Annotated in this window: 355 protein-coding genes, 3 tRNA genes, 1 other RNA gene and 3 pseudogenes (1 of these 362 only partly in view); 173 read left to right on the top strand and 189 right to left on the bottom strand. The window is 49.2% G+C overall.

Going from position 1 to position 461,373, the window contains the following annotated elements; translation table 11 throughout:
- On the bottom strand, positions 1–2,633 hold the 5' portion of the coding sequence (locus ACYVFD_RS15975; protein WP_461091233.1) for a SusC/RagA family TonB-linked outer membrane protein. 544 nt of this gene lie to the left of the window's left edge; the window shows 2,633 of its 3,177 coding nt (coding positions 1–2,633); the start codon lies at positions 2,631–2,633; its stop codon lies off the left edge, out of view.
- Positions 2,634–2,970: 337 nt separating this feature from the next.
- On the opposite strand from ACYVFD_RS15975, the gene ACYVFD_RS15970 reads away from it, so the two are divergent.
- Positions 2,971–5,358, top strand: a complete 2,388-nt coding sequence (locus ACYVFD_RS15970; RefSeq protein WP_461091232.1) for an outer membrane beta-barrel protein — start codon at positions 2,971–2,973, stop codon at positions 5,356–5,358.
- A gap of 68 nt (positions 5,359–5,426) precedes the next feature.
- Here the strand turns inward: ACYVFD_RS15970 and ACYVFD_RS15965 are convergent, their stop codons facing one another.
- The 4 genes from ACYVFD_RS15965 to ispG all read right to left on the bottom strand — a co-directional run bounded on the left by ACYVFD_RS15965 (position 5,427) and on the right by ispG (position 8,745).
- Positions 5,427–5,981 carry a tetratricopeptide repeat protein gene (locus ACYVFD_RS15965; protein ID WP_461091231.1) on the bottom strand — a complete coding sequence of 185 codons (555 nt, stop codon included), beginning with the start codon at positions 5,979–5,981 and terminating at the stop codon, positions 5,427–5,429.
- Positions 5,982–6,046: 65 nt separating this feature from the next.
- Positions 6,047–6,397 carry an MmcQ/YjbR family DNA-binding protein gene (locus ACYVFD_RS15960; protein ID WP_461091230.1) on the bottom strand — a complete coding sequence of 117 codons (351 nt, stop codon included), beginning with the start codon at positions 6,395–6,397 and terminating at the stop codon, positions 6,047–6,049.
- The gene (locus ACYVFD_RS15955; RefSeq protein WP_461091229.1) at positions 6,394–6,582 is read right to left on the bottom strand and encodes a DUF6728 family protein; all 189 of its coding nucleotides are present in this window, start codon (positions 6,580–6,582) and stop codon (positions 6,394–6,396) included. The genes ACYVFD_RS15960 and ACYVFD_RS15955 overlap by 4 nt, the downstream gene beginning before the upstream one ends.
- 114 nt (positions 6,583–6,696) lie before the next feature.
- Complete coding sequence (gene ispG, locus ACYVFD_RS15950; protein ID WP_461091227.1) at positions 6,697–8,745, bottom strand: (E)-4-hydroxy-3-methylbut-2-enyl-diphosphate synthase; 2,049 nt, start codon at positions 8,743–8,745, stop codon at positions 6,697–6,699.
- A 304-nt stretch (positions 8,746–9,049) separates the two neighbouring features.
- Here ispG and ACYVFD_RS15945 point away from each other — a divergent pair, with 304 nt between their 5' ends.
- The gene (locus ACYVFD_RS15945) at positions 9,050–9,433 is read left to right on the top strand and encodes a hypothetical protein (RefSeq protein ID WP_461091225.1); all 384 of its coding nucleotides are present in this window, start codon (positions 9,050–9,052) and stop codon (positions 9,431–9,433) included.
- 110 nt (positions 9,434–9,543) lie between these two features.
- Here the strand turns inward: ACYVFD_RS15945 and ACYVFD_RS15940 are convergent, their stop codons facing one another.
- Positions 9,544–10,416 (bottom strand): lysophospholipid acyltransferase family protein, encoded by an 873-nt coding sequence (locus tag ACYVFD_RS15940; RefSeq protein WP_461091223.1) that lies wholly within the window; start codon positions 10,414–10,416, stop codon positions 9,544–9,546.
- A 148-nt stretch (positions 10,417–10,564) separates the two neighbouring features.
- Positions 10,565–11,437 (bottom strand): lysophospholipid acyltransferase family protein, encoded by an 873-nt coding sequence (locus tag ACYVFD_RS15935; protein WP_461091222.1) that lies wholly within the window; start codon positions 11,435–11,437, stop codon positions 10,565–10,567.
- A 122-nt stretch (positions 11,438–11,559) separates the two neighbouring features.
- On the opposite strand from ACYVFD_RS15935, the gene ACYVFD_RS15930 reads away from it, so the two are divergent.
- Positions 11,560–12,240, top strand: coding sequence for a WbqC family protein (locus ACYVFD_RS15930; RefSeq protein ID WP_461091220.1), 681 nt, complete (start codon positions 11,560–11,562; stop codon positions 12,238–12,240).
- Between the two features lie 39 nt (positions 12,241–12,279).
- The gene (locus tag ACYVFD_RS15925) at positions 12,280–14,808 is read left to right on the top strand and encodes an ATP-dependent Clp protease ATP-binding subunit (RefSeq protein WP_461091218.1); all 2,529 of its coding nucleotides are present in this window, start codon (positions 12,280–12,282) and stop codon (positions 14,806–14,808) included.
- A gap of 142 nt (positions 14,809–14,950) precedes the next feature.
- On the opposite strand, the gene ACYVFD_RS15920 is transcribed toward ACYVFD_RS15925, so the two are convergent.
- Together ACYVFD_RS15920 and ACYVFD_RS15915 are read right to left on the bottom strand one after the other, a co-directional pair.
- The gene (locus ACYVFD_RS15920; protein WP_461091216.1) at positions 14,951–16,708 is read right to left on the bottom strand and encodes a GMC oxidoreductase; all 1,758 of its coding nucleotides are present in this window, start codon (positions 16,706–16,708) and stop codon (positions 14,951–14,953) included.
- Between the two features lie 85 nt (positions 16,709–16,793).
- On the bottom strand, positions 16,794–17,537 hold the full coding sequence (locus ACYVFD_RS15915) for a phosphatidylinositol-specific phospholipase C/glycerophosphodiester phosphodiesterase family protein (protein ID WP_461091214.1): 744 nt from the start codon (positions 17,535–17,537) through the stop codon (positions 16,794–16,796).
- Positions 17,538–17,809: 272 nt separating this feature from the next.
- Between ACYVFD_RS15915 and ACYVFD_RS15910 the strand changes: the two genes are divergently transcribed.
- The 5 genes from ACYVFD_RS15910 to ACYVFD_RS15890 all read left to right on the top strand — a co-directional run bounded on the left by ACYVFD_RS15910 (position 17,810) and on the right by ACYVFD_RS15890 (position 23,007).
- Positions 17,810–19,009: a hypothetical protein gene (locus tag ACYVFD_RS15910; protein ID WP_461091212.1), complete on the top strand. Its 1,200-nt coding sequence runs from the start codon at positions 17,810–17,812 to the stop codon at positions 19,007–19,009.
- Between the two features lie 181 nt (positions 19,010–19,190).
- The gene (gene fabG / locus ACYVFD_RS15905) at positions 19,191–19,937 is read left to right on the top strand and encodes a 3-oxoacyl-[acyl-carrier-protein] reductase (protein WP_461091210.1); all 747 of its coding nucleotides are present in this window, start codon (positions 19,191–19,193) and stop codon (positions 19,935–19,937) included.
- Positions 19,938–20,066: 129 nt separating this feature from the next.
- The gene (locus tag ACYVFD_RS15900) at positions 20,067–22,184 is read left to right on the top strand and encodes a VWA domain-containing protein (RefSeq protein WP_461091208.1); all 2,118 of its coding nucleotides are present in this window, start codon (positions 20,067–20,069) and stop codon (positions 22,182–22,184) included.
- Between the two features lie 177 nt (positions 22,185–22,361).
- Positions 22,362–22,538, top strand: a complete 177-nt coding sequence (locus tag ACYVFD_RS15895) for a hypothetical protein (protein ID WP_461091206.1) — start codon at positions 22,362–22,364, stop codon at positions 22,536–22,538.
- Positions 22,507–23,007: a DUF6169 family protein gene (locus tag ACYVFD_RS15890; RefSeq protein ID WP_461091204.1), complete on the top strand. Its 501-nt coding sequence runs from the start codon at positions 22,507–22,509 to the stop codon at positions 23,005–23,007. Before ACYVFD_RS15895 ends, ACYVFD_RS15890 begins: the two co-directional genes overlap by 32 nt.
- 18 nt (positions 23,008–23,025) lie before the next feature.
- Here ACYVFD_RS15890 and ACYVFD_RS15885 read toward each other — a convergent pair whose 3' ends face one another.
- From ACYVFD_RS15885 to ACYVFD_RS15870, 4 genes are all read right to left on the bottom strand, one after another.
- Positions 23,026–23,370 carry a DUF5615 family PIN-like protein gene (locus tag ACYVFD_RS15885; RefSeq protein WP_461091202.1) on the bottom strand — a complete coding sequence of 115 codons (345 nt, stop codon included), beginning with the start codon at positions 23,368–23,370 and terminating at the stop codon, positions 23,026–23,028.
- A 2-nt stretch (positions 23,371–23,372) separates the two neighbouring features.
- Positions 23,373–23,702: a DUF433 domain-containing protein gene (locus tag ACYVFD_RS15880; RefSeq protein ID WP_461091201.1), complete on the bottom strand. Its 330-nt coding sequence runs from the start codon at positions 23,700–23,702 to the stop codon at positions 23,373–23,375.
- 63 nt (positions 23,703–23,765) lie between these two features.
- The gene (locus ACYVFD_RS15875) at positions 23,766–26,222 is read right to left on the bottom strand and encodes a helix-turn-helix domain-containing protein (protein WP_461091200.1); all 2,457 of its coding nucleotides are present in this window, start codon (positions 26,220–26,222) and stop codon (positions 23,766–23,768) included.
- A gap of 163 nt (positions 26,223–26,385) precedes the next feature.
- The gene (locus ACYVFD_RS15870; protein ID WP_461091199.1) at positions 26,386–26,808 is read right to left on the bottom strand and encodes an EamA family transporter; all 423 of its coding nucleotides are present in this window, start codon (positions 26,806–26,808) and stop codon (positions 26,386–26,388) included.
- 154 nt (positions 26,809–26,962) lie between these two features.
- Here ACYVFD_RS15870 and ACYVFD_RS15865 point away from each other — a divergent pair, with 154 nt between their 5' ends.
- The 5 genes from ACYVFD_RS15865 to ACYVFD_RS15845 all read left to right on the top strand — a co-directional run bounded on the left by ACYVFD_RS15865 (position 26,963) and on the right by ACYVFD_RS15845 (position 34,524).
- Positions 26,963–29,473 (top strand): phosphocholine-specific phospholipase C, encoded by a 2,511-nt coding sequence (locus ACYVFD_RS15865; protein ID WP_461091198.1) that lies wholly within the window; start codon positions 26,963–26,965, stop codon positions 29,471–29,473.
- A 114-nt stretch (positions 29,474–29,587) separates the two neighbouring features.
- A complete protein-coding gene (eat, locus tag ACYVFD_RS15860) occupies positions 29,588–30,901 on the top strand; it encodes an ethanolamine permease (RefSeq protein ID WP_461091197.1) in 1,314 nt (437 codons plus the stop codon).
- Between the two features lie 145 nt (positions 30,902–31,046).
- Positions 31,047–32,426 carry an ethanolamine ammonia-lyase subunit EutB gene (locus ACYVFD_RS15855; protein ID WP_461091196.1) on the top strand — a complete coding sequence of 460 codons (1,380 nt, stop codon included), beginning with the start codon at positions 31,047–31,049 and terminating at the stop codon, positions 32,424–32,426.
- A 143-nt stretch (positions 32,427–32,569) separates the two neighbouring features.
- On the top strand, positions 32,570–33,346 hold the full coding sequence (eutC, locus tag ACYVFD_RS15850) for an ethanolamine ammonia-lyase subunit EutC (RefSeq protein ID WP_461091195.1): 777 nt from the start codon (positions 32,570–32,572) through the stop codon (positions 33,344–33,346).
- 152 nt (positions 33,347–33,498) lie between these two features.
- Positions 33,499–34,524, top strand: a complete 1,026-nt coding sequence (locus ACYVFD_RS15845) for a Smr/MutS family protein (protein ID WP_461091194.1) — start codon at positions 33,499–33,501, stop codon at positions 34,522–34,524.
- 106 nt (positions 34,525–34,630) lie between these two features.
- Here the strand turns inward: ACYVFD_RS15845 and ACYVFD_RS15840 are convergent, their stop codons facing one another.
- The 3 genes from ACYVFD_RS15840 to ACYVFD_RS15830 are packed head-to-tail and all read right to left on the bottom strand — an operon-like array spanning position 34,631 to position 41,431.
- Complete coding sequence (locus ACYVFD_RS15840) at positions 34,631–36,115, bottom strand: sigma-54-dependent transcriptional regulator (protein ID WP_461091193.1); 1,485 nt, start codon at positions 36,113–36,115, stop codon at positions 34,631–34,633.
- Positions 36,108–39,062 (bottom strand): ligand-binding sensor domain-containing protein, encoded by a 2,955-nt coding sequence (locus tag ACYVFD_RS15835; protein ID WP_461091191.1) that lies wholly within the window; start codon positions 39,060–39,062, stop codon positions 36,108–36,110. Before ACYVFD_RS15835 ends, ACYVFD_RS15840 begins: the two co-directional genes overlap by 8 nt.
- Positions 39,063–39,106: 44 nt before the next feature.
- On the bottom strand, positions 39,107–41,431 hold the full coding sequence (locus ACYVFD_RS15830; RefSeq protein WP_461091189.1) for an ATP-binding protein: 2,325 nt from the start codon (positions 41,429–41,431) through the stop codon (positions 39,107–39,109).
- A gap of 550 nt (positions 41,432–41,981) precedes the next feature.
- Here ACYVFD_RS15830 and ACYVFD_RS15825 point away from each other — a divergent pair.
- The 15 genes from ACYVFD_RS15825 to ACYVFD_RS15755 all read left to right on the top strand — a co-directional run bounded on the left by ACYVFD_RS15825 (position 41,982) and on the right by ACYVFD_RS15755 (position 58,797).
- Positions 41,982–43,538: a GMC oxidoreductase gene (locus tag ACYVFD_RS15825; RefSeq protein ID WP_461091187.1), complete on the top strand. Its 1,557-nt coding sequence runs from the start codon at positions 41,982–41,984 to the stop codon at positions 43,536–43,538.
- A gap of 93 nt (positions 43,539–43,631) precedes the next feature.
- Entirely contained in the window at positions 43,632–43,877 is a 246-nt protein-coding gene (locus ACYVFD_RS15820; RefSeq protein WP_461091185.1) for a CBM20 domain-containing protein, read from the top strand.
- A 108-nt stretch (positions 43,878–43,985) separates the two neighbouring features.
- Positions 43,986–44,954 (top strand): alpha/beta hydrolase, encoded by a 969-nt coding sequence (locus ACYVFD_RS15815; RefSeq protein ID WP_461091183.1) that lies wholly within the window; start codon positions 43,986–43,988, stop codon positions 44,952–44,954.
- A gap of 10 nt (positions 44,955–44,964) precedes the next feature.
- The gene (locus ACYVFD_RS15810) at positions 44,965–46,002 is read left to right on the top strand and encodes a VOC family protein (protein WP_461091181.1); all 1,038 of its coding nucleotides are present in this window, start codon (positions 44,965–44,967) and stop codon (positions 46,000–46,002) included.
- A gap of 47 nt (positions 46,003–46,049) precedes the next feature.
- Positions 46,050–46,601 carry a YHS domain-containing (seleno)protein gene (locus tag ACYVFD_RS15805; RefSeq protein ID WP_461091179.1) on the top strand — a complete coding sequence of 184 codons (552 nt, stop codon included), beginning with the start codon at positions 46,050–46,052 and terminating at the stop codon, positions 46,599–46,601.
- A gap of 166 nt (positions 46,602–46,767) precedes the next feature.
- Positions 46,768–47,244 (top strand): GlcG/HbpS family heme-binding protein, encoded by a 477-nt coding sequence (locus ACYVFD_RS15800; RefSeq protein WP_461091177.1) that lies wholly within the window; start codon positions 46,768–46,770, stop codon positions 47,242–47,244.
- 95 nt (positions 47,245–47,339) lie between these two features.
- Positions 47,340–49,004 (top strand): SMP-30/gluconolactonase/LRE family protein, encoded by a 1,665-nt coding sequence (locus tag ACYVFD_RS15795; protein ID WP_461091175.1) that lies wholly within the window; start codon positions 47,340–47,342, stop codon positions 49,002–49,004.
- Between the two features lie 8 nt (positions 49,005–49,012).
- Positions 49,013–49,828: an SDR family oxidoreductase gene (locus ACYVFD_RS15790; RefSeq protein WP_461091173.1), complete on the top strand. Its 816-nt coding sequence runs from the start codon at positions 49,013–49,015 to the stop codon at positions 49,826–49,828.
- Positions 49,829–49,950: 122 nt separating this feature from the next.
- Positions 49,951–52,602, top strand: a complete 2,652-nt coding sequence (locus ACYVFD_RS15785; protein ID WP_461091171.1) for an MGH1-like glycoside hydrolase domain-containing protein — start codon at positions 49,951–49,953, stop codon at positions 52,600–52,602.
- A 25-nt stretch (positions 52,603–52,627) separates the two neighbouring features.
- Positions 52,628–55,381: an amylo-alpha-1,6-glucosidase gene (locus tag ACYVFD_RS15780; RefSeq protein WP_461091169.1), complete on the top strand. Its 2,754-nt coding sequence runs from the start codon at positions 52,628–52,630 to the stop codon at positions 55,379–55,381.
- Positions 55,382–55,519: 138 nt separating this feature from the next.
- On the top strand, positions 55,520–56,203 hold the full coding sequence (locus ACYVFD_RS15775; protein ID WP_461091168.1) for an SDR family NAD(P)-dependent oxidoreductase: 684 nt from the start codon (positions 55,520–55,522) through the stop codon (positions 56,201–56,203).
- An 11-nt stretch (positions 56,204–56,214) separates the two neighbouring features.
- Positions 56,215–56,448, top strand: a complete 234-nt coding sequence (locus tag ACYVFD_RS15770; RefSeq protein WP_461091166.1) for a hypothetical protein — start codon at positions 56,215–56,217, stop codon at positions 56,446–56,448.
- The gene (locus ACYVFD_RS15765) at positions 56,445–56,867 is read left to right on the top strand and encodes a hypothetical protein (protein ID WP_461091164.1); all 423 of its coding nucleotides are present in this window, start codon (positions 56,445–56,447) and stop codon (positions 56,865–56,867) included. Before ACYVFD_RS15770 ends, ACYVFD_RS15765 begins: the two co-directional genes overlap by 4 nt.
- A gap of 6 nt (positions 56,868–56,873) precedes the next feature.
- Positions 56,874–57,911 (top strand): Rieske 2Fe-2S domain-containing protein, encoded by a 1,038-nt coding sequence (locus tag ACYVFD_RS15760; protein ID WP_461091162.1) that lies wholly within the window; start codon positions 56,874–56,876, stop codon positions 57,909–57,911.
- A gap of 40 nt (positions 57,912–57,951) precedes the next feature.
- Positions 57,952–58,797: a hypothetical protein gene (locus ACYVFD_RS15755; protein WP_461091160.1), complete on the top strand. Its 846-nt coding sequence runs from the start codon at positions 57,952–57,954 to the stop codon at positions 58,795–58,797.
- A 59-nt stretch (positions 58,798–58,856) separates the two neighbouring features.
- On the opposite strand, the gene ACYVFD_RS15750 is transcribed toward ACYVFD_RS15755, so the two are convergent.
- Positions 58,857–59,243: a type II toxin-antitoxin system VapC family toxin gene (locus ACYVFD_RS15750; protein ID WP_461091158.1), complete on the bottom strand. Its 387-nt coding sequence runs from the start codon at positions 59,241–59,243 to the stop codon at positions 58,857–58,859.
- Positions 59,243–59,476: a type II toxin-antitoxin system VapB family antitoxin gene (vapB, locus tag ACYVFD_RS15745; protein WP_461091156.1), complete on the bottom strand. Its 234-nt coding sequence runs from the start codon at positions 59,474–59,476 to the stop codon at positions 59,243–59,245. The genes ACYVFD_RS15750 and vapB overlap by 1 nt, the downstream gene beginning before the upstream one ends.
- A 113-nt stretch (positions 59,477–59,589) precedes the next feature.
- Between vapB and ACYVFD_RS15740 the strand changes: the two genes are divergently transcribed.
- The gene (locus ACYVFD_RS15740) at positions 59,590–60,480 is read left to right on the top strand and encodes an NAD-dependent epimerase/dehydratase family protein (RefSeq protein WP_461091154.1); all 891 of its coding nucleotides are present in this window, start codon (positions 59,590–59,592) and stop codon (positions 60,478–60,480) included.
- Positions 60,481–60,537: 57 nt separating this feature from the next.
- Here ACYVFD_RS15740 and ACYVFD_RS15735 read toward each other — a convergent pair whose 3' ends face one another.
- The 8 genes from ACYVFD_RS15735 to ACYVFD_RS15700 all read right to left on the bottom strand — a co-directional run bounded on the left by ACYVFD_RS15735 (position 60,538) and on the right by ACYVFD_RS15700 (position 66,875).
- Positions 60,538–61,458, bottom strand: a complete 921-nt coding sequence (locus ACYVFD_RS15735; RefSeq protein ID WP_461091152.1) for a hypothetical protein — start codon at positions 61,456–61,458, stop codon at positions 60,538–60,540.
- A gap of 60 nt (positions 61,459–61,518) precedes the next feature.
- Positions 61,519–61,977, bottom strand: coding sequence for a DM13 domain-containing protein (locus tag ACYVFD_RS15730; RefSeq protein WP_461091150.1), 459 nt, complete (start codon positions 61,975–61,977; stop codon positions 61,519–61,521).
- A gap of 10 nt (positions 61,978–61,987) precedes the next feature.
- Positions 61,988–62,782 carry a hypothetical protein gene (locus ACYVFD_RS15725; RefSeq protein WP_461091148.1) on the bottom strand — a complete coding sequence of 265 codons (795 nt, stop codon included), beginning with the start codon at positions 62,780–62,782 and terminating at the stop codon, positions 61,988–61,990.
- A 78-nt stretch (positions 62,783–62,860) separates the two neighbouring features.
- Positions 62,861–63,511, bottom strand: coding sequence for a peptide-methionine (S)-S-oxide reductase MsrA (gene msrA, locus ACYVFD_RS15720; protein WP_461091146.1), 651 nt, complete (start codon positions 63,509–63,511; stop codon positions 62,861–62,863).
- Positions 63,512–63,715: 204 nt separating this feature from the next.
- Positions 63,716–64,225, bottom strand: coding sequence for a peptide-methionine (R)-S-oxide reductase MsrB (msrB, locus tag ACYVFD_RS15715; protein ID WP_461091144.1), 510 nt, complete (start codon positions 64,223–64,225; stop codon positions 63,716–63,718).
- A gap of 13 nt (positions 64,226–64,238) precedes the next feature.
- On the bottom strand, positions 64,239–64,970 hold the full coding sequence (locus ACYVFD_RS15710; protein WP_461091142.1) for a phosphopantothenoylcysteine decarboxylase domain-containing protein: 732 nt from the start codon (positions 64,968–64,970) through the stop codon (positions 64,239–64,241).
- Between the two features lie 35 nt (positions 64,971–65,005).
- On the bottom strand, positions 65,006–66,151 hold the full coding sequence (locus ACYVFD_RS15705; RefSeq protein ID WP_461091140.1) for a hypothetical protein: 1,146 nt from the start codon (positions 66,149–66,151) through the stop codon (positions 65,006–65,008).
- Positions 66,138–66,875 (bottom strand): hypothetical protein, encoded by a 738-nt coding sequence (locus ACYVFD_RS15700; RefSeq protein WP_461091139.1) that lies wholly within the window; start codon positions 66,873–66,875, stop codon positions 66,138–66,140. The genes ACYVFD_RS15705 and ACYVFD_RS15700 overlap by 14 nt, the downstream gene beginning before the upstream one ends.
- Positions 66,876–67,371: 496 nt before the next feature.
- Between ACYVFD_RS15700 and ACYVFD_RS15695 the strand changes: the two genes are divergently transcribed.
- Genes ACYVFD_RS15695 through ACYVFD_RS15670 form a run of 6 tightly spaced genes read left to right on the top strand, consistent with a single transcriptional unit; the run spans position 67,372 to position 70,922 of the window.
- Positions 67,372–67,848: a YHS domain-containing (seleno)protein gene (locus tag ACYVFD_RS15695; RefSeq protein ID WP_461091137.1), complete on the top strand. Its 477-nt coding sequence runs from the start codon at positions 67,372–67,374 to the stop codon at positions 67,846–67,848.
- Positions 67,849–67,879: 31 nt separating this feature from the next.
- Positions 67,880–68,302 (top strand): DoxX family protein, encoded by a 423-nt coding sequence (locus ACYVFD_RS15690; RefSeq protein WP_461091136.1) that lies wholly within the window; start codon positions 67,880–67,882, stop codon positions 68,300–68,302.
- 29 nt (positions 68,303–68,331) lie between these two features.
- Positions 68,332–68,832 (top strand): DinB family protein, encoded by a 501-nt coding sequence (locus tag ACYVFD_RS15685; protein ID WP_461091135.1) that lies wholly within the window; start codon positions 68,332–68,334, stop codon positions 68,830–68,832.
- Positions 68,833–68,872: 40 nt separating this feature from the next.
- Entirely contained in the window at positions 68,873–69,505 is a 633-nt protein-coding gene (locus ACYVFD_RS15680; protein WP_461091134.1) for a LysE family translocator, read from the top strand.
- The gene (locus tag ACYVFD_RS15675; RefSeq protein WP_461091133.1) at positions 69,478–70,473 is read left to right on the top strand and encodes an alpha/beta fold hydrolase; all 996 of its coding nucleotides are present in this window, start codon (positions 69,478–69,480) and stop codon (positions 70,471–70,473) included. Before ACYVFD_RS15680 ends, ACYVFD_RS15675 begins: the two co-directional genes overlap by 28 nt.
- Entirely contained in the window at positions 70,470–70,922 is a 453-nt protein-coding gene (locus ACYVFD_RS15670) for a YHS domain-containing (seleno)protein (RefSeq protein ID WP_461091132.1), read from the top strand. The genes ACYVFD_RS15675 and ACYVFD_RS15670 overlap by 4 nt, the downstream gene beginning before the upstream one ends.
- A gap of 40 nt (positions 70,923–70,962) precedes the next feature.
- Here ACYVFD_RS15670 and ACYVFD_RS15665 read toward each other — a convergent pair whose 3' ends face one another.
- The gene (locus ACYVFD_RS15665) at positions 70,963–71,091 is read right to left on the bottom strand and encodes a hypothetical protein (protein ID WP_461091131.1); all 129 of its coding nucleotides are present in this window, start codon (positions 71,089–71,091) and stop codon (positions 70,963–70,965) included.
- 289 nt (positions 71,092–71,380) lie between these two features.
- Between ACYVFD_RS15665 and ACYVFD_RS15660 the strand changes: the two genes are divergently transcribed.
- From ACYVFD_RS15660 to rnpB, 4 genes are all read left to right on the top strand, one after another.
- Complete coding sequence (locus ACYVFD_RS15660) at positions 71,381–72,799, top strand: DUF4403 family protein (RefSeq protein ID WP_461091130.1); 1,419 nt, start codon at positions 71,381–71,383, stop codon at positions 72,797–72,799.
- Between the two features lie 658 nt (positions 72,800–73,457).
- Entirely contained in the window at positions 73,458–76,649 is a 3,192-nt protein-coding gene (locus ACYVFD_RS15655; RefSeq protein ID WP_461091129.1) for a SusC/RagA family TonB-linked outer membrane protein, read from the top strand.
- A gap of 26 nt (positions 76,650–76,675) precedes the next feature.
- Positions 76,676–78,322 (top strand): RagB/SusD family nutrient uptake outer membrane protein, encoded by a 1,647-nt coding sequence (locus ACYVFD_RS15650; RefSeq protein ID WP_461091128.1) that lies wholly within the window; start codon positions 76,676–76,678, stop codon positions 78,320–78,322.
- A gap of 310 nt (positions 78,323–78,632) precedes the next feature.
- Positions 78,633–79,111, top strand: an RNA gene (rnpB, locus tag ACYVFD_RS15645) — RNase P RNA component class A.
- 28 nt (positions 79,112–79,139) lie between these two features.
- On the opposite strand, the gene ACYVFD_RS15640 is transcribed toward rnpB, so the two are convergent.
- A complete protein-coding gene (locus ACYVFD_RS15640; protein ID WP_461091127.1) occupies positions 79,140–79,658 on the bottom strand; it encodes a GTP cyclohydrolase in 519 nt (172 codons plus the stop codon).
- 401 nt (positions 79,659–80,059) lie between these two features.
- Between ACYVFD_RS15640 and ACYVFD_RS15635 the strand changes: the two genes are divergently transcribed.
- From ACYVFD_RS15635 to ACYVFD_RS15620, 4 genes are all read left to right on the top strand, one after another.
- Positions 80,060–80,626, top strand: coding sequence for a 30S ribosomal protein S16 (locus ACYVFD_RS15635; protein ID WP_461091126.1), 567 nt, complete (start codon positions 80,060–80,062; stop codon positions 80,624–80,626).
- 120 nt (positions 80,627–80,746) lie between these two features.
- On the top strand, positions 80,747–81,334 hold the full coding sequence (rimM, locus tag ACYVFD_RS15630) for a ribosome maturation factor RimM (protein WP_461091125.1): 588 nt from the start codon (positions 80,747–80,749) through the stop codon (positions 81,332–81,334).
- Positions 81,324–82,001: a tRNA (guanosine(37)-N1)-methyltransferase TrmD gene (gene trmD, locus ACYVFD_RS15625; RefSeq protein ID WP_461091124.1), complete on the top strand. Its 678-nt coding sequence runs from the start codon at positions 81,324–81,326 to the stop codon at positions 81,999–82,001. The genes rimM and trmD overlap by 11 nt, the downstream gene beginning before the upstream one ends.
- Positions 82,002–82,037: 36 nt before the next feature.
- The gene (locus ACYVFD_RS15620) at positions 82,038–82,703 is read left to right on the top strand and encodes an NAD(P)-dependent oxidoreductase (protein ID WP_461091123.1); all 666 of its coding nucleotides are present in this window, start codon (positions 82,038–82,040) and stop codon (positions 82,701–82,703) included.
- A gap of 5 nt (positions 82,704–82,708) precedes the next feature.
- Here the strand turns inward: ACYVFD_RS15620 and ACYVFD_RS15615 are convergent, their stop codons facing one another.
- The 4 genes from ACYVFD_RS15615 to ACYVFD_RS15600 all read right to left on the bottom strand — a co-directional run bounded on the left by ACYVFD_RS15615 (position 82,709) and on the right by ACYVFD_RS15600 (position 87,257).
- Entirely contained in the window at positions 82,709–83,077 is a 369-nt protein-coding gene (locus tag ACYVFD_RS15615; protein WP_461091122.1) for a hypothetical protein, read from the bottom strand.
- Positions 83,078–83,138: 61 nt separating this feature from the next.
- Positions 83,139–85,448: a transglycosylase domain-containing protein gene (locus ACYVFD_RS15610; RefSeq protein ID WP_461091121.1), complete on the bottom strand. Its 2,310-nt coding sequence runs from the start codon at positions 85,446–85,448 to the stop codon at positions 83,139–83,141.
- Positions 85,449–85,594: 146 nt separating this feature from the next.
- Positions 85,595–86,047 carry a GNAT family N-acetyltransferase gene (locus ACYVFD_RS15605; protein WP_461091120.1) on the bottom strand — a complete coding sequence of 151 codons (453 nt, stop codon included), beginning with the start codon at positions 86,045–86,047 and terminating at the stop codon, positions 85,595–85,597.
- Positions 86,048–86,225: 178 nt separating this feature from the next.
- Complete coding sequence (locus tag ACYVFD_RS15600) at positions 86,226–87,257, bottom strand: RluA family pseudouridine synthase (RefSeq protein ID WP_461091118.1); 1,032 nt, start codon at positions 87,255–87,257, stop codon at positions 86,226–86,228.
- A gap of 101 nt (positions 87,258–87,358) precedes the next feature.
- Here ACYVFD_RS15600 and ACYVFD_RS15595 point away from each other — a divergent pair, with 101 nt between their 5' ends.
- The 5 genes from ACYVFD_RS15595 (at position 87,359) to ACYVFD_RS15575 (ending at position 91,285) form a co-directional block, all read left to right on the top strand.
- Positions 87,359–88,267 (top strand): 1-aminocyclopropane-1-carboxylate deaminase/D-cysteine desulfhydrase, encoded by a 909-nt coding sequence (locus tag ACYVFD_RS15595; RefSeq protein ID WP_461091117.1) that lies wholly within the window; start codon positions 87,359–87,361, stop codon positions 88,265–88,267.
- Positions 88,268–88,287: 20 nt separating this feature from the next.
- Positions 88,288–89,550, top strand: coding sequence for an acyl-CoA dehydrogenase family protein (locus tag ACYVFD_RS15590; RefSeq protein WP_461091116.1), 1,263 nt, complete (start codon positions 88,288–88,290; stop codon positions 89,548–89,550).
- A gap of 42 nt (positions 89,551–89,592) precedes the next feature.
- The gene (locus ACYVFD_RS15585) at positions 89,593–89,721 is read left to right on the top strand and encodes a hypothetical protein (RefSeq protein WP_461091115.1); all 129 of its coding nucleotides are present in this window, start codon (positions 89,593–89,595) and stop codon (positions 89,719–89,721) included.
- 96 nt (positions 89,722–89,817) lie between these two features.
- On the top strand, positions 89,818–90,093 hold the full coding sequence (locus ACYVFD_RS15580) for a response regulator transcription factor (protein WP_461091114.1): 276 nt from the start codon (positions 89,818–89,820) through the stop codon (positions 90,091–90,093).
- A gap of 118 nt (positions 90,094–90,211) precedes the next feature.
- A complete protein-coding gene (locus ACYVFD_RS15575; protein ID WP_461091113.1) occupies positions 90,212–91,285 on the top strand; it encodes a phosphotransferase family protein in 1,074 nt (357 codons plus the stop codon).
- On the opposite strand, the gene ACYVFD_RS15570 is transcribed toward ACYVFD_RS15575, so the two are convergent.
- Positions 91,282–92,232 (bottom strand): L-threonylcarbamoyladenylate synthase, encoded by a 951-nt coding sequence (locus ACYVFD_RS15570; protein ID WP_461091112.1) that lies wholly within the window; start codon positions 92,230–92,232, stop codon positions 91,282–91,284. The genes ACYVFD_RS15575 and ACYVFD_RS15570 overlap by 4 nt on opposite strands.
- Before the next feature lie 125 nt (positions 92,233–92,357).
- Positions 92,358–92,825 (bottom strand): FKBP-type peptidyl-prolyl cis-trans isomerase, encoded by a 468-nt coding sequence (locus ACYVFD_RS15565; RefSeq protein WP_461091111.1) that lies wholly within the window; start codon positions 92,823–92,825, stop codon positions 92,358–92,360.
- A gap of 223 nt (positions 92,826–93,048) precedes the next feature.
- Here ACYVFD_RS15565 and ACYVFD_RS15560 point away from each other — a divergent pair, with 223 nt between their 5' ends.
- The 3 genes from ACYVFD_RS15560 (at position 93,049) to ACYVFD_RS15550 (ending at position 95,260) form a co-directional block, all read left to right on the top strand.
- Positions 93,049–93,402 carry a YciI family protein gene (locus tag ACYVFD_RS15560; protein ID WP_461091110.1) on the top strand — a complete coding sequence of 118 codons (354 nt, stop codon included), beginning with the start codon at positions 93,049–93,051 and terminating at the stop codon, positions 93,400–93,402.
- A 126-nt stretch (positions 93,403–93,528) separates the two neighbouring features.
- A complete protein-coding gene (locus tag ACYVFD_RS15555) occupies positions 93,529–93,936 on the top strand; it encodes a DUF1761 domain-containing protein (protein WP_461091108.1) in 408 nt (135 codons plus the stop codon).
- A 58-nt stretch (positions 93,937–93,994) separates the two neighbouring features.
- Positions 93,995–95,260 carry an RNA polymerase sigma factor gene (locus ACYVFD_RS15550; protein WP_461091107.1) on the top strand — a complete coding sequence of 422 codons (1,266 nt, stop codon included), beginning with the start codon at positions 93,995–93,997 and terminating at the stop codon, positions 95,258–95,260.
- 104 nt (positions 95,261–95,364) lie between these two features.
- Here the strand turns inward: ACYVFD_RS15550 and ACYVFD_RS15545 are convergent, their stop codons facing one another.
- The 4 genes from ACYVFD_RS15545 to ACYVFD_RS15530 all read right to left on the bottom strand — a co-directional run bounded on the left by ACYVFD_RS15545 (position 95,365) and on the right by ACYVFD_RS15530 (position 98,997).
- Positions 95,365–96,285: an ROK family protein gene (locus tag ACYVFD_RS15545; protein WP_461091106.1), complete on the bottom strand. Its 921-nt coding sequence runs from the start codon at positions 96,283–96,285 to the stop codon at positions 95,365–95,367.
- A gap of 91 nt (positions 96,286–96,376) precedes the next feature.
- A complete protein-coding gene (kduI, locus tag ACYVFD_RS15540) occupies positions 96,377–97,261 on the bottom strand; it encodes a 5-dehydro-4-deoxy-D-glucuronate isomerase (RefSeq protein ID WP_461091105.1) in 885 nt (294 codons plus the stop codon).
- A gap of 169 nt (positions 97,262–97,430) precedes the next feature.
- Positions 97,431–98,693, bottom strand: coding sequence for an L-fucose:H+ symporter permease (gene fucP / locus ACYVFD_RS15535; protein ID WP_461091104.1), 1,263 nt, complete (start codon positions 98,691–98,693; stop codon positions 97,431–97,433).
- Positions 98,694–98,871: 178 nt separating this feature from the next.
- Positions 98,872–98,997, bottom strand: coding sequence for a hypothetical protein (locus ACYVFD_RS15530; protein ID WP_461091103.1), 126 nt, complete (start codon positions 98,995–98,997; stop codon positions 98,872–98,874).
- On the opposite strand from ACYVFD_RS15530, the gene ACYVFD_RS15525 reads away from it, so the two are divergent.
- From ACYVFD_RS15525 to ACYVFD_RS15505, 5 genes are all read left to right on the top strand, one after another.
- Positions 98,996–100,057 (top strand): sensor histidine kinase, encoded by a 1,062-nt coding sequence (locus tag ACYVFD_RS15525; RefSeq protein WP_461091102.1) that lies wholly within the window; start codon positions 98,996–98,998, stop codon positions 100,055–100,057. The two genes, ACYVFD_RS15530 and ACYVFD_RS15525, sit on opposite strands and share 2 nt — an antisense overlap.
- Before the next feature lie 19 nt (positions 100,058–100,076).
- Positions 100,077–100,874, top strand: a complete 798-nt coding sequence (locus ACYVFD_RS15520; RefSeq protein WP_461091101.1) for a LytR/AlgR family response regulator transcription factor — start codon at positions 100,077–100,079, stop codon at positions 100,872–100,874.
- A gap of 18 nt (positions 100,875–100,892) precedes the next feature.
- Positions 100,893–102,011 carry a DUF3089 domain-containing protein gene (locus ACYVFD_RS15515; protein ID WP_461091100.1) on the top strand — a complete coding sequence of 373 codons (1,119 nt, stop codon included), beginning with the start codon at positions 100,893–100,895 and terminating at the stop codon, positions 102,009–102,011.
- A gap of 103 nt (positions 102,012–102,114) precedes the next feature.
- Positions 102,115–102,477 (top strand): hypothetical protein, encoded by a 363-nt coding sequence (locus ACYVFD_RS15510; protein WP_461091099.1) that lies wholly within the window; start codon positions 102,115–102,117, stop codon positions 102,475–102,477.
- A gap of 338 nt (positions 102,478–102,815) precedes the next feature.
- A complete protein-coding gene (locus tag ACYVFD_RS15505; protein WP_461091098.1) occupies positions 102,816–103,190 on the top strand; it encodes a hypothetical protein in 375 nt (124 codons plus the stop codon).
- A gap of 22 nt (positions 103,191–103,212) precedes the next feature.
- On the opposite strand, the gene ACYVFD_RS15500 is transcribed toward ACYVFD_RS15505, so the two are convergent.
- The 7 genes from ACYVFD_RS15500 to ACYVFD_RS15470 form a co-directional block, all read right to left on the bottom strand.
- A complete protein-coding gene (locus tag ACYVFD_RS15500; protein ID WP_461091097.1) occupies positions 103,213–104,115 on the bottom strand; it encodes an alpha/beta fold hydrolase in 903 nt (300 codons plus the stop codon).
- A gap of 61 nt (positions 104,116–104,176) precedes the next feature.
- On the bottom strand, positions 104,177–104,743 hold the full coding sequence (locus tag ACYVFD_RS15495) for a Crp/Fnr family transcriptional regulator (protein ID WP_461091096.1): 567 nt from the start codon (positions 104,741–104,743) through the stop codon (positions 104,177–104,179).
- A 14-nt stretch (positions 104,744–104,757) separates the two neighbouring features.
- Entirely contained in the window at positions 104,758–105,321 is a 564-nt protein-coding gene (locus ACYVFD_RS15490; RefSeq protein ID WP_461091095.1) for a dihydrofolate reductase family protein, read from the bottom strand.
- Positions 105,322–105,593: 272 nt separating this feature from the next.
- Positions 105,594–106,247, bottom strand: a complete 654-nt coding sequence (locus tag ACYVFD_RS15485; RefSeq protein ID WP_461091094.1) for a TMEM175 family protein — start codon at positions 106,245–106,247, stop codon at positions 105,594–105,596.
- 70 nt (positions 106,248–106,317) lie between these two features.
- A complete protein-coding gene (locus ACYVFD_RS15480; protein WP_461091093.1) occupies positions 106,318–107,121 on the bottom strand; it encodes a TIGR02391 family protein in 804 nt (267 codons plus the stop codon).
- Between the two features lie 161 nt (positions 107,122–107,282).
- Positions 107,283–108,824, bottom strand: a complete 1,542-nt coding sequence (locus ACYVFD_RS15475) for an RtcB family protein (protein ID WP_461091092.1) — start codon at positions 108,822–108,824, stop codon at positions 107,283–107,285.
- Between the two features lie 132 nt (positions 108,825–108,956).
- On the bottom strand, positions 108,957–110,060 hold the full coding sequence (locus ACYVFD_RS15470) for a slipin family protein (protein WP_461091091.1): 1,104 nt from the start codon (positions 110,058–110,060) through the stop codon (positions 108,957–108,959).
- A gap of 145 nt (positions 110,061–110,205) precedes the next feature.
- Between ACYVFD_RS15470 and ACYVFD_RS15465 the strand changes: the two genes are divergently transcribed.
- The 3 genes from ACYVFD_RS15465 to ACYVFD_RS15455 all read left to right on the top strand — a co-directional run bounded on the left by ACYVFD_RS15465 (position 110,206) and on the right by ACYVFD_RS15455 (position 112,681).
- On the top strand, positions 110,206–110,337 hold the full coding sequence (locus ACYVFD_RS15465; protein ID WP_461091090.1) for a hypothetical protein: 132 nt from the start codon (positions 110,206–110,208) through the stop codon (positions 110,335–110,337).
- Positions 110,338–110,686: 349 nt separating this feature from the next.
- Positions 110,687–111,766 carry a helix-turn-helix transcriptional regulator gene (locus ACYVFD_RS15460; RefSeq protein WP_461091089.1) on the top strand — a complete coding sequence of 360 codons (1,080 nt, stop codon included), beginning with the start codon at positions 110,687–110,689 and terminating at the stop codon, positions 111,764–111,766.
- Between the two features lie 180 nt (positions 111,767–111,946).
- Positions 111,947–112,681: a GAF domain-containing protein gene (locus ACYVFD_RS15455; protein WP_461091088.1), complete on the top strand. Its 735-nt coding sequence runs from the start codon at positions 111,947–111,949 to the stop codon at positions 112,679–112,681.
- Between the two features lie 38 nt (positions 112,682–112,719).
- Here the strand turns inward: ACYVFD_RS15455 and ACYVFD_RS15450 are convergent, their stop codons facing one another.
- Positions 112,720–113,607, bottom strand: coding sequence for a cation diffusion facilitator family transporter (locus ACYVFD_RS15450; RefSeq protein ID WP_461091087.1), 888 nt, complete (start codon positions 113,605–113,607; stop codon positions 112,720–112,722).
- Between the two features lie 686 nt (positions 113,608–114,293).
- Between ACYVFD_RS15450 and ACYVFD_RS15445 the strand changes: the two genes are divergently transcribed.
- Positions 114,294–115,187: a hypothetical protein gene (locus tag ACYVFD_RS15445; RefSeq protein ID WP_461091086.1), complete on the top strand. Its 894-nt coding sequence runs from the start codon at positions 114,294–114,296 to the stop codon at positions 115,185–115,187.
- A gap of 234 nt (positions 115,188–115,421) precedes the next feature.
- Here the strand turns inward: ACYVFD_RS15445 and ACYVFD_RS15440 are convergent, their stop codons facing one another.
- The 3 genes from ACYVFD_RS15440 to ACYVFD_RS15430 all read right to left on the bottom strand — a co-directional run bounded on the left by ACYVFD_RS15440 (position 115,422) and on the right by ACYVFD_RS15430 (position 118,414).
- Positions 115,422–116,630 carry a hypothetical protein gene (locus ACYVFD_RS15440; RefSeq protein ID WP_461091085.1) on the bottom strand — a complete coding sequence of 403 codons (1,209 nt, stop codon included), beginning with the start codon at positions 116,628–116,630 and terminating at the stop codon, positions 115,422–115,424.
- Between the two features lie 66 nt (positions 116,631–116,696).
- The gene (locus ACYVFD_RS15435; protein WP_461091084.1) at positions 116,697–117,392 is read right to left on the bottom strand and encodes a hypothetical protein; all 696 of its coding nucleotides are present in this window, start codon (positions 117,390–117,392) and stop codon (positions 116,697–116,699) included.
- A gap of 149 nt (positions 117,393–117,541) precedes the next feature.
- Positions 117,542–118,414 carry an AraC family transcriptional regulator gene (locus ACYVFD_RS15430; RefSeq protein ID WP_461091083.1) on the bottom strand — a complete coding sequence of 291 codons (873 nt, stop codon included), beginning with the start codon at positions 118,412–118,414 and terminating at the stop codon, positions 117,542–117,544.
- A gap of 166 nt (positions 118,415–118,580) precedes the next feature.
- Between ACYVFD_RS15430 and ACYVFD_RS15425 the strand changes: the two genes are divergently transcribed.
- Together ACYVFD_RS15425 and ACYVFD_RS15420 are read left to right on the top strand one after the other, a co-directional pair.
- The gene (locus ACYVFD_RS15425) at positions 118,581–120,869 is read left to right on the top strand and encodes a DUF5703 domain-containing protein (RefSeq protein ID WP_461091082.1); all 2,289 of its coding nucleotides are present in this window, start codon (positions 118,581–118,583) and stop codon (positions 120,867–120,869) included.
- A gap of 135 nt (positions 120,870–121,004) precedes the next feature.
- On the top strand, positions 121,005–122,285 hold the full coding sequence (locus ACYVFD_RS15420; RefSeq protein WP_461091081.1) for a hypothetical protein: 1,281 nt from the start codon (positions 121,005–121,007) through the stop codon (positions 122,283–122,285).
- A 94-nt stretch (positions 122,286–122,379) separates the two neighbouring features.
- Here ACYVFD_RS15420 and ACYVFD_RS15415 read toward each other — a convergent pair whose 3' ends face one another.
- The 6 genes from ACYVFD_RS15415 to ACYVFD_RS15390 form a co-directional block, all read right to left on the bottom strand.
- Positions 122,380–122,799 carry a CBS domain-containing protein gene (locus ACYVFD_RS15415; RefSeq protein WP_461091080.1) on the bottom strand — a complete coding sequence of 140 codons (420 nt, stop codon included), beginning with the start codon at positions 122,797–122,799 and terminating at the stop codon, positions 122,380–122,382.
- 111 nt (positions 122,800–122,910) lie between these two features.
- Positions 122,911–123,549, bottom strand: a complete 639-nt coding sequence (locus ACYVFD_RS15410; RefSeq protein WP_461091079.1) for a hypothetical protein — start codon at positions 123,547–123,549, stop codon at positions 122,911–122,913.
- A gap of 147 nt (positions 123,550–123,696) precedes the next feature.
- Entirely contained in the window at positions 123,697–124,797 is a 1,101-nt protein-coding gene (locus ACYVFD_RS15405) for an NHL repeat-containing protein (RefSeq protein WP_461091077.1), read from the bottom strand.
- A gap of 142 nt (positions 124,798–124,939) precedes the next feature.
- Positions 124,940–126,391 carry a DUF1501 domain-containing protein gene (locus ACYVFD_RS15400; RefSeq protein ID WP_461091076.1) on the bottom strand — a complete coding sequence of 484 codons (1,452 nt, stop codon included), beginning with the start codon at positions 126,389–126,391 and terminating at the stop codon, positions 124,940–124,942.
- A gap of 155 nt (positions 126,392–126,546) precedes the next feature.
- Positions 126,547–129,798, bottom strand: coding sequence for a DUF1553 domain-containing protein (locus ACYVFD_RS15395; protein WP_461091075.1), 3,252 nt, complete (start codon positions 129,796–129,798; stop codon positions 126,547–126,549).
- A 260-nt stretch (positions 129,799–130,058) separates the two neighbouring features.
- Positions 130,059–130,652, bottom strand: coding sequence for an RNA polymerase sigma factor (locus tag ACYVFD_RS15390; RefSeq protein ID WP_461091074.1), 594 nt, complete (start codon positions 130,650–130,652; stop codon positions 130,059–130,061).
- Positions 130,653–131,078: 426 nt separating this feature from the next.
- Here ACYVFD_RS15390 and ACYVFD_RS15385 point away from each other — a divergent pair, with 426 nt between their 5' ends.
- The gene (locus ACYVFD_RS15385) at positions 131,079–132,101 is read left to right on the top strand and encodes a LacI family DNA-binding transcriptional regulator (protein WP_461091073.1); all 1,023 of its coding nucleotides are present in this window, start codon (positions 131,079–131,081) and stop codon (positions 132,099–132,101) included.
- Positions 132,102–132,191: 90 nt separating this feature from the next.
- Here ACYVFD_RS15385 and ACYVFD_RS15380 read toward each other — a convergent pair whose 3' ends face one another.
- From ACYVFD_RS15380 to ACYVFD_RS15350, 7 genes are all read right to left on the bottom strand, one after another.
- Positions 132,192–133,514, bottom strand: coding sequence for a M20/M25/M40 family metallo-hydrolase (locus ACYVFD_RS15380; RefSeq protein WP_461091072.1), 1,323 nt, complete (start codon positions 133,512–133,514; stop codon positions 132,192–132,194).
- 112 nt (positions 133,515–133,626) lie between these two features.
- A complete protein-coding gene (locus ACYVFD_RS15375) occupies positions 133,627–136,443 on the bottom strand; it encodes a M14 family metallopeptidase (protein ID WP_461091071.1) in 2,817 nt (938 codons plus the stop codon).
- Positions 136,444–136,733: 290 nt separating this feature from the next.
- Entirely contained in the window at positions 136,734–137,543 is an 810-nt protein-coding gene (locus ACYVFD_RS15370; RefSeq protein ID WP_461091070.1) for a sugar isomerase domain-containing protein, read from the bottom strand.
- 115 nt (positions 137,544–137,658) lie between these two features.
- Entirely contained in the window at positions 137,659–138,540 is an 882-nt protein-coding gene (locus tag ACYVFD_RS15365; protein WP_461091069.1) for an ROK family protein, read from the bottom strand.
- A 161-nt stretch (positions 138,541–138,701) separates the two neighbouring features.
- Positions 138,702–140,843 (bottom strand): outer membrane protein assembly factor BamB family protein, encoded by a 2,142-nt coding sequence (locus ACYVFD_RS15360; RefSeq protein WP_461091068.1) that lies wholly within the window; start codon positions 140,841–140,843, stop codon positions 138,702–138,704.
- 156 nt (positions 140,844–140,999) lie between these two features.
- Positions 141,000–142,049, bottom strand: coding sequence for a glycoside hydrolase family protein (locus ACYVFD_RS15355; protein ID WP_461091067.1), 1,050 nt, complete (start codon positions 142,047–142,049; stop codon positions 141,000–141,002).
- Positions 142,050–142,160: 111 nt separating this feature from the next.
- Entirely contained in the window at positions 142,161–144,635 is a 2,475-nt protein-coding gene (locus ACYVFD_RS15350; protein ID WP_461091347.1) for a glycosyl hydrolase, read from the bottom strand.
- A gap of 429 nt (positions 144,636–145,064) precedes the next feature.
- Here ACYVFD_RS15350 and ACYVFD_RS15345 point away from each other — a divergent pair, with 429 nt between their 5' ends.
- Positions 145,065–145,289 carry a hypothetical protein gene (locus tag ACYVFD_RS15345; protein ID WP_461091066.1) on the top strand — a complete coding sequence of 75 codons (225 nt, stop codon included), beginning with the start codon at positions 145,065–145,067 and terminating at the stop codon, positions 145,287–145,289.
- Between the two features lie 14 nt (positions 145,290–145,303).
- Here ACYVFD_RS15345 and ACYVFD_RS15340 read toward each other — a convergent pair whose 3' ends face one another.
- The 8 genes from ACYVFD_RS15340 to ACYVFD_RS15305 all read right to left on the bottom strand — a co-directional run bounded on the left by ACYVFD_RS15340 (position 145,304) and on the right by ACYVFD_RS15305 (position 155,951).
- Positions 145,304–147,757, bottom strand: coding sequence for a hypothetical protein (locus ACYVFD_RS15340; RefSeq protein ID WP_461091064.1), 2,454 nt, complete (start codon positions 147,755–147,757; stop codon positions 145,304–145,306).
- Between the two features lie 8 nt (positions 147,758–147,765).
- On the bottom strand, positions 147,766–148,881 hold the full coding sequence (locus ACYVFD_RS15335) for a DUF4249 domain-containing protein (RefSeq protein WP_461091063.1): 1,116 nt from the start codon (positions 148,879–148,881) through the stop codon (positions 147,766–147,768).
- Positions 148,882–148,901: 20 nt separating this feature from the next.
- Positions 148,902–150,017 (bottom strand): DUF4249 domain-containing protein, encoded by a 1,116-nt coding sequence (locus ACYVFD_RS15330; RefSeq protein ID WP_461091061.1) that lies wholly within the window; start codon positions 150,015–150,017, stop codon positions 148,902–148,904.
- Positions 150,018–150,019: 2 nt separating this feature from the next.
- Positions 150,020–152,791, bottom strand: a complete 2,772-nt coding sequence (locus ACYVFD_RS15325) for a TonB-dependent receptor (protein WP_461091060.1) — start codon at positions 152,789–152,791, stop codon at positions 150,020–150,022.
- Positions 152,788–153,522 (bottom strand): hypothetical protein, encoded by a 735-nt coding sequence (locus tag ACYVFD_RS15320; RefSeq protein ID WP_461091059.1) that lies wholly within the window; start codon positions 153,520–153,522, stop codon positions 152,788–152,790. The genes ACYVFD_RS15325 and ACYVFD_RS15320 overlap by 4 nt, the downstream gene beginning before the upstream one ends.
- A gap of 265 nt (positions 153,523–153,787) precedes the next feature.
- Entirely contained in the window at positions 153,788–155,035 is a 1,248-nt protein-coding gene (locus ACYVFD_RS15315) for an oligogalacturonate lyase family protein (RefSeq protein ID WP_461091058.1), read from the bottom strand.
- Positions 155,036–155,141: 106 nt separating this feature from the next.
- Complete coding sequence (locus ACYVFD_RS15310; protein WP_461091057.1) at positions 155,142–155,369, bottom strand: hypothetical protein; 228 nt, start codon at positions 155,367–155,369, stop codon at positions 155,142–155,144.
- A gap of 171 nt (positions 155,370–155,540) precedes the next feature.
- Entirely contained in the window at positions 155,541–155,951 is a 411-nt protein-coding gene (locus ACYVFD_RS15305) for a VOC family protein (protein ID WP_461091056.1), read from the bottom strand.
- A 153-nt stretch (positions 155,952–156,104) separates the two neighbouring features.
- Between ACYVFD_RS15305 and ACYVFD_RS15300 the strand changes: the two genes are divergently transcribed.
- From ACYVFD_RS15300 to ACYVFD_RS15290, 3 genes are read left to right on the top strand one after another with little or no spacing between them, the layout of a single operon-like run.
- Positions 156,105–156,581 carry a RidA family protein gene (locus ACYVFD_RS15300; RefSeq protein WP_461091054.1) on the top strand — a complete coding sequence of 159 codons (477 nt, stop codon included), beginning with the start codon at positions 156,105–156,107 and terminating at the stop codon, positions 156,579–156,581.
- A 2-nt stretch (positions 156,582–156,583) separates the two neighbouring features.
- Positions 156,584–157,699, top strand: coding sequence for a D-TA family PLP-dependent enzyme (locus ACYVFD_RS15295; protein WP_461091052.1), 1,116 nt, complete (start codon positions 156,584–156,586; stop codon positions 157,697–157,699).
- A 45-nt stretch (positions 157,700–157,744) separates the two neighbouring features.
- Entirely contained in the window at positions 157,745–158,818 is a 1,074-nt protein-coding gene (locus tag ACYVFD_RS15290) for a dipeptidase (protein ID WP_461091051.1), read from the top strand.
- A gap of 54 nt (positions 158,819–158,872) precedes the next feature.
- On the opposite strand, the gene ACYVFD_RS15285 is transcribed toward ACYVFD_RS15290, so the two are convergent.
- From ACYVFD_RS15285 to ACYVFD_RS15225, 13 genes are all read right to left on the bottom strand, one after another.
- Positions 158,873–159,691, bottom strand: a complete 819-nt coding sequence (locus ACYVFD_RS15285) for a methyltransferase domain-containing protein (protein ID WP_461091050.1) — start codon at positions 159,689–159,691, stop codon at positions 158,873–158,875.
- 80 nt (positions 159,692–159,771) lie between these two features.
- Positions 159,772–160,938 (bottom strand): aldose epimerase family protein, encoded by a 1,167-nt coding sequence (locus ACYVFD_RS15280; RefSeq protein ID WP_461091049.1) that lies wholly within the window; start codon positions 160,936–160,938, stop codon positions 159,772–159,774.
- A gap of 290 nt (positions 160,939–161,228) precedes the next feature.
- A complete protein-coding gene (locus ACYVFD_RS15275) occupies positions 161,229–161,927 on the bottom strand; it encodes an L-ribulose-5-phosphate 4-epimerase (protein WP_461091047.1) in 699 nt (232 codons plus the stop codon).
- Between the two features lie 87 nt (positions 161,928–162,014).
- The gene (locus ACYVFD_RS15270; RefSeq protein WP_461091046.1) at positions 162,015–163,556 is read right to left on the bottom strand and encodes an alpha-N-arabinofuranosidase; all 1,542 of its coding nucleotides are present in this window, start codon (positions 163,554–163,556) and stop codon (positions 162,015–162,017) included.
- Between the two features lie 96 nt (positions 163,557–163,652).
- A complete protein-coding gene (gene araA, locus ACYVFD_RS15265) occupies positions 163,653–165,143 on the bottom strand; it encodes an L-arabinose isomerase (protein ID WP_461091045.1) in 1,491 nt (496 codons plus the stop codon).
- A gap of 177 nt (positions 165,144–165,320) precedes the next feature.
- Positions 165,321–166,955: a ribulokinase gene (locus ACYVFD_RS15260; RefSeq protein ID WP_461091044.1), complete on the bottom strand. Its 1,635-nt coding sequence runs from the start codon at positions 166,953–166,955 to the stop codon at positions 165,321–165,323.
- A gap of 325 nt (positions 166,956–167,280) precedes the next feature.
- Positions 167,281–167,982, bottom strand: coding sequence for an NUDIX hydrolase (locus ACYVFD_RS15255; protein WP_461091043.1), 702 nt, complete (start codon positions 167,980–167,982; stop codon positions 167,281–167,283).
- A 93-nt stretch (positions 167,983–168,075) separates the two neighbouring features.
- The gene (locus ACYVFD_RS15250; protein WP_461091042.1) at positions 168,076–169,059 is read right to left on the bottom strand and encodes a pectinesterase family protein; all 984 of its coding nucleotides are present in this window, start codon (positions 169,057–169,059) and stop codon (positions 168,076–168,078) included.
- A 17-nt stretch (positions 169,060–169,076) separates the two neighbouring features.
- Complete coding sequence (locus ACYVFD_RS15245; RefSeq protein WP_461091041.1) at positions 169,077–170,423, bottom strand: pectate lyase family protein; 1,347 nt, start codon at positions 170,421–170,423, stop codon at positions 169,077–169,079.
- Between the two features lie 77 nt (positions 170,424–170,500).
- Positions 170,501–171,562, bottom strand: coding sequence for a pectate lyase (pelA, locus tag ACYVFD_RS15240; protein WP_461091040.1), 1,062 nt, complete (start codon positions 171,560–171,562; stop codon positions 170,501–170,503).
- 103 nt (positions 171,563–171,665) lie between these two features.
- Entirely contained in the window at positions 171,666–173,420 is a 1,755-nt protein-coding gene (locus tag ACYVFD_RS15235; RefSeq protein ID WP_461091039.1) for a RagB/SusD family nutrient uptake outer membrane protein, read from the bottom strand.
- A 102-nt stretch (positions 173,421–173,522) separates the two neighbouring features.
- On the bottom strand, positions 173,523–176,726 hold the full coding sequence (locus ACYVFD_RS15230) for a SusC/RagA family TonB-linked outer membrane protein (protein WP_461091038.1): 3,204 nt from the start codon (positions 176,724–176,726) through the stop codon (positions 173,523–173,525).
- 506 nt (positions 176,727–177,232) lie between these two features.
- Positions 177,233–177,655 (bottom strand): OsmC family protein, encoded by a 423-nt coding sequence (locus ACYVFD_RS15225; RefSeq protein ID WP_461091037.1) that lies wholly within the window; start codon positions 177,653–177,655, stop codon positions 177,233–177,235.
- Between the two features lie 704 nt (positions 177,656–178,359).
- Between ACYVFD_RS15225 and ACYVFD_RS15220 the strand changes: the two genes are divergently transcribed.
- The 6 genes from ACYVFD_RS15220 (at position 178,360) to ACYVFD_RS15195 (ending at position 192,272) form a co-directional block, all read left to right on the top strand.
- The gene (locus tag ACYVFD_RS15220) at positions 178,360–178,695 is read left to right on the top strand and encodes a PadR family transcriptional regulator (RefSeq protein ID WP_461091036.1); all 336 of its coding nucleotides are present in this window, start codon (positions 178,360–178,362) and stop codon (positions 178,693–178,695) included.
- Between the two features lie 70 nt (positions 178,696–178,765).
- Positions 178,766–181,399 (top strand): FtsX-like permease family protein, encoded by a 2,634-nt coding sequence (locus ACYVFD_RS15215; RefSeq protein ID WP_461091034.1) that lies wholly within the window; start codon positions 178,766–178,768, stop codon positions 181,397–181,399.
- A gap of 96 nt (positions 181,400–181,495) precedes the next feature.
- Positions 181,496–184,132, top strand: coding sequence for an ABC transporter permease (locus tag ACYVFD_RS15210; protein WP_461091033.1), 2,637 nt, complete (start codon positions 181,496–181,498; stop codon positions 184,130–184,132).
- Positions 184,133–184,229: 97 nt separating this feature from the next.
- A complete protein-coding gene (locus ACYVFD_RS15205; RefSeq protein WP_461091032.1) occupies positions 184,230–186,833 on the top strand; it encodes an ABC transporter permease in 2,604 nt (867 codons plus the stop codon).
- A 77-nt stretch (positions 186,834–186,910) separates the two neighbouring features.
- Positions 186,911–189,556, top strand: a complete 2,646-nt coding sequence (locus ACYVFD_RS15200) for a permease prefix domain 2-containing transporter (protein WP_461091030.1) — start codon at positions 186,911–186,913, stop codon at positions 189,554–189,556.
- Positions 189,557–189,632: 76 nt separating this feature from the next.
- Complete coding sequence (locus tag ACYVFD_RS15195) at positions 189,633–192,272, top strand: ABC transporter permease (protein ID WP_461091029.1); 2,640 nt, start codon at positions 189,633–189,635, stop codon at positions 192,270–192,272.
- A 51-nt stretch (positions 192,273–192,323) separates the two neighbouring features.
- Here the strand turns inward: ACYVFD_RS15195 and ACYVFD_RS15190 are convergent, their stop codons facing one another.
- Positions 192,324–192,938: a response regulator gene (locus ACYVFD_RS15190; RefSeq protein ID WP_461091028.1), complete on the bottom strand. Its 615-nt coding sequence runs from the start codon at positions 192,936–192,938 to the stop codon at positions 192,324–192,326.
- Complete coding sequence (locus ACYVFD_RS15185) at positions 192,931–194,913, bottom strand: tetratricopeptide repeat-containing sensor histidine kinase (protein WP_461091027.1); 1,983 nt, start codon at positions 194,911–194,913, stop codon at positions 192,931–192,933. Before ACYVFD_RS15185 ends, ACYVFD_RS15190 begins: the two co-directional genes overlap by 8 nt.
- Positions 194,914–195,107: 194 nt before the next feature.
- Between ACYVFD_RS15185 and ACYVFD_RS15180 the strand changes: the two genes are divergently transcribed.
- Both ACYVFD_RS15180 and ACYVFD_RS15175 read left to right on the top strand, forming a co-directional pair.
- Entirely contained in the window at positions 195,108–196,352 is a 1,245-nt protein-coding gene (locus tag ACYVFD_RS15180) for a hypothetical protein (RefSeq protein WP_461091026.1), read from the top strand.
- A 33-nt stretch (positions 196,353–196,385) separates the two neighbouring features.
- A complete protein-coding gene (locus ACYVFD_RS15175) occupies positions 196,386–197,405 on the top strand; it encodes an OmpA family protein (RefSeq protein ID WP_461091025.1) in 1,020 nt (339 codons plus the stop codon).
- 82 nt (positions 197,406–197,487) lie between these two features.
- Here the strand turns inward: ACYVFD_RS15175 and ACYVFD_RS15170 are convergent, their stop codons facing one another.
- From ACYVFD_RS15170 to ACYVFD_RS15145, 6 genes are all read right to left on the bottom strand, one after another.
- The gene (locus ACYVFD_RS15170; protein WP_461091024.1) at positions 197,488–198,933 is read right to left on the bottom strand and encodes an alpha/beta fold hydrolase; all 1,446 of its coding nucleotides are present in this window, start codon (positions 198,931–198,933) and stop codon (positions 197,488–197,490) included.
- 176 nt (positions 198,934–199,109) lie between these two features.
- Entirely contained in the window at positions 199,110–201,803 is a 2,694-nt protein-coding gene (locus ACYVFD_RS15165; RefSeq protein WP_461091023.1) for a permease prefix domain 2-containing transporter, read from the bottom strand.
- Positions 201,804–201,806: 3 nt separating this feature from the next.
- Positions 201,807–202,133, bottom strand: a complete 327-nt coding sequence (locus ACYVFD_RS15160; RefSeq protein WP_461091022.1) for a PadR family transcriptional regulator — start codon at positions 202,131–202,133, stop codon at positions 201,807–201,809.
- A 220-nt stretch (positions 202,134–202,353) separates the two neighbouring features.
- Entirely contained in the window at positions 202,354–203,163 is an 810-nt protein-coding gene (locus ACYVFD_RS15155) for a helix-turn-helix domain-containing protein (RefSeq protein WP_461091021.1), read from the bottom strand.
- 9 nt (positions 203,164–203,172) lie between these two features.
- Positions 203,173–204,582, bottom strand: a complete 1,410-nt coding sequence (locus tag ACYVFD_RS15150; protein ID WP_461091020.1) for a serine hydrolase domain-containing protein — start codon at positions 204,580–204,582, stop codon at positions 203,173–203,175.
- Positions 204,583–204,652: 70 nt separating this feature from the next.
- A complete protein-coding gene (locus ACYVFD_RS15145) occupies positions 204,653–205,933 on the bottom strand; it encodes a hypothetical protein (protein WP_461091019.1) in 1,281 nt (426 codons plus the stop codon).
- Positions 205,934–206,135: 202 nt separating this feature from the next.
- Between ACYVFD_RS15145 and ACYVFD_RS15140 the strand changes: the two genes are divergently transcribed.
- The 8 genes from ACYVFD_RS15140 to ACYVFD_RS15105 all read left to right on the top strand — a co-directional run bounded on the left by ACYVFD_RS15140 (position 206,136) and on the right by ACYVFD_RS15105 (position 220,409).
- Entirely contained in the window at positions 206,136–207,311 is a 1,176-nt protein-coding gene (locus tag ACYVFD_RS15140) for a hypothetical protein (protein WP_461091018.1), read from the top strand.
- Between the two features lie 34 nt (positions 207,312–207,345).
- Complete coding sequence (locus tag ACYVFD_RS15135) at positions 207,346–209,808, top strand: ABC transporter permease (protein ID WP_461091017.1); 2,463 nt, start codon at positions 207,346–207,348, stop codon at positions 209,806–209,808.
- Positions 209,809–210,233: 425 nt separating this feature from the next.
- Entirely contained in the window at positions 210,234–210,560 is a 327-nt protein-coding gene (locus ACYVFD_RS15130) for a PadR family transcriptional regulator (protein WP_461091016.1), read from the top strand.
- Positions 210,561–210,649: 89 nt separating this feature from the next.
- Positions 210,650–213,289, top strand: a complete 2,640-nt coding sequence (locus ACYVFD_RS15125; RefSeq protein ID WP_461091015.1) for an ABC transporter permease — start codon at positions 210,650–210,652, stop codon at positions 213,287–213,289.
- An 83-nt stretch (positions 213,290–213,372) separates the two neighbouring features.
- The gene (locus ACYVFD_RS15120) at positions 213,373–216,036 is read left to right on the top strand and encodes an ABC transporter permease (protein WP_461091014.1); all 2,664 of its coding nucleotides are present in this window, start codon (positions 213,373–213,375) and stop codon (positions 216,034–216,036) included.
- Between the two features lie 83 nt (positions 216,037–216,119).
- A complete protein-coding gene (locus tag ACYVFD_RS15115) occupies positions 216,120–218,813 on the top strand; it encodes an ABC transporter permease (RefSeq protein WP_461091013.1) in 2,694 nt (897 codons plus the stop codon).
- Between the two features lie 342 nt (positions 218,814–219,155).
- A complete protein-coding gene (locus tag ACYVFD_RS15110) occupies positions 219,156–219,710 on the top strand; it encodes a peroxiredoxin (protein ID WP_461091012.1) in 555 nt (184 codons plus the stop codon).
- A gap of 111 nt (positions 219,711–219,821) precedes the next feature.
- A complete protein-coding gene (locus tag ACYVFD_RS15105; protein ID WP_461091011.1) occupies positions 219,822–220,409 on the top strand; it encodes a carboxymuconolactone decarboxylase family protein in 588 nt (195 codons plus the stop codon).
- Positions 220,410–220,613: 204 nt separating this feature from the next.
- Here the strand turns inward: ACYVFD_RS15105 and ACYVFD_RS15100 are convergent, their stop codons facing one another.
- The 8 genes from ACYVFD_RS15100 to ACYVFD_RS15065 form a co-directional block, all read right to left on the bottom strand.
- On the bottom strand, positions 220,614–223,016 hold the full coding sequence (locus ACYVFD_RS15100) for an ABC transporter permease (RefSeq protein ID WP_461091010.1): 2,403 nt from the start codon (positions 223,014–223,016) through the stop codon (positions 220,614–220,616).
- Positions 223,017–223,198: 182 nt separating this feature from the next.
- The gene (locus ACYVFD_RS15095) at positions 223,199–223,696 is read right to left on the bottom strand and encodes a hypothetical protein (RefSeq protein ID WP_461091009.1); all 498 of its coding nucleotides are present in this window, start codon (positions 223,694–223,696) and stop codon (positions 223,199–223,201) included.
- Between the two features lie 45 nt (positions 223,697–223,741).
- The gene (locus ACYVFD_RS15090; protein ID WP_461091008.1) at positions 223,742–224,095 is read right to left on the bottom strand and encodes a PadR family transcriptional regulator; all 354 of its coding nucleotides are present in this window, start codon (positions 224,093–224,095) and stop codon (positions 223,742–223,744) included.
- A gap of 256 nt (positions 224,096–224,351) precedes the next feature.
- A complete protein-coding gene (locus ACYVFD_RS15085; protein ID WP_461091007.1) occupies positions 224,352–224,936 on the bottom strand; it encodes a hypothetical protein in 585 nt (194 codons plus the stop codon).
- Positions 224,937–225,005: 69 nt separating this feature from the next.
- Positions 225,006–227,087 (bottom strand): glycoside hydrolase family 97 protein, encoded by a 2,082-nt coding sequence (locus ACYVFD_RS15080; protein WP_461091006.1) that lies wholly within the window; start codon positions 227,085–227,087, stop codon positions 225,006–225,008.
- A 132-nt stretch (positions 227,088–227,219) separates the two neighbouring features.
- Positions 227,220–229,379: a xanthine dehydrogenase family protein molybdopterin-binding subunit gene (locus ACYVFD_RS15075; protein ID WP_461091005.1), complete on the bottom strand. Its 2,160-nt coding sequence runs from the start codon at positions 229,377–229,379 to the stop codon at positions 227,220–227,222.
- Between the two features lie 362 nt (positions 229,380–229,741).
- On the bottom strand, positions 229,742–231,904 hold the full coding sequence (locus tag ACYVFD_RS15070; protein WP_461091004.1) for a xanthine dehydrogenase family protein molybdopterin-binding subunit: 2,163 nt from the start codon (positions 231,902–231,904) through the stop codon (positions 229,742–229,744).
- On the bottom strand, positions 231,901–232,377 hold the full coding sequence (locus ACYVFD_RS15065) for a (2Fe-2S)-binding protein (protein ID WP_461091003.1): 477 nt from the start codon (positions 232,375–232,377) through the stop codon (positions 231,901–231,903). Before ACYVFD_RS15065 ends, ACYVFD_RS15070 begins: the two co-directional genes overlap by 4 nt.
- A 259-nt stretch (positions 232,378–232,636) precedes the next feature.
- Here ACYVFD_RS15065 and ACYVFD_RS15060 point away from each other — a divergent pair, with 259 nt between their 5' ends.
- Together ACYVFD_RS15060 and ACYVFD_RS15055 are read left to right on the top strand one after the other, a co-directional pair.
- Complete coding sequence (locus tag ACYVFD_RS15060; RefSeq protein ID WP_461091002.1) at positions 232,637–233,755, top strand: sensor histidine kinase; 1,119 nt, start codon at positions 232,637–232,639, stop codon at positions 233,753–233,755.
- Positions 233,756–233,769: 14 nt separating this feature from the next.
- Complete coding sequence (locus ACYVFD_RS15055) at positions 233,770–234,489, top strand: LytR/AlgR family response regulator transcription factor (protein WP_461091001.1); 720 nt, start codon at positions 233,770–233,772, stop codon at positions 234,487–234,489.
- Positions 234,490–234,616: 127 nt separating this feature from the next.
- Here ACYVFD_RS15055 and fbp read toward each other — a convergent pair whose 3' ends face one another.
- The 7 genes from fbp to ACYVFD_RS15020 all read right to left on the bottom strand — a co-directional run bounded on the left by fbp (position 234,617) and on the right by ACYVFD_RS15020 (position 243,821).
- The gene (gene fbp / locus ACYVFD_RS15050; protein ID WP_461091346.1) at positions 234,617–235,618 is read right to left on the bottom strand and encodes a class 1 fructose-bisphosphatase; all 1,002 of its coding nucleotides are present in this window, start codon (positions 235,616–235,618) and stop codon (positions 234,617–234,619) included.
- A 198-nt stretch (positions 235,619–235,816) separates the two neighbouring features.
- Complete coding sequence (locus ACYVFD_RS15045) at positions 235,817–237,136, bottom strand: MFS transporter (protein ID WP_461091000.1); 1,320 nt, start codon at positions 237,134–237,136, stop codon at positions 235,817–235,819.
- Positions 237,133–237,792 (bottom strand): beta/alpha barrel domain-containing protein, encoded by a 660-nt coding sequence (locus tag ACYVFD_RS15040; protein WP_461090998.1) that lies wholly within the window; start codon positions 237,790–237,792, stop codon positions 237,133–237,135. Before ACYVFD_RS15040 ends, ACYVFD_RS15045 begins: the two co-directional genes overlap by 4 nt.
- 161 nt (positions 237,793–237,953) lie before the next feature.
- Positions 237,954–238,976: a sugar kinase gene (locus ACYVFD_RS15035; protein WP_461090997.1), complete on the bottom strand. Its 1,023-nt coding sequence runs from the start codon at positions 238,974–238,976 to the stop codon at positions 237,954–237,956.
- 144 nt (positions 238,977–239,120) lie between these two features.
- Positions 239,121–240,551, bottom strand: a complete 1,431-nt coding sequence (gene uxaC, locus ACYVFD_RS15030) for a glucuronate isomerase (protein ID WP_461090996.1) — start codon at positions 240,549–240,551, stop codon at positions 239,121–239,123.
- A gap of 88 nt (positions 240,552–240,639) precedes the next feature.
- Positions 240,640–242,295, bottom strand: a complete 1,656-nt coding sequence (locus ACYVFD_RS15025) for a UxaA family hydrolase (RefSeq protein ID WP_461090995.1) — start codon at positions 242,293–242,295, stop codon at positions 240,640–240,642.
- Complete coding sequence (locus ACYVFD_RS15020) at positions 242,292–243,821, bottom strand: tagaturonate reductase (RefSeq protein WP_461090994.1); 1,530 nt, start codon at positions 243,819–243,821, stop codon at positions 242,292–242,294. Before ACYVFD_RS15020 ends, ACYVFD_RS15025 begins: the two co-directional genes overlap by 4 nt.
- A gap of 295 nt (positions 243,822–244,116) precedes the next feature.
- Here ACYVFD_RS15020 and ACYVFD_RS15015 point away from each other — a divergent pair, with 295 nt between their 5' ends.
- From ACYVFD_RS15015 to ACYVFD_RS14975, 9 genes are all read left to right on the top strand, one after another.
- Entirely contained in the window at positions 244,117–245,145 is a 1,029-nt protein-coding gene (locus ACYVFD_RS15015; RefSeq protein WP_461090993.1) for a LacI family DNA-binding transcriptional regulator, read from the top strand.
- Between the two features lie 412 nt (positions 245,146–245,557).
- Entirely contained in the window at positions 245,558–246,670 is a 1,113-nt protein-coding gene (locus ACYVFD_RS15010; protein ID WP_461090992.1) for a FecR family protein, read from the top strand.
- Positions 246,671–246,877: 207 nt separating this feature from the next.
- Positions 246,878–250,438, top strand: a complete 3,561-nt coding sequence (locus ACYVFD_RS15005) for a SusC/RagA family TonB-linked outer membrane protein (RefSeq protein WP_461090991.1) — start codon at positions 246,878–246,880, stop codon at positions 250,436–250,438.
- A 20-nt stretch (positions 250,439–250,458) separates the two neighbouring features.
- Positions 250,459–252,150 (top strand): RagB/SusD family nutrient uptake outer membrane protein, encoded by a 1,692-nt coding sequence (locus ACYVFD_RS15000; RefSeq protein WP_461090990.1) that lies wholly within the window; start codon positions 250,459–250,461, stop codon positions 252,148–252,150.
- Positions 252,151–252,225: 75 nt separating this feature from the next.
- Positions 252,226–254,532: an outer membrane protein assembly factor BamB family protein gene (locus ACYVFD_RS14995; RefSeq protein WP_461090989.1), complete on the top strand. Its 2,307-nt coding sequence runs from the start codon at positions 252,226–252,228 to the stop codon at positions 254,530–254,532.
- A gap of 61 nt (positions 254,533–254,593) precedes the next feature.
- Positions 254,594–255,868 (top strand): 3-keto-disaccharide hydrolase, encoded by a 1,275-nt coding sequence (locus ACYVFD_RS14990; RefSeq protein WP_461090988.1) that lies wholly within the window; start codon positions 254,594–254,596, stop codon positions 255,866–255,868.
- A complete protein-coding gene (locus ACYVFD_RS14985; protein ID WP_461090987.1) occupies positions 255,868–256,779 on the top strand; it encodes a DUF6807 family protein in 912 nt (303 codons plus the stop codon). Before ACYVFD_RS14990 ends, ACYVFD_RS14985 begins: the two co-directional genes overlap by 1 nt.
- 144 nt (positions 256,780–256,923) lie before the next feature.
- The gene (locus ACYVFD_RS14980) at positions 256,924–258,171 is read left to right on the top strand and encodes an MFS transporter (RefSeq protein WP_461090986.1); all 1,248 of its coding nucleotides are present in this window, start codon (positions 256,924–256,926) and stop codon (positions 258,169–258,171) included.
- Between the two features lie 68 nt (positions 258,172–258,239).
- Positions 258,240–259,364, top strand: coding sequence for a Gfo/Idh/MocA family protein (locus ACYVFD_RS14975; protein ID WP_461090985.1), 1,125 nt, complete (start codon positions 258,240–258,242; stop codon positions 259,362–259,364).
- Between the two features lie 106 nt (positions 259,365–259,470).
- Here ACYVFD_RS14975 and ACYVFD_RS14970 read toward each other — a convergent pair whose 3' ends face one another.
- The 4 genes from ACYVFD_RS14970 to fsa all read right to left on the bottom strand — a co-directional run bounded on the left by ACYVFD_RS14970 (position 259,471) and on the right by fsa (position 262,778).
- On the bottom strand, positions 259,471–260,064 hold the full coding sequence (locus tag ACYVFD_RS14970; protein ID WP_461090984.1) for an RNA polymerase sigma factor: 594 nt from the start codon (positions 260,062–260,064) through the stop codon (positions 259,471–259,473).
- A 229-nt stretch (positions 260,065–260,293) separates the two neighbouring features.
- Positions 260,294–261,253, bottom strand: a complete 960-nt coding sequence (locus ACYVFD_RS14965) for a transketolase family protein (RefSeq protein ID WP_461090983.1) — start codon at positions 261,251–261,253, stop codon at positions 260,294–260,296.
- Positions 261,254–261,267: 14 nt separating this feature from the next.
- Entirely contained in the window at positions 261,268–262,125 is an 858-nt protein-coding gene (locus ACYVFD_RS14960) for a transketolase (RefSeq protein WP_461090982.1), read from the bottom strand.
- Positions 262,122–262,778 carry a fructose-6-phosphate aldolase gene (gene fsa, locus ACYVFD_RS14955; RefSeq protein WP_461090981.1) on the bottom strand — a complete coding sequence of 219 codons (657 nt, stop codon included), beginning with the start codon at positions 262,776–262,778 and terminating at the stop codon, positions 262,122–262,124. Before fsa ends, ACYVFD_RS14960 begins: the two co-directional genes overlap by 4 nt.
- Positions 262,779–264,786: 2,008 nt before the next feature.
- Here fsa and ACYVFD_RS14950 point away from each other — a divergent pair.
- Entirely contained in the window at positions 264,787–265,074 is a 288-nt protein-coding gene (locus ACYVFD_RS14950) for a hypothetical protein (RefSeq protein WP_461090980.1), read from the top strand.
- An 800-nt stretch (positions 265,075–265,874) separates the two neighbouring features.
- A complete protein-coding gene (locus ACYVFD_RS14945) occupies positions 265,875–266,042 on the top strand; it encodes a hypothetical protein (protein WP_461090979.1) in 168 nt (55 codons plus the stop codon).
- On the opposite strand, the gene ACYVFD_RS14940 is transcribed toward ACYVFD_RS14945, so the two are convergent.
- Together ACYVFD_RS14940 and ACYVFD_RS14935 are read right to left on the bottom strand one after the other, a co-directional pair.
- On the bottom strand, positions 266,043–268,385 hold the full coding sequence (locus tag ACYVFD_RS14940; RefSeq protein ID WP_461090978.1) for a C1 family peptidase: 2,343 nt from the start codon (positions 268,383–268,385) through the stop codon (positions 266,043–266,045).
- Between the two features lie 415 nt (positions 268,386–268,800).
- Positions 268,801–269,016 (bottom strand): hypothetical protein, encoded by a 216-nt coding sequence (locus ACYVFD_RS14935; RefSeq protein WP_461090977.1) that lies wholly within the window; start codon positions 269,014–269,016, stop codon positions 268,801–268,803.
- A gap of 320 nt (positions 269,017–269,336) precedes the next feature.
- Here ACYVFD_RS14935 and ACYVFD_RS14930 point away from each other — a divergent pair, with 320 nt between their 5' ends.
- From ACYVFD_RS14930 to ACYVFD_RS14910, 5 genes are all read left to right on the top strand, one after another.
- Complete coding sequence (locus ACYVFD_RS14930) at positions 269,337–269,543, top strand: helix-turn-helix domain-containing protein (protein WP_461090976.1); 207 nt, start codon at positions 269,337–269,339, stop codon at positions 269,541–269,543.
- A 209-nt stretch (positions 269,544–269,752) separates the two neighbouring features.
- The gene (locus ACYVFD_RS14925) at positions 269,753–270,214 is read left to right on the top strand and encodes a hypothetical protein (RefSeq protein WP_461090975.1); all 462 of its coding nucleotides are present in this window, start codon (positions 269,753–269,755) and stop codon (positions 270,212–270,214) included.
- Positions 270,211–270,552, top strand: coding sequence for a hypothetical protein (locus ACYVFD_RS14920; RefSeq protein WP_461090974.1), 342 nt, complete (start codon positions 270,211–270,213; stop codon positions 270,550–270,552). Before ACYVFD_RS14925 ends, ACYVFD_RS14920 begins: the two co-directional genes overlap by 4 nt.
- Positions 270,545–270,697 carry a hypothetical protein gene (locus tag ACYVFD_RS14915; protein WP_461090973.1) on the top strand — a complete coding sequence of 51 codons (153 nt, stop codon included), beginning with the start codon at positions 270,545–270,547 and terminating at the stop codon, positions 270,695–270,697. Before ACYVFD_RS14920 ends, ACYVFD_RS14915 begins: the two co-directional genes overlap by 8 nt.
- Positions 270,669–270,890, top strand: a complete 222-nt coding sequence (locus tag ACYVFD_RS14910) for a hypothetical protein (protein WP_461090972.1) — start codon at positions 270,669–270,671, stop codon at positions 270,888–270,890. Before ACYVFD_RS14915 ends, ACYVFD_RS14910 begins: the two co-directional genes overlap by 29 nt.
- A 72-nt stretch (positions 270,891–270,962) precedes the next feature.
- On the opposite strand, the gene ACYVFD_RS14905 is transcribed toward ACYVFD_RS14910, so the two are convergent.
- Positions 270,963–271,223 carry a hypothetical protein gene (locus ACYVFD_RS14905; protein ID WP_461090971.1) on the bottom strand — a complete coding sequence of 87 codons (261 nt, stop codon included), beginning with the start codon at positions 271,221–271,223 and terminating at the stop codon, positions 270,963–270,965.
- 462 nt (positions 271,224–271,685) lie between these two features.
- Between ACYVFD_RS14905 and ACYVFD_RS14900 the strand changes: the two genes are divergently transcribed.
- The gene (locus ACYVFD_RS14900) at positions 271,686–273,158 is read left to right on the top strand and encodes a hypothetical protein (protein WP_461090970.1); all 1,473 of its coding nucleotides are present in this window, start codon (positions 271,686–271,688) and stop codon (positions 273,156–273,158) included.
- 153 nt (positions 273,159–273,311) lie between these two features.
- On the opposite strand, the gene ACYVFD_RS14895 is transcribed toward ACYVFD_RS14900, so the two are convergent.
- Positions 273,312–275,849: an FG-GAP repeat domain-containing protein gene (locus tag ACYVFD_RS14895; protein ID WP_461090969.1), complete on the bottom strand. Its 2,538-nt coding sequence runs from the start codon at positions 275,847–275,849 to the stop codon at positions 273,312–273,314.
- Between the two features lie 1,041 nt (positions 275,850–276,890).
- On the opposite strand from ACYVFD_RS14895, the gene ACYVFD_RS14890 reads away from it, so the two are divergent.
- On the top strand, positions 276,891–278,531 hold the full coding sequence (locus ACYVFD_RS14890; protein ID WP_461090968.1) for an autotransporter outer membrane beta-barrel domain-containing protein: 1,641 nt from the start codon (positions 276,891–276,893) through the stop codon (positions 278,529–278,531).
- Between the two features lie 196 nt (positions 278,532–278,727).
- Positions 278,728–279,807, top strand: a complete 1,080-nt coding sequence (locus ACYVFD_RS14885; protein WP_461090967.1) for an acyltransferase family protein — start codon at positions 278,728–278,730, stop codon at positions 279,805–279,807.
- A 168-nt stretch (positions 279,808–279,975) separates the two neighbouring features.
- On the opposite strand, the gene ACYVFD_RS14880 is transcribed toward ACYVFD_RS14885, so the two are convergent.
- A complete protein-coding gene (locus tag ACYVFD_RS14880) occupies positions 279,976–281,373 on the bottom strand; it encodes an FG-GAP repeat protein (RefSeq protein WP_461090966.1) in 1,398 nt (465 codons plus the stop codon).
- A gap of 337 nt (positions 281,374–281,710) precedes the next feature.
- Between ACYVFD_RS14880 and ACYVFD_RS14875 the strand changes: the two genes are divergently transcribed.
- The 3 genes from ACYVFD_RS14875 (at position 281,711) to ACYVFD_RS14865 (ending at position 284,028) form a co-directional block, all read left to right on the top strand.
- Positions 281,711–281,953: a DinB/UmuC family translesion DNA polymerase gene (locus tag ACYVFD_RS14875; RefSeq protein WP_461090965.1), complete on the top strand. Its 243-nt coding sequence runs from the start codon at positions 281,711–281,713 to the stop codon at positions 281,951–281,953.
- The gene (locus tag ACYVFD_RS14870) at positions 281,926–282,225 is read left to right on the top strand and encodes a DUF4113 domain-containing protein (protein WP_461091345.1); all 300 of its coding nucleotides are present in this window, start codon (positions 281,926–281,928) and stop codon (positions 282,223–282,225) included. The genes ACYVFD_RS14875 and ACYVFD_RS14870 overlap by 28 nt, the downstream gene beginning before the upstream one ends.
- Before the next feature lie 231 nt (positions 282,226–282,456).
- The gene (locus ACYVFD_RS14865; RefSeq protein WP_461090964.1) at positions 282,457–284,028 is read left to right on the top strand and encodes a T9SS type A sorting domain-containing protein; all 1,572 of its coding nucleotides are present in this window, start codon (positions 282,457–282,459) and stop codon (positions 284,026–284,028) included.
- Between the two features lie 29 nt (positions 284,029–284,057).
- On the opposite strand, the pseudogene ACYVFD_RS14860 reads toward ACYVFD_RS14865, so the two are convergent.
- The 8 genes and pseudogenes from ACYVFD_RS14860 to rpoN all read right to left on the bottom strand — a co-directional run bounded on the left by ACYVFD_RS14860 (position 284,058) and on the right by rpoN (position 290,996).
- Positions 284,058–285,295, bottom strand: a pseudogene (locus tag ACYVFD_RS14860) (IS256 family transposase).
- Positions 285,296–285,393: 98 nt separating this feature from the next.
- Positions 285,394–286,245, bottom strand: coding sequence for a DNA/RNA non-specific endonuclease (locus ACYVFD_RS14855; protein ID WP_461090963.1), 852 nt, complete (start codon positions 286,243–286,245; stop codon positions 285,394–285,396).
- A 51-nt stretch (positions 286,246–286,296) separates the two neighbouring features.
- Positions 286,297–287,108, bottom strand: a pseudogene (locus ACYVFD_RS14850) (ISAon1 family transposase).
- A 142-nt stretch (positions 287,109–287,250) separates the two neighbouring features.
- A complete protein-coding gene (locus tag ACYVFD_RS14845) occupies positions 287,251–287,622 on the bottom strand; it encodes an ISAon1 family transposase N-terminal region protein (RefSeq protein ID WP_461090962.1) in 372 nt (123 codons plus the stop codon).
- 152 nt (positions 287,623–287,774) lie between these two features.
- A tRNA-Arg gene (locus ACYVFD_RS14840) sits at positions 287,775–287,848 on the bottom strand.
- Positions 287,849–287,901: 53 nt separating this feature from the next.
- Complete coding sequence (locus ACYVFD_RS14835; protein ID WP_461090961.1) at positions 287,902–288,699, bottom strand: enoyl-CoA hydratase/isomerase family protein; 798 nt, start codon at positions 288,697–288,699, stop codon at positions 287,902–287,904.
- A 119-nt stretch (positions 288,700–288,818) separates the two neighbouring features.
- Positions 288,819–289,457: a hypothetical protein gene (locus ACYVFD_RS14830; RefSeq protein ID WP_461090960.1), complete on the bottom strand. Its 639-nt coding sequence runs from the start codon at positions 289,455–289,457 to the stop codon at positions 288,819–288,821.
- Between the two features lie 90 nt (positions 289,458–289,547).
- Positions 289,548–290,996: an RNA polymerase factor sigma-54 gene (gene rpoN, locus ACYVFD_RS14825; RefSeq protein ID WP_461090959.1), complete on the bottom strand. Its 1,449-nt coding sequence runs from the start codon at positions 290,994–290,996 to the stop codon at positions 289,548–289,550.
- A 155-nt stretch (positions 290,997–291,151) separates the two neighbouring features.
- Between rpoN and ACYVFD_RS14820 the strand changes: the two genes are divergently transcribed.
- The 11 genes from ACYVFD_RS14820 (at position 291,152) to ACYVFD_RS14770 (ending at position 308,731) form a co-directional block, all read left to right on the top strand.
- Positions 291,152–292,630, top strand: a complete 1,479-nt coding sequence (locus ACYVFD_RS14820; protein WP_461090958.1) for a nicotinate phosphoribosyltransferase — start codon at positions 291,152–291,154, stop codon at positions 292,628–292,630.
- A gap of 347 nt (positions 292,631–292,977) precedes the next feature.
- Positions 292,978–294,732, top strand: coding sequence for a tetratricopeptide repeat-containing sensor histidine kinase (locus ACYVFD_RS14815; protein WP_461090957.1), 1,755 nt, complete (start codon positions 292,978–292,980; stop codon positions 294,730–294,732).
- 9 nt (positions 294,733–294,741) lie between these two features.
- The gene (locus tag ACYVFD_RS14810; protein WP_461090956.1) at positions 294,742–295,479 is read left to right on the top strand and encodes a response regulator; all 738 of its coding nucleotides are present in this window, start codon (positions 294,742–294,744) and stop codon (positions 295,477–295,479) included.
- A 157-nt stretch (positions 295,480–295,636) separates the two neighbouring features.
- The gene (locus ACYVFD_RS14805) at positions 295,637–296,374 is read left to right on the top strand and encodes an HAD family hydrolase (protein WP_461090955.1); all 738 of its coding nucleotides are present in this window, start codon (positions 295,637–295,639) and stop codon (positions 296,372–296,374) included.
- A gap of 87 nt (positions 296,375–296,461) precedes the next feature.
- Positions 296,462–297,616, top strand: coding sequence for a TIGR03364 family FAD-dependent oxidoreductase (locus tag ACYVFD_RS14800; protein WP_461090954.1), 1,155 nt, complete (start codon positions 296,462–296,464; stop codon positions 297,614–297,616).
- 164 nt (positions 297,617–297,780) lie between these two features.
- A complete protein-coding gene (locus ACYVFD_RS14795) occupies positions 297,781–301,086 on the top strand; it encodes a SusC/RagA family TonB-linked outer membrane protein (RefSeq protein ID WP_461090953.1) in 3,306 nt (1,101 codons plus the stop codon).
- Between the two features lie 162 nt (positions 301,087–301,248).
- Positions 301,249–302,820, top strand: a complete 1,572-nt coding sequence (locus ACYVFD_RS14790) for a SusD/RagB family nutrient-binding outer membrane lipoprotein (protein WP_461090952.1) — start codon at positions 301,249–301,251, stop codon at positions 302,818–302,820.
- A 205-nt stretch (positions 302,821–303,025) separates the two neighbouring features.
- Positions 303,026–303,946 (top strand): metallophosphoesterase family protein, encoded by a 921-nt coding sequence (locus ACYVFD_RS14785; protein ID WP_461090951.1) that lies wholly within the window; start codon positions 303,026–303,028, stop codon positions 303,944–303,946.
- A 3-nt stretch (positions 303,947–303,949) separates the two neighbouring features.
- Positions 303,950–304,498 (top strand): HD domain-containing protein, encoded by a 549-nt coding sequence (locus tag ACYVFD_RS14780; RefSeq protein ID WP_461090950.1) that lies wholly within the window; start codon positions 303,950–303,952, stop codon positions 304,496–304,498.
- Positions 304,499–304,500: 2 nt separating this feature from the next.
- Positions 304,501–307,296: a bifunctional YncE family protein/alkaline phosphatase family protein gene (locus tag ACYVFD_RS14775; RefSeq protein ID WP_461090949.1), complete on the top strand. Its 2,796-nt coding sequence runs from the start codon at positions 304,501–304,503 to the stop codon at positions 307,294–307,296.
- 139 nt (positions 307,297–307,435) lie between these two features.
- Positions 307,436–308,731 (top strand): DUF5690 family protein, encoded by a 1,296-nt coding sequence (locus ACYVFD_RS14770; RefSeq protein WP_461090948.1) that lies wholly within the window; start codon positions 307,436–307,438, stop codon positions 308,729–308,731.
- Between the two features lie 23 nt (positions 308,732–308,754).
- Here ACYVFD_RS14770 and ACYVFD_RS14765 read toward each other — a convergent pair whose 3' ends face one another.
- The 3 genes from ACYVFD_RS14765 to ACYVFD_RS14755 all read right to left on the bottom strand — a co-directional run bounded on the left by ACYVFD_RS14765 (position 308,755) and on the right by ACYVFD_RS14755 (position 311,623).
- Positions 308,755–310,197: a capsule assembly Wzi family protein gene (locus ACYVFD_RS14765; RefSeq protein WP_461090947.1), complete on the bottom strand. Its 1,443-nt coding sequence runs from the start codon at positions 310,195–310,197 to the stop codon at positions 308,755–308,757.
- A gap of 110 nt (positions 310,198–310,307) precedes the next feature.
- A complete protein-coding gene (locus ACYVFD_RS14760; RefSeq protein ID WP_461090946.1) occupies positions 310,308–310,673 on the bottom strand; it encodes a hypothetical protein in 366 nt (121 codons plus the stop codon).
- Positions 310,674–310,813: 140 nt separating this feature from the next.
- Positions 310,814–311,623, bottom strand: coding sequence for a hypothetical protein (locus ACYVFD_RS14755; RefSeq protein WP_461090945.1), 810 nt, complete (start codon positions 311,621–311,623; stop codon positions 310,814–310,816).
- Between the two features lie 451 nt (positions 311,624–312,074).
- Here ACYVFD_RS14755 and nadE point away from each other — a divergent pair, with 451 nt between their 5' ends.
- Complete coding sequence (gene nadE, locus ACYVFD_RS14750) at positions 312,075–314,174, top strand: NAD(+) synthase (protein WP_461090943.1); 2,100 nt, start codon at positions 312,075–312,077, stop codon at positions 314,172–314,174.
- 49 nt (positions 314,175–314,223) lie between these two features.
- Here nadE and ACYVFD_RS14745 read toward each other — a convergent pair whose 3' ends face one another.
- Positions 314,224–314,430, bottom strand: a complete 207-nt coding sequence (locus ACYVFD_RS14745; RefSeq protein ID WP_461090942.1) for a dodecin family protein — start codon at positions 314,428–314,430, stop codon at positions 314,224–314,226.
- 254 nt (positions 314,431–314,684) lie between these two features.
- On the opposite strand from ACYVFD_RS14745, the gene ACYVFD_RS14740 reads away from it, so the two are divergent.
- Positions 314,685–315,557 carry a DMT family transporter gene (locus ACYVFD_RS14740; RefSeq protein WP_461090941.1) on the top strand — a complete coding sequence of 291 codons (873 nt, stop codon included), beginning with the start codon at positions 314,685–314,687 and terminating at the stop codon, positions 315,555–315,557.
- A gap of 18 nt (positions 315,558–315,575) precedes the next feature.
- Here the strand turns inward: ACYVFD_RS14740 and ACYVFD_RS14735 are convergent, their stop codons facing one another.
- The gene (locus ACYVFD_RS14735; protein WP_461090940.1) at positions 315,576–316,520 is read right to left on the bottom strand and encodes an OmpA family protein; all 945 of its coding nucleotides are present in this window, start codon (positions 316,518–316,520) and stop codon (positions 315,576–315,578) included.
- 204 nt (positions 316,521–316,724) lie between these two features.
- Between ACYVFD_RS14735 and ACYVFD_RS14730 the strand changes: the two genes are divergently transcribed.
- Positions 316,725–317,807, top strand: coding sequence for a hypothetical protein (locus ACYVFD_RS14730; protein ID WP_461090939.1), 1,083 nt, complete (start codon positions 316,725–316,727; stop codon positions 317,805–317,807).
- Positions 317,808–317,973: 166 nt separating this feature from the next.
- Here the strand turns inward: ACYVFD_RS14730 and ACYVFD_RS14725 are convergent, their stop codons facing one another.
- Together ACYVFD_RS14725 and ACYVFD_RS14720 are read right to left on the bottom strand one after the other, a co-directional pair.
- A complete protein-coding gene (locus ACYVFD_RS14725) occupies positions 317,974–320,784 on the bottom strand; it encodes a hypothetical protein (protein ID WP_461090938.1) in 2,811 nt (936 codons plus the stop codon).
- A 75-nt stretch (positions 320,785–320,859) separates the two neighbouring features.
- Entirely contained in the window at positions 320,860–321,921 is a 1,062-nt protein-coding gene (locus tag ACYVFD_RS14720; protein ID WP_461090937.1) for a glycoside hydrolase family 130 protein, read from the bottom strand.
- 179 nt (positions 321,922–322,100) lie between these two features.
- Here ACYVFD_RS14720 and ACYVFD_RS14715 point away from each other — a divergent pair, with 179 nt between their 5' ends.
- Together ACYVFD_RS14715 and ACYVFD_RS14710 are read left to right on the top strand one after the other, a co-directional pair.
- Positions 322,101–322,343 (top strand): adhesin, encoded by a 243-nt coding sequence (locus ACYVFD_RS14715; protein ID WP_461090936.1) that lies wholly within the window; start codon positions 322,101–322,103, stop codon positions 322,341–322,343.
- A gap of 68 nt (positions 322,344–322,411) precedes the next feature.
- Positions 322,412–322,576 (top strand): hypothetical protein, encoded by a 165-nt coding sequence (locus tag ACYVFD_RS14710; RefSeq protein WP_461090935.1) that lies wholly within the window; start codon positions 322,412–322,414, stop codon positions 322,574–322,576.
- A 75-nt stretch (positions 322,577–322,651) separates the two neighbouring features.
- Here ACYVFD_RS14710 and ACYVFD_RS14705 read toward each other — a convergent pair whose 3' ends face one another.
- Positions 322,652–323,977, bottom strand: a complete 1,326-nt coding sequence (locus ACYVFD_RS14705; protein ID WP_461090934.1) for a chorismate-binding protein — start codon at positions 323,975–323,977, stop codon at positions 322,652–322,654.
- 86 nt (positions 323,978–324,063) lie between these two features.
- A complete protein-coding gene (locus ACYVFD_RS14700; RefSeq protein ID WP_461090933.1) occupies positions 324,064–324,477 on the bottom strand; it encodes a helix-turn-helix domain-containing protein in 414 nt (137 codons plus the stop codon).
- A 243-nt stretch (positions 324,478–324,720) separates the two neighbouring features.
- Between ACYVFD_RS14700 and ACYVFD_RS14695 the strand changes: the two genes are divergently transcribed.
- The 14 genes and pseudogenes from ACYVFD_RS14695 (at position 324,721) to ACYVFD_RS14630 (ending at position 342,355) form a co-directional block, all read left to right on the top strand.
- Positions 324,721–326,400 (top strand): vitamin K epoxide reductase family protein, encoded by a 1,680-nt coding sequence (locus ACYVFD_RS14695; protein ID WP_461091344.1) that lies wholly within the window; start codon positions 324,721–324,723, stop codon positions 326,398–326,400.
- A complete protein-coding gene (locus tag ACYVFD_RS14690) occupies positions 326,397–328,070 on the top strand; it encodes a nucleotide disphospho-sugar-binding domain-containing protein (RefSeq protein ID WP_461090932.1) in 1,674 nt (557 codons plus the stop codon). The genes ACYVFD_RS14695 and ACYVFD_RS14690 overlap by 4 nt, the downstream gene beginning before the upstream one ends.
- 224 nt (positions 328,071–328,294) lie before the next feature.
- Entirely contained in the window at positions 328,295–329,659 is a 1,365-nt protein-coding gene (locus tag ACYVFD_RS14685) for a thioredoxin family protein (protein WP_461090931.1), read from the top strand.
- A gap of 108 nt (positions 329,660–329,767) precedes the next feature.
- A pseudogene (locus tag ACYVFD_RS14680) lies at positions 329,768–332,182 on the top strand (peptidase domain-containing ABC transporter).
- A gap of 110 nt (positions 332,183–332,292) precedes the next feature.
- A complete protein-coding gene (locus ACYVFD_RS14675) occupies positions 332,293–333,621 on the top strand; it encodes an HlyD family secretion protein (RefSeq protein ID WP_461090930.1) in 1,329 nt (442 codons plus the stop codon).
- A gap of 86 nt (positions 333,622–333,707) precedes the next feature.
- Positions 333,708–334,658, top strand: a complete 951-nt coding sequence (gene corA / locus ACYVFD_RS14670; protein WP_461090929.1) for a magnesium/cobalt transporter CorA — start codon at positions 333,708–333,710, stop codon at positions 334,656–334,658.
- A 149-nt stretch (positions 334,659–334,807) separates the two neighbouring features.
- On the top strand, positions 334,808–335,632 hold the full coding sequence (locus tag ACYVFD_RS14665) for a mechanosensitive ion channel family protein (protein ID WP_461090928.1): 825 nt from the start codon (positions 334,808–334,810) through the stop codon (positions 335,630–335,632).
- 179 nt (positions 335,633–335,811) lie between these two features.
- Complete coding sequence (locus ACYVFD_RS14660; protein WP_461090927.1) at positions 335,812–337,176, top strand: DUF6600 domain-containing protein; 1,365 nt, start codon at positions 335,812–335,814, stop codon at positions 337,174–337,176.
- 184 nt (positions 337,177–337,360) lie between these two features.
- Positions 337,361–338,110, top strand: a complete 750-nt coding sequence (gene truA, locus ACYVFD_RS14655; RefSeq protein ID WP_461090926.1) for a tRNA pseudouridine(38-40) synthase TruA — start codon at positions 337,361–337,363, stop codon at positions 338,108–338,110.
- 161 nt (positions 338,111–338,271) lie between these two features.
- Entirely contained in the window at positions 338,272–339,153 is an 882-nt protein-coding gene (locus tag ACYVFD_RS14650) for a cell division protein FtsX (RefSeq protein WP_461090925.1), read from the top strand.
- A gap of 96 nt (positions 339,154–339,249) precedes the next feature.
- The gene (locus tag ACYVFD_RS14645) at positions 339,250–339,588 is read left to right on the top strand and encodes a DUF3098 domain-containing protein (RefSeq protein ID WP_461090924.1); all 339 of its coding nucleotides are present in this window, start codon (positions 339,250–339,252) and stop codon (positions 339,586–339,588) included.
- 117 nt (positions 339,589–339,705) lie between these two features.
- Positions 339,706–340,551: an undecaprenyl-diphosphate phosphatase gene (locus ACYVFD_RS14640; RefSeq protein WP_461090922.1), complete on the top strand. Its 846-nt coding sequence runs from the start codon at positions 339,706–339,708 to the stop codon at positions 340,549–340,551.
- An 88-nt stretch (positions 340,552–340,639) separates the two neighbouring features.
- A complete protein-coding gene (gene truB, locus ACYVFD_RS14635) occupies positions 340,640–341,368 on the top strand; it encodes a tRNA pseudouridine(55) synthase TruB (protein ID WP_461090921.1) in 729 nt (242 codons plus the stop codon).
- A gap of 60 nt (positions 341,369–341,428) precedes the next feature.
- Positions 341,429–342,355, top strand: coding sequence for a bifunctional riboflavin kinase/FAD synthetase (locus ACYVFD_RS14630; protein ID WP_461090919.1), 927 nt, complete (start codon positions 341,429–341,431; stop codon positions 342,353–342,355).
- A gap of 143 nt (positions 342,356–342,498) precedes the next feature.
- On the opposite strand, the gene ACYVFD_RS14625 is transcribed toward ACYVFD_RS14630, so the two are convergent.
- Complete coding sequence (locus ACYVFD_RS14625) at positions 342,499–343,740, bottom strand: BaiN/RdsA family NAD(P)/FAD-dependent oxidoreductase (protein ID WP_461090918.1); 1,242 nt, start codon at positions 343,738–343,740, stop codon at positions 342,499–342,501.
- Between the two features lie 148 nt (positions 343,741–343,888).
- On the opposite strand from ACYVFD_RS14625, the gene ACYVFD_RS14620 reads away from it, so the two are divergent.
- Positions 343,889–344,947: a DNA/RNA non-specific endonuclease gene (locus ACYVFD_RS14620; RefSeq protein ID WP_461090917.1), complete on the top strand. Its 1,059-nt coding sequence runs from the start codon at positions 343,889–343,891 to the stop codon at positions 344,945–344,947.
- Here the strand turns inward: ACYVFD_RS14620 and ACYVFD_RS14615 are convergent.
- From ACYVFD_RS14615 to ACYVFD_RS14605, 3 genes are read right to left on the bottom strand one after another with little or no spacing between them, the layout of a single operon-like run.
- The gene (locus tag ACYVFD_RS14615) at positions 344,944–345,072 is read right to left on the bottom strand and encodes a hypothetical protein (RefSeq protein WP_461090916.1); all 129 of its coding nucleotides are present in this window, start codon (positions 345,070–345,072) and stop codon (positions 344,944–344,946) included. The two genes, ACYVFD_RS14620 and ACYVFD_RS14615, sit on opposite strands and share 4 nt — an antisense overlap.
- Positions 345,073–345,099: 27 nt before the next feature.
- The gene (locus tag ACYVFD_RS14610) at positions 345,100–345,225 is read right to left on the bottom strand and encodes a hypothetical protein (RefSeq protein WP_461090915.1); all 126 of its coding nucleotides are present in this window, start codon (positions 345,223–345,225) and stop codon (positions 345,100–345,102) included.
- A gap of 3 nt (positions 345,226–345,228) precedes the next feature.
- Positions 345,229–346,491, bottom strand: a complete 1,263-nt coding sequence (locus ACYVFD_RS14605; RefSeq protein WP_461090914.1) for an asparagine synthetase B — start codon at positions 346,489–346,491, stop codon at positions 345,229–345,231.
- Between the two features lie 148 nt (positions 346,492–346,639).
- On the opposite strand from ACYVFD_RS14605, the gene ACYVFD_RS14600 reads away from it, so the two are divergent.
- A complete protein-coding gene (locus tag ACYVFD_RS14600; RefSeq protein WP_461090913.1) occupies positions 346,640–347,878 on the top strand; it encodes an ABC transporter permease in 1,239 nt (412 codons plus the stop codon).
- 31 nt (positions 347,879–347,909) lie between these two features.
- On the opposite strand, the gene ACYVFD_RS14595 is transcribed toward ACYVFD_RS14600, so the two are convergent.
- The gene (locus ACYVFD_RS14595) at positions 347,910–350,618 is read right to left on the bottom strand and encodes a PAS domain-containing sensor histidine kinase (RefSeq protein ID WP_461090912.1); all 2,709 of its coding nucleotides are present in this window, start codon (positions 350,616–350,618) and stop codon (positions 347,910–347,912) included.
- A gap of 179 nt (positions 350,619–350,797) precedes the next feature.
- Here ACYVFD_RS14595 and ACYVFD_RS14590 point away from each other — a divergent pair.
- The 5 genes from ACYVFD_RS14590 (at position 350,798) to ACYVFD_RS14570 (ending at position 353,971) form a co-directional block, all read left to right on the top strand.
- Positions 350,798–350,881 (top strand) — tRNA-Leu (locus tag ACYVFD_RS14590).
- Between the two features lie 334 nt (positions 350,882–351,215).
- Entirely contained in the window at positions 351,216–351,899 is a 684-nt protein-coding gene (locus ACYVFD_RS14585; RefSeq protein WP_461090911.1) for a hypothetical protein, read from the top strand.
- A 347-nt stretch (positions 351,900–352,246) separates the two neighbouring features.
- Positions 352,247–352,576, top strand: coding sequence for a hypothetical protein (locus ACYVFD_RS14580; protein WP_461090910.1), 330 nt, complete (start codon positions 352,247–352,249; stop codon positions 352,574–352,576).
- Positions 352,573–353,109 carry a hypothetical protein gene (locus ACYVFD_RS14575; protein WP_461090909.1) on the top strand — a complete coding sequence of 179 codons (537 nt, stop codon included), beginning with the start codon at positions 352,573–352,575 and terminating at the stop codon, positions 353,107–353,109. The genes ACYVFD_RS14580 and ACYVFD_RS14575 overlap by 4 nt, the downstream gene beginning before the upstream one ends.
- A gap of 451 nt (positions 353,110–353,560) precedes the next feature.
- Positions 353,561–353,971 carry a hypothetical protein gene (locus ACYVFD_RS14570; protein WP_461090908.1) on the top strand — a complete coding sequence of 137 codons (411 nt, stop codon included), beginning with the start codon at positions 353,561–353,563 and terminating at the stop codon, positions 353,969–353,971.
- A gap of 56 nt (positions 353,972–354,027) precedes the next feature.
- On the opposite strand, the gene ACYVFD_RS14565 is transcribed toward ACYVFD_RS14570, so the two are convergent.
- Complete coding sequence (locus ACYVFD_RS14565; RefSeq protein WP_461090907.1) at positions 354,028–354,246, bottom strand: hypothetical protein; 219 nt, start codon at positions 354,244–354,246, stop codon at positions 354,028–354,030.
- A gap of 244 nt (positions 354,247–354,490) precedes the next feature.
- Here ACYVFD_RS14565 and ACYVFD_RS14560 point away from each other — a divergent pair, with 244 nt between their 5' ends.
- The 3 genes from ACYVFD_RS14560 (at position 354,491) to ACYVFD_RS14550 (ending at position 357,405) form a co-directional block, all read left to right on the top strand.
- The gene (locus tag ACYVFD_RS14560; RefSeq protein WP_461090906.1) at positions 354,491–356,113 is read left to right on the top strand and encodes an NADP-dependent glyceraldehyde-3-phosphate dehydrogenase; all 1,623 of its coding nucleotides are present in this window, start codon (positions 354,491–354,493) and stop codon (positions 356,111–356,113) included.
- Between the two features lie 33 nt (positions 356,114–356,146).
- Entirely contained in the window at positions 356,147–357,136 is a 990-nt protein-coding gene (locus tag ACYVFD_RS14555) for an ABC transporter ATP-binding protein (RefSeq protein WP_461090905.1), read from the top strand.
- A gap of 83 nt (positions 357,137–357,219) precedes the next feature.
- Positions 357,220–357,405, top strand: coding sequence for a hypothetical protein (locus ACYVFD_RS14550; RefSeq protein ID WP_461090904.1), 186 nt, complete (start codon positions 357,220–357,222; stop codon positions 357,403–357,405).
- Positions 357,406–357,475: 70 nt separating this feature from the next.
- On the opposite strand, the gene ACYVFD_RS14545 is transcribed toward ACYVFD_RS14550, so the two are convergent.
- From ACYVFD_RS14545 to ACYVFD_RS14525, 5 genes are all read right to left on the bottom strand, one after another.
- Positions 357,476–358,438 carry an AAA family ATPase gene (locus ACYVFD_RS14545; RefSeq protein WP_461090903.1) on the bottom strand — a complete coding sequence of 321 codons (963 nt, stop codon included), beginning with the start codon at positions 358,436–358,438 and terminating at the stop codon, positions 357,476–357,478.
- Positions 358,439–358,535: 97 nt separating this feature from the next.
- Positions 358,536–359,909, bottom strand: a complete 1,374-nt coding sequence (locus ACYVFD_RS14540) for a peptidylprolyl isomerase (RefSeq protein ID WP_461090902.1) — start codon at positions 359,907–359,909, stop codon at positions 358,536–358,538.
- A 132-nt stretch (positions 359,910–360,041) separates the two neighbouring features.
- Positions 360,042–362,393, bottom strand: a complete 2,352-nt coding sequence (locus ACYVFD_RS14535; protein WP_461090901.1) for a peptidylprolyl isomerase — start codon at positions 362,391–362,393, stop codon at positions 360,042–360,044.
- A 92-nt stretch (positions 362,394–362,485) separates the two neighbouring features.
- On the bottom strand, positions 362,486–363,208 hold the full coding sequence (locus tag ACYVFD_RS14530) for a hypothetical protein (protein WP_461090900.1): 723 nt from the start codon (positions 363,206–363,208) through the stop codon (positions 362,486–362,488).
- Positions 363,209–363,350: 142 nt separating this feature from the next.
- Complete coding sequence (locus ACYVFD_RS14525) at positions 363,351–364,394, bottom strand: agmatine deiminase family protein (RefSeq protein WP_461090899.1); 1,044 nt, start codon at positions 364,392–364,394, stop codon at positions 363,351–363,353.
- Positions 364,395–364,538: 144 nt separating this feature from the next.
- Between ACYVFD_RS14525 and ACYVFD_RS14520 the strand changes: the two genes are divergently transcribed.
- Positions 364,539–367,772, top strand: coding sequence for a leucine-rich repeat domain-containing protein (locus ACYVFD_RS14520; RefSeq protein WP_461090898.1), 3,234 nt, complete (start codon positions 364,539–364,541; stop codon positions 367,770–367,772).
- 65 nt (positions 367,773–367,837) lie between these two features.
- On the opposite strand, the gene ACYVFD_RS14515 is transcribed toward ACYVFD_RS14520, so the two are convergent.
- The 4 genes from ACYVFD_RS14515 to mnmA all read right to left on the bottom strand — a co-directional run bounded on the left by ACYVFD_RS14515 (position 367,838) and on the right by mnmA (position 370,851).
- Positions 367,838–368,506 (bottom strand): HAD family hydrolase, encoded by a 669-nt coding sequence (locus tag ACYVFD_RS14515; RefSeq protein WP_461090897.1) that lies wholly within the window; start codon positions 368,504–368,506, stop codon positions 367,838–367,840.
- 52 nt (positions 368,507–368,558) lie between these two features.
- Positions 368,559–368,813, bottom strand: coding sequence for a hypothetical protein (locus ACYVFD_RS14510; protein WP_461090896.1), 255 nt, complete (start codon positions 368,811–368,813; stop codon positions 368,559–368,561).
- Positions 368,814–368,870: 57 nt separating this feature from the next.
- The gene (locus ACYVFD_RS14505) at positions 368,871–369,578 is read right to left on the bottom strand and encodes a 3-keto-disaccharide hydrolase (RefSeq protein WP_461090895.1); all 708 of its coding nucleotides are present in this window, start codon (positions 369,576–369,578) and stop codon (positions 368,871–368,873) included.
- A 154-nt stretch (positions 369,579–369,732) separates the two neighbouring features.
- Entirely contained in the window at positions 369,733–370,851 is a 1,119-nt protein-coding gene (mnmA, locus tag ACYVFD_RS14500; RefSeq protein WP_461090894.1) for a tRNA 2-thiouridine(34) synthase MnmA, read from the bottom strand.
- 199 nt (positions 370,852–371,050) lie between these two features.
- Between mnmA and ACYVFD_RS14495 the strand changes: the two genes are divergently transcribed.
- Entirely contained in the window at positions 371,051–371,959 is a 909-nt protein-coding gene (locus tag ACYVFD_RS14495) for a helix-turn-helix domain-containing protein (RefSeq protein ID WP_461090893.1), read from the top strand.
- 80 nt (positions 371,960–372,039) lie between these two features.
- Positions 372,040–373,041 carry an aldo/keto reductase gene (locus ACYVFD_RS14490; protein ID WP_461090892.1) on the top strand — a complete coding sequence of 334 codons (1,002 nt, stop codon included), beginning with the start codon at positions 372,040–372,042 and terminating at the stop codon, positions 373,039–373,041.
- A gap of 81 nt (positions 373,042–373,122) precedes the next feature.
- Here ACYVFD_RS14490 and ACYVFD_RS14485 read toward each other — a convergent pair whose 3' ends face one another.
- From ACYVFD_RS14485 to ACYVFD_RS14435, 11 genes are all read right to left on the bottom strand, one after another.
- Positions 373,123–375,732, bottom strand: coding sequence for a carbohydrate-binding domain-containing protein (locus ACYVFD_RS14485; RefSeq protein ID WP_461090891.1), 2,610 nt, complete (start codon positions 375,730–375,732; stop codon positions 373,123–373,125).
- Between the two features lie 152 nt (positions 375,733–375,884).
- Entirely contained in the window at positions 375,885–377,123 is a 1,239-nt protein-coding gene (locus tag ACYVFD_RS14480) for an exo-beta-N-acetylmuramidase NamZ family protein (protein ID WP_461090890.1), read from the bottom strand.
- A gap of 120 nt (positions 377,124–377,243) precedes the next feature.
- Complete coding sequence (locus ACYVFD_RS14475; protein ID WP_461090889.1) at positions 377,244–378,050, bottom strand: C10 family peptidase; 807 nt, start codon at positions 378,048–378,050, stop codon at positions 377,244–377,246.
- 70 nt (positions 378,051–378,120) lie between these two features.
- On the bottom strand, positions 378,121–379,293 hold the full coding sequence (locus ACYVFD_RS14470; protein ID WP_461090888.1) for a helix-turn-helix domain-containing protein: 1,173 nt from the start codon (positions 379,291–379,293) through the stop codon (positions 378,121–378,123).
- Positions 379,294–379,383: 90 nt separating this feature from the next.
- A complete protein-coding gene (locus tag ACYVFD_RS14465; RefSeq protein WP_461090886.1) occupies positions 379,384–379,833 on the bottom strand; it encodes a nuclear transport factor 2 family protein in 450 nt (149 codons plus the stop codon).
- Positions 379,834–379,972: 139 nt separating this feature from the next.
- Positions 379,973–381,151, bottom strand: coding sequence for a PA14 domain-containing protein (locus ACYVFD_RS14460; RefSeq protein ID WP_461090885.1), 1,179 nt, complete (start codon positions 381,149–381,151; stop codon positions 379,973–379,975).
- 127 nt (positions 381,152–381,278) lie between these two features.
- Positions 381,279–383,918: an ABC transporter permease gene (locus tag ACYVFD_RS14455; protein ID WP_461090884.1), complete on the bottom strand. Its 2,640-nt coding sequence runs from the start codon at positions 383,916–383,918 to the stop codon at positions 381,279–381,281.
- A gap of 92 nt (positions 383,919–384,010) precedes the next feature.
- A complete protein-coding gene (locus ACYVFD_RS14450) occupies positions 384,011–386,680 on the bottom strand; it encodes an ABC transporter permease (RefSeq protein ID WP_461090883.1) in 2,670 nt (889 codons plus the stop codon).
- Between the two features lie 78 nt (positions 386,681–386,758).
- Positions 386,759–389,374 (bottom strand): ABC transporter permease, encoded by a 2,616-nt coding sequence (locus ACYVFD_RS14445; protein ID WP_461090882.1) that lies wholly within the window; start codon positions 389,372–389,374, stop codon positions 386,759–386,761.
- A 78-nt stretch (positions 389,375–389,452) separates the two neighbouring features.
- A complete protein-coding gene (locus tag ACYVFD_RS14440; protein ID WP_461090881.1) occupies positions 389,453–392,080 on the bottom strand; it encodes an ABC transporter permease in 2,628 nt (875 codons plus the stop codon).
- 80 nt (positions 392,081–392,160) lie between these two features.
- A complete protein-coding gene (locus ACYVFD_RS14435) occupies positions 392,161–392,499 on the bottom strand; it encodes a PadR family transcriptional regulator (protein WP_461090880.1) in 339 nt (112 codons plus the stop codon).
- A 175-nt stretch (positions 392,500–392,674) separates the two neighbouring features.
- Between ACYVFD_RS14435 and ACYVFD_RS14430 the strand changes: the two genes are divergently transcribed.
- Positions 392,675–393,220: a dihydrofolate reductase family protein gene (locus tag ACYVFD_RS14430; protein WP_461090879.1), complete on the top strand. Its 546-nt coding sequence runs from the start codon at positions 392,675–392,677 to the stop codon at positions 393,218–393,220.
- 35 nt (positions 393,221–393,255) lie between these two features.
- Positions 393,256–393,720, top strand: a complete 465-nt coding sequence (locus tag ACYVFD_RS14425) for a hypothetical protein (RefSeq protein ID WP_461090878.1) — start codon at positions 393,256–393,258, stop codon at positions 393,718–393,720.
- 110 nt (positions 393,721–393,830) lie between these two features.
- Here the strand turns inward: ACYVFD_RS14425 and ACYVFD_RS14420 are convergent, their stop codons facing one another.
- On the bottom strand, positions 393,831–396,467 hold the full coding sequence (locus ACYVFD_RS14420; RefSeq protein ID WP_461090877.1) for a permease prefix domain 2-containing transporter: 2,637 nt from the start codon (positions 396,465–396,467) through the stop codon (positions 393,831–393,833).
- Positions 396,468–396,544: 77 nt separating this feature from the next.
- The gene (locus tag ACYVFD_RS14415; RefSeq protein WP_461090876.1) at positions 396,545–399,187 is read right to left on the bottom strand and encodes an ABC transporter permease; all 2,643 of its coding nucleotides are present in this window, start codon (positions 399,185–399,187) and stop codon (positions 396,545–396,547) included.
- A gap of 127 nt (positions 399,188–399,314) precedes the next feature.
- On the opposite strand from ACYVFD_RS14415, the gene ACYVFD_RS14410 reads away from it, so the two are divergent.
- Together ACYVFD_RS14410 and ACYVFD_RS14405 are read left to right on the top strand one after the other, a co-directional pair.
- On the top strand, positions 399,315–399,512 hold the full coding sequence (locus ACYVFD_RS14410) for a hypothetical protein (RefSeq protein ID WP_461090874.1): 198 nt from the start codon (positions 399,315–399,317) through the stop codon (positions 399,510–399,512).
- The gene (locus ACYVFD_RS14405) at positions 399,505–399,933 is read left to right on the top strand and encodes a putative toxin-antitoxin system toxin component, PIN family (RefSeq protein ID WP_461090873.1); all 429 of its coding nucleotides are present in this window, start codon (positions 399,505–399,507) and stop codon (positions 399,931–399,933) included. The genes ACYVFD_RS14410 and ACYVFD_RS14405 overlap by 8 nt, the downstream gene beginning before the upstream one ends.
- A 94-nt stretch (positions 399,934–400,027) precedes the next feature.
- Here ACYVFD_RS14405 and ACYVFD_RS14400 read toward each other — a convergent pair whose 3' ends face one another.
- The 8 genes from ACYVFD_RS14400 to ACYVFD_RS14365 form a co-directional block, all read right to left on the bottom strand.
- A complete protein-coding gene (locus ACYVFD_RS14400; RefSeq protein ID WP_461090872.1) occupies positions 400,028–402,682 on the bottom strand; it encodes an ABC transporter permease in 2,655 nt (884 codons plus the stop codon).
- Between the two features lie 106 nt (positions 402,683–402,788).
- Entirely contained in the window at positions 402,789–405,413 is a 2,625-nt protein-coding gene (locus tag ACYVFD_RS14395) for a permease prefix domain 2-containing transporter (protein ID WP_461090871.1), read from the bottom strand.
- A gap of 83 nt (positions 405,414–405,496) precedes the next feature.
- Positions 405,497–408,154 (bottom strand): ABC transporter permease, encoded by a 2,658-nt coding sequence (locus ACYVFD_RS14390; protein WP_461090870.1) that lies wholly within the window; start codon positions 408,152–408,154, stop codon positions 405,497–405,499.
- A gap of 111 nt (positions 408,155–408,265) precedes the next feature.
- Positions 408,266–408,613: a PadR family transcriptional regulator gene (locus ACYVFD_RS14385; RefSeq protein ID WP_461090869.1), complete on the bottom strand. Its 348-nt coding sequence runs from the start codon at positions 408,611–408,613 to the stop codon at positions 408,266–408,268.
- 194 nt (positions 408,614–408,807) lie between these two features.
- Entirely contained in the window at positions 408,808–409,353 is a 546-nt protein-coding gene (locus tag ACYVFD_RS14380; RefSeq protein WP_461090868.1) for a DNA-3-methyladenine glycosylase I, read from the bottom strand.
- Positions 409,354–409,370: 17 nt separating this feature from the next.
- A complete protein-coding gene (locus ACYVFD_RS14375) occupies positions 409,371–410,288 on the bottom strand; it encodes a helix-turn-helix domain-containing protein (protein ID WP_461090867.1) in 918 nt (305 codons plus the stop codon).
- 95 nt (positions 410,289–410,383) lie between these two features.
- Positions 410,384–411,424: an NAD(P)-dependent alcohol dehydrogenase gene (locus ACYVFD_RS14370; RefSeq protein WP_461090866.1), complete on the bottom strand. Its 1,041-nt coding sequence runs from the start codon at positions 411,422–411,424 to the stop codon at positions 410,384–410,386.
- Between the two features lie 100 nt (positions 411,425–411,524).
- Positions 411,525–412,406: a sugar phosphate isomerase/epimerase family protein gene (locus ACYVFD_RS14365; protein WP_461090865.1), complete on the bottom strand. Its 882-nt coding sequence runs from the start codon at positions 412,404–412,406 to the stop codon at positions 411,525–411,527.
- 231 nt (positions 412,407–412,637) lie between these two features.
- Between ACYVFD_RS14365 and ACYVFD_RS14360 the strand changes: the two genes are divergently transcribed.
- The gene (locus ACYVFD_RS14360; RefSeq protein WP_461090864.1) at positions 412,638–413,864 is read left to right on the top strand and encodes an ABC transporter permease; all 1,227 of its coding nucleotides are present in this window, start codon (positions 412,638–412,640) and stop codon (positions 413,862–413,864) included.
- An 89-nt stretch (positions 413,865–413,953) separates the two neighbouring features.
- Entirely contained in the window at positions 413,954–414,808 is an 855-nt protein-coding gene (locus tag ACYVFD_RS14355; RefSeq protein WP_461090863.1) for a sugar phosphate isomerase/epimerase family protein, read from the top strand.
- A 141-nt stretch (positions 414,809–414,949) separates the two neighbouring features.
- Here ACYVFD_RS14355 and ACYVFD_RS14350 read toward each other — a convergent pair whose 3' ends face one another.
- The 4 genes from ACYVFD_RS14350 to ACYVFD_RS14335 form a co-directional block, all read right to left on the bottom strand.
- Positions 414,950–415,408: a DUF4440 domain-containing protein gene (locus ACYVFD_RS14350; protein WP_461090862.1), complete on the bottom strand. Its 459-nt coding sequence runs from the start codon at positions 415,406–415,408 to the stop codon at positions 414,950–414,952.
- A 12-nt stretch (positions 415,409–415,420) separates the two neighbouring features.
- Positions 415,421–418,087, bottom strand: a complete 2,667-nt coding sequence (locus ACYVFD_RS14345; protein WP_461090861.1) for a permease prefix domain 2-containing transporter — start codon at positions 418,085–418,087, stop codon at positions 415,421–415,423.
- 68 nt (positions 418,088–418,155) lie between these two features.
- Positions 418,156–420,786, bottom strand: a complete 2,631-nt coding sequence (locus tag ACYVFD_RS14340) for an ABC transporter permease (protein ID WP_461090859.1) — start codon at positions 420,784–420,786, stop codon at positions 418,156–418,158.
- The gene (locus tag ACYVFD_RS14335) at positions 420,783–421,121 is read right to left on the bottom strand and encodes a PadR family transcriptional regulator (protein WP_461090858.1); all 339 of its coding nucleotides are present in this window, start codon (positions 421,119–421,121) and stop codon (positions 420,783–420,785) included. The genes ACYVFD_RS14340 and ACYVFD_RS14335 overlap by 4 nt, the downstream gene beginning before the upstream one ends.
- 227 nt (positions 421,122–421,348) lie before the next feature.
- On the opposite strand from ACYVFD_RS14335, the gene dinB reads away from it, so the two are divergent.
- Complete coding sequence (gene dinB, locus ACYVFD_RS14330) at positions 421,349–422,425, top strand: DNA polymerase IV (protein ID WP_461090857.1); 1,077 nt, start codon at positions 421,349–421,351, stop codon at positions 422,423–422,425.
- 72 nt (positions 422,426–422,497) lie between these two features.
- On the opposite strand, the gene ACYVFD_RS14325 is transcribed toward dinB, so the two are convergent.
- Positions 422,498–422,713 (bottom strand): hypothetical protein, encoded by a 216-nt coding sequence (locus ACYVFD_RS14325; RefSeq protein WP_461090856.1) that lies wholly within the window; start codon positions 422,711–422,713, stop codon positions 422,498–422,500.
- A gap of 237 nt (positions 422,714–422,950) precedes the next feature.
- Between ACYVFD_RS14325 and ACYVFD_RS14320 the strand changes: the two genes are divergently transcribed.
- Positions 422,951–423,982, top strand: a complete 1,032-nt coding sequence (locus tag ACYVFD_RS14320) for a dienelactone hydrolase family protein (RefSeq protein WP_461090855.1) — start codon at positions 422,951–422,953, stop codon at positions 423,980–423,982.
- A 216-nt stretch (positions 423,983–424,198) separates the two neighbouring features.
- Here ACYVFD_RS14320 and ACYVFD_RS14315 read toward each other — a convergent pair whose 3' ends face one another.
- Positions 424,199–424,957 carry a DeoR/GlpR family DNA-binding transcription regulator gene (locus tag ACYVFD_RS14315; protein WP_461090854.1) on the bottom strand — a complete coding sequence of 253 codons (759 nt, stop codon included), beginning with the start codon at positions 424,955–424,957 and terminating at the stop codon, positions 424,199–424,201.
- Positions 424,958–425,412: 455 nt separating this feature from the next.
- On the opposite strand from ACYVFD_RS14315, the gene ACYVFD_RS14310 reads away from it, so the two are divergent.
- The 6 genes from ACYVFD_RS14310 to ACYVFD_RS14285 all read left to right on the top strand — a co-directional run bounded on the left by ACYVFD_RS14310 (position 425,413) and on the right by ACYVFD_RS14285 (position 434,363).
- Positions 425,413–428,526: a SusC/RagA family TonB-linked outer membrane protein gene (locus tag ACYVFD_RS14310; protein ID WP_461090853.1), complete on the top strand. Its 3,114-nt coding sequence runs from the start codon at positions 425,413–425,415 to the stop codon at positions 428,524–428,526.
- Between the two features lie 18 nt (positions 428,527–428,544).
- Positions 428,545–430,107, top strand: coding sequence for a SusD/RagB family nutrient-binding outer membrane lipoprotein (locus tag ACYVFD_RS14305; RefSeq protein WP_461090852.1), 1,563 nt, complete (start codon positions 428,545–428,547; stop codon positions 430,105–430,107).
- A gap of 146 nt (positions 430,108–430,253) precedes the next feature.
- On the top strand, positions 430,254–430,721 hold the full coding sequence (locus ACYVFD_RS14300) for a RidA family protein (RefSeq protein WP_461090851.1): 468 nt from the start codon (positions 430,254–430,256) through the stop codon (positions 430,719–430,721).
- A gap of 485 nt (positions 430,722–431,206) precedes the next feature.
- Positions 431,207–432,427, top strand: a complete 1,221-nt coding sequence (locus ACYVFD_RS14295) for an aminotransferase class V-fold PLP-dependent enzyme (protein ID WP_461090850.1) — start codon at positions 431,207–431,209, stop codon at positions 432,425–432,427.
- A gap of 156 nt (positions 432,428–432,583) precedes the next feature.
- A complete protein-coding gene (locus tag ACYVFD_RS14290) occupies positions 432,584–433,831 on the top strand; it encodes an amidohydrolase/deacetylase family metallohydrolase (protein WP_461090849.1) in 1,248 nt (415 codons plus the stop codon).
- A gap of 70 nt (positions 433,832–433,901) precedes the next feature.
- A complete protein-coding gene (locus ACYVFD_RS14285) occupies positions 433,902–434,363 on the top strand; it encodes a RidA family protein (RefSeq protein ID WP_461090848.1) in 462 nt (153 codons plus the stop codon).
- Positions 434,364–434,534: 171 nt separating this feature from the next.
- Here ACYVFD_RS14285 and ACYVFD_RS14280 read toward each other — a convergent pair whose 3' ends face one another.
- Positions 434,535–434,906: a hypothetical protein gene (locus ACYVFD_RS14280; RefSeq protein WP_461090847.1), complete on the bottom strand. Its 372-nt coding sequence runs from the start codon at positions 434,904–434,906 to the stop codon at positions 434,535–434,537.
- 239 nt (positions 434,907–435,145) lie between these two features.
- Here ACYVFD_RS14280 and ACYVFD_RS14275 point away from each other — a divergent pair, with 239 nt between their 5' ends.
- The gene (locus ACYVFD_RS14275) at positions 435,146–435,991 is read left to right on the top strand and encodes an SMP-30/gluconolactonase/LRE family protein (RefSeq protein ID WP_461090846.1); all 846 of its coding nucleotides are present in this window, start codon (positions 435,146–435,148) and stop codon (positions 435,989–435,991) included.
- A gap of 665 nt (positions 435,992–436,656) precedes the next feature.
- Positions 436,657–437,412: an SAM-dependent methyltransferase gene (locus tag ACYVFD_RS14270; protein ID WP_461090845.1), complete on the top strand. Its 756-nt coding sequence runs from the start codon at positions 436,657–436,659 to the stop codon at positions 437,410–437,412.
- A 68-nt stretch (positions 437,413–437,480) separates the two neighbouring features.
- On the opposite strand, the gene ACYVFD_RS14265 is transcribed toward ACYVFD_RS14270, so the two are convergent.
- The 7 genes from ACYVFD_RS14265 to ACYVFD_RS14235 all read right to left on the bottom strand — a co-directional run bounded on the left by ACYVFD_RS14265 (position 437,481) and on the right by ACYVFD_RS14235 (position 447,001).
- A complete protein-coding gene (locus ACYVFD_RS14265) occupies positions 437,481–438,245 on the bottom strand; it encodes an SDR family NAD(P)-dependent oxidoreductase (RefSeq protein WP_461090844.1) in 765 nt (254 codons plus the stop codon).
- 125 nt (positions 438,246–438,370) lie between these two features.
- Positions 438,371–438,447 (bottom strand) — tRNA-Asp (locus tag ACYVFD_RS14260).
- A 187-nt stretch (positions 438,448–438,634) separates the two neighbouring features.
- Positions 438,635–439,783 carry a cellulase family glycosylhydrolase gene (locus ACYVFD_RS14255; RefSeq protein WP_461090843.1) on the bottom strand — a complete coding sequence of 383 codons (1,149 nt, stop codon included), beginning with the start codon at positions 439,781–439,783 and terminating at the stop codon, positions 438,635–438,637.
- A 129-nt stretch (positions 439,784–439,912) separates the two neighbouring features.
- The gene (locus ACYVFD_RS14250; RefSeq protein WP_461090842.1) at positions 439,913–440,974 is read right to left on the bottom strand and encodes a glycoside hydrolase family 43 protein; all 1,062 of its coding nucleotides are present in this window, start codon (positions 440,972–440,974) and stop codon (positions 439,913–439,915) included.
- A 49-nt stretch (positions 440,975–441,023) separates the two neighbouring features.
- A complete protein-coding gene (locus ACYVFD_RS14245; RefSeq protein ID WP_461090841.1) occupies positions 441,024–441,536 on the bottom strand; it encodes a Fur family transcriptional regulator in 513 nt (170 codons plus the stop codon).
- A 131-nt stretch (positions 441,537–441,667) separates the two neighbouring features.
- The gene (locus ACYVFD_RS14240) at positions 441,668–442,003 is read right to left on the bottom strand and encodes a hypothetical protein (protein ID WP_461090839.1); all 336 of its coding nucleotides are present in this window, start codon (positions 442,001–442,003) and stop codon (positions 441,668–441,670) included.
- A 306-nt stretch (positions 442,004–442,309) separates the two neighbouring features.
- On the bottom strand, positions 442,310–447,001 hold the full coding sequence (locus ACYVFD_RS14235; protein ID WP_461090837.1) for a translocation/assembly module TamB domain-containing protein: 4,692 nt from the start codon (positions 446,999–447,001) through the stop codon (positions 442,310–442,312).
- Between the two features lie 208 nt (positions 447,002–447,209).
- On the opposite strand from ACYVFD_RS14235, the gene tsaD reads away from it, so the two are divergent.
- The 4 genes from tsaD to ACYVFD_RS14215 all read left to right on the top strand — a co-directional run bounded on the left by tsaD (position 447,210) and on the right by ACYVFD_RS14215 (position 450,534).
- On the top strand, positions 447,210–448,208 hold the full coding sequence (gene tsaD / locus ACYVFD_RS14230; protein ID WP_461090836.1) for a tRNA (adenosine(37)-N6)-threonylcarbamoyltransferase complex transferase subunit TsaD: 999 nt from the start codon (positions 447,210–447,212) through the stop codon (positions 448,206–448,208).
- 24 nt (positions 448,209–448,232) lie between these two features.
- Positions 448,233–449,096 (top strand): MOSC domain-containing protein, encoded by an 864-nt coding sequence (locus ACYVFD_RS14225; RefSeq protein WP_461090835.1) that lies wholly within the window; start codon positions 448,233–448,235, stop codon positions 449,094–449,096.
- A 63-nt stretch (positions 449,097–449,159) separates the two neighbouring features.
- A complete protein-coding gene (locus ACYVFD_RS14220; protein ID WP_461090834.1) occupies positions 449,160–449,972 on the top strand; it encodes a UbiA prenyltransferase family protein in 813 nt (270 codons plus the stop codon).
- A 169-nt stretch (positions 449,973–450,141) separates the two neighbouring features.
- Positions 450,142–450,534: a VOC family protein gene (locus ACYVFD_RS14215; protein ID WP_461090833.1), complete on the top strand. Its 393-nt coding sequence runs from the start codon at positions 450,142–450,144 to the stop codon at positions 450,532–450,534.
- 81 nt (positions 450,535–450,615) lie between these two features.
- Here the strand turns inward: ACYVFD_RS14215 and ACYVFD_RS14210 are convergent, their stop codons facing one another.
- The 6 genes from ACYVFD_RS14210 to ACYVFD_RS14185 form a co-directional block, all read right to left on the bottom strand.
- The gene (locus tag ACYVFD_RS14210) at positions 450,616–451,572 is read right to left on the bottom strand and encodes an alpha/beta fold hydrolase (protein ID WP_461090832.1); all 957 of its coding nucleotides are present in this window, start codon (positions 451,570–451,572) and stop codon (positions 450,616–450,618) included.
- 83 nt (positions 451,573–451,655) lie between these two features.
- Positions 451,656–454,232, bottom strand: coding sequence for a penicillin-binding protein 1A (locus ACYVFD_RS14205; protein ID WP_461090831.1), 2,577 nt, complete (start codon positions 454,230–454,232; stop codon positions 451,656–451,658).
- Between the two features lie 286 nt (positions 454,233–454,518).
- A complete protein-coding gene (gene msrB / locus ACYVFD_RS14200; protein ID WP_461090829.1) occupies positions 454,519–454,998 on the bottom strand; it encodes a peptide-methionine (R)-S-oxide reductase MsrB in 480 nt (159 codons plus the stop codon).
- Positions 454,999–455,195: 197 nt separating this feature from the next.
- Positions 455,196–456,017, bottom strand: a complete 822-nt coding sequence (locus ACYVFD_RS14195) for an anti-sigma factor (protein WP_461090828.1) — start codon at positions 456,015–456,017, stop codon at positions 455,196–455,198.
- 17 nt (positions 456,018–456,034) lie between these two features.
- On the bottom strand, positions 456,035–456,586 hold the full coding sequence (locus ACYVFD_RS14190; RefSeq protein ID WP_461090827.1) for an RNA polymerase sigma factor: 552 nt from the start codon (positions 456,584–456,586) through the stop codon (positions 456,035–456,037).
- 202 nt (positions 456,587–456,788) lie between these two features.
- Positions 456,789–457,784 (bottom strand): fasciclin domain-containing protein, encoded by a 996-nt coding sequence (locus ACYVFD_RS14185; RefSeq protein WP_461090826.1) that lies wholly within the window; start codon positions 457,782–457,784, stop codon positions 456,789–456,791.
- Between the two features lie 227 nt (positions 457,785–458,011).
- Between ACYVFD_RS14185 and amaB the strand changes: the two genes are divergently transcribed.
- Both amaB and ACYVFD_RS14175 read left to right on the top strand, forming a co-directional pair.
- Complete coding sequence (amaB, locus tag ACYVFD_RS14180) at positions 458,012–459,550, top strand: L-piperidine-6-carboxylate dehydrogenase (protein WP_461090825.1); 1,539 nt, start codon at positions 458,012–458,014, stop codon at positions 459,548–459,550.
- A 128-nt stretch (positions 459,551–459,678) separates the two neighbouring features.
- Positions 459,679–460,854 (top strand): tyrosine-type recombinase/integrase, encoded by a 1,176-nt coding sequence (locus ACYVFD_RS14175; protein ID WP_461090824.1) that lies wholly within the window; start codon positions 459,679–459,681, stop codon positions 460,852–460,854.
- On the opposite strand, the gene ACYVFD_RS14170 is transcribed toward ACYVFD_RS14175, so the two are convergent.
- On the bottom strand, positions 460,829–461,077 hold the full coding sequence (locus ACYVFD_RS14170) for a hypothetical protein (RefSeq protein ID WP_461090822.1): 249 nt from the start codon (positions 461,075–461,077) through the stop codon (positions 460,829–460,831). The genes ACYVFD_RS14175 and ACYVFD_RS14170 overlap by 26 nt on opposite strands.
- Positions 461,078–461,373 lie beyond the last annotated feature (296 nt).

The raw sequence follows: 461,373 nt of genomic DNA, 5'->3' as shown, positions 1-461,373 counted from the left end.
GTGAAATCAGGATTGCGGTCACCGATGGGCAGAAAGTTGGCATTGGTAATGGGCAGACCTGTGCTTGGGTTGATCAGAATATCGCCGTTTTTATTGCGGGCGTAGCTATACCCACCAATGGCCGTAGCCGAGCCGCTGCCGCGCTGGTAATAGTTGAAATTATAGCTCCGATAAGCTACGTTGTCGCTTGGGAAGTACGATTGCAGATTGTTTACGAACGCACTGGATCGGGCGTTACCATAAAGCCAGGTGTCGGAGTTGTAATATTCCGGTACATCGGCTGGTAGGTTCTTCACGTCTGTTTTCAACTTCGAGAAGTTCAGAATCACATCCCAGCCAAAATCCGCTTTTTTCACCGGCGAACCTTTCAGTTGCAGTTCTACACCCCGGTTGTTGAAGGTACCGCCGTTCAGCAGACCAAAAATAAAGCCCGTTGCGTAGCTAAGCCGTTGAGTTACGATTTGTTGCGAAAGCGTTTTGTTGTAGTAGGCAAAGTCGAGGCCAAGGCGTCCGCCAAAAAACATCAACTCCGTACCTAGCTCATAGCTTTCGCCCCGCTCGGGTTTCAGGTCGGGGTTGCTGCCGTAGAAATCATAGGCAAAACCGCCACCCGTAGACGTCTGAGGAATCAGCGTAGCCGCCACTTTATACGGTGGAGCGTCACGGCCGGTCTGTCCATAACTGGCCCGGAGTTTACCATAGTAGAAGGTATTGCCACGAGCTTTCAGTGCCGGTAGATCCGAGAAGTTGAACGCCAGCGAAGCGGCTGGGTAGAAGAAGCTCCGGTTGGCGGCCGGGAGGGTCGATGACCAGTCATTTCGGCCGGTAATGGTCAGAATTAGCAGTTCATCATAATTCAACGTCAGGCTTCCCAGTACGCTTTGCAGCCGCTGTTGCGTCTGTGTGTATTTGTTGCGTTGCGTAGTTGGGTCGGTGTTGTTCGTCGAATTGAAATCGGGCAGGTAAAGCCGTTCGCCATAGGCTGTCGTCACCTTGTAGTTACGATCGTCGATGGTTGTTCCGAGCAGGAGGGAGGTACTTAGCTTACCAAAGTTCTTCTTGAGCGTCGCCAGCAAGTTTCCATTGAGCAATTGGCTGTTCTCCAGTGCATTTTCAACCGAACCTTTTGTGGAGTAGCCACCCAGGGTTACGTCGGTTCCCTGCCAGGATTCGGGGCTTAGGAAGAGATTACTCTGGGTTGAGTACAAGTCAGCACCAAAACGACCCGTCAGGTTCAGCCAGGGAGTTGGGTTGTAGTTCAACTGGAAGTTGGCAATAGTCCGGTTGGTTACGTCGCCACTCTTGTTTTTATTGACCGAGAAAAATGGGTTATCCGTTTCGCCCTGGTTGATGCTGCCGCCCAGAATTCGACGTGTGCCGTCTGGATTCAGGTAATTACGAACATCGTCATTGGCTGGCCAGGCAAGCAGACTGATCAAAAAGCCGTTATTGCCCCGAATAGCCTTCGTTACCTGTGAATTCACATAGTTCAACGACGTCATCACATCCAACTTCGGACTGAGTCGAGCCGTACCCGTAAGCCGCACCGATAGCCGTTTGTATCCCGTTGTCGGTACAACCCCTGTCTGATTCGTGTAGTTAGTCGATAAGCGGTAGGTCGCTACATCACTCCCCCCTTCAAAGCCCAGATTATGAACCTGCGTGAAGCCCTTTTGGAAAAAGCTGCGAACGTTGTCATAAATCGGTGCGTCCGATGCGTATTTAGGCCCAAAATAGGATGGGATAGTAGCCGCACTGGGGTTTGCATAGCCCTGCGTACCCCGGCCATACACCGTCTGCGTTTCAGGAAAACGATATACCTCCGTCGTTTGAAAGCGATTGTCGTACGTTACCCGGCCACCGCCTTTCGAACCTTTTTTGGTCGTAATTACGATAGCGCCCGATGAAGCATCGATACCGTACAGAGCAGCCGCTTCGGGTCCTTTCAAAACCGTAATGCTCTCGATGTCATTCGGGTTAATGTCGGCGGCCCGGTTCAGGTAGTCGTTATCCCGGTTGGGGCGGTTGGATACCAGCGCGACCTGGTTGAACGTCCGGTTGTCGATGGGTAAGCCGTCGACCACAAACAGGGGCTGGTTATTGCCACCGATTGAACTGGCTCCGCGTAACTGAATCATGGCCGAAGAGCCAGGCGTACCTGATGTGGTGGTCATGGTCAATCCGGCCACACGTCCCTGCATCCCGACCAGGAAATTGTCGCGCTGGGCATTGGCAATGTCCTGCCCTTTGACCAGGCCGACCGAATAACCCAGCGAGCGTTGTTCCTGTTTGATACCGAGTGCCGTTACGACGACTTCGTTCAGTTCTGATTCCGATTCAGCCAGATTTACATTTATCTGACTTTGCGACCCTACCTCAATCGTTTGGGCGACCATCCCAATGAGGCTGAAGACGAGCGTTGCGTTAGAGCCAACAATGAGTTTGTAATTACCAGCGCCATCGGTTGTTGTGCCTCGGGTAGTTCCTTTGATCTGCACGTTTGCACCGGGTAGTGGACTGCCATCTTTGGACGATGTGACTTTACCCGTGATCGTTCGATCCTGGGCATGAACTTCTGTCAGCATGACCAGACTCAGTAGCAGTACACAAATACTGCGTATAAGTGCTTCCATAAGCAGATAGTTAAGATAAGTTGATGAAAAAACCGATTAAAATTGAATTAACAGAGCAAAGAAACAAAAATATAAGTTCAGTAGAGTAAGGAAATGGGTTTAAATGATACCTATAAAATCCATGCTAAGCGGTATGGCCTATTAATTGCCTTGATAATCAGTTTTGTGGAATTATGTGTAGACACTTTAAATATCAACACAAATAATATGTTGAAAATGGCCGTTCCTTAGCGGTCTGCAGTATAGAATGTACGGCTTCATTTACTGGATTGTCGTAAACAAAAAACGTAACTTTGTCGATTAAATGATTTTGTGAATGATTCGTTGCCACACCGTAATGTACTGCTTAATTGCCCTAATTAGTAGTGCCTCCTCACTGTTTGCCCAGAATAATACAGTACGTATTCGTCTACAGGAATCCAGCCAACGTGCCGTAGTGGGTGCAACCCTTCAGCTAACCGATCGGGCTGATTCAACTCGTAAATTATACACCTTAAGCGATACGGCCGGTCTGGCTACGTTTGCCCTAACCTCCGGACATACCTACCGGCTACTGGTGACCTCAGTAGGCTTTAAACCGCTGAGAAAAGAGCCTGTATCAGCCTCTAATCAGGCCCTGTTGACGTTGACCATGACGCCCGATAATGTGCAGCTACAGGCAGTATCGGTAACGGCAGCTAAGCCACTGGTCCGGCAGGAGGATGACAAGACGATTGTGGACCCGGAACCCGTGGCGGCTACGAGTACTAGTGCGTATGAACTGTTGGAAAAAACACCGGGGCTTTTTCTGGACCCGGATGGGAACGTCTATTTGAGCAGCACAACACCAGCTACGATTTACATCAATGGTCGGGAGCAGAAAATGAGTGCTGCCGATATTGCCTCCATTCTGAAGAGCCTGCCACCGAATAGCATTGCTCGCATGGAGATTTTACGGACTCCGTCGGCGCGTTATGATGCAAGCAGTAGTGGCGGAATTGTCAATATTATCCTGAAGAAAGGAATTAGCCTTGGGCTAACGGGCTCCGTCAATGCGGGTTTTAACCAGGGTCGATTTGGGAATCAGTTTGTTGGTGTGAATCTGAACAACAACCGGGGTGGGCGAACAGCCTATCTGAATATGAATTATACCCATCGTAATTCGTATGAGCAGATTCAGACAAACCGAACCTTTTCGCCTGACTCAATACTGCGGCAGGACGCCTATACAACCTATCCGGCGCATGTTTTTTATACCGGTTACGGATTGGGTTTTGAACTCTCCCGAAAATGGGACCTCAATCTGGATGGACGCTTTTCCTGGAACGAATCGTCTTCATCGGCCAGCAATCGCAATCAGATCAACCAGCTTAGTCTGAACCGGCTGGTGTCGGATAACCAGAATTTGACCGATGCCACAAATCGGATGATTTCCATCAGTCAGGGAGCTACCACCAAATACAAGATCGATACCCTGGGCTCCGAATGGATCACCGATGTGTCGTATAACTTTACGGGTAATCGAGGTGATCAGGCTTTTGCGACGCAATACATTCAGCCTGAACGCACAGGCACGAATGGCGATGGGAATTTCGATTCACAGCGGCACCTGATTGCCCTGCAAACTGACCTGAAATACAAGCTAACCAAGACGATTACGGTCGAAACAGGAGCGAAACTAACCTGGCAGCAATTCACCAGCCGGCAGGATTATTTTAACCTGATCAACAATCAGCGGCTACCAAACGTGAGTCGGACGAATACGTTTGATTACCGGGAAAATATCAATTCAGCGTATGTTCAGGCGTCTAAAACCTTTGGTCCGTTTATATTAAAAGCTGGCCTTCGTTTGGAGAATACCAATATGAATGGGCATCAGCGAATCCCGACGGATACCACGTTTAAGATTAATCGGACTGATTTATTTCCGTATGTATTTCTGAGTCGTCGTGTGGCCAAAATTGCGGGTTATGAACTACGGAGTTATCTGGTGTACCGACGCTCGATCACTCGTCCGGCCTACGATTATCTGAACCCAGCGGCCCGATATGTAGACCAATACCTGTATGATCGGGGGAATCCAGCATTGCGGCCGCAGTTTACCGAAAACTACGAGGTGAATGTTAGTGTGGAAGACCGGCCTTTGTTTGCCATCGGTCAGAACAATACCCGGGATATTTTTACGAATGTTGTGTATCAGGACCCGGCCAATCGGAGTATCGCTTATCGAACGTATGATAATCTGGGAACAAATAAGGAAACGTATTTTCGGGTATTGGCGGGTATTCCGCCCATCAAGCGTTACTTCTTCGTGGTCGGAGCGCAGTTCAACTACAATGAGTACTCGGGTATTTACGAAAATCGTCCGTTGAATTTTAAGCGGGGTAGCTGGTCATTCTTTACCTATCACTCGCTCAAAATAGATACGCGGTCAACACTGACCCTCAACGGATTTATCCGTACGAAAGGGCAACTCCAGTTTTATGAATTAAGCAATTTCGGGGCGCTGAACATGAGCCTGAACCGGAAATTCATGCAGGACAAATTGATGGTGACCCTGACGGCCAATGACATCTTTTTTACGAACTTCTACGATTTTACGCTACAGCAAGGGTCGGTGTCGGCCAACGGATTCCGCCGAAATGATACCCGCCGGTTCGGCCTGACGCTACGGTATAATTTCGGTATCCGCAAAAAAGAAGAACGGGTCAATATGTTCAATATCGACCCCCAATCGCCGAATTAATTAAGTTCAATATGATTAAACTTAGCCCCTCTCCTGTTTTAGGAGAGGGGTTGGGGTGAGGTAAAAGTTTATTTCCCTTGATAGACAGGCCGGGTAAACGGCGGTTGAAGAAGCAGATGAAACGAGTTCTCATCGCCCAGCATAACAGCCCGACGAAGGTCGTTTTCGGCCTGAGGTAGTTGCCGAAGCTGAATCCGGGCCAGCGCCCGCCAACGATAAGCATCAGGCTGCTCATCGTGGTAGTACCAGACGGCTTTGTCGAACTCACGAAAAGCTAATGGAAACTCAGCCGTGTGGTAATAGGCAACGCCACGGTCCAGATAACATTCGGCCAGGGTATTATCCCGGCTAATCGCTTCGGTCAGGTCGTAAATGGCTGAGTAGTAATTCTCCTGAGTAAGCTGACACTTGCCCCGGTATGCATACGCAATGGCCGACTTAGGATACTGTCGAACAGCATTGTCGAAGTACGAATAAGCTTCTGAAATATTCCGTTGCTGAACCAGATCGATGCCTTTTCGGAATCGTTTCCGGTCTTTATCAGAAACAGTGTCATGGTCAACCAGGAAATACCGGATGGTCAGATATATTCCAAAAAGCAGACATAACAGCGTAACTTCCATATCCCTTCTGGTTTTCCTAATTCTGCGAATTTAGCGATTCAGGGCCGATTGAACAAGCAACTGGCTCAGTTTAATCCAGCCTGAACGGCTTTGGGTAAACTTTTTCGAACGAGCTCATACGAATGGTCGATCCACTCCTGAAGCTCGGTTGTTCGTACTGATCCGTTAACCGTTATCGTATTCCAATGCGTCTTATTCATGTGAAAACCTGGTGCTACGGCCGGGTGTTCGTCCCGAAGCTGAACGGCACGTTCAGGATCACATTTCAGATTCAACGTGGTGGGCTGACTTTCCGTTGCCAGCAAGGCAAACATTTTTCCGCCTACCTTAAAAACGAGTGCATCACCACCGAACGGGAATGATTCTGTAACGCCCGGTTTGGTAATGCAGTACTCACGTATCGTTTCAATATTCATCGGGTGCAGTGACGAACCGTATAGACAATTATGGCAATCAAAAACATGACGATCGAAACCCGGTTGATGCCGTGCATCATACGCAGGTTCACGCTGGTCGGCTGGTTGGGGTCTGGCTTGCGGAAAACCCGGATGAAATAGGCGAAAACCGGCCCTATCTTTAGATAATCAAGGAGTTTGTTCACGAAAATTAATGGATGATGAATAATGTAAAATGGACAATGCGACTGCTTATTAGGTAACAAATAGGAGAGTAGGAATATTACCGTAACTCCCAATTATTCATTATTCATTTTTCATTATTCATGAACCAGGCTTGGTTCAATCCATCGGTCATCCTCGCGGATTAGCTCGATCAACTCATCGACGGCCCGGTCGGCAGGTACCGATTTTTTAATGACCTGCTGCCCTCGGTACAGGGAAATTTTGTCACGACCGATGCCTACGTAGCCATAGTCAGCGTCGGCCATTTCGCCTGGGCCATTGACGATGCAACCCATAATCCCGATTTTAACGCCTTTCAGGTGGTCGGTCCGCTGGCGAATCATAGCCGTAGTTTCCTGTAAATCAAATAAGGTACGACCGCAGGAAGGGCAGGAAATGTATTCGGTTTTGGTGATGCGCGTACGGGCTGCCTGCAGAATTCCAAACGACAGATTGTTAAGGCTTTTTAACTGCTCTGGTTCGGGTTGTCTACCTACTTGTGGTGTCGGGTTCTCAAACCCGACATTTTGCGACAGCATAATACCGTCGCCCAATCCATCGATCAGCAATCCACCTACGTCGGTAGCCGCATACAGCGGAACATCTTCAGTTGGAATGGCCGAATAACCGCGTTGAACGACTACGGGCAGGGTGATTCCCTGGTTGATCAACTCAATAAACAGCCGACGCAGCTCGGGCATCGCATGGGCATTGTCGGTTGTGATGATTAATAGTACCGTGGGGTCATTACCCAGTTCTGTCAGTAGCTCGGCCGACAAGTCACGAAGTGAAAGCCGGACAAAATTCAGGCGTTGCTGTAACGCTGTTTTTCCCAAACGAGCCTGTTTGTACTCGCTGGCGGTTAGCAGCGGGAACGTATTGGTCTGATCGGCAGTGGTTTGCCAAATAGTATAGTCTACGATTTGCTTCAAACCATTGGGAAGCATAAACGCGGCTGGCTGCGAACCAGTGTAGATGTAATCGGCACCCAGGTCGTTCATCCGCCATTTGTCGGGCTCAGGGAGGTAGAAATGGCCAATCGGCTTTAAATCCTCATGCTGCTGAACGGGAGTCTGGCTAAAATCAGCGATAACACGTGGCACATTCTGACCGCCGAAATTGGCCACCTCATGCGTTGTTCTACGCGTATACTGAAATGGATTGATCGGATAAGTCGTAACGGCCGGAATGAATTTGCTCTCAGCCGCCCGATTGATATAGCGATCAATGAGCGCCTGGGCTACAGGTGCTTCGCGTTCAGGTTCTTCGGTGAGTGATACCCGAACCGTATCGCCAATGCCATCTTCGAGCAACGTACCTATGCCCAGTGCCGATTTGATGCGTCCATCTTCAGCTTCACCCGCTTCGGTGACACCGAGATGGAGCGGATAGGGCTTTAAGCCTTCTTCGTCCAGTCGCTGTACCAGCAATCGATACGCCTGCACCATCACCTGCGGATTGCTCGACTTCATCGACAGTACGATGTTGTAATAGTTCTCATCCTCGCAAATTCGCAGAAACTCCAGCGCCGATTCCACCATGCCAACTGGGGTGTCGCCATACCGACTCAGAATCCGGTCGGAGAGGGAGCCGTGGTTCGTACCGATCCGCATGGCCGTACCGTATTCCTTACAGATGCGTACCAGCGGCAGAAATTTATCCCGAATCCGCTCCAACTCCGAGGCATAAGCGGCATCGGTATAGTCGATAAACTCAAAGCGTTTGCGGTCGGCGTAGTTGCCCGGATTGATGCGGACTTTCTCAACAATACGAGCGGCTAGTTCGGCGGCATTGGGTGTAAAATGAATATCGGCGACGAGCGGAGTCGTATAGCCACGCGCCCGGAGTTCCTTACGGATGTTTTCCAGGTTCTGCGCTTCTTTCACGCTGGGGGCAGTAATCCGCACATACTCGCAACCAGCCTCAATCATCCGAATGGTCTGCTCCACCGAACCGAGCGTGTCCATGGTATCCACCGTTGTCATCGACTGAACCCGGATCGGATAATCGGAGCCCAGCGGCACATCGCCAATGTTGACCGTGATCGTTTTTCGGCGAATGTACTGGGTCAGTGAAGGGGTATAGAGAACAGGTGAACCAGATAAAATGGCTGATTGTGAAGGGGTAATCAACGAGTCGAGCATACAGATAGCGGCAGTGCCGTTTGACCACACAAAGGTACGGAAAAACCGCGTTTTCAGTTTCGTGTCGGTTATCTGGAAAACGTTTGGACTAGTCTAAACGTTCGTTGAGGAACGTATGAACAGCCGCAAAAACGTTCTGTAGTCCTCCTGCCTGACAGTATCCTGACTATTTATTCTTCCGTGCTCCACAAACTCGTATTTGGAAACAAAAGTAGCCTGATGTAGTTGATTAGGTATTGACACTAAGGTCGTTTTGAAACGGCATAGATGAAACAGTACAACCGAATCGTTAACTCAAAACGTTATGAAAACGAAACTATTCAGTGCATTTGCACTAGCCTTTATGATTAGCCTGGGAGCTTACGCGCAGGATGCGTCAGCCACTATGACGAAACAGGAACGGAAAGAAATGCGTAAGCAGGAGAAAGCCGAACGGAAAGCTCGTATGAAGGAGGATTTGAAGAATACGGGTCGGGCTATTGGCGAAACCGCCGATGAAGCCGCTCAGGGTGCAAAAAGTAAAGCCAAAGTTGCCGGAGAAGCGATCGATAGTGCCGCTACCAAAACAGGCCGGGCTGTCGACAAAGGGTTAGATAAAGCTGAAGGAGCCATTATTAACGAACGTGACCGCGTGAGAGCCAAACGCGATTCGTCGCGAGCCGAAAAAGCCCGTCGCGATTCCCTGTAGAGCCGCAACGTTGCGGCTCATGACCGGATGGTTTTTAAAAGCCGGAAGGTTTATGGGCCTATACTCGAGATTATTTTGCTGACGCACAGGAGACGCCAGGGATGGCGTCTCTACGTTAGCTTCGCTTCGATTTTCGCATATTTGCCACGCCAGTGTTTCCAGCGTTTATGTGACCAGAGCCAATCGGAAGGATGTTTACAGATACTTTCCTGTAATTGATCTCTATAGGTTTCGAGAATGGCGCCTTCAGGCAAATTTTTGTAGGGTGGGGCTGCAATGAGCTTGAATGTGCCTTCATAATAGCCTCTGCGGACGCGAATTAATTCCAGAAAGAAGACCGGTAAATCTTTACTGCGAGCCAGCCGTTCAGTACCTGGATAAAACGGCGTATCCCGGTGCAAAAAATCCATCCAATAGCCTTGCTCCGGTACATTGGGAACCTGATCGGCCACGAGGGCAATGACACGGGGAATCCCTTTTCGGGCTACCATCTGGCGAGGCAGTAAATTCATGGGCGTTGGCACCGCGCCATGACTAGCCCGAAGCTCCTGCATGAACTTTTCCATGTCTGGGTTGGTCAGCGGCTTATAAACGCTATCGACCGGGATATCAATGACTACCGCTGCCGAAGGAACCCACTCCCAATTACACTGATGCGACCCTGTGCAGATGACTGTCTGGCCTGCTGATAAATAGTCCTTAATTAATTCAGGGTTTGTGTATCGAAAGCGTTTTTTTAGCTCACATGACGTAACATCTGATAATTTTATCGTTTCGACGAGTATATCAGATAGGTTACGATAAAAATCGTTGGCTATTAACCGAATAGCCTCCGGTGATTTTTCGGGAAACGATAGCCGTAGATTTTCCAGAATAACCTGCTGCCGGTAACGAATTACGTAAGCAAGCACAATATATAACACATCCGAAATGCCATACAAAACAGTGAAGGGCAGACGGGCTAAAAGACGCAAAAAGATCATTCAAATGTACAGTACGATAAGCACGTAAAATCGTAAATAGATCTAAAGGTAGAAAATAGTAGACTATTTAACGAAAAAATATGTAAGTATTCCTGTAAGGGTTACATTTTCTGGCTGAAAAACAGATAGAAGGCTAATCGTGGAGGGGTCAATTCAGCTTCGCTTCAATTTTCGGGTATTTGTCTCGCCAGTGTTTCCATCGGCGATGAGACCACAGCCAATCGGAAGGATAGTTACGGATGGTGGCCTCAAGTAGATCTCTGTAACGTTCCAGCAAAGTGCCAGTGGGTAAATCAGTGTAGGGCGGTTGGCCAACCGGAAAGAAGGTTGCTTCGTAATAGCCACGACGTACCCGAACTAATTCTGTATAAAAAACGGGTAGATTTCGACTACGGGCCAGTCGTTCCGTGCCTGGATAAAAAGGGGTGTCGTGGTGTAAAAAATTTGTCCAATATGCCTGCTCAGGTACATTCGGAACCTGGTCGGCCACAAGGGCTATAATTCGGGGAACATTCTTTTGAGAAGCCATTCGGCGAGGTAAATTGTTCATCGTAACGGGTACAGCGCCGAAACTTGACCGAATGTACTGCATCATTTTTTCGGAAAATTCACTGGTCAGCGGTTTGTAGATACTATCCACAGGCATTCCATTCAAGACGGAAGCCGACGGGAGCCACTCCCAGTTACTTTGGTGTGACGCCATACCGATAACAGGCTGGCCAGCCTGTAAGCAGGATTTTACAATATCGGCATTGGTAAATCGAACCCGCTCGTTGAGTTCGTCAGGTGACAGGTCGGGTAGCTTGACAGTCTCAACCAGTAAGTCGGACAGATTACGGTAAAAACCCCTGGCAATCCGGTTGATTTCGGCAGTCGATTTCTCTGGGAATGACTGAGTTAAATTCTCTAAAATTACCTTTCGGCGGTAGCGAATAACATGGGTGAGTAAAAAAGCTAATATATCAGAAATACCATAAAGGATACTCAGGGGTAAGCGGGATAAAAGTCGAAAAAATGTCATTGGATGAACCTAAACCGAATCAAAGATAAAAGTGGTGCCTGGTCCGGAAATTAAAAAAATACTAAAATTAGTTGGTGGTATTGATTTTTTGCTTTACTTGTGAACGGATACATGAGTGATAATTGGAAACAGACCCGTTAACGCCTGACTCTACCGCTTTACTAATTGAGTTACATTATCTGCCCTGCCTGGATTACTTGTCGGGGCTACTGAAATTCGGAAAAGTTTGGCTGGAAGCTCAGGAGCATTACCAGAAGCAAAGTTACAGAAATCGTTGCTACGTTCAGACGGCTAACAAAGTAGATAGCCTTACAGTGCCCGTGCAACAGGGAACCCGCCATTTGCCTGTTCGGGATCTTCGGGTGGCTACTGATCAGAACTGGCAGATGCATCACTGGCGATGTCTTCAGGCTGCTTATGGGAAAGCCCCATTTTTCGACTACTATGCGCCCGATTTTGAGCCGGTCTATCGAAAAAACTGGACGTTTTTATTCGATTTGAATTATGAGTTGCTGACAATTTGTCTGAAATTAATGCAGGTGCGTATCGAGTTGAACCTGACAAAATGGTACGATAAAACACCCCCAATCGGTTTAGTTGACGCCCGATCCTGCATAAATCCAGCCAATAAGCCAGAATCGTACGTATTCCATCATCCAGTGGCCTATCCACAGAATTTTGGACCTGAATTTGTACCTAATTTGAGTGTCATAGACCTGTTGTTCTGCCAGGGACCGGCCGCCAAGGACGTGTTGAAGGCCGGCCTTCGGGAGAGTGAACAAATCCTTAAAACTCTTCGTTAGGCCAGTATAGTACGCTTACCTAAGGAGACCCTAAAACGAATGGAAGCAAAATTCTCAAATCGCGTCAAGGAAGTTATCACGCTGAGCCGGGAAGAAGCCTTACGCTTAGGCCACGATTATATTGGCACAGAGCACCTGTTGCTCGGTATGATTCGTGAAGGGGAGGGTGTAGCTGTCGGGTTGCTGAAAAAACTAGGCATCTCGCTCGACGAACTCCGGGTTACCATTGAACAGGCCACGAAAGGGACTGCTACCAACAACGTGAAAAACCTGGCGAATATCCCGCTGACACGTCAGTCGGAAAAAACGCTGAAAATCACCTATTTGGAGGCTAAGATTTTCAAAAGCCCGCTTATCGGAACGGAGCACCTTCTACTATCGATTCTACGTGATGAAGACAATGTCGCCACGCAGATTCTCAATAAGTTTAATATTAATTACGAAGTCATTAAGGAGATGTTGGAATATCAATCATCGGGTAGCCGACCAGTGATGGGCCCCGAAACCGACGATGACGACAACGACCGGGGCATGTTTGGCGGAAGCAGCTCCAGCTCAGGAAAAGATCCGAAAGGGTCTGAAAAATCCCGGACTCCTGTTCTGGATAACTTCGGACGCGATCTGACCAAACTGGCTGAAGTAGGTAAGCTCGACCCTATCGTTGGCCGTGAAAAAGAAATCGAACGCGTAGCCCAGATCCTGAGCCGCCGGAAGAAAAATAACCCAATCCTGATTGGTGAACCGGGCGTAGGTAAAACCGCCATTGCTGAAGGACTTGCCCTGCGTATTGTGCAGAAGAAAGTCTCTCGGGTGCTGTTCGGTAAACGGGTAGTCACACTCGATCTGGCGTCGCTGGTAGCCGGTACCAAATATCGGGGCCAGTTTGAAGAGCGTATGAAGGCCGTGATGAACGAGCTGGAAAAATCGCCAGAAGTCATTCTGTTTATCGATGAGTTGCATACCATCGTTGGAGCAGGTGGTGCTTCAGGTTCGCTCGATGCCTCGAACATGTTCAAACCGGCTCTGGCTCGGGGCGATATTCAATGTATTGGTGCGACTACGCTGGACGAATACCGTCAGTACATTGAGAAAGATGGTGCGTTGGCCCGTCGTTTCCAGATGGTGATGGTCGATGCGACGTCGATTGACGAAACCATCGAAATCCTGAACAACATCAAGGATAAATACGAAGATCACCACCACGTCAATTACACCAAAGAAGCCATTGAGGCTGCGGTGAAACTGTCGGAGCGTTATATCTCTGACCGCTTCCTGCCCGATAAGGCTATCGATGTACTTGACGAAGTAGGTGCTCGTGTTCACATCTCAAACATTACCGTTCCTGAAGATATTCTAAGACTGGAAGAACAGATCGAGAATATCAAGAAAGAGAAAAATCAGGTTGTCAAGAGCCAGAAGTACGAAGAAGCTGCTCAACTCCGCGACAAGGAAAAACGCCTGATCGATCAACTGGAGCGGGCAAAACAAGCCTGGGAAGAAGATACCAAGAAACGTCGCTATACGGTCAACGAAGAAAACGTGGCTGAAGTCGTTGCGATGATGACAGGTATTCCGGTTACGAGCGTCTCGAACGACGAAGGCAAGAAGCTCATTAACATGGGCGAAGAGCTGAAAGGCCGGGTTATCGGACAAAATGCCGCTATCGAGAAGCTGGTGAAAGCCATTCAACGGACGCGCGTTGGTCTGAAAGATCCAAAGAAACCGATCGGCTCGTTTATCTTCCTTGGTCCAACCGGTGTTGGTAAGACCGAATTAGCGAAAGTACTGGCTACTTACCTCTTCGATAAAGACGATGCGCTGGTTCGTATCGACATGTCGGAGTATATGGAGAAATTCAGCGTGAGCCGTCTGGTGGGCGCTCCTCCGGGCTATGTCGGGTACGAAGAAGGTGGTCAGTTGACCGAGAAAATTCGCCGGAAACCTTACAGCGTCGTGCTGCTGGACGAGATCGAGAAAGCACACCCGGATGTATTTAACATCTTGCTGCAAGTGCTGGACGATGGTATCCTGACCGATGGTCTGGGGCGCCGGGTCGATTTCCGCAACACGATCATCATCATGACCTCAAACATCGGAGTGCGTGACCTGAAAGATTTCGGAGCGGGTATAGGTTTCGCTACCAAGCGGAATGCCGAAAGCCAGGATGAACTGATGAAGAGCACGATTCAAAGCGCGCTGCGGAAGGCATTCTCGCCCGAATTCCTCAACCGTCTGGACGATGTGATTGTATTCAACTCGCTGCTGCGGGAAGATATCCACAAAATCATTGACCTGATGCTGGGCAAACTGCTGGGCCGTGTCATCAACCTGGGTTACCGGGTAGAGCTGACCGACAAAGCGAAGGACTTCCTGGCCGAAAAAGGATACGATCAGCAGTATGGTGCTCGTCCATTAAGCCGGGCTATCCAACGCTACCTCGAAGACCCCGTTGCCGAAGAAATCCTGAAAGGAGAACTGAAGGAAGGCGACGTGATCATGGCTGATTACAGTGGTGAAGGCGAAACCCTGACCATCACCGTCAGGAAGCCCGAAGCCGTGGTTGAATAAGATAAGTAAGTAAACAAAAAGGCCTTCCAGCTCTAGAGTTGGGAGGCCTTTTTGTTTTGTAACGCGGCTGGGAAGCCGTGAAGCCGAAGGCTAATTAACCTATTAGCCTTCGGCTTCACGGCTTCCCAGCCGCGTTACTTGTTTAAATATTCTTCTGCTTCACCTGATCGATCAGATACTCTGACGTACGCATCGAAGCGGCCAGGATGGTCCAGGTCACGTTTTTGTCGCCCTGGGAAACGAAGGGAGCAGCATCGACGACAAACAGGTTTTTCACGTCGTGGGCCTGCTGGAACTTGTTCAGGGCCGACTTTTTGGGATCGTTACCCATACGAACCGTACCTACTTCGTGAATGATTCGTCCGGGAGCAGCTAAGCCATACCCATGCCCCGAATCAGGACCAGGTTTCGAGCCGAGCGCAATGCCACCCATCGCATGGATAATTTCTTCAAAGGTATCCTGCATGTGCTTCGCCTGCTTCACTTCGTAGTCCGACCATTTGTAGTGGAAACGAAGTGTCGGAATACCGTATTTATCAACTCGGTTCGGGTCAATTTCGCAGTAGTTGCTTTCGAGAGGGACAGGCTCACCACGGCCCGACATGCTGATATAAGCACCGTAGAATCGACGGTAATCGTCTTTCAGGTCTTTACCGTAACCCCCTGCGGTTTTCATCTTGCCATCCCGGCCGGGAATCCGACCATTTAAGGATTCGATGCCGCCCCCAAAACCGGCGCCCGGCATTCCCATGCCACCGCCGTATTCGATGTGATAGCCACGAGGAAAGTCTAATTTCTTATTGTCGAGCCACCAGGGGGTAAAGACGTGCATACCGCCAACACCATCTTCGTTGTAGCGCTTACGATCCATCAGGGCAGGTACGAAACCAGACCGGCTGGCCCCTGTAGAGTCGTTCAGGTATTTGCCTACTACGCCACTACTATTGGCCAACCCATTTGGGAAACGCGACGATTTTGAGTTTAGAAGTATCCGGGCCGATTCGCAGGTACTGGCTCCCAGCATTACGGCTTTGGCCTTGATCGTTATCTCCTGTAAGGTAGCTTTGTCAACATAACTAACACCCGTTGCCAGGCCGGTCTGAGGATCAGTTAATACTTCACGGGCCATAGCCCCATTGATGAGCGTTACATTACCCGTTTTAACCGCCGGAATACAGAGTACTGATGAGGCCGAAAAATCGGCATAAGCCTGACAACCCCGGTTGCACTGATGGCAGTAAAAACATTGCCCCCGCTCATTATTAATGGGCTTAGTCAGAATACTTAAGCGCGATGGTACTATTGGAACACCTATACTTTTGCCCGCCTTTCGCAGCATCAGTTCGTGCAGTCGAGGCTTGGGAGGAGGCAGGAAATAGCCGTCTGGCTCATTTGGGAAATCAGGCAGATTAGTGCCAAATACGCCAATGAGTTTATCCGTTTTGTCGTAATACGGCTTCATGTCCTCGTAGCCAATAGGCCAGTCGTCGCCGACGCCGGAAATAGAACCCCGCCGGAAATCGTCAGGGCCAAACCGCAGGGAAATACGTCCCCAGTGGTTGGTGCGGCCTCCAAGCATGCGGGAACGGAACCAGCCGAACTCCGTACCGCCAACGGTAGAATACGGTTCCCCTTCGATTTCCCAGCCACCCCAAGCCGCGTCGAAATCACCTCCCGAACGGAATTCGGTAGACGCTCCACGCCGGGGGGATTCCCAGGGCCATTTCAATTGGGTAATGTACTTCGGGTCAGCGGGGTCGTAATAGCCACCTGCTTCGAGCAGAGCGACTTTAGCGCCCGCTTTGGCGAGCGTGTACGCGGCCATACCGCCACCAGCGCCAGAACCGACAATAACGACATCGTATACGGTTGGGGCTTTTTTGAGTTGTGGGACTTCCATATGTTGGGGGCTACAAGAATAGTCTTTCAGTAAATAGTAGCATTAAAAGTTAAAAAGCCGTTAAGTTTACTGATGGAGTATAGAATCACCGCATGGCTTGTACACACTCGGCCACTTTATCGGTGTTGATGACATCAACGCCGAGCTTTTTTAACTGCTTCCAGGCGTTGGATGTATCAGGAATGGCCCAGAAACGGATGGGTTTTTTGTCGTTATGGGCCCGTTTGATAACACGCTTAAGCTTTTCGCGGTCTTGTTCTGAAAGTTCACCATTCCCATCCCAATGCGAATACAACTGAAAATTATCGCTGATGAGCGCAATTCGCTGAAGGGTCTCGTCGTCATACACTTCGCTCGGCCGCCCATCGAACTGGACAAGGGGGTAGTCGAAATAATTGGGGATTTTTGGCCGGTTACCGCTGATAATCACCTGAATTGCTTTAGGGTTGGCGGCCCGATTGAAAACGGGTAAGTTTTGTTCCAGTAGATTTATCAGCAACGGAAGCACTTCGGTTGGATTATCTTTTACATCAACCACCAGATTGAATGTATAGTCTCGATCGGAGCTGGGTTTGTCTTTGAACTGACTAAACAGCCGGACAATCGGTTTCAGATAGAGTGAATCGAGGGTAGGGGCATTAGTGCCTGGTTTGTCGTGTGAAACAACCAGTTTTCCATTCTGAAGCCAAATGTCGGCTTCAATGAAATCGGCGCGTTGCTCGTAGGCATCCGTAAAAGGATGGGCCTTAGCATAGTCGTTATGCGAATGAATTTTCTGGGCAAATGCGATCGAAACCGTTAATTGTATGAGTAGTAAAATGCGTAGCATGGCGAGATTAGTTGAAAGGCTTAACGAATTAGGCTTGATTAAGGAACAGGCTGCACGTAGAGCCGTTCTAATTCCGAAGCAAAGTAAGGGGCTGGTACGGCAATCGCAAATGAATGCACTTGTAGTTCATTAGAAAGTTGCACTTGAATTAATATTGACAAAATTTAATATAATATTGGATAAGTCCATGGGTAAAAGCAATAGATTGCTTCAAGAATGAAAACAAAATTTGTGCGGGCTTTCAAATCCATATCAAGACGATGCTTCACGTTATGAAAAAACTACTTATACTGCTTATTGGGTTGCCCAGTCTGAACGTCGTTTATGCGCAGACCCAGAAAGGAAATGGTATTCTCAGTGGGAGTGTTTCAGCCACCTATGATCGACAAACGCGTCCTTTTTCTACTATTTCCAATGCGGGACCAACGAGTATACTAACGAATTGGGCGCCCGCGCTAACCATCACGGCCGGTCGTTTCTGGAAAGATAATTGGTTGGCAGCTTTGTCGGTGTCAGGTTCTTTAACACAAAACCAACAAAATCAGTCAGATAATCCAGATCGAACCTATCCGAATACATTTTATGCGATCACAGTTACTCCTTTTGTCCGTCGATATTGGCAGGTAGGGGCCGTTTATGTATTTGCAGGAGCCGGGGTTTCCGTTACTACGCATGGAAGTAAGCAATCGTATTTTGATGTTAATGGACAATTAATCGAATCGGGACGAAAAACATCGACAACTAATGTTACTCCACAAGTGGAAGCTGGGGTGAACTATTTGCTAACCAATCGGTTGGGAATACAACTAGTGGCCAGCACCAATTCATTCCCATTGACAACTGCTGGACTGGGTGCCGGATTAGTGTACTGGACTGGGCCCGGACGGACAGCAACTGCTCAGGAACAACGGGAGAATTGGCAAACAGATGCAGGAAGGTGGATTTTGGAGGGTGGGTTTTCGGTAAACCATCAGGGCACCAATCAGGCTGCTGGGGCAGGGCAGATCGCCTATCAGGATAAAAGCTCTGTTTACTCAGTTAGTCCGTCGATCGGTTTTTTTGTCAAAAAGAATAGCTTGTTGGGTGTTAGCATCCCCATCATGTATAGTAGAAGCAATTTTTCCAGTCCTGGCGCTTCGACTACCCAAGATGAAGTATGGACAGTGGGCATTGAGCCTTATTTTCAGCAGTATTGGTTATCGACGCGCTTAACCCCGTACACACGCGTAGGAGCAGGGTACAATCACTATACGTCGGGGGATTATAAAGGATATTTAATTGATGGGAGCATTCGGCTTGGATTGGCTTATATGGCTGGGCAGCGATTTATCATTGAGACATCACTACTAAATGCCTCGGTTTCCTATTTGCCAGCGGGTAGGTCTGAACAACCTGGGGCGATTAAAACATGGAGTGGAAAAATTTCAGCCGGGTTAACAGGGGCTTTTGCACTTCGATATGTATTGCAATAGCCGGGTAATGCCTTGTCATTTACACCCAAACCGCTATTTTTGACACAGTAAAAAAATAAAGAGTGAAAGAGCGAAAGACTGAAAGAGCGAATGAGTAGATAGTGGATACATTACTTGCTCGCTTTTTCACCGCTCCGGCGGTCCGGTCTTTCGCTCTTTCACTCTTTCGCTCTTTATAAAAATGAATTTATTAGCAGGAAAAGTCGCCCTCATTACTGGCGCGTCGCGCGGAATTGGTCGGGCTATGGCCCAGAAATTTGCCCAGGAAGGTGCCACCGTTGCCTTCACCTATTTGTCGAGTGTTGAAAAAGGCCAGGCCTTGGAAGACGAACTTCGGGCTTTTGGCGGGCAGGTAAAAGGCTATCGGTCTGATGCCTCCAATTATCAGGCGGCCGAAGAACTGGTAAGTCAGGTGATTGCTGACTTTGGTAAGCTCGACGTATTGATCAACAATGCCGGTATAACCCGCGATGGATTATTAATGCGGATGTCGGAAGAACAATGGGACACCGTAATTAACGTTAATTTAAAGTCAGTATTTAACCTAACAAAAGCGGCTACCAAGCCGATGATGAAGGCTAAAACGGGTTCGATCATCAATATTACATCGGTAGTCGGTATCCGGGGTAATGCAGGCCAGGCCAACTATGCGGCTTCGAAAGCAGGAATCATCGGATTTACTAAATCGGTAGCCTTGGAATTGGGATCACGGAATATCCGTTCCAATGCCATTGCTCCGGGTTTTATCGAAACCGAAATGACCGGTGAAATCAATGAAAAGGCACTCGAAGACTGGAAGCAACAGATTCCGATGAAGCGAGGAGGCCAACCTGAAGAAGTAGCCGACTGTGCCGTTTTTCTGGCTTCCGACCTCTCCCGCTACATCACCGGGCAGGTGCTGCAAGTGGACGGAGGAATGTTAACCTAGTAGTGAGGAGTGAGTAATAGTATTAGGAGCGAGGAGTGAGAATGCTGACGCAAACCCATGTTACCGGACGGATTCTCACTCCTCGCTCCTAATACTATTACTCACTCCTCGCTCCTCACTCCTAAAAAAATGGATTTTATCTTTCAGTCCTCACCCTGGTGGATTTTTGTTTGTTTGCTTGTTGGGGCCGTGTATGCCTTCGCTATGTACCAGCCGTTGCCGCGTCTGGCAGGTAGTGGGGTAACGGTTGGTGGCTTCGATAAGCGAACTACGTATGGACTAGCCGCTTTGCGCTTCGTGGTGGTTAGTTTTCTGTGCTTTTTGCTCTTAAATCCACTGATCCGGAGCTTGCGTACGCTGACCGAAAAGCCGAAGGTGGTGCTGGCGATCGATAACTCAGAATCCATCGCGGGAGCGGGGCGACCTAATCTGGACAAAGCGCTGGCTGGTTTGCAAACGCTTCGTCAGCAGTTGGCCGATAAAGGGCTCGACGTAACCGTTCGAACACTGGCCGATACGGTCACCGACGGTGATCTGACCCAGATTCCATTCACGCGTCGTACAACCGATCTGTCAGGGTTGCTCTCCAGCATCCGTTCGGATTACGAAGGACGTAACCTGACCGATGTGGTTCTAATAACCGATGGGATTTTTAACCAGGGAGTGTCACCAACGTTTGGACAGTATCCGTTTGCTGTTCAGACGGTGGGACTGGGCGATACCGTTGCCAAAAAAGATATTCAGCTTAAGGGCGTAATTGCCAATCGGATTGCGTATTTAGGTAATCAGTTTCCTGTACAGGCCGAAGTCGTCAGCAATGGGTTTCAGGGCCGAAGCACTACGGTTGTACTGCGTCAGAATGGGAAAGAGCTAGGGCGGCAATCGGTCAACTTTGGCAAGAACGATACCTTCAACCAGGTTAATTTCCAGACTACAGCAACGCAGAAAGGCGTTCAGCATTACGTTGTCGAAGTCTTGCCACAGCCGGGTGAATTCAGTACCCGCAACAACCGGCAGGATGTCTATCTGGATGTGATCGATGGGAAAGAGAAGGTACTTTTACTGGCCTTGGCTCCACACCCGGACGTAAAAGCCATTCGCAATATTCTGGAGCATAACCAGAACTACGAACTGGATATACGTATCCTGACCGGAACAGCTGCCGAAGCTACGCCACCGGCCGATAAAACGTACGATCTGATCATTCTGCACCAGATTCCCGACAATGGGGGAGTGGGTAACCCCTTGCTTCAAAAGTATTTCTCGAAAAATACCCCGGTGTTGTTTGTCCTTGGGAATCAGTCGTCGATGGGGCCATTCAATACCTCCAATTCGGTGGTTCAGGTTTCGGCGCAGCCCAACCAGAGCGACAAAGTGACGGGCGTGTTTAACCCTGAATTTCGACAGTTGAATCTCGATCCATCCCGACTCGAAATTCTGTCCAAGCTACCACCCATGTCGGTTCCCTATGGTGAGTACCGGTTGCAGTCCGGCAGCGAGGTTGTGTTGTGGCAACAGGTAGGAAGTATCAAAACGGCGAAACCATTGCTGGCGCTGAATGTGACTAGCCCTCGCAAAACGGCTGTGCTGGCCGGAGAAGGCCTTTGGTCCTGGCGTCTGGAAGAATATGCCCTGACCGACAAACAGGATGTTGTCGATGAGTTGATTCAGAAAGTAATCCAACTGATTTCGGTGAAAGAAGATCGGCGTAAGCTTCGTGTATATCCGATTCGGAATGAGTTTGTGGTAGGAGATAAAGTCATTTTCGAGACTGAACTCTACAACGATATTTATGAAGAGATTTTTGATAAACCGGTTCGGCTTGAAATTAGCGACGAAAAGGGAATCACTCGATCATTCAATTATACACCGACATCATCTAATCGCCGTTTCGAAATCAGTCGATTGCCAGAAGGAGCGTATCGGTTCCGGGCAACGGTTACCATCAATGAAAAGGCCGAACAATCGTCGGGTCAGTTCGTCGTACGCGATCTGCAACTGGAAGCTCTCAATACCACTGCCGATCATGGCATGTTGCGTCAGTTGTCGCAGCAAACGGGAGGTCAATTTTACGCCGTCAATCGTATGGACGACCTTGTGAAAAACCTGACCGACCGTTCGCACCCGGCCCGACTGACCAGCACGGAAGAAATGAACGAGCTGATTAACTGGAAATGGCTGTTCTTCTTCGTGTTGACGCTGGCTGCCGTCGAATGGGGCCTGCGGAAATTCTACGGCGGGTACTAGGCAGAATCAACGCTAAAAACGACAGCGGTTCACTGAACAAACGTATTGTTTCGGTGAACCGCTGCTATTTTACGTTCAGCTTTTTCAGACTGATAAACTAATTGTTGCGGCTTTTGTGTTTTTAAATGTAATCAGAAACATTCTGAGTGTATATTCGTCTAACTAACAATGACTACAATGGAGACTCCAACTAAGCCCATGACCGCCCGCGAAAAAATCCGAAAGCTGGTGGAAGTAAAAGAGCAGGTGCAGCGGGAAGCCCGGGAGCGCTACCAAAATGACCCGGAGTATCGGGCCATTTTTGAACGATTAGATAAAAAAAATGCCGAACGACGAGCAAATAAGCAGGTATGAATTTGAATTCATTGGTGGTGACCATAACTCATATTCCTTTTCGACATACGATAAAGTAAGGTACGCGATTAAGTTTGTCCCTTCCGATTATTTATTTGTCGATTATATAGAGGGGCGGGTGAATGCGTTCGAAATGGTCATTGCCGTGGCCGATAATCCGACCGGAAAACGCATCCCAGCCGATCCGCTTACAGAGCCAACAATTCTGGCTATTTTCTACGATTTCTTCCGGTCTTTAGAACACGTTATTATTTACATCTGCGATAGTTCGGATGGTCGGGAGAAGGCCCGCTTCCGAAAATTTACCAGTTGGTTTTCCAACAATACGGCGACCGATTTATTCAAAATGGACGCTTGGCTTCCCGATGGTGATCGCCATACAATTCTTTCCGGCATCTTGAGCAGGAAAAATCCTTATTTTAGCCAATTTGTTGAACTCTTCAAAAGCTTAGCTGAAGCTGATAAGTAAGTGTTTTGACATAAACCCTCATAAATTAGGCCGTTGGACTCGTAGTAACTGGCCTGTTATGAGTGGCTCTGACTGCGCCAGACAGTTATGAATACGTTCGGCTAAAGCTGTAAAGTTGGAGTCAAAAGTGCAGATTATTATACCGGCATGATTCGGTTGTTGATTGTGAAGCCGGATAAAATCTTTTCGATTCAAGGTGATCAGGCATCGATATAAGGAAGTGGCTATAGCCAGCACATGATCGTCAGGGACAGCCTGACCGGCTAAATTTAATTCCAAAATAGTTTGTACGTCGTGGCCATATAAGCGGAGTTGTTGAACAACTGGAAAAGGTATGTTTTCATCCGCAAGGAGTTTAGCCATTCTTATTCTTCGTTTTCGGCAATCGATTGGGCTATTTCATCAACGTGACTACGGACGTAGTGCCAGGCATTCGCTAAATCTTCGGCTCGTAATGAAGGGTAGGCTACTAACAAATCGGCTTCTGAACTACCTAATTCACGGGCTTGTTGCAAGACCCAAACAGGAATACGTGTCCGAACAATACATGCGGCTCCGCCCTGAACGCCGGGTTGACGTTCAATTCCAGGGAATGAATCGCCTAAGTCCTGAACGAGCCATTGTAGTAATTGAGCTTTCTCTGCACGCGTTAGGCGACTTAAGAGGGCTTCGGACTCTTGGATAGCTGTACTCATTGTAAAATATAACGACTCAATACGACATAGTTACCAAAGTTATCAAAACTTAATCAACATTACTTACTCCTGCTCAACTTCGCCCAGCTCAGCTCGGATGGCACTGTTGACGAATCGGATTTCGCTGTAAGTGACGCCATTACCGATGCTCTGAATCAGTTCGGTAAACGTAGCCGACGGGGTAGTTTCGAGATGAGTACGGATGAGTTGAATGCGGTCGGAAGGTAATACAGCGTCGACGTTTAACTCACCTCGGTTGATGCACTGCGCCAGATGGCCTTCGATGGTCGAAATAGCAAAGCCCCGTTCGGTAGCGATTTCAGGAATGGTTTTGCCGGTCTGAAAGAGTACGAGCGTTTGTGTAGTCGACGGAATTTTAGGCTCTTTAATCTTCTTCTCTTTTACTTTCGACTCTTTGGTAGCTTTAGGTCGCTCCAGATAGTCTTTAATAATCCGCAATACTTCCTGGCCAAGTTGCTTTACTTTGGTCTTGCCAAAGCCTTTGATCGTCAGGAGTTCTTCCAGCGTAGTTGGGCGGACGCGGGCCAGTTCGGCGATGGTTTTCTGGGGGAGTACCATATAGCCTGAGGTGTCATGTTCACCCGCCAGATCGTCGCGCCATTTTATCAAAGCACCATACAGGCCACCACGCCCTGATTTTTCAGTGCCGACTTCTGGTTGCTGATCAAAGTTTTTGCGTTCGGGCTGGAAATCCAGTTCGGCATGGTTACGAGCCTGTAGGTAAGCCAATGCATCGAAACCGTTATGGCAACTCTCGAAGGCGCGTAGTTTGACAAACAACTCTTTTTCCAGTTCATCCAGTACTTCCAGCAACGACTCACGCACCTGTTTGTTATCACAATCGGTAGGGCAACGGCGAAGTAACGGCAACAACTCATCGCCAAGCAAGGCCCGGAAATAAGTGACCGCCTTGCCGATACGCTCCTGCAAATCGGCGTTCTCCTCCGGTAGACGTTCATCCGCAAAATAGGTCCCTAACTGCTTCTGAAACCGGATACTGATTTCCCGAGCTTTATCACGTAGATTGTCGGTCAGTTGCGTAATGATAGGCCCACATTCCGGATCGACGCTGCTTTTGTGTTCATTGACCACCCGGCGACAACGGTACAGCAACGAATTGGCGCGTTCGAACGAAAACAGATCCAGTAATAACTGCTGCTGATTGGTCCGCTTGGAGTCGTGCAGGTGCTGTTCGGTAGGCGTTTGCTGGATGAGGTCGTCGTGGAAATCTTCCAGTGTCTGCTCGGTTTTGATACTGTGTGACGGGATTCGTGAACGCAATACCAGTCCATCGAGCGTTTTGCAACGGCTCAGCGCCACATACACCTGTCCATGCGCAAAGGCCGCTGAAGCATCAATAATGGCTTTCTCAAACGTAAGGCCCTGACTTTTGTGGATGGTGATGGCCCAGGCAAGTTTAAGCGGAAATTGCCGGAATGTACCAATGGCTTCGGCCTTGATTTCTTTGGTCGTTGGGTCGAGGCTGTACCGGAGGTTAGTCCAGTCGGTAGGGAGCACATCGATTATTTCGTCATCATCGCCACATTTGACGTAAATGATATCGTCATCAATATCGACGATCTGCCCGATTTTGCCATTGTAATAGCGTTTCTCCCGCGAGATGTCATTTTTGATAAACATCACCTGTGCCCCAACTTTCAGGTCAAGATTGGCTTCGGTCGGGTAAATCGTAGCTGGAAAGTCTCCTTCTATCGTAGCATCGAACGTGTGCAGCGCCGTTTTTAGGTTGTTGAGTTTGTTGCTGTTGATCTGCTGGGCCGTTGTGTTATGGGTCGACAACGTAATATAGCCTTCTTCATCACGGGGAGAAAAATCGGGAATATGACGTTGATTAAGCTCGGCAAGCTGGTCGCGGGTAATCGTTTTCTCGCGGATGCTGTTCAGCAAACTGATGAACCGGGCATCGGCTTGTCGATAGATGTGCGTCAGTTCGATCGAGATGTAGGGTGTATGGCTTAAAGCTTTGCTACCGAAAAAATAACCGGTTTCGTAATGCGGTTTCAGCAGTTCCCATTCTTCATCCCGGATGACGGGTGGCAATTGCTGCATATCGCCGATGAGCAGGAGCTGGACACCGCCAAAGGGCTGGCTGTTGTTCCGATACCGGCGTAGTACCTCGTCAATACCATCCAGAATATCGGCCCGAACCATACTGATTTCATCGATAATGAGCAGATCGAGGGTACGGAGGAGCCGGATTTTTTCTTTGTTAAACTTGCGGCTTTCACGTAAAGTAGACCCTGGTACCAATGGACCAAACGGAAGTTGAAACAGAGAATGGATGGTAACACCTCCGGCATTGATGGCCGCTACACCCGTTGGTGCAACCACCGCAAGTCGCTTGGCACTGAGTTGTTTAACCTGGTGCAGAAACGTTGTTTTTCCCGTTCCAGCTTTCCCGGTCAGAAAAATATTTCGATTTGTGTGTAGAACAAATTGATGGGCAAGAGCAAGTCTTTCGTTTACGGGGGCAGGCATACCAACACAGCATTATACGTATACAAAAGTACTCATTTTAGTGCTGTCTTTTTACTTGGATGGCTGTTTAGTTTGGTATTATAAACCACTAAGACGCTATAGACGCGACGTATTTCAAGTCCATAATTATTCGTGGTTTAATTGATTTTATCGCTGGTTCGTCTCAGTCACGGGAGATGGCAATGATGATGGCTCCGACTCCCATAAGCAAGGCACCAGCTATGACCTGCCAGTTGACTTTTTCTTTCAGGAAAATCATCGCCAGAATAACCGAAAAAATCAGTGAGCAGTTGGTAATAGGTGATACCTGAGAAGCATGACCCAGCTTCAACGCCCTAAACGAAAGCAGCGACGACAAGCAGGTGACCACCCCCGCCACAAGCAGATAAATCCAAACCCGGCGCTCAATGCGGGGAATATCGGTCAGAAGGCCCTGCGAAATGACCACGCTCCACGATACGATCAGGATCATTACCGACTGAATAGCAAACGCCAGACTGGAATCAAGATCTTTAATACCCGCTTTTGATAGTGTAACAACAATAGCCGCCGATAAAGCGGCCGACAACGCAAATACAATCCACATAGCCTTTTTGATAGAGTATATCGTATAAATCAGTAGAGAGGCCTAAATGATTAAAAAAAGATAAAATTGCCTTCTCTATAAGGGTTGTACATTTGGGAATGCTCTGCGGAGCCAGATTTCCAGGATAGGTAATCACGATCAACACGAGTAATCTATGGATTCCAGACGCGATTTTCTTAAAAAGGCAGCTCTTCTGTCAACGGTTCTTTCGGGCGGTTTGCCAGAGTCCATCCAACGAGCGTTTGCTATTGATCCACAACCCGGTACAACCTACCTGGACGCCGAGCATGTGGTGATTCTGATGCAGGAAAATCGCTCCTTCGACCATACGTACGGTTCCTTACAGGGCGTTCGGGGGTTCAACGATCCGAGGGCGTTTACGCTGCCGAACAAAAACAAAGTCTGGCTTCAAAGCAACAAGGCTGGGGAAACCTATGCTCCGTTTCGGCTGAATATTAAGGATACTAAAGCGACCTGGATGCACTCACTGCCTCATTCCTGGGAAAACCAGGTCGATGCCCGCAATGGCGGTAAAATGGATAAGTGGCTGGATGCCAAACCGTCGGGTCATAAAGAGTACGCGCATATGCCGCTCACGTTGGGCTATTACAACCGGGAGGACCTTCCATTCTATTACGCCCTAGCCGATGCCTTCACCGTTTGTGATCAGAACTTCTGCTCCTCGCTTACAGGCACTACCCCAAACCGATTGTATTTCTGGACGGGTACCATTCGTGATCCCCGCGACCCAAAGGCGATGGCGAATGTCCGAAACGAAAACGTCGATTACGATGACGAAGTAAGCTGGATGACCTTTCCCGAGCGGCTGGAAGAGGCTGGTATTTCCTGGAAAATTTACCAGAACGAAATTAGTCTGTCGACTGGCCTAAAGGGTGAGGAAGACGGATGGCTGAGCAACTTTACCGATAACCCCATCGAATGGTTTTCGCAGTACCATGTCCGGTTTCACCCGACCTATTATCCTTTTCTGCAACAGGAGGAAAAAGTACTCCCAGAGCGGATCAAATCACTGGAAGTAAAGCTGAAAAGCCTTCCCGAAACGGATAAAGCTCATGCCGAAACACTACGAATGCTGGAACGGCAGCGGGCATGGCAGAAAACGGTACAGACGGATCTGGTAAACTACAGGCCCGAAAAGTTTGCTCAGTTGTCGAAACGAGAGCAGGCTCTATGCCAGAAAGCCTTTACGAGTAATGTAAATGACCCAGACTATCGGCAGTTAGAAACACTGACCTATCAGGATGGAAGTGTGAAGCGAACAATGGAGGTACCGAAGGGCGATGTATTGCATCAGTTTCGAGAGGATGTAAAAGCCCGGAAATTGCCGACCGTATCATGGCTGGTACCGCCCGAAAACTTCTCCGACCATCCGGGAGCGCCCTGGTACGGTGCCTGGTATCTGTCGGAAGTAATAGATATTCTGACGCAGAACCCGGATGTCTGGAAGAAAACGATCTTTATTCTGGCGTACGACGAAAACGACGGCTATTTCGACCACGTCCCGCCCTTTGTTCCGGCCCATCCCGATAAACCTGAAACGGGCCAGAACAGTAAGGGAATTGATGCCCGTCTGGAATTTGTGACACAGGAACAGGAAAGTAAGCGTAAGAACGAGGGTCGTACCGGGCCAATTGGGCTGGGATTCCGAGTGCCTTTGGTCATTGCATCACCCTGGAGCCGGGGAGGATTCGTGTGCTCGGAAGTGTTTGACCATACCTCAACCCTTCAGTTTCTGGAGAATTTTCTGAGCCACAAAACCGGCAAGTCTATCAAAGAATCAAACATTAGCGACTGGCGACGAACGATCTGTGGCGATTTAAGCTCGGCATTTCGACCCTACCATGGCGAAACGATCAAGCTTCCCACCTTTGTTGCGAAACAATCGTTTATGGAGGGAATTCATAAGGCTCAGTTCAAGGATGTTCCCAGTAATTTCAAACAACTGACTAGCGACGAAATCAGCCGAATAAACGCTAATCCACAAGCAGCATCGCATTTACCCCGGCAGGAGGAAGGTATTCGTGCTTCCTGTGCTTTGCCCTACGAACTATACGTGGACGGGCAGGTAGTCAATAACGTTTTTAAATTGACGTTGTCGGCTAAAAATGAGGTATTTGGAAAGAAGGCGTTGGGGGCACCCTTTCAAGTTTGCCAGATGCTGCCAAATGATGTCCATTTTCGGTCATACACGGTATCTGCTGGCGACAGCCTGACCGATAATTGGCCGCTCGATGCTCCCTTGCATCTTTGCGTTCAGGGCCCGAATGGGTTTTACCGGGAATTTAAAGCGACTGCCGGAAATCCGCCCATTACGATTGCCTGCGCTTATGAGCGGGACGCAAAAAATCAGTTTACGGGTAATATATTGGTTAAACTTGCCAATACGGATGCCAGCCGGAGTTATTCCGTTCAGTTCTTGGACAATAGCTATCAGGCTAAAACCCAGACAAAGACCTTAGAGAAGGCAGGGGCGAAAGGCGCACAACAGACTGTGGTGCTGAATCTGAAAACCAGCTACAACTGGTATGATTTTACCATAAAAGTGGCCGATTTTGCTGACTTCGAGCAGCGCTATGCCGGTCGGGTGGAGACCGGAAAAGCCGGTTTCAGCGACCCACTGATGGGTAGAAGTAATAAGGTGTAAAAGCGTTTTTTTGTCATTCCGACGCAGGAGGAACCTCAAACTTAATCAATTAGCCCCATTGAGATTCCTCCTGTGTCGGAATGACAAACAGGAAAAAAGTGTATCTTACCCCACATGACCGACGAATCGCAGGGACTTAAAAAAGCGCTAAAACCTATTCATCTGTGGGCTATAGGGGTTGGCCTGGTTATTTCGGGTGAATATTTTGGCTGGAATTATGGCTGGGGAGTGGCCGGAACCGTTGGGCTACTGATCGCTACCTTACTGATTACGGCGCTTTATTTTACATTTATCTTCAGTTTTACGGAACTGACGACGGCCATTCCGAATGCCGGTGGCCCGTTTGCCTATGCGCTACAAGCTTTTGGTCCTACAGGGGCTCTAATAGCGGGTTATGCAACCCTGATTGAATTTCTGTTTGCCACTCCGGCTATCGCACTGGCCCTGGGCAACTATGTTCATTTCCTATACCCACCCATTCCTGTTTTGGCGATCTCGATAGGAGCGTATATTGTGTTTACCCTTATCAATCTGTTGGGTATTCAGGAGGCTGCCTGGTTTTCGCTGGTTATGACCCTACTGGCTATTGCCGAACTACTACTGTTTATTGGCGTGGTTGCACCGAAGGTTCAATTGGCTACGTTTCTACACAACCCTATGCCCTTTGGCTGGAGTGGCGTGTTTGCTGCTCTGCCGTTTGCAATCTGGCTCTATGTTTGTCTGGAAGGTATAGCGATGGTAGCCGAAGAAGCTCGGGATGAGAACAACGCTATTGCCAAAGGATACATTTCGGCGCTGCTTACGCTTACGATTCTGGCGTTGGCTGTTATGTTTTGCGTGGGCGGCATCGCCGAATGGGAAAAACTGGACCACATCGACTATCCATTGCCTGAATCAATTGCGTTGATTGTCGGGCATGATAATCCGTTGACGAAGGCCTTCGCCAGTGTTGGCCTGTTTGGACTGATCGCTTCGTTTCATGGTATTATTATCAGCTACTCCCGGCAGCTATTTGCGTTGGCTCGTAGTGGCTATTTACCCGCTGGGTTGGCCATCGTAAGCAAAACCCGGCAAGTGCCTTATTGGGCCTTACTGATAGGGGCCGTATTAGGTATTCTGGCGCTGCTTCTGCTGGATACCAGCAAGCTCGTTATTCTGTCGACTATTGGGGCTGTGGTGGTTTATATCATCAGTATGCTGGCCTTATTTAAGCTACGGCAGAGCCAGCCGACGATGCATCGCCCGTTTAAAGCACCGTTTTACCCGGTCTTTCCGGCATTGGCTCTGTTGCTGGCCGTTGTGGCCTTAGCCGCTATGATTTATTTTTATAGCGGGTTGAGTTTACTATTTTTTGTCGGCCTGATTCTGGTCGGCGGCTTGTTTTATGGTTCGGGTTCCTATCGGTTGAAAACATCCCGGCGGGTTTGAATTTCTCGTTAATGGTAGTCATTCGTTGTCATTGGCTGTGCGTCATTACCGGTCATTTATAGTCATTGGTTTTTTTGAATGGCTAAGAATGACCACTTAATGGGCAATGAATGACTATCTATGACCACTGAATGACTAACTACTTATGGCCTATTCGTGTACGATTGGCGGGTTTACCTATCGGTTTGACGGTCTGCGGGAGCTACTGGCTAAAGCGAGTCCATTGCGTTCCGGTGATGGGTTGGCAGGTCTTTGCGCCGACAGTTATGAGGAGCGGGTTGCTGCTCAGATTGCCCTCGCCGATGTTCCGCTGATGGCGTTCCTGAGTGAGGCTGTTATTCCGTACGAAATCGATGAAGTAACCCGACTCATTATCGATACACACGATAAAGCCGCCTTTGCGACGGTTAGTCATTTTACGGTTGGCGACTTGCGTGACTGGCTACTGAGTGATGAAGCCGATACAAGTGCGCTGTTACAGATTGCTTCTGGACTCACGCCCGAAATGGTAGCCGCCGTCTCGAAGCTGATGCGTAATCAGGATTTGATCCTGGTGGCAAAAAAGTGCGAAGTGATCACCCGGTTTCGGAATACGCAGGGATTACGCGGGCATATGTCGGTGCGGCTGCAACCCAATCATCCTACCGACGATGCCAAAGGAATAGCCGCCAGTATAATCGATGGGCTATTGTATGGGAGTGGTGACGCGATGATCGGCATTAATCCGGCTACCGACAGCCCGGCTACCACGTCCCGTCTGCTGTTTATGCTGAACGAACTGCGTGAACGGTTTGCCATTCCAACCCAGAGTTGCGTACTCAGCCATGTAACAACGACCTTACAGTTAATTGAGCAACGAGTGCCGGTCGATCTGGTGTTTCAGTCCATTGCCGGAACCGAAAAGGCCAATGCCAGCTTTGGTATCACGTTGTCGCTGCTTCAGGAAGCCTATGAAGCCGGGTTATCGCTGAAACGAGGGACGATCGGATCGAATCTGATGTACTTCGAAACCGGTCAGGGGAGCGCGTTGTCGTCTGGGGCACATCATGGCGTGGACCAACAGACCTGCGAAGTACGGGCTTATGCCGTAGCCCGACATTACCAACCGTTTCTGGTCAATTCGGTGGTTGGGTTTATTGGACCTGAGTATCTTTTTGATGGAAAACAGATCATTCGAGCGGGTCTGGAAGATCATTTTTGCGGTAAGCTCATGGGCCTGCCGATGGGAATGGATATTTGCTATACGAACCATGCACAGGCCGATCAGGACGATATGGATACCTTGTTGACCTTGTTGGGTGTGGCGGGTATCAACTTTATAATGGGCATCCCCGGTGCCGACGACATCATGCTGAATTACCAATCCACCTCGTTTCATGATGCACTGTATGTACGTCGGGTGCTCGGGCTTCGGCCAGCGCCGGAATTTGAAGACTGGTTGCTTCGGCAGGGCATTATGGATCAGCAGGGCAATCGGTTGTCGAATCAGGCGCAAAAACAGCTTTACGCAGCTTTGGTGGGGTAAGTGGCAGGGTGCCTGGCGCAGGGGGCAGGGAGCTTCGTGCAGGGGTAGAGGGGAGGCTCAGCTGACGGGGGACAATCCATGCGCGAAGTACCCTGCCATCTCTGCCACTTACCCTTCGCGAAGCATCCATGATATAAAACACAATGAGCGAACTCAGAAAAACAGGAATCGAACCCGATGAGTGGGAATCGTTGAAAGCCTATACCAACGCCCGAATTGCATTGGGCAGAACGGGTGTTTCTATTCCGCTCCGTGAATCGTTGCAGTTCAAACTGGCACATGCCCACGCCAAAGACGCGGTATACTCTGCCTTGAATGTAGCGGATTTGCAGGGACAGTTAGCTCCGCTTGGATTGCCGGTCTACTGTGTTCGGAGCTGGGCGATTGATCGGGATATGTTTCTCCAGCGGCCCGATTTTGGCCGACTATTGGATAAGAATTCGGCAGCACAGCTTCAGGGACTCAACAGTCCGGCAGCGGATATTAGTATCATTGTGGCGGATGGTCTTTCGGCTACGGCCATTACCCAGCATGCCGTTTCGGTCGTAAGCGAGTTGGTTGATAAAGTCAGACAGGCTGGCTATTCGTTGGCACCGATTGTACTGGTTGAACAGGGAAGGGTAGCGATTATGGATGCTATTGGCAGTTTGCTCAACGCTCGTCTGTCCATTATTCTCATAGGAGAACGGCCTGGTCTGAGTTCGTTCGACAGCATGGGCGCTTACATTACCTATGCACCCCGCCCCGGCCTGACCGACGAAAGCCGAAATTGTATCTCAAACATTCGCGAGCAGGGATTAGCCCCCGCCTTGGCAGTCGATAAAATTATGGACCTGATTCGGTCGGCTTTCCGGTTGCAACTCACAGGCGTTCAGTTAAAAGAAGATGATGGGGGTAACGCGGACATCCTGTCCGCATAATTTTAAATAAACAGCAGGCTATTCCTGGCTGAAATAACCATTTTTAGAAGCAATTCCTGTTGATATGTGTTATACTTTTGGACACCCAAAGGTTGATAATGTGTCGGCATTCCGAAAGCTTATCAGCAAACGACTAACAACGAGCGACAATCATGAATATTGGTGATAAAGTCCGGTTGCTCCGGGCAAAAGAGCAAGGCGTTGTATCCCGGTTTTTACCCGGCGATATGATCGAAATAGAGATTGAAGATGGCTTTCGCATTCCGGTTATGCGTTCGGAACTGGTACTGGTTTCGCCCCTGGAGGCAGAACGGCTTTTGAAGGCAAACCCATATGACCCCCAGAAAACAATAGCACCTGCTGCTACCACCATTCTGGCCAATCAGGGTATTTATCTGGCGTTTATTCCCATCAACGACCGCGAGTATACATTGCATCTGATCAACAACACCGACTGGGAATTCCCGTATATCATAGGCGAAGAATCGGCGCCTACGGGAGGAGGTGTTCAGTTTAGGGGTTTACAAAGTGGTGTTCTGAAGCCTAAGTCGCAGCAGAAAATGAACGACCTATATGCCCATGCCCAATTTGAAGCTTGGCCTACGTTTGTGGTGCAGGGACTCTGGTTTCGGGCCGGTAAGTCGTCGTTGCGCCAACCGTTTATGAAACGCTTTAAAGCACGGGCCGCAACACTGTTTAAGGAGAAGATAAAGGCACCTATTCTGAACCAACCCGGTTTCCTGACCCAACTGGATGCCGATTCGGCCGAACCAACACAACCGACCAGCCCATCAAGTAATCGACCTGCACAACCTAAAACAATTCGGCCTGAGGAATTGAAAGCGGAGATGCTGAAACCCAAAGCGGAACAAACCAGCGTCTCAATCGAACGGCCAACATCCATAGTGGATCTGCATGTGGAAGCCCTTTTACCAAAAGGATCGGGTAATCGTACTCCGGCTGATTTGTTGAAACTGCAACTGGAAACGTTTGATAGAGCGCTCGAAAATGCTATTGCCAGTGGCATGAGCGACATAACGTTTATTCACGGTGTAGGCAGTGGCGCATTACGGACAGAGTTGCACAAGCGATTAGGCAAGCATCCGAACGTCCGGTTTTTTGAAGACGCTCAAAAACAGAAGTTCGGCTACGGTGCCACTAAGGTGACGATTAAATGAATAATTGATAATGTATAATAATGGATAATGAAGCGGCCTTTGTTCATTATTCATTGTACATTATCAATAAGCGGTGTATCCAACTCAGCCAGTAATTGACTTGTGGTTAGGTATTTCTGGTAATGCCTAATTTCTTCATTTTCGACTCCAGGGTGGTTGGGATAACGTCTAAAATAGCGGCTGCACCGCTTTTACCACTTACTTTCCAGCGGGTCATTTCCAAAATCGACAGGATGTGTGCCCGTTCGCATTCTTCCAGGGTGATGGGACTTAGCTTTTTATCGAGCGTGCTTCGTCGGCTTAGCCAGTCGCCTAATTCGAGTTTGCGGCCCGGTGAAATGATTAGCGACCGCTCAACAATGTTTTCCAGTTCGCGGATGTTGCCGGGCCAATTATAGGACATTAGGGCATCGATCACATCCTGGCCTATGCTGTCAATCCGACGACCGATGCCGGGACCGTGTTTGGCGCAGAAATGCTGAACCAGCAGGGGAATGTCTTCTTTTCGGTCGCGCAGGGGTAGACTCTGGATCGGAAACACGTTCAGCCGATAGAACAAATCCTCCCGAAAACGGCCCTCCATCACTTCCTTTTCCAGATTTCGGTTCGTGGCCGCGATGACCCGAACGTTTACCTTCAGGGTTTTGCTGCCGCCCACCCGTTCAAATTCGCCTTCCTGCAATACCCGCAGCAACTTGGCTTGTAGCTCAATGGGCATTTCGCCAATCTCGTCTAGAAAAATAGTACCGCCATCGGCCAACTCAAACCGACCGATCTTTTGACCCGTCGCTCCCGTAAATGCCCCTTTTTCGTGACCAAACAATTCGCTTTCAATAAGCGTAGCGGGCAGTACGGCGCAATTGATCTTGACCAGCGACCGGTTTCGCCGACCGCTCAGGTTATGCACGGCCCGCGCCAGCAACTCCTTGCCCGTACCCGATTCGCCCAAAATCAGCACAGTAGTGTTGGTTGGGGCTACCTGCTCCACCTGCCGCAGTATTTTCTGGAACGGTTTACTCTGGGTGACGATCTCTTCAAAATTACTGCTCGATTTAATCTCCTCCCGCAGATAGGTATTCTCGGCCTGAAGCTGATTTTTAAGCTGTTCAACCTCGGCCAGTGCTTTGGAGAGGGCTTCGGTGCGTTCGGTTACGCGTTGCTCAAGGAGTTGGTTAGCTTCCTGCAACTCTAGTCTCAACCGGCGAAGGCTTAAGTGCGTATGGATGCGCGAAAGAACCTCCTGAAGCTGAAAGGGCTTGGTAATGTAATCGACAGCGCCCATGTTAAAGCCATTGACTTTGTCGATGGTTTCGGACAGGGCCGTCATGAAAATAACGGGTACGTCGCGAGTTTGGGGATCAAGTTTAAGCCGTCGGCAGGTTTCAAAGCCATCCATGCCGGGCATCATTACATCCAGCAAGACCAGGTCGGGTCGGGCGTAGCGAATTTGCTCAATGGCACTTTTACCGTCCCGTTCCACCAGCACCTTGTAGCCATGACTGCTCAGGGTTTCGAACAGGATACTGATGTTGTTGGGCGTATCGTCAACAATCAGAATATTGGCTGGTATGTGGTCATTCTCGTTAATCATGGGTTTTTAGGCAGGTTTTAAGGTATTCCCGGATTTGCTTTGTGTCAAACACATTGGCCATCGCTCGCACTTTTTTCGTAAAAAGGCCATAAGCCGGATCGAGCGAGTCGATTTGTTGAAGCTGGGCCAAAATGCCCTGAATATCACCCGTCATCGCCAGTTCATGTAGCGTTTGCAAATATGATAAGGGCGGTAGTTGACCGGGTTCAGCCACTCTGTTCTCATCCGACGCATCGGAGGCAGTTATATCGGTGGTATTGTTCCATTTTCCATTCTCCAGTCCTTCGATACGAGTAATACTCAGGAGCTTATTAATCAGGGTTAGCAGGTTGGCACCACTTTCCTGAATCACCCGAACGCCTTTTTGCTGGGCTTCATTCAGCGATGTATCCTGTTGCAGCAGTTGCGCAAACCCCAGGATTCCATTGAGGGGTGTGCGTAATTCGTGACTCATATTGGCCAGAAATTCGCTTTTAGCCCGGTTGGCCGTCTCGGCGGCTTCTTTGGCCGCTTTCAGCGCAACGGCTTGTTTTTCGAGCGCTTCATTCTGTTGAACCACCTGGACTGTTCGGGCCTGCACCAATAATTCCAGTTTCGTTTTTTCGTTGGTGAGGTGGCGCGTATAGAAACGAATAAGCCCGACAACGCCTAGAGCAATGGCAACGCCATAGACCAGATACGCCAGCCTGGTCTGATACCAGGGGGGGCGCACAACAAACACATAGGCACTTTCCGGGCTGAGTTGCCCGTAGGGATTTCGGGCACGCACGAAAAAGGTGTACATGCCTGCCGGTAGATTGGTGTATTCCTTTTTGGGCTCTTTGGTCCATTTCGACCAGTTCGTATCGTCCATCATCAGGCCGTGCCCCATCAGCCGATATTGAAACTCGTTGCCACCGGTACCCACGAAACTACCGGCGGCAAACTGAAACGCAATAGCCCGGTCGGCATAGGCAAGCTGAACACCAGATTGTTTAGCTGATAAGGGTAGCAGCGAGTCGGACTGCGTAAGGCGAACCCCACGAATGATCGACTTAAACGGTTTTGAAGGCTGTTTATGGGTACCGTCGTAGCGATACAAAGCCTCGTCATTACCCATCCAGACAAGGCCATTGGATTCGGGCAGAATGGCAAATCCACCCCGCTGAATCGGCAACAGGCTCAGGCTGTCGTAGGCAAATGCGCCATTTCCCCGATGCCGCAAAACACCCAGTGGGTTAGCAAACCAGATGGTACGCTGCCTGTCCTGCGCAAAAAAAGGCGAGCCCACTTTGGGGTTTCGGAAAAGAGCGGCAAAGCGGGCATCTTCGTAGAACCGGTCTGTTCGGGTTGAATAACGATATATACGGTTCTTGGTTGTGAAAAATAACCCTTCGGGTGCCGATACTACATAATTCCAGGTTACCTGATTTAAGCCTTTTGACAGCCCATAGTGTCGGATCGTTGGGTTTAACCGAATACCGTCTGACAGGTCGACGTAAAAGAACCCCTGTAGGTGCGTGCCAATCCAGAGATTTCCCTGGGAATCGGGTACAATCGACCAGCACTCGCCCGAAATACCTCGCAGCTTGCCTACCCATTGAAACCTCCCCTGCTGGTAGCGTAGGACGTTGACGCCATCGAACATGGCCGCAAAAACAACCGTGGTATCCACTTTCGATCGCGCCAAAGCATAGGCCATGCCCCCCGGCATGGCTACCGATTGCTGCAATACTCCATCACGAACCCGCAATACAGCATCCATTGATCCCACCAGCAAATCCCGCCCAAACGAGAGCATATCCCAGCAGGGCGACTCCGAGCCGCGAATGGACCGAAACATGCCGGTCTGTTTATCCAGATACGTCAGTCCTGTGTTTGTGCCTACGTAGAGCTGCTGCTGGTGCCGGAATACATCCCATACCGTAGCCCGGATGTTCTGGCTTTCGCCAAAGCGGGTGATAGGGTTATTGATCTCCAGTTTGTCGATTCCATTGGCCAGTCCTGCCCAAAGCGTTTGCTGATGGTCGAGAAACAGGCTATGCACTCGATTTTTCGTCAGGCCATTCTGCTCATCAATACGCTGCACGAGTCGACCGTCGGCTTCCAGAATTCGAATACCTTCGCGCAGGCTTGCAATGGCGTATCGGATTGTTCCGGTAATCGTATCGGGTAGCGCAATGGCCTGAGAAATATCACTTTGCCGAATCCAGTTATCTTCCGACGTGGTCAGCGGAGTGGCGGCTGGCTGAACGGACCGCTGGGGTAAGGTCGCTCCATCGTAAATCCATAGTCCATCCTGTTGTGTAACCAGCAGGAATTTCTGTTGCTGATAGGGTAGAATGGACTGAATAGGCATGGTCGCCAGCGATGCGCCACCGGGTATGAGCGAAAATGTTTCGTTGCTGCCCAGTTGCATCAGGCCAATGCCTTCCTCCTGAACCAGCAGCGTTCGTCGGGCATAATGCGCCAGCCGGAATTGCCGTTTTGGATACCATACCCGCACCGGTTGGTTTGGGCGATAACGGATAATCTTCTCGAACGTGCAGAAATAAACCCCATCGGGTGTGCAATACAGCCGCCAGACGGGTGGAATATGCCGATCCGAAGCCGGTAGTTGATCCGACAGCGATACATAGTGCATATGGCCGGTTGGCGTAGCCTTCAGGTAGCCGAAATCGGTTTGGGTTCCCACGAAAACGGTGCCATTCTGGTCGACGTCCAACGATCTGACCGTCAGACCAGGCACCTCAATAAGCTGCCAGGATGCCCCATCATATTCGAGCAATCCATTGTAATTGCTCACGTAGAGAATGCCCCGGCCATCCTGTACAATGGCTCGGTTTTCGGGGTGTGCCTGATAGTCTTTGGGACTAAAATGCTCCATCAATGGGCTACCTATTTCCTGCCCGATGACAGGCAGGCTGATCAGGAAGCCGACAACATAATGCAGCAAGTTGAATTTCATGATTTGTGGTTGAGTAGGTGTATTTAGGAAGAAGAGGAGGGTAGTTAAGCGGATAAACTGGCTTTCAAATAATCGCGCATTCGCTTCATGTCGAACTGACGGGCCATTCCCCGGATAATTTGAATAAAATCGTCCCACTCCTGGGTTGTCGTAGCCATTGTATCCAGCCGACTGAGTACGCCCTGAATATCGCCCGTTAAGGCGGTGGCATACAGGTCTTCGAGTAAATGAATGGGAGGCAGTTGGGCTATAGCGGCTGGGTAGCCTTGGTTTTGCCCATGTGTCGTCAAACGACCTTCGGCAGTTGTGGCCGGGAAATAGGTCCAGGTTAGTTGTAGCTGAAACTGAATCACACTCAGCAACTCGTCCACATTGACGGGTTTAGGCAGGAAATCGTCGCAACCCGCATCAAGACTGACCTGCTGGCTATTGAGCACACTAGCCGACAGCGCAACAATCTTAACCGTTGAAAAGGTGGCTTCGCGTCGGAACTGCCGAACAGCCTCGAACCCATCCATGAGGGGCATTACCAGATCCATGAGCACCAGATCGGGCCGGTTTTCATGTGCCCGCTTCAGGGCCACGGCTCCATTCTCGGCTTCGATGGTTCGAAAACCCAGGGGTTCCAGCAGGTTTGTCAGCAGCGACCGGTTCTCCCAGTGATCATCCACAATCAGGATGGTTCGCCGACGACCTTCGTAGCCGTTAATTTGCTGCGGTTCACGGCGGTATAAGCCGGATGGACGCGATACGACAATAGCCGGTAACTGAACCGTTACCCGAAATGAACTGCCTTCGCCCGGTTTGCTAATGACCCGGAGCGTACCCTGCATGAGCGTAATAAGCTTTTCGGTTATAGTGAGCCCTAAGCCGGTTCCTTCCACAAATCGACTTTCTTCACGAAGTTGCTGAAAGGGTAGAAAGATCAGGTCTAATTTATCAGGCGGGATGCCAACGCCGGTATCATCGACCTGAAACGTTAGCTGATCGCCAGGCTGCGGAATCACTTTTAGTGAAATGCCCCCCCGGTCGGTAAATTTGACGGCATTGCCCAGTAGATTGATGAGCACCTGCCGCAGTTTTCGCTCGTCGCCCACTACCATTTCGGGAAGGCTGGCCGGAGACTGGAAATAAAACGACAGATTCTTCTGTTCGGCCTTCACCCGGATCAGGCTGACAATGTTGGTTATGAGTTCATTCAGATTGAACGGTTTGTGGTCGACCTCCAGTTTCTGAGCTTCTATTTTCGAGAGGTCCAGCACATCATTGATCAACACCAGCAGATTTTCGGCACAGTTATGAATGATATTGATACCATGCTGCTGATGATCGGTCAGGCTGCGATCGCGCTGAAAAAGCTGTGTATAGCCCAGAATACCATTGAGTGGAGTACGGAGTTCGTGGCTCATATTGGCCAGAAACTCACTTTTGGCCCGGTTGGCCATTTCAGCGGCATCTCGGGCTTTCAGATACTCACGCGTTCGCTCAATAACAGTTGCTTCGAGTTGCTCCTGCGTTTGGCGAAGCTTTTCTTCGGCGACTTTTCGCTCAATTTCGGCACCCGACCGCGACGCAAAAATGCGCAGTACGCTCAGGTATTTCTGCTGGTTCAGCAGGGGCCGATTGTCGCAGATGGCAATATGCCCAATAACCTGCTGCTCCCGGTCGTAAATGGGTACGCCAACGTAAGATTCAATACCCGAGTCCTTGACAAAATTCAGCTCAACATCGTAGGGATAGTAAAAATCCCGGCCCTGCATCACAATACTACAGGGGGTACCGGCCAGGTCGTACTCAATGTTTTCGAGCAGTTGACTGTGCTCGACGTAGGCCAGGGTTCGCACACGTGTTTTTTCGACGTTGGCACATTCGGTAACGAGCGCAAACCGAACCTGAAGCGTAGCCGTGATGTGTTGCACCAGACTTTGGAAAAAATCCATACCCGTTACACCCGCCGTTCCTTCCGAAATGAGCCGTAGTGTTTCGTCCAGTTGGCTACGCTCGGTCACATCGCGCAGAAAGCAGCATAGGTACTGCTCGTCTTCAAAATAAATGAAATTGATGCCGACTTCTGCGTGCAGGATAACGCCATCTTTCCGGCGCATCCGGGTTTCGAACGTCTGGGTCTGTACGTTTTCCAGCGATTGCCACAAGCCAGCAAATTTGTCGGCATCATAGTCGATGCTAAAATCCGGGAAGGAAAGCTCCCTGAGTTCGTCAATCGAATAGTCCAGCAATAGCCCGGCTGCTTTGTTAGTCCTGTGTACCTGACCCTCATGAGCGATGAGCAAAATAGCTTCGAGGGCCTCCTCAACCGTAAAGTGTGAGAGGTGTAAGGTTTTCTCGTCTGTGTTTAAACGGTCTGTCATGACCGGATTGGATTTGGTTTTAGAAATTGACTACAAAAAGTATAGAAACAGTCTTCCGGGAAGTCTCTCAATTTCCGTTCCGGTTCCAGAAATTGCCTCAGTAAGTGGCTTCACAGAGTAAGGCAAGCGTTTCTCTACGAAAAAAGTAAAAAGATTAGTCGGTCATGGACGGGGTGATTCACGAAATATCCGAATAGTTACGAAATATCGTGAAATTCTTGGCTTTACTCCTGAAGAGTTGGTATACAAAACCAACCCTTATGAGAAGGTGTCAGATTACACGCAATTGTCAATCGTCTACCCGTTATTGGTCTGCTCCATGGGCTGGTCCGAATTAATTTTTTCTCCCGATATGCCAAAAACTCCTGAAATATCGGGACTTGATCAACCATTGGCATGGTCTCTTACTCGAATAAAATAGCCTTTTTTAGGTCGTAAAGAGGGATTTTTGCCTTTTCTTTCAACTGGTATGGTGTTGGCATTCTAAAAACCGACGGGCTGCTGAAATACAGTAAGTAGCTAAACGAAAATAAAACGAATGACCCAAACCATGACTACACATACTTACGACATCATTATCATTGGAACCGGCTCCGGGGGTGGGACAATTGCTCAGCGGCTCGCACCATCCGGGAAGCAGATCCTGATTCTGGAACGGGGCGATTTTATACCCAAAGAGAAAGAAAACTGGGATGTTACGGAAGTAGTGGTCAATGGCCGCTACCGCACCGATGAAGTCTGGTTCGATAAAGACGGCCAACCGTTCAAGCCCTTCACGCACTATGTGGTGGGCGGCAACAGTAAGATGTACGGAGCCGCCAGTTTCCGGCTGCGAGAATCCGATTTTCAACAGACACAGCACCAAACCGGCATTTCGCCCGCCTGGCCGCTGACCTACGCCGATTTTGCGCCTTACTACGATCAGGCCGAACAGTTGTACAGCGTTCATGGCATCCGAAGCGTTGACCCTACCGAACCGCCCGCCCGCCAGCCGTACCCGTTTGGTCCGATTACCCCCGAACCTTTTGCCGAAGAATTGTACGAAAACGTTCAGAAAACGGGCCTGAAACCATTCCCGATTCCGATGGCGGTGCGCCTGGCCCAGGACAAACCTGAAAAGCCAGATGCGCCGACCGTACTGGGTAATTTCGACGGCTTTCCTGATCCGTCCGAAGCCAAAGCCGATGCGCATGTAACGGGTGTCCGGGTGGCTTTACAGTATCCAAATGTAACGCTACTGACCAATGCCGTAGCTACCCGACTCATTACGGATGCCGCCGGAAAGCGCATTACGGCGGTGCAGGTGCAGCGAAACGGCCAGACAGAAATCGTTGAGGCCAATCTGGTGATTCTGGCGGCAGGGGCTATCAATTCAGCGGCTTTGCTGCTGCGTTCGGCCAACGAGCAGCATCCCAACGGATTAGCCAATAGCAACGACATGGTAGGCCGAAATTACATGGCGCATATTAACGGCTGCCTGATTGCCTACACGCCCGATAAACTGAATACCGCTGCGTTTCAGAAATATTTCTGCATCGGCGATTATTACGAGGCTACACCCGAAAACCCATCCCCATTGGGCGAAATTCAGTTGATGGGCAAAAACGACCCGCCCACGGTGGTTGATTTAGCCGCCGGGTTTCTGCCCGACAAAGACGCGGCCTGGCTGTCGGCCCACAGCATCGACTTCTGGCTAACCGCCGAAGACCTGCCCGATCCTGAAAACCGAGTAACACTTACCCACGATGGCGCCATTCAGCTCATTTACCATCGCGACCGGAACAACGTGGCGGCTTTTGAAGCCCTGAAACAAAAGCTTAAAGACCTGTTTGTGAAGCTAGGCGACATCGACCCGGCTCTGAAAACTGTCTACTGGGCTGGTTACGACCTGGGCATCAGCGGGGTTTCACACCAGTGTGGTACCCTCCGGTTTGGTGACGACCCAGCCACATCGGTGCTCGATGTGAACTGTAAGGCGCATGAACTCGACAATCTGTATGTAGTCGATGGGAGCTTTTTCCCTTCGTCGGGTGCCTACAACCCCTCTTTAACCACCGTTGCCAATGCCCTGCGCGTCGGCGATCATTTATTGGAAAACGTAATCTAATGAAGAATGTATAATGAATAATGGATAATGCAAAATGACAGCCAGGCACGCCCATTATCCATTCTTCATTATACATTATCAATTACCTACCCCATGCTCTCCCTCTACGTAACGCCACCCGGCCATCACTTAGCCACAGAACCCATCTTTCTGGCGGGAACTCTGAATAGCTGGCAACCTGGCGACGACCGGTTCCGGCTGACGTACGATGAAGCATTGCAGATGTTTGTGATTCAGTTACCTACATCGGGCGAGGGGATTGAGTACAAGTTTACGCGGGGAGCATGGAGCAGTGAAGAGGTTGATCTCTATGGCAATCCAATCAACAACCGGGTTTGAACTGCGGAAGATGGATCTGTCAGTTACCTCCGCATCGAAAACTGGCGCGACCAGGGTGACCAACATACGGTAAAAGGGCAGGTGTTTTGCTGGCAGGATGCGTTCTATATGCCCGAACTGGCTCGGCATCGGCGGATTTGGGTATATCTGCCGCCTACTTACGAGCAGAATCCCGAACAACGCTACCCGGTGCTGTACATGCACGATGCGCAGAATCTGTTTGATGGGACAGAAACGGGTTCCGAAAACTGGCACGTCGACCATGCTCTCAACCGACTCTATGCAAATACGGGCTGGGCGTGTATCGTGGTCGGTATTGAGCATGGCGAAACGTTTCGGTTGGCCGAATATTCAGTCGTGCCCAATCCAGAATATGGCGGTGGGGAGGGAGGTGCGTATCTGTCGTTTCTGACCGGCACCCTAAAGCCGCTCGTCGATGCCACGTTCCGCACCTTACCCGATGCAGCAAACACGGCCATGATTGGCTCATCGATGGGTGGACTGATTTCGGTGTATGCGGCTCTGAATTATGGCGATGTGTTTGGGAAAGTGGCGGCTTTTAGCCCATCGCTGTGGTGGAGCAACGACGTATATAGACTAGCGACAGCCGTTCCTTACAACTTTGTTCATAAGCTCGTACTACTAGGTGGTCAACGCGAAAGCACGTCCATGCTGCCCGATCTACTGGCGCTGTATTACACGCTGGTCGACAATGGCTATTTCGAGCATAAAATCCATCTTGATTTTTATAACGATGGAACTCATGCCGAATGGTTCTGGGGGCGGGAGTTTGAGCGGGCGGTACGCTGGCTTTTCAATGAAGCAATGGCCCCAGCCCTCGAACAGCCTTTTGCGAAGGTTGATGCAGGTAAGCGGAAAATCAGGCTGTTGCAACCGTTCCTAAAAGCCGATCTGCTCAATGGCTACGGTAAAGTGATTTACAGCCTCGACGGTACATCGGGCAACGTACCCGACTCCGAACCAGTGATACGCCTGCAACCCCATTGGCACGGCTTGTTTGCACTCCGGGTCTTGCTGCCCAACCAACGAATCGAACTACAAAAAATCAGTTTGTGAAACTCAGTCTATGAAACTCACCCTACCTAAAACGTACGTTTGGCTTACCTTCCTTTTCCTATGTTCGCAGGCATGGACGGGTCATGCTCAGTCGGTTAGCGAAGTGATCCGGCCGACGGTAACGGTATCAGACCTGGATCGGGTGCTGCCGTTCTATACGCAAACCCTGCCGTTCGAACTGGTTGGTATTCAAACAGTACCCGAATCTGTGATTCGGCAGGTATATGGCCTGAAAGAGCCGGGTATTACGGCCCGAATCGCTACGCTTCGGCTGGGCAGCGAAACCCTCGATCTACTGGATTTTGGCAAGCCCGAAACTGGCCAGACCATACCCGCCGATTCGCGCAGCAACGACCGCTGGTTTCAACACGTGGCCATTGTGGTGAGCGATATAGACAAAGCATATAGCCTGCTCCGTCAGCAAAAAGTAGCGCACGTTTCTTCGTCGCCCCAAACACTACCGTCTTACCTAACAGCCGCTGCGGGTATCCGGGCTTTCTACTTCCGAGACCCCGATGGACACGTACTGGAACTGATCTGGTTTCCAACCGGTAAAGGCAATCCGAAATGGCAACCATCCGCCGACCTACAGACGAACAGACCCCTCTTTCTGGGTATCGACCATACGGCCGTTGGCAGTGCTGATACCGATTCGTCGCTAACGTTTTATCGGGATGCGCTGGGGCTCAAAATTGGCGGTTCGAGCGAAAATTACGGCTCCGAGCAGGAGCATCTGAATCAGGTGTTTGGTGCCCATCTGCTCATTACGGGGCTTACCAGTGGCAAAGGACCGGGTGTTGAACTGCTCAACTACCTCGCTCCGCCGGGTGGCAGACCTTATCCGGCCTCGTCGAAGGTGACCGACCTCTGGCACTGGTACACCGTGCTGCGGGTCAATCGGCTAGACGACGTGTATCGAACCCTTCAACAGAAAAAATACACGCTCATTTCGCCGGGTATCGTACCGATTTCGTACCCAGGCATTCAGGCCAGCCGGGCGGTGCTGGTGCGTGACCCCGATGGCCATGCCATGCTGCTGTGCGAATAGATTCTCTTTACTTAATCAATCCTTCCATTCACAAAAAGTTAGTTTCCATGAAAACAAACCCATTCCTTACACTCGCAACATGCCTGTTGCTGACTGCTCCTGCCTTTGCTCAGGTGCCTACTCGTACGGAGAATAAGTACCTCCAGAATCTCGATGCCAATGGTTGTGCCGCTCAGGGCTACGACTGCGTGGACCTGGTCAATATTTCTGACAAAATCGTCAAGGGCAAAGCCGAATTTGAATCGGTGTATCAGGGGGCCAAGTTCTGGTTTGAGTCGGCGGCCAACAAAGCCACCTTCGATGCTAACCCCGACAAATACGCGCCCTTGTATGGTGGATTCTGCGCCATTGCCGTATCAGAAGGAAATCTCCGGCCCACTCAAATCTGGACGCACGCCCTGACGCCTGACGGCCACCTGACGCTGAACCACAACGCCAAAGCCCTCAAACTCTGGAAAGGCCGACTAACACACAATTATAAAAAAGCGGAGCAGAACTGGCCGACCGTAAGCCAGAAACCTGCCCAGTACGACATTCTGCACAAAGACGAAACCCAGGAATCACTGGCAAAAACTTCCTTTGAAGGACCAGCCATGTAAATATTTTTTTGTCATTCCGACGCAGGAGGAATCTTCGGATATGTATAGTCCTTTCTCCTGCAGCCGAAGATTCCCGCTCCGGCGGCCCGGTCTTTCGTCGGAATGACAAAAAACACTCAAAGACTTTTATTAGGGTGTAACCACCATTCTACTTGAACAACTTATCATGAACTTATTCCGAATAATCCTGTCTGGATTCGCCATTATGCTTATTCCATACGGTGTGCAGGCTCAGGTCAAAACCACCTACACACTCACGCAGGCAAGCTGCAAAAAAATAGCCGCAGCCGCTATTAACTATGCCGTTGACAACGGGGCACCCGGTGGTAGCATTGCCATTGTGGATGCGGGAGGGCATCTGCTCTACCTCGAACGGATGGACAACACCTTTGCCCAGGCTGCCGAAGTGTCGTATCAGAAAGCGCATACGGCCGCCATGTTTCGCAAGGATACCAAAAACTTTGAAGACAACATCAACACAGGCCGGGTGGCCCTCACGACCGTTGGCCCCGTGATGTTGCAGGGCGGTTTGCCCATTCTCTATAAAGGCGACGTGATTGGGGCCATCGGCGTAAGCGGTACCAAAAGCGCCGACCAGGATACCGAAGTAGCCAAGGCCGCCGTAGCCGTCAAACTCGATTAAGCATGAAATCAGTTACCATAAACAAATGGATAATGAATAATGTAGAATGGATAACGGTCAACAGGAATCGCTTGTCCATCAGGTCATTATGCATTTTGCATTGTACATTATTCATTATTCTTCCCTTGCTGGCGCAGGCGCAGGAAATCAGGGAGTTGGCGTGGGGGAATCCGATGACGGTAGTGGATTTACGAACCACGGCGGGTAGTCAGTTGGTAAAGGCAAACTGGCGGAGTCTGAATGCCCAAATCAAACCCGCTTCGTTTAAAGCGCCCGGTCCTTCGGCCACCGGAACGCCGGCCGCGGACAAATTGCCGCTCTATCCAACGGGTAAATCGGTGAGCACCAACACCCTTGAGCCGCGCTTCGGAACGCCCGCTTTTGAGCAGGCTAACTGGGAAACCGTTGCCGCCACCGACCTCGAAGCCCGCCGGGGCAATGGCCTGTTGAGCCACGTCTGGTATCGAACTTCCGTAACGATTCCTGAGCGGGCAGGTGCTGTGTCGGTAGCGGGTACACGGGTGCTGTTTGAGGTAGTAGCCGACGATTACAGCGAGGTTTGGGTAAATGGTCAGCTTCGCAAATCGTTTGGTGCTCGGGCCAACGGGGTTATCAACGGCTACAACGCCCGCCAGCGAGTATGGCTTACCGACCAGGCCAAACCCGGCGAAACCTTCGACCTGGCGATACTGGTTACCAATGGCCCGATTGCCGATTTGCCCAACAATTATGTCTGGATTCGGAGCGCTACCCTCGACTTTTACGCCGAAAAGCCCGTACCTGCCGACTGGAAAAACCTGGGCCAACTAACGATGGTGCAGGACGAACTAAAACAGGTGATAGACCCCTCTGCCCGAATCGAGAAAGTGGCCGATGGTTTTCAGTTTACCGAAGGCCCGGTCTGGCACCCGGACGGCTACCTGCTCTTCAGCGATCCCAATGCTAACGTCATCTACAAATACGACCCCAACATGGGTAACGTAACGGTGTATATGACCAAAACGGGTTACACGGGTTTCGACATTGGCGAGTACCACCAACCCGGCTCCAACGGTCTGGCTATCGACCCATCGGGCCATCTGATTGTGTGCCAGCACGGTAACCGGCGCATCATTCGCGACGAGATCAAAGGGCCGATGACGGTTCTGTCGGATGGTTACGAGGGTAAAAAACTGAATAGCCCCAACGACCTGACCGTGAAGAGCAATGGGGATGTGTACTTCACCGACCCACCTTATGGCTTGCCGAAAGCCTATGACGACCCGCGCAAAGAGCAGCCTCATTCGGGTGTATATCGGATTCACAACGGCAAAACCGAACTGTTGACTACCAGCCTTGGCGGTCCGAACGGCATTGCGTTTTCGCCCGATGAAAAATACCTCTACGTGTCGAACTGGGACATTCGGGACATCCACAACACCAAAACCCTCTGGCGATTTGAAGTCAGCCGTGGCGACGGACCGTCCGGCGGCACACTGTCCAATGGCAAGGTCTTTTTCGACATGAACACCACCGACGATGACGAAGCGCTGGACGGAATTAAGGTGGACACGAAAGGGTACATTTTCGTGTCGGCTCCGGGTGGCATCTGGATTATTTCGCCCGAAGGCAAGTATCTCGGCAAAATCATCGGTCCCGAACGGCCTGCCAACATGGCTTGGGGCGACGATGGCAAAACGCTCTACCTGACAGCGCATACAGGTCTTTACAAAATCAGAACCCTCAACGGCGGAAAGCTCGCAAAACCATCATTTAACTAACCAGTAAGATGTTTCAAAAACCCAACCAACGATTAGTCGGCCAGACGGCCATCATTACCGGAGCCAGTTCGGGCATCGGAAAAGCAACCGCTCTTTCATTGGCAATGGAAGGGGCCAACGTGGTTGTCAACTACATCGGCAACCCAGCCGGAGCCGAAGAAGCTGCTCAACTCATTCGGGAAAATGGCGGTCAGGCCATACTTGCTCAGGCTGATGTGAGTAAAGAAGATCATGTACAGAAAATGTTTGCCGATACGATTGCCGCCTTCGGTACGGTCGATATTCTGGTCGCCAATGCGGGCCTGCAAAAAGATGCCAAGTTTATCGACATGAGTCTGAAAGACTGGCAGTTTGTGCTGGATGTCAACCTGACCGGGCAGTTTTTGTGCGCTCGTGAAGCCGCCCGTGAGTTTCTGCGTCGGGGCCCACGGCCGGAGGTGTCGCAGTCGCTCGGCAAGATTATCTGCATGAGTTCGGTGCATGAAATTATTCCCTGGGCGGGTCACTCCAATTATGCAGCTTCAAAAGGTGGGGTTATGTTGCTGATGAAGTCCATCGCTCAGGAATTGGGCGGTTATAAAATCCGGGTGAACAGTGTAGCTCCGGGTGCCATTCGCACGCCCATCAACCGACCCGCCTGGGAAACCCCACAGGCCCTGTCGAACCTGATGCGTCTCATCCCCTACAAACGCATCGGCGAAACCTCCGACATTGGCTCAACGGTGGCTTGGCTCTGCTCCGACGAAGCCGATTACATTCACGGGCATACGATGGTGGTCGATGGCGGTATGACGCTGTACCCTGGTTTTGAAGATAATGGATAAAACCGTTTACAGTCTTCTGTTTGCTGTTTACAGTTGGCTGACGCTACGGTGGCTAGCGCATAAATAACTGGAGGGTCAAATAGAACAGAAGACTGAGAACTGTAAACAGAAAACTCTTACCCATGAAAACTCAAAAGAAACAACCAAACACTGTGGCCGAACGGGTTCGGTTGCAGGAGCAATACAGTGGTAAACAAGACTGGTTGCACTGGGGGCCTTATTTGTCTGAACGACAGTGGGGAACCGTACGGGAAGACTATAGCCCGTATGGAAATGCCTGGGAGTATTTCTCCCACGATCATTCCCGCTCAAGGGCGTATCGGTGGGGTGAAGACGGCATTGCCGGCATTTCGGACGATAAACAACGGCTTTGCTTCGCTATTGCCCTCTGGAACGGTCAGGACTCCATTTTGAAAGAACGCCTTTTCGGGCTGACGGGTAACGAAGGGAATCACGGCGAAGACGTGAAGGAACTGTACTACTACCTCGACAGTACGCCCACGCATTCGTACATGAAACACCTCTACAAGTATCCGCAACGGGCGTTCCCCTATGCCGACCTGGTAGAAACCAACCGCTCCCGCGACCGCCATCAGCCCGAATATGAGTTGCTGGATACTGGAATTTTTGATAATAACCGATACTTCGACGTATTTACCGAATATGCCAAAGCGTCGGAACAGGATATGCTGATTCGGATTACGGTTCATAATCGAGGACCCGAAGCCGCTCCCGTACACCTGTTGCCAACGCTTTGGTTTCGGAATACCTGGTCGTTTGGGCAGATTCCGGCTAAACCCCGGATTCGGCGCGGTGCCGACACCGAGGGCGCGGGTAGCCTGCTGACCGAACATCCCGGACAAAGTCCCTACACGTTGTATTTTGAGCCGACCCAAACGGTGTTGTTCACTGAAAATGAAACCAATACCGAGCGGATTTTTGGCTACCCGAACGCGCACCCGTTTACCAAAGATGCCTTTCATCGGGCTATTATTGGTAACGAGTTTGACACCCTGAGTCCGCACGTCGAAGGCTCGAAAGCGGCTCCGGTTTATCAGCTTACCATCCCGGCGGGCGAGTCAGTTACGGTCAAACTGCGACTCTCACGCAGTGCCAATAGCAAACCGCTTGGCGCGGAGTTCGACCAGCTATTTGCTCAGCGCCTTCAGGAAGCCGACGAGTTTTATACGGCCATTCAGTCGCCGGAGGCCGATACCGAAACCAAAAACATTCAGCGTCAGGCGTTTGCCGGCATGCTCTGGTCGAAGCAGTTTTATTACCTCGACGTACCCCAATGGCTCGACGGTGACCCCGGCCAACCTGCTCCACCTGCTGAACGCAGACACGGCCGGAACAACCAGTGGCGAACGCTCAACAACGAAGACATTATTTCGATGCCCGACAAGTGGGAGTACCCCTGGTATGCGGCCTGGGATTTGGCGTTCCATTGCGTACCGTTGGCGCGGGTTGACCCCCAGTTTGCCAAAAATCAGCTTATTCTGTTTCTGCGCGAGTGGTATATGCACCCCAATGGTCAGCTACCCGCCTACGAATGGGCCTTTGGCGACGTCAACCCGCCGGTTCATGCGTGGTCGTGTCTGGCGGTGTATAAGCTCGAAGCCGCACAAACGGGCGTGGGCGATGTGGATTTCCTGAAACGGGTTTTCCAGAAACTGCTGCTCAATTTTACATGGTGGGTCAACCGCAAAGATGCCAAAGGAAACAACGTATTTGAAGGCGGATTTTTGGGGCTCGACAACATCGGTGTTTTCGACCGGAGCAACCAGATTCCGGGCGGTGGTCGGCTGGAGCAGGCCGACGGAACGAGCTGGATGGCGCTGTACTGCCTGAATATGCTCGAAATGGCGCTCGAAATAGCCAAAACCGATGTCACTTACGAAGACGTAGCCACCAAGTTTTTTGAGCATTTTGTGTACATCGCCGAATCACTCAACCGCCTGGGCGAAGACTGGGATGGAGCGTGGGACGAAAACGAAGGCTTTTTCTACGACATTCTGGAACTGCCCGGTCAGCAGTACATACCGCTAAAAATCCGGTCGCTGGTAGGGCTTTCGACGCTCTTTGCCGTCCTGAAAATTCCGAGAAGCATCTTTGCGAAACTCCCCGATTTTACGAAACGGATGCGCTGGTTCCAGCAATACCAGAAGCAGGGAAAAATGCACGTCGTTGTTGAAGATATTGACGAAAATCAGGATTTGCTGCTGTCGCTGATTCCACCAGCCCGGCTGGAACGGCTGCTCCACGCCATGCTCGACGAAGGTGAGTTTCTAGCTCCGGGCGGCATCCGGTCTATCTCCAAGATTCACGAACACGGCTACTCGGTACATATCGACGGGCAGGAATTTGGGTTACGCTACGAACCTGGCGAATCGTCGAGTGGGTTGTTTGGAGGGAATTCTAACTGGCGCGGGCCTATCTGGATGCCGATGAATTACCTGCTGGTTTGTGCGCTCCGTACCTACCACAGCTACTATGGCAATCAGGTGCAGGTAGAGTTCCCGACAGGTTCAGGGCAGCAGATTTCGCTGGGCGAAGCGGCTGCTATGCTGGCCGACCGGCTTGTTGGTATTTTCCGGCCCGATGCCAACGGGTATCGTCCGGTCAATGGCAGCGAAAGCCGATATGCCACCGACCCGCATTTCAAAGACCTGGTGTTGTTCTACGAATATTTTCACGGCGACACCTCGCGGGGTGTTGGGGCCAGCCACCAAACCGGCTGGACAGGCGTAGTAGCAGATTTGATTGGATCGTGAACCGAATAACCCAAAGACTATCTTCATGAACCTTACCAATTTTGATGAACTCTCCGACCGCGAATGGCTCGTTACCAACGGGTTGGGTGGATATGCCAGTAGTACGTTGGCGGGTGCCAATTCGCGTCGGTATCATGGATTGCTGGTGGCGGCACACAATCCGCCAACCGACCGGCAAGTGCTGGTATCGAAAGTAGAAGAAACGCTGCTGACCGAACAAGGTGCCGTCGCTTTGTCGAGCAATCGGTATGGCGAGTTTGTGCATCCGCAGGGGTGGCAGCATCTGGTTTCGTTTGAACGATTGCCGTTACCAACCTGGCTTTTTCAGGTTGGCGAACACCAGATTGCCAAAACCGTATGGATGGTTCAGAACGTCAATACTACGCTGGTGTCGTATCAGAACCGGGGCCAAACAGCCGTCACCCTGCAACTGATGCCCCTGTTTGTGCAGCGCGATTACCACAGCCTGTTTCATCAGAACGATTTTTACGACTATTACATCGCCCAGACCAAACCCTACCTGAAGCTCTATGCCCACTATGGTGCCCAACCGGTATATTGGGCCTATTCGGGCGGAACGTTCGTCGAAAGTCGGGCGTGGTATCATCAGTTTACGTATCGGGAAGAGCAGAAACGAGGACTGGATTTTGTAGAGGATGCGTATTCGGTAGGCTATGTGGAGGTACGGCTGGAAGCTGGACAGGAGTGTTTTCTGACGTTTTCGACAGATGAAAATTTGCTGATTCCAAACCCTGTTGATTTGCGGGTATCTGAAATTCAGCGCGTTGCCGAACTGCGGGATACGCAGACGGAGCCGTTTTTGAAAGACCTTGTTCTGTCCGCCAATCAGTTTATTGTACAACGGCAATCGACCGGAAGCGAGACCATTATTGCCGGGTATCACTGGTTTACCGATTGGGGCCGCGATACCATGATTGCCCTGCGGGGGCTATGTATTTCGCTTGGTCATCAGCAAACGGCCAAACGGATTCTGGACACGTTTTTCCGGTATCTGGACGATGGCATGTTACCCAACCGATTCCCCGACAACAGTCAGGACCCGGTTGAATACAACACCATCGACGCGACCCTGTGGCTGTTTGTGGCGCTCTACGAGTACCACCAGCGATTCAACGACCTGGCATTTGTGGAGCAACATTACGAGCAGTTACTGGGCATACTCGACGCGCATCAGAACGGCACCCGCTACGGCATTCATGTCACCGAGGAAGGGCTGCTATACGGCGGCCGAGGCACCGCCCAGCTCACCTGGATGGATGCCCGCGTCGGCGATTATGTGGTAACACCCCGGCATGGCTGCCCGGTGGAAGTGAACGCGCTGTGGTACAATGCCCTCAAAATCACAATTTACTTTGCCCAGCAACTACGTCGAAAACCCGATATGTATGGGCTGATGCTCCGGCGGTTTGAGAAAAGCTTCCGGTCGGCGTTCTGGAATGAAAAAGGCTATCTGAACGATGTAGTTGTTCCCGGCAGCGCACCCGATGCCAGCATCCGGCCCAACCAGATTTATGCCCTCAGCCTGCCCTTTCCGCTGCTGAATAAAACCGATCAGGAGCAGATTCTCAAGATGGTAGAGGCCAATCTGTACACGCCCTATGGCTTGCGCACTCTCTCGTCCGACGACCCTGCTTTTGTCGCTGTGTATGGTGGCGATCCCTGGTTGCGCGATACGGCGTACCATCAGGGAACCGTCTGGCCGTTTTTGCTGGGCGAATACTGGACCGCCTACGTTCGGGTACATGGCGACACGGCCGCTACCCGCAAGCGTATGAATGCCGAACTGGCTACATTGAAACAGCACTTTTACGAAAACGACTGCCTGTGTGGTATCTCCGAAATTTTCGACGGCCTTCACCCGCAACACGGACGCGGCACCGCCAATCAGGCCTGGTCGGTGGGAGCCATTATCAAACTGTTGACGGATTATCCGGCACGGTTGCCTCGCTTAAAGAATGAAAACACTACAAAAAACTGGCCACTGTACTTGATTGAAGCCTGGGCCTTAGGCACGTTTATGGTGTCGGCCTCGCTGGTAGTGATTGCGGTCGAGTATCCGGCGTCGCCTATTCGGCAGGCTATTGATTCATCGATTGTTCGACGGGCCTTAATTGGCGTAACAATGGGACTTACCGCTATTAGCCTGATTTATTCGGGATGGGGTAAACGGTCGGGCGCACACCTGAACCCGGCTGTTACCATTGCCCAATGGCGGCTGAACCGGATTTCGACCGTCGATGCAGTGGCTTATATCATCGCTCAATTTGTGGGTGGTTCGCTGGCTATGGTACTGCTTGCCTGGCTCATACCCACTTATATGGCGCACCCGACGGTCAACTTTGTAACGACGCAACCCGGCCCAACGGGAATTTGGGTAGCGTTGGCCTGTGAGTTTGCGCTAGCCTTTGGAATGCTCACGATGGTATTGGCCCTCAGCAATTCGGTTCGGCTGGCTCCTTACACGGGCTATTTTGTCGGGCTGGTGGTGGCGCTGTATATCACATTTGAAGCGCCGTTTTCGGGTATGAGCATAAACCCCGCCCGTACGGTTAGCTCGGCCTTATCGGCGCAGGTCTGGACAGGATTGTGGCTCTATTTTGTGGGGCCGATAGCTGGTATGTCGCTAGCCGGCTGGCTGTATCGGTGCAATTACCGACGGCGTTATGGCCAGTGCCGCACCATGGCGATGCACCTTTCCGGTCAGAAAAATGGCTGCCAGACGTATGAAGTACTCTGGTGGAGTGAGGATAAGTCATGAAGTCATTTGGTTGTCATTAGTGGTCATTAATAGTCATTGATGGTCATTAGCTGAATGACGACGAATGGCTATCAATGACAACTAAATGACGCGTAGCGAATGACCACCAATGACTAATAATGACTAATTGAATAAACTATGAAAACAATTCTCGTAACCGGAGCTGCCGGTAATCTGGGCAAATCCGTTGTCGAACACCTGCACGAACAAGGGTGTCAGGTGTTGGCTACGTTCAGTTCCGACCGTGACCTTCAATTATATGACCACCTGCCCAATGTTCATTCCTTCGTAGTCAATGTGCTGGATGAAGCTAGTGTCAACGCTTTCATGAGCGATACGTCGGATTTTGATATATGTGCGGCTGTGTTGCTCGTCGGTGGATTTGCGATGGGAGGTATTCAGCAAACCGATGTTCGGTTGCTCGGAAAAATGATTGACCTCAATTTTATGTCGGCTTTCAACCTCGTCAAACCGCTGATGAATCGCTTTGAACAACGGGGAGGAGGCCAGTTTGTGCTGATCGGTTCTCGCCCGACGCTCAACCCCACTGAAGGGAAAGACGTATTTGCCTACGCCATGAGCAAAGCCCTTGTGTTTGAACTAGCCAAGCTCATCAATGCCGAAGGCAAACACACGCATACGACCGCTACCATAGTGGTACCAAGCACCCTCGATACGCCCGCTAACCGGGCCGCCATGCCCGACAGCGACCCGGCCCATTGGGTACCCACCGAACGGATTGCCGACCTGATCACCTTTCTGCTCAGCGACACCGGCCGGATGACGCGCGAAACCATTGTAAAAATCTATAACCGGGCTTAATCCCTACAATCATGATCCAGACACTGGTTATGCTGTTTTATGGCTACGTAGCTATCGGAGTCATTTTTGGGGTGTACTTTGTAGGGTGGGGAGCTACCCGTATTGATCACGAAGCCAAAGACATAAACCTGACTGTTCGGCTGTTGCTGCTGCCCGGCTCTGGTGCCCTTTGGCCGTTGCTTTTGCAAAAACTGCTTCGTCATCGGTCGTCTTCATCTGCCGATGCTAACCCTGTATTACCATGACACCGAAAATTCGACAAACACACCGGGCTATGTGGGGGCTATTAGCTGTCCTATTACCCATCGGGTTTATTTCTACACTGCGCCTGGACAGAGACCCACCTATCCAGCAACAAATCATTGATTTGCCCGTGCCAGACGCCCTTCCTATCGTGGTCAGAACCGTAGAGAAGTCGGGCATACAGGCCACACTTCGCCGTAGTAATCAGTTGAGCGATCCTCAGCTTGAACTCGTCGTTCACCAGCCGTTTGAAGCTCCTTCGGTAGTGGTCAGCGTGGTTACACCCACACGCGAACTAGCCATTGGCTCCGTAGATGTAGCGGGTATCTATCGGTTCGCGTTACCCGATTCAACACTGCACCCAACCATCAGATTGGTGGATGATCTCAAACACAGCGTTCTTCAAACCATTCAATTTTAAGATAGTATGGCGCTAAACTACCTGCCCGTCTCCTGGAATCGCCAGAAAAAACTATACGATTGGACCATTGCAGGGCTTGTAACGGTATATCTGATTATTTTCTGTGGACTTCAGGCTGTTTTGTTTCCTGACGTAACCGCCGAAACGGTCATCATCCGCGCGACCAGTACCCTGGCTTTTCTGATGCTTCACGTTATACTGATTATTGGCCCATTGTGTCGGCTCAGTCCCCGTTTTTTGCCGTTGCTTTATAACCGGCGGCATTTGGGGGTCAGCATGTTTCTGGTGTCTTCGGTGCATGGCATTTTCAGCCTGCTTCAGTTTCATTCAAGGGGCAATGTCGATCCGCTGGTGTCGCTCTTTACGTCTGAACCCGACTATGGGCATTTGTCGCAATTTTCGTTTCAGATTTTGGGCTTTTTCGCACTCCTAATTCTGTTTGTGATGGCCGCTACCAGTCACGATTTCTGGCTCAAAAATCTAAGCCCCCGCGTCTGGAAAACCCTGCACATGGGCGTATATGTTGTGTATGGCCTCATTGTGATGCACGTACTGCTGGGCGTATTGCAGCAGGAAACGGCTACAGTTTATACGATTGTGCTGGGAGTCGGCATGTTCCTTATTGTAGGGCTTCACCTGACGGCAGCGATTATCAGCCAACGGAAGGATATCCGGCCATCGGGTCAGGAAATGGATGGTTTTGTGGAGGTATGCGATGCGGATGAGATTGCCGAAAACCGGGCCAAAACCCTGATGATAAACGGCCAGAACATTGCGTTGTTTCGGTACGATGGTAAGGTGTCGGCCATCAATAACCAGTGCCGCCATCAGAATGGACCGCTGGGCGAAGGCAAGATCATCGACGGGTGTATTACCTGCCCCTGGCATGGTTATCAATACTTGCCCCATAACGGTCAATCGCCCCCGCCATTTACCGAAAAAGTAGAAACCTATGCCGTAAAGTGCATCGGCACGAGGGTCTGGGTCAACCCAACCCCGGCTTCACCTGGCACAACGCAGACACCAGCCGCCATCAACACTTAATCACTCTTTCACTCATTAACTCTTTCGCTCTTTGTATCCCATGAAACAGGAAGATGATTTTTACATTGGCTGGCAGGCCGAAGCACCCGCTTCGTTCCGAAAAACTACTCGCCGAGCCGCCATTGGGCTGGCTGTCGTTGTGGCGCTCCTGGCCGGGCTATTGGTTTGGCAGCAGCGAGGGTTTTCCGGGGCTGTATTCGAATATGGTACGCTGACAACGCTCGAAGGCGAACTGATCCGAACTCCTGTTCCATTTCTGCGGGTTCCTGTGCAACAGACAGCCGCCAATAAACCCCTTTTTGAGCGGGTGTTGCTCATTGGCTTCAACAAACGCGGAGCCGATTCAACCCTAAACCAGTGGGAACGCAAACACGGTTCTTTGGCCAATAAACGGCTAAAAATTCGCGGGACGCTCATTTACCATGATGGAAAAGCTGCCCTTGAACTAACCGAAGAAGCTGATGCTTTAGTGGGTGTTTCAGCTATAAAACCCTCATCCATACCGCCCGTTTCCTCAACGCTGGAGCAGGGTGGTTTGGGCATCGTCAGTTTAACCGGCGAAATCACAGATCCGAAATGTATGCTGGGCGTGATGAAACCCGGCGAAGGCCGACCCCATCGGTCGTGTGCCGTGCGCTGCATTGCCGGTGGCATTCCTCCCTTGCTGGCGGTGCAGAATCGCAGCGATCAGCGTAACTACTATCTGGTGGTTGGGCCGTTGGGGCAACCATTGAATGCCTCCATACTACCCAATGTCGGTCGGTCGGTTGAACTGCGGGGCCGCCTGGAGCAAGCCGATAACTGGCTCATTCTCTATACCGATTCGGTTCGGCCACTGGCTCAGGCTCCCTTGGATCAGTCGATGCAGATAGCCATGTGCTGGTAGTTGTTTGATGAGACGTTCGAGTCAAAAGGAAATAAACTCAACTGTGAGTTTAAGCATGATTACCAAACCCAATCGACCTCATACTGATGAATATGGGTATCTGCAGTAAGAAATAGTAAGCTTTCCGTCATGCTTTGGGCAATTAAAAGCCGGTCAAATGGGTCGCGATGAAGCATAGGCAACGTTAGCAGACAGCGTGTATGGTCAAACGTGACAGGCAGCAACTCGAAACCGTTTTGGTCAAGCAATGCCAGCAGATTATCAAAGCCTGGCTCAAAAGACAAACTGCCCAACCGGATTTTAATGGCCATCTCCCAAAGTGAAGCGATACTTACATACGAGACATTCGCTGAGTCGGTGATAAGTCGCTTAGCTTTTGCTGAAAGGTCTAGTTCATTACCGTTTAGAAACCATATAAGGGTGTGGGTGTCAAGTAATAAGTTCATTATTGATAGTCAGCAAAATCGTCCAGCGGTGCATCAAAATCAGAACTCATTTGAAACTGGCCTTTGGCACTTCCAAATACGGGAGTTTTTCGTTCAAGAGGCTTATTCGTAGTTTTGCGGGTAGCCAAAAAATCAACAAAGTCAGCTACCTCTGCCTGGTAATCAGGTGGTAAAGTCTGGTATTTCTGATACAGTTGGAGGTACGTCATGAGTTTGGTATTAGCTTGACTCATAACAAAGATAATGGGTTTACCCGTTCGCCGTAGCTATCAACTCTGTAGCTTAGTAAGCTGACTCGATTAGCATAAACCCATGTTGGTTTTTGAACAGAGCCAGAAGTAGATAAATGAGAATTGTATTGACCGGAAGTTCAGGGCGAGTTGGGCGGGCTATTTATAACGCTTTAGCAACTGAACACGATGTCGTTGGTATTGATCGAACCGCTTTCTCAACCACACGCATAGTAGCTGATTTTGCTGACAAACATCTTTTGACGGACGTGATGAAAGGGGCTGATGCCGTCATTCATACGGCTGCATTACATGCTCCTCATGTGGGCGTATTCTCCGATGCAGAGTTTATCCGAATAAATGTCGATGGCACCCGTTTGGTCGCAGAAGCGGCTTTGGCCACACAAGTCAGGCGGCTTATCTTTACCAGTACAACCGCTATTTTTGGCAAGAGCATCGAAAATGGTCTTTCTGCGTGGGTGACGGATGAAACAATTCCTCAGCCCCGAAGCATTTATCATCGAACAAAGCTGGAGGCTGAAGCTTTGCTTCGACGTGTAGCCGACGACCGTTTGGCTGTTCGGGTGATTCGTATGTCACGCTGCTTTCCTGAACCGGCCGACCTGATGGCTATTTATCGCCTGGCGCGGGGCATTGATGTGCGCGATGTTGCCAGTGCTCATGTGGCAGCATTAACCAATGAGGGAGAAGCATATCAGGATTTTATCATCTCAGGAGATACCCCTTTTCAGTCAGAAGACTGTGCCGATTTAGCAACCAATCCCGCAATGGTCTTAGCCAAACGAGTACCAGCCTTGCTTGCTGCCTTTAACGAGCGAGGATGGCCGTTGCCAATATCCATTGACCGGGTTTATGCCGGAACCAGAGCAAAAACCGATTTAAATTGGCAACCTCGCTATGGTTTTGAGGAAGTGCTTGCCCAACTGGATCGAGGGAGTTTAGAAGTGCTGCCCGTTGGGGCTGCTATCAATCAACGGGAAGAGTAGTGGTTCCTATTCCTGACAAAGCGCGAACCTCGAACCCAAAAACGTAAAAGAAACGGGTTAAAATAACCAGCTTATTTCGGGCGAAAAAACAAAGCTTCGGGTCAGGCCGTCGGGCCTGACTTCCCGAACAACCAGCGGGGTACCAGCCGTAAAGCCGATACGCGTTTTGGGCGTTAGGTTCCACCAGCCGGCCAGCGTTACGTTGAGTGTTAACCCCTGCGATCCACTGATCGTTGCCGACTTGCCGCTGGCATCGGTATAGGTATCCTCGGCAAGGTGATAGATGCCCAGGAATCCACCGTTCAGACTAATTTTTGGGTTTATCATCCAGGTATAGGCCGCCCGGCCTAGTACATCGGCTTTGCGGGTAAACTGGTTAGACGGCGGGTAAGCGGGTGCTTCGGGCTTGCCGTTCAGGTTAGGCAGAAAAGAGTTGCTATTGGCTCCGGTAAGGGGTTGCTGCCAGCCTGCCGAAAATTGCCATTGGCGATTGCTTACCGAAACGCCCGTAATGAGATCGACCGTACCGAGGCTGCTCTGGTACTGCATTGGCAACGGACGACCGTCAGCTTTCAGGTTGCTATTGCTCAACGGCAGCTTTGTCCCCAGCGTGAGCGACGTTGCCCATTTGGCTTGCGTTGGTAATGTGTAGATTCCCGACAGGAAAACGTCGCCGAGTCCGGCGGTACTTCCTAAATTTCCACTGGCATAATTGGCGGTAAGTTTTGCCTGGATGGCCCACCGGGCCGACAACTGGTTGTCGTATTGTAGGCCCGGTGCAAAAACCAGCACCGCTTCATCACCCAATCCAACGGGAAGCAGGAGGCTGATTTTCTGGCCTTTCGTATCGGCCGTCGCGTGTTGTTTGAGTGCGCCAATGGTGCAAAAGCCAGCATCGCTGCATCCCTGTGCCAGAGTGGGTAACTGGCTGACGGAAAATAGTAGTATTGTCAGAAAAAAAGTCAGACGGTTGTTCATTGGGTATAAGAGCTTATCCTACCGCTCCTTTTGGGTTAAATAGGTAATTGTTGCATTAGATTATTTCAACTCGGCATTCCCGAAATGCACGGCAAATCGCTTGCACCAGATCAGCACAAAACGCTGCTGGCTGGACGCTACGGGGGCAGGTACATCAACAAAAAAGCTGCCAGTGGCTGTCAGTAAACTCACTTCTGTAAAATTGCTGGCTTGTGTGTCAGCGGCTAAATAGATACGCAGATCAGGCCCGGTGTCGCTCCTGAAATTCTCAAAAACCAGCGTCTGTTTGCCGTTGCGCCCGTACAAGCGTACCTGGCCGCTCACGGTATGAACGCCGTTCTGAAAGTTGCCAGAGGCTAGTAACTGCTGACCGGTTGTATCAAAAACCTGTGCAGGATCGACCGTACTGACGGGCATGCCCAAACTTCCCAGCGGAACCAGGTCTTTGTCTTTTACGCATCCACCGATTCCCAGAATCAGCAGTATACACAGCAGATAGACAGACAAAAGAGATTTCATAACTATCGATTTATGGGTTTATGGATTCATAAAGCCAGGTGTAGCTTTCCCGGAAGAAAGCGTCGATACGGTCGTTGGTATGACTGGTCGAAATGGGTAACAAGGCACCTTGCCAGTCGGCTCCTGTGCGCCATTCCCCTGCCGACAGCGTGGGTGCGTTCTGGAAGTTGACAGGCTGGGCGCTGTTGTAGCCAGACAGATAGAAATAGGGTTCAGGACAGATCGAATCCGCTATGGCATAGCCTGTCCAGATAGCCGCCCGTTCGTGTTGTTGCGCATCGGGCAGGCTGTAATAAACGCCCGTGTCGAAGTGGTGAGGCCAGATTCGGACTTCGCTTTGCTGCCCGCTCCACTGGTTTAGAGTTTGAAGGGCTTCATTGGCTACAGTTCGCCACTGGTTCCACGCGCCCAGCGCCGATGGTCGCTGATACAGCGCATCAAGTGCAACGGGTTCGTGATCGAGGTGGTAGTTTAGTGGTCGGATTTCTGTAATTCCCAAGGAGCGCATTTGCTCATTCCACCACATCAGGACATCGGCAGGTGTTTTGCCTTCTGGCGATAACAGGCTCAAAATCCGATTATGGTCGCCAATAAATTGAACTGTAAACGCTTCGGTATCAATCACCAGCCGGAGCTGCTGACCAGCCTGGTCAAACGCTCGTCCTTCCAGCCGGTGCAGCAGTTGATCCCAGACCATGTTGGTCTGACTGTCGTCGGCCTGAAGGGGCAGACATTGCATACCAGTCAGGGCAATCAATTGAGCCAGACTATGCAGCGTTTTATCGGCTTGATTTAGGTCATCCATGTGAGCATGATTAATTAATGAATAATGGATAATGTAAAATGAATAATGGGGGTGGCTATTTCATTATCCATTATCCATTTACTGATCCTCTTCCTGTTTCAATTTGCCTTTCATGGCATGGCGTAGTTTTTCAATCTTCGGCACCGAAACGTGCTGAATATAAGGCTGGTTTGGGTGCAGCTTGCAGTAGTTCTGGTGGTAGTTTTCGGCCGGATAGAATACGCTGAACGGCAACACCTCCGTGACGACCGGATTGGCATAATGCTTCGACGCATTGACCCGCTGAATGGCGGCCATGATCTCCTGCTTTTCGGCCGGAGTCCGGTAAAACGCTACCGACCGATAATCGCGCCCTACGTCGGGTCCCTGCCGGTTCAGGGTCGTCGGATCATGTCCGGCGAAGAACGCATCGAGCAAATCGTGGTAGCTGATGACTTTGGGGTCGTAATACACCTGTACCGACTCGGCATGACCTGTTTCGTCGGTGCCTACCTGCTGATACGTTGGATTAGCCACATGGCCCCCCGAATAACCAGACACGACTTCCCGAACGCCCTTTAGTTGATCGAAGCCTTCTTCCTGCGCCCAGAAGCAGCCGCCCGCAAAGGTGGCAACCGCTTCGCCGGGTTTCAGTGCGGGTAGGCGGGCAGGGGTCGTATCGACCGACTGAGCCTGTGTGCAACTCGCCAATAGCCAGCAACTGGCCAGTAAAAAATGAAATACGTTCATGATAATTTAAGTAATTAAGCGTAAGTAGTTTAGCGTATTCTGCAAGGGTGGTGTTTTTGTCATGCTGACGAAGCCGGGCGGCCGGTGCCGAAGCATCTTCGGAGGTAGGATAAAGGGTCATATCCGAAGATGCTTCGGCACCGGCCGCCCGGCTTCGTCAGCATGACAAAACATAATTAATGGATATTCACTGAGCTACTTAAGCTATTTCGTTTTGATGAATTCCAGCGCCAATCCATTCATGCAGTATCGGAGGCCGGTGGGAGCCGGGCCGTCGTCGAACACATGCCCAAGGTGGGCATCGCATACGGCGCATTGCACTTCGGTCCGAACCATGCCGTGGCTGGAATCGTGGATATCTTTGACCACATTTTTGCGCAGGGGCGCGTAGAAACTAGGCCAGCCCGTTCCCGATTCAAATTTGGTGTCTGAACTAAACAGCGGCTCGTGGCAGCAAACACATCGATAAACACCATGCTCGTGGTTGCTGGCCAGTGGATTACTAAATGGACGTTCGGTACCTTGCCTGCGGGTTACGATAAACTGCTCAGGGGTAAGTGCCAGTTTCCACTCGGCTTCGGTTTTTTCGAGTCGACGGGGTGGCTTTTCGGGATTGGTGTCATTGCTAGATGGACCTGAGAGCAGTACGGCAAAGGCAGGCGACATGATGAGTAAAAGGCTAGTCAGGCTAGCCAAAATAGTGGATCGATTCATAGTTTTAGGCTTGTTAAGCATGCGTGAGAATATTAGAATAAGTGGCTGAAAGGGCCGTATCCGTTTTCGTGACTAATTGCCCAATATGATCAGCGATATCGCAGGCAACGGCCCGTTTGGCTTTAAGGCCAAAGCGATGAATGGCACCGTTGCGGTGAATGAGCGTTATTTGATTAGTATCGTGACCAAAGGCTGCACCCGCGTCGCGTAGTGAATTCAGCACAATCAGGTCCAGGTTTTTGCTTGTCAATTTCGCCTGAGCATTGGCCAGTTCATTGTCAGTTTCGAGCGCGAAGCCAACCATATACTGGTCGGCGCGTTTCTGCTGTCCCAGGCTCGCAGCAATATCGACCGTCCTGACAAGCTCCAGACAAAACGACTCTTCTTTCTTCTTGATTTTCCGATCAGCGACCACCCTTGGGGTATAATCGGCGACGGCAGCAGCCAGTACGGTTAGTGTAGCTTGCGGAAAGTAATGCAGACAGGCACTATACATATCGGCCGCCGACCGAACCGATACGAGATTGATGAATGGATGCTGCACCGTTAGGTTAGTTGGCCCACTCACCAGCGTAACCTGCGCTCCCCGTTCGGCCAGCACCTCTGCCAGCGCATAGCCCATTTTGCCGGTCGAGTGATTACTGATGTACCGAACTGGATCAATGGCTTCCTGCGTAGGGCCAGCAGTTAGCAGTACAGTCAGACCGCTCAGGTTTGTGTCGATGTGAGAAAAAGAGTTATTCATGGCGTAAGCTGTAATTCGGATGGAACAAACTTATTCTACTGTTGAGCATTTGTTTTTCTGTTTTGCTGCGTGCGTTTCCATACCCGAAAAGCTTCCCGGAAAGTCATGTATGGAATGCCCCGGCGGTGGTTTTCGCGACTGATCTGGTAGAGTACCCGCCAATGGTGAAACAGCACCCTATAGCCTTCGCGGAGCGAAAAACCCGGCTGGTAAATATGGGCGGGTTCGGCACCGGCACCGTTCAATTCCATAATCCGAATGTGTTTACCGGCATACAGATCGGCTATGCTCCGGCACCGCAGATCGTAACGACCGAAATAGAACCCGTCAATCGACTGGCTAATTCGATCAAATACACGCGTCAGTTCAGAGGTGATCAGGTGATTGGCATTCAAAAATTTGGTTCCCCGGCAGTGATTTCCTATCGACTCCAGCGTAATGGTTTCGCCAGCAGCCGGTATGTCGTGGAACAGATGGCCGTACCTTTTCGTCAGAGCCGGTAGTTGAAGAATGGCCCGTTCGTTTTGCCGAATCAGATTTTCAATGCAGTCGTGGCCGTTGCCCCGTATGGTCAGAAATTCTTTCTGCACGATCGACGACACAACGCCTTTGGCCTGCCCCGGCATTCGGTAATAAAACACACCTAGTTCAAGCGGTTCGCTGACATACTCCTGAATCAGAAAATCAATCGGTGTGGTAGCGAAGTAGTTCATCAAGGCTTCGCGGCTCTCGATTTTTTCGACTCGCCAGCCCCGCTCGCCCACATTCGGTTTGGCAATAACCGGAAACGTAAGCCCTCGCTCCTGCATCAGACAAAGCACCGTTTCGGAATTGGCCGAAGCCGGTACAAACTGCGTAACGGGCTTATACGCATCGTTGATACGGTCCAGAATATCGGCCTTCGACTCGCCAAACAAACCGCCTGTTTCGATAGACGGATTGGACGCTGAAAAATAAAATAGCGAACGCGCCTTGATCGATTGCCACAAATGAAAAAAGAAAATGGGGAAATAAACCACCTCAAACGGCCAGTATTCCCAATGGCGCAGACGGATTATGAATGGGGACGTCTGGCTAAAACCCATAAGGGATGCCCATACCGTTGCCGGGAGCGAACGGATCGTCTGAGCGAATGTGCTTTCGGAGAGGGTTGCCGAACGGGTTGTGCTAACGGGTTGCATAGATAGGGTCGATAGAGGTCTGGTAAACAGCCGATTGGATGAGGTCTTCGTAAATCATGTTTAATTCGTCAGTGATATAAACGACACTAGTCAGGCTGACGGTGAGCATCACGTTCCGGCGATTCATGCGGAGGCTATTCTCGGCATCGCCATTGCCACCAACCTGATGAAAACGCCGGATAGCTTCTACTGAATAGTCGGGGTGTTGTTGGCACCATTCCCGAAACCAGTTTTCGCGTTGCCGGATAATCTCGGGTGTGTAAAGCGTTGCCGACGACCAGATGTAAGTCTGGCTGGGGTCTTTTTCATCCACAAAAAGTCGGGTGCCATTCCAGCGTAGTTCTGTCAAACGGCCTTCTTCAGCGATCAACAGCGTAAAAGGCTCCAGACCCGCCACGTCATAGGTGCTGATAAACGCATCGACAGTCGGATACGTAAACACCTGCAACGGCACCAGCCCACGACTATGCCGATAGGGTGGTTCGGGCCGATGGGCCGTGAACGCACCATTGAGTAAACACACGGTTACCGGGGATTCATCGTCCCGAAAGCCCGACGCTATCCAGGTTCCTTGCCCCTGCGGGTCCTGCGGAAAGGTGATCGCAACCCCGCCGATGGTTACGGTTCGGGGCGGCCGCGCTACGGGACGTATCGCTTTTTCGTCGCGGCTATGGGTCAGGATGTAGCCGGTTGAACTCGCCGGCAAATAAGTGACAGTACACATGATCAATCCACTTGATTAATCCATGACTGCTCAATGTCCATACCAATTTATTAAAATACTGATTTTCAGTTAATTAATTGTGAAAATGAATAGGTGACGGTTAAAGGTTTCACGAAATAGCGTGAGTGTCTTGGTAAATCGTGACAGTTTGAGAGCCGATGGCTGTCAATCAGGACGGAGCCAACGTCGGCGAAAGAATTTTGCTGGCTGGGTTAATCAGGTGAGTTTGCGGATTAATCAGATCGTGATTTTCTACGGGTATTTCGGGACGCTTACGAAATATCAGGAATTTTTCTTGTGTTCTGTCCTGACTTCTCTCCGGCTTTTACGTGCGTTTTGCTCGTTTCCAGCGCGTAATGGCCGTTTTTTCTTTTTTTAGTGCATCTGGAATGGTATTTGGCAATTGTATTAGCGAAACGTTGGTACGGCTGCGTTGGCCGAGTTTACACCAGCTTGAAAACACAATTGCAAGTAACCCATTCAGACAAGCCATCTAATGAAAACGCTTTCGTTCCTGTTTATTACCTTGTTTTTCACCTACTGGACACCGGCTTCAGCCCAAACTAATTCAGTTGCAGCCCGCAAGCAGCAATTCAACCTCGAAAATGGCCTGGCCATACAGGGCTACGATGCCGTAGCCTATTTCACCCAGAACAAAGCCGTAAAAGGCTCGGCCACCAATAGCTATACGTACAAAAATGTTACCTACCGATTTGCAACACCCGCCAATCTGAAAGCCTTTCAGGAAAACCCGGATCGTTATGAACCGCAGTACGGTGGCTGGTGCGCCTATGCGATGGGAGCCACGGGCGAGAAGGTAGAGATAGACCCCGAAACGTTTAAGGTCAAAGATGGCAAGCTGTATCTGTTCTACCATTCCTTTATCAACAATACACTGCCCAAGTGGAATAAAGACGAGGTGAATCTGCATAAGCAAGCCGACGCGAACTGGGGCAAATTCATTCAATCGTAAGTGAGTCATTCCTATAAGCCCGACCGCAATCATGAACAAAACAACGACCTACATTCTCTGGGCTGCTCGCTTACTGGCAGCCATCATTCTGCTTCAGACCTTGTATTTCAAGTTTCTGGCCCAACCTGAATCGGTTTATATTTTCTCGACGCTGGGCGTTGAACCCTGGGGCCGGATTGGTTCTGGCATTGTCGAGCTGATAGCCTCCGTACTTATTCTGATGCCACGAACAAGCTGGCTAGGGGCTGCATTGGGCATGGGTGTAATGGCCGGCGCTATTGTGTCGCACCTGACCATCCTGGGGATTTCGGTGCAGGACGATGGTGGTTATTTATTCTTTCTGGCTCTGGTTGTGGCGGTAAGTTGTGCGACCATTCTGGCGCTTACCCGCACGCAGTGGATGCCGGTTCTGTCGGATATACTGGGCCAGAAGAAAGTCCATACAAATGCCTGATTCTTCACTCATTAACGGTTATTAACACGATGTCACTTAAATCTGCCAGTACTGATATCCTGATGCAACTTGCCGAAGTGATCGGTCAGCTAACCGACGCTGATTATGCCCGACCGCTGTCGGTTCTTTCGGGCAATACCATCGGCAAACATGTCCGGCACATTCTCGAATTTTATGAATTGCTCGTCGCCAGTGTCCAAATGGGGCAACTCAACTACGACCGGCGCCAACGCGACCTTCGTCTGGAAGTTGACACGGATGAAGCCCTTCGCCGGATCGGAGCTGTTGACCGAACGATTCACCGGATCGATCTGAATCAGCCGCTGACTTTAACGGCTGACCTATCGGTTAAAGGCAATGAAGCCGTGCAGATCCCATCCTCCATAGCGCGGGAATTGCTGTACAATATCGAACATGCCATTCACCACATGGCGCTTATCCAGATTGCTATCCAGAACGATTTTCCGGCCGTGGACCTACCGATGCATTTTGGCGTGGCGTATTCAACGGTTCAGCATCAGTCGAAGTAAATCGCCATCTGGATTCCGTAACTCTCTACCAGCGAATCGTATGCTTCTGCTTTTCTGTATTGTCTGCCTCATCAGCTTTCTAGGGTCCATTCATCCCGGCACTGTCAATCTGGCTGTTATGCAAACGACGCTTAGCCATAATAAACAGGCCGGAATCTGGCTGGCGTTGGGTGGCAGTCTGCCAGAGATTGCCTACAGCAGTCTGGCGGCCGGTGGGTTAATGCTCATACCAGCCAATTCGCACTGGATGGATCTGCTGACGGTTGCGCCCATTCCAGTACTGCTGGGGGCCGGACTCGTAGCCTTTCGGCAAAAACCGGTTGAACTTAATGAGGTAGTCGACCCAAAGCCAGCATTACCCTTCTGGAAAGGGTTTTTATTAGGCAGTACGAATCCACAGTTACTACCATTCTGGTCGGCCGTATGGCTATATCTGAGTCGGGTTCCTATAGGCGCTCATACACTGATTCCCGTCAATCAGCCCGCCAGTCCGTGGGTGTTTGCGCTAGGCACCGCAACCGGGGCGTTTGGGCTGCTGATTCTGGTCGTTTGGCTAACCGACCGCTTGCGCCAACGAATTGTTCAGTACCTGAATGGGCGGTGGGTTAATCGACTGACTGGCATCCTGTTTATTGGCATGGCCCTTTGGCAAAGTATACAGGTATTGGCCTGACGGTTGAGACTAGCCAACTCATACCGTCGGCCAATATCCTGGTCAATAACCCCTCTCGAATGATACGGTTTCTACGTGGATGGACTTCTGTGGCTCGCTGGCGCATCGGGCTACTGCTGCTGGTGTTTATTATTGTTATGCTGCCCCAGTGCGTTTCCATTCGAATGTCGGATAAAGCCATCGCCCAGTACTTTGCGAATCGCAGCCTAAAGCCCACGTTTGGGACCGTCAAGTCTAACGAGCATACGGTTCATTTTGCCCATATCGGGGCCGACTCCTTACCGACTGTATTGTTCATTCATGGCTCGCCGGGTTCCTGGGATGCCTTCATCGATTTTTTTACGGATTCATCCCTCTACAACCATGCCCAATTGATTTCGGTGGACCGACCGGGTTTTGGTAAGTCGGAATTGGGGCGACCGGAACCTTCTTTGCAAGCCCAGGTGGCCGCAATAGCCCCATTGCTCCGTCAGAAACCGGCAACGCATAAACCCATTGTCGTTGGTCATTCGCTGGGCGGGCCGGTAGCTGTTCGACTGGCGATGGATTTCCCGGAGCAAGTAGGCGGTCTGGTTCTGGTTGCTCCGTCCATCGACCCCGATCTGGAGCGGGGAGAATGGTATCGGCCAATTGGAGCCGCTTTTCCGGTTCGGTACTTACTGCCCACTGAACTAGATGTTAGTAACCGGGAGATTATGCCCTTAAAAGCTGAGCTTCAGAGGATGCTTCCGCTTTGGTCTGCCATTCGTATTCCCGTAACCGTCATCCAGGGTACGGAGGATGAGCTGGTACCTCCCGGAAATGCGGATTTTGCCAGAAGAATGCTCACAAATGCGCCCGTAACCATTCAGATGATTCCTAGCATGAATCATTTTATTCCCTGGCGTCGGCCCGATTTGATCCACGCTGCCATTCGCCAACAACTGTCAACGAATCAATCCAATTTTTCAACCAATAAACATCCATGAAACGACTCTTTTTTTATCTGTTGATTATCATTTTCGCATCGATTACCACTGTCCGGGCGCAGCAATCGCCCGTTTTTGCACCTGGCGGAAAAGCGTTGAGAGGGTATGATCCAGTAGCTTATTTTATCGAAGGGAAGCCTGTGATGGGTGATTCTGCTATTTCATATGCCTATCAGGGGGCAAACTGGTATTTCGCCAGTGCCCAGAATCGGGATACGTTTAAAGCTGATCCCGAAAAATATACTCCTCAATATGGCGGCTATTGCGCCTACGGTACATCGCAGGGCCATAAAGCCCCAACAGAACCCGACGCCTGGACAATTGAGAATGGGAAGCTCTACTTCAACTATAATAAAAAAGTACAAACACTCTGGAATAAAGACCGCCCTGACCACATTCGGAAAGCAGATACGAATTGGCCTTTACTAAAAGACAAGGATAGCCACTAACTGAAATAAAAGTTTAAACAGGTTTTAAATCTTGGCGGTGCTATTCAATCGTTTTTCCAGACCGTGTGCGAAACAAAAGAGTAGGCCGCCAGATTTTATATACGTCGCGGACTTCGTCGGGAATGGGAACCCAGATGGCGGTGGTAACTTCCTGTTTGATTAACTCCATCGGGAACAGCGGAGCCAGCATCTCAGGGCCTTTCGGTTCGTGTGTGCCTGTGTGAAGCGGGAGAGTGGCTTATTCGGCATGTGGGCTACGATGTTGTCCCAGCTCTCGGGAATATCCATTTCTGATAAAAGAATTTTTGGCTCTGTATTATGTCAATCAGACGTTCTGGCGAGCTGGGGTTTGGGAAACGACAATTATGTTAAAGCGCAGATTGGTTATCAATAAACGAGTAATGAAATGTGAAAAGCAACCAATTGATGTAATTTAGCCGCTAAATCAGCTACCTATTATGAATGGTAAGTATGTGGCCCGTCTGTTCATTCTCTGGTTATTGGCCATTGTAATGAGTTGCCAGACCGCCCAAAAACGTCTGAATCCGAAAGCGCCTAAAGAAGCCTATAACACCACCGAAATGGAAGTCCGTAATGAACGTTTTTTATCCACAGTTCATGTACCTGTATCCATTGCTATGAGCGATGTGGAGCGGCAAATTAATGCACAGGTCAATGGACTGATTTACGAGGATAATAGCCTGGACGATAATAACAACGACCAGTTTATGACAAAGGTCTGGAAGCGGGGAACCATTATGGTGTCGGCGCAGGACAGTTTGTTTCAGTTTACGGTTCCGTTGCGAATTTGGGCCAAAGCCGGGGTTTCTGTTCTGGGATTCATGCAATATAAGGAAACAGAATTTGAAATCGATTTGCGCTTCAAATCCAGATTTGACCTCGATCCCGACTGGTCTGTACATACCCAAACGCAGGCCGATGGCTACGGCTGGGTTCGGAAGCCAACCGTAAGTGTGGTGGGCGTAAATATTCCGATTACGAATATCGTCTCCCGACTGATCGACAAGAATCTGGGCACGATCACCAAAACGCTCGATCAGCAGATACGCCGGAATGTAGATTTGCGTACCCCTGTTCTGAAAGCCTGGAATACCCTGCGTGAACCATACCTACTTTCTGAGAAATATCGAACCTATTTGCAGGTCGTGCCCAAACGTGTACTGATTACGCCCCTACGTTTTGAAGGACGACTCATCCGGGCAACCATTGGTATTGAAGCATACACACTCACCTCCACAGGGACTAAGCCAGACGTACATCCGGCCGTATCGCTGCCTAACCTTACCGTGGTATCGCAGGTGAAGGACGATTTTCAGATCGGTCTTCTCAGCGAGGCCAGCTACCCCGAAGTGGCCCGGATTGCGGCTGAAGAGTTTGTGGGTAAGTCGTTTTCGTTTAACAACGACAATTACCACATCACCATCACAAGCATGGACCTGTACGGGCAGAACGAGAGCCTGATCATTAAAGCCGGTCTGAAAGGAACCATCAATGGCGACATCTATCTCCGTGGTCGGCCGTATTATGATCCCAAAGACCAGACTATTTCGCTCAAAGACCTGGTGTACGACCTGGATACCAAAAATGTGCTGGCCCGGTCGGCGAGTTGGCTGCTGAAGGGAACGTTTGCCCGAACACTTGAAAAGCAACTGACCATTCCGGTCGGTTCGCAGTTGGCCGATATGCAGAAACTGTTGCAGCAGCGGCTTTCCAATACGCAGTTGGCAAAAGGTGTGGTAATCAATGGCCATATTGATGAAATCAAACCCGATCAGGTGTACCTGACGCCCACTGCCCTGTTAGCCGTTGTAAATGCTCGGGGCCGTATCGATATTAAAGTCGACGGCTTGCAATAGCGCCGAATCTTCTCTATTTATTTACCCGTTTTTCAGCCAGGCCTTCCTCTTGCTCAAACCAGAGGAAGGCCTTTGTGTTGATAGAGCGCTCATTTACAGCAGCCAACCGTCGACAGCAAATTAGATTATCCGTATATACTTAAGTAATTAGGTGGGCGTGTAAGGCATCGGGAAGTTAGATAATGCACCATATTTAATATTAGTATTAATTGCATGAGTAATTTATTGTTGCTTAATAATGGATATATGTAAAATTATTAGCTAAAATATAAATATAATACAATTTATTCTTTGGTTGAATATGTTAATCTATTATTTATTAAGTATTTATACTTATTATATCTCTTCTTATTAGTTGCCTATGGCTTGCTCAAAAATTGTATTTATCGATTATTTTTTTATACAAAAATGTCTAAATCCGTTTGGTAACAATACTGGTACAATAGGAAAATAGAAAGATTAATTATGCTATTTCTGGCTTTTAATCTATTTTTTATATTTTTGATAAGAAAAATTACAGAATTATATTTTGAATAATATTAAATATGCTAAAATAAAAGTTTGTATAATTTTTTCAATACGAAACTTTGAACTGAATTTCCCGAAATATACTTTTGTAGAAGTGCTTCTTGCTTAACTTCACTAATCGTACTTGTTTATGGGAAAAAAGTTACTGTTGAGCTTTCTCTTTGCTTGCTCAATCTGCGTCGTCACGTGGGCTCAGGATCGTAAAATTACGGGTAAGGTTACTATGGCCGACGATGGCAGTTCCTTACCGGGCGTGTCAGTCGTTGTGAAAGGAACGACTGTGGGTACCGTTACCGATAGCGAAGGTGGCTATTCGCTGGCCGTACCGGCTAAAGGAACATTAATCTTCTCCTTCATCGGCATGATGACCAAAGAGGTCGAATTGGGAACCTCGACGGTCGTAAACGCGAAACTAACCAGCGACACCAAACAACTCGCTGAAATTGTTGTAACCGGAACCGGGGTCGCTACCGACAAACGTAAACTGGCTATATCCGTTGAATCGGTTTCGGCGAAAGATCTACCACAAGCGCCTTCGGCATCGATCGACCAGGCTTTAATTGGGAAGATTCCGGGCGCGCAAATCACCAGCCGGAGTGGTACACCCGGTGCCGACGTAAATATTCTGCTGCGTGGTATCAACACCATCAACCGGGGTACGTCGCCCATGATCCTGATCGACGGGATTCAGATGGGGGCTACCAGCCTGCAAACTATTGATCTGAACTCGATCGAACGCGTTGAGGTCGTACAGGGCGCTGCTGCGGCTACCATTTATGGGGCACAGGGCGCAAACGGGGTTATTCAACTGTTCACCAAAAAAGGGAAAAACGGTCAGCTGAACATCGACATCTCGTCGAGCATTGCTCAAAATACCTACCTGAATAACGGAGGGGTAAGCAAGGCGATGTATCATGCCTTTGCGACCGATGCCAGCAACAACATCATTGGCTCATCGGGCAAACCGATTGTATACGATGCGACGAATGGTATTTATTCAGAAAACGTACAGTATAACTCGACGGACCCAACGGCTACCAACAGCAAGCCCTATAACGCGAACCTGCTGTACCACGACCACTTCGATTATTTCTTCAAGCCTGCCAATACGACCAATAATAGCATTGCGATCTCGGGCGGAAGTCAGAAGGCTGACTTTAGCCTGTCGGCTTCCAATAGTCATCAGGAAAGTAATATTCGCGATAATGGCGCCTATGATCGGAGCAATATATCGGCCAATATTGGGGCACAGTTGGCAAAAGGGCTTACCCTTCGGTCGATCACGCAATTGGCGTATACCAAAAGCACGCTGAAAACCAGCGACCGGACCATCTTGTACGGTATGCTGAATGCCTATCCGTTAGCCGATTTTTCGCTGACAACCACCGATGGGTCTATCCCGCTTAATATGAACCAGACCATCGGTATCAATGCATCGAACCCATCATATCGGCAGGCATATACCCGGAACAATGATAATAAGATAGACATTATCCAGAACGTCAATCTGAATTACAAATTTCCGAAGTTCGTTGAACTGGACGCTAAGTATGGCTTGAATTTTCAGACCCAGAATCGTGATCTGGAATTCTATAACCAGTCGAACAATGCGAACGTCAAATACTGGGTAACGCAGGGGTCGCAAAACTTCATTTCAAACTACAATACGGCCAATACGGGGGATCTGACGAAGTACACGAACAGTAAAATGTTTCAGAACTTCCTGGCTACGGCAACGGCTGTGTTTGACCTGAAAGAAGATTTTGGCTCAAGTATCCCGCTGAAGTCGGTTACGCAGGCTTTGTTCGATTACCGCAACAGCATGGTGAAAGAATACACCAGTGCCGCTATTGGTTTGCCAGCCGCTTATGCCCCTTACAATGCCGCCAACACGACTTCCTGGCGTGTATACCGCGATTATCAGGAGCCATTTATCACCTACGGTTATTTGATCAACCAACGGTTTGAATACGGCGATTTCGCTGGTATTTCGGGCGGTTTCCGGAGTGATTACTCATCCGCATTTGGTCAGGGTTCCAAGCCCTTCACCTTCCCACGAGGTGATGCCTTCGTACGGCTGTCGGCACTGCCTTTCTGGCAAAATAGCTCTGTAAATGGATTCCTGCCCGAGCTGAAACTGCGTGCTGCCTATGGCCAGGCCGGTATCCAGCCCAAGCCCTTCGACCGGTACGTGACGATCACACCAACTACGGTAGGAACGACTACCGCTTTCTACTACGCGAATGGTCAGGCAAACCCAGCGCTGGGTGTCGAAGTGTCGCAGGAAATCGAAGTAGGAACCGACATGGTTTTCAGCTTATTTAAAGGATCGAGCTGGCTGAATGGCATCGCCCTGGCCGCTACTTACTGGGATCGACAAACGAAAGATGCGATCTATTCCGTTGACGTAGCCCCTTCGGTTGGTCTGGGTACGCTGATTGACAATGCCTTTACGCTGGGCTCCAATGGTTTACAGTTCTCGTTGAACTCGACGGCTTACAACGGGTCGAGCCTGAAATGGAACACGACGGTCAACTTCGGTAAGCAAAGTTCGAAGATCATTTCGGTTCGGGGCGATGCGCCGGTTGTTGTTACGTCCAACGCCGGAAGCACCAACTATGTGCTGAAAGCAGGTGAAAAAATCGGTCAGCTCTACGGCTATAAACTGATCCACAGTGTCGATGCGAAAGATCCGAACGGGAACTTCTTTATCCCACAGGCCGATCAGGAAGCCTACACATTGGCCAGCAATGGAATCGTGGTGAACAAAGCGACCAAGCAGCCGTATTTCACCGCCGACAAATACAGCTTTGGCGATCCAAACCCGAAGTTCAACATGTCGTTCATCAATGATTTTAGCTACAAGAACTTCCTGACGTTTGGTTTCCAGCTCGACTGGGTAGCCGGTAATCACCTGTACAACCAAACGAAAGAATGGATGTACCGCGATGGTATCCACAGCGAGTATGCGAATCCATTTACGATTGATGGTCAAACGGGTGCCTGGACGGCTTTCTATCGGGGGGTCTACGCACAGCGGACAGCTAACGGTACGAAAGATTACTTCTATGAAGACGCTTCGTTCCTGCGTCTGCGGAACATTCAGGTGGGCATTGATTTTGCCCGGTGGTTTAAAATCCCGGCTACCAAGAAACTTCAGCTTGTGTTAGCAGGCCGTAACCTCTGGACGGCAACCAAATACACCGGTTTCGATCCAGAAATCAGCTCCGGAACGTCGAACTCGGCTTGGGACCGTGGTACTGACCACAGCACGATGCCGAACTTCAAGTCGTATCAGGCTACGTTGAACATTGGATTTTAAGTAACCCACTCAAAAAACTTGAACTGATGAATAAATTAAAACTATATGCATTGACGCTGGTTTTTTCGGGGTTTATGGCTTCCTGCAAAGAGCAATTGCAGGTCGAAAACCCCAACCAGCCTTCTTCTCCGGCCTTGAAAACCGAGACTGGACTCGTTTCGTTTGGCGAAGGCTTTTACATCACCGGTTTTAAAGATGTAAAATACTATGACGGCGTTCCGGGGTATTTCTGGTCAGGCGCTATCGGTAACCACGAACTGATGGGCGATGTGATCGGAACCGATATTGCCAACGTGTTTATCAACCAGATTGGCTGCCCCAACCAGGTCACGCTCGATGATGGGACCGTTCTGCCGAATCCCAATTCACCTAGTAAGCAGATTGATTTCATTCGGATTACAGCCAACGTTAACTCGACTGGTTTTCAAAACTCAACCTACTACGAGTGGGCCTATATGTACAACCTGAACAATGCCGCCAACACCTTGCTGGCCAATATTGATGGGGTTACATTCACCGGTGAGGCTGACACGAAGAAAGGTGTGCTCAAAGCCTGGGCGTATTGGTGGAAAGGCTATGCCTACTCGCGTATCGGTTCCATCTATTATGCGGGTATCATCAACGATAAAGCAAACGGTGAGGTGCTGAACGGGACCAACGGCAACTACGTAACCAAAGAAGCGATCATTGCTGAAGCCAATAAAAACTTCGATGCCGCTGCCAAGATTCTGGGTGGTTTAACGGCCAGTGCCGACTATACCGCGACGATGCAGGGGCTGATTCCAAGCTTCAACCGGGTGGGTAAAGGCGGTGTACTGACCCCGGCGATGTGGGTTCGGAACATCAACACTATGAAAGCGCGGAATATTCTGGTCAATACCCGTGTTGCGGATATGACCGCAGCGCAATGGGCTGATATTCTGACGCTGACCAACAGCGGTATTCAGGCAGCCGATTTTGTCTTTACCGGTCGCTCGAATACGAACGGTGATTTTCTGTCGCCGACTACCGGAACGGTATCGGGGAAAACTACGGGTGCCAACAATACCTATAAAATTACGGAACGTCTGATTCAGGATTTCAAAACGGGTGACCTTCGCCTGTCGAATAATTTCCAGCAACGAAGCTCAGCTTACATTGGAGAGACCTCGCGGGGCAACTCATTCTTCACCCGCTGGAACCTGATCAACCGGGGAGCGGCTGGCTCGGAAGGAAGTGCGTCGGTTATTACGTACTCGAATACCAACGCCGGTGGTTATGAATTGTACATGGCCAGCTCGTACGAAGAGAACCAGCTGATGAAAGCCGAAGCGTCGATTTACACGGGTAAAATAGAAGATGGTCTGGCCCTGATCGACGAAGTTCGGAAAACGCAGGGGGCTGGCTTAGCTGCAGTAGCCGGTACAGGTCTTACGCTGGATGCTGCGAAGGAAGAACTCCGTCGTGAGCGCCGGGTCGGTTTGCTGTTCCGGGCGTTAGCTTTCTACGACGCTCGTCGCTGGGGTTTGCTGGAATCGGGTCGTAAAAATGCTGTTGCGCTGAGCCGAACAGGTGTTGTGAGCACAAAAGCTACCATCACCTACGGGTATCTGGATTATTGGGATGTACCCGATAACGAACTGGCGTACAACCCGGCAGTCAGTGGTAGTGCAGCTACAAAAAATCCGAAATAATAGAACCTGAACTACTAATTGAGCGGATCGTGATTGAGCGAATAAAGTCTGCTTAGTCATAGCTTGATTAAGAAAACTAAACTCCCGGTTGACCGTAGCCTCGCTACCAATACCGGGAGTTTTTTATGGGTACAGAGAGGTATGACCCCGCTGGGGTCGAATGTTTATAGTCAAGAAGCCCCTCTATAGACATTTGACCCCATCGGGGTCATACTTTTAGAATTATGAATAGCCAACGAAATACAGAGAAAGGATAAGAGCGAAGAATTGAAAAACCAACGCTTAAAAACGTACCTTTGTAGCCCCAAACAATCCAGGCTGGCTTATCGCGTCTGTGAAAGCAGATGAGGAAAGTCCGGGCAGCATAGAGCACCCTACTTCCTAACAGGAAGGCGGGCGGCTGGGAACGGCCGTTCGACAGACAGGACAACAGAAAATATACCGCCCGGGTTAATGATTGAATGATAGAATTTTGAATGATTGAATAGGCTTGCGCCAGCTTTTTTATTCAATCATTCAAAATTCTATCATTCAATCATTAACCTAGGTAAGGGCGAACCGGTGGGGTAAGAGCCTACCGCCCGCTGGGTGACCAGCGGGGCACGGCAACCCTTAGGGGCTGAAAGACCAAATAAGCATCGGATGTGCGGCTGCTCGTCGCCAGACGCTCGAAAGGGCTAAACCGATGCGGGTAGGTCGAACGAGGTGTCGGGTGACCGGCATCCCAGATAAATGATAAGCCATTCCGATCAGGAAGGACAGAACCCGGCTTATAGGCCTGGGTTGAATGGGGATTTTTTTACGGCGTTGACTAACCTTAAGGGGTAAGTGTCACGGCCTTTGTGCCGGTAACATGAATGCCAAGTTGAGTGAGCGTTTCTACTTTTTTCGGATTGTCGGTCAGCATCCGAATCGATTTTACCGCTAATGTTTTCAGGATTTCGGCGGCAGGAGTGTAGTCTCGGGCGTCTTTTTTAAAGCCTACGGCTTCGTAGGCGTCAGCCTGGGCGAATCCTTTGCGTTTGTATTCTACACTTTTCAACAAGGCGAAATGACCATTGCCTTTTCCTTCCTGGTCCAGCCAGATAATGATTCCCCGGCCAGCCTGTTGAATCAACTGCTGTGAAATTTCCATTTGCTCCCGACAATCACACTCGATACTGTTGAAGACATGACCGAACAGACAGGAAGAATGCACCCGGCACAGCACATCATCGACGCCAGTGATGTCGCCCATAATTAAGGCAATTGCTTCCTTTTGGCCGTTATAGAAGAGAATTTCATGGAATTCGCCAAACTTCGTTTTTAAATCGCCTTCGGCAAGTTTTACAATCATAAGCTTTTGAGTTTAAGTATTCAAGCATAAGTAATTTAGAGTATGCTATAAGAGCGTTTTTTGTCATGCTGACAAAGGAAGCATCTTCGGATTAAAACTGATTTGTTATTAGCGAAGATGCTTCCTTCGTCAGCATGACAAAAGTATTTTCAATGAGTAACTTAGATAGTCGCGTTCTCATTTTCGGGATTGCCCACAGGTCAAGGTAATCGATAAAATGTACATGTTGCAACGTTCAAAGGTAGGCAGAGCCCACAGTCTGATTGCTAACGGGAAAGTGAAATAGTTGCGAATGATGCAAAGAAATCAGATAGAGATAGAATATATAAACGTTTTTTTCGTACCTTTGCGGCCACGTTTTACGGGGAGGTGCGTCCTCCATCAAAACCAAACAAGCACAAATGGCTGTTAAAATTCGTTTAGCGCGTCGTGGACGCAAGAAAATGGCGATGTACGACATCGTAGTAGCAGAGTCAACCTCTCCACGCGATGGCCGGTTTATCGAAAAAATCGGTACGTACAACCCCAATACCGACCCTTCGACGGTCGTATTGAAGTCGGAACGGGCTCTTCATTGGCTCCTGGTTGGTGCTCAGCCAACGGATACCGCTCGTTCGGTATTGTCGCACGAAGGCCTTATGTTTCGTAAACACCTGCAGGTAGGTGTAAACAAAGGCGCTATTTCACAGGACCAGGCCGACGAGAAATTCGAAAGCTGGAAAGGCGATAAAGAAACTCGTAAAGCAGGTGCTGCTGATACCAAAGCTCAGACCAAAGAACAGGCTCGTGCTGCTCGTCTGGAAGCTGAGAAGAAAGTAAATGAAGCGCGTGCCGAAGCGATTGCTAAGAAAAACAAAGTAGAAGAGCCTGCAGTGGAGGCTGCTGCCCCGGAGGTTGCTGCTGAGACCGCTGAAGAAGCACCGGTTGCAGAAGCACCAGCCGCTGATGAAACTCCTGCTGCGGAATAGTTTTTCCGGAAATCATGTTACAAAAGAGCCTGCTCAGCAATGAACAGGCTCTTTTTATAAATAACGCGGCTGGAAAGCCGTGCATTTGGGTTTAAAAGCGGCTTTCCAGCCGCGTTACCTATGACCAAAGACGATTGTTATCAGGTAGGCCATATTACCAAAACACACGGTGTGAGTGGGGAACTGGTCCTTTTTCTGGATGTTGACCAGCCCGACGAGTATGCCGATCTGGAATCGGTATTGCTGGACGTAAAGGGAGAGTTGATTCCGTATTTCATCGAATCAATCGCTATCGTGAAAGGAAGCCGGGCGATTGTTGCTTTCGAAGATGTGGATACCATTGAGCAGGCCGAGCGGTTAATAAACTGCGGTGCTTACCTGCCCCTTAGTGAACTGGAAGCTATCACCGACGAAAACCGATTCTACTTCCATGAGATTGTCGGGTATCAGATAGTCGACGCCGAGGCAGGCGAATTGGGCATTGTGCGGGGCGTGTATGCTATGAATGCCCAGGACCTGATTGCCATGGATTATCAGGGTAAAGAGGTCCTAATTCCGATCAATAGCGACATCGTTCGGACGGTAGACCGGGCAAAGCACAAGCTGAATGTGGTATTGCCCGAAGGCTTGCTGGCTATTTATATGGAAGATAATTCAAAGGATGAACCGGAAACCTCCGGCGACCAAGACGATACCGATGAGGATTGATATTATCACCTGCCTGCCTAAGCTGCTGGAAAGTTTCTTCGCTCACTCGATTCTACAACGGGCGCAGGCAGGTGGTTATGTAGAGGTCGTGGTGCATGACCTGCGCGACTATACCCTCGATAAGCATCGTCGGGTCGACGATTATGCGTTTGGGGGAGGAGCGGGCATGGTCATGCAGATTGAACCAATAGCTCGCTGTATCCGCTCCTTACAGGCAGCTCGCCATTACGACGAGGTTATTTATATGACACCTGATGGCGAACGGTTGAATCAGCAGACGACGAACCGGCTTTCGTTGCATCAAAATCTGATCATCCTGTGTGGGCACTACAAAGGTGTCGATGAGCGCGTTCGGGAGCTATTCATCACGAAGGAAATCAGTATTGGCGATTATGTCCTGTCGGGTGGTGAGTTGGCTGCCTGCGTTTTATCAGATGCCATTATTCGTCTATTGCCCGGCGTATTGAACGACGAAACCTCTGCGCTGACCGACTCCTTTCAGGATAACCTGCTGGCTCCGCCCGTCTATACGCGTCCGGCCGAATTTGAAGGCCATCGCGTACCGGATATTCTGCTCTCGGGCCACGAAGCCAAAATTGACGAATGGCGTTACGAACAGGCGTTGGAACGTACTCGCGCCCGTCGACCTGATCTGCTGGAATCTTAAAAGTAAACGAATACTGTATAAACTGAATGGCTGATTTTGCGTTATAACTACCAGAATCAGTCATTTTATATGCAGGTATTAGTCGTGGGGGCCACAGGTGGAACCGGAAAGCAGGCAGTGGAGCAGGCCCTTCAGCGCGGACATTATGTAACAGCCTTTGTTCGCGATTCGTCAAAATTAGGTATTCAACACCCCAATCTAACCATTCTTACGGGCGATGTATTGAACCCGGAAACGCTATTGCCGGCCGTTCGTCGTCAGGAGGTTGTGCTTTGTGCATTGGGTAGCCGGCCCGGTCAGAAAGACGAGACGGTAGCGCAAGGGACAATCAATCTGATGGATGTCATGAAACGCTGTCGCGTTCAGCGACTGCTGGTCGTTTCCTCGTTAGGCGTTGGTACGAGCTATGAAGAGGCCCCCTTGCCAAGTAAGTTGATTATCAAAACGCTCCTGAAGGGTGCTATTGATGAAAAGGAAAAACAGGAGAAAGCCATCCGGGAAAGTGATCTCGACTGGATAATCGCTCGGCCAACTCGTCTGACCGATGGGCCGTTGACCGGCCAGTATCGGCTGGGTGAACATTTACCATTTTCGACTTTTTCCCTGCCCAGTATCAACCGGGCCGATGTAGCCGCGTTTCTGCTGGATCAGCTCGAAAATGATACGTATCTGCGTAAAGCCGTTACCATCACCGGCAAATAAGTCGATTAGTGCGGATGTGAACTGACGACCTGACAATCGCAGCGTTTGGTCTTGGCAGGTAGCGTGACAGGTTTATCAAATATGCTGTTGGGTGGGAGCATTCTGGAGAAAGTCGTGTACTTTTCTTTCACCAGATTGCCCGCTTCATCGTAGGCTCTAATCTTAACGGATATATCACTGTGTGAGCGGGATGAATGATTTTGAACCGCCACGTTGACCGACGATGTAACCAGCACATTATCGACATCGGAGCAGTCTACGCTCAGATCAATGGTATTGGGTGAAAGGGATGTATGATTTCGCTGTGAAATAACGATAGCAATAACGCCACCGATAACAAGAAGAACCAAAACGATTCGAACGAGTGATTTCATGGAGTAACGCGGACATCCTGTCCACTTGGTATCTTTAAACAATGCGGACAGGATGTCCGCGTTACGGAATATTGCCTTCTTCCTGTAATCGTTTCGCTTCTTTTTCCCGACGTTTTTGTTCGCGTCGTTCCTGCCGAAGCTGTTTTCGTGTTTTGACAGTATCGGTTGTCGCTACTTCAGTTGCCGCTGTTTCAGTACGTTCAGGCTGGGCCGTTGACTTTGGCTCATCGTCCGCTTTTTTCTCGTCGGCCTTCTTACCCCTGAACAACCGACGGAAGAAATTACCGATACCCGTTCCGCTTTCTTCTTCATCGTCATCAAGTTCGTTCCCTTCCTGATTGGGCAGGAAGTCTTCCATCTGAAGCGTATCGACAGGAGCCACTTCGCGACGAAGACCTTCACGGAGCCGGACACCATAGAATCCGTAAGCGCCCGAGTCAGGAGCGGTCAGGCCACGACGAGCCATGATCCGGCCAATAAGGCGGAAATAACCGCGTACGTTCCGGGCTTGTAGCGTGCCGTCGGGTACAAACCAGTCGAGCGCCCGTTTCGGACGAGGTACCACGAAGGCCAGGAAAATGCTTTCCCCTAGATTTAGGTCGGATGGTCGTTTGGCGAAATAATACCGGGCCGCTTCGCCAATGCCGTAGATATTCCGACCCCATTCGATGATGTTCAGGTATACCTCGTACATCCGTTCTTTCGGAATGATGTGCTGATTTTCGATCAACCAGACGATCAGGATTTCTTCGACTTTACGGGATAGGGTCTTGTTCCGATTGAGAAATACATTTTTGACCAACTGCATCGAAATCGTACTGGCTCCTCGTTTGAAGGACTTCTCCTTGAAGTTGGTGGCAATCGATACCCGAAACGCTTTTTCGTTAAACCCTTTGTGCGTGAAAAAATTGTAATCCTCCGAGGTCAGCAGCGCATTGCGCAGGTCAGGTGAAATCTCGTTGATTGGGGTATAATCTGGATTGCTGGGGCCAACGACAATATCGCGAACGGGTTTACCTTTTTCGTAAGGGGTGTAGACAAACGGGTGATTGATTTCTGCAAAATCCGTTTGCCCCATTTTCAGGATCTTCAACCCTTCAGCAGTCATACCCGAATTGAATTGTACGGAATCGGGTAGGGAGGTGTCCAGTCGGAAAGTGGCGTCGTATTTAAGTTTACCGCTCACTTGCATACCTTCGAGCGACTCGAATAGTCCCTGTGGAAAGGAGTTGAACAGCGCCTGAGCGTCCATCTGGCCAGTATGAAGCTCCAATTCGTAGATTTTTCCCGGTTCGGAAACTTCCTCTTCCTCCGACGACGTATGACGAACCCGCTTCACACTGGATTGCCCCGACGACTCTGGCAGAGTGTATTTGAGGAAAGGATGGGCACTGACTTCGCCCAGATGAAGGGTCGATGAGCTATCGACACCTACATAATTTTCGCCCACAAACAGGTGCGCGTCCATGGCTGCTCGTGGCACCAGAACATCCGTTCGGGCAATAGCCGGATGGTTGATCCGTAGATTGCGTACCGAGCCAGCCCCTTCCAGCCGAAACTCACTACCCGACCGATCCACATCGTGCAGTTCAGCCCGTAGGGTATCTGCCTGTACTTTCAGATTGTACTTTTTCTGGATGTAGGGAATTTCGATCGGCTTACCATCGGCATAGAGGGCCAGGTTATATTCCCGGCCAGCCGGATCGGCGGTTCCGGCGACGTGCCAGGTGGCTTCATGTCCGTTGAGGAGGATGGTTGAACGAACTTCTTCATTCTGAATGACAGCGGTTTTCGTCAGCAGATTCAGCGTGTCGTTGTCGTCCATTACCCGAAATTCCAGATTGTTGACATTCAGGTCGTCTGGGATTTTGGAGAGGATATTGTCGATCAGATTTTCGGCTACCTCTGATAAATCGGTCCGGCGGGTTGTTTCTCTGGGCGTCTCCTCTACGGCTGTTGAGTCTCGTTTTTTGTGGAGTAGAAAATCGATGTTCGACAGGGAATCCCGTTTAACCACCTGAACGAAACCATTATCGAGCAACATACCCGAGAGGCCAATCTTACCGGCCAGTAAGGGCCAGAATCGAACGGCTACTTCTACCTGCTGGATGTGGGCCAGGCTATCACGGTTTTCGGGTACAACCGAAATGTCCTGGAACGCCACCGAACTCAGGCCGGTAAACTTAGCTGAACCAATGTGAACATCCAGTTTGTAGTCTCGTTTGGCTTTACGGATTGCCCGTTCAAGTGTAGACTGTAAAAGACTCTCCCGTTTGGAGTAGGCAATGCCAGCTCCCACACAGGCCAATAAAAAAATACTTAAAAATACCCACCCCGCAATTCGGAGGGCCTTTTGTTGACGATACGTCATGCTCGGTCACAATTCGCGAGCTGCAAAGATAGGGAATTATGGGATAGTAATAGGAGCGAGGAGTTAGGAGTGAGAATGGCTGACGCACGAAACTTACTGATGCGCCAGCCATTCTCACTCCTAACTCCTCGCTCCTAACTACTGGTTTAAAAATCCAGGTGGCAATTGGTCCAGCCGTCATCGAAGCGGGTGCCGAACTGTTTATAGAAACCGATGGCGGGTTCATTCCAGTCGAGTACCTGCCACATCATACCGGTGCAATTGGTTTCGCGGGCTGTATCGATGGTAGCATCCAGCAGTAATTTACCGACTCCGTAGCCCCGGAACGATTCGGTCACAATAATGTCTTCCAGGTATAGGCGTTTCCCTTTCCAGGTGGAGTATCGATAGAAATACAAAGCCATTCCCACAATTTTCTTTGTGTCGGAATCTTCGGCCATAATCATTCCGAAGAGTGGATTAGGCCCAAAGCCATCCAGAGCCATTTGTTCAACGGTGTTGGTTACCTCATTGGCCGCTCGTTCGTAAACAGCCAATTCCATAACTAATTCAAATGCTTCAGGTATATCTTCAAGGGTGCCGGGACGAATTGAAATCATTAGGAGTGATGAATGATGAATGATAAATGTGTTTCTAGTGCTTACGCAACGTATTGGTTGGTTGGTTTCTTTAAAATGCTGATAAAGTGGAATGACGCGTACTGAAAACAGAAAACTCGTATCAGCCGCAATATTATCTTTTTTCGTTGTACAAGTTAATCTATCTACACGAAATTCATCACTCATCATTCATCATTAACTTTCGCCATTTATCCAGAGCCGCCTGAAAATCGTCGGGTAAGGACGAATCGAACTGGAGCCACTGGCGGGTACGGGGGTGGGTGAAGCCCAACGATTTGGCGTGAAGAGCCTGGCGGGGCAGTAATTTGAAGGCATTGTCGACAAAGGCTTTATAACTGCCAACAGGATTGCCTCGTAGGATACGGTCACCCCCATACATGGCGTCGTTGAAAAGTGGGTGGCCGATGTGCTTCAGATGCGCCCGGATCTGGTGCGTTCGTCCGGTTTCCAGATTGCACTGCACCAGGGCTACATAGCGTAGTGGCTCCAGCGTTTTATAATGAGTAACGGCCCATTTGCCTTTGGTTTCATCGTCGTAAATGGCCTGTACTTTACGGTCGCGTACGGAGCGGCCAATATAGCCCGTAATGGTGCCGTCGGGCGGATTGGGTATTCCCCACACCAGCGCGTTGTAAGTCCGTTCAATAGTGTGCTCGAAAAATTGCCGGGCCAGGTGTGTCATGGCATATTCAGTCTTGGCAATCACCATCAGGCCCGAGGTGTCTTTATCGATCCGGTGTACGAGCCCAGGCCGGATTTCACCGTTTCGGGAGGTGGGTAGGTTCTGGAAATGATAGACCAGGCCGTTCACAAGTGTACCATCCCAGTTGCCATGCGCCGGATGGACTACCATACCGGCGGGTTTATTGAGCACCAGTACGTCTTCATCTTCGTAGACAATATTGAGCGGAATATTTTCGGGCTTAATATCAGTGTCGCGGGGTGGGTGCGCCAGCGAAATCGTAATTACATCGGCTGGTTTAACTTTATAACTGGCTTTGGTGAGGTTGCCATTGACCCGAACGGATTCGGCATCGATAGCCGCCTGAATTTTGGTTCGGGTGGCATTCTGTAGTCGATCCATCAGAAAACGGTCGATACGTAGCAGACTCTGCCCTTTATCGACGACAATCCGGTGGTGTTCGTATAATTCTTCCTCTTCCGAAAATTCTTCAGCTATGTCGGTCATAATGGTGTTCTCTCAAAAGTTTGGCAAATTTACGGTGTAACGCGGACATCTTGTCCGCTCAGTCCATTACAAAGCGGACAGGATGTCCGCGTTACGTTATAATGCTTTCTCCACTTCAACTCCTCGATAACCCATTTCCTGAACCCGTCAATATCCGGTTGCTGATCAAGCGTGACGATCTGTTGCATCCACACATATCGGGCAATAAATGGCGGAAATTGAAATACAACCTGCTGGCCGCTCGCGAACAGGGCTTCGATACGTTGCTGACATTTGGTGGCGCTTATTCCAATCATCTGTACGCTACGGCGGCTGCGGGACAGGAATTTGGTTTTCGAACCATTGGAATTGTCCGGGGAGAGGAGCTTGCTCATGCACCCCGTAACAACACCTTACAGGCTTGCGAAACCTATGGGATGACACTTCATTTTGTCAGTCGTACCGACTATCGGCAGAAGGAAGAGGCTGCTTTTCAGGCTGGTTTGTTCGCGAAGTTTGGCCCTTGTTATATCTTGCCCGAAGGAGGTACCAATGAATTGGCCATTCAGGGAACTGCCGAAATTATTCCTGAAATCATTGCTCAATTGGGCAGCACTCCCGATTATGTCTGTTGCCCGGTTGGTACGGGAGGGACAGTTGCGGGACTAGCTCAATCAGCGCCGTTTGGAACACAGATAATGGGATTTGTTGTGTTGAAGGGAGTTGCCTGGGCCAGTCTCCAGATTGACCCGCTTCAAAACCAGTCGGGCCAATCTGGAGACTGGCCTGAACTTATTCACGATTATCACTTTGGTGGGTATGCCAAAACGACCCCTGACTTAATCCAGTTCATCCGGGGGTTCGAGCAGCGAACCGGTGTTTTGTTGGATCAGGTATATACCGGTAAAATGATGTATGGCATCTACGACCTGGCTCGGCGCGGCTATTTTAGGGCGGGAGCTACTGTCGTGGCGATTCATACGGGTGGATTGCAGGGTAGGAGTGAGGAGTTGATGATGGGGATTCCATGAAAAATCTACTAATTTCCCGCATGGAAACCATTTTCACTACCGAACGCGTCCGGCCGTTGCTGGCGCGGGTCCGCGAGTTTGTCGAAACCGAACTAATACCGCTCGAAGCCAATTTTTCGCACCATAATCTGAAAGCGATTATTCCGATTCTCGATCAGAAACGGGAACAGGTCAAAGCAGCCGGTTTATGGGGTCTGGCGCTTTCTGAAGAAGCAGGAGGGCATGGCTTGACACTTTGTGAGTTTGGGCAGATCAGCGAAGTACTGGCCTATGCGCCTTTCTTCGGGCATTATGTGTTTGGCTGCCAGGCTCCCGACATCGGCAATGTTGAACTCCTGCACAAATTCGCGTCGCCCGAATTGAAGGAACGGTATCTGAAGCCATTGATGGCGGGTGAAATTCGCTCCTGCTTTTCCATGACCGAGCCCGATTTTGCCGGTTCGAACCCGACTCGTATGGCAACGATGGCCGTTCGAGAGGGTGATGAATATGTCATAAACGGCCGAAAATGGTTTACGTCGTCGGCCGATGGCGCTGCGTTTGCGGTGGTCATGGCCGTGACCAATCCAGAGGCCGCACCCCATCAGCGAGCCAGTATGATTATTGTGCCGACCGATACCCCCGGATTTATCATCGAACGGAATATCCCGGTATTTGGCGAAGCGGGCGAGGGGTGGTTTAGCCATGCCGAAGTGACCTATGCGAATTGCCGGGTACCCGCGTCGAACGTGATTGCAGGCGAGGGAATGGGGTTCCGACTGGCACAGGAACGGCTAGGGCCGGGACGCGTGCATCATTGCATGCGCTGGGTTGGTAATGCCGAAAAAGCGCTCGATTTGATGTGCAAACGGGCGGCTACCCGTGAGATCGAGGATGAGGTGATGCTAGGCGAAAAGCAGTTTATTCAGGATTTTATTGCCGAAAGCCGTGCAGAGATCGATGCCTGTCGGCTATATGTACTCAATACGGCCTATATGATCGATACCGTAGGAGTCAGTAATGTACGTGAAGCAGTATCGGCCATTAAGTTCTACGTGGCCAACGCCTTCCTGCGCGTACTCGATCGGGCCATCCAAGTGCATGGCGCATTGGGAGTTACAGATGATACGGTACTGTCGGCTATGTATCGACACGAACGGGGCGCCCGTATTTGGGATGGTGCCGACGAAGTGCATAAGCAAAATTTAGCCATTAGCATCCTTAAAAAGTACGGCTTAGATATTAAGCAAAAGACGAAGGAGTTGCGACAGTTCCGTAAACTGATGGCGGCTGAACAGGGATAACTGCTTATATAGGGGTTACTTCGCGTTAAAAGCAGGAAACGTATGCCTCTACGGCTGATTATAGCGGATAATCATCCCCTACTGGTTGATGGAGTCCGGTCGGTGCTCGACGAGATGGACGATGTGGAGGTACTGGAGCCGGTCACGAATGGTCGTCTTTACCAGCTATGATCAGCCAAAGCTGATTAAAGAAATGAGAACTCTGGGGGCCGAAGGGTACTTACTAAAACCAGTAACTCAGCTACACTGAAACAGGCTATTAGGTAAGTGGCTGCCGGTGATACCTGGTTTCCTGAAACGAACCCGACGATCAACTCATCGGATCGATTGGTCGATGACTTCACCGTAAAATACCAGATTACAAAACGGAAGGTTGAAACCATTCGGCTCGTTGTGCAGGGGTATTCCACCCGTCAGATTGGTGAACAGCTGTTTATCAGCGAGTTTACTGTCAATGCCCATCGGCGGAATATAGCCCACAAACTGGGCATCGACACGCCCATTGGCTTGCTCAACTTTGCGAAAGAGCAGGGGCTGGTTTGAGTGGACCAGGTGCTGTAAGGTTATAAACGCAGAGACTGAGTACTGATGATTGATAAGTGTAAAGTATGATAGAGACTTTAATAGCTTTACGTCCTACATCCAACTCTATACATCACAAATGATTGCTCCTGATATGCCCCGGTCGGTTCGGGTAGGCGAGGAATTAGATCGGGTCCGTTTGAATGCGTATCTGCATGAGCAGGTCCCCGACATGGGTGAGGTTGTAGATGTACAGCAGTTTCCGGGTGGTTTTTCAAATCTGACCTACTGGCTCAAAACAGCTCATGACGAATACGTACTCCGTCGGCCACCCGTAGGAGCTAATATCAAAGGTGGGCACGATATGGGCCGGGAGTTTCGGGTACTTTCGCTGCTGAAAGGACAGTACGACAAAATACCGGAACCGATCGTTTACTGCGAATCGTCTGATGTACTTGGTGCGCCTTTTTACATCATGAAGCGCGTTCAGGGTATCATTCTACGGGCAACGATGGCGCCATCATTGGGCCTCGCTCCCGAACGAATGCGTCAACTCTCCGAAGCATTGGTCGATAACCTGGTGGCCATTCATCAACTGGATATTGTGGCCACAGGCCTGATTCAATTGGGTAAGCCAGATGGGTATGTACAACGGCAAGTAGAGGGCTGGATCAAGCGGTATCGACAGGCGGAGACCGATAAAATCCCAGCGATGGACCAGGTCGGCGACTGGCTTCAACACCACTATCCCCGCGAACAACCACCCGCTTTTTTGCATAACGATTATAAGTACGACAACGTCATCCTGGCTCCCGACGAAACCACAGGCGAGCCAACGGCAGTAATCAAAGGGGTGCTGGATTGGGAGATGGCAACCGTCGGTGATCCGCTCATGGATTTGGGGGCAACACTCGCCTATTGGTCTGAAGCCGGGGATAGTACAGCCTACCGGAATTTCAATCTGACCTGGCTTCCGGGAAACCTTACGCGTCGGGAAGTCGTAGCTCGTTATGAACAGCAAAGCGGCCGTGATTTGACCGATATCTTATTCTACTACGTATTTGGGCTTTACAAAAATGCGGTGATAGCGCAGCAGATCTACGCTCGCTGGAAGCAAGGTTATAGTCAGGATGCTCGTTTCGGGCATTTACTACCGATGATTATTGAACTGGCCACTAAAGCGGCTGGGGCTATTGAGCAGGAAGCGATTTAATGTGCGCTCGCCCGACGCAACCGGTCGTTCATGGCCCAGCCTAATCCCTGATTGGGTAACGGCTCAGCGTAAATTACATCGACAGTAAGATTATCCAGGGCTCGGAGGTGAGCGAATAGATTTTTGGCTGCTTCGTTTAGGTCGCCAGTAGGGGAGAGAATGCGTTGGTTATCAGTGGGTATTCCGCCAAATGGTTCCCGGAAAGCTAATGCGCCTACCCGCTCGCCCGGTTGCGGACTTTCGCCCGGTGCCAGTAGGATCAGTGGTTTGCGAGGGGCATAATGGCTGCTCAGCATACCCGGCGCTTTAGGATTTGAGGTTGAGTGGGTACGTACTGAAACGGAGCCAATCACCTGCTCGATCTGTTCGAGGGCTAATCCTCCCAGCCGAAACACCGTAGGCTGATTATCCTCAAAGCCAATAATCGTCGATTCCAAACCCACTCCCGCTGAGCCGCCATCCAGAATGTACGGCACCTGATCGCCAAGCTGGTCGGCTACGTGTTGAGCCGTTGTGGGACTGATATAGCCGAATGGATTTGCGCTTGGTGCAGCCAAAGGGAAATCCAGCGAACGAAGGAGTTCGAGGGGCAGCGGGTGATTGGGAATCCGTACGGCCACACGCGCTAAGCCTGACGTAACAAGATCGGGAATAATGTCCTGCTTAGGTAGAAGCAGCGTAAGTGGACCTGGCCAGAACATAGCAGCGAGTTTTTGAGCTACATCCGGTATCTCCGTAACGAACCGACTCAATTTGTCTAACGAATCGGTATGAATAATAAGTGGATCGAAGGAGGGACGTTTTTTAACCCGAAAAATAGTCAAAACAGCATCAGGATTGAGCGCATTACCAGCTAATCCATAGACCGTTTCGGTCGGAATCCCTACTACATTTCCTGCTTCTAAAAACTTTTTGGCTGCCTGTATGTCGGTTCCTATCTGTGACATAAGGGCAAAGATAAGCAGGAAGGGGAGAAAAGGGACGAGAGGGAAGAAAGGGACGAGAAGGACTTTCTGATTTCCCCTTTTTCCCTCTCGTCCCCCTCTGCCCTTACCCCAATGCCCTCTGCTTTTTAGTGATGCCCTCCGGGGCCGTGTACATGACCGTGGGCCAATTCGTCGGCACTGGCGTCGCGAACCTCTATCACTTCGACATCAAAATGTAAATTCTGGTCAGCTAATGGATGGTTGGCATCGACCGTAATGGTATCGGGTTCAACTTTAGTAACCGTAATGACTTGTCCATCGTTGGTTTGGAATTGCATACCAACTTCGACATTCTGACCGCCAAACGCTTGAAGAGGGACTGCCTCAACCAGCTTTGGATCGCGCTTGCCATAGCCTTTTTCGGGGGCAACGTCAATCTGAAAATGATCGCCTGTTGTGCGGCCTTCCAATCCTTCTTCCATGCCCGGAATCAGGTTCTGAGCCCCGTGCAGGTAATACAATGGGTCGCGGCCCTGGCTCGAATCCAAAATGTTGCCCTGGTCGTCGCGTAGGGTATAATGGATAGCGGCTACCTTGTTTTTTGTAATGTTCATGATTGATTTTTTTTCAGTACTACCTCCTCTGGCAGCTTCTTCACGTATGTACAACAAGTGAGTGGGCAAAGTTGCTTTTTTTCGATGAATAAAATGGGCCTGGGCTTTAAAACTTATTAGCTTGCCCAGCGTAAAAAAAATTTAGCTTGTCTGTCCGATTTATAGACACTCGTTCGTCTTAGTGACGAAAACAAATCAATAACCTCCAAAACAATCAAATCGTATGGACAAATTTATGCTCGTCTTCCACTCGCCCTATTCCCAGGAAACCGCATTTATGGAGCTGTCGCCCGAAGCCATTCAGGCCGAAATTCAGAAATGGAATACCTGGATCGGTGGAATTGCAGCACAGGGAAAACTGATCGGTACGGATGCACTGACTCCTACTGGAAAAACAATGACTAAAGGCGGACAAGTTATTACAGATGGGCCGTTTACCGAAGGGAAAGAGATTGTCGGAGGGTACATGTTGCTAACGGCCGCCAACCTGGACGAGGCCGTCGAATTGGCAAAAGGTTGCCCTATGTTCGATTCGGATGGTACGGTGGAAGTCCGCCCGATCATCAACTTTGAGTAATCAGTAGTTGGGGCTACTGAATTACTGATTACAAAGGGTCGATACTGGCCCGAACTTCCCGAAAGTTTTAAGCTTTCGGGAAGTTACCCACATTCTATAGACAACTCCTATTTACCCACTTTTCACATGGACATATCAACCCTCAATTGGGGAGCTATTCTGGTAGCTACCCTCGCTAATTTTTTAATAGGTGGCTTATGGTATTCATCGCTGCTCTTTGGGAAAGCCTGGATGGCTGAAAATAACTTCACAGAAGCAGCGCTGCGACAAAGTAATATGCCGAAGATTTTTGGCCTGACGTTCCTGTTCTCCTTTGTGATGGCATTTAACCTGGCCATGTTCCTGAACGACAGCAAAACAACGACCAGTTGGGGCGCTATAGCTGGTTTTCTGGCTGGATTTGGCTGGGTTGCTATGTCAATTTTTGTGATTGGGCAGTTTGAGCGTAAAACGACCCAATATATGCTGATTCACGGTGGCTATGTGACGATTAGTTTTATCGTGATGGGACTTATAGTAGGAGTCTGGCGGTAATCCTGCTGGTCCATAAGCTTAATCGCGGACAAGCAGAAGTATCAGTTTAGTGAAGCAAATGCCCGATACAACAGTAATCTCAACCGAATCCAATCAACTGGTGGCGCACCTGTTTCGGCACGAAGCAGGCCGAATGGCGTCGGTACTAACCTGTATGCTTGGTTTCGACCGGATTGATTTGGCGGAGGATATTGTGCAGGATACGATGGTACAGGCGTTGCAAAGCTGGCGATTTCAGGGCATTCCCGATAATCCACGAGCCTGGCTGTATCGGGTAGCCCGCAACAAAGCGCTGGATGTTGTCCGTCGTGACAATCGGTTTCGGGAAATACGGGCAGAAGCGGAGTATTTGGGCCAACAGGAAACCGCTGATACCATGCAGGATCGCTATTTCTTCGATGAGGAAATCACCGATAGTCAGTTGCGGATGCTGTTTGCGATCTGCCATCCGGCTATTGGCATAGAGTCTCAGATGGCGATGTGCCTGAAAATTCTGTGTGGGCTGAGCGTTCGGGAAATTGCCGGAGCATTTCTGACCACTGAAGAAACGATAGCGAAACGTATTTACCGGGCCAAAGAAAAAATACGTCAGGATGGGATTCAACTAGAAGTTCCGGCCGGTTCTCAATTGCTGGTTCGGCTGGATACGGTTCTGAAAAGTATTTATCTGCTGTTCAATGAAGGGTATAATTCGTCGCATCCTGATCAACTGATCCGGCAGGATTTATGCGAAGAGGCCATGCGGCTGTGCCTGCTACTGGCCCAAACCCCACGTACGAAGCAGCCAACGGTTGATGCATTATTGGCGCTTATGTGTTTTCAGACCGCCCGTTTTGATGCCCGTGTGGATGCCAATGGAGCCATCATTTTATTGGGCGAGCAGGACCGGAGCCGCTGGAATCAGGCACTCATTCAGCAAGGCCATTTTTACCTGAATCGTTCGGCCGAGGGGGCTGCCCCCAGTGAATACCACCTTGAAGCGGGCATTGCCATGTTGCATTGTATTGCACCCACCTACGAAGCGACCGACTGGCCAACGGTGTTGCTGTATTATGATTTGTTGCTAGCCTTGAAACCATCACCCGTTGTGGCCTTGCATCGGGCCGTTGCACTGGCAAACGTAGATGGGCCACAAAAAGCCTTGATCGAAGTGGCAAACATTTCAGGGTTGGATTCGATGCATCATTACCACGCTATTTTGGGCGATTTGTACGAGCAGAATGGTCAAACCGAACCGGCCCATATTCACTACCAGCGAGCCATTCAGCTTACGAATTCAACGGCTGAAAAGGAATTGCTGAGGAGGAAAATAGAAAAGGGATAAGGGAGGGGAGAGAGGAAAAGGGAGAAAGGAAAAGGGAATAAAGGCAGTAAGCTATATAGCCCCTTCTCTCTTTTCCTTTCTCCTTTTTCCCTTCTCCTCTTACCTTACATCAACGCTGCGCCGAAAACCCCCGCGCTATCACCCAACTTTGGTTTAAGAAAAAGTGTATTCAGCCGACCATCGTTGAAGACATATTTTTTGGCGCGTTCAACGCCTTCGGTGTAAAGTAAATCCACGTTGCCAACGCCCCCGCCCAGGACAATCGCATCGGGGTCGAGCATGTTGACAATGGTCGAAATGGCCCGCCCAAAATACTCCAGCATCCGATCGACAGTAGCTTCGGCATAGGGATCAATGCGTTGATGGTAGCGATCGAGAATTTCTTTCAGATTGCGGTTTTCGCCACTTTGTTCGAGGTAGAACCGTTGCAGAGCCGGGCCGGAAATCACCTGCTCGTTGCAGCCGCGTTTGCCACAGTAGCAGGCATAGCCGTTTTCTTCCAGAATGTTATGGCCCCATTCTCCCCCGATTCCCTGACGACCGGCCTGTACGACAGCCTGTCCATCCAGCCCCCGAAACACAACGCCCCCGCCAACACCGGTGCCGAGAATGACGCCAAATACCATGCGATAGTCGGGAATTACATCCTGTACAATACCCATAGTGGCTTCGGAAAGCGCAAAGCAATTGGCATCGTTGGTGGTGGTAACCGGTACGCCGAGAGCCCGAATGAGATCATCGCGGAAGGGCATTCCGTTGATGCAGGTCATGTTCGAGTTTTTCATGGTCCCCAGGCCAGGGTCCAGCGTGCCGGGCGTACAAAAACCGATTTTGTCAGGAGTGATTCCTGTTTCGGCTTTGAGCAGATTGATGAGCTTAACGATCTGATTGATGATGTGATCGTAGCCGTAATGAGCTTCGGTGTCGATGCGTTTGCGGATCAGGACCGCATTGGGCGATGGAGCCGTTAATACAACCCCTTCGATCTTGGTGCCTCCCAGGTCAACACCCCAGTAAGTTTGCATTCGTTCAGGTTTCAGGGTTAATGTTTCAAGTTTCAAATTCGTTGTTTACATCGAAAGAATCAGAAACGTTAACCCTGAAACCTGAAACCGTTTAGCGAAGTTCGGTAATTGGGCTGAAATCCATGTCGCCATAGTCGAGGTTTTCGCCCGCCATACCCCAGATAAAGGTATAATTGGAGGTCCCGGCTCCAGAGTGAATTGACCAGTTGGGCGAGATAACGGCCTGCTCATTTTGCATCCAGATATGGCGAGTTTCCTGCGGTTGGCCCATGAAATGACAAACACTCTGCCCTTCTGGAACTTCAAAATAGAAATACACTTCCATCCGTCGGTCGTGGGTGTGGGCGGGCATGGTGTTCCAGATGCTTCCAGCTTTCAGTTCCGTCATGCCCATTTGCAATTGGCAAGTGGGTAACACACTGTTGACCAGCAGCTTGTTGATTGTCCGGTGATTGGCCGTTTCTAGGCTACCCAGCGTTACGACATCGGCTTCGGCCCGCGATACTTTCCGGGTCGGGTAGTTGCGGTGAGCCGGTGTCGAATTCAGATAAAATTTAGCGGGTTTAGCTTCGTCGTGCGACAGAAATTGCACATCCTGAGTTCCCTGACCGATGTAGAGTGCTTCTTTGTATTCCAGATCATAGGGAACACCGCCAGCAATCACACGCCCTGGGCCGCCTACATTGATGATTCCCAGTTCACGTCGTTCCAGAAAGTACGTCGCCTTGAGCTGATCGGGGGCTTCCAGGGTAAGGGTTCCGGCTACGGGCATAATGCCACCCGTCAGGTAGCGGTCGAAAAACGACAGTACCCAGCGGAATTGATCGGCAACGAAGATCGTTTCGATCAGAAAACTCTGCCGAAGTTGCTCCGTATTCATGCCTTTTACTTCATTCGGTGAAGACGCGTACCGGCTTTCAAAAACTACTTCCTGTTCGGCGCGGTTATTGGCCACAGTGGTCAATTCAGTTTGCATATAAATTCGGTTGCCTGCTGATGGCAGGACGTTTAGGCGTATTTGGTAAACCCAGCGAGAAATAGTTGTTCGTTGGCGATCCGCTATTTCGGCGCTACTATAATGAAATAGTTGCTAAAGGGCCTATAATACTCCCCTACTGGTTGAATATTTTCGGTTTGATATCAAACTATCTGACTTTAGAAAATTTAGCCCCAAACAGGAAAATAACAGCATAGCAGATGATCGGCAAATAATAAGCCGAGGCAATATCTTTATCGGCAATTTGGCCCATGAGGGGTGGGAAAAGGGCTCCGCCCACAACGCCCATCACAATATAGGACGAAGCCTGTTGCGTATGCTTGCCTAATCCTTTCAGGCCCAGACTGAAAATGGTGGGGAACATGATGCTGAAGAAGAAATTGAGCATAATGAGCGCTACAAACGATGTCCAGCCCCAGCTTTGTGCAATCAGCAAACACATGGTAATGCTACCCAGGGCAAAACCGGCCAGCAGTTTATTCGGGGCAATGAAGCGCATCAGATAGGTCCCAACGAACCGACCAATCATCATCATGACCATGCTGAACGAGAAGTAATACGACGCTTTTTCGGCGGGGAAGCCCATTTTTTCGACGCCATAGTTGATGAAAAACGCCCAGGTTCCGCCCTGTGCCGCTACGTTAAACAACTGTGCAATGGCGGCCCAGATAAAATGCGGGTGCTGGAAGAGCGTTTTAGGGGCTTTTAAATCAGCAGGATCGGTCGGGACGGCATAGGCATCAGCCTCGGCTTCGAGGGAGTGGGCGTCCTGAACGGGAGGGACTTTCACAAACGAGAACGCAACCGCAATGCTCAGGATAACAGCGCCAATGATAACATACAGCATCTTGACGGATTCCAGATCGTTGGAATGTTCCTGTCCACCCCGTAAAATGAAATAACCTCCCAGCAGTGGCCCAATTACAGCCCCCAACCCATTGAACGATTGCGCAAAATTGATACGCTGATCGCTGGTGCGCTGGTCGCCCAGACCGGCTACAAAGGGGTGCGCAACGGTTTCCAGCGTAGCCAGTCCGCAGGCCAGTATGAACAGCGCTCCCCGGAAAAAGCCAAACGATTCGGCATTGGCTGCCGGAACAAACAGAAAAGCGCCGATTGCATACAGCCCCAGTCCCAGTAAAACGCCATTTTTATACCCAAAGCGTTTCATGAACAGACCCGCCGGTATACCCATCACGGCATATGCGCCAAAAATAGAAAACTGAACCAGACCCGATTCCGCCTTCGATACGTGCAGTACATTCTGAAAATGCCGGTTCAAGACATCCCCCATCGTGATGGCAATGCCCCAAAGCATGAACAGAGAGGTGACGAATACGAGCGTAACAAGATACTTGTTTTCGGTAAAAGCGGCCGATTTCGATTTGTCCGCGATGGGTGTTGCCTGCATGAGAGTTGGTAATTTTTGAGTCTTTCCACTGGGTAAAGACCTATTTTTAGGTTAGAATGCGTTTCCGTTGTGAAAAAGTATCCTGCCTGTGTAAAATACCCTTTTAAATTGGATTTGTAGAGACCGTTGCGCCGTTACGCCGATACCTCGCGTCTCTTATGTACGCTTAGTAACCCTATCAGACGAAACCAGCCGCATAAAAGCATGAAAGCTGACCCGCCAGATTTTCGGTCTGAGCCACTCCTTTGTCAGCTTCACCAACGTACAGCCAGCAAAATCTTCGCTCCTGCGTATCTTGGGTCATGAATGTTCGTTTGTCGTGGCGACAGATTGCCGGCGTGGCGTCGCTGATTATCGGGGTACTGGTGAACCTGCCGTTGTTGCGATTAACGGCCAAGGCGCGTTTGTCTTTTTTGCCGGGAGCCCCCGACGTAGGACCAGGGCTGGCTGTAAGTCGACTGATTTTTCATGTTCTCTTTGCGTTCTTCATTATCGAACTCAACCGGTATGTTCTCGGTCGAAAGCTTTACCGCACCCGTTTGGGTCTACTTGGATGGTATGGAATCAACTTCCTCTTTTACGTTTTTTTAACGGGCGCGTTTGCGGTTTTGCTGGTGGTCTGGTATCCAGATCGGCCCATGCTGGTAGTTATAACATCCTTCTTTCGAAGTTTTTTCGTTTGGGTAACCGCCCTGCCAATTGGTTATTTCCTGACCGTTCTTCAGGAGAACCGGGCTATGCAAGCCGAAAATGAGCAGTTGAAGCAGCAGAGCCTGCAAGCTCAGCTTGACGCATTGCGAGCTCAGCTTAATCCGCATTTTCTGTTCAACTCGCTCAACGCCCTGAGCTCACTCATTCGCGAAGGGGGACCGAGAAGTCAGCAGTATCTGGCCAGACTATCGCAGGTGTTACGGTACTCGCTACAGGTACAGCAACAGACGCTGGTCCCATTTGCCGACGAAATGCAGTTTACAGCCGCCTATTCGTATCTGCTAAGTATTCGGTTTGGCGATAATCTGTGCATCGAAAATGCGCTGCCAGCCCAGGCGTCCTGGCAGATTCCGCCGATGGCGCTGCAATTACTGATCGAAAATGCCGTCAAACACAACGTTGTCTCGAACGCTCGCCCACTCACCATCCGTCTGACAGTGGATACTACCAATGAATGTATTGTTGTTAGCAACGTCAATCAACCCAAATCGGAACCAATTGATGGTATGGGGAGTGGACTGTCGAATCTGGATAGTCGGTATCGGCTGCTGACCGGCAAATCAATTCAGATTGTTCGTACCAAAGATGAATTTGCGGTGCTTTTGCCAATAATTCCGCTCACGTCCGAGCAGCCAGTAAATCGCCTATCGTAACCGAAATCTATAAACCGTCATGCGTGTATTGATTATTGAAGATGAGCAAACGGCCGCCAGCCATATCATAGCCTTGCTTCGCGAAATAGAGCCAGAGCTTCAGGTCGTCGGTGTGATCGATAGCGTAGAAGACGGGCGGGCACAGTGGCCAACGTTGCCGACAATCGATCTTATTTTTTCCGATATTCAACTGGCCGATGGACTGTCGTTTTCACTGCTCGAAACCGTGACGGTGCCCTGCCCGATTATTTTCACGACAGCCTACGATGAATACGCCATTCGGGCGTTTAAGCACAACAGTATCGATTACCTGCTGAAACCCATCGACCGGGAGTCGCTGGAAGCGAGTCTGCATAAATACAGAACGCTAGCCCGACCGGCGACCGATGATCTGATTCGGCAGATGCAGACCTTGCTAAGTGGGCGAGCCTTCCTGACGCAGACATATCGGCAAAGTTTCTTACTACAGTTTCGGGATAAGTTACTGCCCATTAAAGTAGCTGACGTGGCCTATTTCGCCATTGAAGGGGGATTGGTATCGGCAACCCTCTTTGATCGGGATACCGAACGCCGATTGTCGGAACGGGCCATCAGCTACCCTGTCGATCTGAATCTGGAAGAGCTGGAAACTCAACTCGATCCGCAACAATTTTTTCGGGCCAATCGGCAATTTATCGTGGCCCGCAGCAGCATTCGGGAAGCCGAACTGTATTTCAACGGGCGGCTCCAGCTTCGACTTCAACCCGAGGCTAGTGTTCAGGTGCTGATCAGCAAAGACCGGGTGAGTCAGTTCAAAAAATGGATGGAAGCGTTTTAGACGTTACGATCGATCAGCATGAAAAACAACCTTTTTTTAGTCGTTACCTTACTGATGGCACAAATCGCGCTGGCCCAGCAGGGGAGGTTCATGCGACAGATGATGGAACGGAATTTCGACCGAAATGCGGCTCCCACAACTGGCCCGTCACCGGATTATAGCAACCTGTATTACTGGGCCGCTTCACCCCACAAGCATGACGTATCGGATAGTATTCCGGCTTTTCTGAAAGCCGAACAACGCGATACGCTGGCCGATGTATTTTTTATTCACCCAACAACCTTCGGAACGGGAATTCATTCGGAAGTCGATGCGTCTGCCCCGACTCAACAACGGACTAATCTGCTGGCTGAGCTACGAAACTCGGCCTGGAATGCCGACCTGAGCGATACGGCACTCAATCGCACGACCGACCTGCGACCTATCTTATACCAGGCATCGGTTTTTAATGGGAGTTGCCGGGTGTTTGCGCCACGGTATCGACAAGCTAGCCTGAAAGCATTTTTTGTTCGGAACTCACCCCGTGCGCAACAGGCATTCGATCTGGCGTACAGCGACATCAAAAAGGCGTTTCAATACTACCTCGATCACGACAATCACGGCCGACCGATTGTGATTGCGTCGCACAGTCAGGGAAGTTTACATGCGATTCGGCTGTTGCAGGAGTTTTTTGATGGGAAACCGCTTCAACAGCAACTGGTCTGCGCCTATGTAGTAGGCTATCAGATTGAGAAACGGGCGTTTAAACAGTTGCCCTGTGGGGATTCGCCCAGCGCAACAGGCTGCGTCGTTGGCTGGCGTTCGTATCAGAAAGGCGAGATTCCCCGGATCATTGAGGAAGAAAATGGGAATTCGCTCTGTGTCAATCCACTGACCTGGACAAGCTCAGCCCAATGGGCATCCAACGACCAGCACAGGGGGGCGCTGCGAGGTTTCAATGAGCTGCTGTCGCATACCGTCGGGGCTGGTATTGAACCCCAGTCGGCTATTTTGTGGGTTAGTTTACCCAACGGCATCGACGATCGATTAAAACGGATGAAAAACCTGCATGTGCTGGATTACAACCTGTTCTGGATGGACATTCGGGAGAATGTCCGGCAGCGGGTTCAGGCATTCGTAGAGAGGCATAAACGGTAAGAATGGGTAAATCCCAAGTGGTAACAGATATGAAATGAGTTTTATTTGTATACTTACATATCCTTCCCGAAAGTAGTTACCTCTTTTTACTGAAAACGGCCCGATGGCAGCACTATCCAAAGAAACGCGTAAGCAAATGGCTCATGTCCTGGCGGGCGTCGTCATTATGATTAAAGGCGTCGATAAAATTGACCACCATCACCCGGCAACTGGCTGGACGCTTATTGTCATCGGTCTGGGTGTCTTTAGTCTTACGCTCCTGCACCATCGATTGGCCAGACACATTAAAAGTTTCGACGGACTGGTGTTTTTTATCGAGGCCATTGTGCTGGGGATAGTCAGTGCCATGTATTTTCAGGATGGCAAGAAAGCCCTGCCCTTCGCCTACCTGATTGCCAGCATTGCCTACCTTTTTGCTGCCTATCGCATGTACCAGCGCGATCAAAAAACGGTGCCTCATCACTGAGTAATATCCAAACAGCTTCTTACTAGCTTTCGATTGGCCTTCCGGTCAGTTGACCAGTCAATCTGTCGCCTTCACCTGAGTTTTTTCAGCTGTTGTTTTCGGGAATAAGTAGGTTTGTATCGTCAACTAATGCAGGCTCGCCCGCGACTGCATCGCGGATGCCGAGATTCGCGTCTGTGACGCTTTTGAGTAGTAGCTAATTTTTCCCTTTCGCGTCGCAGACGCGGACCTCAGGCATCCGCGAGCTTAATCGCGGACGAACGCTCGAAGAAACGAGCGGTTTGGTTTACAGTAGGTTCGCCAAACGATTTTAGTGAACAACCAATCAATTAATTTTTATGAAAAACAACCTGTTGATTACCATTTTATCGGTTTTGTTTGTCCTGTTTTCATTTGTGTCGTTTGCTCAGCAACGGCAGATGGGAACCCCCGAAGAACGCGCCAGCCGCCAGACTGCCCGTATGAAGGAAGTACTCAAACTGTCGACAGAGCAGGAAACGTCGGTGGCCGACATCAATCTGAAATACGCCAAACAGGTTCAGTCGCTGATGGAAACCGGCGGACGCAACCTCAAGACTATGCGCGAAGCCCGGTCGATTATGAAAAGTAAGGATAAAGAGATGAAAGACGTGCTGAATAAAGAGCAGTACAAGCAATATGAAGCGCTGCGGGACGAAATGCGGAGTGCCATGCGCGAACGCCGTCGGCAGTGATCGGGAGTTCCGCTACCGGTTGTTAGTGAGTACTCTCCAGTAGTCCTATTTGGGCTGTAGATTTTGTTTTCGATAAGAAATCGAGAATAGAGTTGGCTACTGGCAAAGGTTGTTCTTCCTGAGGGAAATGCCCACTTGTTTCAAGTTCAATTTTTGTTGAATTGGGAAACCCGGACATAAACTTGGTAAGGTTTTGGGGTTTGATTACGGGGTCTTTCATACCCCAGATAAACAGCGTTGGCTTAGATGAAATGGCCTGCCTTCGACTCCATAGCTCCTCAAACCAATCCTGATCGGTCAATAACGATTTGGCGAATGCCAGAGGGCCATTTCGTTGCGCCTTGTTGGCAAACGGCCTTGTATATTGACGGACTAAATGCCGGGGTAGTTTATGATCGCCAAATGAGTTGGGTAAAATATATCGGGCCGAAAAGTTGAGGTAACGATATAAAAAGGGTAACAGCGGGCTTTTCAGCAGTTTGCTAAATCGGATAAAATCGGGGTCTTCGTTGCTGCTCCATAACCAGGAATTAAGGACCACCAGATTTTTAACCAGATAAGGATGCTTTATGGCAAAGTTTAAGCCTATAGGGCCTCCAAAATCATGAACAACCAACGTAATGTTCTCCAATTTTTGTTCGAATACAAAACGCTCGAGCGTCCTGCTATGATTCTGGGTTGAGTAATCGTAATCGGCGGGTTTGTCGGATAGCCCAAAACCAATGTGGTCAATGGCAACACAGCGAAAATTGACTGATAGTGCTTTGATGATGTTGCGAAAATCGAAACTCCAGGAGGGAGTACCATGCACAAATAGGATGGTGTTGCCCTTTCCTTCGTCAACGAAGTGCAACTGCTGCCCGTTGATCGTCATGAAGTGTGATGTAAACGGGTATTCGGCGGTGTTGAGCCAGTGTTTTGTCATTTGCTGTTTTTTCGACAAAGTTCTCCGGCATTCAGAACATAAATCTTGGTCTATACCAACATCAGAACTTCACGTTGTTGAACAGCTTGCTAAAATTGGTAGGATCGATGCCCAGGTAAGAAGCAATGTATTTGTGGGGAACCAGTTGCAGCAAATGGGGACTTCGTTGGCAAAACAGTTTGTATCGTATGTCAATCGTTGTGGAATGCAGCTCAATATGGCGGTTAATCATGCCTGCCAGAATATATTCGGTTAGTTTTCGAAACAGGCGTTCTATAGGATGCGATTGATCAAACAGTTTCTGTAAATCTTCAAACGTGATGTAATCCAATTCGCTGTCTGTCAGGCAGGAAAGGTAATAGCGTGAAGGGGCCTGAAACGAAAATGATTCCGGAATGGCGCACAAGTTTGGCGAGTAGGTGAAGGCAATAACGTGTGTTTTGATTTCGGTGTCGACATAGGACATCTGCACACCACTTTTTACAAAATAAAGCTCTCGCTGAACCTGCCCCGGAACAACTATGAATTCCCCTTTCTTAAACGACCGGGTCCTGAGTTTATCGGCCAGCAGCGTAAAATCTGCCGGGCTTATATCGTGAAAGCGGTTTAAATAATCGTGTAATTCCATGGCAGGTTGATCGCCTATTTTCGTATCTCATAATAAAGTTCAACCATGCCGCTTTTATAAGCTCGAACATCGCGTAGATGCAGCGCCTGTTCCTGCCCGAATTGGTCAAAAAATAAAAGGCCATCGCCCAGAATAACCGGCAGAATGGACAAGCGTATCTCATCGGCCAGTTTCAATCGAATGAACTCTTTAGCCAGCTCGGCTCCCCCGACTACCCAAACGGTTTTGTAGGCTGGTTTTAGGCGTTCGTTCACCAGTATGCTCAAATCGCCCGAATAGCGTTCAATATTGGGCCGCTCGATGGGCAACTCCCGATTTGTGACAACAATGGTTGGTACATCGCCATAGGCCCAGCCATACGATTTCGATAGTTCCAGCGCGTGCTCGTAGGTACGGGCGCCCATTACATAGCAATCGATGGTTTTTAGAAAATCTGCGGTGGCTTGTTCGGTCAGTTCAATGCCTTTCTCGTAGTGGTCCGACGTTTCGAACCAGGAAACGCTATTGTCCTTTTTGGCAATCTTCCCATCCAGGCTCGACACCATATGAATCGTTAGGTTGAATGCGTCTGTTGTCATGTAAGTACTCAAGCACAAATAGTTTAGAGTATTCTGCATATGCGTTTTTTGTCATGCTGACGAAGGAATCGGACCGCCGAAGCGGCATCTTCGGTAGGCAGCTTTAAGATGTCGCTTCGGCGGTCCGATTCCTTCGTCAGCATGACAAAAAATAATCTAATGTATTTTCAATGACCTACTTATGAGAGTAGTAATACCGTTTCCAACCGCGATTTAGTTTAAAATCGCGGGTTCTACGGCATCGGCCGACCGTCCGTGCTACTATAAGTCACTTACTTTCGATTTTCCCGTTCGAGCTTGATGTCTTTACGTCGTTGATTGGCAATGTAAAGCGTGGCGAAGAAGAAAACAGGCACTTTAAAGAACAAAAGAAAAAAAGCAATTTTTGGCACGAAAAAACTTAAGATAACACACACTAATCCATTGGCCATATCCAGATTGAACATGATGCGAAACCGGCCCCGCTCTTCGCCCGACAGTTTTTGTGTATCAATAAAGTCATTCTTGAAATCAGAACTGTCCCAGATGAAATTTTGAAAAATAGATAGCGCGAAAATATTCAGGCTGTATAAGAAAATAGCGGCCGAATCGCCAAAATGCGTGCTCAGTACGCTGGTAGCAAAGGGCAGGGTAACAATAAAAAATAACCAGCCGATGTTGTAACTCATGGTGCGCTCATTCATCTTATGGATGTACGTGTACATCTGATGATGGGTGCGCCAGAAACTGGCTATGTTGATAAACGAAAGAAAAAACGCCAGATAGTTTTTCCAGGGCAGTAGTAAATCCGGAAACGTCAGATGATGGCCTTCGGGAAGTTCGAGTTTTAAATCCAACGCCAACAACGTAATAGCAATAGCCACGATGGCATCGCTAAAAAACAACATCCGCTCATAAGGAATCTCCCGTTCTTTACTCTCGCTCATGTTTGTATGGTTATTTATTAGCGAAAACGGTTATGATAAATTTACCTACCTGTCTTCTAGAAATACCAAGTTAGCGATTAGCTTTTTCTAATTTTTTGTGTATCAAAGAAATCGTTGTCATAATGTCCAATGCTTCGTCTTCTGTAATATTCCACACGACTTTTGGAGTATGAGCTATTGTATTTCTAAACATACCAAAAACGCCTTTTATTAAATTAACTAAACCTTTTTGTTCGCTTTTTTCTGTTTCAGTTGCTAAGCTATTTATTTTTAGTAGTGGATTATTTACCGACAGAGCTTGTTCTACAAGTTCTGAACCGTCTGTTGTTAAACTTATTTTTAATCTGATTTCTTCTGCGATGCTTTTTACTGCTTCAAAAACTGAATGGAAATAATTTTCGTTAATAAGCTCTGTATTACAGTAATTGTAGATTTTTGTATATATACTTCTACTCTCAAGTTTAGACCTAAAGCGATTAACCCGTATTTCAGCTTCTGTAATTGTTTTAGATTTTTCAATAGGGTTGAAAATAGCTGATTCATTTAAAATTAATCCAATAAATGACAGCCTTTTGTTTAACTCAGTTCTAATAAAATCGAACTTTTCTTTTTGCCCAATAAAGCGAGAAGGCTTCATTGCTATATTTATGAATTTTAAAATATTGTTGGATGTTTGTGTCCTGTTCTGAAAGTCAACAAAACTATTGTAAAGCCTTTTCCATTTAGTGTTCGTAGGATCTATATCCATTAAGACCGCTTCAGAGATGAATTTGGAAAGCTCTGCCCCTGTCAAACCGTAATCTGTATGAGCTAAAATTTTAGCTATTCCTTCTAACGTTCCTCCGTCAATAGGGTCAAATATTTTGCTTGCCATTGGTAGTTGTAAAATTCCTATTAACCAAATATATGTGAAAATTCCTATTTAATTTTTTAGCAAATGCACTGACAAACGTGAGTATTTACTAAAGTTAAATGAGCGGATAACCTAAAAACTTCCCGAAAGCTCGAAGCTTTCGGGAAGGTAAAAAATAAGCATCAATCTTCGCGGCCTTCTTTTCGGTTGGCGTCGGCCATGCGGACGATTTTGGGGGTGAACTTCGCCAATACGGATACCAGGTCGTGCTGGGCGCCGATGACGGTTTCGATGTTTTTGTAAACCATCGGGGCTTCGTCGAGGTCACCACCAATCAACTGCACATCAGCCGCTTCCAGGGCTTTCTTCAACTGCGAGTTCGTAATGTTGTTGAACGCCTGCGTCCGCGACATCAGTCGCCCGGCCCCGTGCGAGGCTGAGTTGAGCGATTCGGCGTCACCGCGTCCTCGTACCACAAAGCCGGGCTGGGTCATCGAGCCGGGGATGATCCCCAGCACATCCGGTCCGGCGGGGGTTGCTCCCTTTCGGTGGACAATCACCTCGCGGCCATCCGGCATTTGCTCCTTCCAGGCAAAATTGTGGTGGTTTTCGATCATCACCAGCGGTTTTTCGCCCAACGCTTTGGCCAGCTTGTTATGGATTTCGTGGTGGTTGGCCGACGCATACTCACCCGCCAGATTCATCGCAATCCAGTATTCCTGCCCTGCTTCGGTGTTGAGGTCGAGCCAGGCCAGTTGCGCTGCCTGCTTGGGCAGTTTCGTTTTCAGCATGGCCAGTTTGGAGTAATACGTTGCCACGTTACCCCCAAACCCGCGCGAACCCGAGTGTGACAACAAAGCCAGATACTCGCCTGGAGGCAGGTTCAGGCCGGTCGTTTCGGGGGCGTCTGTCTGTTCGTAGACCTCAACAATACCCCATTCTACAAAGTGGTTGCCCGTTCCCGAGCTTCCGAGTTGGCGGTAGGCTTTATCTTTCAGGTCGCGAATCACTTTCGTGGCCGTCCATTCGGGCAAGTCCATCACCGATTCGTCGAACTTCTGCCGTGTTTCGCCACCGATGCCAAACTTGGTTTGCTCCACCAGCGACTTTTTCAACAGATGTGGTTCCCGTTTCAAATAAGCGGGTGGTAAGTCGAAGATGGACAGGCACATCCTGCAGGCAATATCGACCCCAACGGCAAACGGAATCACCGTATTCGCATCCGTGGCCAATACACCACCAATGGGCAGGCCGTACCCCTGGTGGGCATCCGGCATCAGCGCACCCGCTACCGAAATAGGTAGGCTGGCGGCTGTTTCCATCTGCTTCAAAGCGCCGTCTTCGATATTTTCCCGGCCAAACACAGCATATGGCAATGGCCCGGTACGCAGGTCGAACGTTTGTTCAGTTTGCGTACCGCTCGCGTTTAGGGCGTACGGTGCCGGTTCGGGCGGAAGGTACGTAGCTCCCGCTTCGCTCAGCGGTACGGCAATACCCTGTTTGTTCAGGTCATAAATGGCCCGAGCCAGATTGGTTACCTTGTTTTTCGAGTAGGCGAATTTTTTTGGATTTTGGAGCATCTGCGCCAGCAACCCCATCACTTTCTCCTTCGGGTAATTGGCCCGTTGAACCAGCCCGTTGGCTACCCGAAGAAAGGTGTTGTGCAACGACTCAGGAATAGGCCCGAGCGTTAAAATATCCTCGATTGAAATTGGTATTTCCATGGTGTAACGCGGACATCCTGTCCGCATAATATTAAAGTAGTCAGTATTTGTTTGATAACTAAGAATAGTTCTGGCAGTAATCACATTGTCAGAACTATTCTCAAATTACACCATGCGGACAAGATGTCCGCGTTACGTTCTGCGGACGAAAATCTGTTTTAATTGATCGACCATAGAGCCGTCGTTCGATACGGAAATCGAACTGATCTTATCCGCAATTTTCTCGACGTACTCCATCTCTTTCAACTTCCAGAGCATATCGTTGTCCTCCATCAGCTTGGCCGTGTTCAGCAAACTTCGGGTCGAAGCGGTTTCTTCCCGTCGCATGATGCTGTTGGCCTGGGCTTTCTTTTCGGCCATCAGCACCTGGTTCATGATGTCGCGCATGTCGCCTGGCAGGATAATGTCGCGTACTCCACCGTTCCGCAAGTCGACACCCAGTTCAGCGGCTTTGCCCGCCGTGGCTTCCAGTACAAAAGGAGCAAGCTCTCCTTTTTTATCCAGCAACTCATCGAGCGTCTGACCACCGATATACTCACGCAGAGCCAACTGAATTGCCACATATACCTGTTTATCGTAATCCTTGTTCTCGACCAGTGCTTTGATCACATCCTGCACCTGAAACTGAACATAAAAACTCAGACGTAGTGAGGCTTTGTCTTTGGTCAGAATTTCCTGACCCGACACTTCCATCTGTTGCTGGCGTGTATCCACTTTCAGTACATGAACGGGCGTATTGTTTTTCCACCAGTAATAAACTCCCGGCTTGAGCACTCGCTCGAATGTCCAGTCGATGAACAGAACGCCCTGCTCATGCGCTTCTACGGTGTACGTGCGTACATAGGCTGACAAGGGCGTTGGCATCAGTGACGCAAGGTCAATAGACGCTGGAATATCGAGCTGACTTAAGTCCGCTTTTAGGTAGTCGTACTGTTTTATACCTTTCCAATAAGCCCAGCGGCCTTTGGGCAGGATGGATTGGAAAAGCCCTTTTTCGTATTGCAGCGCAATTTCATGATCGTTCACCTCAACCACATCGAGCGCGGCAGCTACCTCCGGATACGATAGTAAGACGTCCAGATCGCAGGGGGGATTCTGTAACCGCTCTCCCTTGTTGTAGACATAGACGGTCTCATTCGGCCATACCCAATGGGCTCCTTCCGAAAGCAGTTTTTTATACCCGCCCTGTTTGAACAAAAGCCCGATTTGCCAGGCCTGGATGCGTACAGTTTTCATAGTTATATGGTGTTTGTAAATGGTTGCTACACGAATAACCAGGTCAGAGCTATCGATTTAGCCTTGGCGGAAGCCGGTTGGCGATTGTGTTGGTACGAAGATTTGGCGAACGAGTCGGGTCGAAAGTTGATTGGTTAAAGAACGGTTGTTCTTTAGGTGGCAACGATTCGACCAGTCTGTATTCGGCAAAGCAGCGTACACCGACAAACGTGGCATCGGCCTGCTGGCCCAGACTAAATGGTTACCCGCCCGGCGAACCGATGGCGTAACCCGATAGCTCCTGGCTGATTATGGACTATAGTGGCCTTTTTAGAAGTGGCCGTCTTCCCAACCAATGGATCAACTTCCCTTAAGTTGACTGCAGGATTCGAACCTGCATATAGAGACAGAACGCATCTATACCCAACAGCATATCGGTATCAGCCAGTGGCTGCGATACTATGGGGCTATACAGAAACCCACATCTGGTTTGAGTATCGACGTTTCCGTCGCAACGGCGAACCGTCGTTGCAAAGGTTTTAGGCTACTGCGCAGTCTTTTTGCGCAGTTCAGAAATTTTTTTCATTTTTCTCAAAAAATTTGGCTAAAGATGAACAACTATTGCCTATAGCTAATAATCAACCACCATGCCTGCCAACCGAAATGCTCTGATTCGCTATAAAACACTGGATGCCTGCCTGCGCAATCGGCAGCGCAAATGGACGCTGGACGCCCTGATTGAAAAGGTGTCGGAAGCACTCTATGAGTACGAAGGCATCGACAAAGGCATTAGCCGCCGGACTATTCAGGCCGATTTGCAGATGATGCGGAGCGATAAGCTGGGCTATTTCGCACCCATCGTTGTCATCGACAAAAAATACTATACCTACGACGACCCGGTCTATAGTATTACAAACATTCCGTTGTCGGACGGGGACTTGCTTCGGATGAATGAAGCGGTTGAGGTCTTGAAGCAGTTTAAAGGCTTTTCGCACTTTACGGCCCTGAACGAGGTGGTACAGAAACTGGAGGATTATGTGTATTCGACGGCTCAAAAGTCCGTTCCTGTCATTGATTTTGAGAAAAATGAGGGACTGAAAGGGCTTCATTTCCTGGACGTACTGTATCAGGTAGTTATTCAAAAGCAGGCTGTCGCTATCGAATATCAGTCGTTTTCGGCCCGGTTGCCGCAGACGTTTACATTCCATGTATGGTGGCTGAAAGAGTTTAAAAACCGTTGGTTTGCCGTGGGCGTGCGGGACGGGAAAGGACAAATTATGAACCTGGCTCTAGACCGTATGCTGTCGGTAACTCCGGTTGCTGAAGTCGATTATGCTGTCAGTCATATCGATCCTGAACTCTACTACCGGGATGTCATCGGCGTGTCGGTCAGCGATAATATGCGGCCGATCAGGGTGAAGCTGTTTGTTACGGACCGCCATGCGCCTTATGTAGAGACCAAGCCACTTCATCACTCGCAGGAGGTGTTGGAGCGTACCAGTGAAGGAATCGTAATCCGGTTATGTGTGCAGCATAATTTTGAATTGGAAAAAGAAATCCTGGGCTTTGGAGAAGGGATGGTTGTTCTTGAACCCGAACGACTCCGCCGGTCGATCCAGAAGCGACTTCAGCTAGCTGCCGATGCCTATGTTGACCATGGGCGAAAAAGTATTGTTACCACTAATTCGCATTCCGATACAGTTGATTCCGATTCGATACATTCCTGACTATAGTTTGAGTAATGGATATTGTTTGTATATAAAAATGGCTGTTTAGTTATCAAAATTGCCTGTGTGCTTACCAAATGAATACGAGTAGTAAATATACTTACTAAAAAGTGCCTTTTTGTGTCCAATAGCTCGCTTTGGGTGTAGCTTTGTCATCGAACTAACCTGATTAATGAACGAATGCTGATTGCCCCATTACTGCCTGATGAATCGAATCGAATTGATGCGTTAAGAAGTTACAATATCCTCGATACATTGCCAGAACAGGACTATGATGATATCACTACGTTAGCGTCTGAAATCTGTCAAACACCTATTTCGCTGATTAGTCTTATTGATGATCAGCGACAGTGGTTTAAATCCAACCATGGGCTGGACACGCGCGAAACACCGCGTGAGTATTCCTTCTGTGCCCATAGCATTATTGACCCAACCGAAATATTTATTGTCCCCGATTCCCGGCAGGATGCCCGCTTTGCCGACAATCCACTGGTGACAGGTGACCCACATGTTGTATTTTATGCGGGTGTTCCGCTGGTCAATGAAGAGGGCTTCCCACTGGGCTCTTTGTGCGTGATCGACCATGTCCCGAAGCAGCTCAATGAGTCGCAGTTGAAATCATTACGAGTGCTGGGTAAGCAGGTTGTCAATTTGCTCGAACTCCGGCGCTCCAACAAGGCCCTCAGCACCATAAAAAATCTGTTGGAACAACGGAATGCGGAACTAGAGAAGATTGCCGCCATTGCCAGAGAGGAAGTCAGGCCCGAAGTGCTGCAACTTCATCAGACCATTGTGGAATTGATTACCGAAGCCATCAATCCGGACTACGAAACCATTAAATCATTACTTAATGAAGCGATCAGCAGACTACGGGTCGTTGAGGGCGGTTTGAATCGGATACAGTTACTCGATTGATTCGCTTAGGCAATGGGTATTAGCCAATCTGTTGGCTGTCAGTGGTGAGGTTCGATGTGAATCAATACGTTATACACGGCGGGTTTTTCGGCCATGATGGCTCGTTTGACCGCATGGGCAATGTCGTGCCCCTGTTTTACGGTCAGCTTGGCCGGAACCTGTACGTGCATATCCACAAAATATTCGAAACCGGCTTTGCGAACAAAGCATTTCTCCACTCGTTTCACATTTGGAATCGTCAGGGCAATGGCTTCGATTTCAGCTTTCCAGTCGCCCGCCGGTGATTCATCCATAATTTCGCCAAACGACGGCCGGAAAATGTGGTAGGCGTTGAAAACAATGAAACCAGAAGCTAGTAGAGCTGCCCAATCGTCGGCGCTTTCGTAGCCAGGACCACCAATCAACGCAATGCTGATACCCACAAAGGCGGTCAGCGAGGTAATGGCGTCGCTTCGGTGGTGCCAGGCATCGGCTTTTACGGCACTGCTTTCGGTTTCGGTGCCCACCTGAATAATACGCCGGAACAGGACCTCTTTGACGATAACAACTCCCGCCAGAACAGCCAGCGTAAACGGTGCCGGGACCTCGTGGGGCACCTGTATGTTATGAATACTTTCGACCGCAATAAAGATAGCCGCGCCCAACAAGGCCATCGATACGACAATGGCGGCCAGTGGCTCTGCTTTCCCGTGGCCATAGGGGTGGTTTTCGTCGGGTTTACGAGCGGCAACCCGTAGCCCAAACCAGACAAACGTTGAGGTAATGACATCGGTACCCGATTCGATGGCGTCGGCAATCAGCGCGTAAGAATGCCCCAGCCACCCGGCCGTTCCTTTGACGACCAGCAACACGATACTGACAGCGATGCCAATGAGTGTTGTTTTCTGACCCCGCTCAGCCTGATGGGGTTTAATCGGTTGCTCCATGAATATAGGCTTGGTTGTGAAGCGATTCAGTAGTTAGTGGGTGTTTAGTTGATTAACAACTTAGACGAGCAAATGGCTGTTAAAAAATGTTTAAGGAGGAACCTGTTTACACGTATGTTTCAATAGGTTTTGTCATCCCGAGGAATGAGGGATCTCAAGCGTCAGGGAATTCGAGATCCCACGTTCCTTGGGATGACAAAGTACTCCTACATCGCTTGATTGGGGCGCGTTCAAACAAGTTTGCTATTTAGCCAGCTAGTTTGGCTCACTGTAAACTGGCCAAAATGGATAGGGATTCAATGGGCAAAAAGCTATTCTGACGCCATTTTGCCCGTTGAATCCCTAATAAAGCTCATTGATCTGTTGTAAACTGGCAGGAGATATGGGCGTAAAGGTAATGTCTGACTAATATAGTTGTGGTATATATAATAAAAATACAATATATCAAGATAAATCGGAGATTGCTCGCCGAACTGTGGCACAGCTAATTCCATAGTTGCTAATCAGACGCTTGTATCAGCCGTGCCACAGTTTAAAAGGCACTCTCATAAATCGGCTTGGGCTTTGGGTCAGAAAGTAGGCTTATACGTTGCATTTTGGCTGTTTGCCGCTCGTCCTCTAAGCTCAATATGCCAAACATTCCCAGTAACTGAAGGTTGTACAATGTATTCTCAACGATATTTATTATGAAAACTTTTTCGAAAACAACTCTAATTTTAGCTAGTCTCTGTAGTGCGACCCTGGCGTTGGGTCAGCAGTACAATTCGTATGACGACCGGTATAATGATCGTTCGGATCGTAGTCGGGATCAACGTCGTTATGATCGGCAAAGTGACCGCGACCGTGAGCGGGTGATTGACGAACGCAGGGATTACAACCGCCGAAGCGACGAAAGTCCACGATATGATAACCGGTATGAAGACCGTTACGATAACAATCGTCGGTTTAGCGAAGAAGATTTGAGCAAAGCGTATGACGAAGGGTTTGAAGATGGCATGCGCAATCAGGAAGTAAGCGAACGTCAGGAGCGCCGGGAAAAGTACAAGCATTTTACGTTTGGTATCTATGCCGGGGCTAATTCAACTCGTTTTGAAGGTGAAAGTGTGGATAGCAAAAAGCTAACCGGTCGCCTGGGCTATCAGTTAGGGTTTTTTGTGCGGGGTGGCGGTCGTGTGTATGGGCAGATTGGTGCCGAATACCTGACATCGAGTTCGGAGTTTTATCGGGCTGGCGATGGGCAGGCGGGTAGTGTAGGTGATATTACGGCCAATATCGATCAGCGGTATCTGCATGTTCCGGCCTATATTGGTGTTAAGCTGGCTCAGTCAGACCGAGGGGTATCGGCGGTTCGTTTGGCCGTTGGGGCTGAGTATGCTACGCCACTGAGTACCGACAAAAATGATTTTAATCTCGGCAATGCAGACTTTCAGGCAGCGACCATCAACGGATTAGTAAACCTTGGCTTCGATGCGGGCCCAATCATGCTAAGCTTTGTTTATCACTACGGCTTTGCGGATGTCCTGAGCAGTGGCAACAGCCAACGGCGGATACTGGGCGTCAATCTGGGCGTTAAGTTTTAATAGATATTAGGATCAAATTGGCGGTTTTAAGTGGTTTATTAATAGGCTATTATGCCTATTTTGTCATCCCGACGCAGGAGAGATCTCGAATCGCCTGACGCTTGAGTTCCCTCCTGCGTCGGGATGACAAAATCTAGTAATCAGAATTTACTCTACTTGATTAACCTCATAAACCATACGAAAAAGGGACAGCTACAATAGGCTGTCCCTTTTTGATTGATATAGAATTCAATTTTACTTTTTGTCGCTGAGGGCGTCCGTTACATCATCGACGAGCTTGTTGGTCTCTTTCTTTAATTTGTCGAAATCGTCCTCACTCGACCGCTGCACTTTGTAATAGGCATACGATAAACGGCTGCGTTTTTCTTCCAGATCCCGAACGTGATCTTCTCGTTTATTACGCTCTTTACGGCTTTCATTTTTCACGTCAGCCTTAGTTTCATCGATTTTCTGGTCAAGCTTGTCCATCTGTTCAGCCATGCGATCCATTAAATCACGTTGGTCGCGGTTCATCGGCCGATCGCGCATTGAATCGGAGGTGCGCCCACCACCCATCGTATTCGATCGGTTCATGTCGGAATCATTGCCACGGCTATCGTTATTTCTCCGATTGTCCATATCGTCGGAGCGTTGCCGATTCATCGACGAGTTCATGTTTTGGCCATCGTTCCGGTCGTCGTTAGTATTCCGACGATTATCGTTCATCGAATTCATATCGCGGCCGTCATTATCTATTCGTCGGTCATCGTACTGACGGTCGCGGTCCGTATTGTATCGGTCGTTATTGGTAGAGCGATCATTATAACTCATCCGGTTATCAGACGGGTTTCGGTCATCGTTACGACGGTCGTTATAAGTATCTGAGTTGTCGCGCCGATCCCGGTTTGAGTCAGAGCGATTATCATACGAGTCATTACGGTTGCGATCATAATCGGAACGGCCATTGTAGGAATCCCGATCTCGGTCGTTGTAACGACGGTCGTACGATTGGCGAGCATACGAATCATCCCGCCGATTATACGAGCGATCATTGTTTGAATCACGCCTGGAATCATTCCGATCATCGTAGTCCCGATCATCATAGTCGCGATCACGATAGGAGTTATTATACGAGCGGTTATCTGATCTACGATCCGACCGATAGGAGCGGTCGTTGTCTGAGCGATAGGGATTTCGGTAGGTACCCGTGTATTGATCATTGTAGTCATCGTCGTCCATTCGGCGATCACGATTGCGACGGCTACTAAATAGTGATTCATTGTTGTCTCGATCCCGGTCCGACCGCCGATCCCGATCGCGCATTGTACTCGTTGTTCGTTGGGGCGCAATGTCCTGTCGACTATTGCTTGAATTGCCATAAACCCAGCGCTCCGTGGCCGCACAGGATGATAGACCTACGACAGCCGCTAACATGGCTGCTACGGTTAGTATGTTCCTTTTCATAACGTTGTTGTGTATTGATTTAATTATTGAGAACGCCATTCTAAATGGCCATGCACATTGCGCTTGCTACCGGGTCAGCTTTACGCCCCGATTGTTTACCTGGCCGAAATAATAATTGACGCCCAGCTTGATTCGATTACCCTTTCCCCGGCTGACCGTTGGGTCGAGTTTGTTATAGAAATTACTCTCGTACGAGAGTTCGGCCCCTAACCGATGGAGAATCCAGGCCATAACCCCAACCTCCAGCCCAACGCTGGTATATTTAGCTTTTGTCTCGGGAGATAGATTATCGGAAAATTCCCGCCCACTGTTCAGGCTGGCGCCAAGAAAACTACTTATCCGGGTTCGAAAGGGATAATAGCGGGCAAAAGCGCCTATTTGCCGGGAGTTGTATTTGTTTCCGACGAGTCTGTCGGTATCGAAGCGCAGACCCGCTGTAAAGCCCGGCTGGAAGAAATAACCGACTCGGGTGTTCAATGCTAAATAAGCCTGCCCATTGGCCGAGCCCATCCCTAGTCCACCGCCCACAAAGAGGTTGCCCGGCTGGAACCAGCTAAGCTGATTGCGTTGCTGATAGGAAATCGATTGATCGATCGTTTCATCTAATTTTTCGGCTGCCTGCGTGCTTTTCTGATTGATGTTCTGCCGGGTTTCCTCCGAAAGGATTGGCCTCTGTCTGCTTGTTGAATCGGACCTACTCTGAGCCTGAACGGTTAGCGTAAAGGCAACAAGCAGCGTTGTTGTCGTAATAAGTTTTTTCATCGCTGTTGAGTTGATGGTTTCACTATTTAGTTAACCATAAATCCCGCCTATGGTTAACATATGGCCTATACACAGCAATTTTATTCCTATATGGTACGTAAGGAATCGGTACATTGATAATGCCGGAACTGATCAGAAGCGGAAAATACTTACATAGTCCAGGCCGTATCGCGGTATTGGCCCGGAGGAATGCCAAACCGCCGTTTGAATAATCGGGAGAAATAATAAATACTGGGAATACCGACCGACTCAGCGACTGCTTTTAATGCCATTGAGGAAGTGGTCATGAGCAGTTGAGCGCGTTCCAGTCGTTTATTAATGATATAGTCCATCGGACGGATGCCCACAATGGTTAAAAATAAGCGGGAAAAATAGTCAACATTCAGGTGGACCTTTGCGGCCAGTTGCTCCACCGTCAGCTTATCCTGCAAATGGCTGTCGATGTATTGTAAAACCGATGCCAGTTGATGGATGCCTTTCGCCCGTTGCCGGTCATCATCATTCTCAGCACCCAGAAAGCGGGAAAAAAGTTGGAGTAAAATCCCATTCGTTTCGACAAACTGGCTCAATGACTGACTCGGTTTGGGCTGATTAAAACTGAGTACTTCGGGCCGGTTGTCATATTCTTTCGGATTGGGCTGCTGGATTGTCCGGCCAGGGTTTTGCGTGAGCAGGCGCTCCATCAAATTATAATCGACAGGCTCTGCTTTTACTTCGTAAAGCGTTGAGGTAAGGTCGTAAACAGATAACCCTTCCGGCATTTCGTCGAAAAAACTGATGTAATATTGTTCCAGAAACTGGTCGCAGTGATAGCGGCTGTAGGTAAAACTGGGTATCAGGTAGAGGTAGCCAGGTTTTAGTATAAACTTTTGACCGTTGTGCCATACCCAGCCTTCGCCGTCGGTAATCAGGTATAAACGCGAAAAGGGGCTAATCACATGGTCGTACTGCCAGCGCGAATCAAGTTGGATAAACCCCATATGCAACAAGCTCAGTCGCAGGCTTTTGATAACATCGAACATAAGTCGCCAGAAAGCGTAAAGTCGGATTCCGACAAAACAAAGCCGCTATTGTGGATTTACTAATCAGTACAGAACACGGATTTTTATGATCGCTATGATGGGTTATGATCTTTTTAATCATAACCCATCATAGCGATCATAAAAATCTGCGTTCTATTAAAGCTATATGAAATATCTATATTCTCTGCTTGTTCTTCTATGGTGGCAATCGGGTTTTGGTCAACCACCCTCTAGTGATGCCAACAACGTAGTCTGGACTAGTCAGAGCCGGAATTCGTCGGAATCGATGCCGTGTGGTGGGGGCGATATTGGCCTGAACGTTTGGGTCGAAAAAGGCGATGTGTTGGTTTATCTGGCCAGGAGCGGCACATTCGATGAGAACAACGCCATGCTGAAACTCGGCCGGGTTCGGCTAAAACTTTCGCCCAATCCGTTTCAGGGTTCCGATTTCCGACAGGAATTGCACCTGGCCGACGGGGGAGTGACCATCAGTGGCGGTAATGTGCAGGTATCGCTCTGGGTTGATGTGTTCCGGCCCGTAGTGCATGTGGATGTCCAAAGCGCCAAACCGGTTAGTGTGACGGCTTCGTATGAATCCTGGCGTTACAATGACCATCTGGTTCAGGGTGCTGAATACCGGGCAAATTCATACAAGGCATCGCCCAAATTCGACGTCATTACCCGCAAGGATGAAACCAGTTTTCAGGGTAACGATATTCTGTTTTACCACCGCAATCGCAGCGATGTCGAATCGATTTTTGATTATACCGTGCGTATAGAAGGAATGTCTTCAGTAAAAGACAGTCTGTTCAATCCGCTCAAAGACAATACATTCGGTGGGCTTATGCGGGGAGCAGGTATGAAACCCGCTGGCATCGATTCGGGTACGTACGTTAGCGCGAAATACAAATCCTGGTCGATAGCCAGCCAGAAACCGACCCGTTCGCAACAACTAGAGATCGCCCTTACGGCCGCACAAACCGTCACCCTCGATGACTGGAAAACGGAGCTAACAACCACCGTAAGCCAGGCGGAGCAAAATCGCAAAACGGCTCGACAGAGAACCCTGGACTGGTGGCGGCAATTCTGGAATCGTAGTTATATCGCTATCGATAGTAAAGACACGGCTGTAACTGCCGTTTCCCGAAACTACCAGCTATTTCGCTATCAATTGGGTTGCAATGCCTACGGAAAATGGCCGACGAAGTTCAACGGGGGCCTGTTTACCTTCGACCCAGAGTATGCCGATAAAAAGTATGCGTACTCGCCCGATTTCCGGCTTTGGGGTGGAGGCACGATGACGGCACAGAATCAGCGGCTGGTTTATTTCCCGCTCTTCAAAACCGGCGATTTCGACATGCTGAAACCCCAGTTCGATTTTTATCTGCGGTCACTACGGAATGCCGAGCTGCGGAGTAAAGTCTACTGGGGGCATAATGGCGCTTGTTTTACCGAGCAGATTGAAAATTTTGGCCTGCCCAACATCATGGAATATGGCCTGAAACGTCCCGAAGGTTATGACCCCGGCATGGAATACAATGCCTGGCTCGAATACGAATGGGAAACCGTGTTTGAGTTCTGCCTGATGATGCTGGATACCGAGCGCTATGAAGGGCGCGACATCAGCGAGTACATTCCGTTTATTGAAAGTTGCCTGACGTTCTACGACGAACATTATCAGTTTTTGGCAAAACAACGGGGTAGCAAGCCATTCGATGGACAGGGACAGTACATTTTCTATCCCAGTTCGGCCGCTGAGACCTATAAGATGACCTACAATTCGACGACCGTTATTTCGGCGCTGACCGTGATTCTGGACCGGATGCTTGAGTTACCACAAACGTATCTGCCTGCAAAAAGCCGGGAAAAATGGACGACCATGCGGAAGCGGGTTCCGTCCCTTCCGTTTGGCGAGTACGCTGGTCATAAGACGTTGGCACCAGCACTGGCCTGGGCGCGAATCCAGAATACCGAAGCGCCACAACTGTATCCGGTTTACCCGTGGGGGCTGTACGGCGTTGGAAAACCCGGTCTGGAAATCGCAAAAAACACCTGGACGTACGATACACTGGTGGTTAAATACCGAAGCCACATTGGCTGGCGACAGCACAACATCTTTGCCGCCCGGCTTGGCCTTACCGATGAAGCCGCCCGATTAACTACCCTCAAACTTCAAAACGGCCCGCACCGGTTTCCAACGTTTTGGGGGCCCGGCTTCGACTGGACACCCGACCATAATTGGGGTGGCTCGGGCATGATTGGTCTACAGGAAATGCTGATGCAAACTGATGGCAAAACGATTCGGTTACTCCCCGCCTGGCCAAAAACCTGGAATGCCACCTTTAAACTCCATGCACCTTACAATACAGTCGTGGAGGGCAGAGTCGTAGATGGACAGGTACGCGACCTGAAAGTAACCCCACAGGAACGAGCGAAGGATGTGATTTTGCCCTAAGGGTTTCAGTAACATGTATTTCATTAAGAATGAGTCTGCCAATCAGTTGAACTATTAGCTGTTAGATAATTGATGTCCCAACCTTTTAGAACTGATTAGGGTCCTTTAAGAAAAAATAGGCTATCGGTTTATACCATGAAACGTTTACTTCTCTGGTCGATTGTATTTACGTTCCTGAACGCTTGCACGAAGGATGCGGATGTAGTTGATCCTGCCAAGCGAGTAAGACCTGTTTATTTGCAGATTTCTCTAAGCGGTACCGATTATAAACTCAGTTGGCAGGAAGTTCGTATCGTTTGTGTGACGGCACCCTGCCCCGATGTTGCAGATGTAGAAGCCGAAGCCTATGACGTACAAATTGCCTCTGATGAATTAGGGCCGTTTCGCACGTATCAAACGATCAGTGCTGACAATAAATCAATTAGTATTCCTGTGGCTCAGGGTGGGGAGCAATTGGTTGCCCGCATCGTATCGAAAAATAAGAGTGCTCCACCGGCGAATTCCAATACGGTTATGGCCTCCACCGGGTTTCTATCCCAATCGCTTTACTACCCAGGATTCGGGTTTGGTGCTTCAACGAATGTTATAGGAGGAGATGTAACACCGGATGGCGCAAAGGTAACCTATTCGGTATTGGTTGAAGAAGGGGCAGGCCAGTATGTGAATCAACTGTATGTGGCCAATCTGCAAAATGAACAGCCTGTTTCGACAAAGCTCGTAACCCGGCAGGGGACGATAGGCTCGTTTTCGCCGGATGGGAAGCAGCTTGCTTATCCTTCCAGAACAGAAAATGGAATTAGTATTTATGACATATCATCTGAGCAGACGCGAACGCTTCCGGTGGCGAGTGCGGCCTGGATACAAGGGGTAGACTGGTCGCCGGATGGGAAATGGCTGGCGTTCTCGACGGTTTCCAATGAAGAATCCCGACTTTGGAAAATAGCCGTATCGGGTGGTTCCGCGATTCCATTGACACCCGTTTTGCCCATTAGCGGATCAAATTCTATTCGACAAACCGACATTGACTGGTCGCCGGATGGTCAGTATATTGCCGTGTCACGCGTTCGAAGTGAGAGTACCGACAATAAACAGTGGCGTTCTGTTATTTCGCTTTTTTCGCCCGAAGGAAGTGGTGAAATAAAGTATTTTGACTCGCAACCCGGCTGGATTGACACGGCTCCGTCGTTTTCGCCCGACGGAAAACAGCTTATTTTTCTGAGTACACGAACCGACCCTACGCCAAATTCCTACAGTCTGTGGGTTCGGAATTTGGCAACCAATAAGGTGCGTCAGATCAAATTGCTGCCTGGCCTGATTCCCTCGGCTGACTATGCACCACGCTGGCTTGGCAATGAACGAGTACTATTTATGGGTACTCAGCAAGGAAAGCAAGGCTATTTTTCCGTATTTCTGTAAGAACTACACGTTGTGATGTCGGTTATAAGTAACCGACATCACAGGTAGAGCGGATTACCGGAATGGGGTAGAATTAGCGGTTGTAGATCATCAATTAATACTGATCGAGTAAGTACTTAATCAGATCGGTGGTCGTAACAATACCAACCAGTTTATTCTCCTCATCGACAACGGGTAGGGCATGGAATTCTTCTTCAGCAAACACTTCGGCTACCTCCCGAATGGTCATACCGACGGGAATCGTCCGGGGTTTATGGGTCATGACCTGGTCAATCGATAGAATCTGTAAAACCGCTTCATCAGCATCCTCCTGGCCTTCGAATAGTGAACTGAAGGTTAGTCGGTTGACGTCCGTTTTGCTGATCATACCAACGATTTCATTGGCATCAACGACAGGCACATGTCTGATTTTGTGATGATTGATGAGGTCAATAACCTGATGAAGATCGTCGTTGAGATTGACGGTGAAGACCGTGCGGGTCATAATATTCGAAACAGGCTCTCTGTGCTTCATAATGCATTTGTTTGATTGGCTCAAAGGTCAATCAACCTGTTTACCTGCGAAATGACTTACCTCAAGACCGTTCCTGCTTTTGGTCAAATGGTTTGACAAGGCAAGCCTATGTTACTTAGACTGTATAAATTCGAACGATGGGAGGTCGATGGGAGTAAGTTTGCAGACAGTACCTTCTTTTTTATAAATGAGACCTAAGCATGTTTCGCCACCTTCCAGTCGATGGGTTTGAGCTAACTGGTACATTTCCTTCAGCTTACGTTGTTCAAGCAAGACTCGAAGCGTATCATCTTTCATGACGATTTCATGACCAGGGGTAAGTTGTTGGGCAGGTGAATTCTTTCGGATAATGGTTAGTTGAGACGTACTAACTGGACTAATTTTCTCCACCTGCTCATAATACAGTTTATGCACTTTATCCCAGAGATATATTCGTTCAGTAGAGGTTCGTGGGTCTGTGAAAATGAGCAGGTATAGCAATTCGTTCTTTGCCAGATCGACACCTGTTTGCCATTGATAATCCTGTAAGACAGATTGGAGACTATCTATCTTTTCCCTTTGTAAAGTATACGAGCTTCCCTTAAGGCGAGAAACGCGAACAGAAGCTTTACCATGCGGAATTATAGCATCGGGCTTGGCTTCTTTTGCATACCTGCTGGCCCAGAATAAACGATATTGTTGAATAAAATCCTGCGTTCGTCCTGCGAACGGTGCTAGCCAAAAGATTAGGCAAAATCCGATCAGTTTCATTAACGGGTAGCAAAAGCCAAGATTCTGCCGGATAACGGTCTAAGCTATTTTTGTAGTATCTGAATGGTATGCATAAATAGAGTTTTTACTTACAAAACAAAGCAGCTGGTGTTTAATACCCTGTTAAGATGATGACTTATTAAGAGTCTAAACCCGCTCCAGTTTGATTGGATACGTTCGGTTGGCGTTCCATTGGCAGACGTACAGATTATGATCTTCGTCAACGCATACGTCGTGGCCGTGGTAGAAGGTGTTGCCATCCTGAAAGAGTTGCTGGAGCACGCCGTTTTTGTATTCAGGCTGCGTACCTCCCGGATTTGAAACCACCCGGTTGTTCTTGTCCAGAATCGTCACAAAGCCTGAATTGTCGAACCGCTTGCCCGTTTCCCGCGATTTTGACCAGCACACACCCGCATAAATGTTCTCGCCATTGATAACAGGACGACAAACGTAAGCACCCGGCAACTGGACCGTTTCGAGGTATTTTCCGTCGAGGGTGAAGAATTTGAAGGCGTTGTCTTCCCGTGAGGTGCAGATCAGTCTGGGGTTGTTGGGCTGGCGCAGGTCGACCGCTACACCGTGGGCGTTGTTGAGGTTATGGTCGGGGTTGGCGTTGGTATGGCCTCCGAAATGACGGATGTATTGTCCTTGGTGATTGTATTGGATGATGTAGTCGGAGCCGTAGCCATCGGCCACGTAAAAGTCACCGTTGGGTGCTACGGCCACTTCGGTGGGCATGAATTTCTGATCGGGTTTATAGACACCAATGGTCGATGGGTGGCCAATGCTGAAGATCAGACTGCCATCAAGGGTGGTCTTGAATATTCCACCCGATTGTGCATGCCACTTATTGTCCCGCCCGAAGAAATACCCGCAGTCGGTAATGAACAGAACGTCGTCACCGCCTTCGCTGGCCAGTGTGAGCCCATGTCCGCCGGGGTAGCGGGTGCCCCACGAATCGAGTAGTTTACCCGATTTGTCATAGACCAGAATGTTATTTTTGACCTCGTCGTTGATCATAATCAGCCGCCCTTTCGAGTCTTTGACCATTTCGTGGCAGTTGAACACGGGCGTTTTGGCTGGGTCGAGCACTCCCCACTCTTTATTGACCCGGTATTTATAAGCGCCATGGCCAATTACATCAAGTTCAGGATTACGGGCATAGCCAACCAGATTGATGGCTAATGAACTGGCAACAGCGGCTGTCGACTGTTTAAGAAAGGTTCGGCGGGTTTGTGAGTGATTCATTGGTTATGCTGAGGGTAAGACTGTTGCTTGATTACGTTCAACCGTGGCCTGTGTCCTCACAGGTCACTTTGCCAGATGGACACGCCCGGCTGGCGCATGGGTGATCTGTGAGGACACAGACCACGGGGCAGATTAGGATTGATCAGGCTAAAATTCCTTTCACGAGTTTGCCTTCCACATCCGTAAGACGGAAGCGACGGCCCTGAAATTCGTAGGTTAGTTTTTCGTGATCGATCCCCATCAGATGGAGCAGGGTTGCCTGAAAATCATGTACATGCACCGGGTTGCGAGCGATGTTATAGCCGAATTCATCCGTTTCTCCATACGTAATACCGGATTTGACGCCACCCCCAGCCATCCAGATCGTAAAACAGCGAGGATGATGATCGCGTCCGTAATTGTCCTTCGTTAGTTTACCCTGCGAATAGTTGGTACGGCCAAATTCTCCACCCCAGATAACGATGGTATCATCCAACAAACCTCGTTGTTTCAGATCCTGTACCAAAGCGGCCGATGGCTGATCAGTCGCTTTACATTGACGGCTAATTCCTTTGGGCAGATCACCGTGTTGATCCCAGCCCTGATGATATAGTTGAACAAACTTTACATCCCGTTCCAGCAATCGACGGGCCATGAGGCAGTTAGCAGCAAACGTACCCGGATTGCGGGCTTCAGGACCGTATAGGTCGAATACCCAGTCGGGCTCATCCGATAGGTCGTTGACTTCGGGAACGGAGGTTTGCATCCGAAACGCCATTTCGTACTGGGCAATGTGGTTGGCTACTTCCGGGTCGCCATAGAGCTCTTCCTGCACCTGGTTGAGGTCTTTGAGGGCATCGAGCATATAGCGCCTATCCGTCGTGCTATAGCCAGACGGGTTGTTCAGATACAGCACCGGGTCGGCACCTGAGCGGAACTGTACTCCCTGATGTTTGGACGGTAAAAACCCATTACCCCATAGTCGGGCGTAAAGAGGTTGATCCTGTGGGGCATTTTTCGAAACAAGTACGATGAACGCCGGTAAGTTTTCATTCGCCGACCCTAGCCCATAACTGATCCATGACCCGATGCTAGGTCGGCCGGCCAGTTGGTTGCCCGTCTGGAAGAATGTCAGCGCCGGGTCGTGGTTGATTTGCTCCGTAAACATCGACTTGATGAAACAAAGGTCATCGGCTACCCGACTAGTGTGGGGCATCAACTCGCTAACCCAGGCGCCACTTTGGCCATGCTGAGCAAACGCATAAGGCGACCGAACCAGCGGCAATGAGGATTGCTGCGCGCTCATGCTGGTCAAACGCTGCCCTTTTCGAACCGATGCGGGTAAGTCTTTGCCATGCATCTTTTCCAGAAATGGCTTATAGTCGAATAGTTCGAGTTGGGATGGCCCACCGCTCTGGCATAAATACACGATCCGTTTCGCTTTCGGGGCTCGGTGCGGAACGAGAGGGGTCGATGACGTTGGGGATGGCGTTGAAAAAAGATTTCCGGGCAACAACGACCCTAATGCCAGTGACCCCAGGCCAATACTAGCCTTTGTCAGAAACGACCGCCGGTTGAAGGTATCGGCCAGAGTTTGTGTGAGTTTGTCAGTCATGGTCATTTAATGGTCAATGATTGTCATCGGTGGTATCCTATTCCGAGGTCTGTGTCTTCACAGACCACTCATGCGTCAGCTAAACCATCCGGTCGATGGTCTGTGTCCTCACAGACCTCGGGAACGGAACTTTCGGGAAGCTGGTCAGACCAGCTTCAGTGTTTGGTAATAAAGGCTTCTGAGTTCATAACCGTGCTGGCAACAACGGCTCCAGCGGCTAGTGCTGGCTTATCCGACATGCCCGTCAGTTTATACTCGCCTGCCTGTAACCAGCCGTTCATTTTGGCCGGATTGTTCCTGAATTTCTGGTATTCCTGCTCATATAATCGGGTCAGGATAGTCATTTCTTTGGGGATCGGTTTACGGCTTGTTAACAGACGAAATAGATTGGTAAGCCGTTCCGAAGGCGTTGGATACCGTATAAACGACCGTTCGGCAACGACTTTGGCCGCTTCGACAAACTGGGGGTCGTTGAGCAGGACCAGCGCTTGCAAGGGCGTACTGGTTTTTTGTCGCTGCACCACGCAATAGCTACGAGAAGGCGCATCGAAGGTGTTCATCGATGGGGGCGGGTTGGTTCGACGCCAGAAGGTATACAAGCTCCGTCGGTACAGACTTTCACCCTTATCCTGCACATACGTCGTATTGTTAACCGCCCACAAGCCCTCCGGTTGATACGGTTTCACGCTCGGTCCACCAATCTTAGCCGAGAGTAATCCGCTCGCAGCCAGGGCATTGTCCCGAACCATCTCGGCCGTTAAGCGCGACATTGGCCCCCGCGATAGCCACACATTCTCTGGATCTTGTCGAAGACTTTCTTTCGTTGCTCGGGACGACTGCCGATAGGTAGCCGACATAACGATCAGCTTCTGCATGGCTTTCATATTCCAGTTTGATTCCCGGAAATTAATCGCCAGCCAGTCGAGGAGTTCGGGGTGGGAGGGAAGACCGCCCTGGTTGCCAAAATTGTTGGACGATTTTTGAAGACCTGTGCCAAAATAGGTTTGCCAATAGCGATTCACTACCACGCGGGCCGTCAGTGGATTGTCGGGGTGCAGCAGCCACTGGGCCAGTCCAAGTCGATTGCGCGGAAGGCTGGCCGGAAAAGGTAAAATACTAGCCGGTACATCGGGTCGAACGCGTTCGCCGTGAGCGTCGTATACTCCACGTTTGAGCAGGTACGTTGGGCGTGGGGTTTTCATTTCCTCCATCACCATGATTTCCGGTATGTCTTCAGCTTGCCGGTTACGCTCTGTACGTACCTGTTGGAGCGCATCGCGCTGGCGCTGATAAGGGGTAGATACATTGGCCAGATAATAGGTCAACAACGCTTTTGAATCGGACAGGGTAGTAGCTATAGGATTGGTACTTCCCGTTGACTGAGCCAGCAAAGCAACTTCAGGGGCCGTCAGCTCTCGGCTATACACGACCAGTTCATCGACAAGCCCATTTTTGATACCCGTGCCCCGCATATCGGCTCCTACCTGCAAACCGGGTTGTTCTTTGCCAATGTATTTGGAGAAGATGATGTCTTTATACAGATTATCCCGTTCCGTTGCCATCGCCATCTCCCGGCCATCCAGATACAGCTTGAACCCATTGGCTTTGCTCGACCCGTCGTAGGTCATGGTCAGGTGAATCCATTTTTGTTTGGGGAGGGGTTGCCGACTCACCCGGTTGATGCTGTTATACGGCCAGGTGTGCGCCATCCGAAGCTCGGCTTTCCCGTCGCGTAGATTCAGAAAATACCCCCGGAAATTGTACAGAATATCACCCTGACCTTTGTGCAGAATGACCCCTTTGTTCAACTCGTTGGGCAGGTTGACCCATACGCCAATCGAAAAGGGTTGCGCCCGGTGAAAGATGCCTACTTTGCCCAAACTTAAAATATCGTCACCATTGGATTGAAACGCCTGTCCGAACTTCCCGGCTGCGAGTACCGGGTCGACTACGGTGCCTTTGTCGGCAGGTAACACGTCACTGATAAACTGGTTCTTAACCAGCTTGTCGAAGGTGAACCGAGCCTGTAATCTTTTCTTTGGGTCGAATGTGACGGTGTTATGATTGCTGGTTCGCCACTGCGTAAAGGCCTGCTGTTCAGTCAATGCCGTTTGCGCTAATGACTGTTCGGTCGTTTTGATGCGTGTGTTAATAAACGCCAGCAGGCTATCCTGTTTCTGATCCGAAAGTAGCATAGTTGGAACAGGCATGGCATCATCCCAGGAGATTTGCCCGATCTCATCGACATTGTTGAAAAAGGCAAACAGGCTGTAATAGTCCTTCTGCGAAATAGGATCGAACTTGTGATCATGGCAGCGGGCGCATTCGACCGTAAGGCCCAACATGGCCGTCCCCAGCGTGTTGGTTCGGTCAGCAACGTATTCGACCCGGAATTCTTCGTTGATGATTCCCCCCTCCATGTTCTGCGAATGATTGCGGTTGAAGGCCGTAGCCAGCCGTTGTTCGCGGGTAGTCGGGTCACCAGTACGATGGGGAAGTAAATCACCCGCCAATTGCCAGGTCAGAAACTGGCTGAACGGCTGATTTCTATTGAAGGCCTGAATGACCCAATCACGCCAGGGCCACATCGGTCGATAGCGATCGACAGTATAGCCATGCGTATCGGCATAGCGGGCCAGATCGAGCCAGTCGACGGCCATTTTCTCGCCATAGTGGGGCGATTGCAGCAGTCGGTTCACTACTTTCTCGTAAGCGTTGGGCGAGTTGTCGGCCAGAAACGCGTCGATTTCGTCGAGGGTAGGCGGTAAACCCGTCAGGTCGAGCGTTACCCGGCGAAGGAGTGTTTCTTTATCGGCTTCGGGCGATGGTTTTAGCCCCTTCTCTTCCAGTTTGTGCAGGACGAACTGATCGATCGGATTTTTGGGCCAGTGGGTATCGGCTACAGTAGGCAATTCCGACTTTTGGGGTTTGATCAGCGCCCAGTGCGGTTTGTATTCAGCGCCCTGTTCAATCCATTTAACGAGGATAGCTTTTTCGTAGTCCGACAGAACCCGGTTCGAGGCTTTGGGGGGCATCATGTCATGCTCGTCGGTTGTGATGATCCGGTGGTAGACTTCGCTATTGGCTAAATCGCCAGGAACGATAGCGTGTTTGCCTTTCGCTTTTTTCAGGGCTGCCAGAGCGCCTTCACGAGTTGCCAGTTCCAGACCCGCTTTCTGGCTATTCTTATCAGGTCCATGACAGAAAAAGCATTTATCGGACAAAATTGGCTTGACGTGCAGGTTGTAATCGACGGTTTCGGGTAGCTTATCGGCCAACTGTAAAATAGCCACAGGTTTATCGACGTGGCTACAGCTTTGCAGGAAACCGACAGCACAAAAAACAAGCAGACTTGCCAGTACTAACAGGTATTTATGGGTAAACGGTATCAGTGATAATCGTTGCATAAGCTCCTGAATAAATAGTTGACGAACAGCTAATCAGCAAGGTATCTGAAAAAAGCAGTTGGTCAGGCAGTCAAAGTGTATTGACTAATCAGGAGCAAAAATAGGATTTTAGTCAGCGAGGATAAATGCACAAATAAGAGGTTGTTTTGCACAAATCCGACGTGGAGAGGATCAAAGAGCGAAAGCGTGAATGAGTGAAAGAGCGAAGCCATCCGGCAGGTTATTCGCTCTTTCACTCATTCACGCTTTCGCTCTTTGATTTACGCAAACGCCTGTGTGCGTAGGGTTGATTTCATGGTTCCCAGCGCCCGGTACAGGAAATTGGCGACTGTCTGGCGCTCCACGTCCATCATCTGAGCAATGGTTTCGTTTGATAAGCCTTTGTAGAATTTTAGGAAAATGACTTCCTGTTGTCGGGCAGGGAGTTGGTCGATAAGTTGGCGAAGTCGGCTTTCTTTTTCCGAAGAGAACTCGTCACGGATCAGGTTGCTTTCGTGTGTCTGGCCATCGGTTAGTAAAGCACCTGTAGTTTCCCAATCATCGAGAAGCATCTCCCGACCCGTTTCTTTTTTGAGCAGCCGGAACAGGTTGTTTCGTAGCGCTTTGATGAGGTAGATGGTTACGTACGACGTTTCAACCACATTGGCCCGTCGGTACCAAAGCTCCAGAAATAATTCCTGAATACAGTCTTTGATCAATTCGCGGTCCTGTGTAAAGCGGGTAGCATAGGTAAACAATACCCGGTAGCGTTTCTTTATCAATTGATTAAACGCCTGTCCATCGCCTGCTTTGAACCGAATCCAGAGCTGGGCAAGAAGAACTTCATCAGTAGGAATTAAGGCCAACCTAGCCATACTGTTGTATCAGGAAAAAGGTAAACAAAGCGTACCGTCAGAACAGGTTAGCATGGAAACGGACGCACTTCTGTGAGATTTCTTTACGTCGTCCATCATAACAAAGTACAATTTTTAGTATTAGACGAGCTTCGGACGCTACCATACAATAAACTATACCTTTTACTGTTTTTCTGGGTATTATATACTAATATACTTCCTTAGTACAACTTGTCAAGGTTATTTTAAGCCTGAAAGAGCTTGATTTTATGCAATCGATACCGCAATCGCTACCGCAAACGTTTGCATAAAAAATAAGTTGACTTGAAATGTTTAAATTTTTTTAAACTAAATTACACCCCGGTTTTACTGGCTTTAAACAGGTTTGAGCTATCTTGAGAAGACTTTCTTATAAAAGTTATAATTAGCCTTTGGGCCCTGGTCGTTATGAAAAACACACCTGTTACCATAAAGGATATTGCCCGTTCACTCAATATCTCTATCTCGACTGTTTCGCGCGCCTTGCGTGGTATGCCCGAAATCCACCCCGATACGCGGAATGCGGTGTTGAAACTAGCCGAAGAGCTGGATTATCAGCCTAATCAATTAGCCAAAAATCTGGCCAAAAGCCGGACCAAAACCATCGGGGTTATTGTCCCTAACCTGAGCTATTACTACTTCTCGGCCATGCTCAACAGCATCGAAGAGGCAGCCTTGCAGGCCGGGTATAGTGTACTGGTTTGTCAGACCAATGAATCGTATCTGCGCGAGATTACCAACATTCAAAACCTGATGCGGAGTCAGGTGGAGGGGTTTATTATTTCGCTATCGCGCGATACCGATAATTATGAACACGTAGAGCGGCTGGTTCGGAAGAATATCCCGCTGGTATTGTTTGATCGTTATGCCGAGAGCATCAATGTTTCGAAGGTAATTGTCGATAACCATGCCGCAGCGTTTAAAGCGACAGAACACCTGATCGAGAATGGTTGCCGTCGGATTGGCTTTCTGGCCGGGCCCGCGCAACTGGTCCTGAGCAATCAGCGAATAGCAGGGTATCGGGCTGCCCTGGAAAAGCATGACCTGTGGGCTGGCGATAAATATGTGTTCCACTGCGATTACACGACCGAGAGTGCGATTATGCAAACGCTGGCAATGATGAGCCTGCCCCAACCTCCCGACGGTGTGGTGATCATCAGCGACCGGATGGCGTTTTCGGCCATGTATGCCATGAATCAGAAAGGGATTCGCATTCCCGACGATGTGGCGATTGTGAGCTTTAACAACGAACCCGTGTCAGCCCTGTTTTCGCCTACCCTAACCAGTGTGAACCAACCCATTCAGGAAATGGGAAACGAGACCGTACGGCTGTTGCTCCGCGAACTCGATGCCGTTGATGAGAACGTGCCGAAAGAAACAAAAGTCATGGAAACCCAACTTATGGTGCGGGGCTCGTCGCTGAGGAAGTAATTTTTTGTTTCAGGTTTAACGTTTCAGATTGGCTGACGCATATACACTGCCTTCAGGTCAGCCAACCTGAAACAAAAAGAATGAAGCTGTTTAATACCCGGCTTCGGCCAGCAGAACCAGTAAAATTCGTTGCAGGCCCAGAACCCCTTTGTCGTTTAGCCACCACTCTTTCAGTGAGTGAGCGCCATTGCCTGTACCGCCACTACCAATGGTAATGGCCGGAATCCCTTTGGAAAACGGACCGTTGGCGTTGGTTGAGCTGGCGCTTAGCTTAGGCTCGCCTTTGAGGAATTTGGAAGCGGCCATGGCTCGCTGTACGATTGGGGTGGTTGGCTCAGTACGACCCGAAGGACGATCTCCAACCAGTTTAACGTCGACGGTCAGATCGGGTCCCCAGCGTTTCATGGCGTTTTCTTCTTTGAGGGCTTGCTGAACTGCAGTCTGGAGTAGGGCGTCGATACCTTTCAGTTTCTCCGGGCTTTCAGACCGCATATCAACTTCCATCCACGATTCGTACGGAATGGCGTTAACAGAGGTGCCTCCGCCAATCACACTCACGCTGTAGGTTGTTTTAACACCCTCTTTGGTAAATTTATCGGCTTCGGTGGTGAAGTGATAAATGGCCTTGCCCAGTGCACCATGCGGATTGACGATACCGAACGCGCCGTAGGAATGTCCGCCCGGCCCCTTGAACGTAATCCGGTAGCGGTGTGAACCCAGGCCCCGGTGCGTGATGTTCGTATAGCCATCGCCATCAACGGCAATGTAAGAATCGATTTTTGGACCACCGGGTCGGAGCAGGTGTTTCACTCCCCGCAGATCACCCAACCCTTCTTCGCCAACGGCTCCGACAAACAGGACATTGGCGTCGGTCTGGATATTGGTTTGTTTAAGGGCTTTCAGAACAGTCATCACGGCCGTGAGTCCACGGGTATCATCTCCTACACCGGGTGCGTACAGTGTATCGCCTTTTTGCTTCACTTTTACATCGGTTCCAGCCGGGAACACCGTATCGAGGTGTGCTTCCACCACGACCGTTTTCTTACCTGAACGACCTTTGCGGGTGGCTAGTACATTGCCGACCTCATCGATCCATACCGAATCGGCACCGGCTTCTTTCATTAGAGCGGCAAAGGCTTTGGCCCGTTCGGTTTCTTTGAAAGGGGGCGACGGTATTTCGGTCAGCATAATCAGCGTTTTTTTGGTTTGCGGCTCCCAGTCGGTAAAGAGTTTAAACGCCGATTGGACGGCCGGTTTTTTAGCGATTGTACTAACCTCCGTTTCATACTTCGTGTCGACGGGTACTACCTTTTTCGACTCTTCATCATCCGCTTCTTCCTGAGCAAAGAGATAAGGGGTAGTGCCGCCAGTCAGCAGGATAGTAATGAAAAAGATTTTGATCAATTGATTCATAGATGAGGTATTAAATAGAACATGGATGGTTATGATGATTATGATTTGCACAGATAAAATCATAATCATCATAACCATCCATGTTCTATTGATAGATTAGAACAGTTTGAGGTTAATGTTCGCTGACAACATCGCTGGCCTGCGATCCGCTTTTGCCTGTGCTATACAACTGGTTAAACAGGAGTTTGAAGGTGCCGTGCGACTGTGCCCGGAATGTAATTTCGGGTCCAAACGCATAGAGCTTACCGGCACCGATGGGTGCCATAAACGCAGCTACGCCATCCTGCAAATACGCCTGTCCCCATGCCCAGCCACTACGCAGTGGCTTGTTGGTCGCAAACCAGGCCAGCGGGGTTACCGTTCCTTTAGCTATGGCTTCAGGAGCCAGCTTGAAGACCGGACTAGCATCGAAATACACATCCGTTTGCGTCGACAGACCATACGTAGCCTGCTGGGTAGAGTCGACCGTCACTTGTAGCACGCTACCGGGGATGTAGTACTTCTCGCCAGGTAACGGGCGTTCCTGACCCGAGGTGGTCATCTCCATGAGGGCGTTTTTAACGGGCAGTCCAAGGTGGTAAGCTAGGTTGGTACTCGACCCAATGGTGACGATATTGCCGCCCGCTTCCAGGAAGGCTTTGAGTTGAGGGATGGATTTGCTGGCCGTAATCTTGCCTAACCACGGACGATATTCGGCGGGTGTACTTTCTTCTTTTGGCTCACGCTCAAAACCACTGAAGGGGTCATTGTCGCCACCACGAAGCGCTGGAATCGCCCGCGTCACGAACACGATCACGTCGAATTTCTTCCGCAAGTCACCCGCATCAATATCCTGCGGGTAAATGACTTTCATCGGGAAGTGGTACTGCTCCATCATCCAGCGAATCCAGCCCGACGGCATCGACCCACCATAGGTATCCCAGAGGGCAATCCGCATAGGCGACATTTTGATCATCGAAGCGGTTGGCTTTTTGGTTACGCCCGTTACCTCAAGACTCAGATCTTTGGCTGATTTGTCGATGATTGATTTCGCTTTTGCCGATGCAGGAACGAAGAAGGTACCCGCTTCAACAGTCGGTTTGCCACCTGTTCCATTCGGCAAGCGATAGACATCGATACCCGAAGCCAACAGGTCGTTGACGGCGATGAAGGAGTTGTTCGTTTTGGCGCTCAGCAGATAACCCGCGCTGGCACTTCCGGCGACGTGGCCTTCGGGCGACTGAAGTTCACCGTAAGGCAGCTTTTTGAATGGACCATCGAAGCTATCCAGAATACGGTCGAATTTAACGTTCATCAGGTAAGCAGGTGTCCAGCCAGCGGCATCATACGGACGAATGGGAGGGCCACCGGGATACTGAAAATCGTTGGGGTGATCCTGGGGCTCGAACATGTCCAGTAGGTGCGGACGGAACGACTGATCGGCCTTCACCACGTACGAACCGGCTGGGTATTTCTTACCGGCTACCGTAAAATCAGATGTAGCCTGCTGAATTTGGATACCGGTCCGAATCAGGGCATTGACGAATTTAACGGCCGTTGAAAAATCAGGCTGATTGGCCGGAATGATGAACCCACGCGGATCGCGAAGCACCTGATTTGTCATAATCGTATCGTAATACTTCATCGGCATCCCCCCTCCTCGTGGCATCAACCCATATTGATTGGCGGAGGCAGTGGCTGGCTTTTTAGGGTCAGCCTGGAACGCCGTATTGATGGCATCGATCTTCTTAGGCGATAAGCTCCAGGTGTCCTGACTGCCCCGTTCGATGGAGTTTTTGCCCATCCGGTAGATGTTGAACAGCAACTCATCGCGGTGACGGGTCGCATAATCCAGCACGGCGTAGTTCAGCGATACCGAGTAATCAATCGACTGTTTGAAGTGCCATTTCTGCGGACGAACCGGTAGGGGCGTATTCCCATTTGGAATCAGTCGGCTCGGTACGAGGGGCACATCTTCGGGCGTTGGTCCACCGATGATTTCGGTGAGCAGACCAATCATATTGTGGAAGTGGGTTGTTGTTCGCAAACCACCGTTATACCAGGTCGAGAAAACCGAACCGCCCAGACGTGTGTAGCCCGGCTTGTTTTCGACATTCATTCGGTTGATCATGGCCGCGCCCAGCGCATCGATGCCCGTGACCATCAGTGGATCGAATACGTAGTTGAACGGATCGCGATACGGCGGACCTGCCAGCACCGAACCAGCCGGGCCACGCTGGTGGTGGTTGTACATGATCTGTGGGAGCCATTCAATAAACAACTGACGGCCAATATTCTGGGTCTCTTTCAGGTTGAGCATGAAGAAATCCCGGTTGTTGTCGTGACCCGCGTATTTTTCATACAGCCGGGGCAGGTTCTCCAGCGACCGTTTTTCGGGCTTGGGATCACGCATGTACCAGTTGGTTACGATCTCCTGTCCGTCGGGGTTGGCGTGGGTGAGCAGAATGATGCAATTGTCCAGAATTCGCATGGTTTCAGGATCTTTGCGGCTCACCAGTTGCCAGATAGTTTCGATGAGTTGATGCGTACCGACCACTTCTGTCGCGTGCAGACCGCCATCGATCCACACAACGGCTTTGCCTTCGTTGGCTAACGCATGGGCCTGCTCTTCAGAAATACCTTCGGCACGAGCCATTTTGGTGGAAATCTCTTTGTAGCGGTCCAGCTTTTTGAGGTTTTCGGGCGACGATACGATGAGCATGAACTGATGACGACCTTCTTCGGTCAGCCCGATGTCGACCAGCTTTGTCCGGTCAGAACCAGCCGCCAGTTTTTTTACATAGGCTTCGGTCTGGGTATAGGTGGCCAGTTGGTAATCGTCGCCGATGTTGAAGCCAAAATGCTCTTTCGGCGAAGGGAGGGTTTGGGCCATCGCTGTGCGTAAGCCAGCGGTTAGCAGTACAAGTACTAAGTAAAGAGAAGAACGCATTTGTTGACGGATTGATTGGGTTATATAGACGAAGTTTAGAAGTTGCCAGGTAGGAGGGGATGTTGGGTGTAGGGTGGTGAGGAACAAAGCGAATTTGAGTTCAATTTAACTTATAGGATTTTATAGAAGGGTATATATGGAGAATAAAATTTCTAATAATCCATTAATTGAAATATATTCTTCCTTTGGTTCTATTCCTGATGCCGTGTGGTTAGCTATGTTTAGACAATTCTAAAACCTCACGGTGTCAGATGTGAGCATCTGACCACACAGAGCACAGAAAAGCCCATTTACAAGTCAGTTCGTTCGCTTACATACGATGGAAATCCGACTCGTTCATAGAGTTTCGCCAGTCGGTGGGCGTGTTCATCATAAGCGCTTTCGAACAGGGAAACGGCGCGTTCTGGGCCGACAACGTTGGCGGCTGACAGGACTTTTGGTGGATAACCGGCCTGCGTTAACAAAGCGGCTACCTCGGCTTTGATGCAGTTGACGATCACTGCCCCACCTACCGTCGAGCCAGGCGAAACGGGCGTATCGAGACCGGGCACGTCGACCATAGCATCGCCTGTGGGAGCGCCTGTGTCCAAGACTAGATCAGCAAAATCGCTTAACTTTTTGCCGTCCTGCCGTTTGCTAGTGCTCTTTTCGGCGTGTTGGCGAGTAATCAGCGCTACGACTTTAACCCCTCGTTTCTGAAAGATTTCGGCCATTTCGATAGGCACCACATTGCAGCCACTGGACGAAATGACCAGCGCCGAATCCTGCTCGGAGAGGTCGTAGTTGCGTAGAATCCGGTCGGCCAGGCCGGGCACATTTTCGAGAAACATGGCCTGCCGTTGCCCGTTGGCGCCAACCACCAGGTTATGAAACGAAAGCGACAGCTCGACAATCGGGTTGAAGCCCGGAAATGACCCGTACCGTGGCCACATCTCTTCAACCATAATGCGGCTGTGTCCACTGCCAAACAGATGCACCATCCGACCGGCCAGGATCGTCTGGCTAAACCATTGTGCCGCCTGTTGAATGGCTTCGGTCTGTTGTTCGGCAACGTCCAGAATCGCTCTGGCTTTTTGAATATATTGGGAGGTTAGGGACATAAGGGGTTGAAAGTTAAATGCATGGGGCAAAGGGCATGGGGGTATGGGCATAGGGTAAAGAACATGGGTAGGGTATAAGGAAAGAGACCCTATGCCCATACCCCCATGCCCTTTGCTAAGTAAAACAAGCCGCAGCGCCGATGGCTCCGGCCCAATCTTCGTAATGAGCTTTGCAGATGGTGGTTTTCTTACCGGCAGGTCGCCATTCGAACAGGTCGATGAACGTTTGCAACGGCGTAAACAGAGCGTCGTTGGCCTGGGTAATTCCTCCGCCTAAAATGATCACTTCAGGCGAAAAGAGATTGGCAATAGACGCAATGGCTACCGCTAATCTTCGGATTGATGCCAGCCAGACAAGCGTTGCCAGAGGCTCGCCAGCTGCATAACCCGCAACCAGTTCGTGCGTAGTCTGATAACGGCCATACGAACGACGGCTAACCGTTGCGTTACCAATGGCTTCTTCGAGGCTACCCGGCAACTGAGTGACATCCAACGAATCACTATCGGCATCTACTGTCATGTGGCCGATGTGCCCGGCCATCTGATAAAAACCCTGATATAACTGCCCACCGACCATAAGCCCACCACCCACACCTGTACCGAGGGTAATGAGTGCCGCATTGGCGATGTTTCGGGCAGCTCCAAACCGGGCTTCAGCCATCATGGCAGCATGAGCGTCGTTCAGTACATGGACCCGTTCGTTAAGAAAGCTGCCCCAGTTAAACCCTTCCAGTCCCGGCAAGCGTCCAGGCATACAGGCAATGGCCGAATTATCGACGGTCGGTAAGCCCGGTGCCGCTAGTCCGACCCCCTGAATTGGCCCATTGGTCGTAGCTTTTAATTCCTGAACAATTTGCTGGACCACGGCCTTCCAGCTACCCGTTTCGCTATCATTGGTCGGTACAATACGTCGCTCCAGCACCTCGCCTGTGTCCATGTTCATCAGGATGCCTTTAATGCGCGTACCGCCCAGGTCAATGCCAATCGATTGATTCATAGTTTATAAAGAATGTCAGTACATGGTATACGGTGGCTGACGCAAGCCAATTTACGCCACCCCTCCCCGTGTCTGTGTCCTCACAGACACCTATGCGTCAGCAATCGTTACCATTCGGATAGGTGTCTGTGAGGACACAGACACGGGGGAAGACTATATTATCAGGGCAAGGCAAACGCTACATAACTATCCCCTTTGGGAGCGCCGAGCTTGGTGCCGCCACAGGCTAAGGCAATGTATTGTTTTCCATTGACGGAATAGGTACAGGGAGTCGCAAAGGAGGCTGCGGGAAGTTTTGTTTCCCAGAGAAGCTTTCCGGTTTTACGGGCGAAAATTCGTAGCATGGCATCTTTCGTTCCGGCAATAATGACCAGTCCACCGGCTGTAATGACCGGGCCACCGTAGCTTTCTGAACCGGTTGGCTCTTTTGTCTTCAATTCGGGATAATTGCCCAGTACGGTGGTCCAGACATATTCACCGCTATTGAGGTTGATGGCGTTCAGCGTTCCCCAGGGTTGCTTCATGGCTGGGTATCCGTTCTTATCCAGGAACTTACTATATCCCGAAATCTGATAAGAAGCTTTAGGCTGTGGTTGGACTCCTTTTTTGGGTTCGAGCGAATTCGTCATGCCCACTTCCTGCTTTTCTTCACCAAACAAAAACGCCAGTAATTCCTGTTTTTGCATAGTCGACAGACCCGTAAAGGCAGGCATCATGCCCTTACCCGTCGAGATGACGTTATCGACATACGCCCGATTCCGCCGTTTATGGATGTCGACCAGCGAAGGGTACCCACTGGCTGGATTGCCCTTTCGCTCGGCACCATGACAGGAAGCACAAGTAGTGGTATACACCCGCTGACCTGGACTTAGTTGCGCAAGCTGATCGTTTGACATCTTTTTATTGAGCGAAATCAACCAGGCCATCTCGTTGCTGTTGAGATACATAATTCCGTCAGGGTCAACGGCAGCACCCCCGTACTCCGCCCCGCCATCGAGCCCAGGGTAAATGATAGTGCCCTGCTTGCTTAATGGCGTAAAAGGACCTTCGTTACGGCTTCGACGAAGTGTTTCAACCAATTCCGTTCGATTGGCAGACAGTGGATTAATATCGCCTTCGGGCAATGTTTGCCGGGCATACGGGGCGGGTTTGGTCGGTATGGGTTGGGTAGGCCAGGCTTTTTCACCCTCAATATCTGATGCCGGTACAGGAACTTCCTTGATGGGAAAGAGCGGTTTGCCCGTTACCCGATCAAATAAAAATACATACCCCTGCTTGGTAGCCTGGGCCACCGCGTCGATTTTCTTTCCATTATGGGTCACAGTGAGGAGGTTCGGTGGCGCAGGCGCATCGCGGTCGAGAATGTCGTGGTGCACAAACTGAAAATGCCAGATGCGTTTGCCCGTTTTGGCATCAAGCGCCAGCAGACAGTTGGCAAATAAATTCTGGCCGAGTCGATTGCCGCCGTAGAAATCAAAAGCAGCCGATCCGGTTGGCACATAGACAATTCCCCGTTGTCGGTCAATCGCCATGCCCGACCAGTTGTTGGCAGCACCTACATCGGTATTTTTATAGGTATCCTTCGGCCAGGTGTCATACCCCAGTTCACCCGGATGCGGGATCGTATGAAATACCCAGGCTAACGCACCCGTCCGTATGTTAAACGCCTGGATGTTGCCCAGAGCGGCATCGGCCCCTTCTGACAGACGCATCGGCATTATGATCAGGTCGCCATACACAGTGCCGGGGGTATTGGAGATCACGAATTTATCGGTTGCCGTTGGGCCCAGTCCCGCTTTCAGACTTGTCCGGCCCTGCTCACCGAATGAAAGAACCGGTTTACCCGTATTGGCTTCAATAGCGTATAGCCAGGAACCTCGTGTAAACAGAATACGTCGGTCGGAGCCGCTTTCCCAGTAAACAACGCCCCGGCTGGTACTCTGTGAACGGACAGACCCTTTCAGTCCGGTAGTATCCTGCCAGGTCCAGAGTTTTTCGCCGGTAGCAGCATTAATGGCAAACGGCTGAGTTGTTGCCGTCATGCCATACAAGACCCCACTCTTCACAATCGGATTGCACTGAACCTGACCCGAATCCAGCGTATGGTATTGCCAGGCCATCTTCAGTTGGCCTACGTTGCTGGCGTCAATCTGGCTAAGGGTTGAATAATGGCTACGGTCGGGGCCACCCAGATACTCCGCCCAGTCATCTCCTGAGCCGGGTGGATCAACTGAGGACGTTAAGGCGGCCGCTCCAAATAAAGTAATCGCTGCTAAGGTGAGAGGTAGGTAAATACGTTTCATAAGGTAGGGCTGGACTATAAACGAGTTGAGTATAGATCCTGAAAATGTTCCTATTGCAGGATCTATACTCAGCCTAATAGAACACAGATTTTTATGATTCATATGATTTATTAAGATCTGTGTAAATCATATGAATCATAAAAATCTGTGTTCTATTTAAACGATTTTGAAGATAAAAGGCGATGAGGTCATGTATTTACCGCCCTTAGCTGCCGTAAACAGATAGCGTGGTCTGCCGTGCTGTATAAGTAGTTGAGGGTGCCCCAGCCGACCGTTTTGGTTTCCCTGGCTGGATGTGGGGGACTCTTTCGTGTAGTCGCTGATAGGGCCGAACGCAGCGCTGGGCTCGTTCCAGTGAACGCCATCGTGCGAATCCAGATATAAGCCTGCCTCGTTACTGTGAACGCCCATGTCGCTGGTAAGCATATGGAAACGGCCCCGCTGCAACCAGACAAAAGCATCCTCAATCTGTGCGTTGCTGCCTTTGGACGAAAAGTCGATAATTGGTTTTTTACTGTACCGTCGGTAGGGACCCGTTAGCGAATCGGCAATAGCAAGCCCGTACTTCTGAGCTCCCCGACTGGCAGAGTTGGCTGTTTTCCACGATTGGTAATAGAGCCAGTACTGTCCGTTGGGATGTTGCACAAAGGCCGGATTTGTGGTGCAATGATCATCCCAGGTGCCGGCCTGACCAGGTTCCAGCAACGGGGCAGTCGCGCGTTTCCAGGGCCCTTTCAGGGATTTAGCAGTGGCCAGGCCAATGCGTTGCGTGTCGGTCTGGCCGTTGGCATTGCCCGTGTAAAAGAGACAGTATCGTCCATCGACGTATTGGATGTGCGGGGTGTGGCAGGTCGTTGCATCCCAATGATCCGCACGAGGGGTCAGCACTGTTTCGACGTACTCAAACGGTGATTCGGGCGACTTGGCAACAGCATGGGCTATTTCCGACCCGTTGAGCCAACCGTCTGCTTTCTTTTCGGCAGACCAGCGCGAGTAAAACAGGTGTACTTTCCCATCGGGGCCATAGATGGGACTACTGCCCGATACATACCAATCTGGCGATTCCAGAGCCCGGCCAACGGGTTTGAGGTGTTTACTGAATTCGGCGCGATTGTCGTCGAGAAAAGGAAGTTCCAGGCCATCAGCAAACGCATTGGCAAATGGGAGCATCGTTAATCCGGTCAGAAAATTTCGTCGAGTCATCATATTTTTAAGATGTTTACAGTCTTCCGTTTACAGTTTACTGTTTTGCATTGGTAATACGAAAGCTGCTTTACATAACAGAAGACAGTATACTGTAAACAGAAAACGTCTTGCTTATAACGAACCAACCGGTGTCAGCATTATTGGACCTAGCAGGCCAGATGGTTGTGCCTCCCACTTGGTAGCATCGAAAGGGCGATAACGGATGTCAACAATATTGATGTCGTAGAATTTTTTCCAGCCCGGATTCTGCCGATCGTAGAGCCGCATGTAATTGGCCGATAGGTTCGTTACGTCGATTTCCAGTTTGTTGCCGGTTGGTTTCAGGAGCGTTGCCGGTATTGTTAACCGGAAGGGGATGCACCAGGCAGTACCGATGAGTTGACCGTTCAGCCGTACGTCGGCCACTTCCCGTACATCGCCAAGATCAAGTTGGTAGGTCGACGCGCTGGTGGTGGTGGGTAGATCGAACATAGTTGTATAGCGTACTGTTCCCCAGAAATAACCAGCTGAGTCGGAAAGTGTTGTCCAGGAAGTAAGCGTTGGCAAGGTGGCCTGATTGGTTAGGTTCGGACGCCCTTTCAGGAATTGTACCTGCCAGGGATTTGTGAGCATAACTGGCTTCGTCGGTGTGCTGTTTACCAATTGATTTTGCCCGGCCATGCTCATCAGGGAGGGATTACCTGGAACGATGTTGATGAAGCAGGATTGACCCGGCTCCAGTGCCAGAAATGCTTCGTTCCGACCGTTGGTCCCTTTTCGGGTTGATAAAGGCTGAGTCTGGTTGGTGAGTGGATCGTAGCGTAAAATCTGCCCAGTAGCCGAGAAGGTTACCCAGTTCTGGCGGAACTGGTTGCCCAGATTAGTAATGAAATACTGAGTGGTATCGCCCCGGTGTTTACGAATAAACGACAACCCTTCGGCCGCCCAAAGCTCCACCCGAATGCCCACTTTGGCCAGCGTACCAAATAGATCCTGGCTAACCGTTACCGTTTTTCGTGCCTGAAGCGCTTTCCCGATTCGTTGTACATCTGCCGAACGACTTTGGTGGTTATAAAAACCCGGTGCCTGTTGGGGTAACTGGCTATCAAAAATAATCCGGGCACCCTGCTGAGCCAGCCGTTCCAGCAATCGCAGCGAGGTTTCGGGTAAGTAGGTTGTACGTGGGATTAGGATAGCCTGATAGTTGGCTCCACCGGGTGTGCGAATGCCCTGTTTGGTGATGGTCAGGCTTTTCAGTAAATCATCGGATATGTAATCGTACGAGTAACCCCGTTGGCTCAATTGCTCACACAATCGCCCGAAAGGCTGAGGCAATAGCCAACGTTCGACATGGTGAACTTCGAGTTGATGAATACCCCCCGCCGATTTTGCCCGTGTGGTCCACAAATCATGAATCGGGAAATAGACCAACAAATCATTGTCAGGTTTGCTGGCTTGCAGCCGAGTCTGGCAACGCTCGATGTAGCGATTGAGCAAGGGCAGATGCGGCCAGAAATGGGAGCTTGGACCGTAATTGGTCGATGCATAAAACAGCCAGCCCGGCGAATCCACGCGGGGCCACCCTTCCGACGGGGGAGAATAGGGCGTACCGTGGTAAAAAATATGGTTGATGCCAGCCGCCAACAGTTCATCCACCTGTGGTTTGATCTGCGATAGCGACACCTGAAAATGGTTGGCGAGCCAGGTAGTCGTTTCGGAACTAACGAGCGGTTTGCCCAGCAGATGAGCCGCCGACGAAGCAAATTTCATGGCCAGCGGATTCGGTGTTCCGAAGCGGTCCACTTCATAGTTGGCATCGACGCGCAAACCGGGAATTGGAAACCGACTCGACCCAAACGATTCGGTTTCGGGAATATCGGCTCTGGCGTACAGGTCGATCAGGTTGCCGGGTGATCCATGTGCCTGATTGCGAGATAAGTAACCTGCTTTGGTTGCCCACGAACCCCAGGGTTTGGCAAAGCCATCATGCAGCAGTTCCGACAAGGTCTGGTGATAATCCTGATGAACGAGGATACTGGCTTCGGACTGGGTCGTATCCAGAAAAGCCGCCAGTTGCGTGTTCAAGTCGTACCCACGACGCGCTTTAAATTCGGTCAGAAAAATGTCGGACCAGTTGGCCCCAAAGACTTCATACGAATCATTATACACCGCTCTCGGGCGTTCGGGCAGGCGGGTAAGTGTCGAGTCGAAGCGTTTGAGGTAGTACTGAACAGCCGCTGGATTAAAGTAATCAATGACCAGGCCCTGACCACCGGGAGCGGGGCGTTTTACCTGCTGTTTGGTCGGTACGGCTATCAACTTACCGTTATCCAGTTTCCATTCTTTAGCCGCTAAGTCGTTCGAAATTCCCGGCCCTCCGAATGGCCAACCCGTACCCGTTGTCAGATCGACACCTAGTCCAAGTCGTTTCCCCTCGTGAACGGTATGGGCGAACACGGCCAGCCAGCGGTCGCTCAGGAATGGAATGAACTGTTTCTCAAATCCTTTAACGCCATAAATCGGGATGATGTGAACGCCACCCAGTCCGGCTTTGGCAAACTGATCGAGCTGTTGTGTTATATCCGATTCATTAACCGCATTGCCCATCCACCACCAGTAGGTCCAGGGTTTAGCCGTATTGCCAGTTGCAGTCTGGCCATTTCGAGGTATGGACGATTGAGCAAACGACGAGTGAAATTGTATGCACAGTACGAGTGCCAGAATGACAATAGATGCGTTTTTCATGAAAGGTAAGGATCAGAATCGGCAAGATAGTGTACAGAAACCGGGCTACCGTACTGTACTCACCCAGGTTGGGCTGGATTCTGTAAAGCGTTTTCGAAATTTCTGTGGACAAGGTCGCCAGGTGACTTTAATGCGTTCTTAAGGCTAGCTTGTCAATTTTCCAGTACCTTCAAATCCTAAACTAAAGCATAGGACTTTCGCAGACAGCCGTGCCACGGTTTGTTTATGAATAGGGAACCGTGGCACGGCTGTCTGCGAAAGTCCTGTCACTATTATTCAGGCTGAATACCAATGGAAAAAGTCGTTGATTATTCATTAGAATGGGATGTTAACCCGAATCATCCAGATTCCTGGCGAATTATTATCACAACAACCAAACACACGACACCTTTTCGATTACCCGTAAATTCATCCGCTGAATTTCTGGCTGCGGCTCATATGCTGAGCAAGTCTTCAGTGTATTATGACCTAACTACTTGCATGCTTGTCGTACCGCAACGGCCTGCCGGGACCTAACCAAAGTACTCGCTCTATTTGGGCGTGTTTTTTACCTCAAATGTAAACCGCTGAAAACCCGCTTGCCCATCGCGGGTAAGGCCGTTCACCTCTACCTGATAGGTGCCGGTCTGATCGGACGTGTAAAAGTCGGCCTGTGCTTTGCCCTGGGCGTTGGGATTCCAGTTCGGATTCCAGTAGAGTAGCGTTCGGGCGTCGGGTAGTCGACTGGAGGTTTGTTTTGTAGCTGTTCCAGCCGGACGGTCGTAACGGGGCGCGAAAAACTCCCATTGCAGTTGAAGACCGTCGTAGTCAAGTCGCACCAGTCGGTTATCGAGCGGAAAACCGGCCAGATCACCTTTGTAGGTCATAAAGCTAATGATACCGCTAAAAATAGCCGGACTCATCAGGTAATAGTTGGTAACGACATCCAACTGTTTCACTTTCAGGGGACTGAACTCAATCACTTTGTCCATGTCGAAGACGGGTACGCCATCGATCAGTACCAATGCCTGATTATCGAAAATGGCCCGATAGGGTTCGTTGAGCACGTTCAGCACAAAATGGCCCTGGCGTTTGCGAGGCATCACACCCAACACATACTCACGCAGGACTTCTTCCATGCGCGGAAATCGGGTGTAGGCATCGAGTAGGTAAGATTCTTTTGGCTTCGCGTAAAAAGCAGCACTGTCGACAATCGGATATCTGTATTGAATGGATCGGTCGCCCCAGTACGTCGATTGTACCTGCATGGCCACGCTTCGATTGGTCAACGAAGCTGTCTGTGATTCGCCTGGAAACTGATCCGACCATTTGCGGGTCGATGGGGTTTCGATAAACGGATTGTTGATGGTCAGCTTGGCCAGACTATCCTGTGGATGCGTTTGAGCGATAAGACTTTTCGGTCCATAAAAATCCTGCACTTCATATAGGATCCGTCCGGCCGTGTCACTCTGCGAAATATATAATCGAATAGGCTTGCCGGGTGTCGAGAGGTAAGTTAGTTTGCGGGCTATAGGCTTTCCGGTTGCCGGATCGGTGAGCGTTCCGCTGACCGTTGGGCCGCTGTATTCGGGAATAAACTGAAACGAAGGGCGAGAAACAGGGCGCATCACATCCTCCCAACGAAAACGTCGCCAGCCGTGCGTCAGCATCAGATTGTCGGTTGCCTGGGCTATTTCTGGAGTTTCAGCTTGCAGGTAATAGTCCGGTGATTCGATGCCGCCCTGCAAATCGGAACTCATCAGTAAATAGCTGAGAATATTGTCGGTAGCGGGCGAACTCAACGAATCGACCCGGTAAACCGCAACCGACAGAGCCGCTTGAGAAGCCACTGACTGAACGGAGGCTTCCAGCGTTACTTTAGTCCGGGATGCATACTGAGGTTGGTCGCTTTTCAGCGCAATGGTAAGCGGTTGGGTCGGACGTTTGAAATACAATCGCTCGCAAACCGGTTTTTGCTGAGCGTCGAATATCGTCAGGTGTGAAATGCCATCACCCAGGGCTTTTTTATCGATCTGAAACGTTGTCTGTCGGTCAATCGAATGGGCTTCGGCTAGTTTGATGGCCTGTCGGGTGTGGGCAAACAGATACACCGTCGAAGGACTATTCAGATTGGTTGTAACGGTTATGGTTAGCTGCCTGGGATCACTATCGTCCAGTTTCATCACATACCCCTGTGGCTGGATGGTGGGTAGTGTACGGGTAAACTGATGCCCTTTCTCATCGCGGAAAAGTACCCGATATGCTGTATTGCCAGTTGGGGTGAGCCTGAAGGTACCCAAACCAAATTTGTGTGTCGAAAATTGGGTCAGTGTATCGTTCTGACTGTTGAGCACCCACCCCCGAACAGCCTGTCCGATCCCCGATTCGTTGACAGCCCGAAACGCCACTTTGCTCGAAAGTCCATCGACCAGATTACCCCCTTCCGGGAAAAACTGAATATCCAGATCGGCGGTATTGGCTGCTGGCGACGGATTCAGTGGCTTGAAGGGGTTAACTATGGTGATCGGCTTTTCGAAAAAGTAGCTGGCCGGAAAATTCTTCATCCAGTTGGTATAAGCCCGCATCAGATAGGTGCCGGAGTTGAGCGACGAAGGCAGAAACAGGGTGCCATCACCACCGTTGGCCGTAAGTGACACTTTCGTTTGTAGTACGGATTTCTGCTCCTTATCCAGCAGTTCAATGTAGGCTACTTTGCTCAAATCCAGTGGTTTGTGGAAACTGCCATCGACATAATAGATTTTGAACCACATGGTCTCACCCGTCAGGTAAAACCCCTGGTCAGTATGCACGAAAATTTTCTCCTGTAAGGTTTGCTGCCGATACTGCTCAACCGATTGTCGCAGCGAGGCCGCCGAACCCGCTGTCTGCCCAAAGCTAGATGAGGAGCTTACAGTTAGCCAATAAAAACAACCCAGCAAGGCAACAATGAACCGAGTCATTCGCTGTGGAAGGGTAGGGGTATGGTGTAAAGTCAGGTGGTTCATTGGCTATCTTATTCCCAAAATGATGGTCGTTTGTTCACCCCTTTATACCGGCAGTCGACGCAGGCAAACGAGGTCACCAGGTATTGATTTTCGCCAAAAAGGCTGATAATGGCGGGTTGTTCTTTCAAAACTTTTGATACCGAAAACGTGTCGACCACACAACCGGGATCGCCTGCATAGGTGGTAATGGTTGGTAACTGATCGCGTCGGATGAAGATTCGTTTACTCGCTACGGTACCAACCCGAAAAAAGCCCATCACCAGATCGTCTGGATTGGTACTGGCCCGAATGTTTCCGGTAATCTGCGACGGCTGCGGGTCGAAAATGGAACCGAGGTTCTGCGTGATCTTTGCCAGTTGATCGTAATAGGCATACCCCGCCTGCGTGAGTGCATACGATTTTACCAGCAGACTATATTTGATGCCCAGCTTCCCCGACGTACCCGCCACCGATGTCAGTGGAAACTGACTAACAATATCCTGGCTCAGCCGCTCAGTCGAGGTAAGCATAATATTGGTCGAATACGTCGTATTCCAGCATCGGTTGATGTCTTCCGTTCGGTTGACAATCTGGTTGTTCTTTAGCTCTAGTTGCGAATAATAAGGAGCCGTAAATTCCCAGGTTTCTTCGAATTCCCAGCGGTAATACCGGGTATTGTTTTTGGGGTCGTGGGTGTTTACACTGAACAACACATCGTTGCCTTCGGTATGCCAGCTCACACTATCGATGGCGGGTGTGGTCAGTACGGGTACATAGTCTGAATAGTAGTCGGTTCCTTTGCTCGTTTTAATATGCAATCGGTAGGTTTCGCCGGTCAGGGGTGTTACGCCCGAGAGCGAATAGGCACCAGCGGTTCCTTCTTTTAGTGTATAAACAGCCTTGCTTTGGCTTTCGATGCTTACCTGCGCTTTGGTTTCGGCCGTGGGCGATTTCGTATCCGTCAGATTTTGGGTACGCGATAGTTGAATGGTTGTGGTGGCCCCCGGTGCGCTATCGAAAAAGCCATTGACAACCAGGTAACTGGCCGGAGCAGCAATCTCGGGCGGACGATAGGGGTCAATGCACCCACTTACGAGCAGGAGCAGAATCCAGCCAAGCCAGTATCTATGTCGGTTATTGCGCATGTTTCTGCCGAAAAACCTAATTACCAAAAACTCGGTCGTTGAATCGTTCCGCCCCGTAATCGACAGTCGACACAGGGTTCACTGGCGGTTATGTAACTGGTACTCATATAGGGGCTGATAATGCCGGGTTGATTCAGTCGAACGTCGCCCGCACTTAAAGTGTCTGTATCACAGCTTCCCAACCCGTTGTTCATATACCAGTTGGGGAGTTGTACCCTGTCAATAAAAATACGCTTAGTCTCGACGGTGCCGACCCGGAAAAAGCCCATCACCAGATCACTGGTATTTGTCAGCGAATGAATATTGCCCACTATCTGGGTAGGTTGTGGATCGAAAATAGAGCCGATATTCTGGGTGATTTTGCCAAGTTGGTCGAAATAATTGAATGCCTCTTGCGTCAGCGCAAATTGTCGTACCAGCATGCTGTACCGGATGCCTAACCGTATGGATGTTCCTGGTATGAAGGTTAACGGAAATCGGCTGACTACATCCTGGCTTAGCCGTAGCGTCGAATAGGTCATGATATTCGTTGAGCTTTCGCTGCCCCAGCATGTGTACACATTGTCCTGACGGGGAATGATCTGCCCATTTTTCAACTCATGCGTTGAGGTATAGACCGAATAGTATTGCCAGGTAGCATCATATTCCCAGCGGTAATAATGGGTGTTGTTTTTCGGATCGTGGGTATTCGCACTGAGTTGAACGCCATCGTTTTCAACCCGCCAGCTCACACTATCGATGGGCGGGGTTGTCACAACAGGTACGTAATCGGAGTAATAGTCCTGTCCTTTCGTCGTCTTAATATGCAGCCGATAGGTTTCGCCCACCTGGGGCGTTACACCCGATAGTGAGTACATGCCACCGGTTCCTTCTTTTAGCGTATAAACGGCCTTGCTTTGGCTTTCGATGCTTACCTGCGCTTTGGTTTCGGCCGTTGGGGCTTTGTTGTCGGATAGGTTCTGCGTGCGGGATAACTGGATGGTCGAGGTTGTGCCGGGGGCGCTGTTGAAGAATCCACTTACAACCAGATAACTGTCGGGCGACGAAATTTCGGGCGGACGGTACGGGTCAATACAGCTACTCACCACAAAAAGTAGTCCCCACCCAACCAGTTTTGTATATAGCTTGCTGTTCATCCTCAAAACCGGAAATTATAGGTGACCGACGGAATGGGTTGCCCAAAAATGGATAGCTGGTACCCATTGATCCGGTAACCTTCTGATTTGAAATACACCGAATAGGGGTTGTGGCGGCCCAGCAGGTTATAGACTGCAATGGTCCAGGAGCTATGCGCCAGCTTTTTGACTTTGTGATTCCCTTCGATATTCATGGCAAAATCGGTGCGGTAATAATCGGGAATACGGTACTGGTTGCGTTCGGAATAAAGCAGACGCGGTACACCGTCCAGTACATATTTCGAAACCGGTAAGGTGATCGGGCGTCCCGTACTATAAGTGAAGTTGAGTGACAGGCTAAACCGGCGATTGATCTTGTAGTTGCCGACCAGCGTTACATCATGTGGCTTGTCGTAGTTGCTTGGATACCAGCTGCCTTTGTTGATAATTTCGTTGTTGGTTGCGTCGGCGGTTCGGAGCAGGGTGCGGGCGTAGGTATAGCTGAGCCAGCCGTTCAGTTTGCCCGTCAGTTTCTTGACCAGAAATTCAACCCCATAGGCTTGTCCTTCGGCATTGACGACGTCCGTTTCGATATGGTGATTCAGAATCAGCTCAGCCCCACTTCGGTAATCCAGCCGGTTCTGCATGGTTTTATAATACGCTTCGACCGACATTTCGATGGTATTGATCCGGTTGTTTTTATAGATTCCAATGGCGTACTGGTCGCCAACTTGCGGCTTAATGTGCGGATCGCTGAGTTTCCAGATGTCGGTGGGGGAAATGACGGTTGTGTTCGACAGCATCTGAATGTATTGCCGTGTCCGGTTGAAACTCAGCTTGATCGAGGCCGTTGATGACAGCCCGTAGCGCAGGGCAATTCGGTATTCGGGGCCGTGGTAGCTGGTGATCGATTTGTTGGTCCCGTAATTCAGCGTATCGAGGATGGTATTTTCCGACTTTGGAACACCCGGTGCATATTGGTAGACCGAATGGGGGCCCAGGTAGTTGTAGAACGAATACCGGATGCCAGCGCTGATCGACAATTTAGGGCTAATGTCGAAGCGGTCGCCGAGGTAGATGGCGCTTTCCAGCCCCTGTTCATTCGGCACCACATCGGGTACAATCAACGATTTGTCGCCCTTAGGCTGAAAGTTGCCGGGTGAGAGGTTGTAGTACGTACTGCTGATGCCAAAATCGACCGTGTGCTGATTGGTCGGGAAAAAGTTGAAGTCGGCTTTTACCTGCGATTGATTGATACCAAAATTCAGGTCATAGGCATTCACCGGATTTTTATCGCTCGACACCTGGTAGGTGTAACCGCTGTAACTGCCCGTGAAAACGCTATAGAGCTTGTTGGTAAAAATGTGTTTCCATTTCAGCGTGGCCGTTTTGTTCTGATACTGATAGGACGTATCGCTGTTGAGCCGAAACTTATCCTGACTCAGATAGCCCGTGAAATAGACCGTGTTTTTCTCATTGGCTTCATGCGTAACGTGCAGGTTCAGATCATAGAACGAAGCCTTACTGTTTTTGAACGACGAATTTTGCAGTTGACGCAATAGCCAGTCGGAGTAGGTGGATCGTACACCCGCAATGAACGACGTTTTGTCTTTAAAGATAGGTCCTTCCAGCGTCAGACGGCCCGTTAACAGTCCGATACCGCCCGAACCGACGAATTTCTTTTTGTTCCCATCACGAGTTTGCACGTCCAGCACCGACGCCAGCCGACCGCCAAAACGAGATGGAATCGCACTTTTGTACAGTTCGGCACTTTTGATCATGTCGGGGTTGAAAGCCGAGAAGAAACCGAACAGGTGCGACGAGTTGTAAATAGTCGCGTCGTTATAGAGAATCAGGTTCTGGTCGGTAGCACCCCCGCGCACGTTGAGGCCGGTTGAGCTTTCGCCCACGGTTTTTACCCCCGGCAGCGTCTGGATTACCCGTAGTAAATCCGCTTCGCCCAGAGCGGTCGGCACCTGCTTGATGCTCTTGATGTCGACCCGTTCCTGTCCCATCTGAAGGCCTGATATATTCTTGTCTTTCTCGGCTTCGATGACCACTTCTTTCAGCGCAATCACGTCATCTTCCATCTCAATATCGAGCTTGCCATCGCTGTAGAGAACAATCCGGCGACGGGTGTCTTTCATGCCGATGCTGCGGACTTTCAGGTCATGACGACCACGGGGAAGCGTGATGGAGTAATAGCCAAACTGATCGCTGACGGTTCCCTGACGTGGATTTTCAATATAAATAGCGGCTCCAACGACGGGCTCGCCGGAAGCAACATTGCGGACAAAACCCGCTAATGTCGAACGGCCCGGCCGGATGGGATTCGTCCGTTTGCCGATTTCATAGGTCTTGGCTTCTGGTTCGGTCTGTACTTTTCGATTGCCCTGCGTCAGATAAGCGTTTAGGGTTGTATCGGAGCCGGTGCCTACTCCGCCCCGGAAAAACCCGATCGGCAGTTCGGTTCGAATGACCCGGTTAACCGTGATATATACCCGTTGCTGAGCATCGATGGCATAATTGTATTTGGAGCCATTGAACAACTGCTGCAACACCGTCCTGACTGGCTGGTTCTGGACACGCATATCCACGACCAGACTATCAATTTCGGCGGGATTGTAAAAGAATCGATACGGAGTTTGGGCTTCGATTCGTTCTGCAAACGCGTCGAAGCGCAGGTTTGAAAAGTCGCCACTGATCAGCTTATCGGGTATGGCCTGGGCCAGTGCAGCTCCGCCAGACCCAATCAGTAGCAACCATAGGAGCGTAATCCGGTAAAGATGGGTCATAGTTTGTGCGTTAGTTCTTCGTACTGCTGTGTAACCCGACTGATCGCTTCTTCGCGCTGAAAGTCCTTGAATTTAAGTTGGTTAGCCCGAATGAATTTTTTTAGCTCCTTGCTCTTGTCCGAAAATACGCTAAGCACTGAGCCTTTGGTTTTGACGGAATGATACACGCCGTCTTTCAAAATAAAGAACCGATCCTGAGGGATGTAATCGGCTTTATACGCGCCACTCGAAATGTCTTCATGAATGGTTTTTACCCGCTGTACCAGCACTTTGACTGGTCCATCATGCAGAAGCTGATAAAAGCCTGTCCGTACGGCTAACGCACTGTCGCCTACAATCTTAACAAATCGGTAGGAACCCATTGAAAAAGCGCTGACTTTATTGGTATGAAGCCGAATTCGATAACCGCCCTCGGGAGGCTGAATGGACAACTCATCACGCACGATGTCGTAGAGCATCGGTATGTCATTATAAGCAGTACCGTTATAGGCTATCGTTCCGCGTTGCAGGGTGTCGATGGGGTAGAAGGGGTGTATTTTGATCCGGTGATCGTGCGGAATGTATTCATTGCCTTCGTATACGTGCTCCTGTCGATAGATGGCTCGTTCGTATACCGCAATGGCCTGGTTTTTCGCACGTTGAATGAATGAACTATCGGACTTGATCGATTGGGCCAACAAACTGCTGGTTGATGACAATATAGCGAAAAGAACAAGTGTGGTCCAGCGCATGAAGTGTGAAAGAGGTCGATAGGCAAATTTAAAAGAATTTGTGAAATGGGTAATACGAAGTAACTGTTGAGTTAATTAATAAATCTCATATGCTCATTTTCGTGTCTAAAGTGGTAAAATGAGAAGGTTGGCTGCATAGGAGCCTGGCAGGTTAAGAAATAAGAATTTAGTATGACCCCGATGGTGTCAAACGTTTATAGATAGCATGATTTCCTATAAACATTTGACCCCATCGAGGTCATACTAAATGTCTTTAGCAAGAAACTCATGAATTGGTCTTGGCTACTTGTACGGCGTACACCTGGCTTTCACCCTCGAAATTGGCCCGGAAAATAAGCCACTTGCCATCGGGCGAAAAGTGAATGTTGGGTTCCAGTTTGTAGCCGTGATGCTTCATATTGACCAGCCGCTCCGACTGGAGCTTATCGCCCTCAGGCCGAAACAGATAGATCCACATCCCATCGTTGGCTTTGGCCACTTGCCCCGGATCGCCCCCATCGCCCGCAAACAGGCTTTGGTCGGGCGAAACGTTGAAGTGAATCGACCATTCATCGCGGGTCATGGCATAGCGCTTTTCCTGTCCGGTACGTACGTCGGCCCCGGCCAGATAGAACGTAACACTGCGGGGTTGCTGCAAATCGAACCAGATGGTTTTGCCATCGGGGCTGAAAAACTCATGACCGGCAATCTCACCTTCCACCGTCCGTTTGTGCATGAGTTTGACCGCTTTGGTTTTGATATTGATATGCCAGATTCGATCGACCAGATGCCATGGCCCTTCGTGACAGAACATCAGCAGATCGGGCTCAGTAGGCGAAAACTGCACATGGCCCAGCCAGGTCCTTTCTTCGTGAATCTGACTCAGTTTGCCCGTACGGGTATCGATGGTGAAGAGGCTATGCGGAACATGGGCTTCGAAGATGCGGGGAAAGAAGTCTTTCTTTTCTGGGTATTTCTTCAGAATCTCACGGGCTTCGTCGCCCCCGCGGCTACCGGCCAGTATGGTTTCGTCGGCGTTGAGGGTGGTGATCGTCGCTTTAAAATCGGCAGGGAAGACAAACACCAGCCTTGTCTTTTTGGTATCGATGTGCGTGGCAAATACGCTGTCCTGACTCTGATAAAACACTTCCCGACGCTTAGGCGCTACAATTTCTCCACCTTTCTGACCAATGGGTTTGGTTAACGGTTCTGCTTTACCCGTCTTCAGATTAACGGAGTATAGTTGCTTCCCCTTCGCGTCTGAATGATAAAACACCATCTTGTCGCCTTCGCTTGCTAACTGCGTAACGAATGGGTTATTATGAAAGTAAAAGCTCTCGTTGCTGCTGCCTATGTTCGATAGGCGTATGATTTTATGCCCCGTATCTTTATCGATCCATTCGGCAGGCATCGGTTTCTGCGAGCCCGTTTCGAGTCGGGCCTGAGCAAAGCCAGATTGGGTATAGCCGCAAAGAAGGGCAGACGCAAGAATGCCAAAGCGGATAAGGGCTGGGAGGGAGAGGGACTGTTGCATACGAGTCGTCAGCGAATTGTTGTACAAAACAATCAAATAAGCCAAGAATACTCTCCTGTACTGTGCGGTAAAGTGTTATGGGATGTCCAGAACTTCCGGTAGTGTCTCAGTTTGAATTTCGTCTAAGCCACCAGCGACGCAGACCAATAAGTGCCCATACCGCCCCAAAAACGCCAAACCACCAATTACCATCCAAAAACTCGTAGATAGAAACCAAGATACCGGCCAAGCCAAATCCAAGCACCCCCCACTTTGAACGGGATTGAAGCAGAAAGTAGAAGCAGACCAGCGAAATAATGACGACAATTACTCCAAAAACGGTTAACGGATTCATAGTGCTTTACAGCTAATCGGTTAATTCAACAATCTGCTGAATACTCATTGGGCCGCTCGTAAGTCTCGCTTCCATTGCCGAGTTACCCGTAACGTTTTATGTACCTTCGCGAAGTTATAATAAACGAAGTGCAACGCAATCCAAACTAGTACAGTGTCTTAAATTCGGTTTTTATACGTTACCCTTATTCGCATCATTAGGCTGGAGAAGGTCCCATTGATTGCCATACAGATCGGCAAAAACGGCCACGGTGCCGTATGCCTCTTCAACGGGGTCACGAACGAATTGAACGCCCTTATCGAGCATCCGGTGATAATCACGCCAGAAATCATCCGTGAATAGAAATAGAAAAACCCGCCCACCTGTCTGATTGCCGATTCGGCTGCGTTGTTCGTCATTTGCCGCTTTGGCCAGCAGCAGACTACACTCATTCGCGCCCGGTGGAGCCACGATTACCCATCGTTTGGTGTCACTAAGTAGCGTATCTTCAACCAGAGTAAACGACAGTTTTTCGGTATAAAATCGGATAGCGTCGTCATAATCGTCGACAACCAGGGCAATATGAGCGATTCGTTGTTTCATACATCTTTGAAATATACGGCAAGATAGCAACCGGACGACCGCTTTCGCTTAAGTTTGCAAGTGCTAAAAATCAGTTTCAAGTTTGGAGTTTCAGGTTGTTTGTGCATCAGTCTGAAACTCCAGACTTGAAACCTCAACCTTGAAACCAGTATCATGCAAGCGGAAACGTTATCTCCTGAAACAGCCTTTGCCCAAACGGGTCTTTCATTACCTCCTGCTCCCCAACCATTAGGTGTTTATAAACCCTTTTTAATTGACGGTAAGTACCTGTATGTTTCGGGGCATGGACCCGTTCAGGACGATAAAAGCCTGATTATTGGCCGTATCGGTGAAGATATGGACATCGAGCAGGGCAAGCTGGCAGCCCGTCAGGTAGGCTTGACCATTCTATCGACCATCCGAACGCATCTGGGCAGTCTGGATCGGGTGAAGCGAGTGATTAAAGTACTGGGTATGGTCAATTGCACGGCTGATTTTGGTCGTCACCCGTACGTGATCAACGGATGCAGCGAACTGTTTGCCGCCGTCTGGGGGACCGAAAATGGCATTGGTGTGCGGTCGGCGGTCGGTATGGGCTCCTTGCCCGATAATATTCCGGTTGAGGTAGAAGCTTTATTTGAACTGGTGTAGCCATGGAACAAACACCCTGGTATTCGATCGACGACATCTCGCATCTGGACACACCGGCACTGGTGGTATATCCAGAGCGGGTAAAGCAGAATATTGCCCGGCTCATCAGCACCGTTGGGGATATAAGTCGGTTGCGCCCACATGTGAAAACGAGTAAATCGCGGGAAGCGGCTCACTTGCTATTGGAAGCGGGTATTCGGAAGTTTAAGTGCGCTACGATTGCCGAAGCCGAAATGCTGGCGATGATCGGGGCACCGGATGTGTTGCTGGCTTATCAGCCCAATACCACCAAAATTCACCGGCTGATCGAGTTAATTAAAGCCTACTCGGAAACTCGCTTTTCGTGTCTGGTCGATAATTCGGATACGGCACAGGCGCTGTCGGCGCAGGCCGTTGCGGCTGGGTTAGTCGTCCCGGTTTATATCGACCTGAATGTAGGCATGAACCGAACGGGCATCGCGCCAGGAGAAGCCGTATTATCGCTGTATTCAGAACTGGAAAAATTGCCGGGTTTGCAACCCGTTGGGCTACATGCCTACGATGGTCAATTGCGTAACCCCGACATTGCCGCCCGAACGACTGAGTGCGATGCGGCTTTCTGGCCGGTGCAGTTGTTGAGCGAAACCCTGGCCGCCAAAGGCCATGGAAAACCGGTTATCGTGGCCGGAGGAAGCCCATCGTTTCCGATTCATGCCAAACGACCTGAGGTTGAATGCAGCCCCGGTACATTTATTTACTGGGATAAAGGCTATCAGACCATTTTGCCGGAACAACCGTTTCTGCCAGCCGCACTGGTGGTTACCCGCGTGATTTCTTTGCCTACGCCAACAAAAATCTGTGTCGATCTGGGACATAAGTCGGTAGCTGCTGAAGGTGAATTAACTCAGCGCGTCACGTTTCTGAATGCCCCCGACTTAAAAGCCGTCGGTCAAAGTGAAGAACATCTGGTCCTGGAAGCAGGAGAAGGCCACTCATATAAAGTAGGCGATGTTCTCTACGGCCTACCCAACCACATTTGTCCAACTGTGGCACTCTACGAACGGGCGTACACCATCGAAGATGGAGCCATCACCGGCGAATGGCGGACCATTGCCCGCGATCGAATAATTGCTGTATAAAATAGTAAACCTGAAACCAGAATCTATAAACCTGAAACAAGCTGCATGTTCACTATAGATGCCCACCTCGATCTGAGTATGAATGCGATGGAGTGGAACCGCGATCTCCGTCAATCGGTGGAACGGCTCCGCGAACGCGAAACCGGCATGACCGATAAGCCAGACCGAGGAAAGGCTACTGTTTCGTTGCCCGCGCTTCGTCAGGGGAATATTGGTCTGGTCGTAGCGACGCAGATTGCCCGATTTGTAGCGCCGGGAAATCCGCTGCCCGGCTGGCAATCGCCCGAACAGGCCTGGGCGCAAACGCAGGCACAGCAGATCTGGTATAAAACAATGGAAGAAGCCGGTGAGATGGTGCAAATTACGGATCTCGCTGGTCTGGAAGCCCACCTTTCGCTCTGGACGGATGGTACTATTCCAAATGATAGAAAGCCCGTCGGCTATATCCTGAGTCTGGAAGGGGCTGATTCCATCATCACACCGGCGTATGTAGAGCGGGCTTATCAGTATGGCCTTCGTGCCATCGGGCCTGCGCACTACGGGCCCGGCCGATATGCGCAGGGAACGGATGCTACCGGATTTATTGGATTGGCTGGACGGGAGTTACTGCGTGAAATGCAACGGTTCAACATTATCCTGGACGCTACGCATCTTTGCGATGATAGTTTCTGGGAAGCGCTGGATTATTTCGAAGGGCCGGTTTGGGCAAGCCATAATAACTGCCGGGCGTTGGTCAATCATAATCGGCAATTCAGCGATGAACAGATTCGGGAACTGATTGCCCGTGATGCCGTCATTGGGGGCGCATTGGATGCCTGGATGATGGTACCGGGTTGGGTACGTGGCCAGTCAACACCAGAAGGGACGGACTGTAATCTGGCGAAAATGATCGACCATCTGGATCATATCTGTCAGATTGCCGGAAATGCTAACCATATTGGTATCGGCTCTGATCTGGATGGCGCCTTTGGCAAAGAGCAATGCCCCTACGACCTCGAAACCATTGCCGATCTACAAAAAATCCCCGATTTACTCCGTCAGCGCGGTTATACCGAAGCGGACATGACTAATGTGATGCACGGCAACTGGTTGCGTTTTTTAAGACGAGTTTGGAGGTAAGATAATGGATAATGGGTTTCTGTTCCTGAGCCATTATTCATTATCCATTGTCCATTATTCATTTATCGAAGGCTGATGACCTTCTACAGCTAGCAGATAAACGGTCATCGATTCGCCGGTTGTAGCAATCCAGTTGTCATAATCGGCGATGGCTGCCAGCCGTTGGTCTTCGGTGATATAACCTGCCTGAACGAGCTGAGGGCCACGTAATTCCGCTACTTCCGACCATAGTCGGCTGGTTTTGGCAAAATCAGCATCGCTTCGTCTGGATAGTTCAAACTGAGGCTCGATGCGTACGTTAGTGAAGCCAAGAGTATGCATCATACCACTCAGATGGTCGGCTATGGCATTATCGAAATCGGCATCCGTTCGCCATTTGAGAAAGGCTTCGTAAAAGGTCCGCATGGATGCTGGCGGCTCTGGCTCCCAAAGAATTTTTTCGTGGTTATAATCGAGAATCGCCAGATGCCCGCCGGGTTTGACCAGTCGTTGCATATTGACCAGAGCAGCTTCGGGCTGAGCGAGCCATTGTAACGTGCGGGCACAGGTGACCAGATCGAATCGCTCGTCGGTCTCGAAGGTGTACACGTCGCCCTGTTCGAATGAAATACCGGGTAAATCGCCAACGTTCTGACGAGCCTGATTAATCAGGTTTTCGCTCGGATCAATGCCCAGAACGCGCCCAGTTGGTCCGGTTTTTTCGGCTATGCTCCGGGTGATGGCTCCCGACCCACAACCGACATCAAGCACCGATAGGCCCGGTTTCAGGTATTTGATCAGATTCCGGTTGCCGTTTTCAACCGTTCGTCGTTCCAGAACCGGATTGTACCCTTTGGGCATAGTAGCCCGGTCAGATATGGGTTGTTCAGCCATAGAGGACATTTGTGTTATAAATGTAGAGACAGGGCATGCCCTGTCTCTACTAAAGGATCATCGCACCCTTACACCTGTATCTACGGTTTCTTCGTCGAAAACTGGTAAATCGTGGTGGTTTTATACGTTTGGCCCGGCCGCAGTACCGTCGTTGGGAAGGCCGGATGATTCGGCGAATCGGGGTAATGTTCCGTTTCGAGGCAGAGGGCAAAGCGTTTTTTGTAGGGGAATCCTTCTCGGCCCGTTACAGAACCATCGAGGAAATTGCCGGTATAAAACTGAATGGCTGGTTCGGTGGTGCGTACTTCCATTACCCGGCCACTGGTCGGTTCGTAAACTGTAGCAGCCAGTTTTAATGAATCGCCGGAGCTGTTCAGTATCCACGCATGGTCGTACCCCAGACCGTATTTGATTTGCACATCGCTGGAGTCGTTGATCCGTTTGCCAATCACTGTAGACTTAGTGAAATCGAACGGCGTACCGGCGACCGGTTGCAGAACGCCCGTCGGAATCAGCGTTTTGTCGACGGGTAGAAAGCGGTCGGCATTGAGGGTCAGTTCGTGATCCATAACGTCGCGCTTGGCACCACCCGTCAGGTTGAAATAGGTGTGATTCGTCAGGTTAACGACCGTTGGTTTGTCGGTAGTGGCCTGATAATCAATTTTGAGCGCGTTGTCTTTCTGGAGGGTGTACGTCACTTCAACCGATAGATTGCCGGGGTAGCCTTCTTCGCCATCTTTCGAGGTGTAGGTTAGCTTCAGAGCTGGTTCGTCGCCTTCAACCGGAGTGGCCGTCCAGAGTACTTTGTCGAAGCCAACCGTACCGCCGTGCAGGTGATTGCCAAAGTTGTTGGTGACCAGCGTGTAGGTTTTGCCATCGAGCGTAAATTTCCCTTTGGCAATGCGGTTGCCGTACCGTCCGACCAGTGCGCCAAAAAATGGATTGTTTTTGACATAAGTTGAGAGCGAGTCGAAACCGAGCGTAACATCTTCAAACTTGCCCTCTTTGTCGGGAGCGGTTAAGCCCACGACAATACCGCCATAGGTAGTAATCTTGGCCGTCATGCCCGACGCATTATGCAGCGTATAGAGGTCGGCAGTTTGGCCATTGGGGAGTTGACCGTAGGTTGTTTTTTCGATGCCTGGTTTTTGTTCGTCGGCTTCTTTGTCTTTTTTAGACGAGCATGCATTCATAGTCACTAAGCCCGTTACTAGAGCCAGGGATAGGAATTGAGTGAATAATTTCATGAATCGATAAGGTGAGTTAAAGCGATTAGTGACTAAAGCGATTTAAGTTCTGATTCTATTCTTTTGGGATTGGTTTTTACCGCAAGGACGCTAGGGGCAAAGAATACTTTCCCGTGGTCTGAATCCGGGGTCTGTGTCCTCACAGACCACTTATGCGTCAGCAACTATAACTATCCGGTCAGGTGGTCTGTGAAGACACAGACCCCGGGATTTGGACAGGAATTATTATTCTCAGCGCACTAGCGTTCTCGCGGTAACCTATAAAGCAGAATCGACCGTTTTTTATCCCTTTAACAACCTTGTCCGTAGTAGGCATTTTTGCCGTGCTTTCGTTCGTAATGCTTGAGCCGGAGCGTGTCTTTGATGCGGGGTGTATTCGGATTGATCTGTAAGGTCAGATAAGCCATTCGAGCCACTTCTTCCAATACGGCTGAGTTATAAACGGCTTTGGCGGCTGTCTTTCCCCAGGTGAACGGCCCATGATTTTGCAGGAGTACCATTTCCATTTCACTGTAGGACAGATCCTTTTGGGCGAACACGTCGAAAATCTGGTTTCCTGTTTCGTGTTCGTAATCACCCTGAATCATCTCATCTGTTAAGGCCGGAGCACAGGGAATATCCTGGTGCGTATGATCGGCATGGGTGGTTCCGAAAATGGGAATGTCCATGCCTGCTTGTGCCCAGGCTACTGCATGCGTACTATGCGTATGCGAAATCCCGCCGATTTTATCCCAGGTTTTATAAAGCAACGCATGGGTCTTGGTATCCGACGACGGACGCATGGTCCCTTCCACAATAGTACCCTCATAATCGCAGATGACAATATCGTAAGGCGTTAGTTCTTCATACGGAACGCCACTGGGTTTGATCGCGAATACAGCCCGGTCACGGTCAACGGCACTGACATTACCGAACGTAAACAACACCAGCCCCAACTTCGGGAGCTGCATGTTAGCTTCAAAGCATTCTTCTTTTAAGGTTGTGTACATGATTAATTTTGAATGATTGAATGATAGAATGATTGAATTGTTGGCGCATACCCTCATTCAATCATTCTATCATTCAAAATTCGATCATTAAATTTCAAGAACGACCACCGAAACTGGCGGCAGGGTGACGGTTAGCTTATCGCCGGACAGTTTGGCACCGGTGAAGGCGGCTGGTTTGATTTTGGTTAAATTCTCGAAGGTATTGTGGTCGCGGACGCTGGTCGAATGTAGAATGCGTCCGGTGACGGCCGTTCCGCTAACACCTTTCAGATCGACGGAGATTTCCTGCGCTTTACCTAGGTCGATGTTTACCAGCGAAATATGCACTTTACCGGCTTTATCGCGCGAAGCGGATACCGATACGGCGGGGAGTTTACCCTCACTAGTTGCAAAATCAGCCGTTTTGATGTCTATGGGCAGCATGGTTGCATCCTGATGGACGTTGTACATTTCCAGGACGTGGTACGTTGGCGTCAGGATAATCTTGTCGCCTTTTGTCAGGATAACGGATTGCAGCACATTGATGGCCTGTGCCAGATTCGCCATCCGAACCCGCTCACAATGCTTATGGAAAATGTTGAGTGTAGCCCCAGCCAGTACGGCGTCGCGCATGGTGTTCTGCTGATAGAGGAACCCCGGATTCGTGCCTGGCTCTACATTGTACCAGCCGCCCCATTCATCCACAATCAGCGCAATTTTCTTTTCGGGGTCGTATTTATCCATGACGGCCGAATGCTTTTCAATCAGTTCGTCCATTAGCAAAGCCTGCTGCATCGTTTTGAAATACTCCTGATCCGTAAACTGAGTGGCCGAGCTTTTCTTGCCTTCGCCCCACGACAATACTGAGTAATGGTGCATGGCAATTCCCTCCATCAGCGAGCCCGGAATATTTTTCATCAGCGTTTCGGTCCAGTTGTAATCGTTGTCGCTGGCACCCGAGGCAATGCGGAAAATCTTGCCATTGCCCACCCGGTTGTTCATGAAGGTGCTATACTGCCGATACAGGTTGGCGTAGTAGTCTGGCTTCATGTTACCCCCGCATCCCCAGGCTTCGTTGGCAACACCCCAATAGCGGACATTCCACGGAGCCTGTCGCCCGTTTTGCTGCCGAAGGTTTGACATGGGGCTGTTTTTTTCGAAATTGACATACTGTACCCAGTCGGACAGTTCCTGCACCGTACCACTGCCCACGTTACCGGCCAGATACGGCTCTGTACCGATCAACTCACACATGTTCAGGAAGTCGTGCGTACCAAAGCTGTTGTCTTCGGTTATGCCACCCCACCAGGTGTTCACGATTTTTGGGCGTTTGGCTTTTGGGCCAATGCCATCTTTCCAGTGGTACGTATCGGCAAAGCAACCGCCCGGCCAGCGCAGATTCGGAATCTTTAACTTTTTCAATGCATCGACCACATCCAGTCGGACCCCGGCCTTGTTGGGGATCTTCGTGTTGGATTCCCCTACGTAAAAACCGTCGTAGATGCTGCGTCCGAGGTGTTCGGCAAAATGGCCGTAAATATGTCGGCTGATTACATGTTTGCCTTCGTTGGCGTTGATGGTTACACTGGCCTGAGAGAACGCCAACAGGCTATTCCCGGCAAATAGAAAGGTTAGGAGTTGTTTTTTCATAGGAGTATATAATTTTGAATGATAGAGTGATTGAATGATTGAATAGGTTTCAACTTCAGCTATTCAATCATTCAATCACTCTATCATTCAGTCATTTTATCGGTAAGCTGCTTCGCTCCAGCGAAGTTCATTTTTCAATTGACGCAGGTTGGTATCACGGTCGATGACAACCAGTTCGACGCCGAAGATGTCGGCGAAGTCTTCGATGTGTTCGGTAGTCAGGTTTTGGCTGTAGACCGTATGGTGCGCTCCTCCGGCCAGAATCCAGGCGGCACAACCCGTCTGCATGTCAGGCATGGGTTTCCAGATGGCGCGGGCTACGGGTAGTTTAGGCAGCGCTTCGGGAACCTCGACCGCTTCGACTTCATTGACCAGCAGCCGGAACCGATTGCCCATGTCGATCAGTGACACATTGATAGCGGGGCCAGCCGGTGCATTGAACACCAGACGTACTGGATCGGCTTTACCACCAATTCCCAGCGGATGAATTTCGCAGGTCGGTTTCCCTGATGCAATCGACGGGCATATTTCGAGCATGTGCGAGCCCAGAACCAATGGGTTTGATGGGTCGAAATGGTAGGTGTAGTCTTCCATGAATGAGTTACCACCGGGCAGCCCAGCCGCCATCACTTTCAGGGTACGAACCATCGCCGAGGTTTTCCAGTCGCCTTCACCCCCGAACCCATAGCCATCGGCCATCAGGCGCTGGGAGGCAATACCTGGCAGTTGGGTCATGCCATGCAGGTCTTCAAACGTATCGGTATAGGCTGAAAAATTTCCGTCTTTCAGAAACGCCCGAAGACCCAGTTCGATCTTAGCGGCATCGCGTAATGAGCTATGTTGAGAACCACCTTTCAGTAGCGACTCCATCAGCGTGTAGCTATCGGCATATTCTGTCACCAACTGGTCAACTTCCGAATCAGTAATCTGATTGATAACGGCAACCAGATCGCCAATACCGTGTGTGTTGACCGACATACCGAAGGTCATTTCGGCAGCTACTTTATCGCCATCCGTTACGGCTACCTGCCGCATGTTGTCGCCAAAGCGCACCACTTTCATGGTTTTTAGCTCGTACGCGGCTACGGCTACCCGCGTCCAGGCGGCAATCTTATCGATTACGGTCTGATCCTGCCAGAAACCGACCACTACTTTGCGGTTCAGCCGCATCCGCGACATAATGAACCCGAACTCCCGGTCGCCGTGAGCCGACTGGTTGAGATTCATAAAATCCATGTCGATGCTGCTCCAGGGAATGTCGCGGTTGAATTGCGTGTGCAGGTGCAGCATCGGTTTTTTCAGCACGGTCAGCCCCCGAATCCACATTTTGGCGGGCGAAAACGTATGCATCCAACTGATAATGCCGACGCAGTTGGGCGCTACGTTGGCCTCCTGACAGATGGCATAAATTTCGTCGGGAGTTTTGACGACGGGTTTGAAGATCACCCGCACTGGAACCGGCGATGCCTGATTCAGAAAATCGGCTATAACTTGCGAGTGCTCATCGACCTGCTTGAGGGTTTCTTCTCCGTAAAGATGCTGGCTACCTGTAATGAACCAGACTTCAAATTGCTTTAAATTCAGCATTGTATTTATTGGTTTGTGTTGTCAGCTTTAAGAAGCTGACCTGTGCGGTTTCTCAAAACCGTCTGAATACTGGATCAATGTAAAACGCGGTTTTGAGAAACCGCTCGATGTCAGTTTTAAGAAACTGACATCACTGAAATTCGGTCGTCAGCCATCGTACAAACGATAAATGACCCCTTAACGACCTTCGATAAACTCACCTAGTTTGAGGTATTTCTGATAGAGCTCTTCATAAACCGGCACCAGCTCTGGACGTGGCTGGTATTCGGCGTCGAAGCCGGAGCCCATCGCGTGTTGGGCGGCTTCCATCGTCGGATGAACACCGGCTGCCACGGCGGCACACATGGCAGCACCCAACGCGCAAGCCTGATCAGCGCTGGCTACCTGAATGGGTTTGTTAAGCACATCGGCCAGCGTTTGCATCACAAAAGGTGATTTCTTGGCAACTCCACCAATCGCGATGACTTTCTTAATAGGAACACCTTCCTGAATAAACCGCTCGACGATGCTTCGTGACCCGAACGCCGTGGCTTCGACCAGCGCTTTGAACACTTTAGCCGCATCGGTGCCCAGGTTCAGACCCGATAGAGCGGCTTTCAGCGTATGGTTGGCATCGGGAGTCCGGCGTCCATTGATCCAGTCCAAGGCAATTACATCTGATTCCGTAACAGGTAGTTTGGCTGCCTGTTCCGATAAATGAGGAATTAGTTGACGGCTGAGCGTATCGGCGGCTTCGTCGCCCAGCAACTCACGTACCGGCGTGGTGATGATCCGGGCGAACCAGGCATACACGTCGCCAAAGGCCGACTGACCCGCTTCCAGACCGAGCATTCCGGGCGCTACCGATCCGTCGACTTGCCCACAGATACCCCGGATGAGTCGATGGCCAATCTCTTCGTTGGGAGCCATCAGAATGTCACAGGTAGAGGTGCCAATGATGCGAACAAAGGCATAGGGTTCAATTTCGGCACCAATGGCTCCCATGTGGGCGTCGAACGCGCCTACGCCGATGACAACGTTGGTAGAAAGCCCAAGCTTCTCCGACCATTCTGCGGAGAGCGTTCCCATCGACTGGTCGGCGGTGTAAGTATCGGTAAACAGACGGTCGCGAAGGCCACTTAGCAACGGGTCGAGCTTTGTCAGAAATTCGTCGGAGGGCAAGCCGTCGAATTCACTGTGCCATAAGGCTTTGTGCCCGGCCGCGCAGCGTGACCGTTTGAGGGTGAGCGGGTTGGTATTGCCTGTCAGAACGGCCGAAATCCAGTCGCAGTGTTCGATCCACGAAAAAGCGTGTTGCCGAACGGCTTCATCGACGCGAAGGGTTCGCAGCATTTTTGCCCAAAACCATTCGGACGAATAAATACCCCCGACGTATTTGGTATAATCGACATCCCAATGGTGAGCCAGATCGTTGATTTCATCGGCTTCAGCATTGGCGGTATGATCTTTCCAGAGAATGAACATGCCGTTGGGATTCTCGGTAAAATCGGGTCGTAGTGCCAGGGGTAGACCCGTTTCATCGACCGCACAGGGCGTTGAACCCGTAGTATCGATAGAGATGCCAACGACCTGCTGCCGCACCTCAGCAGACGCCTGTGCCAAAGCGCCGTTGACGCTGATTTCCAATCCTTCGAGGTAGTCGAGCGGGTGCTGGCGGAACTGGGAAGTGGCCGGGTCACAGTACAGACCCTGTTTCCAGCGGGTGTATTCGTGGATGTGGGTTCCGACTGCCTGTCCAGTGTGTGCGTTAACGACTAACGCCCGTACAGAATCGCTACCAAAATCGACACCGATAACGTATTGATTGTTCATAAAGAAAACGACTGTGTATACCGCAAAAAAGAGTCTCTCTTTGAATCGTGTATATGTGACACAATATTAGAACGCCTTTGTGTTATTTCCATGAAAAATAGAAATTATTTTTCGGTTACTTTTTGACAGGATTTACAGGGTTAATTATGAAGCTGTTCAAACTTTTCAAATTTCATTAAAACCGGGTAGCTTTTTTTGTCATGCTTCCTGCGACTACGCGTCCCGGTCAGCATGACAAAAACACGCATTTTTGAATTTCCTTTAAAAGGTTAAACAGCTTCTAAAACAACACCCTGTTGATCCTGTAAATCCTGTCAGAAGGGTATTACGATAAAGTCAATTCCGGGAAGAAGCTAACATAATCGGTGAGATATTGCTGGTACTTTTCGGTGTTGAGCCGGTAGAGTTGACCTTTTTTGGTAGCGGAGGCTGTGTCTTTTTCGCCCGTGGCAACCAGCAAATCAGTGGACAGAATTTTTCGGCTGAAATTTCGTCGGTCAAGCTGGCGGTTATAAATCGCTTCGTACAATTTCTGAAGCTGCGGGATCGTGAATTTTTCAGGCAGCAGTTCGAACCCGATGGCATGAAGGGCTGCTTTGTACCGAAGTTGACGTAGTGCCTGTTCCACCATTTTATCGTGGTCGAAAATTAGTTTTGGCCTCAGATTCAGTCCAATCCACGAGGCATTATGCGCTCGAATGGCGGCCACGTCCTGATCCTGAATATTGACCAGGGCGTAATACACGACCGATATGGTTCGCTCGACAGGGTCACGACTAACAGCCCCAAAGGTCTGTAGTTGTTCGAGGTAATTATTCGTTAATCCGGTGAGCGTGTATAGAATTCGATTGGCGGCTACTTCCAGGTCTTCTTCTTCGTTCAGGAACCCGCCCATCAGCGACCACTTGCCCTTTTCTGGTTCGAAGTTGCGTTTGATCAGCAACAACTTGATCTCTTCACCATCGAAGCCGAAGATGATACAATCGAGAGCAACCAGAATGCGATTTGGGTGAGTATAGTGAATCATAGGCAATTAGTGGTCAGACAATAAAACGACGAAGCTAAGCAAAATAGCGGTACCTGAAAAGACGAGGGAATCAACCCCTACCTAAACTTGCCACTACTTAACGGCTGGCTTCCACTTGTCGTTGCCAGCTAGTATACGTTCTGGTTTGTATGAGTTAGCCTCTTCGGTCGTGAGCTGCTTCGACCAACTTACCCGACTTGATGGATGAGCGCCAGGGCCTTTGGAGTTGTACTCGGCGTAGAAGGTCGTTTTTTCAGCATTCGGTTTGTCCCAGTTGTGCCAGCCTTCGGGTTTGATGTGATCGCCCAACTGGCAATTGATAAAAACCGTTTTGGCGAAGTCGCGCCAGGGCCGACCCAGGTACATGCTGGCTGGTGGCGCGTCGCTGGTGAGGGTGCAGTTCAGAAACACATACCCATACGGTTTGCCTTCAGGCGTGGAAGCGGCTGTTACATAGTTGCCATTCTTTTTACTGAAAATCGTGCAATGATCGAATACGGCTGTGGCTGATCCGAAAATGAAGTCGACCGTTCCTTCGATATAGCAATCTTTGTAATACTGCCGACCATACTGACTGGGCATCCCGGTATAAAGCGTGTCCTGATTACCCAGAAAACGGCAGTTGATAAATACCGCCCGGTCGCCCGTCACGAAGGCGGCTACGGCTTGACCAACAGGACCGGCTGTGTTTTCGAACGTCAGGTTTTCAGCCCGGAAGTCGTTACCGAAGATGTAAAATGAGCCCGATGTTGAGGTCCGTAATTTGGTGCCGTCGGGTAAGGTTTTGCCTGAATAGTCGTCGTAGGTCAGAATAGTTGAGGCTTTGTTTTCGCCGATCAGCGTTACATTATGCTGGGTAGAGTCGAGCTTTAACTTTTCCTTATACGTTCCCTGTTTGATGTAAATAACAATGCGCGTCGGGTTATTGGTCGGAATGGTGTTGAGGGCGGCCTGAACCGTCTTGTAATCACCACTGCCATCCTGGGCTACGGTAATACGTTGACGCTGAGCCATTGCCGTGCTAAGCGCTGCAAGTAGAAGGAGAGGTAGAGTAAACAGAGCAATTCGTGAGCTCATCGTTGACGGATTAACGGTTACGGTACAAGGCTATTTAGATAAACTTCAATATTGCTGTATTGCTCGTCCAGCTTAAACTGGCTGGCATCGGCTGCGTCATTTGGGTTCAACCCTTTGGCTGTTTCCCAACTATCAGGCATACCATCGGCGTCAGCATCGGTAGGAGAGATATCGGACTTCAAATCAGGCCAGCCGCCAACATCAGTTTGTGAGTCGATGATTCCTTTTTTGGCCTTACCGGCTGAAGCTGTTCCTGTATGAACATCGGACACAATCCGAGTATCCACGGCATCGCGATGCAGACTGGCACCCGCTTTGGCCAGCACCTGTTCATACGCCTGCTGAGCGCTTTGCTCGGCAATACGTTCAACCAGAAAAGGCTGTATAACAATGGCGGAATCGGGTTGCTCGCATTGAACACCACCCGCGAGGTTATTGGTGCTAAGCGCTTCATTGCCTGCTACCACATTGCCCGTCACGTAAAATTTTCCGTAGGGTTTCGATGGGTTGACAATACGACTGCGGAGTTTATCGGGCGTAACCGGTCCGGGCTTATAATAATTATTAACCATGTTATGGTTGCCCCTTTCACCACCATACGCACTATTGATCTCCCAGTTATAGATCACATTGTTTCGAAAATCAACGATTTCCCGCGTTGGCTGATTATGGTACCGGGCACCGCAAAAACGTGGGTTCCGGCTATGCTGATGGGCAATCAGGTTATGATGGAACGAAGCCCCCAACCCGCCCCAGATGCCTCCATAGCCATGATCACCTTTTTCATGCACCGACTTATTCAGGCTTTCGGACACGATACACCACTGCATAGTAAAATTTTCGTTGTCGTAGAAGGAGGCACATTCGTCGGTAGCCCAGCTCATGGAACAGTGATCGATCAGGATTTTCTTTTGCCGGAGTCCCGTAATCGCATCGTCCTGCTGGCGGGCTTCGTCGCCCAGCCGGAAGCGCATGTATCGGATAATGACGTTATTGGCTTCGATACTCAGGTTGTAATTTTTCAGACAGATACCATCGCCCGGTGCCGATTGACCCGCAAGGGTCAGATTTCCCTGTCGAATGAGGATTTTGGATTTCAGTGCAATGGTGCCCGATACGGCAAAGACAATGATGCGAGGCCCTCGGGTTTCGATGGCTTCGCGCAGACTGCCGGGCCCGCTATCGTCCAGATTGCGAACGATCAGGACTTTACCGCCCCGGCCCCCCGTTGTGTAGCGACCGAACCCTTCAGCCCCTGGAAAGGCCAGCGCTTTGGCAAAACCCGATTGGGCATGCGTATAAAAAGATGGAAGGAGTCCGAGTAGTAGCCCGATGAATAGAGTCTTGATATTGGGTAGTGTCATGGTTTATAGACGCCGGTTCGTATGTATGATTGAAACGAAAATCAGGCGAACCAGCGTGCTATTCGTGCCTATAAGGTTTACCTGGTTCCCCATTTGGCTAGCCAGGCGGGATAGTCTTTAGTTAGGAATTTAGCGGGCCAGGTGCCATACCAGGCATAGCCCGCCCGGCGTTCGTTTTCAATCTCAGCCAGAGTGTATTTCTTGAGCCCGTTGCGCCCACAAAAGAAAGGCTTATTGGTGCCCAATTCATAAAAACGCGCCCAGATTGTTGAATTAGGGTCTTCTACAACGACCACATCCCGCCCTTTAGGCTGACTGGCGTCTTTAATGGTTTTGGTAGCGACGCCAACCAGCTTGACGGACTCGAGCCAGGCCGCAGCCGACCGGATAGCCTGCCGAACCTGAGGTGATGGATTATCGATGGTCAGGAGAAACTCAAGAATGCCGACACTTTCGTTGCCGCTAAGCGACGCCAGCTCGAACGTACGGGCGCCTGTTGGCTGAAGCGTAATTCGGTCGTGTTGAGCACACCAGGCCGTCAACACGCCATCTTGTCTGTACTGGGTGTTCAGGATACACTCAATCCCTTTCGAAACAGCTTGTCGGGCTTTGGGAATCAATGTCTTGTCGACGACATCGAACGATTGTGTACCCTCGGCCGTGCGCTTCATCACCCACATAACGTCGATCATGGCGTTGTCGTTGTAGGTGATTTGCTTGTGGTAACTGCTCGAATCGGGGTAAAACTGCGCCCAGCCTCCGTTAGGCTTCTGAGCCGAGAGTAGATACGCAATGCCCCGTTCAGCCGCTTTTCGATAGGTGTCGTTCTGGGTCTGTTTGGCTGCGTTGACTAAGTAATTGATTTCGCGGGTCGTGGCCTTATCGTCGATGGTGGTGTCGTGTTTATCCTTCTCGGCCATAAGCGACTGTTTCTGGGATGCAGTCAACACTAGATCGTACTTGATGGGATCGCCCCCTGGTTGGGGCCAGCCGCCATTATTCCGCTGATACAGCAGCATCCGTTCGGCTATCGAGTCTTTGGGGACCTCGATTCCGGTATCTACCGGATGAATAGAGTGACCCTTGAAAACCGTAAAACCTACCATCGCATGGATTAGCAGGGAGAAAGGCACAAGCATAAAAGAGGAGTGTATCGTCATTCAGGTTGAGTCGTCAGGTTGATATATATGTAAAAACTTCCCGAACGTTTTAAACTTTCGGGAAGTTGATGGTTGATATTACTTAATAGCCGTAATCCTGCGTCAGCTTCGGATTGGCGTCCAGCGCCGACTGATTAATGGGCAACAGTTCACTTTTGTTGGCGGTAAAATACTGGGCTACCGACGTAATATAGGTGGCTGTGATATTCTGCCGCCAGTCGAGACGGGTCCAGCCGGTGGGAGCGGTGGTCGTTGTGTTGGGCTTGAACATCGAATTCAGAAACTGAATTTCTTCCCCATTATTTTTCCAGAACAGGTATTGCGGCACGTAGGTGTATTTGCCTTTAGCGCCCTGCATGTCCGTCAGGTTGGCCCGTGTCTCGGCAATTTTGCTCGCCAGCAGGTTCCAGCGAATCAGGTCATACTTGCGAATGCCTTCACCCCCAAATTCGAGCAGCCGTTCGTTGATAATAGCATTGAAGAAGTCATTTTTTGTCGTTGGCGTCGTACCGATCAGGGCTGTTTTACCACCATATCCCCGTTTCCGAACTTCTTCAAAAGCCGCAATAGCCTGTGCGGTGGGGCCGCCTTTGAGTTCATTTTCAGCTTCGGCAAACATCAGCAACACATCCGAAAACCGGATGACAGGCCAGTTGTAACCTAAATTCTGCGCCGTACCGGGCAGGAGCGGATTGCGCCAGTCGCGCCGGAATTTACCATCCGTAATGGTGGTCAGGCGTTGCGGACTTTTGAGATTGGTAGACCCTACTGAATAAAACGTAATGGTCACATCCCGACGAACATCCGTCGAATCGAATGCGTAGAAGTAGGTGGGCAGCGGGTTGATACCGCCACCACCTTGGCCATAGCGCGAAGCGGCATCCAGACGAGGCCCGTTATAATACCCCAGCTTACTATCCGATTGAGCACTGCCACCGGCCGAACCTATTTCAAATAAGATCTCATACGCTGGGTCGGGGGTGAGTCCGTTCACGTAGTTTTTGAACAGGGTTACATAGTCCGCATTGAGCGTGTGTTGTTCGCGATGCTGCATCAGGTCAGCCGTTTCGTCGCGGGCAATTTGGTAATAGGTCGCAAAATCAGCCCGGCGTTCCATTTGTTTCGTATCGCGACGGAGGGAGTAACCACCCCGATAGAGGGCAATCCGCGCTCGTAAGGCTTTAGCTGCTCCTTTCGTAATGCGTTCGTTGCGGGCTCCTGCTTCCGTACGCCAGGGGAGTAGATCAGATGCGATTTTCAGATCGTCCAGGAGTTTTTCGTAGACTTTATCACGGTCTTCTTTGGCAACGAACAGATCCGTCTGCTTGTAGGCGGGTACCATTGGAGCCGGTACGTCACCCCAGTTGCGGATAAGTTCGAGGTAGTACTGTGCCCGCAGGGTCAGGGCTTCGCCGTGCAACCGACGGAGTTCTTTCTGGTCGGCCGCCGTTCCGCTGGTGTATTGGGTCATCAGTGGAATCTGTTCGATGCATAGATTCGCCCGTTCGATTCCCTGATAAAGGCTATTCCAGGGGGCTACAATTTCAGTATTCCCGGCCAGCGCATTGTATCGTCCAATACCCCGGCGACCGTTGTCGAGCGAACCACTCACCATCATTTCATCCGAGTCGTACGGATAATACAGGCTGATCCGAATGCCATAGGTAGGGTCACCGGAAAGGGCGTCATAGGCTCCCAGTACGGCCAGCGTAGCATTACTGACATTGGAAAAAACAGCCTCGTTATCGAACTCTGAGATTGGCTCCAGGTCCAGGTATTTCTTGCAACCCATCAGCCCGGTCAGGACAAGGAGGAATGCTAGTAGTTTCGTTTTCATTGTATAAAGAGCGAAAGAGTGAATGAGTGAATGAGTGAAGTCGGAGCGAAAGAGTGAAAACTGTTACGAATTCACTCTTTCGCTCTTTCATTCTTTCACTCTTTAAAAGGTCAGGTTAACACCAAATACGTAGGTACGGGCGCGGGGGTAAGCCGCAAAGTCGACACCGGGAGTCAGCGGATTGAACCGTCGGGCGTTTACTTCAGGATCGAAGCCGGAGTAGCCCGTGATGGTCGCCAGATTGTTGACAGTCGCGTAGAACCGGGCATTCGTCATCTTGATGCGCTTGATGAGCTCTTTCGGCAGGGTGTACCCAATCGTTACGTTGTTGATCCGCAGAAACGACCCATCTTCAACCGCCCAGGAATGCAGATACGGCCGGTTGTTGGTGATGGGTTGCCAGATCTGTGCATTGGCATTCAACGCTGCCAGAGCCGCCGGATCTTTCACCACCACACCCTTATCATCGACGGTCCGCCAGCGGTTGAGCATCATATCCAGCATGTTGATGTTGGTGTAATAGCCCGATGTCAGTTCAATCTTATTGGCGTTGTAGACACTGTTACCGTACACCCAGTTCAGGAAAATGCTGGCGTCGAAGTTTTTGTAGGTAAACTGGTTGTTGAACCCGCCGATGTGTTTGGGATTGGCATCGCCGATAATCGTCCGGTCGTTTTCGAGCCGAACCTGTCCGTCGCCGTTCAAATCTTTCAGTTTGATCGTACCTGGCTGCGGATTCCCGAAGATGGTAACATCGTTTGGAATCCCTTCTTTCAGCGTATAGGTACGAGTGGTGGCATCGTAGTTGAAATCGTCCACTTTATAAAAACCATCCGTTACGAAGCCGTACATCAGCCCGACCGGCTGGCCAACTTTCAGAATATAGTCGTCGGCCCCATCGCTGCCCTGCCAGCCCGAACTGGTCGTTTGTTGCTGAACCGGGCCAAGATCGTCGATGCGGTTACGGTTGAACGAAATGTTCGCGTTGGCTGTCCAGGTGAAATTGTTCGTGCGCATGACCGTACCATTCAACTGAAACTCCAGCCCCCGGTTCGAGGTAGCGCCCACGTTTTTGATCTGCGTGGTATAGCCCGAGGTGGATGGAATGGGCAGGTTGACGAGTAGATTTTTGGTCGTGTTCTGGTAGTAGTCGGCCGTGAACTGTATCCGACCTCCCCACAGACCCAGGTCAAGCCCGATGTTGCGCGAAAAAGTGGTTTCCCAGGTCAGGTTCGGCTGGCTCAGACCCACGGGCGCAAATCCGGGCAGGACCGTTTCGCCGAGTGCGTATTGGCCGGAGGTGTTGTACAACTGGGCGTACAGGTAATCGCCGATGCGGTTGTTCCCGGCTGAGCCGTAGCTAATTCGCAGTTTTGCATCGTCTACGATCTTGAAAGGTTTCATGAAATTTTCCTGCGAGAACCGCCAGGCCAGCGATCCCGATGGAAAATAAGCCCACCGACTTTCGGGCGAGAACTTGGTCGAGCCATCGGCCCGGAACGTGAACGTAGCCAGGTACTTTTTGTCGAAGCTGTAGTTTACCCGCCCAAAGAACGACAGTAGCCGGTTCTGGTACTCGCTGCTGGTCGGCTGAGGCTGAACCGCTCCGCTTGGGGGCGAGCCTAAGTTCATGTTGGCCAGGGCTTTCTCGGGCGTAATGTCCGATGGGAAGTACCTCGTTTCCAGGCCAACAGCCCGGCCTCTGGTTTCGTAGATTTCTTCGCCGAGCAGCGCATCAATGTCATGTTTACCACCACCGAAGCCAGTTTTCCGATACGTCAGCACGTTCGAATTGTTGAGCGTGATAGCGGTACTGTTGCGGATGGTAGCGACGGGCAAACTGGCGTAGTTGCGGGCAGTGCCGGTTATTTTGTTATAGAACTGGTCGGTTCGGTCAACCTGGTTATTGTAGCCAGCCGTCACGCGTAGGGATAGCCCCGGGAAAAACTCATAACTCGCATAACCACTCAGGTTTGTGCCGTTAGTAAACCGTTTCTGGTATTCGGCACTGGTGAGTGTAACCGGGTTGGTCAGGCGCGTGGCAATGTAATAATCCTCATCGAAATCAATGTCTGAAGCGGGCCGGGTAGGCAGGTCGAGTGGCTGGTACTGGATGCTTTGCCGAAGTCGGTTCGTGCCGGCGGTACCGCTGGTGGTTGTTCCGGCTCCGTCGATACGCTGATCGATATAACGCACAATCACGCCCACTTTGAACTTCGAACTGACCGAATGGTCGAGCTTGAAATTGACCAGATTCCGCTTGAAGGCCGATCCGAGCTGAATACCATCTTCTGTATTGTTGGTCAGGCTCAGGTTATAGCTGGTTTGCTGATTGCCTCCGTTGATGGAGATATTGTGATTCTGATAGCCTGCCTTTCTGCCAAACACTTTATCCTGCCAGTCGATGAAGGGCACATTGCGGTAATTGCTTAGCGTATCGAACGTGCTGCCGAACTGCCGGGCAAAAGCTGTACTATCGGTAGCACTTCCCCGGGTGCGCTCGTACTGGTACATCACGTAATCGTAGGGTTTGAGCACACCTAGTTGCTTCAGGTTTTCGCGAAAGCCAAACGAGCCGTTGTAGGTCACGGTTGTCCGGCTATTGCTTCGGCCCGACTTGGTGGTGATAATCACGACCCCATTGGCACCCCGCGCACCGTAAATGGCTGTCGCAGAGGCATCTTTCAGTACGTCGATTGTGGCAATATCCTGCGGACTGATCACATTCAGCGCATTGTCGAGCTGTACCCCATCGACCACATAAATAGGGGAGTTGTCCTGGGTGATGGAGTTGCCACCACGCACCCGAATCCGAATGTCGGCCCCGGGGCCACCTTCGGCGGTGGTTACCTGTACCCCGGCCAGTCGTCCTGTAATAGCTTCGGCGGCATTGGTTATCGGAATATCCCGGATCTGCTTACTACTGACAGATGATACCGAACCCGTCAGATCGCGTCGGTTAACGGCTTCGTAGCCAATGACCACTACTTCGTTCAGGGTTTTCTCGTCGGATACCAGCGACACATCCAGCGTACTGCGGTTGCCGACGGCTACTTCCTGCGTAACATAGCCAATAAAGCTGAAGTTGAGCCGGACATCGGCTCGGTCTGGAACCCGTAGGGTGTATTTCCCATCGGCATCGGTGGTAGTTCCCTGCGTTGTACCTTTCAGGACCACCGAGACGCCCGGTAATGTGCCGCCCGTAGCGCCATCTTTTACCTGACCGGTAACCTGACGGGTTTGCTGGGCATAAACAGCCGGGAGAAGACCCAGCCACAGAAGAAATAAATATACGATTCGATTCATAGGTAATTGGATGAAAACGTCATAGGTTTTGCTACGTGATGAAAACCCCAGGAGTTACTGGATTACAGGAGCGTATTGTAGAAAACTGTCTTTGTTGCTGATGATAGCTTCTGTTAAAATTGGATTAATCTTATTTGTGCTCTTAGGGGTGTTTTATTAAGGCAGGATTAAAATTTCAGAGCAGAATGGTAGCGAACAAGTATAGGATTGTCTTTTTTTACGCAATCGTTGCCGGGAACGTTACCAAAAAGAAATTTTATACGGATATATGGGAGGAATCGTAGAAATTGATTAACCTTTTTATAAAAACATGTTAGTATGAATAAGTATACTATTGATAAAAATAATTGTATTTTTCTTGGTCGATGGTGTTGTATGATGTTAGCCGGAAGGGCTGATTGGGTTGCGTTACCAACAAAAAAGCCGGAAATTCCGGCCTGGGTAAAACAGAACTTCCCGAAAGCGCTAAAGCTTTCGGGAAGTTAAAAGAAGGTAATAACTACAGCTTAGGCCAATGAAGCCTCAACGGTAATCTTGGTGTTGAGCAGTTTAGAAATCGGGCAATTCTTTTCGGCGTCATCGACAGCGGCCTGAAATTTCTCGTTATCGATACCCGGTACACTGGCCTTTACAACCAGGTGGGATTCGGTGATGCCGCCTACTGTCGGATCGAGCGTGATCGTGCATTGCGTATCGAGGGAGTCAGCGGTGAAACCTGCTTCCTGTAGGTTGAAGGCTAATTTCATGGAGAAGCAGCCTGCATGGGCAGCCGCTACCAGCTCTTCGGGATTCGTGCCTACGCCATCGGCGAAGCGTGTGTTAAACGAGTACTGGGTTTGGTTGAGTACAGTGCTGGCGGTCGATACAGTGCCTTTGCCTTCTTTACCTGAGCCTTCCCAGTGTGCAGAAGCATTCCGTTTAATGGGCATACTGACTTGATGTTAAGTGGTTAATAAAAGCGAATCGGATTCAGTTGTCGAAAAGACGACTATTCACTAAGACAAAAATAGAGCAACTTTGTTTGGTACGCCACGTCTAACGAAAGCGTAAAAGAATAAATAAACTTACGCAACGTTCTTATTGATAAGGCCATCTATTAATAAGGGCGAGTGTTAACGAAATAGCATTAAACTGTTAATACTATTGGATTTTTCTTGTATGGATTTGATTAATAGCTATATTGGCGCAGTGATTGCTTGACTAGTCCTAAACTCTGTACAAAACCTTACGAAATACACTGCAAACAGCGTCGATTACCAGGAAGAAGAAACTGGGGTCGTGAGAACTTGAACCGGCAAATCTCCCCTCCTAATGGAAAGGGAGACGCCGTAGTTCAGATTAGGTTGGTTTGGAAAGCATAGTAGATATTCTGCTATGCTTTTTTGTTAAAGGCCCAGAAAGAGCTTTTCTTACTCATGTATCAACACAAATTATTGTTTTTTAATCAGCTTTTTAACCCGTTCCTGTCCATAAGCGTACAATAGCTGTCCAAAAACGGACAATCATACAGCACTTAAAATTGCCTAAAAGCCCATTTCTTACAGGAGAGGGCTTTTTTTTTATTTGGTCCATCATTTGACATACGGAAATGGATGAAATAAGTGTACAACATGAGTAGGCTAACGATTGATATATGCGACGAAGTGATTTAGGCGAGTTCGAAGAAGTAGTGCTACTGGCAGTGGCAGCGCTTTCGCCGGGAGCCTACTCAGTCGTTATAGCGGAAGAACTTGAGCGCGAAACTAGCAGCTCAGTCAGTACGGGCGCTGTCCATGCGGCTCTCCAACGTCTGGAGCAGAAAGGGTATCTCCGTTCAGCAATGGGCGAAGCGACGGCCGAACGGGGCGGACGACGAAAACGATTGTTTACCGTTACAGCCCTGGGCGGTCGAGTGTTGAGTGATGTACGTGCCGTTCGGAATCGTCTTTGGGATCGTATCATCCCGAATATTCGATTAGAATGGAGCTAAATAGCCTAGGGCATGAGGCTAGGGGCATAGGGTTCCTGCTCCTGTCTCCATGCCCCAACCCCTACACCCTATGCCAAACCACCCACCGCATCTTGCCGACCGACTGCTGAACTGGTTCTGCGCCCCGCATCTGCGCGAGGAAGTGCTGGGTGATTTGCATGAACGATACGCTTTGCGAGTGAAGCGAGTGGGACAAGCCAGAGCCCGACAACGCTACTGGCTGGATGTAGTGGCTTATATAAGGCTGGAATTTATCAAACGAAAACATTCAGATTACCCTGAACCAACAAATGCGACTATGCTACGGAATTATCTAAAAATCGCCTGGCGAAACGTACTCCGCTACAAATTAAATAGCGCACTTACCATAACCGGCCTGGCCTTAGGACTGGCTTGTGGGTTGTTAATGATTCTTCATGTGCGGGAAGAATTGAACTACGACAAAGGATTTTCAAAAGCAGACCGGATTTACCGAATTACATCGGAAAATATTGGCGAGAAAAACCGGCAGTGGGCCGCAACATCACCTATTCTGGGGGGTGAAATGCAACAGGCAATCCCCGCCATCCAGACCGTAGCCCGATTCCATCGCCCTTATCCGGATCGGGTTTTCAGCTATGTGCCTTCTAATGGCGTAACAAAGCAGTTCGAGGAAAAAACCGGCTTTTTCGCCGACCCGACGGTGGTGGATGTATTCGATCTTTCGTTTGTGAAAGGTGACCCACAAACCGCCCTCAAACAGCAGGACGCCATTGTCCTTACCGAAGCGATGGCGGCTAAATACTTTGGTAATGAAAACCCCCTGGGCAAACGGATTCAGGATGATCTGGACAAACGCCCATTAACCGTGACGGGTGTTATAAAACCCTATTCGTTCCCAACGCACTTACAGTTCGACTACCTAATTTCCATGTCCACCTATTACAATCATGCCGACAAAGGTGACCTGGAAAACAGAGGATGGGCGAGCTTTTATAACTACATTCTGCTGAACAACAGTGCTTCGCGATCGGATGTGGAAAAGCGCATTCCGGAGTTCATGGTAAAGTTCTACGAGGCTAAGGGCGAAACCAGAAAAGAGATTCTGGCAACCCGAAGGACGCCTATTCAACCCATTACGGATATCCACCTGCATTCAAAGCTGGAAAAGGAAATGGGGCCAAACAGCGACATCACCTACGTCTACGTTTTTTCTATAGCAGCCCTGTTCATCCTGCTGTTAGCAGCGGTCAATTTCATCAATATGGCCACGGCCCAGGCATTCAATCGAATGAAAGAAGTGGGCGTTCGGAAAGTGTTGGGCGCTCGCAAAGGTCAGTTAATCAGGCAGTTTCTGGGCGAATCATTTATTCTGACGCTTTTGGCTACGATAGGGGCATTTCTTTTGTTCCGACTGGCCATTCCTTTGTATAATGATCTGGCTGCGAGGGCACTTCGCATTGAGCAATTGTTCACCCCATCAAACGTGCTGCTACTGGTGCTATTGATTGGACTAATCAGTCTGGTTGCTGGTTTTTACCCGGCCCTGTTCATTTCAAACTTCACGCCTGTCAATTCCCTGAAAGGAAAGAAAAGCCAGGTCTTTTCCGTTACGCTGGTTCGAAAAGGGCTGATCGTATTTCAATTTAGTGTGTCGGTATTCATGATCTTCAGCACCCTTGTCGTATACCGGCAAATGAAGTTTTTTCAGACGAAAGATCTGGGTTTCGATCAGGAGCAGGTAGTGGCTGTAAAACTGTATGGCCGTGAGATGTGGGAGAAAGCAAATACACTTCAGCAGGAGTTTCAGAAAAATTCAGCCATTACCAGTGTAGCCCGTATTTCTACCTTACCAGGTGATCGATTCAGTACAGACATGCTCGCCCCCCTGGGGAAATCGGAAGATGCATCTCAACTCCGGTTTATGTGGGCCGATGAGAATACGCTTCCCGTATTAAAGATCAGGATGAAAGCTGGTCGAAATTTCGTCAGGAGAACGGAGAACGCTCACTTTCCTGTAATTCTAAATGAAGCGGCAGCCAAAGCCCTCAAACTGGATTCACCCATCGGGCAGAAAGCCGTATCCTTAGGCGACACCGGCGAAATTGTGGGTATTGTCAGCGATTTTCATTTTGCGTCCCTGCACAACACCGTAGATCCGCTGGTTATTGTTCAGCACCCTGGACAGGCCAACTACTTCCTGCTGAAAATTAGCGGAAACAAACTAACCGAAACCTTACAATTCGCTCAGTCAACGTTGGCTCGTCTGTCGCCCGGTAGCCTGTTCAGTTACACATTTCTGGATGAAAAAATGGCTCGTCTGTATGATTCAGAAAAGCGGGTGGGCAATGTGCTGAACGTGTTCGCCATCTTCGCCATGTTCATTTCCTGTATGGGTTTATTTGGTTTAACAGCCTATGCCGCTCAGGTACGCACGAAAGAAGTGGGTGTTCGGAAAGTGCTCGGGGCTACAGTGACCGGAATTATCGCATTACTTTCCAGAGACTTCCTTCGCCTGGTACTCATTGCCACTGTGCTTGCCTCGCCAGTGGCCTGGTGGGCCATGCATACATGGCTTAACGACTTTGCTTACCACATCGACATTGAGTGGTGGATGTTCGGAATTTCGGGTCTACTGGCCGTTGTCATTGCCTTCCTGACGGTCAGTTACCAAAGCATCAAAGCCGCGCTGATGAATCCAGTGAAATCGTTGCGATCTGAATAGTGTGGCGAAAGGGGCGTGGCGCATGGTCTATTCACTATGGTTCACACTCCTCGCTGCTTGTTTTACCTCCTTGCTCCATGCGCCCTGCACCCTGCTATGAAACCACCCCGCCTTGCCGACCGACTGCTGACCTGGTTCTGCGCTCCGCATCTGCGGGAAGAGGTGCTGGGCGACTTGCATGAACGGTACGCTTTGCGAGTGAAGCGCATGGGCGAGCATAAGGCCCAATGGCGCTACTGGCGGGATGTGCTGGCATACATGCGACCTGAGTTTATTCGAAGACAACCAAGAGAATACCCTAATCCCAGGGCTACTGATATGATCCGAAACTATGTGAAAATCGCCTGGCGGAATCTGATGCTGAATAAAGCCTTTACCGCCATCAATATTCTCGGGCTGGCTATTGGACTGACGAGTTTTATGCTCATTGCCGTGTTCGTCTACAACGAATTGAGTTATGACAAATACCCCGCCCATGCCAAAAACATCTATCGGGTGCAGCTTTCTGTAGTTGGTAATGGCAATATGGAAGTGTATACTAATGTCGATGCGGGCGTTGGCGAAGGCATTCAACGGGTGTTTCCTGAAGTAAAAGCTACGACGAAATACATGCCCGTCAGCGATTATATTCAGTACAAAGACAATCAGTTCAAGGAAGCGCACCTCGCTTTTGCCGACTCCAATTTTCTGCAACTCTTCTCGATCCCATTCATCAAAGGCAATGCGGCAACAGCGCTGATAGCGCCCAACAGCGTAGTCATTTCGAACGAGTTTGCCCGGAAATATTTTGGCGATGAAGACCCGATGGGAAAAGCACTGGCGGTAGGTACGCAACGAGCAGCTTTTACCGTCACGGGCATTATCGATAAAGTGCCCGACAATTCGCATTTCCATAGCGATGCTTTTCTAAGTTTCTCGTCGCGACATATTACCAATCCTACCTGGAGCAACATCGGCTTTTTTACGTATCTGGAGCTTGCCGATAAAGCCGATCCCAAAAAGCTGGAAGCAAAATTCCCGCAACTGGTGGCAAAATACGTAGTGCCGGAAGTGCAGCGCGATATGGGCGTTAGTTTGGCCGAAGCGCAGAAGTCAGTCGAAACATTCCGCTTCTTTTTACAGCCGCTTACAGACATCCATTTGTATTCGAATACCAAGTATGAAATCGAGCCAAATGGCGACATCAAGTACGTCTATATTTTCTCGGCATTGGCGCTGTTTATTCTGTTGCTGGCCTGCATTAACTTCACCAATCTATCGACGGCACAGGCTGCCAAACGGTCTCGGGAAGTAGGCATTCGGAAGGTGATGGGGTCGATTAAGAATCAGATCGTTTTCCAGTTTCTGACCGAATCGGTATTGCTGACCTTACTGGCAATGGTGTGTGCCTATGGTCTGCTATTCCTGCTGCTGCCCTATTTCAATCAGATCGCCAACAAACAGATCAGCCTCGCTTCTCTTCTGGATTACCGGGCTGTTTTGGCTCTCTTTCTGGTCAGCTTCGTGTCGGGCATACTGGCGGGGGTTTATCCGGCATTTTTTCTGTCGTCGTTCAGCATCATCAAAACATTGAAAGGGACTTTCTTCGGCAAAAGCTCACAGAAAAAACCACTGCATAATGGACTGATTGTGTTCCAGTTTGCTATTTCAACCATTCTGCTGATTGCCACTCTGGTTGTGTATAAGCAATTACAGTACATGCAGACTAAAAAGCTGGGCTATGATAAAGATCAGGTTATAGCGCTGCCCGATACCCGTTTGCTGGGTGACAGACAGCTCGCTTTTAAAGAGCAACTGGCGCAGAATGCGCACGTGGTTTCGGCTAGTCTGTCGCGCTATACGCCAGGTGGAATTATGATGGACGGGACGCAGATTTACCCCAAAAATGAAAGCTCGAACGGCGCCGAAATTCACACCAATATTTTTCACATCGACTACGATTACTTACGCACCTTAGGCATACAGATAGTGCAGGGCCGGAACTTTTCCAGAGACTTCCCAACCGACTCGATTTCCGGTATACTTATCAACGAATCGGCCGTTCACGAGCTGGGCTGGAAAGGGACCAACCCAATCGGGAAATCCATCGTTCGTTCGGGAAATCAGGAATTCAAAGTTATTGGCGTCGTTAAAGACTTTAACTACGTGTCGGTCAAGCAAAAAGTAGCTCCGCTCATGCTGATGATGGGTCGGAATGAGGGCGGTATCGTAATGAAAATCAAAACCACGGATGTGACTGGTTTTCTGGACGATCTGAAGCGGCAATGGGAAGCTTTTAACCCGAACGGCCCGCTGGAATATCATTTTCTGGATGAGCAGTTCGCCACCTTCTACGCCAGCGAACAACGTACTCAGCAACTCTTTTCTGCCTTTGCGTTGCTGGCTGTTATTATCGCCAGCCTGGGGTTATTTGCCCTGTCGGCCTTTGTGATCGAGCAACGTACCAAAGAGATCGGTATCCGCAAAGTGATGGGGGCTTCGGTGCCGGGCATCGTGCAGTTGCTGGTCAAAGACTTTGTCCGGCTGGTGCTGATTGCGGTGGCGATTGCCTCGCCCATTGCCTGGTATGCCATGCATCATTGGTTGCAGGATTTCGCCTATCGCATCGACGTCGAGTGGTGGATGTTTGCCCTTTCTGGCCTGATGGCCCTGTCGATTGCCTTGCTGACGGTCAGTTACCAAAGCATAAAAGCCGCCCTGATGAACCCCGTAAAATCGTTGCGATCTGAATAGCGAGGAGCAGGGGGCGTGGCGCATGGCGTCTTCTCTATGGTTTGCTCCCCTTGCTACTTGCTTTACCTCCTTGCTCCATGCACCCTGCTCCTTGCTTATGAACCCACCTCGCCTTGCCGACCGACTGCTGACCTGGTTCTGCGCCCCTCATTTGCGGGAGGAAGTGCTGGGCGATTTACACGAGCGGTATGCCATCCGAGTGAAACAGCGGGGCGAACCCAAAGCGAAGTGGCGCTACTGGCTGGATATGCTGGCCTATGTACGACCCGAATTTATTCGAAGACAACCCGCACAATACCCTCGACCAACCAATACGACTATGCTACGGAATTATTTGAAAATCGCCTGGCGAAACCTGATACGGGAAAAGGGCTACGCATCGCTCAATATGGCCGGACTGGCAGTTGGAATGGCGGCTTCTACACTCATTTTCCTCTGGATTCAAAGTGAGCTTACCTACGACCGTTTTTATAGCAAAACGGATCGACTGTTTCAGGTATATAATCAGGACGTATTCAGCGGAAACCCGACGGTTTGGGGAACAACGCCCTTACCGTTGGCACCCACGTTAAAACAGAATTACCCCGATGTAGAGGAAGCAACTCGTTACCGGCCCACTACTTTGCTGCTGACCGCCGACGGCAAGCAGTTGAATATGGAGGGTGCTTATGCCGATCCATCTTTCCTGAATTTATTTGACTTTGCGCTCCTCACGGGCAATCGGGAAAAGGTGCTTTCCGGGGCCAACGGAATCGTTATCACGAAGTCCTTAGCCGAAAAGCTGTTTGGAACCCGTGATGCGGTTGGTAAAACGCTTCAGATTGACCACAAGGATAGCTTTTCGGTAACAGGTGTTCTGGACGATCTGCCAAATAATACCCACTTTAGCAATCTGTCTTTTTTGCTTCCCTGGACATCCTTTGTGGTGCCGGGCTGGGATTCCGATGGCTGGGGTTCGAACAATAACTACACCTACGTTCTGCTAAAAGACAAGGTTAATCCGGTTGCCCTTACCGAGAAGATCAAGCGGGTTACGGCAGACCATCTCAAAGGCGTAATTGAAGACGTATCGCACCGGCAGATTTTTCTTCATCCAGCCAGCAAATGGCACTTGTATTCTAAAGGAGAAAATGGTCAACTGGTTGATGGGAAGATTGTTAACGTACGCTTGTTTAGCCTCATTGCGGGCCTAATTCTGCTGGTGGCGGCTGTCAACTTCATTAATTTAACGACCGCCCGAAGCGAAAAACGAGCGAAAGAGGTTGGCATCCGAAAGGTGGTAGGCGCTCAGAAACGATCACTGGTTTTTCAGTTTATCAGCGAATCATTACTGCTTGCCTTTTTTGCCGGTCTGCTCGCTCTATTGGTCGTGCTGCTGTTTACCCCGACGTTCAACAACCTGACCGACAAGCAACTGTCGTTAGAGTTGGGAACGGTCAAATTCTGGCTGGCTGCTGTGGCATTTGTCCTGTTTACGGGATTACTGGCCGGTAGCTATCCCGCTTTTGTGCTGGCGAATTTTCAGCCGGGTAAGGTGATGAACGCCCTTCATCATTCGGTAAACTCAATTTTCTCGTTACGAAAAGGGTTGGTAATCACCCAGTTTTCATTCGCTATCATCCTCATTATCGGCACACTAGTCATTAACGATCAGATACAGTACGCGCAGAATCGGGACAACGGGTATGACCAGAATAACCTTCTGTTTATGAGTATGACCGGAGATTTGTCGACGCACTATGATTCGTTTCAGCAGGAACTGATTCAAAACGGAGCTGCCGTTTCAGTGAGTAAATCGCTTGGCCCGATTACCAGCCTCAACTCCCGTCAATGGGGACTTTCGTGGCCGGGCAGTACAAAAGCCGATAAAGATGTTGAGTTTGATCGCTTTGGCGCCGATGACGATTTTCTTAAAACCACAGGTACCAAATTGATCGCGGGCCGGGATATTGACATTCAGAGCTATCCAACAGATTCAACGGCGGTTTTGCTAAACGAAACGGCTGTTAAAACGATGCACCTGAAAAATCCGATTGGAACGAGCATCCGGTTCGATTCACACGATTGGCATGTCGTTGGCGTTGTGAAGGATTTCATCTTTGCGTCACCCTATGAGCCGATTAACCCCGTTGTCGTTCATGGGCCCACTGGGTCAATTCCGCTCTCCTGGGTGAGTGTTCGGCTAAATCCGACGAATACAGCAGCCCAGAATCTGGAAATTGCTGAAAAACTTGCTAAGAAATACAATCCAAACTACCCGTTCGAATACACCTTTGCCGATGAGTCGTACAAAGCGAAGTTTGCCGACGAGCAACGGACGGGTTCTCTGATCAGTCTGTTTACCGGGTTAACGATTATCATTTCCTGCCTGGGATTATTTGGACTAGCGGCCTACACTGCCCAGCAGCGCACCAAAGAAATTGGCGTGCGTAAAGTGCTGGGAGCTACCGTAACCAGCATTGTAGGACTCCTGACCAAAGAGTTTATTCAGCTAATCGGGATTGCGTTTGTCATTGGAGCACCCATTGGCTGGTATGTCATGGAGAAATGGTTGCAGGACTATAGCTATCGTATCGCCATCGGGGCCGGGGTATTTCTGCTAACCTTAATTTCTGCCATCCTGATCGTAACGCTAACCGTCAGTTTTCAGGCTATCAAAGCCGCGCTGGTAAACCCCGTAAAATCGCTTCGATCTGAATAGCGAGGAGCAGGGGGCGTGGCGCATGGCGTCTTCTCTATGGTTCGCTCCCCTTGCTACTTGCTTTACCTCCTTGCTCCATGCGCCCTGCACCCAGCACACCACCCCGCCTTGCCGACCGATTGTTGACCTGGTTCTGCGCTCCTCACCTACGCGAAGAGGTGCTGGGAGATTTGCATGAACGATACGTACTGCGGGTGAAACATTTGGGCGAAACCCGTGCCCGACGGCGCTACTGGCTGGATATGTTGGCTTATATACGACCTGAATTCATCAACCGAAAACCTGATCAATTTCCTCAACCAACCAATACGATTATGCTACGGAATTATCTAAAAATCGCGTTTCGGAACCTGACACGCAACAAGGTTTCGTCGGTCATTAACATCGGTGGACTGGCGGTCGGTATGGCCGTGGCTATGTTAATTGGACTTTGGTTGTACGATGAGTTGTCGTTCAATACGTATCACGAACACTATGCCCGTATTGCGCAGGTGCGGTCGCGGGAGTATGGAGATGAGGGCGTTGGCATAAATTCGTCTGTGCAGTATCCGCTGCTTACGGAGCTAAAGGTCAATTATAAAAACCACTTTAAACACATCGTTGCTTCATCCTGGGATGTCGATAATGTGTTGTCGGCGGGTGAAACAAAGATCTCCCGAAAAGGGCTGTTTATGGAACCCGGAGCCCCCGATATGCTGACGCTGAAGATGATTTACGGCTCACGCACCGGCCTGAACGATCCACATTCCATTTTACTTTCCGAGTCTACGGCCAGGGCCTTATTTGGTACTGTCGACCCCGTCAATCAGTTGATGAAAATCAACAATAAGCTGGATGTGAAAGTAACGGGTGTGTACGAAGACTTACCGCTGAATACCCAGTTCAATCAGGCCAAATTTCTGGCTCCGTTCGATTTGTGGGTGTCCGATAACCCCTGGATCAAAGCGAAGGCCATGACCGATTGGAAAAACCATTTTCTGAAAATTTACGCTGAAATAGCGCCAGATACAGATATTGAAACGGCCTCAGCCGACATACAAAATGCAGAAATGAAACACCTGGGCAATTTCCCGGAAGTGGCCAAGCTGCGACCAGAGGTATTTCTGTTTCCGATGCGCGACTGGCATCTGCACAATTACAAACGCGGTCAGATGGACGAAGGACCAATGCAGATGGTCTGGCTCATCAGCATCATTGGGGCCTTTGTGTTACTGCTGGCCTGTATCAACTTTATGAACCTGAGCACGGCTCGTTCCGAAAAACGCGCCAAAGAAGTTGGCATCCGAAAATCGGTGGGGTCGGTGCGGAGCCAGTTGGTGAATCAGTTTTTCAGTGAGTCGTTTTTGGTAGTTATGCTGGCCTTTGTGCTGGCTCTCTTACTGACTTCCGTTTCTCTCCCCTGGTTCAACGACGTAGCTGCCAAGCAAATAACAATCCCCTGGACGAATCAATGGTTCTGGATTGTCAGCCTGCTCTTTATCAGCTTTACAGGTTTTGTGGCCGGTAGCTATCCCGCTTTGTATCTGTCTTCATTCCAGCCTGTTCGAGTACTAAAGGGGACTTTTCGGGTAGGTCGTTTTGCTTCCATACCCCGCAAAGTATTGGTAGTAGTTCAGTTTACGGTATCGGTCACGTTGATTATCGGCACCATTATCGTATTTCGTCAGGTTCAATTTGCCAAAAATCGGCCAGTTGGGTATACCCGCGATGGGCTGTTGATGGTAGAAATGAAATCGGGCGATTTTTACGGTAAACATGAGTTGCTCCGGTCCGAACTCCAGGGTACGGGTGTGGTCGCCGAAATGGCCGAATCGATGGGAAAAGTCACCGAGGTCTGGTCGGGCAATGACGGGTTCACCTGGAAAGGAAAAGATCCGTCGTTGAAAGATAGTTTTGGGTCCCTGGTCGTAACGCCGGAATATGGCAAAACCGTAGGCTGGCAGTTTGTGAAAGGTCGCGATTTTTCGAGAGAGCTGGCATCGGATTCTTCGGGCATGGTTATCAACGAAGCAGCCGCCAGATATATGGGTCTTCAACAGCCGATTGGCGAAGCCGTTAGCTGGCAGTTTCAGGAACGACCGCTGATGAATTACAAAATCCTGGGCGTCATTAAAGATGTGGTCATGGAATCCCCGTATGAGTCGATTTCCCCAACCATTTTTATGATTCGCGGTCATGGTGGCACCAACTGGATCGACATTCGGCTCAAACCGACTGTCAGTGCGAGCGAAGCCCTACCCAAAATCGAAGCTGTCTTTAAAAAACTTATTCCGTTGGCTCCATTTGAATACAAATTCGCCGATCAGGAGTACGCCCTGAAATTTGCCGCCGAAGAACGGGTGGGGAAACTGGCTTCTGTCTTCGCTGGGCTGGCCATTTTCATCAGTTGCCTGGGCCTTTTTGGATTATCCTCGTTCATTGCCGAGCAACGTACCAAAGAAATTGGTGTGCGGAAAGTATTGGGCGCTAGTGTGCTCAATCTATGGGGATTATTATCCAAAGAGTTCGTGATGCTGGTCATTATTGCATTCGGAATTGCCACCCCAGTTGCGTACTACTTCCTCAGTAGCTGGCTTCAGAAATACACCTACCGAACCGAGCCGTCGTGGTGGATTTTTGCTGCTACTGGCGCGGGTGCCCTGCTCATTACGCTCCTGACGATCAGTTTTCAAAGCATTAAAGCTGCGTTGGTGAACCCCGTGAAATCATTGCGCTCCGAATAGAATGGAGCATGGGGCGTGGCGCATGGAGTAGTCTCTATGAATCACCCCCTCGCTTCTTGCCTTACCTCCTTGCTCCATGCACCCTGCACCCCGCTTCAAACCACCCCGCTTCGCCGACCGACTACTAATCTGGTTTTGCGCTCCTCACCTACGCGAAGAGGTGCTGGGCGATTTGCATGAACGATACGCCCTCCGCGTCAAACAACGGGGCGAAACTAAAGCGAACTGGCGTTACTGGCTGGATGTACTGGCCTATCTACGCCCTGAATTTATCAAACGACAGAAACCGGAATACCCCAACCCAAAACGTACAGATATGCTACGCAACTACCTCAAAATCGCCTTTCGCAACCTGACTCGTCAGAAGGCATACTCGTTTATCAATATCGGCGGGCTGGCGGTAGGTCTGGCGGTGGCGATGCTGATCGGTCTGTGGATTTATGATGAATTATCCTTCGACAAATACCACCAGAACTACGACCGCATTGCCCAGGTCATGCAGCATCAGACGATCAACGATGTGACAAGTACCAGCCGGGCGGTTCCTATTCCGGTAGCCAGTGTACTTCGGAGAAGCTACGGCTCTGACCGTAACGGTGGACTGTTTAAACACGTGCTGCTGTCGTCCTGGACCGAAGGGCACATCCTGTCGTTTGGCGATAAGAAATTCTGGCGGACAGGGAATTACATCGAGCCGCAGGCACCTGATATGTTTTCGCTAAAGATGGTTAAAGGGACTCGGGCGGGCTTGAATGAACCCTATTCTATTATGATTTCGGAATCCGTTGCCAACGCCTTCTTCGGCGCCGATGAACCGTTGGGGAAACTGCTGAAAATTGACAACCAGATCGCCGTAAAAGTGACCGGTGTTTACGAGGATCTGCCATATAATACGCAGTTCAGTAACCTGGAATATATGGTCCCCTGGAAGGTCAATGTAGCCATCCGCGATTGGGTGAAACGGTCGGAGCAAAAGTGGGATAATAACTCGTTTCTGGTTTTTGTCCAACTGGCCGATCATGCTGATATGGACCAGGTTTCGGCAAAGATCAAAGACGTAAAATTGCGGAATGGAGGTAAGGAACTCGCCAAATTCAACCCCCAGCTTTTCCTTCAGCCTATGAGTCGCTGGCACCTGTATTCGGAGTTCAAAAACGGCATAAACGTTGGTGGGCAGATTCAGTTCGTGTGGTTGTTCGGCATCATCGGGGTGTTTGTATTGCTGCTGGCCTGTATCAATTTTATGAACCTGAGTACGGCCCGCTCCGAAAAACGAGCCAAAGAAGTCGGCATACGCAAAGCAGTCGGTTCTGTTCGAGCCCAGTTGATCAGCCAGTTTCTGAGCGAATCGTTGTTGGTGGTACTGATTGCCTTTGCACTGGCGCTACTGTTAGTGCAACTGGTTTTGCCCTTCTTCAACGACGTGGCCGCGAAAAAGATGACCATGCTGTGGACAAACCCAGTTTTCTGGGCGCTGGGACTCGGCTTTACGGTATTTACCGGCTTGCTGGCCGGTAGCTATCCAGCCTTGTACCTGTCCGGTTTTCAGCCTGTCAAGGTATTAAAAGGGACTTTTAGAGTTGGACGGTTCGCGTCGTTGCCGCGTCAGGTGCTGGTGGTGGTACAGTTTACGGTGTCGGTGGCGTTGATTATTGGCACCATCATCGTGTTTCGCCAGATTCAGTTTGCTAAAGACCGGCCCATTGGCTATAGCCGGAACGGACTGCTCTACGTGCAAACCACAACGCCCGACATTCATAATCATTACGATGCTTTCCGAAAAGAGCTGATCGAAACCGGAGCCGCTATCGAAACTGCCGAATCGGAAAGTCCATTAACGGGCGTCTGGAATATAAACGGCGGTTTTGACTGGGACGGCAAAGACCCGAATCAGCAGCCCGATTTCGCTGTCGTTGGCGTAACCTATGACTTTGGGAAAACCGTCGGCTGGCAGTTTAAAGACGGGCGCGACTTTTCGAAAGCCTTTGGTACCGACTCGGCCGCGATGGTCATCAACGAAGCCGCTGCGAAGTTTATGGGTTTAAAAGATCCGGTTGGAAAAGTGATCCGGGAAGGCGACCTGCGTTACAAAATCATTGGGGTCATCAAAGACATGGTGATGGAATCGCCGTATGAACCTGCCCGGCAAACGCTGTTTTATATCAGTAATTTCCCCAGCAACTTTATCAATGTACGGCTGAATCCGAACCTGAGCGCTAGCGAAGCGGTGAGTAAGCTTGCGCCTGTTTTTCAGAAGTACAACCCAACGGCTCCGTTTGATTATAAATTTGCGGATGCCGAGTACAACCAGAAATTTGCTGACGAAGAGCGGATTGGCACCCTGGCGTCCTTCTTCGCCGTGCTGGCCATTTTTATTTCCTGCCTGGGATTGTTTGGCCTGGCGTCCTTCATGGCCGAACAACGAACCAAAGAGATTGGCGTACGTAAGGTATTAGGGGCCAGCGTGCTCAATCTGTGGGGCTTGCTATCGAAAGATTTTGTGATCCTGGTGATTATCGCTTTCGGCATTGCTACACCTATTGCCTATTATTTCTTAGACAACTGGCTTCAGAAATACCAATATCACACTGAACTATCGTGGTGGATTTTTGCCGCTTCGGGTGCCGGTGCCCTACTCATTACACTGCTAACGATTAGTTTTCAGAGCGTCAAAGCAGCCTTAGTAAATCCGGTGAAGAGCCTGAGGTCGGAATGATTCTGTTCCCGCGTAGAGACAAGGCATGCCTTGTCTCTACAGACCCTACCCCTAAATCAACTTATTCGTAATAGCCAGTTTGATTAGTTGCGCCGTGTTTTGGACGTCGTATTTGGCCAGCATGTTTTTTCGGTGACTGTTGACGGTGCTGACGTCCACAAATAACTGGTCGGCAATTTGCTGGTTGGTTAGGCCATCGGCTATTTTAACCAGAATCTCGCGTTCCCGTCGGGTTAGTACCGGAAGGGTTATGGCGTCGGGTTTGTTGAGGGTTATTGACGCCGATAGGCTGAAATATTTTTTGTGCTGTGTAACTGCATTAATGGCGTCGACAATTTCGTACTGAGCCGCGTCTTTCAGAAGATAACCGCTGGCGCCATTTTCGATAATCTTCTTGATAATCGCTTTTTCGTTGTTGATACTGAGCGCCAGAACATGGATGGTCGGGTAGCGTTCTTTCACCTGCTTGCACAGGTCCAGCCCGTTGGTATCGGGGAGGTTGATGTCCATTACAATCACATCCGGCTGCTGGTGCTGAAGCTTCGTCAGGAGGTCTTTTCCTGTAACCACTACACTCAAACAGGTAATTTCCGGCTCACGCTCGAAGATGGCTTTTAGGCCCTCCGACACCAGCGGGTGATCTTCTACAACCAGTACGTTAATCATGGTTTAGTGGAATTTCGATATAATAAGAACAGCCCTTATCCGGCTCGGTCTGAAGATCGATGGTGCCTTTTAGGTAGTTAATCCGGTGATACAGATTCTGAATGCCCATGCTCTGACTCTTATTTACCTTGTCAGGATCAAATCCTACGCCATTGTCCTCGACGGTTAGGTTAATTTGGCTGTTTTTAGCCATGATTTGTACCAGTACCTCAGTCGCTCTGGCATGTCGGACAATGTTGGTCGTTAGCTCCTGCACCACCCGGTAGATGGTAGTTTTGTAGAGATTGTCGAGCGTTACAGTGTCTAGCCCGAAAGTCTGGTAGGTGAAGCGGATGTCGGTGGTTTCGGTCAGGGTTTGAATATAGTCGTGGAGGGCGTCTTCGAGGCTGAGTCTGACCAGACTTTCAGGCATCATGTTGTGCGACACCCGACGCAGTTCCGCCAGTGAAGCATCGAGTAGATTCATGCTTTTCTCGAAAGCCAACGCGTTTTCTTCCGATAGAACGAAGGTTTGTTTCATGGCTTGAAATGAATATTTAACACTGGACAAAATGCCACCCAAACCATCGTGCAGGTCTTTGGCGAGTCGACTTCGTTCGGCTTCCTGCCCTTTCACAATAGCATGACTGGCCAGCAACTGCTTTTCGTTTTCCAGTTGTCGAACGGTTTGTTCGTATAACGCTTTTTCCTGCTCCTGAACCCGCGCCCGGTTTCGCATCCAAAGCCCAAAGAAAAGTAAGGCACCAACCAGAACGACGACCGAAAAGATCAGTAGGCTGACCAACCGTTTTCGATTCTGGTTTTCAACCGAAAGTTGCTGAAGAGCTGCTTCTTTCTTTTCGGTCTCGTACTGCGTGGCCAGTTCTCGGGTGGTTTTTACAATGGTATTGTTCAGACTCAGGTCCCGCAGCGAGTCGGCCAGTTGCTCGTAATGAGCGGCCCGTTGCGTATCATGGTTGTGGGCTAGCAAAAGCCGGGCGTAGTGAGTATAATAGGTTTGTACATGCTGATTGTTTTCTGACTGGCGGGCCTCGGCCAGCGCTTTTTCAATATAGGTCAGCGCATCAGAAAACCGGTTCTGGTAGTAATAGCCTACTGAGAGCCAGTAATGGGCTTGTGCCGTACGGTCGGGCGACTGCAAGGCTGGACTCAACTCGCTCAACGCCTGTGCATGGGGAAGAATGGCCTGTAAATGGCCCGTTTCCAGATCATGCTGACACCAGTTTTGCAGGGCGTCGGCCAGGGCTACAGTGTCATTTAGTTTTCGGGCCAGGGCTATAACCCGTTGATTGGTGGCAATGGCGTCCTCGCGTCGGTGTAGTTTCCAGAGAATGGCTTCCTTGTTGATCAAATGACTCAGATAAAACCCATCCTCAGCCGCCTGGCTGATCGCAATGGCTTTGTCGATGTACGTTAGAGCCGTTTCGGGTTTGTCCGTCTGCATGAAAACCGAACTGAGGTTGTTGTAGACATTTGCCAGTTTGACACTGTCCTGAAACGATTCAAAAATGCGGAGCGACTTAAAATAGTAGTTTGTTGCTGAGTCGAGCCGCTGCATCAGCCCGAAGGTATTTCCCATATTTTCGTACATGATACCTTCACGCATAGGGTCTTTTCGGGCTAAACTCAACGCAACGCCTTGCCGGAGAAGGGTCATACATTGGACGTATTTACCTTCCAGATTCAACAGTTCGCCCTCGCTCGAATAGTACCGGATAATGCCCCGCACAAAGCCGAGTTTCTGGCTCAGTACATAGCCATCGTGGTAGTAACGCCGGGCTGTTTTGATGTCGTTGTAGGCATATTCATCGCCGATTTTGTTCAGCAGCTTAACGCGGTTTGTGTCGGGCCGGGAGGTGGTCAGCTTTTGCCGTAAAGCTTCCAAATCGCCAGTCTGTGCCAGAGTGATCGTACTGTACCCGTACAGAATAAAGGCAAAAAGTACGGAGAGCAAGCATCTGGTAGTCAGATTCATGGTGTTTGGGTAAGGATTGGGATAAAGACTCAAAAAAAGTGCTTTTTTTTGGATAAAATTTCCCCTTTTTAGGGGAAATGAAACATCGACCGGCTTCCTACTTTTGACCCGTATCCCAATCCGTTTATTGCCGAAATGAAAATGGTACGTATCGTACGCTACAGTTTATTCTTGCCAACCAAAGCCCTGAAATTATGAAAGCCTGGCTTATACTGATAATCAGTTGCCTGACATCCGTCGTCGGTTTTGGGCAGGAAGGCCGACCAGCTTTGGAATCTGAAACCGCTGAAGACGAGCGGGTGAAAAAGATCATCCAGAAAGCCTTACCGCATGACTTACCCGATTGGCGGGTAGATGACGAATCGAAGACAGAGGGCGTAACCTGGTTTCACGATGGTGGATCAGCCGTAAAGTCGCCTTTTGGGCATGGTTTTTTCATTCGGTATGTTTGCCAGAATGTGAGCGAAGCGGAAAAGGAGAAATGGCGAAAAGTAGCCGTTGATGTGGCGGGTATTCAGAAAATGCAGGACGAAACCGAGTGCGAAATTAAGGTTCGGGTGAATGGCTTCAGCAGTCGACTGGAAACCGATGGCACGGCCACCAAACGCCCTGTTCCGAGTTTCGATCTGGTGCTGGTAGGCCCGCATGAAAGTCGGCTGGCAATGGGCACTGGCTGGACCTCCAAATCAGAAATGCTGGATGATCAGCGGATGGCCTATTCGTGGGCGGCTCCCCTGAACCGTACTGTACCAATGACCCAAATTCAGACGGTATTGGTAGAGGTAAAAGGTTCGCCTGCCGTGCTCGATTACTTCCTGAAAAATATGGACGTGGCAGCTCTGCGCGCGTTGATTGGTCAACAAAAACTGAACCGCCCGACCACAGTATCCCAGACTGTTGCTAAAGTCGCCGATAAGCCATTGCTCAAACCCCTGCCTGGTCTCAACGAAATTGAGTTCACCCTCAATGGGGGCGATTTCCAGGACCGGCTCATTCGTCTGAAGCACTCTGCGCAGGGGGAATTTGGCTACCTACGCAATAATCACCCGAACCCGGCCATCACAGAAAATGCCGTGACGCGCATTCTGGTTCAGGAAGACGATGATTTCAAAACGAAAAATAAGAGCGGTTTTCTGGATATTACTATTCCATTCATTCGGCAAATGGGCGAATTTGAGATATATCCCAATGTCGAAAAAGCATCGTTTGCCGGTGGAGTTAACTGCTGGGATGGCTGTGAATACAGCTTCGACGCCGACGGTCTGAAGGTCAGCATTACCCGGTATGACCCCGTTGGCGGATTTATTGAGGGTACGTTTGCAGGGGAGGTGAAGGTAGTTTACAAAGCCAATCAGCCTCTGGACAACGATCAGAAAAAGCGGCCCAACGCCCAGATCAACGGCCGATTCAAAGTACACCGACAGGCCGATCGGTACTAAATTTTAACCATTCACAAACACGCAGAACGAATTATGAAGCAGTACATTTTATTGGGAATTGCCCTATTAATTGGCGAAACCCTAGTAGCACAGGATTTGAAAGCCTATCAGAACTATGATTTTGTGGCCGGTGATAAGATTATCTTTAGTGATGACTTTCAGGATAGTCAGGTGGGCGAATTTGGTACCCACTGGAAGCTGAAGGAAGGTCAGGCCGTCGTGAATAAATCGGGCGATGAAAAAGCCTTTTTTATTACCAAATATTATACCGCTCTGACGCCAAGAGTGAAAACCCCGGCTTACTTACCCAAGGACTTTACCATTGAATTTGATGCCTATCTGGATGCCAGTTACGATTCTAATCCAGGTGTCAGAATTAAACTGATGAATGGCGATGATGCGCCTGTCATAATCGAGACAAGCCGGGATTACACTACCTTCTTTGGTCCAGAAGGTAAACTGAATGGCGACAATCCCGAAGAGGTCCGTGCCGAAAATTATTTCAATAAATGGATTCACTATGCCATTGCGGTAAAAGGGAGCCAGCTAAAAGTTTATGTTAATCAGCATCGGGTACTGAGCGTACCGGAGGTGACCTTTAAAGCAACTTCCGTGCTGGTTAGTGGCGATGCCAGCGAAGGGAAATCCATGGCGTTTAAAAACTTTAAACTGGCGGCTGGTGGCGACCAGAACCTGATTAGTAAAGCCTTTACCGATGGTAAATACATCTCACATGGTATCAACTTCGATGTGAACAAGGCCGTAATAAAACCGGCGTCGATGGGTGAGATCAATGCCATTGCCGGTATCCTGAAGCAGAACCCAGCGTTAAAATTTGAAGTTGGCGGCCATACCGATTCGGACGGTGATGATGCCAGCAATCTGAAACTGTCGGAAGCGCGGGCCAACGCGGTGAAAACCCAATTGGTATCGATGGGTATTGACGCGGGCCGTCTAATGACCAAAGGGTACGGCGAAACAAAGCCCATCGGCGATAACAAAACGGTAGAAGGTAAAACCGAGAACCGACGGGTTGAATTTGTGAAAATGTAATAGCGGGGAGCTAGGAGCAGGGTGCGGGGAGCAGGGTGTTAGGGCTCCTCGCTCCATGCACCCCGCCCCCTGCACCCCGCCCTCAATACACCACGATTTCTGCTTTATCTGACTTTAGTTTCTGGTAAGGATTAGTCAGGAACTCCTGCATCAAACGAGCCCAATCGGGGCCGCCAACGCCGTGCGAGCGAAGTTTGAAAAGGATTCGCTGGCTATTGGGCATATAATGGTGAAGCCTATCGATGTACAGCGGACGTGTGGCATTATCCATCGCTCCGTCGACCAACAGGGCTGGTTTGTTGGAATAGAAAGGCTTTTTGGTTTCCGGGTTGATCGGTGGAACCTTCCAGCAGTCGCACAACGGTTGGTAGACGTCATTGATGTGATAGCCTCGCAAATAAGGATAGGCATCGTAAAGTTGCTGCTTTACCTTTTCGCTGTGATAAGCCGCCTGATCGGCGCAGTACACCGAAATTCGCATGCCTGACGGGCCATTATAACCACTCAATTTACTATCTAAAACACCTTTTACGAACGTGTGATTTCCCTGCATCATCTCCGTAATGATATACGGAATTTGCCGGATGCGGGCAGCATTGTACATCACATTGACCAGGTAGTCGAGCAGCTCATTCCGCGTGTATTGCACTTGCAGGGTGTCTTTTGCCCCCTTCTCAACGTACGGAAACGTAAACGTTTTGCCTTCGATACTCGTGAAGTAGCGTTCGAATCGGGCCTTTAGATTGCCATACCGAGCCTTGTCGGTCGAGTCTTGTTCGACGTGATCGAATAGGATGTTGAGTGCTTCGGCAAAATTGGCGGGTTCGTCTTCATCAATCGGGACAAAGATGGGTAGTGGAGAGTCCAGTATCAGCGACCGGATAGGCTTAGGATCTCGCTGGAGAACGGCTGACATTAGACCTCCGCTATAGGAAACGCCCACCAGATTAACAGAATCGACCTTAAGTGTGGCCAGTAGATCATGGATGTCAGATACGGTTTCGACAGTATTATACCCAGACAGGTCGATGCCTTTGGCTTCCAGCGATTTTTTAAGTCGCTTCACCCCGACTACCTCCATGCTGTCTTTGTTCAGATTTTTACGGTAGGACTCCCGAACGGCCTGACCCAGCTCGGGGCCATCCAGGTTTGGAATGGCATAGAGAGTGCCGCGTTGTTCAAAGGCAATGCAGTCGCGGTCGTTGATAACGAGCGACTTGGATGCGCCCTGCGCCCAGCCCAGTGAACTAACGCCCGGCCCGCCACCTGTAAACAGCACCGGGTCTTTCTTCTTCGCTGGATTTTTGCTTTCGACCAGAATAAAAGGCAGCTTAATGGTTTTTCCGTTCTTCTTTTTCCGGTTTTCCGGCACAATCAGGTAGGCACAGCGCGTCCGAAACGTACTGTCTATTTTAACCTGACAAGGGCAGGGCTCCAGTTGGCGAACCGTGCCTGACTGGCTTCGAGCCGGAGTAAGGAATGAAACGAAAAGTAGAGTTAGAAGGGCAACTGGTGAAATTCTGTTCATCGGTATCTGCTTTTTTTCGGCAAAAAAATCGGATTGCGCGTGCAGATTTTAGTAAAAAACGGACATTCTCAATCCGGTTGCTGCTCTCAAAGCTACTGCCATAGAATGTCCGCCTACCTGTGCGGCAAGCTGGAAACTTCCGATTGCCGCACAGGTTACAGATAGAACACGAATGTTTATTCGCTTCGTAATGAGTTGACTGGGTTCGTCAGCGCACTGGCAATCGTTTTACCGCCAATGGAGATCAAAACCAGCAAAAAGACCAGCAGCGCAGGACCCGCAAAAAGCCACCAGCTCAGTTCGATGCGTGTAGCGTAATTGGCCAGCCAGTTGTTGACCAGAAAATACGTAACCGGTAAACCGATCAGGATGGATAGCCATACGGTGCGGATAAAATCCTTCGAGAGTAAAACCAGCAGGTTTGTCGTACTGGCGCCGATCACTTTACGAATCCCGATTTCCTTGGTCCGTTTGGCAACCGTGAACGTTGCTAAACCGAACAGCCCCAAACAGGAGATCAGAATGGCAAATGCCGTTAAGCCACTAAATACCTGTTGAAAGCGATCATCGGCCTTATACTGTTTGTCATACTCGCTATCCAGAAAGAAATAGCTAAAGGGTGAATGCGGGAAATTGGCTTCATAAACTCGCTTCAACGTAGCCAGATGTTCTTCCGCATTCCCTCCGGCAAACTTCACGCTGGCAAATGAACTGAAATGGGGAGAGTATAGCAGGATAATGGGAATAAAAGCTGATTTGGGCGATTCGTAGTGGTAATTTTTGACAACGCCCCGAATCGTAGCCTGATGCCCCCACAAATCGACTCGTCGGCCGATGGCTTCCTGGGGCGTTGGAATCTCCCATAGACGTAGCGTTTCCTCATTAACAATGAGTTGCCGGTCGGTGGTGTCCGAAAGGCCGAACCGGGTCGTCGCATCGAAGTTTTTGCCCGCCAATAGCCGGATACCCATCAAGTCGATAAACGAGGTGTCGATTGGGGTTATGTAATAGTTGTAGTACGTTTTCTTAACAGCGTCAGACAGATTGACGCCCGTACTTGTTCCCATTTGCGACGATTCCAGGCCCGGCACGGTGGCAGAAAAGGCGATCAATTTGACCTGCGATTGAGCCAGCAGCATTTGCCGAAATGAATCATAAGCCTGCTCGCTATTGCTTCCCACCGGAGCCTTGACCACCAGCGTATGATCCATGCGAAGCCCTAAGTTTTGTTTCCGCAGAAAGGCCACCTGCTGGTAAACCGTGAACGTTTGGACCAGTAGAACAAGGGTAATCGTCAGTTGAAAAACAACTAACGACTTGCGCAGGAATGTGCCTTTGGTAGAACGCGAGAAATTACCTTTGAGGACCGTAATCGGTTCGAACGACGACAGCACAAAGGCTGGGTAAACGCCCGACAGACAGCTACTTAATACTAAAAAAGCCACCAGACTTTCCCAGAAAAAAACGTCCCCAAACACGGTAAACCCTTCGGGCAAACCCGCCACCTGGACGAACACCGACCGCAGAGCCGCCACCAAGCCTACCGCCAGAACCCCGGCGATACTATTGAGCAAAACCGTTTCCAGGAAAATCTGGGTTCTGATCTGGGCCAACGTAGAGCCAATGACCTTTCTCATGCCCACTTCTTTGGCCCGGTCGAGGGCTTTGGCCGTAGTCAGATTCACATAGTTGACAAAGGCGTTCAGAAGTACCAGAAACGCTACGCCCAGCAAAAAGTAGACGGACTGTGCTTCGCCATTGGGTTCAATCTCGTAGGTTTTGTGCGAATACAGGTGGATGTCGCCGATTTTCTGGCCGATGACCCGCTCATTGGTTATCTTCTTTTCCTGCAGCAATCGATCACTGAAGGCCGACAGCGACTTTGTGAATTTTTCGTAATCCGTATTTTCTGCCAGTTGGAGATAGGTGTACAGATTATTGCCGTTCCAGTCCTCTTCTTTTTGGTTAAAGTCCGATTGTAGCGTCGGATAGGAGAAAACCATATCAAATTTTAGATGCGTGTTGATCGGACTATCAGGCACCACCCCCACGATTTCCAGCAGGATGTTGTTTCCGGGTCGGGAAATTTTCAGGGTTTTGCCGACCACATCTAGCGTTCTGAAGTAAGTCAGCGCCATTGTTTTGGTCAGCACCGCCTGCCGTGGCCTGGTAAAGATATGATTTCGGGCTCCCCGGATAAGTGGGTAGTTAAACATGGCGAAGAAGGAAGAATCGACGGCCAGCGCCTTATCCACTACCGAATACGTATCGCCGAGCTGAATGGTGAGCCGTTTGCTGAACGGTTTGGCCCGAGCGTAGTTCACCACTTCATTCATTTCCTGTTTGGCTTTGGGGCCAATTGGATTATACGTTTCAGCATCCTGAGCATTCACCGTTCCTCCGTTCAGATAGTCCATGGTGAGTCGCACAATCCGATTCGCCAATGGGTTGGCATTCTCATAACTCAGTTCAAAGCGCACATACTGAACAATAAGCAACGCGACGGCCAAACCCGTTGCCAATCCTGCCAGGTTAATGAGCGTGAATGTGTTGTCTTTGCGGACTATACGCAGGGCGATTTTGAGGTAGTTGCGAATCATAAGCGGAGAGAGGAAAAAGGGAGATGAATAGGGACTTCCAGGTGTGGGCCGTGCCCTAAGTCGGCGGATGATGAAATAAGGCCGGCAAAATCGAATGACCTGCCCGATGTACAAACGGCGGGCCATGGGCTCGCCCAATTCAGCCACCTGCTGCTCAAATTGTTCGTGCAGATCGCCCAGCAACTCTTCCTGTAACTCGTCGGGGCAGAAGAGCCTCAGCAACCGATCGGCCCAGGAGGGCGGTACCAATGGATGGGGTAGTTGCGGCATGGCTTACGAGAAGGATAGGTTGGGTATAGCCTCCCATAGGTCATTACGAACCTGCCGCAGCTCATCCAGCGTTCGCTTGCCGTAGGCCGTGATCGAGAAGAGTCGCTTTCGGCGTCCACCCCGAGCGGCCGTTGCGCCACCCAGTTCCGATTTAACAAAGCCTTTTTCTTCCAGCCGGTACAGGGCGACATGGACCCCACTGAGGTTAATGGATCGGTCGGTTCGTTGCTTTAACTCGTCCGCAATATTGAGTCCATAAGCCGATCCATTCAGGATTGCCACCGTCAGCAGGACAAGTTCTTCAAATTCACCCAGGTAGGTTCTGCCCATACACCCGATTCGTTAGTCAGCTAATTTTCTTACTATTTGCTAAACAAATGGAATGCCATATTTTTACTGTGCAGAATGTCAGCAGTTTATGCAGATTTGGGGATTGGCTGGCTGTCCGAAAGCGTACAGTTTATGTCCGCTCCTGAACAAAGGGGATGTCTTAATTTTCGCCAAAGCAACCGATTGATTACAATAATCTTTCCCTACAAGGCTAGCATTTTTACGCGCTGCCTGCGCTTAATTTTTTGCCCGTGAGTCTGACGACATCTTTATAGAAATGGCTCATGTCGTAATAGCCGAAGTCATAGGGTGAGAATTGATTTTTATGGGCGACGTAACTGGATAAGGCCGTCCGCGCTCTCATCATCGAAAGGTATTGTTTGGGCGGGGTTCCAATAACCCGATGGAAGTATCGATTGATCGTTTTGGAGGTCAAAAACATACGGTCGGCGAGTTGACCCGTGTTCAACTCCATGCCGTTCTCCCCAAACGTACCAATGGTACTGCTCACCATCGTTCGGTAATGGTCAGGCTTATTCCTACGGTTTAACCGACTCAGAAAGAACGATTCAAGCAGATTGATGCGCTCGTCAAAATCGGTGGCCTGTTTAACGCGCTGAATGAGCACTGTGGGCAAAACGGTTTCCAGCGGTACTACCTGATCGCGGAACTGCACCTGATTGACGCCCAGAATCGCTTCCAGGCCACCCGGAAAAAACTTGACCGTAACAATATGATCGGTTGGCAGATTATGTCGTTCAACGATGTTGTTCCGCAGAATGAATACGTCCGCATTTTTACGAATCTTGTACAGCGTTGCCCCTACGGTTAACTGATAGGGCTCACCCAGATTGATGTAACAGGTCGGCGTCCAGCTAGGGAACATCCTGACGGTAAACGGATTATTGTCCACCTGCCGAAAGGTTTCTTCGGCCGACGATTCGGAAATGAACTCAATGAAATTGGCCAGTTCATTTTGCGGAAGGTAGAATCGGTACAGCTTTCGGATGTTGTCGAAGATTTCCGTCATGGAGGTAAGTTATGGATTTCGGCGGCTTAGTAGTGCTTGTAGACCAGCAATTAGCTTACCCATATCGGCCTTGCTATTGGCCAGGAGTACACAGCCACTCTTTAGTTCGGGAAACGCTGAAATATGCGACCGAAATCCTAATGAACTCCCATTGTGCTGAACATCTCGTATTCGATCCTTTGTACGGGTTCCCCAGCCAAGACCCATATTGTTTCGGGTTGGTTGGTGGGTCAAGGTGATAGCTGCATCCTGTTCCTCAATTTGTGCTTGTAGGTAGCGCATCATATCGGTCAGGTCGGTATGAATATCGCCAGCCGGACCAAACAGTCCTCCATCCTGAAATAGTATTAGATTGCCGTTTTCGCTATAGGGCTGGGCTATACGTGATTGGTTCTCATGAGCGAGATGGTAGTACGTATGAGACATGCCCAACGGCTTGGTAATACAGTTCTGAATCAACTGGGCGTACGACTGATGATAGACCTTCTCCAGTATGTGTCCCAGTAAAGAGATTCCCCAGTTGGAGTATTCAAACTTATAACCGGGCAAGGTATCCAGGTGTACGGTCCGCAGCGCCTGATAAAACGCCAGTGAGTCCATAGCTGCTTCCGGATTAAGTCGGCCTGCGTTCGGCAGTTCGCCAATAGTCGGTGGTAACGTAGGCAAGCGAGCCGTGTGGTTGGCTAGATCCAGTAGCGTAATCGGGTGGTTTTCATAGCTTAAATTAGGGAACTCGCCCGGTAAAAAACGGCGAATATCGTCGGAGAGAGCAACCTTGCCCGCCAGCACGGCCCGAGCTAACAACGTGGTGGTAAACGTTTTAGTAATTGACGCAATTTCGTAACTAGTTAGCGAGGTAGGTACTTGTCCACTTCCCCGTCGAACCTCTCCGTACTGATAGCGATAGGTTTTGCCGCTTTTTATTAACCCGATGGAAAGGCCAGTAGTATTGGGGTTTCGGAAATAGTCGCGCACCAGGCTATCGACTGACCGATCAAAAGCCGTTGTCAGTGCATTGGTATTTTTAACGGCTGGAGCGGTGGCCAGTAAGGTGATCGGCGCATTTGAAAACCCAAAACTGCTGAACGTTCCGGCCGGTGTCACTTTCAGGAAAAGATTCATGTCGCGCACCTCAAACGCCAGTCTATAAGCAACTCCACCCCGCGTTTCCTCCTGCGAAACTACCCGCACAATATTGCCGCTATTGCGATTGTTTTTAAGATAACCGACCAACCGGGCTTCGGTTATACCTTTGGTAAAGGCCGTATCGGCCAGTTGATAAATACCTTTGAAATCATCTCTATTGAAACGGGCGATGATCGAATCCCGTACCTGCGTATAAGGCAATTGGTCCGTTTGTGCATTTACTGAACTGGTCAAAAGTAATCCATAACTGAGTATGCAGGCAAAGCGAACCATGTTGAAGCGAAGACGTTTGGGCTAAAGACATGTCCGCGTCCCAATTGTTGCAAATTCAGGCAGGGACCACTTAGAATGCCTGGAAGACAGACTTACCGTTCGTTTGCAGCGAAACGCTTTTCACCGCGCCCGTTCCCCGAAATGCATACAGAATTCCTACAATTTCTACGTTCTTCGTCGGAAGCGGTGCTGAGTAAGCCACTTTGTTATTGACGGTATAATAAAGTTTTTGGCCGTCGCTGTGGCATGTTACGTGAACCCAATCCGAAAAATCGACGCCCAATCCAGACAAATCTGTGTTTTTGCCCGATACAGTTCGGGCACCATCCATCAACATCAGATCGGAAATACAGCCTTTGGTACAGAGCGGTATTGAGATCGGCATATCGTTGGTCATCAGTACAATCCACGATAGCTGACAGGTAGAAGAACCTTCATTGTATTCATTTTTTACCTGGCAGCCAAAAGTGAAATCGGTGACGGGTACGGGAGCGAAATTGCCGACATTGAAATACTTTAGTAAGGGCGCTTCGGGCTGTAAGGCTACGTTTTTCTGCTGGATGGTCGCAATCGGCAGTCGCATCTGTCCCTGCGTCATAAATTCGCTCGATTTCAGATAGATCGGGACTGGTTTGGCAGCAAGGGTAGCTAACCAGCCATTGGTAGGAATCAGCAACGAATGTTCCTTCACGATCTCATGACCAACCACGAGTTTCGCCCGGTAAAAACCCGGTTCGTAATAAATGGACGTATGCGTCTGCCCATCTTTGGCGACTACCTCCCGACGGGTCTGATCCCAGGATTGCTGAATATAGACCGAATCGGTTGGGGAGGCCGACGCATCGTAGGTAAAAATGACCGAGTTCGGAATGGTACGGGTCAGGGGTTTGCTGCTAAAGCTGTACTGAGTAGCATCGACCTGCGGGTTTTTCTGCTCGAAGGCCGCCATCCCGAGTAAAACAATCCCAAGAGTAATGCCTGACATCCAGCCTAGCCGACGCCAGTTGATCGACGGCTTCATCGGTATGGCTATTATCGACTCAACTGTACCCGCAGATTGAGCGGTGGATTCTGTCGGCACACTCAGCGACCGAACGAACTGCCGCCAGTCGGCATAACCGGCAAACTGAGCCAGGGTATTTAGCGTAGTGCCGCTGGGCAAATGCTGGTAATCGACCCGCCCCCATATTCTTCGTAACGTACTCGCACTTAACGAAACGCCCGTTTCGTCCAGAATCCGCTGTTGCAGATTTTCAAAGTCGGTGCTTGTCCAGGTTTCGCTCGCTCCCCAATCGAGTTTCTGTTCGATCAATTGTTTGCAGCGGAGCAAATCGGTAGAGTCGGAAACCATTGTCTGTCAGTGTGATATAACTTGAAAAAACTTGAATTCAGATTGATTTTATCCATTAGGGCTTTGTCGATACGTTTGCCGACACATTGGTAATCAGCGTACGAGTTTACACGTTTTTACGATCAATTCCGATGCCGCCTGTTGCCACTCAAACGATCACGAATCACTTTTTGTCAATCTGAACTCCTTAATCACAACCCGTATGTACCGAATTCCTTATCTCCTTCTTTTTCTGGCGGCCTTGATTCCGCCCACGCATGCCCAGAAAACCCCCAAGAAACCGCAGGAATTACACATTCCGATGACTGCAGAACGGTGGAGTTATGCACCGGGGCAGGTTGAATTTTTGGCTGGCAAAGAGGCTGGTATCATGAAAATTATAAAAGGTCCCAAAAGCATTGTCCTGAAAGACGTAACCTTCAGTAATGGCACTATTGAATATGACGTCGAACTCACGGGCCCCGGTTTTCCAGGTATCAATTTCCGAATGGACGCCGATCAGCAGAATGGCGAAAACTTTTACCTCCGTTCGTTCGGGAAAGTAACGCCCGACGTACGAACCACGCTGCAATATGCCTCCATCATCAAGGGGATGAGTATGTGGGATATGACGGACGAATACCAGACGGGGGCTACCATCGCTGAAACAGGTTGGAACCACGTAAAACTGGTGATTTCGGGCCGACAGATGCGGGCGTATGTCAACGACATGAGCAAACCGGCGCTGATCGTACCGGAACTGGAAAGCCCGGCAGGCTCGGGGGCTATCTCGCTGAGTGGTTCGGTCAATTATGCCAATTTCGTTATTAAGCCTGATGTTACCGAAGGACTCAATCCAGAAGCGGGCTATAACATCGTCGCCCACGATACGCGCTACCTCCGAAACTGGCTGGTCAGTGAGCCTGTCGTATTTCCGTTTGGCAAAGAGCCGGTCGTTGGCGTACAGAGTACCTACGGAAAAGCGGGTCCAGCCGAGTTGCCCGATAGTACCACACGTTGGTCGCCCATCAAGGCCGAAAATCGAAACATCGTTAACCTGAGCCGACGGTATGCGCATAAAGACGGTGAAGTACGTCTGATGGCCTGGCTCAAAACCAGCATTCAATCCAGCAAAGCACAGGAACGGCTGCTGAGTCTGGGATTTAGTGATGAGGTCTGGGTTTTCGTAAATGGCCAGTTTCTGTACGCCGACAAAAATTACTTTGGCACCCCGCAGCAAAAGTTTCCTTTGGGCCGGTGTACGATTGAGAATACGACTGTCAAACTACCGCTGAAAGAGGGAAATAACGAAATTCTGATCGGTCTGGCCAATTATTTCTACGGCTGGGGCATCGTTGCCCGTCTGGACGACACCGTCGGAATTCAGACCATGAAATAAGTGATCAAGCCAGCTATAGAACCTCTTTACTATCATGTTCCGAAACTACCTTACCGTTGCCTTGCGCAATGTCAAGCGCCAGAAAGGATTTACGCTGCTCAATCTGGCCGGACTGGCCATTGGGCTGGCTAGTGTTACATTGATCTACCTGTTTATCATCGACGAAGAGGGTTTCGATCGCTTTCATCCCGACTCCGATAACCTTTACATTCTGGGAACGCATCGGAACAATAATGGACAGGAACGAACCTCTGCTTATGCCGCCGGAGCCTGGCTGAAAGCGCTGAAAAGTCGTTTCCCGGAAGTTACGGGCGGTACGCAGCTTGTTTCGCTGGGTTACCCGGCTTCATTCTGGGACAAACAGGCGGATAAGATTTTACTGTCGGAAAATGCATTCTGGGTGAATCCCGATTTTAAGGAAGTCTTCTCGTTTCCGCTGCTGTACGGAAATGTTGAAACGGCGTTTGATAAACCGAACGGTATTGTCCTGAGTAAAACCATTGCGGAACAGTTTTTTGGCGACCAGAACCCAGTCGGTAAAACACTGGAAATAAGCCACATTTATGCTACCAATAACACGTACGTACCGCTGACCGTAACGGGCGTGCTGGAAGATTATCCCGAAAATTCGCACATACAGCCCGATTACCTGATCAGTACCGGCATGCTTCGGCCAATGATGACGGCCAATAATCAGAACTGGCAGGAAAACTGGGGCAATGGCGACGGGTACTTCCTGACCTACCTGCACCTTAAACCCGATGCCGATATTGATAAGCTACAGCGGTCGTTTAACCAGGTCGTACAGGCCAATGTCACCAAAAATCCTGACCGGGCATTCGAGCCGGTTATTTTACCACTGAAGGATGTGCATTTCAACGAAGCGCTCCGATCGAGTTATAACAACAGCCGGATAGGTGATGTCAAATACCTCTACATTTTTGCCTGTACGGCGCTTCTGGTGATTGTTATTGCCAGTATCAACTACATGAACCTAGCAACCGCCAGGGCGGTCCGGCGGGCGAAGGAAATCGGCTTACGCAAAGTGCTGGGCAGCAATCGTTGGCAGTTGGTCTGGCAGTTTCTGGGTGAATCGCTGATTACTACGTTTATGGCCCTGCTGATTGCACTCTTACTGGTTATTCTTCTGCTACCAGTGTTTAACCTCATTTCGGGAAAGCATTTCACACTGGCCCATCTGATACAAGCCAAGTTGATCATGGTAACTATGGGAACTACACTACTGGTGGGGTTGCTGGCAGGGAGTTATCCAGCACTGTATTTATCAGGACTGTTGCCGATTAGTGTTCTGAAAAATGCCCGACTTGCCAGTCCCAGCTCCGACTGGCTTCGGAAAGGATTAGTCGTGTTGCAATACACGGTTACGATACTACTGATTGTCTCGACCGGAATCATGATGCAACAGATGAACTTCATCCGGCAGTCTACTTTAAGCAAGAGTGGCGACCAGTTGCTGTCGATCCGATGGTCGGGGATGGCGTCGCTGGATAAATACCGATCCTTGAAGCAGCGTATTTTGGAAGATCCCGAAATTCAGGTCGTTACGATGGCCAATCACTTACCCAATCAGGACTATTTTGGCTCACTGGACCACGATGTTACGTTTCCACAGTTGGGCAATCAGGTATATCAATGGGCGGGTATGAACGGCGATTTTGACCTGCCACAAGTGTTTAACCTGAATCTGCTGGCCGGGCGAACCTTTCGAAACAACAATCCGGCTGATTCGAGCGCCTATCTGCTTAACGAAAGTGCAGTGAAAGCCTTAGGACTACCACTGGATAAGGTATTAGGAATGCGTCTGACGATCAAACGACCCTATCAGGACCCTGCTCAGAAGAAGGAAGGTATGGTAGTCGGTATTGTACGCGATTTTCCGTTCCGTTCCATTCACCATACCATTTCCCCGCTGGCCATCAGCGCCCGCCCCGACCCTGAAGATCGGATTGTGTACGTGAAGTTGCCTGCCGGGAAATTTCAGGAGAAGATTGCCGAAGTTGAAGCGAAATGGAAGCAGGTGTTGCCCGGAATAGGGTTCGGACACTGGTTTATGAGTGAAGAATTCGGCCGGATGTATGAAGGCGAAACGCGTATGGCGGGTTTATTCAAGGCGTTTTCGCTATTGTCGATTCTGATTGCCTGTATGGGGTTGTTTGGTCTGTCGTCGTATCTGGCCGAACGGCGTACCAAAGAAATCGGTATTCGAAAAGTTCTGGGCGCTTCATTGCCTCAAATCCTCGGTCTATTGTTTACCCCCTTTCTGACCTTACTGGTCGTCGCCTGTATATTGGCTATTCCGCTGGGCTGGTTTGTGATGCATCGCTGGCTTCAGGATTTTACGTACCGTGTTAACCTGGATGGGTCCATTTTTCTGCTGAGCATCATACTGGTGATGTTGTTGACAGTGGCTGTCGTCAGCTACGAAACTATAAAGGCGGCCCTGGTCAATCCGGTTCGCTCGTTGCGGTCGGAGTAAGGGAGGACTGGGGCGTAGGGGTAAGGGCCTGGGGTGAAGCAAAGACTAGGCTCTATGCCCTGCGCTAATAAAGAGAAAGCCAGACGACGGAAGTCACCTGGCTTTTGTTTCGCTTGCTAGAACAGTTGTTATTTAAAATCAGGTGCCTTTCACAGCATCTCCGTCTATCAGCGATTACGGGTATATAACACAAGAAGGGCAGGGTTTGTTAAACGACATGAAAAATTGTGAGATAATTTTTCATATTATTGTTGAATATGGAATGGGGCAGCTTCGAGGGCTGTCCACGTCCGTACAAAAAATGTCCGTTTGTGGACAGTTTAAGTAGGTGTCTGATCCGAAAAACAGGCCAATCCAGCGAGGATTGGCCTGTTTTGATATGTGGCAAGGCATTTGTTATACATTTACACAACTAATATTTGCGTATGAAAGGCACATACCTGGGCGAATTTGAAGAGGTGGTTCTGCTAGCCGTCGCGATTCGGGCGGGGGATGCCTATGGAGCGGCTGTCGTCAACGAAATTGAGCAACAGATGGGCCGCTCGGTAAATCTGGGAGCCGTACACTCGGCGTTGAATCGGCTTCAGGAAAAAGGGCTGGTTAGTTCCGAAATGGGAGGGATGACAGCCGAGCGGGGTGGTCGCCGAAAGCGCCTGTACTCTGTAACGGCATACGGGAAGCGGGTGCTGGAAGAGGTTCGCCAACTGCGCAATCAGATGTGGGATGCCATACCCCGAACCGCCTGGTCATGAAAATGGATAATGCAGAATGGGTAATGCCCGACTGCCATAAATGACGCCCCTCATTACTCATTATCAATTATTCTTTTTCATTATCCATTATGAAACCGCCCTGCTTTGCGACGTACTTACTCCGTTGGTTCCTGGCTTCGCATCGGCTGGAAGAACTGGAAGGCGATCTGGATGAACTTTTCCGGCAGCGCATTCGGGAGGTGGGCCTACGGGAAGCGCGCTGGCGGTATGTACGTGATGTGATGAGCCTGATGCGACCATCGCTGATGAAACGAGAAGAGAAGCTTTACCCTAGACCAACCAATACAACCATGATCCAAAACTATCTGACTATTGCCTGGCGGAATCTGCTTCGTAGCCCCGGTCTCAGCACCATCAATATCGTTGGCCTAAGCATTGGTCTGGCGGCTGTTCTGTTCATTCTGCTGTTCGTGCAGGATGAAGTGTCGTACGACCGCTTTCATGCCCGTGGTGATCAACTGTACCGGGTCGTATCGAACGCGACAAGTCCTGAGGGCAACGAAATTGCCAATGGAGCAACGGGGCTGCCACAGGGGCCAGCCTTTACCGCTGAACTGCCTGAGGTAGCCGCGTTTTGCCGGGTAAAAGGGTATGAAATGCTGGTCCGTCACAATCAGGATGTTATGTACCATCAGGTCATGTACGTCGATACGTCTTTTTTTAACCTGTTTAGTTTTAACCTGCTGGCCGGTGATTCCAGGACCCTGTTGAATGATCCGGGTAGTGTGGTCATTACGGATGATATGGCCCGTACGTACTTCGGTACGACCGATGTACTGAACAAGTTATTGGCAATTGATGCCGGAGGCAATTTCGAAAACTATCGGATTACTGGCATTGTAAAAACACCCCCAGCTAATTCGAGCATCCGGTTCGATATACTGAGGCCGTTTGTAGCATCGCTCTCACCCGATCAGAAAGCCTGGGCGCAAAGCGACTGGTCGGATGGATTTCTGAATACGTTTCTATTACTGAAGCCTAACGTGCATACAGCCGACCTCAGTGCGGTGGAGCAGAAAATGGCTAAGGTATTCGAAAAATATGCTGGTCAGCAACTCGCGCAACTTCGTAAAGAACATGGCTCGTTTCGGATGGCTTATCAGTTGCAGCCTTTTTCTGCCATGCACCTCGACGACCGGTATGAACTCAGTAATGGTCTGGAACGAGGGTCATCGTCGGTATATTCGTATGTGTTGAGCGGGATTGCTGCGTTGATTTTACTGCTGGCCGGTATTAATTTCGTCAATCTGACCCTGGCTCGGTCGCTCCGTCGGACCAAAGAGATTGGTATTCGTAAAGTGACAGGTAGCACCCGTCAGCAGTTGATCGGGCAGTTTGTTGGCGAAACCTTCCTGCTAACCCTCCTGGCCTTTATTCCGGCCCTGATTCTGGTGTATAGCCTACTGCCCGAATTTGGGGCGCTTGCCAACAAGGCTTTAAACGTCCGGTACCTGCTGACTCCCCAGACCATTGGCCTTTTTGGAGCACTTATCGTGCTGGTTACCGTACTGGCCGGTTTTTATCCGGCGCGGGTGCTTTCTGGTTTCAATCCGGCACAGGTACTCTACGGTCGATCTGGCCTGATACGAAGCAATAGAAACGACAAATCGTTGCTGGTTTTACAGTTCGTGGTTGCCATTGTACTGCTGATTGGCACGGCGGTACTGCATGGGCAGTTCCGGTATATTCAAACGGCCAATGTAGGCTACGAGCGTGCCAATCGTGTGCGTATTTACGTACCCTGGGGCCGCGAGCGGCAGGGTGAACTGCTTAAACAGACCCTACGAAATCAGCCCGGTATTGAAGCTGTCGCCCGTAAATCAGGAGGGCATCGGGCTGGTACCTATTACGTCAACAACAAGGCTGTAAAGTCGGGTAATGAATGGGTCGATGATCAGTATCTCCAGTTTGTAAACATACCGATTCTGAAAGGTCGGGGTTTGCAGGCCAACAGCCCTGCCGATAGTGCGTCCAACATTCTGGTAAACGAAACCTTTGTTAAGCGTTTCCTCTCGGCCGATCGGTCGCCTATCGGGCAGATTATTCAGCGGCAGGATGAGGCTGCTATCCGGCACGATCTGACGGTGGTTGGTGTCGTCCGGGATTATCAATACCGATCCATGCGCGATAAGTCCGAACCGGTGCTGTTTCAAATCGGCAAGGCCGAGCAGATGAATCAGCTTTACGTCAGGCTGAACCCTGCCCAGACTCAGGCCGGTTTGCAGACCATTGAACGGACATTCAGGCAACTCATTCCCTTTCAGCCATTCTCCTATCATTTTATGGAAGATGACCGCCTGAGCGATTACGCTGATGAGGCCAACTGGAAACAACTAATTACCTATGCCGCTCTGCTGGCCATCCTGATTGCTGCTCTTGGGCTATTCGGAATGGTTTCGCTAACGGTCGAGCAGCGCACCAAAGAAATCGGTATCCGAAAAGTTCTGGGAGCTACTACGTTGGAAATAAACAGTATGTTATCGGGCGCGTTTCTGAAACTGGTATTGCTGGCGTTTCTGATAGCTGCACCCATCGGCTGGTATGCCTCTCGACAATGGCTAGACCGGTTCGTGTACCGCATGAATCTAAACGGTTGGTTATTCGCGTCGGTTGGTCTTTCAGTGCTAGTCCTCGCCCTGCTGACGGTTAGTTTTCAAAGCATTAAAGCGGCCTTGATGAATCCGGTCAAATCGTTACGATCTGAATAGCAGGGAGCAAGGGGGGGGGCGCATGGAGTATTCTCTGTGAATCACCCCCTTGCCTCCTGCGCTACCTCCTTGCTCCCCGCTCCATGCACCCTGCTAACAAACCACCTCGCTTCGCTATCTACCTGCTCCACCTGTTCTTGCCTGCGCACCGGGCCGAAGAACTGGAAGGGGATCTGGATGAACTGTTTCAGCAACGGGTCCGGGAGGTAGGTGTGAGTCGGGCTCGTTGGCGATACGTGCGCGATGTGGTGAGCCTGATGCGACCCAGCCTGATCCGTAGAGACAAGGCATGCCTTGTCTCCACAACGACGACATATTCATTCCCCAAACCAGCACATACAACCATGTTACGCAACTATCTCAAAATCGCTTTTCGGAATCTGGCCAAGAACCGGGTCTATTCTTTCATCAATATCGGTGGTTTGGCCGTGGGTATGGCCGTAGCATTGCTCATTGGCCTGTGGATATACGACGAACTTTCGTTTGACCGGTATTTTCAGAATTACGACCGCATTGCCAAGGTTATGCAGAATGGAAGCTTCAACGGCGAAGTGTTTCATGGTGAATACAACCCGGCACCTATGGGCCCGGAACTACGGACGGTTTATGGTGCTGCCCGCAACGGCGGACCGTTTTCGCACGTCGTCATGTCGTCCTGGACTAAAGATCATATTCTGGCCTATGGCGAGAAAAAATTAACCAAAATGGGTAATTATCTGAGTGCCGATGCACCTGATATGCTCACGTTAAACATGCTTAGCGGTACACGGGCTGGGCTAAACGATCAGAATTCGATTTTGCTATCAGAGACAACAGCGAAAGCCTTGTTTGGTGAAACCGATCCAGTGGGTAAACTGATGAAGATCGATAATAAGCTCGACGTGAAAGTGACGGGCATTTATGAAGATTTTCCCTACAACACGGAGTTTCGGGACATGAAATTTATAGCCCCCTGGGACTTATATGTCTCGTCGGAAGAATGGGTAAAGCGGGCGCAGGATAATGTTGAATGGGGTAATTTTTCCTGGCAGGTGCTGGTACAGATCGCGCCAAACGCCGATTTTGACGCTGTTTCGGCTAAAATCAAAAACATCCGGCTGAAGCATAATCCGGAAGTTGCGTTTATTAAGCCGGTGGTCTACCTGCTACCGATGAGCCAATGGCACCTCTACTCGGGTTGGGATAAGTCGGGCAACCTCGAAGGCCGGATACAATACGTGTGGCTGTTCGGGATTATCGGGGTGTTTGTGCTGCTGTTGGCCTGTATCAATTTCATGAATCTATCAACGGCCCGTTCCGAAAAACGAGCGAAAGAGGTGGGTATTCGGAAGGCCGTCGGTTCGGTACGGAGTCAGTTGATCAGTCAGTTTTTCAGCGAGTCGTTGCTGGTGGTTGCGTTTGCGTTCGTCTTGGCTATAGGACTGGTTCTGCTAATCCTTCCTGTATTCAACGAAGTGGCCGATAAACAGATTGGTATTTTATGGACGAATCCGATCTTCTGGCTTTGTGGTGTTGGCTTTAGTCTGCTAACTGGGCTGATCGCGGGAAGTTATCCAGCCCTTTATTTATCGTCGTTCCAGGCTGTCAAGGTGCTGAAAGGTACATTCCGGGTAGGTCGTTTTGCATCGATTCCGCGTCAGGTATTGGTGGTGGTGCAGTTTACGGTCTCGGTTACGCTGATCATCGGAACGATCATTGTATTTCGGCAAATTCAGCACGCCAAAAGTCGTCCGGTTGGATACGATCGGACCGGACTCATTACTGTAGCCATGAACACGCCGGAGTTGCATCAGCACTACAATGCCCTTCGGGGTGCACTCATTCAGACTGGCGCTGTAGTCGACATGTCGACCTCATCGGCCCCAGCAACCGATCTGAACTCGCAAAATAGCGGCTTCGACTGGGAAGGTAAAGACCCGAACTTCAGAGACAACTTTGGAACGATTGCCGTTACGCACGATTATGGCAAAACGGTTGGCTGGCAGTTTGTGCAGGGGCGGGATTTTTCCCGGCAATTCACCAGCGATTCATCGGGCATGGTCATCAATGAAACCGCCGTGCGGTATATGGGTTTGAAAGATCCGGTGGGCAAACAGGTTAAATGGAATGGTAAGCCGTACCGAATAGTAGGCGTCATTAAGGATATGTTGATGGATTCGCCGTTTAAGCCCGTTTATCAGACGGTTTATGTCATGGATTATGGCTGGGCGAATGTCATTAATATCAAACTTAATCCGGCCCACAGTACCAGAGAGTCACTGGCTAAAATTGAAACAGTGTTTCGGAAATTCAATCCTGGCAGCCCGTTCGATTATCGCTTTACGGATCAGCAGTATGCCCTAAAGTTTGCGGCCGAAGAACGGATCGGAAAGCTGGCATCTGGCTTTGCTATCCTCGCCATTCTGATTTCGTGCCTGGGATTGTTTGGCTTAGCCTCATTCGTAGCTGAGCAGCGCACCAAAGAAATTGGCGTGCGCAAAGTGCTGGGCGCATCGGTCACTAACGTGTGGGCCCTGCTTTCCAAAGACTTTGTGATGCTGGTGATCATCTCGTTTGGTATCGCTACGCCGATTGCCTGGTATTTTCTGAAAAATTGGCTCCAGAAATACGAATACCATACGGATATGTCGTGGTGGATTTTTGCCGTGTCGGGCGTCGGTGCCTTAGTCATTACGTTGCTAACGGTCAGTTTCCAGAGCATTAAAGCGGCCTTGATGAATCCGGTCAAATCGTTACGGTCTGAATAGCAGGGAGCAAGGGGTGTGGCGCATGGAGCATGCTCTATGAATCACCCCCTCGCTTCCTGCGATACCTCCTTGCTCCTCGCTCCATGCACCCTGCTAACAAACCTCCCCGCTTCGCCACCTACCTGCTCCACCTGTTCTTGCCTGCGCACCGGGCCGAAGAGCTAGAAGGCGATCTGGACGAGCTGTTTCAGCAGCGCATCCGGGAGCTAGGTCTGCAGCAAGCGCGCTGGCGGTATGTGCGCGATGTGGTGAGCCTGATGCGACCATCCCTGATCCGTAGAGACAAGGCATGCCTTGTCTCTACAACGACGACAACAAATTCATTCCCCAAACCAGCTTTTACAACTATGATACGTAGCTATCTTAAAATTGCGTTTCGGAATCTCACTAAAAACAAGGCCTATTCCGCGATCAACATTGGTGGACTGTCCATCGGGATGGGCGTGGCTATGCTCATTGGCCTGTGGGTGTATGATGAATTGAGTTTTGATAAAACTATTCCGAAGTATGATCGCATTGCGCAGATCAGACGAGTGGCTACAGAACCAACCACTGGCATATCGCGGGGTACTGATGCCTGCCAGATTCCGCTGGCTACGGTGCTTAAAGCAAAATACGGACAGTATTTCAAACATATCCTGATCGGATTCTGGCCGGGAAATTACACGGTAGCGGATGGTCAGAAAAAATATACCCAAAAGGGACGGTTTATCGAAGCGGGGGTGATTGATATGCTATCGCTCCAAATGGTAAACGGGAGCCAAACCGCTCTGGATGATCCACATTCGATAATTCTTTCTACATCGGCGTCTAAGGCTATTTTCGGCCAAACGGACCCTGTTGGAAAACGGTTGAAACTTGACAACCGCATGGATGTAACGGTAATGGGGGTCTATGCCGATCTGCCCAAAAATTCGACCTATGGCGATTTGCAGTTTTTTGCTCCCTGGGCCTTGTGGGTTTCCTCGAACGATTGGGTAAAAGATAGTGAAACCGACTGGGGGCGAAGTTCTTTTCCAATTGATGTTCAGATTGCGGATAACACGTCGATGGAAACGGTCGATGCCGCCATCAATGATTTTTACCAAAAGAATGCTCCCTCTGATTTAGTAGCCGATGCCCGTGACTATAAGCTGGAAATGTATTTGTATCCCATGCGGCAGTGGCATTTGTATTCGGAGTTTACCGACGGACGGCCATCGGGTGGTCGCATCACCTTCGTCTGGCTTTTCGGCATTGTGGGTGGATTCGTGCTGTTGCTGGCCTGTATCAACTTTATGAATTTAAGTACCGCCCGAAGTGAAAAACGGGCTAAAGAAGTGGGTATTCGAAAAGCGGTTGGCTCGGTTAAATCGCAGTTGGTCAATCAGTTTTTGAGCGAATCCTTTCTGGTGGTTTCGCTGGCATTTGCGGGTTCATTGGGGTTGGTGCTGCTGTCGTTGCCCTGGTTTAATGAACTGGCTGATAAAGCTATCGTTTTTCCCTGGCAAATGCCTTCTTTCTGGTTGGCCAGTGTTCTGTTTCTGACCATAACTGCTCTGTTGGCAGGACTTTATCCCGCTTTTTACCTGTCTTCATTCCAGCCCGTCAAAGTGCTAAAAGGCACGCTGAGAATGGGTCGGCTGGCCTCGCTTCCCCGCAAGGTGCTGGTGGTTGTGCAGTTTACCGTATCCGTTGTTTTGATTATTGGGGTTCTGCTCGTTTACAAACAGATTCAATATGTAAAGAATAGGCCGGTAGGCTACGAACGCACGGGTCTGCTGTCGATTCCAATGAATGATCCCAATTACAAAGGGAAAGAAGAGGTTCTTGAACGAGAACTGATGGCGACGGGCATGGTTGGTCAGGTTGCTTATTCATCAAGCCCACTCACCAGCATCTGGAATAACATAGGCGGGTTCGAATGGGATAACAAACCGTCCAAAGCAGAGTCTGGTTTTGCCGTAATGGACATATCCACCAATTTTGGCACGATGGCCGGATGGCAATTTGTGGCAGGTCGTGATTTTTCCAAAGCGTTCGTTACGGACTCAACCGCAGTAATTATCAACGAAACGGCCGCCCGGTATCTGGGCCTGAAAAAACGCAACGGTCAATGGGTCGTTGGCGCTTACATTCGGCAACCGGATTTCCACTGGAAACGCCAGATCATCGGCGTCATTAAAGATATGGTGATGGATTCACCCTTTGAGCCCGTAAAGCGAAGTTTTTATTTCCTGGACGCTCATTACGCTGCCGCAGCCCGACTCAACCTACGGCTGAAACCCACCGTCAGCGCACAGGACGCACTCCCCAGGATTGAATCGGTTATTCGCAAAACAGTCCCTTCGGCGTTATTCACCTATTCGTTTGTCGATCAGGATTTTGCTGCCAAGTTTTCGACCGAACAGCGCATTGGCAAGCTGGCCTCTGTCTTCGCCGTTCTGGCCATTTTTATTTCCTGCCTGGGTATTTTTGGGCTGGCTTCGTTTGTGGCCGAGCAGCGAACAAAGGAAATAGGGGTGCGTAAAGTGCTGGGCGCGAGTGTGCTAAACCTGTGGGGATTACTTTCGAGGGACTTCATAGTTCTGGTAATTATTGCATTCAGTATCGCCACACCCATTGCGTACTATACGCTTACAAATTGGCTCCAAAAGTATGCATACCGTACCGAGTTGTCGTGGTGGATCTTTGTGGCAGCAGGTTCAGGTGCTTTACTCATTACGTTGCTGACGGTCAGTTTCCAAAGCATTAAAGCCGCCTTGATGAATCCGGTCAAATCGTTGCGGTCGGAATGATTTATGTAGAGACGCGACCTTGCGTCTCCTGACCGGATGGTATTTCTAGCCGGATGGTTTATTGCTGACGCACAGGAGACGCGAGGGGTCGCGTCTCTACATGATCAATATCAATAAAATTATATCTGGTATCATTTCAATGAATAGTATTATTCTTTCAATAAATTTCTGTGCGGAGAAGTACTTGGCCTACACGTAATCGCTTGATTGCCACTATTAGTTCTGATTTTTGATAGTTTCTGTCTATATGGTTATTGATAAAAATCATATTTCTGAAACATATTGATGGTTTAATTTGCACTTGAATAAGAATGTGTTTTGCATACAACCATCATAAATTCTATGAAAAATCATATTGTATCAGTTGGTTCTGAATTTCCTGAGTTCAAGAAACTAGCCGTTGTTTCGCTCGATAAAGACAAAGAATTTTACGAAATCTCGTCGGAAGATCACAAGAATGCGGGCCAATGGCTGGTGATGTTCTGGTGGCCGAAAGATTTCACCTTCGTTTGCCCAACTGAAATTGCTGAGTTCAACAAGAAGTTCGAAGATTTTCAGGATCGCGACACCATGGTGATCGGTGCTTCGACCGATAGCGAATTTGTTCACCTCGCCTGGCGTAAAAACCACGACGATCTGCGTGGCCTGAAATTCCCAATGCTGGCCGATACCTCGAAGTCGCTGGCCGAAGATCTGGGTATTCTGGAAGCCAACGAAAAAGTAGCTTATCGTGTAACCTATATCGTTGATCCACAAGGTATTGTCCGTTGGGTAAGCGTAAACGACCTATCGGTTGGCCGGAATGTAAACGAGGTAATCCGTGTTCTGGACGCCCTGCAAACCGACGAACTGTGCCCCTGCAACTGGATAAAAGGCGAAGCCACGCTAACGGCCTAATTCAATGATAGAATGAGTGAATGATAGAATGATTGAATAGCTGAAGCATAGACCTATTCAATCATTCTATCATTCACCGCACCGGCGGCCCGGTCATTCAAAATTAATCAGATGACAACCACACAAAACGAAACGGTTACGTCGCTGCTGAATCTGGTAGGGCTTAACGTAGAAGCAGACTATCCGGTGCTGGATGCGCTCGCTCTGACGGAGCATAAGTATTTGCGCGACCTGAAAATAAATGTCGGTAATGTGCTGAATAACAGCCAGAACCTGACGAAGAAAGAAGCCCTGTTGCTGGCTTTATCGGTTGCTGTTAATGAAAAGCATCAGCCACTGGTCGATTCGCTTACGGCGGCTGCCAAACAGGAAGGTGCTACCGATGCAGACGTATCGGAAACCATTGCCTGCACGTCGTTGCTGAGCACGAATAATGTGTTCTATCGGTTCCGGCACTTTGTCAGCAAGGACTATTATCAGCAAACACAGCCGGGTATTCGCATGAGCATCATGATGAATCCGGTGTTGGGTAAAGAGTTTTTTGAGTTGATGAGCCTGGCTGTTTCAGCAGTCAATGGCTGTGAACTTTGCGTCCGCTCGCACGAAGAGAGCGTCCTGAAGCATGGAGCCAGCGAAGCTCGTGTATTCGATGCCATTCGGGTTGCATCGGTGATCAAAGGATTTATCACGTTGTTGTAAGAATAGGAGTTTTGTCCTCACCCCAAGCCCTTCTCCCAAAACGGGAGAAGGGCTTTTTCTTGAATTTTTTCTGCAATAGTTTTTGTCGTTCCTCGGGATGACAAAAACGCACTTGTTTTGGCTCAATTTGCAAATATTCAAACAGTGTGTATGAAATAAAGAGTATGTAGAGTGAGTGATTTGCGAAAAAAAGAATAAGCTACCTTATTCGCTCTTTAAATAATGGACTGGATTTGTACGGACGGCTTTTAACGCCTGACGGGCGATGGTCAGGGCAGTGATCAATATCGTCAGAATGAGGGTGCCCGACAGTAACCAGCCATTTACCGAAATTCGGTGGGCATACTGTTGGAGCCAACTTGATAGTAACCAGGCGCCAAGTGGGGCCGCTACTAAGAAGCCCAGGCCAAGTAATTTTCCGAACTCGCGGCCCAATAGCCAGAGGAGTTGCGGTGTTTGAGCACCTAATACCCGACGAACACCAATTTCTTTAGCTTTTGACTCGCTCAGGAATGTAACCAGCCCGTATAACCCAAGGCAGCTCAGACCAATCGCTACCAGAGCAAACGCCTGAACCATTCCAGCCAGTAGGCGCTCGATCTCGGTAAAGTTTTCCAGTAGGTCGGTCAGCGTTTCGGCATGATAGACCTGTTCCGGTAACAACTTATCCCACACTTGTTGAATCCCCTGCTGAGTTTGGGGTGAATACGTTGGACTCAGGCGCAGCATGGCTACCCGGCTGTGCGGAAGGTCATGAATGAGCGTTATGGGCAAAACCGGCTGGTGCAGATTGCCACTTCGGAAGTCGCGTACAACACCAACAATAACCCGATCCGCGTCTTTTATACGGATACGTTTGCCGACTACCGCTGCTGGTGAAGTAATGCCCAATTGCTTCACCAGCGTTTCGCTGACCAATACGTCGCGGCCGGTCGTATCCGTTGACCGAACATTTCGACCGGCTATCAGCGACAAGTCAAACACCGACAGATAGTGATCGTCGATCGCCCGGACGCAGGTTTCGAACGATTCGGGTTCGGTAGCAGTATGATAGCTGAACGGACTTGGCCGATTATAGGCCGATGCGGGTGGATCACTGCCGAAGGTTACCTGCTCGACACCGGGTACGCCTAGACATTGTTCGCGTAGGAGGGGCAGGGGGGAAGCTTCCCGCTGGGGTAAGAAAACGACCTGTATTGACTCGCGGTGAAAGCCCCATTCGGCTTGGCCCATATGCCGAAGCTGGGTCGTAATGACCAGTACACTCAGAATAAATAATTGCATCAGTACGAACTGCCCCAGAATAAGGGCTTGTCTGACCGTGAGTCGGCCTGCGAACCGAGTGGTTGATTGGCTGGCAAGAGCCGTTGCTGGCTTGAAACGGGCGAGCACAAACGCTGGATACAGACCCGAAAAGATAATGACGCCGATGACCAGAGCCAGGAACCAACCGATGGCCCGCTGCTGAACCAAATCACCAACAGACATCTCCGGTCGGAGCTTGTCAACAGTGGCGGCCAAAATCTGGTTGATAAAAGGCAGACACAATTGGGCTAGCACCAGCGCAACGACTATGGACATGCACACGAGTAAAGTGGTTTCCAGCATAAACTGACCGATCAATTGCCAGCGGGTACTTCCCATCACTTTTCGAACGCCAACTTCCCGCGCCCGTTTGAGTGCCCGGGCCGTTGCCAGATTAATAAAATTGATACAACCTGCCATCACCAGCAGTAGGCCCACGCCAATCAGTGCGTATAGGACGGGTCGTGGAGCCATACCACTCCGTTCGTGATTGAGGTCGGCCAGGGGCAACACATGATAGTCGAAATGGGCTACTTCCTGAGGAGGCAGGTTCTTACGTCGAATCTTGGGTAAATTTTGAGTGAGCAGATTTGGGTTGGCTCCTTCGCGCAGCCGTACAAAACACATGGCCTGTAACCCCTGCCAGTCGGCTAAAGCGGTCGGTCCTTCCAGAACCGGAATTGTAGCGTACGAAACGAAGGCATCGAACCGAAGCTGGGTATTGGCAGGTGGATCTTTAACAATTCCGGTTACGGTCAGGTTGGTTCGATTGTCTAGCCGTAGTGTTCGGCCCAGGGCGGGTTGCTCGTCAAAAAATTTGCGGGCATAGCGCTCACTGATCACAATTGTGTTGGGGGCTGCCAGCGCTGTTTTGCGGTTCCCGCTCACCCATTCTACCCCAAACAGGTCGAAGTATTGGGGCTCCGTAAAGCAGACATTGCGGGCTTCGGCAAACTTCTTAACCCAACCGCCCTTTCCATTCGGGACGCTCAACGTTCGGCCAAAGAAGGTTTCCAATCGCGTCGAATTCTCCACAAAGGCATAATCGCGTCGGAGTACTTCGGCGAGGGGGCGGGGAGCCGCATCGGTGGGCATGGTTCGTTCCCGCTTAATATCGGTAACAACCCAATAAGTCCGATCCAGGTGTGGATGATAGCGGTCGAAACTGAACATGTAGTTGACCACCAGAAAGATAACCAGGCCGCTGGCGAGCCCAATACTAAGCCCTAACAGGCTAATTAAATTGACATGACGATTCTGCCACAGGTGGCGCCGGGCCACTGTGAGGTAGTGAAAAAGCATTGGAAAAGGGAGTTAGATTGGAGTTGGAAGGGGGTGTCTACTGGGAGGTCTATTTAGATTTAGGCGTTTTAGTGTGACCCCGCTGGGGTCAAATGTTTATAGGAAATTATGGGAGCTATAAACCTTTGACCCCGTCGGGGTCACACTAAACGACTTTATCAAACTTAATTCTGCTTGGTGGCTCAGGTAGTTCGGAATCGTTTTGGTTTAGCGCCCCTGCGTGATAGCCACCACCGGGCGATTAGGATGCCCGTCAAGCCTAAGGCTCCTAAAGCGGTTTTGAACGCACTCATCGGTACAGCCAGAGGTCGACTAACCACGACCAGAAAACCCATCAGAATCAGAAACGTGAGTACACTCGAGAGCAGCATGTACTGAAACGGTTTTGTGGCTGGACGGCGTTTCTGTCGTAACCCAATCCGGGTGGGCATCAACGGTATAGTTGCCGGACGGGCAGGGAATTCCTGAAGGTAGCGTTGTTTCAACTGGCCCAGCGCCTGCGGATTTGCCTGTTGGGTTACCTGCTCGAAAGCGTCTGAGAAAGGCTGGCCCTGATCCATGCGCTGTTCAATCAAAGAGGCCATATGATCCAGCAGTTCGGCTTGTAATGCCTGGTGGGGTCTCGTTTGCTGTAGCTGTTGCTCGAGCCAAAGAAGTTGATCGCGAGATAGCTTGTTCATAAATACGCAGAAAGGCGAATGAGGGAAAAAGAGAATAGCAGGAAATTAATGGCTGAAGGTTACGGATGGTTCCGGATGGATAAGCAGCCGCATCAGTTGGATAAATCGTTCGAACTCATCAACTTTCCGAACCGCTGTTTCACTACCCGTTGGCGTAAGCATATAATACTTGCGTAGCCGCCCGTCGACCTCCTGACTTTGGGTTGTCAGTAGTCCTTCATCTTCCAGCTTATGAAGAACCGGGTAGAGAGCGCCAAACGTGAGCATCAGTTCGCCAGCTGTACGTTCTTCAACGGCCTGCGTGATTTCATACCCGTACATGCGCCCCTGCTGAGCCAGCAACCGGAGAACGATTGTCTTTAGGGTTCCCCGCAAAAATTCCTGATTAGCTGATTCCATAGGCTTTGATCGATCAGTAGCGTTAATTTGAAACAAAAATATATAAGAAAATTATATATACAAGAAGTAGCGCAAGAATTTTGTAGAGATGCCATCCCTGGCGTCTCATACGCGTCAGCCAAAGTCGTCCGGTCGACGAACCATCCGTCAATAAAACCATTCGGACATGAGACGCCATCCCTGGCGTCTCTACAAAACCAAAATCCCTACTCAACTAGTGCTGAATAGGGATTTCGGCTAGCAGACTGTGGATGACCTACTTTGTCAGACTAAGGGCGAAAAGGCCATTGCGGAAACGGGCGGTGGTGTTATTGTTGGCGTAACTGATTAAGGTTAGCTCGAATTTTCCTTCCAATATGTTGGCAACCGTATCGGCTTTGGTCACCTCTATCCAGCCACTAGCGGGCTCTTTGGCGATGTACGACGAGAATACGGCATCCCCACCAACAATGAGCCCATAATTCACACTGGTTAGTGGATTGGAGGCACAGGTATTGAGGCTGGCTAGATCGTATTTTCCGACAGCTAACGGGACCTTCTCAAAGCTAAGGTATTGGGTTCTGTCACAAGGGCCTACACAGTCGTATGGCGCTGCCTGCCGAAGTCCTTTCGGATAGGGTAATTCATTGGAGACATACAGGTTAAACCGATTTTTGCCGCAATCACCTACGATCAGGGGAGATACTCTGGAGGCTGTTCCATGACCATACCAGACGGAGTCGTTCAATGAAGCTGTTACATTTTTGGTGTCGTCAAGAGGGGGGATGGTCGCGTCATTGTTTGATTTGGAACATGCCCAGAAGCAACCGAACAGGATTAGCAGATGGATGCCGTTTTTCATAGCGATCAAGAGTCGTTTTTGGAGAAGACTCTAGAATGGCCGTATCGGTTGGAACGGGTTACCCGGTTCTTACTGCTTTATAAACTGAATAGCACAACCTCCGCCTTTGGCCAGGTGAATCGGAAGGCGGGTTTTGCTGTTGACCGGCTTCTTTTCAATGACATAGGCTTCTGGATTTGATTGCCAGTCGGCGGTGAGGGCGTCTCGGTAGATGGTGGCTTCGTAGGTTTTGCCGGGCTCCAGAAAATCAAGGTCTACCGATATGTCACGGCTGTTTTCGTCGGAGATGCTGCCCAAATACCAGCTATCTTTCCCCTTTGTTTTGCGGGCAATGGTGATGTAATCGCCCGGTTCGGCAGCGATGATTTTCGTGTCGTCCCAGTCGACGGGTACATCGCGAATGAACTGAAACGCGTCGAGGTGCTTTTCGTAGTTTTCCGGTAAATCAGCCGCCATTTGTAGAGGACTGTAAATCGTAATGTAGAGGGCCAGTTGTTTGGCCAGTGTGGTTCGGACGCGTGTGGTGCGGGTATTGTCGAACTGGTCCAGCTTGAATCGGAACAGCCCCGGTGTGAAGTCCATCGGTCCGCCCAGCAGTCGAGTGAATGGCAGGATCGTTGTGTGTTCGGGCGTGATGCCAAGGGTAGGGGCGTTGTTGAATTCGCTACCGCGTGCGGCTTCGCTGGCCATCCAGTTCGGGTAGGTGCGATGCAGCCCAGTTGGGTGCGCCGACTCGTGCGAATCGATCATAATCTTGTATTGAGCGGCTTTTTCGGCCACACGCTGATAATGCCCAACCATCCACTGACTATCGTGATGTTCACCCCGCGGAATAATCCGGCCTACATAACCCGTTTTGACGGTGTTCATACCTTCTTTCTGCATGTACTGAAAAGCGGCATCCATCCGACGCTCGTAGTTCGTAACGGAACCCGACGTTTCGTGGTGCATGATGATCCGAACCCCTTTCTGCTGCGCGTAGGCTGTTAGCGAATCCAGGTTATAATCGGGGTAGGGAGTTACGAAATCGAAAACGTTCTCCTTCCAATTGCCGAACCAGTCTTCCCATCCCTCGTTCCATCCTTCGACCAGCACCCCATCGAACCCATATTTGGCGGCAAAATCGATGTACTTCTTCACGTTCTGGGTGTTGGCGCCATGCTTGCCACCTTTTTTCTCCCAGGTTGCTTTGCCGATATGCATCTCCCACCACATACCCACAAATTTCTGCGGTTTTATCCACGACGGATCAGCAATGGTCGAGGGTTCGTTCAGATTCAGAATCATCTTCGACGCTAGCAGATCGGTCGCTTTGTCACTCACCAGAATCGTACGCCAGGGCGTTTGCGTGGGGGTTTGCATGTAGGCTTTATTGCCAACGGCATCGGGGGTTAGCTGGGAGGTAAGTACGAGCTTTTTCTTGTCCAGTTGCAGATGCATAACCGGGTAATTGAGCAAGGCAGCTTCGTAAATACTGATATAAAGGCCATCACCCGTTTTGATCAGTAATGGTGTCTGAATCGCATTGGGGCCGATGACTGATTTCAGCGCCGTATCTTTTTCCTTGTTTGAGGCTGCTACCGCGTCAATTTCGCTGAGTCGGGTGGTGTTGTAGAGGTATTCGTTGGAATCGTAATCGCCCGGTTGCCAGAAGGTTTTGTGATCGCCCGATAGCGCAAACTGAGTTTTCTCATCATCGACGATAAAGTGAGTCAGCGTTTTCTGTTCTGGGAACTCGTATCGAAAGCCGACCCCATCATCGAACACCCGGAAACGAACTATTACCTTGATACCTAGTGTGTCCTTCCCGGTTAATGTGAGGGCTAATTCTTTATAGTGGTTTCGGATTTCGCGGACTTCACCCCAGACGGGTTTCCAGGTTTCGTCTTTGGTTGATGAGTCGGCAGCCGAAATCGCAAATCGGGTAAGCGATACTTTCGGTTTGCTCAGCACGAAGCCTACACTCGACGGCTCGATGACCTTTTTGCCCTTGTACGAAATTCGATAGGTAACGGTGCCCGTTTCGTTGTTGCTGACTGATAGCCGAATAGCCTTGTCGGGTGAGGAAATCGAAACGGTTCGTTGGGCTGATAGCCGTGAAGTCGGTCCTATGATAAGGAGTGCCAGCAGAAACGGTCTGATTGGGAGCATGTTGGTTGGTCGATTGAGAATTCACGATGGGACCAACAAGGTACTGTGTTCGTGGTAATGTGTCAATAAAGCTGAGATTATTTTAACTGGTTTCTGTACTTTTTTAACCTGATATAGTCTGGATAACCGCTCTTATACCTTACTCAAATCCTCGGTGCGGATGGGCAACCGGCGAATTCGTTTGCCCGTGGAGGCAAATACTGCATTGGCTAATGCCGGGGCAATAGGCGCAACCCCAGGTTCACCGGCTCCACCCATTTTTTCAGTGCTGGGCACAATGTATACGTCGATGACGGGCGTTTCTGCCATGCGGAGCATTGGATAATCGTGAAAGTTACTCTGCTGAACCTGCCCATTTTTTATTGTTATCTCGCCATACAGAGCGGCTGTAAGTCCGAATACGATTCCGCTTTCCATTTGAGCGCGAACTCCATCGGGATTTACGGCTAGTCCGCAGTCAATGGCGCATACAACTCGGTGAATGCGTATCTTTTGATTGTCGACGGATAGTTCGACAACCTGAGCCACGTAGCTGCCCATCGCTTCGCAAACGGCTATTCCCCTGAATTGCCCCTTAGGTAATGGCCTGGTCCAGCCTGATTTTTCCGCTGCCAGATTGAGCGCAGCCAGGTGTCTGGGGTGATTCTTGAAGAACGTACGACGATAAGTAACTGGGTCGGTGTTGGCGAGGAAAGCCAGTTCGTCGATAAGCGTTTCCATCACGAAAGCGCTGTGTGTACTGCCGACAGATCGCCAGGGAAGTACCGGGACATCGACGGTTGTGGTGTGAAGTTCAAAGGAATGATCGGGAACCGCATTGGAATAAGGGGCGCCGGTCGTGACCGAACTGTAATCTATACCATTTTGCACAATCATGTCGGCCAGTGGGGTGTTCGTAAACAGCGATTGCCCCACAATTTGGTGCTGCCAGGCGGTCGGAAACCCATTGGTGCCGATGGCAATTCGTACGTTGTGTACATAAATCGGTCGGTAATAGCCACCTTTAATATCGTCTTCGCGCGTCCAGACCAGTTTTATGGCTTTGCCACTTGTTTTGGCGATGTGAACCGCTTCCATCACCCAGTCGGAGCTAAAGGAACCTCGCCGACCAAAACTGCCTCCCATATAGGGTGTATAAAACTTGACCTGCTCCGGGTTCAGCCCCAGAAACCTGGCTACTTCTGCCTGATGCAGCAATGGCGATTGGGTACCTGTCCAGACTTCGCAAGAATCCGTCCCAATTTTTACCGTGCAATTCAGCGGTTCCATGGGTGCGTGCGCGAGGTAAGGAAAGCTATATTCGGCATCCAGAGTCCGTTCGGCTTTCGTCAGCGCAGAAGCTACGTCCCCTTTTTTACGGATCGTTAGCCCGTCTGTTTTTGCTATTTTTCGATAACTATCCGTTAAAGCCTGGCTATCCAGATCGGCGTTTTTTCCAGGATTCCACTCAATTTTTAGCGCATCACGACCTTGTTTTGCCGTCCAGAAATTATCGGCCAGCACCGCGACGCCCGTCGGAATCGTTACTACCTCCCGAACACCTTTTAGCGCTTTGGTCTGGGTAGCATCCACCGTTTTTACGGTTGCACCAAAAACCGGAGGATGGGCAACAACGGCGGTCAGCAAGCCGGGAAAATGAATGTCCAGTCCATAGGTAGCCTTGCCGTTAATTTTTTCAGGAGTATCGAGCCGTTTTTGCGATTTACCGATATACTTCCAGTCTTTGGATTCGCGAAGTGTCACTTTCGGAACGGGCAGTTTGGCGGCTTCCGTCGCGACTTCGCCATAGCTGATGCGCTTATCTCCGGCGATAACGTAGCTGTTCTCAGTTCGGCAATCTTGTGGTTGTACGCCAAGTCGTTTGGCGGCCGCAGTGACCAGCATTACACGAGCCGTTGCGCCAATCTTCCGATAGCGATCAAATTCCTGGATGGTCGTTTCCGAACCACCGGTGGATTTATAAACGGGATTGTCCAGAAAATCACCAGCTTGTCCGGGTGGACTGTGTTCAACCTTTACTCGGCTCCAGTCGCAATCGAGTTCTTCGGCAATGAGCATGGGTAAGGTGGTCCAGATGCCCTGCCCCATTTCGACCTTTGAGAGAATAATGTGAATGCTATTATCCGTTCCGATCTTCAGGAAAGCATTCAGCACAGCTTGGGACGCAGTTGTTGGTCGGGGCTTTGCAAAGGCAACGGTATCCGGCACGGCAAAAGCAACCATTAGACCACCGCTGGCAAACGTACCGGTTTTCAGAAAATCCCTTCGGTTTATTCGACCGTTTTTGCTCATAGTACGACTACCTCATTAGGCGTTTTTGTCATCCTGACGAAGGAAGGATCTTATAGAAGCTGTTTAAACTTTTAAAGGAAATTCAAAAATGCGTGTTTTTGTCATGCTGAGGAACGAAGCATCTTCGGTAGCAGTATTCTTTTAGCTATCGAAGATGCTTCCTGCGACTACGCGTCCCGGTCAGCATGACAAAAAAAGCTACCCGGTTTTAATGAAATTTGAAAAGTTTAAACAGCTTCATAATATCCAAACCTGCGAGTAAAGATGCTTTAAGATTCTTCCTTCGTCAGGATGACAAAAACGCTCATGTCTAGCTTTACGTATAACACCCAGACGTGTCCGTCCAGGCTACATCAATATACCTACACTTCATCCAGCTTGAACGGTAACGTGCGAATGCGTTTACCGGTTAGATCGAAAATGGCATTGCATAAGGCAGGAGCGAACGGAGGGAGGCCGGGTTCGCCGACACCTCCGGCGGGTTCGTCGTTTTCCATGATATGCACCTCAATCTCCGGCGTATCTGTGATGCGGGGCATATCGTACGTGTTAAAATTCTGATGCACCGCTTTACCGTCTTTAAACGTGGTGGCATGTTTAATCGCAGCGCCCAAACCCATGATGATACTGCCTTCGACCTGAGCGCGGATAATATCGGGGTTGACATACCAGCCACAATCCATCAGGGCAATCACCTTATTGATCTTAAGTTTACCATCTGACTTACGTGAAACCTGCACGATATGGCCGCAGATACCGCCAAAACATTCCGTAATGGCTATGCCCCAGCCTGCTTTTTCACCTCTTGATTTCCAGTGGCTAATCGTTTCCAACCGGTCCAGTAGAGCTTGATAACGTTTGTCGGGTAAATGAGCCCGGCGGAAATCCATCGGGTCCTGACCAGCCAGATGAGCGAGTTCGTCGATGAAACTTTCGCCCGCGAAGCCAGCCGTACAGGCCCCTGGGGCACGCCACCACATAGTTGGTATGGGCGAACGGATACCCACACCCCTAAAACTGTAATGCGGAATGGCTTTAAAATAAGGGCTTGCCATCCCCTCCAAACTCCCGGTGTTGTACCCGGCTGGTTTCGGGTCAGGATAAGGTTCGGGGCTCCAGTCTGCTCCGAGCCATTGTGTTGCGGTTATCGCCTGAAAAGCGTGTATACGACCATCACCATCAATGGCCCCTCTACAGCCATAAAATGCGCCCGGTCTAAATGGCCCCGTACTCATGTCGTCTTCACGCGTCCACATCACCTGAACGGGCGCTTTCATCGCCTTAGAGATCAAGGCTGCTTCGTGCGGATAATCGGGAAATCCTTTGCGGCCAAATCCACCACCCAGAAAGGTCATGTTCACGGTTACATTTTCTTTTGGAATGCCCAGTCGTTCACTCAAATCAGCCTGTATCCAGTTCGCTTCCTGAATGGGTCCCCAAATCTCGATGCGGTTGTCCTGGACGTGGGCAATGCAATTGAGCGGTTCCATACAGCTATGCGACTGGTAGGGTGTCTCATAAACGGCTTCCAGTTTTTGGGTTGCGGTTTGAAAAGCGGTTTCGAATTGGGGAGACGGCCCCGGCTTCTTAAGGTTTTCCCGCATTTGGGTGGCAAGCTGTTCAGAATCAAGGTGCTCAAAGCCCGAATCATCCCAGTCAACCACTAATGCCTTGCGTCCCTGCATGGCAGCCCAAAGCGAATTGGCAATGACGGCGACCCCTTCAAATAAACTGCCAAAAATAGCCCGTTGTACCGTAAACACCCGCTTTACACCCGGTATGGCTTTTGTTTTGGAATCGTCGAACCGTTTCACTTTTCCCCGAAAGCGCGGATTTCGTTCGACCACTGCATACAGCATACCCGGTAATTTTTTGTCGAGGCCGAATTGGGCAGTACCATTGATTTTGGCCGGAATATCCTGCCGAGGTAGTGACTTCCCAATGAGTTTATAGGCCTTCCGACTTTTTAATGGTACGTTCTGAGGAGGAGTTAATGTAGCAGCCTCTTCGACCAGCAGACCATAGTCAAGTTTTTGGCCGGATGGCTTATGAATCACCTGGCCATTCGTTGCGTAACAGTCCGACATTGCGACATTCCAGCGCTTAGCCGCCACGCTGATGAACATTTCCCGCGCCGATGCTCCGGCCTGTAGCAGTTGTTTGTACCAGCCCCGAACAGAAAAACTACCTTCCTGGGGTTGAGGTCCGTATTTTTTAGGATTCGCAGGCGCAAACAAAATAGTGACCTGATCCAGATTGACTTCCAGTTCTTCGGCAATCATCTGCGGAATGGCCTGAAACGTGCCCTGGCCCATTTCCGAGCGGTGATTCACAAGGGTTACCTTCCCGGACTTGTCAATAGAAATCCAGGACATTAATTCGGTACCTATTTTGTCCGGAGCCTGGATATTGATGATTTCCACAGCCGTTTTTCCCGCAGTCGAAAGCCCAAGGGTTAAGGCAATCCCGGAGAGACTCGCCTGCTGAATAAAATGTCGACGCGAAAGCTCCTTCCTGATTTTCATTGTCCGTTCGTTTTAGGAAGTGTACCAGCGGCTCGTTTAATGGCTTTTCGGATGCGAGGATACGTGCCGCAACGGCAGATATTTCCCTGCATGGCAGCATCAATAGCTTCATCAGTTGGGTGAGGATTGTCTCTCAGCAAGGCAATTGCCGACATAATTTGCCCACTCTGGCAATAGCCGCATTGCGGAACCTGCTCGGCAATCCAGGCTTTTTGCACCGGATGGGAGTTGTCTTTCGAAATGCCTTCGATAGTAGTGACGGGTTGGTTCGACACGGCTGATACAGGGAATGAGCAGGAACGTATTGGGGCCCCTTTCAGATGTACGGTACAAGCGCCACACTGCGCTATGCCACAGCCGTATTTGGTGCCCGTAAGGCCAACCAATTCCCGGATGACCCAGAGCAAAGGCATCTGCGCATCAGCGTTGACCGTATATTTATTGCCGTTAATCGATAGTTGAAACAAAGGCATAGCATTACATTTTTAGCTAATCGATCAAAGGAAAGACGAACCTGGATGATTGAAAAACGGAATTGACGACTGACTCAATTTAGTTGACGAACGACAGAAAAATAGTTGAAAGCCAGAAAGGAGAACTTGCAGACAGGTTATCCTTCAGGTCGTATAGTTGGTCAATTAGTTCAGGTCGTTTATGTATTGAATCGGCATAGTTCCAGCCAATTCGCGTAACTTGTGACAATTGTTATCGAGCAAATTGTGCTGAGGGCCCATGCGTGCGTTATCCTATAATCAATTGGTTCAGAGTTGGTTCTTTCGATATAAGCTCCACCACCTGCCGTTCTGGTTTCTATATCACTATATCTGGTGGGTGGTTACGTTGGGCAATCCGGTTAAAGTATTTCAGAGCTTAGTTGTTTTGCCCTACGCGCTGAAATATAGCTTCTATGTCATTTTTCAGGCGCTGGCGGTCTATTTCAATCTGTACTACCTGATTCCTAACTACCTTGAAAAAAGTCGGTATGCTCCTTATTTAGCCTACCTGCTTCTGACCGTCTTGTGTGCTACGTTTTGCATTGTCGGTGGCTATTATTTTAGTGCCTTTGCCAGCGGTCAAACGATCTATGACCTATTCGGGCAATCGGCCTGTTTTAATACCTTTTTCAGTAACGCGCTGCCTTCGACCGTTGCCAGTACGACCCTGGCCATGAGCATTAAACTGACGAAAAACTGGATTCAGACCCGGCAGCGGCAGCAACTGCTCGAGAAGGAAAAGCTGGAAACCGAACTCAAATTCCTGAAAAATCAGTTCAATCCCCATTTTCTGTTCAATACTATCAATTCGATCTTTTTCCTGATTCATAAGAACCCGGATATGGCATCGAATTCGCTGGCTAAATTTTCGGAGCTGCTGCGGTATCAATTGTACGAATGCAATGACCAGCAAATTCCGCTTGGCAAGGAGATTGCCTACCTGGAGAATTTTATTGAATTGGAGCGATTACGGCAAAGCAATGTAACGGTTTCGGTTGATGTCGAACCGCTTTATGTCGACCATTTGGCCATTGCACCGTTTATTGTGATGACCTTTGTTGAGAACGCGTTTAAGCACGTATCCCGGCATAGCGATCGACCTAACTGGATTACCATAAAGCTGGCATTGGTCGGTCAGCATCTGGACCTGTTTGTGACCAATAGCATGGCGGCCGAACCGGGTAACGAAGTCGTTAAGTACGGTGGGATTGGTCTGCAGAATGTACAACGACGATTGGACTTATTGTATACCGAACAGTATACGCTAGCGATTCAACAGCATCTAGATAGTTTTGAGGTGAAGTTACAGTTAACCCTAACCGAACTTGTTGCATCACCATCCTTACAACTGGCCTGATTAATCAACGACGTATGCTGAACTGTGTGATTATCGACGATGAGCCGTTAGCGCGGGAAGGACTAGCCAGTTATGTGCGGGAGGTTGATTTCCTGCAACTGACCGGCACCTGTGAGAACCCAATTGAGCTAATCAGCTTGTTGGATCGGCAACCGGCAGACCTGATCTTTCTGGATATTCAGATGCCCAAAATGAGTGGGATCGATTTTCTTAAAATTGCTCAGAAACCACCGATGGTCATTATCACAACGGCTTATCCCAGTTTTGCACTCGAAGGGTTTCAGCTAAACGTGCTGGATTACCTGCTGAAACCAATTACGTTCGATCGCTTTTTTAAATCAGCCAATAAAGCCAAAGAATACCATCGGCTTCTGAATCAGTCAGCCACTTCGGTTGCGCCCAAACCAGAAGAGTATGTCTTTGTCAAGTGTGGAAACAAATACGAAAAAATCTTCTTTGAAGACATTCTGTTCATTGAAGGAATGCAGAACTACGTGACCATTTTCACGACGAAAGGCAAGTACATGACCTTGTTAAACCTGAAAAATTTAGAACAGAATTTAACGAGTCCTGCGTTTATCCGGGTGCATAAGTCCTACTTGGTCGCTACCGGCAAAATTGATGGCATCGAGGGAAATGACTTGTTTATCCAGTCGCACCGCATCCCGATGAGCCGCAACTACCGGGATCAGGTGATGAATAACGTGCTGACCGATAAGCTATGGAAGAAGTGAATTTTAGTAGCTGCGAATTGGACAGAACTTAGTCTGGGCCAAGCACCCGCCTGGCCCAGACTAAGTTCTAATCGCTAGTTGGGAAGAGTATTGATCTTTCGGGAAGTTGTATAATTGGTTAAATAGCCTATTTCAGCATTCCGACCAGATTTTCCACCATCGTGGGGGCACCAATGTATAGGGGTGTTCGCTGGTGCAGATGGCTGGGTTTAATGTCCAGTATAGCCTGGTGCCCAGAGGTAGCCAGGCAACCGGCTTTTTCGGCTAAAAACGCCAACGGGAAGGCTTCATACAATAACCGTAGTTTTCCTTCGGGCGATTTCCGGGTAGGTGGGTACAGGTAAATTCCTCCTTTGAGCAGATTGCGGTGGAAATCAGCCACGAGCGAACCGATGTAACGGGCTGTAAACTGCTTCTTCCGGCAGCTCATCAGGTATTCCTGAACACCATCTTCGTAGCCTTCTACATTGCCATCATTGCAGGAATAGATCTGACCATTGGCTGGGCTATGAATGTCTGGATGCGACAGGATGTATTCGCCCAACGACGCATCGTAGGTAAAGCCGTTCACGCTATGGCCGGTCGTATATACCATGATTGTCGATGAACCATACAATATATAACCAGCGGCCACCTGCCGACGACCCCCCTGAAGGAAGTCTTCCAGCGTGGGTTCTGTCCCAATGGGTGTCACGCGCCGGTAAATGGAAAAGATCGTTCCGATCGATACGTTTACGTCGATATTGGATGAACCGTCCAGTGGATCGATGGCGACCACGTATTTGCCGTGATTGTTGCCGGTATAGATGATGTCCTCTTCTTCTTCTGAAATGATGGCGCAGGCTTCACCACCATTTTTCAGGGCTCGGCTAAACCGAATGTTGGCGATCATATCCAGCTTCTGCTGGCTTTCGCCCTGTACATTCTGAACGCCCATACCGCCAGTCAGGTCAATTAATCCGGCTCGATTCACTTCCCGATGGATGATTTTTCCGGCCAGAGCTATATCGCGCAGTAATTGCGATAATTCGCCGGTGGCATACGGGAAAGCCGTTTGACGGTGCATGATATACCGGTCGAGCGTTACGCCAACCGGCAATGCTAATGGATGGGAAGCCGAGAGTTCCATTTGTTGGACATTCATCGTATTTGATAATTATAATGAATAGATAGTTTCTAAGATTATCGTAGGCTTTCGTTTAGGATGAATAATGAGTATACGTTTTATATATAGGTTTATCTTGAGTTTTCCGTCTTCTGTTTTCAGTTAGCTGGCGTATCAATTATTTCGTGCCAGCTAACTGAAAACAGAAGACAGAGGACTTATTTAAACAACCGGCTCAGACTCAGTAACGTCGAGCTGGACAGGCTGCATTTTAGGTGTTAACAGGTGCATAACGGTCCAGGCCAGCAGATAGGCTGAGCCACACATCAGGAAGATGATACCGTAGCCAGTTTGCAGGTCACCTATCTTTTTGTAATTGTCCAGAATTCGACCAACGATCTCCGGGAAAATGATTCCACCGATCGAACCGGCCATACTGCCGATACCCACCACGGAGCTAACGGCTCGTTTAGGGAACATATCGGAAGCCGTTGTAAAGATGTTGGCGCTCCAGGCCTGGTGAGCGGCACCCGCCAGCCCAATCAAAGCCACAGCCCCCCAGATACTCGGTCCAAACCGAACGGCAATAACAGGCAGCACGAGGAGGGCAAAGATGAACATGGCGGTTTTACGCGCTTTCCAGACACTCCAGCCCCGGCTAATCAGCGCCGATGACAGGTACCCTCCGCCAATACTACCAATACTGACCAGCGTATAGAGCACAGCCAGATACAGGTTCGGCTTTTTGGTGTCGAGGTGGAATGTGGTGGCAAAATAGTCTTGCAACCAGAACAGGAAGAACCACCAGATAGGGTCGGTCAGCATTTTGCCGAATACAAACGCCCAGGTTTGGCGCTTACCCAATAGCAGGCTCCAGGAAACGGGTTTGCCATGGTCGGCCACTTCGTCGGGAGTGGTTTCGTTATCGCTGTGGATGTAGTTATACTCTTCTTTTGACAGTTTGGCTTGTTTCGACGGAATCTCGTAGCCGATGTACCAGAAAACCAGCCAGATAAAGCCGACGGCACCCGTTACGATGAAGGCCATTTGCCATCCCCAGATACCTAAAATCCAGGGCACCAGAATGGGAGCCACTACGGCGCCGATATTAGCTCCTGAATTGAAAATACCCGTTGCCAGTGCCCGTTCTTTCTTGGGAAACCATTCGGCAACGGTTTTGATAGCTGCCGGAAAATTACCCGCTTCGCCCAGACCCAGGCCGATCCGTGCAAAAATAAATCCCATAGTGCTTGTCGCCAGCGCATGTGCCATAGCTGCAATACTCCAGAAGATAATAGCCACCGTATAGCCAACTTTGGTACCGATACGGTCGATAACCCGCCCAAAAATTAACAGACCAATGGCATAGGCTGCTGAGAAAACCTGAACAATGCGGCTGTAATCCAGCTCCGACCAGTTGAATTCTTTTTCCAGCGAAGGTTTAAGTAGTCCCACTACCTGCCGGTCGAGGTAGTTAATGGTCGTAGCAAAGAAAAGGAGCGCTACGATAGTCCAGCGGTAGTTTCCAACGGGTTTGCTCATGCGGGTTGCGGAATAAAGGGTGTAACAATCTGAACTAAGGTCGCTATGCGGTCGCGTAAAGCCGATGGATCAGCACTGTCGCCGGAGAATAATTGAGACCCAATACCAACCGCTGTTACACCGGCTTTAAACCAGGCATTCAGGCTTTCGCTGGTCGGCTCAACACCCCCGGTTACCATGAGCTTTAGGGAAGGTATCGGGCCTTTGATCGCCTTGATAAAACCTGGACCCACCACATTGCCCGGAAATACTTTCACCAGTTCAGCACCCAGGAGGGTTGCCTGATAAATTTCGTTCAGGGTTGAACCGGCAGGCATCCAGGGGACACCCCGTTCACGGCAAACGTCACCAACCGAAGCGGTCGTAACCGGTTGAACGACAAAAGCGGCACCGGCATCAATGAATTTGGTCGCATCTTCAGGGGTCAGAATGGTACCAATACCCAGCGCCATTTCGGGGCAATTTTCCTTCACATAACTGGCCAACTGGGTGAAAACCGCTAAGGCTTTATCGCCCCGGTTTGTGAATTCAAATACCCGTAGTCCACCGTCGTAGCAAGCCTGCAAAATGGATTTCGCATGGTCGACATCGGGGTGATAGAACACCGGTACAATGGGGTGAGTACTAACTAGATCAAGGATTTTATCGGAAGACATAACTGGGGTATTTAATAGTCATTAAGTTGTCATGTATAGTCATTCGCCTTCAGCGTCATTCCATCGCTTCGCCATCAATGTTGATCAGGCAACAAATGACAATCAATGACCACTTACTGACAACCAATGACGTCGAAGACTAATGACTATTGAATGACTTTTTAGAGTAAGGAAGTGATCATCAATTGGCGTTTGGTAATTTCGTCAACGGTCTGGTTGGTCGCATCACCGAACTCCTGTAATTTTCCAAAGGCAGCTTCAGCAGCAAAATTGACTACCTGCTGTGGATCATGACCTTTGTAAAGGCCGTAAATCAATCCTGCCATGAAGCAATCGCCACTACCCACCCGATCTACGACCGAATCGGTTAGCAATTCCGGTGATACGTACTGCTGGCCATCGATGTATAACGTTGTGTAATACCGCAAGCCTGTTGGTGCCATGTCGAATCGAAAGGTGTTGGCAACAACTTTACACCGTGGGAACCGCTCCTGAATGGCTCTGGACGTTTCCAGTGCATGATTCAGATAGTCGGATTGTTGACCTTTAGCGTGAATCGCTTCATCGACCGGGATGCCTAGCAAAGCATTTGCTGCCCAGATATTACCCATCACCACATTACAATGCTCCACAATGTCCGGCATTATATCGATCGGCGAAACACCATATTGCCATAGCCGCGCCCGATGGTTCAGGTCCATCGATACCGTAATGCCTTTGGCCGAAGCGGCTGCAACCAGTTCTTTACAGGCAGCAGCTACTTTGGCGTTTAAGGCCGGACTAATGGCGCTGACATGCAGCCAGCTAGTCTGTTGAAGAACAGCATCCCAATCGACTTTGCCAGGTGCTAGTTCGGAAAAGGCCGAATAGGCCCGGTCATAAATAACGCCCGCATTTTTAAGGTCCGAGCCCTGAGGCAGGTAATAGCTACCCACGCGCTGCCCGAACCGGACAATATCCGACGAGTCAATTCCCTGGCTCGAAACGTACTCGATAATGTCATCGGCCAGCGAATTTTCGGGGAGTACGGTGCTGTATTTGATTGGAATGTCCCATTTTGCCAGGGCCGTAGCCACATTCAGTTCAGCCCCTCCCACATACACGGGCATGGCTGTCTGCCGAATCCATTCACCGTTGGCAATCGGAGAAAACCGTAACAATAACTCACCAAAACAACAGACCATGTATGTTTACTTACTAATTTATGATTTTTCTTTTTGTCATTCCGACGATAGGAGGAATCTCAAGCTTACCTTATAAGCGACTTTGAGATTCCTCCTTCGACTACGCGTCCCGGTCGGAATGACAAAAAAGGAATTCAAATTTACTTAAACTGCCAGCGACATCGGCTTATTGCTGAAACCGAAATAGGCTTTGGCGTTACCGTAGCAGATGTTTTGTACCACCTGGCCAGTCCACTCGATGTCGTCGGGGAGTTCACCGTTTTCAATGTCGTTGCCGAGCATGTTGCACAGAATACGACGGAAATATTCGTGCCGTGGGTACGACAGGAAACTGCGCGAATCGGTCAGCATACCCACAAAGCGGCTCAACAGGCCCATAGTAGAAAGAGCGTTTAGTTGCCGTTCCATACCCTCTTTCTGATCCAAAAACCACCAGCCCGAGCCAAACTGGATTTTACCGGCCACCGATCCGTCGTTGAAATTGCCAATCATGGTAGCAATGAGCTCGTTGTCGGCCGGGTTGAGGTTATAGATAATTGTCTTGGCTAATTTGTCGTTGGTGTCCAGTCGGTCGAGGAAACGAGCCATGGCCCGCGCCTGGGAGAAATCGCCGATGCTATCCCAACCAGTATCTGGGCCCAGTACCCGAAGCATCCGGGAGTTGTTGTTCCGCAAGGCCCCCAGGTGGAACTGTTGTGTCCAGCCTTTTTCCCAGTCCATCTCCGCCAGGTACACCAGCATAGCCGATTTGAATTGCAGAATTTCTGTACCGCTGAGTGAATGGCCTGAGCGAAGTAGATGGAAGATGTTCTGGATTTCCTCGTCGGTGTAGTCTTCCGCATAAATCTGTTCCAGGCCGTGATCGGAAAGTTTACAGCCCATTGCCGCAAAGAAATCGTGACGCTGGCGAAGCGCCTTCAGGAAATCGGCCAGATTGCTGATCGATACATTACTGGCGGCTTCGAGTCGGTTTACATAATGATTGAAGGCAACAACATCTTCGACAGCCATCGCTTTGTCGGGCCGGAAGGTGGGCAACACACCGATTTCAAAACCCTCATCGGCCAGTTTTTTATGGTGTTCCAGCGAATCGACTGGATCGTCAGTCGTACAAACCGTTTCGACGTTCATCCGGCGCATCAGGTTCCGTACCGAAAAATCCGGCGACTGTAACTGTTCCGTGCAGGCATCGTAAATCTGCCGGGCGTTTTTGCCGTTAAGCGTTTCCGTAACGCCGAAATAGCGTTGTAATTCGAGGTGAGTCCAATGATAGAGTGGATTCCGAAGCGTGTAGGGAACCGTTTCGGCCCATTTCTGAAACTTGCTGAAATCATCGGCATTACCCGTACAGAAACGTTCATCCACGCCATTGGTCCGCATGGCCCGCCACTTGTAATGGTCGCCATAGAGCCAGATTTGCGTGATATTCTCAAACTGTTTGTTCTCTGCAATCTGATCGGGCGGCAGATGGCAGTGGTAATCGATGATGGGCATCGGCTTGGCAAATTCATGGTAGAGTTGCCGCGCCGACTCCGTTTGCAACAGAAAATCTTCGTTCAGAAAGGGCTTTTTCATGTATTAAAGAGCGAAAGAGTGAATGAGTGAAAGAGCGAAAAACAGTGTGAGGCAATTCGCTCATTCACTCTTTCGCTCTTTCACTCTATTAAAGAGAAACTCCCCGTTTCCAGGGTATAAAATCGTCCTGACCGTGACGTACGGCGGCTACTTCGACTTCGCCACTGGCTACGCGAATGATTTGGTCGAGCAATCGTTCGCCAGCCTGTTGGATCGTTTCGTCGCCGTCGATCACGGTGCCAGTGTTGACATCAATTATATCAGGCATCCGGTTAGCCAAAGCGGTATTTGACGCAATTTTAACCACAGGCGCGATAGGATTTCCGGTTGGCGTGCCTAAACCGGTCGTAAACAAGACGACAGTGGCGCCCGAACCTACCTCGGCCGTGGTCGATTCGACATCGTTGCCGGGCGTGCAAAGTAGATTCAAACCGGGTTTCGTAACCAGTTCCGGATAATCCAGTACGGCCACAACCGGTGACGTTCCCCCTTTTTTGGAAGCACCCGCTGATTTCATTGCGTCGGTAATGAGTCCATCGCGAATGTTGCCCGGCGAAGGGTTCATGTCGAAACCGGAACCGGCTTCTTTGGCACGCTGGGCATATACGTTCATCAGTTCCCGGAATCGGCCAGCCGTGGCTTCATCCACACAACGATCACATAGTTCCTGCTCAACGCCACATAGCTCAGGAAATTCTGACAGGATCACGGTACCCCCCAAAGCGACCAGCAGATCGGATGCGTGGCCTACCGACGGATTAGCCGAAATACCTGAAAACCCATCCGAACCACCACATTCCAGGCCAACGACTAGTTTGCTCAGGGGAGTCGGTTGGCGAACACAGGCGTTGGCCTGCATCAATCCGGCGAACGTTTGACGCAGCGCCTGACTAATGAGCGATTCTTCGGTGCCGACGGTCTGCTGTTCGAGTACAAACAACGGCTTGTCGAACTGGGGATTGCGCTTCTGAATTTCTTCCTGAAGCATGGCTACCTGGGCATTCTGGCAACCCAGGCTTAGTACGGTAGCACCTGCTACGTTCGGGTGCGTAATGTAGCCTGCCAGCAATCCGCAAAGGGCCTGGGCATCCTGGCGGGTACCGCCACAGCCCATATCGTGCAGGAGGAATTTGACCCCATCGACATTCGGGAACAGTTTAAGCTGACCCCCCAACGACTGTTCGGCGGTTTGCAGATCGGCCTGCAGAATTTCTTCGACCGAGCGACCCGCCTGTACGAGCGAAACCAGTTCCTGAGCCTGTTGCTGGTACGTATTCCGACGACCGTAGCCCAGGTCGTGTACCAGGGCTTCTTCAAGTACCTGAATGTTCCGGTTCTCGCAGAAAACGAGCGGAATCACTACCCAGTAGTTTGCCGTACCCACCCGGCCATCGGAGCGGTGATAGCCCATAAAGGTCTGGTCCTGCCAACGCTCAACGGATGGAGCTGCCCACTGATACGATGAACCGTGCAGGTCGTAACTATTGGTTGCGTGCTGGACATTGAAGGTCGTCAGTCGGCCGCCCATCGGAATGGTCTGTTTCGCTTTACCGACCAGCACACCATACATCGTGATGGAATCCCCCGGTTCGAAAGCCTGAAGGGCTACCTTGTGTTTAGCCGGAATCTCTTCCGTCACGATCAGATTGGCGTTATCCCATTGGACTCGTTCGCCCGGTTCAAGATCAGTGAGGGCAACAAGAACCGAATCGTCGGGGTGTATTTTTAGAACGTTCTGTTTCATTTGGTTACAGTTTCAAGATGGTCAAATTGAGCCGATACTGTAGAGAGTACGCCGTTTTGGACCATTTGGACTAAATAGTGGCTTACTGAATCAGCAAATCCTGGCAGTTGACTCAGGTCGTGACCCCACAAAGCGGTATTTTGTAAGACAGTTGTCGTTAACTCCTGAGGTGAAAGCCGGGCCCATAGGTCGGCAAAGTAACCGGCCTGGGCGTCGTAGATTGGGTATTTAACCCCTTCCCGTTCACCATACCATACCTCATCCTCCTGCGTAGTTGCCTGCATGAATCGCAGATAAGCCGCAAAGCCCAGCGTGATATAGCGGGGAGTTACGCCCAACTGCTTATAGTAATGAAGCAAGGTTGGAATGTTCCGCATCTGCATTTTGGCCGAATACTGCATCGTAATGGCCAGCCAACGGTGTTCGATAAACGGATTGCGGAATCGGTCGAGTACCTGAAAGCCGAACCGCTGCGCGGCTTTCTCGTCAACAGAATATGGAATGCCGGGGATAAGTTCGCCCAGCATGACCCCGCTGATAAAAGCCGACATGATCTCGTCGTCCATAGCCTCACGAACCGTGTCGAAGCCACTCAGGAAGGCCAATGCGCAGCTTAACGTATGTGTACCATTCAGGAGTCGAAGTTTCAGCTCACGGAACAGATCAATATTCGGGCGAATGAAAATGTTCTCGTCAGCCTGGTGGAACGACAGCACGTTTTGGACATGCTCATCGCCTTCGATAGCCCAAAGCCGATATACCTCCGAAATGGTCAGTAGATCATCTTCATACCCCAGTTGCTCGGTCAGCGCGTGTTGGGTAGCGGGGTCAGGGCGGCCAGGAACAATGCGATCGACCAGCGAGTTACAGCAGGTATTGGCGTTTTCGAGCCAGTCGATGAAGGTTCCTTCCAGAGCATTGCGATGCGCCAGTTCGAGCAGGATGGCTTCGAGTTTGGAGCCGTTGTCGGGAATCAGCTCGGTCGGCACGATGACCAGACCTTTTGTTGGGTCGCCGTTGAATGCCTTATACCGAGCGTACAAAACAGCCAATAGTTTGCCCGGAAACGATTCGGGTGGTGATTGCCGAATGTCGTCCTGTACGAGCTGAATGCCGACCTCTGTTGTGTTCGAAATAACGATCTGTAAATCCGGGCTAGTGGCTACCTGTAAGATCTCATCCCATTGTTGTTTGGCCGACAATACCCGACTGATCGCTGAACAAACGATATTCTCTTCAACAAGTTCACGATTTTCGACACCCCGAACACAGAGCGTATATAGATTATCCTGACGGGAAAAGGCGGTCATATCACCCCCATCGGTCGATTTTACAACCACAATCCGACCATTGAAAATGCCCTGACGATTGGCCTTATCGATAAAGTAGTCGGGGAGGCCGCGTAGCAAAACACCCGTACCAAATTGGAGTACCCGCTCAGGAAGTTCCTGATGATCTGATACCGGCAGCTTAATGTCAAGCTGAGACTGGATGGTCGGAAGTAATTGGACAGATAATGGTTGCATAGGACGTCTTTGGTCAGATAGCTATAGAATTAGCTATGAAAATTGTCTTTTTTATGGAAATTTCCGTAACGAACAAACTGAGCGGTATGTAAGTTGATGAAGTAAGATTAAGTAGGATGTTTTTTATATTTAAACTTTTAAAGATATTTATTCACGCAAACGTTATCGGGAACGTTGCCAATTGACGAGTTTGTTGGCAAATGACCAGAAAATGGCGAATTGACCGTTACTTTGAACGAATAGGTGTGGCGCGATAGGGAGTAAGTTTATTTTTGTATTTTACTAATATTTCACTTTGGATACCATCACAATAAAAGATATTGCCCGGGCGCTAAATCTCTCGACATCAACGGTCTCGCGGGCACTGCGGGATAGCTACGAAATTAATCCGGAAACCAAGCGCCTGGTCATCGAATACGCCGAGCGGCTCAATTACCGACCAAATCCCATTGCCCTAAGCCTGAAAGAAAACAGGAGCCGGGTCATTGGGGTCATTGTGCCGCAGATCGCCAATAATTTCTTCTCGCAGGTGATTAATGGCATCGATGCAATCGCTTACAACCGAGGGTATCACGTTATCATTTTTCAAAGTCACGAATCGTTCGAGCGGGAGGTGTTGTCGGTTCAGCAGGCCGTGGCCCGAAAAGCCGATGGACTCCTGATTTCGTTATCGAGCAGTACGTCGGATGTATCGCATATTCGGGAGTTACAGGAGAAGAAGCTACCCATCGTTCTCTTTGACCGAGTCGCCGAAGAGCTTGATTCGATTAGTGTGACGGCCGACAATTTTGACGCAGCGTTTGCGGCTACCGAGCACCTGATTCAGACCGGCCGACGACGGATTGCCCACATTACCATTCCCCCTTACATTTCTATTACGCAGGAGCGACTGGCAGGTTATAAGGCTGCTTTGGAAAAGTACGGAATTCCGTACGATGAAAATCTATTGCGCTACGCTGGTTTTGGCCAGAATGAAGTCGAACCGATCATTGACGATCTGTTAAGTCAGTCACCCGATGCGTTTTTTGCGGCCAGTGACCGGCTAGCTCTTGGTACGCTGGCGGCTTTGAAAAAACGGAATATTGCCATTCCAGGGCAGGTTTCGCTCATTGGCTTCACCAACACGCCCGTAGCCGATTTGCTGGCTCCGCCCATGAGCACCGTCGAACAGCCCGCTCTGGAAATTGGGCAGGTAGCGGCTGAGCAACTGATCAACCTGATTGAAGGTAAATATAAAGGTCTCCAGCCCGAACGCATCAAAATTCCTACCCGAATGGTAGTACGCGAGTCATCGCAGGCTGAAGGGGGCGCATCAAAGGCTTGAATTGTCAATAATTGAATGACTTGAAAAACGGTGCTACAGATCAGGATTCTTTTTGATCAGTAGAGATCCATTGCTGCACTACCTAATCCCTTATCCGTAAATCTAATTGATCGACGGTTTCAGCGTCCGGCTCAGCTTCAGCCAAATACGTACCGGCATGGCCAGCGTACACTCTCAAAATCCGGCCTACCATGCACATCAATGCTACTTGACACACCGGGAAAGGTGCTCGTACTGATTATATAGCTCATTGTAAACTATTGGCGTTACTATTAAGTTGTTGATAATTAGGGTACTATGTGAGGAGGTGTAAAATCTTGAAAAAATAATTAAAAAATGGAGGGGACACTTTCGCGTTTTCCGACACTAGTATATAAAAGCGAATTGTTTAGTTTTTCCCCTGTTAAGTCCAGTGACTACCTATCTACACTATACACCTGAAGAGTTCAGTCAAGACGACCGTTTCCGTCACTGGGTACTTACATCCGATGAGGAGACGGGGCAATTTTGGCAAAACTTCATCACCATTTACCCCGATAAAAAGTCAGATGTTATCCGAGCCCGTGCGCTGCTGTTGGCGATGCACTCGCTAGGAGCCGAGCCCAGCCTTGAACAGGGCCAGCGGATGAAGGAGGCTATATTTGATCAGATTGAGCAGGATGAGCAAACAAACGTATCTGTATTTAAGACCGTTTACACCAACGTGTCAAGGTATTGGATTTCTATTGCCGCTTCCGTAGCCTTAGTGGGTATGGTGTGGTGGTACACCTCAATCCGTGAGTCGAAGCTGTTGCCGCCTACATACGAGAGGCAGGTTGCGCAGGTGAGCGAACCATTGATTGAAAAAGTTAATCCAACCCGAAATACGCAGCGTATTCAACTGCCCGATGGGAGCGTGGTCCAGCTAAGTCCGAATGCAAAGCTGAGTTATGAAAAGGCCTTTACCGGCCGCCAGCGGAAGGTCTACTTATCGGGGCAGGGATACTTTGAAGTGGTAAAAGACGATTCGAAACCCTTTCTGGTGTTCGCCAATAACATTGTCACGCAGGTAGTGGGTACGCGCTTTACAGTCAATAGTTCGCAGAGTACGATTGGCATTAGCGTTACGGTCAAGTCGGGTAAAGTAAAAGTGTTTACTCTGGAGCAGTATCAGAAGCCAGAAACTCAGAAAGCTGAGCAAACCGTTGTGCTAACCGCCAACCAGCAGGCGACCTACGATCCGGCTCAGGCCATGCTGACCAAGAGCATAATTGCCCGGCCGGAGGTGATTCGAAAGCCAGCGAAGTTTCCAGACTTCAATTTTAACAGTGCAGCTATCCGCGATGTATTTGCCACGCTGGAACAATCGTATGGGGTTACAATCCTATACAACCAGCAGACGGTTGAAAACTGCAATCTGACGGCCCAACTGGGTGATGAGCCTTTGTTTAAAAAGCTAGATATAATCTGTCGGACAATTGATGCGACGTACGAAGTGTGGGGAGCAAAAATTGTCGTGACCGGTAAAGGGTGTGCTGCTAACTAACTAATTCCTGTTGAACTCAATAAACCCGTTTCTGCCTATGCGTAAACCCTGACATACTTACCTTCTTACCAAAAAAAAATACCGGTAATGTTCCAGCATTACCGGCAGTTTCCCCCTCGTCTTACCATGCGACAAACCTGTTACCAGCAGGCCGGGGATTGTTTTTGCCCAGTAGTTCCAATACATGAACCAAAACGGAGTAAATCTATGCAAATATTTTTTAATTCCTTACCCTTATTGATCAAAGTTATGAAGATCACAGGCACTCACCTTCTGCTGATTTTGATCTTTACCAACTTCAGCGTCGCGCGACCCAGCTTTGCGCAGGATATGTTGAACCGGCCGGTTTCAATCAACATGAAAAACAAGGAGCTTAGCTCGGTACTTGACCATATATCGAAGGAAACCAAAATCCGATTTACCTATGTGCCCAGGCTCATCGATATGGATCAGCGAATCACATTGGTAACCAACAAGGAAAAGTTGTCTGCCGTGCTGGATCGGCTTCTGAAACCGCTCAATCTGCACTATGAGATCGATGGCGAATTCATCGTACTCAAACGAGACCCCGGCCATAGTAGCCGAGCAGGTGATAATAGTACGTTTGGCTTACCCAAAGGAATAGCCCTGGCCGATATTGCCTTAACGGGTACCGTCGCTGATGAAAAAGGGGAATTTCTGCCCGGTGTCAGCGTCGTATTAAAAGGTACTCAGCGAGGTACGACTACCAATGCCGATGGAGCCTTTAGCTTTAACGTACCTGATAACAAAGGCACGTTGGTGTTCAGTTTTGTCGGCTACATCGCGCAGGAGATCGAAATTGGCAACAAGACTACCTTTACCGTCCGGCTGGCTGCCGAGAGTAAATCCTTGAGCGAAGTGGTGGTGGTTGGTTATGGGGTACAGAAAAAAGAAACGTTGACGGGGGCTGTATCGGCCGTGAATGAACAGCAGCTCAGAGCCGTACCGACTGGCGATGCAGCCGCACGGCTTCAGGGACGCGTAGCCGGTGTAACGGTGGTCACCAGCAGTGAACCCGGTGGGAATTCCACCGTTCGGGTACGGGGTATCGGATCGATCAATAATAATGATCCGCTGTATGTTGTCGATGGGGTTCCGACCAATACAGGTTTAACAGGTATCAATCCCAACGATGTGGAGTCGATGACGGTGCTGAAAGATGCCTCAGCCTCTGCTATTTACGGTTCACGGGCGGCTAATGGCGTTATCGTTGTGACGACCAAACGCGGTAAGAAGGGCACACTCAAGCTAAGCTTTGACGCTCGCTACGGTGCCCAGCAGGCGGCTAACCACCTGGACATGATGAATTCACAGGAGTTGGGCGAACTATTGTGGCAACGGAAGCGCAACAACGGACTTACCCCCGGCGGGGCTGGTTGGGCTGATGCGCAGTATGGCAATGGAGCCACCCCCGTGATTCCCGATTACATCATCCCTACTGGCGCGTCGGCCAGTCAGGTGAATGAAAGTACGTATTCTTACCCAACCCCTTACAACGGCATTACCAGAGCCAATAAAGAGGGAACCAACTGGTTCAAGGAAGTTACGTCGGTAGCGCCCATTCAGGAGTACAATTTAGCCGTATCAGGTGGAGGTGAAAAAAGCAATTTTGCCGTTTCGGCGGGTTACCTGAATCAAAAAGGCATCATCGATTACACAGGCTTCAACCGTTATTCCCTGCGAGCTAATTCGGATTTTACTGTGACCAAATGGCTTAAAGTTGGCCAGACGATTGGCGCAACGTTGTCGGATCGGCTGGGTTATATCAATACGGGCACCAGTAATGCCGGTTCTCCTATCGCCTATGCCATTCGCCAGCACCCGCTGATTCCAGTGTACGACATCCGGGGGAACTTTGCTGGTACGAAAGCAGCCGGAACGGGAAATGGACAGAACCCGGTAGCCAACCTCTACCGTGCCAAAGACAATCTAAGCCGACAGATGCGGATCATGGGTAGTGTGTACGCACAGATCGATTTTACCCCCAATTTGTGGTTTAGGAGTTTAGTCGGTATCGATTACAATGTAACCCGGGGCAAGGTTCGTACACTGGCTGATCCTGAATGGACTCAGACCACCAACAACAATGTACTTACTGAATCACAACAGGATATTTTCCAGTACAATTGGACCAATACCCTCAACTTTAACAAAACGTTTCGGGATGCGCACACGGTCAACGTGTTAGCTGGGGTTGAGGCTATCCGAAATAACAATCAGATCTTCACCGCCACCCGGTCTACCTATCCGTTTACGGATCTGGATTACATGGTGCTCGATGCTGGCCAGAAGGACGTTTCCAACACAGGTACCTTCGATCAGTGGGCTCTCTTCTCCTATTTTGTTCGGGTAAACTACGACTATAAGGGCAAATACCTGTTTGAAGCGACCACCCGCCGGGATGCTTCCTCCCGTTTTGCTGCGGCCAATCGATGGGGGACCTTCCCGGCCTTTTCGGTGGGCTGGCGTATTGTTGAAGAGCCTTTCTTAAAGAGTGTTAATTGGCTGAGCGACTTAAAAATTCGGGCTGGCTGGGGACAGAACGGCAATGATAACGTCGGTAACTATAATTCGTATACAACCTACCGTGCAGCCGGTGCTGAGTCGTATTATAACATTTCAGGAACCAGCAGTACCAAGTCGGATGCAGGGCTACATATTTACTCGCTGGGGAATCCCGCTGGTCAATGGGAGTCGTCTACAACCACGAACCTCGGTTTGGACGTAGTGCTGTTGAACAACAAGTTTGAAGCCAACATCGATGTCTATAACCGCCGGACCACCAACATGCTTTACCCCGATTCCCGGCCCGACACCTGGGGGGGCGTGGTGCTGCCATCCATCAACGTCGGTGAAATGCGCAACAACGGAATTGATGTAATCTTAAGCTACCGGAATCGCATCGGGAAAGACCTGAACTTCAACATTAGCGCGAACCTGTCGCATTATAAAAACACCGTTGTTCGTCTGAATGGCAATCCGAGCGAAATTCGGTATGGGAATACATTGCAAAACGATGTCTACACCGCGACCACAGCGGGCCAACCCATTTCTTCGTTCTTCGGATATATCGTCGACGGTATCTTCAATACGCAGGAAGAAGTTAGCCAGTGGGCCAAGTACAATCCAGACATTAACGGACGGGATGCCTATAGCCGACCCGGTGTATTCAAATTCAGAGATATAAACGGTGATGGAAAAATTACGACAGCCGATCGGACGTTCATCGGCTCTCCCCATCCGACGCTTTCGTATGGGCTGAACCTGGGCCTCAATTACAAAAACTTCGATATGACGATGTTCTTCCAGGGCCTGGCCGGTAACAAAATCATTAATTATTTCAACCGGGAAATTCTGTTTACCCGCAATGAAGGCAACTACCTGAAGCGTCGGTTATACGAGTCCTGGACACCCGAACGCTATACCAATGGTGACAAGATCACGCTGCCGATTACGCTTACCGATGATGGGAACATGCAAAAACCTTCTACATTTTTTGTCGAAAGTGGGGCTTACCTGCGCATGAAAGATTTTCAGATTGGCTATACCTTACCGGCTGCGCTGACCAAAAAGCTGAACGTCGACCGGCTCCGGGCCTACTTCCAGTCAACCAATTTATTTACCCTGACCAAGTATTCAGGTCTGAACCCCGAGGTTACCGAACCCAACGATGGTAATAAAGGCGTCGACACAACGGTGTATCCCACGCCCCAGATTTTCATGCTGGGCCTGAATCTGAACTTCTAATTCCTTTTAACCGAACCGACATGAAAAATAAGATATTCATCAGTCTGACAATGCTACTGGCCCTACTGGGTTCCTGCACGGGGGACTTTTTAGAGATTAAGCCCAAAGGCCAGACATTTTTTGAATCGCTAACTAACAAACAGGGAATAAACCTGCTGCTGACTGGGGCATATGCCGATATCGACGGTGTCAACGGCACTGTGGGCGACGGCTGGGCGAGCGCGGTGACCAACTGGGTGTTTGGTGGCGTTTCTTCCGACGATGCTTACAAAGGCTCCAATGCGGGCGATCAGAACGCCATCAACGCCGTCGAAGGCTTTTTTGCCGATGCGCAGAATTTGTACGTTTCCCAGCATTGGACACCCCTGTATGACGGGGTGGTTCGCTCCAATGACGTGCTCAAAGCGCTCAAGCAGGCAACCGATATGACCGATGCCGAAAAGAAGCTGGTTGAAGGTCAGGCACGGTTTCTCAGAGCGCATTATTATTTTGAGCTGACCAAGGTACACGGCAAAGTCCCCTATATTGATGAGAATACGACCAATCCGACAATCGTGCCGAACGATCACCTGCTGTGGCCAGAAATGGAAGCTGACTTTAAGATGGCGGCTGATGCACTTCCGTCCCGCTGGTCGGATAAAGGGCGGGCTACGAAATGGGCGGCCAAAACCTATTTAGCCCGTGTGTATATGTTCCAGAAAAAATTCCAGCAGGCCCGGGAGTTGCTACAGGATGTGTATGCGAATGGCGGCTTTAGCCTGATGCCCAGCTACGAGCAGAATTACATGATCAAGACCATTAACAATGGGGAGTCGATTTTTGAAATTCAGTACGCGGTGAATGATGGGTTCCCGAATTCCCCCAATGCAGGCCTTGGCGAATCCATCTGTGGGCCGCATTTTATTGGGTCCAGCGGATTTTACCTGCCAACCCATAGTCTGGTGAGTGCCTACCGGGTTGGGACCGATGGGCTTCCCTTGCTGGATGACACGTATTCGGCGGATGATATCCTGCCATTTGCCACCAACGGTTCGTCTGTTTTATATAAAGGGCCAGTCGACCCCCGGCTGGACCATACAGTAGGTCGGCCTGGCGTTCCCTATCTGGATTATGGAATCCACCAGGGACTTTCTTGGGTTCGTGATCCCAGCAATGCAGGGCCGTATAACAACAAGAAAAACATGTTTCTCAAATCGGAGCAGGGCGCCTTGTCGAATACTACCGGGGTACGGGTTTTTCCGAATGCGAACAATTACCGGGTGTTTAAGCTAAGCAACGTGATTATCTGGCTGGCCGAATGCGAAGCCGAAGTTGGATCGTTGCAAACTGCTACGACGTTAGTGAATCTGATTCGTAACCGGGCCAAAAACTCCAATGTGGTTCGGTTTGCCGACGGTACACCCGCTGCCAATTATAAAGTAGAGCCCTACCCAAGCACCTTTCCTACGAAAGACTATGCGTTAAAAGCGATTCGGTATGAAAGTCGGCTTGAATTTGCGATGGAAGGGATTCGGTTCTTTGAATTGGTACGCTGGGGAATCGTCGGACCAGTCATGAACAACTACCTCGCAGTGGAGGGTACGGTCTTGCCTTACAATAAAGGCAAGGTGTTTAACGTGGGGCAACATGAGATTTGGCCCATTCCACAGCGTCAGATCGACATTTCTGTCAAAGATGGCAAGTCCGTATTAACCCAGAATCCAGGCTATTAACACACGCTAACTCAAGGATCAGTAGCCCCTTAGTACAAGGGGCACTGTTCTCTTCATGTCAAAAAATAATCAACCATGAAAAATATGCTAAACGTCAGGCATCAAAAAGGAGCTGTTTTCTGGACAACGCTGGCCCTTATGGCTACAGTGCTTATTGGGTTTGTTGCGTTTCGTTCGGCCAAAGATGACGAAGACGACTACGCTGAATGGACGATTTACGGCGGAGGCAGTGAGAACATCAAGTACTCATCTCTGGCTCAGATCAATACCAGCAATGTCAAAAATCTGCAGGTCGCTTGGGAATATGCGTCGGGCGAAGCTTCTGCGACCAATACGACCGACATGAAAACTAACCCCATCATTGTCAATGGGGTCATGTATGGGCTTAATCCGCAGTTAAAACTGTTTGCGCTGGAAGCAGCTACCGGTAAGGTCAAATGGGTGTACGATCCGGGCAGCATTCCCGAGAAGGGTAAAAACACAGGCCGGGGGCCGTTTGGCCCTTCCACCAAGATTTCGCGGGGAGTGACCTATTACAATGGCGGAAAGAATGACCAGCGGATCTTATATACCCCCGGTGGTGGGCATATGCTCTACTGCATCAATGCACTAACGGGCAAGGTTATTCCAACCTTTGGCACCAACGGACACATTGACTTACACGACGATCTGGACATTGAAAATGCGCACGATCTGCACATTTCCAATACTAGCCCCGGCATTATTTACAAAGACCTCATCATCATGGGTTCCCGGCTGGCCGAAGCTGCCGAAGCTGCGCCAGGTCACATCCGGGCGTTCGATGTGCATACGGGAAAACGCAAATGGATTTTTCACACCATCCCTCATCCCGGTGAACCAGGCTACGAGACCTGGGAAAATTCGAATGCCTACAAATACGTTGGTGGCGCCAATGCCTGGGGTGGCTTTAGTCTGGACGAAAAGCGGGGAATGGTCTTTGCTGGTACAGGCTCGGCCACACCCGATTTTTACGGAGGTAATCGAAAAGGGAATAACCTGTACGCCAACTCAATACTGGCCTTAGACGCGGCTACGGGTAAACTGAAATGGTATTATCAGACGGTTCACCATGACCTCTGGGACTGGGACCATGCTGCACACCCTATCCTGGTAACGGTCAAAAAGGATGGTAAACCCGTAGATGCCGTTGTCCAGATCACCAAGCAGGGCTTTATTTTTATGTTCAACCGGGAAACCGGAGAACCCATCCATCCGATCAACGAGGTGTCCGTTCCTAAATCGGACCTGGCCGGAGAATGGACTTCGCCCACCCAGCCCGTTCCGACGTTTTTTAAACCCTTCGTCCGGCAGCGGCTCACCGAAGATGATCTCTTAAAAGAAGGCATTCCCGATTCATCCTACCAGGACATCCTTAAAAAGTTTCGGTCCTATAAAACCGACAACATGTGGAATCCACCGTCGTTACAAGGCACTATCGAAAGCCCCGGCTGGAATGGTGGAGCCGAATGGGGTGGCCCTGCGTTTGATCCCACCACGGGCATCATGTACATCAATGCCAACGAATCGCCCTGGGTAATGAAGATGCAGGAAGTGAAAAAGGGAGCCGCGATTGCCAGTAAAACCAATTTTGAAGCAGGGCAGATGCTGTACCAGCAAAATTGCAGTGGTTGCCATGGGAAAGACCGGCGGGCGGGAGAAACTAATCCGGCCTTAACGGCAAACCCGTCGCTGGTTGGGATTGAAAAAGGTAGCAATTTGAAACCAGGACAGAAGTATGATGAGGAATCGTTTAAAAGTCTGATTAGTTCGGGTCGAAATAACATGCCGCCATTTGGCCATTTGAGCGCCGAGCAGAAAACAGCCCTGGCTTCCTTCATTTTGAACCTGGACAAGATCAAGGATCAACCCTTTAAGGATCTTAATACCAAGGAGGAACCAGAACATTTCAGAACGCCCTACAGCTTTGCCGGAGGACCTTACGGGATCGGAAAATTCCTGACTAAAGAAGGCTACCCCGCTGTCAAGCCACCCTGGGGGCATTTGTCTGCTGTTGACCTCAACACCGGTAAAGAACTTTGGAAACAAGCCATTGGTGATTACCCCGAAATGAAAGCTAAAGGTATCCATACCGGTAGCGAAAACTTTGGTGGATCGGTTGTGACGGCTGGGGGACTTGTCTTCATTGCCGCCACACGGGACGAAAAATTCCGGGCTTTCAACAAGAAAACAGGCGAGCTTCTGTGGGAAGTAAAAATACCCGCAGCCGGGATTGCGACGCCAGCGGTTTATCAGGTCAATGGGAAGCAGTTTGTGGTCATCGCTTGTGGGGGCGGGGGCAAGCAACGAACCAAATCAGGCGATAAGTACGTAGCGTTCGCTCTACCGACCACCCAAAAATAGGTTTTAGGATCGTTTCAATAGATCGCATTTGATTATGAGAAAAAGACAAAACCGGCTGCTAATGCTACTGATCCTACTGACTGTAGGGTCAGTAGCCAAGGCCCAAACGTCCGATGGCGACTGGCAGGCACTTTTCAACGGGAAAGATCTTACGGGCTGGAAGCACCTGAACGGCAATCACAAAGTGGAAGCCAAAGATGGTATGATTGTCGGAACGGTAGTTCCGGGCGAGCCTAACGGATTTCTCTGTACAGAAAAAGAGTACGGAGACTTTATTCTGGAACTGGACGTGTCGATCGATACGACGATGAATAACTCCGGTATTCAGTTTCGGAGTTTAAGTAATCTCGATTACCTAAATTACCGGTTACATGGGTACCAAATGGAGGTCGACCCGAAGCCGCAGCGGTGGAGTGGTAGTATTTACGACGAAGCACGCCGTGGCTGGTTATATACGACCGAGTTGAATCTGCCTTCCAAAAAAGCCTTTAAAAACAACACATGGAACCACTACCGCATTGAATGCTTCGGGACCAGTAACCGCACATGGGTAAACGGCGTGCCGGTTTCGCATCTGATTGATGATGAGACGCTCAAAGGAATGATTGGTTTGCAGCTACACAGCAATAACCCCAACGACCCGATCCCTCCAGGCAATCACCAGATCCGCTTTAAAAACATCCGAATTAAAACCCAGAACATTAAACCCTCACCGCCCGACGAAATATTCATCGTGAATCTGATCGCTAATGACCTTTCAGAAGCGGAAAAAAGAGCGGGGTACAGCTCACTTTTTGACGGAAAAACGGCACAGGGACTGGCGGGAGCTGCTAATTCAGTATTTCCTGAATCGGATTGGGTGATTGAACAGGGTACGTTGACTATCAAAGAATCGAAGCGGAAGGAAAAGAAAAGTGTGTTTTTGAAAAATCCGTATGCTGCTTTTGAGTTGAAATTTGACTTCAGACTGGCCGAAGGGGCCGATAGTGGCGTAAAATACGGGTTGGCTAAAGCGGAGGAATCGACGGAAGGGCTTGAATTTCAAATCCAGGACGATATGCTGCCCGGCAATGTGCCGAGGGGAACCGATCTCACCGCACTGGGTTCGGTGAAGGGGTTGGCCGAGTCGAAGCAGACGATTTTCTCGAAACGGCGGATCGGCCAGTGGAGCAACGCCATGATCCGCGTTTATCCTGACAACCGTGTCGAACATTGGATCAATGGGTTCAAAATGGCGGAGTATAAAGGTAAGTCACATGAAAAGGGGTTTATCATGCTGGAGAACAACGGATTATCGGTTTCGTACCGGAGTATTAAAATCAAAGAATTACGCTGATGCAGACAGGTAGAGCGCTCGCCATTTTTGTGCTGGTTGTATGGGGTATTGTGCCAGGCTTTGGCCAAAAACCGAACGGAAATACGTTTGAAATCATTGTCGGATCAGATACGTCATTTTCCATTTACAAAGGCAACGCCAAGCAACTGATATTGACACAGGTAGCCAAAGCGGCTGAGCGTCCCTACATCCACCCCATCATGGCTCCCGACGGAGAAGGGCCGGTTACGGAATTTCGTCCGGGGCATCATTTGCACCAGACAGGGCTGTTCTGGGGATTAAAGCGGGTCAACGAGCGAGACTATTTTATGAAGTGGAAGGGCGACTACTGGAAGCGCGTTTCTGCTCGTATTACTCAACAGAAGGGTAATCAGGTGGCCTGGCAAACGGTCTATAACCTCCTCGACTCAACCGGCCGTACCGTTTTAGTAGAAACCCAGAACTGGACCTTTCAGGAAGTTGATGGACGATATATTCTGGATTTCGGCTGGAAAGGGCAGGCCCAGACAGAGGTGACAATGGGTAAATTTTATGTAGGTGGCTTGTTTGTGCGGATGCCCTGGACCAAAGACCTGGCTGGCGAAGCGATTAATGCGTCTGGTCAAACGAACAAGCAGGCCGAAGCCCAACGAAGTGAATGGCTGGACGTGGGTGTGCAACGAAAAGGCCGCTCGGACTGGGCGCATTTTACGGTATTTGATAATCCTCAAAACAAAGCGTATCCAACGCCCTGGCGCGTCGACGGTGAATTCGGGGTGGGGCCTTCTCGCCAGATTACTGGCGACTGGACCATTCCCAAAGGAGAAACCGAGATCATTCGCTACCAAATCCAGATTTATACCGGCCCGATCAATCAGGATCAAATTCGAGCTGCTGCCAAAGCCTATCAGGAACTGTACCGCTCCAAATAAATGACCGTTCACTAGCACTGATCTCTGTTCATAACGAATTGCTTTAGCAATGGCTGAGCCGCTATGTCTGGTGGTCAACGGGAGTGCTTTTGCCCTATTAACTCTTCAGAAATCTTTAACGATTAATCACCACAAATTTTGATTATGGATTTAACTACGATCAATCGGTCCCGTTTGTTTCAGGCCAGTTGTCTGGCGTTGATTACAACGGCCTTTTCCTTTAGTATTCGAGCGGGTATACTGCCACAGTTAGGCAAAGCATTTGGCTTAACTGCCGAGCAATTGGGGTTTATTAACTCCATGTTCTTTTTCGGATTTCCCATCTCAATGATCATCGGGGGCTTGATTTATCATACGATTGGGCCCAAACAGATTATGCGCGTCGCGTTTGTGGCCCATACCATCGGCATTCTGTTGACCATCTACGCTCAGGGGTATACAGGCTTACTGATTTCTACGTTTTTTATCGGTTTTGGTAATGGCTGTACCGAAGCCGCCTGCAACCCGATGATTGCCGATATGTATTCGGGTTCACTGATGAATAAGATGCTGAACCGTTTCCATATGTGGTTTCCGGGAGGCATTGTCATCGGCAGCTTGATTTCTAAATTCATGACTGACGCAGGCCTATCCTGGCAGGCCCAGATTTGGGTGATTATGTTACCTACCGTTTCATACGTGATTCTATTCTTTGGGCAGGCCTTTCCCCAGCCGAAAGTGGAAGGGGCAGGCTCACTCGCCCAAAATACACGGGCGCTGTTCACCCCATTATACATCGCTATATTCTGCTGCATGGCCTTAACGGCCATCACTGAATTTGGGCCGCAGCAATGGGTGGGTCTGATTATGAGTAAGAGTGGAGCGAGTCCGATGCTTATTCTGGCGCTAGTAACCGGCCTGATGGCCATAGGGCGGTTTTTTGCCGGTCCGGTCGTTCATAAACTGGATCAGACCAGTATTCTGTTAGGCTCCTCTATTTTCGCGCTGATCGGTATTTTCCTGTTCAGTACCCAAACGGGTGCGGCTGCTTACGTTGCCGCCATCTTTTTTGCCATCGGCGTCTGCTACTTCTGGCCGACCATAATTGGCTTTGTGGCCGACTACATCCCCTTAAGTGGTGCTTTGGGTATGTCGATTGTAGGGGGAGTAGGGATGCTTTCGACAGCTATTTTTCAGCCCATTATTGGCCGTTGGATCGATGGTGCAAAGGCCGAATTAGCCTCGGTGGACTTCCGTGGAGAAAATCTTGAATTAGCTGCCGGTCAAGCCACGCTCGCCAAAATGACCACCTTTCCCATTATTCTGATTCTAGCTTTCACCATTCTCTGGTTTGTCATGCGGAACCGAAAAGCAAGGATAGCAGCCAAAGTCGTTGCTGCAACTGACTATTAACCCTTCGTTCAAATTTCAAGTAGCCTTCATGTTTTTAAGCGCCTGCGTTAACCAGGCATGAACTCATTATGTCCAGAAAATTGACTATTGCTATTGTAGGTCTCGGTTTTGGGGCCGAATTTATCCCCATTTATCAGCGCCATCCGAATGCAACGATGTACGCCATCTGTCAGCGTAACGTCGACAATCTGAACAGGATCGGCGATGCGTTTAGTATTGAAAAGCGCTATAATAACTATGATGAGCTGTTGGCAGATCCAGCCGTCGATGCCGTTCATATCAATTCACCCATTCCGAATCATGCCGAACAGAGCCTGAAAGCCCTTCGGGCGGGCAAGCACGTTGCCTGTACTGTGCCGATGGCCACAAGCGTTGACGACTGCACGAAGATTGTGCAGGCAGTTAAAGAGACGGGTAAGAAATACATGATGATGGAAACTGTAGTGTACAGCCGCGAGTTTCTGTTTGTTAAGGAATTATACGAGAAAGGAGAATTGGGTAAGGTTCAGTTTCTGAAAGCCAGTCACCAGCAGGATATGGACGGTTGGCCCGACTACTGGCCAGGACTGCCTCCTATGCATTATGCCACCCACTGTGTTGGTCCCGTGGCCGGTCTGCTAAAACTGGAGGCTGAATACGTATCCTGTTTTGGATCAGGAACGATTCGGAAGGAATTGGCCAACATACACAACTCACCATTTGCCGTCGAGTCGGCACATATTAAATTCAAAAACAGTGATTTAGCCGCCTATGTGTACCGATCGCTGTTCGATGTGGCCCGGCAGTATAGGGAAAGCTTTGAGGTGTACGGGAGCAAAAAATCATTTGAATGGCCCTTGATGGAAGAACAACACCCGGTGATTCATACGGCTAAAAAACCAGAGCCTGAGATTCCGGCGGAGGTCGTTGTGCCAGATTATGCCCACTACCTACCTAAAGAAATTGCCGGATTTACAACCAGGGGCGTTTATGATAGCGACGAAAGCAATCATTTGTCCTTCACACAAGGTAGTGGACATGGAGGTTCTCACCCGCATATGGTCCATGAGTTTGTGTCTGCAATTGTCGAAGACCGTGACCCATTTCCGAATGCCGTTCAATCGGCAAACTGGACGAGCGTTGGTATTTTGGCCCACGAGTCTGCTTTGAAAGGCGGCCAATTGCTGCCCATACCTGATTTTCGGGCGATTTAACGGGCCCAACTCATCTATTGCTAACTGAGGATCGTTTTCAACTGAAGCGATCCTCAGTTGTATGGGCATGATCTTCGGCTAAGCATGAATGGTTATAGACTCATAATTAGTAGCCAAGCGTCTGGAGTAACAGGAAAATGAAGAGTATAAAATCGAGCGGCTGAATGTGTGCTCTTAACTGTAGAAGTGCCTTGTAGAGTGTGTTGCGAACCGATTTTTCGGTAATGCCCATGATCGCGGCAATTTCAGACGTCTGGAAATTTTCGTAATAGCGCAACAGGATTACATCCATCTGCCGCTGAGGTAGGCTTTTAAGAACAATCGCTAATTTTTCAATAAGCCACTTTTCATATTCTTCCTCTTCATAACTTCCTTTTCCTTCTAGGTACGCCAGATCGGGCGATTGAGTTATGTCTGAAATTAGCTCGTCTTTCCTGGTTTTCTGATTAATTCCTCGGCGGAGTATGGTAAACAAGTATGCCTTGACATTGCTCACAATCGCCAATTTGTGCCGGTTGTTCCAGAGGTTGATAAACACATCCTGGATCGCATCCTCCACCAGGTCAGAATCCGTGATCAGTCTTGAACCATAACGGTATAATACCCGATAATACCGTTCATACAATTCGCCTAATGACGCTTTGTCACCCTCTCGGATTGCATCCCAAAGTACATGATCTAACGGTAGGCTCTGTTCCAAAGAAATAAATAAGTGTACTAGTCAAAGATAGGTAATCGGGGTTACAATAGCACAATTTAAAAGTCAAATAATGCAATCTATTGCCTTGATTTTTCCTGTTTATTGATTTATGTGAAGAACGGGATAAGACAGCATCTTATCCCGTTTCTAACTACTAACCTATGATAAATCAAGAATTTCTATTTCTCAGTGAATAGCCTGCGTTATCATGGATAACGATGCCAGTAGCTTAACGGCTTCTGCGTTGAATGACCGCAAGGGCTTTCGCGACAATCGAAGCTGCGGTTAAACCATATTTTTCCATCAGTTGATCAGGGGTGCCGCTTTCGCCAAAGGAATCATTGACAGCAACCATTTCGAGCGGAGCCGGATGATTTAGAGAGAGAACCTGTGCTACACTGTCGCCCAGACCACCGTTCATCTGATGTTCTTCGGCCGTTACGGCACAACCTGTTTTACGAACCGACGCCAGAATGGCTTCCTTATCTAGCGGCTTAATCGTATGAATATTAATGATTTCTGCATCGATACCTTGTTCGGCCAGCAGTTTGCCCGCTTCCAGCGCCTGCCAGACTAAATGGCCCGTAGCGAAGATCGATACGTCGGCGCCCTCGTTCAGCATAATGGCTTTGCCAATCTCGAACGGCTGATCGGCCGGGGTGAAATTGGGAACAACCGGACGCCCAAATCGCAGATAGACCGGGCCATCCCAATCGGCAATGGCCAGGGTGGCCGCTTTAGTCTGGTTGAAATCGCAGGGATTAATGACGGTCATACCCGGTAACGATTTCATCATACCAATATCTTCAAGGACCTGGTGAGTAGCGCCGTCTTCGCCCAGTGTTAGTCCTGCGTGCGATACACAGATTTTAACATTTTTATTCGAGTAGGCCACCACCTGCCGGATCTGGTCATATACCCGGCTCGATCCGAAATTGGCGAAAGTCGTTGCAAATGGGATCAGCCCGTTCAGGGATAGACCTGCGGCAACACCAATCATATTCGCTTCGGCAATACCACACTGAATAAATCGGTCGGGGTTTTCGCTGATGAATGCATCGAGTTTGAGCGAAGCCACCAAGTCGGCACATAAGGCCACTACATTCGGGTTTTGTCGGCCAAGCTCGGCCATCCCTGCACCAAAGCCCGAACGGGTATCTTTCTTTTCAGTAAACGTGTAGGTTTTCATCCTGCATTGGAGAGTTAGTAATCGCCGAGGGTTTCGTCTAATTGGGCCAGTGCTGCCGTAAGTTGCTCGTTGTTGGGAGCCGTGCCGTGCCATTTGTGGGTGTGCATCATAAAGTCGACACCCTGACCCATTTCAGTTTTCATAATGATGCAAACCGGGGACCCTTTGCCACTCGCCTGTTTGGCTTTTTGTAACGTAGCAACAACGTCGGTAAGGTCGTTTCCATCCATATGCAGCACGGTCCAGCCGAAGGCTTCGTATTTGCTTCCCAGGTCACGGTTGTTCAGCACCACGTTTGTAGGTCCGTCGATCTGCTGGCCGTTGAAATCGATGATCGCTATCAGGTTATCCAGGTTGCGGTGGGGGATAAACGCAGCGGCTTCCCAGATCTGACCCTCCTGCTGTTCGCCATCGCCCATGAGGCAGTACACCAGATGCGGATCTTTCCGGACCTTTTTGCCATAGGCTGCGCCAGCCGCAACCGAAAGGCCCTGGCCCAGCGAGCCTGATGCAACACGAATACCCGGTAAGTGCTCGGCGGTGGCGGGGTGGCCCTGCAAGCGGGAGTTTAGTTTACGGAAAGTAGCGAGCTCAGAAACCGGGAAATACCCCCGGCGTGCCAGTACAGAATATAAAACCGGAGAGATATGCCCATTCGAGAGAAAGAACATGTCTTCACTCGAGCCGCTCATATCGAAAACTACCGCATTCTGATCGGCGGTTTTCAACTCCATTGCCTGGAAATACAAGCTCACCAATAAATCTGTACAGCCTAATGATCCCCCTGGGTGACCAGAGGCCACGCCATGTACCATCCTGACAATATCCCGGCGTACCTGTGAGGCTACTTTACTTAATTCAGTCGTAGTCATGCATTTACTTTTTTATAATCGCTTAAGAATTTTTCCAGCCCGATGTCGGTCAGTGGGTGTTTCAACAAGGCAGTAATCGCGCTCAGCGGGCCAGTCATAACATCGGCACCAATTTCGGCACACTGGATAATGTGCATTGGATGCCGGACAGAAGCCGCCAGAATCTGGGTTTCGTAGCCGTAATTGTTGTAGATGGTCCGGATCTGGGCAATCAACGCCATGCCATCCGTTGAGATGTCGTCCAGCCGACCTACAAACGGCGACACATACGTTGCCCCGGCTTTAGCAGCCAGCAGTGCCTGCCCCGCTGAAAAGACCAGCGTACAATTGGTCCGAATTCCTTTTTGCGTGAAGTATTTAATAGCCTTGATCCCGTCTTTAGTCATAGGCACTTTCACGATAATATTGGGATGCAGGTCAGCCAGCGCTTCCCCTTCCCGAAGAATGTTGTCGTAATCCGTAGCGATCACTTCAGCGGAAATCGGTCCATCGACGAGGTTACAGATTTCGACGTAATGGTTTAGAATCCGATCCTGGCCCGCTATGCCTTCTTTGGCCATGAGCGATGGATTCGTCGTTACACCATCCAGTACGCCTAATTCGGCAGCTTCCCGAATCTCACTCAGGTTGGCGGTATCGATAAAAAATTTCATAGATAATAGAGAATGTAGTGTTTATCGGTTAGTTGACTGTTCAAGCGGGTTGATGGTCTGCGGTCGTGTATTGGTTGACGTCTAGTTGTTCATGCCATCGTTGAAGGCATCCTGATAGGCTGCTTGAAGCATTGTAAAAAAGCCGGCATCTAGATAACTAAACAGTAAGGATGAGTATAACGTCTACCATGGCACCGCTGCCTTCTTACTAGAATCTACCAGGAGGCTGACAAGTGGTTAGCAGGAACGATTCGTGTAAAATTGACACTTGTTATTTTTTAGGTGTAAAAATGACACTTATTTTTCAATTGTCAATAAGACACTAAAAAAAATATGGTTTTGTAGACTTGAGGGTTAATATAATATTGCCAGCTTCTGTTGGTATAGGTTCACAAGCGGCTTAAATTCCAGTCAAAACTGGCTCACCGAACGGGGTAAGGACAGTAGTACCTCACATGCTTTGTGCTGCTATGACCAAGCATTGCGGCTACTGACTCCTCAGAAACGCCCAAGCGCCCCAGCTATTGAGTATTAACTAAATATAGATAAAATCTATAAAATATACAATTAATATAGTATTTGTCTATTACAGTGCTATCCCTACTCATTCTCATCAGTTTACCCGCTATTCCCTTCACTTCCCCTTTAACCTATTGGCAACCAGTGACCAGCTATACAGCTAAAAGCATTTGGTCATTAAAAAAAGATTTGTCAGGTTCTAAAAGCAGTTTACCTATTCACCCTTTGGCTACTCAAATGCTTACACACCACTGGTTAATGGTCTGTAACAATGCCATACCTGATACAAGGTCAATATTCTTATGTAATTGAAAGACAGATACTTATACGGAATGTAGTACAATATGAGTGTAGTGTACTAACACCTCTGTTGAACTAACAGGTTGATAATGAGCGATAAGGAGTTTTCCCACTTCGCTTACCGTGCAGCATTGAATAGGTACTGGACTAATCACTTTGGGCAATTACCATTCTGGCTGGTAATTGTGATTTACAGGTATTTATGATGGCTGTACGGCTGCGAAGGGTAGGGTCAATTTTAGGGGATTAAAAAATAGGGGTATGCTTTTTTTGCGGAGGTCGTAACGTTTTGACTTACCCCCCTATGAGCTAAGAAGTGGGCTGGAACTGAAAAATGAATGTTGGCTGCGTGTCGAATTACCGCACCATCCCCCTTACCGTGAAGGGATGTTTTTGGGCTAGCCTCCCCATATTTTTGAAAACGGTTTGGGTTTGAGAAGTAAAGGATTGCCGCGTGTTTTTTGACAGGGTGGTTTTTGATGAGCCAGTGATAGATGAAACAGATGTGAACGAATGAAGGGGTCAGTAGATAGGCTTGATAAATGTAGTAGCGAAGCGTTAACTACTTTGTCTGATATGTAACCCCTTTGACGAGCTAAGTGCTCAAATTTAACGACTTCACGCTGAAGTACTGGCTTTGTCTAAAATCATTCAGAATGGCACTTTGGGTATTGTTCCTGATGATCCAATAAATTCACAGCAGGCATCTAGCTATCTTAACCTTTCCATTAGTTCACTTTATCAAAACATTGAGCATATACCTCACCGAAAACGCAATGGTAAGCTCTATTTCTTCAAAAGTGAACTAGGGAAATACATTGACGAAGGATTTATCTAACCGTGCTGATAGACTCCAACCTTCCACAACTATGGGGAAGTCGGTCCACTCTTCCGCATGAATAATGCAGGATGCGAACTGAATAAAATAATGCAGACTGCTAATTATCAGTTATTTATGATTGCTGCGGGGACACTGGCACAGTTTAGGTTGATAGATGATCAACGCTATGAACTTTGCTAGCTGCCAGCGATAAAGGCAGCATCTTTATAGATTACATACTCAACGTTAAGAAAACTGAAAAGAAAGAAGCCTGGTCTATGCTAGGCTTCTTTCGCTTTTTACCGGCCTCAGTTTTAACTTTTCAGCTCCAATAAGCATGTTTTAAAAGCCTATTTATTAAGTTGGCCAATGGACTATTCAGACCTGACGAGTACGGGATTCATTGATGTAGCCCATTACCTGATTGAGCTACCCGCTACAGCCAGTGCGGTTCAGATTAACCGGGTGTATTGGTCAGTGCGCGCCGAATTGGAGTATTTAATCGATAATACGGATAATGCTTCCGTGTATGCCCCTGCCTGGCAACTTGTCGGCGTACAGGCCCAGCAGGATCTGCGGGACTATCTAAGCGGTAATGATATGGCTTTAGAACAGTTAAAACGGAATGTAGCTGAGAGCATCCGGGTATTGCCGTAATCGCTTCTCACTGGCTGGTTGCCGGGTCAACTGTTTTCTGGATTAAGGTGTTGACAGGGTATGAACTCTGTCATTGCTCCCGGCGACCGTGTATTAGTCACTCCTTACGTGTGAGGCTATGCCCGCAAGCCCTACCGAGCCACTGTAATCGGCTGGACGCCCAGAGGGAAGTTAAAGGTGAAAGCCGATAGTGATGGCCGGGTGATTGTGATTAGCAGCGAACACGTCAAAAAGGCAGCGGATGGCTCCATTCAAGACCAATAACCTTCTTTCTTTATCTGGTTCATACCGTGCAGATAATCGTTATGAGTATACTGTAAAAGAGCAATTTGTGAGATAAGCGTTAGTAGCTCTCACTCCAGTTTAAAACAAAAGTGAGAGCTATTCCTCCTAACGACCTATCTTGGAGTAGTGTCAATATTATAATTCAATTACTTTCTGCCAATTTACTCTGATCGCAGCCTTTTTAAGGGACTCATTTGAGCGGATTAAATACGTTAGAAACTGACGGTTAACAATATGATCCGTAAAGCTGGGTCGGCTACCATTTTTAACGAATTTCTAAGGATTTATATCATTTAAGCTTCAATCAATCGCTTCCCAAAAACGTCTTTTAAGAACATTTTTCTCTGACCAATTCCTCTAACCAGCTCTTTGGTTATGACCCCTAAACAATCATGATGAATAGGTAACATTCTGAGGTTAATGAAATTAATTTGCTTTAAAAAGTTAATAGTAACGGCACTATTGTCATATTATTGTATCTTTCGAGCCAATCAACTTTATTTCACCTTTCATTCATGAAAAAACTACTTACCACCGCATCGCTTTGTTTACTATCTGTGTTGGCTCGAGCACAACCTCCAAAAAACGATACAGTCCCCCTTGAAACCATCTATACTATCATTGCTGTTTTGGTTGTGGTGGCAGTGGTCTATTACTTTATCCTGCGCAAGAAAAAGTCATAGTTAGGGAACATGATTTATAGTCACCAGCAGGGGTGCTATGTTACCCCTACGCACATATTGGCTAGTTTGTGGTAAAAAAAAGCCCATTTTCTTCGGTTTGTATTGAATTTGCCTATTGGAAATTAAGCTGCCCGATAAGGCATGTCTTACCCGATCAGGAAATGGGCTTTCATAATAACCAACATTCATCATTTCTACACGCTCTTTAATATTAGCTATTTCCTCGTCTGAGAACAGAAAAAGCATGTATTCTGTACCTCGACGGCCCGCTATTTTTAATGGTGTTTTACTTAAATTGTAGTCTCGGCTGTTGGGGTCTATACAATCATCTATCCCTACCCGCAGTGACTGTAGCCTTGCCGTACTGTCAGTTGAACTCCCTGTAATTAGATATACATAAGTTTTCTTCTTTGTGTCAATTTTGAACCTGAACGGAGTACCTGTTTGCTGATCTTGAGTCAGGACGTAGCTCGCCCATGAAGTATCACTGGGTACAAGCGTAAACAGAGGCTGTTTGCCGAGGCTTCCTTTCAGCATGGTCAGATCAATATCGGCTCTAATGGCGGAACCCGATTCATTCACATAAGCCTGATAACCGTATTTGGCAAACTTGCCGAATACGTCATACGACATCCAGAAGTACCCATCGTTGCCCCAGCCACTTCCCCAACTGTTAATTAATTTGAAGGCTCCTTTTCCTATACCAAGCGCATTATCATCATAACCAACCACGCATAAAGCATGCCCAAAAGAGAGCGCCTTCGCCTTATAAGGATCAAAGGATAAATTCATGCCTGAGCGACTTTTGTCAGTCTCGACTTTGGTTACAAAGGCTTTTAACTCATAGAGAGAGGATTTTATCCGGGGTACCAAGGTCTGGGTGAACGCTAAATTCTGTAACGAACTATTGATCATCACGCCTACCACAACAGGCGACTTATCGGCCAGCGTTTGTTTTACAGCCAGCACTTTATTTTCCTTTGAGTCAGTAATGCTGAATAATTTTACGTAATCGTAAATTCGTGAGGATGGAGGGCCTTTAAACTGACCGATTTGGCAAAAATTAGGATCTGGATATGATGAAAACCCCGGAATACCCGTTGTTTTAAGGTATTCGAGGGCTTGCTCTGGATTAATACCAAATGTGCAATTTTCGTCGGCAGGGCTTTTTAGCGAACTGTATAGAGCAAATGGCGAGGCACTATGTTTTATTTTATCTTCTTTTTTAGTAAGATTCAATTGTATAGCCTGCATAATGGAGCGCATATAATACCCGATTGAAATGGCTACACAATTGCCTTTATCGCCCTGGCTAATCACCGGTGGCGCAAACATTGACAAATCTATTTTCTTAGGTAGATAATTCAGCGATTTATCCAGCTTCTTCTGAGCTAGCCGCTCATATGCCCAGTCACTGGCAACAAACCCCTGCCAGCGAGCATAAATAGCTATACTATCGACAGGTGTCCGTTTCGGACGAATCAAGTTGCCCTCCCAGGTTCTCACCTCTAAAACGGCTCGTTGATTGTAATTACTATTTGCAAGCTGCTGACCATTCATTGTCGCGTTCGTCCAAAGTAGAAGGTCTTCAAAGGAGAGGTTAGGCAGGCGAGAAGGGTCAGTACAGTCTAATAAATATGTTAGGCCATAGTCCAAGCACCGCGTAAAAAGAGTACCCGAATCATTTTTTTTGAAATAGCTCGGTAATGATGAAGCCGAACTGCCTAATCGGACAATGCCTTTAGTTTCATTAAATAACTTATTCATAATCTGAGGAGTGAGATCAACGGTTCCTTCCAGAGAAGCTCCCGTTCCCATATGCTCTATCGGCTCGTTGCTACAGTCAGCAATCAACAGACCGAGATGTACGTTTTTGGCCCTTAACCAATTTTCTACTTCACTTACAGGCACCCCCGTTTCCTTTTTGGTGGTCGGTAGTAGGTTGGCCAAACTGAACAGCTCTTTCTCTTTATCCAGCCGCCAGTTGGCAAACTTTTCGGTGGTATCAGAAGGAGCTATTCCATAGCCTGAGTAATAAATAATAATAATATCGTTAGGTGTAGTTTTCAGAGCTTTAATGGTATCCTGTAGCGCTCTAGCCGTGAAATGGTCCTCGTCCAGTCGATGGATTTGCTTGGAGTATCCCAGCCCTTGTTCTATAGTTTCTACGAAATGGGTCATTACCGCATCATTTTCGGTGTTGAGCCGTGCATACTCAACACCTTTGGGCTCCATAGCAAAAATGACGTGCAGTTGAGGAGTTTGTACCTGTAATTTAGGCTTGGGCTGGGCTAGGGTCAGTGTGCAACTAAGCAACAGAATAGATAGAGTAAAGGCTTTCATGATTAGGTAGTAGTAAGAGAAATTGGCTAAGTATAGCTGATTTTATTTTTAGTACAAAATTAATTAGACTGACCCTATATTTGTGCATACCTGTCTTATCTGATGCCATTGAATGAAACGGCTTCTCTCTTACTAGTTTATGTCTATGCTTTTACCAGACGCTGGCTCAGCAGGACTTGTCCGACAGCCTGCAACGTCGTCTGAAGCAACCTCTTGCCGATACCACACGTGTTCAAGTACTCGATCAATTGAGCCGGTCGCTGATGTACTCAAAACCTCTGATAGCTATGTAGTATGCACAGCAAGGACTGAAACTGACCCAGCAAACCAGTAATCAGCGTGGCGAAGCCCGCATTCTGAATCGAGTTGGCACTATTTTCCGCTTAACCGGTAAATACGATCGCTCGTTAGAAGCTTATCTTAACTTGATTAACGCGGCACAGGCCAATGACGAAGTTGATGAACTGGCAGCAATTTTGCCGGAAAACGAGCCGAAAGCAACGGGTAATCGGACGGCCATTACTTTCAGGGGTGTAATGACTTTACCGAACCGTTTCCGGGTAAAAAAGTAGAGCAGTTTCCAGAGTAAGCTTTTAGGCTTTTCAATAGGAGTCAAAAATGGAGTATCCATTGGCGTTAGCGTTTTAAGCTAAGACCGGCTAAGGGTTGTTTTGTGACAAGTCGGCTCTATTTTTTATCACTCATTCAACTATGGGATAGGGTAAAACTATGGTTTTCCCCTGTTACACGTCTATTCGCTCAATTCGTAATCGACTTAACTATACTACATGATAGAAGCGTCCTGAACTTTTACCACTTTGAAGCAAGCAGGTGAGCGATATAAAGGGAGGGATTTATATATATGCCTTTGAGTGAACGGCAAGATTTTAGCGTGACTAATTAGGAAAGTTGAGTCCAAAAGAATAAATTTATACTAATCTAAATCACTCAATGTCAACAGTTGCTAAAGAAGTAAGCGATTTAATCCGAGATGCTAGAAAAGCAGAAGGGCTAACTCAGAAAGAACTTGGGTTAAAAATGGGTATTGGTGAATCAGCAGTTAATAAACTAGAAGGAGGCAGTAAACATCCCACCATCTTAACCTTAGAAAATGTGGCCAAAGCATTAGGTAAACGGCTGAAGATTACTTTTGAGTAAGCCTATTTTTTTAAAGCAAAACTTGACTAATTATTCAAGTTTTGTAGTATTGCTTTGTCAACGGGAGAGTCCAAACACTGCAAAGTACCTAAAAAGGGTTGCCTGGTAAAGTAGTTATAACGTTGATTACCAAACAAAAACCCCTACGCTTCAATTCTTGGCGGAACTAGCGAAGGGGCAAGTATTCACTTTAAACCTTTGAGAATAAAATGAACACGGAGCAAAGCTACGTGGGTAAGGGATGCCATGCAAATCCCTCCCAACAATCGGCACAAAACGAGCCGACAAATCAACAATCTCCCCGAAGCGATCTTGAGTTCTCGTTACCCATTAGCGTCAATTCGCTAGGCGGATCGGTGACACCTGAGGCTAAAATCGTTTATACGGCCTTACGAGAGTACCGGCAAAAACAACTCAGATACTTGCTGAATCAACACGCTATGGCTCGGGAAACTGGGCATGGCTATGACGACGCAGCAGGCGTTTGGGAAGAAATCGAGCAGGTAGAACAACTACAGACGATGCTGTTGAACCAGCTCATTGAGTTAGCGGAGCAAAACTACCGGAAAGCGCAACAGTTGGAGAGACCAGATCATACCCAGCATTTTGCTGAGCGGCAAGAAGAGTTACTTCAGGAGTATATAGACGAATTTAAAATTGCTATCCGATGAACACCGAATCAACCCCAAAACAACTGACTCAGGAAGACCGCATCCTGATTGACTATCATACTACCGCTTCAGGCGCTCGTCAGCAGCTTGACGAACTGATTGATGAGTTTGTCAGCGAAGCCTCATCAGGAGAAAATATCGCCGTGATCAACGAGCTGTTTTTCAACTGGATCAAGCACATGCCGCGCCGGTTGAACCCGAAGTTTTGCAACCACATCGCCTTTAATACGCTCCGCATCACAACGTTTCTAACTAAGTTAGCTGAACGCTGGGAGCGGTTAGAAGAGTTGGAAAAGCTGGCTGGTGAGCCAGAAAAAGGAGGAGTGAGCTATGAATAAGGAAACTAATCCCGATTATTCTAAATCGGGTTTCTGGTCACTGACCCTCGAACTGAGCACCAATGCCGAGCGGAAAGATATTCCTGGATGCATCTCGGGAGCCGAGGTCGTACTGGATGCTTTACAATCTTTACGAAGGGCTTGAGCGGTTAAGGGATAAATGGCCGAGTGAGATTGACTTCACCCTTGCTGAGGTGAAAGAGTCATTTAGTCGGGGTGAATTTGTGTTACTGATGGAGCAGATCAAGTACTGTAATCTGTATATCGGTCTGATAACTGGCTCCATTGCCACTGACCTTCGACGCATTGGCAATTCTATCCCGGATGCCCCTATTTAATGGATTGGTTTCCTTTCAGTCAAAGACCCTGGCCAAACGTCGGGGTTCTTTGGCTTTGAATACCTAATAAAACTATTTCTTCATTCGTCGATTAACCTTACCCGAATCTAGCCAGTCATCAATAATGCCTTTTATATACCAACGATCTTTGCCGATCTTAATAGAATCAAGTCCCAGCGTGCGATAGTATCGAAGTGTTTCAGCGTCCCGTTGCAGATACTCCTGCGTTTGTTGTTCGGTTAACAACTTCCCCCGGTCTGCCTCAATCCGTAATTGCTTTTCCCGCTCTTCCGCTTTTTGAAGTTGCTTGGTTGCTTCACTTAGTGTAGTCAAGAGATGATCTAGAAGGTTACCTTCAATAATGTAATTCATGAGATAGATTGATTAGCGTTTTACTCAATTTACTGGCTGATGCAAACTTTTTTCTAAATCAAAAAACGCTAAGAAGCATACCGGCAAAACCGGCATAATAGCTTTTGCCGGTTTTGCCGGCTCATTATTCTAGGCTTTTGTTAAAATCTCCATCCGACAGATTGCCTTTTCGGCTGAGCATTACAACCATGTCAGACGGTAGAATTAAGGCTGTAATACAGTATATGAATCTAAAACGATGGCTCTGGAAAGGGCTGGCGTTTCTTGTTTGTAGAGCCCAGCCCTGGACAAAGAATTTAGATTAGGCCTTAGAGATACTGTAGTTGCTGGTTGATTTAATCGCTCGAAAATCAGATAGAAAGTGAAAACCGATTACTTTTAACAAGCATCTAACATTCACATTTGTTAATCTTTTCTTTGTCAATGAAAGCATTGTTCTATCTACCGTTGCTGCTTGCGAGTCATCGTTTGTTGGCTCAAACTAACTATATAGCCAATACGCCTAACGCCACCACACCAGGGCTTTACAATACGTTCGTTGGCAATGCCGCTGGAACCAATAATGAAGCGGGAAGCTCAAACGTATTTGTTGGTTATTTATCAGGAGAAAATAATAGAACGGGATCGCTAAACACATTACTGGGCTTTAGAGCAGGCAGTAAAAATACTGATGGCAGTAATAATGTCATCATTGGTGATTCAGCAGGCTTTAGTTATAGGATGTCAGATGATGTATTTGTGGGCTCTAAAGCAGGCTATTCCAACACAATTGGTACGTTCAACACATTCATTGGCCACAATGCAGGCCTGAGTAATACCATAGGTCGATTTAATCTTTTTCTGGGTTATCGAACCGGTCGCGACAATCAATGGGGGGAATTAAATAGTTTTCTGGGAACTAGCGCAGGAGAACATAATACGGAAGGACATTACAATACATTTTTAGGGGCCTATGCCGGTTTTGACAATTTAACAGCTGACAGCAATGTATTTCTAGGGTGTTACGCTGGCCGTTCAAACGTAGGCGGCAATTCCAACACGTTTGTGGGTACTGGTGCTGGTTATGCAAATAACTTTGGGTATTCTAACACATTCATAGGCTTTTATGCTGGGGCTGGTAATACGAACTCTTATAACAACACTTTTATCGGCGGTAGGGCAGGCGAACTGAACACGACCGGTTATCAAAATACTTTCCTGGGCTTTATGGCAGGCTCAAAAAATACAACTGGCAGCAACAACATCATCATTGGGCCAAAATCAGGTACAGCCATTATTACCAGCGATGACAATGTATTAATGGGCTACAACAGCCAAGCTGAAGATGGTTTACAAAATGCCATAGCTTTAGGAGCTAATAGCCGGGTATCCGCTAGTAATGCGCTCATTCTGGGTCATCAGGTCAATGTAGGCATTGGCACCTCAGCGCCAGCAAGCAAGCTGGAGATCGTTGCCGATGAAACCGACCAGAGCGGCCTACGCCTATCTAGCCTAACCAATATGAGTCGAACCACGCACGTTACCGACCAGTTTCTAACCGTCAATGAGCAGGGCGATGTAGTCAAAGCCCGTTATCAACTCCGCATCAATACTCCCAACGAGTGGAGCGACAACGTATTTAGTCCGACTTACCAACTCCGCTCCCTATCCTCAGTGGCCGCTTATATCGACCAGCATCGGCATTTACCCAATGTTCCCTCAGCCGAACAGGTAGCCAAAGATGGTATTGATCTGGTCAAGATAAATGCAATCCTGCTTGAAAAAGTGGAGGAGTTGACACTATATAGCATTCAACAGGATAAGACGATTCAAGCACAGCAACTGGAGCTACAGACTGTCAAGCAAGAACAGGCTGAATTAAAACGGTTGCTTAACCAGCTCTTGAAACAGAAGTAACCGTTTAGGAAGTGTAGAAAGTGTAGGCCTAAAAACATTCTTTTTTCGCTTGTGACTTCTGCCCTTATCTCTAGCACTACCCCATACATATACAGCCCAGCTACTCAAGTTAAACTACATACGTATAGGCTTTTATTTAGCCAGACTCATGAATTACAATCCCATTATGATGCGGGCGTAGATATTATTGAGTCGATTCACATCATACCCATTAGTCGCATCATCAGCCACATTCACCGTAATGTTGGAGACACTGCCCGAATTAGCGGTAGTACGGGTGGCAGTGAAGCCTACCACTGAGGAGGCTCCGGCTGGGATGGACTGACCAGCCATCATTACCAGTGAGAGTTGCTGAGAACCGACCAAATTACTAATCTGCCAGAATCCGTTGCTCACTGAAGGGCTACGACTCTCCGTGAGGTAGATACTCGTCAACGACTGATCGAAGGAGACCGAATAGCCCACAGGCACTGTAAGGGTGATGGTCACTGAGCCAGGTGTAGTTGGTATCCGACCCGTCTCATACAGATTGACCACAAAATTGAGGCTGCCATTGGCCGGGAATTTGCCATCGGGCATGTCGATGGTAGGACTCAGATCTGGTCCTGGCGATAGCGTTAAGATAGCCACAGCCGTAGCTGAACAGCTGTTGGTGGCGATCCCTGTCAGTGAGTAGGTACCAGCCATACTGACCGAAATGGCCGCTGTGGTTTCCCCGCCTGCCCACCGGAAGGAATCTGCTCCAGAGGCTGTAAAGGTGGCCTGGGTACCCGTCAGGATTGTGAAGCTTGGACTGGGGGTGATGGTCAGCGAAGGGGATGCATTCACCGTGATACTAATGGTGGAAGTGCTGGTTGGCAGCGCGTTAACGTTCGGAGCTACTTGGCCTACCGTCACCGTGAGCGTATAAACACCGGCTGAAACCGCCGTTGCTGAAACCATATCTGTATTGGTGGGGGATACAGTTACGCCTTTTGGCACCTGCCAGTTGTAGCTGAGAGGTGGTTGTCCCCCTGAAGCGACCACCGTCAGGCTGGTCATGCTCCCTTGGCAGAGGACCAGGGAGCTGGCCAAGAACTGTAGACTGGGAGGTGCCGTGACGGTGAGTACGACCGAAGCGGTAGCTGAACAAACGCTGGAGATAGCGGTCACCGAATAGGTTCCAGCTGTGCTGGCTGAAATAGCGGCTGTGGTTTGGCCGGTTGACCAACTATAGGTGTTATTAGGTGATTCAGATGCGGTCAGGGTGGCGGTTTGTCCTTGGCTAATGCTCAGGCTCGGGCTAGCAGCAATACTGAGGGATTGGCAAAGGCTATTGGTATAAATCTCAGAAACACGGGTATTAGAACTGGTTGCTCCAGTAAGGAGAAAATCGAGATCACTATCCTTGTCAATATCAGCAAAAGCAACCGAACCAGTACCCACCCATGTAAAAGTATATCCGGTTCCGATTCGTTTGACGAATTTGCCGGTCCCATCATTGTTGTATAACTCTGAAATTGCAATACCACCACTGTTCTGTCCTGTGATGAGCAGATCAGGAGCGCCATCTTTGTCAATATCAGCAAAAGCAACGGAACCATATCCAACTCCCGTAAAGATGTATCCGGCTTCTGTTCGTTTGGTGAACTTGCCCGTTCCATCGTTGGTGTATAATTCAGAAATAGGAGTACTAAAATTAAAATAACCCGTAATGAGCAAATCAAGATCACTATCCTTGTCAATATCAGCAAAGGCGACGGAACTATACCCAGCTCCCGTAAAGGGAGAGTCGGGTCCGGTTTGTTTAGTGAATTTGCCGGTTCCATCGTTGGTATATAGCTCGGTAGTAGCGCTATAAGGACTAAAAATTCTCAGTCCCGAGATGAGCAAATCGAGATCCCCATCTTTGTCGATATCGGCAAAGGCAACGGAACTATTATAAATCCCGGTGAAGGTATATCCCTCTCCAGTCTGTTTGGTGAATTTACCCGTCCCATCGTTGGTGTATAACTCGGTAGTACAATCATTACCGGAGGAAGTAGTGTTTCCTGATATAAGCAGATCGGGATCATCGTCTTTGTCGACATCGGCGAAGGCAACGGAACTATACCTAACTGCAGTAAAGGTATATCCAGAGCCAGATTGTTTGACGAATTTGCCGGTGCCATCATTGGTGTATAACTCCGAAGTTGGAGCATCATTCAACATGGCTCCTGCGAGAAACAGATCGAGATCTCCATCTTTGTCAATATCAGCAAAAGCGGTGGCAGCACTCCTAACCCCCGTAAAGGGATTACCGGTTCCGGCTTTTAAGTTGAATTTGCCCGTTCCATCGTTAGTGTATAATTCAGAAATAGGGTTATCGCTATTGTTAAGCCCTGTGATGAACAGATCAAGATCCCCATCCTTATCGATATCGGCAAAGGTGACGAAACTCATACGTACCCCCGAAATAGTATTGCCGGTGCCAGTTTGTTTAGTGAAGGATTGGGCTTGGACTACTGAAAGGCTCAGGAAAGCGATACAGAAGCCAAGGCCGAGTGCGGTTAACGCGGACTGAATCCATAGCCGAAATGGCCCATTCGTACCATTGTGTTCGGATTGTCCAAAAAGGGGAGCTGGCTTACCAGGTAAGAATTGTTTAGAGAAGGATAGCCGACTAAACTGGCAATGAATGTAGTGTGGCAAATAATAACTAGAATTGATCATACAGATGAGGATGAGAAATGATTAGGTATTGGGCTTGTTATTGCCTCTCCAAATAACGGCAATGATTTTTTATTGGATTTTGCTCAATCGAACAACCACACATATTTGGCCTTTTCTTGCCTAACTTCCCAGACTTAGTATATATAAATGTATTAAAAGATAATTGTAAGTATTATTTACTATACTTCACAGAGTGCCTTAATGCCGAAAAAGTGAGGCTATCCTATGCCGAAACTATACGGTAAATACTTAATATTGAGTACTATACTAACAGTCGCTAACAGTCGCTATCAGCCGCTTTAATTCCATCCTACTCTATCGTATTTCGGATACTTTACGTTGCTCCCAAAAGCTGGGTAATGTAAGGTATATTTCTTAGGTCATCGCAAAATACCGGGCGTTCGGCCCTCAATAGAGACAATCCCTGCTTCGATCTGACCTATTGGAAAAGTAGACCAAGGGTTCGGCCCAAAGTAGCACGTTCGTCACCGATCAGAAAAACACTTTTAGCAAAAAGACCTGAATAGTATTAAACGCGAGAACCAACTGGCCGAAAAGCTTCGCCGATAGACCTCGTTGGTAATCGCGTTAACTTGTTAATACTCTACTGTTATCCTTCAAAAGGATACAAATCGACCATCGATTCAAACCATCGGTTCTAAATTGGGCTCAATAGCCTTTACGACGGCTAGGCAGCCATCGGCTTTGTATTCTCATCTCCTGAATCCGCATAGGGAATGATAGATTCAATTCAAATTTGAAAAAGACTGTATTCATGCTGTGACAGCAACCTGCTAATGTATATGCCTTTGCTAATGTGTATTACAACCCAGTCAGACGGTTAAAAGAAGGCTGGAACAGGCAACTTAAATCAAAAACATTGTCTCTGGTTAAGATGGCGTTTTTAGTTGGGCATGGTATGATTTGTGCTACATTAGTAGATAATCTCATAAACCAAATTGACCCGTTTCTGTACCATGAAGAAAATCTTCTATCTGCTCTTCTTGCTATTTAGTTGCCCACTACTGGCCCAAACTAACTATGTTGCCACAACTCCTCTCTGCTTCCCCAGGCTCATATAATACCCTGGTTGGCCCAATCGTTGGCAATTCTTCCATGACAGGTGGATATAATTCATTTTTCGGATATGGTGCTGGCTTCTCCAATACCACTGGCTCCTATAATACTTTTATGGGTAATTATGCAGGAGTTATCAATACGGAGGGATCGTTGAATACCTTTGTAGGTACCAATTCGGGGTATGCCAACTCAACAGGAACTACCAATGTCTTTGTGGGTTCAGATGCAGGTAGTTATAATACATCAGGGTCTAATAATGTCTTTGTAGGTGCCAGTACGGGAGTTCGAAATACGACAGGAAGAAATAATGCTTTTGTCGGTTATAGATCAGGTAATAACAACTCGACAGGCTACAATAACGCCTTTTTTGGCAAAAATGCAGGTTCCTATAACTCAACGGGAAGTTATAATGTCTTTTTGGGCTCTGATGCGGGCCAAGGTAACTTAACCGGGAACAACAATGCCTTTATTGGCTTAGCAGCAGGTTTTAGTAACACAGAGGGGACCAATAATGTCTTTGTGGGAAGCCGAGCGGGCTTTAACAGCACGATAGGCGTACAAAATACTTTTGTTGGCACTGGAGCAGGGGGTAATAACATAACGGGAAGCAATAATGTCTTTGTGGGTTCGGCCGCAGGGTCGGCAAGTACAACAGGAGCAAACAATACATTTATTGGCTTTATGTCAGGAGAACTAAGTCTAACGGGATTAAATAATGTGTATGTTGGCTACCAAGCTGGCTTTTTTAGCTCGTCAGGAGGAACTAATGCGTTTCTAGGCTACATGGCAGGCTATCGTAATACGATTGGCCACTCGAATTTACTACTGGGTGCTTCAGCAGGGTTTCATAATCAAGAAGGCAACAATAATGTCATGCTTGGCGATTCGGCGGGTTATCATAATACTATATCCGGCAATGTGATGATTGGCTCTAAAGCAGGTTATACCAATCAGACAGGCAAACAAAATACGTTTATAGGGTATCAGGCAGGCTATAATAATGATACAGGCAGTAATAACATCATCATCGGACCTAATTCAGGTACGGCCATCACGGATGGTAATGATAACGTACTAATTGGCTACAACAGCCAGGCTGACGAGGGTATCTTCAACGGGATCGCCATTGGCTCCAATAGCCGGGTAACCGCCAGTAATTCGCTCATCTTGGGTCATCAGGTAAACGTGGGCATCGGTACCTCTGCTCCCACAGATCGTCTGGAAGTGGTCAGTTCAACATCCAACAAAAGCGGCCTTACCTTAACGAGCCTAACCGATAAGAGTCCCGCAATCCGCACCATGGATCAATTTCTAACTGTCAGCGAAACAGGAGAAGTCGTTAAAGCGCGCTACCAGCTCCGTATCAACAGCCCCAGTGAGTGGAGCGATAAAGTATTTAGTCCATCCTACCATTTACACTCGTTATCTTCAATAGCGTCTTATATCAACCAACATCGCCATTTACCCGGCATCCCTTCGGCTGAGCAGGTAGCAAAAGAAGGCGTTGACCTGGTGAAGATGAATGCTACTCTGCTGGAAAAGGTGGAAGAGTTGACGCTGTACAGCATTCAGTTGGAAAAACCAATCAGGATCAACAAATGAAACTACAGGCACTGGAACAAAAACAGGCTGAACTCGAACGCTTACTTAATCGGGTCTTGAAACAGAAGTAAGCGTTCAAAGTCAAAGCCGAGATTGACTCGCTGTATTTTTTAGTTTGCACCCTACATCGATTGGCCTATAAAAAGTGGGTATACGGTTGCGCTTATGCACTTTTAACGGACTATATGCAGTTTTCATGAGGCCTCAACCTGAACGTTTATATTATCTGGATGCGATGCGGGGAATTGCGTCAATAATTGTAGCCTGCTTTTTTCATTATCAACATTTTAAAGTATTTGCCGACAGTAGCATACCGCCATTTTATCAGTTTTCTCTCTTTAAATTATTTTATGAAAAAGCCGATGTGATGGTTGATTTATTCTTTGTTCTATCAGGCCTTATCTTTTCGTATACTTATCAGGAATCTGTTAAAACAAGATTGGTTAATACCAAAGAATTTTTCGGTAAACGACTAACGAGATTATACCCCACCCATCTACTGACACTTTTGGCAACAACAGTAATCATTACGGCTTATTATTATCGCTATTCTACATATCCCATCTATCAAAATAACAGCTTATTTGCGTTTATTCTAAATCTTTTCTTCATTCAACATGGCTTATTTGATACAGGGTATTCTTTTAATGGACCAGCCTGGTCATTGTCGATTGAAATGATGATGTATGTACTCTTCTTTGTTCAGGCTCGTTATTTCAAGACTACTGCCTCCTCAGTAGCATTAATCATTGTTGGTCTTATTTTCTTTTTTTCACCTGTCCATCTGCGTTTTCTGATGAACATGGATGTAGCTAGAGGGTTAATAGGATTCTTTAGTGGTCGGTTGATTTATCAACTGATTCGTAATAAATCAGTAGTCGACCATGCTTCTTTTTTAACCATAGCTATTTTATTACTGGCAGGCTTTTGTTTTTATATACTTAAACTACTACCGGTTATTCCTTTGAATATTAAGTTGGTTGTTTTGTTAGTGGGTATTATACCATTTATACATTATAACAAAATAATAAATCGACTTCTTACAGCTCGTTGGCTCATTGTATTAGGTGACATATCCCTTTCCGTTTATTTAATTCATGTTCCTATTCAAATGATTATTTTATTTGTACAAAAGTGGCTTAACAAACCTATTCATTATAGTGCACTATCGTTTTTATCATTCTACATTTTATTAGTTGTTACGCTAGGCTATTTCCTTCATTATTACGTTGAGAAACCAATGCAAGTTTTTTTAAGAAAAAAGCTTTATAGTTAAAATCTCTAGTTGCCACTTTTAAGGTTCAGGACACAGCAAATTATTATTGCCCGAGAGAATGGAGTAAGCTGTAATTAAACATTTTGTGTACTCCATTAGATACATCTAATTAAATTGTCTGCTGATCGGATACAACACAGTAGTTATAGATATGAAAAGAGCTGTTCTTTAGTAGTCTAACAGGCCAAATGCAGCTCTTCCTTTTAAACTGTCGTAGGCAGGAGCACCAATAACAAATCGGCCGTTGGAAATACTTACGCTGTAGCCAAATAAGATGTTTTCGGTAGTCGCAATTCTACGAATGCCTGTCCAGGTAGTTCCATTGCGTCGAAATAATGTAACAGCTCCTCCTTCCCCTCCAACAAGTGCATAATCAGCTGAGGCTACCAGCGAGACACTTTGGCCAAAATGATTAAATGACGATCCGTCTGTTACTATTGCCTGTTGAGTCCAACTAGTACCCGACCGGACATAAATGTAGGCTGTATTCTTAAGTCTGGCTCCGATAAGAGCATAATCGCCGGAGGAAGAAAGTGAGACACTATACCCAAATTGATTACCAGCAGTACCATCACTGGCAATTAGTTTTGCTTGCTGGGTCCAACTGTTACCCGACCGAATGAATACATAAGTTGAGCCACGGTTGGACTGGCCTCCAATATTATCCAGATAAGCGCCGACAAGCGCATAGTCTCCCATTGAGGAGAGGGATACACTAAAGCCGAAATCAGAATCAGGCCTCTGATCATCAGCGTTAAGTTTGGCTTGTTGAGCCCAACTGCTACCTGACCGCACAAAGATGTAGGCCGCTCCAGGTTGAGTGACCCCAAAGCCATCATTTAAAGCTGCTCCAACAAGTGCATAATCTCCTGATGAGGAAAGGGCAACACTCCGGCCAAAATTGTCATTGGCTATTCCATCACTAGCCGTTAGCTTGGTCTGCTGAATCCAACTATCACCTGAGCGTACAAATACATAAGCTGAGCCTTGTTCAGAATTACCACCAACATCATCCCCATAGGCTCCTACAATAGCATAATCACCAGCGATAAAAACGCTTCGACCGAAATAGTCGTTTGCCTCTCCATCACTAGCAGTCAACTTGGCTTGTTGCACCCAACCATTTTCATTCCTGGTAAATATATAAGCAGCTCCTTGATCTGGATTGCTTCCAATATCCGCAGCAAAGGCTCCAACAATTGCATAGTCACCTGATATAGATGAACTAAACCCAAACCAGTCTCCAGCCATTCCATCGTTAGCAGTACGAGAAACAGGGCTCAAGCTACTCTGTGGTTGAGCTCCTAGGGCTGCCCAATTCTGCCCATCAAAAAAGTAAAACGAGCCTTGATCAATATCATAGACAAACGCTCCGGGCTGGGGGTTAACAATCGCTTTGCGCTGAGCGGTTGACATACGGGGTGGATAAAATGCTTTATCAGTAGCTTTGACATCTAATGCTGCCGAGGGGTGAGGTGCTCCGCTAAGGCCAAACTGCGCGTAAGCGTGATATGGCAGGAATAGGTTATAAGTCACTAATAAAATGAGCGATATAGCTTTCATCATAGTTAGTAGTTTATTATTCGAATACGTTTCGATGAAAATCGAATAAAAAATAACACAAACCTGATTAACATATTGATATATAAACTTATAATTTATTAAGCGTTGTACTTCTCAAACCAAACAGGCAAATCAGCTTGGAAAATTGAAAATACGATGCTATTTAACTATGTAGGCTAGCTTCGGAAGCTTTCACCCCGTCTGGATTGTTCAACACAATTCTCTCATCTCTGGTTGACGCCAGCAATAGTTTAATACTAGGTAACTAGGCTAAGGTTGGTATCGGCACTTCAGCCCCTCCGCCCGGAAGTCGATTTGTACGGAACCCGGGCTTGGCAAGGTGACACCCAGCTTTGAGCAGATTCAGGGTGCGCTCACGTTTCATCTGTCGAGAATCTGTGAAAAGCTCCGTAAGCAAAACTCACTGGCTGGCTGCCTGACCGTTTACCTTCGCACCGACCCCCACCGCAAAACACCAGGGGACGGTTACCCAGTAAGCAGTTTAGTAACTCCCGAACGGTACGACTACCTCATCCGACTAGTTCGACCGCTGAACTGCTACAGTATGCTTCGGCTGCGCTGAAAGAAATCTTTGCCTTTGGCTACCATCTGCGGGTAGGGATTATGCTGACTGATCTGGTCCCAGCGGATTGCTGGCAGCCGGGACTATTTGTCGAAGGGCCAAATGAAAAGGCGTTGAAGCTGGCTAAGGTGGTCGATAAACTAAACTACCGCTATGGAAAGGATACGCTGAGGCTGGCTTCTCAGATGCGTGATCCTGAATGGCCGATGAAGCCAAAGTACTTATCGCCTTGCTATACTACTCGATGGCAGGACATTTTAGTCGTCAAATAAAACCAGGTATACACAATGAATCGGAATGAACGTGCCCAAGTATGGTCAAGAAAAGATGAGTTAGTTAGGGCCCTTAGCCAGCTACCGGCTGAGGATAAACGTTCACGGGAACATATTCAGCAGCAGATTGAAACCTGCAATCAGGCGCTGGTGCAAGATAAGTTTGAGGTTATATCCTAGAATATTACCATCATATCTTACCATATGATAAATTTCCTACTTTAATAAAAGTTGCCTAAAAAATATGATTCTAATTTAGACTATTCATCTCAGCGTACTCAAACTTCTTTTCATTTTATGATTAAATTATTTACCCCATTACATATAATCATTGCCTATAGGCAAGTCTGTTGGCGTTTATTCTTCCTTTTTCTACTTAAATTTTGCTCATTCACATCCAGCCGAGCACAGTGGATAGCCGCTAATTCAGGGACAACACAAACACTTTATAGTGTAATCTATAACGGTGGCACTTTATGGGCAACTGTGGGAGGAAATGGTACGATTCTTACTTCTCCAAATGGTATTACCTGGACAGCCAGGACATCGGGTATAACAAAAGATTTAAGAGGGATAAGCATACTTCAAAACTACCTGATAGCAGTTGGTGGTGATCAAGCTCCATTACCAGAGACAAGTAACATTTTAACGTCCCCTATTTTAGACGGGACTACCTGGACGGCTCGAACGTCACCGACTACTCATACTTTACTGGGGACAAGTTATGTTTTCGGAATACAGGTCGGTACTGGTACTTCTGGGGCAATTATCACTTCATCTGATGGCATAACCTGGACAGACCACTCATTTAATAGTGGTGGATCAACCCGTTATTACAGTGGAACGGGGGGCATTATACCTGTAGTCGTCGGTTCTAATGGGACTATACTTACCACTCCATTAACGTTTAATTGGACAGTTGAAAATTCTGGGACGACTGAAGACCTTTTTAGTGTTAATTACGGCTATCTTGATCATTTGTATGTAGCAGTTGGAGCAAATGGTACAATTTTAACCTCTCCCAATGGTTCAAACTGGACGGCTCGCACGTCTGGAACAAATCAAAACCTTAATGCTGTATATTTCTGGGATGGATGGATAGCGGTGGGTGATAACGGTACAATTCTAACTTCAACCGATAAGGGAGTTACTTGGAAACCTCAAGTATCAGGGACAACACAACGGCTTTTAAGTGTGTATTATGGGGCAGGAAGATGGATAATTACCGGAGAGTCAGGAACGATTCTTTATAACTCTAACCCGTTGCCAGTTTCTTTAGTAAATTTTCAAGGTGAATCAATCAGCACTTCAGCCAAACTAAGCTGGGCAACGGCCTGGGAGACTAGTTTCAGCCACTTTGTTATTGAGCGAAGTCGTGATGCTAAAAGTTTTGAGTCGATTGGACGAGTGAAAGCTTACGGGACAACCAATCAACAGCAAAAATATGTCTTTACTGACAGTAGTCTAGCTTCAGGGATCTGGTACTATCGACTTAGACAGGTAGACCTTGATGGCACTTTTACCAATTCTCAGACCATTGCTGTCCGTATTAGTAAAGAACCCCTTGAGGGGCTGATCTTATATCCCAACCCTGGCTCAGGTCAATTGACGCTGAAGAATAAAAGCGGTATTCAGGCCGTAAGTATTTATTTACCAGATGGCAAACTGCTTCAGCATCAGGCTTTTGAACAAGCAATCAATCGTTGGCAGTGGGAAAGTAGCAACCATCCGTCGGGGGCCTATTTAATTTATATTCGGACTCCAGATGGGACAATAGAAACAAGGCGTTGGCTTAAACCCTGAGGGAATGTTCAATGAAGTGTGTCATTCCCTCAGATTGTAATGTGCTTTCGGACACGATCGTCAAACAATATTGTCAATTGCTGGAGTGTTACGGCCCAATTTTGCAAAGGTAACTGCCAGCTACTGATGATGCGTTGGGTCGTCACATAAAGCAACTTCAATAAGGCTGTCTCAGACGAGAAAGCCCCTTTCGATTTAGTTACACATCGTATTTGCCGATGGAAGCCTTCAACTGTATTGCCGGGCCGCCGGAGCGGTCGTGTAGACCACCTTACGAATAGCTGCTGGATACTCAAAAAAGCGAGTCAATCGCAACCAATTCCGTTGCCAACTTTCAACAACCAACGGATACTTCTGCCCCCATCGGTCTGTAAAATCAGCCAGCTTTTGTTCCGCCCCAGTCACATTAGCCGACTGATAAATGGGTTTTAAATCAGCCGCCACGGCTTTCTGGTCCTTAGAGACAACATACCGCATGGAGGTGCGTACCTGATGGACCAAGCAAAGCTGCACATCCGCTTTAGGGTAGACTGTTTCGATGGCATCACCAAATCCAGAGAGGTTATCAATCGAGCAGATTAGTAGGTCTTTGACCCCTCTGGCCTGTAAATCAGTCAGGGTGGAGAGCCAGAAACGGGCGCTTTCAGCATCCCCAATGTAGATGCCTAGTAAGTCCTTTCTTTCCTTAAATCAACCGCTAAGATATTGTAGGCGGCTTTACGGATGACTTTACCGTCTTGCCGTACTTTGAAATGCACTGCGTCCAGCCACACAAAGGCATAAACTGGTTCCAGGGGACGAGAACGCCATTGCTCAACTACAGGAAGTATTTTATCCGTGATGGCTGACAACTGGCCGTTGCTAATCTCCAAGCCATATAAATGTGCTCCTGGATGTCTTCATAGGACATGCCCTTGCTGTAGAGGGAAAGAATGCGATTGTCCAAACCTTCGCCTAAGGTCGTTTGACGCTTGCCGATGATCTTAGGTTCAAACGAGCCATCCCGATCACGCGGCATCGCTACCTCGACTGGAGCATGTCCGGTCTTGACCTGCTTGGCCTTGCTGCCGTTACGTCGGTTAGGCCGGTTTTGCTCAACGTGAGCCTGCATCTCACCCGATAGGGCGGCATCTAGTAAATCTTTCAATAATGGAGCCAGCAGACCATCTTTGCCTGTCAGTTCTTTCTCGCCTGCTAGCATCTTAGCGATGGTTTCCTGGCGAAAGGCTTCATAATCAAAGCCGTTTTTATCCCCTTTTATATCCATTTGATTGTCAAGTTAGCAAATCATAACTTGACACACTTTACTGAACACTCTCAACCCTGAAATAAGTGTTTGTTCAAACCAATTAGGGAGTTATATCTCTACCTGGTCAACTTTAGTCTCAATGATTTCTTTACACTCTCCGACTCATTCGATAGCAGATCATACTCCGTTCGCTTCTCGACTTCATCCACACTTACCCGATTAATTCCCCAGGATTGTCCTCTTACCGAATTGGTGTTACCCATCCAAACCGCAATAACTCGCGTCTGAGCGTTAATCCTGTTCAAATCATCCGAGCCTACAGGTAATACGACAATCACCTTCCATAGCGCAGCCGGAACGGTCAGTTTACCACTGGCTATAGTGTTTACCTTGCCATTATCACCTTCACCACCTTTGCCATAGGTTCCAGCAATGATGTATAGCTCGTTTCCCTGAGAAACCAGATTCCGGCAGTATTCTTCCAGCCGTAGCCATGCTTGCCGATTAAGCTGCGGAGCCTGGGGGACAATATTGGTCAGAATAAATGTAGTCCTATTTTCTTCCGCTGTACTATCCCGGTCATCCGACGAGCAGAGGTGGCCACGGTCGAAACCTGTATTGGTGTAATCGCTATGCTTTGCCTGAAAGAAGCTGGTCGGCAAACTCTGGTCAGAAATGAAGTTGCCCGTGTAACGCGAAGCGGAACCTTTCCAAGCTGCTGACAGATGCCAACTACACCAGTTAGCTATACCTGTGGAGTTGTTGTAGGAAAGAGAATAAGTAGAACGGGTAATCAGATAGGCGTTGGGACTGGATTCGGATTCTTTAGCTCCATCGGGGTTACCCATTGCAATATTACCATCACGGGTTGGTGTAGTGTCGTTGGGGACAAGAATGGATGGCTGCTTACACTGGCTCAGCGAAAGAGTTAGTAAAAACAGCAAACTGATGTTGCAAAATGATTTCATAACCCTCGGGAAAAGTTAGGATCAAGGTCAAAAGTTGTGGAGCAACTTAGATTAAGCATATAACTGAGAAAGGCGATAGAGGAAAAATTCTACACTTCGAACTCCTCGAAGTTGAGCCCGAAACGCCTTGATCTTGGCATTGAAGGACTCCGCCGACGCGGTGGTACTGCGGTGGTCAAAATAATTCAGGATCGTTTCATAGTGGTGCTGAATCGAACGAGCCACCGTGTTGAAGGCTTTAAAACCTGCCTGGCGAACCCGCTCATGCCATCTGGCCAACCGGGCTAAGCCGTAGAGTTTGTCAGTGGTGTTCTCAAAGATATAGCTCAGGCCTTGACTCAACTCATAAGCCGTCTTCAAAGTAGGATACCGCTCGAACAGCAATGCAGCCCGCTCTTGCTGACTCTGGGTCCAGTCAGTGGCCTTTTTATAGAGCACATAGCGGCTGCGAGCCAGCAGTTGTTTGAGTGTATCCCCATTAGAAAGCACTTCGGATTGATACTCGATCTGGCTAAGCTTGGCCTGCTCAAGGGCGTCATTCTCGGCTTCCAGAGCTTGCCAGCGATACTGGATGCGCATGTCCTGAACAGCCTCCAGAGCGAGTTGTTGCACATGGAAGCGGTCGGTTACCTGGGTAGCCTTGGGGAAACATTTTTGGCGATCAGCCCCATATTGCCCGCCATGTCCAGGGTGATCTCGGCTACCTTATTGCGCTGTTTCTGTGATAGTTGTTTCAATACCTGAATCACGGTTTGGGCCTTAGTGCCCGCTACAATGGCTACGATACTGCCCTTGCCACCCTTAGCGGCTTTATGGGTCAGGATGGTATAGAGTTCGCCCTGCGATAAGCTGGTTTCATCCAAGGAGAGATGCCTACCTAGATTTTGAGGAAAAAACAACCACTGCTTGGCATGAGATCGTTGGGACCAATTCTGAAAATCGCTTAAGTGAGTCCGGTATTGTCGGGCTAGTTGGTTGCCATCTACCCCATACAAACGGCCAAGGCTACTGGTATTGTGAGGGAAGGAATCCGTCAATCTGGTTTAAAAAAAGCGCGAACTCGGTTGTCATTCGCGTGCCCTGTGCCACTTGATTCCAGTCCCGTTGTTCTATTTTACCGGTTTTCGTATTGAGCCAGCGACGGCGCTTGATATGCAAGAAAACTCGGTTGTCTCGAATAGGGAAATCCTGGATGGTGATTACTGGCAGAAAGCCTTTGGAGAGCAGCTCTGGTTTTACTCTATCGGCATCTTCATAGTTCTTTTCTTCCAGATACAGAGGCAGTAGCTCTGGGGCCTTCTCGACATGGGTCAATTGATAATACGATACGAGGAAATCGGGTAAGAGGTATTCGACTAAGGGCAAGAAACTTTCCAAAACGAACTAGACGTGGGTGAGATCACAAACCTAGAAAAATACAATGTCCTCCACAACTTTTGGCCTTGATCCGAGAAAATGTATTGCAAGTTGTATTGCAACCCAAATAAAAAAGCCACCTAACTTTTATGCTAAGTGGCTGATAATCAATGTGCACTCGTAGGGATTCGAACCCCAAACCTCCTGATCCGTAGTCAGGTGCTCTATCCAATTGAGCTACGAATGCATTTTCCGTTGATTGGGAGTGCAAAAGTAGGAAGAAAAAGTACCCTTGTCAACCTATTTGCCCGAAAAATTTGGTTTTCGCTTCATAAGAAATGCTCCGATTCCTTCCATGGCATCGGCTGATTGGCCTAAAGCGTTCTGATTGTCAGCCTCTTGTTCGAGCTGATGGTCAAGGTCGGAATAGAGCGATTGATTCAATACTTTTTTCATAGTCCCAATGGCGCGGGTCGGAGCAGCCGCATAATAAGACACCACGTCGTTCACCGCATCGTCGAGATTAGCAGTTGGAACGGATCGACTGACCAGGCCCAGTTGAGCGGCTTCAGGACCATATACCCGTCGACCTGTACTGCATAGTTCAAACGCACGCTGAGGGCCAATCAGTCGGGGTAGGAAAAAGGTGGAGCCAGCATCAGGCATCAGGCCGATGTTGATAAATATCTGGCTGAAATACGCTTCGTCCGTGCAGATAAGTACATCGCAGGCCAGCGCTAAGGAACAGCCTGCCCCAGCCGCTACCCCATTAATGCGGCCAATGACGGGTTTGGGAAGGTTACGGATAGCCTGAATCATCGGATGATAGGTGCTTCGCAATGAGTCGCCTAATTGTAGGGAACCACCCGATGAAGCTGCTTGCGAAAAGCCCTCTTTCAAATCAGCACCGGACGAAAAAGCTTTGTCGCCTGCACCGGTTAGTACTACTACGCGGACTTGTTCATCGGCGCCAGCCGCTTCCATAGCAGCCGTAATGTCCTGAATCAGCCCTGGGCTTAGGGCGTTATAGACTTGGGGACGGTTTAGGGTAATTCGGCAGACAGGCCCCGTGATTTCATAAAGCAGATTTTCGTACATACTATGTAAAGGTCATTCAGTGGTCATTTGTTGTCATTAATTGTCATTGGTTTTGACGTCTATGATAACACCTGGTCAATGACGATAAATGACCATAGAATGACGCAAGACTAATGACTTTAAATAAGCCAAAGTACAGTCAGTAAACTTACGCCAAAACCTAATACCAAACCGGCGGTAATTTGCAGAAGCGTATGGGCATTGAGCTTCAGCCGGGCACTCGCGACAAACCCCGTCAGTAGAACCAGTAGGAGCAGAGGGGAAAATAGGTCATTGATGCTAAATTTAAGCATGACACTACCGATAGTCCCTACAACCCCGCCAATACCGACACTGTGGGCACTGATTTGCCAACTCAAACTGATCAACCCTACCAACAGGATGGATATAGCGGTGCTGGCCAATAAAACGCCAATTTCGGGCGCTACCGTCGACACCAGCTCCATCCGAAAGGTAAACAGATACGCCAGGAATAAATAAATGACCGCCGTCAGGAAATAAGGCAGGCGCCGATCTTCCAGGGTGTTGAGCTGTAGACTTTTGACGTAACCGCTGCGGAAGAGGTAATAAATTAATAGGGAAGGCACAGCAAAGGTCCCTACAAAAATCAGGACCAGTAAGCTAAGTCGTAAAGAATTCGAAAACGCATCCATGCCCAATACGCTGGGTACCTGAAACAGCAATACACCGAACAGTAACGTCGGCATCAGCAACGGATGAAAAACGACCGAAAGAAAACGAGCAAGACTGTTGGTCAATGGATAATGAGTAATGGATGATGAATAATGATGCAAAAGTAGGCTATACGCGTCATACACTATTCATTGTCCATTATCCATTATTCATTATTAAAGCTGTTTTCGTAAACGGGCGACCGGAATGTTGAGTTGTTCACGGTATTTGGCTACCGTACGCCGGGCGATGTTGTAGCCCCGGTCGTTCAGAATCTTTTCCAGCTTGTCGTCCGAGAGGGGGTGAAGTTTGGGTTCAGCGTCGATCAGGTCTTTCAGGATATTCTTTACTTCCCGGCTGCTGACATCCTCGCCCGTATCGGTCGAAATACCTTCCGAGAAGAAGTATTTGAGCGGATAAATACCAAATTCGGTCTGTACGGCTTTGCTGTTGGCTACCCGCGACACCGTCGAAACGTCCATGTCGATCAACGTGGCGATGTCTTTCAGGATCATCGGTTTAAGCCGCGACTCGTCGCCTGTCAGGAAGAAGTCGTATTGAAAGCGGACTATGGCGTTCATCGTCCTGAGCAGAGTTTGCTGCCGTTGTTTAATGGCGTCGATAAACCATTTAGCCGCGTCCAGTTTCTGTTTGACGAACGTGACGGTTTCTTTCAGCGACTTATTCTGCTTTTTACTCTTGTCGTAGGTGTCGAGCATATCGGCAAACGACCGGCTGATTCGTAGTTCAGGGGCATTTTTCGAATTCAGCGTCAGTTCGAGCTTGCCGTTGTTGTTGGTCAGAATAAAATCAGGAACCAGATACTGAGCGGCCCCGGCTTCGTCCTCTACCGAACCCGGCTTCGGATTCAGCTTGATGATGATGTCGATTACTTTTTTAAGCGAATCATCGCTGATATTCAGTCGGCGCTGAATTTTGTCGTAATGCTTTTTAGAGAATTCGTCAAAGAAATCTTCGATGATTCGGATGGCCAGCAGATTATAGGGATCGCCCTGGTCTTTCCGTCGAAGCTGTAGGACCAGGCACTCCTGTAAGGTACGGGCACCAATGCCCGATGGATCGAACGACTGAATTTTATGCAGAATATCCTCGACCTCTTCGGTGGAGGTAAACACATTCTGTCCGAATGCCAGATCGTTGACAATGGCCTGCAACGACCGGCGGATGTAGCCATCGGCTTCGATACTGCCAATAAGCTGGAGCCCGACGATACGCTGTTGTTCGGTCAGATTGAGGTAGCCAAATTGCTGAAGTAGTGAATCGGTCAGGCTCGAACTGGTGGCCAGCGGCATATCGCGTTCTTCCTCGGCATAATTGCCGTCGCCCTGCATTTTGTAGCCGGTGTAGTCTTCATCTTTAATGTAGCTATCGATGTCCAGATCGTCATCGCGTTCTTTGTAGTCGTCTACCTCATCATACAGATCATCATCCTCTTTTTGCTCATATTCTTCGTCCATACCCTCTTCCAGGGCGGGATTAATTTCCAGTTCTTCTTCAATTCGGGTGTCGAGTTCAGCGGTCGGTATCTGAAGCAGCTTGATAAACTGTATCTGCTGCGGAGATAGCTTTTGCTGAAGCGATTGGGATAGGCTTAACTTCTGCATGTTGATGCTATAAGCGGTAGAGTTGATCCGTTATGTTGAGCGGTTAAGTTGGTAGCGCAAAACTGCCCCTCACAATTATCAGACCAAAATAATCAGTTTTTTGTTTTTGTTCACATAAATTTTCTGTGAAGTTGTTAGATACTACCTTCGCGTTCATGACAAATAAGCTTTACGACACCTCGCTGAGCCTGTTGACCGATTTGTATCAAGTGACCATGGCCTACGGCTACTGGAAATCGCAAACGGCTGAAAAAGAAGCGGTCTTCAACCTGTACTTCCGTAAAAATCCATTCAATGGGGGCTTTACCATAGCCTGCGGTCTGGCCAATGTGATTGGCTACATTCAGAACTTCGGTTTCTCAAAAAAAGATTTACGCTACCTCCGAACGCTCCAGGGAAACGATGGAGAGCCTATGTTTGAGGAGGCTTTTCTGGAGTATCTGGCCAATCTGAAGCTGAGCTGTAGTATTTCGGCCATTCCGGAAGGAACCGTCGTTTTTCCGAATGAGCCCTTGATTCGGGTACAGGGGCCGATCCTGCAATGCCAGTTGCTCGAAACGCCTTTGCTGAACCTGGTCAACTTCGAATCGCTGATTGCAACAAAAGCGGCCCGCTTGCGGCTGGTGGCCGAGAACGACAAACTCCTGGAGTTTGGCCTGCGTCGGGCACAGGGAATTGATGGGGGCATGACCGCTAGCCGGGCCGCGTATATTGGTGGCTGTGATGCTACCTCCAACGTACTGGCGGGTAAACTGTATGACATTCCGGTGCGGGGAACGCATGCCCATAGCTGGGTGATGTCGTTCGAGGATGAACAGCAGGCTTTTGATGCCTATGCACGGGTACTGCCCAACAACGTCACGCTACTGGTCGATACGTACGATACGTTACAGGGCGTTCATCACGCTATCGAGACTGGCCGTAAACTGCGCGAACAGGGGCACCGGCTGGCGGGTATCCGGCTCGATTCGGGCGACTTAGCCTATTTAAGTATCGAAGCCCGCAAACTACTCGATGCCGCCGGATTTCAGGATACCGACATTGTGGCCAGCAACGACCTCGACGAAACGATCATCAACAGCCTGAAGCAGCAGGGCGCCAAAATCAATATCTGGGGCGTTGGGACCAAACTCGTCACGGCCTTCGACCAGCCTGCGCTGGGAGGAGTGTATAAACTGGCGGCCTTACGGAACGATAAGGATGGCTGGTCGTATAAAATGAAGCTGTCCGAACAGGCTATTAAAATCTCGACGCCGGGTATTCAGCAGGTTCGCCGGTTCCGCGATGAACGTGGACTCATCGCCGACATGATTTATGATACCGAAGTGATGGACGAGTCGCCTGGTGCCGCAACCATGATCGACCCACTCGATTTTACTAAACGTCGACGCTTTGACGCTGATCAGCTTTATGACGATTTGCTGGTGCCTGTATTTCAGGATGGCCAGTGCGTGTATAGCTCACCGGGCATTCATGATGTACGGGCGCGGGTACAGGAGCAACTGGCGGGTCTGCACCCAGGTGTAAAACGCTTTGTAAACCCCCACACCTATCCGGTCGGGCTGGAAAAGCGACTGCATGATCATAAAACGGAACTAATCCTGAAACTCCGGGAAGGTCAGGCTACAAAATAAACAGCTAACCCGATCCGTCGAATTAGCTGAATGCGTCTGCCTACAAACAAGTAGGGTGGTCAGACGTGCGTGATGGCTGCGTTAAAGTAAAGTTTAAACATAGCGTATGGGTTGAGTGAGTGTGGCTAAAAACGGAAAGCTAAAAACAAATAAGCACCTACTGGTAGGTATCCAGCTACAAAGAAGTCTGATATTGAAATCAGTACCAAAGGTGACTACCTCAACTGATTGCTTTTTCTTGCCAACTGCCGTTTTTTTCTTGTGGGAAAATTTGTTGTATAAAATAGCGTGGCTTTGACTAGATTTGATGTTTGAGAAGGTGTTCACTACCTATTGAAATCCACATCATGAAGCGTTGTCTGCATGCCTTTTTCGTCTGCTTGGGAGGGTTATGGCTGATGGCATCCGGCAGGAGTTTGGCTCAGGAAACTTCTTACCTGAAAGTACAGGCCAACCGACTGCAAAAAGCGCAGCAAACCGAAAAGGTTGCACTGGCCAGGCACGACTCCTTGTTGCTGGCCGAAGCCTACTATCTATACGGCAAGACCTACTCATTCACGGGCGATTATCAGAATGCGCATCAGTATTTTATCAAGGCACTTCGTATTCAGGAACCCAGAGGCTACTCGGAAGAACTCAGCCGGCTGTATTACCGGCTGAGCAATATTGAAATCAAGCAGGGACATCTGAACGAAGCCTTACGGTACGGCCAGCACGCTATTCACATTGCAAAGGCCATAAAATCCGATACGGCCCTGTCGCGGGCCTGTATCGGGATGGGGCAGGTATACGCCAACATCTGGACGAATCAGGTGCAACGATCCCAAATGCAGTACGATAGCAGCCTTTTCTTCTATTGGCAGGCCGAAGCGGCCTGCCGACGGCTAAAGGATACGGTTGGTATTGCCGACGTATACGCAGCCGTGGGCGAACTGCTGGCCAGTGCCAAAAAAACGCAGGCGGCTACGTACCTGGAACGATCGTTGGCCTTATTTCAGCTCAAAAAGAAGGATGATATTCATCTGAAAGTGATGCCGCAACTGGCTGGGGTCTATATCGACAATGGGCGTTTCGATCAGGCCTGGCAATTGTTAAGCAACGCTGAAAAACAGTATGCCGCGCGTAACCTGAAAGACTACGATACTCAAATTAGTATTGATGTACAGCTTGTTCGCTATTATGAAAAAACGGGTCAGTGGCAAAAGGCATACCAACGGCTGAATCAGTTACATAACCTTCAGGCCTACGTATTTCACTCCGACCACCAGGGAGCAATCACTAAACTCAATGTCGAATACGAAACCGAAAAGAGAGAAGCACTGCTAAAAGCGCAGAATCGGGAGCTGACCTTGCGGGCCGAAAATCTTCAGAGCCAACGCCGATTTACGATTACGTTGCTTCTGTTGCTGTTGCTGGTAACCGGCATGAGTGTGGTATTCTTTCGATTGTATCGTCGGAATCAGCGGATTAGTAGTCGTAACGAAGCCTTGGTGAAGGAGCAGAATCACCGGGTAAAAAATAACCTACAGGTTGTGGCCAGTCTGTTGAACCTTCAGGCAAAACGACTGTCGGACGAAACGGCCAAAAATGCTGTAGAAGAGACCCGGTTGCGTATTCAGTCGATGGCCATTGTGCATCGGCGGTTGTATGATGGTGAACAACTGGCGCAGATCGATCTGGATGAATTCATCCGGGAGTTGGTGCAGGGTGTGTTGAAAACCTTTGGATATCCGACACTGGAGCCACATGTTGCCATTGATCCGATCTCGCTCACGGTCGATAAGGCCGTGCCGATGGGATTGATTTTGAATGAATTGATAACCAATGCCTGTAAATATGCGTTTCCAGTTATTGATAACCCTCAACTCTGGATTAGCTGTCGCCAGCAAGGAGCAAAACTGGAATGTAAGGTGGCCGACAATGGCCCCGGTTTCGACAATTCGGATGCGCCCTTTTGGGAAGATAGCCTCGTTGTTCAGCGTACCTCGTTTGGTATGGCGTTAATCGATGCACAGGTAGCTCAGTTATCGGGAACCTATTCGTTCAGCACAGGCGAAGACGGAAAGGGAACACTATTTAGTATGGTCTGTAAACTGTATTAGTGAGGATTTATGAATCCGTTAAAGATTCTGATTGTTGAAGATGAAACAATTACTGCCATGGACCTTCGCGAAACGCTTCAGGAAGCGGGGCATACGGTTGTGGCCATTGCCCGTAATTTTAACCAGGCTATAGAGGCTGTCAAAGCGCACCAGCCCGATCTGGCGTTGATCGATATTCATCTGCAAGGGTCAAGTGCGGATGGCATCACCACGGCCCGTGAGCTGCTGGAAATTCATCGAATGCCGATTATTTACCTAACTGCCAACTCGGAACCATCGACGTTTCAGGCGGCCAAGAAAACCCTTCCGGCTGCGTATTTGCTCAAACCGTTTCGTCACGATGAACTGAAATTGCAGGTCGAACTGGCTTATTATTATTTTCAGTCGATGCTCAAAGAGCCGGAAGAAGCCGCGTCGGCCGAGTATCTATACCTGCCCGTTGATAAAGGTTATGAAAAAGTGGCTCCGAATGCCGTGCTGTATGTCGAAGCCGATGGGGCTTACGTAAAAATTTACCTGACCAATGGTAAAACCCACCATATCAGCACTAACCTGAGTCACCTGGCCCAGTATTTTCAGGCTCCTAATTTTTATAGGCTTTCCCGTTCGCTGCTCATCAACCTCGATCACGTAGAGCGCGTAGAACCTAATTATTTATTTTTAACGGATTATCGACCAGCTATTCAAATTCCAGCCACCGGCCGAAAAGAACTCCTGAAAAAACTGACCATCGTGCGAACGAAATAAAGGCTTACGTTGCATTCTGATCAATGCCCTAATCGGCTGTCAACAGTAGATTAAGGGAGACATGAAGCAACAAAATATTCTCTATTTCTTAATACGGAGCTGATAGCATGTACTGAAAAAATCCGTTGTTTTACTTCTCCTCAGACCAACACACTCCATGCAACCCATTGAATTAGTGGTTTTTGATATGGCAGGGACCACCGTTACCGACCACCACGAGGTTGAACGGTGTTTTGCCGAAGCAGCCGCCCAAACGGGCCTGTTCGTTACCGATGAACGAATTCTGGCTATGCAGGGCTTAGCCAAACGCTATGTGTTCGAAACACTCTGGAAAGAACAACTTGGTGAGTTGCATCCTGACATCCAGCGTCAGGTCGATGTATCCTATGCATCCTTTCGGCATATTCTGGAAGCACACTATCGGACGCACGGGGCCACGCCAACCGAAGGTTGCCTGGAAACCTTTGCGTATCTACGGAGTCAGGGCATTGCCATTGCGCTCACCACGGGCTTTTACCGGGTTGTAACTGATATTATTCTGGAGAAATTAGGCTGGCTCGACGGACTTGACAAACGCTATATAGGTGGGCCGCAGAGCACCATTCAGCTTTCTATTGCCAGCGATGAGGTAGAGCGCGGACGTCCCTATCCGAATATGATTGAGCGGGCTATCAGGTTGCTGGCCGTGAGTAGCCCCAAAGCCGTAGTCAATATTGGCGATACGCCTTCCGATCTGCTGTCGGGCCGTGCTGCCGGAGTGGCACTCAACCTGGGAGTTACCAACGGTACCCATTCCCGTGATCAACTGGAAGCCTACCCGCACGACCTATTGATTGGCTCATTGGCCGAATTGCCTAATCTGATTGCTCGCCGAAACGAAACGATTGAATTATAAGAAGGAGAAGGGAGAAAGGAAACGGGAAAAAGGGAGCTATTCCTGATGATCCTTTCTTCCCTTCCTCCCTTTTCCTTTCTCCCTTACATGACACCTACCTACGACCTGATTATTGTTGGAGCCGGAGCGCTCGGTACTTTTCATGCCTATCATGCCGCCAAAGCTGGCCTGCGGGTTTTATTGCTCGAAAAAGACCGGTATCCAATTAATGCCACTGTCCGAAATTTTGGGCAGGTTGTTCCTTCGGGACTGGCGGGCCGATGGTTTGAGTACGGTCGTCGGAGTCTCGAAATTTACCGGAGCATTCAGCAGGAAACCGACATCACGGTTCGGGAAAACGGGACCATTTATATCGCGTCTGATGCCGACGAGTGGACACTGGCGAATGAGTTATACGACCGATACCAGCCGATTGGCTATCCCTGTACGTTGCTGACCAAAGCGGAGTGTCTGGCAAAATACTCCACATTGCAGCCTGATTATGTGGTGGGCGGGTTGTTTTTTCCGGGGGAGATGAGCGTGGAGCCCGAGCAGATGATTCACCGATTGATTGCCTATATACAGCAAAAGCTGGGTGTGGATTACCGGCCTGGTTCGGCAGTGATTGATGTGCAGCCGGATGGGGGAGGGGCTACGGTTGCGCTGAGTAACCGCGAACGTTTTCAGGGGAAACGAGTGCTTATATGTGGCGGACATGAAGTTCGTCTGTTGTTTCCTGATATTTTGGCCAAAGCTGGATTGGTGGTCAGTAAACTACAAATGCTGTTAGCCGAGCCCGTTATGGATCTTCAGTTGCCCGGAAACATCCTGACGGGATTAACTATACGACGCTATGAGTCGTTTCAGGAATGTCCTTCCTATGCGGGACTTAAGACGCCCGATTCGCTGATTGAGCTGAAAAAGTGGGGTATTCATATTTTGTTCAAGCAGGCTGTTGACGGATCGATCATCGTCGGCGATTCGCATGAATATGCCGAAGCCACCCAGGCCGAAGATCTGGGCTATCATACCCAGGATTACATCAATGACCTGATGCTGGCCGAAGCCCGGCGGATTGTTACCTTCCCGATTAACATCAAAAAGACATGGGCTGGCTTTTATAGTCAGACACCCGACGAAATCTTCGAATACGATGTCGATCCGGCCATTCGTATCGTAACGGGAATTGGTGGGAAAGGCATGAGTTCAGGCGCGGGCTATGCCGAAGAAAGTATCCGTAATTGGTTAGGCATACACGTGTAGAAGAGTCTAGATTGAAACATAACGATTTGGTAAAATTAGCTTAATGTTTCAGGGTGAGCGGCCTATCTTGTTGATAATGAAGTAAAATACGGGTAATAATGGCGTAATGGGCGAACCATACTTTTGCGGGAAATTTCGTGAGAAATACTAACCTGCAAAAGCGTATGAAACATTCTCTACTGTCTTCAACGTCACGAACCAGCTCATTGCGACGCCTGCTAGTGACGTTTTTAGTTAGTGCGGTGCCAACCCTGTCGGTTTGGGCGCAAACGGTGTCCGGGCGGATTACCTCGGCCGACGATAATCAACCCCTGCCTGGCGTGTCGATTGTGGTGAAAGGCTCTACTACCGGAACAACCTCCCGCGCCGATGGTACGTACTCCCTAAATGTGCCGGCCAACGGAACGCTGACGTTTTCGTTCATCGGCTATCAGAACCAGGAAATTACAGTAGGAAACCGGACCACAATCGATGTGAGCCTGTCGGTCGGTACGGCCATCTTGAGTGAAGTGGTTGTAACGGCCCTGGGTATTAAAAAAGATATTCGACAGACAGGGGTCGCCATCCAATCGGTCGATGGGGCGCAACTGCTGAAAGCCCGTGAACCGAACCCGATCAACTCACTGACGGGTAAAGTTGCCGGGTTAACCATCGGGGCTTCGTCCGAACTGTTAGGTCGCCCAAATATTTCGTTGCGCGGTAACTCCGACGTACTTTTTGTGGTCGATGGGATTCCCATTACGTCCGATACCTGGAACATCAGTGCCGACGATATTGATACATATACGGTGCTGAAAGGCGCTTCGGCATCAGCCCTGTATGGATTCCGGGGTAAGAATGGCGCCATTCTGATTACGACCAAACGCGGTACTAAAGACAAGCGTGGCTTTTCAGTAGAGGTGAACACGAGCCAGATGTTCGATCAGGGCTTTATTGCCATCCCGAAAGTACAGGACGAATACGGCCCCGGCGATCACGGGGTGTATGCCTTCGGTGATGGAAAAGGCAATGGCCTGAACGATGGCGACTACGACATCTGGGGGCCAGCTCTTAATGGTCAGCTCATTCCGCAATACGACAGCCCCGTGGTGCCGGGTAAGACCTTCACAACCAAGTTTCCCAATGGGGCTACGTTTACCAGCGACCGTCAGCCAACGGCATTTATTCCACGCGGGAAAGACAACCTCCGTCGATTTATTCAGACGGGCATCCTGTCGAACAATAACGTAGCGGTCGCGGCTACGGGCGAGAAATACGACATGCGTTTTTCGCTGTCGTATAACTACCAGCGTGGTCTGGTGCCGAATACTAAGCTGAACGTGGCCAATTTCAACATAACGGGTGGCTATAATTTCTCCCCGAAGCTCCGGTTTGAGTCGAGCCTGAACTACAACCGGCAGTTTACGCCCAACTTTCCCGATGTGAACTACGGTCCGAACTCGCTGATTTATAACATAATTGCCTGGGGTGGGGCCGATTGGAACATCGACGATATGAAGCAGATCTGGCAGCCGGGTAAAGAAGGTACGCAACAGATTTATGCCGAGTATCAGCGGTACAACAACCCCTGGTTCCTGGCCAAATACTGGTTGCGGGGTCATTATAACAACAACGTATATGGCTACGCGTCATTGCGTTACCAGATTACGGATGGGCTGCAACTGACGGCAAAAACGCAGTTGACGACTTATAACCTGCTTCGCACCGAAAAATTTCCGTATTCGGCTACCACCTACGGTCGGGAAGAAGCACGGGGCGACTACCGGGAAGACCGCAGGGCGTTGTTCGACAACATCAACCAGGTATTATTGCAGTATAACAAAAAAGTAACGCCCCACCTAACGGTGAATGCGTTGGCCGGTGGTGAAGCGCGGGTGTTTAATTACAATTCCGATTTTGCCAGTACCAACTACCTGAACGTTCCGGGTGTATACAACTTCGCCAACTCATCGAATGCGCTGATCGCCAATAACTTCCAGGCCGATATGCGGGTGCTGTCGGCCTATTACTCCGCCGACTTTACGTTCCGCGATTACGTAACGCTGACCACAACGGGCCGAATGGATAAACTCTCGACACTGCCCAAAGGCAACAATGCGTACTTCTATCCGTCGGTAGCGCTGAGTACGGTTCTATCGGACTACATCAACCTGCCAACGAATCTGGGCATTTCGTTCCTGAAACTACGGGCGTCGTATGCTAACGTAAAAGACGGCCTGACGCAGTCGACTATCGGCACTACCCCCGGTGCTTCGTACCCGCTGGGGTATGGCGTTGATTACAGCTCGTCGTATGGCGGACCGACCTATCAGAACTCGGCCGTGTATTCGCTGCCGCTGGTGTACAGCAACAAACCGTCGGCTTATTACACCAACACGCTGAACAACCCGAATCTGAAGCCGAACTCGACCTCGCAAACGGAGGTGGGTCTGGACATTCGATTCCTGAACAACCGACTGGCGCTGGATGCGGCTTACTTCATTAGCAACGACGGCCCTCGCATCTTTACCCTGCCTTCGTCGGAATCGACGGGCTATACGGGGCGACTGGTGAACGGGATCATGACGCAGAAAAAAGGCGGAGAAATCTCGCTGACAGGTCAGGCATTACGTAATGCCAAAGGCTTCAATTGGGACATTGTGGCCAACTACTCGACCTATACCGAGCGGCTGAAAGAAGTGTATCCTGAGGGCGGTATCAGTACATTAGCTTCAAACTATTTTGTGGGGAGCAGCAGCAGCTCACGCTTTATCAACATCGGCGACCGGACCGACGGCTTCTATTCGGGCGCGTTCATTCGCACACCCGACGGGCAGTTGATCAACGATGCGGGCGGACGGCCTATTGTGAATCCGGTGGCTCAGTTCCTGGGGTATGTGAATCCGAAATTTGTATGGGGACTCAACAACCGGTTCAGCTACAAAAACATCAACTTCAGCTTCCAGTTCGATGGGCGCGTGGGTGGCATCATTGGTGATTACGTTCGGCAGAAAACCTTCCAGGGCGGTCGTAACATCGAAACCATCCAGGGCGCATTTGGTGAAGCCCGGAAAAACGATGTGATGGCCGTCAAATCGTACGTGGGCGAGGGCGTCGTTCTGACGGGTGGCAGTATCAACTACGATGTAAACGGGAATATCCTGAACTACGGCGAATTGAAATACGCGCCGAACACGACCAAAACGTATGCGCAGGACTACATCGCCCGCGTGTATGGGCAAACGGAAGTGTTCCTGATGGACCGGAGCTACGCCAAACTGCGGGAAGTAATTATCGGCTACACGCTGCCACAAACAGCCCTACGTCGGTTGGGTGTAAAACAGGCTAGTGTGTCGGTAGTTGGGCGTAACCTGCTCTATTTCGCCAAATACAAAGATATTGACCTCGACCAATACCTGACCGGTGGCGTTTCGGGCCTGCAAACCCCAACCACCCGGCGGTACGGTATCAACCTGAATCTGGTATTTTAAAACGTCATTCACTACGTGTCATTTAGTGGTCATTTGCAGTGCGTCATGAATCGTCATTACGTAGTCATTGTGATGATGTCAACGAATGACCGTAATGACACGCAGAGAATGTCTACAAAAATGACACGTAGTAAATGACTGACTATAAATGACTTTACAACTATGAAACTTCATAAACACATACTCCTTCCGTTTCTGGCGCTGGGACTGCTATTGACCAGTTGCGAAAAACCCTTCGATCAGCTCGAACAGGACCCTAACCGGCCTACGAGCGCACCCGCTTCGCTGGTGTTCAATGGTGTACTGAACGATATGTACAGCATTGCCGGTGGGGGCGCCTGGAACGATTCTCAGCGATATAACCAGTTCTACGCCAGCAATTATAACTACTATGCTACCAACGAATACTCCTGGACATCGACCGGGCTGTATTACACGACGCTGAAAAATGTGGTAAAAATGGAGCAGGAAGCCAAAAAAGCGGGTCTGCCCGACGTAAACGCGTACTCGGCATTGGGTAAGTTTTTCCGGGCGTATTTTTTCGAGCAAATGACCAAACGGCTGGGCGATATTCCGATGACGCAGGCGCTACAGGGCCTCGACAATCAGACGCCGAAATACGATTCGCAAAAGGACGTTTACGTGCAGATTCTGAAGTGGCTCGATGAGGCCAATAGCGATCTGACGACGTTGATTGCCAAAAACGATAACAACCTGGCGGGTGATATTTACCTGAACAACAGCCTGGCCAAGTGGCAGAAAGTGGTGAATACGTACAAACTGCGGGTGCTGATCAGTCTGTCGAAAAAAGAGTCGGATACCGATCTGAACATCAAAGCCCGCTTTGCTGATGTGGTGAATAACCCCACTAAGTATCCGATGATGACGTCGATGGACGATAACCTGCAATACACCTACAATAATCAGTATAACAAATACCCGCGTAACCCCGACAACTTTGGTCAGAATGCCACACGCGAAAATATGGCGGCTACGTATCTGGGCACGTTGACCTCGCTGAAAGACCCACGCACGTTTGTCGTTGCCGAACCGGCTACGGCCAAAGTGGCAGCCGGTATCAAACCTACCGACTTTGCTGCGTTTGTTGGTGCGTCGTCGGGCGAAGATCTGGCCATCATGTCATCCAACGCGAATCAGGGGCTTTACTCGTTCCAGAACCGGAAGCACTACTACAGCACCTATACGGCCGAACCCTACATCCTTGTTGGTTATCCTGAGCTGCTGTTCTCTATTGCCGAAGGCATCAACCGGGGCTGGGTAGCAGGTAATGCCGAAGAGTACTACAAAAACGGAATTCTGGCGTCGTGGGGGTTTTATGGCCTGAAAGATGGTGCCAACACGGTGTATTTCTCGGCCGACGGTGGGTATAAAGTGTTCAACACCTACACCGTCAACGTAAGTTTTGCCGATTACTATGCCCAGTCGGCGGTGAAATATGCAGGCAATACAGCCGATGGATTGAAGCAGATTCTGACGCAGAAATACCTGGCCTTTGCCCAACAGTCAGGGCTGGAAGCGTTTTATAACCAACGTCGGACGGGGGTGCCCACATTTTTGGTTGGTCCCGGAACCGCAAACAGCCAACGCATTCCACTTCGCTGGCAGTATCCCGCTACCGAACGGTCGTATAATGCAGCTAATAATACATCAGCTGTTCAGAACCAGTATGGCGGCAACGACGACATCAATGCTGCAATGTGGAGTTTGAAATAACTGACTCTTGACAAACCGGACAGGCCCATGTGAGCAATTGCATGGGCCTTTTCAACATAAATCATCCGGTAACGGACCCATTGATGCTGTTATCAGTAAAAATCGGTGAGCGTCGTTGGGGGTTCATCGTGATTCGGCTATTTTTAGACCGCTCATCACTGCCAGTCGCTGATTGAGCAGTTGGCCTTAGACCCTCCTTCAGGTTATGAATCGTAGAACCCTTCTCAAGAGTGCCAGTTTACTTCCTTTTGTCCCTGAGTTAACTGTTGAATCGTCGCCACAGCAGCTGGCACGCAAACGTAGTGTTCGGTTTGCATATATTGGCGATACGCACCTTACGCCCGAAACCACGCCCATGAAAGGCGTAGCGGCCTGTTTTCATCATGCACAAAGCCATGCCGACAAACCATCGTTTGTCTTGCACGGTGGCGATGTGATTATGGATGCATTGAAAGAGGATCGGGCAGGAGTGCAGAAACAGTGGGATGCCTGGCATACGATCATGAAGGCTGAAAATTCCCTGCCGATCGAATACTGCATCGGTAATCATGATGTTTGGGGGTTTGAAGGTGCCAAGAGCGATCCGATGTATGGTAAAAAATGGGCCGTCGACCTGATGCGCATCAACAATCGGTACCGTAGCTTTGATCGAAATGGCTGGCATTTTATCATTCTCGACAGTGTGCAGCTGACCCCTGAGAATAAATGGTACACGGGCTTCATCGACCCCGAACAATTGGATTGGCTGAAGGGCGATCTGGCTAAAACTGCCCCGAAAACTCCGATACTAATTCTGTCGCATATCCCCATTTTCAGCCCGACCCCATTTTTTAATAAAGGAAATGTGGAAAATGGTAACTGGTCGATTTCGAGTGGAGTACTCCTGGCCAATACACCCGACTTGCTGAAGTTGTTTTACCAGTATCCCAACATAAAAGCAGCCCTGAGTGGTCACATGCACGTACTCGACCGAGTCGATTACAATGGCGTTTCGTATTTCTGTAATGGAGCTGTGTGCGGAAACTGGTGGAAAAGTGACGTCTTTCAGCAGACGAAAGCTGGGTACGCCCTTTTTGATTTATTTGACGACGGAAGCATCGAACGAACCTATCTTCAGTACACATAACGTATGAAAGTGATTGCTGATCTCTTTGCCCAGGGCGGGCAGGACGCTTATTTCGGAGAGCCTGTCACCCAGATTGAACATGCCCTGCAATGTGCCCATCTGGCCGAAAAGGCAGGGGCCGATGAAGAAACAATTGTAGCCGCTTTTCTGCACGATATTGGCCATCTGCTGCCGCCCGACCTAGCCAATGGCTACATGGATGGCTACGGTACAGTGGATCATGAGCGGCTCGGTGCCGACTATCTGCGGGAACTTGGTTTTTCGGAGAAAGTAGCGCAACTGATCGAACACCACGTGAATGCCAAGCGGTATCTGGTCTATAAAAATGCGGCCTATTTCGACCGGCTTTCGGAGGCTAGTCTGAAAACGCTGGAGTTTCAGGGGGGACCAATGACGGTGGGTGAAGCGCTGGCCTTTGAAACCAATCCCTATTTTCGGGAAATTCTACAGGTACGCGGCTGGGATGAACAGGCCAAAATCCCCGGTTTACCTACCCCCGACATGGCGTATTATCTGGCAATGGCAAAACGGGTGGAGGGGGCCACCAACTAAGTATGCGATACAGTTACCTTCCTATCCTGCTTTTTGTTTCACTGCATACGTTCGCCCAACGTGTCTATACTACCTTGCAGGTACCGGGCCGGTCGGAGTTTTGTAAAATCGATACGGCTGGCAAGTCGGTACTGCCCAGTGGACGATATGTAACCCCGGCGGGCCGTACGATTCGCATCACCAACGACCCATTTGGCTTGACGATTTCCCCCAATGGCCAACGAGCTGTGTCTTTACACGATGGCGTATTGACGGTGCTACACCTCAACGGGACAGGCATAACACAACCTGAGTCCGTCACGGCGATCCGTATTCCTGATTACGCCGGTAAAATTCCTGAAGCCTTAAAAGCTGGCTCGTTTCTGGGTGTCGCTTTTGCTGCCGACAACAAGACGGCCTACCTCAGCAACGGCGACAAAGGTCGGGTGTTGATCTTCGACACCGACCAGCTCCGCACCATCGACAGCATCAGTCTCGATGGAAATGGCTACACCGACAGCTTTACCTCGGACTTGCTCCTGAATGGACATGAACTGTTAGCACTTGATCGCGCCAATTTTCGACTGGTACGGATCGACCTGGCCACCAAACGAATCACGGCTTCAATACCCACCGGACGGCAACCGTTTGGTCTCGCCATCAGCCCGGATCGTCAGTTGGCATTCGTGGCTAACGTTGGGCTGTATGCCTACCCCAAAGTCCCCGGCGTAACCAAAGAAAATGAGGAAACAATGGCGCTGAAGTTTCCACCTTATGCCGCCCATACCAAAGAGTCGGAAGAGGGTGTTGAAGCAGAAGGTCGCCGGATTCCCGGTTTGGGAAGCCCTCTGGCCGATGAAGCCATGAGTGTCTGGACGGTCAATTTGCGGACTAATAAGGTCGTGCGTAAAATTAAGACCGGCGTTCAGATTGGCGAAATGATCGAGGAAGCCGAAGTGGTAGGAGGTGCCTCACCAAACTCTGTCGTGGTTGGAAATCGGTACGCCTACGTTTCCAATGCCACCAACGACAATATTTCCATAATCGACTATAAGCCGGGCGGGCGGTTAGCTCCCAAATTGGCCGGAACCATTGCCCTGAAAATTGACCCGAAACTGGATCGGTTCCGGGGGTTGATGCCGTTTGGAATGGCGCTGACCAAGGATGAAAAGACGCTGTATGTGGCTCTGCTGGCCTTCAATGCTGTCGCCGTTGTCGATGTGCCAACCCGTACCGTTCGCGGCTTAATCCCAACTGGCTGGGGACCTACGCGGGTAGCTTTATCGCCCGATGAAAAAACGCTGTATGCGATTTCGGCACGGGGTTATGGGGCCGGGCCAAACGGCGGAGCCAGCTTTGTGAAACCGCCACAGGGAACCTACATTGGCGATATTCAGCTAGGCACGTTCCAGGCCATTCCCGTACCGGTGAAAATACAGTTAGCGACCTACACAAAGCAGGTTTTGGAAAATACGTATCAGGCCGTTACGGTTACCGACGATGGCCGTAATCCGTTACCGGCTTTGCCGAAAATTCGCCAGACACCAGCCAGTAAGTCGCCCATCAAATACATTGTCTACATCACGAAAGAAAACCGAACGTACGACGAGGTACTCGGCCAACTACGAACCGGCAACGGCGATTCGACCCTCGCCCGGTTCGGTCAGGGCGTGACCATCAAAACCCGCGTGTCGACCAGTCGCGGCAACAGTGGCCGGACCACCGATACCGCCCTGGATAGCGTTCGCATTACGGCCGCCGATGTGATGCCCAATCACCTGGGGGTAGCGCGGCAGTTTGCGTTCTCGGATAATTTCTACTGTGATTCGGATGCGAGTATTCATGGTCACCACTGGATGATGGGCACCATCCCGAATGAGTGGGTGGAGGCCAATGCCGCGTCCAAGGGGCGGTTCGATGCCGATTCCAAAGCACCGGGTCGTCGATTTCCCAAAACATCCGGCGCTATTGACCCCGAAGACTACAACGAAATCGGTGGGCTCTGGGAAGCGCTCGAACGCAACAAAATCCCGTTCTACAATTTCGGCGAAGCCAACGAATATGCCGGATCGGTAGAAGAATGGACAACCACTCAGTTTGGCGCTGCTCAGTCGGTGGTGTTTCCCATGCCTAAAGCCGTGTATCCACATACCTCCCGCGATTATGCCGGGTACAACACCAACGTGCCCGACCAGTACCGGATGGAGCAGTTCGAGCGGGAGTTTACCGCTAAATGGTTAGGAAAGAGTAAGCAAACCATGTCCCAACTCGTAACCATGCAGATACCGAACGATCATGGCGCTGGCCCCCGACCTGACTTTGGCTATCCCTACCTGCATTCATACATGGCCGATAACGATCTGGCTGTGGGACGGGTATTGCATTTTCTGTCGCGTACGAAGTATTGGAAAAACATGCTCGTCATCATTACCGAAGATGACCCGCAGGGTGGTGTAGACCATATTGATGCCCATCGGTCGATCCTGATGATGGCGGGACCGTATGTGAAACGTGGCTACGTGTCACACACTCATGCCAATTTCGGCTCGATTCTGAAGGTGATCTACAACATCCTGGGCGTTTCGTATGTAAATCAATATGACCAGACGGCATCACTGTTGCAGGACTTTTTTACCGACAAACCCGACTTCCGTCCTTACGATGCCGTATTACCCGATGGGCGGGTATTCGATCCGCAGGCTGCGATGAAACCCTATAAAAAATCGTTCGACTGGCGCAAAATTCAGAAAGGCCCCGAAATGGACGACCGCGCCGATCAACGTGCAGAACACTACCGCCAGCAAAACGGCGATTATTGATCGGGAAAGGGATATTACAGTAGAAGCAGGTAGGCTATAACCTGGTGCGTAAGTGCGTTTTTGTCTTATATTGCGTCATTGTGGTGCTGAGTAGGCCACATGGTATTATACCTCAATCATCAACATAAACGTCTCCTTTGTGAAATCACCGGCTTTCCTTCGTAACCCTACGGCGTTCGTGCTATATGGCGCTACTGTCGCGTTTTGTACGTATGCCTGCATGTACGCTTTTCGAAGGGGCATCACGGCGGTTACGTTCGAGGGAATGATGTTTGCCGGGGTGAGCTATAAAATCTGGCTCGTCACGGCGCAGGTATTCGGCTATGCCGTGTCGAAAGGTATCGGGGTTAAAGTGGTGTCGGAAATGTCGCCCAGTCGCCGGGCGGGCAATATCCTGCTGTTTGTAGGAGTAGCCTTGCTGGCCCTGTTAGGGTTTGCGCTGGTGCCTGCTCCCTGGAATATTGTCTTCCTGTTTCTGAATGGCCTGCCGCTCGGGCTGGTGTATGGCACCATGCTGGGTTTTCTGGAAGGTCGCCGGCAGACCGATGCCTTGGTGGCCGGTTTGACAGCCTCGTTCATTTTTGCGTCGGGCTTTGTAAAAACGGTGGCCTTGACCATCAAAAGTGCGTGGGGAGTTTCGGAGTTCTGGCTACCTTTTGTGACGGGCAGTTTGTTTGTCATACCGATGCTGATCTCCATTTACGCCCTGACCTTACTACCACCACCCACCGACGAAGACCGAGCATCGCGTACGCTTCGTAAGCCGATGGATGCCGACGAACGACGCGCTTTTGTCGCCAACTTTCGCCCTGGTCTGATTCTGCTGATTCTGTCGTATGTACTCCTATCGGCGTTCCGGGATTTTCGGGACAACTTTGGTCCTGAGATTTTGAAGGATGCGGGTGTTGACAATCCTGGTATTTTCGCCAAAACTGAAACGCTGGTTGCCGTTGGGGTGCTGATTATTATGGCTATGCTCCAGCGCGTGACAAATAACTTTCGTGCCTTTACCTTGCTGAATGGCCTGATGCTGGCAGGTGGTGCTTTGGTAGGATTAAGTACGTATGCCTATTCAACGGGGACGCTATCGCCCGGAAACTGGTTTCTGCTGACGGGCCTGGGACTTTATATGGCCTATGTTCCCTGCAATGGTCTGTATTTTGAGCGGTTGATTGCCTCCTTTCGCTACGTCAGTACAGTCGGGTTTATTGTTACCCTCGCCGACTGGTACGGTTACCTGGGCAGCGTTGGCGTGTTGCTCTACAAGAATTTCGGCCACGCTTCGATCAGCTACCGCGAATTTTTCATCTACGGCGCCTATATCATGGCAGCGCTCTACATTGTGCTGGTCATTGGCTCCTACCTCTATTTCAGAGGCCGCTTTCAGGCTGAAACGGTACTTCGGGAACAGGTAAGTGTAATAGAAAGAGAATGAGGTTGTTGACTGCTGAACAACAGTCAAATAAACTTATATAGAAAACAGAGCGATAGCCCAACTGTTTGAGCGTAAACCTGTCCAGTGTCGAAGGCAATTGACGTATAAAGGAAGGCCCTATTCCCTTTTGACACTGGCATTAGGGCTGTTGCTAGAAAAGATGTCTGATTTAGTGGAGTAATGAATGGGAAATCGTAAGTGCCATAGTGTCGACTATAGGCAAGACGGGTTGTCCATTTTGTACATTTACTAAATTGACCGGACATACCAATATAATATACCTGAACCCTATTGTCAGCAAAGAAAGTGGGCGCTGCCTGGCTAATGTCGGACTTAAGCTCCAGGGCAGTGGCAATGAAGGGAGTTCCGATGGAGCGCCCCTGATACGACCACCCTTGTTGATATTGTGAATGATTAAAGTAATTGTCTTTCCCTTGATAAGAAGAATTTATTCTCCAGAAGGTAGCTCCACTTTGGTAGAGTGTTGTTAAAAATTCGGCAACAACATGATTGACTTGTAAGCCTGTCAGGTGGGCAGGCGATGGGCGTTTCCAGCGAAAACCAAATAATCCATCAGGTAAGTTCTGAAAAAGCAACCCTGAAACATCCTCAAACGGATGTTGATAGTATATAAGTATTGATGCATGATAGGTGGTAAGTTCAACACCAAAATCATGACCGCCCACATGATTGCCAATGCGGTATGAGCCATCGAAGCTTGTATAGTCCTGGTTTTCATAGTCTGTAGGCCGAGAGGCCATGACAACGTTTCCATAGTATTTAAATGACGAAGGTAGCCTGCCCTGTTCGGCATACGGTGAGTTTAGTAAATAGTCGGCTTGTCCTCCCCATTGTACCTGGTGATTCATGCCAATATGAACTTTGAGAGATGCTGTAGGCTTCCCAAATCGCCAGTACAGATACTTTTGATGCAGATACGAACCTTGTATGTAGGCATCTGTGAACCAGCCATGTGCATAGCCTGCGTTAATCGATACAAAATTTTTTAAGAATTTGAGCGGCACATACCCCCGGGTAGCAATCTGTATTTTAGGTATTGGCAAGGCGTTTCCGGAACCAATAATAAAACCCGATGAGAGTAGCGAATCGCCCAGACCAATCACGTCTCGTCGACGCCCAGCGTAAAGCTCTATTGAGCCGATAGCTAATTTCAGATGGGCTTCAGGCAATAAAAACGGATGGGTGCTGCCCACATTAGCGACCGGATTGAACATGAATCCCCAACGTAGTCGTTTAGGCCTTACGGAATCCGGAGGGGAGTAGTCTTTAGAGGCATACAGCCGAAAACCGCCTACGGGAGTACTAAGAGGAACGAGGCTATACTGATTGGCCCGTAACCAAAAAGGCATGTGCTGCCCCGCCGAAACCCAGCCTCCCGTTTCAAACTGTAAATGAGCAAAGCAGGGCTTTGGTGGTGTTTGACTTTGACTACGATGAGTCACCATAGTCAATAGGAACGTTAGAAAGAGTGTCAATTCCTGAATTATCCTTGTCATGGCGGCCGACGGGATAGTGTTTGGAGGTGTAGTTTTGATCCCAGTATGATCCGAGAAAACTACTGAGTACAACTGTAAGAAGCTGTAACGGTACAGGACTGCGGCAAGGGCGATGTGGCGGTTACGACAATATTATTGGGTCCGCCACTATATACCGTATATCCCTGAAGTGTGCATTGTCCATCTGAACCAGCCGTAGTAGGGGTACTACCCGGAAACGAAGTTGGCAGAGTCAGTGACGATGAGCATATACCTGTACTACTGATACTGACCCGTTGCCAGTTATTGGTGTTTGTGCAGGAGGGAATACCCAGGCAGTTGTGGTCATTGACGATTCGATTTATTTCGGTACACCTCCATAGGAAAGTGCTTAGCCCTACAATGCAGCTAACTACAAGCATTTTAAGTAAATAGGGTTTCTTCATGATAGTAAGCAGTTATATGAATTGAATAGACGATGGAAATTGGGGGCGGCCCGCTGAATAGCGACTCGGCTGAGATTGTCCCAATAAAATCCGGATCTCAGCCGAGCTGCCGTTTGACTAGCCCTCTGCCAATCTACAGTTTAGGGCTTCGCTAAACAGTCATTAAGCGCTTTGTCAGCCGCATCTTTAGTTTCCTGGGCTTTATCCCTGGCTTTCTCAAGAGGTGTCAGTGCGGTCTGAGCGTCCTCTATTTTGTCGGCTAAAATAAAGATTGACGCCCCTACTGATAATGCTAAAGCACCAACAGCTATGCCGCATGGGGGGCATCCAAGAATTGCACTTCCTAAAGCTGCCCCTGATAAAATAAGGGCAACCGCTTCGAGGCCTCTTTTAAGGGTTTTATAGTTATCCAGTTTCGCTTTTTGGTCAGCATAGGCTTGTAGGGCTTTCAAATAACTTCTGCCTGCAATAATTGCTGCTCTACGCTCTGTTTCACATTTAGGTTGGGCGATGCCCATACAGGCTTCGTAAGCTTTTTGGGCGTTATAAGCAGCCTCTTCCAGTTTATCAGCCAACTCTTTTTGAGAGGCTAAGGCATCCTGAGCATTCTTGATCGCATCAATCCCACTGAGGGCATTTGCTGCCCAGGTGCCTATATTCTCTATTTTAGAAACTGTGGGTGGAAGGTAATAACTGATGGAGGTGGCTTTCAGGAGCGAATCGATGGCCGCCTGATATTTGTTTTTTTCAACCTGCACAAGGCTATCAGCTTTCTGTACATTTTTCAATGCAGCGTTGTAGGCGTTCTGAGCATCCTCTGCTTTCTTTTTTAGTTCATCGCAGGGGTGGTCGGCTACAATACGATTAATTTCGGTACATCCCCAGGGGATTCCGCTTAGACTTAAAATACAGCTGAATACAAGCAGTTTGAAGAAGTATGAATTTTTCATACTAATAAGCAGTAAAGTGAAGTGGGAGAAGAAAGGATACGAGACAAATCCTGCACGACTCTGTATAAATAAGATCTATACATTACCCAACGGAAATGTTACTAAATGCCTATTATGCGAGACTATACAGGTAGAGCCAGTTGAAGGTCTCCTAAACGTATATCGGAAACAGATGTGATGTTGAGTCGCCTGGCCAGGCTTAAGCGGTAGAAATGCTCGCGTTTAAAAGCAATGGAGCACCGTTAGTAGGCAAAAACATGATATTGCTGTCATTCCTGCCGTACAGTTCTGATAGCAATCTATTTTGTGTCATCTTTGTTGTAAAGATAGTAAATAGTAATATGTAACCTTGAGTTATCGAATGATAATTGTCATAGTGATGAGATGATAATTATTAGTTGAGGAAATGGCTCATTTAGCCCGCTTCGGCGGTTGTATTTCACTCGATACAATGAAACTACTGAAAATTGCCGCCGGCGTCCTGAATCAAATCCCGCTTGCCTGGGAACACAACAAACAAAATATTATCAACGCCATTGAAGAAGCACAACGTCAGAAGGTTAGCCTGCTGTGTCTGACGGAGTTATGTATTTCGGGCTATGGCTGTGAAGATGCTTTTTTTGCCCAGAATACTATCGATCAGTCGGTTGCTTCTCTACTGGATATTGTCGAGCATACCAGTGGTATTGCTGTGGCTGTAGGGTTGCCGTTGCGCCACAATAACCGAACCTTCGATGTGGCCTGCCTGATTGCCAACAAGCGGATTCTGGGTTTTACGGCTAAGCAGTTTATGGCCAATAACGGAGTTCACTACGAAACGCGGTGGTTTCAGCCCTGGCCTCCGTTTGTCCGGGACGAGATAAAAATCGGGGATTTTAGCTACCCGTTTGGTGATATTGTTTTTGAATTGTCGGGAGGGTCGGCCGGACCGGTTCGGATCGGGTTCGAGATTTGCGAAGATGCCTGGGTTGCCAGTCGGCCGGGGCGACTGCTGTATGAGCGGGGTGTCGATATTATCCTGAACCCAACGGCCAGCCATTTTGCGTTTCTGAAATCGCAGGTGCGCGAACGGTTCGTAGTCGATGCGTCGCGGTCGTTTGGGGTAAGCTATGTGTACAGCAACATGCTGGGCAACGAAGCCGGTCGGGTGATCTACGATGGTGATGCCATGGTGGCGTCGAACGGCGAGCTGCTGGTATCCGGTCCACGACTGAGCTACGAAGATTTTCTGATTGTTCCGGCTGTTATCGATGTCGAACTGACCCGCCTGAACCAGACCCAGAACCGGGCTAATCTGGCGCTGTCGTACCCAAATCTGCGCGTAACCAATACCTTCGACTGGCCCGAAATTGCCCCGGTTATCCAGAAAGCTGAACTCGAAGCCTGGGAGCGGGGTGGCTATCTGAAAGAGGAAGAGTTTGCCCGTGCGGTAGCCCTCGGCCTGTTCGATTACCTGCGCAAAAGCCGTTCGCAGGGCTATGTACTCTCATTGAGCGGAGGAGCCGATTCGTCGGCTATTGCGGCTCTGGTCTTCCTGATGATTCGGATGGCAGTCGAAAACATCGGTCTCGAAGGCGTGAAGAAAAAGCTGAGCTATATCAAAGCCGTTCAGGACTGTAAAACGCCGGAAGAGATGGTTGGTAAGCTCCTGACAGTGATGTATCAGGGTACCGAAAATTCCTCCGACGATACGTTCAATTCGGCAAAAACATTGGCCGACGACATTGGCGCTACGTTCATGAACATCAACATCAACGGGCTGGTCGAAACGTACCGTGGGCTGATTGAAGAGCAACTGGGCCGGAAACTTTCCTGGAATACCGACGATCTGGCGTTACAAAATATTCAGGCGCGGGTGCGGGCTCCAAGTATCTGGATGCTGGCCAATCTGAACAATGCCCTTTTGCTCAGTACATCCAACCGCTCGGAAGCGGCCGTTGGCTATGCGACGATGGATGGTGATACAGCTGGAAGTATTTCGCCGATCACGGGTATCGACAAGCATTTTCTACGAGGCTGGCTGCGCTGGCTCGAAACCGTTGGGCTGAACGTGAAAAATGAGTGGACACCCGCCGACCGAACGGGCGCTGTTGTGGATGCTGCCAACTCCGATCAGTTGATTAAAGTCAAAGGGTTGAGCGTGGTCAATAATCTGCAACCCACGGCTGAGCTGCGACCACTGGACAAAAAGCAAACCGACGAAGACGACCTGATGCCCTACGATGTGCTGAACTCGATTGAGGAATGTGCCATCCGGGATAAGCAGCCGCCAGTGGAGGTCCTGAAGATGATCGAAGTGCGCTATGCGGGTGCTTACGATCGAGATCGGTTGTTGCTTTGGGTGGAGCGGTTCTTCAAACTCTGGAGCCGCAACCAGTGGAAACGCGAGCGTTACGCGCCTTCCTTCCACCTCGACGACCACAACCTAGACCCTCGTTCGTGGTGCCGTTTCCCAATTCTGTCCGGTGGTTTCGAAAAAGAACTTGCCGAGATGCGCGATTGGGCCGCCGACCAGAAACCCAACAGCCGAAAAGGTAAGATTGGGTTTTAGAAAAAAACAGAGCCAGAGACGACCTAAAACGTCTCTGGCTCTGTTTTTTTTACGCTTCGTCTACACGAAAGGACACCTGGCAAATTACGCCAAAGGTGCTGATTTTGCCGTCTTTGACGTGCGCTTTAATGTCTTTGACATACACGGAATCAATGTTCCGAATCGTTTTCGAAACTTCGGCCACGGCATGGTGTACGGCGTCATCAATACTTTTTTCCGACGAAGCGATTACTTCAATTACTTTAACGATAGCCATAAGGATATTGAGTTTGAGTGATTAATCCAGCCTCCGATACGCCCGATGTGAAACGGTACCTGTTCATTGGCTAGCCCTTATTACGGATGACCAGAGCATAAGTAACGAGATGGTTTGAAAAGATTTGGGCACAGATTGTCGGCCAAGTGCAGACTGCTTCCGATTTTTAGGGCCTAATTGCGAGTTGAGCCTTTTTTAGGGGGCTCAAACGCCGAGTTATATATCGTTGGAGAGGTAATTGAGAGAAACGGGTAATGCATTTTAAAAATGGAAGTAGTGTAGTAGCTGGTCTTCTCTTTGCGGCACTTTGGGCGTCGGCTTCGGTCGCGACTAAGTTTGGGGTGCAGTCGGCACATCCACTTATTCTGGCCAATCTTCGGTTCCTGATTGCGGGTGGTGGGATGCTCCTGTTTGCGTATAGGGTACAGCGTAAACCAAATACATGGCCCAATCGCGTTGAGTGGCAACGGCTTATTATTTTCTCACTACTCAATACGACGATTTATCTGGGCGCGTTTGTACTGGCCATGAAGCAGGTATCGGCGGGGATCGGCAGTTTGTCTACAGCAACAAATCCTTTGTTCATTGCCATGCTGTCGGCGCTGTGGCTACGTAGGAAACCAGGCTGGAACGAAATCGGAGGACTGCTCCTTGGCCTGGTTGGCGTTGGTATTGCGACCTATCCACTGTTGCAAAACAGCTATGCAACGGTCGACGGCCTGCTGATTTTACTGGTGGGTATGATTTCGGTGTCAGCAGCCACGGTCTATTATGCTCGTTTTGAGTGGCGACTGCCAAACTTAGTCATCAATGGCTGGCAGGTATTTCTGGGTGGGTTACAATTATTACCGTTCACTTTGCTGTTCGCCGATTTTTCTACGTCACATTACGACACTCGGTTTTGGGCGTCGGTATTCTGGCTCATTTTGCCGGTATCGGTAGCCGCGTTGCAACTCTGGTTTTATCTGGTCCGGCAAGATCCAATCCGCGCATCGCTCTGGCTGTTCCTTTGTCCGATTTTCGGATTCGCCTACTCCTATATGCTCATGGACGAACCCATCACGCTCTACACGCTGGCGGGCACCGCACTGGTGATTGGTGGGCTGTGGTTGGGAAGGAAAGAGTAGAGACGCAAGGATGCGTCTCTACTCTTTTAACACCGTCATCTCAACCCGGCGGTTTAGCTTTCGTGTGACTTCGGAATTGTTGCTGGCAATGGGGCGCGTGGGGCCATAGCCGCGCGTAGAGATTCGGTTGGCGGCAATGCCGTTCTTCACCAGATACTCCTTCACCACATCGACGCGTTGTTTGGATAGTCGCAAATTTTCGTCGAAATCGCCCTGGTTGTCTGTATGGCCCGCTAATTCAATTTCGGCGGTAGGGTGCTCCTGCATAAACGACAGTAGCTGATCCAGAGTGGGTTGGGCTTCGGGCAGAAGTTCAGCTTTGCTTTGTACGAATTGTAGTGTTTGCAGTTGTGTTGTTTTGCCCGCTGCGGCAACGATTGGGGGTGGAGTATAGGTAACCTTTGCGTCGAGGGTTTTCGGCGGTGTTACGCGCGTACGATTGACATTGGTGCTAGCACTCACCGCGGGTTGTTCCGATACCGGGGGCGTGGTCACGGGCGTCTTTGCAGGTGGAGCTGTAACGGTTGATGTTGTTGTATGAGCTGGGGCTACAGAACTTTTGCTAACTGGATTCGAACTTGTGCGGTATAGTAGGGTTGGGTTTTTGGATCGGTCCATGCTAACCGCTGTAGGCGAAGAAAAGTAAAGCTGTTCATCTAACGTGATATAGCCATCTGCTTTCGCTGTGAAAATATAGGATTGCTTTGGGTCAAGCTTCAGTTGATAGGCTCCTTCCGAATTCGTAATCTGTTGATCCCGAATGGCTCCAGCCTGATTTTTAGCCATAACTGTGGCCCCGGCAATAGGCGCTTTGGTCTGACCGTCCAGAACATAGCCTTGTACGATAGCCGTACCGTTGGCTGTAGGAGCAACCTGATGGGTAGGTTGAGCCCAGACAATTGATGATACTGTAGTACTTCCGAAAAGACACCCGGCAATCACTATAATTTGTGTACACGTCATAGTTTAAAGGCAACGTTGAAACGTGGCGCAAAAGTACATTAAATGCCCCAGAAATGAGCTATCGGGCAAGCTACGGTTAGTCTGTTTTTAGAGCCGTTTTCAGAAGTAAATAATGATATTTAAATTACTGATTATCAATGGTATAACTAATGAAAATAATTGCTTAAAAATGAACGTGAAAATGCCTTTTTTCGTTAGTTAAGTATGACACAGAAAACCAACGCAACGATGCATTCCCCGAACGCTCAGGCATCCCTTGCACCCGCTTCAACGGGCAATTTGCCGCTCGACGATAGCTGGAGGAAATCTATTCCGGCGCAAGTGTTTCTGAACCATTTTTTCTCGATGGACTACCACATCCATCACCAGAACGACCTGTTCGATCTCGCCAAATTCCCCATTTTTCAGCAGTTTTATGGGCGTGTGACGGATGAAGGTCGGAAAGCTTTGGAAAAATTATTACTCAATAGCTGGAGTGCTGAATATGCACTTCGGATTACGCCCGTCGTCAATGACGAACAGTATCTGCAAAGCTCCCTGCACTGGACGTTTCCCCAGGCTTATTACAGTGCGTTGTTTAGCGCACGAGCTTTTCTGGCAGTACAGGGTATACAGGTGAGCAACGAAGAATTGATTCGGAAGCGGATTGGGAACATGGTCGTGCGTGGCTATTACCCTGCTTCTATTGGCTATTATGCGCTTGGGCCTATCAACAACTACCGAATTCAACGGTTGCCCATGGCCAAACGGTTTAATGTAGCTACCAAATCAGATTTGCTACTGCCCTCGCGGGAAGGGTCGGTTCAGGCCGAACTGGCGCAGTTCCTGAAAACCACACGTGACCAACGGGTGAAAGCCTTACGGAACGCGATTCAGAACAACCCAAAAACGGCGCTGCGTAGCCCTAAAACGGGCGAGATTCTACAGAAATTCAGTGTAGAACAGTACAAGCAACTGGCCAAACAGATTGGCTATACAACCTACTTCGATATGCTGAGTCGACTGCGGATTTCGTCAACCAACCGGGAAATCGAACGGTTTGTCGATTCGGAAATTGATGTCAAGCTGTTTCACCAGAGTCTGGTCAATATCGTCGCGCATGTCAACTCCGTACACGAAGCCTATATTGCCAAAGCATTGGGTGTACAGGCCTATCGACAGTTGGTTGCCAAGTTGCCTTCTTATTTGCAGGAAAGCTTTGTGCGCGAGCGAATGAACACCATCATTGCACCTATGTTAAGTGCGCCAGCCCCTGATCAGGATTCGTTTTTGCGAATGGCTGCTTAAGGATAGAAATAGTCAGGTATAGACTGGATTGCTTAACCTTGGCAATTCAAAAAAATGAAACCCCGGTCGATAGCTTATTGACCGGGGTTTGTTTTATGGAAAAGCTGTTCAAACTTTTTTCAATCGTTTTCTTCGCAGTTCAGTCAAGTGGCTTATTTGCAGTCAGTTATAAAAGTTTAACATTGTCTCGTTTGTTCGGCTCCAGCCATGCGCCCAGTGGGTCGATAATAACCTGACGGGCATTCGGTAGGGGAGGAAGCGATATAAAACGCTCATCAGGATTGGGATGTACCAATTGACGGTAGAGTTCATGACCGGTTTCATCCAGCACGGCCAGCGGTATAAAATCATTAATTGGGAGCATTTGTCGTTGTCCATTGGGTTCTTCCCGCCATTTTCTGGAAATAATTTCGACAGTCAGGCCATTGGGTAAGTTCGCTACTCGTCCTACTTTAAAATCGAAAGCCAGGGGCTCACTCAGATACGTTTTTAGGTATTTTAAGTTGTCAGGTAACTGGTTTGAGATTTCCTGTACAAAGGCAATGGGGGTGGCAGACGATGGGTGCTGAATGGCATTCTGATAAAACTGACCGATAGTCAGGCTGAGGGGTTTTGCTCCCCAAACTTGCTCAATGCTGGTTAAGACCAGGGCTGCCCGACCTCGTTCAACGGCATCCTTCCTGTCCGATGTTAACAATGAAGGTACTTCCCCTCGATTACGTTGCCGGTATTTGGCGTACCAGGTTGCCCTTTGTGCCAGCCGATCCCGAAGTCGTTCGGAGCCGTACTGTTTAGCGACCGTTTGAAGAGCCAGGTATTCGGGCAGGCTTTGCGTAATAAAACCATTGCCCGACTGACGAACTGGGCTTAGTTTATGCACTAACCATTGCTTAAACACTTCCCTTGAAACCACGTAATCGATATAATCGAGCTTCGCAGGCTGTCGATAATCGGCTGTCCAGCCCTGGTTTTCGGTAATCTGAATTTGGCCGGGTGCCGAAGTTACTTCAGGTTTGCTTAAAGGCGTTTCCGAAATAACTAATTCAGCATACGGGTAAGGACCCAAAATCTGTTCACCCTCTTGCAGTGCTGTTCTGACGGATTGCAGCATGTACTGAACCTGATAGGGGTGATGGTGGCGTAGTTGAACCCTAATTTTTTTGCCCGATACAGACGAAAAAGTGGTTGACTGGGTGGTATAACGGATCGGTTGATCGTCGTCCAGCGATGTCGATAGTTGTTTCAGTTGCCAGACTGACAGACATACTAACGAACACAGGGCAGCGAATGCAACTTTATAAGAAGGCCGAAATCCAGCGGACCATTGCCGGATGCGATCGGGCATTGGGCTCAAAACACCCCGGTTCCAGATCAGTAGATATGTTGTGACGAACAAGCCCGCAAGACTCCACCAGACTATATGCATAACTGGACGAAGCGCTGTGTTGGGCCCATATCCAATCAGATCAGAATAGGCTGTTGAGCCGGGTAAAAAGCTGTATGCGTAGACTGGTTGCCCATTTTCGGAGATCAGATAGATAATGAATAAGGCGGCAAAGATAGCCAAGTTAATGAGGTGGCTTAGCAATCGGTTATTCACCAGGACAGCAACCAAAGCACTTAGCGCAATTAACTGACAATAGCGAAGGAGCCCGTCCATAAGCAAGTCGCTGGCATACCTTGTCCAATCGATGTCATGGAAGTTATGACCTAGCTGCACGCCGATACCTGCAAGGAAAAGAACCAGGGTTAATAAGGCTGCGATTCCAACCAGGGCTAACAACTTGGCCACCAGAAAAACAAAGTTGGGTTGTGGCAATGCGTCATGAATTGACCAGAATCCAACGGTACGTTCAAAGAAAATCAACTCGCTGGTCATGACCATTAAAAACAGACCAATGAATAAACCCATCGACAGGCGTAAGGCGGTCATGTGCGAGGTAATGGGCAATTCGGGGAAATCCGGCTGGCCTGACAAAACGGTCACAAACAGGATGGATAGCAATACCAACAGGCCCAGTGTGATGGAAAAGACCGGCTGGCGAACCAGATTCAGCCATTCGAGTTTAGCCAGCCGGGCCGTAGTTTTCCAGGCGAACCGGTTGCCGAACTGTAACTGGACAACGGTTGGCTGGCTATTTAACGGGCTTAGGCTAGCCGACTGGGTTTTCTTCGATACAGTATCAGGTCGTTTTGTGGTGAAATAGTCGAATGAAAATCGTTGCTCGGCATAAGCCACTAAGCCTAATGCCAATCCCAGCCATAGTATCCGGTTAATAAGAAGCAGGTCGGAAAAAACGAAAAATCCCGACGGCTGGTCATCGAAAGCCATTGCTTCGACCGATTCTCGCGCCATGCCTACGCCAAACGGATCCAGCAGATGGCCCAAATCGGACTCGCCTACAAGATTCTGCCCCGATTCGGTGAGCAGAAAATACAGAACGACGAGAAATAGGCTCCCGTAGGCTCCCCGAATGCTACGCAGGAAAACACTCAGGGCAAAGGGTAAACTCACAGCTATCAGGCTATTTTGAACTAACAGCCGAACAAAACCATCGCCTAGTGCCAACCAAACAGCCGGGGTGTTCAGGTTGTAGACGGATAGAAAAAACAGGACGCCAAGTGGATAAAACAGAGCGAGTAGCAGTACGGTCGTATACGTACCCAGAAAACGTCCGGCAAAATGCATGCGCGGTGTAATGGGCAGGGTATACAGATAAGCCGTTGTTCGGTAGTCGAGGTCTTTGGTGAGCGACTGCCCAGCCAGCAAGGTCGCAATCACCGCCAGCATAACACCCAGTGAGGACAAAATCAGGTAAGCCACCTGACTGGTTTCCAGATAGGCATACGCACTTGTCAACTGATTGGTGTACCAGATCCCCTGGCCAACGATCAACAGGGCGTAGAGGTAAAACGTGGGCTGGCGTATCTGATAACGCAGCTCAAAACGGGCAATAGTAAGGAGTGGATTGATCATACCCACAAGATACAATATCCAGCCGTTTTGTCAATACACGCCAGTGATTCGTGTATAAGCGTATAGAGAAACGGATCATACACGCACCAGTTCTGCCAGCCCAACGCCTGAGTCAGCAGCACCGTAATACATCCAGATTCGACCAGAATCGGGCCATTGAATCCAGCCATTTGAAAAGACGACATTCGGAAAGAAGCCTTCCCGCTCCCACGGATGTTCGGGGGTCAGTAAGGGGAGGTGAGAGCGATCAAGTACCCGTGCAGGGTCATCTTTGTCCAGTAAGGCAAGCGCCAGCGAATACGAGTGTGTCGAATCAGCCCCGTGGTAACAGACCAGCCAGCCTTCGTCAGTTAGTATGGGTTCGGGGCCTGCACCAATTTTGCCTCCTTCCCAGCTAAACGAATAACCCAGCGGATCGGTGTCTATATGCCCCCGGCCGCCAAACAGGAATCGGTGATTGCCCCAGTGGATACTATCCTCCGATTCGGCCAGCCAGATCGACGGTTTCCCAATTTCCGACACCATTGGCCGATGCAACAGCATGTACTTTCCGTTGATTCGCTTGGGAAAGAGGGCCACGTCCTTGTTCGGTGGCGGTAAAATCATACCGATACGTTCTACATGCTCAAAATCGGTGGTGACGGCCAACCCCACACCGGGGCCATGTTCGGATACCGCCGTGTAAGTGATCCAGTATTTGTTTTCCAGAAAGGTAATCCGGGCATCTTCGATACCGTAGGCTTCATCCAGGCGGGCCGGGAACAAAAACGGTTTCTCGTCGATCTGAAAATGAATCCCATCCCGACTACGGGCCAGCCGCAAATGACTCATGGAGGTTAAATATACTTTTCCGCCCAGCGAAAGCAAACGAGGGTCGTAAGGTTCGCTGGGTTCGGGGAGGTGTTTGACCGACAAGGTTGGCACCCCATCGACTACTTCGATGAGTGGGATACGAATGGAACCCGGCTCGGCTTTTGGTGCTTCGGCCACACGTAATAGAAGAATAACTTCGCCGTTGAAAAGGCAGGCCGCCGGATTAAAAGCGCCTAAAACGTCAAAACCATCAACGCTCGGCTTAACATCGTGCGTTTGCAAAATAGGCTGATCCGACAGGCGTCGGAGCTGATAATTCTTCATTAGCAGGGATCAAATGGCTATTTTTGATCGGTTGATGCAACAATTGTGATCTTATTATGCATAAACTTGATAGCGGGCTTGTAGTTTTGATCTTTTATTGAATAAGTTTGAGCCTGGCTAAACCTTCCGGGAAAGAGCCGCGTTATGTCGAGTGAACCAACATTTATCCTTTATTGACCATGATTTACCAGCCAACGTTTGATCAGGAAGAAGACGTGCTGATGTTGAACCCTGATCCAAAATCTGCTTTTGACGACGATGACGACTTCGACGATGATGACGTTGACTTCGATGAAATAGACGACCCCGGCGTCGATGATGGGTTTGGGGCCGATGATCTGGATGATTTCGATGAAGAGGATCTGGAAGATCTGGACGATGACGACATCGAAGATGATCTGGACGACGACAGTATGGAATAATAGCCCAAGGAAGTATAACTCAGAGAGCGATTTCTGAGTTATACGCTTATTAAACAAAACACAACGTTATGACACCAGATCCATCTGAAGAACCTTTAGTGACGACCAAAAATGCTGAAGACGGAGGCACGGCCCCCGATTCAGATACCCAGTCGTCGGCTGCCAGTGAAGCGGGTGATCGCACTGCCGAAGACGGCTCACGCGCACCCAACGACCCCGCCGAAGGAGCTTAATACAATGATTGAATGATAGAATTTAGAATGATCGAATAAGATATGCGTCAGCCTATTCGATCATTCTAAATTCTATCATTCAATCATTACAGAAAGCAGTGTCTGGCATTTCATCTCGGTTTCTTGCCATTCACGCTCGGGAACTGAGTCTTCAGTGATGCCTGCACCCGCATAGAGCGTTGCCTGTTTGCCTTCGAGTTTCATGCAACGGATGTGCACGAAAACATGGCTCGATGGCCCTTCTTGATTCGTGTCGATGTTGACAGGCCCCAGAAAACCGCTGTAGAATTCACGGTCATGGGTTTCGTGTTGATGAATGAATTGGAAGGCTACATCGCGGGGCGTACCGCAAACGGCTGAGGTTGGGTGCAACAGCCGAAGCATTACCGTACCTAGTTGCGGATACCGCACCGCCTGCGTATCGACGGTAAACGAAGTGCCCAGGTGCATCAGGTTTCCGGCGATAACACTCTTAGGCCCTTCTTCAATATATTCCCGCAGGCGAATCTTCTTAAAACATTCGATGATATAGCGGCACACGATAGCCTGCTCTTCAATCTCTTTCTGCGACCACATAGCCTCTGGCGGTCGCTTGGCTGTACCATCGGGATTAAACGCCGATTGTGTGCCCGCTAAGGCCGCCGTCTGAAAAATACCATCGGCATTCTGACTGACCAGTCGTTCGGGCGTGGCGCTGATCCAGATTTGTCCTTTCTCTGGAATCGAGACCGCCGATACAAACGCGTTCGGATATTTTTCGCAAAGCGTATCGAACAAGGCTACCGCATTGGGCGCATCGGCGAACAGGACCTGTTTCGTTCGCGATAGAACCACCTTTCGAAATTCGCCCCGTTGCATGGCTCCGACAGCTTCGGCCACATTCTGAACATACTGTTCCTGCGCGTTGGGCGCATCGATAACCACTGGTTTTCCCAACGTAGACTGTTTGCCTGAGGCTGTGGCTTTTCTGACTGCCTGCCAGAACTGTTCTGCCTTTTCGGCTGACCCGGCGACAGATTGATACGAGGGTGCCGGTGAGTTGCCCGAAAAATTGGCTTGAACATCGGCCCGCAAAAAGAGCGTTTGCGCAACAAAGTCGGTGGTGTCTAAATGCTCGGTCGGTTGTGCTTCAACGTGGATACTCCTGGCCAGATTGTCGAACGGACTAATGATGAACCCAGCGGGTAATTCTTCCAGATCGGCCGAAACACGCGGTAGAATATCGTCGAACGATACAATTAGGTGCTTATCCTGCTGATTCGGTAACCGCCAGAGCGCAGCCGGAAAGCCCATTGACAGCGCAGCTTCCCAGTAATCGATAGCATTGGGAGCTGGTACGAACGGACGGCGTACGGTGGATAAGGGACTCGAAACGAACTTACTTACTGACTCAGATTGCATAACGAACAGCCGACCAATTCGGGATGGCTGTAAGAATAACAAATTTTAGAATGAATTTGTGCTCCTGGTACTCGAAAACTCTTTGGCTAGGCCGATAATAAAGGTGGTTCGTCGGAAGGCGGGGTAAACTGGAAGCCCGAGTTTTGGAGTGTATTGTACACGTAGGCAATATAACGCTCCTGAAACTGAATGGTATGCTGCTGTTGCTGAATCGTGTTCTCCTTATCGGTTAAGAGGTCGTTTTGCTGAGCAAGTTGTTCCAGTACCCATGTTGCCGGAATTGGCTCCCCGTTTTCGTTTTTAGCCAGGTGATAGGTTTGTAGGGTTTCGGCTGTAGTGCCAAGGGCTTTGGCTAGTTCGGGCAGACGTTTAGTACAGGCAGCCTCGTCATTTTCCAGCCGCCAGTATGTAGGCTGACTCATACAGAGTTTATCGGCCATCTGTTCCTGGGTAATCCTACGGTCCTTCCGAAATCGTTTAATGTTGATAGACAAAAACATGGTTAGTAGAGGGATGAGGTTGGACAGAAAATGCAGAACTAGGACGGTAGTTTCTCTAATTAGTCACTGATAATACAAATGTTATTTATTTATTTATTTATTTATTTATTGCGAAAACGTAATGCCTTGACTGACAATGATATATGTATAAATGGAGAGCATTGAGGAAGCTTTTGCTTACTAAATTGAGATAAAAAGCGAATAAAATGTGAATAAAAATTGAATAAATATGAATAAGGTTGGATAACGCTCTGCCATAGATTTGAGCCATCAACTGTTTCCGATATAGCGCTTGTCCACTCCTTTTTAAGCGATACCGATGCGAATGCCAGCGCAACGCTCTATGCCTTACTAAAACGTATGGGCGTTAAGGTAACTCGGGCAACAGTGCAGGAGTCGTTGGAGCGACATCCTGACTTCCCAAGCCTGTTGAGTCTGAGCGATGTGCTAAGTGATTGGCAGGTAGAGAGTGCCGCCCTGCAACTCAACACAGCCGAACAATTTCGTGAGCTACCTTTTCCCTTTATCGCCCATCTTCATAAACAAGGCGGCTGGTATCTGCTGGTAACGGCCCTGCAAGGCGATCTAATTACTTATGTAGATACTGCTGAAGGGCAGCGCACCGAATCATTGGCCGATTTTGAGCAACAATGGTCAGGCGTCGTATTGTTGGCAGAAGCATCCGAACAATCGGGTGAACTGGAGTATGCGACGAAGCGTAAACAGGAACGCCTAACCGGCCTGCGTGGACCGTTTGTGTTGGGGAGTATAGGACTTCTTTTTCTTTTAGCTGTTTTAAGCGCAGCCGGTACGTTTAGTCAGTTGGATTGGCTTTGGTTATTTACCAAAACGGTGGGTTTAACGCTGAGTATTCTGCTGGTGCTAAAACAACTAGGTAACAGAAACGCACTAACCGATCGGTTATGTCGCATCAATAGCAAAACGAATTGCGATAACGTGCTGAATTCACCAGCCGCTAAACTTTGGGGATGGCTAAGCTGGACCGATGTTGGGTTGCTCTACTTTTCGGGCGGCTTACTGACCGTTTTAGCCATTGGAGTTAACCCGTCAGTCTGTCCTATTCTACAAGGACTTGCATTATTGGCGGTTCCCTATACACTGTTTTCGATTTGTTATCAGGCTCGTGTGCTGCGGCAGTGGTGTACGTTGTGCCTGGGCGTACAGGCTGTGCTATTGGCAGAAGGTACACTAGCTGCCCTGTCTTTCGGAGGCTTACCTGATTCGTTACCGCCGTATTTCCTTCTACTGGCCGTTTTTCTGTTGCCTACACTGGTTTGGGTTGTCTTAAACCCTTTACTGACCACAGTAGCCAAAAGCCATCAGGAGCATCAGGAGTTAATGCGCTGGAAACGAAACCCTGAGTTATTCCAGGCATTGCTGATGCAACGGCCACAGATGCCGCCCGTACCAGCTGACCTGCATCCGATTGTATTAGGCAATCCAGTTGCCGAGCATACTATTACAATGGTCACCAATCCATATTGCAGTCCCTGTGCCCGAACGCATAAAGAGTTAGAGCAATTGTTAAAACGCAATAAGGATGTAAAAGCGGCTATCATTTTTGTTGGTGACGGTGAAAATGGATTAATAACGCAGGTGGCCATACAGGCCCTTGCATTGGGCGAACAGGGCTGGGTATCTGAGGCATTGGCAGATTGGTATGCCCAGTCGGAAAAGAATTTTGATACCTGGGCTAAAAAATACCCTGCTGGTTATGATTTGATGGATTGGGTTGCAGTGGCAGAGCGACATGGAAACTGGTGCCGAAAAGCAGGAATCAGCGAGACGCCAACGCTTTTTGTTGATGGATATAAATTGCCAGAGCAGTACCCTATCGGTAGCTTAAGATGGTTGATTAACGGAGTAGCATTGGTAGGCCATAAATCCAATCTAAGTGTATGAGAACGATTCTTTTTTTATTGCTTCCAATTCCTAGTCATTATTATCCAACTTTTGGGCTTGCTCGTTTGCTACAGCATCGCGGTTATAGAATTATATATATGGGCAAGCCGCACCTTCAGGAAATAGTTGAACAGGAGGGGTTCGACTTTGAGACACTCATTTATGCTGAGGAGTTTGTTATTCGACGACTAAAAGTTGCTATTGGTCTATTCGTAAAGTCGCGCTTAGATGCATCATATATGAGAGGCCGTTATCGTGAATTCTTATTCAGAAATGGCCTGTTTGAACAGGTAATTAAAAGATTAAGACCCGAAATAGTTTTTTTAGATGATACAATGGGGCTTTATTACCCAGTTCTGGCAGGAAAAACAACAGTTGTACAGTTGAGTACAAAATTATCTCCCCGTAAAAAGCCTGGTGTTCCGCCCATCAATTGTTTCTGGGAACCAAATAACGTATATACTGATGAGCTGATATCTGAATGGTTTTGGTTCTGGCACATTCAGAAACGCCGACTAAAAAACCAAATTCAACGATTTGTATTTAACGGGCGACATGATGCTTACTTTCAACAGAAATATGACCAAACACGGAGTGTTCGTTGGGTAGATGTCAGAGAGGAGAAAACGTCTCTTTACGCCGGTTTAAAAAATATCCCATCAGTCGTACTAGCCCCTATTGAATTAGAATTTTCCTGGACAAAGCCACACCCGCAGGAAATATATATGGCTTTACCAACAGCTCGTAATGAGCAAAAGCGGTTTTTCGGTGCTTATCAAAACCTACTGGCGAAACTTCTGATTTATCAAAAAGAATATGCCCACAAAATAGTATATGTATCTCTTGGGTCTTTAGCCCATTGCAAGCCTCAGGTTTCCAGACGGTTTATACAAAATGCTATTACTGCACTTAGGCGTTTAGAAAATGTCCAGGCCATTATATCGACTGGTGATATTGAGCTTGGATTACATAGTATGCCTGTCAATATACATCTACTATCAACTGTCCCTCAATTACAATTACTGACGTTCTGTGATTTAATGATTACTCATGGTGGATTAGGGACAATAAAAGAATGTTTAGAAGCTGGAGTCCCCATGTTAGTTTATTCCCTGAATAAACGGGTAGACCAGCCTGGAAATAGTGCCAGAGTCGTGTCTCACCAATTTGGCTTGCGCGGTAAAATTACAGACTCAGCTACCAGTATTCAACAAAAAGTAAATGCCTTATTAAAAATACCTGTTTATCGAGCCAACTGTCAAATTATGCGGCAACGTTCGAGTCAAATAAATACAAACCAACTTGTAGATGCTTTTTTACAACGCATTGGTTTTTGGGAGACGGATTTGGCGAATCATATAGATAATTTTTTTACAATTTATTTTTTATCATTCATGAAAAAAGTCCTTTTGAATTTTGCAGATGTTATGCTCTCCAGAGAACAAATGAAAGTAGTACTTGGAGGTGCCGGTGAAGGTGGAGAAGATGATGATTCAGCGGGTAAAACTCTGTCTTGTTATGCGACTACTTCACCCCCGCCCCCTCAAATGCCATATCCGATAGTATTAGGTACTATTAAAGTTACTACTTGCTCACCTACTAGTGGCGTAACATTGTTACAGCAGTGTAGGAACACTTGGTCTTCAACTGAGTATACATCTTGTTTTTAACAAAAAAAGGGCAAAGTAGACCAGTCTTTGTTTACTTTGCCCTATAATTATGCTAAGAATATACTCTGAAATATTAATTACATTTAAAAGAGGATCTTCTATTACATTTGTCTTATGTCAAATGCTAATTTTTTATTTTTATAAATAAGATAAAGTTTATAGATTAAGTAATAGCCATAGATGGCGCTTTAATGGTATTAACCAGTTTTTATTAATTATTTTTTATGAAAGATTGTGCTAAGTCTAGGGTTTTAACGACACTGTTATTCCTTTTTTCCAGCCTTTGTCTCGCGCAGAACCCTTTTAGAAATGAAGAATTTGTCGCTGCCGATGTTGCTGATTTAGACACTAATCGATTAACTCTATTATATTGTCATACTTCTTGGTGTGGGCCTTGCCGCCAAATGGAGAAAACAACATTTAGCGATAAAGAAGTAATATCATTTATTACTAAAAACTTTCGCGCCTATCAGGTAGATATGGATTCGCCTACCGGAAAGCTATTGGGTGAGAAATATTTCATTACTGGCTTTCCAACCATCGCATTGCTCAACGCTCACAGAGAGCTGGTCTATAAAACGGTCGGCTACACACCACCTGATTTGTTAATCCGTATTTTCCAGTTGGGAATTGCTGAAGCGAATAGCCCTACTAACCTAATTAAGTTAGAGGCCAAATACCGACAAAAGCCGAATGATCTATCGGCTCTAAAAGCGTTGATCACTAAGCGTCGTTATTTGGATTTAGATAATAGCGACCTGCTTGATACGCTACTGACGTATCTGCCAACCGATTCACTGGCGACGCCTACCACATTAAAACTACTTATGTTTTGTTTTACTGGAAGTGATCAAAGTACCATTCGGTCTAGAGGATTTAGCCTATTAAGAACCTATGAAGCTTTAGCTAAAGCGAATCAACAAACGAATGGCTTTCTCAATAGTTCAGAGTATAAACAAGCGCTGTTTAACCGAGTAAACCGAAGTCTTACTGTGGCCGAAGAGACGGGCAACTTGCCTCTCTTCGAAGAAGCAATTGATATGTATCTGGAATTTAACCCTCATCTAAGTGCTGTCTCGGGCTTAAAGCGGGAAAAATATTTGCATCAGATGAGTTTTTACAAACAATTAGGAATCACGGATGAATTAGTAAAAGCATCAGTAAGACTTTGTGAGGATAGTTTAATGCATCTTGATGAAGTAGCTATAAATCGATTGGTAGTTCAATCTGTCGCTAAAGGAGTAGTCCTGGATGAAGCATTGCCGTATGAACAAAAACTAGCACTGTGCCGACAGGCTATTATGGATAATATGGCGATGGACCTGAATGAAGGAGCCTGGGGTTTTTATGAACGAGTAACGGATAAGTCGCTACTTAATCAAGCCATTACGTGGTCCAGACAGTCGTTGGCATTAGCTGAAATGCCCAATTATTTAGATACCCTAGCCCATTTACTTTATAAGACAGGTCAATTTGACGAGGCTATAGCGTATGAGAATAAAGCCATAAAATTGGCCACGTCTAAACATCAGGATACTTCAGTTTATCAAAAGGCTCTGGAAAAGTTCAAGACACCAGGACTTAAATAAGGATGAATCAGAATTAATACAGGGGCTGTATAGGGAAGTTGCTGTGAGAAGAGAGAATACACTATTTCCAATTAATGCATAGAAATCATTTCATAATTAATCCACATTATGTCTCTCTTCCCTCACTATACCCAACTCGACCAAATGGATTGTGGCCCTACCTGTTTGCGCATGGTAGCCAAACAGTATGGACGGACGTTTACGACGCAATCGTTGCGGGAGAAGGCGCAGATTGGGAAAGAAGGGGTGTCGTTGCTGGGTATTTCGGAAGCGGCTGAAGCTATCGGTTTTCGGACAATGGGTGTTCGGGTTTCATTTGAGAAACTAGCCAGCGAAGCGCCATTGCCCTGTATTGTCCATTGGGATCAGAACCATTTTGTAGTCGTTTACGGCATGAAGGGTATCGGGCCAGGATGGCTAAGTCGTATTAAGGGGGGGCGAAAAGCTGTTTAAATCGACAGTCTTGGGGTAGACGTACAGGCCGGACCGTTCATCACCGATTTCCAGGTCAATGAGAGGCAAATCATCATTCCACCGTCCCCAACTCCTCTGCCTTCACCCCCAAGCCCTACGCTAAAAGGCACCGTTTACGTAGCCGATCCGGCTAAGGGCCTGGTTATGTATTCGGCGGAAGAGTTTTGCCAGCATTGGCTATCGAGCCAAACCAAAGGGAGTCAGGAAGGGGTAGTGCTGTTGCTGGAACCTACACCGGCGTTTTTTGAGCAGGACGATGAACCCCAAACGGCCTATAACTTCGGTCGAGTCTGGAGCTATTTGTGGCAGTACAAACGGCTACTGGTGCAACTGGCATTAGGGTTGGCCGTAGGGAGTGGGTTGCAGCTATTGTTTCCGTTTCTGACTCAGTCGGTAGTCGATGTGGGCGTCAATACGCAGAACTTGCCGTTTGTGTATCTGGTGTTGGGGGCACAACTGATGCTGATGGCCGGGCGGCTGTCGGTGGAGTTTATCCGAAGCTGGATTTTGTTGCATATCAGTACCCGCGTCAACCTCAGCATCCTGTCCGATTTTCTGATCAAGCTCATGAAACTGCCCGTGTCGTTTTTCGACAGCAAGCAGTTTGGCGATCTGATGCAGCGCATTGGCGATCATCACCGCATCGAAAGCTTTCTGACCGGCCAAACGCTGTCGGTGCTGTTTTCGATGGTCAATCTCATCATTTTTGGGATGGTGCTGGCCATGTATAACCTGGCCATCTTCACTATTTTCATGGTGTCGAGTCTGTTGTATGTGGGCTGGGTAATACTGTTTCTTCGGCAGCGTCGGAAGCTCGATTTTAAGCGGTTCGATGTGGCGGCTAAGAATCAAAGCAGTCTGGTGCAACTGATTCAGGGCATGCAGGAGATCAAGCTGGCGGGGGCTGAACGGCCGATGCGCTGGGCCTGGGAGCGATTACAGGCGCGGATGTTTCGGTTGCAAATGAAGGGGCTGGCCCTGAGTCAATACCAGCAGGCCGGAGCTTTCACGATCAACGAAGGCAAAAATATTTTCATTACGTTTCTGGCGGCACAGGCTGTCATCAGTGGGCAGTTGTCGCTGGGGGCTATGCTGGCCATGCAACAGATTGTGGGGCAACTCAATAGTCCCATTGAGCAACTGATTGGGTTTGTCCAGAGCTTGCAGGATGCCAAAATCAGTTTGGAGCGTCTGAACGAGATTCACACGCTCACCGACGAAGAACCCACCGACCAGCCCTTGTTACATACACTACCTCAATTCGGGAATTTACTGCTTAAAAATATAGCGTTTCAATATCCCGGAGCAGGTAATGAACCGGTTTTAATAGGCATCGACCTGTCTATTCTGAAAGGGAAAACAACGGCCATTGTCGGCATGAGTGGCAGTGGTAAAACCACCTTACTCAAACTGCTGCTACGCTTTTATGAGCCCACAAAAGGCGAAATCCGGCTGGGAGGGGACTCCCCTCTCCTGAGTTCAGGAGAGGGGGCGGGGCGGTCCGACGGGTCGGTGAGGTTAGCTAATCTTAGTCATGCCTTTTGGCGTAGCCAGTGTGGGGTGGCGATGCAGGACGGGTTTATTTTCTCCGATACCATTGCCCGCAATATTGCCGTTGGCGTTGACCGAATCGATGCACAGCGGTTGGCTCATGCGGTTCGAGTGGCCAACCTGAACGAGTTTATCGATTCGTTACCCTCTGGGCTTCATACCAAAATCGGCGCCGAAGGTAATGGGATTAGCCAAGGGCAACGGCAGCGAATCCTGATTGCCCGAGCGGTTTATAAACAGCCGAAGTATATCTTTTTCGATGAAGCTACCAATGCCCTGGATGCCAACAACGAAGCCATCATTATGCAACAACTTAATGAATTCTTTCATGGGCGCACGGTGGTGGTTGTCGCACACCGACTAAGTACTGTTAGTCATGCCGATCAGATTGTAGTGCTGGATAAAGGCCGGATTACGGAAGTGGGTACCCATGCCACCCTCGTTGCCAAACGGGGCGATTACTGGCAATTGGTGAAGAATCAGTTGGAGCTTGTCTGAACCGGGATTTATTTGATTTAACTGATTGCATTGACTATCAGAGTATTATCAATTTGTGATTATGCCACTACTCTATTAGAGAAAGATAACGCTTCTGTTAAAAAAATCAGATGAATCAGTTAAATCAAATAAATCCCGGTTCAGACACATTCACCGAACTTCGCTCTGAAGACGTACAGGAGCTTTTGACCCGACAGCCCAAATGGCTCCTGCGCTGGGGAATTACTATTGTGTTTTTAGTGGTGCTGGTTGTGTTTACAGGTGCCTGGATGGTGCATTACCCCGATTTGGTGAAGGCCTCGTTTCGGCTTACGTCGGTCAATGCGCCCAAAGCAGTGGTGAGTCGTAGCGAAGGCAAGCTCATTAAATTACTGGTCAACGAGGGCCAGCTAATTAAGGCAGGTGCTCCGCTGGCTTATTTAGAGAGTACTGCTCATCATGAAGATGTGTTGAGGCTGTCGGAGGAGTTGGCTAAAGCCTGGGTGGTCGCCAGTTGGGGAGCGTCCAGGCCGGGGAATCTGGAAGGGCTTGAGCGATTAAACTTATCAAATTATCCGAAACTTGGGGAGTTGCAAAACGCCTATCAGACCTTCGAGCAGGCGCATATTCAGGTTAGGGCGTATCTGGCAAATGGCTTTTATAGCCAGAAGAAAGCCTTATTACGTCAGGAAATCAGAGATTTGCAGGCATTAGCGCAGAACCTGCAGGAGCAGCATCAGATTCAGGAGCGTGATTTGGCATTGGCCCAGGAGGAGTATGCTATACAGCAACGATTGGCCCGCGAAAACGTGATTGCCCCTCTGGACCTGAAACGGGAAGAAAGCAAAGTGATTACCCGCAAATTGCCTTATCAGCAAACCAGTTCGGCTTTGATTAACAATCTGACGGCGCAACGAGCCAAGCAAAAGGAATTGTTGGAGCTGGATAAACAGGTTACTGAGGAACGCGATAAGTTTTTGCAGGCGTTAAATACGTTGCAAAGCGCGGTAGATGCCTGGAAACAGAAATACCTGCTTGTAGCTCCTGTAACAGGCCGAGTCTTTTTAGTAGGCATGTTGCAGGAGGCTCAAACCGTCGCTATAAATCAGGAACTGTTTTATGTGGCTCCACCGGGTACAAATTATTTTGGTGAATTACGTGTCCCGCAATACAATGCCGGTAAAGTCAGGCCAGGGCAGGAAGTTCTAATCAAGTTTGCAGGATACCCGTATCAGGAATATGGCGCTGTACGTGGCCGGATTGCTACGATTGCCGACATACCATTGAAAGACAGTGTGTTTCTGGCGAAGGTTAGTTTGCCCAATGGTCTCCGTACTACCTATGGAAAAACGTTAGCGTACAAAACGGGTATGTCGGCTTCGGTCGATATTCTGACGGATGATAGTCGGTTGCTGGAAAAACTGTTTTACCAACTACGAAAAGTCGCCAATGGGCGATAGTCTGGCAAGAATAGATAGCGAGCTGTATAGCAGTCCGGGCATTTTCTGCCAACTTTGCGGTTGGATAATCAGTCCAGGCAACGCTTATGATTCGTATCTTTCAGCAGGACGAAACCGCCGTCCGCAAAATTCGGGATATTGATTCCTTCTCCGACACCGAACGAACCCTGTGGGTCGATCTGCAAAACCCAACGCCGGCCGAAATCAAGAGTGTCGAAGAAAAATTCGATGTTGATTTTTTGAGTCAGCAGGAGCAGTTGGAAATCGAAAGTAGTTCGCGGTATATCGAAGAGGATGACTTTCTGATCGCCAACTCCAACTTTCTGATTCCCGATAAAGAACAGCGATACGCCAATGTCCCGGTGAGTTTTCTGTTGAAAGACGACACCTTGTTCACGTACCGGAATGCCGATCTCAAATCCTTTGCCGATACGGTCAAGCGGATCAAGTCGCGCCGGGCAGTATTCAGCGATGGGGCTCAGATTATGATTTCTATTTTTGAGTCGCGGATCGATTACGATGCGGATTTGATCGAGCTGGTTTCGAACGAGATTAAAGCCATCAATCGCATGCTCGATCTGGATGCCAATCTGGACCGCGAAATGCTGCTGAATATCAACGATTACCAGGAGCTGACGATGCTGATCCGGGAGAATGTGGTGGATAAACAGCGGGTTATTTCATCCATGATTCGGTCGGATGGGTGGTTTAATGAGCTGGAGCAACAGCGGTTACGAACGCTTATCAAAGACATTAACTCACTGATCGAGCATACGAATTTCATTTTCGAACGTCTTGAATTCCTGCAAAATACCTACCTCGGTCTGATCGACCTGGAACAGAACCGGGTCGTCAAAATCTTTACCGTTGTCTCGCTGGTCTTTTTACCGCCTACCTTACTGGCCAGCGTTTGGGGAATGAACTTCGATGAAATGCCAGAGGTGCACTGGAAATACGGCTATGTATTTGCGTTGGCTATGATGGTGCTGTCGTCGGCACTGACCGTCTGGATATTCCGGCGTAAAAACTGGTTGTGAACCCGGACGTTTGGTCGGAACTAGGTGCCTGACATCCGTTTTGTGCTCATGCGATTTATTCCATGATGAACAGGTCAAAAGGTAACTTACCGGTAAGTTACCTTTTGACCTGTCTGGCGTCTGATTGCCAAACAAATCCCCCTTCACGTATGGAACAGACGCAAACCCGACTCGAACTTTTTTACGCACAGTTAGTAACCTTTGTTACGGTTTATGGCGGCCGTGTCTTGCTGGCCATTGTCACGTTAATTATTGGTCTCTGGGTTATTGGCTGGATCAATCGATTTCTGGCGGCTGCCATGACCAAACGGCACGTCGACCGCGATGTTCAACCTTTTTTGTTATCACTGATCAACGGATTGCTGCGAGTCCTGCTATTGCTCAGCATCGCCAGTACGTTAGGTGTACAAACCACCTCGTTCGTTGCCATTATTGGAGCGGCCGGACTGGCTGTCGGTCTGGCACTACAAGGTAGTTTAGCCAATTTTGCCGGTGGTGTGCTGATCCTGATTTTTAAGCCGTTCCGCGTAGGCGATCTGATTACGGCGCAGGGATTTACGGGCCATGTTGAAGCTATCCGGATTTTCGATACGACCCTATCAACACTTGACAATAAAACGATTATTCTGCCCAACGGAGCCTTGTCGACTTCGGCTATTACCAATATCAGCACAAAAGGCATTATCCGGGTTGATCAGGTGTATACAGTTGGCAGTCAGAATGATCTGGACGCTACCAAATCATCGATCCAGAAAGTCGTGGATGCCTGCCCGTATGCACTGAAAGACCGGGAGCACGATGTGCTGATCGCGAAACTGGGGGCCAACTCGCGTGATTACGATGTGCGGGTATGGACTAAGAGCGATACCTACTGGGAAACCCATTATTATATGCTCGAACACATTGCCCGGCAGTTCGGTAAAGATGGTATCGAAGCACCCAAACCGAAGATGTTTATTACTAACGAAGAGTAGTTTATTGTTTTAAGTTTCAGGTTTACTGTTTCAAGTTGGCAGACGCAAGAAGAGTTGTTGCGTCTGCCAACTTGAAACAGTAAACCTGAAACTTTTTGTCGGTTCGTTAAACGTTTTGGCGGCAAATGAGTCTAACTCATGATGAGTGTAAAAACTCAGCACCTTACTAACGAATCGCCATGAATATGCTAAACACAATAAAACGGCTCGCGCTGATGGTCCTACTGGCAGTTGGTCCGTCGTTGGCGCAGGAAGTCGCTGCTCAACCGGGTGTTACGGTGCCTGTTGAGTCGTTTTATAACGAGCTGGCTCCCTACGGACAGTGGATGCAATACCCCGGTTATGGCAATGTTTGGCTCCCCAACGCTGGTCCTGATTTTCAGCCCTATGCCAGTGCCGGCCATTGGGTCATGACTGAATACGGAAATACCTGGGTGTCGGATTATGCCTGGGGATGGGGACCCTTCCACTATGGCCGTTGGATTTACGACCCTGCCTATGGCGGCTGGATTTGGGTGCCGGGTAGCGACTGGGCACCTGCCTGGGTATCCTGGCGATCGGGTGGTGGTTATTATGGCTGGGCTCCACTGGCACCCGGTTGGGATATTAATGTCAACATCAATATTCCTTCTTTCTACTGGAATTTCGTACCCCAGATTTACATCACCAGCCCAAATCTGTACGGCTACTGTGTGCCCCGTCCACGAGTGGTCAATGTGTATCAGCAAACCACAATTATCAATAACTATTACCGTGGTGGTGGTCGGGCCTACGCCTATGGCCCACCGAGAGCCGACATTGAGCGCGTAACTCGCCAAAACGTTCCCGTGTATCGGGTTGAACATATGGATCGGCCGGGTCGTTCGGTTGTGGGCAATGGTTCAGTCGGTTTTTATCGGCCAGGTTCAGCTGTTGCGCATAATTCAGGACGGGATTATAATGGCCAGTTCAACAATACTCCTCGTCGCGACTATGATGGCAATAACGCGACCTATAACCGAGGTGGGCGTTATAATGGAGATTTTAACAACAACCGTCCAAATTATGATGGTGGTGCCAATGCCCCCAATCGGGATAATTCCAACCGTGATTACAATGGCGGAATGAACCGTGGCAATGGTTTGCCGGCAGAGCGTAACGGAGGTTTTAATAACGGTGGATTCAACAATGCACCAACGCCCAACGCAGGCAATAGCAATGCCCCAATGCCCGTACCGGCTCCAAGTCGGGGGAGTTATTCGCCCGGTAACTCACCACAAAATGACAATGGGTTCCCGAATGGTGGTAGAATGGGAGGAAACGAGCAACGGAGCTTTCCGCAAGGAGGTTTCCAGCAACAACCGAATCGTTCGTTCGATCGAGTTGAGCATCAACCCCAAATGAACAGCCAGCCTATGCAGGGCGGTCAGAACGGCGGTGGTTTTCAGCGGATGCAGGAAAGTCGGTCGCAGTCGCTTCCACAGCATGGACAAGGTCAGCCACAAGTGCAACCACAACAGGGTGGTGGCGGTTTTGGAGAGCGCCATCAGCGCGGCCCACGATAATTAAGTGAGTAAATTAGTGTCGAAAGCGCCACATAACCGACTTGGGTATGTGGCGTTGTTTGTATAGTGTAGTCAAGGATGGTCAGGAATGGTCAAACTAGTAAGTAACATTCGTTTGTTAAACTTGCCCACCTTTAACTACATTTGACGATCACCTGACCATCCTTGACTATTTTTGCCCCGTATGCGCTATTTTATTGAATTGTCGTATCGGGGAACGGCCTATTGCGGATGGCAGTCTCAGAAGGTGGGCGTTAGTATTCAGGATACACTTGAGGCTGTACTTTCTCAACGATTGGGCAAACGGGTTTATATCGTCGGAAGTGGGCGTACCGATGCCGGGGTCCACGCCCGACAGCAATTTGCGCATGTTGATATCGATGAGCCACTACAACTATCAGAAAGCTTTATCTACTCGCTGAACTGCCTCCTGCCGGAAGATATTGCGATTCATACGATCTTTCCGGTTCGGACGACGGATCATGCGCGTTTTTCAGCTAGTTTCAGGTACTATCAATATCATATCACCCGACAGAAGAACGTTTTTGACTATGGGTTGACGTATCATTTTCGGCCGTTGCTTAATGAAGAGCTTATGAATGAGGCCTGCCAACGCATGCTGAATTACACGAACTTTCAAAGTTTCAGTAAGGCGCGGGCAAATGTCAATCATTTTCATTGCCGACTTGATTTTGCCTACTGGGAGCGCATAAACGACGATCGGCTGACGTTTCATATTCGGGCCGATCGGTTCCTGTGGGGAATGGTTCGTACAATCGTCGGCACGATGCTTGAAATTGGACAGGAACGGATGAATCTCGACCAATTCGAACAGATTATACAGGCGAAGGACCGGAACGTAGCGGGTCGGGCTGTACCGGCCAATGGGCTTTATTTAGTTGAAGTGGGCTACCCGGACGAAGTGGCTGGTTAATTGGTTGATTAGTTAATCGGTTCAGGACGCCACTCGACCCATGAACTAGCCAACTACTCAACCAATTAACCAGCCAACCCATCGTCTTCACTTAAATTTTCTTAAATTCGACCGCTTAGCAGTTGAATCCATTATTTTTGTCACATAACACGAACCCCTGAATGGCTCGTACAAAAAAGAAAGTTGGTGCGTATCCCAGCGGTATGATTTTGTTTAGTCTGACGCTGGCTTTGTTTTTAATTGGTTTTTGTGGGCTATTGGCGATTCAGTCGAAAAAACTGGTTACCTATATCCGTGAGAATTACGAAATCCGGGCGTTTCTGGATAAAGACCTGAATGAAAAGCAAATAGAAAAATTGCTTCAGACCATTGCAGGACGTCCCTATGTTCTAAGAACAGACGGAAAACCGCAGGTTGTTCTGGTCACGAAAGACGAAGCGGCCAAAGCGTTTATTGCCGAAACCAAAGAGGACTTTTCGAAGTTTTTAGGAGAGAACCCACTGCACGATAGCTATCGGATTAAACTCAACGAGGGTTATTTCGAAGAGGCCAAATTACAGGAGGTAAAACAGGATTTAGAACAAATTGATGGCGTATTTGAGGTTGTCTATCAGGAAAACCTCGTTGACAACATCAATCGGAATATTACAAAAATTTACGCCGTTATGTCGGCTTTTGCGATTATTCTGCTGGTCATCATTGTGGTGCTGATGAATAATACAATTCGACTGGCGCTTCATTCGCAGCGCATGCTCATTCGGAGTATGCAACTGGTAGGTGCCACGAACGGATTCATTACCCGGCCATTTTTGGGTCGGGGCATGTGGCAGGGGTTTCTGGCTGGATTAATAGCCGTTGCCTTGCTGTTAGGGAGCTTGCAGATTGCCATACACAACCTGCCCGAAATAGGAATGTTTCAGGATACGGAAAAGACGATTTTTCTGATGGCAGGGGTGGTTGGATTAGGCGTGTTGATCGGCTTTCTGAGTACGTTTCAGGCCGTTAATCGGTACCTGGGCCTGACACTGGACGAACTATATTAAAGTTAATGAATAATGAACAATGGATAATGCATATGGAGTAACATGAAGATTTAGCTATTCTTCATTTTTCATTATTCATTCTAACCAGACAAAACGATGGCAAAAGATAAACAGACTGGATCGGCAACTCTATCGCGTGAAGAACCGACCAAAAAAACGACAGCAACGCCGACAGCGGCTCCGAAAAGTACAGTTAGTCGGTCCGTGAACAGTGAAACACTACGTTCTGCCTCGGCAGCGGCTCTTCCGTTTGGGCGTCAGAATTATGTGTTTATGCTGATCGGTATAGGCGTTATTCTGGCCGGATTCTTTATCATGAGCCTCGACAAAGAGGAGTTCGGCTTCGGCTTTTTGGGCCTGACACTCGGCCCGATCGTGGTGATGGGTGGTTTTGTGCTCGAATTCTTCGCCATTCTGTCCCGTCCGAAGGCGTAACAGAAAGTTATAAAGTTGAAGTGCTATAAAGTTATAGTGTTGTAAAGTAGTTTTGCCGGTATGATTTTCTGACGGTAACTCGACAACTTTACAACGCTATAACTTTATAACTTTTTAATGGAGCTGATTCACGCAATTGTACTCGCGATTATTGAGGGATTGACTGAGTTTCTGCCGGTTTCCTCAACCGGGCACATGATTATATACTCGTCGCTTGCCGGTATCGCCAGTGATGAATTTACCAAACTCTACACGGTCGATATTCAGTTCGGTTGTATTCTGTCGGTTCTGGTGTTGTACCACCGCCGATTTTTGACTGATCCTCGTACTGGTGATTTTGAAATACCGAGTTACCTCAAATCATTTCCTCGCCGTTGGCAGCCTCTGCTGGATTTTTACAGTAAAATCCTGATCGCCTTTCTTCCTGCCGCTGTCATTGGCTTTTTGCTGAACGACTTTATCGATTCATTGCTCGAAAACGTGACCGTCGTTGCTATTATGTTGCTGGTCGGTGGTATCATACTGCTGTTTATTGATCGGATTGTGAACCGGGAGCCAAAAGATGGAGACGTCACCGTTCCCGATGCCCTCCGAATCGGATTCTTTCAGTGTATTGCTATGATTCCGGGTGTATCGCGGTCGGCGGCAACTATCATCGGGGGTATGTTTCAGGGATTAACGCGGGCGCAGGCCGCTGAATTCTCATTTTTCCTGGCCGTCCCGACGATGGCTGCGGCTTCGGGCTATAAACTGCTGAAAACCTATAAAATGCTTCAACCGGACGATTTTCAGACGTTACTGATCGGCAACGCCATTGCCTTCGTGGTCGGTATGCTGGCCATTCGGGGCTTTGTCAGTTTCCTGACTCGGTATGGTTTCAAAGTCTTTGGCTATTACCGGATTGTGCTTGGACTGGTATTATTAGGTTTACTGGCGGCTGGTGTAAAGCTGGATGTTCTTTAATTGTTAATCCACAGAGATACACGAAGAAAGCACAAAGACACACAAAGACTTTACTCTGTGTATCTTTGTGCTTTCTTCGTGTATCTCTGTGTTACAACCAACTGAATCCAGTCCTGCATCTGATCCCGGCCAGGTTATTCTGATTGATAAACCGCTTACATGGACGTCATTCGATGTGGCCAACAAATTAAAATATGCCTGTAAGTTCAAAAAAATAGGCCATGCCGGTACGCTTGATCCACTGGCAACCGGACTACTGATTCTTTGTACTGGCAAAATGACCAAACAGATTGACCAGTATCAGGCCCAGGAAAAAGAATATACTGGTACGCTGGTGCTGGGTAAAACCACTCCTTCAGTCGATCTGGAAACGGCGTTCGATGCCGAATTCGATACAACTGGAATCACCGCCGACCAGATTCAGGAAGCAGCCCGGCAGTTGACAGGTGATATTTTGCAGGTTCCTCCCATCTACTCTGCCGTTCGGGTCAATGGGGAGAGACTGTATGAAAAAGCGCGTCGGGGTGAAACGGCCGACCGGGTAGAAGGCGGTATTAAAGCCCGTCAGGTGACAGTTTCGGTGTTTGAAACGGATGCCAGCCGCTTCCCCGAAGTAGATTTTCGCATCGTGTGTTCGAAAGGCACCTATATTCGCAGTCTCGTTCGCGATTTAGGTCTGTTACTCAGCAATGGAGCGTATATGAGCAGCCTGCGTCGGACACGCATCGGTGCCTTTCGCATTGAGGACGCTCATACCCTCGACGAGTTTATAAAGATATGTCGTGACCGGGCCGCCGGAACGGTCGCTAGCCAATAGCCGTTAGTTCAATGCACGATTGGTAACTATCGACCGACGACTGACGATTATCGATTGAAAATGATTATTTATAGAGGTCTTAACGACATACAACCTTTAGTCAATGCTGTTGTCACCAGCGGTACGTTTGACGGGGTTCATTTAGGCCATCAGACGATTCTGGCCCGGCTAACTGAAGTAGCCCAAACGAGTGGGGGAGAGTCTGTACTGATTACCTACTGGCCGCATCCGCGAACGGTTGTTTCCAACGACAGTCAGAATCTTCGCTTACTGACCACCCTCGACGAAAAAATTGACCTCATCGATCAGGCAGGTGTCGACCATCTGGTGATTATTCCGTTTACCCGGTCGTTTTCCGAACTGACATCTGAAGAATACATTCGCCAGATACTGATCGATAAAATTGGGACGAAGAAGCTCGTGATTGGGTACGATCATCGGTTTGGTCGCGATCGCGAAGGGGGCTTTGAATACATCCGGGCGCATCAGAGCGAGTACGGCTTTGAAGTCGAAGAAATTCCTCGTCAGGATGTCGATGCCGTAGGGGTTAGTTCCTCAAAGATTCGGGCCGCTCTGAACGAAGGCAATGTTCGTACGGCCCAACGACTGCTGGGGCGCGCGTATAACCTGACGGGGACAATCGTGAAAGGTCGTCAGTTAGGTCGCACGATTGGCTTTCCTACGGCAAACATGCAGGTGGATGATCCAACCAAACTAGTTCCTGCTAATGGGGTGTATGCTGTTGATGTGGAATACGGTGGACAAACCCTCGGGGGCATGCTCAACATCGGCTTTCGCCCCACGGTAGCGGGTACCCATCAAACCATCGAAACCTACATTTTCGATTTCGACAAGGACATTTACGGGGAACACATGACCCTGAAATTTCGAGAGTTTCTGCGCCCTGAGCAAAAATTCGACGGCCTACCCGCCTTAGTTGCCCAGTTGAAACAGGACGAAGAGGCCGCACGAGCGGTACTTGGTTAGAAATAGTCAGGAGTGGTCAAGGGTTGTCAGAAATAGTCAGGAGTGGTCAAGTGTGGTCAGGTGTTGTTTTGGCTACTTTTGGGCTATTTCTGACTATTCTTGACCACTCCTGACAATATCTGACAACCCTTGACCATTCTTGACTATTCCTGACCAATATATTTCCCCACTACATACCCCGTTGTCCAGGCATTCTGAAAGTTGAAACCGCCAGTAATGCCGTCAACATCCAGGACTTCACCGGCGAAAAATAAACCGGGTTGCGCTCTGCTTTCAAGTGTTTGTGGGTTCAGGCTATCGATCGAAATGCCTCCACAGGTAACGAACTCATCTTTGAACGTAGTTTTGCCAACTACCTGAAACTGGCTGTTGGTGAGTCGTTCGACCAATCGGTTGAAAGATTTGGCTGGTAAGTCGGCCCAGCGCTGGATATCCGTAATGCCTGACTCCGTCACAAAAATGTCCCATAACCGATTCGGTAAACCAAATGGATTTTGTGACGATACCTGCTTTTTACCATTTTGCTGACGGAAATCCTGAAGGGAATTGCGTAACTGGTTCTCGTTGAGGGTAGGTACCCAGTTGATACGAAGCGTAAATCGATACTCCATAGCGGCTAGTTCGCGAGCGGCCCAGGCCGATAAACGAAGAATGGCCGGACCGCTAAATCCCCAGTGTGTTAGGAGTAAGGGGCCACGTTGTTCCTGTTTCGTGCCCTGTATAGAGACGGCTGCGTCACTAACCGATACCCCCGCTAACGGCAATAGGTAGCTTCCGGGTACGTTAAACGTGAACAGCGAAGGTACGGGCGAAATCAATGGGTCAGTTTGATCAGGAAACCAGTCGTAAGAAGCTGGTTGCGGATACCCACCGGTCGCAATAAGTACCCGATCAGCCTGTATCACTTCATCGTTCAGGAGGGTTATGGTCCAGAATGGTTTACCGTCACCCGCTATCGTATGCGTAAGCGTCGAGACACCGCAACTCGTTAGAACCTGAACACCCAGTCGTCGGGCAGTGGTCAACAGGCAGGTTACAATAGTTTCGGAGGTATTGGTCGACGGAAACATGCGGCCGTCAGCTTCCGTGTTTAAAGTAACACCATGTTCCTCGAACCAGCGTACGGTGGCTGTCGCATCGAACTGATTCAGGAGTGATCGTAAGGGCTTTTCTCCACGGGGATAATATTTGACCAGTTTTTTATTGTCGAAGCAGGCATGGGTAACATTGCAGCGACCACCTCCCGATATACGGACTTTGTTTAGCACCGTTCGGCTCTTCTCTAAAATCGTGACGGTGGCATTGGGAAAAGCTTCGGCGGCTGTGATAGCCCCGAAAAAACCGGCTGCTCCACCGCCAATAACAACAATATGCAGGGATGACATAGCGGGTTAACAGTCGTTTGACGTTTCATGTTCCAGGTTCACTGGTTCAGGTTGCGGTTCTCCGTCGGGGATGCCGCGGGTTCGTCATTAAATCAGTCCTGGCAGGAACCGCAACATGAAACATCAAACAAAAACTTAACTTTGGCTTATGCTTTTCAAACCTCGATTTTTACCAAAAAACTACACTCGCCGGGGCTTCCGATTGCGCGGAAATACACTTGTAACGCTGTTTATCTTTTTCCTGATCGGCCTGTTTCTGCATTACGGTGGGAAAACGAAACCGGTGGTTGCCTTCTGGAACGACGTTCGGGAGATTATTGGTCTAGGCCATTCCCGGTCTGAGCGGAAAGCCGATAATCCATATAAGGCCCCTGAGCCTACCGAATCACCGGATGTGGCTACCGATAGACGAGGTCGATCGCGCTCTACTGACAGTGAAGCGAGTGATAATAACGGCAATGCACCTTCAGAAGCTTCATCGGGTAATCAACGGTTCGACTTTGAAAAAGTGGCTGATTTTCTGTTGCCTGCATCCAAATGGAATGGCGAATTGATCCGCCATGAAGGCTATACGCTGAGCTACCGCGATCAGTATAAAGATGCGGAGTGGGTGGCTTATCCGTTGCTCTCCTATGAGACCCGAGGGGATGCCGACCGCAAAAACGAACAGTTCAAGCCGGACCCTACCGTTGAAAACGGAACGGCGTTACCATCCGACTACACACGTTCGGGTTATGATCGGGGACACTTGGCTCCGGCTGGCGACTTTAAGTTTTCGCAGCGGATCATGCGCGAAACATTTTACATGAGCAACATTACCCCGCAGGCACCGGATTTCAACCGGGGTATCTGGAGCGATCTTGAAAATCTGGTACGCACCTGGGCGCGTCGGGATAATGGCTTGTATGTTATTACGGGTCCCGTGTTGAAGCCTGGCCTGCCAACTATCGGAAAAACGACGGAGGTGAGTGTTCCGGAAAAGTTTTACAAGGTAATTCTGTACTGCAACAAGCCCGAGATTCGAATGATCGGCTTCCTGCTCAACAATGAAGGCTCCTCGGATTCATTGAAAGAGTTTGTCGTACCCGTTGACCTGATCGAACAACTGACGGGCCTTGATTTCTTTCCCAAAATCCCCGACGATCTGGAACGAAAGCTCGAAAGCAAAAGCAAAGAAGAGATGGTGGATGAGTGGTTTAGTAATTAACCGTTTGAAACGGATTCAATGTCAGTCCAGGGAATGGTTCGCCAGGAAAACAGCGGGACTTCTTTGTAGTGGACACCCTGTTCATCGATACGAGTATCCAGCCGCCAGGTATAGATCAGAAGCATGACGAGTAGAGCCACAACAGGCCCGAATCAGGCAAAAGGTTCTTTACCAGCATCCGTCGTTACCAGCGGTACAGTGGTTACCAATAGTACACCAACCAATAACGTCCAAAGCCACCACTGCTGAAAGCGCTGAGACTCCGTGAACGTATTCATGGCCTACGTTTTCTGTTTCTTCTTCTTGGCTGCTGGAAACAGGATATTGTTCAGGATCAGACGATAACCGGCTGAGTTGGGGTGCAGGTTGAGGTCGGTCGGCTCCTCACCGATTTCATGCCGATAATCTTCCGGATCGTGACCACCGTAGAAGGTGAAGAATCCACGGCCATACGGCGAATGGATATACCGCGCTTCGCCCACCGAGCGATTTTCGGCCATGATTACGACTTCTGGTTTGATATAAGCCTTTTTAAAGGCAGTCGTTTGGCCCATAAATCCTTTGATGACGTTCTGGTGATTTTGCGTCAGCATAGTTGGGATAGGGTCGTACTTGGCCGAGAACTGGAATAGTGTGAAGTAATCGTTATGCTCGCTCAGACCACGTTCTTCGGGCTGATTGTCGATGTTGGAGAACTCGATCAGGTAGGGGTTGGTGTACACCTGAAAGTTTCGGAAGGCAAACGTTTGACCATAATCCAGCTTGCTGTTCGCATTTGGGTCGGCCGGGTCACCATCGTAGAACGAATCGACAATATCGGTGTTATGAGCCGCCAGAGCAATGTCGTAGGTGTCGGTGGCGTTGCACATGGCAAACAGATAGCCGCCACCAAGGACAAATTCACGGATTTTCTGGGATACGGCCAGTTTGAGCTGGGGCACTTTCGTGAAGCCAAATTTTCGGGCGATGGTTTCCGCTTCACGCTTTTGCGCGATGTACCAGGGCTGGTCCTTAAAGTGGAAAAATTTGCCATACTGTCCCGTAAAATCCTCATGGTGAAGGTGTAGCCAGTCGTATTCAGGTAGCTTGGCGTTCATTACTTCCTCGTCGAAAATCACATCGTACGGAATCTCGGCATAGGTCATCACCATCGTTACCGCATCATCCCAGGGCTGCTTGGTCTTGGGCGAATAGACGGCTACTTTGGGTGGTTTTTGAAGCTTGACAGCATCCATATTAGCATCGGCAGCCGCAATTTCAGACAATATCTGGGCCGATTGAGCGTCGGAAATGACTTCGTAGCTAACTCCCCGAATCACCATTTCGTTGATGAAAGCCTGTGATTGCGGCATCATAAACGAGCCACCCCGGTAGTTGAGCAGCCAGTCGATTTCGGTGTCGTGTGTTTTCAGAACCCAATAGGCAATGCCGTAGGCTTTGAGGTGATTCTTTTGGGCATCGTCCATCGGAATCAGGATTTTAGAGGCCCAGACATGACTCGTCAGACCCAGAATTAGGATAAGCGGTAACAGCAGCCGTTTCATTGGTTTCCCAGTTAAAAATGCTCTTGGTAGTTTTGCTATAACGAAATATACACAAATATTGTGCAAAAAAAGCACGGGGCATGGAGCAGGGAGCGAGGATTGTTCAAATTCTTCCCTATGCTCCGTGCCCCATGCCCCATGCTAATTCATGAACCTACTTGAAAACATACGCGAAGGACTCAGGTCGATTGCTGGAAACCGGCTTCGGACGATTCTGACCTCGCTCATCATTGCCATTGGGATTACCTCGCTGGTCGGCATTCTGACGGCGATAGATGGGCTTCAGAATTCGGTGAATGATAGTTTTGCCGGCTTGGGTGCCAATACATTCAGCATTGTGGCCCGGCAGGATGCCTTTCGTCGGGGAGGGCGAGTTCAACGGCAGGATGCGCCCATCGATTATTTTGATGCCATTCAGTTTAAGCGCCGTTTTCCGTACGGGGCCACTATTTCGGTGTCGTCGGTAGTGGCGGGGGCTGCCCAGGCCAAGTTTGGATCGAAGAAAACCAACCCAAACGTACAGCTTATCGGAGGGGATGATAATTTCCTGACCGTAAAAGCATTTACGCTCCAAAGTGGTCGTAACCTGACGGCCAATGATCTGGAGAACTCACTGAATGTAGCGATCATCGGTAGCGAAACGGCCAATACGTTATTTGAAAAAAAGATAAACCCGCTAAATCAATCGATTCGGGTGCTCGGAACCCAATATAAAGTGATTGGCGTGCTCAACAAGAAAGGTGGTTTTGCGGGTGGTGGCGAAGATCGGATGATCCTGATTCCACTGGAGAATGCACGGGCACTGGCGGGAAATCGAAAATTGTCGTTCGATATAACGGCGTCGGCACCAACCGTAGCCAGTCAGGACGAAGCCGTAGAAGAGGCACGGGGAACCATGCGTCTGGTTCGGCGAGACCCACTGGGCCAACCCGACTCGTTTGAAATTGAACGGGCTGATGATCTGGCCAAAGAAACCGAAAGCATCAGCGGTTATCTGCGAATCGGTGGATTTGGCATTGGATTTATTACGTTGCTGGGCGCGTCTATTGCTCTGCTGAACATCATGCTTGTATCGGTTACGGAGCGAACCCGAGAAATCGGTATCCGCAAATCGCTGGGCGCTACCCCCAAACGTATCCGCGAGCAATTCCTGATCGAAGCCATTGTTATCTGTATATTGGGTGGTTTGGGTGGTATCGTCATGGGCTTAGGCGTGGGTAACCTGATTGCCGGTCTGATCAGTCAGGGCAATGGCGGTTTCGTAGTGCCCTGGGGTTGGATGGGACTGGGAATCGTGGTTTGCGTATCCGTAGGTCTATTTGCCGGTATATACCCCGCCGTACGCGCTTCCAAACTCGACCCAATCGATGCATTGAGGTATGAATAAAGAGTGAAAGAGTGCCACGCCAGTCGCTCTTTCACTCTTTCGCTCTTTCGCTATCTGGTAAATACACCGTAAACGTTGTGCCCTGGCCGGGTTGGCTGTGGACGGTAATGGCTCCACCGTGATTTTCGGCTACTTTCCGGCAAACGGCCAGTCCGATTCCCGTGCCGTTATACTCATTCCGACCGTGTAACCGCTCAAATAGCTGAAAAATCTGTTCCCGGTATTTTTCGTCGAAACCGATACCATTGTCGGCTATATCAATGGCAATCCAGGATCGCTTGGCTCGATTGACAATGGTGGCCGGAAGCTCATGCGTATTGACCGAACGGACCTGTACCGAAACAATGGGCGTTGTGTTGGGAGATACAAATTTTAGGGAGTTACTCAACAGGTTCTGAAATAACTGCCGCAATTGACTATGGTTTCCGGCTAGTGTGGGCCAACTGGTAACGGAACTATCACCAAGGTTAATCTGGGCGTTTTTCTCCCGGATGGTGATTTCCAGATCGCTTTTTATTTCCAGGAAAATTTGGTGCAGACTGACGGGTTTAGCGGGTTCCAACTCAATGGATAACCGGGAATAAGCCAGTAAATCCCGAATCAACTGACTCATTCGATCGGCCGCCGATTGCATACGCCGAAGCATGTTCTGCCCCTCTTCCGGGATCGAACTGCTGTAGTAATCCAGTAGTAAATTGCCAAACGACTGAATTTTTCGCAGGGGTTCCTGCATGTCGTGGCTGGCAATGTAGGCAAACTGCTCCAGATTGCGATTCGACTGTTTCAGGTCGTTGACCAGTTGTTCGGCTCGCTGGAGCGTTTGGTGCAGGAGCGTAAGGTCGTTGACCGTCACGACAATGCCGTCTTCCTGTTTTACAACAGAAATGTCGAACCAGCCATCCACTGCACCATCCGATAAATACTGCTCTATACGCCTAGGCTGGCCCGACTCAACAACACGGACATATTCGTCAAAAATGCCTGTTGATTTCAGATTGGGCAATACCTCAAGCATGGTTCTGCTGGTTTCCTTTGCATTGGGCAAGCCGACTAATCGAGCGTTGGTATCGTTCTGAAGTAAATACCGGAAATCGATAATCTGGTCTGAAGAATCCCGAATGGCTTCGAACAAAACAATAGGAATCTGACAGCTATCCAGTACTGTCTGCAACAGAGATGCCTGCTGACGAGCCTGGGCTTCGGCCTGTTTTTGTTCGTTGATGATGGAGTAGATCGAAATAATCCGGTTATCGTCGAGACGGGTAACCCAGTTGTCGGTATAATTATCGAACCCATCGAAAGTATATAGTAGGTCGAAATGCTGTGGCTCGCCGGTTTCGAAGGCTTGCATAAAAGCAGACCAGTAACGCGTATTTTTAACTCCCGGAAACAGCCTGGCCATATCCTTGCCCAGGATCTGATCGGCTGCTAGACCGGTATCGTTCAAAATGGCCTGACTGACGCGCACATAGCGAACATCGATAATCGCTCCCGAATCGTCGCGGACGGCTTCCAGTACCGATAAGCCATTGGTGATATTGGATAGCACGCCATCGAATAGATGGGCCTGTTCCTGTAGTTGCTGCGTGGCCAGGTACAGTTGACTGATGTCGTTGAGGGTAGCTACCAGCCGGTCGTCCAGTTTACTGATCGTTACATCAAACCACTTGTTCAAGTTAGGGTAGTAGTGGCGGCCCCGGAAAGTTTCCCCTGTTTTATAGGTCGACTCATACTGGTGCCACATGCCTTTCTGTTTCGAATCAGGAAACAAGTCAGTCACTAAGCTCCCAATAACCTTATGGCGTTGGAAGCCTGAAAAGGCAAGCGCTGCGTCATTGATCAGCACGACCTGAAAATCGATCAAGTTGTCGGCTTCGTCGCAGAGGGCTTTATACACAATAACGCCATTGTCTGATGCACTAAGTACGCCTTCGACCAGCTCATTTTGTTTCTGAAGCTGGACCGAAGTCTGTTTCAGGGCTGAAATATTCTTAAAGGACAAAACGATACCATCTTTTAAGGGAGCGGTCGAGATCAGGTACCAGGCATCGTAGCCATCGGCCTGGTAATGGAATTCAAAACTTTCCGATTTGCCCGTTCTGACAACCTCCACAAATCGCTGAAACAAGCCTATCTGTTTGACACTCGGGAAGTAGGTCGTCATACGATGGCCGATGATCTGCTCGGCCGTTGTATCGGACCGTTGCGTCAGGAACCGGTTGGTCAGTCGGTAAATGAAATCGACGATTTCACCCTGCTCATTGCGTACTGTTTCACAATACGTGATGAAGTTGTCGGTTGCATTAATAACGCCATGCAACAATTGCTGCTGCTGACTCAGTTGCTGCTGCGCCCGTTTATTGTCGTCAATGTCGATAACGGTCGTAAAGAAGCCATTATCCAGTGGCCGGTTATCGAACAGGAACCAGCGATTTTTTGTCGGTAGCAGCTCATCCACTTCATATGGTATCTGTTCGTCAACTATCCGGCGCAGGTCGTCGGCATGGTCGCGCATGTAGGGGGCTCGCTCAAACAGGGTTTGTTGAGCCATTTGCTCATGGGTATGTCCCGTAATGGCGAGTACCTGCTGGTTATAGTAAATTGTCTGGTAATCGACAATGGCACCAGTTGCGTCTCGTATGGCCTCATACGCAATCACGCCATAGGGTGACTGATCGAGTATGGTCGTGAGTAGGGGCAGCGAAGGGGTTAAAGGAATCGTTGAGAACGAGGAAGGCATAACAAATGCAAATGTGTGCAATTGTAAATCTACAGGTTTCGTTTGACTTCTGCTAGGCTGTGGAGTGGGTGGTCGGCAAAGTATCTTTTTATTTTTTATTTGCAAAACACGCGCCAGCGATCTATTTTTGCACCCACGTTTGACAAACGCATCGTCGGCAACGGCGAACGGTTCCAGATGCCGGGATGGCGGAATCGGTAGACGCGATGGTCTCAAACACCATTGTCTGCAAGGACATGCCGGTTCGAGTCCGGCTCCCGGTACTAGAAGTATTAGTAAAAGCCGCTGATCATCAGCGGCTTTTGTGTTTTAATGCTTTCCATTTGCGTGTTTTCTGTATTGGTCTCTCAATCCCTTTTCTCGAATATTGCCTGATAATTAGTAACTTACCCTAAAAAAATAGCGTAAAAGAATAATTAGTAGCTGTTCGCTACCAAAGTAAGATAGAGCCGATAGGCACCTAAAATTTTATTCTGCAGATATAAACAGTGCCTACTCTGCTTAAGAGAACATCCCTGTTTCCTCTTATAAATAATAGCAGGTACGCATAGTAAATGCTTTCGAACAAGACCTTATTAACAGTTCTATAGGAATAGAATGATGAATAATGGATTTATATCAGGGTATGGTGTGAAAATAGAGGCAAGCATTAACAGCCGTTTTGCTATTTATCGTGCAATTGCAACACCAAATGCAAGAGCAGACTTTTTAAGTCATAAGGTAAAAGAATTAGAGGATAAATTTAGATTCTTAGATTACAACGCCAAAAAAGCACTTTACAACAGTCTTTGGCGAGAGGTTAATGACATTGCTTATTATTCCTCTCCTAATCAATCATATTTCTCTACTAACCTAAATCGGTTGATAGACAATTTATTAGCGTATTCAAAACGTGGGCCAATACGTTTTGCCCTAAATGAATATGACTTGATCCCCAATAGTTTTAATGAACTAACAGAAGTGCAACAATTGCTTTACATTATAAAGGTAAAGTTTGTTGCTCGTCGTCTGTTGGAGAATATATGGCATATTGGTGAAAGATACGCACTTAGAGGTACGTGCTTTAATGGAGTATATATTTATCATGCTGGAAGTTTTAACTGTTCTATGTCCCATCAACAACTTGCATATCTTTTAAAGACGCTTAAAAGGATAGGACTTATTTCAAAAAGCTTACATATTTGGCAGTTTGAATATTTTTTTACCAGTGATACCACATCTCAATATAGGGATTTTGAGTGGAAAGCGGGGACCGCAACCTTGATATATTTTTTTTCATAGGTTATTCTTAGAAAAGTACATATTAAACTACCGTTGGCATATTACATTAAGTAAATATAGAAAAGTTATTACGAAGCATGGTAATAGACTGAATTTTAGCAATTCTACAACAAATCTCCATAATATTACCTCTGGAAAAAGCAAGCTAAGAGAAAAGGAAAAAGTGGATTTTGTCTTAAAAAAGTTAAAGTTTTACGGAGATGAATATGCATCAAAACATTGATAGTCGTGTACCCGAATTTCCTATCTGTCTGGGTTTGTTTAATTTCTTTGCTCTCGTTATAACAATACTTTAGGTAACCGGGCTTGCAAGTCCATTTTTTCACACGTTTTAAACCGTCTGGAAGATGGATATAAACACAACGAGCGGGGCTAAGCTTAGCCTGCAATTACGAGAATATGGGCAAATAATGACCCAAATTAAAAGGTTATTAGCCGTGCAGAAAGAAACCCTAACCTTAGGGCTGTACTCTGCCTGCTCAGGTATAAGTAAGTACTATCTTTACAAAATAGCTTCAGGAAATAGAACTACCTTTTATCCTAGACAGGGTAAAACCATCTATTGGAGTAATACTGAGTTGGAAGCTCAGCGGAAGCAAATCTCTGAAGAAATTGGGTCGAAGACTACAACTTATCCGGCTACTAATCTAGCTAAAAAAGGAGGGGTGAGCAGATGAGCTATATAACTGCTTACTACCGCTTTGAGGTTTTAGCTGAGGAAATTAGAACACTCAATGGCTTCAAAAGCCCTAATCGGCTAGATTGTACCGCAGTGTATAACCCTAATGGACATGCGCTTTTAACTCAATTCCAACGCAAAAATGGAATGCTGTTTTTCTATCTCGTTTCAGCTAATGAGATTGTAAAGGCCAGCAGCAAACGACGGGCAACCTATGCCTTAGTTGATGGCAAGCAAAACCTGACTAGTCTTTACTTTGAAGGTGTTGAGTTTAATAGATTCTGTTACGGCTATCCTAACGGTAAAGATCGGCTGAGCGACGGAAAACCAAACCCGGTTATACCGTATAAACACGATGCTTTGTTATTTCTCTGTGACTGGAAAAAGCAGGTTATTGAACTACTGGTGGTTGAGCGAGGGAAGCCAATAATTGATAACCTATATTATCTCCTGATTAAGGGAGAGTTTGACCGCGAGATCGAACGGCTTAGAACTATTGCAAGGTCCTACTACCCGTACAAAATTTCCTGAGTGATTTTGAGGCCGTTTACCCAAAAAATTAATCGGTTGAGGTGAACGGCCTCTTAGCTATTCTATAGTGAATTAATTGATTGAAAGGTTAAATAAGCAATCACGCAGAATTATACTGAATGCTGGTATTTTTTGTAACCCCGACGGGCAGACACAAAATACCTAAACCTCAATTTACTTACTTGCTAAAGTGAGAGGATTTTAAACTCTAGTAAAGGTAAAATCTTAGCTTGCCTGCCTGGCCTAGATATATCAGCTGACTTTAAATTGATGATTACACTGCATACTGAGAAAGTGAAAACGCGATTCAATGATGGACCACTGCCTAATTTGATGAAGATAAGTGGTCAATACTGTCCAGTTTATTAAATCGTAGTATGTATATTTGGCTAAGCCAGTAAATTACTTGTTAGGCAATTTTGTCGCGAGTGTATCTAATCGGAGCCGTCTTATGTCTACTAAAATTTTACCTCTCGCCATTATCGTAAGTACCTTCGCCACAGCTTCCTATGGCTGTGGTTTACCCGCTTCGGCTATTGAGCCAATGACGTCGAACGCGTTCGTACATCAGGAACCGGATGGGTATACCACCAGGATTCTGTTTGATAGTCAGATTCGGCATGAAGAGTTGCTGGATGCCAAAATGACGGCCGAAGAGTACCTCAAAACGATCGTGCGTGATCCGTCGAGTTTAGAGATTATTCGGGAAGAGGCCGATTTTGGCCGGGTCGATCCCAAGCGGGCCTACATTATTGTGAAGGTAAAGTACCGGGCCAAAAACAACCTGGGTAGCCTAAGCATCAACGAAAAGATGTTCGTGTTCGATAATAAGCTGAACCTGAAAAGCGTACAGCCGCTTTAGGCCATAGTCGGCCAAACTGTGCGGGCCATTATCGCATGGCCCGTAGACTCTTCGCGTCAGTAGGCCTGGTCTTCCAGTCGTTGCCGGTAGTCGATGGCCATCATCATAAATAGGAGCTCATCTTTGGTGCGAATAGCCGGATTGAAATCATAAAAGATAAACGTACCATCTTCCGGTAAGAGCCGACCGGCAACACCTTTATAGATGTATCCCGATTTTCGATTGGGCAATTTGAGAAAGCCCAGCGATAGGAGTAAGTCGTGATTAATTTCCATTACTCTGCCTGACTTAGACCAGGTACTTTATGGATGAGTCGCGTGAAAAAGAGTAAGGGAAAGTAGGCTGTTGAGCGCTTAGAAAGGGCAATCCCGATAAAGATTAACGTTTTAATTGGCTTAATTCCCGATTAAGATTTCCGATTTCAGCACCTTCAGCGGCCATTTTGTTTTTTGTCGGGTTGGAATTTGGTCACTAAATACCGACGTTTGCCGCCGTTTGATTTTCAACCTGATTCTGCTCATGAACGATTCACAACTGGCCGGGCTATTCCCGACCGACGATCAAATTCCAGCCGAGTATCGGATTGAACCCATTCACCAGCGCGAGTATCTGCTCAATGGTGAAATGCGGCAATGGGACGGGCCCGTATCGGAGGTGTATTCACCTGTCTGCATACCCGCAGCCGATGGTACCTTACAGCGAAAACTAGTCGGAAGCTTCCCGGTAACGGGCGAAAAAGAGGCCCTCGAAGCCTTAGATGCTGCCGTTTCTGCCTACGATAATGGCCGGGGTGAATGGCCGCAAATGGGCGTAGCCGACCGGATTGCCTGCATGGAAACCTTTGTGGGTAAAATGCTGGAGCAACGAAAGCTGGTTGTGAACCTGATCATGTGGGAAATAGGTAAGAATCTGGCCGACGCGACCAAAGAGTTCGACCGAACGGTAAAATACATTTACGATACCGTCGATACGCTCAAGAATATGGATCGCAACTCGTCGCGGTTTCGGATTGAGGAAGGAATCATTGGGCAGGTTCGTCGGTCCCCTCTGGGGGTTGTGCTGGCGATGGGTCCCTTCAATTACCCGTTGAATGAGACCTATACGACGCTGATTCCAGCCATTTTGATGGGAAACACCATCCTGTTCAAAACCCCTAAGCATGGTTCGCTATTGCATTACCCGCTGCTCGAAGCGTTCCGTACCAGTTTTCCCAAAGGCGTTGTGAATTCGCTGTATGGACGCGGAGCCAATGTAGTGCCGCCCGTAATGCAATCAGGTAAAGTGAACGTGCTGACGCTGATCGGCTCTAGCCGGGTTGCGGATGAATTGCAACGCCAGCACCCCAAACTGAACCGGCTACGGTCGATCATGAGCCTGGATGCCAAAAATGCCGCAATCATCCTGCCCGATGCTGATCTGGATGTGGCCGTGAGCGAATGCCTGCTGGGAACGTTATCGTTTAACGGGCAACGGTGTACGGCTATCAAAATTATCTGGGCGCATGCGTCAATCGTCGATGAATTCCTGAAACGATTTGGACCCGCCGTGAGTAAACTGAAACCAGGTATGCCCTGGACACCCGGTTCACAGATTACCCCATTGCCCGAACCGAACAAGACACAATACCTGGCCGATATTATTGCCGATGCGCAGGCTGGTGGGGCTTCTATTGTGAACGAAGGTGGTGGCGAAACGGAAGCGTCGCTGTTCCGGCCAGCCGTGGTCTATCCCGTTCGCGAAGGAATGCGGCTATACCGCGAAGAGCAGTTTGGGCCGGTCATTCCTGTCGTGTCATATACCGACGAAGAAGAGTTTATTCAGTACCTGATCACCGACGACCATGGGATGCAGGCCAGTATTTTCGGAACCGATACCGATGCCATTGCCAAACTGATTGACCCGTTGGTGAATCTGGTGAGCCGCGTCAATATCAATGCCCAATGCCAGCGTGGACCCGATACGTTCCCCTTTACCGGCCGGAAAGATTCGGCCGAAGGAACGCTCTCCGTTGAAGATGCCCTGCGGTCGTTTTCAATTCGGTCGGCGGTGGCGACGAAAGATACCGGAACCAACAAGACGATCCTGAACGATATTGTACAGGGGCACAAATCAGAGTTCTTAAGTACAAACTTTATTTTCTGATGTCAGGGCCAAGCTTTGCTTGGCCCCAACTGAATGCTCACTGCCACAAAACTCACCAAAACGTACGCGGATGTCGTTGCTGTTCGTCAGGTTTCACTCACGTTGGAACCCGGCCGAATTATGGCGTTGGTTGGGGCTAGTGGTTCGGGCAAAAGTAGCTTGTTGAATGTATTAGCCGGATTGTCGGATGCCGATGCAGGTGAGGTATACCTGAATGGTGAGCGGGTGGTAGGGCCTTCAGAGAAACTGGTTCCTGGCCACGACGACATCCGGCTGGTGCATCAGGAGTATCAACTCATGCCGAATGTATCGGTTCGGGAAAATATTGCCTACGCCCTGCGCTTCTTCGAGAAAACCTATCGTGATTTCCGGATCGATCAGCTCCTAAAGCTTTGCCGCCTGACGGAGGTGCAGGATCGGATTCCGCGTCAGGTGTCGGGTGGCGAAAAGCAACGGACAGCCATCGCCCGCGCCATTGCCGATAAGCCTGCTGTGCTGCTGCTGGATGAACCATTCAGTCACCTCGATCTGCCCAATCGGCTTATCGTTCGTGACCTTTTATTCGACCTGGTTCGTCATGAACAGACGGCCTGTCTGTTTGTCACCCATGATGCGTCGGATGCGCTTTCGCTGGCCGATACGCTCGGCATTTTACGCGATGGCAAACTCATTCAATCAGGGTCGCCCGTAACCGTGTATCACCAGCCGACCACATCCAATGCAGCACGCATGACTGGGTTAGCCAATGTCTTTAAAGCGAAGTATTTGCCAGTATTTGGTTTCCCGGAACCGGAGAATTCGGAAGAGATGATCTGCCTGCGTCCTGAGCAAGTTCGACTTGATGAGCAGGGTGTGTTAGGGACGGTACGGGCTATATTTTTTAAAGGCAGTCACTACGAGTTGGATGTGCAGGTATCGCGCTATCTATCGCTACGCATGCTTACCCGTCGCGCCGACCTACAAGTCAATGAGCCGATACGCATTTCCATTGATGCGAACGCTATCTGGCGGCTCAAAAGCTAATTTCCGATAACTATTCTGATGAAGCGCGGTTGTTAAATCAGGCCATTATATAGGCCGAATGTATTAACAAACCAATATGCGTTATGGATCGTCAGGATAATTTGCAGGACATAGACCAGGATATAAAAACCGGAAAGAAGACCGTTCTGGTTGGCGAGAAAACCGAGGATGTTAAACCAACCGGTGTCGATGATCAGTCGACCGGTATGGGCGAAGGCGATAGTGATTATCTAGGGAAAACGAATAAGAAAGAAGAGGAGAAGGGATAAAAGGAAAAAGGAGAAAGGAATGCCAGCGTAAGCTCCTTTCTCCTTTTTCCTTTTATCCCTTCTCCTTATTTTACAATAACCGCTTGATCAACTGCTCGACTGAAATACCTTCCGCTTCGGCTTTGAAGTTCCGAACGACCCGGTGACGGAGAATCGGCAGGGCCACGGCTTTCACATCTTCGATGTCGGGTGAGTATTTGCCGTTGAGCAGGGCATTACATTTAGACGCCAGAATTAGTGCCTGCGATGCCCGTGGGCCAGCACCCCATTCAAGATATTGGTTGGCATCAGAAGAGGCCAGTTCAGTATTGGGGCGGGTTTTGTGTACCAGTTTAACCGCATATTCGACCACATTGTCGACTACGGGTACCCGACGTACAAGATGCTGGTACTCCCGGATTTCTTCGCCGGTAATCACCCGCTTTACATCGTATTTAGTATCGGAAGTTGTGCTTTTTACGATGTCCAGCTCCGACTGATACGACGGATAATCGAGGTAAATATTGAACATGAACCGGTCCAACTGGGCTTCAGGCAGTGGATACGTACCTTCCTGTTCAATGGGGTTCTGGGTCGCCAGCACGAAGAAAGGACGGCCCAGGTTATATTTTTGTCCGGCAATGGTCACCGCATATTCCTGCATGGCTTCGAGCAAAGCCGACTGGGTTTTAGGCGGAGTCCGGTTAATCTCATCGGCCAGAATGATGTTGGCGAAAACGGGCCCTTTAATAAATTTGAAGTTGCGCTCCTGGTCCAGTGTTTCCGAACCCAGAATATCCGATGGCATCAGGTCGGGTGTAAACTGAATCCGATTAAAATCAAGGTCCAATGCACTGGCAATGGTTTGAATCAGCAGTGTTTTAGCCAGTCCCGGAACACCCACCAGCAGGCAGTGCCCCTGACAGAAGATGGCCGTTAGCAGCAGCCGTACCGTCTCGTCCTGACCGATAACAACTTTGGAGATTTCACTTTTGAGCTTCTGATACGAATTGGTAAGGGCTTCGGCAGCCGCAACATCGGATGAGTAAGGCACAGGTATAAAAGTTAGTTTAGAATGACTGAATGATAGAATGATAGAATTGTTGTAATGAAATCATTATTCAATAATTCTATCATTCTATCATTCAAAATTAATTCCCCCCAATACTGGCTGCACTATTTTGGGTCGTGCCGAATATTCGACAGCCATGAAACTCAGGGTCAATGGTGATATACACGTCAGCAATCGATTTACGGAACCAGTCGTCGATAGCCCGGTTTTTCTTATTCTGAAGCACAATGGTTTGTAGCTTTTCAAAGTCTTTCGTGTAATCGGCCGTATGGGGAGCAATTTTACTTTTGTAGTACAACAACCGTACCGCGCTTTTGCCATCCTCCGTCCGATAAGGCAGCGGCTTCGAAATGGCACCTACCTGCATGGTATCGAGCATCTGAAACAGCGCATATTCCATCGTGCCATCCATCGCCAACCGGCTGGAGCCCGATTGCGCATCACGGATCAGGCCACCTGCATCGGCCGTGGATTTGTCTTCCGAAAAATCTTTAGCGGCTTTGTCGAATTTCAGCGAGTCGATCTGGAGCAGATTCCGTAGGCTGTCGAGGTAATGCGTTGGGCCCGACAGGTCAAGGCGGTTGTAATCGGGACGGAGCAGGATGTGTCGGGCGTGGTATTCAGCACCACGGGTTTCAATCAATTGGATCAGGTGAAGCCCAAATTCAGATTCAACCACATCCGACATTTCGTTGGGTTTCAGTTTGAGCGCGGCTCCTTCGAACGGGGCGACCATCATCCCCCGTTTGGCGAATCCTAAATCCCCGTTACGTTCAGCCGAGCTTACGTCTTCGGAGTTTTCTTTGGCGAGTTTGCCAAAATCTTCTCCATTCTCGACTCGCTTTTTGAGGTCAAGCAGTCGTTGGCGTAGGGATTCTTTTTGCTCTTTGGTGGGTTTGGCAAACCGGACAATGTGGCCTACTTCTACTTCGGCAGGCATATAGGGCAGGCTGTCTTTCGGAATGGTTTCGAAAAACTTACGAACCTCGCGGGGAGTGATTTTGACGTCGGTCGTAATTTTCTGCTGCATTTTCTGAACGACCTTCTGATCTTTTACCTGTTGGCGAAGCTCGCTTTTCAGCATTTCCAGACTTTTGCCATAGGCTTCCACGATATTCTTTTCGGAACCGAACTGCTGCGCCATATACTGCATACGGGTATCGAGTTCGTTGTCCACGATCTTGTCGTCTACCACCACCGAGTCAATTTCGGCTTTGGCCAGCATCATCTTGTTGATGACCAGACTTTCGAGCAACTGGCATTTCTGAGGGGGTGTCTGATTTTGTCCGACATAGGACTGGTAAGCCTCTTCGAGGTCGGACTTCAGCACATAGTAATTGTCGACTTTGGCGATTATTTTGTTGAGGCTAATACCCTGACCCTGCCCGAAGGACGGAGCCGTCAGAAAACAGCCAGTCAAAATAAGAAGCGCACTGCTGATTACTTTTTTCATATTCTCAAATATACGCACAGAACCGCTATAGCCCTGTGTTTTAAGAAAAATTAAGGGTGAAGTGAGCGAGGAGCGAGGAGCAGGGGGCAAGGAGAAAACTCCACCCCATGCCCCCTGCTCCTCGCTCCTCGCTCACTTCACCAACCGCTGGATCTCCTGTTCGTTTACTTTAACGGGATAGGCTTGTTTGAGTTGTGTAAGCCACTGTTTTTCGAGTTGAGTCTGGTATTCGTTAATGACGGTTCCACGCGCTTCCGCAAATGTCTTGGCACGAGCGGGTTCAACCCGGCTGATGATCACGGCAATGGCTTTATTGTCCCGATGCAGGGTAGTGGTGCCAACTTTCCATTGGTCGATAGCATCGAGGTAAGGATTGACACCTTCTGCAAAAACACCTTCCGTAAACGTTACGGCCGGTTGGGTTACTGTGGCTGCCCGGCTGTTAAGCACACGCACCACATCATCTTTCGAATTGCTAAAATACTGGAAGGTGACGTTTCGCTGAGCGTCGCGGGCTACGCCGGAACGGGCTCCCTGATAATCTTTCTCCATAATTCGACTCAGGGCTACGCCGTTTTTCTGAAGATAAGTAACCACATTTCGAATCCGGCCAGCTGAGACTGTGTCTGTCTCGGTAGCATCATGCGAACCACTCACTTCAACCACATAATCGGGGTTACGACTCATGACCACCAGCACATCAAACAGGCTTTCGCGCAGTTGGGGCGTCAGAGTTGTCTGATTTTTCGTGAACGACAACGGGGCCGCCGACCGGCGAAGCTGGTAAGGAGGACGACTGCTAAACAGGCTAGTCGCTTGTTTTAACAGACTGTCGTTCTGTGCGATTACGATCGTTGATACGGCGCGTTCCGGAAAGCGATACTTGGCTTTATTCTGTTCAAAATATTGCCGCTGCCCGGTCGAATCGCTCATTGAACGATCCCATACGTTCTGCTCCATCATTTGCGAAAGCAGAACTCCATCGCGGATTTCGCTCATCAGCGCCCGAAACTCAGCCGATTTTTTGTCCAGGTTAGCCTCTTCCGTTGCCATCAACTGATCGCCCACAAACCGATCATACAGCCGACGCATGGCAACGATTGGAGAGCCTGTAACCAGTCGATCAACGGGTGTGGCAGGCGTAGGAGCCAGGGCTGGATTCCGCTGGGGTTGCTGCCGCTGCCGCACATAGGCAAAAAACTGGTTGACTGTATAGGGCTGCCGAGCTACGGTCACGAGCGTTTTACCTTGCAGAGATGGATCAAGCGGCTCGGTATAGCGCCATTGCCCCCGCAGTATGCTACTGTCGGCTTTCGTAAGCGTAGCATCAAGGATGGCTTTTGCTTCTTCGACAGGGTACTCTTTGCGTAGCCGCTGAATGGTCGCTTGGCGAAGCAGTTCGGCCCGACTATCGGTCGTAACGCGTTGTCGGAGCGAAGGGGCCAGTATAGTATAAGGGTCAATGCCTCGGCGTTCGATGAGCTTGATGATGTGCCAGCCGTAATTGGTACGAACGGGTTTCGAATAATCGCCTGGTTTGATGAGCGAAAAAGCGGCATCTTCAAACGCAGGTACCCACCGGCCTGGCTCAAACATCGGTAAAACGCCACCATTGGTTTTAGAGGTGGCATCATCGGACACTTCACGACAGACCAGTTCAAACGATTCGCCTTTTTGTAAACGGGTATAAGCGGCATCGATACGCTCCTGAGCCGCTTTCTGGCCAGCCTCATCGGCACTCGGGCTGATGCGAACCAGAATATGCGCTACCCGCGCCCGACCCCGACTGGGCCGACGACCATTAACTTTGATCAAATGATAACCGAACCGCGTTCGAACGGGCTGCGAAATACTCCCGACGGGCGTAGTGTAAATGGCGGTTTCCAACGGATAAACTACGTCGAAGACAGGGACGTAGCCCAGACTGCCACCTTTTTGTGCCGTAGCAGCATCCTGCGAATTGTCGCGGGCGAGCTGAGCGAAATCGGTTCCGGCCACTGCCTGCTGGCGGAGCGATACAGCTTTCTGGTAGGCCGCCAGGGTATCGGCCGGGGGCGCATCTTCCGATACAGAAAGCAGGATGTGCTGAGCGTTAACATCCTGCTGCATTCGTTGATAGGCTTCGGCCGCCAGCGATTCAACCTGTAATTTATCGGTTAAATACGACTGAGCCAGTTGCTTCCGGTAAGTCGCCATTTCCTCCCGAAAGGCTTCGGTCGTATCATGGCCTTCGGCTTCCGCAGCCAGTACCTTTAGCTTCAGATTCGTGTATAAATCGAAATACTCTTTGATGTCGGTTCGTTGGGCAGAGTCGGCTGAAAGCTGATTTTTGGTAAACGACTGAAAAAAATCATCGGTCGTAAAGGTCTTGTTGCCCAGGGTCAAAATGACTGGCTTTGGGGGTGTTTGCTGAACAACGGGTGTGGTTGTTTTGCAGGCTGATACTAGCAGAGCCAGCAATAAACCACCGGTTACATGGCGCATAGCGTCGATTCGAATAATTGGAGACGTAGAAGTAAAACAGTTCTGATCGTAAAAACATTCGTTCCAGCTAAAGGAACGATTCGGTAGGAAGGTTATTGGCGAACGGGCTGAATTTTAACGGTTTTGAGCAACACATCGTACTCCAGTCGGTAGTCGAACGCATCCTTCAGGTGCCGCCCTGTAAATTGAGCGGGTACATGGACAAGGCGCTGGCTCGATTTCCGGAGATCGGCTTCCCGAAGTTCTACACTGCTTTGCCCCAGCAAATCATCTTCGTCGAGTTTATCCATCAATTGCAAGCCGACTCCCGAAGCAATCAGACCGGCCGATACATATTTGAGCGGGGTCAATACTTCCGTGGCAGTAATGAGCAAGCCAACAGGAATGGCCACCACGTTATGGATTTTCTGGATTTTGGCCATCGTTTCGCGAGCGTGAGTGTAGTCATCGACTTCGATCAATACGAGCGAAGCCACAATCCGGCCGTTGCGGGGAAAAGTCAGACTGATTGGTTTGGCCTGACTGGATGATTCCGTGCCCGCCTTTTGCAGATCGAGTTGCTGATCCTTTTGAACCGGCACAACACCCCAACCCCCATTGACAACCGCAACGGCTTTATTCTGAGCATCGAAACTCGTCAGCGAATACGCCATCATCAGTTCGTCACGTCGGGTAAGGGTTTCTTCCAGGTTGATTGCCTTCAGCGAGCGAGGAACCAGTTCAGCGGTAAGTGCCGGTTGACGAGCACAACCCATTGTCTGAACCAGGATTCCGCTGATTAAACTGATTCTTATGATTTTGTTAAAGACATTCATTACATATTCGGTAATCGAATAGATAAGTTTTTGATAAGTGGGCATTTATGTCCTAATCAGAACTAGTAAATGGGTTGATTTACAGGATTTTATTCCATAAAAACAAAATCATAAAAATCAGTTTAATCAGTTCAATCCTGGTTCAGACAACTGGTTCCTGCTGGCTTAGACAGTGGAAACTGCCTAGCCCCCAAACAATGTCGGTTGAATCGATTCCAATAATTTTCCGATCTGGGAAACAGGAGCCGATAATATCTAAAGCCTGCTGGTCTTTGTTGCACCGGAACGTCGGTACGATGACTGCCCCGTTGGTAATCAGGAAATTGGCGTACGATGCGGGTAGTCGCAACCCGTCGCTGACGACCGGGTCGGGCATGGGTAGCTCAACAATGTTCAGTTGCTTTCCATTGAGCAGTCGCATTTGTTTGAGTTCGTGGTGAATCTCCTGCAAAAACGGATAGTTGTCGTCCTGCTGATTCGGTTCATAAGCCGCAATCACGGTGTCTTCGTTGACAAAGCGGACGGTGTCGTCGATATGTCCGTCGGTATCGTCGCCCACAATACCTTCTTCAACCCAAAGCACCTGCTGAACTCCGTAATAATCGCATAGGTACTGTTCGATCTGGGCCTGTGTCAGGTGGCTGTTTCGATTCTGATTGAGCAGACAGGCCCGGCTGGTCAGCACCGTTCCGGCTCCGTTGAATTCTACCGAACCGCCTTCCATGATGATGCCCGGCGTTACGTATTCCAACCCCCGATAATGGGCAATTTCAACTGGAATCAGGTCGTCACGATCATACGGAGGATATTTTCCACCCCAGGCGTTATACCCCCAGTTGACAATCATTCGTTCTTTTTTTGCCGGGTTGATCAAAAATGCCGGGCCATGATCGCGGCACCAGGAATCGTTGGTGGGGTGGGGCAGGAGCGTAATCCGGCTCATATCGGCACCAGCGGCCAATAAACGTAGTTTTGCCGCCTGAATGACGATGTCATTATGGGCGTTTATGCATACCTGCTCACTTTCGGCAATAGCTTTAATAAAGTCGATATAAGCAGGGAACATCAACTCCTGACGCTCCCTGGTCCAGGAGGCTTCGGTATGTGGCCAGCTTAGCCAGGTGGCTACGTGTGGATGCCATTCGGCTGGAAAGAAAAAGCCCTCACGGGCAGGGATAAAAGACATTTATGTAAACCGGATAATGGATAATGTAAACTGGATAATGAATAATGGATGAAGGATCACACAATCCATTGTTCATTATCCATTATCCATTATTCTGTATATTCAGGCGACCATTACAGACACACTTGCAAAAATACACAAAATATGCGGCTCAAGCGGCAACTCGGGTGGTTCAAAGCGATTAGCCTACTTCTGATCTGGATTACGGAAAGCGTCGCTCAACCGGCATTGAAACCTTGGTCAGAACTCGACCGATTGCCATTCTGGCATCCTGTTTACAAGCCAGTCAACTCTGACTTTCCATCCAGTTATTCGCCCAAACCAGATGCCTACAGCTATGAAAACTTCAATCAATTGCTTCAACAAGCAAAACAGGGAAAAAAAATAGAGTCGTTAAGTATTAATAGAGCGGTCTGCGAACAGGGGAATCTTAGCGCTTTAAGCCAGTTGAAATCGGTGCGTGTGTTAAGCCTGAATGGCTTGACGGCCGGGCAAACAGACTCACTTTTTCAGGCTATTCAGAACTGGTCGGCCCTGGAGCGTCTGGTGGTTTTTGGGTATGTAGCGCCCGGCATTAAAACAGAAACGGCCCGACTGGTAGTTGTGCCGGACAGGATTCAACAGTTTCCTAAACTGACCGACATTCGGCTCAATGGCGATTATCGATTGTGGCAGCAGGCAATCGAAAAAATGTCTGGTCTGAAAAGCCTTTTTCTTGATCAGACCAGTGTTCCATCAATGGAGCCTATGTTGCTTGATCTGAGTAAGTTACACCAGCTTGAGCAATTGAGGCTTAGTGGGCAAAACTGGGTAATCAAACCGGAACTGTTCAGCCGCTTAACGCAATTGCGAGAGTTGTCATTGGCTGTTGTCAAGGTCGATTCCACTACGTTTCAGCAAACGATCAATGGACTCACCAGCCTGAATGTACTGACCCTGGATAATATCCGTTCGATACGGAGATTGAGTTTGAACAGACTAACGAAGCTGAACGAATTTTACCTGGTCAATAATTCGGAGCTGACAATCAATACCAGTGATTTTGCCAACCTGCCTGCTCTGGAACGACTCACTCTTCAGGTGAACCAACCAGTTGATCTGTCGGGGATATGTACGTTGGCTCGCTTGCAGTCGCTACGGGTTTCGGGGAGAGGAACACTGATGAACATTCCGGACTGTCTTGGTCAGTTGAATCAGCTAACGGAGTTGCACGTTGAGAATCTGAAACTGGATCGACTGCCTGCATCCATCGGCTCGTTGCGTCAGTTGAAAAAGCTGGATGTGAGTTATTGTGGATTGGATTCGCTTCCTGCTGGTATTAGCCAATTGACCGCCCTTGAGGAGTTGCACCTGTCTGGAAATAAGCTTGGTCGATTGCCTGATCTCGGGCGGATGCGTTCGTTACGCCGACTGGATGCTAACGCAAACCAGCTAACGACGTTGCCCGACGCAATTAGCCAACTGACGCAGTTGACTACCCTGGAAGTAGCTCGAAATAAGTTGACACAATTGCCTGGCTCGCTGAATCGGTTGGCATCCCTGCGAACACTGATCCTGGATAATAACCAATTGGAACGGCTGCCCGACGACCTGGGTAAGCTCCGAAAGCTTCATCGGCTTTCCCTACAAAATAACCAGTTGCGGGAGCTACCAACTAGTATTGGGCAGTTGGATTCGCTACAGGACTTATCGATTGGTACTAATCGCTTGAAAAGCCTGCCCGAAAAATTGGGACAACTCCGTAATCTGACCGATTTGACCATTGGCACCAATGAACTGACTGCGCTGCCCGCTACGATTGGCGGACTCAGGAAACTGATTCGACTGACCATAAATACTAACCCGATTACCGAGCTGCCCTCGTCGATTTGTGAATTACAGAACCTGGAGTCGCTTACGATCATGGGTACCCAGCTACGGCTCCTGCCGGACAATATTGGCGCTTTAACCAAACTTCAGCAGGTAATGCTCAGCAATAACGAGTTAATTGCCTTGCCAAACAGCATTGGCCGCTGGCAGGACTTGCTCAATCTTTCGCTGGATCGAAACAGACTGGAAGGTCTACCCAATTCCATCGGTCGCTTGTCGAAACTTCATAGTCTGCGAATCACGGGGAAAGAAAAGATTGTCGAAGGGGCAACAGGAGGGTTACGGCAACTGCCCGATAGCCTGATCTATTGTACCAATTTGTGGGATGTCGCTATTGAACGTCAACCGCAACTGGACGCCGATGATGCGTTTACAAAACTAGCCCGGCTGAAAAAACTATATATGCTTAGCCTTCCCGAATGCAATATTAGCCAGCTGCCCACGATCTCCTGGAAAGATGTCAGTTGGGGAGCGCTGAATCTGCATCAGAATCGATTGACGGAACTACCGGTTGGTATACTGGACGCTCCCAGGCTGAGCACCGTTTCGCTATGGGAAAACCGCCTTCCCGAATCCCTGAATCAGGGTTTTCATGATAAGGAAGCCCTGCGGGTTGCTTTTGTTGAGGCTGGATTATTGCCATGGGAAGGCTTACGCAAACCGAATCGCCGAGTGACTATGGCTTATCAACAAATGGCTAATCAGAAGGCCAGAACACGCGACTGGTCAGATGCAATGGCTGATCTCCAGAAGGCTATCGACTATGCTCCAGATACGATTCTTGCCCTCCCATACGCGCATCGGGCTAGTATGCACTTTTTTCGGAAAGAATACGCCGATGCGCTGGCCGATTACGATAAAGCCATTGAGTTTGCTCCGCTACTTCGTAAGGATAAATTCGTGGATACAACGGCTACCAACCGAAACCTGGCAACATACTGGCAGCAGAAAGCTGCTATTCTTGGTGTAACGGGCCAGCAGGAGGGTGCGTTTAAAGCCATACGTCAGGCCGAACGCTTTCTGCCGATGAATGATCTGACGCCTTTAAGTGGCGTTGTGTATACCGAAAGTGGCCGGTATCTGGCTCAGAAAAATAAGCTGATCGAGGCAGATTCCAGTTTTTGCCGGGCTATTCGGGCCTACGAAAAACTAACCTACCCAGACCCTGGAACCCGCCTGACGATCGTTGAATTGAGTCTATTGACAGGCCAGTACGACCGGGCACGGCGGGCCTTAAACAACCTGCCAGCCGGGCAGATACGCGATGGGTACGAAATCCTGAAGGAATACCTGACCACCTGCCTGAGCGTTTTGAAAAACGAACAAACCGGAACCCAGGCTATGGAGCAACTAAATGGTTATTTGGCCAAACATCCAGCCAAAGTATATGGCTGGAGTTTCGATTTGTTTGACGGCTGGCTAAACCGGAGCAAACTGGCTTCCGATAAATTAACCGCCCTCCGCCAGTTGACCGATACCACAAAAGAGCGTTTGGTAAAACCGCAGTAAATAAGGTCTGTTGTTTTTCAGATTGAGCATACCCCACGTTCTGTGAGGACACAGAACGTAGAAAGTCAACCAATTAACTCCTGTACCTGCGCTACCGTCAGTTGGGTAAAATTGTCAATGATCAGTGCCGCCCCTTTGTCAGCTAATTCGGCACGGGTGTGTGTGGTTGCCAGCGCAATGACTTTCATACCAGCTCGAAGTCCGGCCTCGATACCGGCAAAGGCATCTTCAAATACCACACAACGGGCGGGTTCGACACCTACTCGCTGGGCGGCTGTAAGATAAATTTCGGGGTCTGGTTTGCCCTTATGAATCATGCTGGCGTCGACAATGGCATCAAAATAGGGGCGAAGGGGTAATCCGTCTAGGGTAAATCCTACATTGCTTTCCGGTGCCGACGTTCCAACGGCCATACGAACACCGGCAGCTTTTAATGCATTTAAAAAGGCGATCAGCCCCGGCGTAGGCTGGAGGTGCGGACGGTACAGTTCCCGATAAATCGCTTCTTTTTCTTCGGTCAGAACGATCACCTCGCCGGGCGTAACCGGGCGCTGGAACACATAAGCCAGTGAATCGGCGGAAACATGCCCATTGATGTGGTCCATATACTGGTCGCGGGTGAGTGAAAGACCGTGATGTTGGGCAAACTGCAACCAGGCATTCAGGTGGAAATCGGCATTATCGACTAAAACACCGTCCATATCAAACAGGGCGGCAAACGGAACGTTGGGCATAAGAAATTGAGATCAGCAAAACCACGAAAGCGCAAAGAACGGGGATTGCTGCTTAAACTGGATTCTCTGAGGAGGTGTTTGGTAAAATATCGCCAGCCAACACGGCGGCTTCATGCAATAGTTCAGTAGCGACCAACTCATCCGTTACCGTCTCGATATGCTCATCGAATGCCTGTACCCGCTCCTCGTCGGTTGAGGAAACGTTGTGCATGCTCAGCAGAAATCGGCCCACATACAGCAGGCTTAATGAGAAACGGAGTTCGGGTAAGGTATGGCTAAAGCGGGTCTGTGGTTCGGTAGGCATCATAGCTATGCAACATAAACAGAGCCTGCCTGGGTTCGCCTGGAACACCATACCATCACTTTACAGTGTTTTGATCTTCAGATTGCGGAAATAGATGGGTGCTCCGGCATGTTTTCCCTGCAAACCTATATAGCCACGTAGTGGCAGATCGGCAGCAGGCTTGTTGAGCCATTCAGGTACGGGCGATCCATCGGGATTGGTTTTGGCCGACGTAAATTTCGTGAGGTCGATGGTATTGACCAGTTCATTGTTCAACACCACATAAATCATTTTGCCCTGGCAGGTGATGGTGTACCGGTTCCACTCGCCCGGCTGTTTCACGACTTTTTGCTTTATGGCAGCCTGATGACCAAAGAAAGCGCCACATTGCCAGGTTTTGGGCGAATCGGCCCATTGTTTGGCATAATCATCGGCAATTTGAATCTCTACCGAATTCGGAATCCAGTTGGTGGTATCGCTGGCATGGACCACTACACCGCTATTGGTGCCGTCGGCCGTTCTGAAGAACAGATCCAGCACGAAATCGTCGTAGGGAATAGCTGTCCAGATAGTTTTGTCGGCTGTTGCGGTCAACGCACCTTCATCGTCCCGATACCAGACGCCCTTTGGAAAAACGGCTTCCGAAAGATCAGGCCCAAAGAGGTGCTTCCAGCCGGGACCACTCGGGCTTGGATGGCCTTTAGGTGGAGTAGGGGTTGATTGTGATTGGGCTACCAGCGAAGAGAAAACGCTAAGAACCAGTAAAAGCGTCAGGACGAGTTTAGGCATAACTTGGTGGTTTTGGCAGCACGAATATAAACAACCTGCTTCAAGGTAAAAACAGGATTAAATTAAACACAGAGACACAGAGTACACGGAGGTAAATAAAAACTCTGTGCTCCCTGTGCCTCCGCTCCGGCGGCCCGGTGTGTTTAAACAAAATTTATAAAGTATCCGACTGGCGGAAGCTTTTCATGATCCAGCCACCACCAACGACGTCGTCGCCTTCATAGAAAACGGCTGCCTGACCGGGCGCAATGGCCGAAACGCCTTCGTTGAAAAGTACCTCAATTCGGTCGTCGGATGTTTGCGAAATAGTTGCGGATGTACCGGAATCTTTATAACGTACCTTCGTAACCGTTTCGAGCGGCTCGGCAATCCGATCGTACTTTTGCAGATTCAATTTGCTCACAATCATACCATCGCGCAGCAAATCTTTATCGACGCCCAGCACCACCTCGTTGGTATCTTTACGAATTTCGGTCACGAACATCGGTTGCCCAAATGCCATGCCGAGCCCTTTGCGTTGCCCAATCGTATAGAATGGATAACCCTGGTGTTTACCCAGAACTTTGCCAGTACCTTCCATCACGAAGTTACCACCGGCGACTTCGGCTTCCAGACCCGGCATGCGTCGCTTCAGAAAACCCCTGTAATCATTGTCGGGTACGAAGCAGATTTCGTAGGATTCCGATTTGGTGACCAGTTCGATAAATCCCCGTTCTTTGGCCATCTCCCGAATTTCGGATTTACGCAGATGACCCAGTGGTAGCTTTGTTCGGCTCAGGCTTTCCTGCGATACACCCCACAACACATACGACTGATCTTTCAGATTATCAATCCCTTTCGAGATGATGTGCCGATCGTTCTCTTGTCGGATATTAGCGTAGTGCCCAGTGGCAATAAACTCACAATCGAGCCGATCGGCCCGGCGGAGCAGGGCATCCCATTTAATGTGCGTATTACAAAGTACGCAGGGGTTTGGCGTGCGCCCTTCCAGGTATTCGCCCGTGAAATGGTCGATGACATAATCCCCAAATTCGTCGCGGATGTCGAGAATGTAGTGCGGGAAACCCAGGCTGACGGCGATGTTGCGGGCATCATTGATGCTGTCGAGGCTGCAACAGCCGGTTTCTTTTTTTGATCCGCCCGAGGAGGCATAATCCCAGGTTTTCATGGTCATGCCGATAACCTCGTATCCTTCTTCGTGCAGCAGTACCGATGCCAGTGAAGAATCAATGCCGCCACTCATGGCGACCAGAATGCGTCCGTGTTTGCTCATTTGCGTATCTGCGAGGGTTCAAAGCCCTCCGATTTAACTTACCTGTAAAATTATCCAATAAAGGTTCAACACCGGATTCGCTGAAATTGGTTTCCGATGGAGAAATTGGCTGCTCGTTTGGTGGCTCGTCCGCGATTATATCGCGGACGAGCAGAGAATAGAACAAGCATCTTTTATTTGAATTTTATAGCTTTGTTCAATGAATGAGGCTGAGAATCTTCACGAATTTTATCGTCGGGTACCGCAAGCAAACCTTGGCAGGCTTCCAATCAATAATGCCGGGGCGGGGCATTTTAATGTCTTTACCCGTGCATCCTGCTTTCAGAAAACGCCGTATGTTCGCCGGGATTTTTATAAGGTATCACTCATTATAGGCACTGGAAAGCTGTACTATGCCAATAAATGGATTCATATCGACCGCCCGGCGCTGCTTTTTTCCAATCCTGTGATTCCCTATGCCTGGGAAGCCACTTCAGCGGAGCAGGAGGGGTGGTTTTGTCTGTTTACGGAGTCGTTTGTGCAACCGTATGAGCGCAATGAATCGCTGTCGGAGTCGCCCTTGTTTAAAATAGGTGGCGATCCGGTGTTCTTTATCAATGAGCGCCAACTACAGGACGTATCGGGCATTTTTCAGAAAATGATAGCCGAAATAGACTCAGCCTACATGCATAAATATGACCTGCTTCGCAATTACCTGCACTTGATAATTCACGAAGCTATGAAGATGCAGCCAGCCGAAAGTTTTGAAAAACAGGTCAGTGCCTCTTCCCGGATTACGTCGTTGTTTATTCAATTGCTGGAGCGGCAGTTTCCAATCGATACACCCGAAAATGCGCTTACTCTAAAAACAGCCACCGATTATGCTGCGAGTTTGTCGGTCCATGTCAATCACCTGAACCGATCAGTGAAAGAGATAACCGGTAAAACGACCACCGAGCATATATCGGCCCGGATTGTGAAGGAAGCCAGAGCCTTGCTTATGCATACAGATTGGAACATCGCCGAAATTGCCTACAGCCTCGGGTTCGAGTATCCTACCTATTTTAACATTTTCTTTAAGCGGCATACTGGGATTACCCCTGGCGAAGCTCGTCATGTAGCTGTTTGATTTTTATAAGCATCTGTGTGAATCCTATAAGCCCACTCCGGGCTGTGCGCTCTACTTTTGTATCAAAAAAACGACAGGTTATGAACTACAGAAGCTTAGGAAACACAGGAGAACAGGTATCGGCCATTGGGCTGGGCTGTATGGGTATGAGCTTTGCCTACGGACCTACCGATGATGCCGAGAGTATTGCCACCTTGCACAAAGCGCTTGATCTGGGCATTAATTTCTGGGATACGGCCGATATGTACGCCAACGGCCAGAATGAAGAACTGATTTCACGAGTATTGGTCCCGAATCGAGATAAGGTATTTATTGCAACCAAATTTGGGTTCCGTTTCCGAAATGGAGTGGCTGGTTCCAGTAGCTCGCCCGGTACGTATTTCGACGGCTCACCCGAATGGCTGAAAACAGCTGTGGATAAGAGTCTGCAACGCCTGAAAATAGACACCATCGACTTGTACTATGCCCATCGGATTGATCCCAACGTCCCGGTGGAGGAGATGGTAGGCGCTATGGCTGAGTTAGTAAAAGCTGGGAAAGTTCGCTATCTGGGCCTGAGTGAAGCGTCGGCTTCTTCGATCCGGAAAGCTCATGCCGTTCACCCGATTGCAGCTCTCCAGAGTGAATATTCAGTCATGACGCGGGATGTAGAGGGAGAAATTTTGCATACCGTACGTGAGTTGGGTATTACGCTGGTTCCCTATTCACCACTGGCACGTGGCCTCGTAACCAACACTGTGGGAGCCAATGAATTATCGGCTGATGATTTCCGCCGAACACTCCCTCGCTATCAGGGCGAAAACTGGGAAAATAATCAGTCGCTGGCACAGGCTTTTGGCGCTTTAGCCCAGCAAAAAGGTGCAACACCGGCCCAACTAGCACTAGCTTGGGTACTGGCGCAGGGCGACGATATGATTCCGATTCCGGGTACTAAAAAGCGTAACTATCTGAAAGAGAATGCTGCCGCTGTCGATATAACTTTATCGGTCGATGAGTTGACGGCAATCGACGAGTTGGTGGCCCGTTATCCGAACACGGGTGAGCGATATGGTGAAGGAGCAATGAAACTGGTGAACCACTAATTTTTCTGACAGGATTTGCCGGATGAACAGGATTTTTACCAAAGCGGTCGAATCCTGTTCATCCGGCAAATCCTATCAGGCTTAGAATGTTATGGTATTTACGGTACTGCTGGATGAGGTCGTCGTCGTTGATTTTAGCGTTGCGCCCGAATTGGAATAGGTACCACCCGTGTATAATCCCCATCCTGACGAGCCACCCACAAAACTTCCGCCAGTATAGCTTCCGCCGAAGTAGATTTTATATTGGGTGTTTTTGGCCAGACTTGGCACAGAGAAATGAAAATAATAAACCGCATTTTTAGGTTTAAACGTGACCAGCTCCGTACCCGAAGCATTCTCGATGTGTAATACCGACGTGGCCGCCAATTGGGCACTCGATTTGATATACATGCCGACCTGCGTGGAAGTAGCTGTCATGGCCTTGGTCATATTCGCATTGGAGCCGGCCGCAATTAACGTTCCGCCGTTCACCAGTAAGGACCCGTTATAATCAATGCCTTCTTCGGGCTGATTGGTGGGGCCGCAGACGATGGTGATTCCGCCCGTGATTGTGATATTGCCGTTGCTGTCTATGGCATCGCTTCCTGTTACGATGAGTACCCCTCCTTTGATGAATAAATTACTGCCGTCGTTGGATTCGGTGCCACCCGAAACGGTTCCGAGCGAGGTATTAACACCATCGTTGGTAGCGGTTATATTCGAAACGCCACCGGCAATGGTAATGGTTGGGGCTTCCAGTCCCTCATATGATTTTGTGACCGTGACGGTGCCATCATTTATCGTGATCGATTTCTCTGACTTTAGGCCATCGTCCGTAGCCGCAATGGTTAGGTCGCCATTGGTCATCGTAAAATCACCATCACTTTTAAACCCTTTGGCTTCGCTGGTGAGCGCACTCGAATAGGTGTACTTGGCTCCTGTAGCCGAAATATTAATAGTTCCGCCACTGACCGTAGCTGTGCCATCAACGCTGATGCCTTTACCACCAGCTCCTGTGCTCGTGATGGTTAAATTGCCGCCTTTAATGGCTAGGTTTTTATCGCAATTGATACCCGCTGGGGCCGCAATATCTGCATCGGCCGTCACGTAGTAGGCCGAGCCCGACGTCGTGATCTTTACGGTACCGGCCGCCAGGGTGAAGTCGCCCGATGTTTTGATACCTTTGGCTCCCTTGCCACTGACAGCCAGGGTTATGACATTCGCCGTGCTGATGGTGGTAGCTCCTTCACTCTTGATCGCATTTCCTTTGTCGCCGGTGGTCGTTACGGTTATGGCTCCCCCTTTGAGTGAAACATAGGGCGTGATGGAAGCGTCTGTACCTTCATAGGATGCCGTTATACCATCATCCACGCTAGTTACCGTAAGCGTACCTCCGTTTATGGATATATAACCTTCTTCGGCTTCGATCCCATCGCTCGATGATGTAACCGTTACGGTTCCACTATCCATCGTAAAATAATCCTTGGCGTGGATGCCGTCTTTGGCGGCCGATTTTATGTTGATCGTTGCTTCACTCACATAGATATAATCGTCGGACACAATACCATGCTTATTATAGCCGGTTACGTTGAGCGTTCCGGTGCCCATAAAGCTGAGCTGTCCCTCGCTAAAGAACGTACCCTTCTGGTCTTCCGTGCTTGTGGCGTAGGTAGCTCCATCGACCAGTGTATTGGTCGTTCCACTGACCACATGGATAGTGCCTTTCTTGCTTGACTGACTATTGATGGCCGGGCCACTGCTATTGGTCAGGGTTAGCCCTTTTAGCGTGATGTTATACTTATAATCGCTATAAATCTTGAAGCTGCCTTTGGTAGAAATGCCTGATAATGAATAGACAATTTCTTTGGACGTATTGGTCGATTTTACAGTTACATCGGCGCCACTGACCGCTACGCTTACTCCTGCATCCTGAAAGGCATTGCTGACGCTGGCACTGGTGCCCGAGTAGACAATCACAACGGTATCTTTGGCGGCTGTGGCCGTTCCCAAGGCAGCAACGGTTATGGTAACCGTGCAGCTTTGACCACCCAGGCTCATAGTAAAGGTGGCCGTTCCCGATGAGGTAGGTGTTCCCGAAATGGTATACATGAGTGTTCCGGCTCCATTGGCTAAGGTACCAGCGGTCAGGGTTGCGGTTAGCCCTTCAACGCCCGTCGACATGGCCGTCGACACATCATAGGTCCCTCCATTTCCACCAGTATACGTCATGGTTGCGGAACCCGAATAGGGAATGCCGACCGTTGCGCTGGCAGGAGCACTTGTGCAGACTAAGGTTGATATACTGGCCTTCGAAACGGCTACGGGCAGCGCCAGTGTACAGGATTGTCCCCCTAAGCTTATGGAAAAACTGGCCGTTCCTGCCGATGCGGGTGTGCCGGTAATAGCGAAGCTGGCTGTACCATTTCCACTGGACAGGACGCCTGCCGATAAGGTTGCCGTTAAGCCCGTTACCCCCGACGAAGTAACCGCCGTTCCTTCGGTATACGCCATTCCATTGCCGCCGGTATAGGGCAACGTGGCTTTTCCGGTATATGAGGCTCCACTTGTGGCTGTGGCCGAAAATGTGGCTGCCGAACAATCGAGAGTCGTGATAATTGGGGTCTTGGTTTCTACTTCGGGTGTCTTACAGGAAAGGGAAATTAAAACAAAGGTTAGCAGTACACCTATTACGGAGAGGATTCGTTGATACATTCTTAGAGACTAGTTTACCTACATATTATGCATACGAGTAAACGCTTAAGAACGTGGCAACAGTGGAAGACAAAAGAGTTTGGCTAAGAGCCGTGCCACGGTTCATCTGTTCAATCATAGTAATCGTGGCACGGCTCTTAGCCAATTCGCTTCTAAGGATAAATCAAATATTTTTTTCGCATCTGCTTATAAGCTGATAGACCCGGCTCCCAGCTTTTGCGGATTTCTTTTTCGGAGACACCGGCTATAATTTGCTTTTGGAGCGCTTCGTTGCCGCTGCGGAAATTGAAATTGCCAATTTGGTTACTGTATTTTGTATCGAAGAACTGGGCTTTGTTGGGATACGCTTTATATAACTCTATCAGCCACTGGAGGTTGAGTTGCCGGGTCTTTCGGAAAATGTTGGTGTCGTAGTTCCGAAGATCCAGGCCATAGCATTCGGTATCCTGATGCAAAGGCGTTTCGCTCATGCCTTTGAGGCTGACGGGTTTAAACGAGAACGGATAAATACCTTTCAGGGCAGGCGCTCCCAATACCGTGAATGGCATATAGGTCCCTCGTCCTTGGCTGATGATCGTTCCTTCGAACCAACAGATGCTTGGATAAAGCATAATCGACTGTTGTGTATTCAGGTTAGGCGAGGGGAATATCGGTAACGTATACGGGGTGTCGTGCGTATAATTGGCGACCTTGATAATCTTGAGTTTGCATAGGTTTTTACCCGGTAATCCGCCCCAGCCTTCACCATTGATCATTTGCGCAAATTCGGCAATGGTGCAGCCATGCGTAATGGGGATAGGATGCATACCAATACCCGAATACAAGTGTTTCTCCAGAATAGGTCCGTCGATAATGAAGCCGTTGGGATTGGGCCGGTCCAGAATCATCAGCTCCTTGTTGTGCTCGGCGCAGGCTTCCATCACATGGTTGAGCGTGTTGATATAGGTATAGAACCGACAGCCAACGTCCTGAATGTCGAAAATCATTAGGTCAATGTCGGCCAGTTGCTCCTGCGAAGGTTTCTTGTTTTTGCCGTACAGCGAAATAATTGGAATACCGGTTTTTGAATCGACGGCATCATCGACTTTGGCACCGTTGCTGGCATTACCCCGAAAGCCATGTTCCGGACCAAAAACGCGAACGATATTGACACCCAGACTCAGCAGGCTATCGACACTGGGTTTATTGCCGATAATGGATGTCTGATTCACGACCATACCGATGCGCTTGCCTTTGAGATAGGGTAGGTAGGCCGACACCTGATCGGCACCCGTCATGAGTTTAGCCGCTTTGGATGGGGGCGTGGGCAGATCAGAATGACGTTTGAGCAGTTTAGTTGGATACAGAAACCCCAGAAGCAGCGGGGCCAGCAAGAGGGCGATTGTTTTCATGAACAGAGCGTGTCAGCAATAAAGAAGCAAGTTGCTGATAAATGAGCTGACCTCCAAGTTTGGCATTAGTGATCGTTCGGGGCTCGTCCGCGAGCTTAATCGCGGACGAGCCCCGAACGATCACTTGGGTTTGACGGTAACAAAGGCGCGGAGTTTTAGGTCGTCAGCGACGTCGATGGGTTTGAACAGATCATACCAGCCACTGCGTTTTCCGCCAGAACCGTAGTTAATGTGAACCCAAAACGTATCGCCCTCCGCCTTACAGCCGTCGATAACCGTCGAATGGCCATACGTCGTGAAATTCCCGAAGTGAAAATACACAGGCCGTTTCGCCTTAATTTCCTGCTGAATCAGCTTCGTTACGTCGTCGCGCTGTAGTACATGCTGGATGTTTTCTTTCCGGGCGATGGCGTCTAATTCAGCTTTGGAAATTGGTATAGGCTCTGTGAACGACACATAAAATTCAGCCTGACACGGAAAATACGCATTGATCTGGCCCACGGGGTTCACCATTTCCAGATAATGACCTGTTCCGAAGTCTTTGCGGATTACTTCGGCAGTCATATACGAAAACCTGGCTACATTGCTCTGGGCAGTTTCTGGGGTACCAGACTCAATACGCGTAGTAAACTGATCCCACGAAAAGGTATGATTCGTCAGGGTATCCTGAATCCTGTAGCCTCGGGAACACTGGTATGAAACAACTCCCGCAGGGCGCAATCGATGATAATAAAAAATCTGCGCCAGGGCCGTACTCCAGCAGCCCAGTAGATGATTGTCGGGGGTATATCGGGCATAAGGACCAAATTGATCCCATTGAGTTTTCAACAGAAAGGAATCAGTTCTTTGCGTGGGTTCCTGCAATTGGGCCACTGCAAATGGACCAGAAAAGAGGATCAGAAAAATAGTGAAGCGTATGCGTTGCATGACGATGAGGGTTTGCGTTGGACGATAAAATGTCGTGACAAAACTCACACGCAGCCAGTTATCAGGCCTCTCAATTTGGGTTTTGAGAGTTCTCAGTAGATGTTTTGGGAGTCGTTTGGGCAATATACTGCTTAGGTGACAGGCCCGTGACCGATTTGAAGACCCGGTAAAAACTGGCTTCTGAATTAAAGCCGGTTTCCAGGGCAATACCCAGTATGGAAAGATGCATAAAGGCCGGGTCGATCAGCCGACGTTTGGCTTCCTCAACGCGTTGCTCATTAATCAGACTACGAAAGCTTTTATTGAATTCACTATTGATAACCGCTGAAACAATCCCTACTGAAACGTTCAGACGGCCTGCCAGATTCGATAAACTTAAATCGGGGTCTAAAAAAACGTTGTCCTGCATGATAGCAGCTTCGATTCGGCTTTTTATGTCCTGAACCTGTTCGTCTTTTAGGGTGTCGAGCATTCGTTTGGGCAATGAATCAACGGCCGACTCATCGAACGCAACCTCAAACGGGGGCTGCTGATAACCGTTAATGCCCAGGTAATACACATTCACGGCCAGATACACATAAAAAACCTGCCAGTGGAAAAAATATCGTTCGGTAAAACGCAGACTTGTGTCCAGAAAAACATTCAGCCCAAGTAGCAACAAAACCCCGCCCGTTAAGAGTAGCATGTTACGCAACCACTGATAGGTTGGATAAGATGGGTTGGAGATCGAATTGAATAGCCATTTCCGGTAACGAACCAATCGTCGATAACTCAGGGCTCCATATAAAATACCCATAAATACAGATATAATATCTTCGATGGTTTTGACCGTATTGAAATACAGAGATTCGGCAATCTGGTCTTGTATCGACAGATTATCTGTAGCCTGCGTCTGGCTATATACCAGTATGGCATGGAGCATAAACAGCAGGGTCGGCGCAAAATGAAGCAGGTATGAACGCTTTAGTATGAAGCCCTGCTGAGTCAGCGACACCACATACAGATACAGTAGTGGCTGGATGGTCAGATCGAAAGCCAGTGGGAAGTATCGAAGATGCGGATTCTGCCATAAGCCCAGGGTATGCAACAGAATTTTGGCGCTGAGGATGCAGAAAACAAACAGTAACATCGCCAGCAACTTTTTGCTGGGATAACGCCCATACTTCATCAGCAACAGGGTGCCATACAACAATCCCTGTGCAATACCCAGTATAACGACAAGATCAAATAGACTAATAGTCACCTGTATTTTGTTGAGCCGACCGTGATGACCGTTTGAGTAACTCAACCAGCCCTACACAAGCCGGTATCGCAATGTATGTGCAAAACCGCTTTACTGTAACGATGCGTTTCCGTCAGCGTATTTAAGATTGTATTTCAGGTGGTTGATTCGCCAGCCGTTGGCCGTTCGCTCGGCTTTAATGTCGTAGCTCCCGACAAACGTTCGGGTTTTGCCGTGAATGGCGGCCGTTCGGTAATGCGTTGCAACGGCATAGCCGTATACATCTGCCTGGTCGCCGTTGAGGGTAATCAGGTAATGACCAGCCTGATGGTGAACCGCGTCGACTCCCAGAAACCCCTGTGCCCAGCCCTCTGTGATGGATTTGGCCGTAACTGTACCCGGCGGAGCGCCCCCATTCGATTCCATATCGAGGTAGACATCGGTGGTAAATACGTCGTTCTGCAGCCCCGGCCAGTTACGGTCGTCGGTGTACATAAACAGGCGATTCACTAATTCGGTAATCTCAAATTTATCCTGAATGGCTGCTTGTGTTGAGTCCATATGGCTCGTAATTAAGTGGTTGATTTACTGGTTAAGTAGTTAACGGGTTGATTTATCGATTGGTTAGCCAGTCAGCTCTATGCACTACTAACCATTTTATCAATGAACCAATCCGCCAATTAACGAATAAACCAATTAACTAGTCACCAAGTACGACAAATTCGACCCGGCGGTTTTGCGCACGTTGCGATTCGGTCGTATTGGTAGCGATCGGCCGGGTGCCGCCGTACCCTCTGGCCGTTATCCGACTATCGGCAATACCCTGTCGGCAGAGGTAACTCGCTACCATTTTGGCCCGATATTCGGAAAGGGTTTGATTCAGTCGTTTATCACCTACATCGTCTGTGTGCCCGGCAATTTCGATGCGCATGGCTGGGTTGGCTTTTAACAGGCGAACAAGTTTATCCAGTTCGGTGTATGACTCTGGCAACAGGGTGTACTCACTTTGGTCAAATAGCACCTGCCGAAGTAAAATGGGTTGCCCTACCTGCACATTGGCAAATGGCTGATCGACAGGGGTAGAAGTGGGCTTCTGAATGGGCAGTGTGGGAGCCGCTAAATCGCCTGTCGCAAGTTTAGGCAGACGATTCGCTGACTTAGGCGCTGTAGTCTTCAGCGAAGCCGTTTTCATAACCGTACGAGTCGGAGCTATTGGCGTTACGGAAGGCGTTGATTGGGTAGCTAGTGAAGAGGCCGTTTGAGTCGCTCGCATCGACCTGGGGTTATACGTCAATGTTGATCGGGGAGCAAGCGTAGCTGTCGTCGGTACGGGCCGAACTGGCTTACTAAAGAGGTATTTTGTTGGAATGGGTTGATGCGGTGTCGAGCCAAAACCAAATAGCCGCCTGTCTTCGGGACGTTCCCAGTATACCGAAATGGTGCTCCCTTTCCAGTCGTTGTAATACTCGATTCGCAAATCATATAACTGTTGGCCTTTTAGCTCGATTTCGCCCACGAACTGGCTGTCGTCCTGCTTGCGCCATTCGTCAATCACCTTTCGGCCACCTACCCACACGCGTACACCATCATCGACAAGGGCACTGAAACGGTATTTGCCGGTTGTGGGTGCGTAGAGTTTGCCGGTCCATCGAACAGAGAAATATTCATGGGGTACGCCCGGCCCCGCCAGTTGCCAGTTCCAGTTAAAGTCGACCTGCGGATCAGTGCGGGTCAGGACTTTTCGTTCGAAGTTGGGCCCGTCAAAATATTCCCCTTTCAGTCCCGCCACCAGCCCAGTGGCCGGTTTGATTGGTTGTGTCCATGCCCTGCTGCTAATCAGTAACAAACTGAGTAGGGCTACTCTGCATAACATTCTCATACACCACCCGATTTAGACGCAGAGAAGTTACGGTAACTGGCTGATTATAATGGTCCCTTTCGCTAAGTTATTTGGAGAGAGGGGTAGGGTAGAGACAGGGCATGCCCTGTCTCTACGGGGAACGCGATTATTCCGACCGCAACGATTTAACCGGATTCATCAGGGCCGCTTTGATGCTCTGGAAACTGACCGTCAGCATGGCAATGACGGCCATCAACAAGCCTGTCAGCGCAAAGACCCACCAGCTGATTTCGGTTTTGAACTCGAAATTCTGCAACCACTGACTCATGGTGTACCAGGCAATGGGTGAGGCTATCAGCATAGCAATGGCTACCAGTTTCAGGAAATCTTTGGTCATCAAGGCTATGATGCTGGCAACCGAAGCGCCCAGCACTTTCCGAACGCCGATCTCTTTGGTGCGCTGTTCGGCCGAGAAGGTTGCCAGACCGAATAGACCTAGGCAGGCGATCAAAATGGCAATCAGCGTGGATGTTTCGATCAATTGCGAGGTCCGGGTTTCATTCTTGTACGCCTGAGCCAGGGTTTTGTCCAGAAAATCGTAGGCAAAGACTTGATTCGGGAACGTCGCTTTCCAGGATTTTTCAATTGTGCCGAGGGCGGCCTGTATGGATTCGGTCGTTAGCTTTTCGCTTTGCAATTTGATACCTGCCTGATAAAAATTGTTGGGTACCACCTGAATCACGGTCGGGTCGATTTTCTGGTGCAGCGAGTTGACGTGGAAGTTTTTGGCAACGCCAACGATGGTCGCAAACTCTTCTCCATCACCGAAATATACTCGTTGACCAATGGCTTCGGCTGGCTGACGAATGCCCATCCGGTCGAGGAAAATCTCGTTGGCAATGATCTTAAACGCAGCTTTTGAGGTATCGGTATCTTTAAGTTTCTCACCCGCCAGCAATTGAATGCCATAGGTGTCCAGATAATGAGAATCGCCCATTTTCATCTGCGTCTTAATCTCGATCGGGGTGGCCCCTTTTCGGTACTGCATGCCCTGCATCCAATTGCTTTCGGCCGAAGCGCTGTTGAACGAGAAACTGACATCTTTGATCTGTGGCGACTCCATCAATTGGGCCCGGAGTGTTTGTAGTTTTTCGGGCTTATTGTCGGGCAGGCCAATGGTAATAATGGCGGCCTTATTGAAACCAAGATCGGCATTATGAAAAAAGGACAACTGCTTGTTCATGAGTAAAGCGCTGCTGATCAGAATCATCGAAACCGTAAACTGAACAACAACCAGACCCTGGCGAAGGGTAGCGCTTCGTTCGCCCTGCGGGAGCTTGTTGCTTTTTAAAGCCCAGATCGGTGGCATACCCGATAAGCGATACGCTGGATACGTTCCTGCCAGAATGGTGGTCAGGCTGGCCAACCCGGTCAGAAATACGCCAATCTTCCAGGTAAACAGGTCAGAAACTGTCAAAGGAAGGTCCATCATGGTGGCAATGCTGGGCAACACCAGCCAGGCCAGCAGGATACACAGCACCGTAGACAGGAAGGTAATCAGTCCCGCTTCGGTCAGAAATTGATAAATCAGCGACAGTCGATTGCTGCCAACGGCCTTGCGGATGCCAATTTCTTTCGCTCGTTTGAGGGCCTGCGCGGTGGTCAGATTGATGAAGTTGATACAGGCAATCAGGAGTACAAAGGCTCCGATGAGGGAGAGCATATTGAGTAGTTTGCTGCTGGCCTGTCGCCCGCTGAAATTGAAGGAATAGTGAATCTGCTCCAGTGGGTTCAGCATGAAATGCTGTTTTTCAATGGTTTTTGGATCTTTCTGGTACTTGACCTGGATGGCATGAAACCGCTTCGTCAATTGCTCTGGCCGGAAACCGGGTTTCAACAACGTATAGAGTTGAAAATTATCTCCGAACCCATTCCAGCCATGCGAGTCGAAATCGGGCTGGGTCTGCTTGAGCGTCGAAAAGGAAACCAGCACATCAAACGGGAAATTGGTGGTTACCGGATAGTCTTTCAGAACGCCCGTAACGCGTAAGTCCTGCTTGTTGTCGTAGCGAATGGTTTTCCCCAGAACATCCGTACTGCCAAATAATTTCTTCGCATAGGATTCAGTCAGCACAACCTGACCCGGCTGCGAGAGAGCTGTACGTGCATCGCCCGTTACCCATTGATAATCGAGCAGATGGAAAATGCTGGAGTTGGTGAAGGCGACCCGTTCTTTGAAAAAGTCGCCCGACGCTGGGACCGACAATCCTTTTCCCCATTGATTATAGACCGGGACGATGGTTTCAAACTCCGGCGCTTCTTTGGGCAGGACAACGGCCATTTCGGTATAGGTTCCCGGATGCGGATTCGGGTCGCTGCTGTTTACGGTTTCGACCCGGTAGATCCGGTCCCCGTTTTTATGGTGCTTATCATAGCTGGTTTCATGAACGATCACCAGAAAGACCAGCAGAGCACAGGCCATCCCTAAGGTTAGTCCAAATCCATTGATTAGGGAAAAGACTTTGGCGTTTGTCAGATTACGCCAGGCGATTTTTACATAATTGCGTACCATAGTAGGACTCAGTAAAAAAGGTGAAGGATACTCTTTAGCTGTTTTTGATTGGGCCAGCGGCCGTAAAAGTTTAATAGCACTCAGACTATATCGCCAATCGGCCTTCCGCTTGCCCACCGTTTCAACCCAATGGACATACAACTCCAACAGGTCGCCCTGTACCTCTTCTGAGGTATCGGGGTGGCCGAAGGTGTTGAGCAGCCAGGTGGCAAAACGGGGTGGGGTGTAGGGCATGGGGCTTGGAGCATGGAGCTTGGAGTAGGGAGCAGGGAGCGTGGAGCGTGGAGCAGAGCATGAACGCCCTGCTCCACGCTCCACGCTCCCTGCTACTCAGACCGAAGTGATTTTACGGGATTTATCAAAGCGGCTTTAATGCTCTGGAAACTGACCGTCAATAAGGCAATGCCAATGGCCAGCAGACCGGCACCTACGAATACCCACCATGAAATGTCGACGCGGTAGGCGAAGTTGTCGAGCCATCGGCTCATGGCGTACCAGGCAATGGGCGACGCAATCAGAATGGCAATGGCGACCCAGACAATAAATTGTTGCGACAAAAGAAACAGGATTTCGGCAATACTAGCCCCTAACACTTTACGAATGCCAATCTCTTTAGTGCGTTGCTCAGTTATGAAAACGGCCAGACCAAACAAGCCCAGGCAGGCAATAAAGATGGCCAGGGCTGAAAAAGCCGTAGCGATGATACTCGTTTTTTGTTCCGATTCGTAAAGTCGGGCCAGCCGCTCATCTAAAAACGAATAGTGACATTGATCCGTTTTTTCGAATCGTTGCCAGGTTTCTTCGATGTAGTCAATCGCATTTTTTGTGGCATGGGGCTGAATTCGGATGTTTAAAATACTGGCGGCTTGCCGGACGGAACTCAGGTGAAACACCAGCGGACGAACCTGGCGGTGAAGCGATTCATAATTGAAGTCTTTTAGTACGCCAATGATTTTATACGTTTTAGGGCCATTTACATCGATTTCGGTGATTTCCTGGTCTAGCGGGTTGTTCGTATTAAACGCTCGCAATGCCGCTTCGTTGATGACCACAGCGGTGCTGTCGGCCAGCCGATCATTGGAGAAGAAACGTCCGGCTTTTAACGGCACCGCAAACGTTTTTACGAAATCGGCATCGACGTCCAGAAACTGGCTTAAAACGAGGTCACTACCCGACCGTTTGCCCAACGAATAGCCACTTCCCGGAATGCCGTTTGCAAATAATTGAGACGTATTGCTGACCGATAGGATGGCCGGGTTTTTCAATAACTCGGCTTTAAACGGTTTGAGTTTGTCGCCCAGCACCTTAGCATTATTGATAGAAAGCAAGTGCTCTTTGTTGAATCCAAGGTCTTTATGCTGAAGATACCCTAATTGGTTTCGGATAATGATCATACCCAGAATTAGGGTAATGGATATCGAGAACTGGGTAATCACTAACAGGCTGCGTAAGGAGGACTTCCTTTTTTGTACGCCCGACTTCAAGACCTCGACCGGCCGAAAAGACGATAAAAAAAAGGCCGGATAACTGCCCGCCAGCAGGCCTACGATGAGTGTAAAAGCAAGTAGCGCCGGAATGGTATACGCATGGGTAAAAAGGGGTAGTGTCAACTGCCGACTGGCTATCTGGTTGAAGCCGGGAAGCATAAGTTGGACCAAAAACAACGCCACAATAACCGAAAGACCAGTCAGCAATATAGATTCGGTCGTAAACTGCCCCATTAGTTTTAAGCGACTCGAACCAATGGCTTTTCGGATGCCTACTTCTTTGGCGCGCTTCTCGGAACGGGCTGTCGATAGGTTGACGAAATTGATGACGGCAATCAGCAGAATAAATAACGCCACCACCGAGAAAATATACACGTACACACTGTCGCCCATTCGGACGCCAGTCCACTCGGTGTTGGGGTCAATGTTGTATTGGCGTTTTGACTGCAGATAAATGGATAATAAGGGTTGCCAACGATATTCAAATACATTGCCGCTGGCCAGGAATTGCTGCATGGAAACGCCCAATGCTTTTTCGATCTCAGGCCCCAGGCGGTCAAGAATAATTTGCTGCATTTTGTGCTCGACCCGTGTAGGATCTGCCCCCTCTTTGAGAACAATATAGGTCGAATAATCCCCTTGCAGCCAGTTTTGTTGATTGACTTCGGGATAGGTCGACATCGACAACAGGAAATCGCAATGGAAATGCGACTTATCGGGAAAGTCTTTCATGACGCCCGTAATCTGATACGAGTTTGTTCCGTCGACAAGCAATGATTTCCCCGTCGGGTTTTCCTGTCCGAAATATTTGCTAGCCATGGTTTCGGTCAGGACAATGCTGTTCGGATTTTTGAGCGCAATCGCTGGATCGCCGTGAACAAAAGGTAGGGTAAACACATCGAAATAGGTGGAGTCGGCCGTGTAAATTCTGCTTTCCCTGAATACCTTGTCTTTATACCGCAAATCGTGTCCGCCAAAGTAGCCGATACGTGTTTGGGTAAGCACTTCAGGGAGCATCTGCACGAGTGTAGAGCCAGCCGGAGGTGCCGTCTTGGAATTGTTTGATTCTTCGTTGTTAATCGAACTGTGAACGTAAAGCCGATACGTCTGGCTGGCTTTTTTATTGAATGCGTCGAAATTTAACTCATCGAGAATGAATAGGAACAACACGATGGAACAGGCAATCCCCAACGCAAGTCCGGTGATGTTGATGGCCGAAAAGCCCTTGTTGTTGAGTAAGTTGCGATAAGCTATTTTAAAATAATTCAGTAGCATAGCAGGGCTCAGTGAGTAAGGTGTTGTATACGATTCTTTATAGCGTGGTTTGGCCATCGGCCGCAACAGCTTGAGCGCACTCAGATTATATCGCCAATCGGCCTTCCGCTTGCCCACCGTTTCAACCCAATGGGCATACAACTCCAGCAAATCGCCCTGCACTTCTTCCGTGGTGTCGGGGTGGCCGAAGGTGTTGAGCAGCCAGGTGGCAAAACGGGGCGGGGTAGGGAGCATGGGGCGAGGGGCATGGGGCTTGGAGCGTGGAGCGGATGGCAGAGCATGAACGCCCTGCTCCACGCTCCAAGCTCCCTGCTATTCAGACCGAAGTGATTTTACGGGATTCATCAACGCGGCTTTAATACTTTGGAAACTGACGGTCAGTAAAGCAATGATAGTAGCCAACCCACCAGCCAGGGCAAAAATCCACCACGAGAGGTCGACCTTATAGGCGAAGTCGGCCAGCCAGCGACTCATAACATACCAGGCAATAGGCGTTGTGATGAGGATAGCGATGAATACGGGTTTCAAAAAATCTTTCGACAGGAGCGTAACAACACTGCCTACTGATGCGCCCAGTACTTTACGAACGCCGATCTCTTTGGTTCGCTGCTCAGCCGTGAAGGTCGCCAGACCAAACAAGCCCAGGCAGGAGATAAAGATGGCCAGAATGGCAAAGTAATTAGCTAACTGACTCACCATCTGCTCGCTTCTGTAGAGCTTGGTAAACTCCTGATCGGAGAACTGATAGGTAAACGGGAAATTGGGGTTAAGTTGCTGACAGACTTTTTCCATACTGGCCAGTGCTTCTTTGGTTTTGCCAGCCTGGGTACGAACCAGAATAGTGCCCCAGTCGCGCGTTTCGTCCAGACGTATAACCAATGGGTCGATAGCCTGGTGCATGGAATTGAAGTGAAAATCTTTCAGCACCCCGATAATCTTACCCTGCCTTGATCCCCACGACAACGGTTGATTAAGGCCAGTCTTGTAACCCATTTTAGCTAATGCCGTTTCGTTCACCAGAAAGCCTACCGAATCGGTACCAAACGATTTCGAGAAATCACGCCCTTCTTTCAGCGTCAGTCCCATCGTTTTTACGAGATCGTACCCCACCGTCTCATCCGCAAACTTGACGGGCTGATTAGGGTCTTTGCCGGGCCAGGCGAAATCGCCGGTATGGTGCAAAATGAGGGTAGGCGTTCCCCGCATCCGGGATACTGTCAGGACGCCGGGCATCTGGCTTACTTCTTCTTTAAACAGAGCGTATTTTTTACCGAGTTCGCCTTCCAGCGGCATATAAATGAGATTCTCGCGGTTGAAGCCGATATTCTTGGTCTGGATATACTCCACTTGTCGATACATGACAATCATACCCGCAACCAGCAGGATAGAAAGTCCAAACTGAAAGACAACCAGCCCTTTTCGGAAATTGGTGGCCCCTGGACTAAATCGCAAGGTGCCTTTCAAAACCCGAACAGGATTTAGAGCGGACAGAAAAAGCGCCGGATAGCTGCCTGATATAAAGCCAGTCAGAACAAGCAGACTTAGAAGTGTAAACCAGAAGATCGGTTGGCTGAATGGTAGGGCAAGTTGTTTGCCCGTAAGGGTATTGAACGCAGGCAGAATGACCATCACCAGCGTTAGGGCGAGCAGCATAGCGAAGAACGTAAGCAGAACGGCTTCGCCTACGAATTGACCGATTAATGATGAACGAGCGGCTCCAATTGCCTTCCTGACGCCCACCTCTTTCGCTCGTTTGGACGAACGAGCCGTAGCCAGATTCATGAAATTGATGCAGGCAATCAGCAAGATGAAAACGGCGACAAAGCTGAACAATCGGACGTATTCGATGCGCCCACCGTCAAGTTGCCCATTCTTAAACGTCGAATGAAGGTATTTTTCAGGATACGGTTGCAGGGCCAATTCTTCGATTAAGTTCTTGTTTTTAGGTTTATATCGATAGGTGAACGCTTTGATTTTGGCTTCTACCTTAACAGGGTCAGCCTCCGGACGTAACTGTATGAATGTAGCCGGATTATAATTTCCCCAATTATTCACCCAGCCATTGTCGCGGACGTAGGCTTGCCAGGTTCGTAGAAAATCGAATTGCTGCGACGAGTTGGCGGGTAGATTTTCAAAAACGGCTGTTACCGTCAGGTCTTCTTTACTCTCGTACCGAATGGCTTTCCCGATGGCTTGTTCGGGATTACCAAAAAACTGATCGGCCATTCTTCGGGAAATGGCAATGCCGTTGGTGGCTTCTAAAGCGGTAGTTGGATTCCCTTGTAGTAGTGGATAGCTGAACATCCTGAAAAAATCAGCGCCAGCAAAGGTTCCTTCTAATTTAGCCACCTTATCGCCTACTTGAAATGTAAATGGGTAGGTTTCTTCCAGGCCACTGGCATACTCCACTTCGGGGATAACGCGCTTGAGTTCGCTGGCCAACAACCCCTGTGTTTCGTAAGCTGCTTCCGTTCGACCATCAAAATATTGGCGTTCGTAGACCTGATACAGGTAGTTACCGTTGGCATGAAAGGCGTCAACGCTGCGTTCGTCCTGTACCCAAAGTAGAATAAACAGGCTACTGGCCATGCCTAGCGCCAGACCAGTTATGTTGATAATCGAGAAGGCTTTGTTGCGGATCAGATTCCGAAAAGCAACCGTTACATAATTACGTATCATAACAGGACTTAGAAAAAAGGTGGTCCGGCATTCCGGTGATCTGTACTCACTTGATACTTTTGATTGGGCCAGTGGCCGTAAAAGTTTCACTGCACTCAGGCTATAGCGCCAGTTAGCCTTCTGTTCTCCCTCAGTTTGTACCCAATGAGCATACAACTCCAGCAGGTCACCCTGCACCTCTTCCCGCGTGTCGGGATGGCCGAAAGTGGTGAGTAGCCAGGTAGCGAAGCGGGGTGGGGTAGGGAGCATGGGGCGAGGGGCATGGGGCCGGGAGTCAAGTTGATAGAGTATGAATATGGCTCCATGCACCTGGCTCCCAGCGCCACGCTATTCAGATCGTAGCGACTTTATGGGGTTAGCCAACGCGGCCCGGATGGCTCGATAGCCAACCGTTAAAAAGGCGATCAGGAACGTACCGGCAATGGCCGATAGAAACACTTCGGCTCCAATGGGCACCTGAAATTTGAAACTCTGGAGCCAGGCTCGCATGATATACCAGGCAAGGGGAGCTGCTACCACAAAAGCCGCAAGAATAAGGGCGGAAAACTCCTTCGCAAAAATCCAGACTATCTGGCCAGTGCTGCTGCCCAATATTTTTCGGATGCCGATTTCTTTGGATTTCTGGGCCGCCATGAACGAAACAAGCCCGTAGAGACCGAGACAACCGATAAAAATAGCAATGATCGCAAACACCTGAACCAGTTTCAGCATCAGCGACTCTGTTTCATAAAACTCCGCAATCTGTTCGTCCAGAAACTGGTACGAGAATATCTGATCGGGATGCGTTCGACTCCAGATTTGATCCAGTGAAGCAATCGTCGATTGGGCCGTTGCCAGATCAATCTTTACCGCGTAATAATTGTATCGATCCAGGGCAGTGCTGATGCAGACAGGATTGATGTCGGCATGAAACGACATATCGTGAAAATCATTGATAACACCCACGATTGGTCCTTTTAAGTCACCTCCATTCAGGCTTACCGTTTTTCCGAGAACGGCTTCGGGCGATCGGAGATTGAGCTTTTTAACAAACGTTTCGTTTACCAGAAACTCGCGTACCGAATCAGCAGGGTAGATGTTTCGGCCAGCTACCAAGGGTACATTAAACAGCGAAATGAATTGATCGTCGCCCGCCCGGACATTGACGGCGAAAGTCTCTGTTTCGGTTCGGTTATCGTAGAGGGGCGATGTTGTCCAGTTGCTATTCGAAGCTGGCGCTGCCTGACAGAGCGATACTTTTTTCACGCCCGACAATTCTGAAAACTGACTGGCTACTGTGTGCATCGTCTGGGGTTTAGCTTCTGTTGCAATGGGCACCATAACAACCGCTTCTTTGTCAAATCCCATATCCGATTGCTGGGCGTAACGCATCTGGTTGGCAATGACAATAACGCCAATAATCAAGATTTGAGAGATCGAAAACTGAGTCACAATCAGCGTCCGACGGGTGTTGAAGCCTCCAATGGTCTGTTGAGATAATCGGCCTTTCAGGGCTAGTATGGGTTGAAAACCGGCCAGAATTAATCCTGGATACGCACCAGAGAAAAGCGTAACAAAAACCATAAGCACCACAATAAATGTGGCTAAGGGTAGATTGGAAAGTAGGTTAAGGCTTAATTGAGACCGGAACCACTCATTAACAAACGGTATCAGGGTGGTTGAGCAAATCAACGCAATAAGCAGAGCGAAAAAAGTAATGATGCCCGTCTCGGTAATGAATTGCCAGAAAAGCTGCGTTCGAACTCCACCCAGAACTTTTCGTACGCCCACCTCCTTCGACCGCTTCAGTGCCTGCGCCGTGGCCAGATTAATGAAATTGACGCAAGCGGTGATGATCAGAAATAACCCGATGCAGCCAAGCACCCATAAGTTCGTTTTGGTCATCGCGGCTCCATAACGGGCATCGAAATGTATCTCGGCCAGGGGTTGCAGTTTATAATGATGGATATTTTTGCTCGTTGGGCGGTATTTACTGACATAAGCAGGAAGCACTTGCTCAACCTGAGCAGGCACAACACCCGGCCGAAGCCGCACAAAGCATTGTATAGCACTACTGATACCTCCCCACGATTCGTCGCTGGCCATCCACTCGTTGTACTGTTTCAGCGTATTATACGATGCATAGATTTCTGTTTGGCGGTCGGAGTTGGCGGGCAGGTTTTTCAGTATTCCCGTGATCCGAAGCCCGATTTTATTGTCCAACTGGATCGTCTGGTTGATCGGGTTGCTATCGCCGAAATACTTTTGAGCCATGCGTTCGGTCAGAATTGCCGTGTTTGGCTCCTTCAGAACAGTGGCTTTATCGCCCTGTAGAAGAGGGTAGTTGAAGATGTCGAAGAACTCCGATTCGGTAAACGCCACACCTTCCTGTTCTTTGTACTTATGTACGTCCCGACCAGCCTGGACCGTAATCAGTATGTCGTCTGCGGTGGCAATCCGGGCCACTTTTTCGCCAAAGTTATAGTCTTTTCGGAAGACCTTTCCCAGTGGAGCCGGTACACTTCGCGAATAGCTGACGGTCTCGCGGTGTTGTTCCGTTACAAAGCGGTAGATACGGTCGGTATTCGCGTGAAAGTTATCGAAACTAAAATGGTAAGTAATCAGGGTAAACAATAGAATACCGCAGGTCATACCAAGGGCCAGACCAGCTACATTAATGAAGGTGTAGGCTTTGTTGCGTGTCAGGTTGCGGAAAGCAATGGTTAGATAATTTCGGATCATAACGAGACTAACGGCATTAGGGGTTGTATACTGTTCATTTGTTTTTCGTCGGGCCAGAGGCCGTAGCAATTTCAGAGCATTGAGCGAATACCGCCAACTGGCCTTCTGCTCTCCCACGGTTTGCACCCAATGGGCATATAATTCGAGCAAATCACCCTGTACCTCTTCCCGAGTATCGGGATGGCCGAAGGTAATGAGGAGCCAGGTAGCAAAGCGGGGCGGGGTATAGGGCATGGGGCAAAGGGGTTGGGGCAAGGGGTGAAGAGATTGTCTTAGTAATTGACCTATGCCCTTCGCCCCACGCCCTATGCGATTTATCGTACCATGAGTTGCAGCGTTTGTGGGGGCAATGCGTTCCAGAGTTCTTCGCGCACCTGTTTGACCTCGGCTAACGCTTTTCGACCGGCGGCTGTAACGGTAAAGAAACGCTTCCGTCGGCCGCCCCGCTCTGCCGTTGCTCCGCCCATCTGTGAAGACAGGAAGCCTTTTTCTTCCAGCCGTTGCAGGGTTGTATGGACGGTGCTAAAGCCCACCGATCGTCCGGTTTTTTGCTCAATTTCCTGCGTGACACTGACGCCGTAGGCTTCTTCGTCAAGAACCGCTACCGTCAGTAACACCACTTCTTCAAACTCTCCCAGAAAGGCCCTTTTCATGGTTTGTTATTTTATACGATAATGCCGATCAAATGGGATGCCAACTCCTAAAAAGCCTACTGATTGCTTTTTATGGCTATTTTTGGCTAACAAGTCCTCAAACAATTGTCCGATTCTGGACAAGGTCTGTCCGCAAATCGGACAAGGCCAGACAACTAAACAAATACGAATGAGTATGCGGAAAGTAGTTTTATGCGTAGCCGTTAGTCTCGACGGGTATATCGAAGGCCCGAATGGTGAATACGATTGGTGCTTTACCGATCAGGATTATGGGATGACCGAATTTCTGAATCGCATCGACTCGATTTTTATTGGGCGGAAAAGCTACGAGTTGATGATGAATCCAGCCGAAGCGGCCAGTGAGTACTCATTTCCTGAGTATAAAAAATACGTATTCTCAACGACGCTAAGCGAGGTAGGAGAAGGCGCCGAACTGGTCCGTGGCGATTTAAAAGCACAGGTTAATAGCCTCAAGCAGCAACCCGGCAAAGATTTCTGGCTGTTTGGTGGAGCCGATTTGACCCGTTCGTTTCTCAATGAAGGGCTGGTCGATGAACTCTTTCTGGCTGTTCACCCAATCCTGCTGGGAGCCGGAAAACCTTTATTTCCCCAGTTGAACGAGCGTGTTAATCTCGCATTGCTGGACACAAAAACGTACTCAACGGGATTGGTCTCGCTTACCTATCAGTTAGGACAAAACTTGCTGGAAAACGCTCCGTAAAATGCTATATTCCCAGCGTTTTTAGAGGACTAGTTATGCAAACCATTGATAAGCGAATCCGATCGGGACTATTGCTGTTCTGGGCGCTTTATTTCACCATCGTCTGGCTGAGCAACAGCACCGATGCGTTGAAGGTGCTTTCTATACTGCCTGGGAAATGGCCGTTTGCATCGGGGAATTATACCCTGATTGTCCGGGTAGTGGCTATTTATCAGTCGCCAGTTTGGCTGTCGGGGCTGTTTTTTGCCGGGGTTATTCTGTGGGAGGGCATTAGCGCCATTCTGTTCTGGAAAGCCTTTCGGGCTTCTGTTCAGCAGTCACTTACCCAACAATCGGCCATTAGTCTGGCCTTTGGATTCTCCATTGGTCTTTGGGCCGCTTTCATCCTAGCCGATGAAATTTTTCTGGCGTATATGCTGGGCGGTATAGCGGCCACGCATTACAACCTGCTGCTTGCCGAATTGGCTACGTTTATTCTTGTCCGGCAGTTAAACTCGTAGAGACGCCAGGGATGGCGTCTCCTGTGCGTCATCAATTGTTATCAACAAAGCCTTCCGTTGTAAGAACATCCGGTCCATAGAGACAGGGCATGCCCTGTCTCTACCTAAGGCTATTCACTCCGCAAACTCTTCACCGGGTTCGTTAGGGCGGCTTTTACACTCTGAAAACTGATTGTGAGCAGCGCAATACCCACCGCCAATCCACCTGCCAGGGCGAAAACCCACCAGGCCATGTCGATCTTGTAGGCGAAGCTCTGTAACCACTTGTTCATAGCCCACCACGCGATGGGGGAGGCAATCAGAATAGACAGCAACACGAGTTTTAGAAAATCTTTGGAGAGCAACACGACAATACCGGCGACCGAGGCCCCCAGTACTTTGCGAACGCCAATTTCTTTCGTGCGTACTTCTACCGAAAAGGTCATTAAACCTAGTAGCCCCAGACAGGCTACTAGCAGCGTCAGGGCGGTAAAGCCATTGAATAGCCGCATCAGTCGTTCTTCTTTCGCATAGAGCTTGTTGTAGGCATCATCCAGAAAATAGTAATCGAAGGGGGCCGTTGGGCGGGCCTGATTGTAGATCTGTTTGAGCTGGTCGAGGGCATTGGGTACATCCGTGTGTGGATTCAGCCGGACCAGCAGATAGCCGCCATTGGCCAGAATCGACCGGCTGGTATCGCTGACAACCGTGAGCATCATGGGCGAAACCGTACCATGCAGGCTATTGACATGGAAATCGGCCACAACGCCATCGGTTGGATGGCCATTTAGTGGAGCTGGCTGTTGCAATGGATTACCCTTGATGCCTGATTCGTTTATCAGCATCTGATTATAAATGGTCAAATCGCGCGTAATCGCTCCTTTTTTCCAACCCAGAGGAGGGTTTTTCCAATGAATACCCATCATATCGAAGAACGGCTTATCGACTTGAATGGAACTCACCATGAGTTCTTTCTTCGTTTTTTCGCTCTTCGTGAACATGGTCATGATGTTATTGGTAAACAGACGGGTGTTGGTCGTAGCCACATTTCCTTCGCCCGCCCATTGCCGAACGGCATTCCGTAAGCCTGTAAACTGAGGAATCATTTCGTTGTCGATCTGGAGCGCTACGACTTGCGATCGGTTCAGTCCGAGGCTTTTGGTCCGCAGAAAACGCATCTGTGTGTAAAGCACCAGGCTGCAGATCAATAGCCCAATAGAGGCCGTAAACTGAACGGTTGTAAAAACCCGCCGAACGCCAACCCCGCTCTGTCGCCAATTGGTCGATCCTTTCAACACCAGAGCTGGTCGGAAACCCGACAACAACAACGCCGGATAGCCACCTGCCAGCAGCGAGCAAACCACCCAAAGCCCAAGCATCAGTCCCCAATACGGTCCCTGCGCCAGCACCCGATTGTCCATCTGCAAATCCAACGCATGATTGGCCCACGGAAACAGCGCCTGAAGCAGAGCCAGCGAAAGCGCAAACGCCAGGGTGGTGGTTAGAAATGATTCCAGAAAAAACTGCCCGATCAACTCACTGCGCTGCCCGCCAATGGCTTTACGGATACCTACCTCGCGCGATCGTTTAGTCGCGCGGGCGGTGGTCAGGCTGATGTAGTTGATAACAGCCAACGTCAGAATAACCAGGGACACCGTCAGCAGAATATACAGCGACTGTCGGGAGTCGCCTGGTGCCCCACGACCATCCAGGTGTAGTATAGGCAAGGCTTCCAGAAAATAATTGGCCGACATATCGATGAATTTGATGCCTGCTTTTACCGTCGCAAGTTTCTTTTCTATATCACCGACTCGGGCATCGGGCCGTAAGACCAGATAAGTAGTCAAAAAGCCGGCACTTTCATAAATACCGCGTTGGCGATCGCCAAGCGTAGGCATCGACGACAATGAAACCAGTCCGTTGAATTGAATGACCGAGTTGGTCGGTAAGTCGTCCAGTACGCCCGATACCGTAAGCGGGAAATGTTTATCAAAAATCAGTGATTTGCCAACGGGGTTTCGATTGCCGAAATACTTCTCGGCCAATTGGCGGGTCAGAATGATTCGTCCGGGTTCGCTCAACGCTGTTTTTACATTTCCATACAAAAATTTAAGGCCCATGACTGGTATGATCGACGCGTCTGCATACCCGACATGGGTTTCCTTGAACCGATGATTTTGATCCGATTGGAGAATGACATCACCAAAGCCATCGGAAAACCGAACGACTTCTTCTACTTCCGGAATCTGGCGTTTAACCTCGCTACCAAACGACTGGTGCAGTTGGGGGAACGATACTTCATTTTCTCCATATTTTGATGCTGATACAATCCGGTACGTTCGGTTGGCAAACGGCTCAAAGCGGTCGTAGTGGAACTCGTGCCAGACGTAGAGCGCGATAAATGTACTGACCGCCAGCCCAACGGTTAGCCCCACAATGTTCAGGCTGCTAAACAGTGGATTCTTCCACAACTGGCGGAATGCGATGGAGAAATAATTTCGTAGCATAATCGGGTTTGGAAAATAAGTTGTTGAATGATCGGCAAACCGCTGAAACCGTTGCGGACTGGTTGTCGGCTTACGCTTCATGGCAAACGATTTTAGAAATCCCAGCACATCCCACCAGTACCGCCAGCGTGCCCGTCGCTCACTCACGCGACTGAGCTGCCAACGAAATTCTTCGTGCAGATCGCCCAACACCTCTTCCAGCCGATCATCAGACAGGAAAAATTGGAGTAGTTTATCAGCGAGTTTAGGTGGTTGTTTCATAGCATGGATTGCGGTGATGGCAGGGTGTTGCAGGGATTGTAGAGACAAGGCATGCCTTGTCTCTACGGGAAACAGGGTTATTCCGACCGCAAACTTTTCACCGGATTCATTAAGGCGGCTTTGATACTTTGGAAACTGACCGTCAGCAAGGCAATGGCCAGGGCCAGTACACCCGATAGCACAAAGACCCACCACTGGACGTTGATGCGATAGGCGAAATCCTGTAGCCATAGGCTCATGGTGTACCAGGCAATGGGTGTGGCAATCAGAATGGCGATAAATACCAGCTTCACAAAATCGATGGCCAACAACTGAATGATTCCCGTTACGCTGGCGCCCAGTACTTTGCGAACCCCAATTTCGCGGGTACGTACCTGTGCCGTGTAGGTGGCCAGACCGAACAACCCTAAGCAGGAAATCAGGATGGCAATACCCGCAAAAAGATTGAATAGCATCCCCGTTTTTTGCTCCGACTGGTAGAGCCGGTTAAATACATCGTCCAGAAACGCGTAATCGAACGGGTAGTCGGGGTTGTATTGCTTCCAGGCTTTCTGGGCAGAAGCAATAGTCGTCTCGGCATCTTTCCCGGTTGTTTTGATGTACATCGCGTTCAGGTTCGTCGGTTCGTAATAGAAGATAGCAGGCTCTATTTTCTGGCGCATGGAGGCAAAATGGAAGTCTTTAACCACGCCAATGATGGTGCCCTTGTGTTTCCAGAGCCGAAACTTTTTACCGATCGGATTGGTCAGCCGTGCCGTTTTGACGGCCGTTTCATTCAGGATAAAATGGGTCGAATCGGCTACGGCACCCGTAAAGTTGGCGCCTTGCAACAGCTTCATTTTAAAGAACGGAATGAAGTCTTTGTCGATCGCCATTGGGCGCATAAACATCGTTTCGCCCTGCTCTTTACCATCCCATTCGTTATCGCCCGTCTGCGAACCGAGCCGGACAATATTGGCGCTGGAACGTGTAATGCTCGCTACGCCCGGCTGATGTAGCAACTCGGCTTTAACGGCGTCGTAGTGCTGACCCATGTCTCGCATGAAGAAGGCAAATACGTGCGTTTTGTCATACCCCAATTCCTTGGAACGGATAAAGCTCAACTGATTACGGATGATCAACGTGCTGGCAATCAGGATAACTGTTACGGCAAACTGCGCCACTACCAGTACTTTTCGAAAAGTCGCTTCACTAAACCGGGCCGACACGCGGCCTTTCAACGCTTTGAGCGGCTCGAACGACGAAAGCAACAACGCCGGATAAATGCTCGACGCAATGAGGGTTCCAACAATGGTTAACCCCATCACCTGCCAGATTTGGTAGTTCTCAACATTAAGCGTGAGTTCTTTTTCCGATAGCTGATTATAAGCTGGTAAGAGCAGGTAAATCAACCCTAGAGCTGCTACTGCAGCCAGCGCAAACAGGAGTGCTGTCTCGATCACAAACTGCATGAACAACTGCCCTTTAGCCGCTCCCACGATCTTCCGCATACTAACTTCCTTCGATCGCAGCAGTGACCGGGCCGTCGACAGGTTCACGTAGTTGATGCAGGCAATAACCAGAATCAATAGCGCAATTACCGAGAACATCCGCACCGTTTCGATGCCTCCCTGGCTGCCATCGGCTCTATACAGATGCATATCGGCGAGGGGCTGTAGCAGGTAGGTAAGGTCGGTGTCGTCGGGTTTATTACGGAGATGAATGTTCCGCAGTTTATCCGTCAGTTTGCTAATGTCAGCTCCGGGCTGAAGCAACAGATACGTTTCGTAATCGAACTGGGAAAAGTCGTTGTCTTTGTTCTTTCCGTCGGTTCGGGTCCGGTACATCTCCTCGAATAATAATGAAATCGGCAGTATCATATCCCCCTGAATGCTCGAATTTTTCGGAAAGTCCCGGATGACTCCGCTGACCCGGAACGAGCTGTTGTTGCTGGTCAGAATTTTTCCAATTGGATTTGCGTCGCCGAAATAGCGTTTTGCCGTTTTTTCAGTCAGCACAATGGAGTGATTGTCGGGAAAGGGATTGGCTGAATTGCCCTGAATAAGCGGGAAATCGAACACCGAAAACAGGCTGGGATCGGCGAAGTGCGTACCGGTTTCATTGACGGTTTTATCCTGGTATTTGAATAGCGTATAGATGCCGTTGTAGGAAATCCGAACTCCTTCTTTGATCTCAGGTAGTTCTTTTTTACCCAATACAGCAATAGGCGCTACGGTAGAGGTCCATATTTGCCGACTGTCGCCGGTACCCGCCCAGTTTTCGAGCCGATAGATGGTCGTTGCTTGATGGTGAAAACGGTCGAAGCTTAGCTCATCCTGCACCCAAAGCAGAATCAGAATCCCCACAGCCAGGCCGGCCGTTAGCCCCGTCATGTTGATGAGCGAATAAAAGCGGTTTTTGACCAGATTGCGCCAGGCTGTTTGGAAATAGTTGCGAAACATAGCAGGACTGAAATAAGAAGTTGTTGAATACGGATCGAATCGTTGATGATGGTTATGGATAATTGGTGCGACTGACTCCTCTGCTTTTCGTCTGATCGCAAACGGTTTTAGAAATCCCAGCACATCCCACCAATACCGCCAGCGTGCCCGTCGCTCACCCACACGGTTCACCTGCCAGGCAAATTCTTCATGCAAATCGCCCTGCACTTCTTCCCGCCGGTCAGCAGACAGGAAAAAGCGAAGTAGTCGGTCGGCGAGTTGGGGAGGGCTGTAGCGCATGAGGCAAAGGGAGTGCTGGATGGCAGGGAATAAACGAATTGAATTTGGCTGAACTACGCTGGTTTTATCAGCAGTAAAGTGACATCGTGGCCTGATATTTTGTTATCTTTGAGAAAACGTACTGTATATGGAGACTCAAAAACTAAGCGCGCTCCAACTCGATTTGCTGAAAATTTATTCGTTTCAGCCTAGTGAAGAGGACATACTAGCCGTGCGAAAAATGCTGGCTACTTATTTTTCTGAGAAGCTTACTGGGGAAATCCAGCAGGCAATTGATCAACAGGGAATTACGGAGTCTGATCTTGATCAGTGGCTGAATGAATAAACTGCGGTTCGTGTTAGATACGAATGTATTCATGGTTTCGCTGGCTCCCCAGTATAAATATTGGTGGATTTATGAATCCCTACTGAAAGGGAAATTTGAGCTGGCCTTATCGAATGAGATATTGACCGAATATTATGAACAGGTAGTTCTGCGCTATGGAATCGAGCGTACAGACGCACAACTGTATTACCTGCTTCTCTTACCGAATGTCTTTCTGATCAATCCATCGTTTCATTGGCAATTAGTTGAAAATGATAAAGATGACAACAAATTCGTCGATTGCTATTTAGCCAGTCAGGCCGATTACATTGTCAGTAACGATAAGCATCTTCACCAGTTAAAATCCATTGATTTTCCTTCGGTGTCTATTCTTCGCTACGAAGAATTTGAATCACTCTATAAGTCCTCATTCACTTCGTAATCTCTTCACCAGATTTGTTATCTGTTGGTGGCGGGGTGTGGCCGGGATTAGGAGAATTTCCGTGCCATCCCTGCAATACTCCGCCACCCCTGCATTATTCCGATCGCAATGATTTTACGGGATTGATCAAGGCGGCTTTGATGCTTTGGAAACTAACCGTCAGTAAGGCAATGGCGACCGACAGTATACCGGCTGCTACAAACATCCACCAATCGATTGTGATCTTATAGGCAAAGCCCTGTAACCACTGGCTCATAGCCCACCACGCAACCGGCGATGCCAGCACAATAGCAATCAACACCAGTTTTAGAAAGTCTTTCGAGAGCAAGCCGATTATGTTACCTACCGAGGCTCCCAATACTTTGCGGACCCCAATCTCTTTTACTCGCTGCTCGGCCGTAAACGTTGCCAGACCGAACAACCCCAGGCAGGAGATGAAAATACCCAGAAACGCAAAGTAGCTGGCCAGCTTGCTCACCACTTGCTCGCTCTGATACTGACGGGCGTAGGCCTGGTCGGTAAAGTTATAGGTAAACGGAAAAGCAGGATTCAGTTTCTTGCAAATGACTTCGATTTGGGTCAGGGCTTCTTTCGTTTTACCAGCTTCGATCCGCACTATTGCGTTTACATTACCCGCCAGCCGTTGCGTACGCAGGTAGCCAATCAGCGGGCGGATGGCTGTATGAAGCGATTGAAAATGAAAGTCCTTCAGCACACCGATAATGGTTCCTTTCTGCTTGCCCCAGGTGATGGTTTTGCCAATTGGCTGTTTGAGGCCAATGACTTTCAGGGCTGCTTCGTTGATCAGAAAGCCACTGGAATCGGTCGGGAACTCTTTCGAGAAATCGCGTCCTTCGCGCAGGTTAATCTGCATGGCTTTGGCAAAGTCATAACCAACCCCCACCGGTGTAAAGCGCACTTTTTCGTTCGGGTCACTACCTGGCCAACTGATCCCTTCGGTGCCCCCACCATTCGAGGCCGGGTCGGCTGTCAGATACGATACGTCCGACACGCCCGGTAGCTGGCCCAGTTCCGATTTCAGCACATCATACTGATTGGCCAGATTCCCTTCCAATGGAAAGTAGATGAGGTTTTCGCGGTTGTACCCCAGATTCTTGGTCTGCACGTAGTCGACCTGTCGATAGATGATGATCATCCCGACGATTAGAATCATAGAGAGGGCAAACTGAAACACCACCAATCCCTGCCGTAGCCAGGTCGATGCTGAGTCGAATTTTAGTACGCCTTTCAGCACCCGAATCGGACTCAGCGACGAAAGGAAAAAGGCCGGATAACTTCCCGCAACGAATCCGGTAAACAGGGTCAGTCCTATTAATCCGCCCCAAAACGAAGGATCTAGAATGGGCAAAACAATCTGTTTACCGGTGAGCGTGTTAAAGGCGGGCAGCAGTAAACCCACCAGTAACACGGCCAGACTAATCGAGAAAACGGTCAACAGCATAGCTTCACCCAAAAACTGTCCGATCAGCAGCGACCGCATGGCTCCGACTACTTTTCGAACCCCCACTTCTTTCGCCCGTTTGCCCGAACGCGCCGTAGCCAGATTCATGAAATTGACACAGGCAATCAGCAGAATGAATACCGCCACAATCGTAAACAGCCGTACATATTCGATGCGACCGCCATCAATCTGGGCATCTTTAAAATTGCTGTTCAGGTAATATTCGTGGAAAGGCTGCATGGCCAGTTCGGTGCGGGCCGGTTTGCCTTCGTCGCGGTTAAATTTGTCGAGCATATGCTGGATTTTCGCTTCCACTTTTTCCGGATCGGCCGGTACGCCGTTGCGGTCGGAACGAATCATGAAAAATGTGAGTGGATCAGTGCTGCCCCAACCTTTCGCCCAGTCGTTCCCATCGTCTACATAAGCATCCCAGTTGCGCAGGCAATCGAACTGTAGCGTACTGTTTTTGGGAAGGTTCTCGAAGACCGCCGAAACCAGCATATCTTTCCGATTGTCGAACCGAATGGTTTTGCCGATGGCGGCTTCAGGGCTACCAAAAAAGAGGTTCGCCATATCGTGCGAAATAGCCAGACCGTTCCGATCCTTCAGCGCGGCCTCGGGCGTACCCTGTAGCAGTTGAAAGCTGAACATCTTGAAAAAATCGGCTCCAACCGCATTAATTGATTGCTTCTGCACCTTATTTCCAACTGAAAACGTTTGTTGCGCCGGCCATTCATACGCCGTTGCATACTCGATCTCGGGAATTTCTTTTTTCAGTTCAGCCGCCAGCGGTCCTGGTGTCCAGATAACGCCCTGCATCTTTCCACTGAAATATTCGCGCATGTAAATCCGATATAGCTGGCTTTTATGTGCATGGAAGGCATCCACGCTCCGCTCGTCCTGTACCCAAAGCAGAATAAGCAGGCTACATGCCATACCCAACGCCAGACCGAGCGTATTGATGACGGAAAATGTCTTGTTCTTGGCCAGATTCCGAAACGCGATTTTTAGATAGTTCCGTAACATAGTGGGTTGCATTAGGTATGTTGTTGAATAGTCATCGAAACGGTTATTGACTGCTTTACGCTTTATGGCAAATGGCTTCAGAAATCCTAGCACATCCCACCAGTACCGCCATTTTGCCCGTCGTTCACCTACCCGACTGACCTGCCAGCGATAGTCTTCGTGCAGATCGCCCAACACCTCTTCCAGCCGGTCATCAGACAGGAAATAGCGAAGGAGTTTATCCGCGAGTTTAGGCGGATGGGAGCGGGGAGTTGGGTGCATAGATTGCGGGGTATTGCAAGGGTGGCAGGGATTGCGGGGGGCAGGGAGCGTGGAGCGGGGCAGAGAATGAACGCCTTGCTCCACGCTCCCTGCTCCGTGCACCCTGCTACTCAGACCGAAGTGATTTCACTGGATTGATCAAGGCGGCTTTGATGCTTTGGAAACTGACCGTCAGTAAGGTGATGGCTAAGGCGCCCAGGCTGGCTACTCCGAAAATCCACCAAGACAATTCCGTTCGGTACTCATATTTAGCCAGCCAGTTGGTTAGCAAATACCAGGTGATGGGCGTCGATAGGAGGCAGGATATAAGCACCAGTGTCACAAAATCTTTCGATAGTAATCCCCACAGATTAATAACCGACGCACCCAACACTTTACGAACGCCAATCTCTTTGGTGCGCTGCTCGGCCACGAACGACGCTAACCCAAACAGGCCCAGACAACTGATCAGGATGGCCAGACCGGCAAAGAAGCTGGCTAGACGGCCAATGCGTTGTTCGGCAGCAAATTTTTTCGCGTACTCTTCATCGGCAAACTTGTATTCGAAGGGTGAGGCCGGATTGAATTTTTTGAAAACAGGTTCCAGTTTCCCTAAGGCATCGTGCGCACTCAAGGCGGGATTCAGTTTGATATGGATGACGTTCAGGCTACGTTCGTTGGTATTCATCATAAACACGGTTGGCGTGACCGGCTCAAAGGGTGAGGTCATAACCATATCCTTCACCACACCAATCAGCTTCCAGTCTTTCCCGTGCCAGCGGATGGTTTCACCCACGGGCGGTCCGCCGTTGCGGTTCTTTAGCCCTGTTAGTTTAACGGCGGCTTCGTTGAACATAAACGCCAGTGAATCGCTCGTAAACTGCCGGGAGAATGAGCGACCTTCTTTCACTTTCCACCCCACCACATTCCCGAATTCGGGCGTGATCGCAATGGTGCCGAAAGCTGCTGCACGGTTTGGATCTTTGCCCCGCCATTCCAGATTATTGGCTGATGACCAGATATTGGTGATCGGGCTCGACGATTCGGCCATGTCGGCTACCGCACCCGTCGCCAGTAGCTCATTCCGAAGCGCATCGTATCGACCCTGAATTTCAGGGGTATTCATCGTGATGTTGATGAGCCCATTACGGCTATAACCAATCGGACGATTTTGCGCGAACTGAATCTGCCGGAAAACGACGATGGTGCCGATAATGAGCGTTACCGAAACCGTGAACTGTACCACAACCAACACCTTACGGGGTAACGAAGCGAAACGCCCAACCCGAAAAGTGCCCCCTTTTAAGACCTTGATCGGCTGGAAAGAGGATAAATAAAAAGCCGGGTAGCTGCCCGCCAGAAAGCCGGTCAGTAAACTAAAGCTGATACAGGCTGCCCAAAAAATCGGATTAGCCCAAAGTATAGCAAGGTCTTTATCCGCTACCTCGTTAAAGCCAGGAAGAACGAGTTGAACCAGCAGCAACGACAGGATAAAAGCAGTAATAACGAACAGGAACGATTCACTAAAAAACTGGCTGATCAACTGACTCCGCATAGACCCAATCGCTTTACGAATGCCCACTTCTTTGGCTCGTTTTTCGGATCGTGCCGTACTCAAATTCATGAAGTTGATGCAGGCCAGCAGCAGCACAAACAGGCCGATACACCCGAAAAGCCACACAAACTGAATACGCCCACCAGCATTTACCCCATTTTTAAATTCCGAGTATAGATGCCAGTCGGACATTGGATACAGAAAAAGTGACGACTGAGCTTTGTCCTGAATGTGCTGGCGAAAAACGTCTTTAATCTTTTGAGATACTCCGGCAAAATCACTGCCTGGATTTAACTGCGTCAGAATGGCAAACGAGCTGCTCCGCCAGTTGTCCATGCCCTGACCCGATTCAAAAAGTAATTTGATTGGAGCGATAAATGCAACGTTTTTAAAGGTCGTATTGTGGGGAAGATCGTCGAAGACGCCAGCTACCTGAAGCGTATATCGGTTGCCGACCTTAACGAGTTTATGCAACGGATTGCTGTCTCCAAAGAGTGCCTGGGCGGTCGATTTGGCCAGTAAAACGGAGTTCGGATCGTTTAGCCCTTGCCGTGTTCCACTGACCATTTTTAAGGCCAATAGTTCGGGATAATCAGCTTCGGCAAAGTTTCCGAACCGGGTAAATTTTTTGTCCTGATAGGCGATGATCTGTTCAAATTCCGAAATGGCGACAACGGCTTTGAAGTCGCTGGCATACTTGGTTCGTAGCTCCTGGCTCAGAGGTAGAGGTAATGCTCCATAGGTTTGAACGCCCTGTTCCAGCGTTTGATTTTCCATGACCTGTGCAATGCGGTCGTAGTTCTGATGGAATTGGTTGAACGACAACTCATCATAGATCCACAGCCCAATGAGCATGGCAACGGCCATCCCAGCCGACAACCCAACGATATTGATGGTTGAATAGCCTTTTTCGCGAATCAGATTTCGCCAGGCAATTTTCAGATAGTTTCGGAGCATAGTCGTATTTGTTGGAGTTGGGTACTGGTTTACGCTTCTTTTAACAGCAAATGGTTTTAGGAATCCCAGCACATCCCACCAGTATCGCCAGCGGGCTCGTTGTTCGCCCACACGGTTCACCTGCCAGGCAAATTCCTCATGCAAATCACCCTGCACCTCTTCCAGCCGGTCGTCGGACAGGAAAAAGCGAAGTAGTCGGTCGGCGAGTTTAGGCGGCATGGAGCGCGGAGCGGGGTGCATGGAGAAAGGGGGGTAGCATGGAGTAGGGAGCCAGGGGCAGGGAGCAGAGCATGAACGCCCTGCTCCCTGCCCCTGGCTCCCAGCTATTCCGACCGAAGTGATTTTACGGGATTGATCAACGCGGCTCGGATACTCTGGAAACTGACCGTTAATAAGGTGATCAGTAAGGCGCCACCAGCCGAGGCTGCAAAAATCCACCAGGACATATCGGTGCGATACTCATAATCCTTCAGCCATTCACCCAGGTAGTAGTAAGCGATGGGTGAAGCGATCAGGCAGGAAATAACGACCAGAATAACGAAATCTTTTGAGAGCAAACTCCACAGGTTCAGGACCGACGCGCCCAGCACTTTCCGAACGCCGATTTCTTTGGTCCGTTGTTCGGCCACAAACGAAGCCAGACCAAACAGACCCAGGCAGGATATGAAGACCGCCAGAATCGCGAAGCCGCCCGCCAGTTTACCGATGCGCTCTTCTGAGGCAAATTTTTTGCCGAATTCCTCGTCCGCAAATTTGTAGTCGAATGGAGCCGATGGAACGTGTTTTTTGAAGATAGACTCGATGGTAGCGATGGACTGACTGGCGCTTCGGTTTGGATTTAGTTTCAGCATAATCCAGTTAACGTTCTCATAATCCATGAAATAGATAGCCTGCTTCACTGGCTCGTAAGGTGATTCCGCCAGCACATCGTTAATAACCCCCACAATTGTGAAATACTCGGGCTTGTTCTTATCACTCTCATCTCCCCATTTGACAACCGTGCCAATTGGATGGGTAAGCCCCATAAATTTGACGGCCGATTCATTAATCACGATAGCCGACGAGTCGGTGGTGAACTTCCTCGAAAAATCACGGCCTTCTTTGAACTGCCAGCCGACCGTTTTGCCAAAGTCGTGCGTAACCCAAACTGTAGAGAAATCAGCGTCGAGAGCGGGATCTTTGCCTTGCCAGCTAAAGCCGCCATTATTGGACCAGACGCCGGTTAACGGGCTGGATGCTTCGGCCATTTCCAGAATAACACCTGCATTTTTAAGATCAGTTTTTAGTAGGTCATATTTCCCGTAAAAAGCAGGTGACATCATCTGCATCATCACAAGCCCATCGTTGGTATAACCCAGCGGCCGATTTTTGGTGTACTGAATTTGTCGGTAAACAATGATGGTGCCGATAATCAACGTGATGGAAACCGTAAACTGAACCACGACCAATACCTTGCGTGGAACAGTAGCCAAGCCGCCTACTTTAAATGTACCCTTTAAGACCTTGATCGGCTGAAACGACGAAAGATAAAAAGCGGGATAACTGCCTGCCAGCAAGCCGGTAATCCCAATAAAACTAACACTCGCCAGCCAGAAGGGAGCGTCGTTCCAGGGGAAGGTCATCTGCTTGGCAGCTACCTCGTTGAACCAGGGCAAAAGAGCGAGGATAAGCAGGATAGCACCGCCAAAGGCAAGGAATACGACCAGAAACGACTCGCTGAAAAACTGGTTGATCAGCTGACTGCGTACCGACCCTACGGCCTTGCGAATGCCCACTTCTTTGGCTCGCTTTTCGGAACGGGCCGTGCTCAGATTCATGAAATTGATGCAGGCTAATAGCAATACGAACAAGCCCACAATAGCAAACAGTCGAACGTACTGAATGTAGCCACCTGTTTGAACACCCTCTTCCCAGTTGGAATATAAACGCCAGTCGCTCATAGGATGCAGAAACATTTCCGATTTGTATTTCTTCTCGTCGGCGGGTACGTTGACCAGTTTGGCGTCTTTGATTCGGGTGCTCACTGTCTCCATGTCCGTATTGTCGGCAATCTGAACAAATAGCTGAAATGAGTTATTTCCCCATTCACGCTGATCACGAGCGTGTTTCACCCAGGGCTGCGTGGCTACAAACAACTCCCACGGAGCAATGAACGTGAGCTCGTGAAACTCCGTATTGAACGGTAAATCTTCATAAACACCCGTCACACGAACATCGGCCTTGCCGTCGATATTAATGAGTTGGCCCATTGGATCAACATTTCCGAAAAGTGATTGCGCCGTTGAGGTCGACAGCAAAATGGTATTCGTTTCTTTCAGGCCATTGCGACTGCCTTTCAGCATATGCAGCGACAGAATTTCGGGCATATCGACGCCCATGTAGTTACCTGACCGCGTGATTTTCTTGTCGCCAAATGAGAGGATACGATCACCCTGCCAGGTAGCCATCGCCAGGTGTTTAAAGTTAGTGCCGTATTTACTCCGCAATTCATCTTCCAACGGTGCTGGAATGGCGTTCTGTGAACTGATATGCCCGTTAGATGTCTGGTGTTGCTTGACTTGGGCAATGCGGTCGTAGTACGTATGGTAGGTGTTGTACGATAATTCGTCGTAAATCCACAAACCAATGAGCATAGCCACTGCCATGCCAACAGCCAGCCCACCGATATTAATAAAGGAATACCCCTTATTCTTAGCGAGGTTGCGGAAAGCAATTTTAAGATAGTTTCGAAACATATTGGGATTCAATAGATTAGATGTTAACTGCTCTTTTGGTTGCCGCCTGATCGACCAGGTCCATTTAGCCTGGAGCTTCAGGAATCCGAACACATCGCGCCAATATCGCCAGCGTGCCCGCCGTTCACCCACCCGACTGACCTGCCAGCGAAATTCTTCGTGCAGATCGCCCTGCACCTCTTCCAGCCGATTATCGGCCAGAAAGAAGCGAAGGATTCGGTCGGCGAAGTGGGGTGGTGATTTCATGGGGCTGGGTGCATGGAGCTGGGTGCATGGATGGCGGGGATTGCGGGGTGCGAGGTGCATGGAGCGGGGTGCAGACAATGAACGCCCGGCTCCATGCTCCCAGCCCCATGCTTACCCTGTTATAGTTGACAGGTTAAGTGGATTCAGCAAGCGGCTCCAGAAACTAACCCGTACTTCCTGGATTTCCTGTAAGGTTCGCCGACCGTACGCCGTTACCGTAAATAGTCGTTTCCGTCGGCCACCTCGTTCGGCAGTTGGTTCGCCCATTTCAGATTTCACCATGCCTTTGTCTTCCAGTCGGTCGAGGGCTGCATGGATCTGATTGAGTCGTACCGAACGACTGGTTTGCTCGATGATCTCATGCGTAATGGCGACTCCATAAGCCTGCTTTTCGGCTTCCAGTACGGCCACCGTCAACAGGACGATCTCTTCAAACTCACCGAGGTAGCTTCGTTTCATAGGTTTTGTTAGTTCTATTTTTGCTGAGCAAATGAGCGGCCAAAATCGAAAAAGCCATCATAAGCGGTAGAATGACCGTTTTGAAGGTAGATAAGCAAACAGCCAATGTCCGAAAGTGGACATTGGCTGTACGGTTTGGGACATGACTTGTCCGCTTAAACAGGTTTAAAAAACAACTGATTTGTGATTATCAATTAAACGAACCACTTCGGACGGGAATCCAGCACGGTATGATAAACGGCACAGTCGGCAGTGTGAGCACCCGGTAGGTAGCCAATGCTCATCAGAAATTCATTGACGATTTCGCCACCCGTAAACCGAAACGTTTTTTTGAACAGCTTGACCCATTCGGCCTTTGTTTTGGGATGGTGCAACTCCAGCCAGTTTTCGAATGAGCCGTGTTCAGCCTGTAGCTCTACTATCGTCTTCGCGTTTTCAATAGCCGCGTTGATCTTCAGCCGGTTTCGGATGATACCCGGATCGGCCAGTAAGCGTTCCCGATCGGCATCGGTATAAGCAGCTACCGTTTTTAGGTCAAAATTGTCGTAGGCTTTTCGGAAGGTTGCTTCTTTTTTCAAAATGGTTTCCCAGCTCAGACCGGCCTGATTGATTTCCAGCACGAGCCGACAAAACAATTCGTTGTCGTCGTGGATCGGAAAACCATACAGATGGTCATGATACGCTTTGTGGAGAGCTTTCCGCTCCTCCGACATCGAGTCGATGGCGTGGCAATAGGACATGAAAATCAGGTGAATGGTTAATTAAACGACTGCCTAAATTCAATAGGCGATACGTTGGTCTTGCGCTTGAAGATCTTGTTGAATGATTGGGGGTGTTCGAAACCAAGCTGATAGGCAACTTCGGCGGTGGTCAGATTGCTCGAACTCAGGATTTCTTTGGCCTTATCGATCAACTTATTCTGAATGTGCTGCTGAGTACTCTGGCCGGTGAGTGCACGAAGCATATCGCTCAGGTAGCGGGGCGATACATTAAGTTGATCGGAGATGTACTGAACTGTCGGTAAGCCTGTTAGCAACGTTTTCTGATTGTCAAAATAATCGTCGAGCAAGGTTTCCAGCTTCGTGAGTAGATCGTGATTGGCCGCTTTGCGGGTAATGAACTGACGGGTGTAAAACCGATTGCTGTAGTTGAGCAACAGTTCGATCAACGAGACAATCACGTCCTGGCTAAACTGATCGATTGGCCGCGACAGTTCTTCGCCAATATTTTTGAAAACGCCCATGATGGTCTCTTTCTCGGTTTCCGACAAATGCAGCGCTTCGTTGGACGAATAGGAGAAGAAGCCATAGTTTTTGATGGTCTTGCCCAAGGGATACGGCCGGAGAAAATCAGGATGAATCATCAGCGTGAAGCCTTCATAATTACCCTGTGGCTCTACTTCTGAAATCAACTGATTCGGCGAAACGAAGCAGAGGCCTCCTTCATTAAAGTCGTAATAACTTTGTCCATACCTGGCCTTACCTGTAAAATGCTTTTTGTACGAAATCTTGTACAGATTCGTCATCAGGCCCTTTGCTAAATCCGTAACATCGGCCTGGATGTTCTCGTAATTGCTCAGGCTGACCAACGGATGTAGGGGCTTGGGTAAGCCCAATGCTTCGTGTAGTTCAGAAACGGAACTGAAATAATACGGTTGCTTCAACTCTTTTTTCATACGTAGAGGATTTGTCATTTCGACCGGAGGGAGAAATCTCAAGCTTACTAAATACGGAGTCTTGAGATTTCTCCCTCCGGTCGAAATGACAAAAATTACAACGTTGCCATATCGATCACAAAACGGTATAACACATCTCCTTTTAGCATCCGTTCAAAAGCGGTATGGATGTCTTTGATGGCAATCCGCTCGATGTCGGCGACGATGTTGTGTTCTGCACAGAAATCCAGCATTTCCTGCGTTTCGGCTAAACCGCCCGCTCCCGAACCCGACACAACTTTGTTGCCCGTAGCCAACGTAAACGAGGAAAGTTGCCAGGGCTGGGCGGGCATTCCGACATTGATGTAGACGCCATTCGTTTTGAGTAGAGCCATGTATGGATTAATGTCGTGGTCGGCAGCTACTGTATCGATAATGAAGTGAAACGAACGGGCTACTGCCTTCATCTGCTCCTCATCTTTTGTAACCACAAAATGATGCGCTCCGAGCTTTTGGGCAGCTTCTTCCTTATTGGGTGATGTGCTCAATACCGTAACCTCCGCACCAAACGCCACTCCGAATTTAACCGCCATATGGCCTAGTCCACCCAGACCCACTACGGCAAGCTTATGGCCTTTCTCAACCTTCCATCGGCGTAACGGAGAATACGTCGTAATACCGGCGCAAAGCAAAGGCGCTACAGCCGCCAGGTCTAACTTCTCAGAAACATGGTGGGCAAAATCTTCATTCAGAACGATGTTGTTGGCATACCCGCCATAAGCAGGCGTACCATAGTGGTCCAGATTGTTGTACGTTACAACCGGGCTTACACGGCAAAACTGTTCCTGCCCATTTTTACAGTCGTCGCATTCCCGACACGAATCTACCATAACGCCCACCGCAGCACGGTCGCCTGGTTTGAATTTGGTTACGTGACTGCCTACCTGTCCAATGATGCCTACAATCTCATGACCGGGCACCATTGGAAAGAGACCAGGAAACCACTCGTTACGAGTCAGGTGAATATCCGTATGACAAACCCCGCAATAGGCAATGTCGATCAGTATGTCGTGGGGACCAACATCCCGGCGTTCAAAATTCCACGGTGCCAAATCTGTTTCAGCATTCTGGGCTGCATATCCTTTCGAGTGAATCATAATCGTTGTTGTTTTCAACTACGATGACAAAGGTCTAGGCTGCCCCCGAAGAGACTGTTGCCAAATCAGCAGATGGTGTAGCCAAATTGGGTGTCAGCGACTAGGCCTTAGCAATCATTCGGTCGAACACGGCCCGCTGTTCCTTCATTGAGCTTAGCTTGTCGGGCGGATTGGTATGACATTCGAGTAGAACCCAGCCGTTGTAGTTCATTTTTACCAGATTGTTCAGCAGCGCCTGGTAGGGATAATCGGTTCGGTCGAGTTCGCGAACGTGACAGGTGCTCCCAAACCGATCTTTGACCAGGTCAAAATTGGCTTCGAATCCTTTGCCATTCAGGTCCTGAGGGTTACAGTTCCAGCAGATTGTGGCGTTGGGGTGCGTTGCCACATCCATAATCTTTTTGATGTTGGGCAGTTCCTGCGTTTCTTCACCGTGTACTTCAAGCCTAATTTGCTGGCCAAGATCAGCAGCATAGCGCGCTAGTTCGTTCAATGATTCACCGATTTGGGTTAGTGTTTTTTCGACCGGAACTTCTTTATGCAGGGCGTTTGGTTTCACTTTTACCCCCGATCCGCCCACATCTGCACTCAGCCGGATGAATTCCTTTGTGCGTTCCATTGAGGTTTTCAGTTGAGCCTGATCGACATAGTCGAACTGCTGATTAGTCCCCAGCCCGACCAACTTCACCGGACTGTCGGCAAATCGCTTTTTGACGTCTACGCGTTGAGCGGTCGTCAGGTCGGGCATCACCTTATGGGCATGGTCTACCCGTAACTCCACTCCGCCCAGACCCGTATCCGCACAGTTCCTGATCAGGGTGGGCAAATCCCAGTCTTTTCCCCACAAGTAGGTAACAAATCCCAGTTTGACGGATGATTTTTTCAGCCCGGAGGCCTGGGCCATCGGTAAGTCTGAAAGCAGGGAAGCTCCGGCCAGTAGCGAAATCTCTTTCAGGAATGTTTTGCGGTCGATGCCTGCCATGTTTTTAAGGAATAAAGCGGTCGTAAGAACCGTGTTGACAATGTTCTAAAGTTTATCTTTTCCGAATATTACTTACCCCATCAGACCGACTGAGCGTTGCTGTTTACCAGTTAAAATGCGCGGTTACCGATCGAATCCCCCGCTTGTCACATAGCGGTTGCTTTCGAATCCATTGCCCCCTAGTTTGTTGCATTGATAGGCGCTAATCACCGTTTTAGAATCTGCACTATTATGCTGAAAAATATCCTTTTTGCGTTTGCAACTGCCCTCGAAAATATCCGAACTCGTTTCTTTCACACGGTTCTATCCATCCTGGGTATTGTGATTGGTGTAGCGGCCTTAGTGGCGATTCTGTCACTCATCGATGGAATGGAGCAGTATGCGCAGGAGCAGATTACCAAAACGACCGACCTGAAAGCGATTCTTGTGCATACGAATTCATACAAGACGGTCAATGAGGTTCGGGTATTGAAATCTGATTATGCCTACCTTACAAATCCGTCATTTCAGAAACTACGGTCATCACTAACCAAACCCGCCAAGGGGTATCTGTACTGGCGGCAGAATGGGGAAGTGACAACGAAGATCGATAACCGGTCAATAGGTACGCTCATTACCGGGGCCAGCTTCCCGATTCATCCCGATTTGACGATCATTCAGGGAAGGGCATTTACAGATGCCGAACTACAGACACGCCAGCCCGTTGCGTTTATCAACCAACGACTGGCGAAACAACTGGTTGGAAACCAGCCTGAGAAAATGGCTATTGGACAACAGGTACTGTATAAAAATAAGCCGATAACCATCATCGGTATTTCGGCCGATAAGGATGCGAGAGCAGGTCAGTTGCTGATGCCTATTACGCTGGTTTCGGATAGCGCTTTAAAAGCAAGCCCGCCGATGGGTGTTGTGGAGGCTACACAGGTTGAAGATGTTCCGGTCCTGAAAACACAGATCGAAAACTGGTTGAAAACGACTATGAAAGCCAGGCAGGATGACTTCGCCGTCATTACCAACGAACTGCGGGTTAGTCAGGCGGCTAAAGGGTTTCTGCTTTTTCGACTGGTGATGGGCACTATTGTCGGTATTTCGGTCATTGTGGGCGGTATAGGGGTGATGAATGTGTTGCTAATTTCAGTGAACGAGCGAACCGTTGAAATTGGCGTCCGAAAGGCGCTTGGGGCCAAAAAGCGGGATATTCTGTGGCAATTCCTGTCTGAGTCGATTACCATTTCGACCTTTGGCAGTTTGATGGGGCTTGCGTTAGGAGTTCTGGGTTCGATGGCGTTTATACCGATTGTAAAAGCACTGGTCGATGTACCCTTTCAGGTTGCCTACACCTGGAATACGTTTGTGGTCATCATGGTCATTGCCATGCTGATCGGCATTATTTTCGGTACGTATCCGGCCATGCGGGCGGCCCGGCTAAACCCCGTTGACGCCATTCGACGCGAGTAGGTTTTACCTACTTTTCAGTCGAGAAAAGACAATGATTAGGTAAAGAGTATTTGTCGCGGACTTTTAGTCGAAACTTAATCCCGGCATTTATGAATTACCTGAAAAAACTTCTGCTCGGCGGACTACTCCTTTTCGTAACCGGCGCTCCATTGCTGGCTCAAAAAAATCCTGAAGATAAAGCGGGCTGGAAACTCGGCTCACAGGCTTATTCCTTTCGGCTATTCTCATTTGCCGAAGCCCTGCGAAAAATCGATAGTTGCGGGCTGAAATACGTCGAAGCCTTTCCCGGCCAGACCATTGGTGGTGGCGTTGACGGTAAGATGGACTTTTCGATGGATGCCAGTACCCGGCAAAAGGTTAAAAAGCTGATCAAAGACCGAGGACTAACCGTGGTGGCGTATGGCGTTGTGAACCCAAGAACAGACGATGAATGGAAAACCCTGTTTGAGTTTGCCAAAGACATGGGTATTCTGAACATCAATTCGGAACCGACACCTCAACAGATGCCGTTGGTCCGCAAACTGGCCGACGAATACAAAATCAACGTGGCGCTGCACAACCATCCCAAACCCTCGCGCTACTGGCACCCCGATACCGTTCTGGCGGCTATTGGCAACAGTAAATACGTAGGTTCCTGCTCCGATATTGGCCACTGGGTTCGTTCGGGCCTTGATCCGGTTGAATGCCTGAAAAAGCTAAACGGCCATGTGTTGGGGATGCACTTCAAAGACGTGAAGAAAGATACGCCGGATGGTAAATACCACGATGTAGTCTGGGGTACAGGCGATTGCAAAATCGAACAGGTCATTGCCGAAATGAAGCGGCAACACTTTAAGGGCCCCATCTCCGTCGAATACGAATACCATTGGGAAAACAACGGCCCCGAAATAGCCGAAAGTGTGAAAAACTTCCGCCAGATGTATAACCGGGTAAAGGTGCAGTAGTAGCCTGGAGCAAGGAGCGTGGAGCAGGGGGCAAGGGGCAGGGATTGCTGGGGTAGCGGAATAAAAATTAATGTTGATTTTACCATCCGAGCAATCTCTGCCCCTTGCCCCCTGCTCCACGCTCCTTGCTCCCTGCCTTTCTTATTTTGTCGAATTATCCATATCGGCCGTGATGAGCCAGCGGCCATCGGCACCCTTACGTAAGGTCAGAATGAATTTACCGATGTCGGGACCCGCAACGGAACCTCGATAAGCACCAATGATATAGCCAACCGTACCGCTTTGTTCAAACGATAACGCCCGGAGCGATAGCGAACTGCCTGCCGATCGGCTGTAAGCGAGTTTTATGTTTGCATGACCACGTATAGCGGGCCGATTGGGCTGCATGACAAATCCATCGGGTGTAAATAAGGCGACCAGGGCATCGGCATCTCTTGCCTGCCAGGCTCGTTCATAATCCCGTAATACACGAGCCACATCGGGCGGTAGCGTCACCGACGGCAACAGATCTGTTGCCGGAAAAGTAGAGGTGGGTTGCTGAGCGAACAGACGTTTGGTGAAGCACAGAAGGAGCAGAACTAGTATAATCCGAGTTTTCATGGTTTTTGGGATTTATTCCGACCGTAGTGATTTCACCGGATCGGCCAGCGCTGCTTTAATGCTTTGGAAACTGACGGTGAATAGCGCAATACCAATCGAAAGTAAACCAGCCAGCGCAAAAATCCACCATTCGATATCCACTTTGTAGGCGAAATCCTTCAGCCATTGGTTCATAGCCCACCAGGCAATGGGGGATGCAATGACCAGCGCAATCACCACCAGTTTCAGGAAATCTTTCGACAGCAGGGCCACAATGCTGGCTACCGATGCGCCCAGCACCTTCCGGACTCCAATTTCCTTCGTACGCTGTTCGGCTGTAAACATCGCCAGTCCGAATAAGCCCATGCACGAAATCAGGATGGCAATGCCCGTGGCCGTATTGACGAGATGGCTGGTTTTCTGCTCCTTTTCATAGAGCTGGGCAATGGAATCGTCCAGAAAGGTATAGTCGAAGCGATTTTCGGGAAACACCGCTTTCCATTGTTGCTCGATACTGGCCAGCGTGGCTTTCAGCTCGCTCATCTGCTTTCCTTTTGTGGAAAGTTTGATGCCCAGATTGCGTGCGTTGGGCAGGTAACCCATAAACACGGGGCCCATTTTTTCGTGAAACGACTGCTCATGAAAATCGGCGACTACGCCCACGATCGGATACTTTTTGCCATTAAATTCAATGAGTTGATTAAGCGCGTCGTTGAATCGGCGGAATCCCAATGCTTTGGCGTATTGGGCGTTGATAACGATCTCGCGTAAGGAATCACTTTTGACGTAGTTGCGTCCGGCCAGCAAATGAAGCTGATAAAGCGGGATGAAATTCTCATCGCCGATCTTGGCCGACACATCCAGCTCTACAGGCTGTTTCTTGCCCTCATATTTCAGCTTGGTAACCATAAAAGCCTGGCCCATTGGCGGAAACCACTCCATGGCGACGCGCTCAACGCCCGAAAGTTGTCGGATTTTTTGCGCCAGCACTTTCCCCTTCTCACCCCAGGGCGGACGGATTGAAACGATTGCATCGGACCTGAAGCCCAGTTCTTTGTTTCGCATATAACTTAGCTGGCGCTCTACGATAAGTGTACCAATGATAAATACCAGCGATATTGTGAACTGGAAGATAATCAGCGCTTTCCGGAAAGTACCTTTGTGTCCTCCTGTCAGGGCCGCCTGTCCTTTCAGGGTTAAGGCAGGAATATAGGCCGATAAAGCCAGTGACGGATAAAGCCCCGCCAATAGGGAGGTTACGACCAGTACACCCAGCAGAAATAATCCCGTTTGGCTGCTGAATAACGTAAACGTCAGGCCTTTGGGCGTTATCGACTGAAACGCTGAAAGAATTGGGTTGACCAGTAGCAGAGAAATCAGAATGGCGATTAGTGTCAGAAAAGCCGTTTCGCTCAGGAACTGGGTAATTAGACTGGCCCGACTGCTCCCCATCACTTTTCGAATACCCGTTTCTTTGGCACGTTGTGTCGATTGAGCGGTCGATAAATTGATAAAATTGATGGTCGCAATCAGCAGGATAAATCCGGCTACAGCCATCAGCCCATATAGCGTAGGCAGATGGGCTTTTCGAGAATAATTATCCGCATAATCGTCGTTGAAATGCAGGTCCGACAGGGGTTGTAAAGCCGGAATAAACTTGAACTCTTTCGGATAATGGGCTTTCTCAAACCGCTGGAATTGCGCCGTAAATTGATCAGGGGTCGCTCCGGGGGGCAACTTGATAAACGCCTGTGAAGCCGACCAGATATCGTTCCATTGGTCGAGGTTGATCTCTTTTTTTAGCTGGCTGGTCCGGATGGTCGCCAACGAAATGAAATCGGTGAAGGTAAAATCGGTAGGTTGCTTCCAGTCTTGCACGATACCAGCTACATGCACATGCACCGAATCCTGATAAATCAGCTCTTTACCCATAATTTGTTCAAGCGGCAGGTCGCCAAAATACTTACGCGCTTTTCGCTCCGACAGAACCAGCTTGAAGGGTTCATTCAGCGCCGTTTTGGGATTGCCGGCCAACCACTTATACGTAAAAATATCGAAGTAGGTTGGCTCAACAACCACGATTTCGGCATTATCAACCCCATGTCGGCGATTTTCAAATTTCGTTGGCTTTTCGGTGCCATTGGGGATGAGTACTTCCGATTCGATGTTGTGGAAAGCGGCTACTGTGCCAATGCTGGGAATCTCCTGTTGGATGGCAGCCGGTACGGCGTTCGGAACAAACCCGACCGGATGTTTTTCGACGGTCTTATTGTACTGCGATTTACCCACCAGTCGGTAAATTCGATTGCTGTCGGGGTGGAAGGTGTCATAGCTTAGTTCATAGTGTGTAATGAGATAGATGACTAAGCAGGCAGTAACCCCGAGCGTAAGGCCGAGAAGGTTAATAAGCGTACTGACTTTGTATTTTGCCAGATTACGCAGGCTGGTTTTGAGGTAGTTTCGTAGCATGACTGGGCTTATTAACAATGGAGTAGGGTAATCAGATTCTTTTCGTTTGAGGGCAAAGGGACGTAGAAAGCCCAGTACATTCAACCAGTAACGTCGAGCTGCTTTTTCAGGGCCTACTCGAAGTATATCCCGTTTATAGCGTTCATATAAGTCGCCCTGCACCTCCTCCAGCAGGTGGGGAGCGCAGAACCAGGCAAGCAGTTTGTCAGCAAAGCGGGGCGGGGTGTTCATGAGCGTAGGGGTAAGGGTTTTGTAGAGACGCCAGGGATGGTCGCACCGGCGCATCAGTCTCTACAAGTCTATTCAGACCGAAGGGATTTTATAGGATTGACCAGGGCCGCTTTGATGCTTTGGAAGCTAATTGTCAGGAGGGCGATGCCAACAGCTACTAGGCCTGCACTGACAAACATCCACCACTCAATGTCGACTTTATAGGCAAAACCCTGTAGCCATTGCCGCATGGCATACCAGCCCAGGGGCGATGCAATGAGTATGGCAATCAGCACCAGCTTCAGGAAATCCTTCGAGATGAGAGCCACCACACTACCCACTGATGCGCCCAGAACTTTACGTACACCAATTTCTTTCGTACGCTGTTCGGCCATAAAAGTAGCCAGGCCAAACAGACCTAAACAGGAAATGAAAATGGCCAGGAACGCAAAATAATTAGCCAATGATCCGATCATAGTTTCGCTACGGTAGAGCTTCTGAAACGACTGGTCGGCAAAAGTATAGGTGAACGGAAATTTCGGGTTTATCTGCTGCCAGACAGTTTCCAGGCTTGCCAGTGCCTGTTTGGCCTGTCCCGGCTGGGTACGGACGATGATATTTTTACCCGCAGCCTTCGGGCTTAATTTGACAATCATCGGCTCAATAGCAACATGGAGCGAATTCTGATGAAAATTCTCGATAATGCCGACAATTGTACCGGGTTTGCCCCATAAGGTCAGGGGTTTGCCAATCGGACTCTGATAGCCAATGCGTCGGGCAGCCGTTTCATTGATAAGGTAATTGATTGAGTCCAGGCCGAAATCTCTCGCAAAATCCCGCCCTTTTAGCTTGACCTTCAGGGTTTTGGTGAAGTCGTAATCGACCGTGGAGAACTGAAAATGAACATTCACTTTAGGATCTTTACCAGGCCACTGCACATTGCCGGTACTCCCGAATGTGCTGGTAGGCGTACCATCCATATACGTAATTGTCTGAATCCCCGGCATTCGCAGGAGTTCCTGTTTAAAGGTAGGGTAGTTGGCAGCCAGGTCGCCTTGTGCGCGAAGGTAAATCAGGTTCTCTCGGTCATAGCCCAGGTTCTTGGTTTGAATGAAGTTGATCTGCCGGTACACAATGATGGTTCCGATGATAAGCAATACAGATAAGGTAAACTGGAAGACAACCAGGCTTTGGCGAAACAACCGTGCTCCTGGCCCAAAGCGTATGGTTCCCTTTAGCACTCGAATTGGGTTTAGCGACGATAGAACCAGAGCCGGGTAACTGCCCGCAATGAAACCGGTTAGGAGTGTCATACCTGCCAGCGTAAGCCAGAAGGTTATATTGGTGAATGGAAAGCGAATGTGCTTGTTCGTCAGGGTGTTAAATGTAGGCAGTAGTAACCCTGTCAGCACCAGGGCAATAACCAGTGCGATACCGGTAAGTAACAGGGCTTCACCAATAAACTGTCCGATCAGTAAACCACGAGCGGCTCCAACAACTTTCCGAACGCCCACTTCCCGAGCCCGTTTGACCGAGCGGGCAGTGGCCAGATTCATGAAATTAATGCACGCAATCAGCAGAATAAAGGCCGCCACAATACCAAACAACCGAACATACTCGATCCGTCCACCATCCTGATACCCATTTTTGAAGTTGGAGTAGAGGTACGTATCCTGATACGGTTGCAGAAATAGCTGAATATCAGACCCATCTTTTCCCAGGCGGGGGTTGTAGCGTTTTAAAAACGCCTTTAATTTAGCTTCCAGCCGGACAGGATCGGCCGAAATACCGTTTCGGTCGGTTCGGAGCTGAATACGGGTATTGGGAGCATTAGTGCCCCAGTCCTTGAGCCATTCGTTTCGCTTAAGAAAATCCTGCCAGCTCAGTAGATAATCATACGTTTCTGAACTGTTCGCTGGGATGTCCTCAAAAACGGCGCTGACCTGATAATCGTCGGTATTGTCCAGACGAATACTTTTACCAATCGCTTCCTGAGGGCTACCAAAGTAGTTCTGGGCCAGTTTGTGGGAAATGGCAATATTGTTAGGAGCGTTGAGGGCTGTTTCGGCAGTGCCAGCCAATAAAGGAAAACTAAACATAGTAAACCAATCGGCTCCGGCAGCGCGGCCTTGCTCATTGTTCAGTTTGTTACCTACAGAAAAAGTGTGCTGTTGCTCCCACGATAAACTGGCTGCATAGCCGATCTCTGGAAACGCTTTTTTCAACTCGTCGGCCAGCAGAGCCGGTGTACCGGACCCCACGTCGACTTTGCCGTCGTAAAACTGGCGCTCCATAACGGTGTACAAGTGTGGGTTGTTAACGTGGTAGGCATCCACGCTGAATTCGTCCCGAATCCAGAGAAAAATAAGCAGACTGGTGGCCATGCCCAGCGCTAGTCCCATACTGTTGATAGCCGAAAATGATCGATTCTGAATCAGATTTCGCCAGGCAATTTTAAGATAATTCCGCAGCATGACAGGATTGAGGAAAAAAGGTTTTGGATACGCAGTAGGTTGTCGTTTCAGTGCAAAGGGTCGAAAAAAACGTAGCACATTGAGGATATAATTTCTGTTGGCCTGCGCTTGGCCGACGAGCAGCAAATCCCGTTGATAACGCTCGTATAAATCGCCCTGCACTTCCTCCAGCAGGTGAGGAGTGCAAAACCATTCGAGCAGTCGATCAGCGAAGCGGGGCGGATCAGTCCGACGGTTCGGTTTCATAGGCTGATGGCAGGTAGGGCATTCGGAGCAATGGAGTTCCATAACTGGTCGCGCATGGCCCGGATGTCGTGCAGGGTGCGGCTGCCCAGCGCCGTAACCGTAAACAGCCGCTTCCGCCGTCCACCCCGTTCGGCCGTTGCATCGCCCATATGCGAGGTGAGCATGCCTTTTTCTTCGAGCCGATGCAGGGCCGCATGTACCGCGCTTATACTCACCGAGCGACCTGTTTGTCGATCCAGTTCGTCGGTAATGGCAACGCCATAGGCGCTTTCATGCAACACCGCCACCGTCAGCAATACCACTTCTTCGAACTCCCCCAGATACGTACGTTTCATATCCAATTCAATAAATTCAACTTTTGTAGAACAAATGCTTTGCCAACTTCTAAAAAGAGCGTTTAACGGCTTTCAGAACAGATATACCTGTTTGGAGGGTGTCCGAAATCGTACATCTGCTGTCCGGTGGCGAACAGGTAGGCTGGTAATCGTTCAGTGGGCAGCCTCTCATAGGGCTTGGGAAACTGAGTGATTTTTCGTATATTATACCTGGTACGAGCGACTCAATGGAACAGCCTGCAATCCGGAAAATTATTCACATTGACATGGATGCGTTTTATGCATCTGTCGAACAGCGCGATAACCCTGAACTGCGTGGTAAACCCGTTGCGGTAGGCGGTTCCTGGCAACGCGGTGTGGTGGCAGCTGCCAGTTATGAAGCGCGTCAGTTTGGGGTTCGGTCGGCTATGGCATCGTCCATTGCGATTCGCAAATGCCCCGATCTGGTTTTTGTAAAACCCCGTTTTGACGTTTATAAAGCTGTTTCGAGCCAGATCCGGGCCATTTTTGCCCAGTTCACACCACTTATCGAACCGCTTTCGCTGGACGAAGCTTATCTGGACGTGACCGATAGTCTGGAGGCCAATATGACGGCTACACAAATCGCCCAGGTAATCAAAGAGCAGATCCGAAATGAAACCAGCCTGACGGCATCGGCCGGGGTCTCGTACAATAAATTCCTGGCAAAACTGGCGTCGGACTATCGTAAACCGGATGGGTTATTTGTGATCAAGCCCCATCAGGGATTGGCATTTGTTGAGAAGCTGGACGTGGGGCAGTTTCATGGCATCGGCCGGGTTACAGCGGCCAAAATGAATCAGTTGGGCATTTACACCGGATTGGATCTGCGTCAGCAAAGCGAAGCGTTTCTAACGCAGCATTTCGGTAAAGTCGGACACCATTATTTCAATATTTCCAGAGCTATTGATCATCGGCCTGTTACACTCGATCGCGAACGGAAATCAGTCGGTTCAGAAACAACCTTCGATCGGGACCTGACCGAACACGCCGATTTGGTGGCCGAACTGGAGCCCTTGATCAACAGCGTATGGTCGTATTGCGAACGGACAGGCATACTGGGGCGAACGGTGACGCTGAAAGTGAAATACGCTGATTTTCAGCAGATCACCCGCAGCCGAACCGCAACGGGGTTTCTAACGAGTCAATCAATGCTGTCCCAGCTTAGTCATGATTTATTGACTGCCCTACAGCCGTTGCCTAAAGGAGTTCGCCTGTTAGGTATTTCATTGTCCAGCTTTAAGACTGAGTCGGCGGCCGCAGGGCAACTGGCGCTGGATCTATGATAGAGGTATGCCGGAAAGCCATGTCACGGTTCTTTATTGCGCTAGGTTAAACTGTGGCACGGCTATTACTTATCAGCCAGTCACAATAACTTGACTCGTTGGACCTACCGATAGGGCGATTTCATCGTCAAAGTCAACAATATCGACTCGGGGTCGGTCTTTATCCTTAAAATGCTCTTTGTAGCGTCTGACGGCTTCTTCCTCACTGACATTTAGATACGCGCGTGTCCAGCCTGAGGGGTTATGCGTCCCAAAGCCAGTCACGATAACAAGTCGGTTGGTTGCCATAATCGGGATCGTTTGAAGATGTAATGATTTGAACAGTCGTTTCGTAGACAGCCGTGCCAAGGTTTAACCTAGAATCATACTGAACCGTGGCACAGCTGTCTACGAAACGACGGTTTTAGACTAAACTCATTTATAGCCCAACTTGATTAGAGATTCAACGAAAATGCATTCGTCCATGAATCACAAGTAACTTTTGACGAAATCTGTTTTTATCGGAAATAAGCTGACTTAAAGACTATGTTCAGGAAACGTTGGATAGTACCTGTCTTGATTGGCCTTTGTAGCCTGAACTTCCCGATAAATCCATCGACCGGTTCGCAACACCAGCCCATGACCAGCCACGAATCGCCTAAACCGTCTGCTCCCGACAAAAAAGCCCAACGGACGGAGTTATATAAATTGCTCGGTAAATTACCGGATCGGCATCGGGCCATTTCTGTAAAGCTGGTCGAAACCCGGCAAACGGATGAGCTGATTATCGAAAAGCTGTTGCTGGATCTGAATGGTATCGAACAGGTACCTGCCTATTTTACCCGACCGAAGAAAGCAACCAGTAAATTGCCTGTGGTCCTGTTTAATCATTCACACTTTGGGCAGTATGAGGTTGGTAAGGAAGAGTTTGTGCGTGGACGGCCTGAGATGCAGCAACCCGCCTACGCACTGGCTCTGGCGCGCGAAGGGTACGCTGGTTTGTGTATCGATAGCTGGTGCTTTGGCGAACGACGGGCGCGTGGTGAGCAGGATACCTTCAAGGAAATGCTCTGGCATGGACAGGTGCTATGGGGCATGATGGTGTACGATAACCTGCGAGCACTGGACTACCTGCAAACCAGACCCGAAATAGACCCGAAACGAATCGCAACGATGGGCATGTCGATGGGGAGCACGATGGCCTGGTGGCTGGCTGCCCTCGACGAGCGGATAAAGGTATGTGTAGACCTCTGTTGTTTGACTGATTATCAGTCGCTGATCGCTGCCAAAGGACTGGGGCTGCACGGGATTTACTATTACGTGCCGGACTTACTGAATCATTTTACCACCTCCTCCATCAACGGACTGATTTCACCACGACCGCATTTTGGATTAGCCGGGCGATATGATAAACTGACTCCTGTCGATGGTCTGGAGAAAATTGACAAAAATCTCAAAGTCATTTATCAACAGGATGGAGCCCCATCGGCATGGAAGTTACGGATTTACGATGTTGGCCATCAGGAAACGGCTGACATGCGAGCCGATATTCTGGCGTTTTATAAAAAATGGTTGTGAGGGTAGATTGCTTGTTTCGTGAGGTCGGGTTCTTATACCCGACCCGTGAGGTTTCTCAAAACCGAACGATAAACTATACATGAGGTTTTGAGAAACCTCGCTGGTCAGATGTAAGCATCTGACCTCACAGAAAAGAGTTGCGCAAGGAAACGCTAAGTCTTTTCTTCTGTGCGATCTTTGCATAGCTCTTAGCGCTCTTTGCGTTTAACGCAATTCTTACAGCACAGTCGTTTTGCCACCCTGGTAGGGAGCAAGCTGTGGGGAATCGGCAGGGAGTTCAGTGATGAGGTAATCTACCTGATCCAGGTCGGCAATTTTCATTCGCATCACGCTGTTCATTTTCTCCGAAATACACAACACGGCTACTTTCTGAGCCGCCCGGATCATCGCTTTTTTGGCCTGTACAGTTTCCCAATCGGAATCCGAAAGTCCCTCGCGTGCGTCGATGGCATTGGTACCCATAATGCACAAATCTACCCGTAGTTCCGATAGTCGCTGATACACCTCACCGCCCACACTCATCTGGCTATAGCGGGAAATTTGCCCACCGATCATAATGATTTCCAGATTGGGCTTGTCGAGTAGCTCAACCGCTGTCAATGGGTTTACGGTGATAAATGTAGCCCGCAGATCGGCAGGGATTAGCTTTATGAACTCCCGTATGGTAGTGCCTCCCCCCATCAGAATCAACATGCCATCCCGAAGTAACGTCAGCGTCTTTTCAGCAATGACCTTTTTGTTAGTATGGGAATAGGTTTCCTGAATCTGCGAGGAATGGTGATAGGCTTTCGACATAGCCCCACCGCGAATTTTTATCAACTTCCCTTCGTCCGACAAATCATTGATGTCGCGCCGGATGGTGTCTTCCGATACATGTAAGGTACTGGCTAAATCCGTCAGGCTAACGCGCGTGTGGAGGTTTATTTGCTTGATAATAAGGTCTTTGCGCTCGTCTTTTAAAAAGGCTATAGACATACGTGACGTCGGGGAACAGTTACTAGAAACGTAAAAGAAAAAACTACTTCAACTCTAACCTATTGCAGCAAATAGTTTACGGTGACTGGCATGTCTTCACCGTAGCCTGTGTCCTCACAGGACACGCTTCCGTCAGGCTAATCCTGCTGTCGCACAGGTGGCTTGTAAGGACACAGACCACGGAGGATCGTCAGTCACCGAACCTCAAAACCGTATACCATATCTCCTTCTGCAAAATTTGCATGATTTTTAGGTTTGTTATATAAATAGCGATAAAAGCGCACATTTTGCATACAATTCACAAGTGTACTTGCAAAAAAGGCGAATAAAAATTGCTTTCAGGCTTTTTTAATCCGTATACTTGTGCAAATATTGCAAATAATTATTGCAGTATTTGCAAGAGGGCCTCTTTCAAGTATTAACCTAACTAATCACATTTAACCACGTGTATGCTTATGAACTATATGCTACGACATTGGCCTACCCGACTGGGTACGCTCCTGATGACACTCTGGTTGGGATGCGCTGCCACATTTGCGCAGACGATTTCCGGAAAAGTGACCAATGCTGGTGATGGACAGCCGCTTCCCGGCGTAACTATCCTGGAAAAAGGGTCAACGAAAGGTACGGTAACGGATGGTGAGGGGAAGTACTCGCTTAACCTCACCAATGGGCAGGCTACAGTTATTTTCTCGTACATCGGCTTTACGGCGCAGGAAATCGCCGTGGGGGGGCGGTCCGTAATCGATGTAAGCCTGAAAGAAGGGGCAACGAGCCTGGGTGAAGTGGTTGTAACGGCGCTGGGGATTTCGAAAGAGAAAAAAGCGCTGGCCTACGCCGTATCGGAAGTGAAGGGGAGCGAGTTTACACAGGCCCGCGAAAACAACGTGGCCAACGCCCTGACGGGTAAAATTGCTGGTGTCAACGCAACAGGGATGGCTACAGGGCCTGGTGGCTCCAGCCGGATCGTCATTCGGGGCAATGGTTCATTGAATGGGAACAACCAGCCGTTGTATGTGATTAACGGAATGCCGATGGACAACAGCATTCCAGGTGGGGGAACAACAGCCGATGGAAACGGCATGAACGTTGACCGGGGCGATGGTATTGGCGGGATTAACCCCGATGATATTGAGTCGATTAGCGTATTGAAAGGCGGACCCGCAGCTGCGTTGTATGGCGCTCGGGCGTCGAACGGGGTTATTTTGATTACGACCAAAAAAGGCCGTGGTCAGAAAGGGGTAGGGGTGGAAATCAACAGCAACACCACCTTCGAAAGTATCGCCGTAATTCCGAACTGGCAGTATGAATTTGGTCAGGGTTTGGATGGTAAAAAGCCAACGACCGTTACTGAAGCCAAAAGTACGGGCCGTTTGTCGTATGGTGCCCGGATGGATGGCCAGCCAACGATTCAGGTCGACGGGCAGTTGCATCCGTATTCACCCCAGAAAGACAATCTGAAAAACTTCTACCGGACGGGCAGCAACTACATCAATTCAGTAGCGTTCACGGGTGGAAATGAGTCAGTCAACTTCCGACTAGGTTTGAACAACACGCAGTCGAACAGCATTGTACCCAACTCGTCCTTCGCCCGTCGGATTGCGAACCTGAACCTGAACGCGTTTCTAGGTAAAAAACTGAGCATCGAAACGGTATTCCAGTACAACTACGAAGAAGCGACCAACCGACCCAAAGTGGGGTATGCCGATATGAACCCACACTGGGCTACGTATCTGGTGGCTAACGTAGTTGACATTCGCAGCCTGGCACCGGGTTATGATCCGGTGACGGGGAAAGAAATGGAGTGGAACCCGGTTCCGGCGGCCCCAAACCCGTATTTCGTGGTCAATAAATTCAAAAACGACGATACCAAAAATCGGTTCATCAGCCAGGGAAGCATCCGGTACGACATCCTGGACAATCTGTATCTGAAAGGCAGTGTCAGCCAGGACTTTTACAACTTCCAGTCGGAGTACGTGCAGCCAACGAATAACGCCTACCAGCCTCTGGGAACCTACGAAGCCCGGAAGACCAGCGCTTCGGAAACCAACGGCATGCTGACCCTGAACTACAACACCAACCTGCTATCGGACCTGAGTTTTTCAGCCCTGTTAGGGGCCAATGCCCAGCGGTCTATCTACGACCAGACATTGATTGCCGGTAGTGAGTTTACGGTGCCGTATTTCTACAGCTATACCAACCTGGCTACCTCAACGACCACACCGACGTACATGAAAAGTGCCATCAATTCGGTATTCGGCTCGGTCGACTTCGGGTATAAAAACCTCGCATTTTTGACCCTGTCCGGTCGTCAGGACTGGTTTTCGGTGCTGAATCCAAAGAGCAACAGCATTTTCTACCCGTCGGTTGGGGGCTCGTTTATCCTGTCGGATGCCTTCCGGTTACCGAAAGCGGTGAGCTTTGCCAAGTTGCGGGCGTCGTTTGCACAGGTGGGGGGAGCTACGGTTAACGCCTACCAGATTTACCAGTATTATTCGATGCAGCAGGGTGGACATAATGGCCGTCCGGTACAGGTGCTGTCGTCGTCGCAGGTGCCAAACCCCGACCTGAAACCGCTAACCTCGACAACCTATGAAGGCGGTATTGAAGCCAAATTCCTGAACAATCGACTGGGTATCGACCTGACGTTCTACAACCGGAAGACGACCGACGACATCGTGACCTCGAACATCGCACTTTCGTCGGGTTATACCTCTGCCTTGCTAAACGTGGGTGAGCTGAGCAACAAAGGGATAGAGCTGCTGCTGACTGGAACCCCGATTCGCAATTCCGATTTTAGCTGGGATGTAAGCTACAACATGGCCTACAACAAAAGCAAGATCGAACGACTGGCCGATGGACTGACAGGCATCGATGTCGGAACGGGTGTCGGTGGTGGATTGGTTCGTAACATGCTGGGCCGGTCTTATGGAACGGTGTGGGGCTATCGGAAAAAGACTGACGCGAATGGCAATGTGGTGTTCAACACGGCCAGCGGCTATGCCGTTCGGGGCGACCTGGAAGAGATTGGGCAGGGCACTCCTCCGCTAACGATGGGTATCACCAACAACTTCCGCTATAAAAACTTCTCGCTCAACATACTGGTCGACGGTAAGTTTGGCAGCATCGTGTATTCGAACCTGTACCAATATGCGTATCGCTTCGGCCTGCCGCAGGAAACACTTCCTGGTCGTGAAACGGGCGTTACCGTAACGGGTGTAACCCCAGAAGGTGCGCCGTTTACCAAAACCTGGGCCAAAGAAGATGTCGATACCTATTACGACAACGACAAGAATTACACGGCTATGTTCATGTTCAACAACGATTTCGTGAAACTCCGTCAGGTTATCCTGAGCTATAACCTGCCTGTTAGCAAACTGTCGTTCCTGAAGTTGCAATCGGCCTCGATCTCATTTGTGGCCCGAAATCTGGCTATTCTGTACAAGGACAAGAAGAATCAGTATTTCGATCCAGAGTCGGGCTATACCAGCACGAACGCCCAGGGTCTGGAAGCCTTTGGGGTACCCAGAACCCGTAGCCTTGGGGTAAGCTTGCAAGTGAAATTCTAACCTGATACCATTCTGACCATGAAGAGTCTGATCAAAAAAATAGGCTATGTGGCTCCGTTATTCCTGCTTTTGACGTCCTGCGACAAAGGTTTTGAGGAAATGAACGTAGACCCCAATAAATATTCTTCGGTAGTTCCCGAATATCTGTTTACCCGCGCCCAACTGGATGGGGTGAGCACCAACTTTACCGGTGCCGCTTATCTGACCATCGGCCAGTCGATGCAGCACTTTGCAACCTATAAAGAGGTGCCTGCTGCTGGGGATAAATATTTCAACTACAGCTATTCGACCGGTAACTGGAATGCTTACGCTGGAACCCTAGCCGGACAGGGATCGATTATCTCGATTCATCAGGTGATCGATGCGGTTTCAGGCAATGCGGCCAATGTCAATAAGCTTTCGGCGGCTCGGATCTGGAAAGCGTATATGTTCCACCGGTTGACCGACATCTACGGCGACATCCCGTATTTCGACGCGGGGAAAGCCCTGTCGGATAAGAATTATAGCCCCAAATACGACACCCAACAGGCTATCTATGCCGACCTGCTGAAAGAGCTTGAGGAGTCGATTGCGGCCTTCGATGCAACCAAAGCAACCTTCGGAAATGCCGATCTGATGTTTGGGGGCGACGTGACCAAGTGGAAAAAATTCGCGTATTCGCTGATGTTTCGCCTGGGTATGCGCCTGACCGAAGTTGACCCAACGACGGCCAAATCCTGGGTACAGAAAGCCATTGCCGGTGGGGTGATTCTGGACGATGCTGATCGGGCTACGATTGCCTATGTGGATGGTTCACAAACGGCCAGCCGGAATTTTATTGCCAGTGGATTGCTCAGCACCGATTACGTAACGCCCGGTGGCGACAACGTAGAAGGAGGGAAGTTTGCCAAAACGCTGATCGATTATCTGAAAGGAACGAAAGACCCTCGCCTGAATGTGATCTCGATTGTGTGGACCACTACGGATAACAAAACATTTACGGCCGATACGACCACAGCCTTGCAAAGTGGTATGCCCAATGCCGCCTACAACAACCTGCCTGCGAATTTCAATTCGTATTCGGAGCCTAATCCGAATACGATACTGAAATACAGTGCGCCGTTGCTGGTGATGACCAATGCCGAAATGTATCTGTTGCTGGCCGAAGCCGCCGTTCGGGGCTGGTATACAGGTAGTACGGCCGAAGCCGCTTATACGAACGCAGTCAAAGCGGGTATGCGTCAGTGGTCACTTTTCGGAACGGGTGGCGTTATTTCCGATGCGAAAATCAATGCCTATCTGGCCGCCAATCCGTACAAAGCAGGAGGTACCGTAGCCCAGCAGATGGAGCAGATCGGTACGCAGAAATGGGTCACTCTTTTTCTGGAAGATGAATATGAAATCTTCTCAAACTGGCGCCGTACCGGCTACCCTGTGCTGACTCCAACCAATTATCCGGGCAATCTGACGGGCGGCAAAATTCCGACACGGTTCGTAATCCCCGATTCGGAAGAAACGTATAACAAAACCAACTTCATTGATGCCCGTACCCGTCAGGGCGGTACCAATGCCCTGTCGAGTGTGGTTTGGTGGGATAAGTAAAAAATAGCGCTTCGGTTCATGGTTTTTTCCAGTGTCTGTGTCCTCACAGACACCCGTGCGACAGCAATCGTTACCATCCGGATGAGTTTCTGTGTCCTCACAGACACAGGGAGAAGCCGAATACCGAAAACCACGAACAGATACGTATGAAATTGCACCGCCGTTCCAGTTTAAGACGACTTTTCGCTTCAGCAGCCAGCCTGACTGGGCTGGCTGTATCCACCCCTAGCTTAGCGTCTCCGAAAACGATCGCTGCCGAGCACAACCTGGCTGACCAGGAGCTGAATCAGGACGTTCCCTTGTATTCGAGTACCACGAAACTGGGTAATCTGATTTTCCTCTTCGGTATAGGTGCTCATTTTGAGGGTGATATCAAAGCTCATACCGACCATGTGCTGAAAGAAATGGAGAAAGAACTGGTCAAAGTAGGCTCATCAATGGAAAAAGTCTTGAAAGTGAATGTTTATCTCCACGATCTGAAAGACTATAAACCCATGAATGAAGTCTTTAAAGGTCGCTTTGGCCTCAAACCGCCAGTTCGGACAACCGTTGCCCCGCGTGCAGGTGTACCGGGCAATTCGCTGATCGAAATGGATTGCATTGCGTATGTCTAATTAGGTCTATACGGTTAAAATAGCCTTGCTTCCATTGCATACATACATGTCAGAAACGTGCGCGGACGATAAGGGTATTTTTTGTGTACCTTCCTCTTTTTTAATGGGTTATCATAAAGGATGGCTTTCTTGTCGCTAGGATGTTTAGTGAGGTCGGTTACTTCTAACCGACCAGCGAGGTTTCTCAAAACTCGTTTGGTTCGGTTTTGATAAACCTCACCCGTCAGCTATGAGTAGCTGACTCCACATCAAGAAAGGAAAAATGAGAGATTTTGTCATTCCGACGCAGGAGGATCTCAAATCTCTCATTTTTCAAACTTGAGATTCCTCCTGCGTCGGAATGACAAAAAATTGCACCAAACAAAACGTAGGTGGTCGCTTACACATGAAATAACATAGTGTTTTAATGCCTTCAACGCTCAACATCCCATAAGACACGCTAACCTGGCAATATATTTCTTCAACAGTACAGAATTTAACCAATCATGATCAGCAGACGAACATTAATTAAACACTTATCGGCTATGCCGCTGGTTGGCGGTCTTTTCGGAGAGGGAGCGTCCGTTGCCTCTACGTTGGTAGCTCCGGCACTGGCTCCCCGGAATCTGGTGAAAGAACTGGGTATCCGAACCTTTATCAACGCTGCCGGTACCTATACGGCCATGACGGGTTCGCTCATGGATGAGGACGTGGTCAACACCATCCTGGCATCATCGAAAGAGTTTATGATGCTGGATGATGTCCAGACCAAAGTGGGTGAAAAAATTGCCGCGCTGACCCATGCCGAATCGGCAGTAGTGACGGCTGGTTGTTTTTCGGCTATGACCCTGGGGCTGGCTGGCGTGCTGACGGGTATGGACCAGAAAAAGGTAGAGCAGCTCCCGCATCTCGAAGGCACCGACATCAAATCGGAGGTGATCGTGCAAAAGGGACACAACGTCGGCTACTCACACGCGCTGATGAACACGGGCTGTAAAATCGTCTTTATAGAAACCGTTGACGAGCTTGAAAAGGCGATCAACCCGAAAACGGCGATGCTCTGGTTTTTAAATATCCAGTCTGATAAGGGCAAAATTATGCACCAGCAGTGGGTCGAATTGGGGAAAAAGCACAATATCCCAACCATGATCGACATTGCTGCCGATGTGCCGCCCGTCGAAAACCTGTGGAAGTTTAACGATATGGGTTTTGACCTGGTCTGCGTATCGGGCGGAAAGGCCATGCGTGGGCCACAAAGTGCGGGCTTACTGATGGGCAAAAAAGCCTACATCGATGCGGCCCGACTCAGCATGCCCCCACGTGGTTCAACCATCGGTCGGGGGATGAAGGTCAACAAGGAAGAAATTCTGGGTATGTACATCGCCCTCGAAAAGTTTATTGCCCGCGATCAGGACAAGGACTGGAAAATGCTGGAAGAACGGGCCGCCCACATTGCCAATGCGGCTAAAAGTGTGAAAGGGGTAAGTGTGGAAACATTTGCGCCCGAGCTGGGTAATCACACACCCACGCTGCGTATTAGCTGGGATACGGCCAAAGTGAATCTGACGGCCAAAGCAGTGCAGGATGGATTACGGAACGGCACACCGTCTATCGAAATCGTTAGCGACGGCAAAACCATTGGCATGACGGCCTGGATGCTGAAGCCCGGCGAAGAAAAAATCGTAGCCACCCGCCTTAAAGAAGAACTCGCCAAAGGAGCGGTTTAACCTGTTTTCTGTTTCAAGCTGGGTGTCCCGACTTCTCCCCGTGTCTGTGTCCTCACAGACACCACACCGGATGGTAATAATTGCTCTTGCACAGGTGTCTGTGAGGACACAGACACGGGGAGAGAGGCTGGTTTGAACTGTAAACCCAAACTGTTTATGCAAAAACTTTTTCTATTCCTTTTCTTTTTCTGTCTTGCGAGCTATACGGTTGATGCCCAGTCATATAGTATTGTTATCAAAGGAGGGCACCTGATCGATCCGAAGAATAACATCGATGCCATCATGGATGTGGCCATAACGGATGGCAAAATCAGCCAGGTCGCGAAAACGATCGATGCTAGTCAGGCGAAGCAGGTTGTCGATGCGAAAGGTATGTACGTAACCCCCGGCCTGATCGACCTGCATGGGCACGTATTTTACGGTACCGAACCTAATCATTACCTGAGCAATGGCGCCACCGCCGTAGCGCCGGATGGCTTTACGTTCCGAACTGGCGTCACAACGATTGTCGATGCGGGGGGCGCAGGCTGGAAATCCTTCGAAACGTTTAAGCAAAACATCATTCTGACGGCCAAAACGCGGGTGCTCTCGTTTCTGAACATCGTAGGTGAGGGGATGCGTGGAGGTAAATTCGAGCAGGATACCACCGACATGGACCCAAAGCAGGCAGCCCGCGTTGCGATGGGAAACAAAAACGACGTCGTCGGCTTTAAAGTGGCTCACTTTCAGGGGGCAAGCTGGGCTCCCGTCGATCATGCGGTACAGGCTGGAACCTTAGCGGGCGTTCCGGTTATGGTCGATTTTGGCGGAAGTCATCCCCCGTTGCCACTGGAAGATCTCTTTCTGAAGCACCTGCGGCCGGGCGATATTTTCACGCATACGTACACGCTCTTGCCTAACAATGTCCGGGAAACGATTGTCGATGAAGAAACGGGTAAGGTAAAACCGTTCATCTGGGAAGCTCGCAAACGGGGCATTGTGTTTGATGTGGGGTATGGCGGAGCCAGCTTCAATTTCTCGCAGGCGATTCCGGCTCTTAAAAGCAAATTCTACCCCACCACCATCAGCACCGATCTGCACACGGGCAGTATGAATGGCTCAATGAAAGACATGCTTAGTATCATGTCGAAATTCGTAGCGATGGGCGAGGATATTCCCAGTGTGATCAGAGCCAGCACCTGGACACCCGCGCAGGTCATCAAGCGTGAAAACCTGGGCCATTTGTCGGTAGGGGCCATTGCCGATGTCGCCATCCTGAGTATGCGACAGGGTAGTTTTGGATTATATGATAAAACGGGCTACAAACTGATGGCGAAGCAAAAGTTTGAATGCGAAATGACAATCAAAGGAGGAAAGATCGTCTATGACCTGAACGGGATCGTCAGTCCATTGGGGTTAAATTAATACTGGGTTTACCTTATTCTGCAACCACTTGATAAACGTAAAAAGTAACTTATAACTGATTGAGTATCGTATGAAAACCGAACGCCGTTCCATCTTAAAACGCCTATTTGCCTCAGCCGCCGGAGCCATTGGTCTGGGTGCTACGACCCAAGCTGTGGCCGCTGATGCTGCCCCCGAAAAAGAAGTCTTCAACGTCGTAAACCATCAGGATATACCACTCTTTTCGAGCTCAACCAAGCTGGGGAATCTGGTATTTGTGGCTGGTATAGGCTATCACAAAGAAGGCGACATCAAAGTGCATACCGACGAAGTGCTGAAGGCAATGGAGAAAGAACTGATTAAAGCCGGTTCGTCGATGGAAAAGGTTTTGAAAGTCAGCGTGTTCCTTCACGATCTGAACGACTACAAAGCCATGAACGAAGTCTACAAAGGGCGTTTCGGAGCTAAGCCCCCTGTTCGGACAACGGTAGCCGTTTACGGTGGCGTTCCCGGTGATTCACTGGTCGAAATGGATTGTATTGCCTATATCTAGCAGGGGAATGCCTGATATTGATTTGAGGTAATTAATCGCAGAAATAACAACTATCAGCCCACCGCTTTAGCTGTGGGCTGATAGGGTTTGGTTGAATTCGGTGGTTATTTAATGTAGAGCAATTTTAGGAGCGGGCTAGGGACGGTCCGACGCGTCGGCGAGGTTAACCCATCAATTCGGCGTAGCTACAAACCGAACGTCGAAGGCACCCGATGCCCGTTTCCCTTTGATGGTTACCGTATACTCGGCTCCTTTCTGGTTCACTAAATGAAGACTGTTGGCTTCGGACGTATTGATTTTCTTCTGGAACAGGGTGGCTGATGGCGATTTTACAGATGCTGTCATGTCGCCATCCGTTTCGGTAAACTGATAGGCCAGATAGATATCATTTTCGGGTACATGCAGGGAAAAGGTCTGCTTGCCACTCAATTCTTTAAAGCTGGCTTTGGCGTGTTGGTTGTTTGAGGTTCCCTGCCACTGTCTGGTGAATGAACAGGAACTTATAGACACGAGAAGGCAGATTGCTAAGAGACAACGGGTCATTGGTTGGCTAATTTAATGAGTTAAAAAACTGGTTTTAACCGGTAGATGCAAACCGATTCTGGCAGGTTGCATCCCTGAAAAATCTTTTTCGAAGCGTTTGCCATACGCTCAGATAAATGAGCTTGAGCCGTTCTGCTACAGGCAGGGCAGCGGTTATTTGGCAGAAATTTGATAGATTGGTCGCGCTATTGCAATTGCCTTCAGATAGCATCTTTTTATTCCTCAAAACCAACCGATCGATGCGAAAAACGTTCTTTATTGCCTGTATGAGTATGATTGCCTGCACGACTATGGCTCAGGCACAAACAGTGAATTTAAAGCCGGTTTGGGAAACCGATACAACCCTCCGAACGCCTGAATGCGTGCTGGTTGATCCGGCCAAAAATGTGCTCTACGTGGCCTGTATCAATGGCAATCCAACGCTGGAAAATAAAGGCAGCTATCTCGCCAAGGTAGGTATGGATGGCAAGGTGATTAAGTTGAAATTCACCGAAGGCCTTAACTCGACGAAGGGAATGGGTATCCTGGGCGACAAACTGTATGTTACGGAAATGACCCAGGTGGCTGAAGTGTCGCTGGCAACCGGCAAAATCCTCAACCGATACCCAGTTGAAGGGGCTAAGTTCCTCAACGACATTGCCATCGATACTCAGAAAGGTATCGTGTATGTCTCTGACTCGAACGACAGTAAGGTTTGGGCTATTACCAACGGAAAGCCTGCCCTGGTTCTGGCAGGAGCTCCTTTGAAGGGACCCAATGGACTCTTGTTTGAAAACAATCAACTGCTGATTGGCAACGGCGATGGCTCGTTGTTGTCGATGGACCCAGCCACGAAAAAACTGACTACGCTTGCCTCAGGCATGGGCGGAATTGACGGCATTGTGGCCCTTGGCAACAAAAAATATGTAGTTACGGAATGGGCCGGTAAGATCTGGTCGATCGAACCCGATGGAAAAACGGAGCTGAAGCTGGATACGTCGAAAGAAAAAATTAATTCGGCCGACATCGGCTATAGTGCCAGCAGGCAGATGCTCTTTGTTCCTACTTTTTTCCACAATACAGTAAAAGCCTATTCGCTTAAATAGGGAAGCTGTTTAAACTTTTCAAATTTCATTAAAACCGGGTAGCTTTTTTGTCATGCTGACCGGGACGCGTAGTCGCAGGAAGCATCTTCGATAGCTAAAAAGAATGCTGCTGCCGAAGATGCTTCCTGCGACTACGCGTCCCGGTCAGCATGACAAAAACACGCATTTTTGAATTCCCTTTAAAAGGTTAAACAGCTTCAGGAATAACGAAATAGATCGAACACCCCGAACGGCCAAAACCTGCGGGGTGTTTTCGTTTTTAACCATACCAGTACGGAGTGAACCGTTCACTCAATAGCCATTGGTTTTTTGCCAACGGATTGTTTAGCTTTGCTCCGTACATAAATACACTGCCGGTGCCTACCATGGCCTAAGAACCCTACGCGGGTTCACTTTTTATCTTCCTTCATTTGGACCGATTTATTTTCGGCTGACTCGTCATGTTTCGGTTGTCCGGTCACAAACTGATCTTTTGTGCGTAGACCAGGTTTAGCTGGTCACTTCTGCTGACAGCGTAGCCCATTTAGCTAGCGCTGGTCCCTGTATGCGTTATACTTTTCCAGATAGGATTAAAGATCGGTCAGCCGCCGAGGTACTTTCCTATTTATCCTATTGATTACAAGCAAAATAGACAATCATGGGCTATTGCCCTTTTTATAAAGACAATGACAACAACCATTAAAAACAATTGGTACGAAGATTTTTTTGCAGGTGTAAACTGTGAGATGTGGGAAAAAGCCGTTACGCCCGAATGGACGCTCCCGGAAGTCGATTTCCTTGTCAGTGCATTAGATGTGCCACCTGGTTCCCGCATTCTGGATATTCCCTGTGGATTTGGCCGTCATGCGATTGAATTGACCAAACGCGGATATGACCTGACAGGTGTTGATATTTCTGCCGAATTCCTTCAGTCGTTACGTAGCCGACTGGCGGACGAGAAACTGTCCATGAACCTGATTCAGGGCGATTTTCTGACTTTAGAACTGCCATCCGGATTTGACGGGGCCTACTGTATGGGAAATAGTTTCGGCTATGTGGCTCACGAAGGCATGCTGATTTTTGTCAAGAAAGTGGCCGATGCGTTGAAAACCGGCGCTCGGTTTGTGATCAACTCGGGCCTGCTTGCCGAAAGTATTCTGCCCAATTTCCCAAAGACGAAGCATTACGTCCTCGGTGATCTGGTGATGGATATCCGCAATGAGTACAATATAGACGAGAGCTGCCTGAACACAGAGCTTGTTTATACCAAAGCCGGGCAGGTCGAAACGCACTATTTCAAGCACTACGTTTATACGCTGGCTGAGCTAAAACGCTTCTTGGCTAGTATGGGGCTGAAAACCATTGGTGTGTATAGCTCAACTGAAAGCATTGCCTACCAAATGGGCGATCCACAGGTATATCTGGTGGCGGAGAAAGCTTAAAAGTGAAACATCCCGAAAGCGCTAAGCTTTCGGGATGTTAATCAAAATACTGTATCGACTCTTGCCTGCTAACTCTCTCTGGATGCCCGGAGGGCTGGCAGACCGACACCACTCGCATCGAAGCCCCCATCGACAGCAAGCATCTGCCCGGTAATATAGGATGCCTTTGTCGAGCAGAGGAATACGACGGCCTCAGCGATGTCCTGTTCGGTCGCTGATCGATTCAATGGAATACCATCGTAATAGGCTTTGATAATCTCCGGTGAATGGACGGCTTCGGCCAGTTTTGTTTTTACCGGGCCCGGCGAAACACAGTTGACCCGTACACCATAGTCACCCAATTCGATGGCCAGTTGTTTCGTCAAATGAACGACGGCGGCTTTCGAAGTGCCATAAGCTACCCGTAAAGTGCTGGCCCGAAGCGCCGAAATGGAAGCTATGTTCACAATCGCCCCCCGGCTTTCTTTCAACGCAGGTATTACAGCCTGAGAGCAAAGGAAAACGCCATCCAGATTGGTTGCCATAATGGTTCGCCAGATGTCGAAATCTGTTTTTTCGAGTGGCTCGAAAACAGCCACCCCTGCATTATTGATTAAAGCATCGATTCGCCCAAAGGTGGCCAGCACTTTCGACACCATTTCCTGTACTATACCCGGAATGGAAACGTCACAGTTGATGGGCAATGTGCCAGGTAGTTGCTCCGAGGCCAGTAGGAGTTCTGCTTCGTCGCGGTCAACCATCGCAACGTGCCAGTCATTTTCTAAGAACAATTTTGTGGTAGCAAGACCGATTCCCCGGGCAGCACCTGTTACGATGGCAATTTTGTTCGACATACGCTTTCGTAAACGGGTTTAGGTAAGGACATAAATTTGTTGCTGACTCGGTCGAATCGAGTTGAGGGATAAAGCTGATGAAGCAAAAAAGCACTTACCATTTCTGATAAGTGCTTGATTTTCAGTGGCGGTCCGGACGGGGCTCGAACCCGCGACCCCCTGCGTGACAGGCAGGTATTCTAACCAACTGAACTACCGAACCAACTTTTACGATTTTGATCCCGTTGCCGTTTTCCTTAATCGTGGCACAAAAGTAGGCGTTTAAGGGATTCGGTGCAAGCGGTTCGTTGAAAAAAGTTGTTAGAAAATTTTTGCGATAGTACCTATACGTTGGGAATCAAGGCGTTCGCGTTTGTAAATTTTTTGAAAATTTTCTGTACGCAATCAAATCATTTCCCCGTGGCCTGTTTGATAGCAGCTACTTCAGCCGCATCGACTGGGGTATTGTCCTGTTTAAACACTTCATGGAACCAGATGGCTGGCTCCCGGCCATTCACATAAGGCTTTTGCCAGCTATCCCAGGGGAGGAACGTCTGCGTTTTGCCAGCCACAAAGCCCCAGTTGATCATCCCGACTTTGGCTTTTTTAGCAATAGGCAGGTGCGTCTGGAATTTACTGTCAACACCCCGAGCCATGTATTCAGTACAAATGACTGGACGACCAAATGACACCAATGCTGGAATGACTTTCTCCAGGTCGGCGGGTTTCGAATATTGGTGGAAGGTAATAATGTCAGAATTTTCGAACTGTACTTTTTCCATAGGCGACCATTTGGCTGCGTTTTGCCAATCCTCAGGAGTTCGGTAGATCCACACACCGGATGTGAGTGGCTGTGTAGCTCCGGCTGCCCGCGCCCACTGGAAAACCTGCGGCAACAGGCGCGTAATGATTTCGATTTTGCGGGCTTTGGGCAATTCGGTTTTGATCGTATGATTCTGGCCATAACTGTTGTCGTTGCCATTATCTGGCTCATTCCAGATATCCCAGGCCAAAATCCTATTATCGTTTTTAAAGGCGCCGACTACACCTTTAACATAGGCTTCCAGTCGAGGATATTGCGACACGTCAGACAGCGCTTCGGCCCCTGGACTTTGTATCCAGCCTGAGTTATGGATGCCTGGGGTTGGTTCGTGCTGTTTGCCAAGTTTGGGCAGTGGGTCCCAGCAGGAATCGAAAAGCACCAGCATCGGACGAATTTTATGTTTGGCACAGATACTCAAAAACTGGTCGAGCCGTTTGGTAAAACCGGCTGCATCCTGCCAGAGTAAGTCATGCAGAAACACCCGCATCGTGTTCATGCCGATGCTCTGGGCCATCGCTAATTCCTTATCAATCGTGGCCGGGTCGAAGCTTTCAGCCTGGAACATTTCAAGTTCATTAATGGCATTGGCTGGAATATAATTGGAGCCAACCAGAAAAGGCTCTTTGGTATACCAGGCATTTGCCTTTGCCGCCGACCACCGGGCGATTGGTGCGGTGGGTTGCGCCAGAGCAAGGGTGGAAATGAAGAAAAGGACTAGAAATGATAATCGCTTCATGATCTACTAATTAGGGTTGTTTCAACGAGTTAATAAATGAATAATGTACAATGGATAATGATAAATGGAAAATGTATAATGGTTGCCTTCTCATTATGCATTTTCCATTTATCATTATCCATTATCAATTTATTCCGCCGGTACAGGCATGGGCTTTTTGGAAGCTGGTTTGCCAAAGTTAGGTGATCCGTCGGTATTCCAGGTAAATGGCTGAATGTGGGGGGCGCGTTTGTTCCCGCAACCGTCCATTGCTGACGAATTAGCATGATAGATCATCCAGTCCTGCTTACCATCGGCTGAGTGGAAAAATCCGCCATGACCAGGTGCCCATACGCCATTATCGGGCGCTTGTTGAAACACGGGATTTGTACTTTTGATCCAGTTTTTCGGATTGAGCAGATCGCCTTTGCCACTATACGTTAACAAGCCCATGCAGTAGTCGAGCCAGCAGGCATTAGCCGAATACACAATGAATAGTTTGTCCTGATGACGTAGAAACTCAGGCCCTTCGTTGACGTAAATTTTAGGAACTTCTCCATTTTTTTGCCACTCCTGCGGCACATCGCCGTGCTGTTCCCAGGGCAGATCAGGCTGAGAAAGCTTAACCCGATCGCCATCAATAGTCCAGGGATTTTTCAGTCGGGCAATGTAAATATCCTGTCGACCATTGGTTGGCCCTTCCCAGCCCGACCAGGCTGCGTAAAGCTGACCATTGTAATCGATCACCGACATGTCGATGGCCCAGTGATCGGCTTTGTCACCAATTTTGCCTTTTACCGTCCACTCGCCCTGCATAGGGTCGGGCGATTGGTTTTCAATAACCCATACCCGGTGCGATAAATTATTGAGTGAGTCGGCTGAAAAATAGATATACCAGCGGCCATTCAGGAAATGGATTTCGGGAGCCCATAAGTCGCGCGAATAGGGTTGTCCGGAAGGCGGGGTGTATACGACTTTACTTTCGGCGCTGGCCAGATCCGCCATATTCCGGGTTTTCCAGAGCGTAAGGTTACGGCCGGTTGTATTCATATAGTAATACCAGCCGTCTTTTTGCAGCACCCAGGGATCCGGGCCTGAATTTTTGATGGGATTGGTAAAGGTTCGCTGAGCAACGAGTGGATTTGCCAGCGCTATCAGAATCAATAAACCGAGCAAACGAGTAAAACGCCAGTCAGTGGAGTAGACAGTCATGGAGTTGTAGGAAAAGTGTCTGTTCAGATAAAGAATAAAATGGACACTTTTACCCCTTCCTCTTTCCGGATTGGTCTGCTTTTGAGCGTTTGGCAAGCCTGGCCTCACAAGTTTCATCGGTACATTGTCCGTAGAAAACCAGGGAGTGCGACACAACCTGAAATTGGAGCGACTTTCCAACGTTTGTTTTGATAAGGTGCAGACGTGGGTCGCAGAACTCTTTTACCCGATGGCAGAGCGTACAGACCAGATGGGCATGCTGCTGTCGACCCAGCGATTTTTCGTAACGATACTTTGCGTTGTCATCATCACCAAACTGATGTCGAATGATCAAACCGCACTCGATAAATACATCCAGCGTATTGTACACCGTTGCCCGGCTCACTCGGTACGATTTTTCCTGCATCGACTTAAATAGGTCTTCGGCATCGAAGTGATCGTCGCGGGAGTAAACCTCCTCCAGAATAGCAAATCGCTCACCTGACCGGCGTAACCCTTTGGCCAGCAGCCATTCTTCGAGTTTAATACGGGCAGTAGCAAGCAGTGTTGACGAAGTTGACATACATAAGAAATGTGTTAAGAAAGGAACCGGACAGAGGCCGGTTCCTTTGCTGTCGCTTTTAACCTATGAAACGTAGTTATCCATTTACTTGTAAAATCTGGGTTAAGGGCTATTAAAGGCTGGCGGGTGGGCTAGTTTGACTGAAGGCGGAGAAGTTGATGTAAGTTCATCCGCCGTAATGCCTGGTGCAGCCCGGCCCGAAAACTCTCAAACTCTGAACGTGATAAATTGAATTGGATATCCGGGTGCCCCGTTTTGATAATCAGGTGCCACTGTCCATCGGGTAGCAGGACGCTGCTTTCATCAAAGTTTACCGACTCAAGTGTCTGACATAATCCGATGAACTCCTCATTTTTGAACCCCAGAACCATATTGTGGTAAATCAGGCCAATACGCTGGCAGTGCTGGCACTGGGAGATGTAGAAGGCCGTTTGCTCAAAGAGTATGAGTGGTTTACAGGAGTTCATAGTCGTCCGTTTTATAGTCAGCAGGAAATAGTGCCTGTGTCCGGCAATGGATTGAGTCGCGCGTCTCAACGTAGATACATGACCAGCGCACAGGGCTTAAGCTCGTTTAGCATCTAAGCAAGTAGTTTGCTTATTTAGACTAATTTTAAACAAACTTAAATCAGATGACGATCTCATGCAAGAATTTGCCCTGGAAATTGTTAGAAAGTTTTATAGGGATAGGGTCTGTATGAAATACAGTATTGTCGATCAGAGAGTTAATCGAAGTCCTTCCAGGCGTTTTTTAATAGCTGAAGCTAGCCGTAATTAAAGCTCTCCCCGGCCTTTTCCGATGAGGCTGGCACCTGGAACGGGAGGGAACTGTAGTGATTCGCTGGAAGATGTTGGCGGAACCAGCCCAGGTGTAGTACGCTTACTACCGAAAATATGGTTGAAAGATCGGGTGTATAACAAGCTGATACCACCACCCGTGGTAATCGTACTGGCCAGGTTGTACTGACTTAGAATACTCTGCTGATTTCGATTGTATACCTTGGCCCGCAAATGCCCATCGGGGGTGATGAAATATTCCAGCGTCCATTCGCCGAGCAGACTGGCGGCATTGTACTGACTCTGGCCATACGTAAAGCCGCCATCCCGACTGATGCGCAGCCGGTCGTTGAGCAATCGATACGAAAACCGGAGCTGTAGATTATTCAGCAGGTTGTCATTTTGTGTGCTGGTACTGGTAAAGCCGCCAAACGATAGGCCTATATCGAGGTTTTCATTCAGATTCGACGCCAAACGGCTGATCTGGTTTGAAATCAACTCGCTCACGCTGTTGGCAACGCCCGAATTTACCTGTCCCTGATCAAACAGACTGGTGCCTTCAGGTAGTAACTGATTGAACAGCAACACACTACTGACCTGCCGGGTAAGCTCCTGATCATTACTTTGTAGTCGTGATTCAAACGCCGTAATTGCTTGTCGGTACAGTGATGATGAGGGATATTCTTTGATGTCGAGGTCGTAGCTGATCGACGGGGAGCCTAACTCACCGGCTAGTTTGATGACCAGATCGACCGGATAACGACGGGTCTGTTCGGCCGAAGTCGTTGTGGTTGACTGGTTAACGAGCAGCGGTGCCAGCGAGGTGTATTGTGTATAAGCAGCCGTCACATCCAACAGAGCACCGTACGGATCGCCGGTCCAGGTAATGCGGCTGTTTGGCCTGATCTCAAAACGTTTGTTTATGATGTTCTGGAAGGTAAAGGTGTAATCTCCTTTCTGGATTTCATAGTTGCCCGTCATCGTGAAATCGCCCTTTGTGTCCACCTTCATGGCCACCCGGCCCTGGCCGTAAGCTTTAATAATATCACCTGTCTGACGATCCAGTTGAATTTCACAATAGGCATCGGGTGTGATGTCGAAGTTGAAATCCATCTGGATACGGGACAGGTCTATTTCATTTTCCGTTTCCGTGGCTGTTTGACTGGTAGGTTTATGGGGTGTCTTACTGCTCAGGTTTACAAAGCGAATCTGGTCGTCGGCATCAACCGTAGTGGCTCCATCGAGCGGGATGTAAATTCGTGTGCCTTTGTTGCTGGTTGCCGTAGCCCGGATAGTCAGGTTATCGGTTGGGCCATACAGTTCGGCCCGGCCTGTTACAATTGCCTGTCCATAAAACGCATCGTTGTCCTTCGCCGTGGTGTTCATGATCCGAAAATTCTTCAGATCGGCATCAAAGCCAAGGGTGAAATAGCGGAAGCGGTCGTGATACACGCCACCACGCAATGTGGCCGTGTTTCCCTGTGGGTCGCGGAGAACCAGTTGCCGGGTAATGATCTCGTTTTCGCCAAAATAGATTTTATCATCGAAGGCAAAGTCAGCTTTCAGATAATCGAATCGGCCATGTCCGCCCTGAATGGCTACCTCGCCTTTCAGAATAGGGGCGGCAGGTTTACCCGTTACGGAAATTGTACCACTGGCTATACCCCCCAGGTTCGAGAAAAGACCCGTTGTAAAAGGCTCCAGCAACACCAGATCCGCATTATTTACACTCGCTTTAACGGCCAGCGGATTGGCTTTGCGTTGCGGTGTATAGGTTCCTGCCAACGTGACTACATCGGCGCCATTTCGGTTTATACTGGCATTTACATTCACTTGTTGGGTTTGCTGATCCCAATCGCCCTGCCCTCGAACGTCGCCGATCAGCGCATTGTCGTACGAAAAAGCCCGAACGGATAGTGCGCTTTCGATAATCGGAGTTCGGTAGATATTCCGTACCGCCATCGATCCATTCAGGCTACCACCTAGCTTGGTTTTAAGTACGGAATTAAGTGAAGCCAGTAGGAAATTCTGGGCTTCAATGGCCAGATGTTCCACCGAATCAGCCGAAATTTTACCCGATGCCTGAACCAGTTGAGCGTCGTTTACCAGCGAGAGATTCCGAATGGTGTATTCGTTTCCAACCTTTCGAATCAGGCTTTCGGGGTTCAGCACCCAATCGCCATTGAGTACGCGGAGTTTCGACTGGCGAAAGGTCAGGTCAATGGCATCACCCTTAAACCGAAGCTCACCGTTCAGGTCGGCGTGGTTGGTGTAGGAACCGCTGCTGTCGGCCTGATCAACGTCGCTCGTGAAGTCGATATGGTCTACGTCCCACGAGGCTTCGACCTGTAGGTTTCGGGTAGGGAGTAATGAACTGAAAATTTGCCGTTTCGATGAAATAACAGCGGAGGCCAAAACTTCTTCGCTGAAGGTAAATTTGGACGTTGTTAAATCCAGATCACTCGGTCCGAAACTGATGCTACCGAAATGCAGTGAATCGGTTCTGACCGTAGCTGTTAGAAAAGACGTGTTGTCTTCGGTAAAGCGTCCTTCCAGACGGGTAGACGGAGCCACATAAACCGGCGACCCTAAAAACGTCAGTAAAGGAGCACTATTTTTGGTAATTAACTGATAATCGACCCCATAGCGAGTTGGTTTAGTGGCCGAACGACGACTGGCTAACCGGGTTGCCTGCTGACGTTTTTGGGCATAATACGTCTTCATACCAGCCGCATCGCCCGCAAAATGAAGCGCATATTCACGAACGAGTCGCTTCAGGTCATCGATCGTACGCTGGGGCTGAAAGTTGCCCTGTAGGCGCGTTGTCAGAAAATCGGAGTCGAGATCGAAATAACGCTGATTACCAACCGAGTCCGCCACTCCCTGGGCCCGTTGCTCAATCGAAGAGGTCAGGTTCAGTTTCTCGATCGCCAGATTTCGACCGTTTCGACTGAGCATTGTACTGTTGAAAATAGCGCTGCCGACAATATCGTCGAGTTTACTACCTTCCAATCGCACATCCACAATACTCTGAACAACCAGCGAATCGCTCAGATAACCCAGTGCCCGTAAATCGGCCCGCTGAATAGCCCCTTTAAAATCAAAGTGATTTTTAGGCCCACTAAGGTTGAATTCGCCATCGAGGTCGAACGACAGGTTAGGGTCATGAATGTGCATCTGGCCCTGAAACAAGGCTTTTTGCAGGTTACCACGAGCGGCTACGTTCTGGTAGGGATACCGTTGCCAGCCAAACTGACTAAACTTTCCATCAAAATCGATCGTGGCCCGTTTAATATCAGTTCCTTTTCCGGTTAAACGGCCTTCGCCCGTAATTTTTCCAAACTCGTCGGGCTGATCGATCAACTGACCCAGATCAAGATTTTCGCTACGAAGATTCGCCGTGTACGTCGTCTGATCGGATTTGTCGGCCAGTTTGAGCGCCAGATCACCCGTTACCGAGCCAATGGCCGTTCGGAACGTGCCTTTGGTTTTGAAATCGTCGAAAGCGCCCACAAACGTGGCGGCAAAGGTGCTTGTGCCTAACTTCTGAATTGTATGATTGAACGACGAGTCAGGATAGTACTGCCGTATGTCGGCTAAGTTGACAGTAGAAGGTGTAAAGGCGAAGTTGACTGTTGTGTGATCGATGTCGGGCAGACCTTTCCAGGCCATATCACCCGTTAGCCGACTGCGGCCATTTGGTCCAAAACGAAGATCGGTCTTTTGCAACTGAAAGTCGATGACAGTACCGGTAAAGTTGCCGGTCAAATACCAGGTCTCTTTCAGACCACGCAGGTAATCAGAGAAAAAACCTAAATCAGCGGATTGAACTTTGCTATCCCGGAATCGGGCGTGCATCAATACCCGGCTGTTGAAATCGCCAAAGGCAGATGGCCTGTCATATAAAAAGGTCAGTTCATTGCGAATAATGGAGTTACCGATGTTGGCATATAATTCGCCCAACTCCATTTTTGTATTGCAATACAGAAAACGAGTGTCGAGACGGCGAATTTTGATGCGTGAGTCGCGGTCAATGCCGGATAATCCTTTTGCCTGAAAGGCTATCGTATCGCCCAACACTAAAAAGTCACTGACTTCGGCGTTGAGTTTCTGGAGGGTGAAGTGGTTATAATCGAAGCTGTTCCGGTCGTGCATGAACGGCTCACGCGGGTCTTCTAGGGTGTATTTGCCATCGACCAGATGAATGTGCCCGACCGTAAAGGGAACGTTCTGGTTAGGAATACTGGGTTTTGTTGGGTCAGATGTCAGCTCTTCAATCCGGGCAATGAAATCGTCGAGGTTAGTGTCGCCATTCGTCTTGTTCTTGATCATCCGCACATCAGGACGATACAACACGACCTCATCGAGATGAATATTATGAGCCGACGAATCGAGCAGATTTTGGAGATTGTAGTCTGCATCGAGCCGTCCGACCACAATCATTGGTCGTCCCTGCCGGTCCTGAATGGTCAGGTGTTCCAGCGTTAACGAATCGAACCATTTGATCGAAACGCCATCAATCGTAACGGGGAAGAGTAATTTTGACGAAAGCCATTCCGCTCCTTCTTTGGCTAGGCGCGTCTGAACCGCCGGTATTTGTAGCCCCAATAATACGCCCAACGCCAAAACCACTACCGTAATAAATAGGTAGAGCAGCGTTTTCAGGAATATGGCGAAAAACTGACGCATCCAGCGGAAATAACAGTTTAAGGTTTGCGGTTTACTATTTCAAGTTGGCTGACGCGTCAGCAATTCATGCGTCAGTCAACCTGAAACTTGAAATAGTAAACGATAAACCGCAAACTTTTAATGGTGTTGACAACTATTTGATGGAACGGTTTAGTGACAACTTCCATTGTTTATTCTGGGAGAAATCATTATCCATTAGTTTTGTACGGTGAATATTTTAGCCATTGAGTCTTCCTGCGACGAAACATCGGCATCAGTTTTAGTCAGCGGTCATATTCGGTCGAACGTAATTGCTACGCAGTTAATTCACGAGCAATACGGCGGAGTGGTGCCTGAATTGGCTTCCCGAGCGCATCAGCAGCACATTTTACCCGTCGTAGAACGGGCTTTGGCCGACGCAAATCTATCGAAAAAAGCCTTATCTGCGATCGCTTTTACGCGTGGACCGGGTTTATTAGGTTCGTTACTGGTGGGAGCTTCGTTTGCCAAGGCGCTTGCCTTGGGGTTGAACATCCCGCTTATTGAAGTAAACCATATGCAGGCCCATGTGTTGGCCCATTTTATCGAAAATCCTAAACCGACCTTTCCATTCCTGTGCCTGACGGTTAGCGGAGGTCATACGCAGATTGTTCGGGTCGATGGTCCGCTCGATATGACGGTGATCGGACAGACCATGGACGATGCCGTAGGGGAGGCCTTTGACAAATCGGCGAAACTGCTTGGATTGCCTTATCCGGGTGGGCCGCTGATAGATAAGTGGGCGAAAGAAGGAAATCCATTAGCGTTTCGGTTTCCGATGGGTGAAATGCCCAATCTGGATTTCTCATTCAGCGGTATCAAAACGGCCATTCTCTATTTCCTTCGCGACCATACCAAAACAAATCCTGCATTCATTGCCGAAAATATGGCGGATATTTGTGCCAGCATTCAACATACGTTGGTGCAGATGCTGCTTACCAAACTGAAACGGGCGGCCCGCGAAACCGGTATTCAGGAAATTGCCATTGCAGGTGGGGTGTCAGCTAATAGTGGTTTGCGAACCGCGCTGACCCAACTGGGTCAATCGCTGGGGTGGACGGTCTACATTCCCCGCTTTGAGTACTGCACCGATAATGCGGCCATGATTGCCATTGCCGCACAATTTAAATACGAGCAGGGCGAATTTACGGCGCAAACCGTTAGCCCAATGCCAAGGATGAGTATGTAAGTTTGAGGTTTCAAACCGTAAATTATGACTATTTCAGAGCTCTACATTTATCCCATAAAATCGCTCAGCGGCATCGCTGTGGACGAGGTGGTAGTTGAAGAAAAAGGATTTCGGTATGACCGGCGCTTTATGCTGGTTACCCCGGAGGGTGAGTGTTTAACTCAGCGAACCAACTCTCAGATGGCGCTGATCGATGTGGCTATTAAGGGCAATGACCTGCACGTATGGCATCGAAATCGGCCAGATGATGTGCTCGTGTTGCCTTTAACGGTTTCTTCGCCAAACGAGACGATGCTAGTAACCATCTGGGATAGTAAAGATGTTCCGGCGGTTACGGTTAGTCTGGAAGCCGATAATTGGTTTACGGCCCTATTAGGTAAACCCTGTCGGTTGGTTTTTATGCCCGAAACGACCCATCGGGCAGTCGATGCTGCGTATGCGGTGGACGATGATGCCGTAAGTTTTGCCGACGGCTACCCGTATTTACTTATTGGACAGGCATCGCTCGATTACCTGAATACCCGACTGGCTACACCCATTACCATGCGTCGGTTTCGACCAAATATTGTGGTGAAAGATAGCTTACCGAATGAAGAGGATAGCTGGGCGGAGTTTCGCATTGGCGATCTGGAGTTCTACGGGGTAAAGCCCTGCGCTCGTTGTGTGCTTACGACCATCGATCCCGAAACGGGCGAACAGGGGAAGGAGCCGCTACGAACTCTGACAACCTATCGCCAATGGAAGCATAAGCTGCTGTTTGGTCAGAATATGCTCGTTAAATCCACTGGAATGCCAACCGTTGGGACTATTCAGGTAGGGCAATCCGTTGAGGTTAGTCGGTATCAGGAACCCTGGCTGGCTCCGCCCCTCAACCAAGCTTTGCTGTAATCGTTAGAAATTGATATAAAGTTATAATTGCCCTTGCTTACCTATATCCGCAACGTTTATTACATGAGCTTTCCGGTGGTCATCGGGGCTGTGCTGTCCAATCGAATGGCCGCCCGGTTATCCGATGTCGAACCTATTCATTGGGCCACGCCCATTGTGCTGGCGTTGGTTGTCTTTATTATCTATACCGCCGATCGGTTGCTGGATGTACGGAAATTCAATTTGGGGGCGTCGAAGCAGCCCTTATCAGAACGGCATCGATTTCATCAGCAACATGCTCCGCTGTTATGGTGGGCAGTGATCGGGGCGGCTGTACTAGTGGCTATTCTGGCCTTTTTTCTGCCCGTCAGTGTTGTCAAATTTGGGATCGTGCTGGGCGCAGTTTGTGTCGCTTATGTCGGGGCCGTATTTCGGTTGCCCACCCGCCACCCGGCTTTATTGCTGAAAGAGCCGTTCGTAGCCATGCTGTATACCGCAGGTGTCTGGGGTAGTGTCTGGGTGCAGCGTCCGACGGTTAGTCGTATTGACATCGCTGAGTGCCTGATGTTTTTAGGTATCGCCTTTCAGAATCTGCTGCTGTTTGCTGTGATGGAACAGGAAGAGTCGCCCGACCAACCCATGTTTTCATTGGCAACCGAATGGGGAATCGATCGATGTGACATTATTCTTCGATGGCTGACGTTTGGCATCATTGCTACCGGATTGACCCTATGCTTCCTGACCAAAGATCGATTTGCACAGCGATCGGCTATTATGCTCGCCCTGATGAGTCTGACCTTATACGGTATTCAACGGTATCCCGACTATTTTCTGAAACATGAGCGCTACCGCTGGCTCGGCGACGGTGTATTCTGGATGCCCGCGTTGGTTTTATAAAATGGATAATGGATAATGGTGGGTCAGACAATCATTATTCATTATTCATTATTCATTATTCATTATTCATTATTCATTATTCATTATTCATTATTCATTATTCATTATTCATTATTCATTATTCATTATTCATTATTCATTATTCATTATTCATTATCTATCCTTTCCCATGCATATCGAACATGTAGCTATGTGGGTTCGTGATCTGGAAACGATGCGAACGTTTTATGAAATGTATTTTGGCGCCACGGCCAATAATAAATACGTCAATCCACGAAAAGGGTTCTCGTCCTATTTTTTGACATTTCCGGGGGGAAGCGCCCGGCTCGAACTGATGCTGATGCCTGGCATAGTCGATCTGGCCTCAGATGGAGTAATGCAATACATGGGCCTGACCCATTTGGCTATGTCGGTAGGCAGTCGAGAAGCTGTTGATGCGTTAACCGAACAGCTTCGGTCGGATGGGTATACCATTGCTGGAGAACCCCGTCAAACGGGTGATGGCTATTACGAAAGCGTGGTGCTGGACCCTGAGAATAACCGGATAGAGATAACGGTTTAAGAAGGAGTAAAGCAGAAAAGGAGGAAGGGACGAAAGGATAGTTTAGCACCTATTCCCTTTCCTGCCTTCCTCCTTTTTTCCTTATTTCAAGGCCATCGACTTCACGTTGACCGTCTCTTTCACAACCCGTCTGTTCAGGATGTCGAGGATGATCTGGGTCATGTACTCGCGTTTGTTGAATACGATGTCGTGCCGGTTTTCGGGCAGTAAAAACTGCTTCACCTTCGCGTTGATCAGATGCTGCTGAGCAAACGACACATTGGTCGGATACACCAGCTCGTCAAGCTGACCGTGTAGCATCGTAATACTGGCCCGAATTTTAGGCCAGTCGGGCAGAATCGCTTCCAGTGCTTTCCGGTGAGCTAGCTTTTCATCATTAGCCAGACGGAGTAGGGGAGGAACGCCCCAGCGAAGGAGGGGGCTATCGACTAAATAACTGATTGGGTACGTGCGCTCCAGTCCTGGCCCCAACGCCGACGATACAAAGACCACATGATCGACCTGGTTAGGATTGTTCATCGCTAACCGTGCCGAGACGGAGCCGCCATACGATGAGCCGACAATCATCAGGTAAGGGGCGTTTCGATACCGGTCAATGAGTGGCTGAATGTACTGAGCCTGGCGAACAATCGACGTTTCGACCCGACCAAAATCTGAAAAACCATAGCCTGGTCTGTCTACCGCCACTAGCTGAGCGCGATTCAACAAGGTGGTATCTTTGAAAAAATCAGCGAAAAACGAGAGCGAGCTAGGGGCTCCGTGTATAAATAAAACAACCGGCAGGGCCGAATCGCCGGGCAGGGCCGGGGTCTCGATAAAACGAATTGTGCGGGTAGGCTCTTCAGACCCATCGCTTCGTTTTAACCCCGTAACTTGGTACGAATGAACAACCGGGCGGATGCGTTGGTCTTTGAATTCTTCAGCTATTTCCTGGTCAGTAAGTCGGGATTCAAAAAACCAGGCACCTACAACTACACTGGCGGCCAGAACGAATAGCGTCAATAAACTCCAGCAAAGTATTCGTACGAACCGTTTCATACCCTCTATAGTGTGAATAGTGTACTGGCAAATTTTTAGCCAACTAAAATCGTCTGGCAAAAAAATTTGAGTAAATGGTCAGTTTACCGATTGCCACCGGTTGTATCAGGTGGAGTGGTCGGTTCGGTTTCCGTTGGCGTTGGTAAGAAAAGTGAATCTCCGCCTGCGCCCGACGTATCGGTCGAGTCAGATTCATCACTACTTTCTTCGTCATCGGATGGTCCACAATTCAAATAATTTTTAGTTATACCATCGGCTTTCGGAAATGGCCCCTGCAAGTTTTTAAACTTCGGATCGGCATATACTTTTTCCAGAAAACGACCGACCAGGGGCAGCGCTGTTTTGGCCCCTTCGCCCAGATCCGTTGATCGGAAGTGGATGCTGCGGTCATCGCCACCGACCCAGGCTCCTACAACCAGGTTGTTTGATACACCAACAAACCAACCGTCGGAGTTGTTTGATGTGGTACCGGTTTTGGCCCCCATTTCGTTGTGGTTTTTGAATAAATCAAACGACCATAGGTTTTGCGACGTCCCGCCCGACTCCTGCAAACCACCCTGAAGCATATACCGCATCAGGAAGGCCGTTTCGGAGCTAATGGCCCGTTTATGCTGACTCGTAAAGGTTTCAATCACATTACCATCTCGGTCTTCTATTCGCTGTACAATCACCGGTTCAGTAGACTCACCATCATTGACAAATGTACAATAAGCGCTAACCAGCTCATAAAGAGAGACATCCGATGAGCCAAGGCCAATGGACGGTACCGCCTGTAGTCGACTTTTGATACCCATTCGATGGGCATATTCGGCCACCCGTTCGGGGCCAACCTGATCGGTCAGCTGGGCTGTAATCGAATTGACCGAACGGGCTAAGGCTTTTCGCAGGGTCATATTCGAATACGTATAATATCCCGTTGAGTTGCGTGGCTCCCAAACTTTATCTTCACCATTTTCGCGGTATTCCTTGCGGAAAGGACGATCCTGAATCCGGTCGCAGGGGCTGAGATTCATCATCGTGTCGTCAATGGCTGTCGTGTATACGAATGGCTTGAACGTCGAGCCTGGCTGACGTTTGGCCTGCTTCACATGGTCATATTTGAAGTAATCGTAATCCAGTCCACCTACCCAGGCGCGGATATAACCCGTACGCGGGTCCATTGCCACCATGCCTGCCTGCAGAAAGTGCTTGTAGTAGGCAATAGAGTCATAAGGAGTCATATTGGTTGAGTCGTAGCCGCGCTTGTTGGTCCAGCTAAAGACCCGCATCTTGTACTTTACATTTTTCATGTAGTACATGATCGAGTCGGGGTAGAGCGGCAAAAATCGACGGCTGAGCGATTTGTATCGTTCGGTACGCCGGGCAACGGAATCGATAAAACCGGGAAGTTCCTTGCCGTCTTCATCCGTCCAGGGATTTCGGCCCCGCCAATGATTATCGAACGTACGCTGCAACTGCTTCATTTTTTCGCCGGTAGCTTCTTCCGCATACTTTTGCATGCGCGAGTCGATGGTCGTTATGATGTGCAGGCCATCCGTATTCAGGTCGTAGCCATTTTCATCGCCCCACTTTTTGACAAAGTCCTGAACGGCATTTTTAAGGTAGCTGGCCGGGCCAGAATAGGGATTTTCGGGGGTGAAATCGGTGATCAGTGGTAACGCACTGACTGAGTCGGCCTGCTTATTGGTCAGGAATTTATACTTCGCCATCTGAGCAAGTACCACGTTCCGCCGTTCGCGTGAGCGCTGTGGATTTCTGAGTGGATTGTAACTCGTGGTTGCTTTTTGCAAACCGACTAGCACGGCACCTTCCTGTACATTCAGGCTATCGGGTACTTTGTTGAAAAAGGTTCGGGCAGCGGTTTTTAAACCAAAGGCGCCACTACCAAAATCAACCGTATTGAAGTAATAGGTAATAATTTCGTCTTTCGTGAAATTCCGCTCCAGTTTAAGCGCCATCAGCCATTCCTTCGATTTATAAATAACTTTGCGGATAAGCGGAATCCGGGTTAGGAGCCCGGTTTCGGTTTTTCGCCGAGTTTTGAACAGATTTTTGGCTAATTGCTGGGTGATGGTCGAGCCACCGCCATCCCGGCCCAGGCTGATAACGGCCCGGCCAATAGCCCGTGGGTCAATGCCGCCATGCTCATAGAAACGCGCGTCTTCGGTAGCGATCAGCGCATTGATGAGTTGTTTGGGAATATTTTCGTATTTGATCGGCGTACGGTTTTCGGCATAAAATTTACCGATCATGACTCCATCCTGCGAATAAATTTCCGACGCCTGGTTGAGCTTAGGGTTCTTCAATTCCTCTACACTGGGCATCGAGCCAGTGAGATACAGGAAGTTATAGTTCAGAATGAATACATAGATACCCAGTGCCAGAAAAGACCATAAAAACGCTTTGATGCCCCCTTTCAGGAAAGGATAGTACCAGGATTCTGGATCAATGTACTGATGGACGAATGACCGAAGTCGATTCCGATACCCCTGGTATGTGCTTACCCACGAACTAACCCGTTCTTCTCCGGCTAGTCTTGCGATTTGTCGGCCTACTCCGCGTTTGACTCCTCCCAGCTTTGGCTGGCGTTGTCGAATCCGTTGTCGGAATGCACCAAAAGCGTGCCGAACGGCGCGGAATCGCTCCCTAAAATGACTCATGCGTTATATTGAGGAAAACTCTCTATTACTACTACGAACCGGCTGATTTTGATCGGTCGGTTGCTGACAGAAAAAACGGTCGATGTAAACCCTCACGGCCCTATCCTGACCGAACCCCAAAGATAACGTATTTTCGGCCGAAGTGATATACAAAAACCGGGCTGTATACACAACCCGGTTCGCTTTTAGAATGTTAGAAGTTGAAGGAGGAAAGCCGGAAGGGAAGAAAGGAGAAAAGGATGTGCTTGACCAACTCCTTTTCTCCTTTCTTCCCTTCCGGCTCCTGCTATTTTTTCTCAAACGCCAACGCTACGCCGTTCATGCAGTACCGCAGGCCGGTTGGTTTGGGGCCGTCGTTGAATACATGTCCTAAGTGCCCTCCGCATACATTACATACCACTTCGGTACGCACCATGCCATAACTTCGATCGACAGACTCCTTCACCGCATTTTTCGAGATAGGGGCATAGAAACTGGGCCAGCCGGTACCCGATTCAAATTTGGTATCGGACGAAAACAGGGGAGTATGGCAACCGGCACAGTAAAAAACACCGTGACGATGTTCTTCAACCAGCGGACTGCTGCCGGCGCGTTCGGTGCCGTGCTCGCGCAGAACTGCATACTGATCGGGCGTAAGAATTTTTTTCCATTCGGCATCCGTTTTGACCACTTTTTTGGGTTGATCATCGGTCAGGAAAGCCGGGTTTTTGAGGGTAATAGCCGAAATAAAACAAACGGGTATTAAGAATAACAAAAGCGTTTTCATGGATGTTTTTTGATTAAGCGTTCTATGCAGATATACGTTTTGAACAGGTTTTAAGATTTCGATTTACGGCCGAAAATCATGTTTTGGAACGGATTGCTTAGCTGTAAAACCGACAGCAAGCTATATCACGATTTAGGAACCGCAACATAGCTTGCTATCAAAGCTTATCTAAAAAACAATAAAATAAAGGGACTCGTTCAGGCATTTATCGGTGAAAGTGCCAGCAATGTAGAAAGCGTAGGCGTTGGGCTTCCTCCCCGTTTTTCGATCGTTACGGCAAAGGCTTCGGCCCGATCTACGGTTCGATTCAACCGTTGAAGTACATCGGTTCCGTTTGTCGGCTCAAACACACCCGCATCAACTGGTTTACCATCCACCATCGACCATAACTGATACTGTTTGTCGGCGGGTAGGTTGGGTAGCGAACGAACATCAACAGCAACCTGATGGGTCTTTGTATTCCAGAAAACGACCATCGCACCCTGAGGGGCTTTCTCATTCCCCCGGAGTTCTACTGTTCGTAGTCCCGGTTGACGCAATAGGGCCAACGTTTGATCGGTACGCGATAGATTGTCGCGTAGTTGCCGCATTTCGAGTTGGAGCGCATCGTTTGTGGTACGGGTAGTAGCCAGAGTTTTCTGATTGGTACGTAATTCGGACAGCAGATAAAACGAAAACAGTAACAGCAGAAGCCCCATCGATGCGGCTACAATCCAGGTGACCCGATACGTAGGGCCATCGACGGGCAGCGGACGGATAACAGGCTCATGTTCAATTTCTGGCTCTTGTGGCTTACCAAATTCAAGATCTTTCAGCAATTTATCTTTAATCGCTGCCGGAGGTTCCACGCTATGTATCAGCGCATAGTTTTCCAGCGCTTCGGCTAATTGGTCGATTTCTTGGCGGATTTCAGGATAAATAGACGAAAGACACTCCACCTCACGTCGTTCCTGGTCGCTCACCGCGCCCATTACGTACGATTCCAGGATGCCCGACGCTATATATTCTGCTATATTCATGATCTACGTTACGTTCATTATTTAAATAGTTGTTTCAGTTCCTGCAAAGCCGCCCGGATTCGCGTCTTTACGGTTCCCAGCGGCAGGTTTAGTTTTTCCGCAGCCTCCTCGTGCGTATAACCTGAAAAGTAAACCAGGTCTATCAGTTGTTTTCGTTCGGGTCTTAATTGGTTAACAACCTCCTGAACACCAATAAACTCCGGGTTGGGCTGTTCGGTATTATACTGCCTGTCAACTATATGTACGTTCTCTTCATCGGTTCGGATTGCTGCCGACGGCTGAGTTTTGCGGGCACGCAATGAATCGATGGCACTGTTGCGGGCAATGTTCAGCATCCAGGTAAACAAACGCCCTTTGCTGGCATCATACGCATCCAGATTTTTCCAGATTTTAACGAAAATGTCCTGAAGAAGATCGGCAGCCTGTTCGTCGTCACGTACAATACGTAATACGACGCCATATAGCGCGGGAGAGTACTGATCGTAAAGCCACTGAAAAGCCTGCTGATCTCGTTGAGTGAGTTTCTCGATCAGGACGCTTTCTGACACTAAAGAGGACTGGCGTTTCACGCAGAATGTATTAATTGGGTCAAATATAGAAGAATTTTAAAAAATGAACGGACATATAAACGTCAATATCATTTTATTAACGGGATGAATAGGTTTGTTGTTTGGTGGAAAATGGAAAAAAGAGAAGGGAAAAGGGAGGAAGGGAGTAGGTCAAGCACTCCCTTTCTCCCTTTTCCCTTCTCTTTTTTTTCCCTTCTCCTTTTTATTTAAACATTGATGCCCCGTTTTTAGGCATTAGTACGCTATCGATACCATAAACGATGCCGTTGGCCTGCCGATTTCCCGTATTGTCAACATGGACGGTAGTGCCTTGTTCATCGGTCAACGACAGTTTGCCGTTGGCATCCATAGTAGCTGTGAGGGTTTCGCCCGAAAGTGTTTTTAACTGCGCTTTACCATTACCCGATTTAATTTGCTGGCTCAGTTCATCTGAATTCAACGTTCCACTGACAATGTGGTAAGAAAGCAACTGTTTCAACACATCCCGATGACTGCCATCCAGCAAGCCAGCCTGAATGTTGCCTGGCAGTTTCTTAAACGCACTGTTGGTCGGTGCAAACAGTGTATATGGGCCACTGCCTCTGAGGGTCTCATATAAGTCAGACGATTGGAGGGCGTTTTGTAACGTTATGTAATTGGGCGATGATCCAATAAAATCACCGATACTTGAGTTTCGTACGGTGCTGCCTGCTTTTATGGCAGGAGTTTCAGAAGTTCGAGCCCCTTTTACCGCTTCGGCAGTTCCTGCATTTGAATCGGTAGAATTCATGCTGCTCTGGTTGTTGTTGGTGCCAGATGATGTGGAGGCATTGCCCGGATTGGTCATTGCGTTGGGGTTACTGCCTACACCAGTGGGAGCGTTGGTGACGTTGTTGCTGTTGTAGTTTGTGGTATTACTGTTGTTGATGGCTGTACCGTCGCTGGTTGAGCTTTGTCGATATTGCGCATCCTGAGTAGACGTATTGGCCGTACCATTGGCGTTGTTGCGGTTATTCTGATTCATGTTCCGGCGAGCCTGACGCATGGCTCGTTTCTGATTGCGGGCGGCTGCTTTAGAGGTTGCCGAGTCAGGGGCTATAGCGCCCTGCGGCATGGTAGTCGACGTGACCGTTCCGGTAGGCGTTGTTTGTGCCCAGGTTGAGGTAGTAGCCAGCGCGATTCCCACCGCGATCAGGCTTAAAGTTTCATTGATTTTCATAACGTTAGTTTTTAGGCTCTACGATTTCTTCAGAGGCTATCTACTCTGGGTGGTATAAAGTGGCATCACCAGAGAATGACCAGAATAAGAATCGATGCAAGCGAATCAAGCGTACCGATTGTTCGATTTTAACCGTTTTTTCCTTGAAAAGTTTGTAAGATACTATGCAATGTTAGCCTAAAGGCAGGTAGATTTGCCTACGTCTCAACAAACCACAAACTGATCGTATGCAGTCTATTCTTCCCCTGCCCACCCAGCCTGTAAAGCCAGGAACCAGTACCGGTCAACACTTCTGGCAGTCGACAACAACAGACCGACGCGAAAAGACGATTGACTCGTATTCGCCCGCCGATGGCCAACTCATTGCCCGTGTGCACCTATCTACCCGAAGCGATTATGATAAAGTAGTTGAAACGGCTCAGGCGGCCTTTGCCCAATGGCGATTGGTGCCGGCACCGCGTCGGGGTGAAATAGTCCGGCAGATGGGTGAACAGTTTCGGCGTTACAAACGCGAACTCGGTACACTAGTAAGTTACGAGATGGGCAAGTCGCTACAGGAAGGGCTGGGCGAAGTACAGGAAATTATCGACATCTGCGATTTTGCCGTCGGGCAGTCGCGGCAGTTGTACGGACTTTCGATGCACTCCGAACGACCCGCCCATCGAATGATGGAGCAGTGGCATCCGTTGGGTATCGTAGGCATCATTTCAGCCTTCAATTTTCCGGTAGCCGTATGGTCGTGGAATGCCATGATTGCCTGGGTATGCGGGGATGTATGCATCTGGAAACCATCTGAGAAAACACCCCTGACGGCTCTGGCCTGCCAACAGATCATTGGCGAAGTGTTGCGGAACAATGATGTACCCGAAGGTGTATCATGCCTCATTACGGGCGGACGCGATGCTGGCGAGTGGCTGGCTCGCGATCCACGAGTAGCCCTGGTGTCGGCCACAGGTAGTACGCGTATGGGGAAAGCGGTAGCCGAAACAGTAGCGAGTCGGTTGGGCAAATGCCTGCTCGAGTTGGGAGGCAACAACGCTATTATTGTATCGGAACATGCCGACCTGGACTTAGCCATTCCGGCCATCGTTTTCGGCGCTGTTGGTACAGCGGGTCAGCGCTGCACGACGACCCGCCGGATTATTGTTCAGGAGCGTATTTATGAGGATGTGAAAAAACGGCTGAAAAACGCATATGCACAGCTACGTATAGGCAACCCGTTAGATGAAACGTTTCATGTTGGGCCACTGATTGATCAGGCTGCCGTGAAAAATTATCAGACCGCCGTGAAGGAAATCCGTGAAGCTGGAGGTCGGTTTCTGGTGGAACCGGGTGTACTAGATGGATTGGAATTCGAATCGGGGTGTTACGTAAAACCCTGTATTGCCGAAGCTCAGAACCAATGGGCTATTGTGCAGCATGAAACCTTCGTGCCGATTCTGTACCTATTGAAGTATACCACGCTTGACGATGCCATTGCCCAGCAAAACGCCGTGCCGCAGGGATTATCGTCGGCTATTTTCACACTGAACCTCCGCGAAGCTGAGCGGTTCCTGTCGGTAGCGGGTTCCGACTGTGGCATTGCCAATGTAAATATCGGCACATCGGGCGCCGAAATAGGGGGGGCTTTTGGGGGTGAAAAAGAAACGGGTGGCGGCCGGGAATCAGGCTCCGACGCCTGGAAAGCCTATATGCGTCGACAAACCAACACCATCAACTACGGTATAACAATGCCCTTGGCGCAGGGTATTACGTTCGAGCTGTAATAGGTTTTCTGACAGGATGCACAAGAGTAACAGGAAGAGATAACAGGATTGGAATTTCGTTGGTCCTGTCAATCTTGTGAATCCTGTCAGAAAAGAAACTTTTTGCGGATCGAAGCGTCTTAGTAGGCATGATTACGGTTCGAATCGACGAAAAAGACACTACATTACTAGCGGTTTCATTTCCTGAAGATCCGGTCGGTAATGATCTGATACGACAGGTGGCAGGGCGTCGCTGGAGTTATTCCCGTCGGTGCTGGATAGTGCCCAACACCCGCCATTCAGTTGTGAAAATCGGACACTTATTTGGCAAAGAGTATTGTCGGTTTGACGAGCGTCTTGTGCGTTTATATAAGCCCGATGCGACTCCTGTGGAGGTCGAGAAAGCTACTAATCCAGTCTGGCCTCCCGCCGATAAGGCATTACCCACTCGAAAACCATTTCGATACGCTCCGCCCGTTCATGAATATAGTAGTCACCCGGTTATTGTAGCTATGAGCCATACGTTACGGGTTCAGAATTACAGCCATAAAACGCTAAGGAATTACAAGCAGGCACTGATTACACTGATTCGTTATGTTGGTAAAAGGCCACTTGAGGAACTGACCAGCGTTCAGTATCAGGACTATTTACTATTTCTGCTGGAAACGAAACGACTTAGCCCGGCCACGCTGAACGTACATATAAACGGATGGAAATTTTATCAGGAAAAGGTACTAGGGCGTCCTAAACAGCAATACGATATCGCATATCCACGGCTGGCTCACAAACTGCCGACGGTTTATAGTGTGGAGGAGGTAAAAGCCATTTTTCAGGCTACAACCAGCCTAAGATACCGCACATTATTTCAACTTGTTTACGCTACGGGTATGCGTGTGAGCGAAGTAGCCACCCTGCGTCGGGCCGACCTTGACCCCGTCCGTCGAGTCATTACGATCCGGGGCGGGAAAGGTAAAAAAGACCGCGTCGTCATGTTTTCGGAAAAGCTCACCATCCTTGTAAATGAATATCTGAACCGCTATCAGCCCAAAACGTACGTCTTCGAAGATGCTGAAACGAAGGAGCCGCTGACGACACGGGTCATTCAGCAAATGTATAGCGACACGGTATTCCAGGCCCGCATCCAGAAGCGGGGAGGCATTCACTCACTACGACATAGTTTTGCCACCCACCTACTCGAATCGGGTACCGACATCCGGTATATTCAGCAGCTCCTGGGCCATGAGAGTATTCTAACCACGATGCGGTACACGCACGTTACGGCGGATAAAATCAGCACGCTCAAAAGCCCGCTGGACGACCTGTAAGGTCATGTCGACGGAGCAACAGACGGAGTTGTTTCAAGCTATAAAACTTGCTTTTGAGTACATAACCCTGCGTATAGCGTTTTACACTTCGCCGAATCCGTTTGAGTTCACCCCGTTTTGTGATTCGGTACAACTCATTATCATCGCCAAAAAAATAAGTTGGATAGCCTTCTATATCCCAAATACGTTGCACCGGCACTGTGTGAATAAACCGTTTAATCACTTCATAGAATTTGTTTTGTTATTTTAAAGGCAAAATTATTTATTTGTTACGAAACATAATTTTGTTTGGTGGCACTAAAAAGAGCGGAACTAAAAGTAGCTGATAACCTGCTTATTAGTTGTCTATAGTTCCGTTAATTCGCGTACAATACTATGTTGGGTGAACCGGCCAAGATGGGTTCATAAGGCGGGTCACCTGCGACAGGGGAGCCGCCCCGACAGGCAGGCTTTGGCTCGTTGGTTGGCTTCGGTCGACACGAGAAACGCCCCGATTAGGTAGGTATCAGGTTTTCATTT

The sequence above is a fragment of the Spirosoma gilvum genome (assembly GCF_054776815.1).
This window is presented reverse-complemented; position numbering and strand designations above follow the sequence as displayed.

Coding starts and splice junctions, on each gene's coding strand:
- ACYVFD_RS15290 (WP_461091051.1), top strand. CDS start 157,745: ATGTTCACTATAGATGCCCACCTCGATCTGAGTATGAATGCGATGGAG.
- ACYVFD_RS14725 (WP_461090938.1), bottom strand. CDS start 320,784: ATGATCAATCCACTCCTTACTATTGCCCGTTTTGAGCTGCGTTATCAG.
- ACYVFD_RS15865 (WP_461091198.1), top strand. CDS start 26,963: ATGGATTCCAGACGCGATTTTCTTAAAAAGGCAGCTCTTCTGTCAACG.
- ACYVFD_RS14820 (WP_461090958.1), top strand. CDS start 291,152: ATGACAAATAAGCTTTACGACACCTCGCTGAGCCTGTTGACCGATTTG.
- ACYVFD_RS14720 (WP_461090937.1), bottom strand. CDS start 321,921: ATGAAGAATTATCAGCTCCGACGCCTGTCGGATCAGCCTATTTTGCAA.
- ACYVFD_RS14900 (WP_461090970.1), top strand. CDS start 271,686: ATGAAAGCATTGTTCTATCTACCGTTGCTGCTTGCGAGTCATCGTTTG.
- ACYVFD_RS14270 (WP_461090845.1), top strand. CDS start 436,657: ATGACAACAACCATTAAAAACAATTGGTACGAAGATTTTTTTGCAGGT.
- ACYVFD_RS15285 (WP_461091050.1), bottom strand. CDS start 159,691: ATGGCTGAACAACCCATATCTGACCGGGCTACTATGCCCAAAGGGTAC.
- ACYVFD_RS15080 (WP_461091006.1), bottom strand. CDS start 227,087: ATGCTCCCAATCAGACCGTTTCTGCTGGCACTCCTTATCATAGGACCG.
- ACYVFD_RS15820 (WP_461091185.1), top strand. CDS start 43,632: ATGCTCTCCCTCTACGTAACGCCACCCGGCCATCACTTAGCCACAGAA.
- ACYVFD_RS14570 (WP_461090908.1), top strand. CDS start 353,561: ATGTCTACTAAAATTTTACCTCTCGCCATTATCGTAAGTACCTTCGCC.
- ACYVFD_RS15790 (WP_461091173.1), top strand. CDS start 49,013: ATGTTTCAAAAACCCAACCAACGATTAGTCGGCCAGACGGCCATCATT.
- ACYVFD_RS15205 (WP_461091032.1), top strand. CDS start 184,230: ATGAACCCACCTCGCCTTGCCGACCGACTGCTGACCTGGTTCTGCGCC.
- ACYVFD_RS14605 (WP_461090914.1), bottom strand. CDS start 346,491: ATGAAACGGCTGCTGTTACCGCTTATCCTAATTCTGGGTCTGACGAGT.
- ACYVFD_RS14755 (WP_461090945.1), bottom strand. CDS start 311,623: ATGAAAAATTCATACTTCTTCAAACTGCTTGTATTCAGCTGTATTTTA.
- ACYVFD_RS14575 (WP_461090909.1), top strand. CDS start 352,573: ATGAGCTATATAACTGCTTACTACCGCTTTGAGGTTTTAGCTGAGGAA.
- ACYVFD_RS15135 (WP_461091017.1), top strand. CDS start 207,346: ATGTTCCGAAACTACCTTACCGTTGCCTTGCGCAATGTCAAGCGCCAG.
- ACYVFD_RS15570 (WP_461091112.1), bottom strand. CDS start 92,232: ATGTCACAGATAGGAACCGACATACAGGCAGCCAAAAAGTTTTTAGAA.
- ACYVFD_RS15315 (WP_461091058.1), bottom strand. CDS start 155,035: ATGCAACAGTCCCTCTCCCTCCCAGCCCTTATCCGCTTTGGCATTCTT.
- ACYVFD_RS15165 (WP_461091023.1), bottom strand. CDS start 201,803: ATGCCGCAACTACCCCATCCATTGGTACCGCCCTCCTGGGCCGATCGG.
- ACYVFD_RS14920 (WP_461090974.1), top strand. CDS start 270,211: ATGAACACCGAATCAACCCCAAAACAACTGACTCAGGAAGACCGCATC.
- rimM (WP_461091125.1), top strand. CDS start 80,747: ATGACCAAAGACGATTGTTATCAGGTAGGCCATATTACCAAAACACAC.
- vapB (WP_461091156.1), bottom strand. CDS start 59,476: ATGAGTCAAGCTAATACCAAACTCATGACGTACCTCCAACTGTATCAG.
- ACYVFD_RS14225 (WP_461090835.1), top strand. CDS start 448,233: ATGACTATTTCAGAGCTCTACATTTATCCCATAAAATCGCTCAGCGGC.
- ACYVFD_RS14740 (WP_461090941.1), top strand. CDS start 314,685: ATGCATTTTAAAAATGGAAGTAGTGTAGTAGCTGGTCTTCTCTTTGCG.
- ACYVFD_RS14835 (WP_461090961.1), bottom strand. CDS start 288,699: ATGTACGAAAATCTGCTTTATGAAATCACGGGGCCTGTCTGCCGAATT.
- ACYVFD_RS14310 (WP_461090853.1), top strand. CDS start 425,413: ATGAACTATATGCTACGACATTGGCCTACCCGACTGGGTACGCTCCTG.
- ACYVFD_RS15560 (WP_461091110.1), top strand. CDS start 93,049: ATGGACAAATTTATGCTCGTCTTCCACTCGCCCTATTCCCAGGAAACC.
- ACYVFD_RS15685 (WP_461091135.1), top strand. CDS start 68,332: ATGTCACTTAAATCTGCCAGTACTGATATCCTGATGCAACTTGCCGAA.
- ACYVFD_RS15435 (WP_461091084.1), bottom strand. CDS start 117,392: ATGAAAAAACTTATTACGACAACAACGCTGCTTGTTGCCTTTACGCTA.
- ACYVFD_RS15235 (WP_461091039.1), bottom strand. CDS start 173,420: ATGAAAACGAAACTACTAGCATTCCTCCTTGTCCTGACCGGGCTGATG.
- ACYVFD_RS15485 (WP_461091094.1), bottom strand. CDS start 106,247: ATGAGCGAGAGTAAAGAACGGGAGATTCCTTATGAGCGGATGTTGTTT.
- ACYVFD_RS15890 (WP_461091204.1), top strand. CDS start 22,507: ATGCCGAACGACGAGCAAATAAGCAGGTATGAATTTGAATTCATTGGT.
- ACYVFD_RS15855 (WP_461091196.1), top strand. CDS start 31,047: ATGGCCTATTCGTGTACGATTGGCGGGTTTACCTATCGGTTTGACGGT.
- ACYVFD_RS15885 (WP_461091202.1), bottom strand. CDS start 23,370: ATGGCTAAACTCCTTGCGGATGAAAACATACCTTTTCCAGTTGTTCAA.
- fucP (WP_461091104.1), bottom strand. CDS start 98,693: ATGCAGGCAACACCCATCGCGGACAAATCGAAATCGGCCGCTTTTACC.
- ACYVFD_RS14950 (WP_461090980.1), top strand. CDS start 264,787: ATGGACTATTCAGACCTGACGAGTACGGGATTCATTGATGTAGCCCAT.
- ACYVFD_RS15945 (WP_461091225.1), top strand. CDS start 9,050: ATGAAAACGAAACTATTCAGTGCATTTGCACTAGCCTTTATGATTAGC.
- ACYVFD_RS15270 (WP_461091046.1), bottom strand. CDS start 163,556: ATGAAAAAACAACTCCTAACCTTTCTATTTGCCGGGAATAGCCTGTTG.
- ACYVFD_RS14775 (WP_461090949.1), top strand. CDS start 304,501: ATGCGATACAGTTACCTTCCTATCCTGCTTTTTGTTTCACTGCATACG.
- ACYVFD_RS14425 (WP_461090878.1), top strand. CDS start 393,256: ATGCAAACCATTGATAAGCGAATCCGATCGGGACTATTGCTGTTCTGG.
- ACYVFD_RS15085 (WP_461091007.1), bottom strand. CDS start 224,936: ATGAAAAACGGCATCCATCTGCTAATCCTGTTCGGTTGCTTCTGGGCA.
- ACYVFD_RS15350 (WP_461091347.1), bottom strand. CDS start 144,635: ATGGGCAATGCGGTTAATGAATCGGATATAACACAACAGCTCGATCAG.
- ACYVFD_RS14995 (WP_461090989.1), top strand. CDS start 252,226: ATGAAAAATATGCTAAACGTCAGGCATCAAAAAGGAGCTGTTTTCTGG.
- ACYVFD_RS15635 (WP_461091126.1), top strand. CDS start 80,060: ATGGCTGTTAAAATTCGTTTAGCGCGTCGTGGACGCAAGAAAATGGCG.
- ACYVFD_RS14455 (WP_461090884.1), bottom strand. CDS start 383,918: ATGCCCTACACCCCACCCCGTTTTGCCACCTGGCTGCTCAACACCTTC.
- ACYVFD_RS14365 (WP_461090865.1), bottom strand. CDS start 412,406: ATGGCAGGCATCGACCGCAAAACATTCCTGAAAGAGATTTCGCTACTG.
- ACYVFD_RS15110 (WP_461091012.1), top strand. CDS start 219,156: ATGAAAAATCATATTGTATCAGTTGGTTCTGAATTTCCTGAGTTCAAG.
- ACYVFD_RS15440 (WP_461091085.1), bottom strand. CDS start 116,630: ATGAAAAGGAACATACTAACCGTAGCAGCCATGTTAGCGGCTGTCGTA.
- ACYVFD_RS14370 (WP_461090866.1), bottom strand. CDS start 411,424: ATGATTCACTCGAAAGGATATGCAGCCCAGAATGCTGAAACAGATTTG.
- ACYVFD_RS14375 (WP_461090867.1), bottom strand. CDS start 410,288: ATGAAAAAAGAGTTGAAGCAACCGTATTATTTCAGTTCCGTTTCTGAA.
- ACYVFD_RS15005 (WP_461090991.1), top strand. CDS start 246,878: ATGCAAATATTTTTTAATTCCTTACCCTTATTGATCAAAGTTATGAAG.
- ACYVFD_RS15880 (WP_461091201.1), bottom strand. CDS start 23,702: ATGAGTACAGCTATCCAAGAGTCCGAAGCCCTCTTAAGTCGCCTAACG.
- ACYVFD_RS15245 (WP_461091041.1), bottom strand. CDS start 170,423: ATGACACTACCCAATATCAAGACTCTATTCATCGGGCTACTACTCGGA.
- ACYVFD_RS15215 (WP_461091034.1), top strand. CDS start 178,766: ATGCCAAACCACCCACCGCATCTTGCCGACCGACTGCTGAACTGGTTC.
- ACYVFD_RS15650 (WP_461091128.1), top strand. CDS start 76,676: ATGAATAAATTAAAACTATATGCATTGACGCTGGTTTTTTCGGGGTTT.
- ACYVFD_RS15910 (WP_461091212.1), top strand. CDS start 17,810: ATGAAAAAACTACTTATACTGCTTATTGGGTTGCCCAGTCTGAACGTC.
- ACYVFD_RS15830 (WP_461091189.1), bottom strand. CDS start 41,431: ATGACAGACCGTTTAAACACAGACGAGAAAACCTTACACCTCTCACAC.
- ACYVFD_RS15380 (WP_461091072.1), bottom strand. CDS start 133,514: ATGAATCAATTGATCAAAATCTTTTTCATTACTATCCTGCTGACTGGC.
- ACYVFD_RS15475 (WP_461091092.1), bottom strand. CDS start 108,824: ATGGAAATACCAATTTCAATCGAGGATATTTTAACGCTCGGGCCTATT.
- ACYVFD_RS15355 (WP_461091067.1), bottom strand. CDS start 142,049: ATGATGACTCGACGAAATTTTCTGACCGGATTAACGATGCTCCCATTT.
- ACYVFD_RS15445 (WP_461091086.1), top strand. CDS start 114,294: ATGAAAACTTTTTCGAAAACAACTCTAATTTTAGCTAGTCTCTGTAGT.
- ACYVFD_RS15450 (WP_461091087.1), bottom strand. CDS start 113,607: ATGGAGCAACCGATTAAACCCCATCAGGCTGAGCGGGGTCAGAAAACA.
- ACYVFD_RS15295 (WP_461091052.1), top strand. CDS start 156,584: ATGGAACAAACACCCTGGTATTCGATCGACGACATCTCGCATCTGGAC.
- ACYVFD_RS14690 (WP_461090932.1), top strand. CDS start 326,397: ATGAGAACGATTCTTTTTTTATTGCTTCCAATTCCTAGTCATTATTAT.
- msrB (WP_461090829.1), bottom strand. CDS start 454,998: ATGAAAACGCTTTTGTTATTCTTAATACCCGTTTGTTTTATTTCGGCT.
- ACYVFD_RS14585 (WP_461090911.1), top strand. CDS start 351,216: ATGATGAATAATGGATTTATATCAGGGTATGGTGTGAAAATAGAGGCA.
- ACYVFD_RS14985 (WP_461090987.1), top strand. CDS start 255,868: ATGCAGACAGGTAGAGCGCTCGCCATTTTTGTGCTGGTTGTATGGGGT.
- ACYVFD_RS15670 (WP_461091132.1), top strand. CDS start 70,470: ATGAAACGACTCTTTTTTTATCTGTTGATTATCATTTTCGCATCGATT.
- fsa (WP_461090981.1), bottom strand. CDS start 262,778: ATGAAATTTTTTATCGATACCGCCAACCTGAGTGAGATTCGGGAAGCT.
- ACYVFD_RS14715 (WP_461090936.1), top strand. CDS start 322,101: ATGATTTACCAGCCAACGTTTGATCAGGAAGAAGACGTGCTGATGTTG.
- ACYVFD_RS14465 (WP_461090886.1), bottom strand. CDS start 379,833: ATGGACTCAACACAAGCAGCCATTCAGGATAAATTTGAGATTACCGAA.
- ACYVFD_RS15185 (WP_461091027.1), bottom strand. CDS start 194,913: ATGAATCTGACTACCAGATGCTTGCTCTCCGTACTTTTTGCCTTTATT.
- ACYVFD_RS14275 (WP_461090846.1), top strand. CDS start 435,146: ATGCGAAAAACGTTCTTTATTGCCTGTATGAGTATGATTGCCTGCACG.
- ACYVFD_RS14410 (WP_461090874.1), top strand. CDS start 399,315: ATGGAGACTCAAAAACTAAGCGCGCTCCAACTCGATTTGCTGAAAATT.
- ACYVFD_RS15895 (WP_461091206.1), top strand. CDS start 22,362: ATGGAGACTCCAACTAAGCCCATGACCGCCCGCGAAAAAATCCGAAAG.
- ACYVFD_RS15760 (WP_461091162.1), top strand. CDS start 56,874: ATGGCGCTAAACTACCTGCCCGTCTCCTGGAATCGCCAGAAAAAACTA.
- ACYVFD_RS15775 (WP_461091168.1), top strand. CDS start 55,520: ATGAAAACAATTCTCGTAACCGGAGCTGCCGGTAATCTGGGCAAATCC.
- ACYVFD_RS15490 (WP_461091095.1), bottom strand. CDS start 105,321: ATGACAACAGACGCATTCAACCTAACGATTCATATGGTGTCGAGCCTG.
- ACYVFD_RS15935 (WP_461091222.1), bottom strand. CDS start 11,437: ATGACATTTTTTCGACTTTTATCCCGCTTACCCCTGAGTATCCTTTAT.
- ACYVFD_RS14345 (WP_461090861.1), bottom strand. CDS start 418,087: ATGAACACCCCGCCCCGCTTTGCTGACAAACTGCTTGCCTGGTTCTGC.
- ACYVFD_RS15430 (WP_461091083.1), bottom strand. CDS start 118,414: ATGTTCGATGTTATCAAAAGCCTGCGACTGAGCTTGTTGCATATGGGG.
- ACYVFD_RS14530 (WP_461090900.1), bottom strand. CDS start 363,208: ATGAATGTCTTTAACAAAATCATAAGAATCAGTTTAATCAGCGGAATC.
- ACYVFD_RS15870 (WP_461091199.1), bottom strand. CDS start 26,808: ATGTGGATTGTATTTGCGTTGTCGGCCGCTTTATCGGCGGCTATTGTT.
- ACYVFD_RS14880 (WP_461090966.1), bottom strand. CDS start 281,373: ATGATGAAAGCTATATCGCTCATTTTATTAGTGACTTATAACCTATTC.
- ACYVFD_RS15170 (WP_461091024.1), bottom strand. CDS start 198,933: ATGAACAGAATTTCACCAGTTGCCCTTCTAACTCTACTTTTCGTTTCA.
- ACYVFD_RS14505 (WP_461090895.1), bottom strand. CDS start 369,578: ATGCCTAAACTCGTCCTGACGCTTTTACTGGTTCTTAGCGTTTTCTCT.
- ACYVFD_RS15060 (WP_461091002.1), top strand. CDS start 232,637: ATGCGTGCGTTATCCTATAATCAATTGGTTCAGAGTTGGTTCTTTCGA.
- ACYVFD_RS15280 (WP_461091049.1), bottom strand. CDS start 160,938: ATGAAATTATTCACTCAATTCCTATCCCTGGCTCTAGTAACGGGCTTA.
- ACYVFD_RS15550 (WP_461091107.1), top strand. CDS start 93,995: ATGCCCGATACAACAGTAATCTCAACCGAATCCAATCAACTGGTGGCG.
- ACYVFD_RS15520 (WP_461091101.1), top strand. CDS start 100,077: ATGCGTGTATTGATTATTGAAGATGAGCAAACGGCCGCCAGCCATATC.
- ACYVFD_RS15780 (WP_461091169.1), top strand. CDS start 52,628: ATGAACCTTACCAATTTTGATGAACTCTCCGACCGCGAATGGCTCGTT.
- ACYVFD_RS14700 (WP_461090933.1), bottom strand. CDS start 324,477: ATGTTTTTGTCTATCAACATTAAACGATTTCGGAAGGACCGTAGGATT.
- ACYVFD_RS14555 (WP_461090905.1), top strand. CDS start 356,147: ATGCTCACTGCCACAAAACTCACCAAAACGTACGCGGATGTCGTTGCT.
- ACYVFD_RS15035 (WP_461090997.1), bottom strand. CDS start 238,976: ATGGTCTGTTGTTTTGGTGAGTTATTGTTACGGTTTTCTCCGATTGCC.
- ACYVFD_RS14420 (WP_461090877.1), bottom strand. CDS start 396,467: ATGAAACAACCACCTAAACTCGCTGATAAACTACTCCAATTTTTCCTG.
- ACYVFD_RS15220 (WP_461091036.1), top strand. CDS start 178,360: ATGCGACGAAGTGATTTAGGCGAGTTCGAAGAAGTAGTGCTACTGGCA.
- ACYVFD_RS14385 (WP_461090869.1), bottom strand. CDS start 408,613: ATGAAACGAAGCTACCTCGGTGAGTTTGAAGAGATCGTCCTGTTGACG.
- ACYVFD_RS15410 (WP_461091079.1), bottom strand. CDS start 123,549: ATGAAACTGATCGGATTTTGCCTAATCTTTTGGCTAGCACCGTTCGCA.
- ACYVFD_RS14660 (WP_461090927.1), top strand. CDS start 335,812: ATGAATATGCTAAACACAATAAAACGGCTCGCGCTGATGGTCCTACTG.
- ACYVFD_RS15755 (WP_461091160.1), top strand. CDS start 57,952: ATGAAACAGGAAGATGATTTTTACATTGGCTGGCAGGCCGAAGCACCC.
- ACYVFD_RS15565 (WP_461091111.1), bottom strand. CDS start 92,825: ATGAACATTACAAAAAACAAGGTAGCCGCTATCCATTATACCCTACGC.
- ACYVFD_RS14895 (WP_461090969.1), bottom strand. CDS start 275,849: ATGATCAATTCTAGTTATTATTTGCCACACTACATTCATTGCCAGTTT.
- ACYVFD_RS15345 (WP_461091066.1), top strand. CDS start 145,065: ATGGAAAAAGTCGTTGATTATTCATTAGAATGGGATGTTAACCCGAAT.
- ACYVFD_RS15660 (WP_461091130.1), top strand. CDS start 71,381: ATGAATGGTAAGTATGTGGCCCGTCTGTTCATTCTCTGGTTATTGGCC.
- ACYVFD_RS14285 (WP_461090848.1), top strand. CDS start 433,902: ATGAAAACCGAACGCCGTTCCATCTTAAAACGCCTATTTGCCTCAGCC.
- ACYVFD_RS15705 (WP_461091140.1), bottom strand. CDS start 66,151: ATGCAACCCGTTAGCACAACCCGTTCGGCAACCCTCTCCGAAAGCACA.
- fbp (WP_461091346.1), bottom strand. CDS start 235,618: ATGGAACTCTCGGCTTCCCATCCATTAGCATTGCCGGTTGGCGTAACG.
- ACYVFD_RS14610 (WP_461090915.1), bottom strand. CDS start 345,225: ATGAATACGTTCACGGAGTCTCAGCGCTTTCAGCAGTGGTGGCTTTGG.
- ACYVFD_RS15425 (WP_461091082.1), top strand. CDS start 118,581: ATGAAATATCTATATTCTCTGCTTGTTCTTCTATGGTGGCAATCGGGT.
- ACYVFD_RS15300 (WP_461091054.1), top strand. CDS start 156,105: ATGCAAGCGGAAACGTTATCTCCTGAAACAGCCTTTGCCCAAACGGGT.
- ACYVFD_RS14255 (WP_461090843.1), bottom strand. CDS start 439,783: ATGAAGCGATTATCATTTCTAGTCCTTTTCTTCATTTCCACCCTTGCT.
- ACYVFD_RS15400 (WP_461091076.1), bottom strand. CDS start 126,391: ATGACTGACAAACTCACACAAACTCTGGCCGATACCTTCAACCGGCGG.
- ACYVFD_RS14300 (WP_461090851.1), top strand. CDS start 430,254: ATGAAATTGCACCGCCGTTCCAGTTTAAGACGACTTTTCGCTTCAGCA.
- ACYVFD_RS15810 (WP_461091181.1), top strand. CDS start 44,965: ATGAAACTCACCCTACCTAAAACGTACGTTTGGCTTACCTTCCTTTTC.
- ACYVFD_RS15045 (WP_461091000.1), bottom strand. CDS start 237,136: ATGAGCAAACCCGTTGGAAACTACCGCTGGACTATCGTAGCGCTCCTT.
- ACYVFD_RS14245 (WP_461090841.1), bottom strand. CDS start 441,536: ATGTCAACTTCGTCAACACTGCTTGCTACTGCCCGTATTAAACTCGAA.
- ACYVFD_RS15250 (WP_461091042.1), bottom strand. CDS start 169,059: ATGAGCTCACGAATTGCTCTGTTTACTCTACCTCTCCTTCTACTTGCA.
- ACYVFD_RS15545 (WP_461091106.1), bottom strand. CDS start 96,285: ATGCAAACTTACTGGGGTGTTGACCTGGGAGGCACCAAGATCGAAGGG.
- ACYVFD_RS15125 (WP_461091015.1), top strand. CDS start 210,650: ATGAAACCGCCCTGCTTTGCGACGTACTTACTCCGTTGGTTCCTGGCT.
- ACYVFD_RS14990 (WP_461090988.1), top strand. CDS start 254,594: ATGCTACTGATCCTACTGACTGTAGGGTCAGTAGCCAAGGCCCAAACG.
- eutC (WP_461091195.1), top strand. CDS start 32,570: ATGAGCGAACTCAGAAAAACAGGAATCGAACCCGATGAGTGGGAATCG.
- ACYVFD_RS14305 (WP_461090852.1), top strand. CDS start 428,545: ATGAAGAGTCTGATCAAAAAAATAGGCTATGTGGCTCCGTTATTCCTG.
- kduI (WP_461091105.1), bottom strand. CDS start 97,261: ATGCAAACTGAATTGACCACTGTGGCCAATAACCGCGCCGAACAGGAA.
- ACYVFD_RS15375 (WP_461091071.1), bottom strand. CDS start 136,443: ATGCGTTCTTCTCTTTACTTAGTACTTGTACTGCTAACCGCTGGCTTA.
- ACYVFD_RS14495 (WP_461090893.1), top strand. CDS start 371,051: ATGAATGAGGCTGAGAATCTTCACGAATTTTATCGTCGGGTACCGCAA.
- ACYVFD_RS15140 (WP_461091018.1), top strand. CDS start 206,136: ATGTACCGAATTCCTTATCTCCTTCTTTTTCTGGCGGCCTTGATTCCG.
- ACYVFD_RS15595 (WP_461091117.1), top strand. CDS start 87,359: ATGCTTTCTCCACTTCAACTCCTCGATAACCCATTTCCTGAACCCGTC.
- ACYVFD_RS14240 (WP_461090839.1), bottom strand. CDS start 442,003: ATGAACTCCTGTAAACCACTCATACTCTTTGAGCAAACGGCCTTCTAC.
- ACYVFD_RS14475 (WP_461090889.1), bottom strand. CDS start 378,050: ATGCAACGCATACGCTTCACTATTTTTCTGATCCTCTTTTCTGGTCCA.
- ACYVFD_RS15555 (WP_461091108.1), top strand. CDS start 93,529: ATGGACATATCAACCCTCAATTGGGGAGCTATTCTGGTAGCTACCCTC.
- ACYVFD_RS15900 (WP_461091208.1), top strand. CDS start 20,067: ATGGATTTTATCTTTCAGTCCTCACCCTGGTGGATTTTTGTTTGTTTG.
- ACYVFD_RS15960 (WP_461091230.1), bottom strand. CDS start 6,397: ATGAATATTGAAACGATACGTGAGTACTGCATTACCAAACCGGGCGTT.
- ACYVFD_RS15040 (WP_461090998.1), bottom strand. CDS start 237,792: ATGTCTTCCGATAAAATCCTTGATCTAGTTAGTACTCACCCCATTGTA.
- ACYVFD_RS14960 (WP_461090982.1), bottom strand. CDS start 262,125: ATGACTACGACTGAATTAAGTAAAGTAGCCTCACAGGTACGCCGGGAT.
- ACYVFD_RS14805 (WP_461090955.1), top strand. CDS start 295,637: ATGCAACCCATTGAATTAGTGGTTTTTGATATGGCAGGGACCACCGTT.
- ACYVFD_RS15180 (WP_461091026.1), top strand. CDS start 195,108: ATGAAAGCCTGGCTTATACTGATAATCAGTTGCCTGACATCCGTCGTC.
- ACYVFD_RS14980 (WP_461090986.1), top strand. CDS start 256,924: ATGGATTTAACTACGATCAATCGGTCCCGTTTGTTTCAGGCCAGTTGT.
- ACYVFD_RS14580 (WP_461090910.1), top strand. CDS start 352,247: ATGGATATAAACACAACGAGCGGGGCTAAGCTTAGCCTGCAATTACGA.
- ACYVFD_RS15065 (WP_461091003.1), bottom strand. CDS start 232,377: ATGCCTTTGTTTCAACTATCGATTAACGGCAATAAATATACGGTCAAC.
- ACYVFD_RS14360 (WP_461090864.1), top strand. CDS start 412,638: ATGCTGAAAAATATCCTTTTTGCGTTTGCAACTGCCCTCGAAAATATC.
- ACYVFD_RS14935 (WP_461090977.1), bottom strand. CDS start 269,016: ATGGATACTCCATTTTTGACTCCTATTGAAAAGCCTAAAAGCTTACTC.
- ACYVFD_RS15970 (WP_461091232.1), top strand. CDS start 2,971: ATGTACTGCTTAATTGCCCTAATTAGTAGTGCCTCCTCACTGTTTGCC.
- ACYVFD_RS15310 (WP_461091057.1), bottom strand. CDS start 155,369: ATGAATCCGTTAACCGTTTTTGGAGTAATTGTCGTCATTATTTCGCTG.
- ACYVFD_RS14790 (WP_461090952.1), top strand. CDS start 301,249: ATGAAACTTCATAAACACATACTCCTTCCGTTTCTGGCGCTGGGACTG.
- ACYVFD_RS15765 (WP_461091164.1), top strand. CDS start 56,445: ATGACACCGAAAATTCGACAAACACACCGGGCTATGTGGGGGCTATTA.
- ACYVFD_RS15330 (WP_461091061.1), bottom strand. CDS start 150,017: ATGAACAGCAAGCTATATACAAAACTGGTTGGGTGGGGACTACTTTTT.
- ACYVFD_RS14175 (WP_461090824.1), top strand. CDS start 459,679: ATGATTACGGTTCGAATCGACGAAAAAGACACTACATTACTAGCGGTT.
- ACYVFD_RS14890 (WP_461090968.1), top strand. CDS start 276,891: ATGTTGCCACAACTCCTCTCTGCTTCCCCAGGCTCATATAATACCCTG.
- ACYVFD_RS15325 (WP_461091060.1), bottom strand. CDS start 152,791: ATGACCCATCTTTACCGGATTACGCTCCTATGGTTGCTACTGATTGGG.
- ACYVFD_RS15405 (WP_461091077.1), bottom strand. CDS start 124,797: ATGAATCACTCACAAACCCGCCGAACCTTTCTTAAACAGTCGACAGCC.
- ACYVFD_RS14615 (WP_461090916.1), bottom strand. CDS start 345,072: ATGCTTCTGATCTATACCTGGCGGCTGGATACTCGTATCGATGAACAG.
- ACYVFD_RS15395 (WP_461091075.1), bottom strand. CDS start 129,798: ATGCAACGATTATCACTGATACCGTTTACCCATAAATACCTGTTAGTA.
- ACYVFD_RS15845 (WP_461091194.1), top strand. CDS start 33,499: ATGAATATTGGTGATAAAGTCCGGTTGCTCCGGGCAAAAGAGCAAGGC.
- ACYVFD_RS15105 (WP_461091011.1), top strand. CDS start 219,822: ATGACAACCACACAAAACGAAACGGTTACGTCGCTGCTGAATCTGGTA.
- ACYVFD_RS15875 (WP_461091200.1), bottom strand. CDS start 26,222: ATGCCTGCCCCCGTAAACGAAAGACTTGCTCTTGCCCATCAATTTGTT.
- ACYVFD_RS15800 (WP_461091177.1), top strand. CDS start 46,768: ATGAACTTATTCCGAATAATCCTGTCTGGATTCGCCATTATGCTTATT.
- ACYVFD_RS14760 (WP_461090946.1), bottom strand. CDS start 310,673: ATGAAGAAACCCTATTTACTTAAAATGCTTGTAGTTAGCTGCATTGTA.
- ACYVFD_RS14665 (WP_461090928.1), top strand. CDS start 334,808: ATGGAACAGACGCAAACCCGACTCGAACTTTTTTACGCACAGTTAGTA.
- ACYVFD_RS15730 (WP_461091150.1), bottom strand. CDS start 61,977: ATGAAATCTCTTTTGTCTGTCTATCTGCTGTGTATACTGCTGATTCTG.
- ACYVFD_RS14440 (WP_461090881.1), bottom strand. CDS start 392,080: ATGCCCTATACCCCGCCCCGCTTTGCTACCTGGCTCCTCATTACCTTC.
- ACYVFD_RS14195 (WP_461090828.1), bottom strand. CDS start 456,017: ATGAATATAGCAGAATATATAGCGTCGGGCATCCTGGAATCGTACGTA.
- ACYVFD_RS15335 (WP_461091063.1), bottom strand. CDS start 148,881: ATGCGCAATAACCGACATAGATACTGGCTTGGCTGGATTCTGCTCCTG.
- ACYVFD_RS14925 (WP_461090975.1), top strand. CDS start 269,753: ATGAACACGGAGCAAAGCTACGTGGGTAAGGGATGCCATGCAAATCCC.
- ACYVFD_RS14940 (WP_461090978.1), bottom strand. CDS start 268,385: ATGAAAGCCTTTACTCTATCTATTCTGTTGCTTAGTTGCACACTGACC.
- ACYVFD_RS15655 (WP_461091129.1), top strand. CDS start 73,458: ATGGGAAAAAAGTTACTGTTGAGCTTTCTCTTTGCTTGCTCAATCTGC.
- ACYVFD_RS14350 (WP_461090862.1), bottom strand. CDS start 415,408: ATGAAAACTCGGATTATACTAGTTCTGCTCCTTCTGTGCTTCACCAAA.
- ACYVFD_RS14430 (WP_461090879.1), top strand. CDS start 392,675: ATGCGGAAAGTAGTTTTATGCGTAGCCGTTAGTCTCGACGGGTATATC.
- ACYVFD_RS15255 (WP_461091043.1), bottom strand. CDS start 167,982: ATGATTCACTATACTCACCCAAATCGCATTCTGGTTGCTCTCGATTGT.
- ACYVFD_RS15070 (WP_461091004.1), bottom strand. CDS start 231,904: ATGAAAATCAGGAAGGAGCTTTCGCGTCGACATTTTATTCAGCAGGCG.
- ACYVFD_RS15200 (WP_461091030.1), top strand. CDS start 186,911: ATGCGCCCTGCACCCAGCACACCACCCCGCCTTGCCGACCGATTGTTG.
- ACYVFD_RS14595 (WP_461090912.1), bottom strand. CDS start 350,618: ATGCCTTCCTCGTTCTCAACGATTCCTTTAACCCCTTCGCTGCCCCTA.
- pelA (WP_461091040.1), bottom strand. CDS start 171,562: ATGCTTGTGCCTTTCTCCCTGCTAATCCATGCGATGGTAGGTTTTACG.
- ACYVFD_RS15470 (WP_461091091.1), bottom strand. CDS start 110,060: ATGAAAACTGTACGCATCCAGGCCTGGCAAATCGGGCTTTTGTTCAAA.
- ACYVFD_RS15370 (WP_461091070.1), bottom strand. CDS start 137,543: ATGTCCCTAACCTCCCAATATATTCAAAAAGCCAGAGCGATTCTGGAC.
- fabG (WP_461091210.1), top strand. CDS start 19,191: ATGAATTTATTAGCAGGAAAAGTCGCCCTCATTACTGGCGCGTCGCGC.
- ACYVFD_RS15340 (WP_461091064.1), bottom strand. CDS start 147,757: ATGAACCACCTGACTTTACACCATACCCCTACCCTTCCACAGCGAATG.
- ACYVFD_RS15415 (WP_461091080.1), bottom strand. CDS start 122,799: ATGAAGCACAGAGAGCCTGTTTCGAATATTATGACCCGCACGGTCTTC.
- ACYVFD_RS14485 (WP_461090891.1), bottom strand. CDS start 375,732: ATGTATCAACGAATCCTCTCCGTAATAGGTGTACTGCTAACCTTTGTT.
- ACYVFD_RS15090 (WP_461091008.1), bottom strand. CDS start 224,095: ATGGAATCAGCTAATCAGGAATTTTTGCGGGGAACCCTAAAGACAATC.
- ACYVFD_RS15500 (WP_461091097.1), bottom strand. CDS start 104,115: ATGACAAAACACTGGCTCAACACCGCCGAATACCCGTTTACATCACAC.
- ACYVFD_RS15585 (WP_461091115.1), top strand. CDS start 89,593: ATGCCTCTACGGCTGATTATAGCGGATAATCATCCCCTACTGGTTGAT.
- ACYVFD_RS15840 (WP_461091193.1), bottom strand. CDS start 36,115: ATGATTAACGAGAATGACCACATACCAGCCAATATTCTGATTGTTGAC.
- ACYVFD_RS14855 (WP_461090963.1), bottom strand. CDS start 286,245: ATGAAATCATTTTGCAACATCAGTTTGCTGTTTTTACTAACTCTTTCG.
- ACYVFD_RS15615 (WP_461091122.1), bottom strand. CDS start 83,077: ATGAAATCACTCGTTCGAATCGTTTTGGTTCTTCTTGTTATCGGTGGC.
- ACYVFD_RS14210 (WP_461090832.1), bottom strand. CDS start 451,572: ATGAAACGGTTCGTACGAATACTTTGCTGGAGTTTATTGACGCTATTC.
- ACYVFD_RS15095 (WP_461091009.1), bottom strand. CDS start 223,696: ATGAACAAGCTATCTCGCGATCAACTTCTTTGGCTCGAGCAACAGCTA.
- ACYVFD_RS15825 (WP_461091187.1), top strand. CDS start 41,982: ATGACTACACATACTTACGACATCATTATCATTGGAACCGGCTCCGGG.
- ACYVFD_RS15155 (WP_461091021.1), bottom strand. CDS start 203,163: ATGACGGAAATCTTCGACAACATCCGAAAGCTGTACCGATTCTACCTT.
- ACYVFD_RS14560 (WP_461090906.1), top strand. CDS start 354,491: ATGAACGATTCACAACTGGCCGGGCTATTCCCGACCGACGATCAAATT.
- ACYVFD_RS14205 (WP_461090831.1), bottom strand. CDS start 454,232: ATGAGTCATTTTAGGGAGCGATTCCGCGCCGTTCGGCACGCTTTTGGT.
- uxaC (WP_461090996.1), bottom strand. CDS start 240,551: ATGAAAAAGCCCTTTCTGAACGAAGATTTTCTGTTGCAAACGGAGTCG.
- ACYVFD_RS15365 (WP_461091069.1), bottom strand. CDS start 138,540: ATGAATCAATCGATTGGCATTGACCTGGGCGGTACGCGCATTAAAGGC.
- ACYVFD_RS15260 (WP_461091044.1), bottom strand. CDS start 166,955: ATGAACAATCAATACGTTATCGGTGTCGATTTTGGTAGCGATTCTGTA.
- ACYVFD_RS15835 (WP_461091191.1), bottom strand. CDS start 39,062: ATGAAATTCAACTTGCTGCATTATGTTGTCGGCTTCCTGATCAGCCTG.
- ACYVFD_RS14510 (WP_461090896.1), bottom strand. CDS start 368,813: ATGATGCCTACCGAACCACAGACCCGCTTTAGCCATACCTTACCCGAA.
- ACYVFD_RS14765 (WP_461090947.1), bottom strand. CDS start 310,197: ATGGTGACTCATCGTAGTCAAAGTCAAACACCACCAAAGCCCTGCTTT.
- rpoN (WP_461090959.1), bottom strand. CDS start 290,996: ATGCAGAAGTTAAGCCTATCCCAATCGCTTCAGCAAAAGCTATCTCCG.
- ACYVFD_RS15695 (WP_461091137.1), top strand. CDS start 67,372: ATGAAAACGCTTTCGTTCCTGTTTATTACCTTGTTTTTCACCTACTGG.
- ACYVFD_RS15920 (WP_461091216.1), bottom strand. CDS start 16,708: ATGGAAGTCCCACAACTCAAAAAAGCCCCAACCGTATACGATGTCGTT.
- ACYVFD_RS15805 (WP_461091179.1), top strand. CDS start 46,050: ATGAAAACAAACCCATTCCTTACACTCGCAACATGCCTGTTGCTGACT.
- ACYVFD_RS15915 (WP_461091214.1), bottom strand. CDS start 17,537: ATGCTACGCATTTTACTACTCATACAATTAACGGTTTCGATCGCATTT.
- ACYVFD_RS14535 (WP_461090901.1), bottom strand. CDS start 362,393: ATGCGCCATGTAACCGGTGGTTTATTGCTGGCTCTGCTAGTATCAGCC.
- ACYVFD_RS15515 (WP_461091100.1), top strand. CDS start 100,893: ATGAAAAACAACCTTTTTTTAGTCGTTACCTTACTGATGGCACAAATC.
- araA (WP_461091045.1), bottom strand. CDS start 165,143: ATGCTGAATTTAAAGCAATTTGAAGTCTGGTTCATTACAGGTAGCCAG.
- ACYVFD_RS15150 (WP_461091020.1), bottom strand. CDS start 204,582: ATGGTTCGCTTTGCCTGCATACTCAGTTATGGATTACTTTTGACCAGT.
- ACYVFD_RS15640 (WP_461091127.1), bottom strand. CDS start 79,658: ATGATTGTAAAACTTGCCGAAGGCGATTTAAAAACGAAGTTTGGCGAA.
- ACYVFD_RS14340 (WP_461090859.1), bottom strand. CDS start 420,786: ATGAAACCGAACCGTCGGACTGATCCGCCCCGCTTCGCTGATCGACTG.
- ACYVFD_RS14930 (WP_461090976.1), top strand. CDS start 269,337: ATGTCAACAGTTGCTAAAGAAGTAAGCGATTTAATCCGAGATGCTAGA.
- ACYVFD_RS15455 (WP_461091088.1), top strand. CDS start 111,947: ATGCTGATTGCCCCATTACTGCCTGATGAATCGAATCGAATTGATGCG.
- ACYVFD_RS14885 (WP_461090967.1), top strand. CDS start 278,728: ATGAGGCCTCAACCTGAACGTTTATATTATCTGGATGCGATGCGGGGA.
- ACYVFD_RS15000 (WP_461090990.1), top strand. CDS start 250,459: ATGAAAAATAAGATATTCATCAGTCTGACAATGCTACTGGCCCTACTG.
- ACYVFD_RS14800 (WP_461090954.1), top strand. CDS start 296,462: ATGACACCTACCTACGACCTGATTATTGTTGGAGCCGGAGCGCTCGGT.
- ACYVFD_RS14675 (WP_461090930.1), top strand. CDS start 332,293: ATGAATCAGTTAAATCAAATAAATCCCGGTTCAGACACATTCACCGAA.
- ACYVFD_RS14975 (WP_461090985.1), top strand. CDS start 258,240: ATGTCCAGAAAATTGACTATTGCTATTGTAGGTCTCGGTTTTGGGGCC.
- ACYVFD_RS14445 (WP_461090882.1), bottom strand. CDS start 389,374: ATGCTCCCTACCCCACCCCGCTTCGCTACCTGGCTACTCACCACTTTC.
- ACYVFD_RS14795 (WP_461090953.1), top strand. CDS start 297,781: ATGAAACATTCTCTACTGTCTTCAACGTCACGAACCAGCTCATTGCGA.
- ACYVFD_RS14600 (WP_461090913.1), top strand. CDS start 346,640: ATGAACCTACTTGAAAACATACGCGAAGGACTCAGGTCGATTGCTGGA.
- eat (WP_461091197.1), top strand. CDS start 29,588: ATGACCGACGAATCGCAGGGACTTAAAAAAGCGCTAAAACCTATTCAT.
- ACYVFD_RS14415 (WP_461090876.1), bottom strand. CDS start 399,187: ATGCGCTACAGCCCTCCCCAACTCGCCGACCGACTACTTCGCTTTTTC.
- ACYVFD_RS14390 (WP_461090870.1), bottom strand. CDS start 408,154: ATGAAATCACCACCCCACTTCGCCGACCGAATCCTTCGCTTCTTTCTG.
- amaB (WP_461090825.1), top strand. CDS start 458,012: ATGCAGTCTATTCTTCCCCTGCCCACCCAGCCTGTAAAGCCAGGAACC.
- ACYVFD_RS14745 (WP_461090942.1), bottom strand. CDS start 314,430: ATGGCTATCGTTAAAGTAATTGAAGTAATCGCTTCGTCGGAAAAAAGT.
- ACYVFD_RS14540 (WP_461090902.1), bottom strand. CDS start 359,909: ATGAAAAAAGTAATCAGCAGTGCGCTTCTTATTTTGACTGGCTGTTTT.
- ACYVFD_RS15190 (WP_461091028.1), bottom strand. CDS start 192,938: ATGATTAACGTACTGGTTGTAGAAGATCACCCGCTGGTGTCGGAGGGC.
- ACYVFD_RS14915 (WP_461090973.1), top strand. CDS start 270,545: ATGAATAAGGAAACTAATCCCGATTATTCTAAATCGGGTTTCTGGTCA.
- ACYVFD_RS14220 (WP_461090834.1), top strand. CDS start 449,160: ATGAGCTTTCCGGTGGTCATCGGGGCTGTGCTGTCCAATCGAATGGCC.
- ACYVFD_RS14315 (WP_461090854.1), bottom strand. CDS start 424,957: ATGTCTATAGCCTTTTTAAAAGACGAGCGCAAAGACCTTATTATCAAG.
- ACYVFD_RS15530 (WP_461091103.1), bottom strand. CDS start 98,997: ATGACCCAAGATACGCAGGAGCGAAGATTTTGCTGGCTGTACGTTGGT.
- truA (WP_461090926.1), top strand. CDS start 337,361: ATGCGCTATTTTATTGAATTGTCGTATCGGGGAACGGCCTATTGCGGA.
- ACYVFD_RS14450 (WP_461090883.1), bottom strand. CDS start 386,680: ATGCTCCCTACCCCGCCCCGTTTTGCCACCTGGCTGCTCAACACCTTC.
- ACYVFD_RS14965 (WP_461090983.1), bottom strand. CDS start 261,253: ATGAAAACCTACACGTTTACTGAAAAGAAAGATACCCGTTCGGGCTTT.
- ACYVFD_RS14290 (WP_461090849.1), top strand. CDS start 432,584: ATGCAAAAACTTTTTCTATTCCTTTTCTTTTTCTGTCTTGCGAGCTAT.
- ACYVFD_RS14785 (WP_461090951.1), top strand. CDS start 303,026: ATGAATCGTAGAACCCTTCTCAAGAGTGCCAGTTTACTTCCTTTTGTC.
- ACYVFD_RS14400 (WP_461090872.1), bottom strand. CDS start 402,682: ATGCACCCAACTCCCCGCTCCCATCCGCCTAAACTCGCGGATAAACTC.
- ACYVFD_RS15965 (WP_461091231.1), bottom strand. CDS start 5,981: ATGGAAGTTACGCTGTTATGTCTGCTTTTTGGAATATATCTGACCATC.
- ACYVFD_RS15735 (WP_461091152.1), bottom strand. CDS start 61,458: ATGAACAACCGTCTGACTTTTTTTCTGACAATACTACTATTTTCCGTC.
- ACYVFD_RS14265 (WP_461090844.1), bottom strand. CDS start 438,245: ATGTCGAACAAAATTGCCATCGTAACAGGTGCTGCCCGGGGAATCGGT.
- ACYVFD_RS14460 (WP_461090885.1), bottom strand. CDS start 381,151: ATGAGAATGTTATGCAGAGTAGCCCTACTCAGTTTGTTACTGATTAGC.
- ACYVFD_RS14685 (WP_461090931.1), top strand. CDS start 328,295: ATGAAAGATTGTGCTAAGTCTAGGGTTTTAACGACACTGTTATTCCTT.
- ACYVFD_RS14520 (WP_461090898.1), top strand. CDS start 364,539: ATGCGGCTCAAGCGGCAACTCGGGTGGTTCAAAGCGATTAGCCTACTT.
- corA (WP_461090929.1), top strand. CDS start 333,708: ATGATTCGTATCTTTCAGCAGGACGAAACCGCCGTCCGCAAAATTCGG.
- ACYVFD_RS14815 (WP_461090957.1), top strand. CDS start 292,978: ATGAAGCGTTGTCTGCATGCCTTTTTCGTCTGCTTGGGAGGGTTATGG.
- ACYVFD_RS15750 (WP_461091158.1), bottom strand. CDS start 59,243: ATGAACTTATTACTTGACACCCACACCCTTATATGGTTTCTAAACGGT.
- ACYVFD_RS15505 (WP_461091098.1), top strand. CDS start 102,816: ATGAAAAACAACCTGTTGATTACCATTTTATCGGTTTTGTTTGTCCTG.
- ACYVFD_RS14435 (WP_461090880.1), bottom strand. CDS start 392,499: ATGAAAAGGGCCTTTCTGGGAGAGTTTGAAGAAGTGGTGTTACTGACG.
- ACYVFD_RS14405 (WP_461090873.1), top strand. CDS start 399,505: ATGAATAAACTGCGGTTCGTGTTAGATACGAATGTATTCATGGTTTCG.
- ACYVFD_RS15605 (WP_461091120.1), bottom strand. CDS start 86,047: ATGATTTCAATTCGTCCCGGCACCCTTGAAGATATACCTGAAGCATTT.
- ACYVFD_RS14645 (WP_461090924.1), top strand. CDS start 339,250: ATGGCAAAAGATAAACAGACTGGATCGGCAACTCTATCGCGTGAAGAA.
- ACYVFD_RS15020 (WP_461090994.1), bottom strand. CDS start 243,821: ATGCAACCATTATCTGTCCAATTACTTCCGACCATCCAGTCTCAGCTT.
- ACYVFD_RS14625 (WP_461090918.1), bottom strand. CDS start 343,740: ATGTCATCCCTGCATATTGTTGTTATTGGCGGTGGAGCAGCCGGTTTT.
- ACYVFD_RS15210 (WP_461091033.1), top strand. CDS start 181,496: ATGAAACCACCCCGCCTTGCCGACCGACTGCTGACCTGGTTCTGCGCT.
- ACYVFD_RS15025 (WP_461090995.1), bottom strand. CDS start 242,295: ATGAAACAGAACGTTCTAAAAATACACCCCGACGATTCGGTTCTTGTT.
- ACYVFD_RS15175 (WP_461091025.1), top strand. CDS start 196,386: ATGAAGCAGTACATTTTATTGGGAATTGCCCTATTAATTGGCGAAACC.
- ACYVFD_RS14395 (WP_461090871.1), bottom strand. CDS start 405,413: ATGCACCCCGCTCCGCGCTCCATGCCGCCTAAACTCGCCGACCGACTA.
- ACYVFD_RS15610 (WP_461091121.1), bottom strand. CDS start 85,448: ATGACGTATCGTCAACAAAAGGCCCTCCGAATTGCGGGGTGGGTATTT.
- ACYVFD_RS14380 (WP_461090868.1), bottom strand. CDS start 409,353: ATGTCCTATTGCCACGCCATCGACTCGATGTCGGAGGAGCGGAAAGCT.
- ACYVFD_RS14335 (WP_461090858.1), bottom strand. CDS start 421,121: ATGAAACGTACGTATCTGGGGGAGTTCGAAGAAGTGGTATTGCTGACG.
- ACYVFD_RS14735 (WP_461090940.1), bottom strand. CDS start 316,520: ATGACGTGTACACAAATTATAGTGATTGCCGGGTGTCTTTTCGGAAGT.
- ACYVFD_RS14640 (WP_461090922.1), top strand. CDS start 339,706: ATGGAGCTGATTCACGCAATTGTACTCGCGATTATTGAGGGATTGACT.
- mnmA (WP_461090894.1), bottom strand. CDS start 370,851: ATGAGCAAACACGGACGCATTCTGGTCGCCATGAGTGGCGGCATTGAT.
- ACYVFD_RS15510 (WP_461091099.1), top strand. CDS start 102,115: ATGGCAGCACTATCCAAAGAAACGCGTAAGCAAATGGCTCATGTCCTG.
- ACYVFD_RS14325 (WP_461090856.1), bottom strand. CDS start 422,713: ATGGCAACCAACCGACTTGTTATCGTGACTGGCTTTGGGACGCATAAC.
- ACYVFD_RS14565 (WP_461090907.1), bottom strand. CDS start 354,246: ATGGAAATTAATCACGACTTACTCCTATCGCTGGGCTTTCTCAAATTG.
- ACYVFD_RS15700 (WP_461091139.1), bottom strand. CDS start 66,875: ATGTGTACTGTCACTTATTTGCCGGCGAGTTCAACCGGCTACATCCTG.
- ACYVFD_RS15815 (WP_461091183.1), top strand. CDS start 43,986: ATGCCCGAACTGGCTCGGCATCGGCGGATTTGGGTATATCTGCCGCCT.
- ACYVFD_RS14250 (WP_461090842.1), bottom strand. CDS start 440,974: ATGACTGTCTACTCCACTGACTGGCGTTTTACTCGTTTGCTCGGTTTA.
- ACYVFD_RS15145 (WP_461091019.1), bottom strand. CDS start 205,933: ATGGTTTCCGACTCTACCGATTTGCTCCGCTGCAAACAATTGATCGAA.
- ACYVFD_RS14355 (WP_461090863.1), top strand. CDS start 413,954: ATGAATTACCTGAAAAAACTTCTGCTCGGCGGACTACTCCTTTTCGTA.
- ACYVFD_RS15115 (WP_461091013.1), top strand. CDS start 216,120: ATGCACCCTGCTAACAAACCTCCCCGCTTCGCCACCTACCTGCTCCAC.
- ACYVFD_RS15725 (WP_461091148.1), bottom strand. CDS start 62,782: ATGGATGACCTAAATCAAGCCGATAAAACGCTGCATAGTCTGGCTCAA.
- ACYVFD_RS15770 (WP_461091166.1), top strand. CDS start 56,215: ATGATCCAGACACTGGTTATGCTGTTTTATGGCTACGTAGCTATCGGA.
- trmD (WP_461091124.1), top strand. CDS start 81,324: ATGAGGATTGATATTATCACCTGCCTGCCTAAGCTGCTGGAAAGTTTC.
- ACYVFD_RS15710 (WP_461091142.1), bottom strand. CDS start 64,970: ATGAATAACTCTTTTTCTCACATCGACACAAACCTGAGCGGTCTGACT.
- ACYVFD_RS15360 (WP_461091068.1), bottom strand. CDS start 140,843: ATGAAACGTATTTACCTACCTCTCACCTTAGCAGCGATTACTTTATTT.
- ACYVFD_RS15055 (WP_461091001.1), top strand. CDS start 233,770: ATGCTGAACTGTGTGATTATCGACGATGAGCCGTTAGCGCGGGAAGGA.
- ACYVFD_RS15495 (WP_461091096.1), bottom strand. CDS start 104,743: ATGGAATTACACGATTATTTAAACCGCTTTCACGATATAAGCCCGGCA.
- ACYVFD_RS14650 (WP_461090925.1), top strand. CDS start 338,272: ATGGCTCGTACAAAAAAGAAAGTTGGTGCGTATCCCAGCGGTATGATT.
- ispG (WP_461091227.1), bottom strand. CDS start 8,745: ATGCTCGACTCGTTGATTACCCCTTCACAATCAGCCATTTTATCTGGT.
- ACYVFD_RS15420 (WP_461091081.1), top strand. CDS start 121,005: ATGAAACGTTTACTTCTCTGGTCGATTGTATTTACGTTCCTGAACGCT.
- ACYVFD_RS14515 (WP_461090897.1), bottom strand. CDS start 368,506: ATGCCCAACGTTCCGTTTGCCGCCCTGTTTGATATGGACGGTGTTTTA.
- ACYVFD_RS15575 (WP_461091113.1), top strand. CDS start 90,212: ATGATTGCTCCTGATATGCCCCGGTCGGTTCGGGTAGGCGAGGAATTA.
- nadE (WP_461090943.1), top strand. CDS start 312,075: ATGAAACTACTGAAAATTGCCGCCGGCGTCCTGAATCAAATCCCGCTT.
- ACYVFD_RS15590 (WP_461091116.1), top strand. CDS start 88,288: ATGGAAACCATTTTCACTACCGAACGCGTCCGGCCGTTGCTGGCGCGG.
- dinB (WP_461090857.1), top strand. CDS start 421,349: ATGGAACAGCCTGCAATCCGGAAAATTATTCACATTGACATGGATGCG.
- ACYVFD_RS15195 (WP_461091029.1), top strand. CDS start 189,633: ATGCACCCTGCACCCCGCTTCAAACCACCCCGCTTCGCCGACCGACTA.
- ACYVFD_RS15120 (WP_461091014.1), top strand. CDS start 213,373: ATGCACCCTGCTAACAAACCACCTCGCTTCGCTATCTACCTGCTCCAC.
- ACYVFD_RS15225 (WP_461091037.1), bottom strand. CDS start 177,655: ATGCCCATTAAACGGAATGCTTCTGCACACTGGGAAGGCTCAGGTAAA.
- ACYVFD_RS14185 (WP_461090826.1), bottom strand. CDS start 457,784: ATGAAAATCAATGAAACTTTAAGCCTGATCGCGGTGGGAATCGCGCTG.
- ACYVFD_RS15275 (WP_461091047.1), bottom strand. CDS start 161,927: ATGTACACAACCTTAAAAGAAGAATGCTTTGAAGCTAACATGCAGCTC.
- ACYVFD_RS14730 (WP_461090939.1), top strand. CDS start 316,725: ATGACACAGAAAACCAACGCAACGATGCATTCCCCGAACGCTCAGGCA.
- ACYVFD_RS15230 (WP_461091038.1), bottom strand. CDS start 176,726: ATGAATCGAATCGTATATTTATTTCTTCTGTGGCTGGGTCTTCTCCCG.
- ACYVFD_RS14910 (WP_461090972.1), top strand. CDS start 270,669: ATGCTTTACAATCTTTACGAAGGGCTTGAGCGGTTAAGGGATAAATGG.
- ACYVFD_RS14480 (WP_461090890.1), bottom strand. CDS start 377,123: ATGAAAACAATCGCCCTCTTGCTGGCCCCGCTGCTTCTGGGGTTTCTG.
- ACYVFD_RS14620 (WP_461090917.1), top strand. CDS start 343,889: ATGCTTTTCAAACCTCGATTTTTACCAAAAAACTACACTCGCCGGGGC.
- ACYVFD_RS15940 (WP_461091223.1), bottom strand. CDS start 10,416: ATGATCTTTTTGCGTCTTTTAGCCCGTCTGCCCTTCACTGTTTTGTAT.
- msrA (WP_461091146.1), bottom strand. CDS start 63,511: ATGAACGTATTTCATTTTTTACTGGCCAGTTGCTGGCTATTGGCGAGT.
- ACYVFD_RS15100 (WP_461091010.1), bottom strand. CDS start 223,016: ATGCTTTTTCACTACCTCACAGTGGCCCGGCGCCACCTGTGGCAGAAT.
- ACYVFD_RS15385 (WP_461091073.1), top strand. CDS start 131,079: ATGAAAAACACACCTGTTACCATAAAGGATATTGCCCGTTCACTCAAT.
- ACYVFD_RS15130 (WP_461091016.1), top strand. CDS start 210,234: ATGAAAGGCACATACCTGGGCGAATTTGAAGAGGTGGTTCTGCTAGCC.
- ACYVFD_RS14280 (WP_461090847.1), bottom strand. CDS start 434,906: ATGACCCGTTGTCTCTTAGCAATCTGCCTTCTCGTGTCTATAAGTTCC.
- ACYVFD_RS15925 (WP_461091218.1), top strand. CDS start 12,280: ATGGAAGCAAAATTCTCAAATCGCGTCAAGGAAGTTATCACGCTGAGC.
- ACYVFD_RS15785 (WP_461091171.1), top strand. CDS start 49,951: ATGAAAACTCAAAAGAAACAACCAAACACTGTGGCCGAACGGGTTCGG.
- ACYVFD_RS15690 (WP_461091136.1), top strand. CDS start 67,880: ATGAACAAAACAACGACCTACATTCTCTGGGCTGCTCGCTTACTGGCA.
- ACYVFD_RS14945 (WP_461090979.1), top strand. CDS start 265,875: ATGAAAAAACTACTTACCACCGCATCGCTTTGTTTACTATCTGTGTTG.
- msrB (WP_461091144.1), bottom strand. CDS start 64,225: ATGAATCGATCCACTATTTTGGCTAGCCTGACTAGCCTTTTACTCATC.
- ACYVFD_RS14525 (WP_461090899.1), bottom strand. CDS start 364,394: ATGTCTTTTATCCCTGCCCGTGAGGGCTTTTTCTTTCCAGCCGAATGG.
- ACYVFD_RS15525 (WP_461091102.1), top strand. CDS start 98,996: ATGAATGTTCGTTTGTCGTGGCGACAGATTGCCGGCGTGGCGTCGCTG.
- ACYVFD_RS14780 (WP_461090950.1), top strand. CDS start 303,950: ATGAAAGTGATTGCTGATCTCTTTGCCCAGGGCGGGCAGGACGCTTAT.
- ACYVFD_RS14705 (WP_461090934.1), bottom strand. CDS start 323,977: ATGCAATCTGAGTCAGTAAGTAAGTTCGTTTCGAGTCCCTTATCCACC.
- ACYVFD_RS15460 (WP_461091089.1), top strand. CDS start 110,687: ATGCCTGCCAACCGAAATGCTCTGATTCGCTATAAAACACTGGATGCC.
- ACYVFD_RS14550 (WP_461090904.1), top strand. CDS start 357,220: ATGGATCGTCAGGATAATTTGCAGGACATAGACCAGGATATAAAAACC.
- ACYVFD_RS14630 (WP_461090919.1), top strand. CDS start 341,429: ATGATTATTTATAGAGGTCTTAACGACATACAACCTTTAGTCAATGCT.
- ACYVFD_RS15600 (WP_461091118.1), bottom strand. CDS start 87,257: ATGACCGACATAGCTGAAGAATTTTCGGAAGAGGAAGAATTATACGAA.
- ACYVFD_RS15160 (WP_461091022.1), bottom strand. CDS start 202,133: ATGGGCAGAACCTACCTGGGTGAATTTGAAGAACTTGTCCTGCTGACG.
- ACYVFD_RS15305 (WP_461091056.1), bottom strand. CDS start 155,951: ATGAAACAACGAATCGCTCATATTGCCCTGGTTGTCGACGATTATGAC.
- ACYVFD_RS14320 (WP_461090855.1), top strand. CDS start 422,951: ATGTTCAGGAAACGTTGGATAGTACCTGTCTTGATTGGCCTTTGTAGC.
- ACYVFD_RS14235 (WP_461090837.1), bottom strand. CDS start 447,001: ATGCGTCAGTTTTTCGCCATATTCCTGAAAACGCTGCTCTACCTATTT.
- ACYVFD_RS15665 (WP_461091131.1), bottom strand. CDS start 71,091: ATGGAGTTAATCAAACAGGAAGTTACCACCGCCATCTGGGTTCCCATT.
- ACYVFD_RS15740 (WP_461091154.1), top strand. CDS start 59,590: ATGAGAATTGTATTGACCGGAAGTTCAGGGCGAGTTGGGCGGGCTATT.
- ACYVFD_RS15390 (WP_461091074.1), bottom strand. CDS start 130,652: ATGGCTAGGTTGGCCTTAATTCCTACTGATGAAGTTCTTCTTGCCCAG.
- ACYVFD_RS14710 (WP_461090935.1), top strand. CDS start 322,412: ATGACACCAGATCCATCTGAAGAACCTTTAGTGACGACCAAAAATGCT.
- ACYVFD_RS15320 (WP_461091059.1), bottom strand. CDS start 153,522: ATGCGCTGGACCACACTTGTTCTTTTCGCTATATTGTCATCAACCAGC.
- ACYVFD_RS14215 (WP_461090833.1), top strand. CDS start 450,142: ATGCATATCGAACATGTAGCTATGTGGGTTCGTGATCTGGAAACGATG.
- ACYVFD_RS14490 (WP_461090892.1), top strand. CDS start 372,040: ATGAACTACAGAAGCTTAGGAAACACAGGAGAACAGGTATCGGCCATT.
- ACYVFD_RS14295 (WP_461090850.1), top strand. CDS start 431,207: ATGATCAGCAGACGAACATTAATTAAACACTTATCGGCTATGCCGCTG.
- ACYVFD_RS15680 (WP_461091134.1), top strand. CDS start 68,873: ATGCTTCTGCTTTTCTGTATTGTCTGCCTCATCAGCTTTCTAGGGTCC.
- ACYVFD_RS14810 (WP_461090956.1), top strand. CDS start 294,742: ATGAATCCGTTAAAGATTCTGATTGTTGAAGATGAAACAATTACTGCC.
- ACYVFD_RS15075 (WP_461091005.1), bottom strand. CDS start 229,379: ATGAGCAAAAACGGTCGAATAAACCGAAGGGATTTTCTGAAAACCGGT.
- ACYVFD_RS15480 (WP_461091093.1), bottom strand. CDS start 107,121: ATGGCAAGCAAAATATTTGACCCTATTGACGGAGGAACGTTAGAAGGA.